The organism is Allochromatium vinosum DSM 180 (genome assembly GCF_000025485.1).
GTDB lineage: Bacteria > Pseudomonadota > Gammaproteobacteria > Chromatiales > Chromatiaceae > Thermochromatium > Thermochromatium vinosum.
Map to the genome: position 1 here is coordinate 2,027,501 of NC_013851.1, position 461,373 is coordinate 2,488,873.

Genomic DNA, 461,373 nt, shown 5'->3' on the forward strand with positions numbered 1-461,373 from the left:
CCCGGCCAGGATGTCATCGAGCATGATGCCGAGTCCGCCTTCGACACGCTCGTCGATGACTCGGATGGGCCAAGGCTTCCAGATGTCGAACAGTCGAAAGGCCAGGAAGCCGGCCAGAATCCAGGCCCAGCCATAAGATTCGGTCAACAATACCGAGGGCACGGCCAGCATAGTAATGAAGAAACCAACGAACTCGTCCCAGACGATGGCCGAGGGATCTTTGGTTCCGAGTTCGCGGGCCGTTCGGTCGCAGGCCCAGATCCCGATGACGGTGAAGACGACAACGAGCCCCAGGTAATAGGGCCAGACGAGCGGACTCATCAGCAGGTAGAACGGAATCGCGGCCAGTGTGCCGAAGGTGCCGGGCGCCTTGGGCGCGAGTCCGGAACCGAAACCGAAGGCAAGCCAGTGGTGGAGTTTGCGACGGTCGAAGCCCGTGGAACGAGAGAGGCTGGACATGTGGCGGCTCCTAGTCAGCACGGTCGTCGGCGACCGGAAAATGATCATAACCCCGCGCCGGCTGTGTCAGACGACCACCATCCGGCCGACGCAAGTCCAGTCCGGCGCTCGCGCGAATCCAGCCGACTCGCGTCAGCGGCAATCCAAGCGCTTCGGCCAGCCGCTCGACGTTCGGAATATGCGCGGGCGGGACGCAGAAACAGAGTTCATAGTCATCGCCGGAGGCAAGCGGCAGCGACCAGTCGTCCGTCGCGGCGACGACATCGGCGACCTGGTGCGCCAGGGGCAGGCGATCCAGTTCCAGTACGGCGCCAACGGCCGAGGCACGGAGGATATGCCCGAGATCGCCCGCCAGACCGTCCGATAGATCGATCATCGCCGAGGCGACGCCGCGTAGCCGTTGGCCGAGTTCGACCCGTGGCTCGGGGCATTCGAGGCGACGCCGCAGTTCGGGCGCGACCGACTCGCCGGCCAGCATCCGGCGCAGTGCCAGACCGGCATCGCCGAGTGTGCCACTGACAAAGACGGCATCACCCGGACGCGCGCCCGAGCGTCGGATCGCCGCACCCGTCGGCACCAGACCATGCACCTGAACCGCCACGCTCAGCGGGCCGCGCGTGGTATCGCCGCCGACCAGACGCATCCCGTGCGCGCTCGCCAATCGCTCGAAGCCGGTCGCAAAGGCGCGAATCCAATCCTCGTCGGCAGCGGGCAGGGTCAACGCCAGGGTCGCCCAGGCCGGTTCGGCGCCCATGGCCGCCAGATCGCTGAGTCCAACGGCCAGTGATTTGTGCCCGATGTGCTCGGGATCACAGTCGGGAAAGAAGTGCACGCCGGCCGAGAGCGTGTCGATGCTCACCGCCAGCGCCTGTCCGGCCGGGATCTCCAGCAGCGCGCAGTCGTCGCCGACGCCGAGCGCGACGTCCGGGCGCTCGGGGCCGAGCGCGGCGAAATAACGGCCGATCAGATCGAATTCGGACACGCCGGCCGGTTCAGAGCTTGCGGTCCATGTCGCCGGCCTTGCGCCGGGCGATCTTGTCGAGCACGCCATTGACGTACTTGTGCCCCTCGTGCGCGCCGAGCAGCTTGGTCAACTCGACGGCCTCGTTGATGGCGACCCGGTCCGGGATGTTGTCCGAGAACAGGATCTCATAGGCGCCGAGCCGCAGGATCGCCAGCTCTACCGGATCGACCTGGCTGATCGGGCGATCGAGGAATCGATCGAGCTGCGCATCGATGGCATCGATATGGGTCGGCACGCCGTTGAGCAGCTCGTCGAGCAGTTCGACGTTGAAGTTGAAACGGTCCTCGGCGGCCAGCTCGTCTTCGTCGCTCACGCCATTGAGCGAAGCGGCGACGGCATCGAGCCATTTGGGATCGTCGAGCAGGTGGCGCTTGATCGCCATGGGATCATCGCCGGTCAGACGCCATTGATAGAGCGCGAGCGCGGCATAACGACGCGATTGACTGCGCGGGCTGATCGGACGCGGGTTTTCGGGCGTGGTCATATCAGTCGATCTGTCTCAGCAGATTCACCATCTCCAGGGCGGACATGGCCGCCTCGGCGCCCTTGTTGCCGGCCTTGGTTCCGGCACGCTCGATGGCCTGCTCGATGCTGTCGACGGTCAGCACCCCGAAGGCGACCGGCAGGCCATGCTTGAGGCTGACCTGAGCCATGCCCTTGACGCACTCGCCGGCCACATAGTCGAAATGCGGCGTGCCGCCGCGGATGACGGCACCGAGCGCGATGATGGCGTCATAGCCGCCCTTGGCCGCGATCCGCTCGATGGCCACCGGCATCTCGAAGGCGCCGGGCACGCGCACGATGGTCAGATCCGACTCGCTCGCGCCATGACGCAATAGCGCATCGATCGCGCCCTTCTCCAGACTCTCGACCACGAAGCTGTTCCAGCGGGACACCACCAGACAGAAGCGGGCCTTGTCGGCGCGCAGGGCGCCCTCGATCGTTGTGATACTCATCGCCTGATTCCTGAAAATCGCTACAAACCTTTACGAAGCGGACCGGCCACCCGTGTATTCGACCACTTCCAGATCGAAACCGGAAATGGCGTGCATCGCCTTGGGCGCGCTCATCACCCGCATCTTGCGTACCCCAAGATCGGCCAGGATCTGGGCGCCGATGCCATAGGTGCGCAGCTCGCCGCGATCCTGGCGCACGGGCACCGGATCGTCGCTGCCGTGGAACTGAAAATCCTTGAGACGGCTCAGCAGGTCGGCTGAATGGTCGCGGTTGCGCAGCACCACGATCACGCCCTCCCCTGCTTCGGCCACCTGACGCATGACGTCGCGCAACGGCCAACCGCAGGCGTTGTGCGTGGTGTCGAACAGATCGCACAGCGTATTCTGCAAGTGCACGCGCACCAGGGTCGGACGCTCGGGACTGATCTCGCCGAGCGTCAGGGCCAGATGGATCTCGCCGTCGATGGTGTCGCGATAGGCGATCAGATCGAAGGTGCCGTGCGCCGTCGGCAGTTCGCACTCACACTCGCGGATCACGGCTGTCTCGTTGCGCATCCGGTAGTGGATGAGATCGGCGATGGTGCCGATCTTGATGCCGTGCGTCTGGGCGAAGACCTCCAGATCGGGCCGGCGCGCCATGGTGCCGTCCTCGTTGAGGATCTCGACGATCGCCGCCGCCGGCGTCAGTCCGGCCAGCCGCACCAGATCACAGCCGGCCTCGGTGTGTCCGGCGCGTACCAGCACGCCGCCCGGCTGGGCCATGAGCGGAAAGATGTGGCCCGGCTGCACCAGGTCACGAGGACCGGCGTCGGGTGCAACGGCCGCACGGATGGTGGTGGCGCGGTCGGCCGCCGAGATGCCGGTGGTCACGCCACGCGCGGCCTCGATGGAGACGGTGAAAGCGGTCGAATGGACGGCCTGATTGTCGCTGACCATGAGCGGCAGGCGCAATTGCTCGCAGCGCTCCTTGGTCAGGGTCAGACAGATGAGGCCGCGCCCGTACTTCGCCATGAAGTTCACGGCCTCGGGCGTGACGTAATCGGCCGCCATGAGCAGGTCGCCCTCGTTCTCGCGGTCTTCGTCATCCATGATGATGACCATCTTGCCCGCACGCAGGTCGTCGATGATCTCCTCGGTCGTGTTCAGGCCTGTACTGCTCATAAGTCTTGGTTCATCGGTTGTTCGGTGTAGGCGAATCAGTGACCCGTCACTTGACGAATCCATGCTCGGCCAGGAATTGGAGCGTCAGACCGGAGGACTGGGGATTGGCCGCCTGCTCGCCGAGCAACAGACGCTCCAGATAACGGGCGATCAGGTCGACCTCCAAATTGACCCGGCTGCCGGGACGATAGTCGCCGATGATCGTCTCCTGGATGGTATGGGGCACGATGTTGAGCTCGAACACCGCGCCCTCGACCCGGTTGACGGTCAGACTGGTGCCGTCGACGCAGATCGACCCCTTGTGGGCGATGTAGCGTGCCAGCTCATCCGGTGCCTGGATTCGGAGCCGCCAGGAGCGCGCGTCCTCGTGACGTTCCAAGAGTGTGCCGACCCCATCGACGTGCCCGCTGACCAGATGTCCGCCGAGCGGCGTCGACAGGGTGAGTGCCTTTTCGAGATTGACCCGCGAGCCGGGCTTGAGCGCACCGAGCGTGGTCAGGGTCAGGGTCTCGCGCGAGACGTCGGCGGCAAAGCCGCACTCGGTCAGCGCCACGGCGGTCAGACAAACGCCATTGACCGCAATGCTGTCGCCCAGGACGACGCCGTCGAGCGACAATTTGCCGGTGTCGATGCTGAGTCGAACGTCACCGCCGCGCGGCTCCAGACGTTGAATCAGACCGACCGATTGGATGATGCCAGTAAACATGAAGACTCTCAGTGCTCGAACATGCCGTGCCCGGCGTTAGGATTCGGGTGCAGCGCCCGGGGTCGACTCGCCCAGCCTAAGGCATTTGTGAATATGCAGCTTGAGCGTCGGCGGCAGAAAGGGTTTGACGACATAGCTCGTGACTCCGGCCTGGATGGCGTCGCTGACCTGCTGTGCACTCTGCTCAGCTGTGACCATGAGCACCGGCAGATCCCGGAGCTTCGGATCGGCACGCACAGTCACCAGGACATCCAATCCGGTCATGCTGGGCATGTTCCAGTCGCAGATCAGCAGATCGACAGGGAAACGAGCCAGATAATCGAGTGCGTTCCGGCCACTGTTCGCCTCGGCGATCTGCTCGATGCCCATCGAGCGCACCACGGCAGCAATGAGCTTACGCATGGCAAGCATATCATCGACGATCAGCACACGAGTCGCGGCACGCTGGCGAAACTGACGCTGAAGCGGATTGGTCGCTTGCTCGGGAGACTTGGGCGGCTTGGCCACGATAAAAAAACGGGTTCGAGGCTATAGATCGGGACGGGCACGAATCCGCAGATCCCGGCCGATAGAGCGCACCTCCAGGATCTCCAGCCCGACACGGTCGAGCATGGTGTCGATACCGGGCAGATCGAACAAGCCCTTGGCCGCCTGCCCCATGAGACAGGGCGCCTGATAGAGCAGAATCTCGTCGACCAGCCCCGCGCGTACCGCCGCTCCCGACAGGGTCGATCCGGCCTCCAGCAGAACTTCGTTGACCTCGCGCCGTGCCAGCTCGGCCATCAGGGCCGCCAGATCCACGCGACCGGCCTGCTCGGGCAACCGGATCAACTCGGCGCCGGCGGCTTCGAGTGCGGCGGCGGCCGTATCACGCGGACCGATGCCGACGATCAGCGTGCGCCCCGGCAGGCCGAGCAAACGCGCCGTCGGCGGCGTGCGCCAATGGCTGTCGACCACGACGCGGCAAGGTTGACGCACCGGGTCGTCTGCCGCCATGCCGGACAGCTCAGCGGCCGTCAGACGCACGTTCAGGCTCGGATCGTCTCCCAGCACCGTCCCCAGCCCCGTGACGATGGCCGAACTGCCGGCGCGCCAGCGCTGCACATCGCGCCGCGCCGCCTCGGAGGTGATCCATTTGCTCTCGCCGGTAGCCAGCGCCGTGCGCCCATCCAGGCTCGCGGCCAGCTTGCAGCGGACATAGGGCCGTCCCTGCTCATAGCGCTTGACGAAGCCGGGATTGAGCGCACGCGCCTCGGACTCCAGGCAACCGACATCGACCGAGATTCCGGCCTGACGCAGTCGCTCGACGCCTCGACCGGCCACACGCGGATTGGGATCGACCATGGCACAGACGACACGCGCCACACCAGCGGCGATCAACGCCTCGGCACAGGGGGGCGTGCGTCCGTGATGCGAGCAGGGTTCCAGGGTCACATAGACCGTGGCGTCACGCGCGCGTTCACCCGCCTGCGCCAGCGCCAGCGGTTCGGCGTGCGGCTCACCGGCACGACGATGCCAACCCTCGCCGACCACCTGCCCATCGCGCACCAGCACGCAACCGACGCGCGGATTGGGGTCTGTGGTGTAGCGTCCGCGTTCAGCCAAGCCTATGGCGCGGGCCATGTGAAGCCGATCGTCTCCGTCACCGGCCGTGGCTGGACGCGACAGCGCCATCAGTCGCCGGACTCCAGGTCGTTGAGCAGATCGAGCTGCTGACGACTGGCCTCGGGTGAGGGCTGACGCTCCAGGCGCTCGATCTCCTCACGGAAGGCCGCCACGTCCTCGAAATGCCGATAGACCGAGGCGAAGCGTACATAGGCGACCGGATCGAGCTGGCGCAGCTCGTCCATGACCAGTTCGCCGATGCGCAGCGCGGGCACCTCGCTCTCGCCGCTCGACATCAACGAGCGCTGGATACGCGCAACAGCCAGATCCATCTGTTCGGTACTGACCGGGCGTTTTTCGAGTGCGCGCATCATGCCGGCGCGCAACTTTTGACCGTCGAAGGGCACCCGACTGCCATCGCGCTTGACGATGCGCGGCAGGTTCAGCTCGACGGTCTCATAGGTCGTGAAACGCTCGCCACACAGCTCGCACTTGCGCCGCCGACGCACCTGATCGCCCTCGCCCGCCAGACGCGAGTCGACGACCTTGGTGTCCTGTGCTCCGCAGAAGGGACAGCGCATGACTCAGCGTCCAGCCGCCAGCGTCCAGCCGCCGGCTGGAACGACAGCATACGAAGGCGGTGTCAACGAACCTGATGTCATACATGCATCCAGCGAAATCGCGGTAGCCGTGGGATCAATGACCGTAGACCGGGAAACGCCGGCAGAGATCCAGCACCTTGGTCTTGATGGCCTCGATGACAGCCGGCTCGCCGCGCGCGTCGATCAGATCGCACATCCAGCCGGCCAGCGCGCGCGCCTCTTCAGTGCCGAAGCCACGGGTGGTGATGGCCGGCGTACCGATGCGGATACCGCTGGTGACGAAGGGTGACTGCGGATCGTTGGGGACGGTGTTCTTGTTGACCGTGATGTTGGCCGCACCCAGCCAGGCGTCGACATCCTTGCCGGTCAGCCCCTGGTGGATGAAGCTGACCAGGAACAGATGGTCGTCGGTGCCGCCGGAGACGACATCGTAGCCGCGCGCGATGAAGACCTCGGCCATGGTGCGGGCGTTGGCGAGCACCTGCTCCTGATAGGTCTTGAAGCTCGGCTCAAGCGCCTCTTTGAAGGCCACCGCCTTGGCGGCGATCACATGCATCAGCGGGCCGCCCTGGGTGCCGGGGAAGACCAGCGAGTTGAGCTTCTTCTCGATCTCGGGGTTGGACTTGGCCAGGATCAGGCCGCCGCGCGGACCGCGTAGGGTCTTGTGGGTCGTAGTGGTGGTGACGTCGGCGATCCGGACCGGACTCGGATAGAGGCCGGCAGCGACCAGACCGGCCACGTGCGCCATATCGACCAGCAGATAGGCGCCCACGCTGTCGGCGATGTCGCGGAAACGCTGCCAGTCGACGACGCGCGAATAGGCCGAGAAGCCAGCGACGATCATGCGCGGCTTGTGCTCATGGGCCAGACGCTCGACTTCGGCGTAATCGATCTCGCCGGTCTCGGGGTTCAAGCCGTATTGCACGGCGTTGTAGATCTTGCCGGAGAAATTGGGCTTGGCGCCGTGAGTCAGATGTCCGCCGTGGGCCAGACTCATGCCGAGCACAGTGTCGCCCGGCTCGCACAGGGCCATGTAGACGGCGGCATTGGCCTGGGAGCCGGAGTGTGGCTGGACGTTGGCATAATCGGCGCCGAAGAGTTGCTTGGCGCGGTCGATGGCCAACTGCTCGGCGACATCGACGTGCTCACAGCCGCCGTAGTAACGCTTGCCCGGATAGCCTTCGGCATACTTGTTGGTCAGCACGCTGCCCTGTGCCTGCATGACACGCGGACTGGTATAGTTCTCGGAGGCGATGAGTTCGACATGCTCTTCCTGTCGACGCTCCTCGTCCTGGATGGTCGCCCAGAGTTCCGGGTCGTAATCGCTGATCTGTTGGGTCTTCTCGAACATGGTCTGTCGCCTCGGGCGCCGAAAAGCAGTGTAGTGTATCGAGTTTTGACGATGGCGTCGCGATTTGCTTGCAAACCAGCGACCGGTTACTTTCAAACGTCTAAGGAGCCTTGCATGGCAAGCACGATCGGATTTGCACGTACCCTGGCCGCGTCCGCGATGGGACTGACCATCCTGGCCGGCTGCTCGGGCATGCAACCCACACCCATGATGCCGACCTACCCGGCCCAGGTCGGCGGCCGAGGTGGCGTTTCGGTGGAGGCCGACAGTCTCTGTCGCCAACAGGCCTATCAAGCCGCCGAAAAGGCCAAGCAGGACAATGTCAACAAAGAAGTCGCCTTCACGGCCATCGGTACCATTGCGGGCGCCGTGATCGGCAATCAGATCCAGGTCCCGAGCCATCGCGGTCCAGGACCAAGAGGACCGGGCGGACCTGGTGGCCCCGGTGGTCCAGGTCGCCCCAGAACCCATGACATGGCCGGCGCCGGTGCGCTGACCGGTGCGGCCACGGGCGCGGCGCTCAGTCAGGGCACACTGCAAAACACTCAGCAAGTCTATGACATCTATTACAACAACTGCGTCGAGCGTTACCGCGCCTATCGCTAGCACGCACTCGCCGCCGGCCTAACGCGCACGGCCGGACTGCGCATGGCGCCAGCCCGTCCATCCGGGGCGCCATGCGTATCTGGCTTTGTCTCCGACAACGTGGCGATCATAAGTCGCCGAACCAACACCAGGAGACGATCCTCCGCCATGGATACCATCGAGTCCTATCAAACCCAACTCGCCGAAGCCGACAGCCAGTTCATCGAGGTCGGCGGCTTCAGGCTTCACTACAAGCGTCTGGGATCTGGGGAGAACCTGATCCTGCTGCTGCACGGCAGCTTTCTGAGCCTCAAATCCTGGTCCGGCGTCATGGCGCCACTGGCCGCGCACGCCACCGTCGTGGCGTTCGATCGCCCTGTATGCGGACTGACGTCGCGTCCATTGCCCAAACGCGGTGACTCGGGTCCGTCCCCCTACAGCGCCGTGGCGCAGAGTGAACTGGTCGCCGATCTGATCGCGGCGCTGGGCTTCGAACGCGCCATCCTGGTTGGCAGCTCGACCGGCGGTACCATCGCACTGCTGACCGCGCTGAACCACCCCGAGCGCGTCCGGGGCCTGATCCTCGTCGATGCCATGGTCTACAGCGGCTATGCCACCAGCGAAGTTCCGGCGCCAGTGCTGGCGATGATGCGCGGGACCAAGCCACTCTTCACCCGGCTCATGGGGTTCCTGATCGATCGGCTCTACGAGAAGGCGATCCGTAAGTTCTGGTATCGTCAGGAGCGTTTGAGCGACGCGACCCTCGCCGAGTTCAAGCGCGACTTCATGCGCGGTCCCTGGGACAAGGCCTTTCTCGAACTCTTTCTCGCTACCCGACGGCTGAATCTGGACGCCCGGCTCGGCGGATTGGACATCCCGACCCTGGTCGTGACCGGCGAGCACGATCGCGCCGTCAAGCCGGATGAGAGTGAACGTTTGGCCCAGGCCATCGCGGGCGCCGAACTGCGGGTCATCGCCGATGCCGGCCATCTGCCCCAGGAGGAACGCCCCGAAGCCTTCCGGGCGGCCATCGAGGATTTCCTGGCGCGCCTCATTCATTGATCGCTGAGGCGCGCGTGCGCCTCGATTTCCGCTATCATGCGCACGTGAACCTACGCGACCTCAAATACATCCTCGCCGTGGCCGAGACGCGCCATTTCGGACGCGCCGCCGAGCGCTGCTTCGTCAGCCAGCCGACCCTGAGTGGTCAGATCAAGAAGCTGGAGGACGAACTCGACGTGATCATCTTCGAGCGCACCAACCGCTCCGTCGAGATCACCCCGGTCGGCGCGGCCATCCTCGCCCATGCGCGTCTGGCGCTCGAACAGGCCGAAGCCATCGAGCAGGTCGCGCGCGCTCATCAGGATCCCATGGCCGGTCCCCTGCGCATCGGAGCCATTCCGACGCTCAGCCCCTATCTGATGCCGCTGATCCTGATGCCGCTCAAGCAGACCTATCCCAAGCTTCGGCTGGTGCTCTCCGAGGAGATCACCGATCTCCTGCTCGGCCGGCTCGCGCGCCATGAGATCGATGCCGCACTCCTGGCCACCGCCGTCGACGAGAACGACTTCGACAGTCTGCCGCTGTTCGAAGAGCCGTTCTGGCTGGCGCACCCGGTCAACCATCCGCTGCAAACCCATCCTGAGATCACCGCCGACGATCTGGAGCAGATCGAATTGCTGCTGCTGGCCGACGGCCACTGTCTGACTCATCAGGTGATGGCGGTCTGCCACCTGAGCGAGCGCTCACATCGCGGTGAGATGGCCGATCTGCGCGCCTCCAGCCTGGAGACATTGGTGCAGTTGGTACGTGCCGGATTCGGCTGCACGCTCATCCCGGCGCTGGCGGTACGCACCGGCGAAACGAGCGACACCGGACTCGTCACCCGCTCGCTCGCCGCCCTGCCCGATGCCTATCGGCGTATTTCGCTGGTCTTCCGCAAGAGTTTTCCACGACGTCAGGCACTGGAAGCCTTCGCCGAGGTGGTGCGTCTCCAACTGCCGGCGACCGTCAGACGCCTGCCCGCCGCCGGCACGATCGGGTAAGCGTTACCTGTCTCGGATGACCTATAGGCGCGCGTTGAACGCGGCGAACATCATCAGACTCCAGATCGCCGGACTGAAGTCCCGCATCCCGGATTGATGCTGATCGACGATCCAGCGTACTTGCCGCTCGTCGAAAAATCCCGAATCCAGCAGCGGTGCGCCGAGCAGAAGCTGGCGCACGCGCTCGCGCAACGGACCCCGGAACCAAGAGGTGAGCGGTACCGCAAAGCCCATCTTGGGCCGGTAGAGCGTCTCGGGGCCGAGATAGGGTTCCAGGGCCTTCTTGAGAATCCACTTACCCTCGCCACCCGCGTACTTGAGATCGGGCGACAACCCCGAGACCCAGTCCAGGAACAGATGGTCGAGAATCGGCACCCGGACCTCCAGCGCATGCGCCATGCTGGCCCGATCGACCTTGGTCAGGATGTCGCCCGGCAGATAGGTCTTCATGTCGAGATACTGCACGCGCGAGAGTGGATGTTCGGGGGCGCGCGCGGCGTGGCGTCTCAGTACCTCGACCGCGCGGTAGCCCTGTAGCTCGCGCTTGAGTCGTGCCGAGAACAGATCGCGCCGCACGCCATCGGTCAGAATGGAGACGCTCTCGAAATAGCCTTCGACCGAGTCGAGCGCCAGGGCTTGCAGGGTCGATTTGGCCCGCAACACCTTCGGCGCCCAATCGGCCTTGGGATAGAGCGCACCCAGCAGACCGAAGACCGGGCCGCGGACAGCTTGCGGCAGACGGCGGCGCACCCGTTCCTCGTGCAGATGCCAGCGATAGCGCCGATAGCCGGCGAAGCTCTCGTCACCGCCATCGCCCGAGAGGCAAACCGTAACCCGTTTACGCGCCAGCTCGCAGACGCGATAGGTCGGCATCGCCGAGCTATCGGCATAGGGTTCGTCATAGATCCCGGCGAGACGCTCGATCAGCTCGAAGTCATCCGGCTCGACCGACTCGACGTGATGATTGGTCGCATAGCGACGCGCGACTTGTTCGGCATAGGCGCTCTCGTTGAAGGCCGGATCGCCGAAGGAGATCGAGCAGGTGTTGACCGGCTGGTCGGACAACCCCGCCATCATGGCCACCACGGCGCTCGAATCGACGCCTCCGGAGAGAAAGGCGCCGAGCGGAACCTCGGCGACCAGACGGATGTTCACGGCTTCGCGCAGACGCTCGATGACTTCGGCCGTTGCTTCGGCTACGTCCTGAACCCCGTTCGGCCGGAACGAGACGTCCCAATATTCGCGCGGCTCGGGCCGTTGGTTCACACCACGCCTGATGGTCAGGGTATGGCCGGGCGGCAGCTTGTGGATGGACTTGAAGATGCTGCGCGGATCGGGCACATAGCCATAGGCGAAGTATTCCTCGACGGCCAGCGGATCGATCTCGCGCGAGAGCGAGGCGTCTTCCAGCAGCGCCTTGATCTCGGAGCCGAACAGGAGCTGACCATCGGGCCGCCAGGCGTAGTGCAGCGGCTTGATGCCGAGTCGGTCACGGGCCAGGAACAGGGTCTCGCGGTTGCGATCCCAGAGCGCGAAGGCGAACATGCCGCGAAACCGCTCGACACAGCCTTCACCCCATTGCTCCCAGGCGTGGACGATGACCTCGGTGTCACAATGGGTCCGAAAGACGTGCCCGGCGGCGGTCAGTTCGTGCGCCAGTGCCTGGAAGTTGTAGATCTCGCCGTTGTAGACCACGACCACCGTCTGGTCTTCGTTGAAGAGCGGCTGCTGTCCCGAGGCCAGATCGATGATCGAGAGCCGCCGATGCGCCAGACCCACGCCCGGCTCGGTATGCTGTCCGCCCTCGTCCGGGCCGCGATGGAAGAGCGACTGGTTCATTCGGGCGAGCAGCGAGGCGTCGACGGCCCGGCGCTCGCGCGTGTCGAAAAGACCTGAGATGCCACACATACGGGTGAATGTCCTATGGCTGCCTATTCATCGAGCAGGTCGGCATAGACCTGCGCATAGCGTTCGACCATCCCGGCGAGACTGAAGTCACGCTCAGTCCGCCGGCGTGCGTTGCGCGCGTGCTCGGCGCGCACAGCGGGATGGCGGGCATAGTGGCGCAGACGCTCGGCGATGGCCGATGGGTCGGCGCGCGGCACCAGATAGCCGGTGACATCGGGTTCGACCAGCTCGCCGTTGCCGCCGACGGCGGTGGCGATGACGGGTAGCCCAGACCCCATGGCTTCCAGGATGGTGTTGGAGATGCCCTCGCCCAGCGAGGGCAGCACGAAGACATCGAAGGCGCGCAGACACTCGGGCACGTCATTGCGCGTACCCGCCATCCAGACGATCGCGTCCAGGCCGGACTCACGAACGAAGGTCGCGATGGCCTCGCGCTGCGAGCCGTCACCGACGATCACGAGCCGAAAGCGCCGGGCGCCATCCGGCTCGCTCGCCACCAGCTCGGCGAAGGCGCGCGCGAGGGTCATCTGATCCTTGACCCGCTCCAGGCGTCCGATGGTGCCGATCACGAGCGGCTCCGGACCGGCGAATCCAGGCGACAGCACGGCGCGACAGGCGCGCTCGGCCGGACAGGGATGAAAACGCTCCAGATCGACTCCGTTGCAAATGGTCGAGATCCGCGCGGGTGATACGCCGATGTCGTCGATCAGATAGGACGCCAGATCGCGCGAGAGCGGGATGTAACGTCGCACCAGCGGCCGGAACGCCCGGCGCAGCCAGCGATATTTGCGACGCGTGTTGTCGAGATCATGCACATCGCGCCCATGCTCGCCATGCACGCGACCGCGCACGCCCGCCAGCCAGGCCGGAAGCTGCGACTCCAGGGCCGAGAGATTGCGCGTATGCACGATCGCCGGGCGCAGACGACGCAACAGCCGCCAGAGTCGGACATAGAGTCCGAGATCCTGTCCCGCGCGCTTGTGCAACGCATAGACCTCGACCGGAACCTGGAGACGCTGCCTGAAGACCGCGTCATAGTCGTCGACACAGAGGATGGCATGGCGAAAACGCGACGGCGGCAGACGGTTGATGAGGTTGACCAGACCGTTCTCCAGTCCGCCGACATCGAGCCGGTAGATGATGTGGGCGATCAGCGCGGGGGGCGCGCTGACCTCTCGCGGGCGGGACGGCTCAATCATCCTGGTTCTCGGTCAAGGCGCGTAGATGGGCTTCGAGGCGCGGCAAGAGCTCATGCGCGAAGCGTTCAAGACGTGCGCGCGCCGGTTCTTCGTCCAGCTCTATGGGCGTGTAGAGCGCGATTCGGGCCTGATTGAGACGCCCGCCACCGAGCAGGGTCAGGGCTTCGTGGAGCTTGGCCAGATGTGGACTGGCGGTCTGATACCCGTTGGTCCAGTACCAGTCCCAGACCAGGAGCGACTGAGTCGTGGACTTCAGTCGCGCCTCCGTCACACGCACCGTCTCACCGCCAAGATCGACGGAGCGGCTGGTCTGCGCGACTGAACGCCAAACCGGATCCTTCTGGACGACCAGGACATGCTCCGAGTTGACCATCTCACCCGAATCCTGACCGTAGAGGGCCAGATAGACGCCAACCGGCTCATCTCCCTGTGCAAAGTCCTGCCGCCACGTCTCCGAGGCGTCCAGAAACTGGGGCGTCCAGGCGCTGAGATCCGTACCCACGGGAGACCAGCCCGCCAGTTCCGAGGCGATCTCAGGTCCAGTCCAGGCCCGATCGACCGCAGAGCGTGCCTCGATCCAGATCCCGAGCAGCGGCCAGACGACGAGCAACAGCAGACCCAGTGTCAGCCCCAGCGTCTCGCGTACAGGAGCGGACGGGGTCGCGCGCATCTCGAAGGCCGGCGGCTCCGCTTCGGTCAAACTCGGACGCTCCGCATCGGACCACAGGTTACCGAATGCGAACAGCAGGAACATCACCAGTCCGAAGAACACCCAGCCATAGATCAGATGATCGACTCCCACAGCCAGACGCATATCGCTCAGATGGCCGATCATCACGATCAGATAGGCGCGCAGCCCATTGGCCAGGATAGGCGTGAGCGCGGCCAGCACGATGAAGAGCAGACGCCGCCACAGGGCGCGATAGTTCAGATAGGCATAGAGCACCCCGAGAAAGACCGAGGCGATGAGATAGCGGATGCCGCTACAGGCGGCGACCACCGACCAGTCGCCGCTCGGGATACTAAAGAAAGTGCCTTCCCAATAGACCGGAATGCCCGTCAGACGCAGCAGGAAGACCGTGAAGGATGCGGTGAAGTCCATCAGGGGCGGAACCAGCCATTCCCCCATGGGCACGGCGAAGAGCAGAAACGCCAGCGGAAAGGCCAGATAACGCACCGCCGCCAGACCGAAGACCAGCCAGACGAGGATCGGAACCATGAGCACGGCGGCCAGTTGCTCGATCACCAGCACATCGACCAATCGCGCCAACAGCCAGACGAATCCGTTACCCGCCAGAATGGGCAGGGCACGCCAGTCGGTTCCATACTGGAGCACGTGCAGTCCATGACGCTTGCGCCAGACCAGAAAGAGCACGATCGGCACGACGAGGAACCCATGGGTGAAAGTCTCGGAGCGCTCCCAAATGGCAACGATGCTCGCAAAACTCGGCCACAGGAACACCGACAGCAGCGTGAACGCTCCAAACCACCACAGCAGCCGTGTTTGCATCCGCATGGTTTCAAAGTCCTCGGCGGTCGTTGAGTTCAGTCACCGTTCAGCACCTCGTCGAGTTGGCGCAAACTGGCCTTCCATACGAAATCACGCTCGATGAGCGCGCGTGCCGCACCTCCCAGACGTGCGCCCTCCTCGCTGGTCAGAATCTCGATCACGCGGCGAGCGAACGCGTTGGGTTCATCGGCTTGCCGGACATTCTGGCCGTCCGTAGCCGGGATGCCTTCCAGCGCCTGAGTGGTGGCCACCACCGGACGCGCCATGGACATGGCCTCCAGCACCTTGTTCTGAATGCCGCGCGCGATGCGCAACGGCACCACCACGACCGAGGCATGCTGCACATAGGGCCGGATGTCGGGCACGCCGCCCGTGACGCGCACGCCCGGCGTTCGCGCCAGCCCCTGGACGCGCGGGGCCGGATTCATGCCGACGATATGGAACTCGACTCCCGGAATGGCATGCCGAATCGCGGGCAGGATGGATTCGACGAACCATTCGACGCCCTCGACGTTGGCCCAGTAATCCATGGCGCCGGTAAAGACGAGATGCGGTCCCGACGTCATGAAGGGCGATGGACGCGCGGGGTCTACCGAGAAATAGGCCGTATCCACACCGTTGCGCAAGACCCTGAGCGAAGACGGTTCCACTCCGGAACTTTGAGCAAACAGCGCCGCTTCCTGTGGCGAAATGAAAAGACTGGTATCGAAGCGTGTCGCTACCGTGCGTTCGAAGGCCAGGAGCCGCCTGGATTCGCGTCGATAGATCCAGGACAGCGGAAAACGCTGGCTGAGGCTGTACTGGCGCCACTTGTCCGAATCCATGTCGACGAAATCGATCACCCGTCGCATGGACGCGAACTCAGGCCCGATGACGAATTGAGCCATGGCCGATGAATAGACCAGCACGCGCCGGATGGCTTGATCGCGCGTGACGTCACGAATCCAGGCCGGCAACGTCGAACCACGGTAATACGGCAGGGTCAACGCCTCGCCGGTCAGCAGTCCGGTCAGGCTTCTCAGCTTGGCTCGCCGAGGCGAGAGGCGGCCGAGCCAGACACTGGCACAATACTCGCGCACGACATCGCGATGCACGAGATCCGCCGGAGAATCGACGAAAGCCCCAAGATGCACGCGGTAGCGCGTACTGAGATAGTCGAGCAGATGGAAGGAGCGAATCTTGTCGCCCTTGTTGGGCGGATAGGGGATGCGATGCGCCAGAAAGAGCAGATCGTCCATGTACGGCTCCCGTCAGCCCAGACTTCTGGAGAGCCAGGGACCGATCAGACGACTGAGCGGCAAGGGAAGACGCTTCCAACCCTCAATGAAGAGTCGATACTTGGGGTTCAGCGGATTGACGTCCGGAACCTGACTGGATCGGACCAGATGATATTCATAGCTCATGGGCTCCGGTTCGAAGCCCCAGTTGCGCTTGAAGTCGAACGAACCCGTGCCGCGCTTGCTGCGACCGAAGTCGAACAGTCGAACACCCTGCTCACAGGCGCGTCGCATGACTTCCCAATACATGAAATCATTGGCCTTCAACGCCCGCGCCTCGAGCGTGCCGCCGCCGTAATAAGGCAACACCTCGTCGCGGAAGAAGAAACTGAGCACGGCCGCAATCGGTGCGCCCTGATGATGCACGGTCAGGAGTTGGCAATCCTCGCCGAATTCCTCTTTAAGGATTCGAAAATAAGTGCGTGAAAACACGGGGGTTCCCAGGTTGCGCACACTTTCGGCATAGAGGCGATGCACGGTTTCGACGTCCGTCTCGATCCGGCTCTCCAAACCGGCCTGTATCCCCTTGCGCACCATCGCCCGCTGCTTGCGCGGGATCGCCAGCAGATTGCGCTCGGGATCCGGGTCGATCGGCTTGCGAAAGGTGACGTAGAGATCCTTGCTCGGCCAGTCCGTATGGCGCGCTGAACGGTAGCGCAGTTCCAGATAGTCGACCTTCAGCGATTCGGCCAAACGGCAGGCCTCGGCGTCGAGCTGCTCGGCGATTTCGTGCGATTCGCTCAGACTCCCGCCATAGACGCAGAAGGGTGTCGAGACCAGCGCGTTCCCAAACAAGCGACTGCGCACATGACCCAACGGCAAGACGCCCAGAATGTCACCTGTCTCCGATTCGGCATAGAGATAGTGGGCTGAATGACCAAAGGCCGCTTCGAGCACCCGCTTCCAACCGGCACGATGAAAAAAGGTGCCTTCGGGCCTGCATTCGACAAAGGCATCCCAGCGGGCCACATCCGCCGGCGTGAGTGTGCGAATTCGAATCGACGACCGTGCCGGCGCCATCACACCGATTCCTGGGAAGCGGGAGCGATCGAAGGCAGCAAAAAGATCCGATCCATGCGATCCCAGTGGAAATCGCTCAGCAACCTCCGCCAGCGCGCTTCCATCCGCGCGAGATTGAGATAGTGACGAAAACGTGTCTTTGCCGACAGCCCCGAAATTCGCGGTTGCTCGGGATCGATCTCCCAGGGGTGAAAATAAAAGATCCCTGAGACTCCTTCGATATGATTCAGTCGCTTGAACGCCCAGCGGGAGACGAGATAGGGATAGAGCCGAAAATATCCACCACCTCCACACGGCAGGCGGCGCGCGCGCACATCAATGGTCGAAATCGGGACTTCGATGAAAGCGTCGTCACCTGGAATCGGATTGAACGCGAATCGCGGCGCCTCGGGTTCTCCGTAGTGGTCATGACGAATCGGATAGACGCTCGAGCTGTAGCGGTGCCCGGTTTCGCGCAAGACTTCATGCGCCCAGGGCGTCGAATCGTCGATCGAATAACTGGCGGCACGATACCCCTGGATCGCGACGCCCGCCACGTCTTCGAGGAGAGACTTCGTGCGATGTGCGTCTTCCAGAAAAGCCTGGCGAGTCTGTCGATTGACGCGAACATGGGCATAACCATGACTCGCCAGTTCGTGACCGCGCCGAACGAGTTCGCGGATCAAATCCGAATGACGCTCGGCGACCCATCCGAGTGTAAAGAACGTCGCGGACACACCATGCTCATCGAGAATATCAAGGATACGACGCAGGTTGCGATCGATACGCGAAGGCCGGGCGCACCAGGTATCACGTGAGACATGCGTTTCGAAGGCGGAGACCTGATAATAGTCCTCCACATCGATGGTCATGGCATTGCGAATCGTCTCCACGTGCCGGTACCCCTTATTGCCAATTGAGACGCAGCCCAAGCGTCACACGATTTTCCGCACTCTCCTCACCATCATCGCGAAAACCATATTTGATGTCGACATAAGCTTGCTCGGACAGGCGGCGTGTCAGTCCGGCATCGAAGCCATAGTCCTGGCGATCGAGATTCGAACTACTGGAAACATCGGAGTCGAGTTCGCGCTGACTCCATTTCAGGCCGAGATTCCCTGACGTGTGAGCGCTCAAGCGTCGCGACCAATAGAGGCGTGCCTGCATGGTTCCCTCGTCCCTGGAGTCGTCATCGTATTCACGCAAAACATAGCCGAGAGAAACGCCGAGCGAACTGCGCCGGGTCTGAAGCGTCCAGGCCGAATCGAATCGGTTGTTGATATAGACAGATGAGTCCGGCGTGGCCGTATCGACCGAAACGTTCAAATCGGTTCCAGTTTCTGGGGTCACAGTCTCACCGAAGGCATCCTCGAATTCGTAGACTTGGGTGCGCAAGCGGTCGCTACGCGCGCTCGATACATCACGCTGAAAGCTGGCCGTCCACACAGAACGCTTGCGGCGGTAATCGATACCCAAACGTGGGGTCCAGCCGAAATAACGATATCCAGAGCCGAGCTCGACCTTAGTGCGATCATTGGGCGTCCAGGAGATCAATCCCTCCCAAATGCTACCGCTCGTCTCATCAGCCGAATCATAGTTGTTGTCCTCATAGCCACCGAAGGCATCGGCCCTCCAGCGATTGTTGATTTGATAGCCAAGGCTTCCGACAATCTTTGAAAAGCGATCCCGTGGACCCTCTTGGTAATCGACATATTCGTTGTTGGCATTCAAAGACCAATGAATATCACCGAGAGCCGGGCCGCTCGACAGATTTAGATTGGCGCGATACCCTAGACTGTCGTCGCCATCTTCACTATAGAAAACGCCGTCATTTTCGAGCCGAAACGTGAGTTCAGCTTGCCGGCCAAAACGATTCTTAAAATAAGGAGCAAAAAGATACGTATAGGTATTTTGCAAATCTTCAGAAGTATTGGTTGCATCCCATCCAGATGGCGCCAACGAATCCTTGATTTCTTGCCGTGCAGTCAAATTGAAATCGAGAAAAAGATGGTCCTGATAAAGCTCGGATTTAGCGTTGGCTTGCAAGCGCTGATTGACCTTGTCTTCCGAGGATGTATTCAGATAATGCAAGGCCTGTAGAGAATAAGCCAGATCCAGATTCAGTCGACGCCCTTTGCCCTGCAATACAAACCCTGGCGTCAGCTCAGTGAAAAAATCGCTCGTTTTGTCCGAGCCGGAAAGGTCGATGTTGTCACTATAGGTTCCTTTTAGGCTCAATTGCCTGGACAATTTCCAGTCAGCTGCGAACACTGACAGCGACATTCCAAAGATCAATGGAAGCCAAAAAAGCTTCGGCCAATGAGCTGTTATCGGACCCGATGAGCTTGACATGGCAAAAAACATAATGTCAGAGATCCAATCTATGGCGATTTCGCAATGGAGTCGGAATCGACGCCGGTCTCAGCGGCATGGTTCCCATAGCCATAACCGTAACCATAGCCATAACCCGCGCCAAATTTGTTGCCGAATGTCGGGCGATATTTGTTCAGCAGCAACCCGATGATCTTATCTTGATTGAGTCGACTCAAGGCATCGTTCACAGCATAACGCGGTGTTTGGTCGGCAGCGACGACCATGAGGATCTGCCCCATCATCTCAGCGAGCACGGCACTTTCACTTGCCAACAACAGTGGAGGCGAATCGAAGATCACGACACGATCCTTGTAGCGCGTGGAAAATTGCTCCATCAATTTGGCCATTTGCTCACTGGCCAAGAGTTCCGTGGCTCGCTCATGACACTTACCAGCCGGAAGTACACGCAAGTTAGGGATATCGGTTCGAACGAGGGCTTTGGAGACCGTCATACCCGATCCGTCGAGGATATCCAGTAAGCCGGTCTCATATTTGATCCCCAAGCGTTTGGCTGCCGATGGCTTGGCGACATCACCATCGACGAGCAGGACCGTCCGGTCGCGCTCCATGGCGATACTGATCGCCAGATTGATCGCCGAAAAGGTCTTGCCCTCCCCCGTCAGCGCGCTGGTGACCATGATCAGATTGGCATTGTCGACGATATCTGCCCCCTTCTTGTCGATGTTCATGATGAGGGGGCGTTTGATGAGTCGATATTCCTCGGCAATTTGTGAGCGCTTTGCATCCGGAGTCAAGAGTCCCATGAGACGCAGTTGATCGAGCGCCAGTCGGTGGAAACGCCCTTCGGCGGTTGGGATGTCCAGATCGGCGTCCATGGACGACGGGGATACAGAGTCGATAGCCGCCTCATCCATGGACCCAGAGGCGGATTGTCCATGTTTCTCACCCCAAAAACCCGTTGCTTCCGCAGGTCGACGATCGGCGTCTCGACCCCCACCCGGGGTGCTCAGTTCATCTGCACGCTTTGCAAGACTTCGTTGAATGGTATCCATGTATTTGTCCAGTGAGTCCGGTTGCGCCTAGGTCAGGCCTGTCCCATGAGCATGGGCAACCCTTTGGCCACGACGATGAATCCAACCACTAAGCTTGCCGTCGCGGCCACGAAGGGAATCAGCATCAGGCGTTCCCGGCGTCGCTGCGCACTGGACAGAACGAGTCCGACACTTCCGAAGACTGGAAGCCCAGTCTCTTGATACAGGATGCGACGATCGTCATAGATCGGGCGCACCAAATCGACGGCGAGTGCGGCTCCCATGCCGGCACCAAAGGCAAGCAAGAGCACAACGGCCGACAAGGCAAGCCGGTTGGGAGCGGATGGTTTGGATGGCACGAACGGTGGATCGACGACACGGAACTTGGCTCCCTCCACGGTTTTCTCGACTTCGGTCGAGAGCCTGGCCGACTCACGCCGTTTCAGCAATTCATTGTGCTGCGCCGCGATCGTCGAATAATTCCGGGTCAATTGTTTGAGTTTGGCCTCAATCGTCGGGATGCTGTCGATCTTTTCGGTGAGTTGCTGGACTCGCTTGGAATAATCTTCCACACGCGCGGTCAGGGCTGCGACCTGAGCATCGGCCTCGCTGAGTGCCACGCGCAGATTGCCGTAAACAGTATCGGCGCGGACATTCGAAGCCAACTGTGATCCGCTGCTGCTCGCGGTCAACTGTCTGCGACTTTGCTCCTTCAACTCCTCGATCTGACGCCGAAGCTCGATCACGACTGGATGTCGTTCGGTATATCGCAACAGCAGATCGTCGAGTTTTGACTGCATGGCCGTGACACGCGGATCCTCGACCTGCTGTTGCAGAGGCATCAGATCGAAATTGCTCTGGATCATCTGGTCTTCGTTTTCGATCTGATAGCTCAGCTCATCGCGCCGCCAGATCGCCTCGCGCAAGGCGAGCTCGGCATCCTTGAGTCCGGCCTTTGCCGCTTCGAGCGTGGAATAATAGTTGACCTGTTCCCCCGGAAGCACGCCGGCATTGTCACGCTTGAAATCCGCCAGCTCCTTCTCTGACTGCCGCAGGCGCGACTCATACTCGGCGATCTCCTGATCGAGAAAGCTATGCGCCGTCGTGGTCGCCGCCTGATCTCCAGTAAGCGCCTGCTCGATGAAAACAGACACGACCGCCTGGACGACCTGCTTGGCACGCCCCGGATCACGGTGCTCGAAGGCAATGTTGTACAGCGAGGGATTGGCGCGATCACCACTGAGCTGGATCTTATTACGCAACTCATCGAGCAGAAGCTCCTTGTCACGCTCGGTCCGGACATTCAGATCGAAATCGCTCATGCGAGCAATCCGTTCCAGGTTCGGGCGACTGAGCAGCATCCGGCTCATCAAGGACACCCGCTGCACGAGATCCGGTTGAATCGCCAGCCCTTGCAGTAAGGGTCGCAGAACAGAGTTCGTATCGACGAATACCCTGGCCGAAGCCCGGTATTCGTCGGGCAGTTTGGAGACATAGAGCCAACCCGAGATGGCGATCAGCCAAGCCACCGCGACGGCCAGCCAGCGATAGCGCCAGATGCCCCGGACATAGGAAAAAAGCTGCTGCAAGAGTTCATGCATGGCGGTCGCTCACTCGTGGGTCGTTCTTCTCTGCCGACCCGATCAGAACCATGACTCTGGAATGATCAGGATGTCGCCCGGCAACAGACCGATGTTCTCCTCGATGCGCCCGTCGCGAATCAGATCATCCAGACGAACCGAGTACTGACGCTGCTGTCCATCGGCATAACGCACCAGCACGGACTTATTGCCGGCCGCGAACTCGGTCAGTCCACCGACCTCGATCATGAGATCGAGCAGGGTCATATGCTTGCGGAAGGGAACGGCCGCCGGTTTCATGGCCTCACCGATCACCCGCACCTGCTGACTCGGCAGACCCACGAAGCCATTGACGATCACGGTGACGACCGGGGAGCGCACATAGACGGCGAATTGCTTCTCGAGATCTCGCGCCAGTTGTGTCGGCGTCTTACCACTGGCCTGGACGTCTTCGATCAGCGGCGTGGTCAGCATTCCATCGGGGCGAACGGGCACGCTGCCCGAAAGTTCCTCGAATCCAAGAACGAATATGTTGACCTGATCGCCTGGAGCGATTTCGTAGAAATAGCCTTCTTGAACCGTCAGATCGCGTTGATCGACTGGAACAGGTGGGTATTGATTCTTTTTGCTCGCACACCCCGCAGTCATCACCAGTATCACGGACGCCAGGATCAGCGCCCCCCGCCAGGTCAAGGATCCGAATCGAGCGTTCAATACCTTGGTCTCCTTAAAAAGACTGGAGTCGAATTCAGTTCGGCTTCAGGTCGAATTTTTCGAGCAGGCGGTACAGAGTTGGACGTGTAATGCCCAGCAACTGAGCCGCTTGTGTCATGTTTCCATCAGCCTTTGCAAGCGCCTGACGCAAGGCACACAACTCGGCCTGGTCACGCATGTCCTGCAAACTCACGGCAGATCGGTTGGCTTGAGCCGGTAATTCGAGATCTTCGACCGATAACTGGCGTCCATCAGCCATGATCACGGCGCGTTTGATCCTGCTTTCGATCTCCCGCACGTTACCGGGCCAATCATAGGAATCGATGGCATTCAGCGCTTCCTGTGTAAAACCACGGATCGAACGCTTGAATTCGTCATTATACTGGTCGAGAAATGCCCGGGCCAGAACGAGTGCGTCACCTGTGCGCTCCCGTAAAGGCGGCAAACGAATGGTTACTTCGCTGATGCGATAGTAGAGGTCCTCGCGAAATTCGCCATTCGCGATCTGTGACCTGAGATCGCGGTGTGTTGCACAGACGACACGCAGGTCGACCGGAATCTCCTGCCGCCCTCCCACACGCTCGATCACCCTCTCCTGCAAGAATCGTAACAGTTTGGCTTGCAACGCCTGAGGCAGATCACCGATCTCGTCCAGGAAGAGCGTCCCGCCATGGGCGTGCTCGATCTTGCCCAGGGTCTGCTTGACCGCGCCGGTGAAGGCTCCCTTTTCGTAGCCGAACAGCTCGCTCTCCAGCAGGTTTTCGGGGATCGCCGCGCAGTTGATCGCGACCAGCCGCCCGGCGGCCCGTGAACTCTTCTCGTGGAGCGCACGCGCGAAGAGTTCCTTGCCCGTGCCGCTCTCACCCAGGATGAGCACGGTCACATCCGTGTCCGCGACCTTGTCCACGGCCTTGCAGGCTTGGAGCATCTGTGGACTCGTGGCGATGACACCCCGCAAGGGCGTATCCACGCGCGACTGCTGGAGACGGCGATTCTCGGACTCCAGCTCATAGAGACGCTGCGCCCGCTCGACGACGAGGCTCAGCGTACCGGCTTCGATGGGTTTGGCGTAGAAGTCATAGGCACCCAGCTCGATGGCTTTGAGGGCGTTTGGGCGATCGTCATTGCCCGTGACCACGATCACCTTGGTCTGAGGGGCCAGTTCAACGATTTCGGCCAGCGTCGCCAGCCCCTCGCTCACCCCACCGGGGTCCGGCGGCAACCCCAGGTCCAGGGTGACGACGCCGGGCCGGTGGCGGCGCACCTGCGCCAGGGCCTCGCGACGATCTGAAGCCAGGCTCACATCGAAGCCATCGAAACACCAGCGCAACTGACTTTGCAGTCCAGGATCGTCTTCGACGACCAGCAATGGCTTGACAGTCGCTTTCATCAGGCACTCTCGGACATGGATGGTTGGGCGGACACTGTGGTCCCGGTGTCCGACGCCTCCTCCGCAGCAGGAAGCCGGATGCGGAACAGCGATCCGATCCCAGGCCGGCTCTCGACCGTCAGGTCGCCACCCAGCAAGCGGACCATCTCGCGCGCCTCGAAGGCGCCGATCCCCATGCCGGTCAACCCCTTGGTCGAGTCGAAGGGACGAAACAACCGATCGCGAATGAACTCAGCGGTCATCCCAACGCCATCGTCCTGGATCTCGACACTATAGGTTCGGTCCTCGCGTCGCAAGCGCACGACCACAGAACCATCGGTATCCGTGGCCTCGCGGGCGTTCTGGATGAGATGACCGAAGATCGTGCGTAACCGCTCCCTGTCAGCCATGACGACGGCGCCCCCATTAATGGCGGACTCCAGACGCGGCACAGGCGGGCGCTCGGTTTGCCGTTCGATCGCTTCGCGGAGGACATCGAGCAGATCGACTCGAACCGCCTCCCCACCGCGGACTCCGTTACGCAGTTGCTCCATCAAGCGCCCCATGCGTTCGACCGAACTTCTGATCGTACTCATGACATCATCGATGAAGGCCGGATTGTGCCGATGCCGCTCGGCATTCGAGAGGATCAGCGATTGTTGAGCCAGCAGGTTCTTCAGATCGTGAGCGACATAGGCCGCTAGTTGGTTGAAGGCCTCGAACTGTCGCGCGCGCATCAGGGCCTGATCGGAGAGGTATTGTGCGACAGAACTCGCGGCCTGGCGACCGGCCGTTTTGAGCAATGCCCGATCCTCCCAGTTGAAGGAGCGTTTGGTGCGCGAGCGACTCAGAACGACGAACCCACACAGAACGCCACGATTGAGCAGTGGAACGACGAGCCAGGCCGTCGAGGATCCGCCCAACCAGTCCGGTATCTCCAGATCCTGATACATCGCCGGGTCACGGCGCCATTCATCCAGGTCGATGATCCAGTTGGCGTCCAGGAGACCGCGCACCACGGGGTCATCCTGGCGAATCATGGCCACCGGCGGCTCGGCCTGGTTGAGCCGCTCCAGTAGCTCGAAACCGCCCGACTCGTTGCGCACCCACAACAGACCGCCCGGACTGCCGATGATGTCCCCGAGCGCTCTGACGACGGCCTCAGGCAACTGCCGACTGCCGGCTGACAGCGCCTCGGTGAACTTCAACCATTCCTCGCGATAGTCGTACTTGAAGCTGAAGAAGTGTTCGCTGACCAGGATGCGCAGACGTGCCCGTAATTGCCCGGAGAACAGCAACAGCAACAGGAGCACGATGGCCGAGAACAGGAAGGCGATCTGCAGCACCGCGCTCCAGGCCCCACCGAAGAGCCGGATGTAATAGCCGGCGGCGGCCATCGCCATCAGATAGAGTCCCGCGCCCGAAAGGGTCGCGGAATGGAACACGACATGGCGCGACACATGCAGCTCGACCGACCAGTTCGGGCTTCTGGCGGCGGATACCGCGATGAGCGGCACGATCAAGGCATTGACCAGTCCGCGCGCCTCCCAGACCGGCTCCGACAGCCGGCGCATCAATAGCCCGTCGGAATAGAAAAAGAGGTCATAGGCGAAGACGGCGCCTAGCCCCAGGCACAGATGCTTGATCTCCCAGCGGCGTGCCGGCAGCCGGTTGCGAAACACCTGCTCGACGAGCAACAGCCCGAAGACAGCCTGAAGAATCCCACCGAGCAGCCGGGCATCCAGGGCGATGGACGTTGCAACCAACGGGACCGACAGTGTCAGAACGCCTGCGACCACGAGGACGAGTCCAGTCGCCCAATTCCAGGAACGGCGGGCCGACTGATCCGTGTCGGCGGCCAGAATCGCCGCGAGAAACACGAACCATCCGGCATTGTGTGCCAGCTCAGCGCTACCGATCGCCAACGCTGGAATCGACCACCCTACACTGACCGCCCAACCGATCCCGGCCCAGAGCATGGCCGAGAGCACGGCCAAAAGCGCCAGCAATCCCATCAGACGTTTGCGCCAGGCCGTGATCAACAGCACGGCCAGCAACAGGTAGGCCAGTGCGGCAATCAGGTAACTGAGGGTTCCAATGGTCACGGATCAGGCGCTCGATCGATCCGTCAGCCGGGATTGGTTGGCGTGTGTGCCTCAGGGCGCCGCACACGTACACGGACCAGACGACTCGCCCGCTCCGAAGTCGAGCCTCGAACGGAACCATCCCGCGTTGGGTCGAGTGGTCCCAATCCGTCCACTGACAGGCGCTCGCGCGAAATGCCGCGCTTGACCAAATAGGCGGCAACGCTTTCGGCGCGTCGCCGCGAGAGTGCAAGATTGTACTGTTCGTCACCGATTTGATCCGAAAAACCATGGATCTCGACGACAGTGCGGGGTGTCGACTCCAGGATCGCGATGATTCGATCGAGATGCACTTCGCAGCGCATTCAAAAACATTCCAGCTCGACGATAAGAATACATACGACCAATCAGTGCTTTGGAAAAAAGTCGCTTGAATGACTCGGATGAATTTGACGAGGTTATTTTTTTCAGCATGCGAATTTCATCTGCATTTCTCTTTAACATAATCTCATCCTTCAGTTTCTGGGGTGCATCGTCATCTGTGCTGATATAACTGACACGAAATTGACGAGCTACACCGTGTGATTGCAGATGGAGCACAATATCTGTTTTCTCAGATAGCATCCAGATGAAATAAATATCGAGTCGAGCACCGACTTCAGAATCGAAGCCTAAAGAACTCACCAATTTTTTTTCGATCAAACATGTGCCGAGCGCTGATGTATAAAAAGGTTCAGATAAGTCTTTGCGTCGATAAATCAACAAATCCTTGTTGAATACCTGACCTTCTCTTAGGCCTTTTTCAATCTTCTGATATGGGCATAGTAGATTTTCTGGCGGCAATTGCAGTATCCCGTCTTTTTCGCGTAACCCCATCACACAGCCGACTGAAGGTCGCATTGAGAAAATGCTGACACAGATTTCAATGTGATCATTCGACCACAAATCATCATCGTCCAAAAAAGCAATATAATCAAAACTTGCTTCCTGGACTCCTCGATTAAGCGAACTAGCCATTCCGCCATTTTGTTTACGAATATATCGACATGGAATAGGTGCGCTTTCGATTAAAGCCATTACCGACAACTCTGTACTATCGGTGCTACCGTCATCAACAATAATCAGTTCATAAACCGGATGCGTCTGTGCAAATACACTGCTTATCGCGTCTGTGACAAAAGCGGCTCGATTGTAGGTGGTAATGATGGCAGAGATAGAAAAGTTCATATACCACTCTCATTTGAGTTTTTCGCTGACAGGCATTTTGTGACACATCGACCAGGTCTGTAGAATCTTCGCCATGTCTGACTACTGCCTTACTGACAAGCAACTCGCGGAACTGCGTGCCGCCCACCGAGGCACGCGTGATAAACGCGAGGCAGATCGGATCAAGGCGGTGGTTCTGCTCGCGACCGGCTGGACAGCCGAGCAAATCGCCGAGGTGCTGCAGATCGACCCGAATACGGTGCGCAATCATTTCAAGCGCTATCGTCAAGATGGCCTGAAATCGCTGGGGCAGGTAGCGTTTCGTGGCAGCGCCTGCCAGCTTGAGGCGGCGCAATTGGCGTGCTTGGAAGCGCACCTGCAACGGCACCTCTATCTCAGCGCCAAAGCTGTCGCCCAGTGGGTCGAAGACACCTTTGACGTGGCCTACACCATCAGTGGCATGACGGCGCTACTGCATCGCCTGGGCTACGTCTACAAGAAACCCAAGCTCATCCCAGGCAAGGCCGATCCCGCGGCCCAGAAAGCCTTCCTCGCCGAGTACGAAACCCTCAAGCACACCAAGGGCGAGGCCGATCCCATCTATTTCATGGACGCGGTTCACCCGCCGCACAATCCGGTCATCGCCTAGGGCTGGATCAAGCGCGGCGAGGATCGCGAGATCCGCTCCAACACCGGGCGGCGGCGCGTCAACATCAACGGTGCCATTGACCTCAAGTGCCTCGAACCCGTTGTCCGTTTCGACGACAGCATCAATGCCGTCTCGACCATCGCGCTACTGCAGCAACTCGAGCAGCGGCACCCAGACGCGGCGGTGATTCACGTGATTTGCGACAATGCGCGCTACTATCGCTCCAAGGCGGTTCGTGAGCACTTGGAGACATCACGCGTGCAACTGGTCTTTCTCCCACTCTATGCGCCAAATCTCAATTTGATCGAGCGATTCTGGAAGTATTTCAAAAAGACGGTGCTCTATAACCGCTATTTCGAGTCGTTCGGTGACTTCAAAGCCGCTTGCGAAAATTTTTTTCTCCATCCACGTCAATATCGTGGTGATCTGAGATCGTTGCTGACGGAAAACTTCGCCATTATCGGAAAGTGAAAAACGAAAAATCGGCATTAGATCGGTATAACTTAAGCACCCTATGTTCCTGCGGCTTACTCAATTATGTTACGTCCGCGATCAGGCGAAAATCAATTTACGCCTTCTTCAGCAAGCTGATCAAATAAGGCGCCTTTATGGCTTGGCTTAGGACTACAAAGGCACCACGAAAACCGTACATTGCCGCCATCCGACTCTTGTCATCAAAATACAAAGAAAATGTTTCATGAGTCATCATATTGACATGGGTCGGATCCCGAAAAGCCGTGGCGTAAGGATAAATGGGTGTGCGGGATAAAAAAATTCCATCTTGCTTGAGCGTCCTCCAGACTTCATTCATTAATTCAACAAATGCAAATTTCAGGTTTGGCGTGTAGATAACACGCGGAACGTGCTCAAGAAAATCAAGCGCGCTAATGTAGTCAAACGTATTGTCAGGAAAAGGAATTGGCTCCAATGTTAAATCAGCAGATTTAACATTTTTTTCATCATTGCGCCTGATATCGATGCCAAATGTATTTGTCGCCTTGAATGGATTGCTCGGCTTTGATCCGCAACCAAGATCCAAGGCATGCGCATCGACCAGATCCAATGATTCCGCATCATATTTTGACAAATAAGCATCCAAATCATCCGTTGTCGGCATATTTATCAATCCCCAATAATCATTGCGGATGGTATTCAATAGCCTATGCGCGTGAGAAATCTTATTGAACAAACTCATACGTTATTCTCTTTTCAAGACAGAAATGCTCACCCAATCGCCTCATTTATCATCAATGCATCAGCATAAAATTTCGTAGCCCAATTCGGATATTGCCATGGATGATAGCCGCCATTGATCGGGTGAGAGCCCTTGATGCCTCCCCGCGTATTCGGATCACCACCATCTAGTCGCTGCGTGCGTTTGACGAAGGAGAGAATGCGCGCAGTCGCCTCGCGGTATTTCGATTCGCCGATGATCTGATACAGTCGTCCCCAGTTGATCCCGAGTTGACAATCGCCGGTTAAGCAGGACCAGTGGGCTGTGGATCGCCAGCGGTTGTTGAAACGGCCTGGCAACCGCCCGTTAGCTGGCATCGCGTCAAGCATAGCATCGCCGATGTTGCGCGCGGCGTCGAGCAAGTCACCGCGCTGCGCATAGTCGCCGATTTCCAGTAGCCCGCGCATCGCGTAGGCGATGGTGTGGGTGAAGGGCTGCTGATTATCTTGCAGGCAGTTATTAGCCAGCCAGCCATTGGGTTGGGCCTGGGTCAAGGCCCATTCGCCATTGCGCACGGCGGCGTCCAGGAAACGCCGTTCACCGGTGATCGCATGCACGCGCGCCAAGCTCCAGGCAGTGCGGGTATTGTAGGTATTGATCTGTTTGCCGGTCATCGGCGATCCCCAGGAGCGCCAGCAGCCGTCGTCGTCGAGGATGTCGCACAGCCAGTTGGCGGCTCGGATGGCGGCCTCGCGGTAGCGCTCGTCGCCTGCTTCCTCGAAGGCGCGCACCCAGCCGAAAATCACCTGGCCGGTGTTGAAGACCGTGGGTTGATCCGAGTCACCCAAGGCGCCGGCAAGCACGCCTCCGGACGGGTGTTGAATCTCGATTTCCCAATCGGCCATGCGACGAGCACGTATGCGCGAGTCTTCGTCTCCTGTCAATGTGGCGTAGCGGTAAAGGGTCGGAATGATGTAACCGGTGGTCTCCGGGTAGGCGGGCGCCCACTTATTCAGGCGCACCAGCCAGGTTTGTGCAACACCGCCGTTACCGGTTACGTCCTGCGCATGCTTGAGCCAGGAAATGGCCGCGTCGAGATGGATGCGGTTGTCGGTCGCACGCGTCAAACCGATGCCAAACTGATCCTTTAAGACCAGACTTTTCTGCCGCAAACGCTCGGAAAGGTTCATGAGTATTTCTCTTCGTTAACGCTGATCTATCCAATATCAACCCCAATCCGCGACCTCCTCAATCACCGCCAGCAACTCGCGGATGACGCGCGGCTGATCCTCCTCCAAACCCAGCCATAAGGGCAACCTGACCAGTCGATCGGCGAGTGATTCGGTGTTGGGCAGTTCGCCATGAGGTCGTCCCCACCTCTGCCCGGCCGGGGCGCTATGGAGCGGAACATAATGAAAGACCGGGTGAATCTCGCGAGCCTTGAGTCCGGCGATGAAGCGTTGGCGCATGTCCAGATCGGCTAGCAACAGATAGTACATGTGGGCGTTGTGATGACAGACGCTGGGGACAATGGGGCGACGACAGCGTTGCTCGGCCTCGGTCGGGGCCAGCCATTGATGGTAGACGTTCCAGAGCGTCAGTCGACGCTGGGTGATCGCGTCTGCCTCTTCCATCTGCGCCCACAGAAAGGCCGCAACCAATTCGGATGGCAAATACGACGATCCCAGGTCGACCCAGGTGTATTTGTCCACCTGCCCACGGAAGAACAGGGATCGGTTCGTGCCTTTCTCGCGGATGATCTCGGCACGCTCGGCAAGCTCTGGGGCATTGATCAGGAGCGCGCCGCCCTCGCCGGAGATGATGTTCTTGGTCTCATGGAACGAGAGACAGCCCAGGTGTCCGATGCTTCCCAGTGCCCGCCCCTTGTAGCTCGCCATTACCCCTTGGGCCGCATCCTCGATCACCAACAGACCGTGACGCCGGGCGATCTCCATGATGGTGTCCATCTCGCACCCGACACCCGCATAGTGAACCGGCACAATGGCCTTGGTCCTCTCGGTAATGGCCGCTTCGATCAGCGTCTCGTCGATGTTCAGGGTATCCGGGCGAATGTCCACGAACACCGGTACAGCCCCGCGCAGCACGAAGGCATTGGCAGTGGAGACGAAGGTGTAGGAGGGCATGATGACTTCGTCGCCCGGCTGGAGGTCGGCCAGGATCGCGGCCATTTCCAGGGCCGCCGTGCAGGAGTGGGTGAGGAGCGCCTTGCTGGCGCCCGTGCGAGCCTCCAGCCAGATGCTGCATTGTTTGGTGAACTGGCCATCCCCCGCCAGGTGCCCGTTGGCGTGGGCCTGGGCGATGTACCAGAGTTCCTTGCCGGTCATGTAGGGTTTGTTGAAGGGGATATTCATTCGCCCACCTCTGATTTCCTGGCAATCAACAAGCGTGAACCGCCAATCGGAAAGCGCAGACCGATCCGAATCAGCAGCCTTTCCAGGTCCATCGTCGTCTCAAAGATGCGGTTGATAAGCGTGGGTAACCGTAGTTCGCTGAAATGATCCTCATCGCTGGATGTTTTTGATTGAGTTAAACGGGATGCAAGCATGGCGGGCAGAAGCAAACTGACGAATGAGGTCTCGAAGACGACCGTGAAACCGACCCGCGAGACCTTTTCGCGCAATTCGCCCACCCGATAACGGCGAACATGGCAGGCATAGTCATCCTGCCGACTCCAGAGCCAGGGGTGTTGTGGAACCGTGATGGCAATTCCTCCCTCACTGCGGAGCGCACGCCGCATTTCCATCAACACGGTCGCGTCTTCTTCGATGTGTTCCAGCACATCGAAGGCGCCGATGACATCAAACTCGTCAGCGTAGGGAATACGCCGGGCATCCATTTGCAGGAGTTCGGCCTTGTTGACGCGAGTTGCGGCGAAGGGCAACCCAACGCTGAAGACCTCGCTGCCGGCGATGTCGGCCTGAGGATAGGCTTCGGCTACACCCGCAAGGACATAGCCGGTGCCGCAGCCAATTTCCAGATAACGCCGCATTCGCGGGAAATGGCGACGGAGCGCCCAGACGATCAGGTAGTTACGGGCGCGAAACCAGAAGTTTTCTGCTTCGAGATCCGCTAATTCGGCAAAGGCTTCTGCGTGAAAGCCCGCGCCGCCTTGCGCTAACTCAGGGGCCAGAATGGGGATGCCGGATTCCAGGAGCGGTTCGAAATCGCAAGCGGGACAATGCCAGTCCATCCGGGCATAGGCCGTTTCACAGAGGGGACAGCACTTCATGCGGGCCTCCGTGCGTGTGTGGCGAATACCCAGTACTTTTGAATCAGGAACATCAGAATGGCTACCGCGAACACCATCACTCCTTGGACGATCTGATGCGGCAGACCAAGCTGATCGACCGCAATCCAAAGCATAATAAAATTCAGGGCATAGCCGAAAGCGTAGCTGAATAGGTAGCGCGCAAAAGAACTTTGAAGACCGCCTTGGTAGCGGAAAGACCATTGTCGGTTGAATAAAAAAGTTTGCGCGACGCCCACGGCATAGATCAGGCTCATGCCAGTTTTGTGCCCGACGCCAAGAGATGTCAGAACGAGATACGCTAAATAAAGCAGCAGATTAGACCCTAAACCCACTAGGGCGTAACGCACAAATTGCCCCCGGGTTTCGGCGCTGATCATGCTGTTGACCGGACCCAATGAAAAGTCATCAAAGGCGGCGGAAAGCGAAAGTCTAAGCGGGCATAGAGGTTGAGCACCCGATGATTGCGCGCTGCAATGCAGGTTTGTACTCGCGTTGCTCCCTGATCACGCGCCTGATGTAGCATTGTCAGCCAGGCGCGCCGACCGTAGCCTTGGCCTTGCGCGTCTGGCGCCACGGCGGTCAAGTGCCAATAACAGGTTCCGTCAGTCTGCGACTCCGTGATGAAGAAAGCCACGATGCGCTGTTGATCGCGGAGCAAATAAAGCCGCTGGGTTGGATGAGAGACGCTACTGTTGACCCAGTTACAGTAGCGTTGATCGGCCAAGGCGGAATCGAGGCGGGGGTCCATGTGGAATCGCTCGGAACCGAAGGCGCTGCCTGCAATCGCGAGGACGGAGGGCAAATCCTCGGCTGCGGCCAAGCTGACCGATAGGCACGACAAGTCAGGATGGGCTTCCTCTGCGGGGAGGCGACCGAGTTCCGGTTGATAGACCATCTCGATGAATCGAAAGCCGCGTGCTTCCAGCAGCATGGATTCTTGCAGTTGTTCGTGAGAGAGGCGGCAACTGACGAGGCCGCAGCCCAAGGCGTCGCGTTCAATTTCGAAGGTAGTAAAGTCACGCTCGGCATCCTGCTTGCGAACTTCAAGTTGGGTGATCTGCGCGACTGGATCACCGAAGATCGCTGTATCCCACACTGCCTCGGACCATTCCAAGTGCAAACTGGAAGTCTCGATGTGGCCCGAAGCCGGTCGCTGTCGTTTCTGCATAGATCGCTCAGCGCGAATCATCAGTGTGTGTTGTCGAGTTTAGGTCGCTAATGTCGAATGCATTGCGGTACACCGTATAGGGCGGGCGCTCCATGGTGCGGAAATGCATCCGCGCCAGATATTCGCCGAAAATGCCCAGGGCAAAAAGCTGTACGCCGGAGAAAATGGTGATGATGGATGCCAGAAAGGGAAAACCCGGCACACTGCTCCCATCCAACAGGTAGCGGCCTACCACGTAGAGCATCACAAATAACCCCATCGCGGCGAAGATAAACCCCATGATGCTGGCGAATTGTAATGGCACGGTGGAAAAGCCGGTCATCATGTTGAGTGCATGGGTGATGAGCTTACGCAGGGTATAACCGGAAACGCCGGCATAACGCTCATCGTGTTGCACGGTGATCGCGCTGAAGCGCGTCGAGCCCCAGGTGAGGAGTACGTCGATATTCACGGTGGGACTACGGTAGTCCCTAAAAGCATCCCGTAATCGGGTGCGAAAGGCGCGAAAGGCGCTGACCTGGCTGGCCGTTTCCGCTCCCATCGCGCTTTGCAGCGCCAGTTTGGTGATGCGCGATGCGGCATCACGCAGGATGCCGTGTTGCTCTTGGCGCGGTTTGCCATAGACCACGTCATAGCCTTCGTTCAAACGGGCCAATAGCTTGGGGACTTCCTCTGGGGGATTCTGTAGGTCGTCGTCCAGGGTGACCAAAATGTCGCCTATGGCGGCGCGGACACCACAGAGCAACGCATTGTGCTGACCGTAATTGCGCGCCAGTTGCAGCCCATGCACACGGGGATCCTGGCGAGCGAGTTCCTCGATGACGCTCCATGAATCATCTCCCCCACAATCTTCCACCAGGATCAGCTCAAAATGGGGATCGATCGGTTCCAGCACGGCGGCCAGGCGGCGATGCAACTCCCGTAGCGTTTCCTGGGAGCGGTAGACGGGAACCACGACCGAGATGGTCGGACTTGGCGGCTGGGCGTTTTGCTGGTTCATGGCGGCGCCTGTCGATACAGATCCATGATGGGCGTTCGTTCCACCAATGATAATGTCAGAGGCAAAGCCACGGTCATCGCTGGTGATAGGCACGGTGACCGGGCCCGAGGCCTCAGCAACCGGGTCATTCATGAAGCTCTGATCGTGGTTCATTGGCCGAAAGTATCCTGAAGTCCATGGGATCATCGTTGAGCAGCAGGTCCGTTAACCCCGGCGCGTCTTCGGTGAGAAGATTGACCGACTCGCTCATGCCCGGTTGCGCTGGAGTCCAGCGATTGCACCACCGGCGCATCGAAAAAATGGAGACCACTTGCCACGAGTTGCTCGGCACCAGCGAGCAGATCGGTGGCGCGAATCCAGGTGAAACGAGTATTGCCCAATCGTCGTGCGAGCAATAGACGGTTGCGTTGCAGATGGTCGATCAGACGCGCCTCGCGGCGCAGCCGGTTGGCCTCTCGCGACAGGACACGGGTCGGGCAGTCGATACGGTTACCTTCTCGATCGATGACGGTCCCGGGCATGGGTTCCGGTTCGTACAGCGGCACGGCAAGCGTGTCCGCGAACCGGTCCTCGACATAATGGGTGAAGGTGATCGACTCGAAGCCGGTATCCACGCACAGGATGAGCGCATCGCGTTCGAGCAACCGGGAGAAGGGCGAATCCGGACCAAAGGGACGATCCGTCTGTTCGTGCCCAGCGATGAATTTCGCCGCGTCATGGCCCCAGGCAAGTAATGGGTGCGTTGGGCTGAGGCTGCGCACCACGCCCTTGCCGCGCCGGAAGACCTCCGACAGCAGCCCCATGGCCGATGGACTGCGGCGCACGTCCATGGGCTTGCCGATGGCGAGGAATTCGGCCGAGCTTTGGTTTTGGTAAGTGAGGGAGGGCATGACGACGAGTCCCGACTCGCCGACCGATTCGCGCAGGGCGGCGCAAAACTGCGCGGGAGTACCTTGGAACCCATTGAGGGCGCGCCAGGAGGAATGGACCATCAGGGTATCACTCGCGCGCACGCCGATGCGGTCAAGAAACGCGCGTAGCGCACGCTCATCGTAGGCCAGCCAGTGGCGAATGACCCATCGCTTGAGGTTCTTCAGTGAGTTCGCGGGGATGTCCACGTCGGCGTCTTGCCCTATGTGTCCGATATGTGGGCTTGGTGCGAGAATGACGTTATCACGAGTCACGCGAATTTTCGATCATCTTTTCGCCTTTTCATCTGCGCTGTCCGCACTTTGTCTAGGAGCCAGGATTCGGCTCCCGCTGGACAGCGCGACAGACGCCAGGCGAACAGAATGACGGCCAGGTAGACGAGGAAACCGACGAGGATCTTGAACGCCAACAGGATGACGGGCGGCTGTTCACTCAGCGCATCGACAGCGACAATGGACAGGGCCATGAGCAAGGCCCCCAGCACCGGCCGGTAGATGACGGCGATGAACTCCGCGAGCCTGAGCACGGGAAGCACCCTAAGCAGGAGCCAAATCGTCAAACCGACCGCAACGACAGCGGCAGTCAGGCGCAGGGCGGCGATCTCGATCGCCGAGCCGCCCGGACACAGCGCCAGCGCCAGGATGGCAAAGAGCATGACTTGAATCCAGATGAGTCCTGTCGCCTCCGCCAACCGGCCGAGCACCAGCAACAGATAGCCGCTGGTGGCGGTCAACGCCTGGACGACCCCCATCAGGGCGAGCAGTTGCAGGAGTGGGACGGCCTCGTGCCATTGGTCCCCCAGCAGCACGGCGACCACCTCCCCGGCGACCAGCGCCAGACCAACGGCGGCGGGAATCGCTAGCAGGGTTTGCAGCCCCTGAGCGAGCAGAAACAGACGTTTGAGTTCGGGCGAATTCGTCCCAGCCTCGGCCAATGCCGGAAAGAGCGCGCGGTTCATCGGCGCCAACAGTTCGGCGGACGGCATGGTCGCGATCTCGTTGGCGAGGGTGTAGGCGCCCAAGGTGGAGGTTGGCGCCCATCGACCGACCAGGATGCGGTGCAGGTTGCTGAGCAGGAACTCACCAATGCCGCGCAGCAGTAGCCATTGCGAAACGCCCAGGATCTCACGGAGTTTCGCGAGACTGAGACGCGGGCGCATCGGATGCATCCAGTAGCTGAGTCCTACACCGATGCCCCGCGTGGCCAGGGTACCGATGACCAGCGCCCAGTAGGAGCGCAGGGTCCAGGCGGCGACCATGGTGATCAGGAAACCGGCGATGCGGCGTAGGAACAGGAAGCGGAACTCGGCCCCGAACTGCATCGCTTTGTGAAAGTCGATGATGCCGATGTTTTCGAGGCCGGAGAGCAGCAGGGTGAAGGCCAGGATCCGCAGGACCAGCTCGACCCGCGCATCCTGGAAATAATCCGCCGCCATGGGGGCGGCCAGGAACAGGATGAGGGTGGAGAGCGTGGTTTGGATGAGCCTCAGTGTCCAGGCCGTATCGAAGTGGGCTTGGGTGGCGTCGCGGTTGCGGATTAGGGCGATGTTGACGCCGAGGTCGAGCAGCACGTCGGCCAGGGCGATGACCAGAGTGGCCATGGCGATGACGCCGATGTCGTCCGGCGCAAGCAACCGGGCCAGGATGATGGTACTGACCAGACCGATGAGCCGGTCGGTCCAGCGCATCGCGACCGTCAGGACGGTGCCGCGGGTGACACTCAGGCGCGCGAAGCTCAAAGTATACTCACGGTCGGATTGGTTTATGCAGCAATCGCCCGACGCAATGGCGTGCGGCTAGGGCCAAACCGCGTGGGCTTGAGGGATTGAACGCGACAATGCCGTGCCGTTCGCGTCGCTGCGGGGTCCAGTCGCGTTTATAGGCGTCGTCGCCGATCAGATAGTCAATTTCTTTGACCTGATCCTGCTCAATGACGAACTGCATGAGCCTGGCCGTCAGCACCGTGCCAACCGAAAGGTGGCGGAAAGCGGGGTCATAAGCGAGTTTGACGATCTGTGCCCTATCCCCGGCAACGAGCCACAACTGACTGGCAACCGGCTTCTGGTCGAGTGTCATCACGCCTAAACGGAGCCAGCCACGGGCTGCGGCCAGTCGGCACAATGCAGGGATGAAATCGGGATATGGCTCCGGACGCTTCCAGCTTTGTTTATAGACTGTCGCATAGTCGACGATGGCCTGATTGAGCGGCTGGCCGGGGGCGGTGTGAATGCACAGGTCGAAATCCGATCGCCGTTCGAGTTTCCTACTCGCACGAACGATGGTGTTACGCAAGGCGGACGGTCGCTGGTCGATGTAAGCGGTGAAATCGGGGTGAGTGATCCTGGCATACCAGTTGCCGAACCGGAAGTAGGTGCCGACGATCCAGCCCGCTGAACGCAGAGCTTGCTGGGCAGTGGCGAAGAAGATCCCATCCGGACTCAATGGCGAGAGATCGAGCCGCGCGGTCGGCTGGTTGCGGTCCACTCTGATGCGACTGCATACTTCACGAAGCCCGGCGACATCCAGGTTGACTTCGTTGATCGGGCCGAAGATGGGACTGTAGAAGGTCGCCAACGCTTCGATCTGCCAGGGGCTTTGCGGGAGTCGCATCATTGGTAGCAGGCAGGCATCGGGCTGCTCGGGATGGCCGACCGGGAAGCGGGTGACACCAGCGCCTGCCGGCAAGGCAGTGCGTTCCAGAAGCTCAAACCACTCCTGGGTCAGATGGGGATCCATGTCGTTGACCATGAAAGTCACGCCAGAGGCGATCGATATCCCGGCGGACGCGAGTTTGCCGCGAGCTCGAGCAGCGCGGCGAGTTGCTCGGTGCGTGACCTGCGCGATGCACCGGCAATGGCCTCTGCAGTTGGCATGGAGATGGCCGTCGGATCAGCGATGAAGCGGATCAGTAAGGCGACGATGGCTGTGGGGCTGTCGAGTGGTGCGAGAGCATCAACGCCAGCCGCTCGGACAGCTTGGGCGGTATCACCTGCCGGATCGGTCAGTGCGAGCAGCGGCCGTCGGCAAGCAAGGTATTCGTAGAATTTTGCTGGAATTTGCTGATTGCAGTTACTCGCCTGCAGGAGCAGCAAGCCGTCCGCCAAACACATTTCGGCCAAGGCTTCAGAATAATTCAATGGCGGTAGAATTTCGACCGTCTCTGAGACGCCGAAACGGCGGGCCAACTTGTGCAACAGCGCCTCATGGACCGGGGCACGGAATCGGATGACAAGACGAGAGAAACCATCGGACCATTGGCGTTTGAGGTTTGCTAGGGCCTGCATCAGATGGGTGGGGTCACGCTCACTCGGATAAACGATGCCGCTATGCAACAGGGTCAGCTTGCCAGGGTTGAGTGGCGGCGCAGCGAGGTCGCTCATCGGCAAATCATCATCGTAGCCGTTCTCGATGACACGCAAGCGTGCGGCATACTGTGGATAACGCTGTTGGTACAGTGCGACGGCACCCTCCGTGGTGAAGGTGCTCAGGCGGGCTTGGGCGACCGCAGCCTTCTCCACCCGTAAAAAGCTGCGCCATTGAGCAGGATCAATGGGGTAATCTTTCTGGGCCATCGGGTCGCGGAAATCGGCAATCCAGGGCAGCCCCGAGCACTTCGCGAGTGTGTAGGCGATACGGTGGGCAGTGGCAATCGGATAAGTTGACCATAACACATCCGGTCGATGGCGTCGGATAGCGGCTAATCCAGTCGGCACCGCGCCCAGCCACCAGGATGTCCAGCGGTCGGGAAGGGCGAGAAAGCTGGGGTAGCGCTGGTGGATCGAAAGATGGCGCGCGGTGTCCCAGGCCTGGGCGCGAATCACTTCCAGCCCTGCTGGCTCTGCATCCGCCGGATCGTCACTGACCTGCACATAGGCGCGTGGATGGGCGGTTAGGACGATTGGGATCCAACCAAATGCTGGGAGGTGACGCACAAAATACAGAGTCCGCTGAATGCCGCTGCTTCCCGCCAGCGGCGGGAAATGATAAGCGATCATTAGTACGCGTTTCATGATTTTCGGTTGCAAGCGCGATCTGGATATCTTTGAACGCGGCCGCCGCTGGTGGCGCGTTAGGTGTCAAGTCCCCGGAGATTGTAGACACGTTTTTTGAAGAGTTCAGGGCGTTTCTCGTGCCAGTCCTTGAGTGCCTGAATCGGGGCGATGTGGCCGAGGGCTTTCTGCGGAATGTGTTGGTTATAGACTTGAACAGAGCGCTCGATGGTCTGGGCCAAAGACTCGGCGGAGTCGAAACGGGAGGTGGTCAAGACCTCTGAAATGCGCCCGTTGAAGCGCTCGATCAGGCCGTTGGTCTGCGGGGTGCGAAGCTGAATAAGGCGATGCTCAATGGTGTTGGCCGAGCAGACTTGATCGAAGCGATGGCGCCCGGTCGGTTCGCGCTCGCCGGTGGCACAGAAGCGGTCGGTGAACGCTTTACCGTTATCGGTCAAGACGCGGGTGATGGTAAACGGGGCCTTGGCGATGAGCCGCTCCAGGAATCCGGCGGCGTTCTGGGCGGTTTTCTCGGGCAGAATCTCAACATAGACCCAGCGCGTGGCCCGATCGATCGCCGCAAAGAGGTACTGAGCGCTGTCCTCATCCGGCATTCGGGGCAGGTACTTCACGTCGACATGGACAAAGCCCGGCTCGTAGTCCTTGAAGCGCTTGATCGGGCGGGCGTCCTGATCGATAGGTTGGGGCCTGAGCGCCTGGAGGTTGGAGACGCCATGACGGCGCAGACAGCGATCGAGGCCCGAGCGCGAGACGCTCGGGCTGATAAACTCGTGGGTGACGGCCAACAGGTCATCAAGCGGCAACAACAGCGCCTTACGCAACTCGACCACGACCGCCTCCTGCGCTGGCGTCAGGCGCGTGTGAAGACGGTGCGGACGGTGCGAGGCGTCCTCGGTGCTGGAGCGCCGACGCCACTTCAACACCGTCTGACGGCTCAGCCCATAGCGCTCGGCCAGCTCGCGGGTTGAGAGCGTCGAGGACTGGAGTTCACGACGGATGGCCGGTGTCGTGCGGGCGTTTTCGTGCAGACAGATGACCATGGCAACGAAACCTTCTCGTGTTCATTCTGGATGCGCTGGGCCGTGCTCAAACTCCGCGACAAGTCGCTGGAGCACCTCGCGGGCGAGGAACAAAGGATAACTCCTGCTCGGCACATAATCACACGGGACGCAGCAGTTAGGGCTTCTTCGGTGCTTAATCGGGCAAGGATTGAACTTGCTCGAGACGCTTCTTCAGAAAGGCAGCATTTGGGTTGGCCGCAATCCCCTCCTTAAGAATTGCGATTGCATTTTTTTTGTCACCCAGCAGTTCAAATACCTTGCTTACCCCATGGTATGCGAGAACAAAATTTGGATTGGCATTGATTGATAAACGATAGTTTTTTACTGAATTTTCATAATCTTTCAACTTTACATACCACTCGCCTTTTCTGAAAAACAATTCAGGTGTTAGCTTACAGGCACTTAGTGGCTTTGAATGTCCAAGGACATAATCCATCTCGCCTATTGCATACAAATAATCACCTCTCATGCCCCGAACAAGACCCCAGCAATAATGGTATGCTCCATAACATCCCGAATGTATGTGTTTACTATAAGCGGCGTCATCTGCATTCTGAGAGATACCAGCCGTACACCATCCAGGAAGAATTTTCAAATCGTCAGATGTGTATTCAGGGGCCTGCGCTGCTGCCCTCTGTGCTGTTAAGACAAAATATGCCAAAAAGATAAGAAAGAAACCTCTAAGGTATTTCATCATGTTAGCCATTTTCATAGACTCCAAGGATCGAAGGTTCTATAGGCATGGAGGCCAAGCATGTCAGCGATTGAGCAAGAATCGTAGTCGGGAGAGGCGTCAGACCGCTTCTTGGCTTGTTCTGAACTACGGAAGCGGACAGCGCTATAGACGGTGCTATACTGGTAACTTCAGAAACTTAAGCCTCATTTACCCTTAACAACGCAATGGACATGATCAAGCAAGTCAAAGCGCTTTTTGCAAGCACCCTCCAACTCGGCAGCCGTGGCACGGATCTGGATGCCTCATCAACCCTCCTCGGCGCCATCCCTGAACTGGACTCCATGGCCGTCGTCAACCTTATCACCGCGATGGAGGAGCATTTCGGCTTCATCGTGGATGACGATGAAATCAGCGCTGACACTTTTGAAACGCTTGGATCGCTGGTGGCATTTGTCGAGCGGAAACTCGACGGCTCGGCATGACGGCTGACGGCGTCGAGATTACGCCTTTTTTCCTAGCCGGTGAACCCGGTCCGCTTTTTTGCATCCATTTTCATCCATTTCATGAACGCGTGCGTGGGCGCATACTTTATCTGCACCCATTCGCCGAAGAAATGCACAAATCCCGGCGCATGGCGGCCTTACAGGCGCGTCGGCTGGCAGCGGTTGGCTACGCGGTCCTGCAACTGGACCTCACAGGTTGCGGGGATAGCTGGGGTGATTTCGGCGATGCTCGCTGGAGCGGGTGGGTTCAGGATGCCACTCGCGCGCTCCAGTGGCTGGATGCTGCGCACAGCGATCCTCCGCTCCTGCTCTGGGGCTTACGGCTGGGCGCGACCCTGGCCCTCAACCTGGCGGCGGGGGTGCCCGAAGTCGATGGAGTCATCCTCTGGCAACCCGTCACACACGGGGAACGTTTTCTCAATCAGTTTCTGCGCATCAAACTCGCCAGCGAGATGCTGACCGAGGGACGGGCGCGGACGCGGACACGGGCGTTGAGAGAACGACTCAAAGCCGGCGAATCGGTCGAGGTCGGTGGCTATCGGCTGGCTGCGGAACTGGCGGAATCTATCGGGACCTTGCAATTGGGTCAAATCCCGCCCCCGCGCAGAGTCGTTTGGACCGACATAGTGGCCGACTCACGGACTCCGCCCTCCCCGGCCAGCGAGCGCGTCATGCGCAATTGGCTCGAACAGGGATGCCAACTGCATTCGAGTCGCGTCACCGGCGAGCCGTTCTGGATCACCCAGGAGATCACCGAGTGTCCAGCCTTGCTGGAAGTTACACTGGACGGCGTCGGATGGCTGCTGCGGTGAGCTATTCGGAATCAGCGGTCGTCTTCCAGTGTGATGGCCTGCGCCTGATCGGCGTCATCACAAGACCACTCGGCCATCCGCGAACAACGGGCGTCTTGATCCTGGTTGGCGGCCCCCAGTATCGGGCGGGCAGTCATCGTCAGTTCACCCTGCTGGCGCGCGACCTGGCGGGACATGGAATCACAAGTCTGCGTTTCGATGCACGCGGCATGGGCGACAGTGAAGGCGATCCCCAGTGCTTCGATGCCCTGGACGATGACATCGAGGCGGCCATGAATTCCCTGTGCACGCATGAACCGCGCCTGCGTTCGATCGTCATTTGGGGCCTCTGTGACGCAGCCTCCGCCGCCTTGATCTACGGGCATCGGGATTCGCGCGTGAGTGGGTTGGTCCTGTTGAACCCCTGGGTCCATACTGAGGCATCCACCGCCCGAGCACGTCTAAAACACTATTATTTGAGGCGACTGGTGAATCTGTCCTTCTGGCGCAAACTGTTCTCCGGTCACTTTCGTGTGAGCGAATCCTTGGAGGACTTGGGCCAGTCGCTTCGCGCCACGTTCAGGCCGCGTCAGTGCGCCGTCAAACGATTTGACCGCGATCATTTGGCGATAGGGCCTGATTCAGCCTCGAGCATTGATCAAACTCACCCATTAACGGCAAATTTTATCGAGAGAATGCACGAAGGGTTGTATCGCTTCACAGGTGAGATCCTCTGCATCCTGAGCGAGAACGACTTGATCGCGAGTGAGTTTGATGCGTTGATCAATAAGGACCGTGGCTGGCGCAAAACCTATCGATCCAAGCACATCGCCCAGCACATCATCCCACTGGCCAACCATACGTTTTCAAGTCATAAGTGGAGAGAAGCAGTTTCCAAGTTCACGATCGAGTTTATCGAACATCAGTGATCCATCTGGTAGCCCCATCCGGCTTGGAGCGTGATCGCATCGATTTGCCATGCGGCCGCGAACAGAAGTCAGAACTGAGTAACACCCATGACAGAACGCGTTCAAGACCTCATCAACCGTCAAGCTGAGTGTTTGCCGACACATCCGGCGCTGCGCTCAGGTGGAATGGATCTATCTTATCAGGCACTGGCGGATGCCGTGCGGGATACCGCTGCACGCTATCTGGATTTGGGCCTCGGCCGAAGTGAACGGGTCGGGGTCTATCTGGAGAAGCGCCCGGAGACGGTCATCGCCCTATTTGGCGCCGCCACTGCCGGCGGTGTCTTCGTGCCGGTGAATCCACTGCTCAAGGCCGAGCAGGTCGCGCACATCCTGGCCGACTGCAATGTCCGTCTCCTCGTGACATCCGCCGAACGACTCGCGCTGCTGCGTCCCGTTTTGCCCCTCTGCCCGGATCTGCATGCCATTCTGGTAGTCGGCCAGATGCCGGAGGACACCGATTCCAGCCCGGTCAAACTGATCAGCTGGGACGCCGCACAGTCGTCATTCGGTCCAGGCACCGCCTTCAAGCCCCATCGCGTCATCGATTCTGATGTCGCGGCAATCCTCTACACCTCCGGTAGCACGGGCCGCCCCAAGGGCGTAGTGCTGTCACACCGCAATCTGGTCGCGGGCGCCGTCAGTGTCTCGACCTACCTGGAGAACAGCGCCCAGGATCGGATCCTATCGGTCTTGCCCCTGAGCTTTGACTATGGCCTGAACCAACTGACCACAGCCTTCCATGTCGGCGCCTGCGCCGTCCTGATGAATTATCTACTGCCGCGCGATGTCATCCGCACCGTCGCCCGCGAACGCATCACCGGCTTGGCCGCCGTACCGCCGCTCTGGATCCAGCTTGCCGAGCTGGACTGGCCGGAATCCGTCCATGAGCATCTGCGCTACATCACCAACTCCGGCGGTGCCATGCCCGCAGCAACCCTGGCAAGCCTGCGCGCCAAACTGCCAAACACCAAACCCTATCTCATGTACGGCCTGACCGAGGCCTTCCGTTCGACCTACCTCCCACCAGACGAAATCGACCAGCGCCCCGGCTCCATGGGCAAGGCCATCCCGAACGCCGAGATCCTGGTGGTGCGCGAGGACGGCAGCCCCTGCGCCCCCGGCGAACCGGGCGAACTGGTCCATCGCGGCGTCCATGTCTCATTAGGCTACTGGAATGATCCCCAAAAGACCTCCGAGCGCTTCAAGCCTCTACCCGGCCAATCCTCCGGCCTGCCCATCCCCGAGATCGCGGTCTGGTCCGGCGATACCGTCAAGATGGACGAAGATGGCTATCTCTATTTCGTCGGACGCCGCGACGAGATGATCAAGACCTCGGGCTATCGGGTCAGCCCAACCGAAGTCGAGGAAGTCGTCTACGCCACCCAGCGCGTCGCCGAGGTCGCGGCTGTTGGCGTAGCCCATCCGGTCCTGGGACAGGCGGTCGTCCTGATAACCTATGCCCCTGATCACAACGATGAAGCCGGCGCCGCGATCCTGACCGAATGTCAGAAGCGCCTCCCAGCCTTCATGGTTCCGGCGCGGATCATCGTCCGCCATGAACCCCTGCCACGCAATCCCAACGGCAAGATCGACCGTAAGCGGCTGGGGTTAGAGTTGGAAGATCTGTTTCAGGATGGAGTCTCTGCGTGAACAGCCCTCGTCATACGACACCACCGCTCTTTCCGGTTGCAGACAACCAGCTCGTCATCGGTGCCCTCCCCATTGCCCGCTTGGCCGAGCGGGTCGGACGCACCCCCTTCTATGCCTATGACCGCGCTCTGATCAGCGCGCGCGTCGCCCAGCTACGCCAAGCCCTGCCGGATGACATCCATCTGCATTACGCGATCAAGGCCAACCCCATGCCGGCTGTGGTGCAACATCTGGCCGGACTAGTCGATGGGTTTGATGTCGCCTCCGGCGGCGAATTGAAGACCGCGCTCGACACATCCATGCCGCCCCATCAAATCAGCTTCGCCGGGCCGGCCAAGACTCCCGGCGAGCTGCGTCAGGCCATTGCCGCCGGCATCGTGATCAATCTGGAATCCGAACGCGAGTTGCGGGCGGCGGTTCAGGCCGGCGAAGCGCTGGGTATCCGGCCCAGGGTCGCCGTGCGCGTCAATCCGGATTTCGAACTGAAATCCGCTGGCATGAAGATGAGCGGCGGCCCCAAACAGTTCGGCATCGATGCCGAGCGAGTACCGGCCGTGCTGGCCGAGATGAAGTGCCTGGATCTGGAGTTCATCGGTTTCCATATTTTCTCCGGCGCCCAGAATCTGCGCGCCGAGGCGATCTCCGAGGCCCAGGAGAAAACGCTCGAACTGGCCATGCGTCTGGCCTTGGACGTGCCCTCCCCCGTGCGTGCGCTCAATCTCGGCGGTGGTTTCGGCATCCCCTACTTCCCCGGCGAGCCCCCCCTGGATCTCGTCGCTGTGGGTGAACGGTTGTCCGAATTGTTGCCGGCCGCCCGGCGCGCGCTACCGGATACGGAGCTGATCATCGAACTCGGGCGCTTCTTCGTCGGCGAGGCCGGGGTGTATGTCTGCCGGGTCGTCGAGCGCAAGGTCTCGCGCGGTCAGGTATTTCTGGTCACCGATGGCGGGCTGCACCATCATCTGGCCGCCTCGGGAAACTTCGGGCAGGTCATTCGCAAGAATTATCCGGTGCTGGTCGCCAATCGGGTCGAATCGGACGGTGACCCCGAAACGGCGTCCGTGGTCGGCCCGCTCTGCACCCCACTCGACCTGCTGGCTGATAGAATGCCGCTCGGTCACGCCCGCGAAGGCGATCTGGTCGCCGTCATGCAGTCAGGAGCCTATGGCTTGACGGCCAGCCCGACAGCCTTCCTGGGACACCCAACGGCGGTTGAGGTGCTTGTCTGAGATCGACTTCGACAGACTGTCGCCTCATGGTCCATTACGAGCGCTTGCATCACGGATGCGACCAGATGGAGATCCGTCCAGCCTGAGCGCCAAGGCTGAACTCGATGATTCCACTCTTCGTGACCGGCACAGTTTCCTGTCGGTCTCCAAAGTCGACTTCAAAGCGATCACCGATGGACACACCAGCAATCAGCAACCGCGTCTGCCGGCCCGGAACCTCCAGCCGGACCGGCTCTCTGAAATGGCCGAGGTCGAAGAGCAGCAGGCTGTTATCCGTATAGGCCGCAAGCGCCTTACCGCTGTTCAAGCGTAATGGCTCGACAGGCGTCGGATTCGACCCACGCAAACTCGGACTCAAAGCGACCAGGAACCGATCCAGCCGATTCGGTTGCGTGGGCTGGATCTCGATCCGCCAGAGTCCATTGTCGAACCAACGGGCCTTCAGCGAGTCCTGGCCAAAATTGCTGCCATTGAGCACCTGATCGTCGCCATCGGCCTCGACATAGTACTCATACCCCTCCCCGCCCACGAGGCGAATCACCGCTTCTTCGGGTGCCAGCCGCACCAGATCCAGCCGGCCGCGTCCATTGACCATCGACAGGTGCTCGGACGGACTTTCCAGGATGCCAGCGTTCTCGCTCCCCAACGTGACGCGCAGATCCGGGATATCCGGCCGTTGCGGCAGGTGCAGCAACCACTTTTTGGTATAACCGGGATCGGTCGACTCGACCGTGTCGAACACGAAGACGCGATCCTCGTCGAGTAGATAGAGTAGCGCGCGCGTGACCTGCTCCACCTTGCCGCCTCGGTCCTGGGTGTCGTAGTCGCTGTTGTCATAGGCCCCGGTGAGATCCGCCTCGACATACAACAGACGGCCGTCGATGCGCTGATAGGTCCGGATCACACCCCCTTCGTAGTGCCGCCCCTGGCCGATCTGGGCCAGCCAATCCGCAACGCCCTGCACCGAACTTCCGGTCGGCATGACGATCCGCTGTCCGCCGTCGATGACGTTGCGTTCGACGAGCGGCGATGGCCGGATATGCTCATTCGGACGCAGCACCAATAGAGAATTGCGCGAGACCGTGCGGATACCGTAGTAGAGTCGGTTGGGCGCGGCGATGTCCCCCCGATAGGTGGCATTGCTGATCGCCAGTGGCGCGCCTTTGAAGAGCGTTAAATGACCGGCGTCGTAGTGACCGTGATGCGTGAGGCTATGTCCCGCGCGCAGGGTCAACATTGTGTCGTCCGCTCCCCAGCCGCTTCTCACCACGATCTGGTTGAACGCCTTCGGCCCAAACCACTCCGCGCTCGGCAGCAAGGCCTTCAAGCCATCCAGTGTGCCTGGCGGGACACGCGCCAGCGGCAACACCGTCGGATCGTTGAAGAGCTGGAAACCCCAGCGATAGTCGCGATAATAACTCTCGACTCCATGTCTGGCCTCCAGCCAGCGCGAGTAGCTCGATAGCACCCGACTGCGCGTGAGCTGGACGATGAGATCGATGACCCGGCGCGTCTCGTCCTTGAGGTCGACCCTGGGGCCTTCGTCGCCCGTCAGTTCGACGCGCCCATCCGGGCGCGTCATGTAGAGCGTCCACAACCCAACACGCTCGAGCGCCTGACGCATCTCAGACGCCGCCTGCGTATCCTCGAACCCATTGAGATAGGCGGCAGCAGCCAGGGCCAACATAAAGGCGCGCGAATTGATCCAGTAGTTATAGCCTTCGGGCCAGCCCTCTGAGAGCCTGAGCGCGGCCATGGCTTCGCGGAAATGGGCCTGAGTACGGCGAATCAGCTCCTGCTGCTCCGGACTCTCGGCATCGAGCGCGGCAGCGATCACCCAGGCCGTCGACGCCAGAGTCGCACGACCATGCCACAGCGATGGACCGCGACCATCGAGCTGCTCCAGATAGCTGGGCAGTAGCGCGGCCAACCGGGCCTGAACCCGGCGGCGCGTCGCCTCAGGCAGATCGGGATGGAGCGCGAGCCAGTCATAGGCCCAGGCCAGCTCCCAGCCATTGCCATAGTCCCCGTAGTCCCCTGGCGGACTCGGCTCAAAGGTGCTCAGTGCCTCCAGTCCACGGCGCCCGGCCCCCTCGTCACCCGTGAGGATCCAGCAAACCGCCAGCCGCAGTGCCCCGGAACCACCACAGGGTGGATAGAGCTTTGGATCGAGGCCAACAGACGCGTAGCGCTCCTGGCGCGTCCTGATCGCCGGCGCCAGACCGCGACCATTCCAGTCGGCGAGTTCGGGCAACAGAATGCGTGGATGCCTGGGACGCTGGCGTCCATCCAGAGCGACACCGGAAAAACGCGGCGGCGGACGCAACCAGGGTTCGAGCCATGGAAGCTCGATCCCGTAACGCTCCAACACCTTGCCCACCAATTGCCGCGTATCGACGTCGTAAAAACGCATCGTCTGAGCAAGCGCCATGAGCGCGAGGCCCGCGCCAAGCATCACGACCAAGATCATGAGCAGACGTTTAGGTTGACGAGTGATGGATCCGGCTTGAGCGACCTGAACCGGACGCAAGGCGGGCCGTGCAATGGACGTGTGCCCCAAGGCCAGTAAGGTGGTCAGCCAGAAAAGAGTGCCAACGCGCGGTGAATCGATAATGGTGCCAAAGACACCGACGGCATAGAAACCCGCCAGAGAGACAAGCAGCGCCGAGGCGAATGGATCCATCCCGGCTGCCGAGCGGGCGGTTTTCGTCAGCGCCGCCAGAGCAATCAGGCTAAACAGGACGAGTCCGACGACTCCGAGTTCGAAATAGACATGGAGCCACAGGTTCTTGATATGCCAGGGCAGATGGTCGAAGTCCGAGTACAGAAACCAGCGGTCGAAGCCCCGCGCGAAATCACCATTGTCGATCCGCTCCGTCCCAGCCGCATCCAGGATCGAGATCGCGTCGATGTCGATCCAGCGACCCGCCGAACGATTGGCGATCTCGAGCGTCAGCCAACCCTCCTGAGCGCCTTTGAATGATCCCAGCCCCTTCGAGTCGAAGGTCTGGTCGATGCGCGTCCAGTCCGAGCCATTCGGCTGAATTCTTTGGTTCAAGGTCGCACAGGTTGGATTCCATTCGTTCGCCGGAACCAGATGCCGATGACAGATCCGCAACTCCAGTTGAATGGGGCTGGGATCTTCATCCGTTTTGATTGATAGTGACAGCCTGTAGGTTTGTCGGGGTTCCAGCGACAAACGCTGGCCGATCCGAATATTGGGTCCGCCGTACAATCTAAGCGAGCGACGCGCGCCATCGTCCTCGATCCTGAAGCCAGCGACTGTCGCTGGATCCTGGTGCATCAGGTAATAGGTTTGCGGAAAACGCCCGACGCCCTGCCCCAAGAGCTGAGTACCTGGATCGCGATCCATGATGGAGATAGCCGTCCGCCAGTGCTCCAGGCGATGCTGAAAATCCTGCGCAACCGTTTCCAGACGCGTATCCATGCGATAGCCGAACAGACTGAGCGTCAGCAGAAACAGAATGCCCGCAAACACGGCCAGGATCATCCCCGCCTGCTGGAGTGCCAGCCTTCCTGCCAGACGACGTCCGATCCAGACACCGATGAGTACGGCGGGCGGAATACAGAGCATGGCTTGCCACACAGCCGGCAAGGGCAGAAATCCATAGTTCCGATCGAGGATCGTCCAGGTACAGAGCAGGGTCAAGGCGGCGGCCAGGATTGCCAGCGCCGCCAGACGCCAGCGCCCCCAGGTCGCTGCAACTGGGATCATCATCGCGAGCGCGCCGCCCAGGAGGGCCGTCAGGGTGTAGGCCAGGGCCACGGAACCGCCGCTGCGAAAGGCGATGTAGGACAGGCCGAGCATCGTCAGCCCGGTCGCTGCCACGAGCGGGATGTCGCGCGCTCGCAGCGTCGCACGTTGCTGAAACGCCAGCGTCAGGAATGCAACGGCCATGGCGACGAAGACGCCAAGATAGACGCCGCGCGAAAACGTCACGAAAGACGTGTAGAGCAGACCGAGCAGCGCGATTCCAGGCAGAACCGCCCCCAAGCGTCCACGCGCGCTCAGAAAAGCGGCCGCAACGAACGGCAGAGTCAGCAGCAGCCAGCCATCGATGGCCGTGCCGCCCGTGTTCATGTCCGCAAACAAGGCCGTGACCCGATACGGAGTCGAGAAATCGAGCAGCGCGCGGATGGGGGTATAGATGTTGGTCCAGAACAGAAGGGTCGAATAGATGCCACGCTCCCAGAGCACGACGGCCAATACAGCCAGCGCGGCGAGCGACATCCCCAGTAACAGAAAGCGTCGCGCACGCACGGCATCGAGCCGCTCCTCGACCACCCAGGCCGGATAGAGCAGCACGGCCCAAAACAACCCCTTCGAGACCCGTAAAGCGTTGAAAGAGCTGTAATAGCCCGCGAAGCTATTGGCGTCGGCCTCAGGCCAGGGATAGAGCGTGCGGAACAGCGACAGACCCACGAGTCCGACGAAGAGGACGAGCAGCACCCTCGACAGCGGCCGCATCGCGCCAAACGAAGGCACATAGCGATCGCGCAACAGATAGACCGCGAGCGTGACGAGCACCACAGCATCGAACTCGTCGAGATAGATCCGCCCCGTCCAGGGACGCAGATCCAGCACCGGCAACAGCAGTGGCAGCAGGATCAGCCAGAGCGCCGGGCGCCAGAGCAACAGACCGAAATAGACGCCCACCCCCAGCAGCAACGGCCAGCGGGCGAATGGGATATCGTGCAGGATCCAGATCCCGAAACCGAGCGGGACGAGACCAAGCACTCGGTTCACTTCGCCACCCACTCCTCGAGCATCAGCATCATCCAGATCATCTTGCCGAAATAGGTCGCGTGCAGGCTCTGATGATCGGACTGGATCCGGGCGATATAGTCCGGCCGCAACCAGCCGCGCCGACTAAGATCCGCCAGCCGCCCGCGCACATGATCGGCGAGCGCCCGGTCGTCCCTGAGCCAGATCCCGAACGGCAACCCAAAGCCATGCTTGGATTTGGTGAGGATCGGCCTGGGCAGATAGTCCCAGAGCGCGCGCTTGAAGAACCAGCGCAGATAGTTCCCCTTCACCTTCCAGTCCGGCGGCACCTGACCGGAGAACTCGACCAGCGCGTCGTCGATCAGCGGATAACGAACCTCGACGCCGGCCGCCTCGGTCATGGCCGAGACCTTGCGCAGATCGTTGTCGGCCAGGGTGAACTTGAGATCCAGATGCAGCATACGGTTGATGAAATGCCGGCTGTCGGCGCGCTCATAGGGATCGCGCAGCAGGACCAGCGGTTGACCGGGATCGACCTGGGCCAGGAACTCGGGCGTGAACATGGCCTCCAGTGGCTGACGATGGAAGAAGTTGTAGGCCTCCATCCGATCTGGCAAGGGCACATTGGCCTGACGCACATAGCTCTTGAGTTTGCGCGTCGGCATCACCCGGTCGACACCGGGAAGCGCGACGAACGGCTCGATGAGTCCGCCACGGACCCAGCCGGGGATCCGTCCGTAGAACTCGAAGATCTTCTGCTTGGCATAGCGCTCGTTGCCACCGAGGATTTCGTCGCCGCCGTCGCCGCCGAGCATGACCTGATAGCCGTCATCGGCGGCCAGCTTGGCGCACAGATAGGCCGAGACGGCCGATTCGTTGGCGAACGGCTCGTCGTACTGCCGGGCGACGAGCGGAATGATGTCCAGGACATCGCGGGGAGTCAGATAGTATTCGCGCGCGTCCAGCCCGAAATGGCGCGCCGCGATCCGCGCGTATTCCATCTCGTCGAAGCCTTCGGCCTCGAAACCGATCGAATAGGTCCGCGCCGGCTTGCCCTGGATCTCGGTGAGCAGACCGGCGATGGTGGAGCTGTCGGTCCCGCCCGAGAGGAAGGCCGAAACCTCATCGGAGCCGCGTGCCCGCTCGACGCCGTCGCGCAGTAACTGTCTGAAATAGCGGGCCTGTTCCTCGAAATCGTGCCTTGGCTCGTCACGATAGGTCAGATGCCAGTAGAATCCACGTTCGATGTGCCCATTGCGCCAATGGAGCCGCTGCGCGGGCAGCAACTTCTCGACGCCCTGGAAAATGGTTCCAGGCGCAGGCACCATGGTGAAATAGAGATAATTGAAGAGACCCTGCGGATCGAGATCGGCCTCGACCTCGGGATGGGCGGCAACCAGATCGGCGCGATTGGAGAATACGAGGCTGGCACCGGTCTGGGCAAAGGCCAGGGTTTCGATACCGAGGCGATCGATGGCGAGCAGCGCCTCACGCCGCGGCGTATCGACGATGGCCAGGGCAAAGCTGCCCTGAATGGATTTGGGCGTGTCGGCGCCCCGCTCGCGCCAGAGACTCAGGACGCGCGTGGCGGCCTCCTCGCCCGATTGGAGCGGCTCGGAAAACTGCGGACGGCCGGAGATGAGTGCCAGCACACCCTCGCGCTCGGCCAGGTGGCACAGTGTACCCGTGGCGGCGACCAGCCCGGTGGCGGCAAGGCGGACCTCCAGTCCACTGCCGGTCCGGCCACGTTGGCCCATGATCGACTCCAGGACTGTGCGCCACGCCATGTCTGGCGCCGGCTCGGGAGTCATCCAGCCACAAAAGTCCCGCATCGTCTTCATAGATCCTCCGCCAGGAAAAGCCGCGACTTCAGTTGAGGTTCATTGACTCTATTCGCGTCCAGCCAAAATACCATGGAAATATGCCCACATTGCGGTAGCAGTAATGTCCGCCGCTCCAACCAGCCGTCCTCGGCGCATTCGAGCGCGAGTAGGCATCCGGTATTCTTCAGGCTTTTTCGCTGCCGCGAGTGCGGCCATCGCTTTTATGCACGGGATCATTTCCTGATTCAGAAGTGGATCATGGGACTGCTGGCCCTAGGGCTCATCCTCGGTGCGCTGTTGTGGGTCGAATTCAACCAATCCAGGCTGGATGAACCGGCCCGATTCGACACAGCGGCGGCGCCCCAGCGACTCCCCTCAAGAATAGCCACACCCAGGGTCCATGGCGAACCGCAACACGACAATCCACAAGTGCACCACGCAGCGGAAAGCGGTGACGCCGGGGCGCAGTACCAATTCGGCATGAACCTCGTTCAAAACGCCTGGCAGCACAGCGAACCACTGGCGATGATCGAGGCCGTCGACTGGATCCGCAAGGCCGCCGAGCAGGAGCACGTCAATGCTCAATTGATGCTGGGTGCGCTCTATGAGAAGGGACGCGGGCTGATCCAGGATTACGAACTCGCCTACGACTGGTATAGGCGCGCCGCACAACAGGGCAACGCCCTGGCCATGGAGCGGCTTGGTTTGATGTTCGCGCGCGGACGCGGCGTGGAGCAGGATCTGGAACAGGCCTATGTCTGGCTCAATCTCGCCGCAGCGCGCGGCGATCACGACGCCGAAGGCGAACGCAACAAGATCCATGGCCTGCTGTCGGCCGCAGAGCTGACGCACGCCCAGGAACGTTCCAGAACCCTGGATCTGGAGCTGCCGCGCCTGACCGGGACACTGCAAACGCTGCCATTCGGGTTTTGATGACGGCGCTCGGAGTCGAGAGGATGCTCGGCATCAATCCGATCGAGAGATCCTTTCTTCAGATGAGAGCTACATGATCGACATGACCGCAACGCCTGTTTCCACGACGCCGTGCACATGGCTCACCGTCATCGGCATTGGCGAGGACGGACTCGCCGGGCTGAGCGAAACGGCACGCCAAGCCCTCGACGAGGCGCGTCTGCTGTTCGGCGGGGCGCGGCATCTGGCACTCGTCCCGGAACGCCCCGACCAGGAGCGTCACCCCTGGCCGAGTCCGTTCGAGCTGGCTTATGCGCAACTTCTGGCCCGGCGCGGCCAGCCGGTGTGCGTGCTCGCCAGCGGCGATCCGATGTTCTTCGGCATCGGTGCCAGTCTGGCGCAACGTCTGCCGCCCGAGGAACTGCGCATCCTGCCCGCCCCCTCGTCGGTTTCGCTGGCGGCAGCGCGGCTGGGTTGGGCCTTGCAGGACGTTACCGTGATCCCGGCGCATGGCCGACCGCTGGCGCGCGTCAATCTGCATCTGGCACCTGGAGCGCGGCTGCTGGTGCTGTCCGCCGATGGTGCGACACCGCGCCGACTGGCCGCGCAACTGACCGCGCGTGGTTATGGCCCGAGCCGGCTGACGGTGCTGGAGCGGCTCGGTGGTGCATGCGAGCGCCGGTTGGAAAATACCGCCGCTGAGTGGAGCGCTGGCGTCGAGGATTGCGCCGCACTCAACCTGATCGCGGTCGAGTGCCAGGCCGATCCGGACGCCCTGCCCGTGTCGCGCCGCGCCGGACTCCCGGACGCGGCCTATGAACACGATGGCCAACTGACCAAGCGCGATGTACGCGCCGCGACCCTGGCCCGCTTGGCCCCCATGCCGGGTGAACTGCTGTGGGATGTGGGCGCCGGCTGTGGTTCGATCGGGATCGAATGGATGCGCGCCGACGAACGCTGTCGCGCCATCGCCATCGAGTCGGACGCCGGCCGCCGTGCGCTCATCGAACGCAATCGCGACGCGCTCGGCGTGCCCGATCTGGTGCTGGTCGCCGGACGCGCGCCCGAAGCCCTGGAAGGCTTGCAAACGCCCGACTCCATCTTCATTGGCGGCGGACTCACGGTCGCGGGCGTGGCCGAGCGCTGTTGGTCGGCACTCAAACCGGGCGGACGGCTGGTGGCCAACGCCGTCACCATCCAGAGCGAAGCCTTCCTCGTCGCGCTACGCGAGCGCATCGGCGGCGAGCTGACGCGGATCTCGGTTGCGCACGCCGCCCCGCTCGGGCGCTTCGACGGCTGGCGCACCGCCATGCCGGTCACGCTCCTGACCGCCGTCAAGCCGCGCTGAACGCGGGCACCACGATGAAGGGCGCCGCATCGAGCCTGCAGGGACTGATCTATCGCCACTATCTCAAGAGCGCCCTGATCCCGATGCTGGCCATCGAGCTGGTGCTCCTGACGCTCTATTTCAGCATCAATCTCTACATCTCCACGCGCAACCAGGACACGCTGCTCCAGGAGGTCCAGAACAACCTGCTGACGATCATCTCCATCGAGGCCCGGAGCATCGACAACCAGCTCGGCGAGGTCGCGCGGCTCACGGGGCTGTTGCAGCATGCGCAGGAGACCTTCTTCGCCCATCCCGAGGTCTGCCGCCTGCCTAATGGTCCGCCGCGCCTGGAGCGCCATCCCAACGGAGCCTACTACAAGGCCGAGGACAATGGCGGCGCCAGCCTCTATTACGCCGCCACGACCACCATCGGTGAGGCCGAGCGGCACAAGGCACGCTGTAGCGAGGATCTCGATCCGCTCTTCAAGTCGACCGTCGACGCCAACCCCATCGTCACCCAGGTCTATCTCAACACCTGGGACGCCATGAACCGGATCTATCCCTTCATGCACGATGCCGCCGAGCGCTTCGGCACCACCTGGGACGTCAATGATCTGGCCTTCTATTACGAAGCCGACGCGGCCCACAATCCCGAGCGCCGTCCGGTCTGGACCAGTGCCTATCTGGACCCGGCCGGTGCGGGCTGGGTCATCTCCAGCATCGCGCCCGTTTATCGCGGCGATTTCCTGGAGGGCGTCACCGGACTGGATGTGACCATCGACAGCTTCATTCGCCACATCCTGGACCTGAATCTGTCCTGGGACGCCATGCCCTTCATGGTCGACCGCGACGGCACCATCCTGGCCATGCCGCCGCGCATCGAGCAGGTCTTCGGTCTCCGGGAGCTGCTCGCGTACGACTATGGTGAGCCGCTCGGCACCACACCCGGCAAGCCGGATGCCTACAACATCTTCAAGAGTACGAATCCGACCTTCAGCACCGGGATGCTGGAGTTCTTTCGTTCGGGTCAGAGTCTGTCGGAACTGCGGATCGACGCGACCCGCTATGTACTCATCCAGAAGCCCATCCCCCAGACCGGCTGGCGGCTGATGGTCCTGGTCAACGAGGCGCGTATCCTTGCGCCCGTCGCGGCGCTGCGCGATCTGAGCAACCGCATCGGCTATGTCGCCATCGGGGTTCTGGTGCTGTTCTATCTGGGCTTTTTTCTGCTGCTCCTGGTGTCGGTGCGACGCCTGTCGAACCGCATCGTCTCGCCGATCCATGCCCTCTCGGCGGCGACCAGTGATCTCGGCCGGCAGATGCACAGTCAGCCGCTCCAGCCGGCGGGCATCCACGAGGTCGACCGCCTCAGCCAGAACTTCAACGAGATGGCGCTCGAGCTGGACAAGCGCACGACCCAGTTGGTCGAGGTCAGGGTGGCCAGGCAGGCCCAGGAGCGCGAAGCCCGTATCCTGGCACGCATGGCCAATACCGACCTGCTGACCGAGGTGTACAACCGGCGCAAGATCGAGGCGATCCTGAACGAGGCGTTGGCAAACGTGCGCGACGCAGACGACACGTTCGGGCTGATCCTGTGCGATCTCGACCACTTCAAGTCGGTCAATGACCGGCATGGCCATCTGGCGGGCGATCAGGTACTGATCGAGACGACCCGGCTCCTGCGCGCCCAGCTACGCCGGCGGGATGCACTCGGTCGCTGGGGCGGCGAGGAGTTCATGATCGTCTGCCCGCAGATCGATCGCAACGGCATCGAGCAGACCGCCGAAAAGCTGCGTCTGGGCATCGCCGAGCACGCATTCCCCATCGTCGGCACGGCGACGGCGAGCTTCGGCGCGACACTCGCGCGTCCCGGCGAGTCCATGAACGCGCTGGTCGCGCGCGCCGACTCGGCGCTCTATGCTGCCAAGGAATCGGGGCGCAACCGCGTCCATTCCGCCGAATGAACGTCCCCGCATGGGAACGAACGACATCACAGCCGGGAGTCCAAATTTTGACCCAAGAACTGCGTATCGGAGTGAACGGCCTCAACTGCGCGTCCTGTGTGGCGCGGGTCGAGCGTGTCATCGTCAATCATCCTGGCGTCGAATCAGCCGAGGTCAATCTGGCCTCGGGGCTGGCTCTGGTGCGTTTCGAGCAGACCTCGGTGCCCGAGCTGCTGGAGGCGGTGCGCGCGGCCGGCTATGCGCCCGTGACCGAGTCGGTCACGCTCGGCGTCGGCGGATTGAAATGCGCCTCGTGCGTGGCAGGTGTCGAGCGTCGGCTGCGGGCCGTTCCGGGCGTGCTGGAGGCCAACGTCAATCTGAGCACCGAGTCGGCCAAGGTCGTCTATCTGCCTGCCACGGTGAGCCGCGAGCGCCTCGCCCAGACCATCCGAGCGGCAGGCTATGAGGCACGCCTGCCCGACCAGCCGCAGGAGAGCGACGAGACCCGGCAGGCACGCGAACTCGGCCGGCTCAAGCGCGATCTGCTGTTTGCCGCCGCCCTGAGCCTGCCGCTGCTGCTCGTCAGCATGGGGCCGATGCTTCTGCCCGGACTACATGGACTCATGGAACGGCTGGCGCCCATGGCGGTCTGGCACTGGCTGCAACTGCTGCTGGCCACGCCGGTCGTGTTCTGGTCGGGGCGGCGTTTCTTCAGCCGGGGGGTTAAGGAACTCGCGCAGCTCAGTCCAGGCATGGACAGTCTGGTGATGCTCGGCAGTGGCGCGGCCTATGGCTATTCGCTGCTGGCCCTGACCCTGCCACAGCTCTTCCCCGCCGGGACGGCGCATCTCTATTTCGAGGCCGCCGCCGTCATCGTCACCCTGATCCTGTTCGGCCGTTATCTGGAGGCGATCGCCAAGGGCCGCACCTCGCAGGCGATCCGGCGTCTGCTCCATCTCCAGCCGCCGACCGCGCGCGTGCTCGACGCCGAGGGCGAGACCGAGATCCCGGCCGAGGCGGTGGTGCCGGGCGATGTGCTGCTGGTGCGTCCGGGCGAGCGGATTCCGGTCGACGGCACCCTGATCGAGGGCGCAAGCCATGTCGACGAGTCCATGATCAGCGGCGAGCCGGTTCCGGTGCGCAAGGAACCGGGGGATGCGGTCATCGGCGGCACGCTCAATCAGACCGGCGCCTTCCGCTATCGCGCCACGCACGTCGGCGCCGACTCGGTGCTGGCGCGTATCGTCCAATTGGTCCAGGAGGCGCAGTCCGGCAAGCCGCCGATCCAGCGTCTGGCCGACCGCATCGCGGCGGTGTTCGTGCCGATCGTCATGGGGATCGCGGTCCTGACCTTCGGCGTCTGGCTGTGGCTGGGACCGGAGCCGGCGCTGAATCACGCCTTCGCCGCCGCCGTCAGCGTGCTGCTGATCGCCTGTCCCTGCGCCATGGGGCTGGCAACCCCGACGGCGATCCTGGTTGCCAGCGGGCGCGGGGCCGGTCTGGGTCTGCTGTTTCGGCAGGGTGCGGCGCTGGAGACCCTGGCACGGGTCGATACGGTGGTGCTCGACAAGACCGGCACCCTGACGGCGGGGCAGCCCACGCTGACCGAGCTGACGGCCTTCGGTCTGGATGAGAACGCGGCTCTGACGCTGGCCGCCTCCGTCGAGCAGCACAGCGAGCATCCGCTCGGCACGGCTATCGTCGCCGCGGCGCGGGCGCGTGGTCTGAGCCTGAGCGAAGCCGGCGAGGTCGAGGCACGGCCCGGACTCGGCATCGGTGCGCAGGTCGATGGCCGGATGGTCGTCGTCGGCGCGCGGCGCTGGATGGAGGAACTCGGGGTGGATCTGGAACCGGCAGCGGCCGGCGAAGGTCCGGCCAACTCAACGGCGACGCTCATGTATGTCGCGGTCGATGGCGAACTGGTCGCGGTGCTGGGCGTATCCGACCCCATCAAATCCGGCAGCCGCGAGGCCATCGGACGGCTGGCCGAACAGGGGCTGGACGTCGCCCTGCTGACCGGCGACGGACGCCCCACCGCCGAATCGGTCGCGCACGAACTCGGCATCGGGCGCGTGCTGGCCGAGGTCATGCCCGCCGACAAGTCCGCCGAGATCGCGCGTCTGCAAGCCGAAGGGCGGCGCGTGGCCTTCGTCGGCGACGGCATCAACGATGCTCCGGCACTCGCCCAGGCCGATGTCGGCCTCGCCATCGGCACCGGGACCGACATCGCGATCGAATCCGGCAGCGTGGTCCTGATGCGCGGTGATCCGCGCGGCGTGGCCGATGCGGTGGAACTGGCACGCCGCACCCTGCGCACCATCCGGCTCAACTTCGTCTGGGCCTATGGCTACAACGTCGCGCTCATTCCGCTCGCCGCCGGGGTGTTCTGGCCTTTCACCGGCTGGCAGCTCGATCCCATGTTCGCCGCCGGCGCCATGAGTCTGTCGAGCCTGTTCGTCGTCACCAACAGTCTGCGACTGCGCACGGCCCTGTCAGGCTGAGAACAGCGCCGCCGCCGCCCGTGGCGCGGACGGAAAATAGAGGTGCAGATAGCTGGCCTGGAGCGATCCGAAGCGATAGACGGGTTCGCCCGCCTGCCCATCGCGCTGGCGCTGACTGAAGGCAACCGGCGCGACCGGCGTCTCCATCGTTGAATGATGGAAGCTGTGACCGCGCAGCCGCCCGAACGGCGTATCGAGCGACTGCATCCCGAGTCCGGCCAGACGCGCCTGCATCCGGCCGCGTCCCGGCAGCAGTCCGGCCAGATCCGCGCCCTGCCCCGTCTTGTCGGCCAGATGGTCCAGCAGATAGAGCATCCCGCCGCACTCGGCATAGAGCGGACGACCGGCGTCGACATGGGCGCGCAGGGCGCGTTTCATGCCTGTGTTGGCGGCGAGCGCCTGGAGATGCAGCTCGGGGTAGCCGCCGGGCAGATAGATGGCATCGGCGCTGACGTCCGGGTCGGCGAGCGGCGAGAAGAAACTCAGCTCCGCCCCCATCGCTTCGAGCAGCCGCAGATTGTCGGCATAGAGGAAGGAGAAGGCCGCATCGCGCGCGACGGCGATCCGGCGTCCGGCGAGCCAGGGTTGCAGCGGTTCGGGTTCGGATGCAGGCAACGCGAAGGCCACGGCTTCAGGCAGTTCGGCCAGCGCCAGCCCGGCGAGCCGATCGGCCGCCGCATCGAGTCGATGGTCGAGATCGGCGATCTCGGATGCCTGGACCAGACCCAAATGCCGGCTCGGCAACGCCGCTTCGCTCAGACGCGGAATCGCCCCCAGATAGCGCACCGACTCCGGCAGCCCCGCCGCGACCATCTCGGCATGTCGGGCGCTACCGACCTGATTGGCCGCGATTCCGGCAAAACGCAGCGACGGCCGATAGCTCGCCAGCCCCAGCGCCAGCGCGCCGAAGGTCTGGCCCATGCCGCGCGCGTCGATCAGGGCGGCGACCGGCAGCCCGAAGGTCTCGGCCAGATCCGCGCCCGAGGGCGAGCCGTCGAACAGCCCCATCGCCCCCTCGACCAGAATCAGATCCGCCTCGCCCGCCGCCTCGTAGAGCTTGCGCCGACAAAGCGCCTCGCCCACCATCCACAGATCCAGCGGCCCGACCTCGGCACCGCTGGCGCGCGCCAGAATCATGGGGTCGAGGAAATCCGGCCCGGTCTTGAACACCCGCACCCGTCGCCCGAGCCGGCGATGATGACGGGCGAGCGCCGCGACCACCGTGGTCTTGCCCTGACCGGACGAGCAGGCGGTGAGAAAGAGCGCGGGACACTGACGAACGATAGGGTCTGACATGAATATCGATCCAGGCTAAGAATCAAGCACCTGAGCGCGCCGGGTCACGATCGCCTGACGCACGCCGCGCCCGATCAGTCCCGTGACCTCGAAGTCCAGTCCCGACCACTGGACGTGATCCCCGACGCGGGGCGGACGCCCCAGTTCGCTGAGGATCAGGCCCGAGACCGTATCCACCTCAGGATGCTCCAGCACCTGGCCGGTGATGCCGCCGAGCGTGTCGAGCCGCACCGCGCCCTGGACGACATACCGCCCCGGCCCGGCCGGGATGACGTCCGGAACGTCGTCGGCCCCTTCCTCGATGTCGCCCACCGCCTCGGCGCAGATGTCCTCGATGGTGAGGATGCCGGCCGTACCGCCATGTTCGTCCATGACCACGATCATCTGATTGTGGGTGCGCTCAATGGCGCTCAGGACGTCATCGAGGGTGGCCGTCTCAGGCAGATAGGCGGTCTCGCGCACCACCTCGCGCCGCAGTCCGCGCCGCTCGGGCAGCAGACGCAGCAGATCCTTGATATGCACGGTGCCGACGATGTGGTCGAGATCGTCCTGATAGACCGGATAGCGCGTGTGACGATGGCGTTGCAGGATCTCGCGCAGACGCGCATCGCTCGCGTCGAGCGGGATGCCGTGCGCCCGCACCCGCGGCACCATGGCCTCGGCGGCGGTGATGGCGCCGAAGTCGGCGAGTTCGCGAAAGATGCGCCCGCTCTCCTCGCTGATCAGCCCCACGGCCTGACTCTCGCGCGCCACGGATTCGAGTTCCTTCGGGGCCAGATAGTGATGCGCCCCGCGCCCACGCTCGATCCCGACCCGGCGCAGCAGAAAGTTGCCCAGGAGATTGAGCGCGCGCGTCAGCGGATAGAGCAGCAGGCCGATCAGCAGCAGACTCGGCGTCACCCAGAGCGCCACGCGCAGGGCGTCGTTGAGCGCCAGCGCCTTGGGGATCATCTCGCCCAGCACGATGTGCAGATAGGTGATGGCGGCGATCGCCAGCACTGAGGCCAGACCATGCGCCGTCAGCAGCGCACCGCCGGCCGACAGTCCGGCCAGTGTCAGCCAGTGCTCGAAATACAGCGCCAGACTGTGCTCGCCATACATGCCCAGCCCCAGGCTGGCGAAGGTGATGCCCAGTTGCGCCGTGGCCACGTAGCGGTCGAGCCGGGCCGGATCGTCGAGCGTGTGCAGGAGACGCCGCGCCAGCCGGTCGCCGCCCTCGGCCCGCGCCGCCAGCACCGCGCGCGGGGCGCCGATGATGGCGAACTCGGCGGCCACGAACAGGCCGTTGAGGGCGACCAGGATCAGGATCACCACCAGCATCCAGATGAACTCAAGCATCCGCGCCCTCCTCCGCCGCCGGCTGGAGCCGGTCGATCAGCACGGATTCGATGGCCGCTCCATCCAGGCGCTCGATCTCGAACAGCAGGCCGTCGCTCCTGAGTGAACAGCGACCCTCGGGGATGGCGTCGAGCCGTTCCAGCAGCCAGCCGGCCAGGGTCTCGGCCTCGCCGCGTTCCCAGTCGCTCAGACCCTGGTTTGCCGCCCAGTCGATCACCTCGTCGAGCGGCAGACGCCCAGGCAGACGCCAGCGTCCATCGGACAGGCGCACGGGTTTCAGGGCCGGATTGGATTTGAACTCGTCCGACAGCTCGCCGAGCAGCTCGCGGATGATATCCTCCAGGCTCAGCAGTCCTTCGAGATCGCCGTATTCGTCGACCAGGATCGCGATGCGGGCGCGCCGCTCGCGCATCTGGCCCAGGGCGCGGTCGATGGTCAGGCTGCTCGGCAGGGTCAGGAGCGGACGCACCAGGGCGCGCAGATCCTCCAGCCGGCCGCCCGCTGCGATGGCGATGGCCACGTCCTTGACGTGCAGATAACCGATGGGGTCGTCGAGCGAGCCCTCATGGACCAGCAGCCGGGTATAGGGGCTGGCGTCCAGGCGTTCCAGCAGTTCATCCAGGGGTGCGCTCAGGTCCAGGCCGACGATCCGCCGCCGTGGCACCATGAGCTGGCGCACCCGATGCCGCCCGAGTTGCAGCGCCTCGCGCAACCGCTCGCTCTCCCGGTCCTCCAGCAGCCCGCCGTCGCGGCTCTCGCGGATCAGCAGATCGATCTCCTCGGGCGCATGGATATGGCGATGGCTGGAGTCGGCGCTGACACCCAGACGCCGCAGAATCAGCGCGCCGCTCCCGTTGAGCAGCCGGATGAAGGGGGCGAACAGCGTCAATGACCAGCGCAACGGCCAGTAGGTGTAGAGCGCCGTGCCGACCGGATATTGTAGCGCGATGGTCTTGGGGATGAGCTCGCCCAGCACGACCTGCGTCGCCGTCAGGAACACCAGCGTGATGGTGGCCGCCAGGGCATGGGCGCTCAGCGGTTCGAGTCCGGTGTGCGTGTCCAGCAGGACGCCGAGCGCGATGCCGATCGTCGCCTGACCGAAGGCGCCCAGGATCAGACTGGAGAGCGTGATGCCGATCTGACAGGCGGCGATGTAGTGATCCAGACGCTGCGTGTCGCGCAGGATCTGTAGCACGGCCGCCGCTAGCCGATTGCCCTCTAGGGCGAGCTGTTCGACCCGTGTCGCACGCGCCCCGACGAGCGCGAACTCGGCCGCGACGTAGAGGGCATTGACGAGGATGAGGAAGACGACGATGAGTGGCGTCGCCAGGGTCATGGGAAACCCCTCCAGTCTGGCGAGCGCGGGGGAGCGATGAGCGTGGAAGGACTGTCGGGGTCGTCCGAGTCCTCGGAGGCCATCGGTGTTTGACATGCATTGGTTGGATTCATAGGCGCGGCAGTTTAACCGACGTGCTGACAGAGGTGAAAGCAGAGCCAATGGACGAACCCATCGCAGTGGCCGTCGGCCTGGGCTGTCAGCACGGCGTGGCGCCGGCAAGTCTGGAGCAAGCCATCGAGGCGGCACTGAGTCCGCTCGGTGCGGTCGTGGTGGTCTGTCTGGCCAGCCACGCGCGCAAATCCGATGAACCCGCCTTGCTGGAGCTGGCGCGCCGACGCGGCTGGCCGTTGCGGTTCTATCCGGCCGAGGTGCTGGCCGGGGTCGCGGTTCCGACGCCCTCCGGGCGCGTGGCCGGCGAAGTCGGCGCCCCGAGCGTCGCGGAAGCCGCCGCGCGGCTGGCTGCGAGCGGTGGTGAGTTGCTGATCGCCAAACAGATCCATCGCGGCGAGGACGGAAAGGCCGTGACGGTGGCCGTGGCGCGTCGGTCTCAGCGTTGAGCGTCGAATCGCAGTGATTCGGACCAGACGCGCATCAGCCGCTCGACGAGTGTCGACCCGCTCGAACCAAGGTCGGCCATCCGGCTGAGTAGCGCCGGATCGCCGGACGACTGCTGGAGTCCGAACGCCGACACCGCCGCCAGGGCGAAGCAGACGCCGGCCGCCAGCCGGCGCCGATCCCAGCCATACCGTGCACGCAGTCCGCGCCGGTGCGCGCGACGGGCCTTGGCATCCTGTCTGATCGCCGGCTGCAACGCCTTCCAGGCACGGCGCAGCTTGGGCGACACCCGGCCGCGACGCCAGGGCGCCAGATCGGTTTCCAGCGTCGCCAGTTGCGACACGCCCTCCGGCAGCCCATGCGGAAAGCGCGCCGAATCCGTGAAGACCACCCGTTCCAGGATCGGCACGTCGAGTCCCAGTGCCTCGACAGCCTTGACATGCGCGTAGTTCTGACGGCACGGATTCTGGAACGTCCGACGATCCTGATCGCGCTGCTGCACCCAGTGCCGGTCTTCGGGCTTGCCCAGGATCGTGCCGCGATAATGCTTGGTCTCGACCACCAGCAGCCCCTTGGGTGTGAGGGCGATATGGTCGATCTGGGTCAGACCGCCGCGCGCGGTCGGCAGGATCACGTCATGGACGACGGCCGGGAACTGCCGTTCCAGGGCCGCTCCGACCAGACGCTCGCCGTCGCGACCGTACCCCTGGATCGCCCGCGCACGCCGCCAGAGCGCCAGACCCAGCCCCGCCAGCGCGATCGGGATCAGCCAGAGCAGCGCCGTCATCAACGCGCCCGCACGCCCACCAGATTGCGCACCGGACGGCGCGCGCGCAGATGGATCGGTTCCTGTCCGGCGCCGGGATCGAAGAGGAACCCGGTCGAGGTGCCGCCGTCGAGATTGAGTGCTCGCTCCACCGGCCAGGGCGCGAGCGCGCCGGGCGTGGCCAGCGCCTCGGCCAGTTCGGCGAGCGTCAGGCCATCGCGCGTGGCGCCCAAGACCCAGTGACGGCGCCAGTCGGTGGCGATAAAAGTGCGACGGCTGACATCGTGCGTCGAGAGTCCGCGTACCGCGCGCCCCTGCTCGACCAGATAGGGGCCGGACTGCACCAGGGCGTCGATCCCAGGGCTTGACTGGAAACGCGCGCGCCGCTCCAGATGGATACCGCGCGCGTCGCCATAGAGCACACCGCTCAGGAGCTTGACCGTCTCGAAACGGTTGAGCCGCTCGCCCCCGGCGATGACCAGCCCGAGCGGCTGACCGTCGGCATGGAAGAAGCCGCCATTGACCGCCGCCAGCAGACCGGCGGCGCGCGTGTGCTCCGGCCAGTCCGAGGCCGACGCCAGATCCGGCCCCAGATCGAGCACGGCGAGCCGATAGCGGCGCGAGTCGAACAGCGCCAGATGCGCTCTGACGGTGCGGCCCGTCGACGACTCCAGGGTGCGCTCACTGTGGCTGATGGGGGCTTCGAGCGCGGGCCAGGGTTCACCCGTCACGGGTCGCCAGTCGGCGCGCGCGTAATCCTGACCAATCCAAAACGCCAGCCAGAGCGTGAGGACGCTGAGCCGGATAAAGCGAGCAACAGGACTGATCGAAGCGGACATATGACAGGACTCAACCATGCTAGAATCACAGCTCAAAATATTGATATATAAATCTTAATATCAATGAAAGAAGCGGATAAAAAAGCGGACACACCCATCCTGGACAGGGGTGAGTCCCTGGTCTTGATGGAACCGTTGCTGTTGCGCGAAGGTGCCAAGCGTCGCGGCGAGATCCTCGACCGAACGGTCGAACTCGCCCAAAAAGCGGCTGGTCTTCGGCGAGCCTTACCGGAAACTCTGCTCTCTTCACTGGCCACACTCGTGCGTGCCATGAACTGCTACTACAGCAACCTGATCGAGGGTCATAATACACACCCGGTCGATATCGAGCGAGCACTCAGAGCCGATTACAGCCGCGATCCTGAAACACGCGATTTACAGCGTGAGGCATGCGCGCATGTCGCCGTTCAGCAGTGGATCGATGAAGGAGGACTGCGGAAACGCGCGCTCACGTCCGATGGAATACGCGAGATCCACCGCCGGTTCTGTATAGAACTACCGGATGAGCTGCTTTGGACTCGGGATCTGGATGGTGAGACGCGCGTCCGGGTCGAGCCTGGGCAGTGGCGTCATTGTGACGTGCGCGTCGGTCGTCATCTCGCGGTCAGTCCCGGTGCCGTGGTCCGTTTCCTGGATCGCTTCACGCAGGTCTATAACAATCTGGGGCGCACTGACACAATCCTGGCAGCGGCCTGTGCACATCACCGTCTGCTTTGGATCCATCCCTTCATCGACGGCAATGGTCGGGTCGCCCGTCTGATGTCCCATGCGGTGCTGGTCGAAACACTCGACAGCGGCGCGCTCTGGTCCGTGGCGCGGGGTCTGGCGCGCCATGTCGAGACCTACAAACAGCAGCTCGCGGCCTGCGACCTGCCGCGACGCAATGATCTCGATGGCCGGGGACATCTGAGCGAAGAGGCTCTGGCCGATTTCGCGGTGTTCTTCCTCGATCTCTGCATCGATCAGGTGGAGTTCATGGACGGCTTGATTCAGCCCGAGAGACTGCGCGAGCGAATCCGGCTCTGGGCACGGGACGCGATACAGCTCGGTCGTTTGCCCCCCAAGGCCGGTCTGGTGCTCGACGCGCTCCTGTATCGCGGCACCCTGCCGCGCGGCGAGGTGCCCGAACTCGTGGGCACGGGGGAGCGGCAGGCGAGACGGGTCGTCTCCGCGCTGATCGACGCGGGCGTCGTGACGGCCCAGACGAGCCGCGCCCCATTGGTGCTGGCGTTTCCGGCGCATCTGGCCGGTCGGTGGTTGCCGGGTTTGTTCCCGGAGTCGTCGGCCTGATTCACCGTTAGGAGGCAGCGGATCTGGGCGGCGGCCAGAAACGAAGCGGCGTTCTTGGCCTACCGGGTGGCAATTCCTCGCCAGCGTTTGAGCTGCAAGAAGGCGTTCTCGACCAGATGCCGATGACGGTAGAGTGCGGCATCATACGGGCGAGACACCGTGCAGTTCTTGCGCGGTGGAATCACCACCTGCATCCCCTGGCTCGTGGCATGCTCGATGATGGCCTCGCTGTCATCCGTCATCCCCATAAGTTGTGTATGACCAGGGAACGATATAACTTTGGCCCTGATGTTTACCCATCACCGCGCCGATGCCATAAGCCAGACGCAGATGCTCCGCGCTCAAGACCGCCTCCACCGCGCCCGAAGCGACCGCGCGCCCTTGGTGCAGCAGCAGCAAGCGATCACAGAAGCGGCTCGCCAGCGTCAGATCGTGCAGAACCACGATGACGCTCGCGCCCTGATGCGCCTGGGCACGCAGCAGCCCCATGACTTCGAGCTGATGGCGCGGATCGAGCGCGGCGACCGGCTCGTCGGCGAGCAGCAGCGGTGCCTCGACCGCCAGCGCCCGTGCCAGCCGCACGCGCGCCCGTTCACCACCGGAGAGCGTATCGGACGCGCGCGCGCGCAGTGACCAGACATCGGTTGCGCGCATTGCCGACTCGATGGCCTGCCGGTCGGCGTCACTCGCCCGCCCGGCTCCGCGCCACCAGCCGCCGCGATAGGGATGACGCCCGAGCGCGACCAGATCGGCGACCGAGATCGGCCACTGGACGCGATCGTCCTGGCTCAGATAGGCCAGCCGTCGCGCCCGCTCGCGTGCCGGGATCTGGTCCAGCGACTCACCGTGCAGCCGGATCGAACCCCGATAGGGCAACAACTGTGCGACCGCCTTGATGAGCGTACTCTTGCCGGCCCCATTGGGACCGATGAGTCCGACCAGCTCGCCGGCTCCGATCTCAAGCGACAGTTCATGCACCAGCGTCCGCCCGCCCTGCTGCACGGCCACATCGACAAGTTCGAGCCGGCTCACAGCAGATCCCTCCGCGAGCGCAGCACCAGCGCCAGGAAGAAGGGCGCACCGATCAGCGCCGTCACCACGCCGAGCATCGGCTCGCGCCCGGTCTCGGGCAGACGCAGTGCGATATCGGCCGCGAGCACCAGTACTGCCCCGCCCAGCGCGCTCGCCGGCAACAGCGACCCCGGCCGGAAGCCGACGAACCGGCGCAGCAGATGCGGCACCACCAACCCGACGAAACCGATGGCGCCCGTGATGGCCACGGTCGCGCCGACACTCAGCGCCGACCCCAGGATGACGAGCGTGCGCAGACGCCCCAGATCGACTCCCAGACTGCTGGCCTCGGCCTCGCCGAGCGCCAGCGCGTCGAGCGAGGGCGCGCACCACAGCAGCAGGGCCAGCCCCAGCAGCACGAAGGGCAGACAGAGCCAGACATCGTCGAAACTGCGGTCGCTGATCGAGCCGAGCAGCCAGAGCACGATGTCCTGCGCATCGCTCGGATTGGGCGCGAGATTGAGCGCCAGCGAGGTCAGGGCGCCAGCCAGCGAGGACAGCGCCACTCCGGCCAGGATCAGGGTCAGGTTGTTCGAGCCGGCGCGCGTCAGCGCCTGGAGCACCAGGGTCGCCAGCAGGGCAAAGAACATGGCTGCCGCCGGCAGCACCCAGGGACTGATCAGCGCCAGCCCGAAATAGAGCGTCAGCACCGCCCCCAGGCTGGCGCTCGCCGAGATCCCGAGCAGCCCCGGCTCGGCGAGCGGATTGCGCAGCAGCCCCTGGAGCGCCGCGCCCGAGGCGCCGAGCGAGAGGCCGACCAGCCAGGCCAGCGCCACGCGCGGCAACCGGATCTCATACACGATCACCTGATGGGTCTCGGGTCCGGTGCCGAGCAGGCCGGCGATCACCTCGCCGGCACTGAGCGGCGCCTCGCCGAATCCGAGCGAGAGCAGACTGAGCAGCGAGAGCGTGAGTAACAGGAAAAGGTTGAGCATGTCAGGGTGATGGTGTCCGGGATCGGGTCTGTTCGATGTCGGCGAGTTGCTCGCTGAGTCGCTCGGCGACATCGAGCAGTTCCAGTCCGCCGCAACCCCAGGCATGGCCCGGAAGTCCGATCACTGGGGTACGCTCCAGGAGCGAACGAAGCAGCGGATGACGGCCATAGGCCGAACGTGCCGGCGACTGGGCCTGATCGAAATAGCCGAGCAGGAAGACATCGGGCGGGGTGCTCGCCAGACGTTCGAGCGGAAAGCGGCCCCAGCCTTTGATGCCCTGTTCGGCGGCCAGATTGCGCAGACCGAGCCGCGTGATCAGGTCATCGACATAGGTGCCCGGCCCCGCCGTGCCGCCGCTCGGACGCAGATAGAGCAGGCGTGGCGCCTGTTCGTGCCCGGACCGGGCCAGCGCCTGCATCCGGCGCTCGAACGCATCGGCCAGCGCCGCGCCGGCCTCGGCACGCCCGATGCGCGCGGCGATGGTGCGCGCGGTCTGGAGCGCATCGTTCCACCCCTTGGGATAGGGCAAGGCGACGACTTCGATCCCCTGCCCGGCCAGCCGTTCGGCGTGACGCCGCCCCATCCAGCCCTGATAGACGAGCGCGATGTCGGGTTTGAAATACAGCAGATCCTCCACGCCGCCCCGGTTGGCCGGATAGGCACGCGCCCGGTCGGCGATGGACGACAGACGCGGATCCTGGCTCTGGCGCGAGACCGAACGAATCTGCGCCGGGTCGGCGATCCGCAGCAGCAGCAGATCGGCGCAGAGGTTGGTGCTCATGACGCTCGGACGCGCCACATCGTCCAGCGCCGGCGCCGGAGAGACGCAGAGCGCGAGGCAGACCCACAGCCAGGAGGCATGACGACCGAACGGAACGCGTCCCATGATGCCGGACACCACTCAGCGATCGATGGGAACGCCAAGTCGGCGCAGATCGAGTGCGTGCCCACCCGCCACTAGATAGGTCGATGAACAACGCGGCCCGAGCCGGCGCACCAGACCACCGAGCCGGTCGCGGAACAGTCGCCCGATCGGATAGGCGGGGATGACGCCCCAGCCGGTCTCCTCGGCGACCAGGATGACCGGCGCGGCCGGGCGCTGTTCGAGCACACTGAGCAGACGCTCACAGCGTGCACGCCAAGCCGCCTCGTCCAGCTCGATCAGGTTCGCCACCCAGGTTCCGAGCGAGTCGATCAGCAAACAGACGTCGCCCGCGCCCGCCGTTGCAATGGCCGACTCCAGCTCGGTCGGCGCGCACAGGGTCGACCAGTGCGCTGGACGGCGCTGTCGGTGCGCGGCGATGCGTGCCGTCCAGTCGGCGTCCTCGGGATCTTCGCGCGCGGTGGCGACATAGATCACCGGCCGCCCCGACTCGTGCGCCAGCCGCTCGGCCCATTCGCTCTTGCCGCTGCGCGCCGGTCCAGTGACCAGGATGGTGGCCCTTTCGTTTTCGCCAATCATCGTGCGTCAAGCGTCCTCGTACATCAGGGGCACGCGCCGGCCGATCCCGGTGAAGAGCTGATAGGCAATGGTATCGCTCGCCTCGGCGACCGCGCCGGCCGGAACGGTCCGGCCCCACAGCTCGACCGGATCGCCGGGTCGAGCCTCGTCGAACCCGGTGAGATCGAGCGTGATCATGTCCATCGAGACGCGCCCGATGAGTCGCGTGAGTCGTCCGCCGACAGCGATCGGCGTCCCGTCGCGTGCATGACGCGGATAACCGTCGGCATAGCCGATGGCCGCCACGCCGACCCGGGTCGGGCGCTCACAGACGAAGCGCCCGCCATAGCCGACCGGCTCGCCCGCGTCCAGATCGCGGACGGCGATCAGGGCCGACTCGAGCGTCATCGCCGGGCGCAGATCGCCCGCATCCATGTTCGCGTTCGACCCGGTGCCGGCGAAGGGCGAGACGCCATAGAGCATGATCCCCGGCCGCGTCCAGTCCCCATGGGCCTGGGGCCAGGCGAACACGGCGGCCGAGTTGGCGAGACTGCGCCCGATCCGGGCACCGTTCAGCGCCTGCTCGAAGGCTTCGATCTGAGCCGAGGTATAGGGATGATCGATCTCGTCGGCGCGGGCGAAATGGGTCATGGCCACGCGCTCGCCGACATGCGGACAGGCGGCCAGCCGTGCGTTGACTTCAGCGAACTCCGACAGGCTGAAGCCGACCCGGTGCATCCCGGTGTCGAGCTTGATCCAGCAATCGAGCCGCCGGCTGGGATGCGCGTTCAGCACCCAGTCCAGCTGCTCGCGACAGTGCACCACCATCGCCAGTCCGGCACGCTCGACGAGCGCGATCTCATCGGGGCTGAAGACCCCCTCCAGCAGCAGCATCGGCTCCTGGATACCGGATTCGCGCAGCTCCAGCGCCTCCTCGACACAGGCCACCGCGAACCCGTCGGCCTCATCAGCCAGCGTGCGCGCCACGGCGATCGCGCCATGCCCATAGGCATTGGCCTTGACCACGGCGAGTGCGCGTGAACGCGGCGCCAGCGACTTGGCGCGACGATAATTGTGACGAATCGCGTCCAGATGGATACGGGCGCGCAATGGACGGGCGGAGCGGGTCATGGGTGCGGTCTTGAGAGATGGAAACGAGGCCGCTCAGTGTCGCACAAGCCGGGCGCGCGTGCGCGGCGCACGCGCATAACGAATTCAATCATATGATTATATTGATATTTTAGATCCAATCTGTTGTGTGGATACGCGATGCTTGGGTATATTGCAGCGCAACATACAACAGGGTGGCTCGCATGGCTCGCATCAGGCTCGAATTTCCCAACGCGAATGGACAAACCTTGGTCGGTCTCCTGGAGACCCCGCCCGAGCGGGTGCCGGTGGTCCGTTACGCCCTCTTCGCTCACTGTTTCACCTGTAGCAAGGACGTGGCCGCGACCAGCCGCATCAGCCGAGCGCTCGCCGAGCGCGGCATCGCGGTGCTGCGCTTCGACTTCACGGGCCTGGGCAACAGCGACGGCGACTTCGCCAACACCAACTTCTCGTCCAACGTCCAGGATCTGCTGGCGGCGGCACGCAAGCTGGAACAGGACTTCGAGGCCCCGGCCCTGCTCGTCGGTCACAGCCTGGGCGGCGCGGCCGTGCTCGCGGCGGCTCCCCAGCTGCCCTCGGTGCAGGCAGTGGCGACCATCGCCGCGCCGGCCACGGCGGCGCATGTGAAGCACCTGCTGACCGGCGCGCGCGATCAGCTCGCTGAGCGCGGCGAGGCCGAGGTCCAGATCGGCTACCGGCGCTTCAAGATCCGTCAGCAACTGCTCGACGATCTCGATCGCTATGCCGCGCCCGATCACATCCGCCAGCTCGGGCGGCCGCTCTTGGTCTTCCACTCGCCGCTCGACACCATCGTCGACATCAGCGAGGCGGCCAAAATCTACCAGTCGGCGCTGCATCCCAAGAGCTTCATCTCGCTCGACAAGGCCGACCACATGCTCACCAACCGCGAGGACGCCGAGTACGTCGCCGAGACCCTGGTCGCCTGGGCCAGCCGCTATCTCGGGATCAAACGGCACGGCTTCGAGACGAGTACAGGCACCGCACCCAAGGTCGCCGCCAACGAGGTCGTCGTGACCGAGATCGACACCGACACCCCGTTCCTGCGCGGTCTCTATACCCAGCGCCATCAGTGGCAGGCCGACGAACCCAAACCAGCCGGCGGCTCGGATCTGGGACCGACGCCCTATGAGCTGCTGCTGATGGCGCTCGGCGCTTGCACCTCGATGACCCTGCGCCAGTACGCCAAGCGCCATGGCCTGACTGTCGACGACATCGAAGTGACCCTGAGCCACGCGCGCGACCATGCCGAGGATTGCGCGGTCAGCGCCGAGCGGCCGGTGAAGCTCGACCGTATCGTCCAGCGCATCGACATCCACGGTCATCTCAGCGCCCTGGAGCGCGAGCGTTTGCTGGAGGTCGCCGAGCGCTGTCCGGTGCATCGCACGCTCGATGCCAACCCGCGCATCGAGACACGCTATATCGAGGACGATCCCAAGCGATGACAGGTATCGTGCCGCCTCAACGTTCGTAGCGATAGAACGACCAGCGATGCAGCGGACGGCGACAGGGAGGCTCGACTCCCTCGCTCAGCGGCCGGCCGGGACAGTCGAACAGATGCCGCTCGGCTGTGACGTGGAAACCCTGGATTGCGGGCGGCGCACCGGCACGGGTCAGCAGCCAGACAGGTGCCGTGACCGTCGGCGGGTCGATCCGGGGCGCGATCCGGCCACGCAGATATTCAGAGGGTCGCGTCAGCCCCGGCCACTGGCTGGTGGCGGTCAGATCGGGCCGATGGAAACGCAGCATGGCCGTGAGCTGATAGCGGTCGGCGTGCACGGGCGCATCGAGTCCGGCGGCGATCCCGGCCAACTCCGCGAAGCCATGCGTCTCGCGCAGGATGCGGTTCTGACTGTCCGGCAGCGGTAGCGCGGCGGTTGCGGCATGGATCGCGTAGAGCGTGACCAGCGCCAGATTGGCCAGGGCCGCCATCCAGGCCCAGCGGCGCGCCCGACGCAGCCAGAGTGCCGCCAGCGGCGCGGCGCCGAGCAGATACATGGCCGGCCAGTTGGCCTCGACGTCGCTGATCAGGGCGACCAGGGCGAAGAAACTCAGGGGAAAGAGGCTCGCCGCGAGCAGCAACGTCCGTCCAGGTGTCGTCAGCCGCGAGTCGGATAGGCCCACCTCACGGCGACCGATCCAGGGCGCGAGCAGGATCGGCAGTGCGATCAATCCCCACAGGGCGAGCTGGACACCCAGATAACCCAGCAGACTCGCGGCACGCTCGCCGGGCATCTCGGGGCCGGACTGCACGATGGCCCCGGCCTCGGGCGCGACAGCCCCGCCGACCTCGGTCGCAAAACCATGCCCGAACTGAAAACCCAGCGTCAGCCAATCGTTCTGCGCGTTCCAGATCAGATTCGGCGCAAAGACCAACAGCGCCGCGCCCGCTCCCAGATAGGGCCAGCGTGTGAGCAACTGACGCCAGTTCGCGCCCAGAATAGCCAGCAGCAGCACGGGGCCGATCAGGAACATGGTGTACTTGCCCAGCAGTCCCAGACCGATGGCGATCCCGGCCGTGATCCAGCGACGCGGATCGACGGCGAGCGCCCGCTCGGCTTCGTGCAGCGCCAGCGCCCAGGTGAGCGCCAGCACGCTGTCGGGCGTGGTGATGACGCCACCCGCCACGCCGGCCAGAGTCGCCCCGGCCAGCAGCAGCGCCAGCACCCGATCGCGGACATCCGTCAGACCGCAGCGGCGATAGAGACGGTCGAGCACCACCAGGGTCGCCAGCCCCGCCAGCAGACCGCCGAGCCGCGCCATGAACACTGAGCCAGGCTCCAGCCGCACACCCAAACCCAGCAGTGCCACACCCGGCGGATGGTCGAAATAGCCCCAGGCCAGATGACGCGCCCAATCGAAGTAATAGGCCTCGTCCTGGGTCACGGGTATCAGGGCGGCGATGGCCAGACGCCAGGCGACCAGGCCGCAGATCAGCAATAGGATGAACATAGGTGAAGGCACATCGATCTCGGTAGCGGTCTGCATCCCATCAACTTATAAACGGTCACTCAGGTCGCGCATGGCGAAACCGCTCCAGGGTCCATCGACCCCCTTGGCGAGTCCCAGCACCTTGAAGCGCTCGCCCATGGCTGTCGGCAGGAGCAACTGTTTGGCGCCGAGCGCCAGATCGAATGCGGTCTCCGGCGCTGATGCCTGCATCAGCCGATCGATCCCGCAGCCGATCAGAAAATGCGCCTGGGTGGTGAAGCCGGCCAATTCGAACCCGGCCGCGACGCCCGCTTCAGCCGCCGCTGTGAAATCGACATGGGCTGTGATGTCCTGGAGTCCGAGATGGACATAGGGGTTGGAATGGGCTTGATGGCGATGGTGACAGCGCAGCGTTCCCATGTGACGCTCCGGCTGATAGTACTCGGCGCGCGGATAGCCGTAGTCGATCAGGAGGGCCAGACCGCGTTCCATGACGCGCGACAGCGCCGAGAGCCAAGGAGACAGACGCAGATTGATCTCGGACTCGTAGCCGGGCGTATTGGCCAGCCCTGCCTCGTGCAGTGCGGAAACCGCTTCGACCAGTCCGGTTGAGACGGGCGGGATCGCTACCTCGACGAGCCGGCCATCGCGCTCGCCGACACCGATCTCCAGGATCTCGCCCGCATCGCCGAGGCGAAAGCGATGCACCGGCATGGCGTCCAGCACCTCGTTGGCGATCACGACCCCATCGAAACGCTCGGGCAGTGCCGTCAGCCAGTCGCAGCGGGCGAGCAGATGCGGCGCGGCGGTCTGGATGGCGGCGCGCTGGCGCTCCTGGAGATCCGGGCTGGGTTCGAGAATCCGGTAGCGCTCGGGCAGCCGTTCCAGCGACGCCAGTTCCAGCAGGATCTGCACGGCCAGCGCCCCGCTGCCGGCGCCGAACTCCAGGATCTCGCCACTGTCGAGCCGTTCCAGCACCTCGGCGCACTGGACCGCCAGACAACGCCCGAACAGCGGCGAGAGTTCGGGCGCGGTGACGAAATCGCCGCCCGGCCCGAATTTTGGCGCTCCGGCGACGTAGTAGCCGAGTCCGGGCGCATAGAGCGCCAGCTCCATGAAGCGGTCGAAGGGGAGCACGCCGCCCCGCGCCCGGATCTCGGCGCGGACACGGTCTTCGAGCCGGCGGCTGATGTCGGCGCCGATGTCGGTTGTGTGGTCAGTCATATGATTGAACTCAACTCGGCCGCACACCGCGCTCGATGACGACCCCGACATCGACCCCCTGCCCCACCGCGCCCGGCTTGTTGAGACTGAGCCGCAGCCAGGCAATGCCGAACTCGCGCATCAAGAGCGCCGCGCACTGCTCGGCCAGCGTCTCGACCAGCTCATGCCGGTTGTTCGTGACCACCTCGGCCAGACGACGGGTGACGGCGTCATAATCGAGCGCATCGGCGATACGGTCGCTCGCCGCCGCGCGCGCCACGTCGCTGGCCATCTCCAGATCCAGGATCACCGGGCGGGTGGTCTGCTTCTCCCAGTCGTGGATGCCGATGCGGGTGTCGAGGCGCAGGCCGCGAATGAAGACGATGTCTGACATGATACAGTTTGAATCTCAGGTCTAATTCCAACCTCAGATTCTACTCATGATCACAGCTACACTGCTCATCATCGCTGCCTATCTGCTCGGCTCGGTCTCCAGCGCCATCATCGTCTGCCGCCTGATGGGGCTGCCGGACCCGCGCACCCAGGGCTCGAACAATCCGGGCGCCACCAACGTCCTGCGCATCGGCGGCAAGAAGGCCGCCGCCATCACGCTCGTCGGCGACAGCCTCAAGGGGCTGATCCCCATGCTCGTCGGCCATGCCCTGGGCGCCGGCCCCGCCGTGCTCGCCGGGATCGGACTGGCGGCCTTCATCGGCCATCTCTACCCCGTGTTCTTCGGCTTCAAGGGCGGCAAGGGCGTGGCCACCGCACTCGGCGTCCAGTTCGGCCTCTACTGGCCGATCGGACTCTGTGTCGCGGCCGTCTGGCTGTTCGTGGCCAAGGTGCTCAAGATCTCATCGCTCTCGGGGCTGATCTCAATGGCGCTGGCGCCGGTCTTCGTCTGGCTGTTCTGGGACGAGAAGGCGCTGATCGGGATGCAGCTCATCATCACCGGCCTGCTGATCTGGCGTCATCGCAGCAACATCCGCAACCTGCTCGACGGCACCGAGGACCGGATCAGCGCCAAGACCTCCTCGGACTGAAACATCGCGGTGCCTGGTTCCAGCCCATAGACCCTGTGAACCGCCAAGGCGTACAGCACGCCAAACACAGCAACTCGGAGCATTCAATGTCCTTCCGGCGTCGATACATCCTGCTTTGGTCACTGGTTTGGCTCGCCCCGTCAGCGGCAGCCGACTGCACCATCCGCACAGGCGCGGTCTATTTCGAGGACGGCACGGTCCATTATCGCGAAGCGGGCGCCGGGCCGGCCGTGGTGCTGCTGCACGGACTCTTCGCCCAGAAGGAACAATGGGACGCCCTGCTGTGCGAACTGGCGGCGAGCGGCCGACGCGCCCTGGCTCCGGACCTGCCGGGCTATGGCGAGAGCCGCGACTTTCCGCTCGCCGTCTATCCGCTCGAATTCCAGGCCGAGCGGCTGCATACGCTGATCCTCGAACTGGGTCTGGAGCGCCTGGATCTGGCCGGCAACTCCATGGGCGGAACCATCGCCGCCGAGTATGCCGCGCGCTACCCCGACCGGGTTCGGACCCTGGCCTTCATCGGCGCGCCGCTGGGGGCGACCGACTGGTCCGAGGGTGTCCAGTCGGCCATCCGCGCCGGTATCAACCCCTTCATCCCGCTCGACCGGGATCAGTTCGCGCTGGAGATGCGCCTGCTCTTCGCTGCGCCGCCCGAGATCCCGGAGTCCATCGTGGAGACGGCCGTCGCCGAGTATCGCGAGCACCAGCTCCATTACCGTCAGGTCTGGGACATCGTCAACCTCGACGCGGATTTGCTCCAGACACGGCACGACGAGCGGCCGCACCACAACCCGCCTCCGCCGCCGACGCTCATTCTCTGGGGCGAGCGTGACGGTATCTTCGCGGTCACGGCGGCGCGGCCGTTCCAGGCGCACCGACCGCGCAGCCGACTGGAGATCCTGCCCGAGACCGGGCATCTGCCGATGCTGGAGCATCCCGCCGAGACGGCGGCCGCCTATCGGCGTTTTCTGGAGGCCCCGGAGCCGGCAGAGCGTGACAGGCATCGAGGCCCAGGTGGATGAACACCTCGGACACGAAGTCGGCTCCCCACGCGATCGACCAGACCGATGGATTCGACCGGCTGGTGGTCAGCAGTCATCTCCATCGCTCGGTGCTCGACGCCCTGCCCGCACAGATCGCCGTACTCGACCAGGAGGCTCGAATCATCGCGGTCAACCGGGCCTGGCGCGCCTTCTCGGCGGAACAACATTGCGGCGAGCACGACCGCAAAGACCTGGTTCCCCGGACGCTCGCCGCCTGTCGCTGGTCGGGCGAGCACCCGGACGCGACCGCACTCTCGACGGCTCGCGGCATCGAGGATGTCATCCAGCGCCGCCGACTGTGCTTCAGCGTCGAGCATCCCTGTCACACGGCACAGCGCCAGTGCTGGCTGCTGATGCGCGCCTTTCCCCTACAGGGCGAACAGGAGGGCGCCGTCGTCACCTATCTGGACATCACCGAGCGCCATCAGGCCGAGGAGGAAGCGCGCCGCGCCCGCGATGCCCTGGCTCAGGTGGCACGGCTCAATGCCGTCGGCGTGCTGGCGTCCTCGCTCATCCACGAGCTGCTCCAGCCGCTGAGCTCGGCCAGCTTCTACTGTAGCGCCGCCGGTCAGCTCGCCGAGGGACCGGCCGCCAACCCCGAACGTCTGGTCGAGGTCATCCGGCGCATCGATGATCAGGTCCATCGCGCGGGCGACATCATGGAACGTCTGCGGGCCTTTCTGCGCGGGCGCAAGATGCATCGGGTGCGGGTGCCGGTCGGTCAGATACTCAAGCGCGCCCTGGATCTGGTGCGCTGGTTCGCCACCGATCGGCAGGTGAAGCTGGATTTGTTCGCCCCTGATCGGCTCCCCGAGATCGAGAGCGATCCGGTGCAGATCGAGCAGGTGCTGGTCAATCTGATCTGTAACGCGGTGCAGGCGATCGACACGGCCGGATGCGCCCGGCGCGAGGTACACATCGAGGTCGTGGCCTGTCAGGGTGAGATCGAATTCGTCGTGCGCGACACCGGGCCGGGCCTGCCGCCCGGACGTCATGCCGCCATCTTCGACATCTTCGAATCGAGCAATGATTCAGGGCTGGGGTTGGGATTGGCCATCAGCCGCGCAATCGCCGAGGATCACGGCGGGCGGCTCTGGGCCGAGTCGGAACCGAGCGAGGGCGCGGTCTTCCATCTCACCCTGCCCACCGCCTGGGACGATGAGTCCGGCGACCCCACCCCGCCGGCCTAGCGCGTCCCGGCAAGCACGCTCAGTCGGCCCGTAGCGGTTCCTCGACTCCGGTCGGTGTGTTCTGATCGACCCAGGGATGGACGTTGAAGCCGGCCGTCTCGATCATGGCATCGCGACCCTCGATGAAGCTCTGTTCCCGGACGATCACCCGATAGGCCTTGTTGAGCTGCATGGCGCGCTCGGGCGAGGCATAGAGCAGGACGCTGATGTCTTCACGCAACCGTTCGAGCATCTCGGGTTTGAGTTCGCCATCGGCGGTGAAGAAGCGTTCGCGCACCTCGCGGTTCTGGCGGAACTCGTCTCCCGCCCCATTGGCCGCGAGATAGAAAGCGTACTCCGGCTCTCCATCGCGCCGCAGAGGCTCAGGCAGACCCTCGAGTCCTTTCTGGCTCCAGTGGTGCCAGCCGCGCTGGAAGCTGTCGGCCCCGAGGCGGCGCGGAAAGGCGAAGCTCGAATCCGTGGTCGCGCCCAGGCCGCCGTGACAGCCGACACAGAAGGCCAGTTCCTCATAGCTCTGCGGCCGCAACTGCCCCTCGGCATCCTCGATCAGCGCCGAATAGACCCAGCCCTGATCGTTGCTGACGCCGGATTCGAGATTGCCCCGGAAGACGCGCACCCGATCCGGGAAGTCGTGCTTCTCCTTGGTCTCGGCGGCCTGACGGCTGTCGAGTTCGGCATAGGTCATCCAGTAGCGCTTCCGAGCGTGGCGCACTTCCTTCAGGCGCGCGGCGAGCCGGTTGTCGCCCGACTCGTCGACGTCGATATAGCGCACCGTATGCAGGAACTCGGTGCCTTCCGGATAGAGTCCGGCGGCCAGATGCACGCGCCCGGCACGCTGTTCTTCGAGCGCCTGGCCGACGTACCACATCAGACGGCCTTCGCGCGGCGCCCAGTCGTAGCGGACCCATTCGGCGGTCCCAATGGCGCCGTCGCGATCGAGATCGACCCCGCCGAGTGCGGCCTCGTCGACCGGCTCGATGGCGATGTCGCGCCGACGGATCACGGCCTCGACGATGGCCAGATTGGTCTTGTAGACGGCACGATCGAACTCACCGGCCACATTGTGCCGGAAGGGTTCGTCCAGTCGGATGAGCACATCGTCGGTCGAGCCGTTGGTCGGCCAGAAGGTGCCCACGAAGGGGTAATAGCCGAAGGCGCGCCAGCCGGTCGGCTGTCCCTCGGGATCGAGATCGAAGCCCTCGTCGTCGAAGCGGAAATAGGCATCGGGGACATAGCCGTCCCAGCGACCGTTGTCGTCGTAGTCCCAGTCATCGGACGGCTCGGCCAAGCGCTGGGCGGGGATGATGCGGCCCTCGGTATCCAGATAGTTGCTCTGGCGGATGTAGTCGCGCATCGTCGCATCGCTGATCGCCGCTATGGCGGCGCGCCGATCCTTGTAGAGATTCTTCCAGGGATTCTCCTCGGCCGGTGCGGGGAAACTGAAGGTCAGTTGCAGATCCTGGTCGTTGAGGTAGTTGGGCGCCTGCGACTGGGTGTGACAGGCATAGCAGGGATTGTGGACGCGCCCCTGCTCGTCGGTCGTCTTGGTGTAGCACGGCGAGACGATGTGGGGCGTCTCGTTCTTGAGGGTCCGCTCATCGAGTCCGGCGCTCGGTGCGCAACCGGCCCAAGACACACCGAGCACAATCGAGAGCATGGCGGGAAAGCGGGATGGAAATGACATGGCAGCATCACCGATTGACGCGAACGGCCTCATGCTTCGAGTCGAGCGGCAAAAACTCCCGCCGTCGCCTCGGATCGGCACGCGACCGATCCGAGGCGACGTGGAAGTCCCCCGACTTCAAAGACGAGCGAAGATCACTGGTTCATGGCCGGAAAGACGAAGTAGCCGGTATAAGCCGAGAGCTGACCGGGTTCTTCGAGCTTGTCGGCATCCGACTCGCCATAGGGGTGCTGGACGACCGACATCAGATAGGCAAAACCGTTGATGTCGGGATAGAAATACGGTGAGGTGGTCTCGGAGCCGTAGGGCGTGGTCTGGATGCGGGTGAGCCGGCCCGAGGTCAGGTCGTAGGACCAGATCATGTCGTTCTGATGGCCCGACCCGGTGTCCTCGCCGATGATGAGTGTGTCATAGCGTGGCATATAGGTGACATTGTCCGGGTTGGCGAGGCCGTTGACATCACACTTGTTGACTCCGTCATACTCGGGCGATTCGGCATCGGCACCATAGTCCATGGTCAGCGGCGTGCCAGCGACGAGCGGGAACATGTCGACGGCCGTGTAGTTGCCGTCCAGATGCAGCGCATAGACGGCGCCGCAGACATTGGCCTGAGCCAGTTTCATGTGATTCGGACCGCCGACGTCGTATGTGTCATAGCTACCCTGGGCGCGGCCGGCGCGACTGTAATCGAGCATGCCGCGATCGACCTCGGACATGGCGACATAGAGCTGATGACGGTCGGGGTCGTAGGTGATGCCCTCCATCTTGCGAAACTCCGTGGTTCCGCCCTGCATCGCCGCCCAGCGCCGGGTCTCCAGACGCGAGGCGATGTTCTCGTCCATCCAGTTGACGGCGCCATCCTGATTGACGTCGCGCAGTCTGAGGCACTGATGATCGCCGTCCTCGTGTCCGGCATTGATCGAGGTGAAGCCCTCGGGACAAGTCGGTTTTTCGCCTTCGGCCGGCGCTTTGGGCGCGGCCTCGTCGAAGAGGTCGGCGAAGCGATAGCGCCCGATCCAGTCACGCACCTGGGCGTCATCGGCCTGACCGAGATAGACCCAGTCGAGCGTTGCCCGCCCCGCGCCGTGCGCGTCCTTCTGGTTCCAGCGCGCGACCCAGAGCGCGCCCGCACTCAGATCGCCCGGCTGATCGGCGACGAAGCGGTACAGACCGACATTGGTGCCGTCGTCGGACATGTAGACCGTCCGGCGATCGGGCATCACATAGCCGAGTTCGAGCGCGAGGCGGCCCATGGCATAGTGCTTCTCGACCCGGGCCGAGTCGAAGCCGTCGACCTCGATCTCGACCGGATAGCCATAGTCATAGGGATTCATGACCGAACCGGCCTCGGCGGGCATAGCACCGAAATAGGTCGCCATGGCCGCGTTGTACTCGGTGATGGTGCCATCACGCCATTGCCGGGCGTCCGGCTCGTACTCCTCCGACCCCAGATGCGTACCCCAGGGCGTGACGCTGCCGGCGCAGTGCACCCAGCCACCCCGAAGCGGCGAGAAATCGAGCGGACGGGTGCGCTGGGCGGTCAGGACGCCCGTGTTCGGATCCTGGGCGAGTTCGGTCAGATACATGGCACCCGGACGCGACTCGAAGTGCGAAACCATGTAGAGCTTGCCGTCGGCACCGTGCAGCAGCGACGAAAAGTCGTTGTCGTTAGAGATATAGGGCGATCCATCCTCGGCGAGCAGCGGCTGCCCCTTGATGTCATGGAGTTGCCCGAAACGGTAGCCGTCCGCATCCTGGGCGCCGGTTTGCCCTGAGCGCAGGATGGTGTGATAGCCGAGATCGATGCTGACGCCATCGACGACGGCCTGGGGCGAGGTCAGGATCGCGCGTTTTTCGGCATCGGTGCGCGGAACGGGCGCTTCGCTGAATAGGATGGTGCCGGCCAGGGCCGGCACGCAGGCGTTGAGTGCAAGAATCGCCGCCGCTGATTTGATTGGAGCCTTCATCTGTCCTTCCCGGATTCGAGGTTGCTGAGAACTGGACTCAAATGGCGGCAGCATAGAAGCGGATGGTGACGATCGGATGGCGGTTCCGTGTCGAAGCGCTGACGATACGCCGACTTCGACGTCAGATCGGAGCCAATTCCTCCATCGGCCAGCGCGCGCGCGGTTTGAAGGCGAGCGGTTCGGTTTGACCGGCCAGTAGCCGCTGACAGCCGGCGAAGGCGATCATGGCGCCGTTGTCGGTACAGAGTGCCGGACGCGGGTAATAGCTCTGACCGCCCTCGGCGGCGATCGCCTGATTCATCCGTTCGCGCAGACGGCGGTTGGCACTCACCCCGCCGGCGAGGATGAGCCGTTTGCGTCCGGTCTCGCGCAGAGCGCGCCGGCACTTGATGACGAGCGTATCGACTACCGCCTCCTCGAAGGCGCGCGCGATATCAGCGCGGGTCTGCTCAGGGTCGGCGGCCTGGGGCAGTTCACGGTGCAAGGTGTTGAGGGTGAAGGTCTTGAGTCCGCTGAAGCTGAATTCCAGCCCCGGACGGTCGGTCATAGGCCGGGGGAAGCGGAAGCGTTCCGGGTCGCCGTGCTCGGCCAGCCGTGCCAGCTCGGGACCGCCCGGATAGGGTAGCCCCAGGATCTTGGCCGTCTTGTCGAACGCCTCGCCCGCCGCGTCGTCGAGCGACTCGCCCAGGATGCGATAGCGCCCGATGCCGAGTACGTCGACCAGCTGGGTGTGTCCGCCCGAGACCAGCAGCGCCACGAAGGGGAACTCGGGCGCCGGTTCTTCCAGGAGCGGCGCCAGCAGATGCCCTTCCATGTGATGCACCCCGATCGCCGGCACCTTCCAGGCCCAGGCCAGGGCACGCCCGAGCGCCGAGCCGACCAGCAGTGCCCCGATCAACCCCGGCCCGGCGGTATAGGCCACGCCGTCGATGTGCGCGCGATTCAGCCCGGACTCGTCGAGCACCTGATGGATCAGCGGCAGGGTCTTGCGGATATGATCGCGCGAGGCCAGCTCGGGCACCACGCCGCCGTATTCGGCATGGATCTCGACCTGACTGTAGACGGCCTGCGCCAGCAGCCCGCGCCCGTCTTCGTACACCGCGATCCCCGTCTCGTCGCACGAGGTTTCGATTCCCAGTACTCGCATCGTCATTTACGCCCCGAAAAAGCAGCTTGCCGCCCAACATTCGAAAGATGCGCGCATCATAGCCTTTGCGCCGCCGATCGACCATGCGCTATACTTCGCAATCTTTTTTACCTCGACCCCATCCATCAACCGGAGACAGCCAGGGATTCCGTCCTATGCCCAGCGTTCGCGTCAAAGAAAACGAGCCATTCGAAGTCGCCATGCGGCGTTTCAAGCGTTCCTGCGAGAAAGCGGGAGTGCTCGCCGAGGTCCGCCGTCGTGAGTTCTACGAGAAGCCGACCTCCGAGCGCAAGCGCAAGAAGGCGGCCGCCGTCAAGCGTCATCAGAAGAAGCTCCAGCGCGAAGCCCGTCGCTGGGAACGCCCGTACTGAGTCACGCGCGCCCAGGGAGTGGCCGATACGCCCCGCCTGATCGGCCAAGCCGCTCCCCTGAATTCTTCAAGATCGAACTCCGTAAAGTATTGACCCATGGGTATGCTCAAGTCGCGCCTCCAGGATGACATGAAGACCGCCATGAAGGCGGGAGACAAGCCCAGACTCGGCGTGATCCGGCTGATGCTGGCCGCCATCAAGCAGCGCGAGGTCGACGAGCGCATCGAACTCGACGACGCCCAGACGCTGGCCGTGCTCGACAAGATGGTCAAGCAGCGGCGTGACTCGATCAGCCAGTACGAGAGCGCCGGGCGCGAGGATCTGGCCGAGGTCGAGCGCTTCGAGGTCGGCATCATCCAGGACTACCTGCCCGCCGCATTGAGCGAGACCGAGATCGCCGCCCTGGTCGAAGAGGCTGTCGCGGCGTCCGGTGCCGCCGCCATGAGCGACATGGGGAAGGTGATGAACGTGCTGCGCCCCCATATCCAGGGCCGCGCCGACATGGGTGCCGTCAGCGCCCTGGTCAAACAGCGCCTCGGAGGCTAGACCGCGCCGCGCCTCCCCCGCATGGCCGGACGCCTCCCGCCCGAATTCATCGATCAACTGCTTGCGCGAACCGATATCGTCGAACTCATCGGTTCGCGCCTTCAGTTGCGCAAGGCCGGCCGCGAATTCCAGGCCCGCTGCCCTTTCCACGACGAAAAGACCCCCTCCTTCAGCGTCAGTCCCGACAAGCAGTTCTATCACTGCTTCGGTTGCGGCGCGCATGGTAATGCCATCGGTTTTCTGATGGAGTACGACCATCTCCCCTTCCGCGAAGCGGTGGAGGAGCTGGCCGAACGCGCCGGACTGGAGATTCCGAACGACGGCACGCCGATGCAGGCGGCGCCGGATCATGGGCCGCTCTATCGGCTGATGGAGGACGCCGCTCTCTACTATCGTCGCCAACTGCGCGAACATCCCGAAGCTCAGCGCGCCGTCGCGTATCTGAAGGAACGCGGACTGACCGGCGAGATCGCCGCGCACTTCGGTCTCGGCTATGCACCGGCGCGCGGCAATCCCGTGCTCGCCCAGTTCGGTCGCGACACTGCCACACGCACCCGACTCCAGACGGTCGGCCTGGTCTCCGAGCAGGACGGTTGGCCGTATGACAAGTTTCGCGATCGCGTGCTGTTTCCGATCCGCGACCGGCGCGGGCGCGTCATCGGCTTTGGCGGGCGGGTGCTCGGCGACGGCAAACCCAAGTATCTCAACTCGCCCGAGACGCCGATCTTTCACAAGGGCCGCGAACTCTATGGACTCCACGAGGCGCAGCAGGCCAATCGCACGTTCGACGCCCTGATCGTGGTCGAGGGCTATCTGGATGTCATCGCCCTGGCCCAGTCCGGGATCACCAATGCCGTGGCCACGCTCGGCACAGCGACCACGCCCGAACATCTCAATCAGTTGCTCAAGCTCGCGCCGGACATCGTCTTCTGCTTCGACGGCGACCGGGCCGGACGCGCGGCGGCCTGGAAGGCACTGGAGACCGCCCTGCCCCTGGCGACCGGGCATCAGGCGATCCGCTTCCTGTTCCTGTCCGAGGGCGATGATCCGGACACCCTGGTGCGCCGCGAGGGGGCTGAGGGCTTTCGATCGGGCCTGAAGCAGGCCCAGCCGTTGTCGGATTTTCTCTTCGAGCACCTGAGCGCATCCATGGACACCACCACCATGGATGGACGCGCACGCTTCGCCAGCCAGCTCCAACCCTACATCGACCGCCTGCCTGCGGGATTCTATCGCGACCTGTTGATCAGGCGACTCGCCGATTTCACGGGCGCGCCGGCCCAGGCGCTGCGGCCGGCGGTCGCACGGCGACGTCAGCCTGCTGCACGCCTCGCTCAACCAACGCGCCCGAGTCTTGTCGCTCAGGTCATTGCACTCCTGCTCGATCGCCCCGATCTGGCGCCCCAAGCCCTGGCTCTAAACGACGATTGGCGCCGCTCCACCCAGCGCGGCATCGACGTACTGATCCAGTTGCTCGACATACTGCGTCAGTCGCCCGACCTGTCCAAAGCGCGACTATTGGAACGCTGGCGCGAGCATCCCCACTTCGGCTATCTGCAACGCCTGAGCGTCGACCCCTTTCTGCGCGACATGACCCCGGAGGGCGCTGGAGCAGAACTGACGGGCGCCATCAGGCGCCTGAGCGACGAGGTCCGCGAACACGAGTGGCGCCAGCTGCTCAACAAGCGCAGCCCAAGCGAATGGACCCCGGAGGAACGCGCCCGGCTCGCCCGTCCGGACTGGGACGTACGAGAACCGGAACAGGACTAGCTTTTTCAGCGAGATCGTCTATCTATTCTGTGACCAGCCCCTGCCGAGAACCGCCTCGATCACGAGGTGCCGGGGCCGATCAGCGTGATCATCATCTCTCCGCAGAAGAGAGAGCATCGTGTTAAACTACGTGGTTCGCTTTTGAGCCGACTTTGGCCGCACCCAGATCAAGGTACCCCATGGATCAAGAACAGCAGCAGTCTCAACTGAAGCAACTGATCGCCAAGGGCAAAGAACAAGGTTATCTGACCTACACCGAGGTCAACGACCATCTACCCCCCGGCATCGTCGAGACTGACCAAATCGAAGACATCGTCCGGATGATCAACGACATGGGCATCATGGTCCAGGAGACCGCCCCGGATGTCGTCGATCATACCCTGAGCGATAGCGCCGTCTCCGACGACGAGGCCGCCGAGGCCGCCGCCGCCGCGCTCGCCAGCGTCGACAGCGAGTTCGGACGCACCACCGACCCGGTGCGCATGTACATGCGCGAGATGGGCACGGTGGAACTGCTCACGCGCGAGGGCGAACTCCAGATCGCCAAGCGCATCGAGGATGGTCTCAATCAGGTGCTCAACGCCCTGTCGGTCTATCCGCGCTCGATCGAGAAGCTCATCGAGATCTTCGATCGTGTCGATCGCGAAGAAGCACGCCTGACCGACGTCATCTCCGGCTTCAACGACGAGGCTACCGAAACCGACGAGACCTTGGCGACGGACGTCCAGGCCGCGAGCGAGACTGATGCCGACGCCGACAAGACCGACCTGGACGTCGAGGCCGCCGACCTCGACAGCGACGATGACGACGACAGTGCCACCGTCGAGGTCGACACCGGCCCGGACCCCGAGGACGCTGCGCGCCGCGCCAACCTGCTGCGCGAACGCTATCAGACCCTGAAAGCCGCGCTCGAAGAGTACGGCCGCGACGACGAGCGTTCGCGTGAGGCGATGCAGGCCGTCTCCGAGGTCTTCCTCCAGTTCAAGCTGGTTTCGCCCGTGTTCCAGGAGCTGGCCGAGATCCTGCGCGCGACCATCGAGCGCATCCGCGCTCAGGAGCGCGCCATCATGAGCCTGTGCGTCGAACAAGCCGGCATGGGGCGCAAGGAGTTCATCGAGACCTTCCCCAGCAACGAGACCAACCCCGAGTGGCTCGATGGCCTGATCGCCCGCGGCCGGCCGTTCAGCGTGCGTCTCCAGGAACTGGCGCCCGACATCCAGCGCGCCCAGCGCAAGCTCCAGGACATCGAGCGCGAGAACATCCTCACCATCGGCGAGATCAAGGAAGTCAATCGCAAGATGTCGATCGGCGAGGCCAAGGCCCGGCGCGCCAAAAAGGAGATGGTCGAGGCCAACCTGCGTCTGGTGATCTCGATCGCCAAAAAATACACCAACCGCGGTCTGCAATTCCTGGATCTGATCCAGGAGGGCAACATCGGTCTGATGAAGGCCGTCGACAAGTTCGAATACCGGCGCGGCTACAAGTTCTCGACCTATGCGACCTGGTGGATCCGGCAGGCCATCACGCGCTCGATCGCCGATCAGGCGCGCACCATCCGTATCCCGGTGCACATGATCGAGACGATCAACAAGCTCAACCGCATCTCGCGCCAGATGATCCAGGAGATGGGCCGGGAGGCTACCCCGGAAGAGCTGGCCGCGCGCATGGACATGCCCGAGGACAAGGTGCGCAAGGTGCTGAAGATCGCCAAGGAGCCGATCTCGATGGAGACGCCGATCGGCGACGACGAAGACTCGCATCTGGGCGACTTCATCGAGGATTCGGGCGTGATCTCGCCGCTCGACTCGGCGACGGCCGAGGGGTTGCGCGAAGCGACGCAGAACATGCTGGCCAGTCTCACGTCGCGCGAGGCGAAGGTGCTGCGGATGCGTTTCGGCATCGACATGAACACCGACCACACGCTCGAAGAGGTCGGCAAGCAGTTCGACGTGACCCGCGAGCGTATCCGCCAGATCGAGGCCAAGGCGCTGCGCAAGCTGCGTCACCCGACGCGATCGGATAAACTACGCAGCTTCCTCGACAACGAATGATCGGACTTGGCGCCAGGGACGGCGCAATCGTCCATCACTGCTCTTCGGGCCGTTAGCACAGCGGTTAGTGCAGGGGACTCATAATCCCTTGGTCGTAGGTTCGAATCCTACACGGCCCACCACCTCTGAAAGCTCAAGGTCCGATATCGGCCGAATTTTGCCGATCTGTTGACCCAACCGGCATCTGCCCTTCGCGCAACTGCAATTCCCACATCGCGGCATAGTGTCCGCCGGCCTCCAGCAATTCGCGATGCCGCCCCTGTTCGCGGATGCGCCCCTGTTCGAGCACCAGAATCCGATCGGCGTCGACTACGGTCGAGAGCCGGTGGGCGATGACCAGCGTGGTATGGTTCTCGGCCACCTCGGCCAGGGTCTGCTGGATCGCCTGCTCGGTGTGACTGTCCAGTGATGAGGTCGCCTCGTCGAAGATGAGGATGCGCGGCCGCTTGAGGATGGCGCGCGCGATGGCCACGCGCTGCTTCTCGCCGCCCGAGAGCTTCAGACCCCGCTCGCCGACCACGGTGTTCCAACCATCCGGCAGACTCTCGATGAAGGTGCGGATATGGGCCATTTCAGCGGCGCGCTCGATCTCGGCGCGGCCGGCATCGGGACGCCCATAGGCCAGGTTGTAATAGATGCTTTCGTTGAACAGCACCGTATCCTGCGGCACGATGCCGATGGCCGCGCGCAGACTCTCCTGCGTCACATCACGGATGTCCTGACCGTCGATCAGGATGCGCCCGCCCGTCACCTCGTAGAAGCGAAACAGTAGCCGCGACAGGGTCGACTTGCCGGCCCCGCTGTGTCCGACCACGGCGAGCTTTTGACCCGGCTCGATGGCGAAGTCGATGCCATGCAGGATCGGACGCTCGGGCTGATAGTGGAAGTCGACCTGCTCGAACCGAATCGCGCCCTCGCTCAGCACCAGCGGCTTGGCCTCGGTCCGATCCTGGATCTCTGGCCGGCGCTCCAGCAGCTTGAACACCAGATCCATATCGGCCAGTGCGTACTTGATCTGGCGGTAGACGATCCCCAGAAAGCCGAGCGGAATGAAGAGCTGGAGCATGAGCGCATTGACCAGTACCAGATCGCCGACGCTCAGGCTCCCGTCGACCACGCCCTGAGCGGCGAGTGTCATGATCAGCGTGACCCCGATGGCGATGATCGCGCCCTGCCCGAAGTTGAGCACCGACATCGAGGTCTGGCTGGCGACCGCCATCTCCTCCCACTCGGCCAGGGTGTCGTCATAGCGCTTGAGCTCGAGCTGCTCGTTGCCGAAATACTTGACCGTCTCGTAGTTGATGAGGCTGTCGAAGGCCTGGGTGTTGGCCTGCGAGTCCAGATGATTCATCCGGTGCCGGTAGTCCATCCGCCACTCGGTGATGGCGAAGGTGAAGGCGAAATAGACCACGACCGTGCCGAAGGTCACGAGCACGAACGACGGGTCGTAGCGCCCGATCATGATCGCCGCCACCAGACCGAACTCGACCGCCACCGGCAGCACGCTGAACACCAGATAATTGAAGATGGTCGAGACCGAGCGCGTGCCGCGTTCCAGATCGCGACTGACTGCCCCGCTCTGGCGCTCCAGGTGATAGCGCAGTGAGAGCCGGTGCAGATGTTCCAGCACCCGCGTCGAGAGCCGGCGCATGGCGCGATAGCGCACCCGCGCGAACACCACGTCGCGTAGCTCGTTGAACAGCGAAGCGCTGAGCTTGAGTGCGCCATAGGCCAGCAGCAGACTGACCGGCAGGATCAGCATCTGTGCCGACGGCTCCTGGAAGGCATCGACGATGTCCTTCAGAATGAGCGGCACGCCGACATTGGCGACCTTGGCCAGCACCAGACAACCGATCGCCAGCGCCGCCCGCCCCCGAAACTCCCACAGATAGGGCAACATGCCGCGCAGGTTGCGCCAATCGCGTCGGTCGTCGTGCGGACGCTCGGTGGCGAAGATACGATTCATCTGGCCTTGGGTCTTCATGGATACCGGCGGTTGAACAACTGATTGAACGAAACGAGAACCTATGATGACGGATTCGATCCTGGAAGGCACGGGCTGCGCCCTGCACGAACCCTTTGCTCTGCGCGTGCTCGGCGACGAGATGGACCCGGAGTTCCCGGATGGCTGCATCATCATCATCGAGCCCAACGACCGCTGCCCGAATCCGAGCTACATCTTCGTCGAGGTCGAGGGCGTGCGCTGGTTCCGCCAGTACCGGCGCGACGCCGATGGACGCGAGCGACTGGTCGCCCTCAACCCGCTCTATCCCGAGATCGATCTCACCGGGCTGGAATGGTCGGTGCTCGGAGTCATCATCCAGCGCAATATCCGGCGCCAGATCAAGCACTACGAGTATTCATCGCTCGCGCATCCGGTGGTCTGAATCAGGACACTCGCGCCGTCGGTCACTCCGGCACGGATGATGGCATCGGCGCGATCGGAAATGGCGCCGGCATGGGCGGCGCGACAGGCGGAGGCGGCAGCGGCGGTACTCCCATGGTCTCGCGCACGTAGTTGGGGAAATCGGGATTGAGCCAATTCTCGGCGGCCAGTTTCTCGGGGGCCGGGCGCAATCTCGACGTGTAATCGAGCACGGCCGCCTGATCGCGCGGGCTGAACCCGGCGATCTGCTCGATCATCTCGGGATTGGCGTTCTTGCGCCGCCCGCTGCGGATGGCGTCGAACTGTCCCATCAGATAGGGGAAATGCTGGGCGGCGATGGCCGGAGTCGGCTTGGCGGGCTTGCCCTCACCGCGCTCGCCATGACAGTCGGCGCAATGCTCGGCATACAGACGCGCGCCGAGTTCGAGGTCCACACCCGGCCCGACGCCATTGCCGGTGGTCATCGGCAGCGCGGCCACATAGGCGGCGACATCGGCCAGGTTCTGCGGTCCGCCCAGGATGCGCGTCAGCGAGAAGGGATACATGAGCGGATTGTCGCGATGACGGGCGCGGATGTCGGCCAGTTGCTTGATGGTGACCTCGCGCCACTGTCCGGCGATCTGCGGATAGGCGCCGTCGGGCGTGCCCCAGCCCTCGGGGCCATGACAGACGGCACAGGTCAGATAGACCCGGCGGCCGTTGTCGATGTCGGGCGTCAGGGTCATGACCTGCTCGTATTCGCGCTTGGCGAGTTCGGCGGGGTCGTCCTGGGGGGCATCGGCACCGACACTCTGGACGGCACTCAGCAATCCGAGGGTGATGAAGACAGTGGCAAGGCGATACATCAGGTTCCTCCGGCATGGCAGTCGGGACTCGGCGGTCCCTGTTCTTGTCGTGGTGTTTTCCAGAGTGTATGGAATGCGCCTGAAGACTCCAAACCGGTTTTCAGTGTGGCGACATAGACACAATATGTTGGGGTTGACTCAGCTTTTATGGCGTATATATTGATCGGCTTCTCAGCGCGCCGCTCACCGAGTCAGGAGCGGCGCCAGTTCCAGCATCTCCCGGAGGAGCCATGTCCGCCAGCCGCCTGACCGTGATCCATCAGCACCCTGCCCAGGCTCGCCACGCCGATCCGAGCGCATCCCAGACGACCACGCCGGACAGTGCCGAGAGTACCGGCCACATCCCCGGCCGGGTCCAGGTCATCCGTCGCAACGGTCAGATCACGCACTTCGATCCGAGCAAGATCATGGTGGCCATGACCAAGGCGTTCCTGGCGGTCGAGGGCGATTCGGCGGGCGCCTCCAGTCGTATCCACGATCGCGTCGCCGAGCTGACCGAGCAGGTGGTCGGCGCCCTCACCCGCCGGCTGTCGGGCGGCGGCACGGTGCATATCGAGGACATCCAGGATCAGGTCGAACTGGCGCTGATGCGCGCCGGGGAGCATCGGATCGCGCGTGACTATGTACTCTATCGCGAGGCGCGCGCCCGTGAACGCGCGGCCAGGTCTGCCGCCGAGACGGCCGCGATTCGCGAGCCCCATCCGATCAACGTCACCCTGGCCGACGGCTCGACCCGCCCGCTGGACGTGGCGCACATGGCGCGGTTGCTGGAGGAGAGTTGCCGCGATCTCGATGCGGTCGATCCCAATGCCATCCTGAGCGATACCCTTCGCAATCTCTTCGACGGCGTGCGCGAGGCCGATGTGCGTCAGGCGCTGGTGATGTCGGCGCGGACCCTGATCGAGCGCGAGCCGCAATACAGTCAGGCCGCCGCGCGCCTGCTGCTCGACATCCTGCGGCGCGAGGCGCTCGGGTTCCTCGATCTGGCGGTCGGAGTCGAGACTCAAGCCGACATGGCCGAGCGCTATGGCGATTATTTCGCCGCCTACATCAAGCGCGCGGCTGATCTGGAGCATCTCGACGGCCAGCTCGCGCGCTACGATCTCAAGCGGCTCGGCGCCGCGCTCAAGCCCGAGCGCGATCTCCAATTCACCTATCTGGGGCTGCAAACGCTCTACGACCGCTATTTCATCCATACCGCCGACGGCATCCGCTTCGAGCTGCCGCAGGCGTTCTTCATGCGCGTGGCCATGGGGCTGGCAATCAACGAGATCGAGCGCGAGGAGCGTGCCATCGAGTTCTATGAGCTGCTCTCCAGCTTCGATTTCATGTGCTCGACGCCGACCCTGTTCAACTCGGGTTCGCCGCGTCCGCAGTTGAGTTCGTGTTTCCTGACCACGGTCCCGGACGATCTCGACGGCATCTACAGCGCCATCAAGGACAATGCGCTGCTGTCCAAGTTCGCCGGCGGACTGGGCAACGACTGGACCCGCGTGCGCGGCATGGGGGCGCATATCAAGGGGACCAACGGCAAGAGTCAGGGCGTGATTCCGTTCCTCAAGGTCGCCAATGACACGGCTATAGCTGTGAACCAAGGTGGCCGGCGGCGTGGCGCGGTTTGTGCTTATCTTGAAACCTGGCACATCGATATCGAGGAATTCCTCGATCTGCGCAAGAACACGGGCGACGACCGCCGCCGCACCCATGACATGAACACCGCCAACTGGGTGCCGGATCTGTTCATGAAGCGCGTAGCCGAGGATGGGCACTGGACATTGTTCTCGCCGGATGAGACGCCGGATCTGCACGACCTCACCGGGCAGGCGTTCGAGCAGGCCTATGTCGCCTATGAGGAACGCGCCGCGCGCGGCGAGCTGAAGATCAGCAAGCGACTCAAGGCCGTGGATCTGTGGCGCAAGATGCTGGCCATGCTGTTCGAGACCGGGCATCCCTGGATCGCGTTCAAGGATCCCTGCAATCTGCGCTACACCAATCAGCATGTCGGCGTGGTGCACAGCTCTAACCTTTGCACTGAAATTACATTGCATACCAATGACTTAGAGGCTGCCGTCTGCAACCTCGGGTCGATCAATCTGGCCGCGCACATCACTGACAAGGGACTCGACACCCAGCGCCTGCGCCGGACTGTGCGCACCGCCATGCGCATGCTCGACAACGTCATCGACTACAACTTCTACAACGTCCCCCAGGCGCGCGCCTCGAACCTGCGTCATCGTCCGGTGGGTCTGGGGCTCATGGGCTTTCAGGACGCGCTCTATCGGCTGCGTATCCCCTATGCCAGCCAGGAAGCCGTGGCCTTCGCCGATCAGAGCACCGAATATCTGAGCTATTACGCCATCGAGGCCAGCGCCGATCTGGCCGCCGAGCGCGGGCGCTATCCGAGCTTCGAGGGTTCGCTGTGGAGCCAGGGCGTGCTGCCGATCGACAGTATCGGCTTGATGGAACAGGGACGCGGCGGCTATCTCCAGATGGACACCAGCCACACGCTGGATTGGGATCGCCTGCGCGAGCGGATCCAGACCGTCGGGATGCGCAACTCCAACTGTCTGGCCATCGCCCCGACGGCGACCATCAGCAACATCGTCGGGGTCAGTCAGTCGATCGAGCCGACCTATCAGAACCTGTTCGTCAAATCCAACCTCTCGGGCGAGTTCACGGTCGTCAATCCCTATCTGGTCGCCGATCTCAAGGAGCGCGGTCTGTGGGATGCGGTCATGGTCAACGACCTCAAGTATTACGACGGCTCGCTCCTGCCCATCGACCGGATTCCGGACGAGCTCAAGGAACTCTATGCCACCGCCTTCGAGATCGATCCGCGCTGGCTGGTCGAGGCCGCCAGTCGCCGTCAGAAGTGGCTCGACCAGGCCCAGAGCCTCAATCTCTACATGCAGGAACCCAGCGGCAAGAAGCTCGACAATCTCTACAAGCTCGCCTGGGTGCGCGGACTGAAGACGACTTACTATCTGCGCTCGATGGGCGCGACCCATGTCGAGAAGTCGACCATGGCCGACACCGGCCGCGCCAATCGACTGAGCGCGGTCGGCGGCAACTATCTCGGGCGACAGACTGCCAAGCCGAGCGACACGACCGATGACACGCCCGCCGCCGCGACAGCCACGCCGAGTGCCTGCTCGATCCTGGACCCGGACTGCGAAGCCTGCCAGTAACCGTCGCCCCGATGACAAGCGGCCGCAGGCCGCTCCTGTCTCGATCGACGGAGAGGAGCAGCCCACGGCTGCCGTAGCTGTTCCAGCGACGCACGCAAAAACGCGCGAGGATCTTCACCCTCGCGCGTTCTCGTTTGTCGGCTTTTGGCTCGGCCCGGATCAGCCCAGGCCGGTCAGACCGGAATTCAGTGGAACTGCTCTTCCTCGGTCGAGCCGGTCAGCGCCGTGACGGACGACTGACCGCCCTGGATGACCGTGGTCACGTCGTCGAAGTAACCGGCGCCCACTTCCTGCTGATGCGAGACGAAGGTGTAACCCTTCTCGCGCGCGGCGAACTCCGGCCCCTGGACCTTCTCGACATAGTGGCGCATGCCCTCGCCGCGCGCATAGTCGTAGGCCAGATCGAACATGTTGTACCACATGCTGTGAATGCCGGCGAGCGTGATGAACTGGTACTTGTAGCCCATGTCGGCCAGCTCTTCCTGGAATCGCGCGATGGTGCGATCGTCCAGGTTCTTCTTCCAGTTGAACGAGGGCGAACAGTTGTAGGCCAGTAGTTTGTTGGGATTCGCGCCCAGCACGGCTTGAGCGAACTCACGCGCAAACCCGAGATCCGGCGTGCCGGTCTCACACCACACCAGATCGGCATAGGGCGCATAGGCCAGTCCGCGACTGATGGCCTGCTCCAGACCGTTCTTGACGACATAGAAGCCCTCATCGGTGCGCGCGCCGGTGACGAAGGGACGGTCGTTGTCGTCGACATCGCTGGTGAGCAGGTTGGCCGCCTCGGCATCGGTGCGCGCCAGCAGCAGGGTCGGCACGCCCATGACGTCGGCAGCCAGACGCGCCGCGATCAGCTTCTGCACCGCCTCGCGCGTGGGCACCAGCACCTTGCCGCCCATGTGACCGCACTTCTTGACCGCCGCGAGCTGATCCTCGAAATGGACACCGGCGGCGCCATTGGCGATCATGTTCTTCATCAGCTCGAAAGCGTTGAGCACGCCGCCGAAACCGGCCTCGGCATCGGCCACGATCGGCAGGAAGTAGTCGATGTAGCCCTCGTCGCCGGGACCGATGCCGCGCGACCACTGGATCTCGTCGGCGCGCTTGAAGCTGTTGTTGATGCGCCGCACCATGGTCGGGACCGAGTCATAGGCGTAGAGCGACTGGTCGGGGTACATGGTCTCGGAGGTGTTGCCGTCGGCGGCGACCTGCCAGCCCGAGAGATAGATGGCCTCGATGCCGGCCTTGGCCTGCTGCATCGCCTGACCGCCGGTGATGGCGCCCATGCAGTTGACATAGCCCTTTTTGGACTCGCCACGGATCCGCTTCCAGAGCTTCTCGGCGCCCAGCTTGGCGTAGGTGTACTCGGGCTGCACCGAGCCGCGCAGACGCACCACGTCGGCGGCGCTGTAGCCGCGCTCGACATCGGTCCAGCGGGGGTTCTCGGCCCAGTCACGTTCGATGGCCTGGATCTGATCTTGGCGGTTCATCGGCTCGCTTCCTCAATGGTTGTCTGGCTAGAAGTCTGGCCTCGCCCGGATCGTCATGAGTCTTCATGGCGCTCCTCGATCGAAACTCGGATCGACGGGACGTTTGGACGAGGCTATGTTTGACCGTGATACTGGGTCTTGACCTTGAAACCTACCGAGACTGTCAGCATTTGACGAGTCAATTATCCTAATTTTTTTTATTTGGATTGATAATTTTCAATGAGGAATTTCGGCACCATTTCTGTGCGCTTTGATTCGCCTGTCGATCGAGCGCGCGTCGAGTTCATGTCTAGAGTCAGCCAACATGGCTTCCAGCCATTGGGGGAACGATGAACACCAACCCTGAGACGCTGAGACGCGAGCTGATGGAACATGGACTCTCGCGTTCCGAACTCGATCCCGATCCGATCCGGCAGTTCCAGGGCTGGTATGAGCTGGCCATCCAGACCGATCTGCCCGAGCCGAACAGTCTGACGCTCTGCACCGTCGATGCACAGGGTCGGCCTTCGGCGCGCACCGTACTGCTCAAGCTCTACGACGCGCGCGGCTTCGTCTTCTTCACCAACTACGAGAGCCGCAAGGCGCATGAGATCGAGGCCAATCCACGGGTGGCCATGCTCTTTCCCTGGGTGGCCCTGGCGCGACAGGTCCAGATCAGCGGACGCGCCGAGCGCATCTCGACGGCTGAATCGCTGGCCTACTTCACCACCCGGCCGCGCGGCAGTCAGATCGGCGCCTGGGCCTCGCCCCAGAGCCAGGTCATCGGTACGCGCTCGCTGCTGGAGATGAAGGTCGCCGAGATGGCGCGTCGCTTCTCCCAGGGCGAGATCCCGCTGCCCGATTTCTGGGGCGGCTATCGGGTCGTGCCGGACATGATCGAGTTCTGGCAGGGGCGCGAGAGTCGGCTGCACGATCGTTTTCGCTATGTCCGGCAGGATGCTGGTGGGTGGGCGGTCGAACGGTTGGCGCCCTGAGGTGGCATTCCACGAAAAAATTAGCGCCTTGGTGTTGACAGGCTCAGGCAATTTCGGAATAATGCGCGTCTCGGTTGGCCGGGAACGAAAAGTCAGTCAGTACTGACCTCGAAGTCGGCAAACCGCCACATCAAGCGCCCGTAGCTCAGCTGGATAGAGTACCTGGCTACGAACCAGGTGGTCGGAGGTTCGAATCCTTCCGGGCGCGCCATACAAGATAAAGGCTTAGTATCGATCAGATACTAAGCCTTTATTGTTTTGAGGCTCTAACGGCGAAAAGATCCTCTACGGGAAGCCATCGTTCCGATCTCGCGCCGAGACCCTTCCCAGTCTTCGCCAGACACCCCGAACGCTTCAAAAGCGAGTCCACACTCTCCGGGGATTCGAACCGAGCCCCACCATCGGGAGCAAACGATGAGTCTGCTGCATATCGATCTCGAATCACTGTGCCATATCATCGACAAGGCACGTGAGTTCCAGGCCAAGGAAGAGGTCGTCCTGCCCGACGTGCCCGATAGTCCGTCCGAGGACTGGGCGTTACAGATCCTGGCCGATCACAGCGAGGATCACAGTCTCGGCGAGATGACGCGCGCCATCGGCGAGATGAGCCAGCGCCAGCGCGCCGAACTGGTGGCGCTCATGTGGCTCGGACGCGGCGACTATGGGATCGAGGACTGGGAGTCGGCGGTCGACGACGCCATCGGCGACTATTCACTCAATGCCGCCGCCTACCTGCTCGCCCATCCCATGGTCGCCAACGATCTTCAGGAAGGATTGATCGCCCACGGCTATTCCTGCCAGGACTGATCGCGCTCCGTTATCCGATCGCACGCAGCCCGAGGACGTCCTGCATGTCGAAGCGTCCGCGCTCGCGCCCGGCGATCCAGCGCGCGGCGCGCACGGCGCCCCCGGCGAAGGTCATCCGGTTGGAGGCTTTGTGCGCGATCTCGACGCGCTCGCCGTCGGCGGCGAACCAGACCGTATGCTCGCCGACGACGTCTCCGGCGCGGATGGTCTCGAAGCCGATCGTCCGGCGTTCGCGCGCGCCGGTCTGGCCCTCGCGACCATAGACGGCGACCTCCTTCAGATCACGCCCGAGCGCTTTGGCGATCACCTCGCCCATGCCGAGCGCCGTCCCGGAGGGTGCGTCGACCTTGTGCCTGTGGTGCGCCTCGATGATCTCGATGTCGACCTCGTCGCCAAGCACGCGCGCGGCGATGTCGAGCAGCTTGAAGCAGAGGTTGACGCCAACGCTCATGTTCGGCGCGAAGACGATCCCGATGTCGGCGCCGGCCGACTCGATCGCGGCGCGCTGGGTCTCGTCCAGACCCGTGGTGCCGATCACCATCCGCTTGCCGGCTTCGCGACAGAGGGCCAGATGGTCCATGGTCGCAGCCGGCGAGGTGAAGTCGATCAGCACATCGAAGTCGTCGAGCACGCTCGCCAGTTCCACCACGACCGCGACATCCAGCCGCCCGACGCCGGCCAGCTCGCCGGCATCCGAGCCGATCAGCGAACTTCCGGCACGCTCGGTCGCCGCGCCGAGCTTCAGCCCCTCGGCCTCGACGACCGCCTGAATCAGGGTCCGTCCCATGCGCCCGCCGGCTCCGGCGATGGCGATTCTGATCTCACTCATGCATGACCTCTCTACACTGTCTCAACCCGTCGCGGTCCGAATCCACTCGACCCGCTTGTACATGACGCCATAGTAAACCACCGGGATCACGACCAGCGTCAAGAGTGTCGAGACGAACAGGCCGAACAGCAACGCCACCGCCAGACCCGAGAAGATCGGATCGTCGAGGATGAACACGGCTCCGGCCATGGCCGCCACAGCCGTCAGCGCAATCGGCTTGGCGCGCACCACGGCCGAATCGACCACGGCCTGCTCCAGGCTCATCCCGGCGCGTACCTGCTGGTTGATGAAGTCCACCAGCAGGATGGAGTTGCGCACGATGATGCCGGCGAGCGCGATCATGCCGATCATTGAGGTCGCCGTGAACTGCGCGCCCAGGATCGCGTGACCGGGCAGGATGCCGATCAGGGTCAGCGGGATCGGCGCCATGATCACCAGCGGCACCAGATAGCTGCGGAACTGTGCCACCACCAGTAGATAGATCAGCACCAGTCCCACACCATAGGCCGCGCCCATGTCGCGGAAGGTCTCATACGTGATCTGCCATTCGCCATCCCACTTGAGGCTGTAGTCGTAGGGATTGGTCGGCGCCTGGCGATACCACTGTTCCAGGCCCAGCTCGTCGCTCAGGGTGGCGGAGATCTCGAACAGGCCGTAGAGCGGGCTGTCGGTCTCGCCGGCCATGTCGCCGGTCACATAGACCACGGGCAGCAGATCCTTGTGATGGATGCTGTGCGCGCGTGTGCCCTCGACCACCGAGACGATCTCGGACAGCGGCACCAGCCGGCCGGTCTCGGAACGCACGCGCAGGGCCAGCACCTGTTCCAGATCGGCCTTGTCGGCTTCGCTGTACTCGACCCGGATCGGCACAGCGTACTTGACGTTGGCTCCATGCAGGAAGCTCATGTCCTCGCCGTCGAGCACCGTGGCCAGCGCGGTCGAGACGCTCGACTGGGCCACGCCGAGCCGTGCGGCCTTGGCGCGGTCGACGACCAGGGTCAGCTTGCGCGAGGCGAACTCGACCGAGTCGTCGACATCGACGATGTCGGCTGCGCCCTCGAAGGCGGCTCGGACCTGACGCGCCATCGCGATCTGACCGTCGTAATCCAGTCCATAGACCTCGGCGACCAGCGGCGAGAGCACCGGCGGACCGGGCGGGATCTCGACCAGCTTGGCGTTGCCGTCGTAGCGACGCGCGATCGCCTGCAAGGGCGCGCGCAGTTCCAGAGCGATGGCATGGCTCTTCTGGTCGCGATGATGGGCGTCGACCAGATTGACCTGGATGTCGCCCAGATGCGCGCCTTCGCGCAGATAGTACTGGCGCACCAGACCGTTGAAGTTGATCGGCGCGGCGGTGCCGGCATAGATCTGATAGTCACTGACCTCGGGCACGGTCTCCAGATACTCGCCCATCTCGCTCAGCACGCGCAGCGTCTGTTCGAGACTGGTTCCTTCCGGCATGTCGAGCACCACCTGGAACTCGCTCTTGTTGTCGAAGGGGAGCATCTTGAGCACCACGGTGCGGTTGACCGCGAGCCAGATCGAACCGGCGATCAGGAGCAGGATGGCGCCGAGCAGCAGCCAGCGGTTGAGATGCCCGCGCCGACCGATCAGAAAGGGTCCGATCAGGCGCTGGAAGACGGCGTTCAGCCGCCGCTGCGAACCCGCGTCATGGCCCTCCCCGGCTCCAGCCGGTGCATGGGCATGCGCCAGATGATGACGCCCGAGCATCCGGTTGGTCATCCAGGGCGTGAAGACGAAGGCCACCACCAGCGAGATCAACATCCCCATCGAGGCATTGATCGGGATCGGACTCATGTACGGTCCCATCAGCCCGCTGACGAAGGCCATCGGCAGCAGCGCGGCGATGACGGTGAAGGTGGCCAGGATGGTCGGCCCGCCGACCTCGTCGACCGCGCGCGGCATCAGGTCGAGCAGCGAGTCGCGGCTCATGGCCATGTGACGATGGATGTTCTCGACCACCACGATGGCATCATCGACCAGGATGCCGATCGAGAAGATGAGCGCGAACAGCGACACCCGGTTGAGCGTGAAGCCCCAGGCCCAGGACGCGAACAGCGTCAGCGCCAGGGTCACGATCACGGCCGCGCCGACGATGATCGCCTCGCGCCAGCCGATCGCGAACAGCACCAGCAGCACCACGGACGCCGTGGCGAAGCTGAGCTTGCTGATGAGCTTCTTGGCCTTGGCGTCAGCGGTCGCGCCATAGTCGCGGGTGATGGTGACTTCGACCCCATCGGGGATGAACAACCCCTTGAGCTGCTCGAAACGCTCGATCACATCGCTCGCCACCTCGACGGCATTGACGCCCGCCTGCTTGGCCACGGCGATGGTCACGGCCGGACGGGTCCAGCCGGCGGTGACGCCCGACTGTGTAGCGCCAGGACCAGCACCCATGAGCACATAGCTGTCCGGTTGTTCGGGACCACGTTCGAGTGTGGCGACATCGCGCAGATAGACCGGCCGCCCCTCATGCACTCCGACCACCAGCTCGCCGATCTCTTCGACCGAAGTGAGGAAGGTGCCGGCCTGGATCAGGATCTCCTGGTTGTCGGCGGTAACGCTCAGATCGTCGGCGATGCGGTTGCCGGCCTGGAGTGCGCGGCGCAGTCCGTCGAGATCCAGCCCATAGCCGGCGAGCTGCTCGGGCTGGAGCTGGACGCGCACCAGTTGCGCCGGCGCGCCGAGCGTATAGACATCGCGCGTGCCGGGAACACGCTTGATCTCCTGCTCCAGCGCATGGGCGACCTGACCGAGTTCGTAAGCGCCGACCGCGTCGTCCTCAGACCAGAGCGTCGCCGTCAGGATGGGCACATCGTCGATGCCCATGGGTTTGACGATCGGCGTGCCCACGCCCAGGTTCGGCGGCAGCCAGTCCTGATTGGACAGGACCTTGCTGAAGAGGCGAACGACGGCCTCGGTGTTGTCCTCGCCGACCTCATACTGGACCGTGATCACGGCCAGACCCGGTCGCGAGACCGAATAGACGTGCTCGACGCCCTTGATCTCGGAGAAGACCTGCTCGGCTGGACCGGCCACCAGATGTTCGATCTCGGTCGCCGAGGCTCCGGGAAAGGGGATGAAGACATCGGCGAAGGTGACATCGATCTGCGGCTCTTCCTCACGCGGCGTCACCAGCACCGCGAACAGCCCCAGCAGCAGCCCGAGCAGCGCCAGCAGCGGCGTGATCTCGGTGGCCTGGAAGCGGGCGGCGATCCGGCCCGACAGGCCCAGTCGTTCAGTCGTGGCCGGCTCAGTCATGGCGCTGTTCCTCGCCCTCGACATGGCGCACCGGCGTCTGACTCTTGAGCCGCGCACCGGCCGCGATCGGATCGAGCGCCACCGGCTCGCCCTCGCTCAGACCGGCCAGCACCACATAGGCGTCATCGAGCGCCCGGCCGAGCCGGATCTGACGGAAATGGAGGTGATCGCCCTCCCCGACCACATAGATCCCCGTGACCTCGGAACGCTGAACCACGGCCGACTTGGGCACCGTGAGTTCGGACTTCTCACCGACCACGAAGCTGGTCTTGACGTACATGCCGGGAAAGAGCGCCCGGTCGCTGGCTCCGGCGCTCGGCGGCAGCTCGACGCGCACTTTGAAGGTATTGGAGCCGGGATCGGCAAAGGGAAAGATGGTCAACCGGCCGGATTCGACGCGCGTCCCGTCAGGCAGGTAGACCCAGGCGCGGCGTGAGGCATCCGTATCGCCGCGCACGGCTGGAATCACGCTCTGAGGCACGTCGACCGCCACCCGCAGCGCATCAAGGGAGATCCCGCTCATGATCGGCGTGCCCGGACTGACGATCTCGCCGCGTTCGACATGGCGCTGGATGACGATGCCTGAATAGGGAGCGCGGACCTCGGTATGGGCCAGTTGCTCCTGAGCGGCTTCCAGACGTGCCGTGGCCGCTTCCAGCTCGGCCTTGGCGCTGTCGAGATCGGCGCGCGCCTTGTCCATCGCGGATTCCGAGACGTTCTTGGTGCGATAGAGACCGGCGACCCGGTCGTGCTCCTCCTGGGCCTGACGCAAACGGGCGCTGGCGGCCTTGAGATCCGCCGCCGCCTGACTGACACGGGTGCGATGTTCGGTGTCCTTGATCCGCGCCAGCAACGCGCCCTTCTCTACGAAGTCGTCGACATCGTAGAGGATCTCCTGGATCTGGCCCTGAGTCTGAGCCGAGACGGTGCTGCGGTTGACGGCCTCGATGATGCCGTCGAGCCGGTACTCGCGCGGCAGCGTGCGGAACTCAGCCGGCGCCGTGCTCAGTGGTGGCGGATCAGTCTGATCCGCGAATGCGGACATCGGCGTCAGGACGAAGCAGGCCAACAGCAGAGTCGGTCTCATCGAACGCATTTCGATCACTCCTTGCATTAGATTTTTCTAATATTGCGTGGTTGACCGCCTTTTCAATGCCAGTATTGCGCGCTTGCCGCGAACCAGGGGCTGGAGCGTGGTTCGCGTTGCACCGGACGCGGGTTTGCGGTTCAAATTGGAGCCTTTTTTAACCCATGATGAGGATAGCCCAGTGAAGCCAGGATCCGAGGATCTGATTCCAATCGATCATGTCAAGACGCTCGATGGGCTATTCCTGCAACGCATCAAGCGCTCACCCGAGCGCGTGGCCTATCGCTATTTCGAGCGCGATCAGGGCTGGCGCGCGCTGACCTGGCGCGAGATGGGCGACTCGGTGGCACGCTGGCGTCAGGCGCTCGCCGGGGAGTCTCTGGAGACCGGCGATCGGGTGGCGATGCTGCTGCGCAACGGCCCGGAGTGGATCATGTTCGATCAGGCCGCCTTCGCGCTGGGTCTGGTCACGGTCCCGCTCTATACCGACGATCGCGCAGACAACGCCGCCTACATCCTCGACGACGCGGCGGTCAAGGTGTTGCTGATCCAGGACGCGGGACGCTGGAAGCGGTTGGCCGAGGCCATCGGCGACTCACCCTGGCCGCAACGGGTGATCATCCTCGAATCGAGTCCGGCCGCCCATGCGCTGGCCGCGTGCGACAGTCGCGTGCGGGTCGCCGAGTCCTGGCTGCCGGACAGCGCCCCGTCCTTGACCCAGCGCAACGGCGAGCCGCGCGATCTGGCGACCATCGTCTATACCTCGGGCACCACAGGACGGCCCAAGGGCGTCATGCTCAGTCATCATAACATTCTGAGTAACGCCCACGCCGTGCTCACGCTCGTCGATGTCTACGGTGAGGATCTGTTTCTGTCCTTCCTGCCGCTGTCGCACATGCTCGAACGCACCGGCGGCTACTACCTGCCGATGATGGCGGGGTCGACCGTGGCCTATGCGCGTTCGGTGGCGCAACTGGCCGAGGATCTCAAGGCCATCCGCCCGACGATCATCATCGCCGTGCCGCGCGTCTTCGAGCGTGTCTACGGCCGGATCGCCGATCAGCTCCAGACCCGACCGGCTCCGGTGCGCTGGCTGTTCCATCTGGCGGTTGCGGTCGGCTGGCGGGACTTTCTGCACGAACAGGGACGCGCCGGCCGGCATCCGAGCCTGCTGCTGCGGCCCCTCCTCAAACGCAAGGTCGGCGACCCCGTGCTCCAGAAACTCGGCGGCCGGTTGCGGGTGGCCGTCAGTGGCGGCGCGGCTCTGCCGACCGACGTGGCGCGCACCTTCATCGGGCTGGGTCTGCCGCTGATTCAGGGCTATGGCCTGACCGAGACCAGCCCGGTGGTCAGCTTCAATCCGCTCGACGACAACATCCCCGAGAGCGTCGGGGTGCCGATCCGGGGTATCCAGGTGCGCATCGGCGACAACGACGAATTGCTCATCAAGGGCGAGAACGTGATGCAGGGCTACTGGAACAACCATGCCGCAACCGCCGGAGTCTTGAATCACGACGGCTGGCTGCACACGGGCGACCAGGCGCGGATCCAGGGTGATCACATCTTCATCACCGGGCGCATCAAGGACATCCTGGTGCTCTCCAACGGCGAGAAGGTGCCGCCGGCCGACCTCGAGATGGCCATCGGGCTGGACCCGCTGTTCGATCAGGTCATGGTCGTGGGCGAGGGGCAGTCCTATCTCGGCGCGCTCCTGGTGCTCAATGCCGATCTCTGGCCGGGCGTCGCCCATGAGCATGGACTCGACCCCAATCTGGTGGAGAGTCTGAACGATGCCCACTTGCACAAAAACATCATCAAGCGGATTCGTCTGGCGTTGAGTGACTTCCCCGGCTATGCCAAGATCCGGCGTGTCACCCTGACCCTGGAACCCTGGTCGATCGAGAATGGTATGTTGACGCCAACCCTGAAGATCAAGCGCAACCGGATCATCGAGCACCATGCCGCCGCCATCCAGTCCATGTATGGCTGTGACGCTTGAGACTTGCCAAGAGGATGACGCGGCCCTAAACTAGCCGACCTGCTGCGGGTGTAGTTCAATGGTAGAACAGGAGCTTCCCAAGCTTCTAACGTGGGTTCGATTCCCATCACCCGCTCCAATCCGCTCTCGCTCGAATCCTTGCTCCGAGCGCTTCCGATCCTCCCTGACCGTCCCCGTTCGCGATTGCCCATGACCCCGTCACCGGAGGAGTTTGCGTCCAGCGTGCTGGACTGGTTCGACCAGCACGGTCGCCATGACCTGCCCTGGCAGCGCGATCCCACCCCCTATCGGGTCTGGGTCTCCGAGATCATGCTGCAACAGACACAGGTCAGCGTGGTCATCCCCTATTTCGAGCGCTTCATGGCGTCCTTTCCGACGCTCGCAGATCTGGCGGCGGCTGAACTCGATGCCGTGCTGGCGCACTGGTCGGGGCTGGGCTACTACGCTCGCGGGCGCAATCTGCATCGCGCCGCCGTGCTGATCCGGGAACGGCATGGCGGTGTCTTTCCCGAGGACTTCGCGGCGGTCGAGAGCTTGCCGGGCATCGGGCGCTCGACGGCCGGAGCCATCCTGTCGCTGGCGTGCGGGCAGCGCCATCCGATCCTCGACGGCAACGTCAAGCGGGTTCTGGCGCGCGTCTTCGGCGTCGACGGCTGGCCAGGACAGCGTGCGGTGCTGGCCGAGCTCTGGCGGCTCGCCGAGTGCTGTACGCCTCAGACACGGGCGGGTTCCTACAATCAGGGGATGATGGATCTCGGAGCCACGCTCTGCACCCGCACGCGACCGGATTGTGCGCGTTGTCCGCTCGCCGGACGCTGTGTCGCTCAGAGACAGGGACGACAGCGCGAGCTGCCGGCACCGCGTCCGCGCCAGGAACTCCCGACGCGCGCGACCACCCTGCTCGCCATTTTCAATCCGGCCGGCGAGATCCTGCTCGAACGCCGTCCGCCGTCCGGCATATGGGGCGGGCTCTGGAGTCTGCCCGAGACCGGCGTTCCTGCCTCGGACAGCGCGTCGATCGCCGATTGGTGCCAGGATCGGTTCGGCTTTCGGCCCGAACGGGTTGAAAGGCTCGCCGAGCGCCGTCATACCTTCAGCCACTACCACCTCAGGATCGAGCTGGCCCGAATCGCGTTGAGCGCCTATCCGGCACGGGTTCAGGACGGCCTGGGCTACCGCTGGAGCGCGCCGCAAACGATTGACGATCTTGGTCTGCCTGCTCCGATTGCTCGGATCCTCGTCGACCTGAGCCTGTGACGCGCATCCGGCGCGCGTGTTCGCCGAATGTCCCGGGACTGACCGACCAACGCTATGGAGTGACTGCTGATGAGCCGTACCGTCCACTGCATCAAACTCGGTCGCGAGGCCGAGGGACTCGACCGCCCCACCTACCCCGGCGAACTGGGCCGACGTATCTTCGAGCAGATCTCCAAGTCCGCCTGGCAGGACTGGCTGCGTCATCAGACCATGCTCATCAACGAGAACCGCCTCAGCCCCATGGACCCCAAGGCGCGCCGGTTCCTCGAAGAACAGATGGAGCACTATTTCTTCGGCGAGGGGGCCGAGACGCCGGCTGGGTATACGCCGCCCTCGGCTTGAGGGCATCCGGTTTGGCCTGCGGCGCGTTGCGGTGCATTTTTCCGATCCGGCAGTTGACAACCCGATTCTAGATGGGTTTAATACGCAGCTCGACCGGCAGCGTCATGCAAACGGTCGAAATCTTAAGCCTAGGTAGCTCAGTTGGTAGAGCAGCGGATTGAAAATCCGCGTGTCGGTGGTTCGATTCCGCCCCTGGGCACCAACTTCTAGAAGCCGGTTCGGTCCATGACCAACCGGCTTTTTGCTGTGCTCAGACCAAGGTTCCCGCCACCTTCGACGCTCGCCTCGATCTCATCACCGCTCTTCGGAATCTCGGGAAAGCGCGTCGTCTTGCGATTATCATTGGCCCTCCGGTTTCCCCACCAACGAAGCAGTAGCGCCCCATCCGCCAAAGGGGCTGCGGAGGACTCATGCAGAACGACCGTATCATCGCCTTCGTCATGGCCGGTGGCCAAGGCTCCCGGCTCCAGCCGTTGACCACCGGACGCTCCAAGCCCTCGGTGCCCTTCGGCTCGCGCTACCGGATCGTCGATTTCGTGCTCAGCAATCTGGTCAACTCCCAGATCCAGACCATCTATCTGCTGGTGCAGTACAAGTCGCAGTCGCTCATCGAACACGTCCGCAAGGCCTGGACCATCTCGCCACTGCTCCAGAATCAGTTCGTCACCGTGGTGCCGCCGCAGATGATGTCGGGCGAGCACTGGTTCCAGGGCACCGCCGACGCGGTCAACCAGAACATCAATCTGATCGAGGAACATCGCCCGGGGCTGGTCGCCGTCTTCGGTGCCGACCACATCTATCGCATGGACATCCGTCAGATGATCGATTTCCATCGCGCGCGTCAGGCCGATGTCACCATCGCTGCCCTGCCCGTACCGCTGCATGAGGCTTCGAGCTTCGGTGTGATCGCCGCCGACGGGGACGGACGCATCCAGGGGTTCGAGGAAAAGCCGGCCAATCCGACGCCCATGCCATCGAACCCGGAGATGGCCTTTGCCTCGATGGGCAACTACATCTTCAGCACCGAGGTGCTGCTCCAGGCCCTGCACGAGACCCAGCAGGCCGGCGAGACCGATTTCGGTCAGCACGTTCTGCCGCGCCTGCTGCGCACCCATCGGCTCTTTGCCTACGACTTCGCCACCAACCGCATCCCTGGTGTCCAACCCTATGAGACCCCGGTCTACTGGCGCGACGTGGGCAACCTGGATGCCTATTTCGACGCCCATCACGACGTGCTCGGCGCCGAGCCGATGTTCGACGTCTTCAATCCGGAATGGCCGATCTATTCGAGCGGCTATCAGGGTCCGGTGGCGCGCGTACTCGGCGGCCAGATCGAGAACACCCTGCTCGGTGCGGCGACCATCATCCATAAGGGCGCACGTATCCAGAACTCCATCATCCGGCGCGAGGCGGTGATCGAGGAGGATGTGGTGCTGGAGGACTGCATCATCATGGACTATGTGCGCGTCAGCCGGGGGGCGCGTCTGCGCCGGGTGATCGTCGACCGCCACAACGTCATCGCGCCGGGCGACGAGATCGGCTTCGACCGCGCACGCGATGCCGAGCGCTTCCATGTCAGCCCAGGCGGCGTGACCGTCATCCCTCAGGGACAGGTCGGCTATTTCGCGCGTGACATTCGCGGCTCGGGTCGGCGCGGCTATTCGGAATAGTCAGCCGCCCCGGATCTCCACCGGGGTGCCGTTCGGCGTCTGCTCGAAGAGCTCGATCAGATCCAGGTTACGCATGCGGATACAGCCATGCGAGCGCGGCACCCCCATGGGTTCGGAATCCGGGCAGCCGTGGATGTAGATGAAACGCCGCAGGGTGTCGACCGATCCGCCGCGATTGCGGCCCGGCTCGCAGCCGGTGAGCCAGAGGATGCGGGTCAGGATCCAGTCGCGCTCGGGATGGGCGGCGGCCAGCGCGGCGTCATGGATCTCGCCGGTCGGACGCCGTCCGCGAAAGACGGTTCCGACCGGACAGCCGTCGCCGATGCGCAGACGCACGCGATGCAACCCGCGCGGTGTGCAGCCGCTGCCGTAGTCCTCTCCGACGCCGTTTGCCCCGGTCGAAACCGGATACCGGCGCACGGGCCGTGCGTCGATGAAGAGCGTCAGGCGCTGGGCGTCGATATCGACCACGAGTCGCCGGTCCATCACGGTAGCCGTCTCAGCCGGGTCTGATGGAACATCTGAGGGTCGACAGGCTTGTCGATGGGGTCGTTCACTATTGTTCACGCCAGACGGAAAAGACTTTTTCAAGTCTAGGAGTATAGGGATATACCGATCATCAATGCTACTGAACGGCGTCCGGTTCTAACGACGAGCCCGGTGTCATTCGGGTCGGCTCAGGCTGAATCGGCATCCACGAACCAGCCACCACGAATCTGATTGCGCCCCGCGTGTTTGGCACGATAGAGGAACTGATCGGCCATCCGCAATGCCGCCTCGGGTGTGTTCGACGGCGAAGCGTTGATCACGGTGACGCCGATACTCAGGGTCATGATGCCCGCCGTGCCCGGGTCCGGATGCGGGATGGCCAGCTCCTCGACCGCCGCGCGCATCGACTCGGCCCGTTCGAGCGCTCCGCCCAGATCGCACTCGGGCAACAGACAGACGAATTCCTCGCCGCCGTAACGGGCTACGATGTCGTAGGGGCGGCGCATATGGGTCTGGAGCGTGGCGGCGATGCGTTTCAAGCACACGTCACCCGCGAGATGACCGAGACGATCGTTATAGGCCTTGAAATGGTCGATATCGATCATGAGCAGTGCCAAAGGCTGATGATGGCGCTGCGCATGCGGCCACTCAGCGCGTAGCCGTTCATCGAAACAACGCCGGTTGGCCAGACCGGTGAGACCGTCATGATCGGCGCGATGCCGGATGGAAATGAAACCCCGCTCGGCTTCCAGCAGTGCCTCGCCGATGGATTCGACCTCCCGAAAAGGAATGACGGGGAGTTCGATGGGCCGTCCGGCCAGCAGGCTACGCGCAGCGATGTCCAGATGCCGTATCGAGCACAGGATGCCACGGGTCAGGCGCAGCGCAAAGAACAGACCCAGGACGAAAGCGAGCACGATGGTGCCGACGATCCAGAACGCCGAATTCAGGACATCGTTCATCATCAGACTCTTGGGCGCTCCGACCGCCACCGTCCAGCCGTACAAGGGAGACTGGACGATGGAGGCGATCACTGGGGTGCCATCGTTGGTCCGGGTGTCCAGCGACCCCTGACGTCCGGATCGGATGAAATCGAGCAGAGGCCTCTGCGCCATGGTTCCAATGAAGGGCTCGGGGGTGTGCGAGCGCGAGACGATGACGCCCCGGCTGTCGAGGACGGTCACTGTCCAGCCGTCGGGGAAGTACTGATCGTTCAGGAGTCGCTGGAAGGGCTCGGTCGTCATGCCGCTGGCCAGCACTGCAACGATGGTCCCGGCCCGTTGAACAGGTACCCCCAGCGCCACCATGTACAACCCCGTGCGTTCACTGAGAAAGACGTCCGTGAGCACCGTCTCGCCATGCGTCAGGACACCGGCCAACTGGGGCGGATTGCCGCGTTCCGGCAGCGCCGCCCCGAGATGAGTATGGGTGTTGAGGAGCTGGCGCAGCTCGGCATCCAGCAGCACCAGGTTCAGCACCCCCATGGGCGCCACGGCGGCCTCGGCCTCGCGATGGAACGTCGCGAGATCGCCGTTCTGGAGTCCGCGCGAGGTCGCCAGCACCTTCAGCCCGGTCTCGATGCCGGCGAGTTCGCGATCGAGATCGGCCATGACCTTGCGTGCCAGCAGGGCGGTGCTCTCGGTCGTCCGCGCGCGACGTTCGAGAAAATCCTGGCGGATGAACTCGATGGCCCCAAGCGCGGCCGGCAGGATGCACAGTCCCACGAGCATGAACAGACGGGTCCGCAGCGAATGACGCTTGCCGATCCCGCGCTTCATGGTCAGAAGACCCAGGCTATCAAAAGGGTCAGGATGAGAAAGAAGGCGAAGAAGGCACCGAGCATGAATTGCAGCTCACCGAGCAGCCCATCACCGGCCACGAGCGCAAAGAAGGCGATGAGCGCCACGGTCAGACCAAAGCCCCAGGGCACGGATTCCCGGATTCCCAGCCCTTCGTTGAGGGTGCCGACGATGGGTGTGGCGGCCGGAAGCAGGAACACGACCAGGAGCGCCAGCACCAGGACGGCGATCAGGACGACCACCGCCAGCCGCGTGAGATCCCCGCGATGACGGGCGCCCATGACGTTCAGCCCCCGGAGGTGGGCTGCGCCTTGATCAGTTCACGGATCTGGCCCGGATCGGGCAGACCGCACACCATCAGCTCGGGTGTGTCGCCGGCGGTGTAGAGGGTGATGTCGCCGGCATTCATGATGCGCTGAAAGAGCGTCTGCGTGACCCGGACCGTGCGCACCGAAGCCATGTTGATCTCGGTGTACTGCTTGCTGAGCAGGCCATGGGTCCAGAGAATTTCGTCGGGCGTGATCTCGAGATGATCGGTGCGGGCCGTGACCCACCAGATCAGGAGTTGGAGCGTGGCAAAGGCGAAGATACCGATACCGATCATCTGGAGTGTCCGGCCATCGACCTGAACCGACTGGCGGAACTCCGGCGGCACGATCTGATCACCGACCAGCGCGACCAGAATCCCGCCCAGCATCAGCAGGATCGCCAGAAGCGTCCCGAACGGACGAGAACGTAGCAGCGAGGGATGGGCGTCGTAGAGGATTTCAGGCATCGGAACACACTCCTTGGGCTTCAGACCACGCCGAGCTCGATCTACAAGTGTGGTCTCTCAGGACTGAGACCAAGCGATCATCGACGCCGCTCGACCCGGATGGGACTCAGCGGGCACGGTTCGAAAGCGATATGGGGTTGGATACGGATGACTCGGACTGGGCGAGCACCAAGCGATACTAGCAGCAAGCCTCGGGAATCAGAAGGCGATCCACCCGTGATCGGCCGTCGTCTGACGGAACCTTCGTATCCACGGTGTTTGCGCATTCTCTGCACCTGGAGTGCGGATTGACTCCCTATTCTGAGACACGTCGGAGCCAAGTGGCTCCAATATCCGGCAACTCGGATCGAACGAGCTGCTCCCAAGCCCAGGAACGAGGAATCTCAATCATGAACGCTCAACTGACGCCATCCTTCACCCGCACCAGCGCCGCGCTGGCTCTGATCCTGGGTGCCGCACTCATCGGCGCCACGACGGCTCAGGCCCAACCTGGAATGGGCGGGCCTGGTGGACCGGCCATGGACATCGGTTCCAAGGTCGAATACATGACCAAACAACTCGACCTGACCCCGGAGCAGCAGGAACAGGTACGTGCCATCCTGGAGAAGACGCGCCAGGAACAGATGCGTCTGCGCCAGGAGAACCGCGCCCAGATCGACGCGCTGCTGACCGAGGAGCAGAAGGCCAAACGCACCGAGCGCCAGCTCAAGGCGGTGAACCGTCAGGTCGAGCGTCTGACCGACCGGCTCGACCTGACCGACGAGCAGGCCGACCAGCTCAAGGCGCTCTTCACCGAGCAGCGCCAGAGCCGTGCTCTGAGCCGCGACCAGATGCATGAGCGGATGGCCGCCATCCTGACCGCCGATCAGCTCGCCGAGTTCGAGCAGGGACGCGGACGCGGCCCAGGTGGGCACGGCCGAGGCGGTTGCCCCGGCTACTGATCAGACCTCAAGCCGTCGGCTCACGCCGGCGGCGATCGCGATTGCTCTTGAGTCGAAACAGCGTCCAGACCGGCCCGGAGACGGCATAGGTCAGGGCCATCAGGAACAGCACCAGTGGCGGATGGATGAAGATGACGGCGAAGCCGAGCATCATCGCCACCGCCAGCAGAAAGGGCACGCGCCCCTGCAAATTGATCTGCTTGAAGCTGAAGTAACGGAAGTTGCTCACCATCAGGAGTCCGGCACCGGCGGTCAGGAAGGCCGCCAGCCAGGACACGTCCTGCCCCGAGATGCCGAATTCCTGCGCCGTCCAGATGCCCATCGCGATGATGGCCGCCGCCGGCGGGCTGGCCAGCCCCTGGAAATAGCGCTTGTCGGCGGTGCCGACCTGGGTGTTGAAGCGCGCCAGCCGCAGCGCCGCCGCCGCCGTGAAGATGAAAGCCGCCAGCCAGCCGACCTTGCCCAGCTCGCCGAGCGCCCAGTGATAGGCGACCAGCGCCGGAGCCACCCCGAAGGCGACCATGTCTGAGAGGCTGTCGTATTCAGCGCCGAAGGCGCTCTGCGTATTGGTCAGACGCGCGATGCGCCCGTCGAAGCCGTCGAGGAACTGGGCCGAGAGGATGGCGATCGCCGCGGCTTCGAAGCGACCCTGCGTGGCCGAGAGCACGGCGTAGAAGCCAGCGAAGAGCGCGGCAGTCGTGAACAGATTGGGCAGCAGATAGATGCCGCGACGGGTTTTGCGTGGAGCCTGGGTTTCGTCCATAGTATGGGTGTCGGTTAGCGAAGAAATCGTGGGAGACATGATAGCAAGCGTGGTCTTCCAACCCCCTTCGGAATAGGGTCGAGCCTATGACACAGCCGCCTGCCAGACCGCCACTGCCCAGCGACGACAAGCGCTGGAAGCTCGTCAATGCCACCATGCGCCGCAACGGTTATGCCGGTCATGCGCTGATCGAGACCCTGCACAGCGTCCAGGACGCCTTCGGCTATCTCGACGAGACCTCGCTGCGCTTCGTCGCCGCCTCGCTCGACCTGCCCGTGAGCAAGGTCTTCGGCGTGGCGACCTTCTACCACATCTTCATGCTCAAACCGAAGGGTCGGCACACCTGCGTGGTCTGCACCGGCACGGCCTGCTACATCAAGGGCGCGGGCGGCCTGATCGAGGGACTCCAGGAGCACTACGGCATCGATCCCGGCGAGACCACCGGAGACGACCGGCTCTCGCTGCTCACCGCGCGCTGTGTCGGCGCCTGCGGACTGGCCCCGGCCGTGGTCGTCGACGGCGAGGTGCTGGGCAAGCAGGCCACGGATACCCTGGTCGCCACGCTGGAGGAGTTGAGCTGACATGCATCTCGAAGACCTGGCCGAACAGGCCGCCCAGTATCGCAACGAGGACGCGCACATCGAGCGCGAGGTGCGCGTCTGTGTCGCGGCCAGCTGTCAGTCCTCCGGCTCGCTGCCGGTGCTGGAGGCACTCAAGTCCGCCTGTGATACCCAGGGCGCCGGCTCATGCAAGGTCAAGGGCGTCGGCTGCATGGGGCTGTGCTCGGCCGGGCCGCTGGTGGCCGTGGCCGACAAGGATTGCGCGCTGAACGAATCCGTGCTCTATCGCGATGTCACTCCGGACGATGCGCCCGACATCATGGCCAGCGTCTGCAGCACGCCGGTCGAGCGCCTGCGCTGTCCGACCGATCAGCCCTTCTTCAGCCGCCAGCAGCGCATCGTGCTGGAGCACTCGGGCCTGATCGACCCCGACAGTCTGCGCGGCTATATCGCCGTCGGCGGCTATGCGGCGCTCGTCCGGGCGCTCACCGAGATGACGCCCGCCGACGTGCTGCGCGAGGTCACGACCAGCGGGTTGCGCGGACGCGGCGGCGGCGGTTATCCGACCGGACTCAAGTGGTCGACCATCGCCAAGATGCCGCCCGGTCAGAAATATGTCGTCTGCAACGCCGACGAGGGCGATCCGGGCGCCTTCATGGATCGCGCGGTGCTGGAATCCGACCCGCATCGCGTGCTCGAAGGCATGGCGATCGCCGCTTATGCCGTCGGTGCGAGCAAGGGCTATGTCTATGTGCGTGCCGAGTATCCGCTGGCCGTCGAGCGGCTGGAGACGGCCATCCGCAAGGCCAAGCGTGCCGGCTTCCTCGGCGCCAAGGTCGCCGACACCCAGTTCGCCTTCGAGGTCGAGATCCGGCTCGGCGCCGGGGCCTTCGTCTGCGGCGAGGAAACCGCGCTCATGGCCTCGATCGAAGGCTTGCGCGGCCAGCCGCGTCCGCGTCCGCCCTACCCGGCCGAGTCCGGTCTCTGGGGCTGTCCGACGCTCATCAACAATGTCGAGACCTTCGCCAACATCGCGCCCATCATCCGCGAGGGCGGCGACTGGTTCGCCGCGATCGGCACCGAGGGCTCCAAGGGCACCAAGGTCTTCGCACTCGCCGGCAAGATCAAGAATACCGGCCTGATCGAGGTGCCCATGGGTACGTCGCTGCGCGACATCATCGAGGTCATCGGCGGCGGCATCCCGGACGGGCGTGCGTTCAAGGCGGTGCAGACCGGCGGCCCTTCGGGCGGCTGCATCCCCGAGGCGCATCTCGACATCCCGGTCGACTACGACAGCCTCAAGACGCTCGGCACCATCATGGGTTCGGGCGGCCTGATCGTGATGGACGAGACCTCGTGCATGGTCGACGTGGCGCGCTTCTTCATGGAGTTCTGCATGAGCGAGTCGTGCGGCAAGTGCATCCCCTGCCGCGCCGGCACCTGGCAGATGCACGCCCTCCTCGACACGCTCACCAAGGGCCGGGGCACGCGCGCCGATCTGGCGCTGCTGGAGGATCTGTGCGACGTGGTGCGCGCGACCAGTCTCTGCGGACTCGGCCAGACCGCGCCCAATCCGGTGCTGAGCACGCTCAGATATTTCCGAGACGAGTACGAAGCCAAGCTGCTGGGAGACGCCTAGCACTGCCCGAGGAGCCGAACCATGCCCCTACCCACGCCCCAGCCGAACGTGCGCGTCGTCACGCTCCGCATCGACGATCGGGATCTCTCGGCGCGTGAGGACGAGACCCTGATCGAGGTCTGTCGCGAGAACCGGATTCCGATCCCCAGCCTCTGTCATCTCGACGGACTCTCGGTCTGGGGCGGCTGCCGGCTGTGCATGGTCGAGATCGCCGGTCAGGGCCGGCTGGTCGCCGCCTGCTCCACCCGCGTCGCCGAAGGCATGACGGTCCAGACCGATACCGAACGGCTCAGACACTATCGACGCACCATCGTCGAGCTGCTGTTCGCCGAGCGCAACCACGTCTGCTCGGTGTGCGTCTCCAATGGTCACTGCGAATTGCAGTCGCTCGCCCAGCGCTGCGGCGTCGATCATGTGCGCCTGCCCTACCGTCAGGCGCCCTACCCGGTCGACAGCTCGCACGAGATGTTCCGGCTCGACCACAACCGCTGCATCCTCTGCACCCGCTGCGTGCGGGTCTGCGATGAGATCGAGGGCGCCCATACCTGGGACGTCATGGGGCGCGGCAGCGACTGTCGCGTCATCACCGACATGGCTCGTCCCTGGGGCGAGAGCGAGACCTGCACCAGCTGCGGCAAGTGCGTGCAGGTCTGCCCGACCGGCGCCCTGGTCAAGCAGGGCACCTCGGCGGGCGAGATGGTCAAGGATCAACACTTCCTGCCGATCCTGGCACGGCGGAGGCACGCGCGATGAGCACTCAACCCAAGATCACGGTCGCCACCGCCTGGCTCGACGGCTGTTCGGGCTGTCACATGTCCTTCCTGGATCTCGACGAGCGTCTGATCGAACTCGTCGAGCACGTCGAGATCGTCTATAGCCCCCTGGTCGATACGAAGGAACTGCCCGCGCGGGTCGATGTCGGCATCCTGGAAGGCTCGATCAGCTCCGAAGACGATCTGGAGAAGGCGCGGCTGTTTCGCGAGCGCTGCACGCGGCTCGTCAGCCTGGGCGACTGCGCCGTCACCGGCAATGTCCCGGCCATGCGCAATCACTTCAAGCTCGCCGATGTGTTTGATCGCGCCTATCGCGAGAACGTCACGCTCCAGCCGCAGATCCCGACCCGCCGCGTCCCGGCCCTGCTGACGCCGGTCAAGCCTGTTCACGGTGAGGTCAAGGTCGATGTCTTCGTGCCCGGTTGTCCGCCGAGCGCCGATGCGATCTGGTACGTTCTGAGCGAGCTGATCGCGGGGCGGATGCCTGACCCCAACGCCGTCACGCGCTTCGGCGCCTGATGCGTACTGCGATGATCCTTGCCGCTTCACGAGGGGATTTCACGCCATGAGCCGCACCATCACCATCGAGCCGGTCACTCGCATCGAGGGCCATGCCCGCATCACGCTCCAGCTCGGCGAGGACGGCCGGCTGGAGGACGCCCGCTTCCATCTCACCCAGTTTCGCGGCTTCGAGAAGTTCTGCGAGGGTCGGCCCTATCGCGAGATGCCGGCCCTGACCGCGCGCACCTGCGGCATCTGTCCGGTCAGTCACATCATCGCCTCCAACAAGGCGTGCGACCATCTGCTCGCGGTCGACATCCCGCCGACGGGCGAGAAGCTGCGGCGGGTCATGAATCTGGCACAGATCGTCCAGTCGCACGCGCTGTCGTTCTTCCATCTGTCCTCGCCGGATCTGCTGCTCGGCTGGGACTCGGACCCGGCCACGCGCAACATCTTCGGCGTGATGCGTCAGAACCCCGAGCTGGCGCGCGACGGCATCCGCCTGCGTCAGATCGGCCAGACCATCATCGAGACCCTAGGCGGCAAGAAGATCCATCCGACCTGGGTGGTGCCGGGCGGGGTGTCCGAGCCGCTGAGCGTCGAGAAGCGCGAGTCCATGCTCAGGCTGCTGCCCGAGGGGCTGGAGATCGCCAAGCGCACCTATGCCTTCTACAAGACGCTGGTACCCAAGTTCAAGGACGAGGCCACGCACTTCGGCACCCAGCCGACGCTGTTCCTGAGTCTGGTCACGCCCCAGGGCCACCTGGAGCACTATGACGGCGTGCTGCGTGTCAAGGACGCCCAGGGGCGGATTCTGGAGGATCAGGTGCCGCCCGAGGAGTACGGGCGCTTGATCGGCGAGGCGGTCGAGGACTTCAGCTACATGAAGTTCCCCTACTACAAGCCGCAGGGCTATCCGCAGGGGATCTATCGGGTCGGCCCCCTGGCACGGCTCAACAACGTCCAGGCGTGCGGCACGCCCTATGCCGACGTGGCGCTGGCCGAGTTCCACATGCTCCAGGACTCAGGCCCCATCGTCAGCAGTTTCCACTATCACTATGCGCGTCTGGTCGAGATCATCTACGGTCTGGAGATGATCGAGCGGCTGCTCAAGGATCCGGCGATCCTGGACACGCGGGTGCGCGCCCGCGCGCGCAGCAACCGTTACGAGGGCATCGGCGTCGCCGAGGCGCCGCGCGGGACGCTCATGCATCACTATCGCATCGACGACGATGGGCTCATCACCTGGCTCAATCTCGTCATCGCCACCGGGCACAACAATCTGGCCATGAATCAGTCGATCCGCGAGGTCGCCGAAGCCTATGTCGACGGCAACGCGATCGAGGAAGGGATGCTCAATCGGGTCGAGGCGGTGATTCGCTGCTACGACCCCTGCCTGTCCTGCGCCTCGCACGCCTTCGGTCAGATGCCGCTGGCGATCGAACTTCGGGATGCGGCGGGTCGGGTGGTCGACCGACTGACGCGCTGAGCCGGATTCTTGGACAAGACACTCATCATCGGCTACGGCAGCCCGATCCGGGGCGATGACGCCATCGGTCCGCTGGCGGTCGAGCGGCTGGTCGAGCGCGGCTTGCCGGCCGGTGTGGAGGCCATCGCGCGTCATGTGCTGACGGCAGAGCTGGTCACTGAGCTGGTGGGACGCGAGCGGGCGATCTTTCTCGACGCGGCGGCCGGTGGCGAGCCGGGCGCGGTACAGGTGCATCGTCTCGAACCCGATGCGGATGCACACTCGACGATGGCGCATTTTCTCGATCCGTCGGAATTGCTGGCCTGGTGTCGGCAGTTGTATGGACAGGCGCCGGAAGCCTATTTGATCACCGCGACGGGGGCCTGCTTCGATTATGCCCATTGCCAACTGAGTCCGGTCGCCGAGGCGGCGCTCGAACGGTTGCTGGAGCAGGTCGAGCGGGTTTGGGTGGGTTGATTGCTCCGTCAGGGCGTTTGGTATGGCCCAAGGAACCGCTCGCCATCGAAGTGAATCAGGTGGGACGGTGCTGTAGGCAAGAAGCCACAACGAAAAACCCATCGTTGTGCTTGGCCTTGTGTTATGTGTTACATGCTTCTGATCCAGTCAAAGCACGCCTTGAAAGTGGGCATCTGCTGCTCAATCTTGGCCGCACTCATGTCCCGTAACTGCTCTTCTTGCACGATAATGGAATCTTCGCCCTTGTCGTCGGCGCCGGTTACTTGCTCGATACAACCTTGAGGCCATACCCAGACGCCAACTTTTTTCATTGCGTCATGGCTGCCTTCGGCAATTGTCTTACCTTCTTCATCAGACGCGAAACAGGCCCAAATATCGGCTGCCCTCCATCCGGCTTGGTTGTCGCTCTGAGGCAGGCCATTATTATTAAGTGTAAATCCGTGGTCGGGCTGCAAATGAGCCAATATTCTTCTGGTATCAGCCATATCTTGCGCATTCCGGTCCAGTAGGCCGCCCTTGCGTGCGTGGGTGTATGCGAAATCCAAATCAGCCACAGCGCAGGCGCGAATACCCATCGCCGCCAGAACTAGCAGTGCCTTGGGAATATCCGCACAAGAACCTAGCGATACAAAGGCAATATGATCCAGTTCCGGTGCGTGTCCATACAGGCGCTCGTAAGCCAGCGGCAACAAGCGGCGATCCGTTTTGCCCTCGCAGAGCACTATTCGTTCGGCGAAATAAATTTCCGCCAAGTTGCTCAGCTCGAAAAAAGCGCGGGACTGACTTTCCGCGCCTTCGATAGCTTCATTGACAGCTTGTCGCAGAGGCTTTCGGACGGTCACGCCTTCGTTCGCGCTTTTTCTCACTATTACCGTGTCTGCAGCATTATCCCGGCTGAGCATCAGTGGAGAGTGAGTGGAAAAGACCACTTGAAAGCCTGTCTGAGCTAGGCTAGCCAGCGCCTGCCTTAATCGCCGCACCCCTTGCGGATGGAGATACAATTCAGGTTCGTCAATCAGTAGCAAGCGGCGAGAGGGGCTACCGCCTTCGCCCCGACGCATTCCCGCTAAATAGCGGATCAAGGCCATCTGGATGGCTCGCTGGGCACCAGCTCCCATCTGGTCAAACCGCCGCCGGTCACCTGTCGTTTTGTCAGTGACATGTAAGTCACCGGCCTTGAAGAACTCCTTTACATCGACGACCTGCAAATCAAGATCAAGCGAAAGGCCTGGAAAAAAGTGCTCTAGAGCACCGCTGGCGTCGGCATCAAACTGTTGCAAATGGTCTGAGCGATGATCGCCTTCTGCTGTCAGGACGTTACGGATAGTATCAAGGGCAGTATTTAATTCTGCATGCGCCTCAAGCAACGGCCCCATGATTTCGTCGAGAAGGCTCTTGATGGTCGTGCCAGCCTTGGCTTTGCCTAAATCTTCCCCAATATCGTGCATAGCTTGCACAAGTAAAGGCTCTGGCAGCAAAGCGGAGACTGCTTGGGGGAGACCAGTGGGGTAATCACGCCAGTGTCCCGGTTCACCATCTTCCTGGCACTGCTCAACATCCCATACCTCTTTGATGAGCTTTTTGGTGATGGCTCCCGTTGCTGAGGCCCGAATCCACAAGCGGCCATCACGACAATAGGGCGTTATTGCCTTTCGATGTTTTTCTTCGGGAATACGGCCGAGTACTTCATTAGTGATGCCGTCAATACAAGCAATCACTTCTACCATCTGCCCCGGATCATGAAAATCCTTGACAGAAAGTGCGGCCGGTTTCAGAACCCAGCTGAGGGCCTGGAGAATGGATGACTTACCGGTGTTGTTCTGGCCAACCAAAGGAGTATAGCTCTCCAGTGGCAACGAGACATCTTTGCAAGCACGAAAGTTCTTGATCCGAATGTGACTAAGGCGATGCATTTGAAGTCCTTTTATTTTTCTTATAAAACTGAAAAACAGCGCAGTTTATCATCACACATAAGAGTGTATCCAGACAGTGGCCAGAAATCTGAGCCTCAGTACAGTGCGAAAATCTCACGCTTAGCTTAAGCGATTGATTTTTCTGCATCATGTTATTTGCGGCGCAATTCGCCCGAAAAACCCGGCCCAGCCGGGGCTTGCAGTCGGTTTGAGCGTCGCTGTCGATGGGGCATGGCCACGCTCAGCCCGATTGACGAGAAGCCTCATCAAGGGCGAGCGACTCACCCGCCCATCGACCGCCCGACCTGTTCCGCCGTACTGTGCCGATAGTGCTGCTCCAGACAACGAATTTTCATCACCGTCTCATCGGAGAGCCGCGCCAGACGCTCGGAGAGGATGAGATCGGCCTGGACACGATCCCCCACGATGACGTGCCGCAGGACATCACCGGCACACTGGTGGAACTGGGCGTGCTTGGTCCGCAAGGTCTCATAGTCGGCCGCCGACTGGAACTGACGACCTGCGCCATAGATCCAGAGCCCAAGCGCACATTTGTCGTCACAGGAAACGACCTCCGGATCCTGCGGCTCACTGCGCCCCTCGATGACGCGACGCAACTTCTTCGACCATTGTTTGTGTGCGTACACGAAATCATCGAAATTGATCGTGCCCTCATCAGCCGTGTCGAGTCCTTCATGCGCCAGACGCATCGGGTCCAACTTGAAGATGGACACCATCCTGTTCAGCGCCACGGCCTGCTCTTGCAGGCTCTCGGCAGCGGCTGCCGCCTGCTCGACCAAGGCGGCATTGCGCTGTGTCGTCTCGTCCATCTGGGTGATCGCCTGATTGACTTGCTCGATGCCCGTTTTCTGCTCGCGGCTCGCCTCGGCAATTCCGTTCATCAAGTTCACGACCTGCCGGAAAGAGCCGACGACGCCGTCCATGCTCGCACCGGTTTCAGCGACCAGTCCGGCGCCGTCGTCCACTTGGCGGACGGAATCGGCGATCAAAGACTTGATCTCCTTCGCCGCCTGGGCGCTGCGCTGAGCCAGTCCCCTGACCTCGGCGGCGACGACCGCGAAGCCGCGCCCCTGTTCACCGGCCCGCGCCGCTTCCACGGCGGCGTTCAGCGCCAGGATATTGGTCTGGAACGCAATGCTGTCGATGACCCCCACGATGTCCGAGATCTGCTTGCTCGACTCCTGGATCCGCCCCATGGTTTCGACGACGCGCGCGACGAGCGCACCGCCCGAAGCGACCTGCTCGTTCGCACGCTGCGCGAGTTCAAGCGCCGCATCGGCATTGCGCGCATTCTGCTGGATGGTCACGTTGAAGTGATGCATCGCGCTGGCGGTTTGCTCCAGGCTGCTCGCCTGCGCCTCGGTGCGTTCGGAGAGATCGGCATTGCCCGCCGCGATCTCGGTGGAGGCGGTATGGATGGCGTCGTTCGCCTCACGGATCTGCCCGACCAATCGCTCCAATTGAACCAGGGTCGTGTTGGTGTCGCGCTTGAGCTCGGCGAGGCGTCCCTTGTAGTTCGATTCGATCCGTCGCGTGAGATCGGCCTGAGCGATCGCCTTGAGCACGGCCGCCAGTTCGTCCAGCGCCGTGGTGACGATCTCGGTGAGATGGTTCATGCCCTCCGCCAGATCCAGGAAGAATCCCTGTTTGCCTTCGAGACTCAAGCGCTGGTTGAAGTCGCCCCGCGCGGCCGCATCGAGCAGGACGTCGAGTTCAGTCTCGGCCATGACTTCGGCCGTGCGATCGATCCATTCGATCACGGTCCCGACACGCTCACCCTGAGCGTCGAACACCGGATTGGCGATGAGCTTGAAGGTGCGCCGTCCCACGCGCATCTGCGCGATATAGGTGCCGACCAACTGCTCCAGGAGCGCTTTCTGATGCGCGGGGTTGCGATGGAAGTCGGTCAGGCCGCGACCGGCGAGGTCTTCAGCATTGAAGTTCGGCAATACCTGGCGAATGTCGGCCTCGGCTTCGCGCATCATGCGGTGGAAGGACTCGTTCAGATAGATCAGCGTTCCGGCGTTATCGGCGACCATCATGTTGGTGGAAGCCTTGTCGAGCGCGCTCTTGAGACGCTGCATGGCATGCAGGGTCCGCTGATCGGCCGTGGCACGTTCAGCGAGCCGAGTCTGCATCTTCAGCAGTGAGACCAGGAGCTGGCCGATCTCATCGACGCGTTTGGTCGCCATGTCGCTGCTGTAATCGCCCGCGCCGATGCGCTCCAGGATGCCGGCGACGGCCCGCAGCGGCTTGGTCACCAGACGCCGGGTCATGACGAGGATGACCGCCCCCATGGCCAGCAACACAGCCGCCGCTCCCATGAGGATGGCATGGCGCAGCAGCGCCGCGCTGTGACCGAGCGCCTTCAGATCGGTGCCGTCACCGATGACCGGCTCACCGGACGGGTGGGCGCCCGCGAGCACAGCCTGGGCGTAAAGGTCGAGTCCCCACGCCAAGGCGGTGAGCAGTACCAGAGTCAAACCGAAAATCACGCCGGCCAGTCGGGTGGCGAGCGACCTGTGGAAGATCGATGGCATCGTGGAATCCAGTGCGTTGATGACGCGTTGATGTGGAGGCCGGCCCCTGGAGATCAGAGTTCGGCTGTCTCATCCAACAGTTGAAGTGCCTCGGCGAATCTCAGTCCATCCAGTGCCATCGCGAGCGCCTGTGTCGTCTGCTCGCCATGGACGGCCATTAGATGCCGCTCCAGCTCTGCAAAGAGACGCCGTGCCGGCTGTGGCCGATTGGTGGCCAGGGCCGCACGGAGCTTGCCCAATTTGGTCCGATCCACTGTTGCGGCGGACGTGACATCCGCCGGCCTGGACTCGGCCGTGTCGAGATGGGCAACGAGCGCCCGATGCAAACGCTCGAAGCAGGCCGTGAACCGGGTCGCGTGTCCGTCGAGTACGGAATCATCCGTCGGACCATGCGCCTTGACCGCCTCCTCCAGCGCCCCCGCGTGTCGGGCCAGCTCCAACGCCCCGAGATTGACAGCCGCCCCGCGCAGGCCATGCAGTCGCGCGGCGGCACTCGCGTGTGCGCCCTGGGCCAGATCGGCCCGGACTAAGCGGGGAATGTCGTCGATGTCGGCGAGAAAACGGCACAGCAGGCGCCGGGTGAAGGCGGGATCGCCCTGAGTGAGCTGGGCAAGGCGCTCGGGGTCGATTCCAGGCACGGGGCCGGTAAGCGGAGAGCAGGACTCAGAGCAGGCAGGCGCGTCAGGCTCGTGTTTCCGAGGAGCGGACCCCGAGATCCGGGCGCCGACCCAGCGCAGCAGCCGCTCGACCAGATGCTCCAGTTCCACCGGCTTGGCCAGAAAGTCGTTGCAGCCGGCCTCGCGTGCACGCTGCTGCTCCTCGCGCAGCACACCGGCGCTCAGAGCGATCACGGGCAGGGCCGGCCGCTTCAGATCCCGGCGGATGGCACGGGTCGCACTCAGTCCATCCATCACCGGCATCTGCACGTCCATCAGGACGGCATCGAAACGCCATGGATGCGCCCGCAACTGTTCCAACGCTTCCCGACCATGGCGCGCCGGGGTGGCATTCGCCCCCTCCAGGGCCAGCAACCGCGTGATGACCTCCAGGTTCGAGGCGTTGTCGTCCACCGCCAGCACGGTCAAACCCGCCAAACGCTGACCACGCGGACACGGCGCCTGGACGGTCGCCGGCACTTCGGGCGCACCAGAGGCCACACGTTCGAGGATCAGCTCGAACCAAAAGGTACTGCCCTGCCCTTCACAGCTCTCGACGCCGATGGTACCGCCCATGAGTTCGACCAGACGCTTGCTGATGGAGAGCCCCAGCCCTGTTCCGCCGAAGCGGCGCGTGATACTCGAATCGGCCTGGATGAAGGGTGTAAACAACTGTTCCAGCGCCGAGGGCGCAATGCCGATGCCGGTATCACGCACGACAAAGCGCAGACGGGCGCTCGACTCGCTGACGGACAGCGTCTCGGTCCAGACCCGCACGGTCCCTCGATCGGTGAATTTGATCGCGTTACTGACCAGGTTGGCCAGAATCTGCTCCAGACGCAGCGGATCGGTCAGCACTTGACCGCTCAACGCCGGCGCGGGCGCGATCTCCAGCGTGACTCCCTTGGCGCGCGCCGCCTCGCCCTGGAGCGATTCGAGCCGTTGCAGCAATCCGCTGAGCGTACAGGGACGTGACGCGATGGCAAGCTGATTGGCTTCGATCTTGGCCAGATCCAGGATGTCGTTGCTGATCTGGAGCATGGCCTGACCGGCGAGCCGGATGCGCTGCACCAGGGAACGCTGTTCCAGCGGCAGGTTCGCCTGTTCCAGCACCTGGGTCAGCCCGATGACCGCATTCAGGGGTGTACGCAGCTCGTGGCTCATGTGCGCCAGGAAGTCGCTCTTGGCCGCCGTAGCGGCCTCAGCGGCGAGCTTGGCTTCGACCTGCGCCCGCTCGGTCTGCTTGCGCTCGGTGATGTCGCTCGCCAGGCCGTCGAGAATGACCTCATCGCCGACCAGCCGTCGCTGAATGGACCGATCGTGCAACCAGCGCCACTGTCCCCAGCGGTCCTTGATGCGATATTCCAGATCGAAATGGGCGCCCTGTTTGAAAGCGGCGATCACGGCCTGCACTCTGGGTCGATCATCAGGATGGATCGACTGGTTCCACAGATAGGGATTGGCCTGGAGTTCAGCGAGACTGTAGCCGAGCACCGCCTCGACGCGCGCCGACCAAACGACCCCGCCGCGCTTGTCGGAGAAGGAATAGACGATGTCCGGCAGGCTCTCCACCAGACTGCGGTAGCGCTCCTCGCTCTCGCGCAGCGCCTGCTCGGCGCCTGTCTGTTCGCCGCTGGAGTCATCGGGAGGAATCGATACAGCCATGAGGCTCTCGCCGGTTGAGATAGCACCAATTCAGCGCAATTCTCGGGGCACCGACAAAAGGGATCGATGACAGAAATCAGCGAGTGAACATGACCGAGAGTGCGCCGTCGGTCGGCATACTGCTATACCGGGTTGCAGAACGCAATTGGGGCGGTCAGGCCGCGTCTGACCTCGGCGGCCCGGTCACAGCCCGTAGGGTTCGCGATACCAGTCGCGCAGGACTCTGAGGTCACGCGCCGGCAGATAGTCGTAGGCGCCCATGAGATCGGCATGGACGGCCTCGGCCAGCTTGTGCGAGACCTCGCGGCTGGTGAGCATGTGGAAGTACCAGGCGAAGGGATAGCCGGCCTCGCGATCGAAGCCGTGGATCTGATTGGCCAGCTTGGCACCACGCGCGACGGCGCCATCGGGCAGCGCCGGGATGCGACCCGTCAAGGCCGAGACCGGCTTGGCGCTCATCCGTCCCTCGCCGTCGCGATCCTGGTATTCGCGGATCGCCAGCACCCAGTGATGGCAGAACGCCTCGGACTCTGTCGCTGAGCTGCGATCCCAGTCGTCGAGAAAGCGCACCAGCTTGCGCCCGGCGTCGGGCGAACCGATGAGGTCCGGGATATGCGTCAGACGGCGGAACAGAAAACGCGGCTCGCCGATCGGTTCGGGTTCGAGACGCGGAAACTCGAACGGATCGACGAACTCGGCCAGCGTCTCGGGGAACCAGTCCGGGTCCGTGAGCGTGCGGTCGATGACCTCTTGCAGCTCCTCGATCTCGATCTGGATGAAATCGCGTGCCTGCGATCCGGTCGGCGCGACCAGATAGTGAGTGCGGCCATTGAGCCGGGTGGCGAAATACCGGACGTCGGAGAGCTTGAACAGCAGTTCGTCGATATCGCCGCCCGATTCCGACTCGGCCCACTCGCCGAGGTTGTGGGCGATGCGGTTGCCCTCCAGATCCACCACACCGCCGAGCCGATGCCAGCCGGCGCGGGTCATGACGTGCCGGATCTCCAGATCGGGCCGTTCGGCCTGAACCGCCGCCAGCAGTGCGTCCATTCCGGCGCCGGCAGCCAGATCCCGACACACCTGGGCAAGCCGCACGCTCGGGTCGGCGACGGCGGCTGATGTCTGGGCGCTCGACGTCTCAGGCATGGGCCTCAACCTCCGCGAGCAGCAGCCCGGTCGCGCACTCGGGATCGCGCGTGAGCTTCAGACAGTGCGCGCGCCCATCGACCAGATAGAGGTTGAAATCCTCATCGGCGAGAAAGGGCTCGTCGGCGCCCAGTTCGTCGTCGAGACAGTAGCTGAAATGCAGGTCGCTGAAATGCTCGCGCAGCATCGAGAGCGTCTGGTCATTGAGACCGGCGCGGCGGACGATCTCGGCGATCTGTTGGATCTGGATGGACTCGATCATGCCTCGGCCTCGTCGCGTTCGAAGCGCACGCGCGCCTCGGGCGCATGACCCATGACCTTGGCCAGCCAGGGCGGTGCCTTGCCGGCGAGAATGCCTTGCAGCGCCTGCAAGCGTTCGCGGATCGGGCCGCCGAGTGCATCCTTGATCGGATGGATGTCGCGCTTGACGACCTTGGCTGCTGCCGGGCCGCCGATGGAGGCGACATAGAGCACCTGACAGTCGGCGATCAGTCCGGCGCGATAGGCGTTGCGATCATCGCCCGCCTGGGACTCGTCGACCGTGCGCACGTCGATCAGGCGGATCTCGCTCGCCGAGACCTGATAGACCAAGAAGCGGCGCGCCGCACCGAAGTGCCCGTCGAGTTCCTCACCGTGATCCGAGGCACAGGCCACACGGATCGAGTCGGGCATGTCGCCTTCGGCATAGGGTTCGACGGCGGGCGGTGGGTCGGGCTGCTCGACGCCCTCGCCTTGGAGGATGGCCAGCGCCGCCCTGAGTTCGCTCTGATCGAGATGGGCGAATTCGCCGTCACCGGCCTGCTTCAGATCCTTGACCCTGACCGTAGCCAGCCGCTCGGCGCTCGGCGGCAGTCCGACGAGTTCGGCCAGCACCCGCAGCAGTCGCGCTGGATCGGTGTCCGGCAGCGTTCGCGCGGCCAGGCCGATGCGCAGTGCCATGTCCTCGGTGAGCGTGGTGGTGGCCATGTCGTTTCCCCTGCTGTTGGCGTTGGGTCAGTGGTCTTGAGCCCCTCTCCCCTCGCGGGAGAGGGGCATCCGGCTCAGGCCGGAACGATGCAGTCGTCTTCCATGCAGGCTTCCATGCACTGCGGGGTGCCGGGCTCGCCATCACCCTCGCATTCGCTACAGGTGCTGGCGTCGATCTTGTAGACGCCCTTGAAGGGCGAGATGGACATGGTCGGGCACACGGGTTCGCAGTCACCGCACGCGGTGCAGAGTTCCTTGACGATCTTCAGGGCCATGGGATGTCTCCTGTATTCGGTTCACTCATCCCCGCGCTTGAAGCGCAGGGTGGTCGGAAAGCTGGGCGGCGGGCTGATCGGATCGATGTACCAGCGCGATCCGTCGGTCAGCACCACCTCGCCGCCCCAGGTCTCGGATGTATCGGTCTCCACGGAGGCGATGGTCTCCTCCATGTCCTTCTTGGCGACGTAGAAGAGCAGGTCTCCGGCGTCGTTCTTGCGAATCATCACGTTGGGCATCGGGATCTCGCCTCGTTTCTCGGTTCGGACACGGGAACCCGAAGCGTTGGGAGGACGCTCCAGGTTCCAGACTCCCGACTCAGCGCACCAGGTCGTAGTTGAAGTCGGTCACGCCCATCTCGCGGGTCTCGTCGTCCAGACGCTCCAGCACCGCGTTGACGATGGTCGTCAGCATGTACATGGCGCCCTCGTAGCCCAGGGTCGTCATGCGATGCAGGTGATGACGGTCGAAGATCGGGAAGCCGAGCCGGATCAGCGGTACCTCGAACTCCTTGCCCTTGTGCAGGGTGTCGCGCTGGATGAACTTGCCGTAGCTGTTGCCGATCAGGAAGTCCGGCTTGTCGGTGAAGCACAGCGAGCGCAGGTGCCAGAGGTCAGCGCCGATGTAGACGGTGCCGCCGGCGCCGTAGGGCGAGGAGGCCAGCACCTTCTCCACTTCCTTCTTCCAGCGCTTGTTGGCCTGGTTGCAGAGGATGTGGGTCGGCTCGGCGCCCAGCTCCAGCAGGAACTTGGTCAGACCCAGCACGAAGTCGGCGTCACCGTAGAGGGCGAACTTCTTGCCGTGCAGCCAGGTGTGGCTGTCGGTCATCATGTCGACCAGACGACCGCGCTCCTTGGCCAGCGACTCGGGGATCTCCTTGCCGGTCAGACGCGAGACGGTCATCAGGAATTCGTCGGTCCACTCCAGCCCCATCGGGATGTTGACGTGGCTGACCGGATGCTTCCAGGTGATCTCGGCGAACTTCTTGGTCTTGGGCAACTGCCAGGGCTGGAGTAGCAGGGTGTCGATGGCGTTGGGCGCGTCCTTCATGTCGGCGATCGGGGTGCCGCCGGCATACATGCGGAACTCGCCGTCGGCCGGGGTATCGAGCACCTCGGTCGGATCGCACAGCAGGCTGTAGCCGACGCCCATCTCCTGCATCATGCGGTGCATGACGCGGTAGTTGCCGAGATAGGTCTCGAAGCCGGGCACGATGTTGATCTTGCCGTTGGAGCCGACGACCTTGTCGTCCATCTCGTTGAGCGTGAAATAGCGCTGGAAGCCCTCGAACATGTTGTCCCAGCCGGTGGTGTGGCTGCCGACGAAGCTCGGGGTGTGCGCGAACGGCGTCGGGAACTCGGGCGGAATGTGCCCTTCCTTCTTGGCATTGCCGATGAAGGCGTTGAGGTCGTCACCGATGACCTCGGCCATACAGGTGGTCGAGACCGCGATGCACTCGGGCTTGTAGAGCGCCTTGGCGTTCTCCAGACCGTCGAACATGTTCTTCTGACCGCCGAACACCGCCGCGTCTTCGGTCATGGAGTCCGACACACAGGCGACCGGCTCCTTGAAGTGGCGGTTGAAGTAGGTGCGGAAATAGGCCACGCAGCCCTGCGAACCGTGCACATAGGGCAGGGTCTTCTCGAAGCCGAGCGCGCACAGCACCGCGCCGAGCGGCTGACAGGCTTTGGCCGGGTTGATGGTCAGCGCTTCGCGCTTGAAGTTCAGCTCCTGGTATTCCTTGGTGGTGGTCCAGGCGAAGGTCTCCTCGATCTTGTCCATCGAGGGCACTTCTTCGACCAGCTCGCGCTTCTTGGCGAGGTTCTCGACATAGTCCGCGTCACGGAACAGCGGGTAGCAAGGCTTGATCTTATCGACGGTCTGGCTCATGGGGGTGCTCCTGCCGCGCCGCTAATCCGCGGACGACGACATCAAGTTGGGAATCCTGGAAATTGGTTTCTGGAACCGCTCAGGCGCTGGGCTTTCGATGGCTCTCAGTCCTTCGCGCCCTGGCGGTTCATATTTCCGAATCAGGCGCCGGCGGCCGACTTCAGCCAGGGAGCCTGCATGCTGTTCCAGCAGGGATTGTTCACGGTCATGTCCATGTCACGGGCGAAGATGGCGAAGCCGTCATAGCCGTGATAGGGGCCGGAGTAATCCCAGGAGTGCATCTGGCGGAAGGGCACGCCCATCTTCTGGAAGATGTACTTCTCCTTGATGCCGGAGCCGATCAGGTCGGGCTTGACCTTCTTGACGAATTCCTCGAACTCGTAGCCGGTGACGTCGTCGTAGAGCAGCGTCGCCTCGCCCATTTCCTTCATGGTGCGGTCGTAGTCGTCGTTGTGCGCGAACTCGTAGCCGGTACCGACCACTTCCATGCCCAGGTCTTCATAGGCGCCGACGACGTGACGCGGGCGCAGACCGCCGACGTAGAGCATCACCTTCTTGCCTTCCAGGCGTGGACGGTACTTGGCGATGACGGCGTCGTACTCGGCCTTGTACTTCTCGATGACCTTCTCGGCGTTGGCCTGGATGGTCTCGTCGAAGAAGGCGGCGATCTTGCGCAGCGACTCGGCGATCTTGGTCGGGCCGAAGAAGTTGTATTCCATCCACGGAATCCCGTACTTCTCTTCCATGAAGCGGCTGATGTAGTTCATCGAGCGGTAGCAGTGGATGAGGTTGAGCTTGACCTTGGGGGTCAGCTCCATCTCCGACAGGGTGCCGTCGCCGGACCACTGGGCGACCACACGCAGACCCATCTCTTCGAGCAGGATGCGCGAGGCCCAGGCGTCGCCGCCGATGTTGTAGTCGCCGATCACAGCCACGTCGTAGGGACCAGGCTCGAACGAGGTGTCACCGTCGCGGTTGCCGATGACCCAGTCACGGATGGCGTCGTTGGCGATGTGATGGCCGAGCGACTGGGAGACGCCACGGAAGCCTTCGCAACGCACCGGCACGATCGGCTTGTCGAGTTCCTTGCCCTTCTTCTTGGACACGGCTTCGATGTCGTCACCGATCAGACCGATGGGGCACTCAGACTGGACGCTGATGCCCTTGACCAGCGGGAAGAGCGCGTTGATCTCGTCGATGAGCTTTTCGAGCTTCTTGTCGCCGCCGAAGACGATGTCCTTCTCCTGGAAGTCCGAGGTGAAGTTCATGGTGCCGAAGACGTTGACGCCGGTGTGACCGACGTAATAGTTGCGGCGTCCGGCGCGCGAATAGGCGCCGCAGCCGACCGGACCGTGCGAGATGTGGACCATGTCCTTGATCGGACCCCAGACCACGCCCTTGGAACCGGCATAGGCACAACCGCGAATGGTCATGACGCCCGGCTGGGACTTGCGGTTGGAGATGATGCACTTCTTGGACTGCTCGACCGAAGGATCGTTGACGGCCAAGTGCTTGGCGCGATCCTTCTTCGCCTTGTCCGGATAGGCTTCGAGCACTTCCTGGATGAGTGCCTGAGCCTCGTCGCGAGTCAATGTCGCCATTGTGGATTCTCCCGCCGTGCCGCCAATTCGCGGACTCCCGGCTTGAAATTCGATCGTGTTGGAGTTCAGTGTTCGCCCGGCTCGCTTCAAGCGACAGCGGCTTCCTCGGCGGCGGTCTTGCCGATGATGCTCTCGTCCTCGCCGTCCATGAGGCCGAATTCCATCAGCAGGTCTTCGAGCGCATCCATCGAGATCGGCGTGGGCACGACGAACATCTTGTTGTCGATGATCTTGTTGGCCAGGGCGCGGTACTCGTCGGCCTGCTTGCACTTGGGGTCGTACTCGATGACCGTCATGCGGCGGATCTCGGCGCGCTGCACCACGTTGTCACGCGGCACGAAGTGGATCATCTGGGTGCCGAGCTGACGGGCCAGCTCCATGATCAGTTCGTCTTCGCGGGCGGTGTTGCGGCTGTTGCAGATCAGACCGGCCAGACGCACGCCGCCGGAGCTGGCGTACTTGACGATGCCCTTGGCGATGTTGTTGGCGGCGAACATGGCCATCATCTCGCCGGAGCAGACGATGTAGATCTCCTGGGCCTTGTTCTCGCGGATCGGCATGGCGAATCCGCCGCAGACCACGTCGCCGAGTACGTCGTAGAACACGAAGTCCAGATCGGCCTCGTAAGCGCCTTCTTCTTCCAGGAAGTTGATGGCGGTGATGACGCCGCGACCGGCGCAACCCACACCCGGCTCAGGACCGCCGGACTCGACGCACTTGATGTTGCCGTAGCCGACCTTGAGCACATCTTCCAGTTCGAGGTCTTCGACCGAACCGGCTTCGGCGGCCATCTCCATGATGGTATTCTGTGCCTTGGAGTGCAGGATCAGACGGGTCGAGTCGGCTTTGGGGTCACAGCCGACGATCATGACCTTCTTGCCCAGCTCGGCCAGACCGGCCACCAGATTCTGGGTGGTGGTGGACTTGCCGATACCGCCTTTGCCGTAGATGGCGCATTGACGCATTGCCATGGTGATTTTCCTCTTGGTTCGCTGTGGCTGGGATCGAATGAGTGACTCACTCGCCAGCAACTAAAGCAGATGCCATGCCAATGTCTGAAAATAATATAAAATCCTGATTTGATTGCGCTTTTGTCAGGCGACCCCCGCCGTTCGTGATGGTCGCATCCACGACAAAGCCTTAGGGGCTGTATGGAGACCGACAGACAAATCCGACACGACGAGCCGCCGCCGCCCACGCTCCCGCCCAGTGCCCGCCAGCCGATCAATCGCTGCAACCTGCCGGCGGTGATCCTCGGCAGTCTCAGCTTCCAGCGTCATCCGGTGGCGCTGGAGATCGACGGCATCCGCGATCTGCACGCCGGGCTGTTCCGGATGCTCGACGGCCTGCCGGACGCGACCGAGCGCGCCCAGCGTTTCATGGACTACATGACGGTGTGGTTCCTGCTCGAAGAGCCGGAGGAAGCGGGGTCGATGCCGGGCCGTAAGAAACCGGCACGGATCAAGGCCAACTATCGGCGGCTGGTGCGCGGCTGGTCGTTCGATTCGGATGGACGCGAGGGCGCGGTGCTCAAGCGCTGGGTGGAGAGCCGCTTTGGGCTGCTGGCGCGTCATCACGCCGGATCGCTGCTGGAGCGCGGCGGGGAGTGTTATCAGCGCTATCTGTATGAGGGTTCACGCGGTCTCTATGCGACCAACGCGCTGGAGTCACAGCTCGATCTGCTCTATGCCTACTGCCAGTACGAACTGGCGCGCGCGCATCCTGAACAGAGCCATGTCCGGCTCTATCGCGGCATCAACCGCATCGACGAGCATGAGATCCTGGAACGCGCCGAGCGCTCGCGCTATCGGGTGCTGCTCAACAATCTCAACAGCTTCACCCGCGAGCGTGAGCGCGCCGACGAGTTCGGCGACTACATCCTGGAGGTGGAGGTGCCCCTGGCCAAGGTCTTCTGCTACAACCAGCTCCTGCCGGGCCTGCTCAGGGGCGAGGATGAATATGTGGTGATCGGCGGGGTGTACGAGGTGCGGATCAGTACGCTGTGAAATTCCGCAAGCGCATGGTCGTCTAGGTCTAGACCCGGAACCGCCCCACCACAGATTGCAGTTCGGCCGCTAGGCGCGCCAGCTCTTCACTGGCTCGGGCGACCTGATCCGAACCCGAGGAGGTCTGCTCCACGGAATGAGCGATGTTGGTGATGTTGCGATTGATCTCCTCGGTCACGGCCGACTGCTGTTCGGCGGCGCTGGCGATCTGCGCATTCATATCGCTGATGTTGTTCACCGCACTGGAAATGGTCTGCAGGGACTGACCGGCCTTGTCCGCCCGAATCACGCTGTCCCGCGCCTTACCTCGTCCATCCTCCATCACCGTGACGGCGCCGGCCGCGCTGCCTTGCAGGCGCTCGATCATCTCCTGGATCTCCTTGGCGGAACTCTGGGTCCGGCTGGCCAGGGTACGGACTTCGTCGGCCACCACGGCAAAGCCGTGTCCCTGCTCACCAGCCCGGGCTGCCTCAATGGCCGCGTTGAGGGCCAGCAGGTTGGTCTGTTCGGCGATGCTACGGATCACTTCCAGCACCTTTCCGATGTTCTCGCTGTCCTCAGACAACCTGCCGATCACCTGGGTGGCGCTTTCCACCTGATTGGCCAGATCCTCGATGGAGCGGATGGTCTGCTGCACCACCGCTTCGCCGGAAACGGCCTCTGCCTGGGTGCTGGAGGCCGCTTGAGCGGCTTCGGCCGCGTTGCGGGCCACGTCCTGAACCGTGGTGGCCATCTCGTTCATGGCTGTGGCGACCTGTTCGGTTTCCGAATGCTGGCGGCGCACCTGTTCCGAGGTCTGATCCGTGGTCGCGTAAAGCTGCTCCGCCGCCGCCGCGACCTGCGAGGAGGTCGAACTCACCTGCCTGACCAGGCGATGAATTTTGTCTGCGAAGGCATTGAAGGCCTGTACCAGGTCGCCAAGTTCGTTGTGGCCACTGGCCTTGAGGCGCCGGGTAAGATCCCCTTCCCCTTGGGCGATTTCGCGCAATGTGTCTGCAACCTGGCGCACCGGATTGATGATCATCCGGGACAGGAAAAACGAGGCTATAAAGCCCAGACCGATCACCACCACCAAGCCCAGGCTGAGTTGCCCCAGCATCTGCCTGACACCCCGGCCGACGATGGTGTCGATCTGCTCCCTGGAAATGCCCAGGAACAGGATGCCGATCACCTCACCCGAAGCATCGAGGATCGGATCGTAGACGGTGAGGTAAGGAGCACCCAGGATCCATGCTTCGCCGATATAGCGCTGTCCGGCCGAAACCGGTGCAAAGGCGGCGCTGTCCCGCCCCAATACCGTACCCACCGCCCGCCGGCCATCCGGCAGACGGATACTGGTGCTGACACGGGTGAAGTCGCCGCCTTCGCGTACAAATAACGTGGCCAAAACCCCCAGTTCCCGGCTCAGGGTATCCACCAGATCGAAGTGATCGGCCACCGGCTGTTGCCGACCATTCACCAGAGCGCCGTTGTGCAGGCGCAGCCCGCCCCATTCGCAGGCCAGACGTGCGCGCGCCGAGGCGATATCCCCCTCGATCTTCATGCGCAGGGTGTGATCCGCCATAGTGTTGGCCATGCGCATGGCACTGTGTCGCGAGAGCGTCAGCAGACTCAGGCCGACGACGAGAATCAGCAGGATGGTAAAACCCGTAAGACGCGTGCGGATAGTCAGATCGTTCAACACGATGAGCCTCCGAAAGCGAAAAAACTGCCTGGATGCGGCCGGGTGAAACTAGAGGGTATGAGTCGGACGTTCGGAAGCGAGCGCGCCAGCCAGATATTCCTCGATCTTACGCCGGGTGGCCCCCTTATCCTGATCGTTGAACTGCACGCCGACCCCGACGGCGCGGTTGCCCTCGGCACCGGTCGGCGTGATCCAGATCACGCGCCCGGCGACCGGGATACGATCGGGTTCGTCCATCAGCTGGAGCAGCAGAAAGATCTCGTCGCCGAGCTGATAGCTCTTGTTGGTGGGGATGAAGAGTCCGCCATTCTTGATGAAAGGCATGTAAGAGGCGTAGAGGGCGCTCTTGTCCTTGATGGCGAAGCTCAGGATGCGTTGTTGACCACCGAGTCCGCCCAGTGGATTGGAAGTGCTCATCCGCTCGATCCTCCAGTCCCGGTTCGTGCCGACTGGCCGATCCGCGCCCAGTCGAGGGCCAGGGATTCCAGCAGCAACTGTTGATTGAGATTGCTCTCGCCCAGCGCGCGCGTTTCCAGTATCCGCTTGAGAAAACGGTGCGCCGCCGCCGGATCGAGCCGTTGCGCCAGCGCCGCCAAGTCGTCCTGTCGATCCGGGTGATCGAGCCGGGGCGGTGTGGCGCAGACACCCAGGCGCAGCAGATCTCCCATGATGCCGGCGAGCCAGTCAAGGATACGGCCGGCGCCGATCTCGTTCCAGCGTCCGGCGATCGTGACCGGATCGCCACGTCCGCGTGCGATCTCCAGCAATCCATCCAGACACTGGCCGCGTTGTTCCAGCCGTGCGCTGTCGGCCGCTTCGGCGAGCGCGCGCAATGGGGCGCCATGCGCCAAACGCAGACGCAACGGCCAGTCGGCACGCGGCGCGCGCGACGCCAGCCAGCTCAGCGCCTGGGCTTCATCCGGGATGGGGACGGGAATCAGCAGACAGCGACTGCGAATGGTCGCCGGCAGACGCCCGATACGTTCGCCGATCAGACAGAGGACGGTATGCCCGGTCGGTTCCTCCAGCGTTTTGAGCAGCGCATTGGCGGCGGCCTGATTGAGTCGGTCGGCCGGATCGATCAGGACGACCTTGAAGAGCGCCCGGCTCGGGGTCAGGGATTCGCGCTCGGCGAACAGCCGCACGGCATCGATCGGGATCTCGCCCGACTTGCTCTCCGGGTCCGGGCCGACCTCGATCAGATCCGGATGGCTGCCGGCGGCCAGCAGCCGGCAGTCGGCACACTGGCCGCAGGCCAGGCCCTGGGCGCTTGGGGTCTGACACAGCAGCGACTGGGCCAGTGCACGGGCCAGCGCACGCTTGCCGACCCCATTCGGCCCCGAGATCAGCAGCCCATGTGCCAGCCGATCAGCGGCACGCGCGGCTTGCAGCCGCGACCAGATCGCGTCGGTCCAGGGCAAGGGAACGTCGAATGGTCGTGGCGACGGCGCGGCAGATTTCGATGGAGCGGATTCGGCGCGCGTCGCACTCACGGGCGCGACTCCAGCGAATCGACGAAGGCGTTCAGTTCGGCGGCGACAGCGCGCGTCACCGCTTCGAGCGATGCCGTGGCGTCGATCACGCGATAGCGCTCCGGATTGGCCCTCGCCCGTTCGAGATAGACCGCGCGTGCCGTCTCGAAGAAGCGCCGGGTCTCGGACTCGAACCGATCGGTCTGGCCGGCGCGCGACTTGGCGCGTCCCAGCCCCAGTTCGGGCGGCAGGTCGAAGACGAGCGTCAGATCCGGTCGCAGATCGCCCTGCACCAGATCCTCGAGCAGGGCGATGCGCGCCGGATCGATCCCGCGCCCGCCGCCCTGATAGGCATAGGTGGCATCGGTGAAACGGTCGCAGAGCACCCAGCCGCCCGCCGCGAGCGCGGGGCGGATGCATCTGTCCAGATGGTCGGCACGCGCGGCGAACATCAGCAGCAGCTCGGTCGTCTCGCTCATGCCCTGGTTGTCCGGGTCGAGCAGCAGCGCGCGCAGACGCTCGGCGAGCGCAGAACCGCCCGGCTCGCGGGTGGTAAGCACGTTCAGCCCGCGCGCGCGCAACAGCTCGGCCAGGGGCGCGATCTGGGTCGACTTGCCCGCGCCTTCGATGCCTTCGAGCGTGATGAAGCGTCCGTGTCCGTCCATCAGTCACCCCGGTTCAGGATATAGCGACGCACCGCCCGGTTGTGCTCGTCGAGCGTGCGCGAAAAAACATGACTGCCATCACCCTTGGCGACGAAATACAGCTCATCACCGGCTTCAGGATTGAGCGCCGCGCGGATCGCTTCGCGTCCGACCAGCGCGATGGGCGTGGGCGGCAGACCAGCGATGACATAGGTATTGTAGGGTGTCGCCTCGCGCAGATCGGCACGGCGGATGTTGCCGTCGTAACGCTCACCCATCCCATAGATGACGGTCGGATCAGTCTGGAGCCGCATGCCGCGCTGGAGGCGACGGGTGAAGACACCGGCGATACGCGCGCGCTCGCCGGCCAGCCCGGTTTCCTTCTCGATGATCGAAGCCAGGATCAGGGCTTCATAGGGTGTCGTGATCGGTAGGTTCGGCGCACGCTTCTCCCATTCCTCGGCCAGAATCCGGTCCATCCGGGCGAGCGAGCGCTTGAGGATGTCGAGCGCGCTGGTCTGGCGTGGGAAGCGATAGGTATCCGGGAAGAACAGTCCCTCGGGATGCTCCTCGGGACGTCCGATCTGGGCCATGATCTCGGCATCGGACAGCTCCGAAAGCTTGGCGCCACGGCCGAAGACCTCGTGACTGTCGAGCGCCGCCAGTGCCTGCCGGAAGGTCCAGCCCTCGACCAGGGTGAGACTGTATTCGACCACCCGGCCCGAGGTGAGCTGTTCCAGGACGCGCGGCGGCGTCATGTCGCGCGTGAGTGCATATTCACCCGCCTTGAGCCGCCCCTGATCGCCCTGGAGATAGGCCAGCGCGATGAAATAGGTCGGACGCTCGATCAGTCCCTGCTCGTGCAGACGCTTGGCCAGGGTGCGCAATGACGTCCCGCGCGGTACGTCGAACAGGACACGCTCCTCCCCCACCTGGATCGGCGTCGACAGGAAACAGCGATAGTCGCGCCATAACGCCCCAGCGAGAAAGCCGGCGACGAGGACGACGAGCATGAGCAGTGCGGCGATACGTTTCGACATCGGGTCGATCATCCCGGCATACAGGCGGCCCGATACAGCCGATCGAGCAGATTCCAAGGAAGTTGAGACACATCGAACCGGTGTCCGCCCAGCTCGCGCACAGGCCAGACGCCGATGATCGAATTGGTCAGAAAGAGTCCGCGTGCCTGATCGAGCGCGGCGCGATCGAGGCGCGTGACCAGACAATCGATCCCCAGACGCGCCGCGAGTTCCAGCGTCAGACCGCGCACGGTGCCGGCGATGCCGCCACGATCGACCGGCGGCGTCATCAGACAGCGACCATCCCACAGGAAGACATTGGTCATGGTGCCGCCGACCAGCACGCCGGTCGATTCGAACATGAGTCCCTCGGCGATGGCCGGATCGTTCCATTCGGCGCGCGCCAGGACCGAGTCCAGACGGTTGAGATGCTTGATGCCGGCGAGTACCGGATTGATCGAGACGGGTGTCTGACAGTAGCGCACGGCCACGCCCTGACGCCAGTCACGCCCCGGCGCGGACGGCAAGGGATAGGTCAGGAGCAGACGCCGGGGCACGGCTGGCATCGGCGGCGCATACCCACGTCCGCCCTCGCCGCGCGAGAGGATCAGCTTCAGGATGCCTTCGCGCTGTCCCCAGGTCACGTCGGCGGCCTCGGCGGCGAGCAGAGCGGTGTCGGGCATGTCGATGCCGAGACGCTCCGCGCCCAGGATCAGCCGATCCATGTGGCGCTGCCACTGGCAGGGATAGCCGGCGGCGAGGCGGATGGTCTCGAACAGACCATCCCCGTAGTGCAGCGCCCGGTCGAGAATCGAGAACCGATCACCAGGCCGGCCATCGATCAAGACCCGAGACGGGGCGCCGATTCCTGGCGTCGTGGCCATGTCGCGCGCCCTGCCCGACCGGTCTCCCTGGTCCCGGTCTCCAGACGGAGACCGGATCAGAGACGCCGGAAGATGAGCGTCCCGTTGGTGCCGCCGAAACCGAACGAGTTGGACATCGCCACATCGATCGTCATCTGACGCGCCGTATTGGGAACGCAGTCGAGATCGCAATCCGGGTCCGGGGTGTGATAGTTGATGGTCGGCGGCGCGACCTGATCGCGGATGGCCAGGATGGTGAAGATGGCCTCGGCGCCACCGGCCGCGCCCAGCATGTGCCCGGTCATGGACTTGGTCGAGCTGACCGCGAGCTTGTAGGCATAGTCACCGAAGGCACGCTTCACGGCACGCGTCTCGGCCACATCGCCGGCCGGCGTCGAGGTACCGTGCGCGTTGATGTACTGGACTTGCTCGGTGTTCAGGCCGCCATCGTTCAGCGCCATGCGCATACATTCGGAGGCGCCCTCACCATCTTCCGAGGGTGCCGTCATGTGATAGGCGTCGGAGTTCATACCGACACCGACCAGTTCGGCATAGATGGTCGCGCCGCGCGCCTTGGCGTGCTCGTACTCTTCGAGCACCACGACACCGGCACCGTCGCTGAGCACGAAGCCGTCACGATCCTTGTCGAACGGACGGCTGGCCGCCTCGGGATCGTCGTTGCGGGTCGAGAGGGCGCGCGCGGCGGCAAAGCCACCGAGACCGACCGGCGAGGTCGCCATCTCAGCACCACCGGCCAGCATCACGTCGACATAGCCGTGACGGATCATGATCGCCGCCTCGCCGATGTTGTGCGTGCCGGTCGCGCAGGCCGAGACGATCGAATAATTGGGACCTTTGAGGCCGAACTTGATCGAGAGGTTGCCGGCCACCATGTTGACGATGTTGGCGGGCACGAAGAAGGGCGAAATGCGACGCGGACCCTTCTCGCGATAGACCTCGTAGTTGTTCTCGATGCCGGTGATACCACCGATACCGGACCCGATGGCCACGCCGATGCGCCGACAGTTGGACTCGTTGACCTCCAGTCCGGAATCGGCGATGGCCTGACAGCCGGCCGCCAAGCCGTAATGGATGAACTTGTCCATCTTCTTGGCGTCCTTCTCCGAGACGTAGTCGCTCGGATCGAAGCCATAGATCGGACCGCCGAAGCGGGTGCTGAACGGGGCGATATCGAAATGGGTGATCGGTTTGATTCCGCTCTTTCCGGCGAGGATGTTGTCCCACGCGGACTTGACGTCCAGACCAACCGGTGCCACGAGGCCCAATCCGGTGACTACTACCCTTCTGCCTGCCATCACTTACCTCTATCGTCGTTCAGAACGCCACGTTCGACGAGCCCATGCTGCGCCCTCGTTTCAAGGCCGAAGCCTGGCGCCTGGCGTTAAATCTATCCGCTCGACCTGATCTCAGGCCTGGTGCGCGTTGATGTAGTCGATGGCCTGTTGGACCGTGGTGATCTTCTCGGCGTCTTCGTCCGGAATCTCGGTCTCGAACTCCTCTTCGAGGGCCATGACCAGTTCCACGGTGTCGAGCGAGTCCGCTCCCAGATCGTCGACGAAGGACGCCTCTGGGTTGACTTCTTCTTCCTTCACACCCAGCTGGTCCACCACGATTTTGCGAACTCGATCTTCAACGCTGCTCATAGGATTGATTCCTCTCGAATGACAAAAATTGGCCCCAGTGGGCCGGGGTGTATTCTAGTGACAAACAAGATGCGATGAAAGCCGAGATCGCGATCGATTGAAGACATTCAACATCTTGTTTTGAAACGAATAACAAAGAAACACCAACAAGCGATCACACCATGTGCATGCCGCCATTGACATGCAGGGTCTCGCCTGTGATGTAGGCACCGCCCGGCGAGGCCAGAAAGACCACTGCGCTGGCAATCTCTTCCGGCTGGCCGAGCCGCCCGAGCGGGATGGCGCCGAGCAGGGTCTGGCGGTGCGCCTCGGGCAGTTCCTTGGTCATGTCGGTGTCGATGAAGCCGGGCGCAACACAGTTGACCGTGATCCCGCGCGAGCCGACTTCACGTGCCAGCGACTTGGTGAAGCCCATCATACCGGCCTTGGCGGCGGCATAGTTGGTCTGACCGGCGTTGCCCATCGACCCGACGACCGAGGCGATATTGATGATGCGACCCTTGCGCGCCTTGGTCATGGCACGCAGACAGCCCTTGGAGAGCCGATAGAGCGAAGTCAGGTTGGTGTCGATGACCGCGTCCCACTCCTCGTCCTTCATGCGCATCAGCAGGTTGTCGCGGGTGATGCCGGCGTTGTTGACCAGGATGCTCGGCGCGCCGAGACGCTCGGTGATCTGAGCCAGGGTCGCCTCGACGGAGGCCGGGTCGGAGACGTTCAGCACCAGACCCAGGCCCTGATGGCCGGCGCCGGTCAGCGCCTGTTCGATGGCCTGAGCACCGGATTCAGTGGTGGCGGTGCCGACGACCGTGGCGCCCTGCTCGGCCAGCGCCATGGCGATGGCCCGTCCGATTCCACGCGAAGCGCCAGTGACCAGCGCGATTTCACCCTTAAGCATTCGAGGTTGCCTCCAGTGCCGCCTCCAGCGTCTTCGGATCGAAGACCGGCAGCGTCGTCAGATTGTCAGCGATGCGTTTGTTCAACCCGGTCAGCACCTTGCCCGGACCGCATTCGAGCGCGGTGGTCACGCCCTGCGCGGCGACGGATGCGACCGTCTCGACCCAGCGTACCGGGCTGTAGAGCTGCTCGACCAGCCGGCGGCGCAGCGACTCGACGTCCTCGGCCGGAGCGACGTTGACGTTATGAATCACAGTCACGCTCGGCACGGCCAGCGCCACATCGGCCAGACGTTCGGCCAGGCGGTCGGCCGCCGGGCGCATCAGGGCGCAGTGTGACGGCACGCTCACCGGCAGCGGCAGCGCGCGCTTGGCGCCGGCCGCCTTGGCGGCGTCGATGGCGCGTGCAACGGCAGCGGCCGAACCGGCGATCACGACCTGACCGGGCGAGTTGAAATTGACGGCGGACAGCACTTCGCCCTGGGCCTGTTCGGCACAGAGGGCCACGACCTGCGCGTCCTCCAGTCCGAGCACGGCGGCCATGGCACCCTCGCCCGCCGGCACGGCTTCCTGCATGAAGCGCGCGCGATCGGCGGCGAGCCGGATGCCGTCGGCGAAGCTTAGTGCACCGGCGGCAACCAGCGCTGCATACTCGCCGAGACTGTGCCCGGCCATCACGGTCGCCGGACGACCGCCGGACTGCTGCCAGACGCGCCATACGGCAACACCCGCAGCGAGCATCGCCGGCTGGGTGTTCTCGGTGCGATCCAGATCCTCCTTTGGCCCCTGGCCGACCAGCGACCAGAGATCGCGCCCGAGCGCGTCGGAGGCTTCCTCGAAGGTGTGCTTGACACTCGAATGGGACTCGGCGAGCGCGTCGAGCATGCCGACCGCTTGCGAACCCTGACCGGGAAAGAAGACAGCGAGTTGTTGCGTCATGGGGCTTGCAGAATCGTTCAGTGGTCGATGGTCATGAGCCGGGCGCCTGCACTCGGCTCAAGGTGGAATCAATAGCGGACGAGCACCGAACCCCAGGTGAATCCGCCGCCGAAGGCTTCCATCAGCAGCGTCTCGCCGCGCTGGATGCGCCCATCGCGCACCGCCTGATCGAAGGCCAGCGGGATCGAGGCCGAGGAGGTGTTGCCATGCTCGGCGACGGTCACGATCACGCGTTCCATCGGCAGGTCGAGCTTGCGCGCCGTGGCCTGGATGATGCGGATGTTGGCCTGGTGCGGAATCAGCCAGTCGATCGCGTCCTTGGTCAGCCCGTTGGCTTCCAGGGTCTCGTCGACGATGCGCCCGAGCGTGGTGACGGCAAAGCGGAACACCTCATTGCCGCGCATCTCCAGCTTGGCCAGATCGGCCCGGCCATTGCCGTGACCGCCCGGCACCTGGAGCAGCTCCTTGTAGGCGCCATCGGCATGGATATGGGTCGAGATGATCCCCGGCTCGTCGGCTGCGCCCAGCACTACGGCGCCGGCGCCGTCGCCAAACAGCACGCAGGTGGTGCGATCGTTCCAGTCGAGCAATCGCGAGATGGTCTCGGCACCGACGACCAGTACATGCTTGGCGGCACCGGCGCGGATGTATTTGTCGGCCACGTCCATCGCATAGACGAAACCGGCACAGACCGCCTGGAGATCGAAGGCCGGACAGCCATGCACGTCCAGCCGCTGCTGGAGCAGACAGGCGGTACTTGGAAAGAATTGATCGGGCGTGGTGGTCGCGACCAGGATCAGATCCAGGTCGGCCGGATGGAGACCGGCTGCTTCCAGGGCACGGCGCGCCGCGATCTCGGCCAGATCGCAGCAGGTCTCACCCTCGGACGCCAGATGACGCTTCTCGATGCCGGTGCGCTCGCGAATCCAACTATCCGTAGTATCGACGATTGCTTCCAGATCGGCGTTGGTCATGACCCGGGACGGCAGATAGCCCCCGGTGCCGAGGATGCGCGAGAACTTCATCAGGCCGATTCCCTGTACTGCTCAGTGTCGAGATGGCGCCCGACTTGATCGCCGATGCGTTGGGGGATATTGGCGCGGATCTCCTTCTCGGCGATATAGATCGCGTTCTCGAAGGCGACTTCGTCGGCCCCGCCGTGACTCTTGACCACGATGCCGCGCAGACCCAGCAGACTCGCCCCGTTGTAGCGGCGCGGGTCCATGTCGCGGCGGAATTTCTTGAGGATCGGCAACGCGACCAAGCCGGCCAGACGGGTCAGCAGGTTGCGCTTGAACTGAGCCGAGAGCGACTGACCGATGAACTTAGCCACGCCCTCACTGCTCTTGAGCGCGACATTGCCGACGAAGCCGTCGCTGACCACGACATCCAGGTCGTCGAGATAGATGCCGTTGCCCTCGACATAGCCGACATAGTTGAGGTTGCTGCGCGCCAGCCACTCGTGGGCCTGCTTGACCTGCTCGTTGCCCTTGATCTCTTCCTGCCCGATGTTGAGCAGCGCGACCTTGGGGCGTTCGATGCCGTCGACGGCCGAGACCAGCTCACTGCCCATGACGGCGAACTGGAACAGATGCTCGGCGGTGCAGTCGACGTTGGCGCCGAGATCGAGCATATGAGTATGCCCGTGGAGCGAGGGCACGGCGGTGCAGATGGCAGGCCGATCGATGTGCGGCAGGGTCTTGAGCACGAAGCGCGCGGTGGCCATGAGAGCGCCGGTGTTGCCGGCACTGACGCAGGCCTGGGCCTCACCGTCCTTGACCAGATCGATGGCCACCCGCATCGAGGAATCTTTCTTGCCGCGCAGCGCCTTGGAGGGCGACTCATCCATCCCGACCTCCTGGGTCGCATGACGGATACGCAGCCGGTCGCGCGGGGCGTCACCGAGATAGGGCGCGAGGCGCGCCTCGTCGCCGACCAGGATCAGATCGGCGTGCGGGTTGTCGGCCAGATAGCGCAGGGCCGCCGGAACCACGACTTGGGGGCCGTGATCCCCGCCCATGGCGTCCAAGGCAATCGTGCAACGGAGCTTGGCGGCACCGCGCTCGTCCGTGGATTGCACGACGCTGAAGCGGCCCGGCGCCGACATCACTCGGCCCGATCCAGAACCTTGCGGCCGCGATAGAAACCGTCGGCCGTGACGTGATGACGGCGATGGGTCTCGCCGCTGGTCGGGTCGACCGACAGAGTCGGCTTGGTCAGCGCATCGTGCGAACGGCGCATGCCGCGCTTGGAAGGAGTCTTGCGATTCTGTTGGACGGCCATTGGTACTCTCCAGTGTGGGAGGTGCGCGGAACCCGGCCGCCTCCCGATCGTGTGTCAAAAATCTACTGTTGCTTCAGGCGTTCGAGGATGGCGAATGGATGGCGCGGTTGCTCCATGTCCTCGGCGGACGGCCGCTCCGGTTCGGGCATCGCGTTCCTGTCGCCACTCGCCGCCTCGGGCGCTTGGCACTCGCCGACCGGATGCCGGGGAAACGGCGGGATCGCGAGCAGGAGTTCGTCTTCGATGAGTTCGAACGGATCAAGACTGTCGTCCGTCACCACCAGCGTTTCATAGTCGCTCTCGGACGCTTTGGCGTTCGGCTCGACTCGCACCAGACGCAGCGCCAGGGGCGCCTCCAGATCGAGCCAGAAATCACTCAGGCAGCGCTGACAGAGCAGGCGTAGCCGCACCCGCGCCCAGCCTTCGAGTATCGGCCCCAACTCCGCGTTGCGTCCGAATTCGAGCCGATATGCGACGCGCGCCAGCGCCTCACCCTTGTCGGCGATCCCGACCTCCAGCAGTCTGGGAAAGCGCTCCAAGGGCAACTCACCCCCGAACGACAAGCCGCTCTTGGCGGCGCGCCAGGGGTCTATATGATCAGGCAAGGCGGTCGACATAAGCGCGCAAGCCTAACCGATGGCCAAGATCGCCGTCAATCACATGAGTCCTTGAAATCCTGACTCGGCGCACAAAAAAAATTCCCCCGTCACCCCAGCGGACCGAAGTCGACGGAGGTAGCGAGGGTATGCGAATGGATGAACGCGCTCTATCCCGAACTCGGACCGACCGGATGCCGGCCACGCCATGGCGCGCGATTTCGTGTGTCAGTCCTCGGACGGGTCGCGAATCCGACCGAGGGATCTCCTCGTCTTCTTCTCTTTGTCTACGAGCCGGCGATGATCTGCAATTTCAATCGCCTGCATTGAAGAATTAGAATAGACGAAGCCATCGAAAGGAGATATCCGTAGGATCACTCAATTCGACTCCCGGTCCGCCAAACACGGCTCGACCCTCCTGCCCCCGTCTCAGGCCCCCGAACGCGGCTCGAGTGTTTGACACACGACCGACATCCGGCAGAGTTCAGCGAGATTGCCGGCCCCCATCTTTTCCATCATGCGTGCGCGGTGGTTCTCGACGGTGCGCGGGCTGATGCCGAGCTGGCGGGCGATGTCCTTGTTGGTCAGGCCACGTGTGGTCAGGGTCAGAACCTCGTGCTCGCGCGGGGTCAACTGCCGGAAACGCTCGCGGATGTCGTATTCGGTGGCGGCCTCCTCGCGTCGACGCCGGTCCTCGGCAAAGGCATCCTCGATGCGCTGGAGCAACTGCTCGGTGCTGGCGGGCTTTTCAAGGAAGTCGATCGCCCCGCCCTGGATGGCGCGCACCGTGGTCGGCACATCACCGAAGGCGGACAGGAAGATGATCGGCAGCAGGGCGCCGCGCTCCAGCAATTCGCTTTGCAGATCCAGCCCGGTCATGTCCGGCATGCGCTGGTCGAGTACCAGGCAGCCACGCTCATCGGGCGAGAAGGCGGCGAGAAAGGCGGCCGGCGTCGGGAAGCTGCGGACCGGGTAGCCGGCCAGCTCCAGGATCAGTGTCAGCGAATCACGCATCCCCTGATCGTCGTCGACCAAAAAAACGGTTTGCACTTCATTCATGGTCCCAAGGCCTGTCCAGAGCAACAGCAAACATCCGTAAGATATCCCCTCAACCGCTTTCAGGTGAAACGACGTATAGCATGTTGGTTTTTTTCATGAAACGACCGCTGGTCGGATCGGTTCGGCTACAGCAGATGCGGGCGACCCCGGCGGCGATCAACCGGATATCGGCGATCGGCACGCCTCGACTCCAGGGCTTGGGCGCATGAGTCAGGAGACGCGCGCCTTCATCGCCATCGGTTCGAACATCGAACCCGAGCGCCACATCGCGCTCGGACTGGAGGCGCTGAGCCAGATCCCGACGACCCGGATCGGGGCGGTCTCGTCGTGGTATCGCACCCGCCCCTGGGGGCTGGAAGCGCAGGCGGAGTTCATCAATCTGGTGGTGGAAGTCTGGACGCGGCTGACGCCGTCGGCGCTGCTGGCCGCGACTCAGGGGGTCGAGAATCGGCTTGGACGGATACGCGCGCAGGTCAATGGTCCGCGCACGCTCGATCTCGACATCCTGCTGTATGGTGAGCGCGTCGACGACATGCCGGAGCTAAGGCTACCGCACCCCGGCCTTCTGTTACGTGACTTCATGCTGATCCCCTTGCTGGAGATCGCGCCCGAGGTCATGCATCCCGAGCGCGGACACCCCATCGCCGAGCTGACGGACGAGATCCGTTACCATCAAATCATTGATCGGATTCCGGACGCCTCTCAGGCTCACGGGTAGAGCTCGGGAATCGGCGATGCGCGATCGGATGCGTCGGCACGCGCCGCGCCGAGATGCGGCTCCAGCCGCTTCCAGGCCGTCTCGCCGTCCCAGGTCTCGCTCGGCGGGGCGTAGATGGCGCGGTCGATGGCACGCAGGACGGAAGACGCCTCGGGGGCGCCGAAGCTGGTGGCGACGGCCTCCAGTCCGGTCGGGCTCTGGTCTGGCCAGCGGGCGCGCGCCCAGTCGATGAGGGCGATGCGGGCGGCGCGCGGATCTCGGGCAAGACAGGCGGCGCGGACTGCACGACGCGCCGGGTCGAGTCCGGGGGCGGCCGACGGCGGCGCGGAGGGCGTGCCACGGAAGCCGAGATCGGCCAGCTGACCGCCCGTCCGGGCACGGCGTTCGCGCTGCCAGAGATAGAGCGTCGCTCCCCAGCCGCCGGCGAGCACGCTGATCAGCGCCAGCCAGGGCCAGCCCCCCCAGCCCCGGTCGGCCCCGGATGTCGGGCGCGGTTTGGACTCGGAATCAGGCGCGGACACGGATTCCGGCGCGGATGCCGGATTGGGCGACGCGGGAACAGGTACCGGCCGGCTGGATGGACCGCCAGGCGCGGGTGCCACCTCGACAGTCCGCGCCGGGATCACGGCGACCCGCGCCCGATCCGTGCGCGTATCCCACCAGTCGAGCCGGATCTCCGGGAGGGTCAGGGTTCCGGGGCGCATCGGGACGAGCGCGAACTTGAGGGTCTTGATCGCCGCCGGTGCCGGGCCGCTGGTCAGATCCTCGCCGCGCGGCTGATCGGGATAGACCTGGACGCCGTCGAGTGCGCCCAGACCGAGATCCGGCAGTTGCGCCGCCGTCGTCCCCTCGGCGGTGATCGTGAGGATGCGGGTGATCGGTTCGCCGACCTGAAAGACCGGCGGACTCGGCGTCCACTCGTCCGTGAGCTGGAGCGAGGTGGCGGGCAGCCAGCTCGTACCGGAGTTCGCCGCCGGCTGCGGACGCACCTGGAGTTCGATGTCGCGCGCGCGCTCGACCACGCGCCGCCCCGGATGGGTGACGCCCGGCATGGCTGGAAAGCCCTGGAAGAGCCGTCCGCCAAAGGCTTGATCCAGCTCGGCGAAAGGATCCTGCCGCGCGCCCTGGCGCGGATCGTCCAGCCTGGCCTCCAGGCGCGGCGACTGGACGGTGATCGATCCGCTGTGCTGGGGGGTCAGTCGGTAGCGTCGCTCGATGACGCGATAGACCCGGCCTTCGCGCGTCTCGTCATAGGCGCGATCCTCACCCAGACGCTGTACCGTGGCGCCCTCGACTTCGGGCTCGGAGAGCACCGCGCGCTGCGGCGGCTGGCGGTAATAGACCTTGATCCGGTATTCGATGGGTTGCAGGACATAGGGCGTGGTGGTCTCGACCTCGGATTCGACGAAGAGCGCCTTGGGACCGGACTGATCCGGCTGACCGGATCGGGCGGAGGTTCCGCCCGGCTCGACGACCTCGATGCTCAACGGCCGGCTGCTGTCGCGTCCGGCCTGGATGGCGGGAATGGTCAGACGGCCCACGCGCTTGGGCGCCAGTTGCAGGCTCCACTGACGACTGTGCGAGATGCGTCCGTTGATGATGCTGGTCACCTGGCTCTGCCCACGGCGCAGAATGTCGAAGTCCGATTCCAGGGGCGCGAAATCCGGCTCAGCGTCCACATCGCCCTCGGCGCTGAGCCGCAGTTCCAGCACTTCGCCCAGCTCCAAACGCTGCCGATCCGCCTGAACGCTCACATCAGCCGCCAGAACCGACGACGGCAGCGTCAGCCATAGGAAAGCCAGCAGGATCGCATGTCCGTATCGTTGTGCCATCACGGTAACTGACCCTCGCGACGCAGATGTTGCAGAAGAAAACGCTGACGCAGCAGTCCGGCCGGGTCGTCCGGCACCTGACGCAGCCGGGCCTCCATGGCCTGTTCGCGCTCGCGTTCCTCGGGCGAGCGGTCATCCAGCGCCTTGGGTGAAGTGCTTGAAGTGTCCGGCGACTCACCCACTTTCGCTTTGGCCGGCTCGGCGCTCACCGACTGGCTCGACTTCGAATCCGGCTCCGTCGCCTGACCATCGACCGCGATGTCTTCCGGCGACGGTTCAGCGGCTTCCGATTTCGTCTCTGGCTGTTTGGCCTGTTCCTGGCCCGAACTGGAATCGGCACCAGCGTCAGGTTCAGACGCTCGATCCTGATTCGCCGCCTGAGATTCATTGGGTCCAGTTTCACCGGACTGGTCTGCTTCGGACTTCGAGGTATCGGTTGAGTCGGACGCCGATTCCGAAGGCTCGGATGTCGATGAGGACTCCTGGCTCTCTCTGGATTGGTCGCCCTGAGACTGGTCGTTCTGTGGGGGCGACTGATCGAGCAGCCGGCGCACCAGCTCCAGGTTGTGGCGCGCGTCGGCCTGGTCAGGATCCTGTTCGAGCACGCGCTCATAGGCCGCCGCCGCCTCTTCGAGCCGCCCCAGGCGCGCGAGCGCATTGCCGCGATTGTACTCAGGCGCCGCTCCAGCGAGTCCGTCGAGCGCGTCGAGTGCCTGTTCGAACTGACCGGCGCGATAGCTGGCTGCCGCGCGCCAGGCCGGGTCGCTGAAGTGCTCGGCGGCCGAATCGGGACGTCCGGCAGCCAGTTCACGCGCGCCCTGCTGATCGGCACTCCACCAGAGGTCGGCCCACTCGAACGCCAGTGCCCGATCGGGCGGTACGAGCAGCGCCGCCGCCAACACCGGAACCAGCCAGCCGCGCCGGAAGGCCAGCGCCGCCAGCGGCAGCAACAGCAGAATCAACCACGGGCCCTCCTCGCGCCAGCGGTCTGCCGTCAGCCGCGATGCCTCGATGCGCGTTTCGGGTCGGGGCGTAGCGGCGATCAGGGCCTGGGTATCGGCCTCACCCACGCCGGCTTCCAGATAACGCCCGTTGCCGGTGCGCGCCAGCTCGCGCAGCCGGTCACGTTCCAGACGGGCGATCTGGAGTGCGCCGTCGACGCCCTGCTCGAAGCCGCCGCCCGGACGCGGCACGGGCGCGCCGTCCAGCGTGCCGACCGCCAGCACCGAGAGTCGATGTCCGGCGTCGGCCAGACGGCGCGCCGACTCCAGTGATCCGGCCAGATTTCCAACCCCATCCGTGATCAGAATGACATGCCCGGCCCCACCGCCCGCGCGCTCCAGCATCCCGGCCGCCATCTCCAGCGCGCGTTCGGTGCGGCGCGCACCAGGCACGGGAATGAGATCCGTGGTGAGCATCGGCACCTGGGCGGCGATGGTGTTGGCATCGGCGCTCAGCGGCGAGACCAGAAAGGGGTCGGGGCCGAAGGCGATCAACCCGACCTGCCCCTCGCGCATGGCCTTGAGCAGATCCAGGGTCTCGAAGCGGGCGCGCGTCAGGCGCGAGGGCGAGACATCGGCGGCATTCAGGCTCGGTGAGAGATCCAGCAGGATCACCGAGCGCGCGTCCAGGCTGAAGACCGGCTGCGGCAACTGACGCCAGACCGGTCCGGCGAGCGCCACCACCAGGATCAGCCAGCCGACTCCGAGCAGGACGAGCGGCCAGCGGCCAGAACCTTCCGCGCCGCCAACTAGCAGATGCGGCAGCAGATGCGGATCGACGAGTGCCGACCAGGTGTCGGCGCCCGCCCGACGGCGCCAGAGCCGCCACAGCAGCCAGGCGAGCGGAATCAGAGCCAGAAACCAGAGTGGGCGCAGAAACAGCATGGCCATGTTCAGGGCGTTCGGTCGGTGAAGGCGCGTCCTGGACGGCGATCCAGCATTCCAGCATCGAGAACGATCAGCAGGATCGGCAGGATCAGCGCCAGCGCGGCGGGCCAGACGAAGAGTGCGCGTTGCGGACGATAGGTACGCTGCTCACGCTCGCTCGGCTCCAGCCGGTCCAGCTCGTCATAGACGGCTTCCAGTTGCTGGCGGCTGTCGGCGGTGAAGGCGCGCCCGCCGGTGATCTCGGCGATACGCTCGAGTGTAGCCGGGTCGAAGTCGCTGGCCTGGCGCAGCAGACGCATTCCAAACAGCGAGCGCACGCCCAGTTCGCCGCCGCCGATGCCGATGGTGTAGACACGCACACCGGCTTGGGCGGCCAGTTCGGCGGCTTCCAGTGGATCGAGCGCGCCGGCGGTGTTGTCGCCATCGGTCAGGAGGATCAGGACGCGCTGACCCTCGGGTTGTTCACGCAGACGCTTGACCGCCAGCCCGATGGCGTCGCCGATCGCCGTCTCACGTCCGGCCAGTCCGACGACCGAATCACGCAGCATGGCGGCGACCGTGGCACCATCGAAGGTCAGGGGCGTCTGGAGATAGGCGCGGGTGCCGAAGAGGATGAGCCCGAGCCGGTCGCCCGCGCGACGTTCGACGAAGGCCGAGGCGACCGTCCGCACCACGGCCAGACGCGAGACCGGGCGCCCATCGAGTTCGTAGTCTTCCTGCGCCATGCTCCCTGAGACATCGATCGCCAGCATCAGATCGCGTCCGGCCAGAGGCAGCGGGACCGGCGCGCCGACCCATTGCGGACGCGCCGCCGCGAGCACCAGCAATCCCCAGGCGAGCAGTCCGATCAGCACGCGCCAGCGGTACCACTCGGACGGCCGGGGCCGACGCCCGACCGACTCGGTCCCGAGACCGACGTGGATCGGAAAGCGCAGGGCCGCGCCAACATCGTCGCGCGCGGGCGGCAGCCAGCGCGTCAGCACGGGCAATGGCAGTGCCAGCAACACCCAGGGCCAGGCAAGCGTGATCATCGTTTGCCTCGTATTGAATTGGCGTTGAACTCGATCCACCGCTCGACCAGTTGCGCGAGCCGCTCGGGATCGAAATCGATCTGGTCGGCAGGGCGATAGGCCGAGTCGACCAGCACGCGCCCGATGCCGCCGCTGAACTCGCCGGTACCACAGGTCGCATCCAGAAAAGCCAACCAGTCGTCCCCGGTCAAACCCGCGATCTGGTCGCGCGGATACCGCGCCAGCGCCAGACGGCGCAATAAACGCGACAGCTCGGCCAGATAACGCCGCCGATCGCCATGGACCGCCAGCTCGCGCCCCAACCGTTCGAGTTCACGCCGCGCGGCCCGCTGGAGCGAGGTTCGGTGTCGCCGGCGCACCCCAAAACGCACGACCACAAGCAAGCCCGCCAGGACCAAGACCGCCACCAGCCACCAGCCAGGCGCCAGCGGCCACCAGGACACCGGGTCGGGTAGATGCCAGTCACGCAGATCGGCCAGCGGATCGGCCGTCATGACACCCGCCTCGCTGCCGGAATCGCACGCCGTGTCCCGAGCGCCAGCGCCAGGGCCGGACCGACCGGATCGACGGTCGACAGCCTGAGCCAATGCGCGCCATGCCGCCGCGCCAGTCGTTCCAGCAACGCCAGCCGCTGCTCGAACGCCGCCTGATAGCGCGTTCGCGCCCCAACGCCGGTCAGATCCAGGATTCCGCGCCGACCGCCCATCAGCACCGGATAGCGGCCGGCGGGCGGCGCATTGGCTTCGATCGGATCATGAACCAGCACCAGCAGCAACTCACTCCCCGAAGCCAGGCGCGCGATCCAGGCCCCATCCGGTTCGTCCAGATCAGCGAAGTCGCTGACGAGCGCGATCAGGCTCCCCGAACGCACCCGTGCGGCCAGATGCGACGCGGCCGCCGCCAGACTGGTCCAACCGCCCGTCTCCATCGCCGGTTCCGCAGGCGCGGCCAGACGTTCGAGCAGCGGCAGCAGACCCGCGCTGCGTGCGGCCGGCCGGCGCTCCAGATGACGCGCCTCGTCGAACACCAGTCCACCGACCCGGTCGCCGCGATCCACCGCCGCCCAGCCGAGCAGCGCCGCCACGCGCGCCGCGACCACCGACTTGAAGGCCACGCGCGTCCCGAACCGCATCGACGGCCCCTGATCGACCAGCAGCCACACAGGGCGCTCGCGCTCCTCGCGAAACAATTTCACATGCGGCGTCCCGGCACGCGCGGTGACGCGCCAGTCCATGTTGCGCGGATCATCACCCGGCAGATAGACGCGCGACTCGTCGAACTCCATGCCACGACCGCGAAAGCGCGACAGATGACCGCCGCTGCGCGTGGCCAGCACCCGCCCGCGTGGCGCCAGATCCAGCCGACGCGCCTGAGCACGGAGCGCGATGAGTTCGCGCAGATCGGCTCGCAGGCCGTTTGGCGTCCGGTCGTTCGCCTCCACCATGCGCCGGCCTCGCTCAGGGCGCCGGAACGCGCGCCAGCAGCGCCGTGACGAAATCGTCCGCACAGCGCCCCTCGGCCTCGGCTTCATAGGACAGCAGCACCCGATGACGCAGGACGTCGGGCGCGAGCGCCTGAACGTCCTCGGGCGAGACGAAGTCGCGCCCCGCCAGCCAGGCCCGGGCGCGGGCGCACCGATCCAGCGCGATGGTGGCGCGCGGACTGGCACCGAACCGCAGCCAGCCGTCGAGATCGCGCGCATAGGCGCCGGGGCGGCGCGTGGCCATCACCAGATGCACCAGATAGTCCTCGACTTCAGGGGCCATGTAGAGATTCAGGATCGCCCGCCGCGCCGCGAAGACCTCGGCCTGGGTCAGAACCAGCTTCGGCGCATCGTCCGGTTCGCGCCGCGCCTGCTCGCGGTTGAGCCGCAGGATGGCGCGCTCGGTCTCCAGATCCGGATAGTCGACGCGCACATGCAGCAGGAAGCGATCGAGCTGAGCCTCGGGCAACGGATAGGTGCCCTCCTGCTCGATCGGGTTCTGGGTCGCCATGACCAGAAAGAGTTCGGGCAGCGGATAGGTCTCGCGTCCGACCGTGACCTGACGCTCGCCCATGGCCTCCAGCAGCGCCGACTGCACCTTGGCCGGGGCGCGGTTGACTTCGTCAGCCAGCAGCAGATTGTGGAAGATGGGACCGCGATCGAAGCGGAAACTGCCGTCGTGCGGGCGATAGATCTCGGTGCCGGTCAGATCGGCCGGCAGCAGGTCGGGGGTGAACTGGATACGGTGGAAGTCGCCCTCCAGACCGGCGGCCAGGTGCTTGACGGCTGTGGTCTTGGCCAGCCCTGGAGCCCCCTCGACCAGCAGATGCCCGTCGGCCAGCAGCGCGATCAGCAGCCGCTCAATCAGGCCGTGCTGCCCGAGGATGGCGCGCCCGACCTGATCGCGCAGTGCCGCGAAACGCTGGGCTAGAGCTGCTGTGCTGTACGCTTGGGCGTCCGCGCCCTTGTTCAAGTCCAGGTTGGGGCTCTGTTCCAAGGCTCGCCTCCTCGCAAAGATCTCAGCCGATCGATGCCTATAGGTTTGCAGGTTTCGCCGGTCGATGCCGTTAAAATTTTTTCAGGTGCATTGTGGATGCCTACCCCGGCCCCTATACTGGCTCAGCCATTCCGGCTCCACAACTTGAGGAAGACACAATGATCAAATCCAACCGGATCACCGCTTGCGCTCTCGCCGCGCTCTTCGCCGGCGCCTCATTCTCCGCAAGCGCCTGGTGGGGTGGTCCCGGCTACGGCAACGGCCTCTGGGACAACATGGGTGACATGTTCGGCGATGGCTATGGCGACTTCAATATGAGCATGGGCGGCGGCGGTCGCGGTTACGGCCGTGGTTATGGTCGCGGCAATGGCTATGGTTACGGCGCGCCCTACGGCTATGGTGCGCCCTATGGTTATGGCGCCCCCTACGGCTACGGCGCTCCCTATGGTTACGGCGCACCTTACGGCGCCATGCCCTATGGCGCGATGCCGCCCCAGATGCCGGCCGCTCCTGCCCAGCCACAGGCCGCTCCGAGCCGTTGAGGCTCGATCCGCCCAGGGTGATCGGCCGCGCGCGCTGGCGGCCACACTGAAAACGCCTCGCTCTTCCGAGTCGAGGCGTTTTTGCGTTTGAGGCGTGCCGATAACGGCAAAGACCTCGCCGCTAGAGGCCGAGCATCTTCTCCAGATAGTGGATATTGGCGCCGCCGGCCAGGAAGGCCCCATCGCGCATGATCGAGCGCTGGAGCTTGATGTTGGAGTGGATGCCCTCGATGACCGTCTCACGCAGGGCATTGCACATGCGTGCCACCGCCGACTCGCGGTCCTCGCCGTGGGTGATGAGCTTGCCGATCATCGAGTCATAGTGACAGGGCACGGTATAGCCCGAGTAGATATGGGTCTCGATCCGCACTCCAGGCCCGCCCGGCGCGTGGAAGTCGGTGATCTTGCCCGGACTGGGCATGAAGGTCTCGGGATGCTCGGCGTTGATGCGGCACTCGATGGCATGTCCGCGCATCTGGATGTCCGACTGGCGGTAGCGCAGCGGCTCGCCGGCGGCGATCAAGATCTGCTCCTTGACGATGTCGACGCCCGTGACCATCTCCGTGACCGGATGCTCGACCTGGACGCGGGTGTTCATCTCGATGAAATAGAACTGCCCGTTCTCGTAGAGGAACTCGAACGTCCCCGCCCCGCGATAGCCGATCGAGCGACAGGCCGCCGCGCAGCGCTCGCCGATCTCGCGACGCTGTTCCTCGGTGATACCGGGCGCCGGCGCCTCCTCCACCACCTTCTGATGACGCCGCTGCATCGAGCAGTCGCGTTCGCCGAGATGGATGGCGTTGCCCATCTGGTCGGCCAGTACCTGGAACTCGATATGACGCGGGTTCTCCAGATACTTCTCCATGTAGACCATGTCGTTGTTGAAGGCTGCCGCCGCCTCGGCCCGGGTCAGCGCGATGGCGTTGAGCAGCGTCGCCTCCGAGTGCACGACACGCATCCCGCGCCCGCCGCCGCCGCCGGAGGACTTGATCATGATCGGATAGCCGATCTCGCGCGCCAGCTCCAGGGTGCGCTTCTTGTTGTCGTCGATCGGACCGTCGGACCCTGGGACGCAGGGCACGCCGGCCGCCTTCATCGCCGCGATGGCCGAGACCTTGTCGCCCATGAGACGAATGGTCTCGGGACGCGGGCCGATGAAGATGAAGCCCGACTTTTCGACCCGCTCGGCGAAGTCGGCGTTCTCGGACAGGAAGCCGTAGCCGGGATGGATGGCGACCGTATCCGTGACCTCGGCGGCGCTGATGATGGCCGGAACGTTCAGATAACTCTGCATCGCCGGCGCCGGACCGATGCAGACCGATTCGTCAGCCAGCAGCACATGCTTGAGATCGCGGTCGGCCTCGGAATGGACGGCGACCGTCTTGATGCCGAGCTCGCGGCAGGCGCGCAGGATGCGCAGCGCGATCTCGCCACGGTTGGCGATCAAAACCTTTTCGATCATTGCGGACATGATGGGGATGCCTTGGGTTGTGAGCGGCCAGGCGGGCCGATCCGGCGCGCGCGGCGCCGCCCGGCCCCTGGATGAGGAGGATCCCGATGGATCCCGCGACTCAGTCGATCAGGAACAGCGGCTGGTTGTACTCGACCGGCTGCCCGTTCTCGACCAGGATGCGCTTGACCGTTCCGGATTGCTCGCATTCGATCTGATTGAGGATCTTCATCGCCTCGATGATGCAGAGCGTGTCGCCGGCCTTGACCGACTGACCTTCCTCGACGAAGGACTTGGAGCCCGGCGAGGGCGCGCGATAGAAGGTGCCGACCATGGGCGAGCGCACCAGGGTGCCGGTGAGTTCGTCCTCGTCGTCATCGCCCGCCGACTGAGCGGGGGCCGGTGCGGCGGCCGGCTGGGGGGCGGCGCCCGCCATGGGCATCCCCTGGGGCATGTAGAACGGCATCGCCGCACCGCCGCTCACCTGGCGGCTGATGCGGACCGATTCCTCGCCCTCGTGGATCTCGATCTCGGCGACGTCGGATTGCTCCAACAACTCGATCAGCTTCTTGACCTTGCGAATGTCCATCGTTTCAGTGGTTCTCGTTCGTTGGGTTCTGGTCCAGTCGACCGAACGCGGCGCGCAGCGCCAGCGCATACCCCTCGGCCCCGAGTCCGCAGATCACGCCCACCGCGATATCGGAGAAATAGGAGTGGGCGCGGAATGGCTCGCGGGCGTGCACGTTCGACAGGTGCACCTCGATGAAGGGGATGGCCACGGCCAGCAGGGCATCGCGCAAGGCGACGCTGGTGTGAGTGAAGGCGGCCGGATTGATGAGGATGAAACGCACACCGTCGCGGCCGGCCTGGTGGATGGTCTCGATCAGGACGTGCTCGGCGTTGCTTTGCACGAAGGCCAGCTCATGGCCGGCGTCCTGAGCCATGGCCGTGAGCGTGCGCTCGATGTCGGCCAGGGTGACGCGCCCGTAGTGACCGGGTTCGCGCGTACCGAGCAGATTGAGATTGGGTCCGTTCAGGACCAGGATCGAGGCCATGGCGCCAACCGCTTGCAGACCAAAAGAGGTAAGGATGTGCGTCATTGCCGTCCGGCCGGAATCGGCGGCAAATCGCCCCGAATTGTCCGGATTTCGCGGGATCTTGTCCAGCGAGGATCAGGGTGTGCGCGATACTCTCGGCCCTTCTCTCACGAGAAGTGGATTCAGGAGCTCGGCCAGCTCCTCGGCGCTCAGTTCGCCGATCTGGCCGTGGACACGCCGCCCATGCCGATCGAAGATCACGGTGAAGGGCAGCACCTCCAGTCGGTTGCCGAGCTGGACTGAGAATTTGAGCACCTCGGGCGTGGCGATCAAAAGCGGATAGTTGACCGGCTGCTCGGCGACGAAGGCTCGCACGTCCTCGACCTGATCGACCGCGATACCGACGAACTGTACGCCGGATTCGCGCAACCGTTCCTGGATCTCGACGAAACGCGGGATCTCGGACAGACAGGGTGGACACCAGGTCGCCCAGAAGTTGAGCACCAGCACCTTGCCAGCCCAGGCATTGCTGGCGACCTCACGCCCCTCGAGGTCGGTCAGGCGAAAGTCGGGCAGGGTCTGGAGCGACTCGGCCTGGAGCTCGAAGCGTTCAGTGTCTCTACCGCTGTCGGCGTTCTCGAACTCGACCCAGCGCTGACCGATGATGGCCGTGCCGATACTGATGCCGCCGGCGAGCGCGGTGACGAGGATGACTTTCAGGGCTTTCATGGCGCGACCTGGCGCAGATGCGCGGCGAACGGCTCGGCAGGCTTGAAGCCCACCAGACGATAGTTGGCGAGTTCCTGGCCGGTGCGATCGAAGAACAGGATCGCCGGCGGACCGGGCAGGCCAAAGCGACCCTGGATCAGGGCGCGATCCTCGTCATCGTTGGCCGTGACATCGGCCTGGAGCCGGACGAAGCGGCTCATCTCGGCGATCACGGTCGGGTCGCTGAAGGTGTAGCGCTCCATCTCCTTGCAGGACACGCACCAGTCGGCATAGAAGTCGAGCAGCACGGGTTGGCCGTTCGACTGGGCCTGTGCCAGTTCGCGCTCCAGATCGGCCACCGATTTGATGCGCTTGAAAACGACGTGCTCGGCGCTACTGGCGACGCTGCCCGTCGGCAGTAGACCCCGCAACGGCTGGAGCGTATCACGCCCACCGGCCGCCGCGCCGACCAGCATGAGCGACCCATAGATCAGCAGCGCCAGACCCAAGCCTTTCCACAGCTTGGTCCAGCCGCTCGCGCCCGGCTGGAGCTGAGTGAGCGCGCCCATATAGACCGCCGAGCAGATCAGTAGCAGCGCCCAGAGCAGCATGGCAACCGCCGGAGGCAGAATGCGTTCGAGCATCAGGATGGCCACGCCCAGCAGCGCCACGCCGAACACCGCCTTGACCGCGTCCATCCAGACTCCGGCGCGCGGCAGATAGCGACCGGCCGAGGTGCCGATGACGATCAGCGGCGCGCCCATGCCGAGACTGAGCGCGAACAGCGCCAGCCCGCCGAGCAGGGCGTCGCCGGTCTGGCTGATGTAGATCAGCGCTCCGAACAGCGGCGGCGCCACACAGGGTCCGACGATCAGCGCCGAGAGCAGACCCATGATGGCCACGCCGATCAGGGTGCCGCCCTCCTGACGGTTGCTGAGTTCGGCGAGCTTGGTTTGCAGACCGGAGGGCAGTTGCAGTTCATAGAAACCGAACATGGACAGCGCCAGCCCCACGAACACCAGGGCGAAGGCGGTCAGAATCCAGGGATTCTGGAACACCGCCTGGAGATTGGCTCCGAACAGCCCGGCCAGCACGCCGATGACCGTATAGGTCAGGGCCATCGCCAGCACATAGACCAGCGAGAGCACGAACGCCTTGCGCGTGGTCAGCCCCGCGCCCTGTCCGGCGATGATGCCCGAGAGGATCGGGATCATCGGGAAGACGCAGGGCGTGAAGGCCAGCAGCAGCCCAAAGCCGAAGAAGACGGCGATGATCACCCACAGCCCTTCGCCCGCGAGCACGGCGGCGATGCGATCCTGCTCGGAGACCGGCGGGGCGCTCTCGCTCGGACCATTGGCCGGCGAGGCCTTCTCCAGCGCCGCCATCACCGAGGCATCGGCGATCGCCGCCGGCGCTTCGGGCAGATTCAGCGCAAGCCGCTGAGTCTGCGGCGGATAGCAGATTCCGATTTCGGCGCAACCCTGATATTTGACGACCAGGGTCACGTCGGTCGGTGCCGTCGCGGCGCGTCTGAGCGGCACGGTCAGATCGAGCCGGCCCTGATAGATCCGGACATCGCCGATCGAGCCGTCGGGCAGCACCGAATCATGCTTGAGCGTCCCCGCCGGACGTTCGACGGCACCGAGCGCAACCTCGGGCGACTCGAAGAGCGCGAGTTCGACCAGATCGGCATAGAGATAGGTTCCGGGCGCGATGTCCCAGGTGAGCTGCACCAGATCCGGCGCGACGACCTCGGACTGGAAGCGGAAGGCGTGCTCGACCGCCGGGATCTCGTCCGTGCCGGCCAGCCCCTGACTGGTCGCGGTGGACGACAGCAAGGTAGCCAGACGGCTCGGTTTGGCCTCGGGTGAGGCCTGTGCCGCGACGGGCAGGATCGGCGGCAATTGGAGCGTGAAGGTTTCGCGATGCGGCGGATAGCAGAATCCGGCATCGGCGCAGCCCTGCGAGCCGACGCGCAGTGTCAGATGACTGCCGGAGTCGGGTGTGCGCGTGATGGGCAGATCGACCATGAGCCGTCCGTGATAGGTCTCGACCTCGCCGAAGAACTCATCCTGCTTGATCTCGGCCTCGGGCAGCACAGCGTTGCCGAGTGTGATGCCAGGCGTCTCGGAGTCGAACCTGATTTTGCTGCGATAGAGATAGTACCCATCGGCGGTGTCCCAGATGACGCGGACGGCTTCCGGCCCGGCCACCTCGGCGCTGACCGGAAAGGCTTGCTCCTGGGTCAGGAAGTCATCGGCCAGCGCCTGGGTACCGCCCACGGCGACCATCAGCCACAGCCAAGCCCAAGCTAAAAACCACGGTCGTTTCACGAGCCCTGCTCCACGGTGTTCACGCATTCGCTCACCCAATTCAGATAGTCGCTCGCTCCCGAGACGATGGGGAGGGCGATGATCTCCGGTACCTCGTAGGGATGCAACTGACGCAACCGCTCAGCGAGCGGCTCGACACGCGCCTCGACGGTCTTGATCAACAGCAGCACTTCGGAATCGTGCTGGATGCGCCCCTCCCAACGATAGACCGAGGTCAGGCCGGGAAGCAGATTGACACAGGCGGCCAGCCGCTCCCCGACCAGGGATTCGGCCAGACGCCGCGCCGTGTCCCCGTCGGGACAGGTGCAGAGGATCAAACGACAGTGGGTCGACATGGTTGGAACTCGATCTCGTTTGGACTTGATCTCGCCGACAGGGTAAGGTTTCCGCAAACCGTCGGGGGTCTGACGAACGCCGGCTTCTGACCGCGCCGGCCGCGATAGATTCCATCCGGCCGTCTCCGACGCCCCCTTCATCCAATGGAGAATGCCATCGTGCCGCTGCTCATCCTGCTCTTCGTCGGTCTGCCGCTGACCGAAATCTATTTTCTGATCCAGGTCGGCTCCGAGATCGGGGCCCTGCCGACCATCCTGCTCTCGATCCTGACGGCCGTCATCGGCGCCTGGCTGGTCCGCTATCAGGGCTTCGGCGTGCTGATGCGGGTGCGCGAACTGCTCGATCGGGGTGAGGTGCCGGCCATCGAGCTGATGGACGGGGCGCTCATCCTGGCCGCCGGACTCTTCCTGATCCTGCCGGGCTTCCTGACCGACAGCCTGGGCTTCCTGCTGCTGATCCCACCGCTGCGCCGACGGCTGATCGAGCGTTATATCCGGATCCAGCCCGTAAACACACAAGCGCCCGGCGAGGTCCGGACCGAGACACGGGTGCGGGTGATCGAGGGTGAGTTCCGCCGCGACGACTGAGCCGACTCCAGCCCGACCGGGGATCAGCCGCCGCCGGGGAAGCGATCGGCGTATTTCTGGATCCATTCCCGCGCCGCTTCCTCGCTGCTCAGTGAGCGTCCCTCGCATGCCAGGATCTCGTGACGATAGTGCTCGATATGACAGACCTGCTCGACCATCCGTACCCCGTAACGATCCTCGATGCCCTCGAAGCGCACCCCGACCTCGAAGACCGCTCCGTGCTGATGGCACCAGGCGACGATGCCATCGACCTCGAACACCGGATCGACGATCGGGATCTGGATATGGATGCCCGTTCCGGGCTGGATGGCCAGACGCGAGCTGAAACAGAGTCCACCCTCGCCGATGTTGCGCAGATAATCGCGCTCGTCGGCGATCACCTCGCGCAATGAATAGCGGATGGGTACGTCGGATGGATGGCGAAGGAAGCGACGTGTCTCCCCGGTCATGATCCACCTCGTCTCACGCGATCGGTCAGCCTGCCCCGATCCTGTCTCGATGAAGCCTAACAAAACACGCCTCCTCGTCCTCCACGACGAAGAGCCGCAGGTTCCATTCTCGTCACACTCCCAGCCCGATCCATGAGCCTGTCCTGGACACACCAGATCGCCAAAGCACTTGCCGGCGGACGACCGACCCCGGCACTGGAGCTGCATCTCGACGCCCTGCTCGTCTGGCTGAACAATCCGGACAATCCGCGCGTGGCCGAGCTGGAGCGGGCCATCGGGCGGCAGCGGCTCGCGCGCGATCAAGCCGGCGCGAGCGCCTACCGTCTGCTCGACCGGCAGTTCTTCCCCGACGAGGCGCCTCCCTCGCCCGCCACCCTGGGGTTTGCGCCCGGCACCGCCGCCGCGCACGCCAAGCTGCGCTATCGCCGGCTGATGCAGGTCTATCACCCGGACCGGCATCCCGAGCGTACCGCTTGGGCGACCCGTCGCACCGAACAGATCAACCGCGCCTTCGCCGCCTTCCAGCGCGGCGAGACCGGCACGACACGCGCCGGCACCCGCCAGGAGCCGGGACATCGAGACGCCGTAAAGCCATCCAGCTGGCGCCTGCCGCCGGCCTGGTTCCCGCCCGCACTCAGAGACGCGATCGCGCCGGCCTGGGTCTGGACGCACGACCGCTGGTTGGCACTCACACCGCTCCAGAAGCGAATGCTGAGCACGGCCGCCATCGTCTGCGCCCTGATACTCACGGTCGCGCTCTGGCCGCAGGAGCCGCCCCGGCTGGCTCCCCGGATCATTCACCATCCGCTCGGTGTCGAGCCGACACCCGTTCTCGCGGACGAACCGACACCTGACGAGCCGGAGCCACAGCCACCAGAGATCATCGCGACCGAGCCGGTCCCAGAGGCGGCGCCACGGCCGGCCATCATTCCACCGACGCCCGCGCCGGATGACTCACCAAGCGAGGTGCCGGTCGTCGCCTCCCGCGGAAACGCCCCGCCCGACCTGGAGTCGAGCGTCGTACCCGAGGTCTCGGATCATGAGAGATGGGCTCCGGACAAGCCCGCTCAAGCAGCATCGGAACCCAAGCCGGAACCGGCGCCAAAAACGGATACGGCGATTCCGGCGATCACCGGGGCGACGGATCTGCCGGCGGCCCCGTCCCTGAGTGCGCCCCGGCCCGACCCCATGACATCGCTCGCTCCGCACGCCGACATTCCGGCAGCGGCCACGCCCGAGCCGCCCAGGCCGCCGGCACTACCCGAGATGCCCCTGACACTGAGCACGGCTCCAGCCGTCTCGACCGCCAGTGCACCGCTCGCCACCCGCTGCCAGACCGCCGCCGAGATCCTGAGCCGTTTCCAGAGCGCCTATCAGAATGGCGCGCTCGATACGCTCATGGCGCTCTACAGCCCGCTGGCCAAGGAGAACGAGCTGGCCACCTGGTTCGCCATTCGCCAGACCTACGCCGAATGGTTCCGCACCACTTCGGCGCGGCGCATCGGCTTCGAGCAGATTCAGGTTCAGCCCATCGCCGACAGTCAGCGCTGCGCCCTCATGGCCGTGTTCCAGGTCAGCTATCTCGACCGGCAGTCGCATCTGGTGACGCAGGCCGGGATCATCGAACTGCTGCTCGAACACAAGGGGGCGGACTGGAGCATCCTCCGGGCGCGGTATTGATCCACCGGACTCAGCGATCAGGCGTATGCGTCGATACCCTGGAAGGACCGCAGATCGTCGCGCTGTTCCAGGCGTTGCGTGGCCTCATAGGCCGCCATGGCGCGCCGCCCATACCCATCGCCGGCCATAACCCTGACCGGGGCGCTATAGGGACGTCGATGCTGAGAAGACTCCTCGGTGCGCTCGGCTCGCGTCACCGGGCGCTCGGTCAGCGCCTCGGTATCGGCCCTGGTGACGGCCGGCGGAGGCACGACCGGCAGCGTCCGCTCCCAAGAGGACTCGGAAACGATCGAGTAGGAGAGCGCCGCCGGTGAACCGAGGATCTGCATCGGGAACCGTGACCAATACTGAGGCACGTCGACGGATGGAGGGGATCACCGCCGATCCGAGATCCCGCCGAGCTATCAACAGTGTAGACGGCTTGCCCGTGCAGGACATCCATCGGCAGCGAGCGCGCGCTCCGGCGCCCGGATGCCGATGGGTCGGGCGATCAGAACTCGACTTCGTCCCAGAAATCGGGTTGTGAGGTATCGGTCGGCGGATTGCCGTCGTAGACCAGACTCTGACGACGCTGGAGATAGGCGTCGCGAACGAAGCTGTAGGGATCGATGGAGGCCTCCTCGACGATCTCGGTCGCCGTCAGAAGGTCCGCGCGCCGGTCGATCACCCGTACCCCGACCAGTCCCCAGTGCACCTGATGCTTCTTGAGATTGACCAGCGGGTCCATGACGATGTCGCCCCCCATACCGATGGCATCGCGCATGGAACTCGGTCCGAGGAAGGGCGTTACCAGATAGGCGCCCGACTCCAGGCCCCAGTAGCCCAGCGTCTGCCCGAAGTCTTCCTTGTAGCTCGGCAGGCCGACGTTGGTGGCCACGTCGACGAAGCCCAGCACGCCGACGGTGGAGTTGATGAAGACGCGCCCGACATCACTGCCCGCGCGCGACATCTTGAACTGCAGGACGTTGTTCACCGCCGAGGTGACATCGGCGAGGTTGTCGAAGAAGTTGGTGATGCCGCGATCGACCGGCTCGGGCGTCACCTTCTGATAACCCCTGGCGATCGGCTGTACGAGCGCCTTGTCGAAATTCATGTTGAAGCGGAAGGTGGCCCGGTTTAAAGGCTCCAGCGGATCGCGCGGATCAAGCTCGCGATCGGGCTTGGAGGCGCACCCCAGCAAAAGCGTTGGCGCCACCAGCCAAGCCAGTGCGCGCGTCCATGATCGACCCATCACCATACCCATATACCTGGCGAATTTCCTCAATGACTGGCCGAATCCTACCACAGCGCGAAGCGGTGTCGGAGACTCACCGCTACCGAGAGCATTGGCATTCGTCGCGCGCGCACTTATGCTGTGGCGATGAGAGAACAGGAACACATCCCCAACGGCATCGCCCGGCGCTTTCGCGGCTTCCTGCCCGTAGTGGTAGACGTCGAGACCGCCGGCTTCGATGCCCAGCGCCACGCCCTGCTGGAGGTCGCGGCCGTCATCATCCGCCAGCGGTCCGACGGTCTGCTCGAACCCGCGCCGACGCTCGCCTGCCACGTGCTGCCCTTCGTCGGCTCGGAACTCGACCCGCGCGCGCTGGCCTTCAACGGCATCGATCCCCATCACCCTTTCCGTGATGCGATCTCGGAGCACGATGCACTCGAACGCATCCTCACCCCGATCCGCAAGGCGGTGAAGTCGACCGGCTGCAACCGCGCCATCCTGGTCGGACACAATGCGCACTTCGACCTGGGATTCATCAAGGCCGCCGTCGAGCGCACCGGCTACAAGCGCAATCCCTTCCATGCCTTCAGCGTCTTCGATACCGTCACGCTCGGCGGACTGATGTTCGGTCAGACCGTGCTCGCCAAGGCATCCAGGGCGGCGGGACTGCACTGGAAGCACAGCGAGGCGCACTCAGCGGCCTATGACGCCGAGCAGACCGCGCGGCTGTTCTGCGCGGTCGTCAATCGCTGGCGCGAACTCGATCCCGAGCGCTACTGGGAACGCAATTCCGAGGTGGTGGCAGGGTCGGACCAGGGGCCGGCTTGAGCACGGTCGCTCAGGCGTCGTCGGCCTTGGCGACGGCCTGCTCCATCATCGTCTTCAGCTCGCCGCTGGCGTGCAGTTCGAGCGTGATGTCACAGCCGCCCACCAGCTCACCGTCGATGTAGATCTGCGGAAAGGTCGGCCAGTCGGCAAAGCGCGGCAGATGCTCGAAGATCTCGGGGTCTTGCAGGACGTTGACATAGGCAAAGGGCACTTCGCACTGCTGAAGGGCCTGCGCGGCGCGCATGGAGAAACCGCACTGCGGAAACTGCGGCGTGCCCTTCATGTAGATCACGACCGGATTGCTCCTGACCTGCTCGCCGATGCGTTCCAAGACATCCATCACGGATTCCTCGATAGTCGTTGAATGATGCTCCTGCCCAGAGTCGGGCCTGGGCGGCGCATTTTCAAATCCTCCCGCGCGGTGCCGGCTCAATCGACGTGACGCTGGAGCCAGAGTTCCAAGAGCGCCAGATGCCAGAGCTTGTTGCCCTGGATACGGGTGTGATGCATGTCGGGCGCGGCCAGGAGCTGGTCGAGATAGCTTGGGCGATAGAGACCGCGCTCGCGGCTGGCGCGCGAGGTCAGGACGTCGCGCATCATCTCCAGGAACGGGCCGCGCACGTATTTGAGCGCCGGCATGGGGAAATAGCCCTTGGGCCGGTCGATCACGGCATCCGGCAGCAGCCCGCGAGCGAGCGCCTTGAGCGGATACTTGCCGCCCTCGCGCAGCTTGAGTTCGGGCGGACAGCGCGCGGCCAGTTCGACGAGCTGGTGATCGAGGAAGGGCACGCGCGCCTCCAGCCCCCAGGCCATGGTCATGTTGTCGACGCGCTTGACCGGATCGTCGACGATGAGGGTGGTCACATCCAGCCGCAGCACGGCATCCATGAAGGTGTCGGCGTCCGGCTCGGCCAGACGCTCGGCGATCAGGGCCGAAGTATGGTCCTCACCGGCACAGGACGCCCCAATCATCCGTAGATATTCGTCGTGATCGCGGTCGAAATAGTGCTTGGCAAAGCGTTCCAGCGGCGAGCCGGTCGTCTCGGCCATCATGCGCGGATACCAGAAATAGCCGCCGAACACCTCATCGGCGCCCTGCCCTGACTGCACGACCTTGATCTCGCGCGAGACCTGTTCGGCGAGCAGATAGAAGGCGACCGCGTCCTGACCGAACATCGGCTCGGCCATGGCGCCGATCGCCTCGGGCAGTCGGGTCAGCACCTGGTCGTTGGGCACCAGGAATTTATGGTGCCGCGTGCCGTAGCGTTCGACCACCAGGTCCGAGTATTCGAATTCGCTGCCGGCCTCCTCGGGCGTGTCCTCGAAACCGACCGAGAAGGTGCGCAGATCCGCGACTCCGGCCGCGGCGAGCAGGGCCACCAGCAGACTGGAGTCCAGCCCGCCCGAGAGCAGCACTCCGACCGGGACGTCCGCAACCTCGCTGCGGATCTTGACCGCGTGACGCAGGGCGGCATGGATGGACTCCAGCCATTCCCCCTCCGACAGCGGCGACTCGGGACGCCGGGCGGCGAGACGCCAATACGCCTGCTCGGTGCGACGGCCATCGGCCTTGATCAACAACCAATGCCCAGGTGCCAGCTTGCGCACCCCCTGGAGGATGGTGCGCGGGGCCGGAACCACGGCATGGAGCGTGAAGAGATTGTGCAGCGCAACCGGATCGATCCGCGTATCCACGCCGCCAGCGGCCAGCAGCGCCTGTGGATTGGACGCAAAACGCAGGACGCGCCCCGACTCCGACCAGTAGAGCGGTTTGATGCCGAAGCGGTCGCGCGCCAGGAACAGCGAGCGCCGGCCGGCGTCCCAGACGGCGAAGGCGAACATGCCGTGCAGCCGCTCGACGCAGCCCGTCCCCCAGGCGTGCCAGGCCTTGAGGATGACTTCGCTGTCGCCCTCGGAAAAGAAGCGATAGCCCTTGGCCTCCAGTTCGCGCCGCAACGCGCGGTAGTTGTAGATGGTGCCGTTGAAGACCAGCGCCAGCCCCAGTTCGGCGTCGACCAGCGGCTGATTGGAGCGCACCGACAGATCGATGATCGCCAGCCGCCGATGTCCGAAGGCCAGCGCCCCGTCACTGTAGCTGCCGCCATGATCCGGGCCGCGCCGCGTCAATTCGGCCATCATGTGCCCGATCGCGTCCAGATCGGCCGGTGCACCATCGAGTCGCAGCTCGCCACAAATACCGCACATTGGAAGTCTTCTCCCGCCAGGTGATCAGATGACTATCGCCAAGAGGATAGCCGAATCGCCGGCGGGGATGGTTGCAAAAACGGCGAGTCGGCCGCATGGTGACGATGCATTCATCCTGGATGGCCGTGCTGCTGATGCCGTTCACGCGAACGATCCGGCTCAGCCCTCCAAACCCAAGATCCCACGCTAAAACGCAGGAGACTCGACGATCATGACGCACGAACTACCCGCCCTGCCCTATGAGAAGAACGCCCTGGAGCCGGTGATCTCGGCCGAGACCATCGAGTACCACTACGGCAAGCATCATCAGACCTATGTCACCAATCTCAACAACCTGATCCAGGATACCGAGTTCGCCGACATGAGCCTGGAGGACATTGTCCTGAAGTCCTCGGGCGGCATCTTCAACAACGCCGCGCAGGTCTGGAACCATACTTTCTACTGGAACTGTCTCAGCCCCAACGGCGGCGGCGCCCCGAGCGGTGCGCTGGCGGCGGCGATCGACGCCAAGTTCGGTTCCTTCGATGAATTCAAGAAGCAGTTCGCCCAGTCGGCCGCCACCAACTTCGGCTCGGGCTGGACCTGGCTGGTCAAGAACGCCGACGGCTCGATCGAGATCTTCAACACCTCCAACGCCGGCACCCCCATGACCTCGGGCAAGACCGCGCTCCTGACCGTCGACGTCTGGGAACACGCCTACTACATCGACTATCGCAACGCCCGTCCCAAGTACCTCGAAAGCATCTGGGACAAGGTGAACTGGGAGTTCGTCGCCGCCAACTATAGCGCCTGAACCAGGCGAATCGATGCCGCGATCCTTGTCAAGCATATAAATATCGCGTTATATTCGCCCACTTCGCCTTATACACAGAGGCGGTTTCCCATGCGGGGTAACCGCCTTTTTTATTTTCATTCTGAAAGCTCGATCGGGGTCTTTGCGCCATGAGCGAACCCTTGATGGCCACCTACAATCGCCTGCCCGTCACCTTCGACCGGGGTGAGGGCGTCTGGCTCTGGGACACCAACGGCAAGCGCTATCTGGATGCGCTGTCCGGGATCGCCGTGTGCGGACTCGGCCACGCCCATCCGGCCGTGCGCGATGCACTCTGCGAACAGGCCGGGCGGCTGATCCATACCTCCAACATCTACGGCGTCGCCGAGCAGGAACGCCTGGGCGCGCTCCTGACCGAGCAGGCCGGGATGGATCGCGTCTTCTTCGCCAATTCGGGCGCAGAGGCCAACGAAGCGGCGATCAAGCTGGCCCGGCTCCACGCCCATCGGCGCGGCATCGAGAACCCGGCGATCCTGGTTGCCGAGCACAGTTTCCACGGCCGCACCCTGGCCACGCTCTCGGCCACCGGCAACCGCAAGGTCCAGGCCGGGTTCGAGCCGCTGGTCCAGGGCTTCGTGCGCGTGCCCTATGACGATCTGGACGCCATCGAAACGGCGGCAACCAACCGGCCCAACATCGTTGCGATCCTGATCGAGCCGATCCAGGGCGAAGGCGGCATCCGGCTTCCGTCCGACGACTATCTGGTCCGGCTGCGCGAGATCTGCGACCGCTCGGGCTGGCTGCTGATGCTCGACGAGATCCAGACCGGCATGGGCCGCACCGGGCGGCTGTTCGCCTTCCAGCACGCAGGCATCCAGCCGGATGTGGTCACGCTCGCCAAGGGGCTGGGCAACGGGATGCCGATCGGCGCCTGTCTGGCGCGCGGCGCGGCGGCCGAGGTGTTCTCGCCCGGCTCGCACGGATCGACCTTCGGCGGCAATCCGCTCGCCTGTCGCGTTGGGCGCGCGGTGCTGGAGACCCTGATCGACGAGAATCTGACCGAGAACGCCGCCGCCCAGGGCGCCTATCTGCTCGATTCGCTGCGTGCGGCACTGGGTGAGACCCATGGTCTGGTCGAGATCCGTGGACGCGGCCTCATGGTCGGGATCGAACTCGACCGTCCCTGCGGCGAACTCGTCGGCCGGGCGCTCGACGCCGGACTCCTGATCAATGTCACCGCCGAGCGGGTGATCCGGCTGCTGCCGCCGCTGATCATCGACCGCGCCCAGATCGATGAACTGGTCGCCACCCTCACCGGACTCATCCACGGCTTTTTGGGCGACGCCTGAAGACGACCCCGCGAGAGACATCCTCCGATGGCCACCCAACAGACAGACTGCCGGCACTTCCTCTCATTGCTCGATCTGAGCCTGGACGAGGCCCGAGCGCTGATTGCGCGTGCCACCGAACTCAAGCGGATGCGTGCCGCCGGTCAGGACTTCAAGCCGCTCGCCGGCCGCACCCTGGCGATGATCTTCGAGAAGTCATCGACCCGCACCCGTGTCTCCTTCGAGGCCGGCATGGTCCAGCTCGGCGGTCATGCACTCTTTCTCTCGCCGCGCGACACCCAGCTCGGGCGCGGTGAGCCGATCGAGGACAGCGCGCGGGTCATCTCGCGCATGGTCGATGCGGTCATGATCCGCACCTTCGAGCAGAAGACGGTGGAGGTGTTCGCCGCCCATTCGCGCGTCCCGGTGATCAATGGTCTGACCGACCGCTGTCATCCCTGCCAGATGCTCGCCGATCTCCAGACCTTCCACGAGCATCGCGGCGACATCCAGGGCAAGCGCGTGGTCTGGATCGGCGACGGCAACAACATGTGCCATTCCTTCATGGAAGCGGCGCAACTGTTCGACTTCGAGCTGCGCGTGGCCTGTCCCGAGGGTTTCGAGCCGGACGCCGACCTGCTGGCCGCTTGCGGCGACCGCTGCACGATCCTGCGCGACCCGCGCGAGGCTGCCGAGGGCGCACATCTGATCGCCACCGACGTCTGGGCCAGCATGGGTCAGGAAGAGGAACAGGAACGGCGTCAGGCGGCGTTCGCCAGCTATCAGGTCACGGATGCCATCATGGATCAGGCCAGCAACGACGTCCTCTTCATGCACTGTCTGCCGGCTCATCGCGGCGAGGAAGTCGCCGCCTCGGTCATCGACGGCCCGCGCTCGGTGGTCTGGGACGAAGCCGAGAACCGGCTCCATGCCCAGAAGGCGCTGCTCGAATTCCTGATCCCGCACTGAAAACTGACTGTCGGCCGGCGCCACGCACGATCGAGGTCCTGTGGCGTAGCGGTATGGGAGCAGGCGCTCGCGCCTACTGACGATGCGGATTCTTCAGCCGGCGGGTCTTGTCCACCATGCGATGGGTGGAAAGGTTGTTGTTGTAGCGCGGCACCAGATGCAGCGGAACCCAGACGACATCGTGTGACTCGTCGTTGCCTGGGATGGGCAGACGGTCGTCGATCTCGATCAGAAAACGCACATCGTAGTGGACATGGCGCGGACCATGTTCGCTGGCGGGAATGGTGTGGATGTCGAGATCGAAGATACCCTCGCTGAGCAGGCGGATCTGCTCGGGTGCGATGCCGGTCTCTTCGCGTGTCTCGCGCAGGGCGACGCGGCGGATGTCGGCGTCGCCGTCGGCGTGGCCGCCGGGCTGGAACCATTGCGAGTGCTTCTTGTGATGCAGCATCAGCACTCGGTCCCGGCCCGGACTCACCACCCAGGCGGAGCCGGTGACATGGCCGGGCAGCCGTTCCGAGTGGAAACAGTCTTCGTGGTCACGCACGAAGCTCTTCGTGCGCTCGAGATAGCCGGCCTCGGTCATGACCTGGGGCTCGTAAGCTTCCAGCAGACCCAACAACTCGTTGCGGTGCATGTCTCTCTACCCGGCTCTCTGCACACCTAATGCGTGCCGCGCGGACTCGCCACGGCCGCGATGGCGGCGGCGGCCGCCTCGTCGATATCGGTCTCGCTGCCGGCCAGGGTCAGGCGGCCAAAAGCGCCGATGGCCTTGACATCGATCAGGGTGATGCGGGCCGCCTTCTCGGCCTGATTGGCCGCATAGGTGATATAGCCGGCCGGCTCGGTCTCCAGAATGAACATACTCTGGCCCGGCAGGATCATGGAGCCGCGTCGCTCCTGGCGATTGATCAGGACAGTGTGGTCCGGGGTCATGCCGCGGATGATCTCCGACCACTGCACCCGACAGGGTTGGCGGTCGTCCTGCCTAGCCTGCATGCTGTTGAGGATGAGGCGTCCGGCCTCGATGACATCGCTCTGGTCGCGCTGGTGGATGACCATGGAGCCGTAGGCGCGCTCCACCACCTGCTGGGCCAGATGCACCCGAGTGGACTTGAGGGCCGCGTCGGTGAGGCGATGCACGGCCATGCCGGGCGAGACCTCGAGCCACAGGCAGGCATCGCCGGGAACCGGCAGAAACCCCTGGGAGACCGTGGCGATATAGGCGGCCAACTGCGGTTGCAGCGAGTCGATGAAGGTATAGGTGCGCAGCGAGATCTTTGGGGTCATGCGAATGGACTCGGCTCTTGGCGGGGCGTGTCGCGCGCCTCGAACGGGATATTACCTTGGCCGACTCAAAAACTGTCAAGCCCTGGCAATGATCACGGACCCAAAGTGTTCAAGGATTGCGGCTGGCGGCGATATACTGAGCGACTTCGATCAGTCCCGAGGTCATCTAAGCTCATGCCCCAGTATCGCTCCAGAACCAGCACCCATGGCCGCAACATGGCCGGCGCACGCGCCCTGTGGCGCGCCACCGGCATGACCGACGCCGATTTCGACAAACCCATCATCGCCGTCGTCAACTCCTTCACCCAGTTCGTCCCCGGTCATGTGCATCTGAAGGATCTGGGCCAGCTGGTCGCGCGTGAGATCGAGGCCGCCGGCGGCGTGGCCAAGGAGTTCAACACCATCGCCATCGACGACGGCATCGCCATGGGCCACAACGGGATGCTCTACTCCCTGCCCTCGCGCGAGATCATCGCCGATTCGGTCGAATACATGGTCAATGCCCATTGCGCCGATGCCATGGTCTGCATCTCCAACTGCGACAAGATCACGCCCGGAATGCTGATGGCCGCGCTGCGTCTGAACATCCCGGCGGTGTTCGTCTCGGGCGGGCCGATGGAAGCGGGCAAGGTGCAACGCGCCGGGGGCGAGGTGCATCTGGATCTGGTCGATGCCATGATCGCCGCCGCCAACCCCAACGAGAGCGATGCCGACGTCGACCGGATCGAGCGCTCGGCCTGTCCGACCTGCGGTTCCTGCTCGGGCATGTTCACCGCCAACTCGATGAACTGTCTGACCGAGGCGCTGGGTCTGAGTCTGCCGGGCAACGGTTCGCTGCTGGCCACCCATGCCAAGCGCCGCGAGTTGTTCCTCGAAGCCGGACGGCTGATCGTGGAGCTGGCGCGCCGCTATTACGAACAGGACGACGCGCGCGTGCTGCCGCGTTCGATCGCCAATTTCGCCGCCTTCGAGAACGCCATGAGTCTCGACATCGCCATGGGCGGCTCGACCAACACCGTGCTGCATCTGCTGGCTGCCGCGCGTGAGGCCGAGGTCGCGTTCACCATGACCGACATCGACCGTCTGAGCCGCAAGGTACCGAATCTGTGCAAGGTCGCTCCGGCGACGCAGAAGTACCACATGGAGGACGTGCACCGCGCCGGTGGCGTGCTGGCGATTTTGGGCGAACTGGAGCGTGCCGGACTGCTCCATACCGACACCTGTACCGTGCACAGCCCGACCCTGGGCGAGGCACTGGCGCGCTGGGACATCGGGCGCAGTCAGGACAGCGAAGCGCACGCGCGTTTCCGCGCCGCGCCCGGCGGCATCCCGACTCAGGTCGCCTTCAGCCAGGACGCCCAGTGGCCCGAGCTGGATCTGGACCGCACTGCCGGCTGTATCCGCGACCGCGAACATGCCTACAGCCAGGACGGGGGGCTTGCGGTGCTGTTCGGCAATCTGGCCGAGGACGGCTGTATCGTCAAGACCGCTGGCGTCGATGCCGAGATCCTGAGCTTCAGCGGCCCGGCGCGCATCTTCGAGAGCCAGGAAGACGCCGTCTCCGCGATCCTGACCGACCGCATCCAGCCCGGCGACATCGTCGTCATCCGCTATGAAGGCCCCAAGGGCGGTCCTGGGATGCAGGAGATGCTCTACCCGACCAGCTATCTCAAGTCCAAGGGACTGGGCAAGGTCTGCGCGCTCATCACCGACGGGCGGTTCTCGGGCGGCACGTCGGGCCTGTCGATCGGCCACGTCTCGCCGGAAGCCGCCGAGGGCGGGCTCATCGGCCTGGTCGAGGACGGCGACCGCATCGAGATCGACATTCCCAATCGGCGCATCCATCTTGCGGTCAGTGATGAGCAGATCGCGGCGCGCCGTCAGGCGATGGAGGCCAAGGGGGCGAATGCCTGGCAGCCGGTGTCGCGTCAGCGCGTGGTCTCGAGCGCACTCAAAGCCTATGCCGCCATGACCACCAGCGCGGCCAATGGCGCGGTGCGCGACGTCAGCCAACTGCGCTGAGGCTGACGACCATCCGGGACACTCACCTCCATTGAGGAAACCGACAATGAGCGCGCATTTCACCGAGCAGCCATTCCGCCCGCTGCGACTGGCGATCCTGACCGTCTCGGACAGTCGGGACGAAGCCGGCGACACCTCCGGTCGGCTGTTGCGCGAGCGCGCCGAGGCGGCTGGACACGCGGTCGTCGCGCGAGAGATCGTCCGCGACGACGTCTACCAGTTGCGCGCGGTCTTCTCGCGCTGGATCGCCGATCCCGAGATCGAGGTGATCCTGAGCACGGGCGGCACCGGCGTGACCGGACGCGACAGCACGCCCGAGGCCATCGCCCCGCTGCTCGACAAGCAGGTCGAGGGCTTCGGCGAGCTGTTCCGTCAGGTCTCGTTCGAGGAGATCGGCGCTTCGACGCTCCAGTCGCGCACGCTCGGCGGGCTGGCCAACGGCACCTTCGTCTTCTGTCTGCCCGGCTCGACCGGAGCCTGCCGCACGGCTTGGGAGCGCATCCTCCAGCCCCAACTGGACATCCGCACCCGGCCCTGCAATTTCGCTCAACTCATTCCGCGTCTGCTCGAACGATGATGGATCGATCCAACGACTGTGCGCCGGTTGCGGCCGGTGGCAAGACTCTGACCAAGGACGAGGCCGTCGCCTTTCTGACGGCGCGCGTCTCGCCCATCGACGGCACCGAGACCCTGGCGCTCGACGCGGCGCTCGGGCGCGTATTGGCCGAGCCGGTCATGAGTCCCATCGACGTGCCGGGCTGGGACAACAGCGCCATGGACGGTTATGCCATCCGGCACGCCGATCTGGCCGCGCACGAGGGTCGGCTGCCGGTCGCTCAGCGCATCCCGGCCGGTGCGGTCGGCGAACCGCTGGCACCCGGCACGGCGGCACGGATCTTCACCGGCGCGCCCGTGCCCGAGGGAGCGGATACGGTGGTCGTGCAGGAGGTGTGCGAAGCGTCCGACGGACAGGTGCGCATTCCGCTCGACGTCAAGGCCGGCGCCAACGTCCGCCGCGCGGGCGAAGACATTCGTACCGGCGCCGAGGTCATCGCGGCCGGGACGCGGCTGTTGCCGGCGCATCTGGGTCTGGCGGCCTCGGTCGGCGTGGCTCGACTGGTGGTGCGTCGTCGTCTGCGCGTGGCGATGCTCTCCAGCGGCGACGAGCTGGTGTTGCCCGGCGAACCGCTGGGGCCGGGCCAGATCTATAATTCCAATCGCTCCATGCTCATGGGGCTGTTGCAGTCCTGGGGTTGCGAAGTCGTGGAGCTCGGGATCGTTGCCGACGATCTCGAATCGACCGTCGCGGCCATGGCGCGGGGCGCACGCGAGGCGGATCTGATCATCGCCAGCGGCGGGGTCTCGGTCGGCGAGGAGGATCACATCAAGCCTGCCGTCGAGCGACTCGGTCGGCTCGAACTCCATCAGGTGAAGATTCGTCCCGGCAAGCCGCTCGCCTTCGGTGAGGTCCAGGGCACGCCGCTGCTCGGCTGTCCCGGCAATCCGGTCTCGCTGTTCGTCACCGCCGTGCTGTTCGCGCGACCGCTGATCCGGCGGATGCAGGGTATCGCGGGCGAGCTGGATGTGCGTCCGCTCCGGATCCGTGCCGGATTCGACTGGCCGCGCCCGGACAAGCGGCTCGAATTCCAGCGCGCACGCCTGGAACGCGGGGCCGATGGCGAGCTGGAGGTCGCCGTCTACCCCAGCCGCTCATCGGCGGTGCTGTCCTCGGTCGCCTGGGCCGATGGCCTGGTCCAGCTTCAGCCGGGGCGGGTCGTCGAGCGCGGCGATCCGGTCGAGTTCCTGCCGTTCGGCGAGCTGTTGCACTGATCTGGAGACCCGGAACGCGCCATGATTCGGATACGCTATTTCGCCCGTCTGCGCGAACGGCTCGACACCAGCGAAGAACAGATTGAATGGTCGAGGGATACCGCGACTGTCGCCGCGCTGCGCCGGCATCTGTGTGCACGCGGCGGCGTCTGGGCCGAAGCGCTCAGCGGTTTGGAAACCGTGCTGGCGGCGGTCGAACAGGAACTGGCACGCCCCGAGACGCCGATCCTGGACGGACAGGAAGTCGCCTTCTTCCCACCGGTCACGGGCGGCTGAAACGGCTGACTGATTCTCACGCTTCACGACTCGAAACCCTGGGCTTCTTTGACATGGACATTCCCGACGACGTTCGCCTTGGTGTTCGCGCTCCCACGCCTCTGACCGCCGCGGCAACGACGGCGCGGACTCCAGCCACGCGCAACGCCAAGCAGGCCGTGACCGAGCTGCTGCGCCAACTGCCCGACGACTGCACCCTGGAAGACATCCAATATCACCTCTATGTGATGGCGAAGGCCGAGCGCGGACGCGAGGACATCGCCCAGGGACGCGGTTATCTCAACAACGAAGCCAAGCAGCGGCTGGATCGATGGCTGGAGAGCTGATCTGGTCGCGCGCGGCGCTCGACGACATCGAGGCCATCGCTGCCTTCGTCGCCCGTGATTCGGCCATCCAGGCTCGGCGGCTGGTCGAGCACGTCTTTCAGGGCGCCGAGCGCCTGCTCGCCCGCCCCACGCTCGATCAGCGACGCGCGCCGGCTCAAAGCGAAGGGATGCGCGACTACAGCATCCAGGGATTGCGCGTGCTCTACGAGCTACAGGGCGATGACGTGCATATCCTCGGCGTCGTGATCGGAGCACGCGCCACCGAGGCTTGAGCCGCAGAGCCGTTGCGGATTTCCGTTCCGACTCCGCGAGCGCCATGGTCCACGGCGAAGGCGCTCCGATCCCAGTCCATGACGGCATCGGGACTTGCGACCTGAAGTCGGTGGCCGCATTGATCGTGCAAGACTCGACACCTGACAGAGGCGGCTGATGAGCCTGATCCAACCCACCCGAGTGGCCTTCGACGACCCGGATCTCAGGAACAAGCGCGCGGCACTGGTCGCCGAGCTGCGTACCTTCCTGCCGGACGATTCGGTGCTGGAGCGCGAGGAAGAAGTCCGCCCCTACGAGTGCGACGGACTCTCGGCCTATCGTCAACTGCCGCTGCTGGTGGTGCTGCCGCGCACGGTCGCCGAAGTCCAGCGTATCCTGCGGCTCTGCCATGAACGCCGGGTCCCCGTAGTGGCACGCGGAGCCGGAACCGGACTCTCGGGCGGCGCCCTCCCCCTCCCCGATGGACTCCTGCTCAGTCTGGCGCGCTTCAACCGGATCCTGGAACTCGACCCGATCGGACGCACCGCCCGCGTCCAGCCCGGTGTGCGCAATCTCGCCATCAGCGAAGCGGTGTGTCCGCAGGGTCTCTACTATGCCCCGGACCCATCGAGCCAGATCGCCTGCACCATCGGCGGCAACGTGGCCGAGAACTCGGGCGGGGTGCACTGTCTCAAATACGGACTCACGGTCCACAACGTGCTGTCCGTCACCTTCGTCACACTGGAGGGCGAGCTGATCGAACTCGGCTCGGCGGCGCTCGACTCGGCCGGTTACGACCTGCTCGCGCTCTTCGTCGGCTCGGAGGGGATGCTCGGGGTCATGGTCGAGGCGCGGGTCAAGCTGCTACCGATCCCGGAGCGCGCCCAGGCGCTGCTGGCCGCCTTCGACGATGTGGAACGCGCCGGACGCGCCGTCGGCGACATCATCGCCGCCGGCATCATCCCGGCCGGACTGGAAATGATGGACGGCCCGGCGATCCAGGCCGCCGAGGACTTCGTTCACGCCGGCTATCCGACCGAGGCGGCGGCGATCCTGCTCTGCGAACTCGACGGCACCAACCAGGAGGTCTCCGAGCAGGTCATGCAGGTACGCAATCTCCTGCTCGACAGCGGCGCGACCGAGGTTCGGACATCACAGAACGAAGCCGAGCGACTGCGCTTCTGGCAGGGGCGCAAAGCGGCCTTCCCCGCCGTCGGTCGCATCTCACCCGACTACTACTGCATGGACGGCACCATCCCGCGCCGCGCCCTGCCCGAGGTGTTGCGGCGCACCGCCGAGCTGTCCCAGGAATACGGACTGCGCGTGGCCAACGTCTTCCATGCCGGCGACGGCAATCTGCATCCGCTGATCCTGTTCGACGCCAACCAGCCCGGCGAACTGGAGCGCACCGAGGAACTGGGCGGACGCCTGCTGGAACTGTGCGTCGAGGTCGGCGGCACCATCACCGGCGAGCATGGCGTGGGCATCGAGAAGATCAATCAGATGTGCGTCCAGTTCACGCCCGAGGAACTGCGCCAGTTCCACGCCGTCAAGGCTGCCTTCGACCCGCTCGGCCTGCTCAATCCGGGCAAGGGCGTGCCGACCCCGAGACGCTGCTCGGAGTATCGGCTGAGTACTCCGGCCGCATCCGGTCAACCGTGCCAACATCATCCACGTCCGGCAGCGTTGTCCTGATCATACCCATCGAGCCGCAGGGGTTCCGGTTCCGGCTTGGGCCGGTCCAGCCAGGGACTCGGACGGGCGAAGCCCTGCCAGCCCCAGCGCAGCCAGTCGAGCAGCCGCACCGCCAGCCACAGCGCCCAGACGAGCATGAGTGCGCGATAGACCCACAACGGTACTGAGACGACCCAGAGCTCCGGCAGACGCGGGCCGCCGCGATCCTGATACCAGTTCAACAGGGTCGCACTGGAACCATGACCGCGAATCCACATCTCGGGATGGCCGAGCAACCCCTGCTGGACTGCGCCGATCAGGGCCGACAGCGCCAGAAGCGTGAGCAGTACCAACCCGAACTGAGCCAGATTGAAGCGCCACCAGACCAGGGACGCCGTCTTCAAACGCTGGCGCCAGCCAAGCGCGAACAGCCAGCCGCCGATCAGCAGCGCCACCCAGACCTCGGACAGCGCCAGCCCCAGACCGAGCAGCAGCCAGTCGTACCAGCGCAGCGGCGTCAGATGCAGGCGCCCGAGTACCAGCGCCACGCCGGCCAGTACCACGAACAGCCCCCAGAACAGCACCGCCGGCCCGATCCCCGGCCCCCAGGCGAACAACACCCAGCGGTCGTCGGGCAGGCGAAGGCGCTGAGTGAGATTGACCGCCGTCTGCCCCAGATCCGGACTGGCCGGGCTGAAGCTCGCTGTCAGCGGCGCGTCCAGACGCCAGCCGATGCGCATCTCCTGCGTGCCGGGCACCAGCGGCAGCTCGACCTGTGTCGTCCGGTCGCTTGGCAGCGGCAGGGTGCGGCCATCCACACTCAGGGTTCTTGTCTCGGCGCCCTCGGGCAACTGGAGCTGGTAGACACCGCCCTGGGTACTCCGTGCCGTGATGGTCAGCGTCGTGTCCGTCCCGCGTCGCCCCGGCTCGACCTGGACATCGACCCGGTCGAGCGTCAGCGTGGGTCCGGGCACACCCTCGGGACGGCTGATGCGCAGGCGCAGGGACTCGCCGGGCAGCGGGCGCCAGTGCGGCAGCCAGCGCTCGCCCTGGCCCCGGTGATGGATTGGGGCCAGATCCATGCTGTCCAGATGCCAGATCGGGCTGAGATCCAGCCACCAGGATTCGGTCAGGCGCGGATCTGTACTGGCCGTCAAGGCGAGTTCGGCCACCGGCTTGAGGCTGGAGGTCCAGCGCAGCTCGGTCTGTCCCGGAGCGAGTGCGACCCGGACCTGTCCCGCTTCGACCTGGAGTGCGGCTGTCTGAACCGATTCGCCCGGCAGCAGCGGCACCGGAACCAGCGCCGGAAAATCGGGCGCCGAGAGCCGGCTGACCCGCGTCTCGACCCGCCAGTCGAGCCCGAACTCGAGCCGACGTTCGATCAGGAGCAGCGGCGGCAGGGCGTCCTGAGTCAGCGGCCGCTCGCCCCCGGAGTCGGCGCCGGCCAGACGGATCAGTTGGATCTGGCGTCCGGGCCGGCCATCGGTGCGGATGCCCTCGATCCGCCAGCCGTCGGCCGCAACGACCTCGACCCGGCGCGGATCGAGCGCCAGCGGCAGATCGATGCGCGTCTCGGCGCCGAGCGCGCCGGTCAGTTGCAATCGATGCCGGCCCGGATCGAGCGGAACCAGCAGACGCCCATCGCTGTCACGGCGCAGACGTTCCAGCACGACGCCATCGAGGACCACCGAACTCGGCGACCAGCCCGAGCGGGCATCCAGGATCTCGGCCGCCATGGCGGTCGCGGCGTCCAGGGTCAGATCCAGGGTCAAACGCTCCGGCTCGGCGCTCAGGGCGAGGCTGGAGAGCGTCAGACACTCGGGCAGACACTCGGGTGGTGCCAGCAGACGCGTGCGCAGTTCGTCCAGGAGAGCGGGGCTCGGAAAGTCGGCGGCCAGGGTCGGTCGCGGGGTCAGCGTCATCCCCAGGATCAGGACCAGGGCCAGCAGCGACAGCGGCGTACCGGCGCGAAATCCGGCCTGCCAGCGCCGTTTCAGGTTCGCGCCTGAGAGATTCAGGTCCGACAGGCGCAGTCCCAGGGCCACCAGCAGCAGTCCGCCGATGATCACCAGTATCAGACGCCAGCCCGGTGTCAGCCACCAGAGTCGCGCTCCATCGCTCGGACCAACGGGGCCGGTCCAGCTCAGATCGACCTGACGCCACTGCCAGTCCGGGATACCCGGTCCGGTCTGGACCAGCGCCTTGGGATCGAGCCGTTCCAGAGGCGGCGGTGGCGCGGCTGGACGTGCCAGCGACGAGGGAGCGTAGACCTTGCTTTCGCGACGTGCCATCCCGGGTTCAGCCGGGGCGGACAGCGTCGCCGCATCCGGCAATGCTTCATCGAAGGCGAAGCTGGGCGTCGGTGCCGGCATCCGGGCGCCCACCACGCCGCCGCCCGAACTCCAATACGGTTGGGCGAGCTGTGGATACAGTCCGCTGCGAACCTCGGAGACCAGGAAAGGCAGACTGATCGCCAGCAGCACGAGCACCGCCAGCCGCCGATACCAGAGCACGACAGTGCGCCAGCGCGCCAGTCCGTGCGATTCGCTCTGATCGGGCAACAGACGCAACAGCGCGGCGGCCGCCAGCAGATGCAGCCACACCAGACGCGGCGCACCGGGTTCGAGCCAGATGAGCGCCAGCGTCACGAGCGCCAGCGCGCCCCAGCCCAGCCCCCACAGACGCCCGACGCCGAGCGCCAGGATCAGCACCAGAAACAGATCGAGCAAGGTCCAGCGCGCCAGCCAGGTGTCGGGACGATTGTCGACCCCGGAGACGGCCACCAGATCCCAGCCCGGCGGCAGATGCAGCCGGCTGGTCGCCCCGTCGAGCGCCAGCGACCAGCCCGAGGCCGGTATCCAGTCGGATTTGGCGTCGAGACGGCTGTCAGCGACCAGATCCAGGCGACCGCGTCGCACCTCGACACCGGGCGGTGACTCGGCGTTGAGCCGGGTGATGAGCACCGGCTCGTCATCGACCCGCGCCTGCCCCAGATCGAGACCGGGCGCGGCCTCCAGCCGCCAGCTTCGCGTCAGGTCGCCGTTGAGACGGTCGCGCGCGCTATAGCCCTGTCCATCGAAGTCGAGCCAGATCTCGCGCGCGAGTCGCAGTCGATCCGGCTCAGGGTCCGTGTCGCCGCGTCCCTGCTCGGTGAAGGTGAGGACCGCGCCTGGGCCGGCCGCATAGACCGGCAGCCGCGCCCAATCACCCGGAAGCCCGGTCTGGCTCGGGTCGAGCCGCTCCAGGCCGGACAGCTCGACCCGACGGCGCTCGGGCTGGGCGGCGAAGGCCCAGACCTCGCGCTCGGGCCAGGGCGCGGTCAGGTCGGTCGGGCGCGACAGTCGGGTCACGGCGCCTGGATGATGGCTCGCGACCTCCAGCACCCAGCGTCCGGGACGCACCTGGACGCGCAGCGTCCCGTCCGGCTCCAGGCGGGTCGGCAGAGGACTGACGACATTCGCGGGGATGCCGTCGGGCAGCAGGACCGGACCGAGCCGGATCTCGCGCGCGCGCCCGGAGACCTCCAGTTCAAGTCGGGTCAGGACGCGCAGCGGCAGGTCGTCGTCGAGGCGCCGATAGACCTCCAGCCGCAGACGATCGCCCTCCCCGTCCGCGCGCGTCTGGCCGGGATCGCGCAGCCAAAGGCGTGCGTCCCGGTCCAGTCGCGGCGAGATCGGCGCACGTCCATCGAGCGCCAGAGTCAGGAGTCCGGTCTCGGGGGGCAGCGGCAGGGATTCGGGACGCTCGCGCCACTGGAAGCGTCCGGTCAGACGATGCCGGCCGGCAGGCAGCCGCGCCGATGGACGTCCGTCGCGCGCCGTGACCGGCAGTGGTTCCGCGTCGGCGCGCACGTCCTGCGGCCAGAGATCGACGTCGCCCGGCAGCGAAACCCAATCCTCGGCCTTCAGCTCCCAGACCTGCTCGAAACGGCCGCCCCGAGCGTCCAGTTCGAGCTGCAACAGACCCGGCCAGGCACAGAGCCGGCTCACACCACGCGCATCCAGCGGACAGGCGCGCCGATCGCGGCCGTTCGGTCCCTGCTCCAGCACCCAGGGTACCCAGGGTTCGAGTGCGTCAGGGATCGATATCCCGATGCGCTCATCGCTACCCGATCGAGTCGTGGACTCAGCGGGCTGCAACAGGGCTTGAGCCTCGGCACGCGCCAGCGGCAGCACGAACAGCAGAAGAACCACCCATACGGCAAACCGTCCGGGGCTGGAACCTGACATATCTGGACCTCGTCGGGTTGAGTCGAACCTCGCCATGATTGGAGACGAGCATAGCATGAGGCGATGAGAGCGGACGGCGAGCGCCCCTTCAGGGCGCTCCCCCAGACCGATAGCCGACATGACAGCATGTGCTGGAGTATGCCACCATCCAGGACGGTGATCCGAGGTCAAGCCGCTACACGCTCACACTGTACTTGCACTGACGCATGCCAAACTCCAACCCCATCAAAGCCGTCATCCTCGCCGGCGGGCTGGGCTCCCGCATCGTCGAGGAATCGCATCTGCGGCCCAAGCCCATGATCGAGATCGGCGGGATGCCGATCCTGTGGCATATCATGAAGCTCTACGCCCATCACGGCGTGACCGACTTCGTCGTCTGCTGTGGCTACAAGGGCTACATCATCAAGGAATACTTCGCCAACTATTTCCTGCACATGTCGGACGTCACCATCGATCTGGCCCACAACCGGCTCGAAGTCCACCAGCATCAGGCCGAGCCCTGGCGGGTGACGCTGGTCGACACCGGCGCCGAAACCCAGACCGGCGGGCGTCTGAAGCGGGTCGCGGCCTATCTGCGCGATCAGGAGGCATTCTGTTTCACCTATGGTGACGGGCTGAGCGATGTCGACATCCGGGCGCTCATCGCCTTCCATCGTGAACATGGACGCTGGGCGACCGTCACCGCCGTACCCGCGCCTGGGCGGTATGGCGCCATCGAGCGTGCCGGGTCGACCGTCACCGGTTTCATCGAAAAGCCGCGCGGTGGGGATGGGCTGATCAACGGCGGTTTCTTCGTGCTCTCGCCACGCTGTATCGAACTCATTGCCAATGACCGGACCAGTTGGGAGATCGACACGCTGCCCCAGCTCAGTACTCAAGGGCAGCTCATGGCGTTCGAGCACCAGGGTTTCTGGCAACCGATGGATACCCTGCGCGACAAGAACCATCTCGAGTCCCTGTGGGCCTCGGGCCGCGCGCCCTGGAAGTGCTGGACCGAACGACATGAATCCTGAATTCTGGCGACGGCGTCGCGTCTTCATCACCGGACATACCGGCTTCAAGGGTGGCTGGCTGGCGCTCTGGCTGGCCGAATTGGGGGCTGAGGTTTACGGCTATGCGCTCGAACCGCCGACTACGCCCAATCTGTTCACCGTCGCGCGTCTGACTGACGGCTTGTCGGGGCATGTCATCGGCGACGTGCGCGATCCGCCGGTCCTGAACCGGGCCATCCTGGACGCCGAACCCGAGATCGTCTTCCATCTCGCCGCCCAACCGCTGGTGCGCGCGGGCTATGCCGATCCGGTCGCGACCTATGCCGTCAATGTCATGGGGACCGTACATCTGCTGGAGGCCGTGCGCCTGTGTCCGAGCGTGCGGGCCGTGGTCGTGGTGACGACCGACAAATGCTACGACAACCGCGAATGGGTCTGGCCCTATCGCGAAAACGATCCGCTCGGCGGCCATGACCCCTACTCCAGCAGCAAGGCCGCCGCCGAACTGGCGACGCAGGCGTATCGGAGCGCCTTTCTCGCCGAGGCCGGCGTCCAGGTCGCCAGTGTGCGCGCCGGCAACGTCATCGGCGGTGGCGACTGGGCGCAGGATCGGCTGATCCCCGATGTGCTGCGCGCGCTCGATGCCGGCGAAGCAGTGCGCCTGCGCGCACCCCAGTCGATCCGCCCCTGGCAGCATGTGCTCGAACCGCTCGCCGGCTATCTGAGTCTGGCCGAGCGTCTCCACGCCCAGGAGAGCGGGATGGCAGCCGCCTGGAACTTCGGCCCGGATCCGGGCGACGCCTGGCCGGTCGAGCAGGTCGTGCGCCGGCTGTGCGAACGGACCCAGGGACGCTGGCAATCCGATCCAGTCCCCGGACCACGCGAGTCGATGCGCCTCGATCTCGACAGCACCCAGGCCCGCACCCGGCTCGGCTGGCGTCCGCGCTGGCCGCTGGAGCGCGCCCTGGAGTACACGCTCGCCTGGCATCAAGCCTGGCGTTCGCAGGCCGATATGCGAGTTGTCACCCGCGAGCAGATCCGCGACTATCAGACCCCAATGCCATAACGTCGACCGCCGTTGCCGCTCACCATGTCTCAACGCTTTCGTCTTCAGCCAACCGCACTTGCCGGCGTCGTCGTCGTCGAGCGCCAGCCGATCGCCGACGAGCGCGGCTGGTTCGAACGGCTGTTCTGCGCCCGCGAGCTGGAGTCGGTCACGCACGGCCAACCCATCGTGCAGATCAATCGCAGCCTCACCCATCGGCGCGGCACCGTGCGCGGCTTGCATTACCAGCACCCGCCGCACGCCGAGACCAAGATCGTCACCTGTCTGCGCGGCGAAATCTTCGATGTCGCAGTCGATCTGCGCGCCGGTTCGCCGACTTTTCTGCACTGGCATGGCGAACGGCTCAGTGCCGCTGATGGGCGGATGCTGGTGATTCCCGAGGGCTGTGCGCATGGGTTTCAGACGCTGAGCGATGACGCGGAACTGTTTTACCTGAATACAGCCGAGTATGTGCCCGCCAGCGAGAGCGGGCTGCACCCTGAGGATCCCCGGCTCGATGTTCGCTGGCCTGGGCCGATCACGCAGCTCTCGTCCCGCGATCGCGGGCATCCACCGCTCGACCCACAATTCGAAGGGCTATCGTTGTGAGCAAGCGATGCTTACCGCCGTGGCCAGACGCCGGGCCGGATGAAACGACTTTCCGGGTACATGACCTGACATGAAGTCCCGTATCGCCGTTACAGGTGCAACTGGTTTTCTCGGGCAGCATGTCATCAACCACCTGCTCGACTCAGGCATCGAAGCCGTCGCCACGGCCCGAACCCCTTCAGGAGCGAGCAACCGCTGCTGTTTCGTGCCTCTTGACATCGCCAACCCGCCGCCGGATGCGTTCGAGCGATTGGGCGCTCCCGAAGTACTGATTCATCTGGCCTGGCACGGTTTGCCCAACTACCGCTCACGCCATCATTTCGAGCAGGGACTGCCTCATCATTACGGCTTCTTGAAAGGCCTGATCGAAGCCGGGCTGCAAAAGCTCGTGGTGGCCGGAACCTGCTTTGAGTACGGCCTGCAAAGTGGTGCGCTCTCCGAGCAGACGCCGACCGATCCCTGTACCGCCTATGGCTTCGCCAAGGACGCCCTGCGCCGTCAGCTGGAGTATCTGACGGCCGAACACGCCACACAGCTCGTCTGGACGCGGCTGTTTTACCTCTGGGGCGAAGGACAGGCATCCGGTTCACTGTATGCGCAACTCTCGGTAGCGGCACAGCGTGGCGAACCACAGTTCAAGATGTCAGGCGGGGAGCAGTTGCGCGACTACCTGCACGTTGCCGAGGCCGCGCGCCATCTCGTAACGCTGGCCATGCGACCGTGCGCCTTCAGTCTGATCAATCTTTGTTCCGGACGCCCGATTTCGATACGCCGCCTGGTTGAACGCTGGATCAGCGAACAGGGCTGGACGATCCGGCCCCAGTTTGGTTGCTATCCTTATCCAGACTATGAGCCGCTGGCCTTTTGGGGCGATGCGGCGCGGCTGAACCAAACCGTTTCCGTCTGAAACGCTCAAGATTTATCTGACGCGGTCGATACAGCGTCCGACATGTCCCAGATCCGTTTCGAGAACGCACGATAGCACGCAAACATGCCGGCGGTGCCTGCTTGAACACACACATCGACCAGATTCCAACGCCTTCACAGCTCAAGACACTGATCGGCGGCCGCGCTGTTCACATCTGGGGCGCCCGGCACGACGGCTATGCGGCGTACCATGTTTTGAACCGTCATGGCATCGATATCCAGGCTTTCATCGATTCCAGTCTGGCGCTCCAAGGGCAGCGTGTCTTTGGCAAGGATATTCAGCTCCCGGAACCCTTTTTCGCTACCGAAACACCGCAAACGGCCTTTATCCTGATCGCATCCGGATTCCATGCCGACGCCATTGTTCAGGACTGTCAGCGTCATGGCTTCCAGGTCGGGCGGGATGTCGTGATCCAGGGCGATTTGCGACTGTTCAACTATCAGGTCGACATTGCCGGAAGCTGCAATCTGCGCTGCATCTCCTGTCCGCGCGGCAACTTCGACACCCATCGCCCCAAGGGTTTCATGTCGGCAGAGACCTATCGCGCTCTGCTCGACAAGATCCTGCGTGACGATCCCTACACGGGCATCATCACGCTCTACAACTGGGGCGAGCCGCTGCTCAATCGCGAGCTGCCCGAAATTCTCGCACTCACCCACTCGCGTGGTCTGCTCTCAGCCCTGTCGAGCAACCTGAGCTTCAAACTCGACTTCGAGCCGGTCATCGCCGCACGTCCGACCTGGTTCCGCATTTCGGTATCCGGCTGGGGCGAACGCTACGAGATCACGCACACCGGCGGAAACTGGGCGCGCCTGATGGAGAACATCCGCCGTCTGGCTGAGTATCGTGATCGGCATCATCCCGGGATGCTGGTCGAGGTGTTCTACCATCTCTATAACGACAACCGCGACGACATCCACCGCTGGCAAGCGTTGTGTGACGAGTTGGGATTCATGCTACGTTATCGTCATGCAGCACTGGCCCCATTGGACAACATCGAAGCCATTCTCGAAGGACGCGCGGTCAACGAACGTGTTCGGCGCACCATGGCGCTGCAACAGCTTCAGGTCGGGGAGGTCATGGAGCTGGCGCTGGCCGAACGCCACCGGCCCTGCTACTACGAGCGCCATCTCTGGATCAATTGGAATCTGGAGGTTGCGCACTGTATGGAATGGTATCGACCCGATCTCAACCTCGTGCCCGGAAGCTTCATGGATACCACACCTGAACAGCTGATCGCCGCGCGCGAGGCCAGTGAATTCTGTATGCGCTGCAAGGAGCGCGGCATCCATCGCTGCTTCATCGTCTACAGCGACGAGCGGCTGATCATCGAGCGCGACCGTCTGCCGATTGCGGCTGGAGACGCCTGACATGGACTGGGATCGGTTGCGTCTGCACGCCGCTTTCGGCACGCGCGAGGTGTGGATCTGGGGCGCCATGATCGTGGGCCAAGGAGTTTGCCGCGCCCTGCAGCGTGCGGGCATGACGGTCGCCGGTTTCATCGATTCCAGTCCAGCCATGCAGGGGCAGACGGCACTCGGCTATCCGGTTAGCGCGCCTGAGACCGTGCTGGAGCGGGTACGCAACGCAGAAGCCTTCATCATCATCGGTTCGGGGCATCACGATCAGACCATTGAGGACCGCTGTCGTGCGCATGGCCTGACCGCTGAGCGCGATTATCTGTCTTCACGCCGGCTCAATGACATCGATCCCAGCATCGACGTCTCCGGGATGTGCAATCTGCACTGCATCTCGTGCCCGCAAGGCAATCTCAGCGACCGACCGCCGACAGGTTTCATGAGGCTGGACGCCTACACGGCGATCCTTGGCAAGCTGCTCGACGAGCTGCCGTTTCTGGGCAGCATCCAGCTCTACGCCTGGGGTGAGCCCTTGTTGAATCGCCAACTGCCCGACATGATTGCGGCGACTCGCGAGGCGCAGGTGTTGAGCGCGATTTCGACCAATCTGAAGACTGCGCGCGATCTGGAGGCCGTGGTGACCGCCCGCCCCGACTGGATCAAGGTCTCGGCGTCCGGCTATGGTGCAAGCTATGCCATCGGTCACACCGGCGGGGATTGGGATCGGTTTCTCGCCAATCTGCACCGGCTCTCACGACTGCGCGCGCGTCATCATCCTGAGCTACAGATCGTTCTCAACTACCATCTCTACCGCCACAGTCTTGGCGAGAGCTATCGTGCGATGCGCGCGTTGTGCGATGAACTCGGATTCATCTTTCGGCCCAACATGGCCTATCTCTACTCGCTCGACAACGTGCTCGACTATGTCGAGGGTCGACCGCTCTCGCCCGAGGCCGAGCGCACACTGGAACTGATGCTGCTCGACATCGACAGCGGATTGGAGCGCGCCCGCCGGCGTCGGCACCATCCCTGTCCCGAGGAGCGCTGTCTGCCCATCAACTGGGATGGACGGGTGCGCTTCTGTGGGGTCTATTTCAAGCCGTTCATCGCGGATGATTTTCTGGCCACGCCGTTGAGTGAGATCCTGGCCCGTCGACAGGGCAGCGAATTTTGTCGGCGCTGCATGAGTCATGGACTGCATCACTACACCGCCGTGTACCTGGAAGAACGCCTCCTTGCGGCTGGCGGTGAGTCGGCTCAGCAAACGGATGTCGACGCCGATGACTGATACGGCTCACATCCTGGAGCCGGTGCGTCGCGCCGCCGCTGAACGCCCCATCTGGATCTGGGGGGCCGGCAATCAGGGGCGCGGGATCGGCTCGGTGTTGCGGGAACAGGGGGTCGAGCTGAGCGGATTCGTCGATCAGGCGGCCGAGCGGTTGGCGTCGCAGGTCATGGGACTGCCGGTGCGGCTGCCGACCGCTGTGCTTGATGCCGCGCCCCCCCAGCCGCGACCTTTCGTGATCATCGCCTCCTGGTTCTTCGAGGCCGAGATCGCCGATCAGCTTCAGGCGGCTGGATTCGTCGAGTCAGAGGACTTCATCGGCTATGCGCGCCTCAAGCCGGTGGATTACTCGGTCGATATCGTCGGCGTGTGCAATCTCAAGTGTCTGGCGTGTCCGCGCGCCAGCCGCGCGCCCGGTCCGGGCAAACAGGGACTGATGCCGCTCGCCACCTTTCGCGCCGTGCTGGACAAGATCCTGACCGAAAGCCCCTTCGTCGGTAATCTCCAGCTCTATCAATGGGGCGAGCCGGTATTGCATCCGCAACTGCCCGAGATCATCGAATACGCCCGCGAGCGTGGGGTCTTGTGCGCCATTTCCAGCAATCTCAACGCTGACGCGGACTATGCCCGCATCGTTGCGGCACGCCCCGAATGGCTGCGGATCTCGGCTTCGGGCTGGGGTGATGACTATGAGATCGCGCATACGCGCGGGCACTGGCCGCGCTTTCTCGCCCATCTGCGCGAGGTCGCGCGCCTACGCCGTGTGCTCTACCCATCGATGAAGATCGAGTTGTATTACCATCTCTACCGGCATAGTTTGGGCGAAGGGCTGGAGCGGTTTCGGGAGCTTTGTGAGGAGCTGGAGCTGGAACTGCGGCCGATTCCGGCCTATCTGATCTCGCTCGACGATGTACTGGGCTATTGCGAGGGGCGTTCCCTGCCCGAGCCGGCACGGCAGGCGGCTGAACGGTTGGTGGTGAGTCTGGATGATGGGCTTGCCGCCGCGTACCGACAGCGTCATCTGGCCTGTGACGTGCTTCGGTGCGTCAATATCAACTGGGATGCCTCGGTCAGTCAGTGCATGCTCTACTACGATACGGCCGATAACAGCGTGGCGCCGAATTATCTGGACGTTTCGCTGGAGCAGATTCAGGTGCGGCGTCATCGCGCCGAGCTCTGCCGGCGTTGCAGCCGATTTGGGCTGCATCGGTATTGCGCGTCCTATGCGCAGATGGCACCGAACAGCGGGGTGAGTGCGCCGTGAATATTCGGGTTCTGCATCTTGCGCCTCACTACGGCGGCGGTGTCGGCACCGTGGTTCGCGCTCTGATCGCTGAGAGCCGGCGTCTTGGCGGTTATACGCACCGTCTGGCTTGTCTCGAAGCCGCGAGTGAGATCACCCGCAGTTGGGCCGGCCGGCTCGGCGTCGGGCTGGCGGATCGATTGCATTGGGATGATGCGGCACTCCAGCAGGTGTTGCGCGACACGGATCTGGTCCATCTGCACTGGTGGCATCATCCGTTGCTCAACGCCATGATGCATCGCTGGGATCTGCCGCCGTTTCGCTGTGTGCTCTGGACGCATGTCAACGGACATCATCCGCCGCAGAATTTTCCGCCTGGACTGATCGATTATCCGGATCTGCTGGTTTTGGCGACGTCCTGGAGCCTGAAGGCACCAGCCTTGGCCGAGGCGGTGACCCAGGGGCGGGATATCCGGGTCGTGCGTAGCAGTGCCGGTCTTCCGCAGATGCCGCCGCGTGTCGAGCGGGGGGATGGTCCGGTACAGGTTGGCTATGTCGGGACGGTCGATCCGATCAAGATGCATCCGGATTTTATCCGGCTGTGCCTGGAAGCGGATATTCCGGGACGTATCGTGGTGGCCGGCGGTCCTTGTCATGAGGATTTGCGCGCCGCCGCCAAGTCGGCCGGAGCCGAGGATCGCTTCGAGATTTTAGGTCCGATCGACGATGTTCCGACGCTGATGAGTCGTCTGGACGTCTTGGCCTATCCGCTCAATTCGCAGCATTACGGGACCGGGGAACAGGTTCTACTGGAGTCGGTGGCGGCCGGGGTTCTGCCCGTGGTGTTGGGAACAGAGAACGAGCGCGAAACGCTGGATCTGTTGGGATGCGGTTTGAGCGCAGAGACCGAAGAAGACTTCGTCACTTTGCTCCGTCAGATTACGACTGATACGACGATCTTGCGCCGTGAATACAGGCGTTGCGCAGCGCTATCAGATAGCGAGCTGGACCTTAACAAAATCACGACGGCCTGGCATCGGATTTACGATCAGGTATTTGAATTCCCCTCTAAGCCGCACCGCATTTGCGGCATTGATCGTGCCAACCCCCGCCCGCATGAATTACTGCTTGCGTCCTGCCAAGGCACCAAGCTCGCTGATTTATATTCACGGCTTATAAAACACGCCACCTTCGATGAAGAAGATTGGCAGGACATCCCCATGGGGTGTCTTGCCAAGACACGCGGCTCCTGTTTCCATTACGAAAAATTTTACGATGATCCGGCGCTGAAGCAGATCGCAGAAGCATTCAAGCCGAGGCTTGCAAGGTAAATTACTGATGGATATTCATGCGTTGGCGGCCATGTCGCGGAATCGCCCCGTTTACTGCTGGGGTGCGGGCCGCTATGGTGTCATGGCAATGGATGCACTACGTCGGCATGGAGTCGGCATTACAGGGTTCATCGATAAAACAATTCGGTCTTCTCGTGACGATACGAACAAGATTTTAGCGCCTGAAGCTATTGATTCACCCGCTGACGGCTTTGTTGTTGTCACGAGCATGTTTTTTGAACATGAAATAGAAAGCGCTCTACTGGCCAAGGGATATACGAACGAACGCGATTACGTGCTTTATTCCAATCTCAAACGCTGGAGTTTCGAAATCGATGTCTCCGGAATTTGTCAGCTAAAGTGCCCGACCTGTCCAAATGGAAATTTTACAGGCCGTAAACTTTCGCAAACGATGATGAGTTTTGCACTGTATTGTCAAATTCTGGACAAGCTGATCACTGAAGTGGATTTTCTTCCTGATGTGCAGCTTTATTCATGGGGGGAGCCGCTACTCAATCCTTCTTTGCCGGATATCGTTGCCTATTCAGCTGATCAGGGAGTGGCCGTTGGAATTTCATCGAATCTGAACGACATCAGACATCTTGAACGCACCGTTCAGGCAAAGCCTGACTGGTTTCGAGTTTCTCTGTCCGGAACTGGCAATCAATACAGCCTGACCCACAGAGGAGGAAATTGGGACAAAGTTGCATCCAACATGGAGCAGCTCGCCAGACTGCGAGACTTGCACCATCCGGAAATGATCATCGAAGTCAATTATCATCTTTACCGAAACAACGAAAAAAATCTTGATGAGATTGCAGCGATTTGCGAAAGAAATGGATTTTTACTCAAACCCAATGCGGCCTACATTGATCCGCTTGACACACTCATTGACTATGCCGAGGGAAAGCCGCTCCCAGACAGCATGCTTGAAATTGCGCAGAGCCTCATACTGGATATCGACGCTGTAATTCAGGACTGCCGCCTGAGTTCCTCGGATAGTTGTGTGCGTGAAAATACGATCGTAATTCACAGTGACGGCACTATTCGCCAGTGTCCGCATGTATTCGGAAGCCAATACAAGCTAGAAAAAAACATTCTCTCATCATCCATCTCCGAGATTGACCGACTGTTCTTGGCTCGCGATTTATGCGCGCGATGCAAGTCTTTAGGCATGAACAATTTCTACGCCCATTTTCTTTCCCACACAAAGCTTGAATCATAGCGTCTTAACGATAAATAAAGCGGCCATGGCCACAAAATTAAATTATAAACCCAAGTCTGAAAGAGACTGCACCTCGAATCACTGAAGCCTCAGGCATTTAGTGCATATGCGCATCAATAGCCATCTCAAAAAACGACGCATCGATTACTTGCGCTTCAGCATAGAGACAAAACAATAATGGATTATGCATTAATAACTGGATCCAGCAGCGGACTTGGCTATTGCATCGCAAAAGTATTTGCCAAGCATGGCATTACTCCGATCTTGACCGGACGGGATCAAGCATCACTTAACAGGGCAGCAAATTTCATCCAGAGAGAATCAGCGTTAAATCCAATTCGCTTTGCTGGAAATTTGACTGATGATTCTATACCAATGGCTTTGCACCGATTCATCTGCGACCAAGGGATCACTCCGCGCTATCTCGTTCACAATCTCGGCGGCGGCATTCAAGGTGATTGCAAAAACCCGCCGCTCTGCGTGCTGCGCAAATCTTTTCGACTCAATTTTGAAGTTTCCATTGAAATCAACTCGATTTTTTATGACGATCTAAAAAAAACGTCCGCTAAAATTGTACATATCGGCTCGACTTCATCATTGCACCATGATGCCCCGCCAAGTTATTTGACGAGCAAATCAGCCATTTTGCCTTACGTAAAAAACGCAGCCCGATCCTTTGCTAAAGATGGACTAACTATATTCGCAGTTTTACCAGGCATGTTGGACCATCCTGGAAGCTATGTCGATCGTTTAAGGATTGGCGATCCTGATCGGCATGACAGATTTCTCGAAAAAATGACGTATGGTCAGTTTGTGCCATCTATTGAAGTTGCGCACTATATAGTTTCACTATGCCTAGTCGAAAGCAATATGATCAACGGCTCGATTATCACAATTGATGGAGGGGTCGACTGATGATGGATGTCATTCTGGTATCTTCCTACCAACCCGGATCAGTAACCCGCATCGATATTGCACCGCCTTTATCTATTCTGCTGTTGATGGGAGCGCTAGAGCAAGCAGGTTATCGCTCGCGCATGATCGACCTGAATCTTTACAAACCAAGCTCTTGCGAGGATGAAGAAGCTTTTTACACCAAAATCATTGCATCAGAAATCAAAAGCAAGCAGACATTGGTCGGCTTCTCATGCTTGACAACCGGGCATTTTCCCTTTTTCAAAAAGGCCGCATCTTATCTTAAGCTAAACTTTCCAACTATTCGCGTTGCAATTGGCGGATGCCATTCTTCACTTTTTGGAAGCGATATACTTTACCATTGCCCTGAAATCGATTATGTGGGAATTGGCGAAAGTGAAGAACAAATTGTAGAACTGGTATCGACCCTCGACAAAAATTGGAATTCATCTGACTTTGATATTCAGGCATTTGGGTGGCGCGATACGGCCGGCAATATTCAGCTGCGTGAAAGAGAAATTTTCAACAAAGATCTGGATACAATCTATCATCCTTCCTGGCATTCGGTTAATTTCGAAAAATATTATCGCGATCATTCGCAATGGCACAATCCAAAACAGCATGACATCAAAGTTTCGATACCAATTCAAACTTCACGCAGCTGCCCGTTTTCATGTAGTTTCTGCTCATCTATCGAAGTAAATGGTCGAGGTTATAGACGACGCTCTGCAAACGCAGTTGTGGACGAAATACAGCTTCACGTTGAACAATTCGGGCATCGTTATTTTGGATTCGTAGATGATAATCTCACGGTATCAAAGCGACACATTTTGGCGATAATGAACGAAATTGTTCGTCGCGATCTTGATATTCAGTTTGAATCATTTAGCGGCTATCATATTGCAACGTTGGACGAAGAGGTCATAACAGCACTCGTTGAGGCCGGCTGCATTTACACGCTCATGCCAATCGAGCATGGAAACGAGCGAATGCGCAATCAGATCATTGGCAAAAAATTGCCTACAGAAAAGATTTATGAAGTAGTAGAAAATTATCGAAAATTCGAAGTGCTAATTCGAGCCGTTTTCATTATGGGATTCCCTGAGGATACACATGATACCCTGAGGGATACGTTAGAAATGATCCAAAGACTGCAAGTTGATTTGGTCGATGTCTTTACACTCATCCCATACCCCGGCACTAAAGTTTTCGAGCAAGCTATGCGGGATGATTTGTTTATCAACAAAATTGATCAAAAAGAATTATGGTCCGGGCACTATACCCTAAACAATCAATCAAGCACTTTTTATTTGAAGCCATATTCGTTGTCACTGAACGACTTAGGGCAATGGAGAAAAACTTTTGATACGTTAAGCGAAGATCATTTAAACAACTGGAAAGCCACAAAAAATTCACGTCTCAATAAAATACGGAGCGCGCTCAGTTGAGTATTTTTTATGAAGAAAAAGAAAAAGAAATCTTTGATCGCCAATTTTTTTTGATCGAAGCATTAGGCATCGATTCGCCTTTGATTTTTGATGTTGGTGCCAACATTGGACAAAGCGTTGATCGTTACAGCAAAGCCAAACCAGAATCAATCATTCACTGCTTTGAGCCGAACCCCTATGCATTTGAAAAATTGGTTCTGCATTGCAAAAACCGCAATCATGTCAAATTAGTCAATTCAGCTCTTTCCGATCACTATGGATCCACTCGTTTTTATGCCACTCAACGCACTGAGCTCAGCTCATTGCTGCGCCCTGAATCATGGTTAAGCGCTTTAAGCAGTGATGAAAAATATAAATTCGACGAGTTGTTTATATCCTGTATAACTCTCGACCAATATTGTCAGGATTCAGGGATTGAGTGGATTGATATTCTAAAAATTGATGTTCAAGGTGCTGAGCCAAAAGTGCTTCAAGGAGGGGTGAAGCTTCTCAGTAGCAACCGCATTGGATTGATTTATTTGGAGGTCATGCTGGCTGAGACTTATGTCAATCAAGCAACGCTAGCGCAATTGCTGGAAACACTGGGAGCTTACCATTATCGTTTATGGGATCTAGTACCTTTCACTTACACCAGCGCCGGCGCCGCCTGGACAGCTAACGCATTATTTATATGCCCGCAGTGGGCAAAACAAGTTGAGGAAAAATCCCGTCGCTCAATTTCAGAAAATAAATCTGATCAAAAACAGCATAACCATGACTCTTGATCGTTCTTGTCCTGTCTGCTCAGCAGAGGAAAGATTTTTACTGCGCTCACTTGATTATGCGCTATTTGATGACCTGCCGTTTTCAGGCACTACAGCCCTTGTGAGCTGCAAAAAATGCGGTATGGTCTTTAGTCAACTTGAAGGAGGGTCAGACGCATTAAATACATACTATAAATCGAACAATCATTATTTTTTCTCGCAGACTCCTGGATCGGGCGGGATAACCGAGATTGACCAGCGGCGTTATTTTCGTTTGTTTGAACTTTTGCGCCTTGAGCAAGAAAAAACGAAAACAATCCTGGATTTTGGATGCGGAAAAGGCGGCTGGCTTGCATGGCTTAATCAGATTGGATTCTCATCATTAATTGGCATTGAGGCATCTGTTGCCTGCCGCCAAATAATTGGGAATTATGATTCAGTTAAAATCTATAGCAACACAGGCGCTTTACCAGAAGATGAGGCGCCAGAGATTATTACCTTCAGCCATGTTCTTGAGCATCTTCATGATCCGTTGCTTGAACTCAAAACATTAATTTTCAAATCTCCCAAAAACGCTATTTTTTTTATCGAGGTTCCTAACGCACCGGCCATGCTGAAAAAAGCAAATCCGTGGCCTGATTTGTTTTTTGAACATATCAATCACTTTGACGAATTTTCTCTTAAAAATTTAGTTTGGCGCGCAGGTCTTGAAATTATTCAGTCTGGTAGCTGGGCCTTCGATCCACTGAATGATAAAGGCGACGAATGCCTGTATTTGATCTGTCGCCAGGGAAGTTATAATCAAGAAAAACGGCTTTTCTCACGCTTGTCTTCTTGGCCGCTCCAACTGGCTGCCGCACTGGAACACCGACCACTTTCTGAATCATTTATATTATCTCTTGATTTAAGACGTCCACTTGCACTATGGGGCTGTTCGCAGTACTCAATGCTCGTACTCGGCATGCACCCTGAAGTCCGCATGCGAATTCACCAATTGTTCGATACATCGCCAGCCAAGATCGGTCGTGACATTGATGGGGTAAAGATCCAGCATTCATCACAGCTACGTTACCTCAACAAGGATTACGCGCTGTTGTTGCCTCGCTCAGACTATCTTGACTCTATGCTCAAGGAAATTTCAAATACAGACATCCAGCTTGACACATTCATTTTCTGAACAACAACCGGCATCTATACTATGATTGATGATCGCGATATTTTTCTTGCTGAGCGGCAGAGGCGTGTCAAAAGCTACCAGCACGATAGCGTCTTGCTAGATGCAAGCAAGCAGTTTATGAGCGAGACGTTACGCACAAAATATTCTTATCAGTTCGACTGGTTAGGTCTTCCGATCATTCAATATCCACAAGATATCGTCATTATGCAGGAGCTGATCTGGTCAGTACGGCCAGATCTGATCATCGAAACTGGAATTGCGCGCGGCGGCTCTTTGATTTTTAGTGCATCGATGCTCGCCTTGCTGGATTTAAGCGAGAATATCGTGGGCAATCACGCCACATTTCACTCTAAGCGAAAAGTGGTAGGCGTGGATATTGATATCCGCCCCCATAACCGACGCGCGATTGAAAAAAGCTCTTTTATTTCTTACATTGAAATGATCGAGGGATCAAGTATTGAGTTTGATATAATCGAACAGGTCAGATTATTGGCTAAGGACTACCATCGACCAATGGTCTTTCTCGACTCGAATCATACTCATAGTCATGTTTTGGCCGAACTTGAAGCATATGCGCCATTGGTTGGAGTCGGCTCATATTGCGTTGTATTTGACACTTTAATTGAAGACTATCCATCTGCCACTTTCGCGGATCGCCCCTGGCACGCAGGTAACAGCCCTAAAAGCGCTGTAAATGAGTTCCTCTGCACCAACTCGAACTTTCAGATTGACTCTTTCATTCAGGACAAACTTTTAGTCACGGCAGCTAAAGACGGATTTTTGAAGCGCTTAAAATGACAATTCACCTCTATCTGTATTGATGTCACCTTGCAGAATTCACGCCATGAACCCTTTGCTCAAATCGCGCAAGATAATAATCATGAAGCTCCTGGCCAACCAGGAATATTCTAATGCCGAATCTGCGGCACGCCGTTTTATCGAGCTGTATCCAGATGAGGTTTTTGGATGGAAAATAGCTGGCGCCGCATGCTTTTATTTAGGGCGCTACCAAGAGGCTCGGGATTTTTTACTTAAAGCCGTTGTTTTCAATAGCCGCGATCCGGAAATTTTCAGTACATTAGGTAATGCATTGTTTTATCAGGGACGCATTAAAGATGCCTTGAGATGTTTTGAGCGTTCTTTGGAGATTGATGCCGATCACAGCCCGGCTCTCAATGGGAAAGGACTGTGCTTGATGGGCCTGAGTCTTGATCGAGCTGAAGAGGCAAGAAAATGCTTTGAGCGCGCATTGAGCGCCAATCAAAGTCAACCTGAAGTCTATTGCAATCTAGGTGCGCTCCTTAGTCAGCTGGGTCAGCTAGACGAGGCTGTTGATCTGCAAAGAAAATCGCTCGAACTAAATCCAACATACGCTGAGGCCTACAGTAATCTGGGACATGCTTTGCAAGATCTTGGAAGAGTCGATGAAGCGCTCGATGCGCTTGAAAAAGCCACTCAGGTCAACCCGCATTCGGCAGTGCTTTTTTCAAATCGATTATATGCACTGAACTACCATCCCGACAAAACGGCTGAGGATATTTTTAAATCCTATCAAGAATTTGATCGTTTGTTCGGTTTGCCGCATCGCGCCAGTTGGATTCCGCACAGCAATGACCGAGATCCAGAACGGCGTTTGCGCATTGGCTATGTGTCAGCTGACTTTGGTTCGCATGTGATCGGTTATCACTTAGAGCCTCTTCTGGCCAATCATAGTCGCGAACAATTTGAGATTACAGCTTACACTGAACGCGTTGGGTCCGATGGATTGACAGCACGCTATCGACGGCTGATTGATCACTGGGTTCCAACAAAGGAATTGACGGATGAGGTCATGGCTGAACGCATCCGTTCCGATGGCATCGACATTCTGATTGATCTGGCTGGACACACGTCTGGAAATCGTCTGGGTGTGTTTGCCCGCCGCCCGGCTCCGGTCGCTGTGACCTGGATGGGTTATGGTTATACAACTGGCCTGAGTGCTATCGATTATTTCCTCACCGATGCGGTCATGACGCCTCCAGGCAGTGAGCATCTGTTTGCTGAGCAGATTTGGCATGTAGATTGTCCGGTCGGGACATATCGACCGGCACCAGACATGGGTGAGGTTGGGCCATTACCTGCACTCACAAACGGAACAGTGACCTTCGGCACCCTTACACGCGGCATTCGAATCAATCATCGGGTCGTTCGAGTTTGGTCAGACATCCTGCGGCGGCTTCCAGGTTCACGTCTCGTCGTTGACAACAAATCATTTGTCACCGAAACGGCGCAAGCACGTCTAGCTGAGCAATTTGCTGCGCACGGCATCGAGCGCGAGCGACTTATTATCGGCTACCACAGTCCGCCATGGGATGTGCTGCGTAGTACCGATATCAGTTTGGACTGCTTTCCGCATAATTCCGGTACGACCCTGGTTGAATCGTTATACATGGGTGTTCCCTTTATCACCCTGGCTGCACGCCCCAGTGTTGGGCGTTCGGGCAGCACCGCACTCATTGCGGTTGATCACCCGGAATGGATCGCAACCACCGAAGCAGAATATGTGGATAAGGCCATCGCCTTGGCAAGCGATATCGAGCGTCTGGCGACGATTCGCGCCGGACTGCGCGCTGAATTCGAGGCCAGCCCCTGGCGCGACGAATCTGGTTTTACCCGACGCGTCGAGCAAGCTTATCGGGAGATGTGGCGCCGCTGGTGTGCGACGCCCCAAAAAAAATGACATTTGAAGAATAGTTTGAGGTTTGACATGACGCACGGAAAAGCATCCAAAGATGACGGGGACGACCTATTGGCGCTGTTTGAGCAGGGTCGGCATGCGGATGCGGAAATCAAGGCGCGTCTCTGGACCGAGAATTACCCGCATGACGCTTTTGGCTGGAAGATATTAGGGGCAATCCTGACGACCACGCAGCGCCATCAGGAAGCCGTTTCAGTTTTGAAAACGGCCCTGAAGCTCTCGCCGGAAGACGCCGAATGCCTGAATACACTCGGCGCGGCGCTAGAAGATGAAGGCCGAATGGAAGAGGCGGGTGTCTTGTATGCGCGCGCCGCCCGCCAAGCACCTGGCTTTGTGGCTGCATTCTACAATCTGGCCAAGCTGCTTCAGAGATTGGGGCGTCTTGATGAGGCGCGATTCTATTTCGAGCACGCGCTGAGCATCAATCCACTCCATCTCAAATCGCTCAATAATCTGGGTTCACTGCTCCGTGACCTGGGGTGTACGCAGGAAGCATTGGACTGTTATCGGCGCGCTTTGGCCATACATCCTTCGCAACCCGAAGCACTCACCAATCTGGGCAACCTGCTGCTGAGTCTCGGGCAACTGCATGAGGCATTGGAGTGTCAACAACGCGCGGCTCGTCTACAACCCGGACATCCCGAGATTCTGTCGAATCTCGGTAATGCTTTACAACATCTGGGACGCCTTGACGAGGCATTGGACGTTTACCGCCAAGCGTTGACGATCAGGCCGGATGATACGTCGATTCATGGCAAACTCCTCTTCACACTGAACTACCATCCGGATCAGAGCGCCGAACAGATCTTCAGCGCTTACCAAGCGTTCGACCAACGTATCGGTGTACCGTATCGAGCAAGCTGGCAGCCGCCGGCCAGTGACCGAGACCCCGATCGACGCTTGCGTATCGGCTACGTCTCGCCGGATTTTCGCTGTCACTCCATCCGTCATTTCCTCGAACCCGTACTGGCCCATCACGATCACCAGTCATTCGAAATCACCGCCTATGCCGAACTGTCCCAGGAAGACGGACTGACGGCTGTCTATCGCAGATTGGTCGATCGTTGGGTTCCGACGCATGGACTGAGCGATGATGTCCTGGCCGAGCGGATCCGTGCCGACGGCATCGACATCCTGATCGATCTGGCCGGACACACAGGCGGCAACCGGCTAGGTGTGTTTGCCCGTCGTCCGACTCCAGTCTCTGTGACCTGGATGGGCTATGGCTATACCACCGGGCTGAGCGCGATCGATTACTTTCTCACCGATGCAATCATGGCGCCTGCCGGCTGTGAGCCGCTGTTTGCCGAACGCCCCTGGCGCCTGGAAGCGCCGAGCGGCATCTATCGCCCCGCTTCCGACATGGGGGAGGTCGGCTCCCTGCCGGCCCTCGCAAACGGCACCCTGACTTTCGGCACGCTGACGCGCCATGTCCGCCTCAATCACCATGTCATCCGCGTTTGGTCAGAGATTCTCAGACGACTACCGCACGCGCGTTTGATCATCGATAGCAAGGATTTCGCCACCGAAGCGGTACAAGCGCGTCTGGCCGAGCGCTTCGCCGCGCATGGCATCGAACCCGAACGGCTCAGCATCGGGTATCACAGCCCCCCATGGGACGTTCTGCGCACCATGGACATCGGGCTGGACTGCTTCCCGCACAACTCGGGCGCCACGCTGGTCGAGTCGCTGTACATGGGCGTGCCCTTCATCACGCTGGCTGCACGCCCGAGCGTCGGTCGTTCCGGCAGCAGCGTACTCACAGGTGCCGGACATCCGGAGTGGATCGCCACGAGCGAAGCCGATTATGTGAACAAGGCCGTAGCGCTGGCCAGCGACCTGGAACACCTGGCGGCTCTCCGTGCCCGGTTGCGCGCCGATTTCGAGGCCAGTCCCTGGCGTGACGAAGCGGGCTTTGTCCAACGCATCGAGCGCGCCTATCGGAATATGTGGCAGCACTGGTGTGAGTCGGCACCGGCCGGCCAGCCCGCCGATCGTCTCATGACGTGATCTGCTCGCTCCCGCCCTTGTGTTTTGGCGCTTGAGCGGAGAGGATTGAGTGCGCCATTTTCGCCCATCTTAAATAAAGAGCCTTCGCTATGATTCAACATCGCTGGCCGACCCAACTGGCCGTTTATCCCTACGCCCAACCACTGATGATCGGCTGGCAGATCGCTGATCGTGAACGCGATGTCTATTGGAACGACTATGAGCAGGCACTCGATGCCTATCTGACGGCGCAGGACGAGGATGTGCCGGAGGCAGAGCGTCAGAGCTGGCTTCTGACCAGTCGCGAACGCTTTCAGGCGCTGGCCGCCAAGGGCGACCGTCATATCGGTACCAGCCTCGCGCTGATCCGTATCCATGCCGAACTCGGCGAACCGCAGGCCGTGATCCAGGCCATCGAGCAACTGCTCGACATCATGCCCTGGATGGCCGAACCCCTGCCCGACGCACTGGAGATCCATATCAACCGCCCCTTTCTGGCGCCGCTCCCCAGCTTCGACTACAGTCAGGTTTTCGAGGGCGAGCTGGGCAACTGGCTCCAATCCGGCATCATGACCGCCCTGGAAACCGCCGATCGCGCGTCATGAGCACGGCGTTACGGTTTTCTGCACCCAGAACTGATACATGCCGGCAAAGGTCTGCGGGTGCTCCTGCTCGAACCGGTGCCAGGATTCCAGGTTGGTGGCGGACGGATCATCCGGAAAACGCTCGGCATAGCGCGCCATCACCCGCTGATCGAGGATGAATCCCACCAGACTCAGCTCCAGCTCGCGCAACGCATCGGCCAGTTGCGGCAGGGTGAAGCGCTGTTCGCTGACGTGAAAGAGCAGATCACGACAACCACTGAGGCTATAGAAATCGGCGCTCTGAGTCAGATGGCCGTCATCTGAGGTCTCGCGCCGCGCCAGCAGTTGCTGGCGAAACGCGCGCATGGCCGATGCGGTCGGCTGGCAACCGTCCCGCGCGATCTGCTCGCGCACCCTGACCACGGCGCGGCGCGCCAGTTCGCTGTAGAGTCCGATCGACATGAACCCGCCTGGATGCAGATGTGCGAGCAGGGCCTTCCAGCCGGCGATCGGGTCGCGCAGATGATGCAACACCCCCACTGACTCGATCAGGTCGAAGGACTCGTCGAGTTCGCCCAGGTTCAGGATGTCGGCCTGAGCATACCGGACGTTCGTCACGCCCAGTTCGCGCGTCTTGCGTTGCGCGTACGCGAGACTGGTCAGCGACAGATCGATGGCCAGAATGCGCGCCTCGGGATAGCGCTGGGCGACCTCAAGCGCATGCAAGCCCGTACCGCAGCCCGCCACCAGGATCGAAACATTCCCGTCCTGCCGGACCGGCGCCGGCAGGCGCGTCTTGGGGAATTGCAGGCGGATATAGGCGGCGATGGTGGGGGCCGGCGTGACGATTCCGGCCCGTGTCCAGCGCGGATAAGGATGCTCCTCGTATTGCGCGCGCACCTGGGTCGAGACGGGATCGGCCATCGTGGTCAGGCGCGGCATGGTGCGGCGATCGTCCGCCTCCTGTAACGGCTCGCACACCTGCTCGATCACCACCGCCCTGACCGGCTCGGACCAGTCGCGATCCAGTAGCGCGGCCGGTTGTGGCAGCGTCAGCAGCGGTCGATACGCCGCCAGAGCCAGCAGATACGGCTCCGCGATCGGCGCCCCTTGGTGTTGCACCAGCGACAGCGCGCCATGCAGCGCCTCGATGTGCGCCGTCTCCGCAGACGTCTCCGCCCAAGCGTAGTCATTCAGGTGACACTGACGCGCCAGCGCCGCCAGCAGGCGCTGGGCCGCCGCGTCGAACCGATGCACCGCCGCGCTCAGCGTCACCGCCTCCAGCAGCGCACGCCGGATCTGGGTCAATAGCCGCTCCAGATCGGCATCAGCGATCGGGCAGGCTTCCAGCAGACTCATCAGCAGCGGCTCATCGGCCAGCCTGACCAGCCCGGCCGCCCCGAACAGATCCGCTGCCGCCAGCGTCTCGCCGTAGCCGAGACGGGCGAGCGCCGACCCGATGCGCGGATTCAGGCCGATACAACTGACGCACGTGACCATGATTTCATGCGGACGGCACCAGGACTCGCGCAGAGCCTGCACCAGCCGCGCGCGAATCTCGGGACGATCCTGCGTGAAACTCAACCGCTTGAGACAGTGGGCGTACTGACTCTTGGCCAGGGGCCAGTCGGGTTTCAGATCCAGGGCGCGGCCATACTGTGCCAGCGACTCCTCGAAGCGCCCCAGGTCGCGCAGCACCGATCCCAGGTTGTGATGCGCCTCAGCGAAGCCCGGCTTGAGTGCGATGGCGTGTGTATAAGCCGCCAGCGCCTCGTCCAGACGTCCAAGCGCCTTGAGTGCATGACCACGGTCGTTATGCGCGCTGGCCGAATCCGGCTGCAAGGCCAGCGCTCGGTCGAGACAGACCAGCGCCTCATCGGGCCGCCCGAGCTGCACCAGGACATTGCCGCGATTGATGAGCGCGCTCCCGTAATCGGGACGCAGGCGCAGGGCGTGTTCGATCGCGTCCAGAGCCGCATCGAGTTGCACCAGATCCTGAAGCGTCTTGCCCAGACTGTTGAGGCATTCGCTGTCGCGCGGATTGAGCTCGAGCGCCTGTTGCAGCGCAGGCAGCGCCTCGCGCTGGCGATCGCCGGCCAAGAGGACCGTCCCCAGCGCCTTCCAGCCAAAGACCGCCTTGGGATAGCGTCGGATGACATCGCGCGCCATCGTCTCGCCTTCGCTCAGACGCCCGGCGTTGAACAACGCTACCAGCGCGTCCTGCTCGGCCAACGAGGGGGTGGATAGGGGAGCGGTCCGATGGATTCCATGTCCCCCGGACGCGCGTGAACCTGACGAGCGGGTTTTCTTGTGCATGGCGTTGCCAATTGTCTGGCGATCATGGGCGCGACTGACCGGCTCTGCCGCCCCCGTCCTGGCGTGGGAACCAGGAGCCTGGACCTGTAGAGCCATCGGTACAGCGCTCGAATTATAAGATGGTGTGTTTTCCGTGCCGCCTCCCGCGCCTACAATCCGAAGGCGGGGGCATCCGTCGGGTACTCTGTGACCGGCGTCACGCTTGGCGCGACGCAACGGTTCAAGGTTTCGCTGGACTGGCCGATACCCAAGTCGGATTGAAGCGATTTAAAACCAAGGCAGCGCTGGTGTTCAGCCGTCGGCCTGGGTCAACACAGACAGGAGAACAGTCATGGCAATGGTCATCAACACCAACGTGATGTCGCTGAATGCCCAGCGAAATCTCACCAAGTCCCAGTCCACCCAGGGTCAGGCGATGGAACGCCTGAGCAGTGGTCTGCGCATCAACTCGGCCAAGGACGACGCCGCCGGTTCGGCGATCGCCAGCCGCCTGACCTCGCAGATCCGCGGCTTCGATCAATCGGTGCGCAACGCCAACGACGGTATCTCGCTGGTGCAGACCGCTGAAGGCGCGCTGAGCGAGTCGTCCAACATCCTGCAACGCATGCGCGAGCTGGCCGTGCAGTCGGCGAACGGTACCTACACCTCCGGCAACCGTACCACACTCAACGCCGAAACCCAGCAGCTCATCAAGGAGCTGGATCGTATCTCCGAGAGCACCAACTTCAACGGACTCAACCTGCTCGACGGTTCGGCGCAGGAAGTCAAGCTGCAAGTCGGCGCCGAGGCCAATCAGACCATCAGCGTCGAGATCAGCGCCATGGACTCCTCGTCGCTTGGCATCGAAAAGACCGCCGGCGTGGGGTCGGTGGGACGCATCGGAACAGGTACGACCGCCGCTCTCGCCACGACCGCCGTCAACCAGTTGGGAACCGGTGATCTGGAAATCAACGGTATCGCGATCGATGCGGCCGTGGCCGCCTCCGATTCCGCGTCATCGGCCGCCAAAGCCTCCAGCGCCATTTCGACCGCTGCCGCCATCAACGCCAAGACCGATCAGACCGGTGTATCGGCCGTCGTCGGCGAAACACAGATCGGCGGCAACACCATGGCCACAAGCACCTCGGCCACTGGGTCCATCATCCTGAATGGCGTGACGATCGATCTGAGTACCACCACCGATACCGCAACCACGCGCGCCGCCGTCGTGCGGGACATCAATCTGAAGTCCGAGCAGACCGGCGTCACCGCCGTGGACAGCGGCACGGACAATGGCGGCATTACCCTGGTAGCCGCCGACGGGCGCAATATCGTTCTTGAAAACAGTGCCGGTGGTTTGACGGCAGGCAACACGGGTCTGGGTCTGGCCGGCGCATCCGGGAATACCGCCATCGCCACCGGAACCGTGACGCTGGTCTCCGAGGGCAACAAACCCATCACCATCAGCTCGGGCGCGACCGGCAATGCCTCGGACGTCGGCTTCGCTGAAGGTACCTACAACGGGTCGCAGGTGCAGGTGACCTCGAACCTCGGCGCCAACACCACCGCCATGGCCGCTGGCAATGTGTTCGTCAACGGCGTCTCGGTCGGCCCGTCCTATGCCACCGATGATACAGCGTCTTCGGCCGGCAACGACTTCAGCGCCATTTCCAAAGCGGCAGCCTTCAACGTGGTCTCTGACAAGACCGGCGTCACCGCCGTCGTCAATGAAAACATTGCGAAAAACACGACAGCCCAGGTTACGGCAAGTGCCGCTGTCTCTGGCTCCATCAATGGAGTACAGATCACCGGCTTCACGACCGTCGCCGGCGCGGAGAACAACAGCCTTAATCGTCAGGCGCTGGTCGATGCCATCAATGCCGTTTCCGAGCAAACCGGGGTGAAAGCGATCGATACCGGTGAGGATGGCGGTACGACTGGCGGCGGCGTGCAGCTCATTGCCGAGGATGGGCGTAACATCGTAGCGAACATCGCCAATGGTGCAAACGCCGGCTTCAACACCGGTGCAGGAACCTATGTCGGTGAATTCACGCTGGTTTCCGACAAGGAGATCGTCATCACCCGTGGCACCGATGCCAATATCTCCAACTCAGGCTTCACGGTCGGAGAGTATGGCGGCGGCGAGAATGGCCAGTCGCTCAAGAACGTCGACATCTCCACGGTGGATGGCGCCAATAAGGCCATCGTTGCCATCGACAACGCTCTGGAGAAAGTCAACAACGTCCGCTCCGACCTGGGTGCCGTCAACAACCGGCTCGATTTCACCATCAACAACCTGACCAGCATCTCGCAGAACGCCACGGCCTCGCGCTCGCGCATTGAGGATGCGGACTTCGCGGCCGAAACGGCGAAACTCTCGCGCTCGCAGGTGTTGACACAGGCCAGTCAGGCGATGCTCGCCCAAGCCAACTCGGCGCCGCAGCAAGTGTTGTCGCTCCTGCGCTAAACTCATGGTCAGTTAAGTGACAGATGCGGGCGGCGCTCCAGACGGAGTCCGCCCGCTCGAACCAGGAGATACAGCGATGGCCGGCGACCCCTTGAGTGTCAGCGGAACGACACAACCGATTCAATCCACCGGGGCCACAAGCGCACGGACGCCTTCGAGTTCCGAGATACGTCCAAACGGTTTGCCGCCGCCCGGCAACCGCACTGACACCATACAAGGCAACGCCACACGTTCGGCGAACCGCCTCGACTCCGGTCAACCGGGCCGCACCGACGACAGCCGAACCGATCCATCCCAAGGTGTCGCCGCGACCGACAAGGATAAGGTCGAAAAACTGACCGAAGCGGTCGACAAGATCAACGAAATGATGCAGCAGGGAAAGCAAATGCTGACCTTCCAACTCGACGACGACTCGGGGCGGATGGTGGTCCGGGTAGTCGACTCCCAGAGCAAGGAAGTCGTCCGCCAGATCCCGAGCGAAGAGACGCTCAACTTCGCCAAATACGTCGATGGACTGGTCGGTCTGATTTTCAACAAGAAGGCGTGAACCGCCGGCCGCCGACGTGATGGGCGTGGCAGACCGGTTCGACGAGACACTGGAGCAACAGCCATGGCCGACAACATCATCAGTTCACTGGGCGCCGGTTCCGGCATCGACATCAAGACGCTCGTCACCCAACTGACCGCTGTCGAGCGCGCACCGAAAGAACAGCGCCTGGATGCGCGCAAAGAGAGCCTGGAGGCACAGATCTCCGGCTATGGCCAGTTGCGCAGTGCCTTCGATACCTTCAAAGGCTCCCTGACACCCCTGAGCAACGGCGACCTCTTCAACGCCCGCTCGGCCACCGTCCCCAATTCGGACGTCATCACCGCCAACCGGGTCGAGCCCGGTGCCCAGACCGGCTCCTACTCGATCGAGGTGCAGGAGGTGGCCCGAGCACAAACCCTGGCGATCGGTGGCGCGGCCCAGACCGACCCCAAGGCGGCGCTCGGTGCCTCAGGCTCCATGACCGTCCGCTTCGGCGCCTGGACCGATGCCGACGGCAATCCCCAAGCCTTTGCCGCCAATGACGACCGAACGGCGCTGACGCTCAATATCAGCAACACCGACTCGCTCGAGGACATCGCCAGCAAGATCAACGCCGCCGACTCCGGCATGCAGGCGGCCGTGATCAAGGTCAACGACCAATACCAACTGACGCTGACAGCCGACTCGGGTCGCAACAACGCCATGGAGATCAGCACCAGCGGCACGAACCTGGAGGCATTTTCCTTCAAGGATGGCGCCCTCAACGCCAACCAGACCCAAGCGGCCCAGGATGCGCAGCTCAAGATCAACGGGCTTGCCGTCACCCGCGAGAGCAACGAGATCGACGATCTCATCGAAGGCTTTTCCTTCACGGTCAACAAGAAGGGCACCGCCGGCGAGAGCCTGAATTTCTCGATCACTGCCGACAAGACCGCCGCCGATCAGGCGATTCGTGATTTCGTCGAAGCCTACAACAGCTTCCAGAAGACCACCCAGGAACTGGTTGGCTATACCCGCGACGAGGACGACAATCTGGTGCGCGGCGGTCTGGCCGGCGACAGCACGGCACGCACCATGATCAACCGCATGCGCGAACAGATCGGCGGGATCCTTCCCGGTGCTCAGGGCGGCTTCACGGCTCTGACCAACCTCGGCATCCGCACCGAACGCGACGGCTCGCTCACGATCAATGAAACCGACTTCAAAAACGCCTTCGACAACAACTTCGATCTGCTCGAAGGCTTGTTCGCGAGCAAGATGAGCTCGACCAACAGCGCCGTCGAGGTCAAGGCCGGCACCTTCGCCTCGCGCGCCGTCGCCGGTACCTATGACGTTGAGATCACCCAGGATCCGACACGCGGTCAGATCGCCGGCAACGCCCTGACCCACGATTTCTCAGCGCCGCTGGATACCTCGGACCCGGCCGCCGACTATAGCTTCAACATCAATGTCGACGGCACCAATTCGGGTCTGATCAAGCTCACCGGCACCTACGCGAATGCCGATGAACTGCGCGCCGACCTTCAGGCCCGCATCAACGGCGACTCAAACTTGAGAGCGGCTGGCGTCGCCGTGGACGTCGAGTACGATACCGGCACCAACCAGTTCAATTTCGTCTCGCGCGAATACGGTTCGATCTCGAAGGTGAGCTTCACGTCGGCCAGCACCCAGATGGCCGAGCTGGGAATCGAAACCGCCCTGACCGGAACCCAGGGTCTGGATGTCAAGGGCACCATCAATGGCGTGGAAGGCTTCGGCGCCGGAAACGTCCTGCTGCCGGACGTTGACTCACCCGCCTATGGCCTGAACCTGACCGTCGGCGCGGGCGCAACCGCTCAGGGCAAGTTCCAAATCAGCTTCTCGCGCGGTGTGGCCGGCGAGCTGGCGAACATGATCGACAACTTCGTCGGCAGCACGGGTTCGATCAAGACCCGCGAATCCAGCATCCAGAAGCAGCTCGACGGCATCAAGGAAGAGCGCAGCGCACTCGACCGGCGCATGGAGGGTTTCCAGGCGCGACTCATGTCCCAGTTCATGGCCATGGAGAACATCGTCAGCAGCCTGAAGGATACCGGCAGCCAGCTGGACGGCATCAACGACCGCCTGCCCTTCACCGCTTCGAATTGAGGCAGGCGTCTTCAGGCTCCCCGGAGTGGCTCCAGGTCCCTCCGGGGTGAATGCGAACCCGATCACAATTCACAGACCGCCCTGCCTCAAGAAATCCGGCTCCGTGTCGTTACAGTCCCCAAGAGCGCAGCCAACCCCCTGCAAGACACCAGATCACCGGGTTGGAACACTCTCCCACTTTCAACGACCGACAGAGTCATCCAGTATTCGTCGAGGTAGGCCATGTACGCGATGCGCAGAGAACTGAACCAATACCGTCAAGCCGGTCCGATCGCCGAGATCGCCGTGGCCGATCCACATCGCCTGACCCAGATGCTGTTCGAAGGGGCGCTGGAGCGCCTCGCCGTGGCGCGCGGCGCCATGGCGCAGGGCAATGCTCCACTCAAAGGCCAGAAGATCGGTCAGGCCATGGAGATCATCGGCGAGTTGCGCGGCGCGCTCGATCTCGAACGCGGCGGCGAACTGGCAGCCAATCTGGATTCGCTCTACGACTACATGATCCGCCGTCTGGTCACGGGCAATGCCCGCAACGCCCCCGAGATGCTGGAAGAAATCTCGATCCTGCTGCGCGAGATCAAGGCCGGCTGGGACGCGATCCCCGAGCAGATGCGCAAGGCCTCCTGAGCCGAGTCGGTCCCGATCCGCGCCATCGTCGTACTTCGAGGTCGAGAGGCCGCCGCCTGATTCACGTATCAGACGGCAGGCCGGGCGACCGGCAATCGGCCGCCGCGATCAGGAACGCGCGAAACGCCTCGAAGACGCGGTGCATGGCCGCCGGCTTGTACGGATAGAGTTCGATCGGGTCCATGTCATGCACCACCATCGCCGGGTCGACCTCGAAGATCAGCAGCCGCCCATCGAGGGTCTCGGCACAATCGATCCCCAGATAGTCCAACCCGAATGCTGCATGGACAGCGGCCAGGGCGTGGGCATGGCGTCGAGCGAAATCCCGCTCGAAGTCGGCCATGAACGCGGCTTCCTCGGCACGTTTGGCCGCACTCACGTCCATACCGGCGTTGAGATAGTGGATCATCCAGTGATCCGAGACCCCCATGTGGACGGCAAAGGGCCGGCCATCGATCAGGACGACGCGGAATTTGCGAAAGCGTCCATCGGGGCTGCGATAATCGACGAAGGGCGAGACGAAGAACGTCTGGCTCGACTGAGCGTCGAGGACAGCGCGTAGCGCCTCCGGAGTATCGACCTTGGTCAACCCCTGCCCGGCATGCGAATCGAGCGGACGCACCAACAGCGGAAAGTCGAGTCCCCCCCTCCCCTCCTTACCCACCAACTCCCGGAGCCGACCGCGATCGAGACGCGCCGTGAGCGGAGCGACCAGCCCCGGCCGGCCCTGGAGCCGCCGACAGGCCCGGTCGCGCGCCACCTCGAGAATGCGGCGCGGATCGTTCAAGACCGGACGTGGCCAGTCGCGCAGACGCGGCGTCCAGGCTTCGAGCAGCGTCCGGTTGGCTTCAGATTCCCCGATGGCGACGAAGAGCAGATCATGCTCGGGGAGATCGACCGGCTCCGGAACAGTCGACGACACATAGTAGAGATCGAGTTCGATGTCGCGGCCGGCGAGCAGACATTCGACCGGGACATTGGCCATGATCGCGCCCGGCGCCATGAGCGCCAGCAGCCTGAGCCGCGCCGTCCCGGTGGCTGGAATGCGATAACGCCGTTGCTGCCCGAGCGCCTCGCGCTGGAGCCTCAGCCCCATCTCGGCATTGCCGAGACACTGCAAGACGATGGATGCATCCAGCAACGCCGCGCTGTCGCTCGGATCGTCTGCTGCGCGCTGCAACAGCGACTGACCAAACGGCGCCAGATCCTCGCCCGCCAGCGCGAGCCGCAACCATTTGGCGAGACCGAGAAAGGTCGACATGGACGCTTCAGCCTCCATGGCGCGCAAAATCCGTCATGAACTTGGCCAGCCGCTCGACTGCGGCGAGCGACATCCCGTTGTAGATGGAGGCGCGGATGCCGCCGAGCGAGCGATGCCCCTTGAGTCCGCTGAATCCGGCCGACTCGGCGCGGTGCAGAAAATCGGCCTCGCGCTCGGGCGTCGGCAGCCGGAAGACGACGTTCATCCGCGAGCGATCCGCCGGATGCGCCCAGCCTGTATAGACATCCGGATAGCGATCGATGACCTCATAGAGACACGCCGCCTTGTGCCGATTGAGCGCGTCCATCCGCTCCAGTCCGCCGATGTCTTCACGCAGCCAGCGCAGGACGCGCGAGACCACATAGATGGCCATGACCGGCGGTGTGTTGTAGATCGAACGGGCCTGAAGATGGGCGCGATAGTCGAGGATATCGGGGATTCCGGGCGGCACCTGATCGAGCAGCGCGCGACGGATGACGACCAGCGTCACCCCGGCCGGTCCCAGGTTCTTCTGCGCATGGGCATAGACCAGATCGAAACGCTCGGGGTCGCAGGGGCGCGAGAGGAAGTCCGATGACATGTCGCAGACCCGCCTGACCCCGTCAAGTCCGGGAATATGATGGAACTGCACCCCCTCGACCGTTTCATTGGAGACATAGTGCAGATAGGCCGCCTCGGGCGAGCACTCCAGCTCGTCTGCCGTCGGCAGTCGACGAAAGCCTGCGCCCTGACGTTCGCCATCCCAAAGCACCCGCACGTCGCCTTCCAGCCGCGCGGGCGCAATGGACTTGGCGCTCCAGTAGCCGGTCCGCAGATACTCGGCCACCCGCCCCGAACCGCGCAGCAACAGCATGGGGATCATCGAGAACTGGAGCGTCGCCCCGCCCTGGAGCATGAGCACCGCATGGCTGTCGGGCAGATCCAGGAGCGCTCGGAGATCGCGCTCGGTCTGCTCGATCAACCCGGCGAACCAGTCCGAGCGATGACTGACACCCAGGATCGAGAGTCCGATCTCGGGCACGGCGTCGATCGCCTGCCGGGTCTCGGCCAGCACCACCGCCGGCAACGCGCCTGGTCCACCCGAAAAATTGAGCGCGTTGCGATCGAAAGCGGTTTCAAACGTCATGAGCTGTCCTGGGTCAGGGTATCAGGCCGAACGCCGTTCCTCGTCGGCGACCAGATTGCGGAAACTCCGACGCAACTTGGAGAGCTTCGGCGCGATGACGGCCTGACAATAGCCCTGGGTCGGATAACGGCGATAGTAGTTCTGATGATACCCCTCGGCCGGATAGAATGTCGGCACGGGTTCGATCTGGGTGACTATGGGGGCCGGCCAGATCCGCCCGCCATTCAGGCGCGCGACCACAGCTTCGGCTATGGCACGCTGCCCGTCGTCGTGGTGGAAGATGGCCGATCGATACTGACTCCCGACGTCCGCCCCCTGACGGTCGCGCGTGGTCGGATCATGGGTCGCGAAGAAGACATCCAGCAGGGTCTCGTAGTCGATCACCTGATCGTCGAATTCGATCCGGACCACTTCGGCATGGCCGGTCGTCCCGGTACAGATCTGCTGATAGGTCGGGTTGGCGATCGATCCGCCCGCATAGCCCGAGAGCACCGACTCGACACCCGCAAGCGATTGAAAGACCGCTTCCAGACACCAAAAACACCCTCCACCGAGTGTTGCTTTGCGTATCGTCATGATCTCCCTCCAATGTTCGACATGAAACCCAAGCGGTCCGAGCGCCCGCCACGGACCGAACTCCTTCAGGTAGGGTCGCCCGCCGGTCCTGCCAAGACTGGCCATGACGCGCGCTGTGTGGCTGGGCACGCCTCATGAGTGCCGAGCGTATCCGGGTGCGGGGACTGGTACAGGGGGTCGGCTTCCGCCCGACCGTATGGCGTCTGGCCCATGAGCTGGGCCTGCTCGGTGACGTGCGAAACGACGGCGAGGGGGTGCTGATCCGGCTCCAGCCGGCCGACCCGACCGCCGATGACTCAGACGCCATCGATCGCTTCTGCGCCCGCTTGCACGCCGAGTGCCCGCCGCTGGCACGCATCGACGCCGTCGAGCGTACCCGCCTGGAGGCCCGGCTCGACACCACGACCTTCGCGATCCTCGGCAGCGACGCCGGCGCCGTCCACACCGGCATCGTCGCCGATGCCGCGACCTGTCCGGCCTGTCTGGCCGAAGTCCGTGATCCGGCCGATCGACGTTATCGTTATCCGTTCACCAACTGCACCCACTGCGGGCCGCGTCTGAGCATCGTGCGCGGCATTCCCTATGATCGTGCGCGCACCAGCATGGCCGCCTTTCCGATGTGCGCGCGCTGCCGGGCTGAGTACGAGGATCCGGCCGACCGGCGCTTCCATGCCCAGCCCAATGCCTGTCCGGACTGTGGTCCGCGCCTGTGGCTGGTCGACGCCGGGGGGCGGGAGATCGCTCCGGTGGAGCTGGACGCGCCGGACGCCATTGCAGCGGCCAGCCGTCTGCTGACCGAGGGGCGAATCCTCGCGATCAAGGGCATCGGCGGCTTCCATCTGGCCTGTGACGCCACCCATGACACGGCGGTCGAGACCCTGCGCCAACGCAAGCGGCGCTTTGCCAAACCGTTTGCGTTGATGGCGCGCGATCCGGACGTGATCCGGCGTCATGCGCGGCTGTCCGAACTGGAGGCCGAATGGCTGGCGAGTCCGGCGGCGCCGATCCTCCTGCTCGAACGCCTCCGCGAGTCCGATCTCGCCCCCGGCATCGCGCCCGGTCAGTCCACGCTCGGCTTCATGCTGCCCTACAGTCCGCTGCATCATCTGCTGCTGGCCGATTGGGACCGCCCGCTGGTGATGACCAGCGGCAATCTCAGCGACGAGCCGCCGTGCATCGACAATGCCGACGCCCTCGCCCGCCTGAGTGGTCTGGCCGATCATCTGCTGCTCCACGACCGTGACATCGTCAATCGGGTCGACGACTCGGTCTGGCGCCTCATGGACGGCCGCCCTCGCCCACTGCGGCGCGCACGTGGCTATGCGCCGGCACCGATCCGACTGCCGCCCGGATTCGCGTCGACGGCGCCGATCCTGGCCCTGGGCGGTGAACTCAAGAACAGCGTCTGCCTGATCCGCGACGGCTCGGCGATCCTCTCGCAACATCTGGGCGATCTGGAGGAGGCGCGCACCGCGCGAGAGTATCGCGCCACGCTCGCCCTCTATGGCGAGCTGTTCCAGCATCGTCCCGAGATCCTGGCCGTCGACCGCCATCCCGACTATCACTCCACGCAGCTCGGGCGCGCCTGGGCCGAACGCGAGGGATTGACGCTGATCGAGGTCCAGCACCATCACGCCCATCTGGCCTCAGTGCTGGCCGACAACGACTGGCCGCTGGACGGCGGCGCGGTGCTCGGCATCCTGCTCGACGGCCTGGGGCTGGGCGAGGATGGGACGCTGTGGGGTGGTGAGTTCCTGCTGGGGGACTATCGGAGCGTTCAGCGGGTCGGACATCTGACACCGGCGGCCATGCCGGGCGGCGTCCGGGCCATCCGCGAGCCCTGGCGCAATCTGCTGGCGCGGCTGGAGGACGCCGGCGGCTGGGAGCACTGGCGCGCGCGCTATCCCGACCTCGAGGTGATGCGGCGTCTGGAAGCCCAGCCGATCGGTCTGGCACGAAGCCTGATCGCGCGCGGCCTGAACGCACCCCGCTCGAGTTCGGCCGGACGGCTGTTCGATGCGGTGGCGGCGGCACTCGGCCTGGGTGGCGAGACCCTGAGTTATGAAGGACAGGCGGCGATCGAACTGGAGGCCCTGGCATCGACGTTTGCGCGGACATCCGGCACCGAGTCGGGCTATGTCTTCGATCTCGACTGTTCGAACCGCCCCTGGCGTCTGGACCCGACGCCGCTGTGGGACGCGCTTTTGTCCGACCTGGAGCATGGTCTGCCACCGGCTCGCGTCGCGGCACGGTTCCACCTTGGCTTCGCCGCCGCCATCAGCGACATGGGCGCGCGGCTGGCGCGAGATCTCGCTGTCGAGACCATCGCACTCTCAGGTGGCGTGTTTCAGAACCGATTGCTGCTGGAATCGGTCGCTGGTGGGCTACGCGATGCGGGACTGAAGCCACTCGTCCATCGCCGGCTGCCAGCCAACGACGGCGGACTGGCACTTGGTCAGGCCTGTATCGCGGCCGCGCTGACGAGCGACGCGGCCGGAGCCTGAGCCGGTCAGCCTTCACCCGCCGGCGCGATCGTGTCGAGCACCTGACGACGCCCTTTTTCATCCATGGCGCGGAAGGCTTCGACGAGCTGGCGTTCCTCGGGGGTGAGCGGACCACAGTCGTCGAGCATCAGCAGCCAGGCCGGCGTCACGTCACCGAAGGCCGCGGCCAGCTGACAGGCCGCCTCCAGCCCCATGCGACGAATCCCCTGCTCGTAGTTGCTGATCCTGGACTTTGAGAACTGGTCCTGAGTGCGTTTGGAGAGGTCGTTGAGCGACCAGCCGCGACGCATGCGTTCGGCGCGAAGACGTTGTCCGATCCGTGCGGAGAGTTGGGCGAATTCTGGTTCCACTGTGCGATGACCCCGCTGTTGGTGTGTCCGATGTTCGATTATGTTATTCGGCCCGACGCTGCGAGTGACTTTAGCAAATCCAGTGCGAATCGCCGGGCGCATTGGGCTATGATCAAGCCGAGTCAGGCGCCGACCCCGCGCGCCGGGTTCATGAGTTCCAATCCAGACTGGGTGTCACATGTTAAGAGACTGGTCCGACGTCTACTCGATCGGCATCGCCGAGATCGACGAGCAACACCGCGGCTTCTTCGAAGCGGCTCACCGTTTGTACGAGGACATCCTCGATCGCGAGGGTCGCAACGCTGTCGTCGAGGCGATCACCTTCATGCGCGACTATGCCAATCGGCACTTCGAAACCGAAGAAGCCTTCATGCGCGAGCACGACTATCCCGGACTCAAGGATCACCTGCGCCAGCATGCGGCCTTCTTCCGTCGCCTCGACGAGCTGGAGAACGATCTCATGATCTTCGGTCCCAGCCAGGATCTCGCCGACCGTGCGCTCGACATCACCCAGGATTGGCTCATCGATCATATCGCCGATGAGGACATGCTGTATTCGCTGCATGTCAAAACGGGAGACGCTCGGGTGACGATCTGAGGCTCCCGCTCCGACACAAAGCGAGTTCATGCGCGTCCGGTGGACAAGCATAGCGCAGTCCAGCCGGATTGTTTCAATCGAAATGGATCCTTGATACGGGCGGCGATTGATTTGGCCGCCCGGGCGGGGTATGGCCTGACGGCCCTTCGTCAGTACACCCGTTCCTTCGGGGGGAAGGACTCGACGGTCAGCGGCTTGGTACGCACCGGCTTGTAGTCCATGCGGTCGCCGTCCTGATAATAGAGACTGTGCTTGAGCCAGACCTGATCGTCGCGTTCGGGATAGTCGGGGCGTGAGTGCGCGCCACGACTCTCCTGACGATGCAGGGCGGAGACGGCGATCGACAGACCCACATCGACCATGTTCTCCAGCTCCAGCGCCTCGATGCGCGCGGTGTTGAAGACCTTGGAGTGATCGGTCAAACGCACCTCGGGCAGCCGGTCGCGCAGCGCGCGCAGACGCTCGACGCCTTCGGACATGATCTCCTCGGTGCGGAAGACGCCGGCATGGTCTTCCATGCACTTTCGGAACTCGGCGCGCAGTTCCTGCACCGTGGCCCCCTCACCCTTCTGCTCCCAGCGCGTCAGCCGCGCCATCGCCTGATCCAGGCTCGCCGAATCGGCGGCGCGCTGGTAGGGGTTCTCGCGCACGAAGTCGATGATGTCCTTGCCCGCCAGACGCCCGAACACCAGGATGTCCAGCAGCGAGTTGCCGCCGAGACGGTTGGCGCCGTGTACAGAGGCACAGGCGCATTCGCCCGCCGCGTAGAGTCCGACCACGACCTCCTCGGAACCCGTGCCCGCCGGCATGGCCACGCGCCCGAAGCGGTCGGTCGGGATGCCGCCCATCGCATAGTGCGCGGTCGGGAACACCGGGATGGGTTCGACGACCGGATCGCAACCGGCGAAAATCTTGCTCGACTCGCGGATGCCCGGCAGCCGCTTGGCGATGACCGACTCGCCGAGATGGTCGAGCTTGAGCATCACATAGTCGCCGTTCTCACCGCAGCCGCGTCCTTCCTTGACCTCGGTGACGATGGCGCGCGAGACCACGTCGCGGCTGGCCAGATCCTTGGCGCGCGGCGCATAGCGCTCCATGAAGCGTTCGCCATGCTTGTTGACGAGATAGCCGCCCTCGCCGCGCGTGCCCTCGGTGATGAGCATGCCCTTGCCGGCGATGCCGGTCGGATGGAACTGGAAGAACTCCATGTCCATCAGCGGGATGCCGGCACGCAGGGCCATGGCGCAGCCGTCGCCGGTGTTGATGTGGGCGTTGGACGTGGTGCGGAACACCTGACCACAGCCCCCGGTCGCCAGCAGTGTGGCCTTGGATTCGATCAGCAGCGGCTCGCCGGTCTCGATCTCCAGCACCAGGGCGCCGCAGATGATGCCCTCGGCGTCGCGCACCAGATCGATGGCGAAGAACTCGTCGAAGAAGTGCGTGCGGGCGCGGATGTTCTGCTGATAGAGCGTATGCAGGATGGCGTGTCCGGTGCGATCCGCCGCCGCACAGGTGCGCGCGGCCTGATCGCCGCCGAAGTTCTGGCTCTGGCCGCCGAAGGGGCGCTGATAGATCTTGCCGTTGTCCAGGCGCGAGAAGGGCACGCCCGCGTGCTCCAGCTCATAGACGGTCGGAATGGCCTCGCGGCACATGAACTCGATGGCGTCCTGGTCGCCCAGATAGTCCGAACCCTTGACGGTGTCGAACATGTGCCAGTGCCAGGAGTCGGGCAGCACGTTGGCGAGCGCCGCGTTCACGCCGCCCTGTGCGGCCACGGTGTGCGAGCGGGTCGGAAACACCTTGGAGACGACGGCCACGCGCAGATCCGCGCCGGCCAGTTGCAGCGCCGCATTCAGGCCCGCGCCGCCGGCGCCGATGATGAGGGCGTCGAAATGACGTGTTGGAAGACTCATACGGAACTCAACCCCCGATGCCGGCAGTGATGATCGCCTTCACGAACCAGAGTCCGGAGGCGACGATGATGAAGACGAACCAGGTCATGAGACCCACGCGCAGATTGGTGAGACGCACATAATCGATCAGCACGTCGCGGATGCCGACCCAGGCATGGGCGAGCACCAGCGGCACGCCGAGCATCAGCGCCATGGCGACCAGCGGATGCGCCACCCAGGCCACCAGTTCGGCGTGGTCGGCGGGGGCGTCGAAGATGAATTTGAGCAGCAGATAGCCCGCGAGAAAGGACAGATAAATGGCCGTGGTGCGCTGCAACAGCCAGGCCATGAGTCCGGATGCTTGACGACTCATGCGTTCAGTCTCCCAGCAGGAACGACAGGATGATGGACAGCACCAGCAGCACAGGCGCCGCATAGAGCGTGAGACGGGCGGTTTCGCGCGCCATCGCACGATCGAGGCCGACGCCGTAGTCCAGGAAGAGATGACGGATCCCGGCGACCAGATGATGGAACAGCGCCCAGAGCAGTCCGAGCAGAACCAGCTTGATCAGCCAGGTATCCAGAACGGCGGCGGTCGCCGCGAAGCCTTCGGGGCTGGACAGAGCCTGATGGAACAGGATGGCGACGATCGGGATCGTGAGCACCATCAGTACACCACTGACGCGGTGGAGAATGGAGACGATACCTGACAGCGGCAGCTTGATCCGCAACAGGTCGAGAAACACGGGTCTGGGAGTAGTCATCTTGGAAGGGATCCAGTCTTTTGTGCGGCGCAACAGAATATCGATTTGTCACCCGGTCCGGCAACTGCTATCACATTCGCAGCATGGCACGGGCGGCCCGGAGCATCGGCGTCGGCAGTCGCTGCTTGAGCCACATCAGCGCCGGATAGGGCAGGAAGCGTACCAGCGCGCGCGGATGGACGGCACGCAGCAGTCCGGAGACGCGGTTGGCCTTGGACGACATCAGGAGGCGCACCGGGGGCGCGCTGTTGACCAGACTGCCCTGACGCCAGCGGGTGATGGCCCCTCGTCGGGTGCCCGGACTCAGATGATAGGTCAGGGCCTCGCCGAGACTCAGGGCCGGGGCGAAGGGCAGCAGGCGTCCGGTCGGGTCGGGCGAATAGGGGAAGTCGCCGATCTCGCGTGCGAGCAGTACGCTCGGGCGCTCGACCAGGAATTCCAGACGGCTGAAGTAATGAGGCATGAGGGCCATGATCTCAGCCGGCGTGAGCCATCGGCTGAGACTGTCGCTGAAGGCGTGGATGCCGGCGCGAAATGCGCTCAGACCCCATTCCCGGATCTCGGCGCCCTCGGCGTTGAGGATGGGGTGATGGACGCCGGCGCGCGCTTCGTAGCCCAGAGTGCTGCCGTGATCGGCCGCCGTGAAGCATTCGACGATCTCGCGCAGGGCGGTCGGATCGCGCCAGAACTGGCCGGGCTGGAAGGCGAAGGCCGTCTTGCGGTTGCTCGCGGCGCCGGCGCGTGCCTGGCCCATCAGGCCCCAGTAGAGGCCGTGCAGGCTGACCCGGTTAGGCTCATCGCCGTTCAGGATGGCGTGCAGCGAATCCTGGATGGTCCCGCTCCAGCCGACATCGACCAGACAGACCGGATCGCTTGTGGTCAGCCCTTCCTGATCCAGATAGTCCAGCAGACGGGCGCGCTCCAGCGCGGCCTGTTCGAGGACGAGCGCCTTGAGTTCGGGGTTCGAGACGAACAGCGTGCGCAGACGCCGCCGGGTGCGGTCATCGAGCGGTGTATCGGGTGATCCAGTCAGGCCCGTGGCCGCCTGGAGCCGTTCAATCAGGGTCTCGGGCCGGGCGCTCAGACGATGGGCGATGTCGATGAGCGACATCTCGCGGTGCGAGACCAGGATCCAGTCGACCAGTGCCTCGTAATCCTGATCGACACAGCGATGACAGGCCAGACGCGAGACGTGCAGATAGCGCGTCTCCAGATCCGCCGGCCCGAGCCGACGGGCGATGTCGAGCAGCACCTGTCCGTCGCGGGCGAGGAAATAGAGCCGGTCATGGCCCTGGGTGCGCGCGTGATCGATCACCCAATGCACGAAGGGCAGCAGCAGGGGCGCGGCATGGATGGCTCCCAACCGCGCGCGGTCGGAGTCGAGCGTCAGACGGCTCTCGCGCAGAACGCCCGCCGAGACCTGCCAGCCGAAGTCATCCTCGTTGGCGCCGAAGGCTTCGTCTGGCGTCAAATGACAGGCATCGAACAGCGTCACCTGACAGCCCTTCTCGCGCGGACGGCTGATGTCGCTGATCAGGTTGTCGCCGATGTGTTGGATCTCGGCGAGCGCCACGCCCTCGACTTCGGCCACATGCTCGAACAGCCGACCCGACGCCTTGTTGAGCTTGATCTCTGAGGAGAGATAGAGCGGCGCGGCCTCCAGCAGGAACGGATCGATGCCGTCGAGCAGTCGCTTCAGATCCGAGCGGCGCAGATACATGTCCGAGATCAGCACCACCCGCTCGCCACGCTCGGCGAGCGCGCGAAACCGCGCCAGCATCTCGGGGACGCCATAGAGGAACTCGGACTCGGCGGCGAGTTCGAGTTCCATCAGACGCTCGATGTCGGCGTCCGTGAGTCCGTGCCGTCGACCGAGACAGGCGTGGATGTCGGCGAAGTCGATCTCCTCGACCTGATGCGCGGCCTGGGGATCGCGCTCGCGTGCTTCGAGGCGAGCGGCGTATTCAGCCGCCACGCGCTCGTGCGCGAAGCGCCGGCAGAGTTCAGACGGCAGTCCCTGCGGATCGGCCAGCAGCCGGCGTTGCAGATGGACGAAGACCCCGCGCGGCGTGCCGACCCGACGGGTGATGAGGGTGTCGAAGATATCGAATGAATAGATCATCTGGACTGATGCCATTTCCAGGCATGTTCGATCGTCTCGGCCAGATCGCGATAACGCGGCTCCCAACCGAGCAGACGCCGCGCCTTGTCGGCATCGGCATAGAGCACCGGCGGATCGCCCGGACGGCGCGGGCCGATCGCGCGCGGAACCGGACGACCGGTGACGCGCTCGGCGGCGGCGATGACCTCCAGCACCGAAGCCCCCTGCCCCGTCCCGAGATTGAAGGCCCCGCTCCCTTCGCCCGCGCGCAGATGGGCGAGACTCCTGACATGGGCCTCGGCTAGATCGGCGACATGGATATAGTCGCGGATACAGCTCCCGTCCGGGGTCGGATAGTCGTCGCCGAAGACCTGGAGCTGTGGACCACGCCCAGCGGCCGCCTGGAGCGCCAGCGGAATCAGATGGGTCTCGGGATCGTGATCCTCGCCGACCTCGCCCTCGGGATCGGCGCCCGCGGCATTGAAATAGCGCAGCGCGATCCAGCCCAGACCATGGGCCTGCTCGAAGTCGGCCAGCATCCGCTCGACCATCAGCTTGGAGGCGCCATAGGGGTTGATCGGACGCTGCGGATGGTCCTCGGTGATCGGCGTCCGGTCCGGGATGCCATAGGTCGCGCAGGTGCTCGAAAAGACGATGTGCGGGATGGCGTGATCGCGCATGGCTTCGAGCAGCGTCAGGGTGCCGGCGACATTGTTGCGGTAGTAACGCCCCGGATCGCGCACCGACTCGCCGACATAGGCATAGGCGGCGAAATGGATCACCGCCTCGGGCCGATGACGTTCGATGACCGCATCCAGACAGGCGCGGTCGCTGATGTCGCCGATCTCCAGCGGTCCCCAGCGCACGGCCCACTCATGGCCATAGACCAGATTGTCGAGCGTGATCGGCCGGTAGCCCGCGCATGCCAGCGCTTTGCAGGTGTGGCTGCCGATATAGCCCGCACCGCCCGTGACCAGGACCGGGATCATGCCAGCCCCCGGCTCAGCAGGCCCTCGAAATAGAAGATGGTCTGCTTGAGTCCGTCGTCGAGCGGCACGCGCGGCTCCCAGCCGAGCAGTTCACGCGCGCGCGTGATGTCGGGCTGGCGCTGGGTCGGGTCGTCCTGCGGCAGCGGCCGGTAGACCAGTTCGGACCTGGACCCCGTGAGTTCACGGATGCGTTCGGCCAGTTGGCGCATGCTCAGTTCGATCGGGTTGCCCAGATTGATCGGCCCCGTGATCTCGGCCGGGCTGGCCATGAGCCGCACGAACCCCTCGATCATGTCGTCGACGAAACAGAACGAGCGCGTCTGCGAACCGTCGCCATAGAGGGTGATCGGCTCGCCTTTGAGCGCCTGGACGATGAAGTTCGACACCACCCGCCCGTCGTTCGGATGCATCCCCGGACCATAGGTGTTGAAGATGCGCGCGACCTTGATTTCGAGCCGGTGCTGACGGTGATAGTCGAAGAACAGGGTCTCGGCGCAGCGCTTGCCTTCGTCGTAACAGGCGCGCGGACCGATGGGATTGACCCGGCCCCAATAGGTCTCGGACTGCGGATGGCACTCGGGATCGCCATAGACCTCGCTGGTCGAGGCTTGCAGGATGCGCGCCTTGGTGCGCTTGGCCAGACCCAGCATGTTGATGGCGCCATGCACGCTGGTCTTGGTGGTCTGCACCGGGTCGAACTGATAGTGAATGGGTGAGGCCGGACAGGCGAGATTGTAGATCTCGTCGACCTCGACATAGAGCGGAAAGGTGATGTCGTGGCGCATCAGCTCGAAGTGCGGATGGCCGAGCAACTGGCTGACGTTGTCCTTGGTTGCGGTGTAGAAGTTGTCGACGCAGATGACCTCGCAGTCCTCGGCGACCAGCCGCGCGCACAGCCGGCTGCCGAGAAACCCGGCCCCGCCGGTGACCAGGACACGTTTGTGTAATGTCTTCATAAGGATTCGATTAGCACAGATTCGATCAGGACGCCGACTCGCCCACGCCGAGCGTGTCGAGTCGCGGATAACAGAGCATCACCATGTCCGCGACCGGCGATTGCAGATCCAGGCGCTTGAAGCTGAAGTAATAGCCCAGCTCCAGCGACTCCAGCCAGGGCTTGATCTCCAGGAAGTCCTTGGGATGGTGATAGACGCTGACGATGAGTGCCGGACGATAGCGGCGGAGGGTTTCGACCGCGCCGAGCAGGGCCTCCTTCTCCAGCCCCTCGATGTCGAGCTTGATGAGTGCCGGGCGCAGATCATGCCGCGCGACCAGGGCGTCGATGGTATCGAACTCACACCGGACGCGACTCTCGCCGCCGTGCGCCGCCTCGTCGCGGAAGTCGGCGAGCAGGCTGGTGCCCTGATCGGGGAAGTCGTCGGCGCCGTGATGATGCATCTCGAAGTGGCCGCGATGGTCGTGCAGACCCTGGGGTTCGGGGATGATGCGTCCCTGAAGACCGAAGCGTCCGACATTCTCGCTCAGCCGCTTGAAGTTGACCGGATCGGGTTCGAGCGCCAGCACCCGTGCGTTCGGACAGGCATCGGCGAGCTGCACCGCCGAGTCGCCGATGAAGGCCCCGCCATCGATCACGTCGCCCCCGGCGCGGATGCGGGCCTGGATGTCGCGCGGAAAGGCGTTCAGGCCATAGAGCGCCTCGAACACCTCGGCCGAGAGCCAGGGGTATTCGTCCAGGAACGCCTGATAGCGTGCGGCAATCCGAGGCGCCGGACGGGTGTTCTGCCGGAAGCGCTCGGCCGGACGCCAGAGCAGATCCCGGTGCAGCAGGAAGCGGCTGTAGTCCTGGCACTCGGGCAGATACTTGTCGTAGATGCGCACGAAGGTCTCGACCAGGGCGCGGTCGTTCTCGGACAGGCCGCGCTGGAGTGTCGCCAGACGCTCGGGCATGTCCGCATGATGTTCACGCAGATAATCGCGCCAGAAGTTGACCCAATAGGTCGCGACCCCCTGATAGTTGGTCAAGAGATCGGCGCAGCGCGGATCCTGAACCTCGATCACCCGCCGTCCCAGGACACGATGTTTGATCGGCTGGACCCAGGGCAGACCGCCGACTCGGGCGCGCAGGGCGCGTGCCTTGTCGCGCAGCCGTACGCGCCCCGACGAGAGATAGCGCCGCGCCGTCAGTTGCAGGGCCAACGCCCGATGCGCGCCCTGACGATAGAGCGGCGAGGCGAAGACGCGCTCATAGAAACGGATCGCCTCGGGGTCGAGTAGATGGGGATAGTCGCGCACGAAGCGCTCCTCGTCGGCCGACAGCCCGTCGAGAATGCCGCGATAGGCCAGATAACGGAATCGCGGCTCGATGTCGCGCGTCCAGAAGTATTGCAGGCTCATCTTGTACTGCATGAAGTCCTGGAACACTGCCTCGTAGACGCCCTGCTCGCGAAAGAGCGCGATCCCTTCCCGGAAGATGCGGAAGATGTCGAGATGATGGCGCCCGCGATGCCACATGATCGAGCCGGCGCGCATCCGGTACTTGTAGAGCTTCTCGGGCAGCATCACGACCTTTTGGGCCGCCAGCAGCACCTGCCAGTGATAGACGTTGTCGTCGAACTGCAAACCGTCCGGAAAGCGGAAGTCGTACTGGTTCAGGAAGTCCATCCGGAAGAACTTCGACCAGGTGTAGTGATAGTGCAGAATCTCGAGCTTCTGCTCCAGCCGGGTCTTGGGCTCTAGGCTCCAGCTGTCGAAGTCGTAATACCAGTTATCGAACTCGCGCTCGTCCTCGATCATCAGGTGCTGGAAGACGATGAAATCGGCCCCGGTACGCTCGATCTCCTCGACCAGACGCGAGACGGCGCCCGGACGCAGCAGGTCGTCCGAATCGACATGCAGCAGATAACGTCCCCGTACGTGCGCCAGGGCGGTGTTGCGCGTGGAGGCCAGTCCACGGTTGGTCTGATCGACGATGCGGATGCGCGGATCGCGCCGTGCATACTCGGCCAGGATCGCGGGCGACTCGTCGGTCGAACCGTCGTTGACGCAGATGATCTCCAGATCGGTGAAATCCTGCGTGACGATCGAGTCCAGACAGGCCCGCAGATAGGGGGCAACGTTATAGACGGGCAGCGCAATGCTGACGGTGGGAGAACCCATGAATGCCATGCTCCGCGGAAAGCTGTGATCCAAGCGTCAAGGGTCGCCCGGACCAGGTGGATCGTAAAGGGGTTTAGGGACGTTCGCTCGCGCGTGCCGCCGAGAGATCGCGAATCAGACGCCGTCCGGTCGCGCGTTCCTGCCTGAAACGCCTGAGGTGCTTTCGCAGCGTGCGCGTCAATTTCAGGCTGTCGAGCACCGAGTGCTTGACGAGCACCTTGAGACCTTGTGAGAGCGGATGCAGTCTCAGGATCAGACGCGCCAGGGGCGCACTGCGCACCAGACTGGCCTCGTACCACTCGGTCATGAGCCGCCGATCCTCATAGCGGCGCCGGAACGCATAGTCGAAGGCTTCGCGCACCCCAAAGGCCGGCGCCGACTCGCGCAGGGCCAGATCGCAATGATCGCCCGAATAGGGCACACGGCCCAGCGTTTCGGCGATCAGACGCGGCGGCTTATGCATGAGTTCGAACAGACGCGGCAGGACAGCATCGAAATGCTCGGTCAGGAGCGGATAGCGTCCGGCCAGTCGCGCATACTCGGTCGCGAACCACTCGGCGCCGTCCAGGAATTCGCCGACGCCCCAGTCGCGCAGATGGCCGCCGTCGTCGCGTAGTTTAGGCACGATCCGCCCATCCGGCCGGCGTTCGTAGCCGACCGTCTGACCATGATCGGCCTGCGCCAGCAGTTCGGTATGGAGCGCGACGATGTTGTCCTCGACATGGTTGGGCCGGATCGCATAGGCCGTCTTGCGATTGCGCGCGCTGGTGTAGTGCGAATAGTGGAAGAGCCCGAAATAGAAGCCGTGGATCTCGATATCCGGTTTGTGAGACGCGGCAATCTTGTAGAGCGAGTCCTGACTGCCGCCCATCCAGCCGATGTCCACGGTCCCGACCGGGCCGGCGTCGAAGAAGTCTTCCTGTTGCAGATAGGCGATGAGCAACTCACGCGCACGCCGGGCGTTGTCGAGGATCGCCTCGCGGATGGCGGGGATCTCGTCGAAGTGTTCGAGCAGTTCCAGCGTCAGGGGCTCGGGGATCGAGGCGTCCAGATCGCTCAGGCGCGCGCGCAGTGCGTCGGGCAAGAGGGCGTGCAGTTGCTCGCCCGTCATGTCGACGCGCTCGGCGAGCATGGCCAGCGACAGCATGGGGATGCGCTCGGCCAGCCAGCGATGCTCGCGCGGTGTGATCTCGAACACCGAGGGCAAACGGAAGGCCCGCCTCGATCCGTACAGATAGCGCAGATCCAGATCGAGTCCGCGCTCGCGCGCGATGGCACGCGCGAGACGCAAAAAGATCATCCCATCGCGGGCGATGAAATAGAGCCGCCGGATGCCGCGCTGACAGGCTTGATCGAGTACGTCGCGGATGAAGCCGTAGAAGAGCGGACCGGCGAGTCCGGCCCCGATCAAGGCGTGCGGCGAGGCGTCCGGATGCAGGATCCGATAGGTCTTGGAGGAACCGGCCAGCAGTTGGCAGAACAGGCTGTCCTCCTCGTGAGAGGCCCACTCGATCTCGGACAGCAGAGCACCCTTGTAGCGTTCGGCCGCGATCCCCATGGCACGCGGCATCCGCCAGTCGGCGCGAACGTCGTCGCCCAGATGGATCAGCTGGCCGGGCGCGACGCCTTCGGCCTGGAGGACATGCCTGAACAGCTCGCCCGAGCGCTTGGTCAGTCCCAGATCGGATGCCACATAACACGGACAGGCGGCCAGACGCGCATCGATGCCGGCCAGCAAGTGCTCGACCTCGGCGCCCGTGAAATCCGTGTCCGAGATCAGCACCACCCGCTCGCCGGCATCGAGCAGTCGGTGAACGCGTGCGATGTTCTCAGGGATGCCGATCAAGAGCTCGGCGGTGATCTCCACTTCGAGTTGCCGGATCCTGGCGATCAGAGCAGGATCAAGCTCCGGATAACGCTGGGCGATGCGGGCATAGATTTCGTCGAGACGAACCGCGATCGGTTCCTCATCCTCCGTACCCTCCGGATAGCGCACCTGGTAATCGGCCGTAGTGCGAACTTCCAGAAATTCCTCGACCAAGCGCGTCGGCAGCCCGAGCTCCTCCTGGATATGCAATGCGTGCCGCAACGCACAGAGCACACCTCGCACGCTCGCCGTGCGATAGGTCACGAGCGTGTCGAAGACGCCGAAGGAGAAAACCGTTTTCCGGGTCATGCCGCATCCACCCTCGAATCTCCGCCGGCATCGCAGGATCCAATGCGGCGGGGATCAGCGTTCATTTTCTATGAGATCCATGACGCACACTACGGAGTACCGCCCCAAGTGCCCATGCGTCGAAAATTGGCATCATAGCACCTGGCCCCCAGCACATGACGCCAGATTGAGGTGATTTAGGCCATACTTAAGGAGTAGGATTGAAACATGGGTACGGTCGAGCGATCGTCCCTGTCATCGCCATTCCAGGAGGAGTCGCCTATGTATCGATCGATCCCAATACTGGCCTTGATGATGGCCGCCTCGGGGAGCTACGCCGCCGTAAAGGCGCCAACCCTGGGTATCGAGCCAACCCACAGCCTTGATCACAGCATTCTGCTGGCACAGGGGCCGCGCGGTCCCGGCGGCCCAGGTGGGGGGCCGTATGACTTCAGAGGTCCGGGGGGACCTGACCCTTATCCGCCCCGTGGTCCCAGAGGTCCGGGCGGTCCTGGCTTCTACCCAGGCCCCGGACCTGGTCCGGGACCGCGCCCGGCACCGCCGCCCGATCCGGGTCCGGCAGGCATCATTCCCAACATCCTGCCGTTGCTCTTGCCGCCCCCCCGTCCGTGACGGCTGACCCTGGGGATCCGCCGTCCTCGTAGGGTACGCACAGCGTACCCTACGCTCGATTCAGCGCAGACCGAACGCAGGCCCGCCCTCTTCGCCCGGACGATGATTCGGATCGGTCGGGATGCAGGCCAGCCCCTGAGATTGGATCATGCAGCGCCCCGCTATTTCGCCGCGTGCTGTCTGGATCAGACAGGCCGAACCCTGGGTACGGTCCACACAGGCATCGACGGCTTCGCGCGGCGGCTTGGGCGCGCGATCGGGTATCCCGCTCGCGGATGGCGGCGGCATCATGGTCGCGGCATCTCCAGGACCGAAACCGGCGCCGCCCGGTCCACCCGGCATCACACGCCCATCCGGCGGCGCACGATCCGGCACGCATACCCAGTCGCGCCCCCGCTCCTGACAGGTTCCCGCGATCGCATGGACGCCGTCCTCGAAGTAGCAGACCGCCGAAGCGGCCTTGTAGAGACAGGCGTCGAGGGCCGCGCGCGGCGGGCCGGACGATCGCGGCGGATCCTCGGCGCAACCCTGACCACAGACCGCCAGCCCCAACAGCGCCACAAAGCCGGCCAAACCCAAGCGCGCGCGTCTGATCGAAGCGTCCTTCCCCGCCATCGGTCTCAAGCCTCGACTGAGTCCTGACGTACCCGATAGGGATTGAGCGGCCCCTGGGCATACTCATCCGGCTCGAACGGGATGTAAGAGCGGGCATGGAACTGATGACAGACCTCGTCGGCGAAGAACGCCCCCTTGCGGGTCAGACCGGCGAACGCCCCCTTGTCCTCGACCAGCCCCTCGGCGACGAGCCGCTCCCAGAGTTCGGGGAAGGCTTCGTCGAACTCGATCCCGGTCAGTGCCCGATACTGCGCCTTGTCGACATCGCGGTTCTTGAGCGGCAGCACCACCGCCCAGCGCTTCTGCTCCTCGGCATTGCGCTTGATGCCGCGATTGACCGGCAACCAGCCCGAATCGATGCGCCGATAGTAGTCCTCGAAGGTCTGGGTGTTGAGCAGGAACCGATCGCGCAGACTGCTGAAGGCGGTCAGACCGAAACCGACCTGATCGTAGAGCTGGCAGCACTGATTGTGCGCATAGTGCGAGTATTTGGCCGGATCCTTGGAGAAGACGCGCCGCAGATTCTCCGTGTAACCGTGCTCGGCCAGGATCTCGATGGCGGCCTGCTTCATGCGGATCGCCTCCTCGAACGCCGGCAGTTCCTGCGGGCGCAGTTGGACGATCTTGTCGATCGGTCCCTGAGCATCGCCATAGGAGTCGATCTTGAGCCGATAGAGCTGGATCTCCTCGACATCCAGACGCGCGGCCTCATCGATCATGCGCATCCAGCCTTCGAGCGTCTGGCCCGGATAGCCGAAGATGAACTCGATGTTGAGCTGGAAGCCGTCGGCCCGGCAGGCCTCGATCGACGCGAGCGCGGTCTTGACGTCGTGCGGACGGTGCATCTTGCGCAGGATCTCGTCGTCGAGCGACTGCACGCCGATGGTGAGCCGGTCGACGCCGTGCTCGCGCAGGATACGCCGGCGTTCGGCGCCGTGCTGGTCGGTCAGGGTACCGGGATCGACGTCGAAGTTGAACTGGGTGACGCGCGAGCAGTCGACGCGCTCCTTGAAGCCGGTCAGCATCCGGTCCAGTTGCGCCGGAGTGAGCAGGGTCGGCGTGCCGCCGCCGACCAGGATCGAACGTGCCTGGAATTTCTGGATGCCGAGCCGATTGCGGAACAGATCCATCTCGCGCTCGAGCGCGTCCAGATAGCGTTCGGTCTCGTCGTGCGTCTTGTCGCCGAACTTTCCGAACTTCACCGGGTAGTGACAGAACAGACAGCGCTGCTCGCAGAACGGCAGATGCAGATAGATGTCGAACAGCCCATCGGGCGGAAGCACGTAGTCGTCGAGCAGCTCTTCCTCGGTCGCCTCCGGATACATGGTGATCGGCGGATAATGGACCGAGGGGAAGAAATCGCCCGACTGGGCGATCAGTCCCAGCTCGCGAAAGCGCGTGAAGTCCCGAACACGCGCCTCCAGGCTCTCGCGATGCGCGGCGGTCCTGGTTTCATCGGTCTTGATGCTCATGTCATTCATCGCTCTCACCTCGATTCACGCTGGAACGACCAGACCGGCGCGTTCAGCGATGGCGCGCAGATGGTCGTCGTTGGGCCGATAGCGGGTGTCGTCATAGATCGGGAACAGATGCTGGAACGCCTGCGGCGTCCCATCGTGGACGGTCAGTGTGTTGGCCCCGGCCATGAGTCCGAGATACTGACCATCGGCCTTGAGCTTCTCCAGCGAGCTGGTGGTCGGCATGAGCGCGTTCGGGTTCAGGATGCGCAGCAACGCCATGAAGTTGAGCGTCGTCTCCACGTCGCCACGCGGCTCGTGCTCATAGACGGTGCCGTGTCCGGGAATGAAGACCGAGGCGCTGACCATATCCAGATCCAGCTCGCTCAGGAAGCGCAGATCGCCGACCAGATCGTCCTCGGTCTGTCCCGGCAGACCGACGATGATGCCGCTGCCGACCATGAACCCCAATTCGAGCAGGTCGTCGAGGCACTGGCGTCGTTCGCTCCAGGTGTCGTGCGGCTTGGCCGCCTCGTAGAGCACGGGATTCGAGGCCTCGATCTTGAGCAGATAGCGATCGACGCCGGCCTCGCGCATCGCGCGGTACTGGTCGCGGCTCAAATTACCGATACAGCCGATCAGCTGGATGTCGGGTAGGCGATCCTTGATTTGGGCGCAGGCACGGATGACGTTGGCGACGAAGCGCCGATCCTTGTTCTCGCCCGATTGCAGCAGCAGCACGCGCCGACCGCGCTCGTGATGTAGAAAGGCCGCGATCTCGACCAGATCGTCGCTCGGAATGACGTACTTCTGGGTGTCCTCACAGCCGATGTTGCAATAGTTGCAGCGTTGCTTGCAGATATTGGAGATCTCGATGACGCTGCGCACCTCGGCGCGCCGGTCGGGAAAACCGCTGAGCCGCGCCTCGCGGGCGATCTCGAACAGCGCCTCCTGCGCCTGACCGCGTGCGTTCAGGGCGGTCTTGACCGATTCCGCGAACGCCTCGCCGGCCTGGATCCGTGCGCAGAGTGCGCGCGGATCGAGCGGCTGGATGGACTCGACTGTCTTCATACGACGAAACACCTCGATGGACGCGGTTCAAGTGAAAAGTGTTCTGGCCGAGATGATCGCCACGCCCGCGACCCCGACCAGACTCCCCGTCAAACGCCGGGCGCCGGGCGTCTCCCGATAGAACAGCGCCATGATCAGGAGCACGAACAGCGGCTCGGTCGACAGCAGGGTGTTGGCGATCGCCAGGGGCGTCAGCTTCATCGCCAGCAGCGACAGGAAGAATCCGCCCAGGGTCACGAAGGTCGCAATCAGACAGAAGCGGACCGCCAGACGCCAGTCGGACAGGATCGGACCCAACCAGTTGCCGCGTCCCAGATAAAACAGCGGCGCAAACAGGAACAACGACACCACGCCGCCGGCGATCCGCAGCCAGGTCGCCGTGAGCGCGTCGACCTCGCCGAGTGCGCCCTTGGCCATGGTCACGGAGACGGCCATCGCCATCACCGACCCCAGACCGAAGAGCACGCCGCGTCGGGTCGCGCGCACGTCCGCGTCCGTTCCCTGCCCGGCCTCGTCCTCGGGTGCCATCAGCACGATGGCCACACCCAGGATGACCAGTCCCACGCCCACCCATTGCAGCCAGAACAGCGACTCGCCCAGAAAGACCACGGCCATGGCGATGGTCGCCACCTGCCCCAGCAGCATGAGCTGCACCACGGTATGCGACGACAGCTCGCGCAACGCCTTGAAAAACAGCGTATCGGCCACCCCGATACCCAGCACGCCGCTGAAGAAGAGCACCAGGGCCGTGGTCCAGCTCATGGCGTTCGGACCGATCAGCCAAATCAGCCCCCCCAGAACGACCAGCCCGAAGACGCCCTTGGCGAAAGCCAGAGCCATGGCCGGCAACTGCTCGGCGAAGGGTTTCAGCAGCAGCGCACCAACCGCCCAGGTCGCCGCCGAACCGAGGGCGGCGAGGATACCGATCAGTTCCAGGGCCATGAGCGCCCCACACCGATCGGGACGTTCCAAGTCCTCATAGGATGCAATGTAGCCAAAGACTGCATACGGATTCCATCACGGATTTTGACGTTATCGGCACGCACGCTACGGCCCTGGAGTCAGACTTTGACGCAGGTCGTTCACGATTTCGCCCACGGACTGGGTGGTCGGTTCGCCCATCTCGTTGGGTTCCATGATGAGCCGGTCGGACTGGGCGCTCAGCGCGTCGAGGATGGCCGAAGCCTCGGCCGTGCGTCCTTCCTGGATGTATTGGCGGGCCAGATAGGTCTGGAGCGTCGGGATGGCATCGATCCCCTGATCGGTGACGACTTCGCCATAGGGCGAGGTGCTCACGAGCGACTCATAGTACATTTCCGCGCTCTGGGTATTGCGATTCATGGCCGCGTCGAGCGCCTGCTCGGCGACTGCCACGCTGGTGGCCCAGGACTCCGGATAGTTGGTCATGAGACTGTTGAGTGCGGCCTCGCGCTCGGCCCGCTCGGCCTGGGTCTCGTTACCGCGCTTCGGGCGCGCCTTCTGGCTGAGTTCGGTGAGACGCTGGAAATCGCTCTGACCATAGGTCTCCAGATCACGCTGGCGCATCTGGGTCGCACGTTCGCTGAGACGCTGACGACTCTCCTCGAAGCGCGCGCGCGTGGCGTACTGCTCACCGAGGGCCGTCAACAGCGGCTCGCTACCAGGCGGACCACTCAAGATCGGCGCCGCCGCGTCGAGTCCGGAGGCCCGCATCACGCGCGTGATCTGGGCGAGTTGGCGCTCCAGCCCCTCGATGCGCCGTGCCTGTTCGTCGAGCAGGCGTTCAGCGATCGAGCCGGGGGCCTCGCCGGCAGGCGCCATCTCAGGCGTCTCCGCGCGAACCGTCCGCGCACCCTCGACCTGGGGTTCCCGGATGTTTGCAGAGGCCATGTGATCGTCCGCACGCTTGTGTAGGGGCGAGAATTGCAGCCCGATCGCGACGAGCGACAAAATCAGGGCGATGGCGCCCAGAATCAGTGCCGACTGTGGTGATTTCATGATTGTGAACTCCGGTATGAATGCGAACGCCAGACGCCGTCTCGGGTGCGACCATCGCTGTACTCAGCGTGAGAACACCATCAGATAGCGCTGCGGGATCACCTGCTCGCTGGATTCGAGTTCAAAGCCATAGGCCTTCAACTGCGAGGCGATCAGCTCCTGGCGAATGTAGGGACCATGGTAGGGCAACAGGCCGTCCTCGACCGGACCGTTGTCGACGATCACCAGATGCCCCTCGGGCTTCAGGGCTTTGAGGATGCTGGCGATCATGCCGTCACGCTCGGCCTGGGAGGAGACACCATAGAGGATGTGATAGAGCGAGCACATGAAGACCATATCGGCCGTGCCGGGGTCCGGAATCTCGAAGCCATCGGTGGCCGAGACCGTGCCGACGACCTGTTTCAAGCCCCATTTGCTCGCCAGGCCATTGAGATATTCGACGTGAGAGTCCTTGGTGTCGAAGGCCAGCACCTGCCCCGTCGACCCGACCCGCTCGGCGAATTTGAACGTGTAGAAACCGGGACCGCTGCCGATGTCGACCACCCGGTCGCCGGCCTTCAGCGGCAGACGCTCCATGATCTTGGGCGACTGCTCCCAACTGTCGCGCTTCGGGTTGTTGAAGAGGATGAAATCCTCCAATGCCTGACGGCGGATGATGCCGATCTCGCGCGTCTTCTCGTCGGTCGCCTCCTCGATCGGAATAGAGGTTGCCTCCAGCTTGTATTTCCTGGCGATGTAGAACTTGAGATCGGCGTAGTCGTTCCGAGCGAGATAGGCGATGAACTCGGCCGTGAGTGGATCGCGCGTCAATTCACGCCTCTCGTCCTCAGTGGCGATCAGATACCGGGCGATCCATTGCAGGGCGGTGTATTCGCCGCCGAAGTTTTCGTTGGGGATGATCTTGTCGTAGAGCTGGATCGCTTGGCGCGCGGCCGCGGCATCTGAGTCGTTGAGTGCCTTGAGCATCAATCGGCCGGCAGCGATGCCGAAGGGCGTGATGTCGAAGGAGTCGAGGCTGCCGATGTGGATCACGGAATGCGAGTCGCTCACGCGAATCGAGTCCTGCTCCGGCGCCTGGGTGTAGACCGGCGGCTTGGGCGCCTGGGGCGCGCTCTTGCGCAGCACCAGCAGATAACGGTAGGGCGACAGATCCTCGTTCGCGACCAGCTCGAAGCCATAGTGATAGAGCTGGGCCTGGACGAACTCCCGATCCACGTAAGCATTGTGCAGCGAAGCGCCGTCATGGTCGCGATTGTCGAGCACGACCAGATAACCGCCCGGGCGCAGCGTCTGGTTCAGGGTCTCCATGAACGCGTCGCGCTCGGTCGGCTGGCTCCAGGCGTAGAGCACATGATAGAGCGAGGAAATGAAGACCAGATCGGTCGGGTCGCGCACCACGATGTCGTTTGGCTTGGAGTGCACGGGGCGCACGCCGTCGATGCCGGACTGGTCGACGAAGGTCTTGAGCTGCGCGACATAGGCCTCCTCGGTATCGGCGGCATACACGACCGCCTCCGGTCCCAGCGCCTCGGCGATCCGGGTCGAGAAGTAGCCGAAACCCGCGCCCAGGTCGATCACCCGGCGCACCTTGGGTTCGAGTCCGGCGATGATCTCGACGACCCGGTCGGTGGCATCCCACTGCGAGCGCATCGGGTTGTTGAACAGCAGCAGGTCGTCGAGAAAGGTGAGCCGGTCCAGGTGCGTCTCGGGATCGTTCGGCGTGTAGTCGCCCGCGCGATACTTGCGCTGGAGATATTCCCGCAAGTTCCTGGCGTCCTCGCCGAGGAAGAAGTCGAAATACGCCCGCTCCAGCCTGGATTCGGGACGCGCCGCCTCCAGGCCGACCGCGTTGGCGTGCAGCCAGGCCCGTCCCAGCCAGATCAGGGCCGAACCATTGCCGCCCGGAACCTCGCCTGACTGATGGGTTTCGATGCCTTCGATCGCGCGGGCGACCCGGTCGGGATCCCGGGTCTCCAGCCCCTCGAAGAGCATCTGAGCACTCGCGCGCGCCGCCTCGGTCACTGGATTGGGGACGGCCCCGACACGCACCATCGAACGCTTGCCCGGCAAGGGTACCTCAAGCGCCGGCGAGGCCGGTTCGGTCGCCAACACAGGTTGGACAATGGCGATCGCCAGCAAGGAGGTAAGCAGCAACGGCAGCATGGTGAGTGGTCCCAGCGATAAAAGAGCGCAAGGTTAGCAAAGCAAGCGCCATTCAGCGACCCGAACCGCTCCGGGCGCCCTGGAAGTAATAACTGAGTTTGTCCGAGAGATTGAGATATTCGATCTGGGTCTGGGTCAGTTCGGAGCGATGCAGGCTCTCGCGAATCCCGGTCCCCTCCTCGATCAGATCCAGCACCAGAGCCTCCTCGGCGGGGATCTCGTCGGAGTAGACCAGCACGTTGGGCTTGAGCAGGTCGTCGGCGTTGATCGAGATGACGACCGCGATGCGCTCGTCGTTCAGACGCACCACGGTACCGGGCGGATAGACGCCCAGGTTGGTGATGAAGGTCGTCAAGACCTTGGGGTCGTAGCACTGACGCTCCTTGGAATACATGCGCGAGACGGCCTGATGCGGCGAGAGGCCGCGTTCGCCGCCGAAGCCGTTGCAGAGATTGTCGTAGCGATTGACCACAGTCAGGATACGTGTGAGCAATCCGATATCGTTGGCACGCAGTCCGCCGGGATAACCGCTGCCATCCAGATGCTCGTGATGCTTGGCGATGATCTCGATGACACCGACCGGCAGTGTACCGATCTGACGGGCGATCTCGGCGCCGTAACGCGGATGCTGCTCATAGAAGCGTCGCTCGGGTTCGATGAGCGGCTCTTTCTTCATCAGGATCTGGGCGGGGATCTTCAGGTGCCCCAGGTCATGGAAGAGTCCGCCCTGACCGAGCAGACGCAACTGTCCCTGTTCGAGTCCCAGCTTGCGCCCGAGCACCAACGCCAGAGCCGAGACATTGATGGCATGGTTGTAGCTGTTCTCGTCCTGATGCTTGAGATTGACCAGCTGCACCGTCGTCTCGGCGTCCTCGGTCAGCTCGCCGACCATGCTGTCGACCAGCTCGCCGGCCTCCTCGGCCGCCTGCGCGGGCGATGAGCGCAGATGCGCCATGAGTTTGCGCGCCAGACCCACTTTCTGGACATAGGACTTGGCACACTGGTTCAGGCGTGAGCGGCGCTGCTTCAGGCGCTGGATACGCTCGTTCTTCTCGGCCCAGAGCGTCGATTGAAGATCGTCCTGGCTGTCGTCGGCCGGATCCGTGGTGTTCTCGGGCACGGCTTCAGCCAATTCTTCCTCGCTGAAGGCTTCGCTGCGATCCAGGTCGACTTTGACCTGCTCGATGTCGAGCTGGCGCAGGATGCTCAGTTGACGCTGATTGCGGATCTTGAAATTGTTCGTCAAGAACGGATGGCTCATCCAGGGCAGATCGAGCATCACGAACAGGCCGATGCGTAGCTGAGTCTTGTCGAGAAACTTTTCGTTCACGTGTCGAACCGCATCCTGACTGTTTAGGCTTGGGTTTGTGCGTGCTCCGGCTCTCGCGACCCCGTGCGGGCGATCGGCGGAATGTAGTTGGCGTGATTCTATAACGGTTGTATGTCCCGTCGTCCGACTCGTTCCATCACGCGCGGCTTGATTCTGCGCGCGCCCACTTGTAGCTTGCATCACCAAGCCGCGTCCGGCATGACATGTCTCTTCAGGATCGAACCCCAGTGACCGACTACAAGCCCACACTCAACCTCCCCAAGACCGATTTCGCCATGAAGGCCAACCTCGCCCAGCGCGAGCCCGAGATGCTCAAGCGCTGGGAGACGCTCGACGTCTACGGCCAGATCCGCGCCGCGCGCGCCGGAGCGCCGACCTTCATCCTGCACGACGGCCCGCCCTACGCCAATGGCGAGATCCATATCGGTCATGCCGTCAACAAGGTCTTGAAGGACATCATCGTCAAGTCGCGCACGCTCGACGGCTTCGATGCCCCGTACGTGCCCGGCTGGGACTGCCACGGGTTGCCGATCGAGTTGCAGGTCGAGAAGAAGCACGGCAAGCCGGGGCACAAGATCAGCGCCGCCGAGTTCCGGGTCGCCTGCCGCGACTATGCCGCCAAGCAGGTCGACAAGCAGCGGATCGACTTCAAGCGGCTCGGCGTGCTCGGCGACTGGGAGCGCCCCTATCTGACCATGGACTTCGGTTTCGAGGCCGAGATCATCCGCTCGCTCGGGCGCATCATCGCCAACGGACATTTGCAGAAGGGTGAGAAGCCGGTGCACTGGTGTGTCGACTGCGGTTCGGCGCTGGCCGAGGCCGAGGTCGAGTATGCCGACAAGCAATCCATCGCCATCGACGTGCGTTTTGCGGTGGTCGATCCGGCCATGCTCGAACTACGCTGCCATGGCAGCCCCAACGGGTGCGGCGAGGGGCCGGTCTCGGTCGTGATCTGGACCACCACGCCCTGGACCCTGCCCGCGAACCAGGCCGTCGCGCTCAATGCCGAACTCGAGTACGTCATCGTCGAGGCCGTCACCGAGCAGGGCCGCGAACGGCTGCTGGTCGCCGAGGGACTGCTCAAGGACACCATGGATCGCTGGAGCGTCCAGGAGTATCGGGTCGTCGGCTACGGACGCGGCATCGACTTCGAAGGGGTCAAGCTGCGTCATCCCTTCTATGATCGCGAGGTGCCGATCATCGTCGGCGAGCATGTCACGCTGGACGCCGGTACCGGCGCCGTCCACACTGCGCCCGGCCATGGTCTGGAGGACTACATCGTCGGTCAACGCTATGGTCTGGCAGTCGACAATCCGGTCGGCGGCGACGGGCGCTTCCTGCCCGGCACCCCGCTGTTCGAGGGCGAGAACGTTTTCAAGGCCAACGAGCATGTGGTCGAGGTGCTCAAGCAGCACGGCGCGCTGCTCCTGGAGACACGCTTCACCCACAGCTACCCGCACTGCTGGCGTCACAAGACGCCGATCATCTTCCGCGCCACGCCGCAATGGTTCATCAGCATGGACAAGCAGGGCTTGCGCGACACCGCCCTGAGCGAGATCGAAGGGGTGCGCTGGATGCCCGATTGGGGCCAGAGCCGCATCGAGGGCATGGTGCGCGGCCGGCCCGACTGGTGCATCTCGCGCCAGCGCACCTGGGGCGTGCCGATTCCGCTGTTCGTCCACAAGGAGACCGGCGCGCTGCATCCGCGCACCGATGAGCTGATCGAGCTGGTGGCCAAGCGGGTCGAGAAGCACGGCATCGAGGCCTGGTTCGCGCTGGAGCCGGCCGATCTGCTCGCCGACGAGGGTGCGCTCTACGACAAGGTGCACGATACCCTGGACGTCTGGTTCGACTCGGGCGTGACCCATGCCTGCGTGCTCGAACATCGCGACGGACTGAGCACCCCGGCCGATCTCTATCTGGAAGGCTCGGACCAGCATCGCGGCTGGTTCCAGTCCTCGCTCATGACCTCGGTGGCCATGCACGGGCGTGCGCCCTATCGTCAGGTACTCACCCACGGCTTCACCGTCGATGCCAAGGGCGAGAAGATGTCCAAATCCAAGGGCAACGTGGTCAGCCCGCAGGATGTGATGAAGACGCTCGGGGCCGACATCATCCGGCTGTGGGTGGCGGCGACCGATTATCGCAGCGAGATGAGCGTCTCCGACGAGATCCTCAAGCGCACGGCGGACGCCTACCGACGTATCCGCAACACGGCGCGCTTCCTGCTCGCCAATCTGGAAGGCTTCGACCCGGCGGTCAACTGTGTCGCACCGTCGGAGATGATCGAACTCGACCGCTGGGCCGTCGACCGCGCGCACCGGCTGCAACAGGAGGTGATCGCGGCGTATCGGGACTATCAGTTCCATCTGATCTATCAGAAGGTGCAGCAGTTCTGCGTGGTCGACCTGGGCGGGTTCTATCTCGACGTCATCAAGGACCGTCAGTACACCACCCCGGCCGACAGCCTGCCGCGTCGCTCGTGCCAGACGGCGATGTATCACATCATCGAGGCCATGAGCCGCTGGCTGGCGCCCATCCTCAGCTTCACCGCCGATGAGATCTGGGCCGCGATTCCGGGTGAGCGCGCCGAGACCATCTTCACCGAGACCTGGTACGAGGGGCTGTTCGCGCTCGACGCCGGCGATTCGATGGACCGCGCCTTCTGGGATCAGGTGATCACCGCGCGTCTGGCGATCGGTCCGGCGCTGGAGAATGCGCGCAAGGGCGGAGCGATTGGTTCGTCGCTCGACGCCGAGCTGGATCTGTACTGCTCGGAGGCGCTGCTCGATGTGCTGGGCCGGCTCGGAGAGGAACTGCGCTTTGCGCTCATCGTCTCCGAGACGCGCCTGCACCCGCTGGCCGCGCGTCCGGATGATGCGGTCGCGACCGAGCTGGATGGACTGGCCGTGCGCGTCAGTGCCTCCGAGCACGCCAAATGCGTGCGTTGCTGGCACCATCGCGCCGACGTGGGCGTCAATCCGGAGCATCCCGAACTCTGCGGACGCTGTGCCGAGAACGTCGCCGGCAGCGGCGAGACGCGGCGCTTCGCCTGATCGAACGAACCGCACTTCAACACGGATATTCAGCCTTGAAAAACTGGCTCTGGCTCTCACTGGCGATCCTCGTACTGGATCAGGCCAGCAAATGGATGGTGCTCCTGGCGCTCGAACCCTACGAGGTCGTCGCACTGATGCCCAACGTCAATCTGACGCTCATGTTCAACACCGGCGCGGCCTTCAGTTTCCTGGCAGACTCCGGCGGCTGGCAGCGCTGGTTCTTCGTGGTGCTGGCGCTCATCGTCAGCGGCGTGCTGGTCGGCTGGCTGCGGCGGCTTCCGGCCCATGAACGCCTGCACGCCGCCGCGCTGGCGCTCATCATCGGCGGCGCGGTCGGCAACCTCATCGACCGCGCGCTACTCGGGCATGTGGTCGACTTCATCCAGGTCTATCTGCCCGTCATCCCGCTGGCGATCTTCAACCCCTGGCCGGCGTTCAACATCGCCGACAGCGCCATCACGATCGGCGTGGTCCTGTTGCTGCTCGCCACCCTGCGCACCGAGGCACCACGCGCATGAGAATCGCGATCCTCTCGCGCAATGCCTCGCTCTACTCCACGCGCCGTCTGGTCGAGGCGGCGCGCGCGCGCGGGCACGAGACCAAGGTGATCGACGTGTTGCGCTGCTACATGAACATCACCTCGCACGCCCCATCGATCCACTACAAGGGCGACGACCTCACCGACTTCGATGCCGTCATCCCGCGCATCGGCGCCTCCGTGACCTTCTACGGCACGGCGGTGCTGCGTCAGTTCGAGATGATGGGCGTCTATCCGCTCAACGAGTCGGTGGCCATCTCGCGCGCACGCGACAAGCTGCGCTCGCTGCAACTCCTGGCACGCAAGGGCATCGGGCTGCCGATCACCGGCTTTGCCCATGCCCCGGACGATGTGCAGGATCTGATCAAGATGGTCGGCGGCGCGCCCCTGGTCATCAAGCTCCTGGAAGGCACCCAGGGCATCGGCGTGGTGCTGGCCGAGACCCACAAGGCGGCCGAGAGCGTGATCGAGGCGTTCATGGGCCTCAAGGCCAACATCCTGGTGCAGGAATACATCAAGGAAGCCAATGGCGCCGACATCCGCTGTTTCGTCATCGGCGACAAGGTGGTGGCGACCATGAAGCGTCAGGCCAAGGCCGGCGAGTTCCGCTCCAACCTGCACCGTGGCGGTACGGCCTCGCTGATCCGCATCACGCCCGAGGAACGCTCGACTGCCGTTCGCGCGGCACGCATCGTCGGGCTGAACGTGGCCGGCGTCGACATCCTGCGTTCCAATCACGGACCTGTGGTGATGGAGGTCAACTCATCGCCCGGACTCGAAGGCATCGAGTCGGCCACCGGCAAGGACATCGCCGGACTCATGATCGACTTCATCGAGAAGAACGCGGCCATCGGCAAGACACGCACCCGCGGTCAGGGCTAGCGTTCACTTCAGCACCAGCGTCAGCTGATTCGCGTCGTCATCGATGGTCATGCGGAAACGCCCGAGCAGGCTCATGCCCAGCAGCGAGGTTCCGCCCAGACGCTGGTCGTCGATGAACGCGACCTCCACGTCCGCGAGTCGCTTGGAACCGACCCAGATGGCCGCGACCCGCCCGATACGCGCCTCGACCGCGCCGTTGGCCGTCTGGACCTGCTGTTGCAGGAGTGCATCCGGCGTCAGGCCGAGCGAGGCGATCCGCGAGACCGGCAGCACCACGCGATCGGCTCCCGTGTCGATGAGCATCGATTCCTGGATGGGCGCACCGCCGGATGTCCCTTCCAGTCCCAGCGTCACCAGATGCGAGACCCCGCGGCGCTGGGTCGCCAGCACGATCTCGTCCCCGCTCGCCGGCGCCGTCTCCGGCGACTCGCCGCCTTCGACCACCATGGGCGGCGGCACATAGGCGGCTTTCTCTCCGAGGATGATGACACGTTCGATGCCGGCGTCCGGCGTCTGCACGATCACATGATCGAAGTCTTCCAGGAGCAGATGCAGTCGCTCGATGAGCGTTTCACCGGCCGAGTGCGCTGTGGCGCCTTGGGTCTGTTCGAGACCGCGCACGTCGAAATCGAGTTCGCGGCTGAGTCGGTCGAGTTCGGTGGCGACCTCGACCCGAGCGGATTGAGCGGGCATCGTCCGCCCCGGCGCCTGGGCTTGGACCAGCCCGATGCCGAACAACAACAGCACGGTCAGCGAGCGTGGGTCGAACGTCGGCATGGTCGAGCACTCCGTCGGGACGATGAGATCCCGCCATTATAGTCGTGAGCCCTGCGTCTGATTGACCCGAGGTCTTTGAAAAAGTCAGGAATATTAGCGTTTCTTAACGTAACATGATCGCCTCTCCAACCCACACGTAACCATACACGAGGACACGCCATGCTCGACGCCATCCGTGCCCTGTCCAAGACGGACATCGCGGGCGCCGCCTTTGCCGTTGCCGCCATCTATCTGGCCGGAATCGTCCCGACGGCCGAGATCGCCTGGGTGAGCGGTTTTCTGCTGCTGACGGTCTTTCTGTTCGCTTTCGAGGTTGTCAGTGTCGACGTGGCGGCGATCACCGTCATGGTGCTGCTGGGTCTGACGAGCCTGGCTGCGCCCCTGATGGGCCTCGAACAGGGACTGGTGCCGGTCGAGCATCTGTTCGACGGTTTCGCCAGTAATGCCGTGATCTCGATCATCGCGGTCATGATCGTCGGCGCCGGGCTGGACAAGACCGGGATCATGTCCAAGGTCGCCGCCTTCATCATGCGTATCGGCGGCTCGACCGAGAAGCGCATCATCCCGCTGATCTCGGGCACGGTCGGGGTCATCTCCAGCTTCATGCAGAACGTCGGCGCCGCCGCGCTCTTCATCCCCGTCGTCAGCCGCATCTCGGCGCGCACCGGGTTGCCGATGTCGCGACTGCTCATGCCCATGGGCTTTTGCGCCCTGCTCGGCGGCACCATCACCATGGTCGGTTCCAGCCCGCTGATCCTGCTCAACGATCTGATCCTGACCTCCAATCAGGCTCTGCCCGAGGGCGTGGCGCCGATGAAGACCTTCGGGCTGTTCGACGTGACGCCGATCGGTGTCGCGCTCCTGCTCACGGGCATCGTCTATTTCGTGCTGGCCGGGCGTCTGGTGCTGCCGGTCCATGGCGCGACCAAAGCCGAGGGCGGCGACACCCGCACCTATTTTGCCGAGACCTATGGTCTGACCGACTTCGAGATCGGCGAATTCCGTGTGCCCAACAGCGACAGCCATCTGATCGGGATGAGCGTCGATGAGCTGGAACAGACCTGGCGGGTGCGTCTGGTCGGCGTCGAGAAGGGCGACGGACTGCGCTTCGGTGCCGATGGCGTCGACCGCACGCTCGGCATCACGCCCGGCAGCACACTGGCGCTGCTCGGTACGGCCGATTCGCTCCTGGACGTGGCCAACGCCAACAAGCTCGTACGCAAGCGCGATCTCGACCGCTTCGCCGAGGTCATGTCCGCGACCAAGTCCGGTGTCGCCGAGATCGTCATCCCGCCCGGTTCCAGCCTGATCGGCAAGACCGCGCGTGATGTCTGGATGCGCAAGACCTATGGTCTGTCGCTGCTGGCCATCAATCGCGGCGGCACCCAGATCACCTACAAGACCGGCGGGGTGCGCAACACGCCCTTCGCCGCCGGTGACGCGCTGGTGGTGCAGACCACCTGGGCCGATCTGGCGCGCCTGGAGAAGGATCGCAACTTCGTGGTCGTCACCACCGAGTATCCGCACGAGGAACTGCGTCCGCACAAGGTCTCGGCCGCGCTCGCGCTCTTCGTGCTGACCATCAGCCTGATCCTGTTCACCGATCTGCGGCTCTCGGTCGCGCTGCTGGTGGGCGCGCTCGGCATGGTGCTCACGCGGGTGCTGACCATGGAGGAAGCCTATCAGGCCGTGAGCTGGAAGACGGTGTTCCTGCTCGCCTCGCTCATTCCGCTGGGGATGGCGGTCGAACAGACGGGCACGGCGGCCTGGATCGCCGAACAGACGCTGGCCGCGCTCGGGGATGTGCCGGTCTGGGTGATACAGCTCTCGCTGGCGGGTCTGGCCACGGCCTTCACTCTGGTGATGTCGAACGTCGGCGCCACCGTGCTGCTGGTGCCGCTGGCGGTCAACATGGCGCTCGGCGCCGGGGCCGATCCGGCCATCTTCGCGCTCACGGTCGCCATCGCCACCTCCAACTCCTTCCTGCTGCCGACCCATCAGGTCAATGCGCTCATCATGGGACCGGGCGGCTATCGGGTGGCCGACTATATGCGTGCCGGCAGCCTCATGACAGTGCTGTTCCTGGTGGTGGCGCTGACCATGATCAATCTGGTCATGTAGGGCGTGCGCCGCATGTCGTCTCCGGAATCGAGCCATGCCTGCCCTCCAGTCGCCCTAGAGATCCCAGGTGAGCAAGACATCGCGGGGTGTCTGATCCGCGATCGTCACTCAATCCAGTCGCGTCTGCGCAATCTGCACCGGCGCGCGCGTGCCGGTCAGCCGATCGACGAGGGGCTGGCCAAGCTCCAGGACTGCATCCAGGCGTCCCAGGCCGTGGTCGCCCAGCGTCAGGCGCTGGTGCCCCGGATCGAGTATCCGCCTGAGCTGCCGGTCAGCGAGCGGCGCGACGAGGTCGCCGAGTTGATCGAGCGCCATCAGGTGATCGTGCTCTGCGGCGAGACCGGCTCGGGCAAGTCGACCCAGTTGCCCAAGCTGTGTCTGGATCTGGGACGCGGGCGCTTCGGGCGCATCGGCCATACGCAGCCGCGCCGCATCGCCGCGCGCAGTCTGGCCAGCCGCGTGGCGCAGGAGCTGGGCGTCGAGAACGGCGGACTGGTCGGCTACAAGGTCCGCTTCCACGATCGCGTGCGCCCCGAGACGGCGATCAAGCTGATGACCGACGGGATGCTCCTGGCCGAGATCCAGCAGGACCGCTGGCTCAACGAGTACGACACCCTCATCATCGACGAGGCCCACGAGCGCGGGCTGAACATTGATTTCCTGCTCGGCTATCTCAAGGGACTGCTGCCGCGACGGCCCGATCTCAAGCTGATCGTGACCTCGGCGACCATCGATCCTGAGCGTTTCGCGCGCCATTTCGCCGACAGCGAGCGGCGGCCGGCGCCCATCATCGAGATCTCGGGTCGGACCTATCCGGTCGAGATGCGCTACCGTCCGCCCGAGGAAGAGAGCGCCGCCGAGTGCGACGAGCCGATGCAGCGGGCGATCTCGGAGGCGGTCGAGGAGCTGGCGCGGGTCGGGCGCGGCGACGTGCTGGTGTTCCTCTCCGGCGAGCGCGAGATCCGCACCACCGCCGAGACGCTGCGCAAGCACCATCCGCCCTCGACCGAGATCCTGCCGCTGTTCGCCCGTCAGGGGCCGCAGGAGCAGGCGCGCATCTTCCAGCCGCACGGCACGCGCCGGGTGATCCTGGCCACCAATGTCGCCGAGACCTCGCTCACGGTGCCGGGCATCCATTACGTCGTCGATCCGGGCTTCGCGCGCATCAGCCGCTACAGTCACCGCACCAAAGTCCAGCGGCTGCCGGTCGAGCGCGTCTCACAGGCCAGCGCCAATCAGCGCAAGGGGCGGTGCGGGCGTGTGGCGGCCGGTGTCTGCATCCGGCTCTACAGCGAGGACAATTTCGCCGCGCGCGCCGCGTTCACCGAGCCCGAGATCGCGCGCGCCAACCTGGCCGCCGTCATTTTGCAGATGAAGCTGCTCGGCTTCGGCGCCATCGAGCACTTCCCCTTCATCGACAAGCCGGATTCGCGGCTCATCAACGACGGCTATCGCACCCTGGAGGAACTCGGGGCGCTCGACGAGTCCGGCGAGCTGACCGCGCTCGGGCGCCAGCTCGCGCGCCTGCCGGTCGATCCGCGCATCGGGCGGATGCTGCTGGCGGCCGGCGAGCATCAGTGTCTGGCCGAGGTACTGGTGATCGCCGCCGCGCTCAGCGTGCAAGACCCGCGCGAGCGGCCGCACGACAAGCAGCAGGCCGCCGACGAGATCCATGCCAGCTTCAGCCATCCCGAGTCGGACTTCATCACCTTTCTCAATCTCTGGCACTTTCTCGACACAGAGCGCCATCAGCTCTCGCGCAACAAGTTCGTCAAGCTCTGTCAGCGTCATTTCCTGTCCTGGAACCGGGTGCAGGAATGGCGCGACATCCATGCCCAGTTGCGCGAACAGATGCTGGAGATGGGGTTCAAGGAGTCCGCCGCCACGGCTGCCCAAGCGCCCTCGCTGGATGCCGATGGCTACGAGAAGATCCACCGCGCCCTGCTGGCCGGGCTACTCGGCAACATCGGCTTCCGCGAGGCCGAGCGTGAGTTCCAGGGTGCACGCAACAGCCGCTTCCTGATCCATCCCAGCTCGGCCCTGTTCGCTAGGCCGCCCAAATGGGTGATGGTCGCCGAGCGGGTCGAGACCACGCGCCAGTACGGACGCATCGCCGCCGCCATCCAGCCGGGCTGGATCGAGCGCGCCGCCGGTCATCTGCTCCAGCGCAGTTATTCCGAACCGCACTGGCAGGCCAAATCCGGTCAGGTCGCAGCCTTCGAGAAGGTCACGCTGTTCGGCGTCACCCTAGTGCCCAAGCGGCGCGTCAACTATGGCCCCATCCATCCGGCCGAGGCGCGCGAGATCTTTCTGCGTTTCGCGCTCACCGAGGGGGATTTCGACACCCGCGCGCCCTTCTGGCGTCACAACCGCGAGCTGATCGAGTACGTCCAGCATCTGGAGTCCAAGTCGCGCCGGCGCGACATCCTGGTCGACGAGGAGGCCATCTACGCCTTCTATGCCGAGCGGGTGCCTTCCGGGATCTACTCGATGCCCCAGTTCGAGCGCTGGCTGCGTCAGGTCACGCGCCAGACGCCGCGCATCCTGCACATGCGTCTGAGCGATCTCATGCGCCATGAGGCGTCGGAGATCAGCGCGCAGTCCTTCCCCGATCAGCTCCAGGTGGGCGCCACCGCACTGCCGCTCGAATACCGCTTCGAGCCGGGCGCGGCGGCCGATGGCGTGACCCTGGTGGTGCCGCTGCCGCTGATCAATCAGGTCTCGCCCGACCGGCTCGACTGGCTGGTGCCGGGGCTGATCGAGGAGCGGATCACGGCCCTGCTACGCGGTCTGCCCAAGACACTGCGCAAGGCGTTCGTGCCGATCCCGGACACGGCCAAGCGGCTGGCGGCGCGACTGGCGCCGTCCGACCGGCCGCTGATCCAGGCGCTGGCCGAGGAGATCCGGGCCATGAGCGGCGTCCAGATCCCGGAGGACGCCTGGGATCAGTCGGTGATCCCGCCGCATCTGCGCATGAAGATCCGGCTGGTCGACGAGTCGGGGCAGGCGCTCGCCGTGGGCGATGATCCGCTGGCGCTCAAGCGGCGGTTCGCGGTGCAGGGGGCTCAGGGGTTCACCCGGATTCCGAGCGCCGATCTCGCGCTGGAACGCGAGGGCGTGACGCGCTGGACCTTTGGCGATCTGCCCGAGTCGGTGGATCTGACCCGCGCCGGGATCACGCTGCGCGGTTATCCGGCACTGGTCGATCAGGGCGAGAGCGTGGCGATCCGGGTGCTCGACTCGGCGCAGAATGCGACCAGCGCGCATCAGGCGGGACTGCGGCGGCTCATCATGCTGCATCTGGGCGCGGACATCCGCCAGCTACGCAAGCAACTGCCGGAGCTGGACCGGATGCGGTTGCAGTATGCCAAGGCGCCGGTGCCGACGGCTCAGCCCGCCGATCTGGCCGACGAGCTGATCGCGCTCATTCTGGATCTGACCTTCATCGAGGATCAGCCGCCGATCCGCGCCCAGGCGGTGTTCGAGCAGCGTCTGGCCGCGTGCAAGCCCCGGCTCTTTCCGACGGCCAACGCGGTCTGTCAGCTCATCGGCACGATCCTTGGCGACTATCAGGCTCTGCGCAAACGGCTGTCCAACATCAACCAGGTCAACTGGATGCCCTCGGTGCTCGACATCCGCGATCAGCTCGATGCGCTGGTGTTCCGGGGTTTTCCGCAGACCATTCCCTCTGTCCATCTCAAGGACTATCCGCGCTATCTCAAGGCGATCGGGCAGCGCATCGAGCGTCTGGCCCATGCGCCCGACCGTGATCGGCGCTGGATGAGCGAGATGGCCGGAATCCAGTCACGCTGGCGCGAACGCGAGGCGGCGGCGCGCACGGCCGGGCGTCAGGATCCGCGTCTGGATGAGATCCGCTGGCTGCTGGAGGAGTTGCGCGTCTCGCTTTTCGCCCAGTCGCTCGGCACGGCCTGTCCGGTGTCGGTCAAGCGCATCGAGACGCGGTGGAAGGAGCTGGGACTGTGACAGCCGAGCGCGCGTTGCAGGATCACTCGACCGAATCGTCGATCACGAAGCGATTGCGCCCACCTTGTTTGGCATGATAGAGGCAGGCATCGGCGCGGTTGATCATGGCTTGCAGGCTGTCGCCCAACGCCAGGGTCGCGCCCAGGCTGATCGTGACCGACAGCGACTGATCCTCGTGTTCGATGGGCGTGGATGCGACGGTGGAGCGCAGCCGCTCCAGAGTCATGGCCAGACTCGACTGATCGATCCCGGTCAGCAGGATGCAGAACTCCTCGCCCCCATAGCGCCCGAGCAGATCGGCCTGACGCACGCCGCAGGCCAGGAGGCTGGCGACCTGCTTGATGACCCGATCCCCGGCCAGATGCCCGTAGGTGTCGTTGACGCGCTTGAAGTGATCGATGTCGAGCATGACCGCCGCCAGCGTGATCTGGCGTCGCTTGGCCCCGGCATAGAGCGTCTCGCCGGTCTCGAAGAAATGACGGCGGTTGTAGAGCCCCGTGAGATAGTCGCGCACCGCCGAGTCGCGGATGGTGCGCACCAGCTCGATCTGCTCGATGTTCTGGATGACGCGGCAGTAGAACTCCTCGACCAGAAAGGGCTTGGCGATGCAATCGTTGGCGCCGTTCTTGAGCAGCCGCGCCGAGAGCGCCTGTGTGCCATGCTCGGACAGCCCGATGATCGCCAGCTCCGAACGCGGATGCCGCTGACGCAGCGCGCCGATGAGCGCCAGACCGTCCATCTCGGGCATGTTGTAATCGGTGATGACCAGATCGACACCCGGATCGGACTGCATGACTGCCAGAGCTTCGCGCCCGTTCGCGGCCTCAATCACCTGGAGACGGTGCAGTTCGAGCAGCCTGACCAGATAGGCGCGAAAAGAGCCTGAATCGTCGACCACCAGCACCTTGACGTCGCGGTTGCGATGGATTCGCCGCACCAGGGTCGCGACATGATCGATCTCGTGCAGACTGCTCTTGAGCAGATAGTCGACCACTTCCTTGGTCAGCATGCGCGCGCGAATGGCCTCGTCGTAATGGGCCGTGAGCACGATCACCGGAATGTCATGGGCGCGCACCAGATCGATCGCCTCGCCCTCGCGCGAATCGGGCAGGTTGAGGTCGACCACGGCCACGAAGAAGCGCCGCGCCCCGCTCGCCAGCAGCGCCCTGGTCTCGGCCAGCGAGCCGGCCATCTCCGACTCCACACCGGCCAGCTCCTGGCAACGCGCGCGCAGCAAGCGACTGATCGCCTGACTGTCATCGACCAGCAGGACGCGCTCGCCCTCGGCCGGTGGAGGGTCGGTGCTCACGGCGGGACCGGATGTCAGGGGTATCACAGTCGACATCGTCTCGCTCGCTGTCGGGTGTTGCAGCGCCACGCGGCGTCCGGGGGGACGGGCGGTTAGAGTCCGGCCGCCTCGGCCACGGCCTCGACCACGCGCACCTGCGTCTCCTCGTCCAGATAGGGATGCATGGGCAGACTCAGCACCCGGCGCGCGATGGCGGTGCTGACCGGATAGTCCTCGCCCGGCAGGCCGACATGGAACACCGGCTGCTCGTTGAGCGGGATCGGGTAATGGACGGCGGTCGGTATTCCCTGCTCGTTGAGCTTGGCGGCGACCGCGTCGCGATCCTCGACCTGGATGGTGTACTGGGCATAGACCGACAGGTTGTGCGGATGCACGTAGGGCGTGAGCACGGGCGCGCCGCCGACATCCGTACCGACCGCGCCGCGTGCCTGGAACAGCTCGGTATAGCGCGCGCCGATGCGGGCGCGGGCTTCGACCTCCTCGGGGAAGATCTCCATCTTCGCCAGCAGGATGGCCGCTTGCAGGGTGTCCAGGCGCGCGTTCAGTCCGAGACGCGGATGATGGTAGCGCCGGTCCTGGCCATGGTTGCGGATCTCGCGCAGGGACTTGGCGAGCGCATCGTCGTCGGTGAAGCAGGCACCCGCGTCACCATAGGCGCCGAGCGGCTTGGCCGGGAAAAAGGAGGTGCAGCCGATGCGCGAGAGCGCACAGGAGCGCCGGCCGTGATAACTGGCGCCGAAGCTCTGGGCGGCGTCCTCGATCACTGGCAGCCGATGACGCGCGGCGATGGCGGCGATGGCGTCCATGTCGGCGCACTGGCCATAGAGCGAGACCGGCATGATGGCGCGGGTACGCCCGGTGATGGCCGCTTCGATCCTGGCCGGATCGATGTTGTAGGTGACGGGATCGATGTCGACGAACACCGGACGCGCCCCGAGCAGGGCGATCATCTCGCCGGTGGCGATGAAGGTGAAGGGCGTGGTGATGATCTCGTCGCCACGGCCGATCTCCAGCGCCATCATGGCGGCGAGCAGTGCGTCGGTGCCACTCGACAGACCGACGCAGTGGCGCACGCCGACGAATTCGGCCAGTCGCGCTTCCAGCGCCTGGACCTCCGGCCCCTGAATGAACTGACCATGGTCGAGCACGGCTTCGATGCGGGCCTTCACATCGCGGTCGATACGGGCGTACTGGGTCTTCAAGTCGATGAATTGCATTCGGATCGCCTCGGCGAGTGTCTCGCCACCTCTCGATTGAACGGCTGCCCCGGACCGGCGCGAGCCTGTTGCATCGGTCGTTCGGGGCATGGAGAATCCAGAGATTATAGAATCGCCGCCCAATGCCGGGGCTGATTTTCGTTGCAACCTCGAAACGCGGGAACCTGACCATGCCCGATCTCTTGCGCACGATCACTGGATGTGGACTGCTGTTGGTGCTGTCGGGACCGCTTCAGGCCCAGGCACAGACGTCCGAACCCGCGCCACCCGCTCCGATCGCGGAGGAACCGGGCCCGGAGCCGATTCCAGTGCCGGTTCCATTCGAGGGACTCGACTGGCGCCTGACGGCCTATCGAAGCGACTCCGGTGTGAACAACGTCGCGCCCCGCTCGCGCCCGACAGAGTTTCGGTTCGAGGATGGCCGGTTCTCGGGCAGTACCGGCTGTAACCGGGTTCAGGGCGACTATAGGGTTGAAGGCACCGATTTTCGCTTTGGCGAGGGCCTGGCGGCGACCCGCATGGCCTGCCCCGAACCGCTGATGAAGCAGGAAGCGGCGATCTTCAAGGCGCTCCAAAGTGTGACGCGCTACCGTTATGTCCCGGATCGTCTGGAGCTGACCGATGATCGGGACGATACCGTGCTGAGCTTCACCCGGATCGGCGCGGCGACGAGTGCAGCGGACACCACGGCAAACACGCTGGAAGGCTACACCTGGGTGGCCGAAGCCCTAGTCGACGCTCAGGGGATACTGGCCAACCCGATCCGGGGCACCACGATCGACCTGAGCTTCGACCCGCGCGGACGAATCAGCGGCTCGGACGGCTGCAATCGTTATCTGAGCGGCTTTACGCACTCCAAGGCGTCACTGTCGTTCGGCCCGATCGCGACCACGCGCATGGCCTGCGCCGCCACCGATGGTCGCGCAGAGCAGGCACGCTCCTATGCTGATCTGCTTGGACAGGTGAATACTTATCGGATCGAGGACGGGCGTCTGTTCCTGCTCGACGCCGATGGCGAAATCCTGGCACGCCTGCGGGCCGTGCGCGCCGATTGATCGGAGGCGCATCCCCGTCTTTCGGCTCGACGGCTGAAAGCAATACGTCAGACATTGAAGTCGAACCGATGCGGCACGCCAAAAGCGCGCCGCATCTTGCATCGGCCTATCAGCCGTTGCGACGCTCGAACTCCTGCATGAAGGCCACCAGCGCATCCACCCCCGCCTCGGGCATGGCGTTGTAGATGCTCGCGCGCATCCCGCCGACCGAGCGATGCCCCTTGAGCGTGGTCAGCCCAGCGGCTTTAGCCTCCTTGAGGAAGACCTCGTCCAGCTCGGCGTTGGCCAGGGTGAAGGGCACGTTCATCCAGGAGCGATCCGTCGGCGCAACCGGGTTGGCATAGAAGCTCGACGCATCGATGACGTCATAGAGCTTCCTGGCCTTGCGTGCATTGACATCGGCCATCGCCGCCAGACCGCCCATGTCCTTCAGCCACTTGAACACCAGACCCGCCAGATACCAGGCATAGGTCGGCGGGGTGTTGTACATGGAGTCGTTGTCGGCGTGGATCTTGTAGTCGAGCATGGTCGGCGTGCCGTTGATCGGCTGGCCGATCAGATCCTCGCGCACGATGACGATGGTCAGGCCCGCCGGACCGATGTTCTTCTGCGCACCGGCATAGATCAGCCCGAACTTGGACACATCAATGGGACGCGACAGGATGGTCGAGGACATGTCGGCGACCAGCGGCTTGTCGCCGGTCTCGGGCACATAGGGGAACTCGACGCCCTCGATGGTCTCGTTCGGCGTGTAGTGGACATAGGCCGCATCGGCGCTCAGATTCAGCTCGTCCTGGGCCGGCGCGCGGGTGAACTTGCTCGACTCAGTCGTCGCGGCGACGTTCACGGTGCCATAGTGACGCGCCTCGGCGATCGCCTTCTTCGACCAGGAGCCGGTGTTGATGTAGTCCGCGCCCTCGGCCCCGCGCAGCAGGTTCATGGGGATCATGGCGAACTGGAGCGAGGCGCCGCCCTGCAGAAACAGCACCTTGTAATTGGCCGGAATCGCGAGCAGCTCACGCAAATCGGCCTCGGCCTCGGCGGCGATGGACATGAACTCCTTGCCGCGATGGCTCATCTCGGCCACGCACATGCCGCTGCCGCGCCAATCGAGCATCTCGTCGCGGGCCTGGGCCAGGACCGCCTCGGGCAGCATCGCGGGACCGGCACTGAAGTTATAGACGCGAGCCATTCTGACATTCCCCATGGGTTGAGTGTTCTGCGGTGGACATCCCGTAGGATGCGGTGAGCGGTTCGATCGAGGCTAGGCGTCGTCCGCCACGGACGCCTCGCTGTCCTCGGCGGCCTCCTCGCCCGTTTCCTTGTCGCCCTCCAGGGCGGCGATGCGTTCGACGAAGACCAGTCGCTGGCCCTCGCCGAGATTGATCAGTTTGACGCCCTTGGTATTGCGTCCGACCACCGGGATCTGATCGACCGAGGTGCGGATCAGAGTGCCGTCGTCGGCGATCAGCATGATCTCGTCGCCCGGATGGACCAGGATCGCGCCGACCTGAGCGCCGTTACGCTCAGCGGTGTCGATGGCGATCACGCCCTGGGTGCCACGCCCCTTGGTCGGAAACTGATCGACGTCGGTGCGCTTGCCATAGCCGTTCTCGGTGACGCTGAGCACGGTGCCGCCGTCCTCGGGCGCGACCAGGGCGATCACCCGCTGTCCCTCCTGGAGCATCACGCCGCGCACACCATGCGCTGCGCGTCCCATCGAGCGGACATGGCTCTCGGAGAAGCGCACCGCCTTGCCCGCCGAGGTGAAGAGCATCAGATCCTGCTCGCCGCCGGTGATGGTCGCGCCGACCAGCAGCTCGTCTTCACGCAGGTCGATGGCGATGATGCCGCGCGAGAGCGGACGCGAGAAGTCCTTGAGCGGGGTCTTCTTGACCGTGCCGGCGCTGGTGGCCATGAACACGAAGGAGCCGTCCTCGTAGTCGCGTACCGGCAGCAGGGTGGTGATGCGCTCGCCAGCTTCCAGCGGCAGCAGATTGACCATGGGTCGCCCGCGCGCGCCGCGTCCGGCCTGCGGCAACTCGTAGACCTTGAGCCAGTAGACCCGCCCGCGGCTGGAGAAGCAGAGCACGGTATCGTGCGAGTTGGCGACGAAGATGCGGTCGATGAAGTCCTCTTCCTTGATCGCGGTGGCGCTCTTGCCCTTGCCACCGCGCTTTTGGGCCTGATAGTCGCTGATCGGCTGCGTCTTGACGTAGCCCTGATGCGAGAGCGTGACCACGCGATCCTCGGGCGCGATCAAATCCTCCAGGGTCAGATCCGTTTGGTCGAGCTGGATCTCGGTGCGGCGCTCGTCGCCGAACTGGTCGCGCACGGCGATCAGTTCCTCGCGGATGACCTCCATCAGCCGATCCGGATCGGAGAGGATCAAGAGCAGCGCGGCGATGGTCGCCAGAATCTCTTCGAACTCCTTGAGGATCTTGTCCTGCTCCAGCCCGGTCAGGCGGTGCAGTTGCAGATCCAGGATCGCCTTGGCCTGACGCTCGCTCAACCGATAGCCGGCGTCGCTGAGTCCGAAGCAGGCTTCGAGTTCTTCCGGACGGGTGCGGTCGGCCCCGGCGCGTTCCAGCATTCCGGTGACGGCGCCGGGCGCCCAGTGGCGCTCCATCAGCCGCTCGCGGGCCTCGGCGGGATTGGCGGCGGCCTTGATGGTCGCAATCACCTCGTCGATGTTGGCCAGCGCGATGGCATAGCCTTCCAGCACATGCGCTCGGTCGCGCGCCTTGCGCAGTTCATAGAGGGTGCGGCGTGTGACGACGTCGCGGCGGTGGCGCAGGAAGTATTCGAGGATCTGCTTGAGGTTGAGCGTCAGCGGCTGGCCGTCGACCAGCGCGACCATGTTGATGCCGAACACCTGCTGGAGCTGGGTGTGCTGATAGAGGTTGTTGAGCAGCACCTCGGAGTGGGTGTCGCGCTTGAGTTCGATGACGATGCGCATCCCGTCCTTGTCGGACTCGTCGCGCAGACCGTCCTGGGCGATGCCCTCGATCTTCTTCTCCTTGACCAGTTCGGCGATGCGCTCCAGCAGCCGCGCCTTGTTGACCTGATAAGGGATCTCGGTGATGACGATCGCCTCGCGTCCGCTACGCTTCTGGGTCTCGGTCGTGGCGCGGGCGCGCATCACGCAGCGGCCGCGTCCGGTGCGGTAGGCTTCGCGGATGCCGCGCACCCCGTTGATGAGTCCGGCGGTCGGGAAGTCCGGTCCGGGCACGATCTCCATCAGCTCGTCGAGCGACACCAGCGGGTTGTCGATGATCGCCAGACAGGCGTCGATGACCTCGCGCAGATTGTGCGGGGGGATGTTGGTCGCCATGCCGACGGCGATGCCGGATGAGCCGTTGACCAGCAGATTCGGAAAGCGCGCCGGCAGGACCGAGGGCTCGTGCTCGGTGTTGTCATAGTTCGGGACGAAATCGACCGTTTCCTTGTCCAGATCGTCGAGCAGGGTGTCGGCGATGCGCGTCATGCGCACTTCGGTGTAACGCATGGCGGCCGGTGGATCGCCATCGACCGAGTTATGGACGAAGACACCGCACGCCAGCAGGAAATTGTGATGGTGATCGACCGTGATGTCGTAAGTGTCCGCGCGCTCGGTGAGTCGACGTTGACTGACAACCCGATGGTTATAATGTCTGCCCGCCGTAACGAGTGCATCAAAGTCGCCGAAATACTCGACGGCCTTGTTCAGGCGCGGAATCCAATTCTGCTGGCGATTCGATTCGTACAGTTCGGGGGTGACATCACAGTCAGGGAATCGCTTGGTCAGATCATAAACATAACCCGCGATCTTACGCCGCATCACCTGCCGGCGATATTCAGGCGCTTTCCAATTCGTTCGCAAGGACTCGACCGCTTTACGGTTGATATCCTGCATCAAATCAGGATTTTCGCGTAATCGGCGTGCATTGCTGTCGATGACAGCCTGCTTCTGAGCCTGGATGAATTCAGCGGATTCCCACTGCTTGGAAATTTTTTCGCGATGGATCTCACGAGCTTCCGGCTTGTCCCAGAACCTGTGTGCCATGCGCGAGAAATGATCGGCTGGAAATTTTGCTCGATATTCAGGATCTTGCCACTGACGCTTGACGGCCTCGCTGATTTTCTTACGAATACTGTCGGAGGCCATGGCGCGGCAAATCGCCGCAACGATCTCTTCACGCTTGTCGTCGTCACCCCACATGCGCCGGCTTTTTTCCGCGATGATGGCACGGATACCGGCCTGTTCCTCATCCGAAAGTGGGCGTTTTTGGATGCCGGACAGCACACTGGACATCTTTTCGCGATAATCGGCATCCTGCCACAACAGGCGCATCCGTTCGGCAATCGCCGCACACGCTTCCGGGTGCTCGGCATAATAATGCTGCAACCCTTCCGAAGTGCGCGCGGCATTCAGCTGCCTGAAATGTTCGTCCTGGTTCTGACGAATGAAGCGCTCGCGCCGCTCTTCAACAACCTCGGGGTGTTGCGAATAGTAGGTCTGCACTCCACGCTTCTGTGCCTCGCGGAAATCCGGATCCTTCCAGAGTTCGCCGAGTTGCTCAGCGTGCAGATGCAAGTGTTCAAGGAATGTCAAACGCTGGATATTCGATGGAGTATTGTCCCAGCGATCGAAGTTCCGGTGATGTCTAACGAACGGTCCCTGTACATCATCACATTGCCCGCGTTCGGCATTGAACTCGTCGGCCAGATGATGAACGAACTGATACTGCCCAAGATTCGGCTGGAGGATGCGCAGATACTCGTTCAGTCCGGGCTTGACTGGAGCTGTATCGAAGACCCCAGGCATGAGGCTGTCGTCCGGCGTCAAGTCCTGCGCTTCCTTGTAGGAGCCATCGCGCAGCATGAAACGATGATCGGGCGTGCAACGGACGACATCGCCAGTGTCGAGCGTGAGCTCCAGAAGCTCGGCGTCGGGGCGGGTCAGGCGCGCATGACGCCCTTCGGCGATGACGATCTTGCCGGTCTTGTCGACTGCATAGACATAAAAGATTTCGTTTGGCGGCAGTTGCGCCAACTCGGCGAACGTCTTCTCGGTGCCGTCAGCCAGCTTGATGGCCGTATCGCCGGTGAAGCAGCCGAAGTTGCCCTGACCGTCGACGAGCAGATTGCGCAGCGAGAACGGCTGGGCCATGCGCACCATGGTGTCGTAGATGGCCGCATCGCCGTGGGGGTGATACTTACCCATGACGTCGCCGACCACGCGCGCCGATTTGCGATAGGCCCGGTTCCAGACGTTGCCCTGCTCGTGCATGGAGAAGAGGACGCGCCGGTGCACCGGCTTGAGACCATCGCGGACATCCGGCAGGGCGCGGCCCACGATCACACTCATGGCGTAATCGAGGTAGGACTGACGCATCTCGTCTTCGAGATTGATGGGCAGGACTTCTTTGGCGAAATCTGGCATGGGTGTGATGAACCGACTCTGAGGCGCGCGGCAGGGAGCGGGCGCGTGACCGCGCGGGCTTGGTGTTTAACTGTGTGATTCTACCACGACAGCGGGACCGGACTGCGTTTCCGGGCCAGTATCAGCCGCGACTCGGCCGGGATTCGCCATCCGCAGATCCGGCTGTCTATCGACGGTCGCCGCCTCAGAACGCAGGCCACTGCGGCTCGGGCGGTTGAGGCGCGGGCCGGGCGAACAGATAGCCCTGCACCAGATCGGCGCCCTCCCCCGCCACATAGAGCAGCTCAGCCTGGGTCTCGATGCCCTCGGCCAGCACCTGGATACCGAGATCGCGCGCGATGCCGACCAGCGCCCGGAACACCGACTGGCGCTGGGTATCGGTATCGATACCACGCACGATCTCCATGTCGACCTTGATGATGTCGGGCTTGAGGGTGGCGAGCAGATTGAGCGAGGCATAACCGCTGCCCACGTCGTCGAGCGCCACCCGATAACCCGCATCGCGGTAGAAATCGAGGATGTGCTTGAGGTGATCGAGGTCTCCGACCCGCTCGGTCTCGACCACCTCGAACACCAGCCGACCCGGATCGAACCCGAGCTTGCGCGCCCAGCCGACCGTGCTTTGCAGACAGTGCGCCGGGTCGTAGATCGCGGTCGGGACGAAGTTGACGAAGAGCTGACTCCCAATGCCCTCGGCCGCCGCGCACCGCAGGGCCGACTCGCGCGCCTGACGGTCAACCTGGAACAGCAGGTCGTTGTCGTTGGCGAGCGCGAAGATCTCCCCCGGAAACATCAGGCGGCCATCGGGCCGCAGACCACGCAGCAGCGACTCGTAACCGACCACGGCCCCATCGGTCGCCGACAGGATCGGCTGGAACCAGGAGACGAAGCGCTTGGCCTCCAGGATTTCGAGCAGACCACAGGCATCGAGCAGTCCCAGCCATTGTTCCAGCGTGCGCGCGCGGGTGAATGAGTGGAAAGTCAGCGTCTCACCCGGTTCCAGCAGCAACGCCGAGAGTCCGCGCCGTTCGAGTGCGTTGAAGGCTTGGGCATCGCGCACCCGTTGCAGGAACTCGAACAGACTGGCTTCGTGCAGACGCAGTTCCAGCCCCGCATCCTCGAAGGCCAGCCCCTCGGACTCCAGAAAGTCGATCAGAATCTCGATGAGTTCGCGCACGGCCCCGGTCAGCAGCAGCGTGCCGCGCGTCTCGACCGAGAGCGGAAGTGTCTGACAGCGTGCACAAGCCATGGCGACGGGTCTCCTTGCAGTCCGATCGGATGAGAATTTCAGTCCATCAGCGCGCGCATCTTCTCTGTCGTGGGATTCAGCACCACGCCGCGTTCGGTGACGATGGCATCGACCAATGCCGCCGGGGTGACATCGAACACCGGATTGCGTGCCGCACAGCCGGCCGGGGCGATGCGTCGCCCGCCGCAGCCGAGCAATTCATCGGGGTCGCGCTCCTCGATCGGGATCTCGGCACCCGAGGCGATGGCCATGTCGACGGTCGAGGTCGGCGCCGCGACCATGACCTTGATGCCATGATATTTGGCCATGACGGCCAATCCATAGGTGCCGATCTTGTTGGCGACATCGCCATTGGCCGCGATCCGGTCGGAGCCGACGATCACCCAGCCGATCCGACCCGTGGCCATGAGGCTCGCGGCCGCGCAATCGGCCTGGAGCGTGACCGGAATACCGTCCTGCATCAGCTCCCAGGCGGTCAGGCGCGCGCCCTGCATCCAGGGGCGGGTCTCGTCGGCATAGACGCGCTGGATCTTGCCGGCGGCATGGGCACTGCGCACCACGCCGAGCGCGGTGCCGTAACCGCCGGTGGCGAGCGCGCCGGCGTTGCAGTGCGTGATGATCTCGGTCGGCTCGGTGATGAGTTCGGCGCCCAGATCGCCGATGCGTCGATTGGCGGCGCGGTCTTCCTCATGGATGGCGAGCGCCTCGTCGAGCAGTGCCTGGCTTGGATCACTCGCCTCCAGCCGCGCGATCAGATCACGCATCCGCCGGATGGCCCAGAACAGATTGACGGCGGTCGGACGCGAGGCGGCCAGTCGCTCCAGATCGGCCTCGATCGCCTGCTTCCAGTCCGCGCCCGCGTTGCTGTAAGCCTCGCGTCCGGCCAGCGCCACGCCGTAGGCCGCCGCCACGCCGATCGCCGGTGCGCCGCGCACCACCATGTCGCGGATGGCCGTGGCGACCTCGGCGGCCCGGTCATAGCTCAGGAACTCGGCACGCTCGGGCAGGATGCGCTGATCGGCCAGATAGAGCCGGCCATCGTGCCAGAGTGCGGCGTCGTCGGGCGTGGGCGTAGTGGGTGGCGTGGTTTTCATCGAAGGCTCCTTTGTGGCATGTTGGCGCCTATTGTCACCCATTCGCCCCCGCAACCAAAGGACCGCGCGATGCACGCCGAACTGCTCATCCATGCCGAGTGGATACTGACCGTCGACCCCGATAATCGCCAACTGACCGATCATGCCGTCGCCGTCGCCGACGGGCGCATCCAGGCGATCCTGCCCTACGAGGAGGCGCGGCGCACGATCCAGGCCGAGCAGACCGTCGAGCTGCCCGGTCATGTCCTGATCCCAGGACTGATCAACGCCCACACCCATGCTTCCATGTCGCTGCTGCGGGGCTTGGCCGACGACCTGCCGCTCATGACCTGGCTGCACGAGCACATCTGGCCGACCGAGGGGCGCTGGGTCGACGCGAGCTTCGTCGCCGATGGGACGCGGCTGGCCGTGCTGGAGATGCTGCGCGGCGGCGTGACCTGCTACAACGACATGTACTTCCATCCCGAGGTCACGGCCCAGGTCACGGCCGAGGCCGGGATGCGCGCCGTGATCGGGATGATCGTGGTCGACTTCCCGACCGGCTATGCCGCCTCGCCCGATGAGTACATCGCCAAGGGGCTGGCGCTGCACGAGCGCTATCGCGACCATCCGCTGATCCGGGTCGCCTGGGCGCCGCATGCCCCTTATTCGGTCTCGGACGCGCCGCTGCAGCGGATCGCGACCCTGGCCTTCGAACTCGGCGTGCCGGTCCACATCCATCTGCACGAGACCAGGGATGAAGTCGAGAACGCCGTGAATGCACATGGAGAGCGACCCTTCGCGCGGCTCGACCGGCTCGGCTTGATCGGCCCGTCGCTGGTCTCCGTCCACATGACCCAACTGGAGGACGCCGAGATCGCGCGTCTGGCCGAGACGGGCGCCAGCGTCGTGCACTGCCCGGAGTCCAATCTCAAGCTCGCCAGCGGCTTCTGCCCGGTCGCGAAGCTCTTGGACGCGGGCGTGAACGTCGCACTCGGCACCGATGGCGCGGCCAGCAACAATGATCTCAATCTGCTCGGCGAGATGCGCACCGCCGCGCTGCTCGGCAAGGGCGTGTCCGGCTCGGCGTCCGCCGTGCCCGCGACCGAGGCGCTGCGGATGGCGACCATCAATGGCGCCCGCGCGCTCGGACTGGACAACGAAATCGGCTCGATCGAGCTGGGCAAGTCGGCCGATCTGGTCGCGCTCGACCTGCGCGACCCGCACACCCAGCCGCTCTATCACCCGGTCTCGCAACTGGTCTATGCCGCCGGGCGCCATCAGGTGCGGCAGGTCTGGGTCCGGGGGCGTCAGGTCATCCGCGATGGCGCCCCGACCACGCTGCATGTGGCCGAAGTACTCTCGGAAGCACAAATCTGGGCCGCGCGGATCGCCGAATAACGGAGCGACGGGCCGGCTACAGACCTCAACGCTTCATCATTTCCATCAGGACGGCGGCCATGAGTTTGGCATCGCCCGAGCTGAGCCTGATCGGCGAGGGATTCGAGCGCGGACTGGCGTCGGCCGGCGTCGCCGGGCCGGCCTTCGGTTTCGGGCGCTGGGACGTGGGTCGAACGGGCGGCGTGGGCTTGGACATTTGACATCCTCCATACCGGGATCGGATCGATCGCACTCTACACCATGTCCGCCTCGCGGCCCATCCGTGCTCGGCCGCCCCGACCGGGCCGGTTCGAGCCGCACACCTTCACGCGCCCTGCGTTCGTGCGGGCGGTTTGAAAATCACCGGGGAGCGACCACATCGGGGAAGACCCTTCAAACGAGACAGGCGATCCCGAGCATGGACTATCTGAGCCTTTCACGCGCCGCGCGGCTCGCGGGCGTCACCCGAGCCGAACTCCAGGCGCGCATCCGTCGCGGCGAGATCCCGACCTTCGAGGGGGCGGTGGCGGTCAACGATCTGTTGCGCGCCTATCCGAGCGTCAGCCTTGCCAACGACGATGCGCTGGAGCGGACCACCCGCATCAAGGCGCTCGCCCATCCCAAGCTCCACGCCGGCGGCGAGACCACCCTGCCCGATCCCGAGGTACTGCTCTCACGGCTTCATGGATTGAGCGCCAGTCTCGCCGAGCGTGTCTCGCGGCTGGAGTCGGCCACGGAGTTGCTGGACCAGATCGGCGAGCAGGTCGACGAACTCTGCCGGCTGCCGCGCGGTCAGCTCGAGGAATCCCTGCTGGCGCTGCGCGACTGGCTGCGCGGGGAACGCGCGCGGCTGGCTGCTGAGTCCAATCCGGACCAGCGCGCCCAACTCATCGTCAAAGACGCTTTTTTGCGACTCATGGCCGCCAACGTCAAGCTCATCCCCAGCGGGCACGATTTCTTCGTCGAGGGCAACGAATCCATTCTCGAAGCCTCGGTGCGCGCGGGCCTGACGCTCAACTACGGCTGCTCCAGCGGCAACTGTGGCGGCTGCAAGGCGCGTGTGGTCAGCGGTGAGACCTGGCGTCTGCGTGAGCACGACTATGTGATCAGCGAACGCGAGAAGGCGATGGGCTATATTCTGACCTGCTCGCACACGGCCGTGACCGATCTGGTGCTGGAGGCCGCCGAGACCAATCGGGCCGAGGATCTGCCCCACCAGGAGATCCGTGCCAGTCTGCGCAAGCTCGAACGGCTCGGCCCGGATCTGGTCGCGCTCAGCATCCAGACCCCGCGTACCCAGACCCTGCGCTTCATGGCCGGACAGCGGGCGCTCCTGACCCTGGAGAGCGGCGAATCGCGCGAGCTGCCGATCGCCAGCTGTCCCTGCAACGGACGCCACCTGTGGTTCTATGTCAGGCGTCAGGCGGATGCCTTCTCGGAGGCGGTGTTCGATGGTCTGCGTCCGGGGCAACTCGTCACGGTCAGCGGCCCATTGGGAGACTTCGTGCTGCGGGACGAGGCGTCGGAACCGGCGATCTTCATCGCCCATGGCGATGGCATCGCCCCGATCAAGAGCCTGATCGAACATGCGGTTTCGATCGACCACATCGAGTCGTTCCATCTCTATTGGGATACGCCCTACCCGGAGGCCCATCATCAGGCCCAGTGGGGGCGCGCACTGCGGGATGCGCTGGACAACTTCGGCTTCACACCGCTGATGAGTGGGCGCGTCGAGGATCTGATCGCGTTGATTCGCGCCGATCTGACCGAGCCGGCTGTAGCACGCTTCTATGTCGCCGGGCCGGCCGAGTGGGTCAGGGCGATGCGCGCGGCATTGCTCGCCCTGGGTATCGAAGTGGAGCGGATCGCGACCGAAGAGACAGCCACCTGATCACGCTCGCCGGACCTGCCCCTGGCGTTCAGGCCGCCCTTGGCCTGGACTGCTCCGGCGGCAGGAACACCGTGCCCTTGCCGAAGCGGTTGACCGCGACATCGCGCACCCAGCTCGGGGCATCGGCATAGAGCCGGATATAGGTGTAGCCCAGATTGCCACGCACCTTGGAAGCCACCCAAGTGTCCAATTCTCTTTGTCTTTTTTCCATCACGCTGACTCCAAACAACGTCTGTCTCTCCTCACCGGAGCCAGGGATGCGATGTCAGTGATCCATCCGCGAGACTCCGATTTCCTGAGTCGTTCGAGCCTGGGGCGCGAGCGCTCAGTGTTATTGAGTCCCAAGCATATGTTTTCAGTGACGGGCGTTCAATAGGACAGGCCGGCTTATTCCCGTTTTATCGCACGGAGACTGAAACGCTCAATCGGCACGACGTTGCCAGACCATCATGTAATTGACACCCTTCCAGCGCGTGTAGCCAAAGGCGCGATTGAACGGATTGACGCGCACGCCGGTCTCGTGAATCAGGCGGTAGCCGGCGCCCAGCCCATGCGCGACCTCAGCAGGCCGCACCAGCTTGCGGTAATGGTGGGTGCCGCGCGGCAGCCAGCGCAGGATGTATTCGGCGCCCAGGATGGCCATGACCCAGGCGGCCGGCGTGCGGTTGATGCTGGAGACGACCATGAGTCCGCCGGGCTGCGCCAGACGTGCGCAGTCGGCGAGGAAATCGGGCAGATGCTCGACATGCTCGACCACCTCCATGTTGAGCACCACGTCGAATCCTGCCTCATCCTCCGCCAGCTGCTCGACGCTCGCCAGACGGTAATCGATCTCCAGCTCGCTCCATTGGGCATGCATCCGGGCGACCTGGAGATTTTTCTCTGTGATGTCGATGCCGGTCACCTGAGCGCCGAGTCGGGCCATGGACTCGCTCAGGATGCCGCCGCCGCAGCCGATGTCGAGTATCCGCAGGTCTGCGAACGGACGCTCGGCGTTCGGGTCGCGATCCAAGGCCGCGCACAGATGCCGGCGGATGTAGTCGACCCGGAAGGCATTGAGCCGGTGCAGGGGCCAGAACGGGCCTTCGGTGTCCCACCAGCGGTGGGCGAGCCGCTCGAAATAGGCGACTTCCTCAGGATCGATGCTCGGCGCGGAGAGATGGGCGGTGGACATGTTGGATCTCCTTGGTCGAATGCCGCCGGCTGAATGCTCGCACTAGATGGTGGTGCGGAACGCCGACGGCAAGTCAGCGCCTTTGGCATGGACAGGCCGGCGCTCGCGGCTCGGCGCGGAGCGTCAATGCTCGTCCTCACCGTAATAGCTGCCGATGTAGTTCTCGAACTTGGTGTATTTGCCGAGGAAAGTCAGCCGCACGGTTCCGATGGGGCCATTGCGCTGCTTGCCGATGATGATCTCGGCGATGCCCTTGTCGCTGCTTTCCTTGTTGTAGACCTCATCGCGATAGATGAAGACGATGAGGTCTGCATCCTGTTCGATGGCTCCCGAGTTGTGGCTGACGATACCGTCCGCCAGCCAGCACGCTGGCCCCGGAACGGTTAGATCGAAGACGTCCTCTTCTCCGTCTGGCTCGATAGCAACGACAGTATCCCAGAACAAATCGCTGGCGGCGGCGGCCTGTAACTCTGGGTCTTGAAGCTGCTCGCCGTAATCCGCCAACAAACTTCGCGATGGAGAAAAGCGGAAATGGGAAGAACCACCATAGGCAGTCCCACGCAATGCGGTCATTTTTCTTTGCGATATGCCACGTTCTTGCATCAATAAACGCACTCGATCAAACATCTCGCGCGGAAGCGTATCAACATTCGTATTCGATTTGATATCTATCAATGCCGCTTGCAGCGCAGCAGCTTGCGATGCACGGGGACCAAAAGCGCCAACTTGACTTAAAAACCGCCTTTGATTATCGGCACCTCTAACCCAAACCATATAGGTTGTCCGATAGCTGGCTTGGCATACAGCCTGAATCCGACCAACGATTCCCAGACGCATCAATACAGCCGCAACGTCTTCCGCAAGCCCACGGCTATTTGTGCTGAGATGTACGCCGTGACTGCCTTTCTGCCCTGGTTTACGGAGTGAAATCGTACCGTCAGTTGCCCAGAGATGGCGCAGAAATAAGGCCAGTTGTTCATTATTTAAGCGGAACAACTCAGCCGGCACGCGCTTTTCGTGAGATCGTTGCCCAAAAATACCGAGTTCGCGCAACCAGAGATTGATACCAGCCGGATGCCAACGGTTGCCGTTGCCGCTGAAAACAAGCTGATGCCAAGCTCCAACTCCCGCATGACGGCTGATACGCACACCAAATTGAGCGGCACACTCAGATACAATGCGGCTATTGTCCTCCGAAGCAGTCGTATAGCGTAATGGCTGACCGCTCAGATAGCTACCATCACCGATCAAATGAGCAAGCAGTATCAAGTGATGATCCGGCCATCGCCGGCTATCTATGGGAGAGGGCAAGCGACGCGCGATCGCCAAACGTGCCCCTGGAGTCAATTCACCAACGGTTTGCCAGCCATTCGCGCCTAGCAAGCGATGATCGGCCGTGGCTCGGATCTGACGCCCGCTCGCGAGCCGGACAACGGATACCGGGCGACGCCCCACGCACCATACGCAGTCAGACTTGGCCTCGATCAGGCGACCGGATTCGTCTACCGACACCACATCGGGACAAGTACCGACGAGATCTCGAATCGGGATACGACGCCCATCCGCCAAAACGACTAGAGTGTCTCCAGTCACGCATTCTCTGAGATCCGACATCACCGGCCGCTTGTTTGGGCGCTGCTCCAGGCTGCGGTTGAGCTGCGAGAGCGCGATGACCGGGACACTCAGCTCCTTGGCCAGCCCCTTGAGTGCGCGCGAGATGGCCGAGATCTCGGTCGCGCGGTTCTCGCCTGCGCCGGGTGCCTGCATGAGCTGGAGGTAGTCGAGCACGATCAGCCCCAGATCACCCTGTTCGCGCTTGAGCCGACGTGCGCGCGCACGCACTTCGGTCGGCGAGAGCGCCGGGGTGTCGTCGATGAAAATCGAGGTCTCGGACAACAGGTTGATCGCCGAGGTCAGACGCGGCCATTCGTCGTCCTCCAGCTTGCCGGTACGCACCCGATGCTGATCGATCCGCCCCAGCGAGGACATCATGCGCATGGCCAGCGAGTCGCCGGGCATCTCCATACTGAAGACCGCCACCGGGCGCTTGGACTGGATGGCGACGTTCTCGGCGACATTCATCGCGAAGGTGGTGTTGTGCACACAGATATCGTTGGCGATGAAGTTGTGCGTCTCAGGGATGGTCAGATCATAGACCTGCCGCTCGCCGATCGACTCGATAGCGACGATCTGGTCCCAATAGACATCCCCTTTAGCCGAAACAGGATTTCGCGCGGAGTTATTTTCCGGTATCGCTAATGGTTCTTGCGCTAAAAGACCAATCTCTGTAGCGAAGATCTCGATCGAGTCGATGTCCGTGATGTCGAGCCGCCAAACGCTTGTTTCAGCGTGTGCCGGCTCAAGGTGCCGCCGATAGCAACTGGCAATGATGTCGAAGCGCAAAAGCAGATGCTGCACCTGCCTGCACAGTCGCTCACTTAGTGTCGAATAGCCAAGTTCATCCAGTCCCCGCGCTGTAAAAAACCGGTTGATGAAGAGCGCCAGCTGGCTCTTGGGTAAGCGAAAAACGGCTTCCGGAACAAAAACAGCATTGGCAGAACAATCACGAAGTTTAAATGCTTCCAGCCAGATCGCTAGTGCTTCGGACGCTGACCGAGTGCTCTCGCGATTTTCGTTTAAACCCGTGATCACGGCATCAGTAGCTGCACTGAAATCCGCCTGAACGAGTGGATCGGAATTGGTCAAAAGCGGGCGGGTTCCAGTCAGGCAGCCATCGCCGATCAAATAGCCGAGCAGCTTGACTTCACAATCACGCATCGCCTCCCGACCGAAGATCGGCAGACGGCGCGGCACGGCGATCGTTTCGCCAACGCGCAATTCGGACAGCGGACGCCAGCCGGAAGGAGTCAGGTAGGGATGAGGGGCCGTGGTCTCGATCTGACGCCCCAGTCGCGTGGTGACGCGGAACACCGGCTTGCGACCGTCATCGACGAACGCGCTCGGCTGTGTCAACCCAAGGCGCCAGTCGTCTCCCAGGGTCAGCAGGCGCGCCTGACCCTCGCGCACGATCTCTTCGATGGTGGCGACCCGACCGTCGTCGAGCAGGATCTCGGTGTCGGCGGCCACACACTTTCCCATCGACGGCCGCCCCGCCACGATGATCAGGTCCGAGGGCTGGAGTCCCGAGGTCATCTCGTCGAAGTCGGCAAAGCCGGTCGACAGACCCGTGATCGGCTCTTCGCGCTGGAAGAGCGTCTCGATGCGGTCGACGGCCTGGCTCAACAGGGTGCGGATCGCCTGAAAGCCACCGCCCCCGCGCGACTCCTGCTCGGCGATGGCAAAGACCCGTCGCTCGGCCTCGTCGAGCAGCTCGGACGCTTCACGGCCATCGGGGTGATAGGCGCTGTCGGCGATCGCCGTGCCGGCGGCGATCATCTGGCGCCGCACCGACGCCTGACGCACGATCTTGGCATAGGCCTGGATGTTGGCCGCGCTCGGCGTCTGGCTGGCCAGGGTGCCCAGGTAGGACAGCCCGCCGACGTCGTTCAAACGCTGACTGCTCTCCAGCGTGTCGGCCAGCGTGACCACATCGAACGGCTGGTCGACGGTGGCGAGCTTGGTGATGGCCTCGAAGATCAGACGATGCTCGCGCCGGTAGAAATCGCCCTCGCTGACCATGTCGGCGACGCGATCCCAGGCGCTGTTGTCGAGCATCAGGCCGCCCAGCAGTGACTGCTCGGCGTGGAGGTTATAGGGTGGGACACGCAGTTCGTCGAAGCCGGCGGCCATGCCCGGCGGCCCAGCGGTCTCTGACTCGAACATGGCACCAGACCAGTCAGCGTCTGAATAGACGGATTAACGAGAGGTTTCGATCCTGACGCGACGACAGGGTCGAAACGGGGCAAGGCCAGGCCCGCCCGAGTAGCTTGGGATGCACCGGAAAGGACGATGCGGATATGGCCGATCAGGGATATTGGCCCTGCGGGTCGAGCGGATCAAGCCGGGACTCGATCGAAGCATCCCAAAACAGGAGACGCGCCCGGGGGCGCGTCCAAGCGGCGCTCAGGCTACGGAGCCGGAGACGCCTCACGAGCATGGCATCGAGGTTCTGGAGCCGGTCGCGGCCGGCGTCGATCGCCGGCCCGATCGGCATCCAGACTCAGTTGCCGGGAACGATGTCGACCTTGACCAGCGCGTCGACGTCAGCGTGCAGGTGCAGCGCGACTTCGTACTCACCGACGGCACGGAACGGACCCTCGGGCAGACGCACCTCGGACTTGGTCAGCTCCAGACCAGCCTCGCACGCGGCTTCGGCGATGTCGGCCGCGCCGACCGAGCCGAACAGACGGCCTTCGTCACCGGCCTTGCGGGCGATGGTCAGGCTCACGCCCTCGAACTGGGCCTTGCGCGCCTCAGCAGCGGCCAGGGCTTCGGCGGCGGCGCGCTCCAGCTCGGCGCGACGGGCCTCGAAGGCTTCCAGGTTCTCTGCGGTCGCCGACACGGCGAAACCACCAGGGATCAGATAGTTGCGGCCATAGCCCGAACGGACCTTGACCTTGTCCCCGAGCACGCCCAGCTTGGCGACGTTCTTCAGCAGGATGACTTCCACTTGAGTATTCCTCTCGACAAATTTTGGATGCCGCCACCGGGGGCTAGGGCTTCCCGGTTCCGGAGACGCGTTGCTCGACACGGGCGCGGATGTCGGCCCAGAGATCGATCAGCCCCAGACTGATCAGCAACAGCACCATCTGCGGCATGAAAAAGACCAACAGCACATAGAGCGCGACCAGCCAGCCCTGATTGGCGTTGCGCAGTTCGCGGAGACGGTGGATCACGGCCAGCCCCTGCAAGAGCAGCAGCAGACCCAGAACCGGCACCAGATCCAGACCCGGCCCCTGAGCCAGCAGCCCCCAGGCCAGAAACAGCACGAACAGCCCGCCGACCGGCGACCCCACACGCAGCGCCTTGAACTCGGCGCCGAATCCGCCCGGATTGTAGAGCTGAGCCTGCCAGGCCCGCGCGACGAAGAGACTGACGAGATACTGCAACACCAGGGCGGCGGCAAAGGCCCCCGTCATCCACTGGGCCAGACGCTCGAAGAGCACCTGACTGGCCGCCGCCTCGACCAGGCCATCGCTGAGCAGCGACTGACGCAGGGGCTCGATGAGTTCGCGCCAGTAGAGCGCGGGATCACCCACGGCCAGATGCACGACCAGCACCACCACGAGGCCGCCCAGGGCGGCGAGCTGCGCGGTCAGATTCAGCGAGCGCGTGGCACGCAGAACGGCCGCCAGTCCCCAGATCGGCACCCAGAGCACCAGCAGGATCCCGAGTCCGACCAGGGGGCTGCCGAGCGCCGGCCAGGCGATGAGACCGCTGGCCAGCGTCGAGGTGCCCAGCAGCAGCATCCCCGGACGGGCGCCCTGACGCAGTGTCACCAGACCGACCGCCGCCGAGCTGATCACGCCGACGAAGGGGATCAGCAGCGACAGCAGACCCGCGACCGTCGTCACCAGGGTCGCCGGCGAGTAGCCACGCATGATGAAGTTCGCAAGCGGCTTCATCGTCGATGGGACTCCTGACTGGACGCGCGTGCCGGCTCGACGCCGAACGACGCTCAGTGGCCGTCGGTATAGGGCAGCAGCGCCAGATAACGGGCGCGCTTGATGGCCTGCGCGAGCTGGCGTTGGTACTTGGCCGAGGTTCCGGTGATGCGGCTCGGGACGATCTTGCCGGATTCGCTGATGTAGGCCTTCAGCAGGTTGAGATCCTTGTAGTCGATCTCGGTGATGCCTTCGGCGGTGAAGCGGCAGTAGCGCTTGCGGCGGAAGAAGCGTGACATGGTGTTCTCCTGGAGTCAGAGACGCACGTCTGAGGCAGGTGCTCAGTCGTCGCTGTTGTCGTTGTCGTCGTTGCTGTCGGAGTCGTTGTCCGAGCTCTCGGAGCGCTCGCGCTCTTCGCTGCCCTTGGCCAGCGGCGAAGGCTCGGTCACGGCCGCATCACGCTGGATGATGAGGTTGCGCAGCACGACGTCGTTGAACCGGAACGCGTTGGCCAGCTCGTCGATCGCTTCCTGATCGCACTCGACGTTCATCAGCACATAGTGGGCTTTGTGCACCTTGTTGATCGGATAGGCGAGCGGACGACGCCCCCAGTCTTCACAGCGATGCACCACACCGCCCCGCTTCTCCAGGCTACCCTGATAGCGCTCGATCATGCCGGGCACCTGCTCGCTCTGGCTCGGATGAACCAGGAAAACTACTTCGTAATGTCGCATTGCGGCTCCTTACGGATTGGACAGCCTCCCGCACGCTGCGGTGAGGCAAGGAGACCCCGAAATTCGGGGAATCGCGCATCATACTGGAAAGCGACCCGATGTCAAAACGATGCTTGTGCACCGCTTCGCGGTGTCCACCGCTTGCCCCGGACGCCGGCCTGGATCAAACTGATCATCTAAAATTCAGCAATTCAGAATATAGGGGGACATCGAAATGGGTACTGAACAAGATTTCGAATCACTGCGTCGCTCCAGTCTGAGCGCCAATCTCAGCGACGAGCAGGTCCAGGCGCTGGCCGGAATCGCCTACTGTCGCCGGCTCGCCGACCAGGAGATCCTGATCCAGGAGGGCAATATCGACAACAGCCTGCACGTGATCACCGAGGGGGCGATCGCGGTCACGCGCGACATGGGCAAGGGTGAGTACACCACCATCCATGTGCTGCGCACCGGCGATCTGGCTGGCGAGATGGGCTTCATCAGCGGCCAGCCGCACACGGCCACGCTGCGCTCGCTCGGACGCACTCTGGTCTGTAGCTTCGAGCGCGAGGCGTTCGAATCATTGCTGATCGAGCATCCCTGGCTCGTCTATCGTGTGATGCAGAACATCGTCAAGGTCAGTCAGGACATCCTGCGTCGAATGAACGCGCAGCATGTCGAGCTGACCAAGTATGTCTGCAGTTCGCACGCGCTTCATTGAACGTTTGAGCACGATCGAGCGTCTGAACGTCTCGACATGGAGGCCGGTTCGGTGTGCGGATCGTCATCACGTCACTGCGCGAAGGTGACTATAATCGCGTCCGGTTCCGCTCAATGCCTGGCGCCATCGTCGTCTGAATCTCAAACCCGTCCAATCCTGTCGAAGGAGTAAAGAACGCATGAGTATGCTGCAGAACCTGCCCAAGAACGTCGGCCCCATGGACCGCAACATCCGCTTGGCCGCCGCCGGCGTGCTGATCCTCGCCGGCCTCATGACCGGCAGCGTCATCCTGGACATCCTGGGTCTGATCGTGCTGGCCACTGGTGCCATCAGCTTCTGCCCTGCCTATACGCTGCTCAAGATCGATACCAACAAGAAGGACTGATCGTGACGATTGCCGCCGGCCAAGAGCCGGCGGCTACTCTGCCATGGACGGCCGTCGACACAGCCACCCCGCTCATCCACCTGCCAGCAATGCCTCGTAACGCGCCTTGAACGCCTCCTGGCGCAAGCGTCCCGCCTCCTGCTCAGTCGGCGCCAGCGGCGCATCCATCCAGGTTCCGGTGTCGCGGTCGAAGACCGAGAAGCGGTAGCCGCGTCCGACCTTGAAGACCTGGGTGACGTCGCGCCCGGCCTGTTCCATCGCCTCCAGTTTGCTCAGACCGGCGCCAGTCGGCTTGGACGTGGCGGGTGAGACGACCGGCGCTGCCTGGGGGTGACGCCCTATGTCGAAACGGGTGTTCTGGATCTCGCCCTGGATGTCCGGCTCGACCGTTTCCACTCCCGGTAGACGATCCAGGAGATAGCCGGCCATGAGTGTGCCGAGCTTGAGGTTGTCGGTCTCGATCGCTGTCAGAAGACGATCGGCGACGATCTGGGCGCGCTGGATCCGGTCGGGCGCCTCGATCCAGTCACGGCCCATCTGCCAGCCGCGATCCATGTCGCGGTCGATCTGATCGAAGTAGTCGCGCGCTTCGGCCAGGAGCGCGTCCGGCACGTTGATCTCGTGGGGCTGGTCGTCGATGATGAGCTTCAGAATCAATGAGTTCTCTCCTCGCAACAGTGTTAACCAGGGTCGACTTATCGACTCTAGATATGGCCCCCTGTCGGGCCATGCTAGACTGAACCAGTTCGACCCGACCCATTTTCCCCAATCCCCGACCAATCGGCATGGATATGACCAGGCAGAAGACCTACCTCGTGATCTCGGCGCTGGGTGAAGACCGCCCAGGCATCGTCAACCAGCTCTCCAAGGTCATCCTCGACCAGGGCTGCAACATCGAGGACAGCCGCATGACCGTCCTCGGCGGCGAGTTCGCGGCCATGCTGCTGGTCGAGGGCAAGTGGAACACCCTGGCCAAGATCGAGAACGCGCTCCCCGAAGTGGAACGCCAGCTCGGCATGACCATCATCTGCAAGCGCACCGGCGAGCGCGCCACCGGACGCAACCTGCTGCCCTATGCCATCGACGTGGTATCGCTGGACCATCCGGGCATCGTCAACAACCTCGCCGGATTCTTCGCCGAGCGCGACATCAACATCGAGGATCTCTCGACCAGCACCTATGCCGCCGCCCACACGGGCACGCCCATGTTCGCGGTGCACATGACGGTCGGCATCCCGGCCGATCTCCATATCGCGGCGCTGCGCGAGGATTTCATGGACTACTGCGACGCGCTCAACCTCGACGCCGTGCTCGAACCGCTCAAGGGCTGAGCCGCGCGCCGTGCGGGCGCCCTCCTCCACTCCCGATCCAGACCGGAAGGCGGAACATCATGATCAAACGCGAAAACGACAAGCCCTGTCTGTTCGTGCTCGACACCAATGTCCTGATGCACGATCCGACCTCGCTGTTCCGCTTCCAGGAGCATGACGTCTTCATCCCGATGGTGGTGCTGGAAGAGCTCGACCGCGCCAAAAAGGGCCTGTCGGAAGTCGCGCGCAACGTGCGTCAGGTCAGCCGCTTCCTCGATCAGCTCATGTCCGACGCGGACAAGGCCGAGATCGACGCCGGCCTGCCGCTCGGGCCGGACGCGGTGGGGGGCGGCATCACGCAATCGGCCAGCGGCCGGCTGTTCTTCCAGACCGAGCCGCTCGACATCCATCTGCCCGAATCCTTGCCCGGCGCCACCCCCGACAACACCATCCTCGGCATCGCGCTGGCCCTGCGCGAGAAGCATCCCGAGTGCCAGGTCATCATCGTCTCCAAGGACATCAACCTGCGCATCAAGGCCGCCGTGCTCGGCCTCCAGGCCGAGGACTATTCCAACGACCAGGTACTCGACGACGCCAATCTGCTCTATACCGGGCTGGAGGTGCTGGCCGACGACTTCTGGGAGCGGCACGAGAAGTCGGTCGACGCCTGGAAGGAACAGGGCCGGACCCTCTATCGGATCTCGGGACCGGACATCGCCGACTGGTATCCGGCCCAATGCCTCGCCTTCGGCGATGACGGCGAGTTCGAGGCCATGGTGCGCGACAAACCGAGCCTCAACGAGGCCGTCGTCGAGCTGGTCGAGGACTACCGTCTGCCGCGTCACAACGTCTGGGGCATCAACGCGCGCAACCGCGAGCAGAACTTCGCGCTCAACATGCTGATGAACCCCGAGCTGGATTTCGTCACCCTGCTCGGCACGGCCGGCACCGGCAAGACCCTGCTGGCGCTGGCGGCCGGACTGGTGCAGGTGCTGGAGCGCAATCTCTATCGCGAGATCATCATGACCCGGGTCACGGTCCCGGTCGGCGAGGACATCGGCTTCCTGCCCGGTACCGAGGAGGAGAAGATGACGCCCTGGATGGGCGCGCTCATGGACAACCTGGAAGTGCTGACCCGGCCCGAGAGCGGCGGCAGCTGGGGACACGCAGCGACCCAGGATCTGGTGCGCAACCGCATCCGCATCTCCTCGCTCAACTTCATGCGCGGGCGCACCTTCCTCAACAAATACATCATCCTCGACGAGGCCCAGAACCTCACCGCCAAGCAGATGAAGACGCTCGTCACCCGCGCCGGGCCGGGCACCAAGTTCGTCTGTCTCGGCAACATCGGCCAGATCGACACGCCCTACCTGACCGAGACCACCTCGGGACTGACCTATGTGGTCGACCGCTTCAAGCACTGGCCGCACAGCGGGCACATCACGCTCATGCGCGGCGAGCGCTCGCGTCTGGCCGATTTCGCTTCGCAGGAATTGTGAGGCGGCCGGTCGCCGCTAGTTCACGACCAGGACCGGATCGCCGACCCTGAGCCGTTCGAACAGAAAGCGCGCATCCTTCTCCCCGACCCGGACGCAGCCGTGTGAGTCCGGGTAGCCGGGGAGCCAGCCTTCATGCAGGAAATAATGGCCGTAGAACTGGATCGAGTACGGCATCCAGGCCTGCATCCCGAGCTGATTGGTGTAGCGCGATGAGACCTTGTCTTCATCCTTGCTGAGCACCTTGAAGCGGCCGGTCGGCGTCGGATTGCCCGGCTTGCCCGATGAGATGGGACCGGAGCGGACCACGGACTCGCCCTCCTTGTATTCGAAGAGCTGCTCCCCGAGCGAGATCGTCAGCGAGCGATGCTTGGCGGTATCGGCGTCCGCCGCCGGTGCGGCCGTCGCGGACTCAGCCGGCCAGGACGACGGCTCGGCGGCGATGGCTTCAGCCTTGGTCGGCACCGCTTCGCTCGCGTCAGGCTCGGCTTCGATCGGTGCGCCCGTCGTCACCGGCAGCGCGATGAACCCCTGGCTCATGTCAGCCGGCAAACCGGCGTCAGCGCCACCGATACGCCACTCGGTCTCGCGCGGTTCCGGCTCCGTGAGCGTTTCGCTGGGTGTATGGGCACAGCCGACGAGTGACAGGGCCGCGAGGAATGACAGAAGATGCGTGGACGGTGCAGACATGGCGTCAAGGCTCTCCGCTCGCCCCGCCGGGATCGACGGGGTTCCAGAGAGAGCATAGACAGGATGTCAAAAAAAGTCGAAGCGCACTCCGACGACCTTTCCCCGTGCGCGCTAAGCGTCGGTGCCGCGCCCATAGCGCGACTCGATGTACTCATCGACCATGCGCTTGAACTGCTCGGCGATGCCCTCGCCCTTGAGAGTAGCGACCTTCTCGCCGTCGACATAGACGGGCGCGGCCGGACGCTCGCCGCTGCCGGGCAGGCTGATGCCGATGTTGGCGTGCTTGCTCTCGCCCGGACCATTGACCACGCAGCCCATCACGGCCACCTGCATGGTCTCGATCCCCGGATACTGGGTGCGCCACACCGGCATCTGCTCGCGCAGATAGCCCTGGATGTCCTTGGCCAGATGCTGGAAGGTGTCGCTGGTGGTGCGTCCGCAACCGGGGCAGGCCGTGACCATGGGCGCGAACGAGCGAAAGCCCATGGATTGCAGGATTTCCTGCGCCACCACCACCTCGCGCGTGCGCGACTCGCCCGGCTCGGGGGTGAGCGAGACGCGGATGGTATCGCCGATGCCTTCCTGCAACAACACGGCGAGCGCCGCCGTCGAGGCGACGATGCCCTTCGACCCCATGCCGGCCTCGGTCAGACCCAGATGCAGCGCATAGTCGCCGCGCGCCGCCAGCATCCGATAGACGCGGATCAGATCCTGCACCCCGCTCATCTTGCACGACAGGATGATGTGGTCCTTCGGCAGACCCAGTTGCACCGCACGTTCGGCGCTGCCGATCGCCGACTCGACCATGGCTTCGTACATGATCTGGTCGCTGTCCTTGGGCTGGGACGCGCGGGCGTTCTCGTCCATCATCCGCGCCACGACCTCCTGATCCAGACTGCCCCAGTTGACCCCGATGCGCACCGGACGGTCGTAACGGCAGGCCAGCTCGATCATGGTCGCAAACTGGCTGTCCTTCTTCTCGCCCTTGCCGACGTTGCCCGGATTGATGCGGTACTTGGCCAGCGCCAGGGCGCACTCGGGATAGTCGGTCAGCAGCCGATGGCCGTTGAAATGGAAGTCACCCACCAGCGGGACATGGCAGCCCTGGGCCTCGAGCGCCTCGCGGATCGCCGGCACCGCCCTGGCCGCCGACTCGTGGTTGACGGTCAGACGCACCATCTCGGAGCCGGCGCGCGCCAGCTCGGCGACCTGACGCACGGTCGCGTCGATATCGGCCGTGTCGGTGTTGGTCATGGACTGGACGACGATCGGCGCTCCGCCGCCGATGGTCACGGACCCAACGGTCACGGGCAGGGTCTGGCGTCGCTGGGGGGTGTTCGTTTGGCTCATGAGTTCGATTCGTTCCGCGTGGGCGATGTGGACAGGAGAGGTTTGCAGGGGCGGTTCAGGGCAGCGGCGCGCGCAGTCCGGCCAGGATCTCCAGATAGTCCGGTTCCTCGGGCGTGATGAAACCGTGCCGAACCAGGAAGTCGATGATGGTCAGATTGCAGTTGAGCTTGAACGCATCGGTGTCGCGCACCAGCGCGGCGACCTCAGCGAGCGGCAATCGCTGGAAGGACTCGACCTCGCCATCGGTGCAGACCGGCACGAAGTCTTCGGGCAGTTCCAGGTCATAGCAATACATGACGTCCGGCTTGAGCCCCCCCGCCGAGTCGCGGCAATAGGTGATGGCACCCGCCACCACGGCCCGATCGGCCAGCGCGCGCGGTATCCCGGCCTCCTCGGTGCATTCCTTGCGCAGATTATCCACCAGACTCAGCCCATGCGGGAGTCCGCCCGCGACCAGATTGTCCAGATGGAGCGGATAGTGACGCCGATCGGCCGCGCGCCGCCCGATCCACATCTCGATTCCGTGCGCGGTGCGGACATAGCCGTTGAGATGCTGACCGAAGGCGCGCGCGCCGAGAAAGGGCGCGCAGGCGCGGTCGATCACACAGCAGGCGCGCTCACGGGTGCTCGCGGTCAATGGATAGCGCTCGCCGTGCAGATGACTGACCACCCCCTCCTCGGCCAGACGCGCGAAGACGGCATCCAGCGCGGCGGTGCGCGCTGAGAACTCGGCCGGCGCTCCGACCCAGGTCACGCGCCCGGATTCGACCGCGAACTGCTCCGGCCAGCGTCGCAGCTGATCGCACGCGCTCCGGCGCAACCACCCGACCCGTGCTCCGTCGAGCCATAGCGGCACGAAGTCACTCGGATTCCAGGCATTACAGGCGCGAATCTTGTCGATGAAACTCACGTGATGGGCCTCGGAGCGGTTTCAATGCGTCTCGGTGAACACAGGATTGCGTCCCTCCTGAGCCTCCTTGAGCGCTTTGACGATCTGTGAAGAGATCTCCTCGATCGACTGCGAGGTGGTGTTGAGCACCGGCGCCTGCAAGCGCTTGTAGATCTGATGCGCCATCCGGATGTCGTCCTGACAGCGCTTGAGCGAGGCATAGGGGCTGCCGGGACGGCGCTCCTCGCGGATGAGCTGCAACCGCTGCGGATCGATGGTGAGGGCGAAGAGCTTGTGCTTGCAGTCGTAGAGCAGCTGCGGCACGTCCCCGCGCTCGAAGTCTTCCTCGGTGATCGGATAGTTGGCCGCGCGCAGGCCATAGTGCATGGCCAGATAGAGACAGGTCGGCGTCTTGCCCGAGCGAGAGACCCCGGTCAGCACCACATCGGCGCGATAGAAATTGTCGGGGCGGATGCCATCGTCGTTGGACATGGCGAAATTGATCGCCTCGATGCGCTTGGTGTAGTAGCTCGGCTTGGTGATGGCATGGCTGCGGCCGGCCTTGAGGCTCGGCGGCACACCGAGTTCGCGCGCCAGCGGATCGACGAAGACCTCGAACAATTCGACGTAGAAGCAGTTGCCGCTCTTGAGGATGGCGCGGATTCCGTCGTCGATCATGGTGGCGAAGACGATCGGGCGTGCGCCATCGCGATCAGCCGCCTCCTGCATGCGCTGGGTCAGGGCACGCGCACGCAGTTCGGTGTTGATATAGGGCATGTAGACCTGCTCGAACTCGACGGTGTCGAATTGCGACAGCAGGCTGTGCCCCAGGGTCTCGGCGGTGATGCCGGTGCTCTCGGAGACGAAGAAAACGGTGCGGTTCATAACGAGGTGGTCTGTTGTGGTCTCGGCACAGGCCGATCGTGGCCCGACTTCAGGGCGCGATGGCCGACGCGTCAGTATGACACGCTCACGGCCCCACCGGACAGCGTACCGTCGGGCTCCGGCTGGAGAACACGCCAAGCGTGCCCGCTTCCAGGAGGCGGGGAGGGAATGGCCGGCAAAACCCAGTCATTTCGACACAAAAAAAGCGCCATCTCTCGCGAGAATGGGCGCTTTCTTGCGGGCTGACGCGTTGATGCGTCAAGCGTATATATGGCGGAGAGGGAGGGATTCGAACCCTCGATAGGGTATTAGCCTATACACACTTTCCAGGCGTGCTCCTTAAACCACTCGGACACCTCTCCAGCAGAGACATCGAGCCATCATCGGCTTTTGCGCGTCGGCTATAGCCGGCCATCCCTGTCGCTCGATAAGCAGCGTACTATACATCAATACACTCCCGCCTGCAATCAGCGCCGACTACGGCATTTTGAATGCGAATGCAGTGGCTCGTGACCCACGTCAATGTGATCGAGCGCAGAATTTGCTGATATAACTCCCCGGACATTCCATACTCTTGGCTGAGGACTCGCCCCATGGCCACGATCGACAACGACCAGGATCTTCGCGCGGCGCTCAATCGGTTGACCCCGGATCAGCAACGACAGCTCGGTTGCCGGTTCGCGCAACAGGTGATGAGCCTGAGCCGTGACGAGCGCGTGAACCGTGCCATCGCCACCGGACTCACGGACACGATCACACCCGGCGAACTGGAGGACGCTTTCCGGGCGGCCCGTGCCTATGCCGTCAAGACTTATACCGACTGTGGCCGGGATACCGACTGGCTGGCACAGGCCGATCACTTCGTCGCCGCCGCCGCCGCCGCCGCTCTGACCCCGGACGAGTTCATGACCGAACGACAGAATCGCGCCTGGAAAGCGGCCGTTCAGGCACGCATGGCCGTCAGTTGTGCCATGATGGAAGACGATTCGGCCGACGAGAGCCATACCGCACGACAGCAACACGCACTGGCAGCCGAGTTTCTCGGCTGAATTCACAGCCTCGCCCTGGATTCGCTCCACGCGCGTCACCGTCGCTGAACGCATCACATTCCGGAGGTCTGAAATGCACAAAATCGGTTTGTCCGTATCGGGAGCCGCCCTGGCGCTCGCCCTGGGTCTTGCGCTACCCGACAACATCCAGGCCCAGCCAGGTGGTGGGCCGGGTCAGGGGCCGCAGGGTTCGAGTCAGGGGATGAATCAAGGCCAGGGGCCCAGTCAGGGCCAGGGTGGCCAGCAGAATCAAAGACCCAATCAGCCGCAGCAGGGGCAGTCCCAGGGATCAGGACGCGGCCCGGGATATGGATATAGCCCTAGCGGACCCGGATATGACCGCGGACCAGGCTATGGGCGTGGACCGGGCGGCTATGGCCCGCCGCCCCCGCGCAACGATTATGGTCCGGGATATGGCCCTGGATACGGTCCGGGATACGGCCCCGGTCCCGACGGCCCCATGCCTTACGGCGGACGGCGCCCGCCTCCGGGCTATTGACGCGCCCGGGTCCCCGGCGAAGCCGCACCCCCGCTGCGGGGCGCGGCTCCGCATCCAAAGTCTGCGCTGTCAAGGTCAGATCTTTTCGTGGAAGAACATCGTCTTACGCTAGGTGACTCGCTAGCGATCCTCGAACGCCGTAAATGGCAAGCCATCGTCCCCGCCTCCATCCTGTTCACCATCGCCGTCCTCGTCAGCCTGCTCATTCCGCCCAGCTACAGCTCGACGGCCGTCATGCTCGCCGAACGCCTGGAGATCCCGCCGGATCCGGCCAGAACCACGGTCATGCGTCATGCCGAGCAGCGCCTCCGGCTCATCGGCCAACAGGTGATGACCGCCGGCCACCTGCGCACCCTGATCGAGCGCTATGACCTCTATTCCGACATCCGTCGCCGCGAGAGCCTCGACATGGCCGTCGCGGAGATGCGCCAGCACATCACAATCGATACGATCCGTGCCGAAATACTCGACATGCGGACCGGACACACCGCCCGGCAGGCCAATGTCACCTGGACGCTGTCGTTCGAGGATGGATCGGCCAAGATCACTCGGGACGTGACCAACGCACTGGCCTCGCTCTTCCTGAGCGAGAACCCGGAACAGCGCACCACAGCCAACCCTGCGGCCGACTCGCTGCACGCGGCTGCCGAGCGACTGGCCGCCGAAATCGACGCACTGAAGACCCGGCTCGCCACCGTTGAGCGGCAGCGCGTCGATCAACACACCATCAGCGCGCTCAGACGTGACTATGTGAACGCCATGACCAAGTATCGCGAGCTCCGCGAGCAGAGCCTGCAAACGCAACTGGTCCAGTCACTCGAGCGTGATCGGCAGGGTGAGCGCTTCTCACTGCTCGAACCTCCAGGGGCGCCCGAAACGTCCAACACGCCCAATCGACTACTGATCCTGGTGCTCGGGTTCGTGCTCGCCGGAGCCGGCGGCGTTGGCGTTCTGCTACGGCTGGCGCGTCTCGACACGGGACTGCATGGCCCATGCGCGATCCAGTTGGCCACCCCCATCCCGCTGCTGGCCGTCGTTCCCCGTATCGAGACGGCGCGCGACCGCCAAACGCGCCTGACGCGCACCTACACCCTCGCCGGAGTCGCCTTGACGCTCGCCCTCTTCGCGACGGCCGTCATCCATTGGCTCGTCATGCCACTGGATCTGCTCTGGTCGTTACTCATGCACCGGGTCGACGCCGCCGCGTCGGGCTTGTCGGGCTGACGTCATGGAACGCTTGAGAAAAGCCATGGAGCGTGCCCGCGCGGAGCGTCAGCAGTCGCTCGCCCAGCCGCAGCGCTCCACCCAGCCGCCGCCCGCGCCCGCCAACCACGAACAGCCCATCCGGCCAGTCGGGAAGACCGATGGAACCGGCGTCCAACTTCAGTGCAGACGTACGGGGCAACTGTCGTTCGATCCCTATTCACTGCTGAATGGGCGTCTTCTGCGGATCGAGGGCGATCCGGCGCTGGTCGGCGTCGATGAGGGTGTGGCCGAGGCGTACAGGATTCTGCGCACTCAGATCCTGCATCGACTGCGTACCGAGTCGCACCGAACACTCGCCATCACCAGCCCAGGGCGTGGTGACGGCAGGACAACGACCGCGCTCAATCTGGCGATCAGTCTGGCGCGTGATATCGAGCAGCACGTGCTGCTGGTCGATTTCGATCTGAAACATCCGTCACTCAGCCGCTATGTCACGCCTCGCGGCTCGCCTGGGCTCATCGACTGGCTGGCGGGTCAGGCCGACCTGGAAGACGTCCTCATCGATCCCGGCATCGAGCGACTGACGATCCTGCCGGGCGGTGCGCCGATCCGGCACGCGCCCCAGCTCTGCTCTTCGCCACGCATCAGGCAACTGATCGAGGCGCTGAAGCGTCACAGGACCGATTGGCTGATCCTGTTCGACATGCCGTCGCTCTTCGCCGGCGACGCTGTCGTCGCGGCTCTGCCCCATGTCGATGCCGTGCTGCTGGTGGTCGCGGATGGCCGGGTCAGCCGTAAGGAACTGGCCGATGCCCAGGCGCTACTCGGCGCGCAATGCATCGGGATGGTGCTCAACAAAGCCGAGTCGGGTTACGCCCGCTGCGGTGACGGCGAGTGAACCGTTTCAGCGCTCACCCATCCGCCAGATGCGGATAGCGGCGCGGGAACTCCTCGCGATCCTTGCGAAAGCGCCGCTCGACCGGATAGGGAAAGACGTCCTCCAGATGCCCGGCACGGATACTGGCCTGACGCGCGCGCCACCAGTCCGGGTCGAGCAGCTCGCGATGCCTGGCGCGAAAGACCTTGCGGATGCGCGGGTCGGTGAGCAGGAAGGTCGCGAACTCTTCCGGAAAGACATCGTTGGGACCGGCGGTGTACCAGGTCTCCTCGCTCAGCTCCATCTCGGGATAGGGTGCCTCGGGGATGTCGCGGAAGTTGCACTCGGTCAGATAGCACAGCTCGTCGTAGTCGTAGAAGACCACGCGCCCATGCCGGGTGACGCCGAAGTTCTTGAACAGGAAGTCGCCGGGGAAGATGTTGGCGGCGGCCAGTTGTTTGATGGCGTCGCCATACTCGCCGATGGCATGGCGGATGTCGTCGTCGTCGGCGCTGTGCAGATAGAGGTTCAGCGGCGAGAGCCGGCGCTCGATGTAGAGATGCTTGATGATGAGCTGATCCCCGACCCGTTCGAGGCTGCCGGCGCATTCGGCATCCAACAATTCCAGTAGCGCCGGTGAGAAGCGATCGAGCGGAAAGGCCACATGCGAGTATTCCCAGGAGTCGGCCATGCGCCCGACCCGGTCGTGCATCTTGACCAGCTGGTACTTCTCCTTGACCTGCTCGCGCGTCATCTCCTTCGGCGGCGGGAAGCGGTCCTTGATGATCTTGAACACATAGGGAAAGGACGGCAGGGTGAAGACGCACATCACCATGCCGCGAATGCCGGGCGCGATCATGAACTCGTCGGACGAGTAGCGCAGATGCTTGATGAAGTCGCGATAGAACTCGGCCTTGCCGAACTTCTGGAACCCGATCGCGGTATAGAGCTCGGCCTTGCCCTTGCGCGGCATCAGCGGACGCAGGAAGTCGACCACGGCGGCCGGCGCCTCGGTGTCGACCATGAAATAAGCGCGCGAGAAGCTGAAGACGTTCGAGATGTCCTCCACCCCGGTCAGGAGCGTGTCGACATAGAGTCCCTGCTCCGGGTCGTTGAGGATGGGCACGACGAAGGGGATCTGATCGGCGCCATTGATCGCCTTGCCGATGATGTAAGCGCCCTTGTTGCGGAAGAAGGGCGCGCACAGCACCGCGATCTGGAAGTTCTGCTGGATGGCGCGATTGGCCGGGAAGCGCGAACGGATCGCGAGCAGCAGACAGCGGATGTCGCGCCGCATGTCACGGAAGCGGCGTTCGAATCCGGCATCGCGCAGGATACGGGCGATGACGCGCGCAAAGCCGTCGCGCGCCGGGTAATAGGGCCGGAAGATCGGCACCTCCGCTTCCAGATGCTCGGTCGAGATCAGCGGCCAGACGAAGATGTAGCTGTTGTTGTAGTAATGGCGGTCGAACAGCCGGCAGAAGACCGAATTGTAGAAGGTCTCGGCCAGCTCGGGCTGATTGATCTGCGGCAGCAGGCGCATGTACTCGACCTTGACCCGGCGCCAGAGCGTATCGCTGGGATCGCGCAGATGAAACTCGCGCCGCAGGAGCGCCACGGTCTCGCCGACGCGCGTATCGTAGAAATCGATGCGCTCGCGCGCGGCGACCTGGACCGCCGGCCAGTCGGCCTGCTCGAAGCGTGCCTGGGCGCCGGCCGTGGTCTCACGAAAGAGCCGGAAGTGACGCTCGAAACCTTCGAGGATGGCTTCGGCGATGAGTTTGGCTTCGGTCCAGGCCATGGGGGTTCACCGTTCGAAGAGCGCCATCGACTCGACGTGGCTGGTGTGCGGGAACATGTCCATCACGCCCGCCGCGCGCAGTCGATAGCCGAGTTCGTTGACCAGGCGGTCGGCGTCGCGCGCCAGGGTGGTCGGGTAGCAGGAGACATAGACCAGACGCTCCACGCCCAGACGCGGCAGCCAGTCGAGCACCTCCCAGGCGCCACTGCGCGGCGGGTCGATCAGGGCCTTGGTGAAGCGTTGTTGGGTCCAGGGTGCGGCGGTGCTCAGTTCGGCCTGGAGGTCAGCGACGTGGAACTGCACGTTGGTCAGCCCATTGCGCTCCGCGTTGGCGCACGCGCGCTCGACCAGTCCGGCATCGCCTTCCACGCCCACCACCTCAGCCGAACGGCGCGCCAGCGGCAGGGTGAAGTTGCCCAGTCCGCAGAACAGATCCAGCACCGCGTCGTCCGACTCGGGGGCGAGCAGATCGAGCGCCTGATCGACCATGCGCCGGTTGAGCTCCAGATTGACCTGGGTGAAGTCGCTTGGCAGGAAGCCGATCTCGACGCCGTGGTTCGGCAGGCTGTAGCTCAGCGCGACCTCCTGGCCTGGGAGCGGGCGGATGCTGTCGATGCCGCCGTCCTGGAGATAGATGTGGAAGCCTTCGCGTTGGCCGAGTTCGAGCAGACGCGCCTCGTCCTCGGGCGTCGGCGTCTGCATGACGCGGAACACCAGCACACAGGGACCATCACCCATGGCCATCTCGATCTGGGGGACGTGGTCGCGGATGCTCAGGGTCTCGATGGTCGCCGCCAGCGTCTCCAGGCGCTCGCCGACCTGCGGGTGCAGCACCTCGCAGCGGCGCAGATCGGCCAGGAAGCTGTTGCGACGCTCGCGAAAGCCGACCAGGGTGCGCCCCTTCTTGACGACATGACGCACGCCGAGCCGCGCCTTGCGTCGATAGCCCCAGGACTCGGCGGTGAGCGGGTCGAGCCAGCGTTCGGGCGTCACCTTGCCGATGCGTTCGAAGACGTCGGCCAGACTGTCGTGCTTGACGCGGATCTGGGCCTCGGGGTTCAGATGCTGGAGCGCGCAGCCGCCGCAGACGCCGAAGTGGGCGCACTTCGGCTCGATGCGGTCGGGCGAGGCCGTGAGCACTTCCTCGACCTCGGCCTCATCGAAGCGGCGCTGGACGCGGGTATAGCGCAGGCGCACGCGCTCGCCGGGCAGTGCGCCATCGACGAACACGGTCTTGCCGTCGACGCGGGTCAGGCCGCGGCCTTCATGGGTCAGGGTTTGGATCTCGGCCTCGATGGGCGCGGGGAGCGTTTTGGGTTTTCTCGACACGGGCGGGCTGGATGATCGTTGGTTGGCGGTTGAAACTCGGAAGCCGACATCTTAGCGCCCTTTGATTGATGGTGCCCGCACGGTGAACCCGGCCGTCAGTCCGGCTCGATGTCCTGATAGACCTCAGGAGTGAAGCGCGGGGTGCAGATGGCCAGAAAGATCAGATCACAGTCGCCGTCGTTCTCGATGCGCTGCGCGGCGCCGGCCGGGATATAGACCAGATCGCCCGGCCCGACCCGTCGGGGTTCGAGTCCCTCGACCTCCAGCAATCCGACCCCCACGAGGATCAGATAGCGCTCGACGACGCCATCAAGTCGATGCAGGCGCGTGCGCTCGCCCGGTTCGACCCGGGCGCGCGCGATCGAGAGGGCGGGATCCTCGGGCCGGTTCCAGCCCTCCAGGATGAAACAGCCCTCCTCCATGAAGTATTCGTCCGACTCGGCGGGCGAATGGATCAGTGCGTGCTCCAACGTCATGTCGACCAGACCTCACAGCAAGCCGGCACTGCGCCGATAGGCTTCGGAGCGTCGATCACCGCCGCGCGGACGCGGCAGAGCGCGACGGTTGAGCAGGCTCTCGATCTCCTGGCAGAACTCGGGGCTGCCCAGCGCCCAGGCTTTGTTGGTCGAATCGCGAATCCGCTTGAGCATCGCCTCGTCGAGCGGGCGCGCGGCCTCCTCGGCATAGCGTTCACGCCGAGCCTTGGCGCTACGGCCCAGACGCTCGTATTCGTGATGCGGCTTGACGAGCCGATCTTCGACCCCTTCGGCGTTGCCGCCGTAGCTCGACCAGCCATATTCGGAGGCTGAGGGGACCAGACCGGCGCGCACCGGATTGGACTCGATATAATGTGCGACCGTCAGCAGATGATTCCTGGGGTCGACCAGGGTGGCGCGATAGCGTCCCTCCCAGAGCGTGCCGCGCCGTTCGTGACGGCCGTTGAAATACTGGACGTAGTAGCGCCCGACGTACTGCATCAGCTTGCCGATACCGTTCTCCATATAGGGCGTGAGCAGCAGATGGAAGTGGTTGGGCATCAGCACATAGGCGTGGATGTCGCACTGGAATTTCTCGGCGGCCACGCCCAGCTTGTCCCAGATGAACCAGTAGTCCTCCTCCTCGAACAGGATCTGCTGACGATTGTTGCCGCGCTGGATGACGTGCTGTGGATAGCCGGGCATGACGAAACGAGGAAGGCGTGCCATGAGGGTCGGGTCCGGTTGGTTGACCTGATCTTGAGTATAGACAGCTCCCGACAACTTGCCGGACTTGTTTGCGATCACCCATCCAACCCTACTGAACACCCATGCCCCATCTCGACCCACTCCCCATCGATGTGATCCTGGACGACCTGCGTGCCGCGTTGCGCCAGGGGCATGGGGTGCTGCACGCGCCAACGGGGTCGGGTAAGTCGACCGGCGTGCCGCTGGCCCTGTTGGACGAACCCTGGCTGACCGGTCAGCGCATCCTGATGCTCCAGCCGCGCCGTCCGGCAGCCCGGATGACGGCGGCGCGGATGGCCGACCGGCTCGGTGAGCCGCTCGGGGAGCAGGTCGGCTATCAGATCCGCTTCGAGCGCCGTATCGGTCCGCGCACCCGGATCGAGGTCGTCACCGAGGGCATCCTGACGCGGCGCTTGCAGAGCGATCCGACCCTGGACGGGGTCGGGCTGGTGATCTTCGACGAATTCCATGAGCGCGGTCTGCCCTCGGATCTGGGGCTGGCGCTGACGCTGGACAGCGCGCGCGGTCTGCGGCCTGATCTGCGACTCCTGGTCATGTCGGCGACACTGGAGGCCGAACCCGTCGCCGAACTCCTGGGCGGCGCCCCGATCCTGCGCGCCGAGGGTCGGAGCTTTCCGGTCGAGATCCGCTATGCCGAGCGTACGCCGGACAGCGATCCGGTTCGCGCCCTGGTCGCGGGGGCGCGTCAGGCGCTGGCCGACGAGACGGGCGACATCCTGGCCTTCCTGCCCGGCGCGCGTGAGATCGAACGGGCGCGCGAAGCGCTCGGCGCTCAAGTGGGGTCAGAGGTCGAGATCCTGCCGCTGCATGGTGCGCTGTCGTCGGCGGAGCAGGATCGGGCGCTGCGCCCGGACGGCAGCGGACGCCGGCGCCTGATCCTGGCCACGGATCTGGCCGAGACCAGTCTGACCATCGAAGGCGTCCGGGTGGTGCTCGATTCGGGGCTGACCCGCAAGCCGCGCTTCGATCCCGGTTCGGGTCTGACCCGGCTGGTGACTGAGTCCATCCCGCGTGCCAGCGCCGATCAGCGTGCGGGACGCGCCGGTCGACTGGCGCCCGGCGTCTGCCGGCGACTCTGGACCCGCGCGCAGGAGGTCGGACGCCCCGACCGGCGCACGCCTGAGATACTCGAATCCGATCTCGCGCCACTGGCGCTGGAACTGGCGCTCTGGGGCGTCAAGGATCCGGCTGAACTGAGCTGGCTCGATCCGCCGCCCGCGCCGGCCTGGAATCAGGCGCTCGAACTCTTGCGCACCCTTGGCGCGCTCGACCGGCGCGACTCGATCACGCCGCTGGGCCGCGCCCTGGCTGAACTGCCGGTCCATCCCCGGCTCGGGGTCATGCTGCTCGGCGCCGCGCCGGAGGAACGGCAGACGGCGGCGGATCTCTGTGCGCTGATCTCGGAACGCGATCCCTTTTTGCCCGAACCTGGACGGGCGCGCCCGGCCGATCTCGGTCTGCGGCTGGAGGCTCTGCGCGCGGCACGCGAGCGGCGAGGCACACCGGCGGGCGTCGAGCGTCGTCGGCTGGAGGCCATCGAGCGGGCGGCGCGACAGTTGCTCCGTCTGGCTGAACGGGCGGCCGAAACCGCACCTGCACCTGCCAGTTTGGATCAGGCGCTGTCGCCAACTCGGTTACAGCGGGTTCCGGGGGCCCTGCTCGCTCTGGCCTATCCGGATCGCGTGGCCCAACGGCGCGCCGGGGCCGACGAGCGCTATCTGTTAGCGACAGGCACCGGCGCCGAGCTGCCACGCGACGACGCACTCGCCATCCATCCTTATCTGGTCGTGGCCGCGATCGATGCGCGTGGACGCGATGGGCGCATCCAGTCGGCCCTGCCGATCAGCGAAGACGAGCTTCGCACCGAGCTGGCCGAGTGTCTGGAATCGCGCCGCGAGGTGTTCTGGGACGACGAGCGTGCGGCCGTGGCCTGTCGCGCCATCACCCGGATGGGCTCTATCGTGCTGGAATCGCGCCCGGTCGCACTCGGACCCGAGGACGACGCCGGCACTTATCTGCTCGCGCATATCCGCGAGCACTTCGGCGACGCGCTCGACTGGTCGGACTCCGCGCGCCAGCTTCAGGCTCGGGTGGCATTGGCGCGCCGCTACGATCCGGCCGGCGACTGGCCCGACCTCTCGGACACCGCCCTGCGCGAACAGCTGGACGACTGGCTCGCCCCCTGGATCACCGGCAAGTCCAGGCTGTCGGACGTGCGCCGGCTCGATCTGAGCGCCATCCTGCTCGATCGACTGAGCTGGGAGCAGCGCCAATGGCTCGATCAGCAGGTGCCCCGCACCTTCGTCACCCCAGCCGGCAACAACCGCCCGATCGACTATGTCAGCGGCGAGACGCCCATCCTCGCCGCTCCGCTCCAGGAGTTCTTCGGCCTGAGCGACACCCCGCGCCTGTGCCGGGGGCGCGTGCCCGTGCTGCTGCACCTGCTCTCGCCCGCCCGCCGCCCGATGCAGGTCACTCAGGATCTGGCCGGTTTCTGGGCGCGCGGCTATGCCGAGGTGCGCAAGGAACTGCGCGGACGTTACCCCAAGCATCACTGGCCCGAAGATCCCACTCAGGCTCAGGCGCTGGTCGGCGGCCTGCGGCGGCGCGGCGCATCCGCCCCATCACGCTGAAAATCGATCAGCCGGACCACTGTCGATCGAGCATTGCCCCTGACTATAATGTGCATTCCCGTCGTCCCTGGCTGATTCGGCTCGATGCGCGGCAACCAGGTCTTTCCACATCCAACCCAGCGAGTCGTCGCCATGAACAAGCCATTGCTGCCCACCCTTGCCTTCACCCTGGCTCTCGTCTCCAGTGCTTCGGTCCTCGCCGAGGAGCACGGCCATTCCGCGCACTGGGACTATGTCGGCCAGGAGGGGCCGGAACACTGGGGCGATCTCGACCCGAACTTCGACCTCTGCAAGCGCGGCAAGAACCAGTCACCCGTCGACCTGAAGCACTTCGTCGACTCCCGACTGCCGCCGATCGGCTTCCACTACAAGCCCGGCGGTCATGACGAGGTCAACAACGGCCACACCATCCAGGTCGACTACGATGCCGGCAGCACCATCACCATCGACGGGCGCGACTACGAGCTCAAGCAGTTCCACTTCCATACTCCGAGCGAAAACCACATCGCCGGCCATGAATTCCCGATGGAGGCGCATCTGGTCCATGCCGACAAAGAGGGCCATCTGGCCGTGATCGCGGTCATGATCGAGCGCGGTATCGAGAACCGCGCGCTGGCCAATGCCTGGTCGGTGATGCCGGATCACCCCAACACCACCGTGCATCTGGCCACCGAAGTCTCGGCCGAGGATCTGCTGCCCACCAACCGCGACTACTATCGCTTCAGCGGCTCGCTGACCACCCCGCCCTGCTCCGAGGGCGTGCTCTGGCTGGTCATGCAGCATCCGATCACGGCGTCGCCGAAGCAGATCACGCAGTTCGCCCATGTGATGGGGCATCCCAACAATCGCCCGATCCAGGAACTCAACGCACGTCTGATCGTCAAGTGAGTCGCGGCGAACGCGACCGCTTTCGACTCTATCAGCTGGCGGTCCAGAATCCGGTCGCCGAGATCGACTTCGTCGACCGGATCTTCCACCAGCGGCATGGACGCCCGGCGCAAGCCCTGCGCGAGGATTTCTGCGGCACGGCGGCCGTCTGCGCCGAGTGGGTGCGCCGCCGACCGGACAATCACGCCTGGGGGCTGGATCTCGACCCGGAGGCGCTCGACTGGGGACGCACGCACAATCTCCAGCGCCTGAACACCGAACAGCACGCCCGTGTCGCACTCATCGCAGGCGATGTCCTGAGCACCGAGACACCCGCGCCCGAGATCGTCCTGGCGCTGAACTTCAGCTACTGGCTGCTGCACACCCGAGCCGCGTTGCTTGACTATTTCCAGCGCGTGCACGCGATCCTGCCACCAGCCGGACTCCTGGTGCTCGACGCCCACGGCGGTCCGCAGTCACTAAGGCTTGCCAGCGAGACACGACGCATCCGCAACCCGCTGGGCGAGGACTTCGACTATGTCTGGGAGCGTGCCGATCATGATCCCATCAGTAGCCGCCAGGTCTGTCACATCCATTTCCGTTTCGACGACGGCTCCAGTCTGGAACGCGCTTTCAGCTACGACTGGCGTCTCTGGACGCTCCCCGAGATCCGCGAGCTGCTCGACATCGCCGGTTTCTCCAGGGTCCGGGTCTATTGGCAGGGCTGGGACGAGCACGATGAGCCGGATGGTCATTTCGTCCCGGTCGAACGCGGCGAGCCGGACGAAGCCTGGATCGCCTACATCAGCGCCGAACCATGAGCGCTGTCAGCCCGGTTCGTAGGGCCGGCGGCCGTAGAGCCGGCTGAGCCTGAGCAGCCGCTCGGCGGCCGCCGGATCGAGCTGATCCTCACGATAGCGCCACAGCCAGTTGCCCTCGGCCGTGCCCGGACGGTTCATGCAGGCCTCGCCCCCCAGGTTCAGCACGTCCTGCATCGGAAAGAGCGCCAGATCGGCCACCGAGCCGAGCGCGACGCGGATGAAGTCCCAATTGACCGCCTGTCCGTCACCATTGAGGTAGGCCAGCACCTGCGCGCGCAGGTGCTCGTTGCGTTCGGCCCACCAGCCGAGCAGGGTATTGTTGTCGTGCGTCCCGGTATAGACGGCCAGACGCCGACGATGCCGGTGCGGCAGGAAGGACGAGCCGCCGAAACCGTCCTCCAGATCCTCGAAGCCGAATTGCAGCACCGCCATGCCGGGTAGCTCCAGGGTGTCGCGCAACGCCTCGACGTCCTCGGTGATGACCCCGAGATCCTCGGCGATCAGCGGCAGGTTTTCGCCCAGGGCCGCGCGCAGCGCCTGGAAGAACGCCAGACCGGGTCCGGGCACCCAGCGCCCGTTGATGGCTGTCTCCTCGCTGGCCGGAATCTCCCAATAACCCGCGAAGCCACGGAAGTGATCGATGCGCACCAGATCGACCAGCTCCAGCGATCGGCGCAGACGCTCGATCCAGAAGCGATAGCCGTCGGCAGCCAGCACCGGCCAGCGATAGAGCGGATTGCCCCAGCGCTGACCCGTGGCGCTGAAATAGTCGGGCGGCACTCCGGCGATCACGGTCGGATGTCCACGTTCGTCGAGCTCGAACCACTCGGGATGGGTCCAGACCTCGCTGGAATCATGGGCGACGAAGATCGGGATATCACCGATCAGACGTACGCCGCGCACGCGCGCATAGTCGCGCAGCGACGACCACTGACGATGGAAGACGTACTGGACGAACCGCTGAAGTTCGACCTCATCGCGATGACGCGCGGACCAGTCGCCCAGCGCATCGGGATCACGCTGGGCGAGCGCCGGCTCCCAGTCGGTCCAGGGGCGCAGTTCGTGATGGGTCTTGAGCGCGTGATAGAGCGCGTAATCGTCGAGCCAGAAGGCCTCGCGCGTGCAGAACCGGGCATAGTCGGCACGATCGTCCTCGCCGGCACGCTCGGCGAAGCCCGCCCGGGCCAGCGCCAGGAGCCGGGTCTTCCAGGGTGCGACGGCGCCGAAATCGACCCGATCCTCCGGGAAGGCTGGTCGTCCGTCCAGATCCGACGCCTGGAGCCAGCCGAACTCCAGCAGCCCATCTGGACTGATCAGCAGTGGATTGGCCGCGAAGGCCGAGGTGCATTGATAGGGTGAGTCACGATAACCGGTCGGACCCAGCGGCAACATCTGCCAGAGCCCCTGCCCCGCTGCGGCGAGGAAATCGACGAAACGGCGTGCGCTTGGGCCAAGATCGCCGATTCCATAGTGACTCGGCAGCGAAGTCGGATGAAGCAGGAGGCCGCTGGTGCGGTGCATGATGATGAGGTGCTCCGGTTGGACGCGGTTGGCCGAAAACGAAGTCTACCAAAGCCGGTTGCAAAAACCCGCCAAATCCGACGTCGCTTGCCGGTCCGGGTCCGGGCACCTAGACTTGGGGACTCGACGATCGAGCCACAGAGACCCAAGGGAGCGCTGATGACACGACCGATACCCGCCGGCCTGCTCTGGATGACGACCTTCGCGCTGAGCGTTCAGGCCCAGACGCCCTATAACGGGGGCGAACCAGATTATGCCCAGAACCAGCCCGGACACTATCAGTCGGAAGGTTACCCGCCGCAAGGGACTCAGACCTATCCGGGTGCGTATGCTGAACGCCAGACCTACGGCGAGCAGGAGATCCTCGCCAAGGTCGAGGGCTATTTCGGACAGGGCGCCGAGAATCTGGCGATGGCGGTGCAGAAGGTCTTTCGCGAGCAGGGCGAACCCAATGGTTATATCGCCGGCGAGGAGTTCGGGGCGGCGCTCGGCATCGGGCTACGTTATGGGCGTGGCGTACTGAGCACCCGCCAGACGCAGGATCATCCCGTCTTCTGGCAAGGCCCCTCGATCGGCCTGGATCTTGGGGTGAACGTCGCCAAGGTCTTCATCCTCATCTACCGCCTGCCCGGCGAGGAGTATCTGTTCCAGCGCTTTCCAGGCGTCGAGGGCAGTCTCTACTTCATCGGCGGCGTGGGCGTGAACTATCTGCAATCGGGCGACACCGTCATCGCCCCCATCCGTCTCGGAGCCGGTTGGCGCCAGGGACTGAGCGCCGGCTACATGGACTTCACCAGGCGCGCGCATTACAACCCCTTTTGAACCCGGACCGACCCACGCCCTCCATGGCGCGACTCGACCTGGGGCAATCGTTCAATAGCGATCGTCATAATCACGTGGCGGCGGACCACGGCGATCATCATAGTCGCGTGGCGGGGGACCGCGGCGATCGCCACGATAATGCGGCGCCACATCGCTATTACGGGACAGTTCGCGGATATGCCGATCCACCCGATCCAAACGCCGCTCGATCATGCGCCGTGCCTCGTGCGGCGGATAGCCATCGCGACGCAGGTCACGCATGAACTGGCGCGCCTCGTCCTGCTCTTGCCTCAGCCTGCGGGCCTCGCGGCGCGTCAACTCACCCGAATCGATGCCGCGCTGGATGGACGATGACTGAAAATCGAGCCGGTCATCGAAGCGCGGTCCGGGTGGGCCGCCGCGTTGGGCCTGGGCGGGCAACGACAACAGCAGGCCCGAGGCCATCAAGACCAAGAGCGTATTGCGACCTTTCATCATGAACTCTCCTGCTAAGATGCCGCCTCGGGCGGCTGGAACTCCAGAGTATAACGATTCGCTCGTACAAACCTTGCAGCAACCTTGAAGACATCATGCATCCGGACGAGATCGCTACGCTGACCACCCGCATCGGGCGCGCCCATCTGCGCCGGCGCCTCGGGCTGGAGGCGGACCACGAAGTCTTCGTGATCAACAGACCGGGAGCGCATTTCTTCTATCCGGAGAACTGGTATTCGGTCCATGGGTTCATCCGGCACGCATTGCGTCTCAGCGGTCTGCTGGCACGAGCCCAGCACAACGCCACCCGCCTCCAGGTCCGTCACAACCGGGTCGTCCTGCCCGCCCTGCCCGCCGCTTTCGAGGGCTTCCGAATCCTGCATCTGAGCGATCTGCACCTGGACATGGAACCGCGCAACGTCGCGGCCCTATGCGCGCGCCTGCCGACACTCGACGCCGACCTCTGCGTACTCACCGGCGATTATCGCGCCAAGACCTTCGGCCCCTATGGTCGGGTGCTGAGCGCCATGTGCGAGGTGCGCCGACAGATCGAAGCTCCCGTCCTGGCCGTGCTCGGCAATCACGACACGCTGGCCTTCGTGCCGGCGTTCGAGTCCATGGGCATCCGTTGCCTGCTCAACGAGTCGGAGCCGATCGAACGTCAGGGCGAGCGGATCTATTTCGCCGGGGTCGATGATGCCCATTACTATCGGGTCCACAATCTCGACAAGGCGACCGCCGGCATTCCGGAAGGCGCCATCGCGATCCTGCTCTCTCACACACCCGAGATCTACCAGCACGCCGCCCACTGCGGGTTCGATCTGATGCTGTGCGGCCACACTCACGGCGGCCAGATCTGTCTGCCGGGCGGATTCCCGCTGACCTGGGATGCGCGTTGCCCGCGCCGTCTGGCCGCCGGCGCCTGGCGTCATGGCGCTCTGCTCGGCTATACCTCGGTCGGAGCCGGAACCTCGGTCGTCAACGCCCGGCTCAATTGCCCGCCCGAAATCACTGTCCATACGCTGAGCGTCGGCTGACGAAAGAGCGCCGGCATGAGCGCCGCGCCGAATCGGCTGTCCTGGCTGGTTCGGCGGGATGGGATCAGCGGATGCACGAACGAAAACAGCCGAGGGAACCTCAGCCCCAGCGGGCGGTACGCGAGCAGTGCTTTCGCCAACAGCGCCATTACGAGCATTGCGGCAGGTTAGCTTCCGGATTGCGCAAACTGGGATACTGACACGGGCATTTCTTCAGTTACGTTGTAAAAAAATCATATTTCCTGCATTAAAAATTCCGCGTGCCCTTACAGCCAGGATACTGTGAACAGCCCCAGAACTGACCGTAGCGCCCGGAACGCAACCGCATTGAAGAACCACAATACGGACAGGTTGGAGTGCCAGACCTAGTGGTAACGCGCGGCGACGTAGGTGTTATGACGCGGGATGCGCTGGGCGGCGACGTTACTGTCAGCGTAACGCTTGAAGCCGGAACTAAAACGGATAATTCGCGCAAGTCTTTTGCAGCTTGCGCTCGGGCTGCGAGAGCGTCTGTAAGTGCTCTGTCGCTTCTAGCCTTGGCAGGTAGCGTGTCAAGGCGGGTCTTGGCGTTTCTGAGGGTACCTAGTCCGTTGCGGATCACGGATTCCAACTTAGCCTTTTCTGCTGAGAAACGCCCACGCAGAGTCCTTTCATCGGCGACGTCCTGCGCATTTGGTGTCGAGTCATATTTGAACCGGGACTCAAGCCCACGCCGCCACGCCATCAGCTTGCCGGTCATCACGTCACCGAAACCGGGAACACGCAGGACGGCAGACTGGTTCACATCAGCGGCTGTTTCGATACCAAAGGATATGAGCGTAGCGGTTTTAGCCGGGCCAATACCAGAAATGTTTGCATGGCGTATCGAAAAACGATCAAGGTAGGTCTGTCGCTGACGCGACTCCCGGTTGGATTTCATCACCATCAACTCGCGCGCGAGCGCGTCGTCAAGACCTTTGTAGGTCGCGATAGCGACATCTAAATCGCCGTAAACCTTCATGACCTCGGTCATTCCGTTGCGCTGAACGAAGGCGTTTAACTCACGCTGCACTCGTTCATCAGCTTCCTTGAAGGTTTTCTGGAACGGGGCGGATTCAACTTCACGGTCAGAGAACTTGACCAACCCCCAAATTAACAACCCAAACCACACAATCCCAGCCGGAGCGGCGAAGATGAAACCGGCGATGGCACTACCTATCATGAGCAAACCAGACAAAGGACGCCAGCGCTTTTCCCTCCTAGCTTCGCGGAGTGCATTACTAACACCATGCGGCTGCGCCACAGCAGGAAGCAAGTCTGCAACAGTTGGAAAGCGGAACGCCAGAATTTCGCGAATTGCCTGTTCCGTGCCGTGCGCATCGGTTGGAATGTTCAGATCAACAGTGGCTAGATCGGGGAACATGTCAAAACGACTGTTGCCCATCAGTTCGCACCAAACACATCCCCGGGCACTACCCATCTCATTACACACATGTTCATAAGTCATGAGATTCCCTGGCGTATTTGATCCCGGCGGCCACGTCTCTGATGCGCTGCAGACCGAGCCAAATGGTCTTCACACCGGGCTCGCCATCGCCCTTGCGTCCGAGAAAACCGCCCTGGCGGGCGATCAAGCGCAGCACGTCGTTGAGTCGTGGAGGCGACTTGGGTACGGGCTTCTTGGCCAGGATGTAGGTCGCTTGCCACTCTTCGGGTTCAAACAACAGCGACGCCTCCAGGTCTGGCACGGTACGCCCCAGACGCATCAGTCGGGCGATGCGCCATCCCACCACCAGAAACAGCGCGAAGGCGCGCTCCAGGCGCGCGACGGTGCCCAGTTGCAGGGCCTCGACACGACAGCCTTCCTTGAGCACCAAAAACAGCCGTTCGATTTCCCAGCGCGCCCGGTACCACTCGATCAGTTCGACGACGGTCGCGAGCGTCTCCGCCGTGCGGTTGGTCAGCAGACGCCATTCAATCGGTTTGACGCCCTTGGGAGCCTCCATTTCACGGGCGATCACACAGGTGACCTCAAGGTGACCGTGGCGCCGATCCGAGAGCGTGACGCCTCTGGCATAGAGTTGCTGACGCACCTCTCGGGCCTGACGTCCGCGACCGGGCGGCCGGGTGAAGCGCACCGTCCCAAGTGGCTTGGTCTCCAGCACATGCGCCCACAGCTTCCGGCCCTCGCCACCGGGCAACGCGCGGTTATGCTTGGCGCGCAACAGCCAATCGGCGGGGGTTGCCAAATCCCGAGCGCGCACCATCAGGTCCAGTATGTCGGCCTCACGATCGGCCACATAGACCAGGCGGGTGTCGGGCAACTCCCTGGCCAGGTCCGCGACCCGTTCATAGCCTTCTTTCCAGCGCACACTCTCGGGGCCTCCCGGACGCTGGCCGTCGGCGTCTTTTGGCTCGCGGGCCCACATCCAGGCATCCAGGACACCCAACGGTTCGCGCTCGGGCGTCACCGCGTAGGTCGGATGCAGGTACATCCCGCGCTGGGCCTCGTAGCTCAAGGGACCAAGTCCTTTGATCGTCTGGCCGTTGAAGTCCAGCTCCGTGGTGTCCTGCAGACACAGCACCACCGGATAGGCCGCCATGCGCCTCTGCGTGCACTGACGATGCGGCTCCAGAATGTCGAGCCAGTCGTAGCGTTCACTGCCGAGAAACCGATAGGCCGCCTGCGTCTCCGCCCAGCCGTTGCAGGCCCCCGGAATACTCGCCGTCGGATGCTCGGCCAGGCGCTCGATCAAGTGGATCGCACGCCGGTCGCGGCGCGTGTCGCCCAGATCAATCGAGGCCAATTCTTCCGACGCCCAGCCCATCGTGTGCTCCAACATGTCTCAGAAAAACAGTTCTCTATCGTACACCCAGAGTTCTGTGTAATGGGATGGGCACTACCGGGGTAATAGTGCGTCTTGATTTTGCTACAACGGTTCAACAAACCTTCCAAAGAATTCAGGGCGTGAATCCAGTCCATCGCAGTTGGACGCGCGGACGGTGACAGTCCAAAGGAATTCTCGAACGCACGGGAGATTGCGTCCGGGAACATATCAAGTTTCAGTGAGCCGGGCGGCGGAGTGGTTTGGGTTGCGGCTTGGCGGGTGAGCGAAAAGGCAAACCGGTTCTGGGAAATGGCATCGCCCATCGAAATGTCGGGGCCGCTGTAACGTCCTGCGTAAGGGTGACGACCCATGAACAGAAGATGAAAAATCGCAACGGCTAGCCCAAAGTTATCATGCTCTATAGTTCGCTGAACGGATGCGAGATTCCTCCCGTGTAATTCGGGCGGGGTGAAGTCAGGAACACCAACAACGCAAGGGTAGTATTTGCCGTTCAGGGTGAACTGAAAGCTATCTGCATCAATCAGAGCAACAGTCGCGTCCTGCGCCACAAGTACACCGGAATGATTCAAATCACCGATGACACATCCAGTCTGATGCACCATGCCAACGGCACGTGCGACGTTAAGCGCGGCACGGACAATAAACCGATAATCAGCTTTAGGGAAATGGCGCTGCCGGGACTTCGGGCTATATAGCTCATGCAGTGGGCGATACCCCGACACAAGTCGCATTTCAAAACCAATGAAGTTGCCACGACTGTCGGTCACAACATGACCGGGATAGGCAACAAGATCTGTCTTGACTGCAAGACCTTCACGCACCATCGCCCGCACCTTGTCTTCGCGTTTAGCGCGCAGGCTAGGGTCGTAGATTTTAACGGCCAGTCCAGAACGACCCTTGAGCGCGTAGACTTCGCCTTCACCACCCTTTCCAATCAACTCAGCGACTGAAACCAGATCTTTTCCGATAACGACTTCCTGCACGGTTATCCTCCGGAAATAAGAATTATCGTCTTGTCATCATCAGTGCGATCACAAACCGATGGACTAGCAAGATAGGCAGCTAGTTTTGCCGAAAGATCTACTAGGCGTCCTTCACCCGATGCAGTTTCAACCGGACGCATCATTGGATCAAAGAATCGTGTATAAGCAACCCGTTCCAAATGCGACAACGCTAGATCGCCCACGCCGTCAGAAAATAGTGCGAAAGCATTATATTCACGCGGATGACGGAGTATGTTCAGACGTGGTTCGGGGGCATCGGTGACAAAGTATGTGCTGGATGCATATTCACCGTTATCAGGCCAGCAAAGGACATCCCATTCGCAGCCTTTCCTCCCAACAATAGCGCTATCGCCAATGTGTAGCGTGACCGCTTCATCCGGCGCGAGAACGATTGCCGCCAAGGTTGCAGCAAACTCACGGGGAACGGTGTCCCTCCGAGTTGCTATGGTGGAAATTCGATCCCTCAATTCATCTATCCAACCCGACAAATCCTCATCGGTCGGCAACTCAGGATTTTCAAGGATCCATTCGCGGAATCGAACTATGAGGAAACGGCAAACGAGCCATGCGCCAAACGCACCGAACTTGGCGCTGCCAGCACCATCAGACACAACAGCAAAGATGTAACCATTACCCAATTCCGAAACAGCATAGGCATCTTGTAACCTGTCGCCGTTCTGGATGTGGGATGTGCCGATTACGGACGCGGAAGCCCACCGCCAAGCCATAGCGTCACCCTGCTACAGCCCAGCCATCTGGGGCGGTCGGGTTTGCAAGCGGAACGGCATCGCCAGGGTTCGAACGCGAGACGGCGCTAAGGGAACTAGACAACCATCGAAACAATTCCTTGAAGTCCAGCCCTTTCAACTTGAGCGGCTGGCGCGTCGCGATCTGACCAAGAACACGCATATCCGCTTGCTCTACACCAACAGCGTAGAACATAAATTCCTTACGTTCCTCGCCTTGGTGAATACGTCTCTTAGCCTCTTCCCAACTATCGGTTGGGGCACCATCTGTGATCAAGAATACCCACGGGCGGTAGTATTTCACGCCATTATCGCGATAACGGTTTTTCCGCTGGCGTAGCATGTCCAACCCGGTCAGAATCGCCTCACCCATGGGGGTTGCATTGTCCGCAACCAGCGTTTCAGGATAGAAATGATCTATTGTGGCGAAGTCGGACTTGATCTCCACAGGCCCGAATGTGACCACAGCCAGTTCCACACGCTTTACGGCCATCGGATCATTCAAGAGTTCTTGCCGCAACGTGGCCAGTCCCTCGTTCAACTCCGAAATTGGCCTGCCGCTAATTGAGTAGGAAGTGTCCAGCAGAAGGATTACCGGACAACGCTGTTCCGGGTTTTCAGCGAATTCCACATCACTGAATGGTTGTTGATCGAATTCATTCATATCAAAACCTCATTCATGACTAATGACAATTTTACTTTGTAATCTTTACCGTAACCCATCAAAAAAATTAGCCTGAAATCCGACAAACATAACTCTAATTCGAGCTATTTCTATCAGTCTTCAATGTTTTTGATTTACAACACCAAGAAAAATTAGCAAGGGGGCAAGTTTCGGCATCTATAAGCACCCCGGCCCCTCTTTAATCTTATCCTCTTGATTTCCAATCAGTTAGCCTTCTGGGGACTGCAAAAATCGAGAACTAAACAAAGGAACGAGAAAATTTTATTATTTTAATTATTAATAATAACAGAGAATTGCATCAGAAACTGACGACAGACCGACCTGTCTTGATTGAGGTGCAAAGGAGGAGTGAGGAAGCAGACCGGCTTGGTCAGAGTAGAGAGCCCCCCTCACGCGCGCCCCAACAAAACACCCAGAGAGCCGCATCTGAGCGCAAGTTTACCAGCACGTAACGGTGACGACCCAGCAGAAACGAAGAAGGAACTGCGGACCAGAAATGGACCGGAAAGCCCGATCAGCAGGCATAAAAAAAGCGGCTACATGACTGTAACCGCTTGTTTTACTTACTATTAATTGGTGGGCTGTCAGGGATTCGAACCCCGGACCGATGGATTAAGAGTCCACTGCTCTACCAGCTGAGCTAACAGCCCTTTGACTTGCATTGTTTGGGGTGGACGATGGGGATCGAACCCACGACCACAGGAATCACAATCCTGCGCTCTACCAACTGAGCTACATCCACCATAGAAACTGCTCAACTTGTCCGTGTCGAATTATATCGCATTTGATGCCGCTTTGGCATCCCCGGATTCGCTATTGGCGCGCCCGGCAGGACTCGAACCTGCGACCCACGGCTTAGAAGGCCGTTGCTCTATCCAGCTGAGCTACGAGCGCTTTGGGGTGCGGTTCGGTCACGCATTCCTGGCGGTTTCTCTGCTCTGGAAAGCGTTTGGTCGGGGTAGAGGGATTCGAACCCCCGACATCCTGCTCCCAAAGCAGGCGCGCTACCAGACTGCGCTATACCCCGGCTTCGGATGCGTATCCGGAGCTTCAATGCATCCCGGAACCGAAGAGCCGGCATGATAGCCATCGGTTCGGCGGCTGTCAACCACTGCATTTCACAAACTCCCACGGCAACCGAGATTGTTTACAGTCGACGACGAGTCGCTATCATGGTGCATCCCTAGCCAACTGGCCTTCTTAATTCAGGATTGACGTCGATCACATGAGCGCCGCCCTACTCGATGGCAAAGCCATCGCCGCCGACATTCAGCAAACCATCCAACAGCGCGCCGCCGCGATGCTGAGCACGCGCGGCCGGGCGCCGGGGCTGGCCGTGGTGCTGGTGGGCCAGAATCCGGCCTCGCAGGTCTATGTACGCAACAAGCGCCGCGCCTGCGCCGAAGTCGGGTTCCATTCGGAATTGCACGAACTGCCGGAGCACACGTCCCAGGCCGAGTTGATGGCGCTGATCGATCGGCTCAACGCCGATCCGGCCATCGACGGCATCCTGGTCCAACTGCCGCTCCCGTCACAGCTCGACGAGGCGGCTGTCACCGAGCGCATCTCGCCGACCAAGGACGTCGACGGCTTCCACCCCTACAATGTCGGTCGTCTGGTGCTGCGTATGCCCCTGTTGCGTCCCTGCACGCCCAAAGGCGTGATGACGATGCTGGCACGCACCGGGCAGTCACTGGAGGGACTGGACGCCGTCATCATCGGCCAGTCGAACATCGTCGGCCGCCCCATGGCCCTCGAACTGCTCGCGGCGCGCTGCACAGTCACCGTCTGCCACAGCCGGACCCGCGATCTGGCCGAGAAGGTTCGGGGCGCGGACATCCTGGTCGCAGCCGTCGGGCGGCCGGGGTTCGTGCCGGGCGACTGGGTCAAGGAGGGCGCCATCGTGATCGACGTCGGGATCAATCGCACCGCCGAGGGCAAACTCGTCGGCGACGTGGATTTCGCAACCTGCGCTGAGCGTGCATCCTGGATCACGCCGGTGCCGGGCGGGGTCGGTCCGATGACCATCGCCAGTCTGCTGGAGAACACGCTCCAGGCCGCTGAACTGCACGCGGAGACGGTGCCTTGAAGCGCGCTTCTCGCAGTCGCGCCATCGTCAAACACGGCTGGCCTGATCGGCCATGTTCGACGCGCTCCTGAACTGGATCGAATCCCATCAGGCGCTGACGCTGCTGTTGGCGGGCGCCTCCGTGCTGACCTTCATCGGCTCCATTCTGGCGTTGCCCGTGCTGGTGGCGGCCATGCCCGAGGACTATTTCCTCGATACCAAACGCCACCAGAGCCGTCTACGGCGCTTTCATCCGCTGATCTATCTGGCACTGCGGATCCTGAAGAATGTCGTGGGCTGGCTGCTGGTGCTGTGCGGACTCCTCATGCTGGTGCTCCCCGGTCAGGGACTGCTGACAATCCTGGTCGGGCTGGTGCTCAGCGATTTTCCGGGCAAATTCCGACTCGAACGCCGGCTCGCCGGCAACCCCAGCGTCATGGCGGCCTTCAACTGGCTGCGTCGGCGTGCCGGTCGTCCGCCGCTTCGGGTGCCGGCGCCGCTGGCCGAATCGCCCGATCCCCAGCACCCGGCGTGACGCTCACAGCAAACGCTCAATCGCCTTGATGACCTTGCCGCTGTCGGGCTTGGTGGTGCTGATGTAGTGATCGACGAGGTTGCCGTTGCGGTCGATCAGGTATTTGTAGAAGTTCCATTTTGGATAGGGGGCGCCGGCGGCGGCCAGCCTCTCGAACAGCGGCGCGGCCCGCCCCTTCTTGACGCTGACCTTCTCGAACATCGGAAACTCGACCGCATAGGTCAGGCGACAGAATTTCTGGATCTCCTGTTCGCTGCCCGGCTCCTGGTTGGCAAAGTCGTTGGACGGAAAGCCCAGGACCACGAAACCGCGATCCTTATAGGTCCGATAGAGCTGCTCCAGCCCCTCGTACTGCGAGGTGAAGCCGCATTTGCTGGCGGTGTTGACCACCAGGATCACCTGCCCCTGATAGGCGTCGCAGAGATTGACGACCTCGTCCCCGGCCAGGCGCCGGACATCGAGATCGAGCAGGGACGAGCACGGGGCGGTCTCGGCGCCGGCAGTCGCACTCATGGCCGCCAACCCCAATAGCAGCACGGATGGTTTCATAATCCAACTCCAGTCTCGATTCGTCTGGTTTACTGAAGTAGAGCATCGCGGCGGGATTGCAATGGCGCCGATCGCACCGATCATGATGCGAGAGCGGATCTCATCCATCCGCACACATCATCCAAACAGAACCGGTTTCCGGACAGATTCGAGGCGGTACGGGATATGAACGATTGGGTCAAGGCACGAGTCGTCGGCAAGCATCGCTGGACCGAGGGGCTCTACAGTCTGCAATTCGAGGCGCCCATCACGGATTTCGTGGCGGGTCAGTACATCAAGGTCGCACTCGACATCGAGGGCGAGCGCGTGGGGCGCCCCTACTCGCTGGTCAACGCCCCAGGCGCACAACCGATCGAGATCTTTTTCAACGAGGTTCCGCAGGGGCCGCTGACACCACCGCTCTCGGCGCTGAGTCCGGGTGATACGGTCTGGTTGACCGCGACTGCCAGCGGCATCTTTACACTGGAGACGGTGCAGCCGGCACGGGATCTGTGGCTGCTGGCCACGGGGACGGGGCTTGGAGTCTATCTCTCGATCCTGCGCTCACCCGATCCCTGGCGCCTGTTCGAGCGGGTGGTCCTGGTCCATGGCGTGCGCCAGGGCGCGGATCTGGCCTACAGCGAAACGCTCGACGAGATTGCAGGCCGCTATCCGGGGCGGTTTACGCGCGTAGCCGCCGTCAGTCGCGAATCCTGGCCAACGGCGTTGTCCGGCCGCATCACGGATCTGCTGACCGGCGGCGAGCTGGAACGTCACGTCGGCCTGACCATCGACCCGGCGACCAGCCATGTGATGCTCTGCGGCAACTCGGCCATGATCAAGGATGCCAAGGTCATCCTGGAGGCACGCGGACTGGTGCGGCACCGACGACAGACGCCGGGACATTACACCACCGAGCAGTATCACTGAGCCGCGAAGATCCACTCCACGCCAAGAGCGCCCTCGCCGGAGGGCTGCTCCTCCAGCGGCGCCCGAGACATGCGGCGCGCACTACCTGCGGCCAAAGCGCAAACCAGCCGTGGCGATGAATATCTCACGGAGAAACAGCAGCAAGGCCAGGATGAAGGCCAGCATGGAAGCCACGAACAGCATGGCCACGACCAACGAGGCATTGAAGGTCAAGAAGGTTCCAAGGAAGAGAAGCGCGATGACGGTGGAAACCAATAACGAGGTCAGGGTGCAGAGACCGATGGATGCGCCGACCAGTCTGGCGCGTGTCGACAGCGCCTGCAATTCGGCCTGAGCGCTGCCCTGATCCTCTGGGATCCGCCTCTCAACGACCCTGGCGCGATCGACGATACGGCTCAGTCGGTTCGTCAGGACGCCCAGCATGGCGCCGATGCCCGTGAGCAGGAAAACGGGAGCAACCGAGAGCTGGATGACGTGTGCAATCGCTGTGATAGGAGATTCGGGCGGCATAGGCTTGAGAGGCTGTAAAAAGCTGAGCAGAGACACCCGCCTTGCATCAGGCCGAGGCAAGCAAAAAGGCCTAGAGGTAAAACCTCTAGGCCTTTTTGTTCGATTTGGTAGCGGGGGCAGGATTTGAACCTACGACCTTCGGGTTATGAGCCCGACGAGCTGCCTGACTGCTCCACCCCGCAACTGAGGTGCCTATAATAGCCATCCAGATCCGATCGCGCAACCCCTAATTTGCTCTCGATGTTACCGACACCGTGCCGATAGAATCGGCGCGCTCACCACGAAGGATTCAATACATTGATTCATAAAACGAATTCCATCCAGAACCCAGCACTCACCCCGAGCATACTTTGGTTCAGACGCGATCTGCGCCTGGACGACAACCCGGCACTCGCCGCCGCGCTGAGTGATGGAGCGCCGATCATTCCGGTCTATATCCATGCTCCAGAAGAGGAGTCGCCCTGGGAACCGGGCGCGGCAAGCCGCTGGTGGCTGCACTGGAGCCTGACGGCGCTCGACGCATCGCTGCGCGCGCGCGGCAACCGGCTCTGGATCCTGCGCGGGCCGAGTCTGGACGCACTGCGTCGTCTCGCGCACGAAACAGGAGCGCGCACCATCCGCTGGAACCGTCTCTATGACCCGGCGACCCGTGAGCGGGACACCCGGATCAAGCAGACACTGCGCGCCGAGGGACTACACTGCGAGAGTCACAAAGCCGCCCTGCTCTTCGAGCCTTGGGAGGTTCTCAACGGCAGCGGCCAACCCTATCGGGTCTTCAGCGCCTTCTGGCGCGCCTGCATGCGCTCGCTGAGCGTGCCCCCCCCCGCCCCGCCCCGGAGACCGTTCCGCCGCCGCCCACCCCCATCTCGCCGAGCGCCGCGCTCGAACCCGAATCGCTGGATCTGCTGCCGCACCGCGACTGGGATGGCGGGTTGCGCGCAACCTGGACACCGGGCGAGACAGGCGCCCTGGAGCGTGCGCGCGCCTTCATCGCCGCAGGACTGAACGACTATGGCATCGCACGCGACCGCCCCGACCGACCGGGCACCTCGCGTCTGTCACCCCATCTGCACTTCGGCGAGATCGGCCCGCGACGCCTGCTGAACTGGATCGTCGCGGCATTCGGCGACCCGGCCCAGAGCATCGCCGAATCCTATGTGCGCGAACTCGGCTGGCGTGAGTTCGGCCATCACCTGCTGCACCATTTTCCGCATACGACCGACGAACCGCTGGATGGGCGGTTCGGCGCCTTTCCCTGGGCGACGGAGGGCGTCGAGGCGACGCTCGGAGCCTGGCAGCGCGGACGTACAGGTATCCCGCTGGTCGATGCCGGGATGCGCGAGCTGTGGCACACCGGCTGGATGCACAATCGGGTGCGGATGGTGGTCGCTTCGCTGCTGACCAAGAATCTCTTGATACCCTGGCAAGAAGGCGCGCGCTGGTTCTGGGATACGCTGGTCGATGCCGATCTGGCCGGCAACACCCTCGGCTGGCAGTGGACAGCCGGGTGCGGGGCCGATGCCGCACCCTATTTCCGCGTCTTCAACCCAGTGCTCCAGGGGCAACGCTTCGATCCGGACGGAGTCTATGTACGCCACTGGTGCCCGGAACTGGCGCGCCTGCCGGACAAATATCTCCAGCAGCCCTGGGCGGCGCCTCAAGCCGTCCTGGCGGCGGCGGGTGTCCGGCTCGGGCGCGACTATCCACATCCCATCGTCGATCTGGCCAGATCGCGCGTGCGCGCACTCGCCGCCTGGGAGCAGACCAATCGGGCGGCCGGCCCCTAAACGACCCTGACCTGAAACGACTCGCCCGATTCCGGATCGGCCAGATGCACCGCGCAGGCGATACAGGGATCGAACGAATGGATGGTGCGCAGGATCTCGATCGGCTGCTTGACGTCGACGAGCTGATGGTTGTCCTGGAGCGCGGCCTCGTAGGCGCCGGCTTGACCGCGACCATCGCGCGGTCCGGCGTTCCAAGTCGAGGGCACCACGGCCTGGTAGTTGGCGATACGGCCATCTTCGATGACGATCCAATGCCCGAGCGCGCCGCGCGGAGCCTCCATGATGCCGACGCCCTGCGCCCGGCTCGGCCAGCTCGACGGCTCCCACAGCGTCTCGTTGAAGGTTTTGGTGTCGCCGGATTTGACGTTGGCGATCAGACCGTCGTACCAGCCCTGCATGGCGTCGACCAGGATCTTGCTCTCCAGGGCGCGCGCCGCCGTGCGTCCCAGGGTCGAATAGAGCGCATCGACCGGCAGGTCGAGCCGGGAGAGCGTGCTGTCGACCAGCTCTCGGGCCTGATCGTGACCGGTAGCATAGAGCATGAGAACACGCGCCAGCGGTCCGACCTCGACCGAGCGCCCCTTCCAGCGCGGCGCCTTGAGCCAGGAATAGCCGTCGCTGACGTCGAGTTGCTTGTAGGGCGGCGCCACACCGCCGCGCCGGTCGTATTCCAGATTGGTTTGCCCCTCGTAGGGATGCAGTCCGCGATCGTTGCCGACGCTGTATTCGTACCAGGAATGGTTGACGAACTCCTGGATCTCGCCGGTGGCCTCCAGGTCGACCTCGTGGATGGTCGAGAGATCGCGGTCGAGGATGGCACCGCGCGGAAACAGGAAGGTCGCCGGGTCCAGACTCGCGCCCGTGGGCAGGTCGCCATAGCAGAGGAAGTTGCCCAGCCCCTCGCCGCGCTCGCCCCAGTCTTTGTAGAACCCGGCGATGGCCAGCGTGTCGGGCACATAGACCTGATCGACGAAGGTGCGCATCGACTGGATCAGATTCCGGACCTCGGCCAGCCGCTTGGCGTTGAGCGCCGAGTCCGAGTCCAGATCGATCGGTGACGGGACGCCGCCGACGACGAAGTTCGGATGCGGATTCTTGCCGCCGAAGATGGCATGGAACTTGGCCGTGTCACGCTGCCAGGCGAGCGCCTCCAGATAGTGCGCGACCGCCATCAGGTTGGCCTCGGGCGGAAGCCTGTAGGCCGGATGTCCCCAATAGCCATTGGCGAAGATGCCGAGCTGGCCGGATTCGACAAAGGTCTTGATCCGTTTCTGAGTGTCGGCGAAATAGCCGGGCGAAGACTTCGGCCAGGCGCTGATGGACTGGGCCAGCTCAGAGGTCGCTCTCGGATCGGCGCTCAGGGCGCTGACCACATCGACCCAGTCGAGCGCGTGCAGATGATAGAAATGCATCACATGATCGTGGATGTACTGCGCACCGATCATGAGGTTGCGGATGAGTTGGGCGTTGAGCGGCAACTCGATCCTGAGGGCATCTTCGACGGCGCGCACCGAAGCGATGCCGTGCACCAGAGTGCAGACGCCGCAGATGCGCTGGACGAAGGCCCAGGCATCGCGCGGATCGCGGCCCTTGAGAATGGTCTCGATGCCGCGGACCATGGTGCCCGAGCTGTAGGCTTGGGCGATGGTGGCGCCGTCCATCTGGGCCTCGATGCGCAGATGGCCCTCGATGCGGGTGATGGGGTCGACGACGATGCGTTCACTCATGTTGGCGGATCTCCGGCACGGGGCCGCCAACGCGGCCCGGCTCTAAAACAGGTGTTCGGTTCAGTCGCGCTCGACCAGATGCTCGGCGATCATCTCGGTGAGTCCGACCACCGGAATCTCCATGTTGAACGCCTCCAGCCCCTCTTCGAGCTGGGTGCGGCAAGTGGCGCACATCGTCACCATGCGCTCGGGGGCGACCTCCTCGATCTGCGCCTTCTTGCGCTTGAAGGCCGCCATCTTGAGTTCCTCGGCGCGTTCGTTGGAGCTGACACCGCCGCCGGCTCCGCAGCACCACTGATATTTGCCGTGCTCCTTGAGGTCGACGAAATTCTCGGCCACCAGCGCCATGAGGTTGCGCTGCTGCTGGATGACACCGCTCTTGCGCGCCAGATTGCAGGGATCGTGCAGCGAGAGCCGGTCGTCTTCCTTGCCTTCGGTCTTGATCCGCCCGGCGGCGCGCAGTTCGTCGAGCACCTCGATGATGTGGAAGACCCGGAACGGATAGGGCCGGCCGATCAGGTTCGGCCCCTCCCAGCGGATGGCGGTATAGGCGTGACCGCACTCAGGACTGATGACCTTGGACACCCGGAGCGTTTCGGCCGCCGCCACCACGCGCTCGACCAGCTCGGCGGCAATGTCCTTGTTGCCGATCTGGATACCGGCGTTGGTGGCCTCGAAACACTGGGTCGAGAGCGTCCAGGAGATGCCGGCATGGTCGAAGATCTTGGTGATGGCCTCCAGATATTCGGGGAAGTTGATGATCTCCATCGAGGACAGCAGCACCAGATATTCGGCGCCCTCCCGGTCGACCGGCACGGTCAGCCCGCTACTGGATTCGACATGCTGGATCTGCACCGCGAGCGTCTTCCATTGCAGCCCCATGGGGCTGCCCGTGGTGATCGCACGCACCGAGGCACTGATCAAACCCTCGGGCGCATGACCCGACTGAACCATGCCCTCGCGGGTCTTGCGGATCATGGCATAGAGATCATTGCCGACCGGACAGACCACGGAACAGCGACCGCACAGCGAGCAGGAGTCGTAGACCAGTTCCTCCCATTCGGCCAGCATCTCATCCGTGACCTTCTTCTGGAGACCGAGCAACCCTTTGATCCGGCCCCACAGGGTGAACTCGTTCTCCCACACCCGGCGCAGGGGTTCGAGCTTCAGGATCGGCGTGTACTTGGGATCGCCGGTTTCGAGATAGAAGGGGCAGGCCTGGGCGCAGAGTCCGCAGTGCACGCAACTGGAGAAGAACGCCGCCGTCGGTGCGTCGATCTCGGCGCGCAAGGCCGCCAGGCCCCGTTCGAGTGTCAGCTCGCTCATGACTGGACCCCCTTGCGGCCGAAGGCGGCGCCGTTGTACCAGCGCGCGATGAAGGCCGTGAAGATGTGGGTGAGCTTGGTGAAGGGCAGAATGATCAGCAGGATCTCGGCGCTGAGGATGTGCATGCCGAGCGCCAGCGGATAGGGCTCGACCAGACGGTGATAGGCCAGATAGCCGGTGAGCACCACCATGAACACCACCGCCCACACCAGATAATCCTCGACCGTGCTGATGTGCCGCTTCACCGGGTGGGTGAGGCGATGCACCAGGGTTGCGATCAGGGCCAGGATGGTGACGGCCGTCGCAAAATCGACCAGCGGATTGGGTAGCGCCGGCCAGGCAAAGCCGAGCACGCCCTGGATCAGCTCGACATGGGGCACGAAAAACAGGAGCGCCGTCAGAAACCCGATGTGCCAGATCCAGCCGACCACCACGTTGAAGGGTGCGCGCTTGAAGGTGCCCGGATCGGCGACGGTGCGGGTCAGCATGGTGCGCAGCCCGGCCGGCCATTCACGCGCACGCGGCTCGGCATAATTGGGCGCGCGCCCGAGCATGAAGATCTCGACCAGACGCGCCAGCAGACCGATGGCGAAGATCGCCAGCGCGACATCGAAGACTGGACCCTTGGTCCAGAGCAGAAATTCCATCGAGCCGCTCATAGCTTTTGCTCCAATTCGTCGACGGTGACGGGTTGGCGTGTGGCCGCCGCGTCCCGGCCCTTCTTTCGGGACAGAGCCGCCAGTCCACCGCCGACGACAGCACCGGCCGCGCCCGCCCCCAGGAGTGTCGCGGGACCGAGCGTGAGCGGCACCGACACCGGCTCATAGAAACCGCCGGCATCCCAGAACTGCGGCTCGGAGCAGCCCAGACAGGGATGCCCCGCCTCGACCGGCCAGCTGGTGCCGTCGTTCCATTTCATGGTGGCGCAGGCGTTGTAGGTGGTCGGACCCTTGCAGCCGAGCCGATACAGACACCAGCCCTGTTTGGCCCCTTCGTCGTCGAAGCTCTCGGCGAACAGCCCCTTGTCGTAGAAGGGCCGGCGATAGCAGCGGTCGTGGATCGACTGGCCGTAGAAGGCGAGCGGCCGGCCATAGCCGTCCAGCTCGGGTAGCCGACCGAAGACCAGATAGTGCGCGATCACGCCGGTGATGACCATGGGGATCGGCGGACAGCCGGGGACATTGATGACCGGCTTGTCGCGGACCAGATCCATGACCGACATGGCGCCGGTCGGATTGGGCCGCGCCTGGGGCAGACCGCCGAAGGCGGCGCAGGTGCCGACCGCGATCACGGCGGCGGCGTGCTCGACAGTCTCCATCAGGATCGAATAGTTGCTGTGACCGGCAACGGTCGAGAAGCCCGGATTGGCGTCCGGCCCCGGGATGGAGCCGTCGACGATCACCAGATACTGGCCCCGGTTCTCATCCATCGCCTGGAGCCGCGCGGCTTCGGCCGCCTCGCCCGAGGCCGCCTGAAGCGTGTGATGGTAGTCCAGCGAGATGAAATCGAGGATCAGGTCTTCGAGCGTCGGGGCATGGGCGCGGGTCAGGGATTCGGTACAGCCGGTGCATTCCTGGAACGACAGCCAGATGACCGAGGGACGGCGCGCCTGCTCCAGCGCGGCGGCGATGGCCGGCGCCATGCTCGGCGGCAGGGCCATCAGGGAGGCGGTCGCGGCGCAGAGCTTGAGGAATCCGCGGCGTGACAGGCCGTGATCGCGCAGGCTCTCGCCCAGTGTCTTGTCGGATCTCTTGCGCATGGTCCCTCCTTTCGGGTGTCAGGACGAAGGTGGCGAAGCGTTCGGCGCGGCGGCGTCCAGTCCGGACTCGGAGAGTCGATCCTCGAGTGCACCGAGCGACTCGGCGAGATCCTCCGGGCGCGGACGCAGGATCTCGGGGATGGCGGCGATCTCGATCTGATAGCTCAGGCGCTGATCTTCCAGGCCGCGATAATCGACCAGCCAGACGCCGGGGATGGCGGTCTCCTGGATCAGGGTCGGACCGAGCGCTTCGACACGCGCCTGGACCTCGCCCGAACCGAGCACAGCGGTCAGGCGCTCCAGGTCGCCCGGACCGAAGGGCATGGAATGGAGATCGATGCGCGTCTCCTCGCCGCTGGCGAGCAGGCGTTCGAGTGCATGACGGATCTCGTGCAGGATGGGGAGCGCGTGCCCGTGTTCATGCCGGGATCGCGCGCAGGATGCACCCGATGAGGAATGACCGATGGTTGGATCCAAGCCTGACATATCCACTCCAGCTCGACGTCGATGGAATGGATTCTAGGTCGATCCAAGGTTTTTTGATTTGATCTGGAGCAGGTGATTTTAGAATGTCAGCAGATATTGAAGGACGCGAACGCTAGTAGCCCCGAAAGTACCAGAGGTTGTTCCAGCCCGGCGGGTAGAGCCGGTGAAAGGACTCACGATCCTGGTCGATGCGCTCCTGGCGCTCGGCGCGGCGGCGGCGCAGATCCTCCTCCCAAGCCTCTGACTGGAGCGCGCCCTGTGGATGATGGGTGCGGCGGCGTTGCTCGTGCTGCTCGCGCACGGCCGAGCGCCGAGCCTCCCAGGCTTCGCGCTGGGCGCGGACCTCGTCGAGCCAGGGCGCGGTCACGTCCGGTTGAGCCATGCCGATGGACGCCGGATCGACCGGGACAGCGGCTCGCCCCCCGGGCTCATCGGCGATCGCCAACCCGGTCAGGGCGAGCAGAACGCCGCCAACCAGACCGAACGCCGGGCCTCTCGCGCCCGAATACACACTGGCTACACTCGAGGTCTGACCCGGCTCAGGCCGCAGGACGCGCTTCGAGTCGATCATGGATCTCGCGCCTCAGACAGGACAGCGCCTGCTCGCAGGTGATGGGCGTCTCCTCGGCGGTCGTGATGAAGAAGACGTCGTCGACCTCGGCGCCGACGGTGGCGATCTTGGCATTCTGCAACCGGATGCCGCACTGCTCGAACACCGCCCCGACCTCGGCCAGCAGTCCCGGCCGGTCGAGGGTCGTCAGACGCATGATGGTGCGCTGGTTGGGTTCGTCGACCGAGAAACACACGCGCGTCTCGATCGGAAAATGCCGATGCTGACGCGAGGCCGTGCGCGTGACCCGGATGCGGGCCTGGGTCGGTTCGGCCAGACGCGCCGCGAGCTGTTCGCGCACCTCGCCGAGACGCAATGGATCGTCGATGGGCGCGCCATCGCGATCGAGCACCTGATAGCTGTTGACCACCATACCGTCGCTGGTGGTCATGACGCGCGCATCCATGATGTTCAGGCCCATCTGATCGAGCGCGGCCGTGGTGCGGGCGAACAGATTGTCGCGATCGCGCGAGTAGATGAAGATTTCGCTGCCGCCGCGCGCGGTGATCGGCCGGATGTCGACCAGTGGCCAGTCCGCCGGCCCGGTCTCCAGCATACGCCGGGTCTGCCAGGCGATTTCGTCGGGCGAGTTGTAGAGAAAGAAGTCGCGGTTGAAACGCTGCCAGAGCGCCTGACAGGTGTCCGGTTCGACGCCATAGCGCGCCACCAGACGCAGACCCTCGGCCTGTTTCTGCGCGACCAGCTCATCCTGGGCCTGGGGATTGTCGAGACCGCGCAGCAGCGCGCGCCGGGTGCTGTAGTAGAGCTCGCGCAGCAGCGCATCGAGCCAACTGTTCCAGCGTCCCGGATTGGTGGCGCGCGCATCGGCGACGGTCAGCAGATAGAGATAGTCGAGCCGGGTCGGATCGCCGATCAGCGCGGCGAAGGACTGGATGACCTCCGGATCGCCGATGTCCTTGCGCTGCGCGGTCATGGACATCACCAGATGCTGTTCGACCAGCCAGCACACCAGCCGGCTGTCGAACGCGCTCAGACCATGGTGCTGGCAGAAGTCCCAGGCGTCGCGCGCACCAAGGCTGGAGTGGTCGCCGCCGCGCCCCTTGGCGATGTCATGGAAGAGTCCGGCCAGATAGAGCAGCTCCAGCTTGGGGATGCGCCGTGCCACCGCGCTACAGAGCGGGAACTCTTCGTCGTGCTTGGGGATGACGAAGCGGCGCAGGTTGCGCAGCAGGGTCAGGGTGTGCTCGTCGACCGTGTAGACGTGCAGCAGGTCGTACTGCATGCGCCCGACGATGTTGGCAAAGGCCGGGATGTAGGCCGGCAGCACGCCGTATCGGCTCATGCGGCGCATGGCGTGGGTGAGCCCGATCGGTTCGCGCAGGATCTCCATGAACAGACTGCGCGCGCGCAGATCGGCGCGGAAGCTGTCGTCGATACGATGGCGGTTCTCGCGGATCAGGCGGATGGTGCTGGCACGCACGCCCTCCAGCTCGGGATGGGTCTGGAGGATGTGGAAGACCTCCAGCAGCGCGATCGGTGTGCGCCGGAACACGCTTGGCGATGTGACCTCCAGATAGCCGCTGCGCGACTGGAAGCGCTTGTTGATCGGCACGGGCGGGCCGATGTCGTCGTGCAGCAGGATCGCCTCGCCGAAGAGCTGCAACAGCATCTCGTTGAGCTGATTGAGCTCCTGGACGGTGCGATAGTACTGCTGCATGAACTGCTCGACGGCCAGATTGTTCTCGCCGTCGCTGAAGCCGAACTGATGAGCCAGGGTGCGCTGATAGTCGAACAGCAGCCGGTCCTCGTGCCGCCCGGCCAGCCGATGGAGCGCGAAGCGGATGCGCCACAACAGAGTCTGGCCGCCGATCAGGGCCCGATGCTCGGCTTCGGTCAGAAAGCCGTGATCGACCAGCTCGTGCAGCGTCTCGGCGCCGAAATGACGCTTGGCCACCCAGCCGATCATCTGGATGTCCCGGAGACCGCCGGGATTCTCCTTGATGTTGGGTTCGAGGTTGTAGGCGGTGTCGCCGTACTTCTGCCAGCGCGCGCGCTGCTCCTGGGTCTTGGCGGCGAAGAATCGCTCGCTGTTCCAGAGACGGTCGGGGCCGGTGGCCGCGCGCATATCCTGGAAGAGCGCTTCAGAGCCCGCCAGCCAGCGTGCTTCCAGCAGGTTGGTCATCACCGTGACGTCGGCCTCGGCCTCGCGCACGCAATCCTCGACCGTGCGGACACTGTGACCGACCGCAAGCCCGATGTCCCACAGCAGGGTCAGCAGACGCTCGATGGACTCGATCAGCGGGGGCGAGGGTTCGGCGTCGATCAGGATCAGGATGTCGATGTCGGAGGCCGGATGCAGCTCGCGCCGTCCATAGCCGCCGACCGCCACCAGCGCCGCAGCGGAGGATTCGCTCAGATGCAGGGTCCAGACATCACGCAGGACGGCGTCGATGAGTTCGCTCAGTTCACGGACCAGGCGCGTGACCGGAACGCCCTGGTCATAATGCTGGTAGAGCGCGTCCTTCCCCGCTCTGAGCCGTTCCTTGAAGAAGCGCAGTGAGTCCGACGGCGAGAGCGTCGAGTCGACCGGCGCGGTGGCGGCGAGCAGGGAGGCGCCCTGGGTCATGAGACGCCCAGGGTCGCACGCTCGGCGGCGCGCAGGGTCAGAATCTCGTGGCCGGTCTCCGTGACCAGGATGGTGTGTTCCCACTGAGCCGAGAGACTGCGGTCCTTGGTGACGACGGTCCAGCCGTCCGGCAGCACCTTGATGAAGCGCTTGCCGGCGTTGACCATGGGCTCGATGGTGAAGCACATCCCCGGCTTGAGCCTCAGACCCTCGCCGGGCTTGCCGTAGTGCAGCACCTGCGGGTCTTCGTGGAACTCCTCGCCGATGCCGTGTCCGCAGTATTCGCGCACCACCGAATACCCCTGGGTCTCGACGAAACGCTGAATGACATGCCCGATGTCGCCGAGCGTGGCCTCCGGCTTGACGGCGGCGATACCGAGCATCATCGCCTGCTGCGTGACGGTTACGAGCCGACGGGCGAGCACGGACGGCTCGCCGACGAAGAACATGCGGCTGGTGTCGCCGTGATAGCCGTCCTTGATCACGGTGATGTCGATATTGACGATGTCGCCCTTCTTGAGCCGCTTGTTGCTCGGGATGCCGTGGCAGACCTGATGGTTGATCGAGGTGCAGATCGACTTGGGGAAACCGCGATAGTCGAGCGGAGCCGGGATGGCGTGATGGTCAACGATGTAGTCGTGACAGAGCCGGTCGAGTTCCTCGGTGGTGACGCCGGGTTGGACATGGGGCTCGATCATGTCGAGCACGTCGGCGGCCAGACGGCAGGCGATACGCATCTTCTCGATCGCCTCTGGGGTCTTGATCCGCACATTCATCTTACGGTTGGAAGCATCCACGGTCTTTTGATATCGATTCGGCTCGTCAGACGTTCGGGCATTTGCCCCTGTGTAACCGGCTATGGTATAAAACGCGGCGCGCTGTCGCAATTGACGACTATCCACCATGGCACATGATGGGGGCTTGCGGCGGCGACACCAAGGCGGAAATCTGCGTTTCCGCTCTTTTTCGTTTGGCCCTTCGGCCAGGCACGCCCCACAGACGTGCCGATCCGTCCACACACGCGCCGTCACAGAGACTGGGTGCCCGTTCACTCGGGTTGTCGCCTGGGGCGCGTGGAGGCCTAACCCAACCATTCAGATTCAGGAAGTGAAGATCGTGAGCAACGTCACCATGCGTCAGATGCTGGAGGCCGGCGTCCATTTCGGCCACCAGACCCGTTACTGGAACCCCAAGATGGGGGCTTTCATCTTCGGGCAGCGCAACAAGATCCACATCGTCAACCTCGAGAAGACCCTGCCGCTCTACCAGGATGCCGTGAACTTCATGGGCACCCTGGCCGCCAACGGCGGCAAGATCCTCTTCGTCGGCACCAAGCGCGCCGCGCGCGATGCCATCCGCGAAGAGGCCGAGCGTTGCGGCATGCCTTTCGTCAACCACCGCTGGCTCGGCGGCATGCTCACCAACTTCAAGACCATCCGTCAGTCGGTCAAGCGCCTGAAGGATCTGGAGGCCATGTTCGAGAGCGGCACCATCGAGCGCTTCAACAAGAAGGAAGCTCTGGGTCTGTCGCGCGAGCGTGACAAGCTCGAACTGAGCCTCGGCGGCATCAAGAACATGGACGGCCTGCCGGACGCGCTCTTCGTCATCGACGTCGGCCACGAGAAGATCGCCGTGACCGAGGCCAACAAGCTCGGTATCCCGGTCATCGGCGTGGTCGACACCAACAACGACCCGAGCAACGTCGACTACGTCATCCCCGGCAACGACGACGCCATCCGTGCCGTGCGTCTCTACATCGCCGGTGCGGCCGACGCCATCCTCGACGGTCGCAGCACCGCTGCCGCCATGGTCGGCCGTGGCGCAGGCTCCATCCAGGACGAGGCTCAGGCCGAGGCGTGATCGCCCGCGCGCCCCGCTCCACCTGAGTGGGGCGCGCCGCCTGTCTCGACCGATCCAGTTCTTCAGAGACGCCGCGCGGTGCGGCGCCTCTTCATCCGATTCAAGCAGACCCCGAGCGGGTCGACGAGGTGTTCTAGTCATGGCGATTACAGCCGCATTGGTCAAGGAACTGCGCGAGCGCACCGGCGCCGGCATGATGGAGTGCAAGGCCGCGCTCGTGGAAGCCAACGGAGACATCGAGGCCGCCATCGAGGCCATGCGCAAGTCCGGTCAAGCCAAGGCCGCCAAGAAGTCCGGCCGTACCGCCGCCGAGGGTGTGGTCATGATCCAGATCACGGACGACGGCAAGCAGGGCGTCATGGTCGAGATCAACTGCGAGACCGACTTCGTTGCCAAGGACTCCAACTTCCTGGAATTCGCCGAGGCCGTCACGGCCGCCGCGCTCAGCGGCGGCGTGGCTGACGCCGAGTCGCTGGCCGGTCAGACCCTGGCCGACGGCAGCACCGTCGATGCCGCCCGTGAGGCCCTGATCGCCAAGATCGGCGAGAACATCCAGGTGCGCCGCCTGCAGCGCTTCGACGGCACCGAGGGCGCACTCCACAGCTATCGTCACGGCGTGCGCATCGGCGTGGTGGTCGAACTGGTCGGCGGCGACGAGACGCTCGGTCGCGACATCGCCATGCACATCGCCGCCAGCAACCCACTGTGCATGAACGCCGATCAGGTACCGGCCGAGACCCTGGACAAGGAGCGCGAGATCTTCAAGGCCCAGGCGCTCGACAGCGGCAAGCCCGAGGCGATCGTCGAGAAGATGATCGAGGGCCGCATGCGCAAGTTCCTGGAAGAAGTCACCCTGCTCGGCCAGCCCTTCGTCAAGAACCCCGACCAGACCGTCGCCCAGCTGCTCAAGCAGGCCGGCGCCGAGGTGCGTCGCTTCACGCGCCTGGAAGTCGGCGAGGGCATCGAGAAGAAGGTCGAGAACTTCGCCGAAGAGGTCATGGCTCAGGTTCGCGGCAACTGAGCCATTGCGGTATCCTGCCCCCATTTCGATGACATCACCACGAGGCCCGCGGCCATGACGGCTCCCGCGTATCGACGCATCCTGCTCAAACTCAGTGGCGAGGCGCTGATGGGCGCGGGCGACCACGGCATCGATCCCGATGTCCTGGAGCGGCTCGCGGGCGATGTCCGCGATCTGATCGCCTCGGGCGTTCAGGTCGCGCTGGTGATCGGGGGCGGCAACATCTTTCGCGGCGCCGGGCTGGCCGCGCGCGGCATGGATCGGGTCACGGGTGATCAGATCGGCATGCTGGCCACGGTGATGAACGCCCTGGCGATGCAGGATACGCTGGAGCGGTTGTCGGTTCCGGCGCGCGTGATGTCGGCGCTCAAGATCAATCAGGTCTGCGAGGACTACATCCGCCGCCGTGCCATGCGTCATCTGGAGAAGGGGCGCGTGGTGATCTTTGCCGCCGGCACCGGCAATCCTTTCTTCACCACCGACTCGGCGGCCAGTCTGCGCGCCATCGAGATCGGTGCCGACCTGCTGATCAAGGCCACCAAGGTCGACGGTGTCTATTCCGCCGATCCGGTGAAGGTTCCGACCGCCACCTTCTATCCCCGACTCAGCTATGATCAGGCGCTGCGCGAGAATCTCGGGGTGATGGACGCCACCGCCATCGTGCTGTGCCGGGATCACGCCATGCCCCTGCGGGTCATGAACATCAACGAACCGAACGCCCTGCCCCGCCTCATGGCCGGCGAGGACGTCGGTTCACTGGTCGTAAGCGGAAACTGACATCATGATCGACGATATCAAGCAAGACGCCGCCGAGCGCATGGCCAAGAGTGTCGAGTCGCTCACCCACGAACTGGCCAAGATCCGCACCGGTCGCGCCCATCCGTCGCTGCTCGACCACATCATGGTCTCCTACTACGGGCAGGACGTGCCGATCCGCCAGGTCGCCAACATCAACGCCGAGGATGCGCGCACCCTGCTGGTCACGCCCTGGGAGCGCAACATGGTGCAGGCGATCGAGAAGGCGATCATGCAGTCCGATCTCGGACTCAACCCCAACACCGCCGGCACGGCGATTCGGGTGCCCATGCCGCCGCTGACCGAGGAGCGCCGACGCGATCTGATCAAGGTCGCGCGCAACGAGGCCGAACAGGCGCGCGTGGCGGTGCGCAACATCCGCCGCGACGCCAATCACGATCTCAAGGAACTGGTCAAGGACAAGATGATCTCCGAGGACGACGAGCGTCGCGGTCAGGAGATCGTGCAGAAGCTGACCGATCAGTACGTCAAGGAAGTCGACGCGGTACTGGCCGAGAAAGAACAGGACCTGATGTCCATCTGAGACCGCCAGCCGAGTCATCGTGGAAACCGCTTCAGACGTCGCTCATCCGCCGGTATTCGACCCGCGCGTGCCCCGGCATGTCGCCATCATCATGGACGGCAACGGGCGCTGGGCCAAGCAGCGCGGCCGGCCGCGCACGGCCGGCCACCGCGAGGGCGTCAAGAGCGTGCGCGCCGTGGTCGAGGAGAGCGTGCGCCGGGGCGTCGAGACGCTGACCCTCTTTGCCTTCAGCAGCGAGAACTGGCGTCGCCCGCGCACCGAGGTCAACATCCTCATGGAGCTGTTCATGACCGCGCTGCGCAGTGAGGCACGGCGGCTGAACGAAAATGGCGTGTGTCTGCGCGTCATCGGCGAGCGCGGCGCCTTTCCCGAGAAGCTCCAGCAGCGCATCGCCGAAGCCGAGGCGTTGACCGCCGACAACACCCGGCTCAACCTCCAGGTGGCCGCCAATTACGGCGGACGCTGGGACATCGTCCAGGCCGTGCGGCAGCTGGCCCTGGACGTCCAGGCCGGCTGGCTCGATCCGTCCCAGATCGACGAGCGGCGGCTGGCCGACCGTCTCTCTTTCCCCGATCTGCCCGAGCCGGACCTGTTCATCCGCACGGGCGGCGAACAGCGTCTGAGCAACTTCGTGCTCTGGCAGTCGGCCTATTCCGAACTCTATTTCTCCGACGTGCTCTGGCCGGACTTCGATGCCGCCGCCTATGGTCAGGCGCTCGACGACTATGCCCGGCGTCAGCGGCGCTTCGGGCTCACCGGCGATCAGGTCGAGCAGACGGTCCCGGCCCTGGTGGATTCCTGTGTCGGATAACGCTTCGCCCGCCTCGAACAATCTGCGCCGCCGCGCTCAGACCGTGCTCTGGCTCGCACCGCTCGTCGTCGGTGCCGTACTCCTGCTGCCGACCTGGGCCTTCGCGCTCTTTCTCGGCGCGGCCATGCTCATCGCGGCCTGGGAATGGTGCGGACTGGCCGGCATCGGCGGACAGGCCGCGCGCCGGTTCTATCTGGCGTTCATCGCCGCCACGCTGGCGAGCCTCTGGCACTGGTCCGAGGCGAGCTGGTCGCCGTTGCTCCTGGCAAGCCTGATCTGGTGGCTCGCTCAGAGCCTGATCATCCCACGCATCCAGCGCATCGAGCCGGTCGACGGGCCGCGTCCTATGCTGCTGATCACCGGACTGCTGATCCTGACCTCGACCTGGGTCGCCCTGCTGAGCCTGCATCGCATCGCGGAACTCGGCCCCGGACTGGTGCTCTCGCTCCTGATCCTGATGGCGATGGCCGATTCGGCGGCCTATTTCGTCGGACGCCGCTGGGGCCGGACCAAGCTCGCTCCGGCGGTCAGTCCGGGCAAGACCCGAGCGGGCGCCTATGGCGCCCTGGCCGGAGCCGCGTTCGTCGGACTGCTCATCGCTGGCTGGCTCGGGCTGGCGCCCTTGGGTGTGCTGGCGATCGCGATGCTGTGCATCCTGGTCGCCATGCTGTCGATCATCGGTGATCTCTACGAGAGTCTGCTCAAGCGCCGGCGTCAACTCAAGGATTCGAGCCAACTCTTGCCCGGCCATGGCGGCCTGCTCGATCGCATCGACAGCCTGACCGCGGCCGCCCCACTCTATGCCCTGGGCATGACCTGGGCCCTGACCTGACTGGAGTAGGACTGTGATTGGCGTGACCGTACTCGGGGCCACAGGCTCCATCGGCGTCAGCACGCTCGACGTGCTGGCGCGTCATCCGGATCGTTTCCGTGCGGTGGCCCTCACCGCCAACACCGACGCCGAGCGGCTGGCCGCGCAGTGCCGCCAGCATCGCCCCCAGTATGCCGTGATGGTCGATCCCACGGCGGCGCGACGTCTGGGCGAACTCCTGGCCGACATGCCCGATCGCCCCGAGATCCTCACCGGCGTCGAAGGGCTCGAACAGGTCTCGGCCCTGCCCGAGGTCGGCTATGTGATGGCCGCCATCGTCGGCGCGGCGGGGCTGCGCCCGACCCTGGCCGCCGCGCGTGCCGGCAAGCGCGTGCTGCTGGCCAACAAGGAATCCCTGGTCGTCGCCGGGGCGCTGCTGATGCAGGCCGCGGCCGACAGTGGCGCGGAACTGCTGCCGATCGACAGTGAGCACAACGCCATCTTCCAGTGCCTGCCGCCAAATTTCAGCGACGGGCTGGACCGGGTCGGGGTGCGGCGCATCCTGCTGACGGCCTCCGGCGGCCCCTTCCGTGATTGGCCGCTCGATCGACTATCCTCGGTCACGCCCGAGCAGGCGTGCGCCCATCCGACCTGGGACATGGGGCGCAAGATCTCGGTCGACTCGGCGACCATGATGAACAAGGGGCTCGAAGTCATCGAGGCCTGCTGGCTGTTCGGCACCGACACCGACCACGTCCAGGTCGTCGTCCATCCGCAGAGCGTCATCCATTCGCTGGTGCAATACGAGGACGGCTCAGTGCTGGCCCAGCTCGGCAATCCCGACATGCGCACGCCGATCGCGCACGCGATGGGCTGGCCGGAGCGCATCGACTCGGGCGTCACCCCGCTCGATCTGTTCGCGGTGGCGCGGCTGGATTTCCAGGAACCGGACTTCGCGCGCTTCCCCTGTCTGCGTCTGGCCTTCGAGTCGGCACGTGCCGGCGGCACGGCGCCGGCGGTGCTCAACGCCGCCAACGAGATCGCGGTCGCCGCCTTCCTCGACCGGCGCATCGACTTCCCCGGCATCGCCGCCGTGGTCGAGGGGACGCTGGAGGCGCTACCACGCGAGTCGGTCGCGGGACAGGGACTGGAGTTCCTGCTCGACGTCGACCGGCGTGCGCGCGAGCAGGCCGAACACCTGGTCCTGGTGCGCGGCTGAGGGCCAGTCCAAAACCTGCGGCCCGATGCCATGGCGATCGGGCCGTTGTGTTTTACGGCGATCGCCCCCCATATTTCGAGGAACAACGCCGACCCCGAACCGGCTTCGCCCCGCCATTGTGATCACTCCCATGGACATGCTCTTCACTATCGCCTCCTTCCTGGTCGCCCTGGCGATCCTGATCACCGTGCATGAGTTCGGTCACTTCTGGGTGGCGCGAAAGCTCGGCGTGAAGGTGCTGCGCTTCTCCATCGGCTTCGGGCGGCCGCTGCTGAGCTGGCGGCGCGGACCCGACCAGACCGAATACGTCGTGGCGGCGATCCCGCTCGGCGGCTATGTGAAGATGCTCGACGAGCGAGAGGAAGCGGTGCCCGAGGCCGAACTCGATCGCGCCTTCAACCGTCAGGCACTCTGGAAGCGCTCGTCGATCGTGGTCGCCGGCCCGCTGTTCAACCTACTGTTCGCCGTGCTCGCCTATTGGGCGATCTTCATGGCCGGCGACACCGGACTCAGACCCATCGTCGGCACGGTGGAACCCGAGTCGGTCGCCGCCGAAGCCGGCTTCCGACCCGGCGACGAGCTCCTGGCGGTCGGCGAGCACCCGGCACAGAGCTGGGAGAACGCGCTACTGGCCCTGACGGTGGCCTCGATGGACGGCAACGATCTGGTCGTCCAGGTGCGCGACGAATCCAATCAGCCGCGCGACCGCCTGATCCCGCGCGAGTCCATCGCCGGGCTGAGCGATGAGCCCGATCTGCTCGCGCGTCTCGGCGTCACGCCACGCCGCCCGAGCATCCCGGCCGTGATCGGCGAGATCCTGCCCGGCGAGCCGGCCGAACAGGCCGGTCTGCGGGTCGGCGACCGGGTGGTCGCCGCTGATGGTGCGCCGATCGGGTCCTGGCGCGAACTGGTGGAGCTGGTGCGCGAACGGCCCGAGACACCGATCGCCCTCGACATCGAGCGCCCGGATGCCGGAATACAGCGGCTCGAACTGATTCCGCGCGCTCTGGACACCGATGGCCAAACGGTCGGACGCATCGGCGCCGGCGTCGAGGCGCGCGAGGATCTCATGGAGGACTATCTGGTGCGCGTCAGCCACGGCCCGATCGAGTCACTCGGACTGGCCGTCGACAAGACCTACGAGATGAGCGCCCTGATGCTGCGCGTCATGGGCCGGATGCTGATCGGCGAAGCGTCGATCCACAACCTGAGCGGTCCGATCAGCATCGCCGAGACCGCCGGACGCACTGCCAGCTATGGTCTCGACTCCTTCGTCAAGTTCCTGGCCGTCGTCAGCATCAGCCTGGGCATCCTCAACCTGCTGCCGATCCCGGTGCTCGACGGCGGGCACCTGATGTTCTATCTGGTCGAGTGGATCAAGGGCAGTCCGGTCTCCGAGGAAGCCATGCTCCAGGGCCAGAAGGTCGGTTTCCTGCTGCTGGCGGCACTCATGACGCTCGCCTTCTACGTCGATCTGTCGCGACTATTGGGCTAACCCGAGCGCATCCCTTATACTAGCGCGCCTTGGATGCCGGCCGCCCGGCAGATCCGGCTTCAATTCAGGGGAAACCGTCTTGCGCGCTAAAATTCAGTCACTCCGCCATGGCGCCTGGCGAGCGCTCCTGTTGTGCGCCCTTGCCACGAGCATACCGGGCATGGCCATCGCGGAGGTCTTCCAGGTCTCGGACATCCGGGTCGAGGGCTTGCGCCGCATCGCCCCCGGCACGGTCTTCAACTATCTGCCCATCCAGGTCGGCGACACCGTCGGCGACGATGTCACCGGCGGCATCATCCGCGCCCTGTATCAGACCGGCTTCTTCGACGACGTGCGCGTCGAGCGCGACGGCAATGTGCTCGTCATCCAGGTGCGCGAGCGTCCGGCCATCGCCGAGATCAAGATCAGCGGCAACAAGGACATCGAGACCAAGGCACTCGAAACGGCCCTGGCCGACATCGGCCTGAAGGAAGGGCGCGTCTTCAACCGCTCGGTGCTCGACCGCATCGAACAGGAGCTGGAGCGCCAGTACTTCGCGCGCGGCAAATATGGCGTGGTGGTGCAGTCGACCGTCTCGCCGCTGGAGCGCAATCGCGTGGCGGTCAACATCGAGATCATCGAGGGACTGACGGCGCGCATCAAGCAGATCAACCTCATCGGCAACCAAGCCTTCGAGGCTGACGAATTGCGCAAGGTGTTCGAACTCGGGCCGACGCGCTGGAACTCCTTCTATACCAAGAACGACCAGTACTCCAAGCAGAAGCTCGCCGGCGACCTGGAGTCGCTGCGCTCCTTCTATCTCGACCGCGGCTACATCAAGTTCGACGTCAAGTCGACCCAGGTCTCGATCAGCGCCGACAGAAAGGACATCTATGTCACAGTCACGATCGATGAGGGCCAGCCCTTCCGCGTCAGCGACATCAAGCTCGCCGGCGATCCCTCGGTGCCTGCCGAGCAGCTCTTTCCGCTGATCCATCTCAAGCGCGGCGAGTTCTTCTCGCGCAAGCTCACCACCGAGAGTGCCGAGCGCATCTCCAATCTGCTCGGCGATGAGGGCTATGCCTTCGCCAACGTCAACACCATTCCCGAGGTCGACGAGGAGAAGCACGAGGTCGCCGTCACCTTCTTCGTCGATGCCGGCAAGCGCGTCTATGTGCGCCGCGTCGACATGCAGGGCAACACCCGCACCCGCGACGAGGTGCTGCGCCGCGAGATGCGTCAGCTCGAAACGGCCTGGTTCTCGGCCGACCTGGTGCGCAAGTCGCGCGAGCGGTTACAGCGTCTGGGCTACTTCGACGAGGTCGCGATCGAGACGCCGGCCGTGCCCGGCTCGGCCGATCAGGTCGACGTCGAGGTCAAGGTCAAGGAGAAGCCCGCCGGCAACCTGGCTGCCGGTATCGGCTTCTCGCAGTCCGACGGCATCCTGCTCAATGCCAGCGTGACCCAGAACAACTTCCTCGGTACCGGCAAACGGGTGGCGGTCGCCTTCAACAACAGCAGCTCGACCACGCTCTATCAGTTCGGCTACACCAATCCCTATTACACGGTCGACGGTATCAGTCGCGGCTTCAATCTGTCCTATCGCGAGACCGACTACGACGAGCTGGTCGGCGCCGACTACTCGACCGACATCGGAATCGCCGGCCTGAACTTCGGACTGCCGATCACAGACACCAGCCGCGCCGGACTGGGATTCAACTATCAGTATACGGACTTCACAGCCGGTGAATCCGAGATCGCCCAAGACTTCGTCGCCAACAACGGCAATACGTTCAGCGACTTCTCGCTCACGGCCAGCTACACGCGCGACACGCGCGACAAGGCCGTGTTTCCGACGCGCGGCTCACTGCGCAGCCTCCAGGCCGAGCTGACCGTTCCCGGCAGCGATCTCCAGTACTACAAGATCCGCTACGACGAACAGCTCTACATCCCGCTGACCTCGCGCTACATCGTCGCGCTGAGCGCCAACCTGGGCTACGGCGACAGCTATGGCGAAACCAACTATCTGCCCTTCTTCGAGAACTTCTATGCCGGCGGTCCACGCTCGGTGCGCGGCTGGAAAGCCAACACGCTCGGCCCGCGCGAGGTCGGCAGTGACGATCCCGTGGGCGGAAACCTCAAGTTCGCCGGCAGTATCGAGTTCTTTGCGCCCGCGCCGATCGGCGGCCAGTTCGAGAAGTCCCTGCGCCTGGGCGCCTTCCTGGACTTCGGCAACGTCTGGTCGACCTATGACTCGAATCTGCTGACCTACAGCGGCTTCGATCTCGGCGACCTGCGCTACTCGACTGGTGTCTCCGTGACCTGGCTGTCGCCGGTCGGCGCGCTGTCGGTCAGCTTCGCCTTCCCGCTCAACGAGAAGGATGGCGACGAGACCCAGGTCTTCCAGTTCGGATTCGGCCAGACCTTCTGACCCATGGAGGCGTCCGTGAAGACACTCGCCCGGCCGTTCATGGTGGCCGCACTCATCGGCATCACGACCCAGCCCGCTGTGTCCGCCGACTCCGCGTATCGCATCGCCGTGGTCGATCCCAACCGCGTCGTCGAGCAGTCGCCGCAGTACGAGGCCGCGCGCGATGCGCTCCAGCGCGAGATCGAGGAACGCGAACGTGATCTGCGTGAGCAGCAGGAACAGATCACGGCCCTGCAACGCCAGCTCGAACGCGACGGTCCGCTGATGAGCGAGAGCGAACTCCAGCGACTCCAGAACGACATCCGCAGCCGCACGCGCAAGGTCAAGTACGCGCGCGATGAGTTCCAGGACGACTTCGCGCTGCGCCAGAACGAGCTGCGCACCAAGCTCAGCCGTCAGGTCCAGGAGGTCGTGGTCGAACTGGCCAAGGAGCAGAAGATCGACCTCATTCTCAGCGAGGGTCTGGTCTATGCCAATCCACGCATCGACATCTCGGATCTGGTGATCGAGCGGCTCAAGCAGGAGTTCAACAGGAACTCCGGGCCGCGCGCCGACGCCTCGGCTCCGCGCTAGGCGTCTCCTCGCATTTTCCGGCTTGGAGACTCATCCCATGCAGATTCGTCTCGGTGAACTCGCCGTCCGGCTCGGTGTGTCCCTGCGTGGCGACGGCGAAGTCGTGGTCGACCATGTCGCCCAGCTCGACAGCGCCGGGGCCGGCAGCCTGAGTTTTCTCGGCGATCCGGCCTATCGCGCCCATCTGGCCAGGACGCACGCCTCGGCGGTGATCCTCAAGGAATCCGACGCGGCCGACGCCCGGGTGCCTGTACTGCTCAGCGACAACCCCTATCTGACCTTCGCACGCGCGGTGCGCCTGCTGCATCCGCAGCCGGAGGTCGTCGGCGGCATCCATCCGTCCGCCGTGGTCGATCCAGGCGCCCAGGTCGATCCCACGGCCTGGATCGGACCGCTGACGGTGCTGGAAGCCGGTGTAGTGGTCGGCCCGCGCGTCTTCGTCGGTCCCGGCTGTATCCTCGGCGAAGGGGTCGAAGTCGGCGCCGACAGCCGGCTGACGGCGCGCGTGACCCTGTGCGCCGGCACCCGTGTCGGTCAGCGTGCCCTGATCCATCCGGGCGCGGTGATCGGACGCGAGGGCTTCGGCTTCGCGAAGGATGGCGAACGCTGGGTGCGCATCCCCCAAGTCGGGCGCGCGCTGCTCGGCGACGATGTCGAGATCGGCGCCAACACCTCGGTCGATCGCGGCGCCATCGGTGATACGGTCATCGGCCACGGGGTCAAGCTCGACAACCACATCCAGATCGGACACAACGTCGTCGTCGGCGACAACACCGCCATGGCGGCCAACACCGGCATCTCCGGCTCGACCCGCATCGGGCGCAACTGCACCATCGCCGGAGCGGTCGGTATGGCCGGGCATCTGGAGATCGGCGACAACGTACACTTCACCGGCATGGCCATGGTCACCCGGTCGTTCAAGGAGCCTGGTGTCTACAGCAGTGGGATACCAGCCATGCCAAACGCGGATTGGCGACGTAACGCGGCGCGCTTCAGACACCTGGATGAGCTGACGCGCCGAGTCAAGCAACTCGAAACTCTTATTGCCAACATGAACGCAACACACGAGCGGGAGGAGTCCTGATGGATGGATCAGATCCGAATCCACGGGATTCCGATCGACACGCGGGTCGTTCGGAGGATGTCGTGAGCACGATGGATATTCACAAGGTGCTGAGCCTTTTGCCGCACCGTTATCCCTTTCTTCTGGTCGACAAGGTCATCGACTACAAGGTCAACGAGTATCTGACCGCGCTCAAGAACGTCACCTTCAACGAGCCATTTTTCACGGGTCACTTCCCGGTGCGCCCGGTCATGCCCGGCGTGCTGATCGTCGAGGCCATGGCGCAGGCGACAGGACTCCTGGCGATGGCCTCGCGTCCGGATCTGGTCGGTGAAAAATCGCTCTATTACTTCGTCGGCATCGACAAGGCGCGCTTCAAGCGTCCGGTCGAGCCGGGCGATCAGCTCGTCATGGAAGTGCGGCTGGGGCCGGTACGCCGTGGGATCTGGAAGTTCGACGGCGAGGCGCGCGTCGATGACAAGGTGGTTGCGACCGCCGAGATCATGTGCACGGCGCGGGACTTCGACGCTTGATCCACCCCAGCGCCCTGGTCGATCCGGGCGCCGAGCTCGACTCATCGGTCGAGGTCGGTCCCTTTGCCGTGATCGGTGCCGGCGTCGAGATCGACGCCGGCACTCGCATCGGGCCGCACGCCGTGTTGCGCGGGCCGATGCGGATCGGGCGCGACAATCGCATCTTCCAGTTCGCCTCGGTCGGCGAGGATCCACAGGACAAGAAATACAGCGGTGAACCGACCCGGCTGGAGATGGGCGACCGCAATCAGGTGCGCGAGTTCGTGACCCTGCATCGCGGCACGGTCCAGGATCAGGGCGTCACCCGCATCGGCGATGACAACCTGTTTATGGCCTATACCCATGTCGCCCATGACTGCCGCATCGGCAACCAGGTGATCCTGGCCAATGCCGCCTCGCTCGGCGGGCATGTCGAGATCCAGGACTGGGCGATCCTCGGCGGTTTCACCATCGTGCACCAGTTCTGCCGTATCGGGGCCCATGCCTTCTGCGCCATGGGCTCGGTGCTCACGCGCGACGTGCCGCCCTATGTCACGGTCGGCGGGCATCCGGCCGAGCCGCATGGGATCAACAGCGAGGGGCTGAAACGGCGCGGCTTTTCGCCCGAGGCCATTCGCGCCATCAAACGCGCTTATCGCGCCCTCTACATGGCCAATCTCAAGCTCGATGAGGCGCGTGCTCAGATCGCCGAGATGGCCGCCGACACACCCGAGTTGCAGCCGCTGCTGGATTTCATCACGGCCGCTGGACGCGGGCTGGCGCGCTGATCATGGACGATCGACCCGATACGCGCACACCACTGCTCATCGGCCTAGTCGCCAACGAACCATCGGGCGATCTGCTGGGGGCGGCGCTGGCGCGGGCGATCCGCGCGCAGTGTCCTGACGTGCGCTTCGTCGGCGTGGCCGGCCCACGGATGCGTGAGGTCGGCTGCGAGACGCTGTTCGACATGGAGCGGCTGTCGGTGATGGGGTTGGCCGAGGTGCTGGCCCATCTGCCCGAGCTGCTGGGGCTGCGCCGCCGGCTTCTGGAACACTTCATCGCCAACCCGCCGGCGGTCTTCATCGGCGTGGATGCGCCCGATTTCAATCTGGGGCTGGAGCGTCGGCTGCGCGAGCGCGGAATCAAGACCGTGCATCTGGTCAGCCCGACCGTCTGGGCCTGGCGGGCCGGACGGGTCAAGAGCATCCGGTGCGCGGTCGACCGGATGCTGTGCATCTTTCCGTTCGAGCAAGACTTCCTGCGTCGGCACGGCGTGCCGGCGACCTATGTCGGTCATCCGCTGGCCGACGAGATTCCGCTGGAGGTCGATCGTGCCGAAGCGCGTGCGGCGCTCGGACTGCCGGGGGACGCGCCGATCATTGCGCTGCTGCCTGGGAGCCGCGCCGGCGAGATGCGTCGGCTGGCTGCGCCCTTCATCGCTACGGCGCGGTGCTGCCTTGAGGCGCGACCCGAATTGCACTTCGTCGTGCCGCTGGTCAACGCCCGACTGCGCACCCTGTTCGAGGCCGAGTTGCAGCGGCTCGATCCCAACCTGCCGATCACGCTGGTCGATGGTCATGGCCGCGAGGCCATCGCCGCCGCCGAGGCCGTGCTGACCGCGTCGGGAACCGCCACCCTGGAGACGTTGCTGCTCAAACGGCCGATGGTCGTGACGTATCGCCTCCACCCTCTGACGTATCATGTGGTCAAGTGGCTGAAGCTGGTCAAGGTGCCCTATGTCGCCATGGCCAATCTGCTGGCCGGTCGTGCGCTGGCGCCCGAGTTCCTGCAGGACGACTGCCGCCCCGAGTGTCTGGCTCCAGCCCTGCTCGCCTATCTGGACGATCCCGAGCGCGTCGCCACGATCCGGAACGAATACGAGCGCATTCATCGTGAGTTGCGATGCGATGCGGCGGCGAGCGCCGCGCGGGCTGTGCTGGAGCTGATCGGCGATTCGGCGCCATCGAGCCGGAGCATCACTCGAACCGGAAACGAACATGCCACCTCACACCACGCTCGATGAGTCCATCCTGATCGCCGGCGTCGACGAGGCCGGACGCGGCCCGCTCGCCGGCCCGGTGTGTGCGGCGGCGGTCATCCTCGACCCGGCGCGCCCGATCGCCGGTATCGGCGACTCCAAGAAACTCAGCCCCGCGCGCCGTGAGCGTCTGGAACCGCTGATCCGCGACCAGGCGCTCGCCTGGTCGGTCGCCTGGGCCAGTGCCGAGGAGATCGACCGGCTCAACATCCTGCAAGCCACGCTGCTGGCCATGCGCCGCGCGGTCGAATCGCTTCAGATCCGCCCCGTCAAGGCGCTGATCGACGGCAACCGTTGCCCCCAACTGGACATTGCCGCCGAGGCCATCGTCGGCGGTGACGGTTCGGTGCCGGCCATCGGCGCCGCCTCGATACTGGCCAAGGTTGCGCGCGACCGTTTCATGCTCGAACTGGACGCCGAGTGTCCCGGCTACGGCTTTGCCAAGCACAAAGGCTATCCGACACGCGAGCATCTCAATGCGATCGAACGGCTCGGACCCTGTCGCTGGCATCGGCTCAGTTTTGCGCCGCTGTCAAAGTCGCGTTCGCTCGAAACCGATCATGGAGTGAAGCCGCGGTGAGAAGTCGAACGTGGACATGACGTACTTTTCAGGCTGACCCTCTGTCAGGGCGAGCGCCAATCCACTCCTTGACGCTTTCGCGGCAGGTGCCCATCATGAGTGGCTGCTCTTCGCCACGCGTCATCAAAGTGTCATGTACGGCCTTTAGAGTGCGCGGAACGGCGGCGTATCCAGCCCATACTCGCATCTCGGCGCCCGCGCGCGCCCTGTCCCTAGACCCCTCGCCCATGAGCTTCACACGACTTCGATGACAGACCTGGCCACACCCTATTATTTGATCGACGAATCCCGGCTCCAGCGCAATCTTGAAATCATCCGGCAGGTGCGCGAGCGCTCCGGCGCCAAGTCGGTGCTGGCGCTCAAGTGTTTCTCGACCTGGTGCGTGTTCGATCTGATGCGCCAGTACCTGGACGGCACCACCAGCAGTTCGCTCTACGAGGCGCGTCTGGGGTACGAGACGTTCGGCGGCGAGACCCACGCCTACAGTGTCGGCTTTTCGCGCGACGAGGTGCTGGCGGTGCGCGAGTTCGCCGACAAGCTCATCTTCAACTCGCTGTCGCAGCTGCGGCGCTTCCATCCGGACGTGGCGGGTCTGAACCTGGGACTGCGCGTCAATCCGGGCATCAGCTATTCGAACTTCGATCTGGCCGATCCGGCGCGGCGCTATTCGCGGCTGGGCGTCAGCGACAAGGCGGCGCTGGCCGAGGTCGCACCCTGGCTCAAGGGGCTGATGTTCCATTTCAACTGCGAGAACCCGGACGTCGACAACATCCGTGCCTCGCTTGAGACCCTCGGGCGCGAATACGGCGAGCTGCTGCATCGAATGGAGTGGGTGAGTCTCGGCGGCGGGCTGTCCTTCACCCAGGACGGCTATGCGCTGGATGCCTTCTGCGAGGCTCTGCGCGCGTTCAGCCGGACGTTCGACATCCAGGTCTATCTGGAGCCGGGCGAGGCGGCCGTCACCCAGAGTACCGAGCTTGTGACCACCGTGCTCGACGTGGTGCACAATGAGGTCGACATCGCCATCATCGACGCCTCGCTGGAGGCGCACATGCTCGACCATCTCATCTATCGCACCCATCCCCGACTCGCCAGCCCGCCGCCCGGTGAGCACCGGATGATGGTTGCCGGACGCACCTGTCTGGCCGGTGACGTCTTCGGTGACTTCAAACTGGCCGCACCGCTGCAAGTCGGCGACGAAGTACGCATCGCCGATGCCGGCGGGTACACCATGGTCAAGGTCAACTGGTTCAATGGCGTGGCCATGCCCGCGATCGTGGTGCGTCGGCTCGACGGCACCCTGGAGCGGGTGCGTTCATTTGGCTATGACGACTTCAAGCGCAGTCTGTCCTGATCCGCGCCCGCTGGCGAACACCCTGTTTTCCAAGCCACTTCTCAACCACAGCAACGTCCAATCGAGAACTCCATGAAGAAAAACGTGCTGATCATCGGCGCCGGCGGCGTCGCGCATGTGGCCGCGCACAAGGCGGCGATGAACAACGACGTGCTGGGCGACATCTGCATCGCCTCGCGCACCCAGTCCAAGTGCGATGAGATCATCGAGAGCATCCAGCGCAAGGGGCATCTCAAGGATCCGTCCAAGAAGCTCTATTCGCGCCAGATCGATGCGCTCGACATCCCGGCGACCGTCGAGCTGATCCGCGAGACCAATTCCGAGATCGTCATCAATCTCGGTCAGGCGTTCCTCAACATGTCGATCCTGGAAGCCTGTCTCGAAACGGGCGTCGCCTATATCGACACGGCCATCCACGAAGACCCGGACAAGGTCTGCGAGAATCCGCCCTGGTATGCCAACTACGAGTGGAAGCGCAAGGACCGCTGTGCCGAAAAGGGCGTGACCGCCATCCTCGGCGCCGGTTTCGATCCGGGCGTGGTCAACGCCTATTGCGCACTGGCGGTCAAGCGTTATTTCGACAAGATCGAGACCATCGACATCATCGACGTCAACGCCGGCAGCCACGGCCGGTATTTCGCGACCAACTTCGATCCCGAGATCAACTTCCGCGAGTTCATCAAGGTCTGGACCTGGATCGACCGCCAGTGGAAGGAGTATCCGACCCACACGGTCAAGCGCGTCTACGATCTGCCGGTGGTCGGCCCCTCCCCCATCTATCTCAACGGCCACGACGAGCTGCACTCGCTGTCGCAGAACATCGACGCCGAGAGCATTCGGTTCTGGATGGGCTTCGGCGACCACTACATCAACGTCTTCACCGTGCTGCGCACCCTGGGATTCCTCGAACATCTGCCGGTCAAGCTCGCCGACGGTCAGGAAGTGGTGCCGCTCAAGGTGGTCAAGGCCCTGTTCCCCGACCCCAAGACGCTGGCCCCCAACTACACCGGCAAAACCTGCATCGGCAACTTCGTCAAGGGGATCAAGGACGGCAAGCCGCGCGAGCTGCTGATCTATCAGGTCTCGGACCACAAGGCCGCCTATGAGGAAGTCGAATCGCAGGGCATCAGCTACACCGCCGGCGTGCCGCCGGTCGCTGCCGCCATGCTGATCGCCGACGGCACCTGGGACACCAAGACCATGGTCAACGTCGAGGAGCTGGACCCGGAGCCGTTCATCGCCATCCTCGACCGCATCGGCTTGCCGACCGAGTTCAAGGAGATCGAGCCGGGCAGCGCCGAGTCCTTCGACGGTACTGTGCGCGATCTGGAGACCGAGATCGCCGAGTCGACCGCGACCGTCACCGTCTCAGCGGCCAATCCCATGATCGCCGTGGCGCCCAAGCCGCGTTGATCCTCAGAACCGGCGGCCCGAGCGGGCCGCCCGTCCCGCGACCGACTCCAGGCTCGATCATCGCGCCGACCACTCGCTGTCCATCCGTGACCGGCCCGCTTCCCAACTGACGGCGAGCGTGCCGGCCCTTTACTTTCGAGGATTACGCGATGCGTTTCCGTTTTCCAGTCGTCATCATCGACGAGGACTTCCGCTCCGAGAACGCGAGCGGTCTTGGCATTCGTGCGCTCGCCAAGGCGCTCGAAAGCGAGGGGCTGGAGGTGCTCGGCGTCACCAGCTATGGCGATCTGACCTCGTTCGCCCAGCAGCAGAGCCGCGCCTCCTGTTTCATCCTGTCGATCGACGACGAGGAGTTCGGCAGCGGCTCGCCCGAGGAGGCGCTCGAAGCGCTTGCCACCCTGCGCGCGTTCGTCCAGGAAGTGCGGCTGCGCAACGAGGACATTCCGATCTTCCTCTACGGCGAGACGCGCACCTCGCGTCACATCCCGAACGATGTGCTCAAGGAACTGCACGGCTTCATCCACATGTTCGAGGACACGCCCGAGTTCATCGCCCGCTATGTGGCGCGCGAGTCGCGGGTCTATCTCGACAGTCTGGCCCCGCCCTTCTTCCGCGCGCTCACCCACTATGCCGCCGACAGCTCCTACTCCTGGCACTGTCCGGGACACTCGGGCGGCGTGGCCTTTCTCAAGAGTCCGGTGGGACAGATGTTCCATCAGTTCTTCGGCGAGAACATGCTGCGCGCCGATGTCTGCAATGCGGTCGACGAACTCGGGCAACTGCTCGATCACTCCGGCCCGGTGGCGGCCTCCGAGCGCAACGCGGCGCGCATCTTCAATTGCGACCATCTGTTCTTCGTCACCAACGGTACATCGACCTCGAACAAGATCGTCTGGCACTCGACGGTCGCGCCCGACGACATCGTAGTGGTCGACCGCAACTGCCACAAGTCGATCCTGCACGCCATCATCATGACCGGAGCGATCCCGGTGTTCCTGATGCCGACGCGCAATCATTACGGCATCATCGGCCCGATCCCGCTCGATGAGTTCAAGCCCGAGAACATCCGGCGCAAGATCGCCGCCAATCCCTTCGCCAAGGGGATCGACGCCAAGCCGCGCGTCCTGACCATCACCCAGAGCACCTATGACGGCGTGCTCTACAACGTCGACACCATCAAGTCGCTGCTCGACGGCGAGATCCACACCCTGCTGTTCGACGAAGCCTGGCTGCCGCACGCCTCCTTCCACGACTTCTATACCGGCATGCACGCCATCGGCAAGGATCGGCCGCGCTGTCACGAGTCGATGGTGTTCGCCACCCAGTCGACGCACAAGCTGCTCGCCGGTCTCTCGCAAGCCTCGCAGATCCTGGTGCAGGAGTCCGACCAGCGCCAGCTGGACCGCGATAGCTTCATCGAAGCCTATCTGATGCACTCATCGACCAGTCCGCAGTACGCCATCATCGCCTCGTGCGACGTGGCGGCGGCCATGATGGAGCCGCCCGGCGGCACGGCGCTGGTGCATGAGTCGATCATGGAGGCGCTCGACTTCCGGCGCGCCATGCGCAAGGTCGACGAAGAGTTCGGCGAGGACTGGTGGTTCAAGGTCTGGGGGCCGGACTATCTGGCCGAGGAAGGCATCGGTGATCGCGACGACTGGATGCTGCACGCCGACGACCACTGGCACGGCTTCGGCGAGCTGGCGCCCGGTTTCAACATGCTCGATCCGATCAAGGCCACGGTCATCACGCCTGGGCTGAACATGGACGGCGAGTTCTCCGAATCGGGCATCCCGGCGGCGATCGTCACCAAGTATCTGGCCGAGCACGGGATCGTGGTCGAGAAGACCGGGCTGTATTCGTTCTTCATCATGTTCACGATCGGTATCACCAAGGGCCGTTGGAACACCATGGTGACGGAGCTCCAGCAGTTCAAACACGACTACGACCGCAACCAGCCGCTGTGGCGCGTGCTGCCGGAGTTCATCCAGGCCCATCCGCGCTATGAGAAGATCGGTCTGCGCGATCTGTGCGACGAGATCCACGGCATCTACAAGGCCAACGATGTCGCGCGCCTGACCACCGACATGTATCTGTCCGATATCGTCCCGGCCATGAAGCCGGCGGTGGCCTTCGCCAAGATGGCCCATCGCGAGATCGAACGGGTCGGGATCGATGATCTCGAAGGGCGCGTGACCAGCGTGCTGCTCACACCCTATCCGCCCGGCATTCCGCTACTGATTCCGGGCGAGCGCTTCAATGCCACCATCGTGCGCTATCTCCAGTTCGCGCGCGAGTTCAACACCCGCTTCCCCGGCTTCGAGACCGACATCCATGGTCTGGTCAAGGAAGAGAACGGCGGCGAGGTCAGCTATTTCGTCGACTGCGTCAGGCCGCTGTGAGATCGGCGAGATCCAGGGTGATCCACACCGGGCAATGGTCGGAGGGTTTGTCCATCGCCCGGATGGCATAGTCGATACCGACGTCGATCAGCCGCTCGCGCAGCGGGGCCGAGATCAGGATATGGTCGATGCGCAGACCATGTTTCGGCTCGCGCTCGAAGCCGCGCGAGCGGTAGTCGAACCAGCTGAAGCGGTCGGCGGTTTCGGGATGGCGAGTGCGGTAGGCATCGATCAGCCCCCAGTCGAGCAGGGCCTGGAACCACTCACGCTCCTCGGGCAGGAAGGCGCATTTCCCGGTGCGCAGCCAGCGTTTGGCGTTGTCGGCGCCGATCCCGATATCCAGATCCAGGGGGGCGACGTTCATGTCGCCGAGCAGGACGATGTTCTGGTCCGGGCGGAAGGCGGTGCGCAGATAGTCCAGCAGGCCGGCATAGAACTGCTGCTTGGCGGGGAACTTCAGCGGATGGTCGCGGCCTTCGCCTTGCGGGAAGTAGCCGTTGATGACCGTGACTTCGTCACCGTCGGCGAGCCGATATTGGCCTAGTATCAACCGACGCTGGGCTTCGGCGTCGTCGTTCGGCAGTCCCTTGACGACGCTGTGCGGAGACTGTTTGCTCAGGAGCGCCACGCCATAGTGTCCCTTTTGACCGTGAATCCGGACGTCATAGCCCAGTCCGCGCGCCCAATCGAGCGGAAACTGCTCGTCGGCGACCTTGGATTCCTGCAGGGCGAGGATGTCGGGGTCGAGTCCGGCCTTGAGCGCCTCGACCTGATGCGGACGGGCGCGGACGCCGTTGATGTTGAACGAGACGATCTTGAGCACCGGCATTCTCCCGACGGATTCCAGAACCAAACGACACATCCCTTTGTAATCGATCGGAGGCTCCCATGTCACTGTTACAGGCCTTCAAAGGCCATCGCGGCGAGTATCTCGTCGTGCTGCAATTCGTGCTGATGTTCGTCTTCATCCTGGCGCCGAACTGGAATCCGCTGGCCACGGCCGGCGTGCTCGCGGCCCTGGAGCCGGTGCGCTGGATCGCGCTTGGCGGGCTGGGGCTGGTCGCGCTGGTGTTCGGCGCCTTCGGTTCGATCCACATCCGCGACTATCTCACGCCCCTGCCCTATCCGGTCGACCACAGCCAACTGGTCAGGCACGGCGTCTATGCCTGGGTGCGCCATCCGCTCTACAGCAGCCAGCTCCTGGCCGCGCTCGGCTGGACGCTCTACACCCTGAGTCTGTCCCATCTGCTGATCCTGGCGATCGGCTTCGTCTTCTTCGACTACAAAGCCCGCAAAGAAGAAGCCTGGCTGACCGAGCGCCATCCCGACTATGCCGATTACGCGCGCGAAGTGCGCAAGTTCGTGCCCTGGATCTATTGAGGCACGACCACGATCCTCGACCCGCGAAAAGACGGGTTTCCGGTCGATCAAAGGTCCGCCAGCGACGCGACCGGCGGCTCACAGTGCGTACCGCGACAGCGATAGATCAGCGGCCGTTCGCCGCCGCGCATCGAAGCCAGCGTGCCAGGTAGCGCGTCGATCCCGGATGGGATGGCGAAGACGAGCCGATGCGGCCGATAGCCCTGCTGGGCCAGCCGCTGCCAGGTCTCCAGCCGGTCGTCGGCGGCGCGGATGACGAGCATTTCGGGCGGATCGAGCCAGTCGTCGAGCGCCATGAGCAGACTGGCATGGGCGTGCGGCATCCGGCGCATCGACTCGGCGGCGAGCCGCAGTGTGCCGTCAGCCGCCTCCAGATAGCGCACCTCGCCGATCAGATGCCCGAGCCGCTGGAGGGCGAGCGCCGCCACGCCGTTACCGGCCGGCATCGAATCGTCGCCGAGCGGCTTGGCGCGATGGATCAGCGGCTCATGCGAGCGGCCGGTGAACCAGAAGCCGCCGCGCTCGGCGTCATGGAACTCATCGAGCAACACCTCGGCCAGCTCGACGGCGAAGGCGAGGTCCGCGCTCGACCAGCGTACCTGGAGCAGCTCCAGCAGCGCATCGATCAGGTTGGCATAGTCGTCCAGATAGGCATTGAGATGGGCCACGCCGTCCTTGCAGGTCGCCAGCAGACGGCCGTCGTGCCACAGCGTCGAGCGGATGAAAGCGAGTGCCTGTTCAGCCGACTCAAGATAATCCGGGCGATCCAGCACCCGCGCCGCGCGTGCCATGCCCTTGATCATGAGCGCGTTCCAGGCCGTCAGGATCTTCTCATCGCGTCCGGGATGGACGCGCTGCTCACGGGCGCTGAAGAGGGTGGCGCGCGCACTGGCCAGCAACGCCTCGGCCTGCGGCAGATTCAGGCCCAGCGACTCGGCGGCCTGCGTCGGCGTGCGATAACCGTGCAGATGCCAGCGGCCCTCGAAGTTGGGCGGACGATCCAGGCCATAGACGGCCGCGAACAGCGGATACTCGGCCGCGCTCAACCGCGCGTGCACCGCGTCCCGATCCCAGACATAAAAGGTGCCCTCGTGGCCCTCACTGTCGGCGTCCAGGGTCGAGTAATAGCCGCCCTCGGGCGACTGCATCTCGCGCATGACCCAATCGGCGGTGGCCAGGGCCGCGTCGCGAAAGATGGATTCCCCCGTAGCGGAGAAGGCATCGCAGCAGAGCGCCAGCAGCGGCCCGTTGTCGTAGAGCATCTTCTCGAAGTGCGGGATCATCCATTCGTCGTCGACCGAATAACGGCAGAAACCGCCGCCGAGCTGATCGGTCAACCCGCCACGGATCATGCGCTCCAGCGTGAAGCCGGCCATGTGGAGCGGACGCGGATCGGGATCGCCGCCGTTCGCCGCCAGCCGTGCCTGACGCCGGAGCAGCAGTTCGAGATCGGTGGCATGCGGAAACTTGGGCGCGCGTCCGAAGCCGCCGTGCTCGGCATCGAAACTCAGCGCCAGCTGATGGAAGGCCGCCTCCAGCAGACCGGCCTCGGGCAGCTCCGCCCCGCCCTGGGGTTCGAGGCCGGCCAGCGCCTCCAGCAGACTCCGGTTCTGCTCGCGGATGGCGGCGCCCTGTTCGCGATAGGCGCGTTCGACCCCGACCAGCAGTTGCGTGAACGACGGCAGACCATGACGCGGCTCGCGCGGAAAATAGGTGCCGGCGAAGAAGGGCGTGTGATCGTCCGGGGTGAGAAAGACCGTCAGCGGCCAGCCGCCGGCGCGTTGGCTCAGAAGCTGATGCGCGGTCTGATAGACCTTGTCGAGATCCGGTCGCTCCTCGCGGTCGACCTTGATGTTGACGAACAGCCGGTTCATCCGCTCAGCCGTCGCCGGGTCCTCGAAGGACTCGTGCGCCATCACATGGCACCAGTGACAGGCCGAATAGCCGATCGAGAGCAGGATCGGGCGGTCCAGTTCGCGCGCCAGCGCCAGCGCCTCCGCGCACCAGGGCCACCAGTCGACCGGATTGTGGGCGTGCTGCTGGAGATAGGGACTGGTGGCCGACGCCAGCCGGTTGGTGCGTTGAACGTCGTGAGCATGGATCGAAGGCGACATGGCGGTTGATCTCCGGCTGAACGCTGAAACCCTGCACAAATCGAAGCTTGGCGGCTCAGATGATGGGGACGGTCGGGAGGCTTTCCATGTCACGACATCGGCGGCCTGCCCCGACGCGATCCCAAACTTCGTCCTCGCCGTGAGAAACCGGCGATATGGCACGGCATTCGATGCTAGTCTTGTCGACCTTGGCCGCTAACGCCGAACACCCGCTATCCGATCGAGACGCCCACCATGCACACTCAGCCACTCCTCCTGCGCAAGGACCAGGAACGCCGCCTGCTCGCCGGTCATTGCTGGATCTACAGCAATGAGATCGACACCAAGGCCACCCCGTTGAAGACGTTCGAACCCGGTCAGCCGGTCGAGATCCTGAGTCAGAGCGAGCGCTGGATCGGCCACGGCTATGCCAATCCGCACTCGCTGATCTGCGCCCGGATCGTCAGCCGCGAGCGCGCGCACCCCCTGAGTCCGGCGCTCTGGCTGCAACGTCTGCACGAGGCGCTGGCCCTGCGCGAACGGCTCTACACAGCGCCCTTCTACCGCCTCGTCTTCGGCGAGAGCGACGGGCTGCCGGGGCTGATCGTCGACCGCTATGGCGATCGACTGGCGGTCCAGATCACCACGGCCGGCATGGAACGCGCGCGTGCCGAGATCCTGGCCGCGCTGGAGCAGGTGTTGCGCCCGCAGGCGATCGTGCTGCGCAACGACACATCGGTGCGTGAACTGGAAGGTCTGGAACCGGGTGTCGAGCACGTGCTGGGCGAGCCGTCCGGCGACTGGATACTGACCGAACAGGGGCTGGAGTTCGCCATCGATCCCATGCGGGGGCAGAAGACCGGCTGGTTCTTCGATCAGGCCGAGAACCGCGCACGTCTGGCCCGCTATGGCGTCGGCGAGCGGGTGCTGGACGTCTGTAGCTATGTCGGCGCCTGGGGCCTGCGCGCCGCCGCGCTCGGCGCCTCGGACGTGACCTGCGTCGACGCCTCGGCCGACGCGCTGGAACGGCTCCAGTCCAACGCCGAGCGCAATGGTCTGTCGGCGCGCGTGCGTCCCCTCCAGGGCGATGCCTTCGAGGTGCTGCGCCAGCTGCGCGATCAGGGCCGGCGGTTCGACACCGTCCTGCTCGACCCACCGGCCTTCATCAAGCGCCGCAAGGACGAGAAGGACGGCACGGCCGCCTATCAGCGTCTCAACCGGCTCGGGCTGGAACTGCTGGAACCGGGCGGATTGCTCGTCACCTCGTCCTGCTCCTTCCACATGGGACGCGACGGCTTCCAGCGTGTGGTGCAACAGGCCGGTCAGCGCGCCGGGCGGCGGCTGCAATTACTGGAGACCGGCCAGCAGGGTCCGGACCATCCGGTCCATCCGGCGATCCAGGAGACGGCCTATCTCAAGACGCTGTTCCTGCGCGCCCTGCCGGCCGCCTGAGCGACGCTCCGCCAGGCGCGGGATATGCCTTTGTTTAGAGCCGGATGGTTTTTGCCGCAAAGCTCACTACAATTCCCGGCGCGACCGACCCCATCCATGGCTCGATCGAACAGTAACCGCCATTTTCAGAGATTCAGACCCATGCACGCCGATAGGCCCCTCACCCAAGCCAACGCGCTTCCCGAAGCCATGCCGGACTCCATGCCGATCGATCACCGCCCCGTGGCGGCCCGAACCGGGCGGTTCGCCGCCCAGGGACTTGGCCTCGTCCTGACCCTGGTCGGACTCCTGGCCTTGAACGGCTGCACCACGGCGCCACCACCAACGACACAGTTCAACGGTCCGGTCGACACGGTGGTGGTCAAGAAGTCACAGCGCCGGCTCGAACTGCTCAGCGGCGGCAAGGTGGTGCGTCAATATCGCGTCGCCCTCGGCGGCGCCCCGGTCGGGCACAAGTATCGCGAAGGCGATCAGCGCACGCCCGAAGGCCGCTACACGCTCAACTGGCGCAACCCCAAAAGCAACTTCTACAAAGCGATCCATATCTCCTACCCCACCGCCAAGGATCGCGCCACCAGCCGCCAGCTCGGCTACAGCAACCCAGGCGGCATGATCATGATCCATGGTCTGCCCAACTACATCCAGTCCGCGAGCCTGCGCCAGCAATACGCCAACCGCGACTGGACCCAGGGCTGCATCGCGGTGCAGAACCACGAGATGGACGAGATCTGGAGCCTGGTGAAGGACGGCACGCCGATCCAGATCATGCCCTGATGAGGCGCCCGGTGCGTCCATCGCGGATCACGGATGGACGATCGGACCCGGCGCAGTGTCCGGCGAGGATGTAGTCCGGCGGCTCGTCGAGCGCGAGCCGCACGCCCAGAGCGGTTCGGGCCGCCGGACGCGCGGCCTGGTTGGCGCTGGTCGAGACGATGGCTCCGCCATAGGCGCGGCAGAGCTCCGCCACCAGCGGATGGGCGCTCACACGCACAGCGAGCGTGTCGAAGCGCCCGGTCAACCAGGCGGGCGTCGCCACACGCGCCGGCAACAGCCAGGTATTGGGTCCGGGCCAGGTGGCGTGGATCTCGCGTTGCCGTTCCGGCTCCAGTGGCTCGACGAAGGGCCGGAGCTGATCCGGATCGGCAGCGATCAGGATCAGCCCCTTGGTCATGGAGCGGCGCTTGATGGCGAGCAGACGGGCGACGGCCCGTCCGTTCCAGGGGTCGCAGCCGAGCCCATAGACGGCTTCGGTCGGATAGGCGAGCACGCCGCCCTGCCTCAGACACCGAACGGCCAGACGCAGCCGATGCATCGGCTGCCAGATCGAGATGTCGCTTCGGGTCTTGGAATCCAGGATAGCCGTCTGATGCCGTGTCATGTTCAAACGCTCCAACACTTCGATTGATCGACCACAGCCTTGCTTCCGATCCGGTCATCCGCCGCTCGGTTCGGCTTGGTTTAGAATGATCCGCTTGCACAGGTGCCGATCACTTCATCGAGTCAGTACAACCTCATCAGCATGACCCCAACTAAAGCAAGCGGTCTGGAAGCCTGGCTCGATGTCGTCCGCGACCAGAAGATGCCGATCTTCGAGCAGACGGTGCATCAGATCCTGTCCATCTCGGAAGACGATCTGGCGCCGGCCTCGGCCCTGGCGAGTGTCGTCCTGCAGGACGCCTCGCTGACCACCCGCCTGCTGAAGCTGGCCAACTCGATCGCCTACAACCCCAGCACCACGGCCATCAGCACGGTCACGCGCGCCGTGATCGTGCTCGGCTTCGACGCCGTGCGGGACATGTGTCTGACCCTGACCCTGGTCGACACGCTGCTCCAGGGGCCGGCGAGGGTGCGCCTGGAACGCGAACTGGCCCGTGCCATGCACGCTGCGACCCAGGCGCGTGCCCTGGCCACGGCCCGGGGTGACAAGTCGCCCGAAGAGGTCTTCATCGCCACATTGCTGTACCGGGTCGGCGAACTGGCCTTCTGGTGCTTCGGCAACGAGTCCTGTGAACGTGTCGAGCAACTGGCCGCCCAGCCTGGGGTCACGCTGGAGACCGCCCTGGAGCGCGTGCTGGGATTCCGTCTGAGTCAGCTCAGCCGTCGTCTGGTTCACGAATGGCGTCTGACCGATCTCCTGAAGGAAGCGATCGACCACCCGGCACGCCAGGATCCGCGCATCCAGACCGTCATGCTGGGCCATCAGATCGCCCGCTGTGCCGAGGAACACGGCTGGCACTCTGAAGAGATGGAGCGCCTGGAGCGCCGTGCGGCCCGACTGATCGATGCCAGCGAGACCGATATACGCGCACTGTTACAGGAAAAGGCCGCCGCCGCCTTTGGCATGGCCCATGACTGCGGCGCCTCGGCGGCCGCCCGACTGATCCCGCTGCCCGACGGGTACGGCCACCTGGTCGACGAACTGGAGGCGGCTGAAGCTGAACCCGACACACCACAGGTCGGAGCGACGCCACCGCCCGCGTCTCACCCGCTTCCAGACTCCAGACTCCAGCTGAGCATCCTGCGCGAGCTCAACGCGGCCATCGAGAGCGTCCGCTGTGATTTCAACGTCATCATGGAGCTGGTCCTGGAGGGACTCTATCGCGGTGTCGGCCTGGACCGCGTGATCTTCGCCCTGATGACGCCGGACAGGCGCGGCCTCAAGGCCAAATATGCGCTCGGCCTGCCGGACGAGTTGACGATCGCGGCCTTCCAGTTCGCGCGTCCGGCGAGCGGGACGAACATCCTGTTCGAGACCCTGGACCACCAGCTACCGCGTCTGGTGACGCTGGCCGAACGTGAGCGCGATCCGCGTCTGGTTCCCGAGGGTCTGGTCGGACTCATGGGCATCATGCCCTTCATGGTCGCCCCCATCCTCATCAATCAGCAGAGTATCGGCCTCTTCCTGGCCGACCGTGGTCTGAGTCAGCGTCCGCTCGACCCGGAGAGCTTCGAAGACTTCAAGCATTTCGTCCAGCAGGCCAACATGGGGCTGACCCTGGCCCAGAGTCGTCAGCGACGGCGCTGAGTACGCGGCCTCAGCGTTCGGCCTCCTGATCCTCGACCGGTGCACGATAGCCGCATTCCTTCTGCGGACAGATCTTGGCCGCGCCCTGGGTCTTGGTGATCTTGAGCGTCAGCACCGGCCAGCCGCAGCTCGGGCAGGGTTCGGCGAGCGGCTCGTCCCAAAGCGCATAGTCGCACTTGGGATAGGTCGAGCAGGAATAGAACTCCTTGCCGCGCCGCGATTTTTTCTTCTGGAGCGTGCCCTTGTTGCACTTGGGACAGGTGACGCCCGTGTCCTCGGGCTTGTCGAGCGGCTCGATGTGCTTGCAGTTGGGATAGGCGCTGCACCCGATGAACTTGCCGTAGCGTCCGCGCTTGATCTCCAGCGCCGAGCCGCACAGCGGGCAGCTTCGCCCCTCGACCACCTCGGGCGCCTCGCGCTCGGCCTTGTCCGGGTCGAGATCGCGGGTGTAGTCGCACTCGGGATACTGGGTGCAGCCGATGAAACGCCCGTTGCGCCCGAGCCGGATGGCGAGCTGACCGCCGCACTTGGGACAGGTCTCCTCGATGCGCTCCTGGGTCACGTCGCTGCGCTTGACGTGCTCCTGGGTGTGGTCGACCAAGTCCTTGAACGGACGCCAGAAACGCTCCAGGAGCGGAACCCAGTCGCCCTCCCCGCGCGAGACGGCATCCAGATCGTCCTCCAGACGCGCGGTGAAGTCGTAGTCGACGTACGAGGTGAAATAGTCGGTCAGGAAGCGGTTGACCACGCGCCCGACGTCGGTCGGCACGAAGCGCTTCTTGTCCAGGATCACGTATTCGCGATCCTGGAGCGTGGAGATGATCGAGGCATAGGTCGAGGGTCGGCCGATGCCGAACTCTTCGAGTGCCTTGACGAGCGTCGCTTCGCTGTAGCGCGGCGGCGGTTCGGTGAAGTGCTGCTCGGGACGGATGGCGAGCAGGTCGACCAGTTCGCCGACCTTCATCTCGGGCAGCATCCGGTCCTCGTCGTCGTCGGCGCCCTTGGCATCGTCACGCCCTTCCAGATAGACGCGCATGAAGCCGGGATCGACCACCATCGAGCCGGTGGCACGCAGCATGTTCCCGGCTCCGGCACTCAGGTCGACCGCGACCTGATTGATGAGCGCATGGGCCATCTGACAGGCGAGCGTGCGCTTCCAGATCAGCTCGTAGAGCCGGAACTGTTCGACCGTGAGATGCGCCTTGACCGCCGCAGGCTCGCGCCGGATCGAGGTCGGCCGGATGGCCTCGTGGGCCTCCTGAGCGTTCTTGGCCTTGGTCTTGAACAGGCGTGGGGCATCCGGCAGATCCGCCTCGCTATAGCGCTCGACGACATAGGCGCGGATCTCGTCGATGGCTTCCTGGGCCAGATTCACCGAGTCGGTGCGCATATAGGTGATGAGACCGACCGCGCCCGAGCCGACGTCCACGCCCTCGTAGAGCTGCTGGGCCACGCGCATGGTGCGCTGGGCGGTGAAGCCGAGCTTGCGCGCCGCCTCCTGCTGGAGCGTGGAGGTGATGAAGGGCGGGGCCGGCTGGCGCTTGCGCTGCTTGCGCTCGACCTGTTCGACCTTGAGCTTGCCTCCGGCGGCCTGCTCCAGCGCCGTCTTGACCTCGGTGGCGCGCGCCTCGTCGGTGATCGTGAACTGCTCGACCTTCTCGCCGGCGAAGGTGGTGAGGCGGGCGACGAAGGGCCGCGCGTCCTTGGCCGTGTCGGCCTCGATGGTCCAGTATTCGCGCTGGACGAAGGCCTCGATCTCAGCCTCGCGCTCGCAGATCAGGCGCAGCGCCGGACTCTGCACCCGCCCGGCCGAGAGTCCGCGCCGGATCTTCTTCCACAGCAGGGGCGAGAGATTGAAGCCGACCAGATAGTCGAGCGCCCGGCGCGCCTGCTGGGCATTGACCAGGTCATAGGAAATCTGGCGCGGATTGGCGATGGCGTCCTGGACCGCGCGCTTGGTGATCTCGTTGAAAACCACGCGATGCACCGGCTTGTCGCCGAGCTGGCGACGGCTCTTGAGCAACTCGTGGAGATGCCAGGAGATGGCCTCGCCCTCGCGATCCGGGTCGGTGGCCAGATAGAGCGCCTCGCAGTCTTTGAGTTTCTTGGCGATCGACTGGACGTGCTTCTCGTTGCGCTCGATGATCTGATACTTCATCGCGAAGCCGTGATCCGGATCGACCGCGCCCTCCTTGGGCACCAGATCACGCACATGGCCATAGGAGGCGACGACCTCGAAACTGGGTCCGAGGTATTTCTTGATGGTCTTGGCCTTGGCGGGAGATTCGACGATGACGAGATTCATGCGGGACGGACGGATAGCCTGTAGTCAGGTGGTGAATGTTCGGACGTTCAATGCAGATAGACCGGCTCGTCGGCGTAGAGCATCTCTTCGAGCTGATCGAAGGCCTCCTCGCGACCTGGCCGGTTCATGAGCACCAGGAGCGCGACCCACTTGACCTCCTCGACCAGTACCTGCGGATGGTCGATCGCCAGCAGACGGTCGATCACCAGCTCGCGGCTGACCGGGTCGAGGATGCCGCTGTGCTCCAGCGACATGAGCATGCCGCGCGCCTCCAGGTCGAGCTTTTCGCATTCCAGTTCGCTGTAGACACGGATCGAGCCGCTGACGGGACCATGCTCGTGGGCCGCCTCGACCCCGAGTGCCAGCTCATCGAGCCAGCGCAGCGCCTTGTCGATCTCGCCCTGGGAGAAACCGGCCTGGCTCAGCTCGTCCTCGAGATCGCTCTGCTCGACGGGTGGCTGCTGCTCGCCATCCATGTAATTCTCGTACAGATAGATCAGTACATCGACCATGTTTTCGTTCATCGGCAATCTCGATGGATGGTGTCAACCGCGGGCTGACGGATCAGGGTGCGCGGGTATAGCGACCGCCTGGAAGGCATGATACATGACCCTCGAGTTCCATGAGCAACAGCATGGACGAAATCTGCTCGACCGCCAACCCCGTGCGTTCGGTCAACTCGTCCAGGTTCACCGGGTCGTGCCCCAAGGATTCCAGCAGACGCGCCTGCTCAGGCGGCAGATCGGGCGGTGGTGCGGCGGCGCGGCGGGCGCCGGGCGTCGAACGATCGGCGGCGGCCAGCTCCGCGCGCAACTGCGGGGCCAGTTCGGCCAGGATCTCCTCGGGCTCCTCGACGAGCTTCGCCCCTTCGCGGATCAGCGCATGACAGCCGCGCGACAGCGGATTGCGAATCGAGCCCGGTATGGCGAAGACTTCGCGCCCCTGCTCCAGCGCCATGCGCGCCGTGATCAGCGAGCCGCTCTTGAGCGCCGCCTCCGTCACCAGCACGCCCAGGCTCAGGCCGCTGATGAGCCGGTTGCGGCGCGGAAAGCTGCTCGCCAGCGGTCCCTGCCCCGGCGGCAGCTCGCTGACCATCACACCGCGCTCGACGAGCCGTCGTGCCAGATCGCGATGCACGGCCGGATAGACCCGATCCGGCCCGGTGCCGAGCACCGCGATGCTGTGTCCGGTCTCCAGGGCGGCGGCATGGGCCGCGCCATCGATGCCGATGGCCAGACCGCTGGTGACGATCAGACCCTGACCGGCCAGCCAGCGCGCGAAGGACGCCGTGATCTCGCCGCCTCCTGGCGTGGGATTGCGGGTGCCGACGATGGCGATCTGCGGCTCGCTCAGCAGATCGGCGTCGCCGCGTGCGTAGAGCACCGGCGGCGGGTCGGCGATCTCGGCCAGTCGCGGCGGATAGCGCGGATCGGCGAGTGTGATCAGATGGGCGTCGGGATGCTCGGCCCAGGCGAGGATGGCGTCGATGAGCGCGCGATCGGGCTGACGCAGCGCGGCGATGGTCTCGGGCTTGAGGCCGATCTGATCGAGACGCGCGTCACCGGCGGCCAGGACCGCGCTCGGCGAACCGAAGCCCTCCACCAAGCGCGCGAAGGTGCGCGGTCCGACACGCGGCGCCAGGATGAGCGCGAGCCAGTCGCCGATGGGCGCACTCGCCCAGTCGCGCGTTCGGGGCACGGCGGGATCAGGCGGGAGGCGGAGCAACCCAGTCGCCCACCCGAAGCGCGCGTGTGGTGTCGAGGATGAGGCCGAAACTGACCCGATCGAAGACCCGGAACACCATCAGCACGCCCGAACGCTCGAAGGGTTTGACGTATTCGGCCGTGTTGCGCCGATAGTCCGGATGCAGCGGGAAGCCGGCGTCCCGCGACGGCTCATCGGCACGCCAGCCCTTGAAGTCGTAGTCGCGCCCGAGCCAGAAATCGCTCGAAAAGGGACTCTCCATCAGCCAGTCGGTGTTGGCGATCCCGGCCCGGACCTGATCGCGCTCCTTTTCGCCGCCGACGAAGACTTCGAGTACATGGCCGGGTTCGAGCCTGTCGCGCGCGCCGCGATCGATGATGACCACGTCGTACTGACCGATCTGCGAGACGCCGTTCATGACCGAGAGGATGCGCCCGCGCGTCCCCGCCGGGGCCGGGCGTGGCAGAAAATCCGCCAGGGACCGCTCGGCGTCGGCCGGGATGACGCGATCACCGATCGCCACCTCGCGCTCCATGCGCGTCACCCGCAGCTTGGCCGGATCACCCGTGCGCTCCAGCACAGCGTTGGCGACGAAAGTGGCCTCATAGCCGAGCACTTCGCCGCTATCGAAGTCGCGCAGCGGATCGCCGGGGCGCAGCACCTGGAACTGCGTGACATCGCTCGCACGGATCTTGCGCACATAGATCGCGTCATGGACACCGGCGACGATGTGCTCGTCCGGAAAGCCGACCACATAGGAGGCACGCTTGATGTCATCGGAATCGGCCACATGCGGCTGGGTCAGGAAGGGCGCGATCGAGCCGACGCGGATGGTCGGCACAGGTGCGCTGATGGCCTCGGTACGCACCTGGGGGCTGAGCTTGACCAGACGCGGCCCGCCGCGTCCGTCGGCGCGCCCGATCACCGGACGGCCGGCGACCATCGTCAGCTCGAGCACGTCGCCCGGATAGATGAGATCGGGGTTCTCGACGCTCGGATTGGCACGCCAGACCTCCGACCAGCGCCAGGGATCGCGCAGGAAGCGCCCGGCGATGTCCCAGAGCGTGTCGCCCGGACGTACGACATAGGTCTGGGGTGCCCCCGGCGCCAACTCGACCGCGAACACCCCCGGCGCCAGGAGTGCCAGGGAGCCGATGAGGACTGAAATGACGGCGAAACGGCGTTGCATGGCGCGCATGGACCCTCCGCGATGGTCGAAACGGGATGCTCCCGTCCCCACGATGGGATGTAGTATCCTGGAGATAGTAGCGCACACCGCTTCGTCTCGACCACCCGTTGACTCAAGCCGGATCAAGAATTCGCATGGCCATACTCGATATCCTCACCTTTCCCGACCCGCGACTGCGCCAGAAGGCGCGGCCCGTCGAGCAGGTCGACGACCAGATTCGTCGACTGGTCGACGACATGCTCGAAACCATGTATGCCGCCCCCGGCATCGGACTGGCCGCGACCCAGGTCGATGTCCAACGCCAGATCATCGTCATCGACGTGTCCGAGGGACACGACACGCCGCTGTGCTTCATCAATCCGCGCCTCGTCGCACGCGAGGGCACGGAGCAGATGGACGAGGGTTGTCTGTCCGTCCCCGGTTTCTTCGAGACCGTGACCCGTGCCGAGCGCGTCACGGTCGAGGCGCTCGACCGCGATGGCAAGCCCTTCAAGCTCGACGCCGATGGTCTGCTCGCCGTCTGCATCCAGCATGAGATGGATCATCTCGACGGCAAGCTCTTCGTCGATCACATCTCCATCCTCAAGCGTCAGCGCATCCGTCACAAGCTCGAGAAGCAGCGCAAGGAGCGCCAGCACGCCGAGGCGGCGCGCGCTCGCGAGGCCGCCGAGCCGCGCCGCAGCGCCGTCTGAGCCGCCTCACACCCCGAACCGAGCCATCCATCGACAGCCGATCCACTGATGAAACCGCTTCGCCTCCTGTTTGCCGGCACGCCCGATTTCGCCGTTCCCTGTCTCGCCGCCCTGCTCGACGCCGGGCATGAGGTGATCGGCGTCTACACCCAGCCCGACCGCCCGGCCGGACGCGGGCGCAAACTCCAGATGAGTCCGGTGAAGGCGCTGGCGCTCGATCGCGGCCTCGCGGTCTATCAGCCCGAGAGCCTCAAGCGCGATCCCGAGGCCGTCGAGCAGCTTCGCGCGCTCGGAGCCGATCTGATGGTGGTGGTCGCCTATGGTCTGCTGCTGCCGGTCTCGGTACTGGAAGCGCCCCGGCTCGGCTGTGTCAACGTCCATGCCTCGCTGTTGCCGCGCTGGCGCGGCGCAGCGCCGATCCAGCGCGCCATCCTCGCCGGTGACGCGGAGACGGGTGTCTGCATCATGCGCATGGAGGCGGGACTCGACACCGGACCGGTCTACCATCGGGTCGCCACACCGATCGATCCGCGCGAGACCGGCGGCACCCTGCACGACCGGCTCGCCGAACTCGGTGCGCGTGCGCTCGTGGACGCCCTGCCCGGTATCGCCGAAGGTTCGCGCGCGCCGGACGCGCAAGACGATGCGCTGGCCACCTATGCTCACAAGCTCAGCAAGGATGAAGCGACGATCGACTGGAGTGCGCCCGCTGATGCCATCGAACGTCAGGTGCGCGCCTTCGATCCCTGGCCGGTCGCTCAGACCACGCTGGAGGGTGCGACACTGCGGATCTGGTCGGCCGAGGCGGAATCCGAAGACGCGGCCGGGGATTCGGCGGCGCCCGGAACCGTCATCGGGGCCGATCGCACCGGCATCCGGGTCGCCACCGGCGCGGGTCGGCTGTGCGTCACGCGCCTGCAACCGGCGGGCAAGAAACCCATGAGCGCGGCGGACTACCTGAACGCGCGACACCTGGACGGCGCGCGTTTTGACTGAGCGCAGACGTCACCACACCCCAACCGCCGCCTCGCCGGGCGCCGAGTCGCGCGCTGCGGCCGCGCGCGCCCTGCATGCGGTGCTCGATCGCGGTCAGTCGCTCACGCGCGTGCTGCAAGCCGACACGACACGGCGCGCGCCGGCCGATCAGGCGCTGGTGCAAGAGATGGTCTATGGCGCGCTGCGTCTGCTGCCGCGTCTGCGCCTCATCGCCGGCCGCCTGCTCGAACGCCCGCTCAAACCGCGCGATGGCGATTTGCAGGCGTTGATCCTGGTCGGACTCTATCAGCTCGGCTTCATGAAGACGCCGTCGCACGCGGCGGTCTCGGCCACGGTCGAGGCCACGCGCCTGCTCGGCAAACCCCGGATGGCGGGTCTGGTCAACGCCCTCCTGCGGCGCTTCCAGCGCGAGCATGAAGCCTTGCTGGCCTGGGTCGACACCCAGCCCGAATCGCGCTGGCTCTTTCCCGACTGGCTGCTCGAACGGCTGCGCGCGGACTGGCCGGACGACTGGGAATCGATCGTCCTGGCCAGTAATGAACGCGCGCCCATGGCGCTGCGCGTCAATCCGCTCCAGGGGACGCGCGCGGACACTCTGGCCGAACTGGAGTCAGCCGGGATCGGCGCGTGCGCTATCGACGGACTCGATACCGGCGTGCGGCTCGACCAGCCGCGCGCCACGCGCGATCTGCCGGGTTTCATCGAGGGCCGGGTCTCGGTCCAGGACAGCGGGGCGCAACTGGCCGCGCGCCTGCTCGACGCTCAGCCCGGCGAGCGGGTGCTCGATGCCTGTGCCGCACCCGGCGGCAAGACGGCGGCCATCCTGGAGCGCGCCGGCAACGCGCTCGATCTGGTCGCCATCGACAGCGATGCCGCGCGTCTGGCCACGGTCGGCACGACGCTCGACCGGCTCGGACTCAAGGCTCAGGTACGGGTCGGCGACGCGGCCGATCCGCACGGCGACTGGACCGCCCGTCCCTTCGATCGCATCCTGCTCGACGTGCCCTGCTCGGCGACCGGCGTCATCCGCCGTCATCCCGATATCAAATGGCTGCGCCGCCCCGACGACATCGCCGCGCTCGCCGCCACCCAGTCGCGCATCCTGGACGCCATCTGGCCGCTGCTGCGTCCGGGCGGACGCCTGCTCTATGCCACCTGCTCGCTGCTCGCCGAGGAGAACGAGCGCCAGGTCGACGCCTTCCTCGCCCGCCGCACCGATGCGCGCGCGCTGGATCTGCCGACCGACTGGGGCCGCCCGCGTCCGCCCGGACGCCAGCTCCTCCCGACCACTCAGGGACACGACGGCTTCTTCTACGCCCTGCTCGCCAAGGATGCGTCATGACCTCGGGCAAGGTCTCCCGTGTCACCCTGATCCTCGCCCTGAGCCTTCTGCTGGCGCTCACGGCCGAGGCGCTGGCGCGCTCAGGCTTCAGCGTCAAGCAGGCCCAGGTCAGACCGGAGGCCGGACAACTGGTCCTGAACGCCAGCGTCGACTTCGTGTTCAGCGAACCCGTGCTGGAGGCGCTCGATCATGGCGTGCCTCTGACGCTCGTCTTTCACGTCCAGGTACGCCGCACCGAAGCCTGGATGTGGGAGGACAGTCTGGTCGACGAGCAGTGGCGCTATACCATCCGCTACCGGCCGCTCTCCGAGCGCTACGAGGTCCATCGTCTGCCGAGCCACGACGGGCGCGACTTCGTCACCCGCGACGCGGCCATCCGCGCCCTGGGTGAACTCACCGACCAGGCGCTCATCGGACTCGACCGGCTCGACCCGGACGAGGACTACGAACTTCAGATCAAGGTCTTCCTGGACATCGAGGAGCTGCCGCTGCCGCTGCGCCCCATGGCGTATCTCAAGCCATCCTGGAAGCTGTCGAGTGGTTGGACGACGTGGCCTCTAAACCACTGACCTGGCATCGCGGACTCGCTACCCTGCCGGTTGCGCTCCTGATCCTCGGACTCCTGGTCGTGCTGGTGCTGATGCGCGACGCCGTGGAGAACTCCGAGACGCTCAGTCGCGCCTTCCTGCCGCTGCTGTCGGTGGTGCTGGCCGGACTGCTGGTGCTGGCCGTGCTGGTGGCCGTCAACATCGTCAAGCTGGTGCGCCGCTATCGCCGTCAGGCGGCCGGCTCGCGTCTGACGGCGCGCATCGTGGTGCTGTTCTCGCTGATCTCGCTGCTGCCGGTGGGGGCGGTCTACTATTTCTCGCTCGGCTTCCTGCTGCGCGGCATCGACAGCTGGTTCGATGTCGAGATCGGGCGTGCCATGCAGGACGCGCTGGTGCTCAATCAGGCTTCGCTCGACCTCAACCAGCGGCTGCTGGTCAAGATCAGCGAACAACTGCTGGCCGGGATCGAGGATCGCTCGGCCACAGCCATCGCACTCAGTCTCAACGATCTGCGCCGCCGCGCCGGGGCCATCGAGCTGACCGTCTATGGCGCCGGCGGGCAGGTGCTGGGCACGGCCAACGAGGATCCGACCCAGCTGGTTCCCAGTCAGGCCGAACGCGAGATCCACCACAGCGTGCGCGCCGGCACCAACTATGTCGGACTCGAGAGCGGGCCGGGCAACGAACTGGTGGTGCGCACTCTGGTCCAGGATCCGCGCGGGCGTCCGATGCTGATGCAGGGCGTCTTCCCGACCTCGGCGCGCATCAGCGAGCTGTCCAACCGGCTGGAGGACGCCTACAACCGCTATACGGAGCTGGCCTATCTGCGCCAGTCGCTCAAGCTGAGTTTCTCGCTCACGCTCTCGCTGGTGCTCGTGTTCGGACTCATGGCCGCGCTCATCGCCGCCTTCCATACGGCGCGGCGGCTGGTGGCGCCCATCGCCGACATCGCGCGCGCCACGCGCCTGATCTCGGACGGCGACTACGAGCAGCAGATCGCCCTGCCCCGTCACGACGACGAACTGACCTTCCTGGTCGCCTCCTTCAACGCCATGTCGCGCCGCATCGCCCAGGCGCGCGACGCGGCGGCGCACAGCAAGCAGGCCGTCGAGACCCAGCGCAACTATCTGGAGACCATCCTCGGGCGGCTGTCCTCGGGTGTGGTGGCCTTCGACGAGGTGCAGCGACTGCGCACGGCCAATCCGGCCGCGCTCCAGATCCTGGCATTCGATGAGACCAGGGAGCCCGTCACGCTCGAATGCCTGGAACGCGCCAGTCCCTGGCTCACCCCCTGGACCGAGACGGTGCGCCGTCACGTCGCCGAGGCCCGGCCCTGGCGTGCGGAGGTGACGCTGCAACGCGACGAGACCAGCCAGACGCTCATGTGTCGCGGCAGTCCGCTGCCTCTGCCCGACTCGACCCAGCGCGGTCATGTGGTGGTGTTCGACGACATCAGCTCGCTGATCGTCGCCCAGCGCAACGCGGCCTGGGCCGAGGTCGCGCGGCGGCTCGCCCACGAGATCAAGAATCCGCTCACGCCGATCCAGCTCTCGGCCGAGCGTCTGCGTCACAAGTTGCTGGCCAAGGCCGATGAAAACGACGCGCGGATCATCGAGCGCGCCACCGGCACCATCATCCAGCAGGTCGAGGCCATGAAGGCGATGGTCAACGACTTCTCGGACTACGCCAAGAGCCCCAGACTCCAGGCCGAACCCTTCGTCTTCGACCGGCTCGCGCGCGAGGTGCTGGATCTCTATCGCAGCGCGGGTGTTCCGGCGCTCAGGATCACGCTGGGCGCCCCCGACGCTCAGGTGCGGGGCGATCCCTTGCGACTGCGGCAGGTCATCCATAATCTGATCAAAAACGCCCAGGAAGCCCTGGAGGGCCGCACCGAGGCGCGCATCGAGGTCGGCACCGAACTCGTCCAGGCCGACGACACGTCCTATGTGCAGTTCCGGGTCGCCGACAATGGTCCGGGGTTCGAGCCGCAGCTCATGGACCGGCTGTTTGAACCCTATGTCACCACCAAAGCCAAGGGCACGGGCCTGGGTCTGGCCATCGTCAAGAAGATAATCGAGGAACATGGCGGTATGATCGGGGTCGAGAATCGCGATTCGGGCGCCCTGATCCGGGTCCGAATCCCAGTCTGGCAAGCGACCGCCGCCCCGGCGGTCCACGGTCGGGAGCAACACGAAGTATCATGAGCGCAACCCATATCCTGGTCGTCGACGACGAACCCGACATCCGTGGCCTGGTCAAGGAGATCCTCGAAGACGAGGGCTATGCCGTGGCCGTGGCCGAGAACGGCGAGGCGGCGCGGCACGCCCTGCGCGACCGCCGTCCCGATCTGATCCTGCTCGACATCTGGATGCCCGACATCGACGGCATCTCACTGCTCAAGGAGTGGGCCGAGGACGATGGACTGCCCTGCCCGGTGATCATGATGTCGGGGCACGGCACGGTGGAGACGGCGGTCGAGGCCACCCGGCTCGGCGCCTACGATTTCCTCGAAAAGCCGCTGTCCATGGCCAAGCTGCTGCTGACCCTGGAGCGCGCGCTCGAGGCCGACAAGCTCCAGCAGGAGAACATCGGACTCAAGCGTCGCGCGCCCCAGGTCCATGAGCCGGTCGGACGCAGCGCAGCCATGCAGCGACTGCGCGAGCAGGTCAAGCGCATCGCCCAGCACGACACCTGGGTGCTGATCACCGGCGAGGCCGGTAGCGGGCGCGAGACCTTCGCGCGCTATCTGCACTCACAGAGTGCGCGCAAAGAGCGTCCCTTCATCGATCTGAGCGTCTCCGCGCTGGCCGGCGGCAATGCCGCGCGCGAGCTGTTCGGCGTCGAGGAGGGCGAGCACACCCATTACGGCAGTCTGGAAAAGGCCGCCGGCGGCACACTGCTGCTCGACGAAGTGGCCGACATGGAATGGGAGGCGCAATCCAAGCTGCTCGGAGCGCTCGACAGCGGGTCGTTCCTGCGCGTCGGCGGCAGCGAGCCGGTGCGTATCGACGTGCGCATCATCGCCATCACCCAGCGCAATCTGGAAGAGGAAGTGCGTGCCGGACGTTTCCGCGAGGATCTGTTCTACCATCTCAACGTGGTGCCGCTGAACATCCCGCCGCTCAGCGAACACGCCGAGGATGTGCCCGATCTGCTCAACTTCTATCTCGACTATTTCGCCACCCACGAGAAGCTGCCCTACCGGCGCTTCAGCGTCGGCGCCCAGAACTTTCTGCGCAACTATGGCTGGCCGGGCAATGTGCGCGAATTGAAGAATCTGGTCCAGCGGGTGCTGATCCTGGGCGCGGGCGACGAGATCAGTCAGAAAGAGGTCGAGAGTGCGCTCGGCGCTCCGCCGCCGGTCCAGGTGCAGACGCTCGACGGGCTGGTGTCCTTCGATCAGCCGCTGCGTCAGGCACGCGAGCAGTTCGAGAAGGCCTATCTCGACTACCAGCTCGAAAAGCACCAGGGCAACGTCAGCAAGATGGCCAAGGAGGCCGGGATGGAGCGCACCCATCTCTATCGCAAGCTGCGCTCGCTCGGCATCGAGATCAAGGAACGGCGTTGAGAGGCTGTAACGGATGAAGATCATCATCCTCGGCGCCGGTCAGGTCGGCTCCTCGGTCGCGGCCAATCTGGTCAGCGAGGCCAACGACATCACCGTGGTCGATCAGGACGCGGATCTGCTGCGCGACCTGCAGGACCGCTTCGATCTGCGCACGGTGCAGGGCCACGGCGCCCACCCAGACGTGCTCACGCGCGCGGGCGCCGAGGACGCTGACATGATCATCGCGGTGACCAACAGCGATGAGACCAACATGGTCGCCTGTCAGGTGGCCTACACGCTCTTCCATACCCCGACCAAGATCGCGCGCGTGCGTGCCCAGAGTTTTCTCGATCAGCCCAGGCTGTTCGGCACCGAGGCGCTGCCGATCGATGTCGCCATCAGTCCCGAGGCGCTGGTCACGGATTACATCCTGCGTCTGATCGAGAATCCGGGCACGCTCCAGGTGCTCGACTTCGCCGGCGGGCGCATCCGAATGGTGGCGGTGCGCGCCTTCCATGGCGGGCCGCTGGTCGGTCAGGAACTGCGCACGCTCAACGAACACATGCCGCACGTCAAGGCGCGCGTGGCGGCCATCTATCGTCAGGATCACGCCATCCAGCCCGAGGGCGACACCCGCATCGAGGTCGACGACGAGGTGTTCTTCGTCGCCGCGCCTGCACACATCCGTACCGTGATGGGCGAGCTGAGACGGCTCGATCCGTCCTACAAGCGGCTGATCATCGCCGGCGGCGGCAATATCGGCATGCGATTGGCCAAGGCGCTGGAACCGAACTACCGGGTCAAGCTCATCGAACGCAACCTCAAGCGTTGCAAACAGATCGCCGAGGATCTGGAGCGCACCATCGTGCTGCATGGCGATGCGGCTGATCAGGAATTGCTGCTGGAAGAGAACATCGAGAACACGGACATCTTCTGTGCCGTGACCAACGACGACGAGGCCAACATCATCTCGGCGATGCTGGCCAAGCGGCTCGGGGCGCGCAAGGTGATGGCGCTCATCAACCGTCCGTCCTATGTGGATCTGGTCCAGTCGGGAGCCATCGATATCGCCATCTCGCCCCAGCAGGCCACCATCGGCAGTCTGCTCAAACACGTGCGGCGCGGCGACGTGGTCATGGTGCATTCGCTGCGCCGTGGCGCGGCCGAGGCCATCGAGGCCATCGCTCACGGCGATCCGACCTCCAGCAAGGTGGTCGGGCGGCGGATCTCGGAACTGAAACTGCCCAAGGGCGCCATCATCGGCGCCCTGGTGCGCGGCGATGATGTGCTGATCGCGCATGGCGAGACCGTCATCGAGTCCGAGGATCACGTCATCCTCTTCCTGCAGGACAAGCGCCGCATCCAGGAGGTCGAACGACTGTTCCAGGTTGGCGTCACCTTTCTATGAAATTCGACGCGGTTCAGAAGGTTCTGGGGCTGTTGCTGACCATCTTCAGCTTCAGCATGCTGCCCCCGGTGGTCGTCTCGCTCATCTACGACGAGGGCGGCGCCGGCCCCTTTCTGGCGGCTTTCACGCTGATCTTCGGCCTGGGGCTGCTGATCTTCCTGCCGGTGTCGCGCTCGCACGAGGTGCTGCGGGTGCGCGACGGCTTTCTGGTGGTGGTGCTGTTCTGGACCGTGCTCGGACTGGCCGGCGCCCTGCCCTTCTGGCTGGCGCCCAATCCGGCCGTCTCGGCCACGGACGCGGTGTTCGAGTCGATCTCGGGGCTGACGACCACAGGCGCCACGGTCATCATCGGTCTGGACCATCTGCCCAAGTCGATCCTGTTCTATCGCCAGCAGCTCCAGTGGCTCGGCGGCATGGGCATCATCGTGCTGGCGGTGGCGGTGTTGCCGATGCTCGGGGTCGGCGGGATGCAGCTCTTCCGCGCCGAGATGCCCGGCCCGATGAAGGACTCCAAGCTCACGCCGCGCATCACCGAGACGGCCAAGGTTCTGTGGTACATCTATCTTTGGATGACGATCGCCTGCGCGCTCGCCTACTGGTTGGCGGGGATGACGGTCTTCGATGCCATCGGGCATGCCTTCTCGACCGTGGCCATCGGCGGCTTCTCGACCCACGATCTGAGCATCGGCTATTTCGACAGCACCGCCATCGAGCTGATCGCCGTGATCTTCATGGTACTGGCCGGGATGAGCTTCACCCTGCACTTCATGGTCGTGCGACGCCAGGATCCGCGCCTGTACTTCCAGGACAGTGAATTCCGGCTCTATCTGCTGGTACTCCTGACGGTCATTGCGATCACGACCCTGGTGCTCTACGAAACCCAGACCTATTCGAGTTGGTGGGAGTCCTTCACCAAGGGGCTGTTCCAAGCCGTCTCGATCGGCACCACGACCGGCTTTGCGACCGCCGAGTTCTATGCCTGGTCGCCCTTTCTCCAGATCCTGCTGCTGCTGTCCAGCTTCATCGGTGCCTGCGCGGGGTCCACCGGCGGCGGAATCAAGGTCATCCGCTTCCTGCTGCTCATCAAGCAGGGCGTGCGCGAGATCGGGCGCCTGATCCATCCCAATGCCCAGATTCCGGTGCGCATCGGCGGCAAGACGATCAATCATCGCGTGGTCGATGCGGTCTGGGGGTTCTTCTCCCTCTATGTGGCGAGCTTCATCCTCATGTATCTGATGCTCGCCGCCACGGGATTGGATCTGGTGACGGCGTTTTCAGCGGTCGCGGCCTGCATCAACAATCTCGGCCCCGGACTGGCCACGGTCGGCCCGCACTACGCCGATCTCAACGATACGGCCAAATGGATCCTCTGCTTCGCCATGCTGCTCGGGCGGCTGGAGATCTTCACCCTGCTGGTGCTGCTGTCACCGGCGTTCTGGCAGCGCTGATCACGAAATCGACCAGTTCCACGATCTCGGTCAATGGCAGCACGGGCGGATGGGGACAGACGGGCGGCGGATCATCGGTCGCGAGCGCGATGATCTCCGGATCGTCCGGATAGAGCGGTGGCTGACCCAGCGCGGCGCGATAGACCTCGATCTTGGGATAACGGGCGTGCTTGAACCCCTCGACCAGCACCAGATCGAGCCGGTCACGCTCGAAACGCGCCAGCATCGAGTCCAGATCGGGATCTTCGCCCTTGCGGTCGTTCTCCACCTGCAAGGCCCAGCGCTCGCGCGAGGCCAGCAGCGTCTGAGCCGCCCCGGCGGCGCGGATCTCATAGCTGTCCTTGCCCGGACGATCCAGGTCGAAGCTGTGGTGGGCGTGCTTGAGATAGCCGACGCGCAGACCCCGCGCCTGGAGCGCCGCGACCAGATGCCGCAGCAGTGTCGTCTTGCCGCTGCCGCTGGGGGCGACGAAGCCGAATACCGGAAGATCGGACGAGGTCGGGGAGGCGGTCATGTTTGGCTGGGTGAACGATCCGCGTCGTCATGGACCGAACGCGCCTGATCGACATAGCGATCGCGCGCGGCCTTGGCGCGGCTGAAGATTTCGAGCAGATGCTCGCCATCGGCGCGGCGGATGCTCTCGGCCAGATCCGTCATCTCGACGCCGAAGCGCGCCAGCATCGCACTGAGCGCCTCGCGATTGGCCAGACAGATGTCGCGCCACATGACCGGACTGCTGGAGGCGATGCGGGTGAAGTCGCGAAAGCCGCCGGCGGCATAGCGGAAGATCTCGTCGTTCTCGCGCATCCGTGCCAGCGCATCGACCAGCCCGAAGGCGAGCATGTGCGGCAGGTGGCTCGTTGCCGCGAGCACTTCGTCGTGGTGGGCGACCGACATCGCCGTGATCTCGGCTCCGCAGGTCTCCCACATGGCCGTGACCCGCGCCACGGCCTCGGGGTCGGTCTCGGCCAAGGGGGTCAGGATCACGCGGCGATCCCGGTAGAGTTCGGCGAAGGACGCCTCCACCCCGCTGTGCTCGGTACCGGCGATCGGGTGTCCCGGCACCAGTCGCGGCGGCACGCAGCCGAAGACCGCGCGCGCGTCCTCGACCACGCTGCATTTGACGCTGCCCCCATCGGTGACGATGGCCTCGGGCCGCAAGCTGTCGCGCATGGCCGCCAGCGCCCCGCGCATGGCGCCGAGCGGCACGGCCAGGAACACCATGTCGGCCTCGCGCACTGCTTCGGCCGGGTTCTGGGTGATACGGTCGACCACGCCCAGTTCGAGCGCGCGTTCCAGATTGCCCAGCGAACGCCCGCAACCGACGATCTCGCCGACGGCGCCGGCCGCCCGTAGCGCACGCGCCAGCGAACCGCCGATCAGTCCAACCCCGATGATCGCGAGCCGTTCGATCATGACGCCAGCACGTCCTCGAAGGCGGCGATGAAGCGCGCGTTCTCGGACTCCAGCCCGACGCTGATGCGCAGATGGTTCGGCATCCCGTAGTTGCCGACCGGGCGCACGATGACGCCACGGCGCAGCAGGGCCTCGTTGATGGGGGCGGCCGGGCGTCCGCAGTCGACGGTGACGAAGTTGCCCACCGAGGGGATGTAGGTGAGTCCGAGCCGCTCGAAGGCGCCGGTCAGTTGCTTCATCCCGGCGCGGTTCAGCTCGACCGAGGCGCGCACATGCTCGCGGTCGTTGATCGCCGCGATCGCCGCCGCCTGGGCCAGGGCATTGACGTTGAACGGCTGGCGCACCCGGTTGAGCAGATCGGCGACACGGGGATCGCTGAGCGCATAGCCCACGCGCAGCGCCGCCAGACCATGGGCCTTGGAGAAGGTCCGGGTGACGATCAGGTTGGGGAAGGTCTCGACCCAGTGGGTCGCATCCGGGAAGTCCGGCTCGGCGACGTACTCGGTATAGGCTTCGTCGACCACCACGATGCAGGTCTTGGGCAGCGAGCCGATGAACGACTTGAGCGGTTCGGCGGCCAGCCAGGTGCCGGTCGGGTTGTTGGGATTGGCGATCCAGACCACGCGGGTCCGGTCGTTGACCAGCCGCGCCATGGCGTCCAGGTCGTGGCCGTAATCACGGGCCTTGGCCACGCGCGCGGTTGCACCGACCGACTGGATGGCGATCGGATAGACGGCGAAGGCGTGCTCGGAGAACACCGACTCGGCCCCAGGGTGCAGAAAGACGCGCGCGATCAGGTCCAGCACATCGTTGGAGCCATTGCCGATCGTCACCGCCGTGGGCGAAAGGCCATGATACTCGGCCAGTGCACGACGCAGCTCGAATCCGCCGCCATCGGGATAGCGGCCCAGCTCGGCGAGCACGGCGGCCATGGCCTCGCGCGCGCGCGGCCCCGGACCCAATGGGTTCTCGTTCGAGGCCAGTTTGACCGAATCGCTGATGCCCAGCTCGCGTTCCAGCTCGGAGACCGGCTTACCGGGCACATAGGGCGTGAGTCCGGCGATCCAGGGAGCGGCCAGTGACAGGAAGGGATTTTCGGTTTGACTCATGACGGATGTATCCAACAATACGTTCAATAGCGATGACGACGCGCGCGGCCCTCAGAGCACGGCGACCGGATAGGAACCCAGCACCTTGAACAGCAGCGCATCCTGTTCGAGATTCTGCAGGGCATAGGCGACCTTGGGGTCTTGTCGATGGCCGAGGATGTCGACGAAGAACACATAGTCCCAGATGCCGCGACGCGACGGGCGCGACTCGATGCGGGTCATGCTGATGCCGTGCACGGCCAGCGGTGCGAGCAGACTGTGCAGACCGCCCGATTGATTCTTGCACGAGAGCAGCAGACTGGTCTTGTCCTGTCCGCTCGGCGGCGAGTCCTGCTTGCCGATGACCAGGAAGCGCGTGGTGTTGCTCGGCTCGTCCTCGATACGCTCGGCAAGCACCCTGAGTCCGTAGATCTCGGCGGCCTGGAGACCGGCGACGGCGGCGGCTTCCGGATCTGAGGCCACCAGACGCGCCGCCTCGGCATTGCTGCCGACCGGCAGACGCTCGGCGATGGGCAGATGACGGTCGAGCCATTCGCGACACTGGGCCAGCGACTGCTGGTGCGAATAGACCCGCCGGATACTGGCGAGATCCGCGGCCTTGGTCAACAGATGCTGATGGACGCGCAGACTGACCTCGCCGGTGATCATCAGCGGCGAGTTCATGAACAGATCGAGCGTATGGCTGACCACACCCTCGGTCGAGTTCTCGACCGGCACCACGCCGAAGTCACAGGCCCCGGACTCGACCTCGCGAAAGATCTCGTCGATGGTGGGCATGGCCTGCGTGACGACCGAATGGCCGAAATGCTTGATCGCCGCCGCCTGGGTGAAGGTGCCCTCCGGCCCCAGGAAGGCGGCATTGAGCGGACGCTCCAGGGCCAGACAGGCCGACATGATCTCGCGGAACAGGCGCGCGACCTCCTCGCCGTCGAGCGGCCCCGGATTGGCGTCCTTGATCCGGCGCAGGACGGCGACCTCGCGCTCGGGACGGTAGAACTGCACCGACTCGCTCTGCGATCCGGTCTTGATGTGCGCGACCTGCTGGGCGCAGCGCGCGCGCTCGCTGATCAGTTGCAGGATCTCCAGGTCGATGGCGTCGATGCGGTCACGCACTGCCGCCAGTGCCTGCTGTTCCTGGTTGGCGCTTTCGCTCATGGCGTCTATCCTCCCCGGCCTCAACCGCCGAGACAGCGCACGGAAAGCACGCCGTCGATGGACCGGATCAGCGCGAGCGTGTCCTCCGGACAGGGCTTGTCGACATCGACCAGGGTCACGGCCACGTCGCCGCGCGAGCGGTTGAGCATGTCGATGATGTTCAGCCCGGCGGCGGCCAGATCGGTCGAGATCTGACCGAGCATGTTGGGCACGTTGCTGTTGACGATGGCCAGACGCTGCCCCTCGGTGCGTGGCAGCACGATGTCGGGGAAGTTGACCGAGTTGGTGACGTTGCCGTCCTCCAGATAGTCGCGGATCTGATCGGCGACCATGATGGCGCAGTTGTCCTCGGCCTCGCGGGTCGAGGCGCCCAGGTGCGGCAGAGTGACGACGCGCGGATGATCCTTGAGCCGGTTGCTCGGGAAGTCGCAGCAATAGGCGTAGAGCTGACCCGAGTCGAGCGCCGCGATCACGGCCTCGTCGTCGAGGATGCCCTGACGCGAGAAGTTCAGCAGCACCGCGCCCTTGGGCAGGATACGGATCCGCTCGGCATTGATCATGTGGCGCGTCTGATCGGTGAGCGGCACATGGAAGGTCACGAAGTCCGACCGCGCGAGCAGATCGTCGATGCTCAGGGCCTGCTTGACGTCGCTGGCCAATTGCCAGGCGCGCTGCACGGTGATGGTCGGGTCATAGCCGATGACGTGCATCCCGAGCGCGCGCGCGGCGTTGGCCACCTTGACGCCGATCGCGCCCAGACCGACGACGCCGAGCGTGCGCCCCGGCAGCTCGAAGCCGGCGAAGCGTTTCTTGCCGGCTTCGACCGCCTCGTTGATGGCCGCATCGTCACCCTGGAGTTCACGGGCGAACTGCCAGGCCTGAGCGATGTTGCGCGCCGACATCAGCATCCCGGCGAGCACCAGTTCCTTGACCGCATTGGCATTGGCGCCCGGTGCGTTGAAGACGGCCACGCCGCGCTTGGTCATCTCGGCCACGGGCACATTGTTGGTGCCGGCGCCCGCGCGCCCGATGGCCTTGACCGACTCGGGGATCGGCAGGTCGTGCATCTTGGCCGAGCGTACCAGGATGGCGTCGGGATGGGCGATCTCGGAGGCGATCTCGTAGCGCTCGCGCGGCAGGCGCTCCAGGCCGACCACCGAGATGTTGTTGAGCGTCTGGATTTTGAACATGTGCGTCGACTCGAACCTCTGTGGTGAATCTCGAAGCGCCTCGGATCAACAGCTGCAATTTCAGTATGCGGTGAGGCACGAACCGCATCATCCTGCGCCCCCACGGCGCCCGAGTGTAGCGTTTTGCCGGAGTGCCGTGTATGGCCCGGGGAAACGCTCGCCATCGCCGCGATGGTTTACTCTGTTTTGCCCCTTCCTAAGGGGGACTCATGCTACCTGATTTTCCGCTCCCTGAGTCTCAGGCGCCGTTTTTCGAGAACTTGACCAAGGAGCATAGAGCCGCGAGGCGGCAAATTTAGAATGGCTCCGGCTCCGAACGGAAACATCGCAGGGCGTTCGGGTATACTCGCACGGACAAACCACGCTTTAACGGATCGGAACCGGTCATGCGCTGCTGGGCGAACAATCTCTTCATCGTCATCGTCGTCCTGCTGGGCACGCTCGCCATGCTCGGGGCCTGCGGTCAGAAGGGTGATCTCTACCTGCCCGAACCGGTCTCCACGTCCGCCGTGCCGTCCGGCGCCGATGTCCCGACCCCACCGCCAGCGCCGCTGGAGTCCGGGACGGGTGACGCTCAACCCTAAATACTCAGATACCCCCCACGCCGCATGGATCACTTCAATGACCGCGACGGACTCCTCCACGCCGAGGAGGTGCCGCTCACCGAGATCGCCGAGCGCTTCGGCACGCCCTGCTACGTCTATTCGCGCGCCACGCTCGAACGCCACTGGCGCGCCTTCGAGCGCGCCTTTCGCGATCATCCGCACCTGATCTGCTTCTCGGTCAAGTCCAACTCCAACCTCGCGGTCCTGAACGTGCTCGCGCGGCTGGGTTCCGGCTTCGACATCGTTTCGGTCGGCGAGCTGGAGCGGGTGCTGGCCGCCGGCGGCGATCCGGCCAGGGTCGTCTTCTCGGGCGTGGGCAAGCGCGCCGACGAGATCCGGCGCGCGCTGGAGGTCGGCATCCGCTGCTTCAACGTCGAGTCCGAGTCCGAGCTGACCCGGATCGACCGGATCGCCGGTGAACTCGGGGTCCGGGCGCCGGTGTCGCTGCGCGTCAACCCGGACGTCGATCCCCAGACCCATCACTACATCTCCACCGGCCTGAAGGAGAACAAGTTCGGCATCGACATCCAGGAGGCCGAGTCGGTCTATGCGCTGGCTGCCGCGATGCCGAACCTGAAGGTCGTCGGCATCGACTGTCACATCGGCTCGCAGTTGACGGATCTGGCGCCCTTCATCGACGCGCTCGGGCGGGTGCTGGCGCTGGCCGACCGGCTGTGCGCCTCGGGGATCGCCATCGAGCATCTGGATCTCGGCGGCGGACTCGGCATCCGTTATCGTGAGGAGCATCCGCCGGAACCGGCCGCCTATGCCGCCGCCATGAGCCATCTGCTGGCCGATCGTCCGTATGAAGTGATCCTGGAGCCGGGACGCGCCATCGTCGGCAATGCCGGTGTGCTGCTGACGCAGGTCGAGTATCTCAAGCACGGGCCGCACAAGCATTTCGCCATCCTCGATGCGGCCATGAACGACCTGCTGCGTCCGGCGCTCTATCAGGCTGGTCACGAGATCGTGCGCGTTGTTCAGGAGACCGACGCCGATCCGAGCCGTTACGATCTGGTCGGCCCGGTGTGCGAGACGGGAGACTTTCTCGGCAAGGACCGCACCCTGGCGCTCGAAGAAGGCGATCTGGTCGCGGTGCGCGGCGCCGGGGCCTATGGCTTCACCATGAGCTCCAACTACAACAGCCGTCCGCGCGCCGCCGAGGTCATGGTCGACGGCGACCGGGCCTATCTGGTGCGCGCGCGCGAGCAGGTCGCCGATCTCTACGCGGGCGAGCAGTTGCTGCCGTCCGAGACGCCCGACGCCGCCGCATGAAACGTCGTCCCGAACCCGAATTGATGGATGGCGAGGCCCAGGCGCTCGCCTATGCCGAGGCCGATTTCAACGCCTCCAACACGCTCTTCATCGAGCTGTTGCGCCGACTGGCGCCCGGACCGCTCGCGGGCGCCACGGCGCTCGATCTCGGGTGCGGACCGGCGGATATCGTGATCCGCTTTCTGCGCGCCTATCCGGGCGCGACCTGTGACGCGCTCGACGGCTCGCGTCCGATGCTGGAGCTGGCCCGGCAAGCGCTCGATGCCCAGCCCGAGATCGCCGCGCGCGTCCGACTACTGCATGACGTCATCCCGTCCGAGCAGCTGGCACGCGGGCAGTACGATCTGGTGATCTCCAACAGCCTGCTGCACCACCTGCCCGACCCGGCCGTGCTGTGGCGGACGGTGCGCGAGACGGCCAAGCCCGGCGCGCCCGTGCTGATCATGGACCTGATGCGCCCGGCCTCGCCCGGCTGGGTCGAGGCGCTGGTCGAGAGCTATGTCGCCGACGAATCCGAGATCCTGCGCACCGATTTCCGCAACTCGCTCTATGCCGCCTTCGAGCCGGCCGAGGTGAGCGCGCAGCTTGCTGCCGCCGGTCTGGACAGTCTGGAGGTCGCTGTGGTCAGCGATCGGCATCTCGCCGTCATGGGGTTCCTGCCGACATGAGACTGCGCTTCACCAAGATGCAGGGGCTGGGCAACGACTTCGTCGTCTTCGACGGCGTGCGCCAGCGGGTCGACCTAGATGCCGGATTCGCGCGACTCCTGGCCGATCGGCGCTTCGGCATCGGCTGCGATCAGATCCTGCTGGTCGAGCCGCCGCGTCTGCCCGAGACCGATTTCCACTATCGCATCTTCAACGCCGACGGCTCCGAGGTCGAGCAGTGCGGCAATGGAGCGCGCTGCTTCGCGCGCTTCGTCCGCGACCAGGGGCTGACCGACAAGGACGAGATCCCGGTCGGCACGGCGGCCGGCGCGATCCGGCTCTATCTGGAGCCGGATGGTCAGGTGCGGGTCGACATGGGTGCGCCCGCGTTCACACCAGCGCGTATTCCGTTCTCGGTCGAGACCGAGACAGCGGACGCGACCTATCCGCTGGAGATCGAGGACCGGACGCTGACCATCGGCGCGCTCTCCATGGGCAATCCGCACGCGGTCCTGATCGTCGACGACGTCGAGTCGGCGCCGGTCGCCACGCTCGGGCCGCTGATCGAGCACCATCCGGACTTCCCGCGCCGGGTGAACGCCGGGTTCATGCAGATCCTCGGGCCGAACGCGATCCGGCTGCGGGTGCACGAGCGCGGCGCGGGCGAGACGCTCGCTTGCGGCACCGGCGCCTGTGCCGCCGTGGTCAGCGGACGCCGGCGCGGACGGCTCGACGAGCGGGTGCGGGTCGCGCTGCCCGGCGGCGAGCTGGTGATCGAGTGGCGCGGTCCGGGGCATCCTGTCTGGATGACGGGACCGGCCGTCAACGTCTTCGAAGGCGAGATCGAACGATGAGGGGATGCGCGTGATGCATCAGGCCGAACACAGCCTGGACGAGGCCCTCGACCCGGAGCGACAGGTCGTCGACTATCTCATGGCCCATCCGGACTTCCTCGCCCGTCACCCCGAGGTGCTGAGCGCCATCGAGGTGCCGCACGGCATCCAGGGCGCGGTGTCGCTGATCGAGTATCAGGTCCGCCTCCTGCGCCGTCAGCTCGCGACCGAGCGCAACCGGCTCGTCCATCTCATCGCGCGCGCGCGCCGGAACGAAGCCCTGGCGATCCGGCTGCATGGCCTGATCCTGCAACTCATGGTGGTCAAGGATCCCGAGCATCTCTGTCACCTGTTGCGCGAGACCCTGCTGCGCGAGTTCCACGCCGAGGCGCTGGCGTTCAAGCTCTTCGCGCGCGCCACTCTCGAAAGCCGGCCGCACGATCCGGTGGCCAATGCGTTCGCCGACTTCATCGACCGCCGCAACGCGCTCTGCGGCCCCCTGAGTTCCGAGCGGGCCGTGGCGCTCTTCGGCGAGGGCGGCACAGGCATCCATTCGGCGGCCATCGTTCCGATCCACGCCGACGGCCAGTCCGGCATCATCGCCATCGGCAGTGCGGACGCCACCCGCTTCAGCCCCGAGATGGGCACCGACTTCCTGAACCGACTCGGGGAGATCATCAGCCAGAAGCTCAGGACCGTCCATCTCGGCAACTGCGAGCCGCACTGATCCGCGTCCGACCATGCCCAAACGCCTGGACGCCCCCGCCGCGCCGACCTCGATCGACACGCCCCGGATCGAGCGTTTCCTCGCGCATCTGGCGCATGAGCGGCAGCTGTCCGAGCATACGGTTCGCGCCTACCGGCACGACCTGAACCAGATCGCCGTCTGGCTCGCCGATCAGGGCGAGCCGGGCGCGGAGCCGATCGCATCGCTCGACGAGGCCGGCATCCGGCGCTATACCGCCTGGCGCCATCGCCAGGGCGTCTCGGGCAAGACGCTTCAGCGCGAACTCTCCAGCCTGCGCGGGTTCTACCGCTGGCTGTTGCGCGAGAACCAGGCCGTGGCCAATCCGGCCGTCGGCCTCCGCGCGCCCAAGAGTCCGCGCAAGCTCCCGCACACCTTCGACGCCGATCAGCTCGGCGCCCTGCTCGATCCGGTGGACGAAGATCCGCTCATGATCCGCGACACGGCTATGGTCGAGCTGTTCTATTCCTCGGGTCTGCGTCTGGCCGAGCTGGTGAGCATCGACCTGGGCGATATCGATATGTCTGAAGGCGAACTGGGCGTGATCGGCAAGGGGTCGAAGAGCCGGCGCGTTCCGGTCGGTCGGAAGGCACGCGAGGCGATCGAACGCTGGCTGGCGGTGCGTTCGGCACTGGCCGATCGAGACGAGCGGGCGCTGTTCGTCAGTCTGCGCGGCGGGCGCATCCATCCACGCACGGTCGAGAAGCGGCTCGCACGCTGGGCGGTCGAACGGGGCGCCAGCCGACATCTGCACCCGCATCTGCTCAGACACAGCTTCGCGAGCCATCTGCTGGAGTCCTCCGGCGATCTGCGCGCCGTGCAGGAACTGCTGGGCCATACCGACATCGGTACGACGCAGATCTATACCCATCTCGACTTCCAGCATCTGGCTCAGGTCTACGATCAGGCCCATCCGCGTGCACGCAAGAAAGCCTCGAAGCCAGACGAACGGCCCTGATCAACGCGACGATCCCACACCATGCTCCTGTCACCCAAATACCGCTTCCTGTTCGTCCATATCGCCAAGACCGGCGGCACCAGTGTGCGCGCCGCGCTCGAAGGGCTACGCTGGCGCGACCCCTGGTACTACCCGATGTTCCTGTGCAGCCGCTTCAGCCATCTGAGCGGGCACCGGATCGCCGCCAAGCTGCCGCGTCACGCCAAGGTGGTCGCGGCCAAGGAGTTGCTGCCCAGGGAATATTTCGACAGCCTGTTCAAATTCGCCTTCGTGCGCAATCCCTGGGATCTCCAGGTGAGTTCCTTCCATCACATCCGGCGCGAACGGCCGCAGTATCTCGGCGGACACGAGACCTTCGAGGATTTTCTGCGCTGGAAGCTCGATCCGGAGCGGCCCTATCAGTATCACATCGATACCTCGATCACGCTCCAGACCGACTATCTGATCGATCTCAGCGGCACGGTGGTCGTCGACTTCATCGGGCGCTACGAGCGTCTGAACGAGGATTTTGCGACCGTCTGCGACCGCATCGGCATCCGTGCTCCCGCCCTGCCCCACGAACGTCAGGCTCGGGATCGGAAACGCGACTACCGCAGCTATTACAGCGACGAAACCGCCGAGTTGGTCGCGCGCCATTTCGCGCGCGACATCCGGATGCTCGATTACCGCTTCGATCCCTGATCTCAGGAACTGGGCACGAGATCGCGATAGGCATGCCAACTGGCGTGCCCCACGAGCGGGATGGCGATGAAGAGGCCCAGGTAGAAGGTCGCCAGCCCGGCGCCGACGATCAGCACGATCAACCCCGCCCAGAGCAGCATGGGGCCGGGATTTTGCGTCACGGCGCGCACACTGGTGCGCATGGCGGTCAGGGCGTCGACGTGTCGATCCGTGAGCAAGGGCACGGTGATGGCCATGATCCCGAAGACGACGGCTGCAAACCCGGCGCCGACGAGCGTGATCGCGATCAGGAGCAGCAGGTGTTCCCCCGAGAAGAAGAGCACCGGCAGGAAGTTGTCGAGGGTCGGAAAGGGGGCGTCGAACAACAGCGCGACCAGCACCAGCGAGACCACCAGCCAGGCTTGCAGGGTCACGAACAGAAAGGCCGAGACCATGCCCAACTGACCCTGGTTGCGCTTGAAGGCCTCCAGCGCCTGACAGGACTCCAGCGACTCGCCCCGCTCCAGATGGGCACTCATCTGATAGAGCCCGATCGACAGCATCGGCGCCATCAGAAAGAAACCGGCGATCAGAAAGGGCACCAGAAAGGTCAGCTCGCCGAGGATCATCAGCGTGGTGATCAGCAGACTGATCAGCACGATCCCGGTGCCGTAGGTCAGGCTGTAACCGGGTGCGGCGCGCACATCGGCCCAGCCCTTGCGCAGCCATTCCCAGGGATGGCTGAAATCGATAGTCGAGACGCGCAGACCCGCTTGGCCGTCGAAGTGATCGGCCGTCATGACGTGTGGCATTGGCAGGCTCCTCCAGAGTGTTCTAATCGTTATCGAACGCGCCCTGGAACGAAGCGTGTCATGACGAGCACCGGCCAGGCGCGCCCTGTCCTGATGGGGACGACTTGGGCCGGGTTCAACAGTCGACTGCCGAAGAACTGGAAACCATCGGTCCCTGACCGCGATACTCGATCGCCAGCAGGGTGATGTCATCGGACTGGGGCGTCGCGCCGGCGAAGGACTGGACACGCTCCAACAGCATCGCGAGCAGGCCCACCAGATCCGGCTGTGGCTCGGATTCGAGCGTGTCGAGCAGACGCGCTTCCGAATAGAACTCATCCTGCGCGTTCATGGCCTCGGTGACGCCGTCGGTATAGAGCAGCAGCCGCTCGCCGGGGGCCAGACGCAGGGAGGCCGACCGATAGACCACGCCCTCCATGATGCCGAGCAGCAATTGCGGCGCGCCCTTGAGCCACTGAGGCCGGCCATCCGTCCCGATCAGCACCGGCGGGTTGTGCCCGGCATTGGCGTACTCCAGGTCGCCGGTGCGCGCGTCGAGCACGCCGCAGAAGACGGTGACGAACATATTGCTGGCATTGTCGGCCGCCAGCTCGGCATTGACCTGGGTCAGGATCTCGGCCGGCCCCTGCCGGTCGCGCGCGGTCGACTTGATCAGGGTCTTGGTGACGGCCATGAACAGCGCCGCCGGCACACCCTTGCCCGAGACATCGGCGATCAGAAAGCAGAGCCGGTGTTCATCGAGCGGGAAGAAATCGTAGAAGTCGCCGCCGACCTCGCGTGCCGGCACGATGAGCGCGCGCAGATCGAATTCGTCCCGATTCGGGATCGGCGGAAACAGCTTGGGCAGGATCGACATCTGGATGTCGCGCGCGATCGCCAGCTCGCTCTCGATGCGCTCCTTGGCCGCCGTCGTCGTCTTGAGCCACTCGATATGCTGGCGCAGCGCCGTGCGCATGGACGCGAACGACTCGGTCAGCGCGCCCACTTCGTCGCGCCGTCGCACCTCGGGCAGCGGTGCGGCGAAATCGCCCTTGGCGATGCGGTCGGTCGAAGCGGCGAGCGCGCACAGCGGACGACTGATGGAGCGCGCGATCAGCAGTACGACCAGCAGCGAGGCCAGCAGCCCCAGACTGCCGACGGTCGCGGCATTGCGGGTCAGACGGTTGATGTCGTCGAACAGCTCGTCTTCGGGGAAGACGATGGCGAGCGTCCAGTCCGACGAATCGATCGGGGCGTAGTGGACGTGCGCCATCACGCCGAACAGCGGGGTGTGCTGGATGAACCCCGACTCGCCGGCGATCAGGGTTCGCGCCTGTTGACGCAGCGCGTCGGCCTCATCCCCATGGGCCGCCGCCAGACTGAACAGGCTCTCGTTCATGATGAAGTCGGTGTTGGGGTGGCTGAGAATGGCGCCATTGCGTGAGATCAGGACCGCGAAGCCATGCTGGAGCACCCGGAATTCGGCCAGCTCGTGCGTGAGCCAGTCGAGGGCGATGTCGGCGGCCAGGATGCCGATCAGGCGCTCGCCATCCGAAGTCGCCTGCGTCACGGGCAGAGAGAAGGTCGCAATCAGCTGCGTGTTGCCGGCCCCCAGCTCGTAGTAAGGCTCACTCCATTCGGCGCGCCCCAGTTCACGCGGGATCTGATACCAGTCCGAGAACAGATAGTCCTGCTCTTCCAGGGCAAAACTCAACTCGATCCGGCCATCGCGCCGGAAGACATAGGGCGCGCGACGTCGATCGGGGTGGTCCAGTACCGCAGGCTCGAATCCCATGGCCATCCCGAACAGTTCGGGATTCATCTCCAGGGCACGCCGCAGCAGGGGCACGATGTCGTCTTCGCCAATACGCACCGAGTCGAGCGTGCTGGCCAGGGTCTCGGTCGCACGCCGCACCGAGATCAGGACACGCTCCACGCGCTGCACCAGGGCCAGCGAACGGTTGTGGGCGTTGTCCTGCAAACGCTGCAACAGCAACTCACGCGCCTGATAGTGATACAGCCCCAGGCTGGCACCGAGGACAGTGGCCACGCACAGCATCACCGAGAGGACCAGCCGTGCACCGATTCCAGAGAAACGCGCCATCATTGGACTCCGAGACGTTCGATATCGGTCGGCATGGCATCGATCATCTCCAGGTGCTGCAAGGCTTCACCGACCCGGTCGACATCCTCGGGGTGCAGTCGCCAGTCCCAGCCGTGCTCGCCCGGATCACCCATGACCGCGTGGATCTGTTCCAGCATCCAGCGCTGATGGATACGATTGGCCGGCACACGCGCCGCGCGCTGGTGCTGGAGCACGAGATCAAGCGCGCCCTCCGGGTCGGCAAAGGCCTGCTCCCAACCACGCCTGGTGGCTGCCACGAAGGCCGTGATCGCAGCGGATTTTTCGCGCTGCGTCTGTTCGAGCGCATAGAGTCCGTCTTCGGGGAAATCGATCCCATACTCGGACAGCCGGAACACCGTCAGCGCTTCCGGTTCCAGGCCGGCATTGATCAGCAGATGATATTCGTTGTACAGCATCCCCGACATGGCCTCGACTCCCCCGCGCAGGAAAAGATTGACCGTCTGCGACTGCGGCACGCGCTTGACCTCCAGCCCCCGGGTGCGTAGCAGAGCCTCGATCGGCAGGGCCGGGTCGTTGCGCCAGACCCCGACACGCCGACCATTGATGTCGGACAGACGGTGCACATTCGAACTGGAGCGCGCGATCAGTACCACCGAGGAGCGTTGGAACAGTTGCGCGACATTGACCAGGGGCACGCCCTCGGCGCGGGCCTCGATGGCGGTCGACAGCCACAGCACCGCCAGATCCACCTCGCCCGTTTCGAGGGCCGCGCGTGGTGAGCGCGCATGACCCATGCTCAGGAGGCTGGCCTCAATCCCCGCCTCGCGATAGAACCCGTGCGCCTGCGCGACATAATAGCCGGCGAACTGGGCCTGCGGCTGCCAGGCGAGCATCAGACGCAGCGGCGTGCGTGTCGCAGCGGGCGCCGAGGATTCGGACTCGTCCTCGGCCCAGATCGGCGGCGCGATCAACAGACTCAGCGCCGCCAGACCCCAGAAGCGTGCCGAGCGCCCAAGCCGATCGGACAGAACGCCCCATCCAGACCAAGACCATCGCTCAACCACGCGCCGTATCTGGAGCACGCTCATCCTCGTCCGTGGGTTGACACATGATCAGCGAGACCAGATTGCGCCCCTGCTCGCGCCGACAGCTCAGTTCAGTCACCATCTGGCGCACCAGGAACCAGCCCAGACCGCCGACGGTGCGCTGCTCCAGGGTCGCGGCCAGATCCGGCTCCGGCAGATTGGCTGGATCGAACGGCTGTCCATCGTCGAGTACATCGAGCACGAACCGCTCGGCGCTCGGCGCGATGCGCAGCTCGATCTCGCCCGGCTGACCCGGCGGATAGGCATAGTGACAGACATTGACGAACACCTCTTCGAGCGCCAGGGCGAGCCGTCCGCCAAGACGCGGATCGAGTCCGGCCTGCTCGACCCAGGACTTCAGGAACGCCTGAGCCTCGGGCAGCTGGTCGACGGTTGCCGGCAGACGCCGGGTCACGGCGTTCATGGGGTTTGCACCAGGGTTATGGCCTCGGGCAACGAGTCGCACACCTTGAACAGTGACAGCAGACCCGTCATCTCGAAGACTTCGCGCACACTGGGCTGGAGATTGACGTAGACCAGCGCCCCGCCCTGAGCCATCAGCGGCTTGCTCGTGTTCAGCAGCGCGCGCAGTCCGGCGCTGCTGATATAGACCAATGGGCCGAAATCCAGAACCAGTCGCCGTGCACCCTCGGCGACGAGACGATTGACCCCCTGCTCGTAGTCGGCACCACTGAGCGCATCGAGCTGACCGGAAACTTTCAGGACGTGGATGCCGTCCTGGAGTGTGATTTCGATCTCCATCGTGTAAAGCCCCTTTGAGCGTCAAATGAATGATCCGCGTCGGCGATCGGCGGACCGGATCCGCGCGTTTCGCTGCAACGGCGAGCGGCGTCTCTAGACTACCATCGACCACGCCGATCCCGGCCTCCAGGATACAATCATCGCGTTTCAGACATATATCCACTTTTCATTCCAATCCACTGTTGGAGTCATCGAGCATGTCACAACCGCACTTCCAGGAGCTCGCCGAGGGCATCTACTGCATCGAGACCGGACTCTATCGCCACGGTCTGGCCGCCGCCTATCTGGTGCGCTCGGGTGAGCGTCTGGCCTTCGTCGACACCGGCCCCGCCAACGCGGCCCCGGCACTGCTGGCGACCATCGCCGCGCTCGGTCTGACGCCCGAGCAGGTGGACTATGTGATGCCGACCCATGTGCATCTGGACCATGCCGGCGCCTCGGGCCATCTGATGGCCGCCTGCCCCAATGCGCGCCTGGTGGCCCACCCCAAGGGCGCACCGCATCTGATCGACCCGAGCAAGCTGATCGCCGGTTCCAGCGTCGTCTATGGCGAGGAGAACTTCGAGCGCGACTTCGGCGCCCCCCTGCCGATCCCGGCCGAGCGCGTCATCGTCGCCGCGGATGGACAGACCTTCGACCTGAACGGACGCACCCTGACGTTCATCGACACGCCAGGGCACGCCAATCATCACGGCTGCATCCTCGACAGCCTGACGCAGGGCTTCTTCACCGGCGACACCTTCGGCATCGCCTATCGCGAGTTCGACACGCCGAACGGTCCCTGGCTGTTCGCGCCGACCACGCCGGTCGCCTTCGAGCCCGACGCTTGGCTCGCCAGTCTCGACAAGCTGATGGCGCATGATCCCCAGGCCATGTATCTGACCCACTATGGCCGTGTCGACCGCCCGAGCGAACGCGTCGAAGCGCTGCGCCAGAGCATCCGCGATCTGGCCGAACTGGCACGGCGTGAGGAAGGACGGCCCGGGACCGGCCGGCAACAGCGGCTCAAGGAATCGGTCTCAGCACATCTGATGCAGCGCGCACGCGAGCATGGCGTGGATCTGCACGACCACCATATCCAGGAGCTGCTGAGCGTCGATACCGAACTCAATGCACAGGGACTGGAAGTCTGGCTCAAGCGGCGCGAGAAATACGCGGCCGGGTGATCCGGGTTTTGAGATGTAAATAATATTAAATACTATTTACATCTCATCCTGAATCTCCTATAAACGTCTTTAACAACGGTTTTTCGATCCAACGATTCGAGAGTGCCCTGGTCATGCCGAGCCATATCGAGACAGTGAAGTTACAGCCCGTGCGACTGGAGATCCGCCACCAGATCCCCGGACGGATTCGGCTGCATCTGCCCGGATTGCGAGAGGATCCATTTTCGAGCGCACGGCTGATGCGGGCACTGGGGCAGGTCGAGGGCGTGCGCGGTGTGCGCTGGAATCCGGCCTGCGCCAGTCTGGTGGTCTGGCATCGGCGCGCTGGGCGGCTGACCCAGGCGGAATTGAGCGAGATCCTCGATCCCGTGCTCCAGCCGGTCGTCTCGTACTGGCCGGCACGGATCGAGGCGGCCAAGGCCGCACGGCCGGCGACCAAGACGTCCGCTCGAACGCCCTCCACCCGGATGGTTCCGGCCCGGACTCCCGCCGCCTGGACAGCGAACTGGCGCACTTGGCTGCCCCAAATCGATGCCTGGCGATGGCGCCCCACCGTCGAGCTTCAGAGCGCGGCCACGTCCAGCCCCAGCCAGCCCAGTTGCCGGCTGTGTCAGCTCAAACTGGCCCTGGCGCGCTGGATCTTCAACGATATCTGGCGTTGCTGGACGCATGAGCTGACGACTTCGCAACGCCCCCAGGCGCGCTGATCGATCGCATTCGCATTTAGGGCTTGCATTCTCGCTTTTTGCATCTAAAATGAGAACGCATCGCATTAAGAAATAATCCAGGCACATCCCGAGCGAGGTTTCCATGCATCACTCGATCCATCACATTCCCGGTCGTCTGCGTGTCCGTTCAGCCGCGTTCCGGTGTCGCCCTGGGACGGTCGATTCCATTCAGGAACAGCTGCGCTCGCTCGACGGCGTCGAACAGATCCGTTTCAACCAAGCCGCCGGCAGTCTGGTCATCCATTACGATACGGCGCGCCTGGATCATCATCGACTGCTGGAGATGCTCAAGGAAACGGGTTGCGTCAATCTGTCGTCGGCGAGCGAAGCGGTGATTTCGAAGGCGGGCGCGCTGTTCGGCAAGGCGCTCGTCGGCGCGGTCGTCAACAAGGCCGTCGAGCGCTCGGCCTTCCGTCTGGTCAGCGTGCTGCTGTAAGCCGGTCGTGGTGTTTCGGCTGACGTGTTCCGAGCGTCGTCAGCCGGGGATGAGGCAATAGAGTAGATCCAGACACCCTGGTGCGGAAATCCGCTGCCGCCCCGGGGTGTCTGGATCTTTCAGTTGGCGAGCCGGTATCTGGCTCCGCAATAGGGACAGGCGACCTCATGATGGGGCTCGTCCTCGATCGGCAGATAGACCCGTGGGTGCATATTCCAGACCGGAGCGTCCGGGCGGGGACAGCACAGGGGCAGATCCTGGCGGGCGACTTCGATCGGCGGCGACTCCTGGAGCATCGCCGTGGCTGTGCTCGACATCGTTGCGACTCCTCTCGTTGTGACTCGAATGCAGAGACGGTCGTGCTCCGATCTCCAGACGTTCGATGGGCATCGCCGATGCGCTGCCCATCCTACGCATCCGGGCTTGACCGACAGCGGTCTCAGACCAGTGCCAGCCACTCGGGGTGCTGCTCGCGCCGCCCGTGGACCTGATCGAAATAGAGCGTCTGCAAGCGCTCGGTGATGGGACCGCGCGTGCCGGAACCGATGGCGCGTCCGTCGATCTCGCGGATCGGCGTCACCTCGGCGGCGGTGCCGGTGAAGAAGGCTTCGTCGGCGATATAGACCTCGTCGCGGGTGATGCGCTTCTCGACCACCTTCAGCCCCAGTTCCTCGCACAGCGTCATCACGGTGCGGCGTGTGATGCCGTCGAGCGCCGAGGTCAGATCCGGCGTATAGAGCACGCCGTCGCGCACGATGAAGATGTTCTCGCCGCTGCCCTCCATCACGAAGCCCGCCGCATCGAGCAGCAGCGCCTCGTCGTAGCCGTCGCGCAGGGCTTCCTGGAGCGCCATCATCGAGTTCATGTAGTTGCCGTTGGCCTTGGCCCGGCACATGGTGGTGTTGACGTGATGACGGGTGAAGGACGAGACCTTGATGCGGATGCCGTTGCGCATGTTCTCTTCGCCCAGATAGGCCCCCCAGGACCAGGCGGCGACCATGCAGTGGACTTGCAGATTGTCGGCGCGCAGCCCCATGCCCTCGGCGCCATAGAAGCACATGGGACGGATGTAGGCCGATTCCAGGCCGTTCTCGCGCACCACATCGCGCTGGGCCTGATTGATCGTCTCCTGGTCCCAGCGCATGGGCATCCCCAGGATGTGGGCCGAGTTGAACAGCCGGCGGGTGTGCTCCTCCAGACGGAAGATGGCCGTGCCCCTGGCTGTCGGATAGGCCCGGACGCCCTCGAAGACCCCCATGCCATAGTGCAGGGTGTGGGTCAGTACGTGGGTCTTGGCCTCGCGCCAAGGCACCATTTCGCCGTCCAGCCAGATCAGGCCGTCACGGTCCGCCATCGTCGCCATGTGTCTTAACTCCGGTAGGCTCGGGACGCTGCGTCCCGAGTTCGATCTTGAGAAAGGTCCGGGACCGACCGGCGCGCTCGGCGTCAGTCGTCCATCAATTCCTGCCACAAGGCTCGCACGCGCTCGCGTTCGGGCCGCAGCGCATCGTCGGCCACGGTCTTGGGCTGCTCGCGCAGGGCACTGCGATGATAGGCCGCGCGCAGCGACTTGTAGGCTTCGGTGAGATCCTGGGCGCAGTGCCCCGGAAGCAGATCGAGCCGAGCCAGGGTGTCGAGCAGCCGCACGTTGTCGGTCCAGTCGGTCAGTGCCGGGTGGTCGGCCGCCCAGCGCAGGACAGTGTATTGAACCATAAACTCGATATCGGCAATACCGCCTGCGCCCTGCTTGAGATCGAAACGCCCCTCGCCGCTCTTGTCGAGGTTCTCGCGCATCCTGGCGCGCATCTCGCGCACCTCGCGCCTGAGCTGATCGGGATCGCGCGCGCGACACAGGATGGCGCGGCGGATCGCGCCGAAACGTGCCGCCAGCCCCGGATCGCCGGCAACCGGACGGGCGCGCACCAGCGCCTGATGCTCCCAGGTCCAGGCGTTCTCGTTCTGATAGTGTTCGAAGGACTTCAGCGAGCGCACCAGCATCCCTTTGGCGCCGTCCGGACGCAGCCGCATGTCGACCTCGTAGAGCTGACCGGAGGGGGTGCGTGTGGTCATCATATGAATGATGCGCTGGCCGAGCCGGGCATAGAACTGCTCGTTGCTGATCTCTTTGGGACCGTCGGTCATGGCATTGACCGAGTCGCTGCCGTGCAGGAACACCAGATCCAGGTCCGAGCCATAGCCCAGCTCGATGCCGCCGAGCTTGCCGTAGCCGAGGATCAGGAAGCCGCTGTCCTCGCCCTCGATGGCGGTCGGCCGGCCATGACGGGCGACCAGATGGGCGTGCGACAGATCGAGCACGCGCCGGACCGCGACCTCGGCGATCTCGGTCAGATAGTCGCTGACGACCATCAGCGAAATGGTCGCGGTCAGGTCGGCGGCGGCCACCCGCAGCTGATTGCCCTGGGCGAACTGGTGCAACCGCTCCATCTGCTGCTCCAGATCCTCGGCGTCGACATGGGCGAGCAGCGCGTCGAGTTCGGCCTCCAGGCTCTCGCGGCGCAGGGGCGCATAGAGCCGGCGCGGGTCGAGCAGTTCGTCGAGCAGCAGCGGATGGCGTCCGATCTGATCGGCGAACCAGGGGCTGAGACTGGAGAGCTGGATCAGATGGGTGAGGATCAGCGGATGTTCGGCGAGCATCGCCAGATAGGCACTGCGGCGCACGATGGCTTCCATCACACGCAACACGCGCTCCAGCGCCGGATCGGGATGGGCGCAGCCGGCGGCGACGCAGAGGACATGCGGCATGATCAGGCCGAGACGCTCGTGTCCGCGCGTACTCAGCCCCTTGCGCACACAGGATTCGCGGAACTGCTGGACGCGGGTGCGCACGCCCTCGGGATCGGCGAAACCGGCACGTTCGAGCAGTTCCAGTTCATGGGCGGGGTCGCGGTCGCCGTGCCAGACGGCGCTCAGCGGGGCGTCTTCGACCTCGGTCTCGGTCGCCGGCAAGGCGAAGACGGCGTCGAACTGTTCCTGGACCAGATGACGATGGGCGTTCAGATCGACGGCGAAGGAGGCCCAGTCCGCATAGCCCATCGAGCGGGCCAGCCGGAGCTGTCCGGGGCCGTCGTCCGGCAGGCGATGGGTCTGCTGATCGCGATGAGCCTGAAGCCGGTTCTCGACCAGACGCAGAAACACATAGGCCGCGTCGAGCTGGGCGACGGCCTCGGCCGGCATCAGCTCGCGTTGGGCCAACAGCGCCAGTACGGTACGGATCGGACGCACCTGGAGTTCGGGATCACGCCCGCCGCGCACCAGCTGGAACGCCTGGCCGATGAACTCGATCTCGCGGATGCCGCCGGGACCGAGCTTGATGTTGGCGTCCATGCCGCGCCGGTAGAGCTCCTTGGCGATCAGGCGTTTGAGTTCGCGCAGCGACTCGAAGGCGCCAAAATCGAGATAACGCCGGTAGACGAAGGGGCGCAGCATGGACATCAGTTGTTCGATGTCGTCCGGATCGCCGGCGACCGGACGCGCCTTGATCATGGCGTAGCGTTCCCACTCGCGCGCCTGGGACTGGTAGTAGTCCTCCATCGCCTGGAAGCTCATGGCCAGCGGCCCGACCTCGCCGAAGGGTCGCAGTCGGGTATCGACCCGGAACACGAAGCCGTCGACGGTCTTGTTGGCCAGCGCCTGCACCAGGCGCTGCCCGAGACGGACGAAGAACTGCTCGTGACTGAGCGGACGCCGTCCGCCCTCGATCGTGCCCGGCTGGGCAAAAGCCAGGATCAGGTCGATGTCGGAGCTGAGATTGAGTTCACGCGCCCCGAGTTTGCCCATGGCCAGCACCAGCAGGTGCAGCGGACGGCCGGACGCATCGCGCGGCGTGCCCAGCTCGGCACAGGTCCAGGGATAGAGCCGGTCGAGCGCGCCCCGGATACAGACATCGGCCAGTTCGGACAGGTCTTCCAGCGTTTCTTCCAGCGGGGCCAGGCCGGCGATGTCGCGCCAGATGATCCGCATCATCTCGCGGCGGCGCAACAGGCGCAGCGCCTTGTGGAGTGCGGTCTCGTCCTCGGCGCCTTCCAGTCGCGCATCGAGCCGGGCGGCCAGATCGCCAGCCCCATAGGTTCGAGCAAGATCGCCGCTCGCGATCAGCTCGGCCAGATCGGCCGGATGGCGCGCGGCCGAGATCGCAACATACTCGCTCGCCTCCCACACCCGCCGCCGTGCCGGCTCGAATTCGGGGTCGTCCGGCGGGGTCAGACCCTGTTCAACGGCCCAGTCGAGCCAGTCTTGCCAGTGGGATTCGGTCAGGGAGTCGGACGGTGCATCGGACATGGCTGGCTTCACAGTGCAAACGGTTACAGGGATTCGAGGCGATACTCGGCGCCGATCCGCACCTCCTGCTGGGGCGCGACTCGGATCACTTCGGAAGCGGCGTTGACGGTCTCGACACAGACGAAGTGCCGGTAGTCCTCGTCGTCGAGATCCGGCATCGACCGCGCGCCGGCGATCCAGGGGTTCCAGACCACAGCGGTTCGGCTGTGCCGGCTGTCGATGCGGATACGCCGTTGCAGCGCCTCATCCTCGATCATCAGGCTCGGCGGCACGGATTCATAGATGCGGTTGACCTCAGCCTCGAAACCCAGCAAACCGGACTGGACGCCGACTGCATCCGGCGGCGCCTCTGCCGCCTTGTCGAGATAGCGGCAGCCGTCGAGCCCGAGGACGCGGACCTGAGCCGGATCGCCGATGCTGAAATAGGCATGCAGCCCCTGGGTGATGGCAAAGGGTTCGTCACCGGCATTTCGGGTCGTGAGCGACACCGACAGGGTTGCACCGACCGTCACCTCGACCCAGAGATTGAAGTAATGCGGCCAGAGCGCGTGCGTCTCGGCCTCGTCGGCCAGACCGAACCGCACCCAGGTCGCGCCATCGGGCCGCGTCTCGCATGCCAGCACCGACCAGTCCCTCAGGCGCGCAAAGCCGTGGATGATCCGCTCCGGTTCAGCGGGATCGCGCCCGAACCAGGGCCAGCAGATGGGCACGCCGCCCTTGATCTCCCGGTCCGGCGCGAAATAGGCGCGCTTACTGACGAACAGCAGATCATCGCGCACCCCGGCCGGGCGATAGGACAACACCTGAGCCCCATGCGTGGTCAGGGTCGCCCGCGCCAGACCGTTGTCGATCTCGATCAGCGTCAGACCGCCCCGCCCCTCAACGAAGCGCAGGACACCGGGCAAGTCGAAGGCGGCATTCAGTGCATCGAGATCCATGGGTCGCTCTCAAGCGTTCGGGGTTGGCGCCGACTTCAAGGCCGCATGTGCCGCCGCCAGACGCGCGATCGGCACGCGCGGACCCGAGCAGCTCACATAGTCGAGTCCGGCCTGATGACAGAAGGCGATCGAGGCCGGATGCCCGCCATGCTCGCCGCAGATGCCGACATGCAGATCGGGCTTGACCGCCCGCCCCCACTCCACGGCCAGCTGCATCAGCTTGCCCACGCCCTTCACATCGAGCACGTCGAAGGGGTTGTCCTGCAACAGACCCGACTGATTGTAGAGCGGCAGGAACTTGTTCTCGGCATCCTCGCGCGAGAAGGAGAAGGTCGCCTGGGTCAGGTCGTTGGTGCCGAAGGAGAAGAATTCGGCCTCCTCGGCCAGCGAGTCGGCGCGCATACAAGCGCGGACCACCTCGATCATGGTACCGAACTGGAATCTGACCGGCTTGCCGTAACGCGCAGCGACCTCGGTATGGATGCTGTCGACATACTCCTTGACCTTGCGCAGCTCCTGCACGGTACAGACCTGCGGCACCTTGATCTGCGGATGGACCTCGATGCCCGACTTGGCGCATTCGGCGGCGGCCTCCAGGATGGCGCGCACCTGCATCCGGTAGATCTCGGGAAAGGTCATGCCGAGGCGCACGCCGCGATGACCGAGCATGGGATTGGTCTCGTAGAGGGCGCGCACCTTCTTGAGCATCGCCTCCTTCTTGGCGATCGCCTCCTCGACCACGGTCGGATCGACCATGTGACGCGCGGTCTCGACCTCGCGGCGCAGGCTCTCGGAGGCATGCAGCAGCCCCATCGCCCCGGCCAGCACCGTCACGCCGCGCGCGCTCTGCGCCAGTGCCCGCAGTTCCGACAACTCACGTTCGAGCACATGCTCATCGGGCAGGAACTCGTGGATCGGCGGATCGAGCAGGCGGATGGTGACGGGATGAGGCGACATCACCTCGAACAGGTCATGGAAGTCCTGACGCTGCAAGGGCAGCAGTCGGTCGAGCGCCTCCTGGCGCGCTTCCGGCGTCTCGGCGACGATCATCTCGATGACGATCGGCAGGCGCTCGACGTCGTTGAACATGCGCTCGGTGCGCGCCAGACCGATGCCGACCGCGCCATAGCGGCGCGCGCGCCGTGCGTCGTCCGGGGTGTCGGCATTGGCCAGTACCTTGAGCTTGGACATTTCGTCAGCCCAGCCGAGCAGGGTGTGGAGCTCGGGCGTGAAGTCCGGTTCCACGGTCGGGATCGCGCCCAGGTAGACCTTGCCCGAGGTGCCGTCGATGGTGATGACGTCGCCTTCCTTGAAGCTGGTCAATCCGACGCGCGCCTCGCGCCGGTCGACGTCGACGCTGATGCCCTCGGCGCCGGCGACACAGGGCTTGCCCATGCCGCGCGCGACCACGGCTGCGTGCGAGGTCTTGCCGCCGCGCGAGGTCAGGATGGCTTCGGAGGCGAAGAAGCCGTGGATGTCCTCCGGCTTGGTCTCCTCGCGCACCAGGATGACCTTCAGCCCCTGGCCCTTGCCCAGATGCTCGGCGCGGTCGGCATCGAACACCGCAATGCCGGAAGCCGCGCCCGGCGAGGCCGGCAACCCCTGGGCGACCGCTTCGGCCTTGACGTTGGGGTCCAGACGCGGGAACAGCATCTGTTCCAGCGACTCGGGCGCGATGCGCAACAGCGCCTGTTCCTTGGTGATGAGTCCCTCACGCTCCATCTCGACCGAGGTACGCACCATGGCGACCGTGTTCATCTTGCCGTTGCGGGTCTGGAGACAGTAGAGCTGACCCTGCTCGATGGTGAACTCGAAATCCTGCACCTCGCGATAGTGGCTTTCGAGCTTGTCGCGCAGTTCGTCGAGCTGGTCGGCCAGATCGGGCATCTCGACCTTGAGCCGGTCGAGCGGCTTGGGCGTGCGGATGCCGGCGACCACGTCTTCGCCCTGGGCGTTGACCAGATATTCGCCGTAGAGCTTGTTCTCGCCGGTGGCCGGATTGCGGGTGAAGGCCACGCCGGTGGCCGAATCGTCGCCACGGTTGCCGAACACCATGGTCACGACATTGACCGCCGTGCCGTTGGCCATGTCCGGGGTGATGTGGAACTGTTTGCGATAGTCGACCGCGCGCTTGCCGGACCAGGAGTTGAAGACGGCCTTGATGGCGATTTCGAGCTGCTGATAGGGATCTGTCGGGAAGGGGTGTCCCGTGGCGTCCTCGACCACCTTGAGGAAGCGCTCGCAGGTCTCGCGCAGATCCGTGGCCGAGAGATCGACGTCCTGTTTGGCGTGGGCGGCCTCCTTGATGGCGGCGAATTCCTTGTCGAAGGCTTCGTCGGGCACGCCGAGCGCGACCTTGCCGAAGAGCTGAATGAAGCGCCGATAGGCGTCATAACCGAAGCGCGGATCGTCGGTGGCACGGATCACGCCTTGCAGGGTCGCGCTGTTGAGGCCCAGGTTGAGGATGGTGTCCATCATGCCCGGCATCGACATCGCCGATCCCGAGCGCACCGAAACCAGCAGCGGATTGTCCGGGTCGCCGAAGCCCTTGCCGGTCTTCTGTTCCAGGGCGCGCATCTGCTCGTGGACCTGTTCGATCAGGCCGGGCGGCAGGGCGCGCTTGGGTTCGTCGAGATACTCCAGACAGGCCGCCGTGGAGATGACGAATCCGGGCGGGACGTTCAGCCCGATCTGGGTCATCTCGCACAGGTTGGCACCCTTGCCGCCGAGCAGCTTCTTGTCCTTTCCATCGCCGTCCTCGAACGCAAAGACATACTGAGTCGTAGTGTCCATCGATGGGGTCCGCCTCTTCTCTTTGGTTGGTATGATGGGTCTGGCGCTCCAGGCGACATGCTGCCATATTCCGGGGCGCTGGGGGTATCTCGTATCTTGAAGTCGAACATTCGGCGAAGCCCTTTGCAACCCCTTCGAGCGCACGGGCGGCGGCCGGTTTCAGGACGCGCCTCCAGCCACCGTCACGGCCACGAGCGCCTTTCGGCCATAGGTTATACTGCGTCATTTTCGCAGCGCCCGACCACGAGCCCGATCACCATGCTGGACAAGAACTACGACCCCCAAACCCTCGAAGCCCACTGGTACCGCCACTGGGAGGAACGCGGCCATTTCGTCCCGGCCGCGAGCGACGCCGGCAACGGCGCCTACTGCATCATGATCCCGCCGCCGAACGTCACCGGCAGCCTGCACATGGGGCACGCTTTCCAGGACACCATCATGGATGCCCTGACGCGCTATCACCGCATGAAGGGCGAGCAGACACTCTGGCAGGCCGGCACCGACCACGCCGGCATCGCGACGCAAATGGTCGTCGAGCGTCTGATCGAGGCCGAGGGCCAGACCCGCCACGACTATGGACGCGACGCCTTCATCGAGCGCATCTGGGAGTGGAAAGCCGAATCAGGCGGCGCCATCACCCGCCAGCTGCGGCGCATGGGCGCCTCGCTCGACTGGGCGCACGAGCGCTTCACCATGGACGAAGGGCTGTCGGAGGCGGTGCGCGAGGTCTTCGTGCGGCTCTACGAAGAAGGCTTGATCTATCGCGGCAAGCGGCTGGTGAACTGGGATCCGGTGCTGCACACGGCCGTGTCGGATCTCGAAGTGCTGTCGGAGGAAGAAAGCGGCTTCATGTGGGAGATGCGTTATCCCATCGTCCAGCCGCCGGGCGCTGCCGGCCCGCAATATCTGGTCGTCTCCACCACCCGCCCCGAGACCATGCTCGGCGACTGTGCGGTGGCGGTGAACCCGGAAGACGAGCGGTATAAACACCTGATCGGCGCCTTCGTCGAGCTGCCGCTGACCGGACGGCGCATCCCCATCATCGCCGACGAGCACGCCGATCCCGAGTTCGGCACCGGCTGCGTCAAGATCACCCCGGCGCACGACTTCAACGACCATCAGGTCTGGCTGCGTCATCGCGACGAGACCGCCATCGCCGAACAGCCGCACGGCGGTCTGATCAACATCTTCACGCCCGACGCCGCCATCCGCGCCAACGAACCGGCAGAAGGCCAGCTCCTGCCGGCGGCCTATATCGGACTCGACCGCTACGAGGCCCGCAAGCGCATCGTCGCCGATCTCGAAGCCGCCGGACTCCTGGCCGCCGTCAAGGATCACCGCCTCCAGCAACCGTGCGGCGACCGCTCGGGCGCGGTCATCGAACCCTATCTGACCGATCAGTGGTACGTGCGCGTCGCCCCGCTCGCCGAACCGGCCATCGCCGCCGTCGAGAACGGCGACATCCGCTTCGTCCCCGACAACTGGAAGAACACCTATTTCGAATGGATGCGCAACATCCAGGACTGGTGCATCAGCCGTCAGATCTGGTGGGGCCATCGCATCCCGGCCTGGTACGACAGCGAAGGCAACGTCTATGTCGGACGCTCCGAAGACGAGGTTCGCGCCAAGCATGGCTTCGGCCCCGAGGTCACGCTGCGCCAGGACGAGGACGTGCTCGACACCTGGTTCAGCTCAGCGCTCTGGCCCTTCAGCACACTCGGCTGGCCGGAAGACACCGAGCGGCTCAAGACCTTCTATCCGACCTCGGTGCTGGTGACGGGCTTCGACATCATCTTCTTCTGGGTCGCGCGGATGATCATGATGGGGCTCAAATTCATGGGTGACGTGCCCTTCCGCGAGGTCTACATCCATGGACTGGTGCGCGACAAGAACGGCGACAAGATGTCCAAGTCCAAGGGCAACGTGCTCGACCCCATCGATCTGATCGACGGCATCGACCTGGAATCCCTGGTCGAGAAGCGCACCAAGGGCATGATGCAGCCGCATCTGGCCGAGAAGATCACCCGGGACACGCGCAAGGACTTCCCCGACGGCATCCCGGCGTTCGGCACTGATGCGCTGCGCTTCACCTTCGCCGCGCTCGCCACCACCGGACGCGATATCAAGTTCGACCTGCAACGCACCGAGGGCTATCGCAACTTCTGCAACAAGCTCTGGAACGCCTCGCGCTATGTGCTGATGAACACCGAGGGGCAGGACTGCGGCCGGGGGTCTGAGCCGGTCGAACTGAGCGCGGCCGATCGCTGGATTCGTGCCGAACTCGACCGCACCATCGGCACCGTCACCGAGTCCATCGACGCCTACCGCTTCGATCTGGCCGCGCAGGCGCTCTACGACTTCACCTGGAACGAGTTCTGCGACTGGTATCTGGAGCTGTCCAAGCCGGTGCTGACCGGCGCGCAGTCTTCGGATGCGGCCAAGCGCGGCACCCGCCGCACCCTGGTTCGGACGTTGGAGACTCTGCTGCGTCTGGCCCACCCGATCATGCCCTTCATCACCGAGGAGATCTGGCAGAAGGTTCGACCGCTCGCCGGAGTCGAGGGCGACACCCTCATGCTGGCGCCCTACCCCGCGCGCGATCCGTCCGCTGAGGACGCGCAGGCCGTCGGCGAGATCGACTGGGTCAAGCAGTGCATCCTCGGCATCCGGCGCATCAAGGGCGAGATGAACATCGCCCCCGGCAAACCGCTGCCGATCCTAGTCGTCGACGCGACCGAGCAGGAGCGCCAATGGCTGGAGACGGCGCGACCTTATCTCGACTTCCTCGCCCGCACCGAGTCGATCACCGTGCTCGATGACGAGTCACAGGCGCCCGAGTCGGCCATCGCCCTGGTCGGGGCCATGAAGATCCTGATCCCGATGGCGGGACTGATCGACAAGGACGCTGAGTTGAAGCGTCTGGACAAGGAGATCGCACGTCTGACCGACGATGTCGCCCGCACCGAGGCCAAGCTGGCCAATCCGGCCTTCGTCGACAAGGCCCCGGCGGCGGTGGTCGACAAGGAGCGGGCCAAGCTCGCCGATCACGCGGCGGCGATCGCCAATCTGCAAGCACAACGCGCAAAGATCGCGGCGTTGTAAGGATCTGGAGTCTTGAATGAAACCGCGCCCCGCCAAGGGGCGCCGCGCATATGGTCGGCGTGGCTCTGGACGCGGGAGGGTCGAACGGGAAAGCCGGACGGCAATCAGGCCGTGACCCACTGCTCGAAGTTGTCGGTGGTCTTCTCTTCGCCGTCGCTGTAACCGGCTTCATAGGCTTCGGTGAGGCGTTGCTCCTCACGCTTGGGGTTTTGCAGGAAACCACACTGCCAACCCTGGATGTACTCGTCGTCGACGCCCATCTGTTCCATCTTGGTGACGGCATCGTAGTAGAACTGATTCATTTCCGGTCTCCGAGCAATTTCATTGGGTGAGGGTTCAGTCGTCGGGGGGACTTCGCCAACTCGATTTCATTATGAGGCGGGTCGATCGTCACCGGTCGTGGCCGCCTTGTCCTCTCTCGCTACAACTCTCGGACGGAACGCCGCCCGAGCACGGGGCGCGATCACGGGGACGAGAAGGGGGATAAGAATACAGCGTTTTTCTAATAGGCGACAAGTATGCTTGGATGAATGGCGCACCACGCCCGGTTCCGCAACGCCCGGACTTGCGAAGCGCCGACAGTGCACGCATCTTGGCTGGAATCCATACCCTGCCCGACCGGAGGACTCGGCCCCATCATGCGCCCCGCCCAACTGCTCCGCGTTCTGGATCGCGAATTCCTCAGCACGGCCGACGGCCATCACACGCCCGTGATGCTCTGGGGACCGCCGGGCGTGGGCAAGTCACAGATGGTGGCCCAGATCGCCGCACGCCATGCCGTGCCTGTGATCGACATCCGGCTATCGCAGATGGAGCCGAGCGATCTGCGCGGCATCCCCTTCCGCCAGGGCGAGCGGGTCGAATGGGCCGTGCCCGCCATGCTGCCGGACGTCGAGCGTCACGGACCGAGCGGCGTGCTCTTTCTCGACGAGATCACCTCGGCCCCGCCCGTGGTCTCAGCCGCCGCCTATCAATTGATCCTCGACCGACGCCTCGGCGAGTACCGCGTCCCGGACGGCTGGGCGATCTTCGCCGCCGGCAACCGCCAGGGCGATCGCGGCGTGACCTACAGTATGCCCGCACCGCTCGCCAATCGCTTCTCGCACTTCGAGGTCGAGACCCATCTCGACGACTGGGCGGCTTGGGCCTATGCCGGGGGCATCGACGAGCGGGTCATCGCCTTCCTGCGCTTTCGGCCCGAACTCCTGTTCGACTTCGATCCGGCGCACAATCCGGTGGCTTTCCCCTCGCCGCGCTCCTGGGAGTTCGCCCATCGCGCGCTCAGAAAGTTCGCCGATGCGCCCGATCTCCTGCCGGGCGCGCTGCAAGCCTGCGTGGGACCGGCGGCCGGGATCGAGCTGAGCGCCTTCGTCGCCAACCTCGACCAGATGCCGGATCTCGACGCCATCACGCGCGGCGAGCCGGTCTCCGTCCCGCGTGAGATCGATCTCCAGTATGCCGTCGCCGCCGCGCTGGTCGGACGGGCGATCCGCGCGCTCGACACGCCGGACGGACAGACGGTCATCGGCCATATCCTCGATTACGCCGGACGCTTCCCCGAGCGCGAGATGGGCGTGATGCTGGTCTCGGACCTGCACCGGGCGATCGGCGGACGGCTGTTCGAGGTGCCGGCCTTCGCCGGCTGGGCGCAGTCGGTCGCGGACGTGATGCTCCATGCCTGAGACCACGCCCGACCTCAGCGCCATCGAGACCAAGCTCACGGCGGCGCGCACCCGGCTGATCCTGGACAAACCCTTTCTCGGCGCCCTGGTGCTGCGTCTGCCGCTGCGCGCGGCGACGGGCGACTGGTGTCGCACCACGGCCACGGACGCGCGCGCCTTCTATTACGATCCGGCCTACATCGATGCACTGAGCCTGGAGCAGACCCAGTTCATGCTCGCCCACGAGGCGTTGCACTGCGCCCTGTCGCATTTCGCGCGGCGCGGCCATCGTCAGCGTCATCGCTGGGATCTGGCCTGTGACTATGCGATCAACCCGCTGCTGATCGAGGACGGCCTGACGCCGCCGCCGAACACCCTGGTGATGCCGCTCTACAGGGGCCTGACCGCCGAGGAGATCTATCCGCTCATCGACGAACGGGACGACTCGGAGACGCTAGACACCCATGCCTATGACCGCGACGAGCGCCGGGGCGGCAGCCGGCAGCATCCGGACGAGACGCCCCAGCGGCCCGAATCACTCAGCGCCGACGAACGCGAACGACTGGCCGTACAATGGCGCCAGCGGCTGGCCGGCGCGGCTCAGCAGGCCTTGCAGGCCGGCAAGCTCGCCGGTGAACTGGCGCGTCAGATCGACCATCTGCTCCAGCCCAGCCTGCCCTGGCGGATGCTGCTGGCGCGTCATCTGACGGCGATCGCGCGCGAGGACTACAGCTATCAGCGTCCCTCGCGCCGCGAGGGCGAGTTCATCCTGCCGGGACTGCGCGGCCAGCAGGCCGAGCTGGTGGTGGCGATCGACACCTCGGGTTCGATCCAGGACGGCGAGCTGAGCGCGTTCATCGGCGAGATCGACGCGCTCAAGGGCCAGATCCGGGCGCGCATCACCCTGTTGCCCTGTGATCGCGTTCTCGCGCCCGAAGCGCCCTTCCAGTTCGAACCCTGGGAAACCTTCACGCGCCCTGAACGTCTACAGGGAGGCGGCGGAACCAGCTTCAGCCCCGTGTTCGACTGGATCGACCGCCAGGACAGACAGCCCGATCTGCTGGTCTATTTCACCGATGCCCAGGGCGAATTCCCCGAGCGCGAGCCGTCCTATCCGGTGATCTGGCTGGTCAAGGGCCGCGCCACAGTGCCTTGGGGACAACGCATCCAGCTCAACTGAACATCCATGACGAAACGGACAGCCCCCCGACTCCGCTCGATACGGCCACTGATCGCCTTCGGCGCCCTGCTGCTGGCCAGCCTGCCCCAGCTCCAGGCCCAGGACTACCGTCTCCCCGACATGGGCAGTTCGGCCGACACGCTCATGACCACGGGCGCCGAGGCGCGTCTGGGCCAGGCTTTCATGCGCCGCGTGCGTGAGTCGTTGCCGGTCCTCGACGACCCGCTCCTGACCGACTACATCGAATCGCTCGGCAACACCCTGGTCGCCGCCGACCGCGACGCCACGGGACGCTTCAACTTCTTCGTCATCGACCAGTCGGTGATCAATGCCTTCGCTGGACCGGGCGGCAACATCGGCGTCTATGCCGGACTCATCCTCGCCGCCGAGACCGAGAGCGAGCTGGCCGCCGTCATGGCCCACGAGATCGCGCACGTCACTCAGCGCCATCTGCTGCGCGGACTGGAAGATCAGAGCAAGATGACCGTCCCGACCATGGCCCTGATGGTCGCCGCCGCCATCCTCGGCGCCCAGGTCTCGGCCGACGCCGGAGCCGCCGCGATGCTCGGCGTCCAGGCCGCCGCCCTGCAACGCCAGATCAACTTCACGCGCGAGAACGAACACGAGGCCGACCGGCTGGGCATCACGACCCTGGACAAGGCCGGCTTCGATCCCTATGCCATGGCCGGATTCTTCGAGCGGTTGTCCAAATCCAGCCGCGTCTACGAGAACAACGCCCCCGAATTCCTGCGCACCCATCCGGTCAACGCCAACCGCATCGCCGAGGCGCTCGGCCGGGCCGACGACTTCGGCGCCCAGCAGCGCCCTGACAGTCTGCGCTTCCAGCTCGCACGCGCGGCCCTGCGCGAACGCTCCTACAAACGCCCGGAACAGGCCGTCGCCCATTTCCGTGACACATTGCGCGAGGGCCGGCATCGCAATGCCGTCGCCGAACACTATGGCTATGCGCTGGCCCTGACGCGCGCGGGTCAGTTCGACGCCGCCCGCGCCGCCCTGGCCACGGCCATGAAATCGCACTCCAGCTTGCCCGAGTTCATCGTCCTGGAGGCCCGGCTCGATCTCGAACAGGGGCAGGTCGAGCGCGCCGTGCGTAACCTGGGACAGGCCGTGGGTCTGTCGCCGAGCCACTGGCCGCTGCGCGTGGCCTATGCCGAGGCGTTGATGAAAGCCGGCCGTCCGGCTCAGGCCATCGACGAGCTGACCGCCGTGGCGCGACTGCGCCCCGGCAATCCCATGTTGTACGATAAGCTGGAGCAGGCGGCCTTTCGCGCGGGCAACAAATCGGCGACCCACCGTTTCCGCGCCGAGAAGCTCTATGCCGAGGGCGACCGCGAGCCGGCGATCCGTCAGCTCGAGATCGCACTGCGTCAGCGCGACCTCCCCTACCATGAGGCGGCGCGCATCCAGGCGCGGCTCGAAACCTGGAAAGAAGAAGAACGCGAAGCCAAACGCAAAGACAAGAGAGGAGATAAATCATGATCGATGCCAAACGCCGGACACTCGTCAAGGGCTCGCTGGCCGCTGGGGCGGTCGTCGGCGCCGGACTGATCACGCCACGCGCCTTCGCCGACTGGAACGCAGCGGCCTTCCAGGCCAAGGACATCCCCACGGCCATGACCGGTCTGCTCGGCAGCGACGCCGCCGAGGTCAGCGACCGGATCAAGATCAAGGCCCCGGACATCGCCGAGAACGGTGCCGTGGTTCCGGTCACGGTCGAGACCGATCTGGAGGGCGTCACTTCCATCAGTCTCATCGCGGCCAAGAATCAGTCGCCGCTGATCGCCTCCTTCGAGTTCGTCGACCCGTCCGTGATCCCCTTCGTCGCCACCCGCATCAAGATGGCTGAGACCGCCGACGTCATCGCCGTGGTCAAGGCGGGTGACAAGCTCTATAAGAACGCCAAGAGCGTCAAGGTCACCATCGGCGGCTGCGGCGGCTGATCAGCCTCTCACGCCCGTACCCAAGTATCCAAGGCTGAATACCGAACACGAGGAGTCGAGACGATGTCCGATATCAAGATCCGCGCCAAGCTCGAGGGTGACGAGACGACCGTCAAGTGTCTGATGAGCCACCCGATGGAGACCGGTCTGCGCAAGGACAGCAAGACCAACGAAGTCATCCCGGCGCACTTCATCCGGGAAGTGGTGTGCAAGGTCAAGGGAGCCGTGGTGATGAAGACGTCCTGGAGCGGCGGCGTCTCCAAGAATCCCTATCTGTCGTTCAAGTTCAAGGGCGGCGCCGTCGGCGATCCGATCGAGATCGCCTGGACCGACAACACGGGCGAGAGCCAGAGTGCCACGGCCGAGATCAGCGGCTGACGGAACGCCGAGGCCCCGGAGATCCGGGGCCTCGGACCACGACTAGAATTCGAAACCAGCCGGCTCGGGCGCATTGCGCAGCGGCGCCACCTCGACCTCGAACAGCGACTCGCGCCGATAGTCGTGGCGCCCGACGCGGGTCACGCACACACACTCCATCGCGGGTGCCGTGCCCAGGATGCAGAACAGCCGTCCGCCGATGGTCAGCTGCTCGCGCAGCATCGGCAGCGCGTCCTCGGTCGGCATCGAGCCCTTGACGGCGATCGCGTCGAATGGCGCCCCGCTCACGGGTCCGGCCAGACCATCACCCTCGCGAACCTCGACCCAGTCGAACTTGAGCGCTTCGAGCCGCTCGACCGCCTCGGCCGCCTGCATCGGGTCGATCTCCAGACTGATCACGCGCGCCCCGAGCCGGCTCAGACAGGCGGCGACATAGCCCGACCCCGTGCCGATCTCCAGCGCCCGATCGCCCGGCTGGACGGCGAGCGCCTGCAACAGATGACCGACCACCTTGGGCGCAAGCATGAGGGTGCCGTTGCCGTTGGGGATCTCGATGTCGGCATAGGCCAGCGCCCGATAGGCATCCGGCACGAAGCGCTCGCGCTCGACCGTGCCCATCACCTCCAGCACCCGGTCGTCGAGCACGCCCCAGGGCCGGATCTGCTGCTGGATCATGTTGAAGCGGGCCAACTCACTGCTGTTGTCCATGAAATGGAAGTACCCCGTCTGAACTCATGTTTTTGGAAAAGCGACCGCGTCCGGCGAGACGCAGGACGAAAGATTATATAATAGGTGCCCAACCAGCCGACCGAGTCGACGGTCGGCCTATTCCTGTCAGTTCAGTGGAGAGTCTCTTCATGCCCAGCGCCCCGAGCAAGTCGCTCGAAACCTTCCCCAATCCCCAGCCCGAGCGCGACTATACGATCCGCATCCGGGTGCCCGAGTTCACCTGTCTCTGCCCCAAGACCGGCCAGCCGGACTTCGCCGAGCTGATGCTCGAATACGTCCCCGAGCAGAAGTGCGTCGAGCTGAAGGCGCTCAAGACCTATGTCTGGTCCTATCGTGACGAGGGCGCCTTCCACGAGGCCGTCACCAACCGCATCCTCGGTGATCTGGTCGAGGCCACGGCACCGCGCTTCATGCGCCTGACCGCCGAGTTCAACGTGCGCGGCGGTATCTATACCACGGTCGTCGCCGAGCATCGCGCCGCTGACTGGCAGCCGCCGGTGCCGGTCACGCTGCCGTGAGCGGTCTGAACCCTCGGCCCTGCGCCGCCGGCCGGGTCGGCTGACCCCGTGGCCAAGCGACGACTCTCCGCGCGCCAGATCGAGCGCATTCAAGCGATCCAGGAACGCCGCCGCGAACGGCTCGCCGCGCGGCCCGAACGGGCGCTGGCCGAACTCGACGACGAGCTGGAGCCGGAAGAAGGACGAGTCGTCGTCCGACACGGCGCCAATCTGGCGGTCGAGGACGCGCACGGTCACTTGATCCACTGCCTGGCGCGCCAGAACATCGGGCATGTGGTGTGCGGGGACCGCGTCGTCTGGCAGCGTCTGCCCGATGGCCAGGGTGTGGTGACAGCCACCCTGCCGCGCATCAGCACCCTGAGCCGACCCGACTACAGCGGGCGCGACAAGCCGCTCGCGGCCAATCTGACACGGCTCGCCATCCTCATCGCCCCGGAACCGGAGCCGAGCGGTTATCTGATCGATCAGTATCTGGTCGCCGCTGAACTCATCGGTGTCGAGGCGATTTTGGTCGGCAACAAGATGGATCTATTGGCTGGCGCCGAGGAGCGCGCGGCCTTCCAGACGCGCTTTGCCCATTACGGCGCCATCGGCTACCGGACCTTCTGGATCAGTCTGCTCGAACCCGAGTCGATCGGCGGACTCGTCGCCGAGCTTTCCGGGCAGACCAGTGTGCTGGTCGGTCAGTCGGGTGTGGGCAAGTCGTCGCTGGTCAAGCTGTTGCTGCCCGATCAGGAGATCCAGATCGGGCGCCTGTCGCAGGCGACCGGACTCGGACGTCACACGACCTCGGCGGCGACCTGCTATCGTCTGAGCGGCGATGGGTTTCTGATCGACTCACCCGGCGTGCGCAGTTTTCGGCTCGGGGACATCGACCGTCATGGACTCCAGCAGGGATTTCGCGAGTTCCGGCCACATCTGGGGCGCTGCCGCTTCGGCGATTGCCGGCACGATCAGGAGCCGGATTGCGCGATTCGTCAGGCGGTCGAGGATGGGTTGATCGCGCCCGAGCGGCTGGCCAACTTCCATCATCTGCTCGGCGACACATAGATCAAAGCAGCCGCACGATACCGGACTCGGGCAGCCCCAGCATCTGGACGCCGACCCTGAGCGCCTGCTCGGCGAAGCGGTCGAGGTCACCCCAACCGTCGTCGGTGTCGAGCGTCTCGGTCAGGGTTTCGCTCACGACCCGCAGCCGATAGGCGCCAGCGGCCTGTTCGGCCGGTGGTGTCGGCTCGGAGCAGACATAGAGCACGGGTTCGGCCTGACCCTGGACCACGAAGGCGAGGATGTAGCGATAGCGGCGACCGTCGCCGCTCTCGATCTCGCCGAGCAGCGAGGCAGCATAGCGCCCTGCTTGATAGCGACGCTTGGGGATGGCGGTCTTGATGACGGGACGTTCCTGCATGTCAGCGACCTCGGTGTTATCGGCTGCACGACTCATGACGAGCCGGCGCCATAGTCGATGGTGATCTCACTCCCGACTGCGATCGTCCGCCGCGCATAGAGTTCGAACCCGTCGAACTCGGCGTTCGGATCATCGCTGTGGTTGAGCCAGCGCAGCACATTGGTTCCGCGTCGGCCGGTCAGGCGACCGCGCTCGGGATCATAGACCCAGAGTACATGGGGACCGTCCTCCACGACCTCCAGCCCCTCGAAGGTTCCGATATAGTCACCAGACTCGAAACCGATTCGGGCGAAACAGCCTTGGCCGTGGATGGACGAAGGTGCCGCCAGCAGCCAACGATCCAGCCGATCACACACCGGCTTGCGACTCATCACCCATTCCTCGCGATCTCATGCAGCGAACGACATTGGCCACTGGCCGGCGAAGCGGCACAATAGCGAGACTTGTCCAATCGACTCGTACTCCAAGGGTGGCATCAGTTCATGGATCTCCAAACAGACAGGAACCCGTTGCGTGAAGGAACTTTGGTTCGCTGGGACGACGCCAAGGGCTTCGGTTTCATCCGACCCAACGACGGCGGCAAAGATGTCTTTGTGCATATCAGCGCCTTGCCGATGCGCCCGGTTCCGGATATTGGCACCCGATTGATCTTCAGTGCGACCGATGACCCACAGGGACGCGGGCCGCGTGTGCTCAAGGCGGTCCTGGCCAATGCAGTACCTGGAATCGACCGCCCCCAACCGGCGGGTGAAATCAGTCGCCGTCGACCGGCACGGGAGGACAACAGACAGCCATTTTCCACGCATGAATCCCGCGCGCGCGATCGACAGCGGGAAGGTGCACGGCGCGACAGGCGGCAGGACGAGACCTTGAGACCCCTGAAGCTCGACGCCAAAACGCTGTTCGTCTCACTGCTGGCGCTTGGCTGTATCGCCGGCGCTATCACGCTGTTTCCCATCAGTCCAATTCCATTGATCGCTTATCCAGCCGCCAGTCTGGCGGCCTTTCTGCTGTACGCCCGCGACAAATTGAGCGCCATTCGTGGACAATGGCGTGTCCCCGAATCCACGCTCCATCTAGCCGAAGCCCTGGGCGGCTGGCCAGGTGCCTATATCGCCCAGCAAACCATGCGTCACAAGACTGTCAAGACCAGATATCAGGCGGTCTACTGGACCATCGTCTTTATGCATGTCGCCTTCTGGAGCGTCTGGTTCATATCACCGCAGACATTGCTGGATCAGTGGCCGCTGGCGCTGGATCTGCTCGGGATACGCTGATTGCGTCCAAAACGGGGCGCGCTCGTTGACGGTCAGGACTCAAGACTTACGCGCCTTGGCAAAAGCATCGGCCAGGGCGCCGCCCATCCCGGACGCCGGCGCGCTGCTCGGACGATTACGCTCCTTGCCGCCGCGTGCCTTTTCCGGAGCGGTGTTTTTGGGCTGGGACTGACGAGCGCCCCGCTCTGCCGTCTCCGACCGCCCCGAGCGCGTGCGTTCAGCCGGCTCGTCCAAACGCCGGCTCAAGGCGATCCGCTTGCGCTCCAGATCGACTTCCAGCACCTTGACCTTGACCAGGTCGCCGGATTTGACGACCTCGTGCGGATCTTTCACGAAGCGGTCGGACAGCACCGAGATGTGCACCAGCCCGTCCTGATGCACACCGATGTCGACGAAGGCGCCGAAGTTGGTGACATTGGTCACAGTGCCTTCCAGGATCATGCCCGGCTCCAGATCCTTCAGGGTCTCGACGCCCTCCTTGAACTGCGCGGTCTTGAACTCGGGACGCGGATCGCGGCCGGGTTTCTCCAGCTCGGCCAGAATGTCTTTCACGGTCGGCAGACCGAAGCGCTCATCGGTGAAGGCGGCCGGATCGAGCCGGCGCAGGGTCGCGGTGTCGCCGATCAGACCGCGCACATCCTTGCCGGTGAACTCGGCGATGCGCCGCACCACCGGATAGGCCTCCGGATGCACCGCCGAGGCATCGAGCGGCTCCTCGCCATCGGGAACGCGCAGAAAGCCCGCGCTCTGCTGGAACGCCTTGTCGCCGAAACGCGGCACCGCCATCAGTTTCTTGCGGCTGGAGAAGGCGCCATTGGCCTCGCGGAAGGCGACGATGTTCTCGGCCAGACTGCGGTTGAGTCCCGAGACCTGAGTGAGCAGCGGCACCGAGGCGGTATTGAGATCCACGCCGACCGCGTTCACGCAGTCCTCGACCACGGCGTCCAGGGTGCGCGCCAGCCGCGTCTGGTTGACGTCGTGCTGATACTGGCCGACACCGATCGCTTTTGGCTCGATCTTGACCAGTTCGGCGAGCGGATCCTGCAACCGGCGCGCGATCGAGACCGCGCCGCGCAGCGAGACGTCCAGCTCGGGCAGTTCCTTGGACGCGAACTCTGAGGCCGAATAGACCGAGGCGCCCGCCTCGTTGACGACGAGCGATTTCAGCCCCAGCTCGGGATGGCGCGCGATCAGGTCGCGAGCGAGCTTATCGGTCTCGCGCGAGGCGGTGCCGTTGCCGATGCTGATGAGCTTGACGCCATGCGCACGAGCCAGTTGCGCCAGCCGCGCGATTGAGGCGTCCCACTGGTTCTTGGGCACATGCGGATAGATCGTGTCGGTCGCGGCGACCTTGCCGGTGGCATCGACCACCGCGACCTTGACCCCGGTACGAAGCCCTGGGTCCAACCCCAGGGTCGGCAGTCGTCCGGCCGGCGCGGCCAGCAGCAGCGCCTTGAGATTGAGTCCGAACACGCGGATCGCCTCGTCCTCCGCCGACTCCAGTAGCCGCCCCTTGAGTTCGAGATCGAGCCGGGTGAACAGCTTCACGCGCCACGCCTTGCGCACCGTCTCCAGCAACCAGCCATCGCCCGGACGCCCCTGATCGCGGACACCGAAGCGCGCGGCGACCAGCCCGCGACAGACCGCCTCGGGATCTTCGCCCTCCCCCGCCAGCAGCTCCAGGTTGAGCACGCCCTGATTGCGCCCGCGAAACAGCGCCAGTGCCCGATGCGAGGGCACCCTGGCGATCGGCTCGCGATAGTCGAAGTAATCTGAGAACTTGTTGCCCTCCTGCTCCTTGCCCGCGACCACGGTCGAGACCAGGATGCCCTGCTCCCAGAGATGATCGCGCAGGCGTCCGGCCAGCTCGGCGTCCTCGGCGAAGCGCTCCATCAGGATCTGACGCGCCCCCTCCAGCGCGGCGGCGACATCCGCCACGCCCTTGCCTGCATCGACGAAACCGGCGGCCAGCGCCTCGGGCGACTGCGACGGATCGGCGAGCATGGCATCGGCCAGCGGCTCCAGTCCGGCCTCGCGCGCGATCTGCGCCTTGGTGCGCCGCTTGGGCTTGAACGGCAGATAGAGGTCTTCGAGCCGCTGCTTGGTGTCGGCGGCCTCGATGGCGGTCTGGAGTTCAGCGGTCAGCTTGCCCTGCTCCTCGATGCTCTTGAGCACCGCCGTCCGGCGCTCGGAGAGTTCGCGCAGATAGCCGAGCCGCTCTTCGAGATGACGCAACTGGATATCGTCGAGACCGCCGGTGGCCTCCTTGCGATAGCGCGCGATGAAGGGCACGGTGGCGCCCTCGTCGAGCAGCCTCACGGCCGCTTCGACCTGGGCCGGACGCGCGGCGAGTTCCTGACTGATGGTCTCGATGATCGGGGTCATGATGGATGAGCGGACTCTGTCTGAAGGATCGGAAGCGGGGGTTGGGGACGGATGGGCGACGCAGGACGGTCACTGGATCACAGGCGGCAGGTATCGCCATAGACGGCCATGATCTGTTTCAGCTCGGCGAGCAACCAGACGCGCTCGTCGGCGGTCAGTCCCTGGGTCTCGGGCAGCTCGGCGCCGGATTCGAGCGCGGCGATATCGCGCCGGACCTGACGACAGCCCTTGGCGCACAGCGCCTCCAGACGCGCTTCGAGCGATGAGTCATCCGGGTTTCGCACGTCCATCCCCTATCATGGCTGGATGCGCGATTATACGGCGACACGCGCCGCGCTTCATCCGCGCGCGGATGGATACGGCCGCCGCACGAACGGCGGACACACTCGATCGACCGACTGGACACATGAATCGTCACATCACTCCCTGGCGCCCGGCGCCCAATCGACCGAATCCGGATTTCGACGCGCGACTCGAACCGGGTGAGCTGCATCTGTGGCGCATCGACACAGGTGAAGGCGGGGCAGATCCGGACAGGTGCGGGACACTGCTGAACGAGGCGCAGCGCGCGCGTGTCGACGCCCTGCGTCATGACATACACCGGGCGCGCTATGTCCGGGCTCTGGCCGGTCTCAACCGTATCCTCGCTACCTACCTGGACCGGCCGCCGACACAGATCCGGATCGAACGCCACCCGACCGGCAAGCCCTATCTGGATGGTGCCGATCGCTGGCTGTCCTTCAGCTTCAGCCATAGCGGCGATCTGGCGCTGGTGGCGTTGAGTGTCGGACCGGACGCCGCGCTCGGCGTCGATTGCGAGTGGGTCCGGCCGCGCGCCAATCTGCCGGCCATCGCCCGGCGCCTGTTCGATCCGGCGACGGTCGCCGAACTGGAAGCGCTCTCCGAGCCTGAGCGCCTGGAGTGTTTCCACCTCGCCTGGACGGCTCTGGAAGCCGACGTCAAATGCGATGGGCGCGGACTCTTCCGCCCGCGCCCGCCCGGAAGCGCCGCACCCGAGATCGCTCACCTCGTCCCGGCCCCCGGCTATATCGCCGCCGTGGCGCGCGCCCGATTGCCGCCCGTCGAGACCTGGCGAATGCTGGAACTTTGCGACTGATCCGGCGCTATACTACGCGCCCTGTCTCCGAGAGCGCTGCGTCAGTGGAAACCATCCAAATCCTCGTCCTGGCCTTCGTCCAGGGCCTCACCGAATTCCTGCCGATCTCCAGCTCGGGCCATCTGGTGCTCACGCCGCTACTGTTCGGTTACGAGCTTCAGAGTCTGGCCTTCGATGTCGCCGTCCATCTGGGCACGCTCGCCGCCGTGATCGTCTACTTCAGGCGCGAGATCGCACGCATGCTGGTCGCGGTGCTGGATTCGCTGCGCACGCGACGCTTCGACGACCCGGACGCGCGGCTCGGCTGGATGATCGTGCTGGCCACGCTGCCGGTGGTGGTGCTGGGACTGCCGCTGAAGTCGGTGCTGGAATGGCTGCGCGAAGACGATCAGCTCATCGCCCTGGTGATCGCGGGCACGACCATCGGTTTCGGTCTGCTGCTGTGGTGGGCCGACTGGCGCGGACGGCGCGAGCGCGACGAATACGGACTCGGCTGGGGCGATGCGCTCGTCATCGGTCTGCTGCAAGCCGTCGCCATCATCCCCGGCACCTCGCGCTCGGGCATCACCATCACGGCCGGCCTTCTGCTCGGACTCACGCGCCAGGCCGCCTCGCGCTTCTCGTTCCTGCTCGCCATCCCGACCATTCTCATGGCCGGCGGGCTGGAGACGCTGGAGCTGGTTCAGACCGCCGAGCCGGTCGACTGGAGCGGACTGGTGCTCGGTGCCATGGTGTCCTATCTGGTCGCCTATCTCACCATCCGCTTCTTCCTGAGCTTCATCGAGCGCATCAGCATGTTGCCTTTCGCGCTCTATCGCTTCCTGCTCGGCGGGGTCATCCTGGGGCTGCTGTATCTCTGATTCAGCCTGACAGTGATTCCATACGGATGCGCACCACTGCCCCCTGCACCGAATCCAGCGCCTCGATACGGGCGATGGCGGTGTTCATCCGGCCCTCGATCACCCGATGGGTGAGCATGACCAGCGTCACCTGAGTCTCGCCGGTAGCGGGGGCTTTCTGCTTGATGGCCTCGATGCTGATGCCCTCCTCGCCCAGGATGCTGGCGATGCGCGCCATGACACCGGGTCGGTCGAGCGCCGTGAGCCGCAGATAGTAGGAGGTCTCGATCGACTCCATCGCCAGCACCGGCGTGTCGGCCAGCTCGTCGGGCTGGAAGGCCAGATGCGGCACCCGGTTGTTGGGATCGGTGGTCAGGGCGCGCGTCACGTCGACCAGATCTGCGACCACCGCCGAGGCGGTCGGCAGCGCACCGGCTCCAGCCCCGTAGTAGAGCGTCGGACCGACCGCATCGCCCTTGACCAGCACCCCGTTCATGACCCCATCGACATTGGCCAGCAGCCGCCGCTCGGGGATCAGGGTCGGATGCACACGCAGCTCGATCCCGCCGGGCGAACGGCGCGCGATGCCCAGATGCTTGATGCGATAGCCGAGTTCAGCGGCATTGGCCACGTCCTGGGCGTCGATGCGCGAGATGCCCTCGGTGAAGCAGCGCTCGAATTGCAGCGGGATACCAAAAGCGAGCGAGCCGAGGATGGTGAGCTTGTGCGCCGCGTCGATGCCCTCGACGTCGAAAGTCGGATCGGCCTCGGCATAGCCGAGCGCCTGAGCCTCGGCGAGCACGTCGGCAAACGCCCGCCCCTTGTCGCGCATCTCGCTGAGGATGAAGTTGCCGGTGCCGTTGATGATGCCGGCGATCCATTCGATGTGGTTGGCGGCCAAGCCTTCGCGCAGCGCCTTGATGATGGGGATGCCGCCCGCGACCGCCGCCTCGAAGCCGACCATGACGCCCTTCTCACGCGCGGCGGCGAAGATCTCGTTGCCGTGCTTGGCGATCAGGGCCTTGTTGGCGGTGACGACGTGTTTGCCGTTCTCGATGGCCCGCATCACCAGCTCCAGCGCCGGCGAGTAGCCGCCGATCAGCTCGACGACGATCTGGATGTCCGGATCCTCGACCAGATCGAAGGCGTCGTCGCCGATGTGACCGATCTGGTCCAGGCCCTCGATCAGCTCGGGGCGATACTCGCGCGCGGCCGCGCGGGCGATCTCGATGCCGCGACCGGCGCGGCGGGCGATCTCGCGCGCATTGCGCGTCAGCACCGTCGCCGTGCCGCCGCCGACGGTTCCCAAGCCCAGTAGACCGATCTTCACCGGTTCCATGCAGTTACCTCAAAGCTGTGTCTAGTCCAGGATGTCCGCGCGTTCCCAGGCTCCAGCATGGGAACGCCGGCCGACCGCTCCAGCGGTCTGCGGCTGGCCAGAAAAAATCAGGCGCCCGCGCGCGCGTCGCGCCGGAACATCTCCTTGATGCCGCGGATGGCCTGGCGCGTGCGGTGTTCGTTCTCGATCAGGCCGAAGCGCACATGGGTGTCGCCGTATTCGCCGAAGCCGATGCCTGGAGCCACCGCGACCTTGGCATCACGCAAGAGCTTCTTGGAGAACTCCAGCGATCCCATCGCCCGATAGGGCTCGGGGATCGGCGCCCAGACGAACATGGTCGCCTTCGGCGGCTCGACCGGCCAGCCGGCGGCGTTCAGACCCGCGCACAGCACGTCGCGCCGGCTCTGGTACATGTCGCTGATCTCGCGCACGCACTCCTGCGGCCCCTCCAGCGCGGCGATGGCCGCGACCTGGATCGGGGTGAAGGTGCCATAGTCGAGATAGGACTTGATACGCGCCAGCGCCGAGACCAGGGTCTTGTTGCCGCACATGAAGCCGACGCGCCAGCCGGGCATGTTGTAGCTCTTCGAGAGGGTGAAGAACTCGACGGCGATGTCCTTGGCCTCCGGGATCTGGAGGATCGAGGGCGGCTTGTAGCCGTCGAAGGCGATGTCGACATAGGCCAGATCGTGCACGACCCAGATCCCATGCTCCCGGGCGATGTCGATGACCTTCTGGAAGAAGTCCAGTTCGACGCACTGCGTGGTCGGATTGCCGGGGAAGTTGAGCACCAGCATCTTGGGCTTGGGCCAGGAATCCTGGATCGCCTTCTGCAGCTCATCGAAGAAATCCACGTCCGGCGTCAGCCGCACATGACGCACGTCGGCCCCGGCGATGATGAAGCCGTAGGGATGGATCGGATAAGCCGGATTGGGCACCAGCACGGTGTCGCCCGCGCCCATGGTGGCGAGCGCCAGATGGGCCAGACCCTCCTTGGAACCGATGGTCAGGATGGCCTCGCTCTCCGGGTCGAGATGCACGTCGAAGCGATCGCGATACCAGTTGCAGACGGCGCGGCGCAGACGCGGGATGCCGCGCGACATCGAATAGCGATGCGTGTCGGGACGCTGCGCGGACTCGACGAGCTTGTCGACGATGTGCTGGGGCGTGCCCTGGTCCGGGTTGCCCATGCCGAAGTCGATGATGTCCTCGCCCCGGGCTCGCGCCTCGGCCTTCAACTCATTGACGATGTTGAAGACATAGGGCGGCAACCGCTTGATGCGGTGAAAGTCTGACTCGGGGGCGACCACGGCGGAACCTCATGGAGTGATGTGGGTGAAAGCCGTCAAGTCTACCGCCGCGCTCGGGATAAATCATCACTCAGAAGAGATCATCCATGACGCGCGGCGCCGGGGGCCGGCCCGAACCCCGGTCGGTGCGCTCGCCAGCCGTGGCCGGGCCGGCGACCCTGATCGGTTCGGGACCGAGCAGGGCGTCGCGATACTCCTCCTGAACCAGTTCCACGACACCGCTCTTGGCCTTGGTCTCGACCCCGCGATCCGGGTCGACCCGAACTTCGACGAGTCCGGACGGCGGGTCCAGGGTGGCGACGGGGCGCCCGTCGAGCGCCTGTTCCATGAAGTCGACCCACATCCCGAGCGCCGCCTTGCCGCCCTCCTCGCCCCGGCCGAGTTTGCCGAAATCGTCGAAGCCCATCCAGGCGATGGTCACGAACTCGGCCTGATAGCCGGCGAACCAGGAGTCGCGGATGTCGTTGGTGGTGCCGGTCTTGCCGACGATGTCGGGGCGCTCGAGCTTCTTGGCGCGGGTGCCGGTGCCGCGCTCGATGACCTCGCGCAGGAGCGAGGTCATCTGGTAGGCGGTGCGCGGATCGATCACGCGCTCGGCCAGCCCCTGTCCCTGAGCGGCCAGTCCGCGCGTGGTGGCGGACGTGCCGCCGGTCTTGTACCAGCAATCCGGGCAGGCGCGCGCCGGACGGGCCTCGAAGACGATCTGACCGTCACCGTCCTCGATGCGCTGGATGAAATAGGGTGTGACGTGATAACCGCCATTGGCGAAGACCGCATAGCCCTCGGCGAGCTTGACCGGCGCGAGTTCGCCGGTGCCGAGCACCATGGACAGTCCGAGCGGCAGGGCCTGGGTATCGAAGCCGAAGCGACGGATGTAGGTCTGCGCCTCCTCCAGCCCGACGCTCTGCAACAGATTGATGCTCGCCAGATTGCGTGAGAGCGCCAGCGCCTTGCGCATCGAAATGGGACCGAGTTCCCGGTGGTCGGCGTTCTTGGGATTCCAGCGCTGATTGCCCGTGAGTTTGACGGCCTGATCACGCAGCAGGCTGACCGGTGTCCAGCCGCGTTCGAGCGCAGTGGCATAGACGAAGGGCTTGAAGCTGGAGCCGGGCTGGCGGCGCATGTCGACGGCGCGGTTGAACTTGGAGTCGCTGAAGGCATAGCCGCCGACCAGCGCCCGGACCGCGCCGTCATGCGGATCGAGGCTGACCAGGGCGCCGGAGACGGCCGGGATCGGCGTCAACACCCAGTCGCCTTTGGATGAGCGTCTGAGCCGCACCAGATCGCCGACCGCGACCGCATGTGGGCCACGGCGTCGCTCGCCCTGCCAGCGTGCCAGGTTGCGCTGGGTGCGCGCCCAACTGAGCGCCTTGCGCGACAGCTCGACCTGCTCACCGCCGCCGATGTAGATCTCGGCACCGACCGACGAGACGCGGGTCACGAGTCCTGGAACCAGATCGGGGACGCGCGTGACCTCGTCCAGATAGGCGTCGAGTTCGACCTCGCTCAGTCCGGCAAGGTCAAGGGTCGCCTCCGGGCCGCGATAGCCGTGACGGCGGTCGTACTGACGCAGCGCGCGGCGCACGGCCTCCTGCGCGGCGACCTGCAAACGCGGTTCGAGCGTGGTGGTGACACGATAGCCGCGATTGATGGCCTCCTCGCCGTAGAAGCGCACGATCTCGGCGCGGACCATCTCGGCGATATAGCCGGCCTCCAGGTCCGGGCCGGGCCGATGGGCCTGGGCCGTGTCGGGCGTGGCGATGGCGGCGGCGTGCTGTCCGGCGTCGATGTAGCCGAGTTCGAGCATGCGTCCAAGGATGTAGTCGCGCCGCTCCAGGGCACGCTCGGGATTGGTGACGGGATTGTTGGTCGAGGGTGCCTTGGGGATGCCGGCGAGCATGGCCGCCTCGGCGATCGTGAGCCGGTCGAGCGGCTTGTCGTAGTAGAAGGCCGCCGCTGCCGAGACGCCGTAGGCGCGATGCCCGAAGAAGATCTGATTCAGATAGAGCTCCAGGATCTCTTCCTTGGTCAGGGTCTGCTCGACGTGCAGGGTCAGCAGTACTTCGGCGAGCTTGCGCTGGAAGGTCTTCTCGGGCGAGAGGAAGACGTTGCGCGTGAGCTGCATGCTGATGGTGCTGCCGCCCTGGGCCTTCTCGCCGGTGCTCAGGTAGCTCAGGACGGCGCGCCCGAGACCCTGGGTGTCGATGCCGCGATGTTCGAAGAAGCGGCTGTCCTCGGTGGCGAGGAAGGCGTCGATGACCAGCGGCGGGATCTGGCGGATCGACACCGGACGCCGGCGCTCGATGCCGAACTCACCGATGAGGCGTCCATCGGTGCTGTAGACACGCAGCGGCTCCTGGAGCTGGACGTCACGCAGGGTCTGGACGTCCGGCAGCTCGGGCAGGGTGACGGCGACGAAGATGCCCGCCCCCACCAGTCCCAGGGTCAGTATCTGCAAGGGGGCGCCGAGTCCTGAGCCGACGAGCTGCAAGAACCAGTGGCTCGCCGAACGCGACTGAACGCCGTTGTTGGTCTTGTTCAAGGTTCACTCACCTGTCGAGCGGCATGCGATGGCCCAGGCGACGTCGGCGGCCTGCCGGTTGGCGGCCACATCGTGCACGCGAAAGGTGTCCACGCCCTGCATGACAGCCAGCGCCGTGGTGGCACAGGTGGCTGCCACCCGCTCGTCCGGCGCCACATCGCCACAGAGCGCGCCGAGGAAGCGCTTGCGGCTCGTCCCGAGCAGGACCGGAAAACCCAGCTCGACCAGGCGGCCCAATCCGGCCAGCAGTTTCAGATTGTGCTCCTGATCCTTGCCGAAGCCGATGCCCGGATCGAGCAGGATATCGCACTCGCGCACACCGGCGGCGAGGGCGGCCTCGGCGCGTGCGGCCAGATGATCGCGGACCTCGACGACCACGTCCCGGTATTCGGGCGCACGCTGCATGGTCCGGGGCGTGCCGCGACGGTGCATGAGCACGATGGGCGCCTGGAGTTCAGCGGCCAGGGGCAGCATGTCGGGGTCGTCGAGTCCGGCCGAGGTGTCGTTGATCCAGTCGGCGCCGGCGGCGAGCGCAGCGCGTGCCACACTCGCCCAAGTGGTATCGATGCTCAGCGGAATCCTGGCGGGGATACAGTCGCGCAGCTGACGGATCACGTCCAGGATGCGCCGTTCCTGCTCCTCGGGCGGCACCGGAGCCGAACCGGGGCGGGTCGATTCACCGCCGATGTCGAGGATGTCGGCGCCCTCCTCCAGCATCCTGAGCGCGCGCGCGACGGCAGCTTCGCGCTCCAGGTATCGGCCGCCGTCGGAAAAGCTGTCCGGCGTGATGTTGAGGATACCCATGAGGCGTGGCGGACGTGGTGATTGAGAGCTGGACATGATGTGTGGCGGAGGCGATGACTGGAGACGGGTTCGGTCTTCGAACGGCACGATGGATCTATACTAAAGTATATCGATTGAGGTGGAGGAGGCGTTTGTCGTGCCTGGTGATGGCCAGAGCACAGTGTTCTTTATTCGAGCAATGAGGGCCGAGATCATGATCCCAGACAAGACGGTCGATGAGCGGCGGTGTCACCGGCGGGTGAACTGGACGGGACAGGCCCGGATCTTTCCACTCAGTCTGGAGGCGCTCAGCGCCGTGCCTGGCATCCAGGAAGTGACCTCGCGCGACATCAGCGAGGGCGGCATGCAGGTGCGCAGCGCTCAGATGGTGCCGATCCACTCGCGGTTGCTGGTGGAACTGGAGTCGAGCGAGACCTCCGCCTGGATCCAGGCCGTCGGCTCGGTGGCCTGGATCTCGCTGTCGACGAGCGACGAACCCTGGCGTCTGGGGATCGAATTCTCGGACGTCGGCGATCTGGCACTGGCAGGTATCCGTCATCTCCTGGACGAGGCCGATGCGCGTGAGCACTGAGCCTGCCGCGCGTAGGCGTAGAGATCGCGATACTCCCGCGCCGGCCGGCGCCAGGAATAGTCACCCTGCATCCCATTGAGGCGCAACCGGCTGAAATAGTCGGGGTGGTCGCGCCAGAGTGCGATGGCCCGATCCATGGCCCCCTCCAGCGCTTCGGTGGTCGGTTCGTCGAAGAGATACCCATTGCGCGACTCGAAGGGGGCGCTGGAATAGTTGGCGTCCTGGATGGTGTCGGTCAATCCGCCGACCCGGCGCGCGATCGGCACGGTGCCATAGCGCATGGCGATCAACTGGGTCAGACCGCAGGGCTCGTAGAGACTGGGGATGAGGACCAGATCGGCCCCGGCATAGATCAGGTGGGCCAGCGACTCGTCGTAGCCGAGTTCGAGACGGGCGTGCGGGCTGGCCTCCAGCCGCGATTTGAGCTGTGCGAAGCGCTCGGCGATGGCCGGTTCGATCGCGCTGCCCAGGAGCGCGATCTGAGCGCCGGACGCCAGTCCATACTGGAGACCGTGCGCGATCAGATCCACACCCTTCTGCCGATCCAGACGGCTGACGACGGCGATGATCGGTCGGTCGCTCGCCTCCTCCAGACCGAGACGCGCACGCAGCGCCTGGCGGTCGAGCGCCTTGCGCGGCAGGGTCTCGGGTCCGAAATTGACCGGGATGAGCGGATCGGTCAGCGGATTCCAGACCGTCTCGTCGATGCCGTTGAGGATGCCGCCGAACTTGTAGTCATGACGCTGGAACCAGGCTTGCAGCCCCATCCCCTGCTCGGTGTTCTGGATCTCCCAGGCGTAGCGCGGCGAGACGGTGTTGACGACATCGGCCGCCGCGATGCCGCCCTTCATGAGATTGGCACGGCGCGGATCGCCGGGGTCGGCCAGCCGCTCGGGTGTGAGCAGGCGCGCCGGGTCCAGCCCGACAGCCGTCAGCAGATCGGCCTCGACCCAACCCTGATAGCCGACATTGTGCAGGCTGTAGCAGACCGGAATCCGCTCGTCTGCGGCCTGGCGCTCGGCGAGCAGCACCGGAATCAGGCCGGTCTGCCAGTCGTTGCAGTGCAGCACGTCCGGACGCGACTCGGAGCGCGAGACATAGTCCGCGACGGCGCGCGAGAAGAAGGCGAAGCGCTCGGCGTCGTCCGGCTCCCCATAGAGGCGACCGCGCTCGAAGAAGCGCTGTGCCGAACGCGGGGCGATCAGGCGGCATTCATAGCCATCCAGGCTCAGACCGAGAATCCGGCAGTCGATCGGCACGCCCCGGAAGGGAACCTGGAACTCAATGCCGAGCGGGCGCGGTTGATCCGAGGACGCGAGCCGCAGACTGTCGTAGGCCGGCAGGATGACCTCCACGCGCTCGCCGCAGCGGGCCAGCTCGCGCGCCAGACCCTGAACGAAATCCCCGAGACCGCCGGCCTTGGCGATGGGTGCGCACTCGGCGCTGACCATGGCGATATGCATCGTTTCGATCCGGCTGGAGTCAGGAGGACGATTCGCGTGGATCGACCGACTCGGGCGGCGGATGCCGCTCCAGGGCGCGCCGGATGAGCTCGGGATCCTCGACTTTGACGTTGAGCTGAAAGCGCCCGCCCGGACCCACGCGATATCGTTGCCCGAAGAGATCGATCTCGGTGTTGGGCGCACTCCAGCCGTGGATACGGAGTTCGGCCTCGATGACCACGCGGGTCGTCGCGGGGGCCGGGTCGGCGTAGTTCAGTACCGGGATCGCGGTCGGGACGCGAACGCCGGCGGCGTCCGGCCGGCCGACCAGGGTGGGCGGCGTTTCGGACCTCTCGGCGGTTCCGGCTGTCGCGGCATCGGTGGGCCAGACTGGACTCGCCGACGGTTCCGAGTCGATCGTCTGGCTCGGCGCCTCCGGACGATCCCACGAATCCGGATGGTTCCAGGAATCCGGATGACGCAGTGACTCCAGACCCAGTCCGCGCGCCGACTGGAGCCGGTTGGAGCGTGCCAGCAGCAGCCAGCCGCCCCCGGAGTTCATCAGCCCCAGCTCGGCCTCGAACAGACCGAAGTCGTCGCCGATCCGGAAGGCGACCTCCCCGCTCCCGCTCAGTCCGGACAGACGCAGACGCCGCTCGTGAACCGGCTCGGAGCCGCCCCCGGCGCGCAGACGCCCGAGCCGCAGTACGGCCTCCGGAGCGCCATCCGCGCTCGGAAAGCGCGCCCCCTGCCCCACGACCTCGTCGGCACTCAGCCGCCAGTGCACCCGGACCTCGCCGGCCGTGCCTGGATAGAGCGCCAGCGCGCGCGCCGCGCCGCCGAGCGGGAAGACTGGAACGAGCGGCGCCTCAGGCGGCATCAGATCGGGCGTGACACTCGGCATCGGATCAGTGCTGTTCAAACCGGGTCGACTGGTGGCTGGGCGTTCAGGATGGCCGCGGCCTCATCGAGCGCGGCGGCGGCGGGTCGGGTGCGGGCCTGGAGGTGCGGCAGCCAGGCCTCGCCCCAATACAGAAAGCAGCTCGTCTCGGCTTCGAGGATCTGATGGCGCGCGCGGGCCAGCGCCTCGCCCGCGAACCGCTCGGCGTCCGGGCGGCTGCGGCAGAGCGACCAGTAGCGCTCGCTCAGACGGCGCACCTGATCGATGGCCTGGCGCTGGCTCTCCGAGCCGATCCAGGGCGCGAGATCCGCGTCCGTCGATGAACCGACGCTCCAGGAGCCGGTCTGCACCCGGGCATGGGCGATCGGACGCTGCCGGTCGAGATAGTCACTGAGTTTCACGGGGATGATCGAGGTGTCGCCACCACGATACTGTTCCATGTAGGGCGCGAAGAAATGGCCGAAGAAGCCGGATGGCTCGTGGGTCTGTCTGAACCAGCCGCCGTTCTCGCCATCCGACCAGGTGGTGACGAGCCGCGCCGCGTCCGGACGCGGCGAGAGGGTGGCGCGCCAGGACAGCTCGTCGCGGAACCAGCGCGGATTCAGACCGCGCGCCTGGGCATTGGAGACGTCACGATCGCGCGGAACGATGGTCAGACAGGCCCCTTGGTGACAGGCGACATAGGGCCTGAAGATGTCGTTGATACCATCCTCGGGGCGCACGTGCACGCCGTCGACGATGGCATAGTCATAGCCGGCCTGGACCAGGGCCGGGATCATCTCCATCGAGAACGCCAGCTCGGGCGGCCAGAAGCCGCGTGGCGCACGCCCGAAGACCTCGCCGATGATGGCGCGGCCGCGTTGGAGCTGTTCGGTCCAGTCGGCGTGCGGGATCAGCGGAAAGATCGGGTGATAGTAGCCCAGACCGAGCAGCTCGATATTGTCGGCAGCACGGTAGCGTTCGAGCATCTCGGGGATGTCGACGATGTGACGGTAGCGCGCGACGACCTCGGGATCGAGCAACTGTTCCAGCAGCACGCCCGAAAAGCTCACATGCAGCCGCGCCACATCCGCGTACTGTTCGGCATAGCGCAGGGCACGCTCGTAACAGCGCAGGATCTGCTCGGCCTCCCAGGGATTGGCCTCGAACAGCAGGCGCAGATTGCCGGGGGGCTGATGCATATGCAGCCCGAGCGCGTGAAAGATCTGTGTTCGAGCCATGGATGCCTCCATCGCCTGACCGGCCTTCTCCTTAGTTGGGATTCGCGGCGGAACGACCCGGCTCCGGCCACCCTTCGAGCACCAGGATACTCCTGGAGCGCACCAGTTGGCGCGCCTCGTCGACGGGGCATTGATCCGCGGGCGGCACGACATCCGTCGGCGAGGCGCGTGCCGTGTCCAGGGCCAGAGACCAGCGCGCCGGGGCGATCTCGGGCAGCGCGAAGCGTAGCGCACGATCGCTCATGTTGATCATGACATGCAACAGCGCCTCGTCGGGACAGACCGGGGCGAGCGTGAAGGCCAGGATCTGGCTCTCGGGATCATCCCAGGGCGGAGCCTCGAGTTCCAGCCCGTGCCAGACCACGTCCGGGAGTGTGCCGCCCGGCAGCGGCTGACCGGCGAGGAAGTGACGATGGCGCAGACTGGGATGACGCTTGCGCAGCGCGATCAGTCCACGCACGAAGCGCAGCATGGCGGCGTTGCGCTCCATCAGCGACCAGTCGAGCCAACTGGTCTCGTTGTCCTGACACCAGGCGTTGTTGTTGCCCCTCTGCGAGCGCAGCACCTCGTCGCCGGCCAGCAGCATGGGGATGCCCTGACTCAGGAACAGCAGGGTGAGCAGGTTCTTGGCCTGACGGCGGCGCAGGGTCAGCACTTCGAGGTTCGGGGTCTCGCCCTCGGTGCCGCAGTTCCAGCTCAGATTGTCGTCGGTGCCGTCGCGGTTGCCCTCGTGATTGGCCAGATTGTGCTTGCGGTTGTAGGAGACCAGATCCCAGAGCGTGAAGCCGTCGTGACAGGTGACGAAGTTGATGCTGTTGATCGGTTTGCGCAGATTGGCCTCGTAGAGATCGCTGCTGCCCGAGATCCGGGTGGCGATCTCGGGCACCAGACCGCGATCGCCGCGCACGAAGCGCCGAATCGTGTCGCGATAGCGTCCGTTCCATTCCATCCAGCGATAGCCGGGAAAGGTGCCGACCTGATAGAGCCCGGCGGCATCCCAGGCCTCGGCGATGATCTTGGTCGCCGCCAGGGTGTCGGAGAGCTCGATGCCCCAAAGTACCGGCGGGTTGGACAGGGGGCGTCCATCGCTGTCGCGTGCCATGGCGCTGGCCAGATCGAACCGGAAACCGTCGACGTGCATCTCGCGCACCCAGTATTCGAGCGCCTCGATGATGAAGTTGGTCACGAGCGGATGATTGGCGTTGACCGTGTTGCCGCAGCCGGTGAAGTCGAGATAGATCCCCTTGTCGATGGCGTCCAGACAGTAGAAGGTCTCGTTGCCGAAGCCCTTGAAGGTGAGCGTGGGGCCGCCCGCCCCGCCCTCGCTGGTGTGGTTGAAGACCACGTCGAGGATGACGCCGATCCCGGCGCGATGCAGCGCCTTGACCATATTGCGGAACTCGCGTCTGTGCGTGCCCCGTTCGGGGGTGACGCAGAAGCCCGGATGCGGCGAGAAGAAGCCGAAACTGCTGTAGCCCCAGAAGTTGCGCAGACCCGCCTTCCAGACCGCCTCGGGCACGTCCTGCTCGTCGAAGGCCATCACCGGCATCAGCTCGACATGCGTGATGCCGAGTTCCTTGAGATAGGGGATCTTTCCGATCAGACCGAGAAAGGTGCCCGGATGGCGGACGCCCGAGCTGGGATGGCGGGTGAAGCCGCCGACGTGCAGCTCGTAGATGATCATCTGCTCGCTCGACAAACGGAGGGGTTCGTCGCCCTCCCAGTCGTACTCCTCGGCGAGCACGATGGCGCGCGGCGAGTCATGCGGCTTCACGCCCTGGCGCTGGCGTTGCCAGCGATCCCAACCGGCGACATTGACCGCGCGCGCCCAGGGATCGACCAGCTCGATGCTCGGATCGAAGCGCCAGCCGTGTCCGTGCGGATCGTTCGGTCCTTCCAGACGCCAGGTGTAATGGGTGCCCGGCGGCAGATCCTGGACCATCACATGCCAGGAGAAGAAGGTGTGATTGGTGCGCGAATCGAGCCGGATGACCTGAAAGGGTTCAGGGCTGGCGGCGTCCTCGTAGAGCAGTAGTTCGGCCCCGGTGGCGTGCCGGCTGTAGACGGAGAAGTTGACGCCCGCATCCTCGACCGTCGCGCCGGGCGGATAGCGTCGTCCCGACAGGACAGGATAGGGAGCGTTTGAGGCTGGCATGAAGGCGGCGCTTTCCTGAGATGTCTATCCGCGCGATCCAGAGTCGAATAGAAAAGATAAACAAAATGTTTCAGGATCGCTGGGACTCCTGAGCGGACTCGTTTTCGGCGACGACTGATGAACCGGGGGTTCGCCACGGATGATCAACGCCAGGATGGATCGAATTCAGTCGATGAGACGCCGGGAATCATAACATGCCGGCTTTGCGTACCGTCGGTCGGATGACCGACTGCCCCGGCGATCAATGACGGTAGAGCGCGCCGCTCATCCAGCGCCAGGCAACGAACCATGCCACTGTCGACGCGATGGCGCCGATTCCGAAGGTGATGGCCGGACCCGCATCGGCCCACAGCAGACCGCCGATCAGACTCCCGGCCGCCCCGCCGGCACCGAAGCTCAGACTGTTGTAAAGCGCCTGACCGCGCCCCTGGGTGCGCCCGGGAAACACATGATGGACCAGATGAATCGCCGAGGCATGGAAGGTGCCGAAGGTCGCGGCATGGAGCCATTGCGCGGCGAACATCACGACCGGCTGGTCGACGAAGACCCCGATCAGAATCCAGCGCACGCCACCCAGCGCCAGACTCCAGAGCAGGACACGCCGCGCGCCGAAACGCTCCAGCAGGCGATGCATGATCAGAAAGATCAGCACCTCGGCGATGACGCCCAGCGCCCACAGCCAACCGACCGCCGTGCTCGAATAACCGGCCGCCTCCAGATGGATGGAATAGAAGGCATAGTAGATGCCGTGACTCAGCTGCATCAGGAAGCAGGCGCCGAAGAAGGCCAGCACGCTCGGTTGAAGCAACAGCGCGCGCAGCGACACGGCAGACGGCGTGGCCTGGCCGGGTGCGCTGTCCGGTACCACAAAGGTCGCCAGACAGATCCCGACCGTCAAGAGCAGCACCCACACCGGCACCTGAGCCAGCGAGCCGTGTTCCAGCGCCAGCCCCAGCGCCACCACCACCAGCACGAACCCCACCGACCCCCAGACGCGCACCAGGGCATAGCGGGTCGGGCGCTCGCGCAGATGGTTGAAGGTCAGCGCCTCCATCTGCGGCAGCGAGGCGTTCCAGAAGAAGCTGAACAGCAACAGGGTCAGGGCCATGCCCCAGAAGCCGTCCGTGACAGAGAGGGTCGCAAAGCCCAGCACGGCGAGTACTGAGCCGAGTCGCACCACCTGCATGCGTCGCCCGGTGTGATCGACGATGTGCCCCCAGACCACGGGGGCCACGATCTTGGTTCCTGTGAGGATCGCCATCAGCACCCCGATGGCGAGCGGCTCGAATCCGGCGTCCTGGAGATAGAGCCCCCAATAGGGCACGAGCGCCCCGAGCGAGGCGAAATAGAACAGGTAATAGCTCGACAGACGCCAGTACGGCATGGGGCGGCTCGCTGGATGAAGCGCGACCGACCCCGCCTCCCGAACCGGATCGGTCCGAGTCGGCGGGGCCAGGAAGCCGGATCAGGAGTTGGGACGCGGCTCGGCCGGAATCGCCGGGATCGGCGGCACGACCTCAGCGTTCTGTGCGCGATGACGCAGGGTGTGATCCATGAGCACCAGCGCCAGCATGGCCTCGGCGATAGGCGTGGCGCGGATGCCGACACAGGGATCGTGACGCCCCGTGGTGACGACCTCGACCGCCGCGCCATGCCGGTCGATGCTCCGGCCCGGTAGCCGGATGCTGGAGGTCGGCTTGAGCGCGATGCGGGCGATGATGTCCTGCCCCGTGGAGATGCCGCCGAGGATGCCGCCGGCATTGTTGGTCAGGAAACCCTCGGGGGTCATGGGGTCGCGGTGTTCCGTGCCCTTTTGCTCGATACAGGCGAAACCGGCGCCGATCTCCACGCCCTTAACGGCGTTGATGCTCATGAGCGCATGGGCGATGTCGGCGTCGAGCCGGTCGAAGATGGGTTCGCCAAGCCCGGTCGGCACGCCCGAGGCGACCACGGTCACGGCCGCGCCGATCGAGTCGCCCGATTTGCGCAGGGCGTCCATGTAGGCTTCCAGCTCCGGCACCGTCTCGGCACAGGGCCAGAAGAAGGGATTGTGCTCGACCTGCTCCCAATCGAAACCGCGCGGACGCCAGGGACCGAGCTGGGAGAGATAACCGCGAAGACGGATGCCGAGCCGTTCGGCCAGATACTTCTTGGCGATGGCTCCGGCGGCGACCCGGATCGCGGTCTCGCGCGCCGAGGAACGCCCGCCGCCGCGATAGTCGCGCACGCCGTATTTCTGCTCGTAGCTGTAGTCAGCGTGTCCCGGACGATAGCGTTCGGCGATCTCGGAATAGTCGTGCGAGCGCTGGTCCTCGTTGTGGATCAGGAGTCCGATCGGGGTGCCCGTGGTGCGGCCCTCGAAGATGCCGGAGAGGATCTCGACCCGATCGGACTCGCGCCGCTGGGTGGTGTGGCGCGACTGTCCCGGCTTGCGCCGGTCGAGATCGTGCTGTAGATCCGCCGCCGTCAGCTCCAGACCGGGCGGACAACCGTCGACGATGCCGCCGAGCGCCGGACCATGACTCTCACCGAAGGTGGTGACGACGAAGTTGCGACCGAAGCTGTTACCCGACATGGTCAGTAGGCCGGCGGCGGAACGGTGTCATCGGGATTCAGCCAGGCGTTGCCCTTGGCCAGCACATCACGGCTCAGGGTGCTGGTGGCCTGATGGAGCTTGATGCCGTTGATGATGTAATCGTAGCGGGCGCTCATGTAGTCGAACTCGGCCTGGAACAGATTACGCTGGGCGTTGAGTACGTCGACCTGGGTGCGGGTGCCGACCTCGAGTCCGGCCTGGGTCGATTCGAGCGCCGAACGGGCCGAGACGATGGCCGCCTGGCGCGCCTTGACGTCCTCGATGCTGGAGAGGATGCCGCGGAAGGCGTCCTTGGCCTGCTGATCGACCTGACGCCGCACCTGGTCGAGCCGGTCCTGGGCGGCGCGGTACTTGTAACCGGCCTCGCGGGTCTTGGAGGTCACGGCACCGCCCTGGAAGATCGGGACGTTCAGCGACAGCCCAACGAATCCGGTCTCCGAGTCAGTGCCGTTGTACTGGGCATCCGAGCGTGAGACATCATAGCCGGCCTGCAAGTCGAGCTTGGGCAAATGGCCCGAGCGCTCGATCTCGATGGTGGCCTTGGCGGCGTTGACCGACTCGATCGACGCCAGGATGCCGTAGTTGGAGCGGATGGCCGTGCCGGCCCAGGCCTGGAGGTCGTTCGGCTCGGGTGGCGACAGCGGCAGTTTTTCACCGAGACGCGCCAGCGGCACGCTGATCGGCCCGACGATGGTGCGCAACGCCTCCCAGGCATTGCCGAGCAGGTTCTTGGCGCTGATGAGGTCGGCGCGCGACTTATCGTAGGCGGCCTGACTCTCGTTGACGTCGGTGATGGCCACCAGACCGACCTCGAAACGCTGCTTGGATTGCTCCAGCTGGCGTTCATCGGCACGCACCAGAGCCTCGCGCACAGTCACGGCATCGGCCGCGCGCAGCACGTCGAAATAAGCCTCGGTGGTCTTGACCATGAGCGCGATCTGGGCGTTGCGATACTCGGCCTCGGCCTGGGCGATGACGTTGTCGGCCTGCTGGAGCGTCATCCAGTTGGCCCGGTTGTAGAGGCTCTGCTTGACGACGGCCTGAATCTGCTGGGTATCGTAACGATCACTGCGATCGCCGATCGATCCGCCGCGCGAATCGAGATCGTAGAAGTTGGCATCGCCCTGGAGACTGAGGCTCGGCAGGAGCAGCGAGCGCGCCTGGGGCTTGACCTCGCGCGTGGCAAACAGCGTCTGTTCGGCCTCGCGCAGCGAGGGGTCGCTCACCACAGCCATGTCGTAGATCTGAAGCAGATCCTCCGCCAGCGATGGCAGTGGCGATCCAGCCAACGACAAGGCGATCAGGGCCGGAAGAATTCTCCTCATGCTGGGTTTCCTTGCGAACGGGCCGGATGGCCGAGAGATGGAGTCAAGGCGGCAGTATAGGCGACAAGCGGGCTCGGTCTCAATCGACCCGATCGCGCTCAGCTCCCCCACAGGATATGGTCGACATACTGTTTGATCCTGCGATGGCCGGGCGTGTCGATGGTCGTGAACTGGAGATTGGTCCGGAACTGATCCCGGTTCGACTGCGAGCGCAGGACACGCGCATAGACCTCGACCTGGGCATCCAGACCGAACTCGGGAGCGAGCGACATCAGAACCTCGGAATACGGCGGCAGCGCCACCGGCAGATCCACGCACAGCCCGAAGTATCCCATGTCGTGGATCTGCCCGACGAAGCGCTCGGGCAGGATGCGCTTGTCCTCGACGCGCTGGAAGACGGCCGGGAAATCGACCAGGATGCGCGGCGTCTTGCGAATCTCGATGGTCGGCACGCGCAGCAGTCGCGGCTCCTTGACGGCCTTGAGCTCGTAGAGCATCACGGGTTTGGAACGGCCCTTGACCTGGACCTCGTTGACGCTGCCGACCTGGATGGCGTTGCCGGCGGCGCGAAAGGCCGCCTCACTCAGCAGGATCTGACCACGCAGGGCATAGCCCTCGATGCGCGAGGCCAGATTGACGGGGTTGCCGATGACCGTGTATTCGTTGTAGACGTCCGATCCGAAGCATCCGGCCATGACGTCGCCCGTGCTCAGGGCGATGCCGGCATAGAGACGCGGCTCGCCGCGTGCCTCACTCTGACGGTTCAGGTCGATCATGCCCAGCTGCATCTCGACGGCACAGTTCAGCGCGCGGACCAGATCGTCGGGACGGCGCGTCGGCACGCCGAAGACGGCCATGACCGCATCCCCCATGAACTTGTCGACCAGACCGCCATGGCGATCGACGATCCTGGCCATGAGCCCGAAGAAACGATCGAGCAGGTCGACCATCAGCGTCGGCGGCACCGAATCCATCAAGGCGGAGAAGCCGCGCAGGTCGGCGATGAGGATGGTGGCCTGGGTACCGACGACTGGATGGGATTTGCGCATGGTCGAAATCCATAATTGACGATTTTCATGGGTTTTGCGGGGCGCTCGGTTCATGCTTGGCGCTCGATCCCTCGACCGCCGCCCAAGAGAATAGCCACCCATGGACCGTTTTACACGTACCTATAGTTTGCTGCTCGGTGCCGTACTGATCGCCGCCCTCTTCTTCTGGGCCAAATCGACCTGGAAACCCGAGGTCTGGAACCTGGACGAGGTCTTGACCTCGGATGCCCAGCTCGCCGGCTACCCCTATCAATTCCGTCTGCGCGCGTTCCATGACGGCGTGGCCGTGATCTCGACACCGCGCTCACCCGAGTTCCCCGCCTACAGCTTCCTCCAGGTCATCCATCCCAAGCTCGCCGGCAAGGCCCAGGACGACCCGGAAATGATCGCGGCCCAGCAGGATCTCATCGATCACCAGAAACGCGCCATGGGGCTGATGCTGGCCCAGCCGGGCGTGAAGAGCGTCGACTGGGAACTCGATGTCCAGTGGCTGGCCGATCATGGCATTCATCGCTGAGGCGTCGTTGCGCGCGGGAGACCGCCTGCGGGACAGGGGAATTCTTGACCGAAACGGACTATAATCGCGCCCCCGAACAGCGGAGGGCCGACCATGGGAACCAGCAATCACGACCAGACGGCGAGCACCGCGCCGGGCGCAGACCGCCGTCATCATCTCTACAATGTCCTGGCCTGGATCTGCTTCGGACTCGGATTCGTCGGCATGGTGGTTCCCCTGATGCCGACGACGGTGTTCTGGATCTGTGCCACCTGGCTGTGGCTGCGTAGCCGGCCGCACCGCGTCCGCTTCCTGGTCGAGCATCCGCGCTTCGGCGAATCCATTCGCCGCTTCCTAGATCACGGCGAGATCTGCCGCACCGGCAAGACCGCCGCCGCCGTCGGCATGGCCGGCAGTCTGGTGATCTGGATCGCGCTCGCCGCCCCGAGCTGGCCGATCATCCTGCTGGTCGGCGGTATCCTGGCCCTGGTCGCACTCTGGATCCTCACCCGCCCCGAAGGGCCGCGCCGCACATCCACACCACCCCCGATGGCCGTCACCCTGGACGCCAGCGCCTGGGCGCGCGCCAAGCCGCCCGCCAATCCACCTGGATGAGCCGATCATGCGCTCGGTCCTGCTGGTCGACAATGGTTCGAGCCGTCCGGATTCGACGCTGAATCTGCGCCGACTCGCCGCCCGACTCGCCGAGCAGATCGGTGAGCCGGTCCGTCCGGTCTCGCTGTTGCACGCCGATCGCGTGGCAGCCGAACGGCTCGATGGCCAGCCGGCCGAGATCCTGGCGCCCACGCTGCGGCACCTGGTGAGCGAGGGCCGGCGCGACCTGCGGCTCCTGCCGCTCTTCTTCGGTCCAAGCCGTGCGCTGACTCAGTTCGTTCCTGAGCTGGCCGCCCAGATCACGGCTGAATTCGGTCCCTTCCGGCTCGAAGTCGCCCCCGAACTCTGTCCGCTACCCGTGGGCGAGCCGCGCCTGATCGAGATCCTGGCCGACAATCTCCGTGTTGCCGCGACACGCGCAGCCATCGCTCCGAAACGGGTGGTGCTGGTGGATCATGGATCGCCGATCCCGGAGGTGACTGCGGTGCGCCGCTGGCTGGCGCTTGGGCTCGCCAGGCGCCTCGGCCCGGATGTCCGGCTGGAGGAAGCGGTGATGGAGCGCCGTCCCGGACCCGAGTACGATTTCAATGGTCCGCTGCTCGAAGATCTGCTGAGCCGCCTGGCCGAGGCGGATCGCGAGACGCCGATCCTGCTCTCGATGCTCTTTCTGTCCGCCGGCCGGCATGCGGGACCGGATGGCGACATCGCCCAGATCTGTGCCCGTATCGAAGCGCGCTTCCCGCCTCTGCACATCGAGGTTTCGCCGCTCGTCGGCAGTCATCCCGGTCTGATCGAGATCCTCGCCAGTCGTCTTCAATGAGCGCAATCAGATCAGGTGCGAACTTCGGCTGGCAACGGACCAGCTGCATCAAAACGGGCTTCCCACGAGTTTTGCGACGCAAATAATCGATTATCGATCGAATCACGATTGAACCGCAGGGCTGCCTCAGCGAGCGAGGGCATATCGGCCAAGGATCGGCTGACAAAAACACCTGGAACATCCGAACGGAAATGCATCTCGCCAAAATCCGTTGAGATCACAGGCAAGGCCAGTGCACGGTACTCGTAATATTTTATGGGATCGACAGACGCCGTTAGTGCATTGCTCTTGAAAGGGATCAGGCCTACATCGAATTGCAACATAGACTTCAAGGCCAGCCCGTGATCACAGGCTGGCAACATGGCAACGTTTCCAGGTAACGCCGTCTTCGGCGGTTCAAAAACAGGACCGATCAGTCGAATCTCATCGCTTGGCCTGGACTCAGCCAAAGTGCGTATCCAGTCCCAGTCGAACCATGATCCTATCGTTCCAACATAGCCAAAAATACGCTTCGTGGATTTTGTCGAGACTTGCTCCATCGCAGGCATGACCGACAAATCCAGTCCGTTATGGACTAAGCGCACATCGTTATGAAATCCTTCCCAACGTATTTTTAGTTTAGAACTCGACGCCCAGATGATATCGACTCTTCGAGCAATCATTTGCTCTCTTCGAGCCAAAGCAATACGAGACAAACCCGCATAAAAAGCTGGAAAGTCATCCATCGCATCGTATAGAGATGGGCAACGAAAAAAACGCTCCAGAAGCTCCAGCGCCAGAACTGAAGGCTTGCCGATGACTAGCAAGGTACTGGAATCATTTGCACATTCATCGAGCGCACTTAAATTAGGCCGCCAAAATTGCCTGTTGATCAAAGCCGAACCAGGCAAAGGCTCAATAGGAAATCCACCCGGCTTCAACACCTTGAGCCAGGATGGTGCATCCTGGACCAAGCCAGTCGTCGTAGTTGATGGTGGACGCCTGAAATCACTCCACCGTGGAAACCGCGTTGGATAAGGATCAATCCAGAAAATATTTTTGCGGGTACGGCTATGAGCCCAGTGAACAAACTTGTGAGGCCGCTGAGCAAAACTCTCCCAGGGCACTGGCGACAGGTATACAAGGCGCATCAGACGAAATATTCACGTAAAGTCTTTACAATGCGCTCTGCGGCCTGCCCGTCTCCGTAAGGAGAAACCCCGCGCGCCATTGCTCGATAGGCGGTTTCATCATCGAGCAATCGCTGCACCTCTTCTACAATTTTTTTGTAATGTGGGCCAATTAACTTAACCACGCCCTGATCGACAGCTTCTGGCCGTTCCGTTTCATCGCGCAGTACCAATACTGGTTTCCCAAGCGCGGGGGCTTCTTCCTGAACGCCGCCAGAATCAGTGATAATGATGTAAGCTTGCTTCATTGCTGCGATAAATGGCGCATAATCAAGCGGCGCACAAAGAATGAAATTAGGCAACTCCGACAAGAATTCATAAGCAACATCCTTGACGTTGGGATTTGGGTGAACCGGATATAGAAACTGCACCGTCGGATTGTTCTCTGAAAGCGTGCGCAATGCGCGGCAAATATTGCAGAATGGTTCGCCAAAATTCTCTCTACGATGGGACGTTATCAGCACCAGACGTTTGTCAGGATCGACATCGACCCCAATGTTCAATTTTTTTGCAGCTGTCATCAGCAAGGCATCAATGACTGTATTGCCTGTAACAACGATTTCCCTATCTGGCACGCCTTCCTTAAGAAGGTTCTGTCGCGCCTTTTCTGTAGGGGCAAAATGCCAGCGCGCCAGTTTGCCCGCAATGACCCGATTGGCTTCCTCGGGGAACGGATTCTGCATGTCCCAGGTACGAAGTCCTGCCTCGACATGGCCGATAGGTATACGATGATAAAAACAGGCCAGTGCGACCGTCATGACCGTAGTAGTGTCACCTTGAACCAACACGGCATCTGGCTTTTCAGCTTCCAGCACATCATCAAGATCAAGCATCAAACGCGCCGTTAGCGTGGTCAATGCTTGATTCTGGCGCATGATATCGAGATCAATATCAGGCTCGATACCGAAAAAATTATTGACTTGATCCAACATCTGCCGGTGTTGGGCAGTCGCCAAAACTCGAACTTTCGCCCAGGATTGATTTTGAAGCGCCAAAATAACTGGCGCCATTTTTATGGCTTCCGGACGCGTACCAATCACGCAAAGAATTTTTTTCATTTTTTGATCCCCATGCGATCGAGAAGAGATATCCAGTCTTCAATGAACGATTTTGCAGAGAAAGCATTTCTTGCCTGCATAGCTGCATTACGCGCATCCGCATAATGACCGAATAAATACTCAATACGATCTGCCAGCGCCTCCCTATCACCCAAAGGGTAGGTGAAAAGTGCTTTATGGCTACCAACCAGATCCGCGTGCTCATTGATATCTGACAGCGCCACCGGCATAACAGACGAAATTGCTTCAGCCGCAGAGAGCCCAAAAGATTCGCCTCGCGAAGGCGAAACAAAAACCCCCCCCATACTCGCAACAGCATTCATCAAGGCTTCCGCCGATGCAAAAGGGATTGGAGGCAGAACTACCGACACTCCATCTAACTTTCTTTTGGAAATTTCTTTGTAGATATTTATCTCGGGCGACAGAGGACCGCAAAACAATAACATAAATTCGTTTTTTCGCCGTTTCTCCAGAAGCTCAAAAGCATCGAGAAGAGATATTGGATCTTTCAGCTTATCCATTCGAGCAAAGAATAGAATCGGCTTACGCAACCATGCCGGAAGCTCAATGTTTAAATTCGCGCGAGATAATGAAATATCCCAAGGAACAAAATTTCTAAGCACCACCACCGAATCAACCAGCGATGGGAATTCGCTTTTAACCAACTTACCGAACGATATCGACGGAGTGACTATAAATTTACAATTTCCTGGCAAATCAGAAAGATATTTTCTGTTTTCTTTATAAGGAGTATGGCATTCAATGATATATGGAGCAGCTTTTTTGCTGCAAAAATCTATGACTTGAGGGCAATCAACAAGCGAAATCAAATCATAATCTCGAGCGAGAGAGTCAACCAAAGATGCACTGCCGCTGAGTTGATACTCTTTGAGAGCAGATGAAAAAGCGCTCAATCCGCCTGCATCTTGCATGAAATAGAAATCGACCGTTGTTTCTGGCAGGTACTGCTTGAACGCCAATGCGCGGTTTATAAAAACTCGCTCGCACCCGCCAAAAGTTGCCCATGGATAAACAAAGCAGACCTTGGTTCGCATAATAATTAAGCGCGCTCTTTATTGAGTTGGATTTTGATTGAATTCAATCCCCAGCAACACCCGAATCTCCCCAGGCTTTATCCTGGCTTGCGCGTGATTTCGCGGAGTGCATTGAGAAAACAGCCAAGCAGTCGAGGTCAATTACTGACCCACGACCACCAGATCAAGGGAGCTTAGTGTTTTTGCGCTTCAAAAAGATTGATAAAGAGACCATATTCCTTGCCGGCTCGTCACTTTCGCCATCAACGTATCGAAACGAGCTTGCCATGTCGTTTGCGCAAGAAACGACTCCAAGTCACTCGGCGAACGACTCTCATTGAGCGCAAGATCAAGTGAATGGGCAATAGTTTCTTTTTCAGAGAAATATGTCATAGGAAATCTATCAAGATGGCGAATGCCCGTCACTATCACCGGCAGGCCAAAGTATAGATACTCATAAATCTTTATTGGATCCACTGCTTCGGACAATTCCCCCTCAACAAATGGAATCATACCAGCAGACCAGGAAGAAACCTTTTTGTGCAGATCGCTCGGCAGCATTTTTCCCAACAAAGATACGTTGGGCGCGGCAGCCGCTTTTTTCCTTACCCAATCGGGTTCTCCATATCCGACAACCTCAAAAACAATATCTGCGCGCTCTTTCGCCAGAAAGAAGAGTGTAGGCCAGTCAAACCAAGCGTCAGTCAAATGACCGAAATAGCCAACTATCTTTTTTTCATTGTTTTGAGATCCAGCTATATTCCTTGCTTCAACACCCAAAGTTTCGGCGCTATAACCATTGCCAATTACGGTAATATCAGAACGAATATCTGAAAATTTTTCTCGCAATGGCGGGGATACGGCACAAACAAAATCGGCTTGAAGCACAAGCGATCTTTCCGTCGACTCTTCAAACCAAGGTGCCTGACCAACTCGATGAAAAGCCTCCCACTCGTCCATAATATCATAAATAATAACAAACCCTCTTTTTCGCAGAAAATCAACAAGCCTTACGAGCTTTTGCTCTGGCATAGTGATCAAAAAGTGCGCAGATTCAAAATTCGCAGACAATTCATTGGAATTCGCCACGAATTCAAACAGCGGAACTTGAATTATATTATGAAAAACCTCGCCGCACCCCTTTGATAGCAATTCATTTGGCGACCATTGCCAGGCAACAAAAAGAACGAGGTAACCATTTTTTGAGTAATATTTTGCAGCATTAATGGGCCGCTGATTGACCAACTCCTCAAATTCGAATGCGCACGGGATGATCACGATTTTTTTGCTTTCGTTTGCAGCATCGACCCATGCAGCCCTATCAGTTTGTGCAGCGGCGTTTATTATGCTTTTTTGACTGGAACTCAATTCCCTGCGAAGTCTTCTTGACACATAAGAATAGCGATGCCGATTCAATTTATTCCGAATTCTTTCAGGCAGGCGCCAATAAATAGATTTCAAAAATGCGTATCGCTGCTCTGAAGAAAATACCGAGCCGTAGAATTTTTTCATGAACCGAAGTGGCCGAGTGAGACGCCAAGAAGTAGAAGACAAAAATTCTTTCACCTCCGAATCACATTCAATGACAGATCGATTGAGACTGTCTATCTCGGCCTCTCGTTCGGCGACAGCCTGATTGAGGTGAGCTATCTGAGTCTCTCGCTCGGCAGCAGTCTGATTGAGGCGAGCCACCTCGGCCTCTCGCTCAGCGACAGCCTGATTGAGGTGAGCTATCTGAGCCTCTCGCTCGGCAGCAGTCTGATTGAGGCGAGCCACCTCGGTTTCTCGCTCAGCGATGGATTGCCTAAAATCATTCAATAAAAATTTTTTGTCTTCTCGCTCAATTTCGCAATCATTTAAAGTCAGTTTGAGTGAAGCTGCCCATGCCGGATCTATATAAACAAGAAAAATTTGATGACCAACCCATTGAGTATTCGGAAGTTTAGAGCACTCAATCACTCTAGACCAAACAAGACAAAACCCATTTTCCAAGTGAATGGGTATATTGTTTGGCAAAAACGTGTAAAAATGCTCATCAATACGATCTATTTCTCGATAAGGCAGCACCAGTACAATGGCTTTGTTGGCCCGGGCACTGAGATTTCTCAAGATCTCGCATGGGTTAAAAAAATGCTCGAGAGTATTCGACGAATAAACTACGTCATAAATTTCGTTTTTTTCATTCCGGTCCAGCCAGTTGGAATTAAAAAATTTGAGCAGTGGATAGCGTATTTTTGCTTTTTGTATGGCAGTCATGGAAAAATCAACACCACACAATAGCGATGGGTTTATATAGCTTGCCCAAACATCCAACCCATCGCCTTGAGCACACCCCCAATCGACGAAAGTCAGTGACTCACGACGCATGGCATCAATCAGCCATGAAGGCAGGTTGGAAATAGCGGTTTGAGCAAAAAATCTAGACTGACGAGGACCATTAAAATCTTCCCAATTCTCCACGAAGCGTTTATCCCAATATTCTTTAGAGTTAATCCCGATCTCGATACCATCTTTCATTTTTAAATTTCTCTGCGGAATATTCGATGACTGATTGCGCAAAATAAAAAAGCGAGCAAATGCAGATCTTGCAACAGCGGAATAAGGTCGACAACATGGTCGATCACTTGAATCCAAGCAGACCTCTTCATGGCATCAGCTCAATCACCTTCGACTTAGAGTCGGCATCCATATTACCAGCGAGCATTGACTCCAGCTCGATCACCGGCAACGGCTCAGCATAGAGAAACAGGCCGAATCAGGCTGATAATGCAGCACGAATCCATGGCGCTCCAGAGCCAAGCGTATCAGGATCTCAGCATCCGAGCGCCATTGTGCGGATGGAGCGCCATGCCCATGGAGAAGAAGGTGATAAGCGGCATGTCGCCCTCCACGTCGAAGAGGCGCAAGGTTCGACAGCAGCCATCGCAGACCAAAATTACCTGCGCAACAAGCGACGCAGGATCGCGCCGGGTCAACACCATCATGAACTCATCGCCCGAGAGCCGGCAGACCATGTCCGATTCGCGTCACTGTATCTTGAGCCACTGGATCGCGGACGCCATGACCATGGGTGTCGTTGACGTACTCGAACTGATCCATGTCGAATAGAGTGCGGCCAATCCGCCGCCGTAGCGAGCAACCGGCGTCTCGACGAGACCGTCGTGGCGACTGATAGGCTATTTTAATACAGGCGCCGGGTTCTTGGCTCCGTGCGTCTGTGTCAAGTCCGTGGGAATCATGGCATCATGCCCCCGACTTCATCCCATGGTTTCAATGCGCAATCGAGACGGGTTCCGATCCATGACCGATCCAGAGATTCAGGACATCCAGGCTTACATGACCGACCTCGGCCAGCGCGCGCGCGCAGCCTCGCGCCGGCTGGCACGTGCGAGTACGGCCGCCAAGAATTCCGCGCTGCTGGCGATCGCCGAGCGGCTCGACGCCGAGCGCGCGGCGATCGCTGCGGCCAACCGGCGCGATCTGGAGGCCGGTGCGGCCAAGGGGCTGGACGCGGCCCTGCTCGACCGGCTCGAACTGACGCCGGGGCGCATCGATGCGATGATCGAGGGCGTGCGTCAGGTCGCGGCCCTGCCCGATCCGGTCGGTGCCATCACGGACCTCGACTATCGCCCGAGCGGCATCCAGGTCGGGCGCATGCGCGTGCCGCTCGGCGTGGTCGGCATCATCTACGAATCGCGGCCCAATGTCACCGCCGACGCCGCCGCGCTCTGCCTCAAGTCGGGCAATGCCACGGTGCTGCGCGGCGGATCGGAAGCCTTCGCGTCCAACCAGGCGATCGCGCGCTGCATTCAGGCCGGTCTGGCGAGCGCCGGACTGCCCGAGGACGGCGTCCAGGTCGTGGCCACCACCGACCGCGCGGCCGTAGGCGCCATGATCGCCATGCCCGAGTCGATCGACGTCATCATCCCGCGCGGCGGCAAGGGGCTGATCGAGCGCATCAGCCGCGAGGCACGGGTGCCGGTCATCAAGCACCTCGACGGCATCTGTCATGTCTACATCGATGAGCACGCCGATCTCGACAAAGCGTTCGCCATTGCGATGAACGCCAAGACCCAGCGCTACGGCACCTGCAATACGATGGAGACGCTGCTGGTCGACGCGCCCGTGGCGGAGGCCATCCTGCCCCGGCTCGCGGCGGCCTATCGCGAAAAGGGCGTGGAGCTGCGCGGCTGTCCGCGTACGCGCGAACTCATCGTCGACGCCGTCCCGGCGACCGACGAGGATTGGGACACCGAGTATCTGGCGCCCGTCCTGTCGATCCGTGTGGTCGATGGGCTGGACGCGGCCATGGACCACATCACCCGCCACGGCTCGGCCCACACCGACGCCATCGTCACCGAGGATTATTCGCGCGCGCGTCGCTTCTTGCGCGAGGTCGATTCGAGTTCGGTCATGGTCAATGCCTCGACGCGCTTTGCCGACGGCTTCGAATACGGCCTGGGCGCTGAGATCGGCATCAGTACCGACAAGTTCCATGCACGCGGGCCGGTCGGTCTGGAAGGGCTGACCTCGGTGAAGTTCGTGGTGCTGGGTGACGGCGAGGTGCGCGGCTGAGCCGTTTCGAAGCTCGACAAGGCCCGATCGGGCGGTTAAGAATGCGACTTTCAGCGACGCTCGCCGGGAACTCGATGTGGTCGAGCCTACTCGAACGCCGGTCAATGACCTGAACCGACAATAACAGCCTTAGGAGGAACCTTGCCATGGCACGCATCCTGATACTCGGAGCCGGTATCTCCGGCCATACGACCGCCCGTTATCTGGGCAAGTGGGTGGGCAAGCAGCATCAGATCACCGTGGTCTCGCCCAATTCCAAATGGAACTGGATTCCATCCAACATCTGGGTGGGCGTAGGTGAAATGACCGAGCGCCAAGTCACCTTCGAGCTGGCACCCGTCTACAAGAAGATCAACGTCGGTTTCCGGCAGGCACGCGCCGTCTCGATCCATCCCGATGGCGGCGCCGGACACGAGAGCCCCTTCGTCACCATCGAGTACACGGACCCGACTCGGGCCGGTCAGAGCGACGAGATCGAATACGACTATCTGGTCAATGCCACCGGCCCCAAGCTCAACTTCGACGCCACGCCGGGTCTGGGGCCGGAGACGGGCTACACCATGTCGGTCTGCACCCCGTCCCATGCGCTGGAGGCCAACGAGCAGCTCCAGAAGTGCGTCCAGGAGATGAAGGCCGGCGCGCGCAAGACCTTCGTCATCGGCACCGGGCATGGCATGTGCACCTGCCAGGGCGCGGCCTTCGAGTACATCTACAACGTCGATCACGTCCTGCGTGGGGCCGGCGTGCGCCATCTGGCGCGCGTGGTCTGGATCAGCAACGAGTACGAACTCGGCGACTTCGGCATGGGAGGCGTGCACATCACCCGAGGCGGCTATCTGACCAACGGCAAGGTCTTCGCCGAGTCGCTGATGGTCGAGCGCGGCCTGGAGTGGATCACCCGCGCGGCTGTCACCAAGGTCGAGCCGGGCAAGATCCATTACGAGCAGCTCGACGGCAGTGTCCACGAGCTGGAGTTCGATTTCTCCATGCTCATCCCGCCCTTCTCGGGCGTGGGACTCAAAGCCTATGACAAATCCGGGAGCGACATCACCGAGCAACTCTTCGCGCCCAACGGCTTCATGAAGGTCGACGCCGACTACAATCCCAAGCCCTTCGAGGAATGGAGCAAGGCCGACTGGCCGAAGACCTATCAGACCCCGAAGTACAAGAACATCTTCGCCATCGGCATCGCCTTCGCCCCGCCGCATCCGATCAGCAAGGTGATGAAGAGTCCGAGCGGTCTGCAGATCAGCCCGACACCGCCGCGCACCGGCATGCCCTCGGCGACCATTGGGAAGGCTGTGGCCGAGAACATCCGCGATCTGCTCAATGGCGCGACCACGTTGTCGCACACCGCCTCGATGGGCGAGATGGGCGCGGCTTGCGTGGCCTCGACCGGCATGGATCTCTTCAAGGGCACGGCGGCGACCATGACCGTATTCCCGGTGGTGCCGGACTACGAGACCTATCCCGAGTACGGACGCGACATGGATCTGACCTTCGGTGAGATCGGCCTGGCCGGACACTGGATGAAATACCTTCTGCATCATGTCTTCATCTACCAGGCCAAGCTGCGCCCGGGCTGGTCGGTGCTGCCCGACTGAGTCTCTCTCCCAGTGCGCCGGGGCCTGAAGTCGGTACGATCCCGGACTCCGGCGCGTGCATCCCGAATCGAGCGAGGAATGACGACGATGCCCGCCAAGAACAAAGAACCCTATCAGCAGGCCTATTACCCGCCGGTCCCGACCGGTTTCACGCGCTATATGCGCCAATCCATTCCATGGCAGTTCATTCGTTTCTGGATCATCAACTTCAAGATCTTCAAGCTATTGGTGAAGTCGCACAACTGATGGCGGATCGACGGAGCACCGAGCGCCCCGGTTCGACTGGGGCGTCGATGCCGTCAGCGATCCGGGTGCGCGCATGATCGGTCTGCTCGGCGGCACCTTCGACCCCATCCATTTCGGCCATCTGCGCGCGGCCCTGGACTGTCTCCAGGGACTCGCGCTCGATCAGGTTCGCTTCATCCCGCTGCGGATCGCCGTCCATCGTCCGCAGCCGCTGGCGAGCACGGCGCAGCGGCTGGCGATGCTGGAGGCCGCACTCGCCGACGCGCCGGAGTTTGTGCTCGATCGACGCGAGCTGCATCGGGACGGTCCTTCCTATACACTGCACACCCTGCGCTCGCTCCGTGACGAGTTCGGTCCCGAACGCCCGCTCTGTCTGCTGATCGGCGCCGATGCCTATGCGGGTTTTCTCCAGTGGTATCGCCCGTTGGAGATCCTGGAGCTGGCGCATCTGGTGGTCATGCGTCGGCCCGGGCACGATCCGGTCGCCAGTCCCGCCCTGCGACAACTCTATCTGGAACGGGTCTGCGAGGAGCCGCGCTGTCTGGCGGCCCGAGCGGGCGGCCGCATCCTGTTCCAGACCCTGACCCAGCTCGACATCTCATCGACACGCATCCGCGAACTCATCGCCCAGGGACGCCGTCCGCGTTATCTGCTCCCTGACGCCGTGCTCGACTACATCGAGCGTGAACGACTCTATGTGCCGACCGATCCGGCACGCTCGCCCCAACCGCCTCATCCGAACGTCTAGGCCGTAACCAAGACATCCCACTTCCCGAATACAGAGGGTTCCATGCAGCTCGATCAACTCAAACAACTGGTTCTCGACACACTCGACGATATGAAGGCCCGCGACATCCAGGTGCTGGACGTGCGCGGCAAGACCGCCGTGACCGATTTCATGATCATCGCCTCCGGCACCTCGGACCGCCATGTCAAGGCCATCGCCGAGACCGTGGCCTTTCGCGCCAAGGACGCCGGCGAGACCCCGCTCGGCACTGAGGGTCTGACCGAGGGCGAATGGGCGCTGGTCGATCTCAATGGGGTCGTGCTCCATGTCATGCTCCCGAAGGTGCGTGACTTCTACGGCCTCGAACGCCTGTGGTCGGCGCCGGCACCTGTCGCCGCGCCGCGTCTGGCGGTCGTTTCGGCCTGAGAGCGAGGCGTCATGCCATCGTCTGACTCAGCATCGCTCGAACGACGCCCGGTCATTGCGCTGGTGGCGGCGATGGACGAAGCGCGCGTGATCGGCCGCGACAACGCGCTACCCTGGCGCCTGCCGGCGGATCTGGCACACTTCAAGGCGCTGACGCTCGACAAGCCCATCCTCATGGGGCGCAAGACCTGGGAATCGCTGCCGGGTCTGTTGCCGCGCCGCCGGCATCTGGTGATCTCGCGTGATCCTGACTATCGCGCTGAGGGGTGTGAGGTCTTCGGTTCGCTGGAGACGGCGATCGCCGCCGTCGACGAGCCCGAGCTGATGATTGTCGGTGGCGCCTCGATCTATGCGCAGTCGCTGCCTCTGGCCGACCGACTCCATTTGACGATCGTACAGACGCGGGTCACGGGCGATGCCTGGTTTCCGGCCTGGAATCCGGTCGAGTGGAACGCAGTCGCGCGCGTCGAACGTCCGGCCGACGAGCGCAACGCCTTCGCCATGACCTTCGTGGATCTGGAGCGCCGCTGAGTCTGTCAGTCCCGTCCAGGTTGCAGATATCCGGCGCAATCGATCTGGATCGGCTCCAGCGGCTCGCAGTCGAGCCTGAGCGCCGTGAGTGCGCCGCCCCAGAGACAGCCGCTGTCGATCGCCCAGACGTTCTCGCCGCTCCAGTAGCCCAGCGCCGACCAGTGGCCGAAGACGATGCGATCGGCGCGCGTGCGTCGACCCGGAACCTGAAACCAGGGCCATAGCCCCGGCGACTGACTGCCGATCTCGCCCTTTTCCTTGAGCGCCAGAGTGCCATCGCGTGCGCAGAAGCGCAGCCGGGTCAGGGCATTGGTAATGAAGCGCAGCCGCTCGAGGCCGCTGAGATCGGGCGACCAGCGTGCCGGCTCGTTGCCATACATGGCATGCAGGAACTCGGGATAGTCATCGGAGCGCAACACGGCCTCCAGCTCGCGCGCGCGGGCCAGCGCCTCGGCCAGATCCCATTGCGGCGGCAGCCCGGCATGGACGAGCGTCAATCCGAGATCCGGATCGTGATGCAGCAGAGGCCGACGACGCAGCCAGTCGAGCAGCTCGTCGCGATCCGGCGCGCGCAGGATCGCACCCAGGGTGCTCTTCTTGGAATGCTTGGCGTTGCCGGCGGCCACGGCCAGCAGATGCAGGTCGTGATTGCCCAACACCACGATGGCCGAGTCGCCGAGCGCGCGCACCCGGCGCAGCACAGCCAGCGACTCGGGACCGCGATTGACCAGATCGCCGGCGAACCAGAGCCGGTCGGCGGCCGGATCGAAGTCGAGACGGTCGAGCAAACGCTCGAGTTCGGCGTGACACCCCTGGATGTCACCGATGGCATAGGCGGTCATCTGGAACGGAAATGGGTCGTCATCTGAAGTTCAGGCGTGGCCGTGCTGTTCAATGCAGCCGCGTCGAGGTCAGTGAAAAGGCCGGAATGCGCGCTCCGAAATGTGTGCCATCGTCGCCGACCATTCCATAGTGGCCGTGCATACTGCCGAGCGGTGTCGGGAGCACGGCACCACTGGTGTACCTGAAGGCTTCTCCCGGCTGCAGATGCGGCTGCTCGCCGACCACGCCCTGACCGCGCACCTCCTGAATCTGGCCATTGGCGTCGGTGATGATCCAGTGGCGGTCGAGCAAGCGCGCCGGCCTGGTGCCACGGTTCTCGATTGTGACGGTGTATGCAAAAACGTAACGCTCCTCTTCCGGCGAGGATTGATCCGGTTGATACTGACTCTGGGCCGAGATCGCGATGAGATAGTCGCTCAATTTCGTCTCCTGGATGACGTGCGCTGGATTGGCGCATGATATACCTGTCCGCCGTGTTGCGGAGTCTGCCCCGACCGCAGACGGCTATCTTGTCGCATTTTGAGATAGTTGTAGAATATTGTTGAAAATTTACTTGAATCCAGGGGTAGTTTGGATGATCTACAGGAAGCGGCTTCATCGAAGGCCGGACCCGCTCATTGTGCTGATGTTTTTCGTCGTTGTGGGCCTGTGCGCCACCATCAGCTATCAGTTGATCGCCTGTGTACCAGTCGATCCCGGTGAGGTCGCGGCGCAGTCACCCGAAGCCGGTTCCATCGGCGGTTGACCCACAACAGGGAGCGCCTTCCTTCGGTCTTGCGGACGCTCCCTCTGTACTCAGGATGGGTTCTATGTCACTCGATACCCTCGACCATCGGCTGAGAGTCGCCGTGATCGGCGTTGGCTATCTGGGCCGGTTCCACGCCCTCATCTACTCGCGCCTGCCCGAGGTCGAACTCGTCGGTGTCGTCGACACCGATGCCGAACGCGCCGCTTCGGTCGCCGCCGAAGCCGGCTGTGCCGCTCATACGGATCCCCGTGCATTGCTCGATCAGGTCGATGCCGTCAGTGTCGTGGTGCCCACGACAGCGCATCTGGCCGCCGCGGCGCCCTTCCTGGAGCGCGGTATCCATGTGCTGCTCGAAAAACCGATCGCCGCCACACGCGAGGAAGGCGCCGAGATCGTGCGTCTGGCCCGGCGCCATGGCGCCATCCTCCAGATCGGCCATGTCGAGCGCTTCAATGCCGGCGTCATGGCGCTCGCTCATCGCATCCGCGCGCCACGCTACATCGAGGCCCAGCGCATGGGCGGCTTCGTCGAGCGTGCAACCGATGTCGATGTGGTCTCGGACCTCATGATCCACGACCTCGACATCATCCTGTCCCTGGTCGACGCCGAGATCCGGCACATCTCGGCCATCGGCGCCTCGATCCTCACCGAGCACGTCGACATTGCCAACGCCCGCTTGGAGTTCGACAACGGCACGGTCGCCAACGTAGTCGCCAGCCGGGTCTCGGATCAGACGACACGGCGGATCCGCGTCTTTCAGTCCGGGCGCTATCTGTCGCTCGATTTCGTCAAGCAGACCATCGATCTGGCCGAGCCGCGCGCAATCGAGGACGGTGCACGCCCGGAGATCGCACGCGAACGTCTCCAGATCGATCCCATCAAGCCGCTGGATCTGGAGCTGGCCGAATTCGTGCGCGTGGTTTGTCAGGGCGGGCGACCGCTCGTCGACGGCCAGACAGGACTCAGAGCGCTCGAAGTGGCTCTGGAGGTGTGCGACCGGATCGCGGCTTCGGGATCGTATTAGTGGACGTCGCGCACGGGCGATAGGAATGACAAAGAGGGGGTGGCCACAATAGCCGCTCCATCTGTCAGGCGCTCGACACTCCGGCCCCGTCAAACACCCGTACTCAGGTACTCCAGGACACGGGTTTCGAGCCAGTAATGTGGCCTCCAGGGCCAGACGCCGGCGACGAACCCAACATGCCCGCCGTGCGCGGCCAGTTCGAGCGTCACGCCGGGACCGAGTTCATGCGCCCAAGGGACTGTGGTCGGGAACATGAAGGGATCATCCGCCGCCTGGAGGATGAGCGTGGGCGTGTGGATGCCGGCCAGAAAGGGTCGACAACTGGCCCGCGTGTAATAGTCGAAGACGCCGGCGAAGCCGTTGAGCGGCGCGGTGATTTGGTCGTCGAACTGGTTGAAGTCGCGGATGGCGTCCAGGTCGACATCCAACGGGAAGAGGCGCTCGGCGAACTTGCGCCGCAGACTGGCCTTGAGCCTGCCCAGCAGATAGCGCCGGTAGAGGCGCGAGCCACCCAGATCCAGCCGCAGCATGGCATCGCGCAGCACGAAGGGCACGGACACGGCTACCGCCCGTTGCAGCCGTGGCGCGGGCGTCTCGCCCAGATACTTGAGCAGCAGATTGGCTCCGAGTGAGAAGCCGATCGCCGCCAGCGGCGCGCCCTCGGGATCGCGGCTCAAGACCTCCAGCACCTCGGCCAGATCGGCGCTTGCGCCCGAGTGGTAGGCGCGATCGAGCCGGTTCGGTTCCTCCGAGCATCCGCGCAGAAACAGGAAGATCGGCTGGAAGCCGCCGTGCGCGAGCGTCTGCATCAGGCTGCCCGCATAGTGCGACTCCAGGTTGCCTTCGAGCCCATGGATCACCAGCACCCGTGGACCGGATGACGCACCCAGAGCCAGATCGATGAAATCACCATCGGCCAGCTCGATCCGGCGCCGTGTCAGCGCCAGGCGTGGACGCCGACGCATCAGGCTGGGCCAGAGGGTCTGAAGATGAGGACCGGGCAGCCACCAGGCCGGACGGAAATGGCTTGTCGTGAGGCGGCCCGTGGTGCGCGGCGTGATCATGCAAGGGCCTCGATGGTCATGGAGATCCCGGCTCGGCTGTGGGTTTGGAGCTCGATTATAAAGGGCTGGAGCCGGCGGATGACGATGCCCGAAGACCGCCCCTGGATCCATGACACCTGCAATGATTGCAGATCAGATCAGAACCAGATTGTCGCGATGGATCAACTCCTCGTCGTCGAGATAGCCGAGGATGGACTCGAAGCTCGACGACGGACGACCGCGAATCCGCTCAGCCTCATCGGCATCGTAGTTGACTAGACCGCGCGCGATCTCCTGCCCGGCCTCGTCGAGACAGATGACGACCTCACCGCGATTGAAACGCCCCTGCACCGCCTTCACGCCCACGGCCAGCAGACTGGTGCCCTTCTCGCGCAGCGCGCGCACCGCCCCTGCATCCAGCACCAGCCGGCCACGCGCCTGGAGATGGCCCGCCAGCCACTGCTTTCGCGCCGCCTGCGGCCCCTGAAAGGGAATCAGCAAGGTACCGACCGACTCGCCCGCACCGATGCGGCTCAAGACCTGCTCGCCCCGTCCGGGTGCGATGATGGTCGGCGTCCCCGAGCGCGCCGCCAGACGCGCTGCACGCACCTTCGTGACCATGCCGCCGGTACCGAGTCCGGTGACGCTGCCACCGGCAACCTGATCGAGCAGCGGATCACTGACCCAGGTCTCGGGGATCAGCTTGGCGTCCGGATTTTTGCGCGGATCCTGGTCGAAGAGTCCGTCCTGATCGGTGAGCAGGATCAGCAGATCGGCCTCGATCAGATTGGCCACCAGCGCGGCCAGGGTATCGTTGTCGCCGAAGCGCAGTTCGTCGGTCGCGACCGTGTCGTTCTCGTTGATGACCGGGATCACGCCGAGTTTGAGCAGCGTGCGCAGCGTGCTGCGCGCATTGAGATAGCGCGAGCGGTTGGATAGATCATCGCGCGTCAGCAGCACCTGGGCCGTATGCAGCCCGCGCGCCTGGAAGCAATCCTCATAGGCACGCACCAGCCCCATCTGACCGATGGCCGCCGCTGCTTGCAGCTCGTGCAGCGTCTTGGGCCGCCGCCGCCAGCCCATGCGCGCCATGCCCTCGGCCACGGCGCCCGAGGAGACCAGCACGATCTCGTGCCCGGCCTGACGGCGCGCGCTCATCTGCTCGACCCAGGGCGCCAGCATAGCGCGCTCCAGGCCCTGGCCGTCGCGCGTCAGGAGCGCACTACCGATCTTGACCACCCAACGCCGCGTACCTGGAATCCTGTCTCGCGAGATCATGCTGCAACCGCGCTCAGAGTGTGAAGTTATCGTATCCGGTTTCAGTCCAGGGGATGCCAGTCGCCGGTCGCCGAGGCGTCGAACTCGTCCCATTCGGACACGTCCGGCGCTGACTGGACGGCTACGGCACTCTCGGGGTCGGCCTTGAGCGCTTCCAGGCGATGCATCAGATCATTGACCAGCGCCTCGGTCCCGGCGCCGGTGAGCGCCGAGATGGTATGGACCGGCCCGCGCCAGTCGAGCTGTTCGACGATTTGCGCCCGCCGCGCTTCATGGTCTTCCGGTTCGAGCTGATCGATCTTGTTCAAGACCAGCCAGCGCTCCTTGTCCAGCAGCCCGGCACCGAAGGCATCCAGCTCGGCCTCGATCTTGCGCACCTGATCGGCCGGATCCAGGTTCTCGTCGAGCGGCGCGATGTCGACCAGATGCAGCAGCAGGCGCGTGCGCGCCAGATGCTTCAGGAAGTGAATGCCCAACCCCGCGCCCTCAGCCGCGCCCTCGATGACCCCCGGAATATCGGCGATCACGAAACTGCGCCGCTCGCCGACCCGCACCACGCCCAGATTCGGATAGAGCGTGGTGAAGGGATAATCGGCGACCTTGGGCCGCGCGCTGGAGACCTTGCGGATCAGTGACGACTTGCCGGCATTCGGGAAACCGAGCAGCCCGACATCGGCCAGCAGGATCAGCTCGAGAAACAGATCGCGCCGCTCGCCCGGCGTGCCCGGCTTGGACTGACGCGGGGCGCGGTTGGTGCTCGACTTGTAACGCGCGTTGCCGATGCCGTGGAAACCGCCCTGCGCGACCAGTAGCCGCTGTCCGGGTTCGAGCAGCTCGCCGATCAGCTCCTCGGTCTCCTGGTCGAAGACGCGGGTGCCGACCGGAACCGGGACCGTCAGATCCTGCCCGCTGCGCCCGGTCATGTGCTTGCCCTTGCCGTTCTCACCGCGCTCGGCGCGATGCTTGCGCAGATAGCGGAAATCGACCAGAGTGTTGATGTTGTTGTCGGCGATCAGGTAGACACTGCCACCGTCACCGCCATCACCGCCGTCCGGGCCACCCTTGGGGATGTACTTCTCGCGGCGAAAACTCACGCAGCCGTTTCCGCCATCGCCAGCCTCGACCCGAATGACGGCCTCGTCGACGAATTTCATAGTTTTGATCTCGAAAAAGAAAAAGCCTCGCCCGAGGGACGAGGCTTCGCGATCGGCGCGAACAGCGTGATCAACACAGGCCGGCGAGTGGTTCGAAGAGCCGTCGCGGCAGGCCGCGCGCCGATGCGACGCGAACTCAGGCGTTCTCGACCGTGACGAACTTGCGGTTCTTCGGACCTTTGGTGATGAACTTCACCACGCCGTCGGTCAGCGCGAACAGGGTGTGATCCTTGCCGCAGCCGACATTGACGCCGTTGTGGAAGCGGGTGCCGCGCTGACGCACGATGATGCTGCCCGCCCGGATCTGCTGGCCGCCGAAGATCTTGACGCCCAGTCGTTTGGATTCGGAATCGCGGCCGTTGCGTGAACTACCGCCTGCTTTTTTGTGTGCCATGGATGCTGACTCCTCAGCCGGCGCTGATGCCGGTGATCTTGACCGCCGTGAACCACTGACGGTGGCCCTGGCGCTTCATGTGATGCTTGCGACGACGGAACTTGATGATCTTGACTTTTTTGGCGCGACCGTGCGACTCGACCGTCGCGGTCACCTTGCCACCAGCCAGATAAGGCTTGCCGACCTTGACATCATCGCCATCGGCCACCATCAAGACCTGCTCGAAATCGACACTGTCGCCGGCCTCGGCGGTCAGCTTCTCGATCTTGACCGTGTCACCTTCGGAAACCCGGTATTGCTTGCCACCGGTTTGAATGACCGCGTACATGTTCTGAAGATCCCCAGGAGTGTTCGGATAGGGCCGACGCTCCGCGCCGGAACAAAGAAGCGGAATTCAATCAGAAAATCCTTGTTGGGTCAACGCCCGAAACCGGATTCAGGTGCGAAGGTGGCCAAACGTCAGCAAGCTGTCGACCGGAAGCGCCAAATTGCGTACCCTTGTCGAATCGACAGCCGGGGCGCTCGGCTTGACAGCCTTTCGTCCCCGCCCCTAGCATCCGCCGCCATTCTACGGTAGACACCAGACACGCATGGACCTTTCCAGGATTCGACAACCCGTCGCCGAGGACACCAAGGCCGTCGACGCCTTGATCCTGCGCCGACTCCAATCCGACGTGGTGCTGATCAACCAGATCGGGCACTACATCGTCAACAGCGGCGGCAAGCGGTTGCGTCCGCTCTCGGTATTGCTGGCCGCGCGCGCCTGCGGCTATACCGGCGAGCGCCACATCGATCTCGCCGCCATCGTGGAGTTCATCCACACCTCGACCCTGCTGCACGATGACGTGGTCGACGGCTCGGAACTGCGGCGCAATCGCGAGACCGCCAACGTGGTCTGGGGCAATGACGCCAGCGTGCTGGTCGGCGACTTCCTCTACTCGCGCTCGTTCGAGATGATGGTCGATGTCGGCAACATGCGGGTGATGGAAGTGCTGGCGCACGCCACCAACCGCATCGCCGAGGGCGAGGTGCTGCAGTTGCTCAACGAGCGCGATCCCGACACGGACGAGGCGCGCTATATGGAAGTCATCAGCCGCAAGACCGCGACCCTGTTCGAGGCCGGCACCCGACTCGGCGCCGTGATCGCCGAGTCGCCGCCCGAGATCGAGGAAGCCATCCGCGAATACGGCCTCCGTCTCGGCATTGCCTTCCAGCTCGTCGACGATGCGCTCGACTACAGCGTCGACAATGCCGAGCTGGGCAAGAACGTCGGCGACGACCTCGACGAGGGCAAGCCGACCCTGCCGATCATCCGCGCCATGCAGGTCGGTACGCCTGAGCAACGCGCCCTGCTGCGCGATGCCATCGAGCATGGCGGACGCGATCGCATCGAATCCGTCACAGCGGCTATTGCGTCCACCGACGCGATCGACTACACTACGCAGCTCGCACAGTCCTACGCGGCACAGGCCAAAAAAGCGCTAGAACGCCTACCCGCCTCGCCCGCGAACGACGCACTCGCCCTGCTGGCGGATTTCGCGGTCGCTCGCACGTATTGACGGTGTATCGATTTACGGGGTGTAGCTCAGCTTGGTAGAGCGCTGTCTTCGGGAGGCAGAAGTCGCAGGTTCGAATCCTGTCACCCCGACCAAATTCCCGAAATAGAAAAAACCGGCTCAGGCCGGTTTTTTCTTGTGCGCGATAACGGCACGCGTCGTCCATGACGCCTGCACGAGCCTCAACTCCGCCGGTTCATGTCCGCCCATTCCTCGCGCCCGCCCCAGTTGTCGAGATGATTGAGCAGGCTCAGCACGAAGCGCTTGTCGAAACGACGGCCGATCTCGCGCATCAGAATCGCCTCGGCCTCATCGAAACTCCGGGCGTCGCGGAAGGACCGCGGGCTGATCAGGGCCACGAAGGCATTGGCGAGCGCGACCACCTGGGCGGCGGGCAGGATCTCGTCACCCTTCAGACCGCGCGGCCGACCGCTGCCGTCGACCCATTCGTTGATCTGCGCCAGGGTTTCGAGCACAGGTCCATCGAACTCGATGTCGCGCAGCAGCTCCGGCCCGGCATCGAGCGCCTCACGCACCCGCTTTAGCTCCTGATCGGTCAGGCTGCCGCCCTTGACCAGCAGTGAACGCGGGATGCGGATCTTGCCGATGTTGACCAAACGCGCGGCCTGTTCGGTCGTCTCGACCTGCGGCGGGTCGAACCCGAGATCCTCGGCCATGGCGCGCGCGACCTGGACGACGTATCTGGACTGATGCGCCGAATCGGGATCGCGCTCGTCGACCAGGCCGACGAGGGTGTCGATCAGTTGCTGGGTGTTGCGTTCGCGCCGGGCGCGCTCACGCATCAGATCGGTCAGATCCTCGATGGTGACGAGCACGGCCGGTTCCTGGGCATCGGTCGCGGCCGTAAAGGGGCAGTGATGCGAGCGCCACACCCGCTCCCCGCCCGGCTCGTCGCTCAGGTGCCTGATCTCGACCTGCGGCGCTCCATTCTCCAGAACGCGCTGATTGATCGCGCCATAGAACCCGCCTGCGTCCTGCCCGAGCACGCCGGTCAGCGAGCGTCCGATCAGTTCGTCGCGCGCGATGCCGCTGAGTTCGGCCAGACGCCGGTTGGCATAGGTGATGTGGTTGCTTGCATCGACGACCAGGATGGGATTGGGCTGGCTGTCGGTCAGGATGTCGAGGAAACCCGACAGACGCTCGAAGCGCTCCGAGGACAGCCGATAACACTCCGCGACCTCCTCGACCCGACGCGAGGTGGCATAGAACCACACCAGCACCAGGGCCGCGCCGATCAGCACCACCAGCAGAGCCAGACCGCTGATGAGCGTCATGCGCCGCGCATCGCTTGCCGCCAGGGCTTCAGCGGCACCGATCCGATGCACCAGCACCCAGTCGGTTCCGGGGATGCGCCGACTGACGGCAAAGGATTCGGTGAAGGCGTAATGACGGCCCTGATGGAACAGCCCCGGCTGCTCCAGCGCCTCGACGTCGATGAGATCCCTGGTGTTGATCGCGAGTCGCTTCGTCAGCGGTTCACTGCCGTCGAGCAGCGGCGAGAGATATTCGATCAGATTGCCGGATCGACGGATCACATAGGTCTCGGACGTGCGCGCGGCGAGTCCCGGCTGCTTGAGTATCGCAAAGACTCCGGCATCGATCGGACGCAGCGCCAGCAGACGCGCAATCACGCCCCCCGACCCTTCCTGCCCGGACGTGTCCGCCACCACCGGCACCAGAAAACCGAGTGTCAGCCGCTCATGCGCGCCGCGATGCAGATCGAGCAGCCCGCGCTCGGTCAGCGGCGTTCGTTGCAGAAAATCGGCCAGCGCACCCTCGATCGGCGGCATGCCGCTCGTTGCGGCCAAGAGGCGGCCTTGCGGATCGAGCGCCGCCAGACTGCCTTCGAGTCCCACTTCAAAGCGGCTGGGCTGATAGCCGGTACTCTGGCGCGACAGAAACCCCATGCGTTCGGCCGTCACGGCCAGCAGGTCGCGCAGCGTCTCGCGGGCCGTCTCGTCCGGCGACTCACTCGTCTGCGCCAGCGCTCGGTGCAAGGGAGGATACTGCGCCGACCGCTCCAGCACGGCATACTGACCCTGCAACCAATGCTCGATCGCCTCGGCACGACTGTCGGCCACGAGGCTCATCTGGGTCTGCAAGGACTGGAGATCGCGCCCCTTCTCCGCGTTGGCGAAGACGATGATGCCGTAGATCGCCAACCCCAGACTGAGCACGAGCGCGGCGATGGCGAACTGGATCTGTTTGTTCAAACCTGTGTCCTCTCTACGAAGACAGGATCGAACTCACCCATCAGGCGACATGCGCGATCCCGATGGACTCCGGTCGAGCCTGTCTGTTGTCAGGAGCCTGTCGTGACCGCCGTCTCGACGCCCACCACCTGGACTCACATCCGCGCCTCTCGGGGCACGTGATCGGTCACGCCCGGACCGACATAGATCTGGCGCGGACGGGCGATTTTGTTGCCCTGGGTCTGGGCCTGCTCCCACCAGTGCGCGATCCAGCCGGGCAACCGGCCGATGGCGAACATGACGGTGAACATATTGGTCGGGATGCCGATGGCGCGCAGGATGATGCCGCTGTAGAAGTCGACATTGGGATAGAGCTGGCGGTCGACGAAATAGGGATCTTCGAGCGCGATCTCTTCGAGCCGGCGGGCGATGTCGAGCAGCGGATCCTGGACGCCGAGCGTTGGCAGCAGCTTCTCGGCTACGTTGGCGAGCATTTTGGCGCGCGGGTCGAAGTTCTTGTAGACCCGATGCCCGAAGCCCATGAGCCGGACCTTGCTGTCCTTGTCCTTGGCCAGTTGCACATAGTCCTCGGGGCTGATGTGGCCGCGATGGATCTGTTCGAGCATCTCCAGCACCGCGACATTGGCCCCGCCGTGCAGCGGTCCCCAGAGCGCACAGACACCGGCCGCGCAGGAGGCGAACAGATTGGCCTGACTGGAGCCGACCATGCGCACCGTCGAGGTCGAGCAGTTCTGCTCGTGATCGGCGTGCAGGATCAGGATCAGGTTGAGCGCATCCTTGACGATCGGATCGCAGACATACTCGGCATAGGGCTGCGAGAACATCATGTGCAGGAAGTTCGGCACATAGCGCTGCCCCGGATGGGGATAGATGTAGGGCTGCCCGATCGAATGCCGGTAGGCATAGGCGGCGATGGTGCGGATCTTACTGATGAGTCCGGCGGCGGCGGCCTGGAAGTGATCGCCCTCTTCCAGCTCGAAATAGTCGGGATGGAAACAGGAGAGCGCGTTGATCATGGCCGAGAGAATGGCCATGGGCGGCGCCGAGCGCGGGAAGCCCTCGAAGTGGTGCTTCATGCTCTCGTCGAGGTTGGCGCAGGCGGTGAGCCGCTCGGAGAAGATCCGATACTCCTCGGCGCTCGGCAGATGCCCGAAGATCAACAGCCAGGCAACCTCGACGAAGTTCGGCGCCTGCTCGAACTGCTCGATGGGAATCCCACGATAACGCAGGATGCCCTGCTCGCCGTCGATGAAGGTGATGGCGCTCTGACAGCTGCCGGTGTTGCCGTAGCCCGGATCGAGCGTGATGTGGCCAGTGCGCGCGCGCAGATCCTGGATGTCGATCGCACGTTCGCCCTCGGTGCCCTCACGGATGGGGAAGCGGTACTCCTGGCCATCCAGGATCAGGATCGCGTCACTGGCCATGGCTCAGATCTCCGCCACCAGTTTGTCGTAGAAGCCCAGGAAGTCGTCCGGGGTCGGCCCCTCACGCCACTCGATGGCGCTGCGCGGGTGCTGGTTGAGCTGGCCGGTGAGGTTGTAGGGGATCGACGGCCCCCAGTCGAGCTCCCGGCGCAGGGGGAAGAGATATTTCTGGATCACCTCGATGACCGGACGCACCTCGAACTTGGGATTGCGCAGGAAGCCGAGCAGCAGTTCGGTGTGACAGTTGCCCGCGCCGCGCCCGAAGCCGTACATGGTGGCGTCGACCCGGTTGCAGCCGAGGATGATGGCCTCGATGGTGTTGGCGAAGGCCAGCTGCAGATTGTTGTGGGCGTGGATGCCGATCTCCTTGCCGGTACCTTCCAGGGCCGAGGTGTACTTCCTGTAGAGCCGGTCGATCTGCTCGCGGTAGAGGTAGCCGAAGCTGTCGACGATGACCATGGTGGTCGCCGGGGTCGGCGCGATCGACTCCAGCACCGTATCGATCTCGGCCTCGGTGATGTTGGAGACGGCCATCAGGTTGGCCGTGGTCTCGTAGCCCAGATCATGGGCGTAGCGGATCATGTCGACCGCCTCCGAGACCTGATGGGCGTAGAAGGCCACGCGGATCATCGACAGCGGACTCTCGGCGGCCGGGACGATCTGGGTCTCCCAGTCGCTCTTGCCGGCGTCGGCCATGGCGGCGAGCTTCAGACCCGTCTTCTCGGGGTCGTGGTCGCCGACGACACGTTTGAGATCGGCCTCGTCGCAGTGGCGCCAGGGGCCGAACTTCTCCTTGGGGAAGACCTTGGGCGAGTTCTTGTAGCCGATCTCCATATAGTCGATGCCCGCCTCGACACAGGCCCGGTAGACAGCCCGCACGAAGTCGTCGCTGAATTGATGGGCATTCACCAGCCCCCCGTCCCGCACGGTGCAGTCGAGCACCTTGAGTTCGGGCCGGAAGGTGATCCAGGGGGCTTTGTCGGACATGGGGCGGTCTCCGCAAGGACGTGGGTATTGATCGATTCTTCATTGTCAACCCAAAGGCATTGTTCGGGCAAATAGCCGTGCGAGGCGATCAGCGACTTGCGCGATCATATAGACGAGATTGATAGATTAAATCTTATTCTGATTGACTCTTGGCGTCGGTCAACACCAGAATCCCGCCGCTCTACACCGCGCGCATCGCCCAAATCCTTAAGACATCCACGAGAGACACTCGCATCGCCATGATGCGGGGTCATATAGCAGCGCGCGCCCATACAGCTCGACGGTTTCCTCGTTCTTCAGCGCAGTTCATGAAGTGCATCACCGTCGTTTGTCTCTCGACCTCAGACAACACTCAAAGGAAGACCCATGCAACAAGACTCGGTCGACGCCATCAAGGCGCATCCGCGTTATCAGGAGCTCGTGTGCTCCCGTAAATGCTTCGCCTGGAACCTGACGGTCATCATGCTGGTGATCTACTACGGCTTCATCCTGATCATCGCCTTCGCGCCCTCGCTGCTCGGCACACCGATCGCCGAAGGGGCCGTGACCACCATCGGCATGCCGGTCGGTGTGGCTATCATCGTCAGCGCTTTCGTCCTGACCGGGATCTATGTCGCCAAGGCCAACAGCCACTTCGACGCCCTGACCAAGGCCATCCGGGAGGATCTGCAATGAAGCGGTTCTATCTCTGGGGCGTGCTGCTGGCCCTGCTCGCGCCCTTCGCGCTCCTGGCCGGCCCGGCCGTGACCGGCGAGGTCGAGCGTCAGGCGACCAACTACACCGCCATCATCATGTTCCTGGTGTTCGTGGCCGGAACGCTCGGTATCACCTACTGGGCCGCCAAGCGCACCCGTTCGGCCAAGGATTTCTATACCGCCGGCGGCGGCATCACCGGTTTTCAGAACGGTCTGGCGATCGCCGGCGACTATATGTCGGCGGCCTCCTTCCTGGGTATCTCGGGTCTGGTGTTCGCCTCGGGCTATGATGGTCTGATCTACTCCATCGGCTTCCTGGTCGGCTGGCCGGTGATCATGTTCCTGATCGCCGAGCAGATCCGTAACCTCGGCAAGTTCACCTTCGCCGACGTCAGCTCGTACCGCTTCGGTCAGACCCAGATCCGCACCATGGCGGCCATCTCCTCGCTGGTGGTGGTCGCGTTCTACCTGATCGCGCAGATGGTCGGCGCCGGCAAGCTCATCCAGCTCCTGTTCGGTCTGGACTACTGGATGGCGGTGGTCGCCGTCGGCGCGCTGATGATGGTCTATGTCATCTTCGGCGGCATGACCGCCACCACCTGGGTACAGATCATCAAGGCGGTGCTGCTGCTCTCGGGCGCGACCTTCATGGCTGTGGTGGCGCTGTCGACCTTCGGCTTCTCGCCCGAGGAGATGTTCCGTCAGGCCGTCGAGACCCATCCCAAGGCGCTCGACATCATGTCGCCCGGTTCGCTGGTCACGGATCCGGTCAACGCCATCTCGCTGGGTCTGGCGCTCATGTTCGGTACCGCTGGGCTTCCGCACATCCTGATGCGCTTCTTCACCGTGCCGGATGCCAAGGAAGCGCGCAAATCGGTGTTCTACGCCACCGGCTTCATCGGCTACTTCTACATCCTGACCTTCATCATCGGTTTTGCGGCCATCGTGCTGCTGTCGCAGCATCCGGAGTTCTTCAAGCCCGAGGCGCTTGCGGCCGACGGTTCGGTGATCAAGGATCAGCTCGTCAAGGGCATCGACGGCGGTACCAACATGGTCGCCATCCGTCTGGCCGAAGCCGTCGGCGGCAATCTGTTCCTGGGCTTCATCTCGGCGGTGGCCTTCGCCACCATCCTGGCGGTGGTCGCGGGTCTGACCCTGGCCGGCGCCTCGGCGATCTCGCACGACCTCTATGCCAGCGTCATCGCGCGCGGTCGCAGTAACGAGACCACCGAGATCCGCATCTCCAAGATCGCGACCTTCAGCCTGGGCCTGCTGGCCATCGTGCTCGGCATCGTCTTCGAGAGCCAGAACGTGGCCTTCATGGTCGGTCTGGCCTTCGCCATTGCGGCAAGCGCCAACTTCCCGGTGCTGATCACCTCGATCTTCTGGGGCAAGATGACCACCAATGGCGCCCTGGTCGGCGGCGTGGTCGGTCTGATCAGCGCCGTGGTGCTCACCATCCTGTCGAAGGCGGTGTGGGGCGACGTGCTGGGTCATGTCGACGCCGATGGCAAGCCGGTCGGTCTGATCGCGCTCAACAACCCGGCGATCATCTCGATGCCGCTGGCGTTCTTCTTCATCTGGATCGTCTCGCTGCTCGACCACTCCGAGCAGGCCAAGCGTGAGCGTCACGCCTTCGAGGCCCAGCGTATCCGCTGTGAGACCGGCATCGGCGCCGAGGGCGCAGTGGATCACTGAGATCCGGCTTGAAGCGAGTCAGGTCCGATCGATTCGGCTTGGCTCTTGACGGGAAGCGAGCGGGACGCGGCCTCTGGCACGTCCCGCTCGGTCATTCGAAAGAAACGCGATTCCGGCCCTGGGACTTGGCCTGATACAGCGCCCGATCGGCGCTCTGCTTCAAGGCCTCGGCGTCGCTTCGCGGTCGACGCGGCGAATGCGTGGCCACACCAATGCTGACACTGACCTGGGGTGCCACGTCCGAGTAATCATGCTCGATCCCTAGCGCCTGAACAGATTCGAGCAGACGCCGGGCGAGATGCTCGGCCCCCGTTTCGTCGGTCTCGGGCAGCACGACCGCGAACTCCTCTCCCCCATAGCGCGCCACCAGATCTGCGGGGCGTTGCGGCACCTGATACAGGGCTTGCGCAACCTGTCTGAGACACTCGTCCCCGGCTCCGTGACCGTAGTGATCGTTGTAGGGCTTGAACTGATCGATGTCGATCATGAGCAGCGACAATGACTGATCGGGGCGTATCAGACGCGCCCACTCCTCCCTGAGCTTCTGGTCGAAGCGACGACGATTGGGAATCTGGGTCAAACCATCCTGCATGGCCACCTGTTCCAGCCGGTCGGTGCGGAGCTTGAGATGGATCTGATTGCGCACCCGAGCGCGCACGATCGCCGGGCTGAACGGCTTGCTGATGTAGTCGGCCGCGCCGAGATTCAGTCCATGCTCCTCGTCCCGCTCCTCGCCGAGCGCGGTGACGAAGATGATCGGGATCGCCTTGGTCGCCTCGTCATTCTTGAGCCGACAGCAGACTTCATGACCATCCATGTCCGGCATCACGATATCGAGCAGGATCAGATCCGGCGGCGGTGTCCTGGCCGCGAGTTCCAGAGCCTTTTCACCGCGCGTGGCGGTCAGGATGCGGTAGTCTTTCTTGAGCAGCGCCGCCAGGGCGTGGATATTGGCCGGCTGATCGTCGACGATCAGTATCGTGGCTTGCTTGCTGTCCGACACGTCACACCTCACACAGGCTCGACACCGGCCTGTTCGGCCAGTGACCGCAGCATGGCCGTCGCGCGATCGTGCTCGAAGGAGTCCACGAGTCGCCTCAGCTCATCGGCGGCGGACCCGTGGCCCTGCGCCCGGATGAATTCCATCACTCGGGCCAGCAGTGCCTCTTCGACCAGCTCGCCGGCGGACAGGCATCGTAGCAGCTCGCTCAGGCTGGGGGCGATCGCCTCGGCCGTGTCCGCCGGCTCGGTCCAGGTTGGCGCAGCCAGTGCAGCGTCCAGTGCAACGAGCCGATCCCGAACCGCTCGCAAGGCCTGCCCGAAGCTGTGGAGTTCGGATTCCGGAATCGTTTCGTCGCGTCGGGTGAAGGGTTCGAGACGGGCTGTCGCCGCCGATAGCGTCTGCGCGCCCACCGTGGCCGCCAGACCCTTGAGCGTATGCAGCAGGCGCCGTCTCGCCCCCTTCTCGATGCTGTCCAGGGGACCGAACAGCGGATCGAATTGCGTTTCGAGCTGCTCCTTGAAGAGCTGGAGCGACCGCTGATAGAGCGCCTGATCGCCATCGAAGACCCGCAGCGCCCGTTCCGTATCGATGACCGCTGTGGGATCAGACACCGACGGTGGTTCGGCGTCCAACAGCGCCGGCGTCTGATAGCCATCCGGGATCAACCACTTCTCCAGCATCTCGAACACGGTCTGGCTTTCGATGGGTTTGGCCACATGATCGTTGGCGCCGGCGAGCCGCGCCTGTTCGCGATCGGCATCCATGACGGCCGCCGACAGCGCAATGATCGGCAACTCGGGATAGCGGGCGCGGATGCGTCGGGTCGCCTCGAAACCATCCATGACCGGCATCTGCAAATCCATGAGCACGAGGTCGATCGAGGTCCGGCCGACTTGGTCGACGGCTTCCTGACCATTGTTGGCCAGGATGATCCGGATCCGGGTCTTGTCGAGGATGGCCGTGGCGACCTCGCGATTGAGCGCATTGTCTTCGACCAACAGCAGCGTACGCTCGCTGAAGCAGGGGATGCGGCGCACTCCGGAGACAGGCCGTCGTTCCGTGGCACGCTGTTCGGAGACGGCCTGCCGCATCGCCTCGAGCAGCACGTTCGCCGTCACGGGCTTGCTCAGGAAGGCACTGTAGTACTCGGCATGATCGGCCACGTCCTGCTGATTGTAGGCGCTGACGATCAGCGCCGGAATGCTCTCGCCCTTGAGGACGCCCAGGCGACGCAGCGCGTGCAGTTCTCTGAGCGTCTGGAGTCCATCCAGCTCACCCGGTATCCTCCAGTCCATGAGGATGAACCGAAACGACCGGCCCGCCCGCTCGGCCGCCTGCACGGCCTGGATGGCGGCACGACCACTGTCGGCTTCCTCCACCTCGAAGCCATGACTGTCCAGCAGGCCGCGCAGAACGGTACGGGCATCCGCCTGATCGTCGACGATCAGGACACGCCCGCCGCGCGGTACGTCGCCTGGCGATGACGGGCGGGTCTGATCGGACGACACCGGCAGGGTCAGATCGAAATAGAACCGGCTGCCTGCCCCGGGCGTCGACTCCAGCACCAGGGTTCCACCCATTTTTTCCACCAGTTTCTGACTGATGACCAATCCGAGACCGGTTCCGCCATAGCGGCGCGTCGTGGAACTGTCGGCTTGCGAAAACGGCTTGAACAGGCGTGTCTGCTGCTCGGGGGCGATACCGATGCCTGTGTCACGCACCTCGAAACGCAGACGCGCCGACGCGGTTCCTGCATCAAGCTGACGGATCGAGAGCACCACCTGCCCCTGTTCGGTGAACTTGACGGCATTGCTGAGCAGGTTGATCAGCACCTGCCGCAGTCGCAAAGCGTCGCCCTCGACCCGATGAAGTGATGAAACGGCCAGATCGAAGATGAGCTCGATATCCCGCGCATCGGCTTCGTTGCCGAAGAGCGTGCGCATCTGATCGAGCAGATCGTCGAGCGAAAACGGCTGGAGCGACAGATCCAGCTTTCCGGCCTCGATCTTGGAGTAGTCCAGAATGTCGTTGATGATCCCGAGCAGCAGGCGCGAAGATTCGCGAATCTTGCCCAGATAGTCGCGCTGCTTGGCGTCGAGCGGCGTCTCCAGGAGCAGATCGCTCAAGCCGATCACGGCGTTCATGGGCGTGCGGATCTCATGGCTCATATTGGCCAGGAACTGACTCTTGGCCCGACTGGCACGCTCGGCGGCTTCCTGGGCCCGTTTGATCTCGGTCAGATCGTTGTAGACCGCCACCACCTCGCCGGACGAGAGCTTGAAGATGGTGTTTTCGCGCCAGGCCTGTAGACGATCGTCCTGATAATAAGCCGACGGCATATACTGGGTCTGTCCGGTCAGGTTCACTCGTCGCAGCATATCCACCAGCCCCATCTCGATGGCAGCGGGAAAACACTCCGTCAGACACCGGCCGATCACCGCCTGGCGCGTGGTTCGATCGATGCGTTCAGCGGCCGGGTTGTAGTCGGTGAAGATGAAATCCTGGCTGTCATCCGTCGGCTGATACACGGCCACGGCACTGCCGGTCTTCTCGAAAATGCCTCTGAAGCGCTCCTTCTCGGCCTCGAGCGCCTCCTTGGCATACTTGGCCTCGGTGATATCGACGTCACTGCCACGATAACCGAGCAACAGACCGCGATCATCGGTGACTGGAATGGCATTGGTCGACACCCAGATCACCCGGCCATCCTTGCGGATGATCGGGTTGACATGCCCCTGGAATTTCAACTGTTGGGCTATCGCCTGAAAGATCGCTTCCCTGAACGCCTCGCGTCCCGGTTCGGGATGGAGATCGTAGAAATAGCGCCGGCCAACGATTTCGTCCGGGGTATAACCCCAGACCAGCTCAGCGACCGGACTCAGGTAAGTGTAGCGTCCTTGCGCGTCCACCTCCCAGGTCACGGTGCGGCTCTGCTCCGCCAGCTGTTGCAGACGCTGCTCACGATCGAGGATTTCGCGCTGCACCGCCTGGAACTCGGTGATGTCTTCATTGACGCCGACGACACGAATCGCTCGCCCCTGATCGTCATGGGTGACTCGCGCCAAACCGCGCAGGGTCCGAATTTCTCCGTCGCTGGGGCGACGAATCTGAAACTTGACATCGAAAGGCCGGCCCGATTCGACCAGCGCCTGGAAGTCCGCTTTCACACGCTGAAGCGATTCCGGCAGGACCAGCGTTGACCAATCCACGAAGCGATAACCGAACTCTCTCGGTTCGAGACCATAGAGCTGGAACATCCGCTCATCCCAGATCAATCGATCCTGCTGGATGTCATAGTCCCAGATACCGAGCTTGGCCGCTTCCGTGGCCAGTTGCAGTCGCTCTTCGGCTTGATGTGCCTGGCGCTCATCCTGTTTGCGGCGACTGATGTCGCGAACGACGGCCAGCAGCACCGGGCGCTCACCGAGATCCAGACACGACACAGCAACACTCACATCGATGACCCGACCATCCTTGTGCCGATGCTGGGTTTCGAACTCATCGCGTCCCTGAGTCAAGACGCGCCGGATATGCGCCGCAACGTCCTCGGCGGATTCCTGGACCTCGTAATCGCTGATACGCAAGCGTGCGAATTCCTCGGACGTATAACCGAGTTGCGCGCACGAGACCTGATTGAACTCCAGGGTCGAGCCGTCGGCCGGGTCGATCAGGATGGTGGCATCCGGATACACCTCGAACAGGGTACGGAACTCGACGTCCTGCCTTGCCGCCTCAGTCGCCGCAATACTGCGCAGTTTGGGGAAGAACATATTTTTCGCCGTGTAATCGATCCTGACAGAGGGCCTGTCGACTCGGCCGATGTCTGAAACGTATCAGATGACGGCGCCGGCGTAATCGGCCATGCCTGGGTTGCCGCGAACGTTCTTGAGCCGGGGCGTGTCGAGCCGGTCGAGCTTCACGGTTTTGACATCCCGCAGATAGGTCGCGACCGTGTCCCAGATCGGTTCACCCGGCGCCTGACTGCCGACCGTGGCCCAGCCGGCCACCACATAGCTCTTGCCCGCCTCGATCGGCGTGCCGTCGGCCAGCTGCATCGCCTGGATGCGCTCGCCCATGGGCGCGGTCGGATCGCAGACGTAATCGAGTCCGCCCACACGCACCATGTCGCCGCCCTGCTGGATATAGGGATCGGGGTTGAAGAGGTTGTCGGCGACGTCCTCCAGGATCATCTTGAGATCCGCTCCGCTCATCTCGCGCCTGTAGGTCTCGGGATAGGTGATACAGGTCTGGTCGAGTACGTGCTCCAGGGTGATCGTCTGACCGGGCAGCACCGTCGTGCCCCAGCGAAAACCGGGCGAGAGACTGATCTGAGCGTCGTGCACCCGGCGCAGGGCGTCACAGATGACCTGATCGAAGGTGCCGTTGAAGTTGCCGCGCCGGTAGAGCAGCTCGCCGGCGATCGCCAGCTTCTCGCCGAGCCGTTCGGCATAGGGCGCGCGCACCTCGGCGATATAGTCGCGCATCGCCCGATCCGGCTCGATCAGGTTGGAGAACACCGGCAGCAGCCGATAGCGATAGTCGCTCACCCGGCCGTCCTTCACCTCCAGATCCATGACGCCGACGAACTTGCCGTTGGAGCCGGCATTGGTGACGAGGGTCTTGCCGCCGGGGTTCTCGACCAGGATCGGGGTCGGCACGCCGTCGTGGGTGTGTCCGCCGAGGATGACGTCGATGCCGCGCACGCGCGAGGCGAGCTTGAGATCGACGTCCATGCCGTTGTGCGACAGCACCACCACGACGCCCGGTTTCTCCTGCTCCCGCACCCGGTCGACGATCTCCTGCATCCGTCCGTCCTCGATGCCGAAGGTCCAGTCCGGGATGAAGCGCGACGGATTGGCGATCGGGGTATAGGGGAAGGCCTGACCGATGACGGCGACCTTGATCCCGCCGACCTCTTTGATGACGTAAGGCTCGAAGGCCAGTCCCGAGTCCTCGTCGAACCCGGCGAAATCCTCGAAGCGATAGTCGAACAGCGCCTCCTCGCGCACCCGGACGTTCTGGGCCACGAACGCGCCCTGGAACTCAGCGATGTTGCGGATCACCTCCTCGTCGCCATAGGTGAACTCCCAATGGCCGGTCATGACGTCGACGCCGAGCCGGTTGCAGGCCCCGACCATGTCCCGGCCGCGCGTCCAGTAGGCCGTGCCCGAACCCTGCCAGGTATCACCGCCGTCGAGCAGCAGACTGCGCCCCTCTCCGGCCTGGGCACGCAGTCGGTCGACGAGCGTCTTCAGATGCGCAAAGCCGCCGACCGCGCCGAACCGCTCGGCGGCGGCGGCGAAGTCGAGATAGGTGAAGGCATGGGCCTCCAGGCCACCCGGCGCGATCCCGAACCGTTCGAGCAGCGCCGCGCCGACGCGATGCGGCACGCGACCAAGCGCGGAGCCGATCCCCAGATTGACGTTCGGCTCGCGGAAATAGATCGGATTGAGCTGGGCATGGGTGTCGGTGATATGCAGCAGGCGCACCTGACCGAAGGCCGGGATCTCATAGGGATCGGACGGGCGCTCGGCAGCGGCGCGGCCGGTGACGGGCAGCAGACCGGCCGCGCCGGCCAGGGCCATGAGTCGAACGAATTCGCGTCTGGAGAGCGACATGGGACACATCCTCCTGGGCATCGGTTATTGTTCGGAAGGCGGCGAAGCATTGTCCGATGCCGGTTCGTGCTTTGCCACGCTTGAAATCGATCGCTATCCACCACACTGAACGCGGATTGTGCCCGGTCAGTTTGGCCAATTCAGCGCCGCCACACCCTCACCGAGAGCTGATCTCTCGCGTACCTCGACCATGCTAGGATCGGGCACTCGCGATCGAACGGCCATCAAGAGCCGTTGGCCCGGAAGGCCGCTCATTACAACCAGCCGGCCAGGAGGCGGATCACCCTCGCCTCACTGGCCGACAACGTCAATGATCGAGAGGAGATTTCGCATGCCGTTGAACGTCTCACACCGATCGCGCCTCACCGCGCTGTTGTTTGGCCTGTCAGCCCTGTCTTCCGGTTCGCTGCCGGCGGCGGACCTTCCCGACGACCTCGCGCTCGATGGCGATGCGGTCGCCGGCCGGGAGGTTGCCACGGACCGAGCCAAGGGCAACTGCGTCGCCTGCCATGTGATGGCGGGTGCGGAGAGTCCCGGCACGATCGGACCGGTTCTGGTCTCGATGCAGACACGTTTTCCGTCCAAGCGCGATCTGGCCGCTCAGATCTGGGATGCGACCGCCAAGAACCCGGAGGCCGTCATGCCGCCGTTCGGCAAACACGAGATCCTGACCCGACAGGAATTCGTCGATGTCGTCGAATACATCTGGTCACTCTGAACGGATCGCCACCGGAGGACATCGTCATCATGACCAAGCACGGATTCCTGCTCGCGACCCTCGTCTTGGCCGGCGCCACCCTGCCGATCGGTCCGGTCACGGCCGCCACACCCGAAGAAGAACAGGCGGCCTTCCAAGCCTATTTCAAGCAGCGTTTCCCCAACGTACCCGAGGACGAGTTCAAGAACGGCACCTACGCCATCGACCCTGTCACGCGCGAGAACTGGGAGGCGATCGAGGAGTTTCCGCCCTACGAGAATGCCATCAGCCAGGGCGAAACACTGTGGAACACCCCATTTGCCGATGGCCAGGGCTATGCCGACTGCTTCCCCGATGGACCCGCCATCATGAACCACTACCCTCGCTGGGACCGCGAACGCGGCCAGGTGATGACGCTTCCGCTCGCGCTCAACGCATGCCGAACGGCGCACGGCGAGACGCCCTTGAAGTATAAGAAGGGTCCGATCGCCGATCTGCTCGCCTACATCGCCTTCGAGTCGCGCGGTCAGATCACCCGGGTCGAGATCCCGCAGGACGATCCGCGCGCACTGGCCGCCTACGAGCAGGGCAAGCGCTTCTATTTCGCCCGTCGCGGCCAGCTCAACTTCGCCTGCGCCCACTGTCATCTCGCCACCTCGGGCACCAAACTGCGCACCGAGACCCTCAGTCCGGCCTATGGACACACCACCCACTGGCCGGTCTACCGCTCCGAATGGGGCGAGATGGGCACGCTGCATCGTCGCTTCGCCGGCTGCAACGAACAGGTGCGCGCCAAGGCGTTCGAGCCGCAGGGCGAGGAATACCGCAATCTCGAGTATTTCCTCACCTATATGAACAACGGACTCGAACTCAACGGCCCGGGAGCGCGCAAATGATCACGACGAAACGCGGATACGGATACGGTCTGGCCGCCGGTGTTTTGGCGGTACTGCTGCCACTGGGCGCCGCCTGGTCTGAAACGCCGGACCGAGCCCAGGCGCTCGCCGGCATCGAGGCCGCCGAGGCGGCCCGCCGGCGTGCCGATTCGGTCGGCGGGGAGTGGCGCGACACGGCTGCCATGATCGCGCGAGCCAGAGAACTCGCCGAGGCCGGACGCTATCCGGACGCCATCGAGCTGGCTGATCAGGCCAAACGCCAAGGCGAATTGGGTTACGATCAGGCGCTCGGCGAACAGAACGCGGACTTCCCCGCCTATGTGCTCGATCGGTCTCGATAGCGCCGAGCCATCATCGGCGACCATCCAACACACCGTTCAGGAGACTCGCAGTATGTCCAGCCCCCGATCCTTGCGTCTCACAGCGCTTGCACTTTGCTTCGGCGCTTCGGCCCTCGCGCTCGCCGCCGACAACAAGATCACGCCGACGCTCGAGAGCGTCCAGGTCCAGCACAATGGTCAGACTGTCACCATCCAGCGCGGACACGATCTCAATGCCACCCTGCCCGATGCCTTCCAGAAGACAGATCGCGGCTGTCCGCCCTTCTGCGTTCAGCCCATGACCGTAGTCGAGGGAGTCGAGACCATCGGCGAGCTGGAAGTACTGAACTATCTGCACCGGATGTCGCAGGGTGACAAGGACATCCTGCTGGTCGACTCGCGTACCCCGGACTGGGTCATGCGCGGGACCATCCCCGGCTCGGTGAACATCCCCTGGAACCGGATCAGCCGCGACAACGCCGGCACCTTCGAGACGCCGCGCGAAGCCGATACCTTCGAGCAGACCCTGCGTGACGACTTCAGCGTCATCCGCGATCCGGCCAGCGGCGCCCTGGACTTCAGCAAGGCCAAGACGCTGGTGCTCTTCTGCAACGGCATCTGGTGCCCGCAGTCGACGGCCAACATCAAGACCCTGGTCGGCATCGGCTATCCGCTGCACAAACTCAAATGGTATCGCGGCGGGATGCAGGACTGGCTGAGCGTCGGGTTGACCAGCGTCCAGCCCTGAGTGTCGCCGGGAACGTCCGGGCGTGTTTTTCAGGGATGCGCCCGGCGTTCATCAGCGACCGGCGTTCAGCGACGACCGCGCCGATCAACCATCCATACCGATTTTCCCGAAATCAGGCTAAAATGCCCGGATCGCGCGGGTGGCGGAATTGGTAGACGCGCTGGATTTAGGTTCCAGTGGAGCACTCCGTGGGGGTTCGAGTCCCCCCTCGCGCACCATCTCCCCCCTGAGACGACATCGACACATGGCCACGCACAACCCTCCCCGCCATGGCAAGACCGGCAAGCCCATCGACACCGCCAAGCTCGATCAGGTGGTCGCCAGCGCGCGCAAGGCGAGCGAGGAACGCGCCGCCGGCTATCGCGATCAGGCGCTGAAGCTCTATCCCTGGGTCTGCGGACGCTGCGCCCGCACTTTCACGCGCGAGAATCTGCGCGAGCTGACGGTGCATCACAAGGACATGGATCACGACAACAACCCACCCGATGGGAGCAACTGGGAGCTGTTGTGCATCTACTGTCACGACAACGAGCACCAGAAGTACGAAGAGCATCTGGCCGCACTCGCGCGCGGCACCGGCAAGCCGGCCAAAGCGAGCGCCAACGGCGGTTCGGCGGCCACCTTCAACCCCTTCGCCGGTCTCGGTGATCTGCTGAAGAAAGACTGAGACGCCGCACGCCCGTCGCGGTAGATGAACAAAATTTAAAGACCGGGCGGCGGGAAATCCCGTCCAATACGCACCCGACAGCCTGGTTCAGCCACCTCCCCCGGAGTCCCGCCCCGCGCATGTCTGATCATATTTTCTTTGCCTCCGCCCCCAAGCACCTCGGTAGTCTGCTGGCCGAGGAGCTGACCCGACTCGGGATGGCGGGGGCCGCCGAGACGCGCGGCGGGGCGCGTTTCTCGGGCCGGATCGAGGACGGCTATCGCGCCTGCCTCTGGTCGCGGATCGCCAACCGCATTCTCCTGCCGCTGGCGCAGGTGTCGCTGGGCGGCCCGGATGAGATCCACGACAGCGCGCTGGAGATCCCCTGGGAAGACCATCTGACACCGGATCGCACCTTCGCCATCCAGTTCGACGGCCAGCTCCAGGGCGTCACCAATCCGCACTTCGCCATCCTCCAGGTCAAGGACGCCATCGCCGATCGCTTCAACCGGCTCTACGGGCGGCGTCCGAGCGTCGATCCCGACGATCCGGATCTGCGTATTCACCTCTACGGAAACCGAGACAGCCTGTCCTTCAGTCTGGATCTCTCGGGCGAGTCGCTGCATCAGCGCGGCTATCGCGACGCCGGTTCCGCCGCGCCGCTCAAGGAGAATCTGGCCGCTGCACTCCTGCTGCGCGCCGGCTGGCCCGAGATCGCGGCCGAGGGCGGCGCGCTGCTCGATCCCATGTGCGGTTCGGGTACGCTGATTATCGAAGGCGCGCTGATCGCTGCCGACATCGCGCCTGGGCTGCTGCGCGAGCGCTTCGGCTTCCACGGCTGGACCCAGCACGACGAACCGGCCTGGCAGCGTCTGCTGGCCGAGGCGCGTCTGCGCCGCACGGCCGGACTCAAGCGGCTCGGCTCGCTACGCGGCTATGACGTCAACCCCAACGCCATCCGCACCTCGCTGCATCATCTGGAGCGCGCCGGACTCGCCGGACTGGCCCATTTCGAGCGCCGCGAACTGTCCGACTGCCACCCCGGTCGCGAGGACGACGAAGGGCTGGTGATCGTCAATCCGCCCTATGGCGAGCGGCTCGGCGCCGACGAGGATCTGACCCAGCTCTATGCGCGGCTCGGTTCGGTGCTCAAGGAGCGCTTCGTCGGCTGGCGCGCGGCCGTCTTCACCTCCAGTCCCGAGCTGGGCAAGAGCCTGGGTCTGCGGGCGACCAGGATACACAGTCTCTACAACGGTCCGATCGAATGCCGGCTGTTGAGCTTCCAGATCGAGCCGCGCTATTTCGTCAGTCATCTGCCGCGCCCGCTGCCGCCGGAAGAGCGCAGTCCGGGCGCGGCCATGTTCGCCAACCGGCTCAGCAAGAATCTCAAGGCGCTGCGCAAATGGCGCCAGCGTGACGGCATCGACTGTCTGCGGATCTATGACGCCGATCTGCCCGAATACGCTCTGGCCATCGATCTCTACGAGGGCGAACGGCGCTGGGTGCATGTCCAGGAATACGCCGCGCCGCCGAGCGTCGATCCCAAGCGCGCGCGCCAGCGGCTACGCGAGGCGCTGGGGCTGATCCCCGAGGTGCTGGAGGTGCCGGGCGAGCAGGTGTTCCTCAAGGTGCGCCGTCAGCAGAAGGGCCGCGCCCAGTACGAGCGGCTGGCCGAGACCGGGCGTTTCCACGAGGTCTCGGAGTACGGTCTCAGGTTCCTGGTCAACTTCGAGGACTATCTGGACACCGGGCTGTTTCTCGACCATCGCGACGTGCGGCGGCTGATCGGCTCGCTGTCCGATGGCAAGCGTTTTTTGAACCTCTTCGCCTACACGGGCACGGCGACCGTGCACGCGGCCAAGGGCGGCGCGGCCTCGACCACGACGGTCGACCTGTCGCGCACCTATCTGGAATGGGCCGGGCGCAATCTGGAACTCAACGGCATCCGGGGGCCGAATCATCAGCTGATCCAGGCCGATTGTCTGCGCTGGATCGACTCCATGGCCGGACAGCGCCGTTTCGATCTGATCTTTCTCGACCCGCCGAGCTTCTCGACCTCCAAACGGATGCACGGCACGCTCGACATCCAGCGCGACCATGTCGACATCATCCAGGCGACCATGCGTCTGCTCGAACCCGGCGGGCGACTGATCTTCTCGAACAATCTGCGCCGGTTCCGCATCGATCTGGAGGGGCTGGCGCCTTTCGAGGTCAGCGACATCAGCGCCCAGACCCTGCCGCGCGACTTCGCCCGCAATCCGCGCATCCACAACTGCTGGGTGATCCAGCATCCCGAGTCTGCATCGAATCGACGGAATGGGAGCGACGACGAGGACCGCCATGCTTGAGGTCATCGGACTCGAATGCCGGCGCGGCGACCGGCGGCTGTTCAGCGGGCTGGATCTGGCGCTGGAGCCTGGAACCCTGCTGCATGTACGCGGACGCAACGGCAGCGGCAAGACCACGCTGTTGCGGACCCTGTGCGGACTCTTCACCCCGGACGCGGGCGAGGTGCGCTGGCGCGGTGAGTCGATCCGCGCCCTGGCCGAGGACTATCGGCGCGAGCTGCTCTATTTCGGCCATCTCAACGGCATCAAGTCCGATCTGACCGGGATCGAGAACCTGTCGATCGCGGCACGGCTCGACGGCGACCCGGTCGGGATCGATGACGTCTGGCAGGCGCTTGCGCGCATCGGCTTGCGCGGCTTCGAGGATCTGCCGACGCGGATGCTCTCGCAGGGCCAGAAGAAGCGCGTGGCCCTGGCCCGGCTCATCCTCAGTCGCGCCAGGCTCTGGGTGCTGGATGAGCCGTTTACGGCGCTCGACGTCGAGGCCGTGGCCCTGCTCCAGGGACTGATCGCTGACCATGTGGCCGGCGGCGGGCTGGCGGTTCTGACCACGCACCAGGACGTGCCGCTGACCTCGGGCCAGGTCGCCCGTCTGGACCTGGGAGGCTGACGCGATCATGTGGGCTGTATTCTGGTGCGTCCTCAAGCGCGATCTGCTGCTGGCCATGCGGCGGCGGACCGATGTGCTGACGACGCTGTTTTTCTTCATGATCGTGGTTAGTCTGTTTCCGCTCGGCGTCGGAACCGAGCGTCAGGTGTTGCAGATCCTTGGGCCAGGCGTGGTCTGGGTCGCGGCGCTGCTGGCCTCGATGCTGGCGCTGGAACGGCTGTTCGCGGCTGACTACGAAGATGGGACGCTGGAGCAGATGCTCCTGACCGCCCAGCCGCTGTCGCTCCTGGTGCTGGCCAAGGTCGGCGCGCACTGGCTGCTGACCGGGCTGCCGCTGGTGCTGATCGCCCCGCTGGTCGGGATGCAGTACCATCTGTCGGATGCACAGATCGGGATCATGATGCTGTCGCTCCTGCTCGGCACGCCGATCCTGAGCCTGATCGGCGCCATCGGCGCGGCGCTCACGCTCGGGCTGCGCGGCGGCGGCATCCTGCTCTCGCTGCTGATTCTGCCGCTCTATATTCCGGTACTGGTCTATGGATCTGGCGCGATCGAGGTCAGTGTCATCGATCTGTCAGATACCATGCCGTATCTTTCGCTCCTGGGCGCCTTTCTGCTGGCGGCCCTGACGCTCGCCCCGCTGGCCTCGGCGGCGGCACTCAAGATTTCGCTCGAGTGATTACACATGACCCTGAACTGGTTCAAATTCGCCTCGCCCGCGACCTTCTATCCGCTCGCGGGCCGTCTCACCCGCCCCTTCTGGATCCTGACCGGCGTGCTGCTGGTGATCGGTCTCTACTGGGGCTTCTTCCAGACGGCCGATCAGCTCGGCGGCAGCAATCCGCAGAAGGAGTACTACCGCATCATCTTCATCCATGTCCCGGCGGCCTGGATGTCGATGTGGCTCTATATCGTGCTGGTGTTCTGGGCGGCGATCGGGCTGGTGTTCAACACCCGGCTGTCGTTCATGATGGCCAATGCTGTGGCGCCGACCGGCGCGGTCTTCACCTTTCTCGCACTCTGGACCGGCGCCTTCTGGGGTCGCCCGAGCTGGGGCACCTATTGGGACTGGGATCCGCGCCTGACCTCGGAACTGGTGCTGTTCTTCCTCTACATCGGCTATATCGCGCTGCACTCGGCGATCGACGACACCCGCCGCGCCGATCGCGCCTCGGCCCTGCTGGCGATCGTCGGTCTGGTCATGGTCCCGGTCATCTACTGGTCGATCAACTGCCCCGACCCGACACAGTGCGCGGCCCTGCACCAGCGTTCGGGTCTGGGCAAGATCGATAGCAACATCCTGTTTTCGATGCTGACCATGACGCTGGCGTTCTGGATGTACTCGTTCGCGACCAGCTTCATGCGACTGCGCTCGATCATCCTCACGCGCGAGGCCGAAGCGAGCTGGGTCCAGGAACTGCTGAACCGGGAGCAAGTACGATGAGCGATTTCTTTTCTCAGGGCGGTTACGCC

407 protein-coding genes, 12 tRNA genes and 4 pseudogenes (2 of these 423 only partly in view) are annotated in these 461,373 nt (G+C 63.8%); 185 read left to right on the forward strand and 238 right to left on the reverse strand.

Annotated elements, in window-relative coordinates; translation table 11 throughout:
* The 10 genes from ALVIN_RS08770 to glyA all read right to left on the reverse strand — a co-directional run.
* Nucleotides 1-459, reverse strand: the 5' portion of a protein-coding gene (locus tag ALVIN_RS08770; protein ID WP_012970968.1) for a phosphatidylglycerophosphatase A family protein. The gene continues 45 nt to the left of window position 1, outside the view; 459 of the gene's 504 nt are visible here — the first part of the coding sequence; the start codon lies at nt 457-459; its stop codon lies off the left edge, out of view.
* A 10-nt stretch (nt 460-469) separates the two neighbouring features.
* Nucleotides 470-1,441, reverse strand: coding sequence for a thiamine-phosphate kinase (thiL, locus tag ALVIN_RS08775; RefSeq protein WP_012970969.1), 972 nt, complete (start codon nt 1,439-1,441; stop codon nt 470-472).
* Between the two features lie 10 nt (nt 1,442-1,451).
* Complete coding sequence (nusB, locus tag ALVIN_RS08780; RefSeq protein ID WP_012970970.1) at nt 1,452-1,967, reverse strand: transcription antitermination factor NusB; 516 nt, start codon at nt 1,965-1,967, stop codon at nt 1,452-1,454.
* 1 nt (nt 1,968) lies between these two features.
* Nucleotides 1,969-2,439 carry a 6,7-dimethyl-8-ribityllumazine synthase gene (gene ribH, locus ALVIN_RS08785; RefSeq protein ID WP_012970971.1) on the reverse strand — a complete coding sequence of 157 codons (471 nt, stop codon included), beginning with the start codon at nt 2,437-2,439 and terminating at the stop codon, nt 1,969-1,971.
* A gap of 30 nt (nt 2,440-2,469) precedes the next feature.
* A complete protein-coding gene (gene ribBA / locus ALVIN_RS08790; RefSeq protein ID WP_012970972.1) occupies nt 2,470-3,600 on the reverse strand; it encodes a bifunctional 3,4-dihydroxy-2-butanone-4-phosphate synthase/GTP cyclohydrolase II in 1,131 nt (376 codons plus the stop codon).
* A 46-nt stretch (nt 3,601-3,646) separates the two neighbouring features.
* Nucleotides 3,647-4,306, reverse strand: a complete 660-nt coding sequence (locus ALVIN_RS08795) for a riboflavin synthase (RefSeq protein ID WP_012970973.1) — start codon at nt 4,304-4,306, stop codon at nt 3,647-3,649.
* Between the two features lie 36 nt (nt 4,307-4,342).
* On the reverse strand, nt 4,343-4,735 hold the full coding sequence (locus ALVIN_RS08800; RefSeq protein WP_223295194.1) for a response regulator: 393 nt from the start codon (nt 4,733-4,735) through the stop codon (nt 4,343-4,345).
* 99 nt (nt 4,736-4,834) lie between these two features.
* Nucleotides 4,835-5,929: a bifunctional diaminohydroxyphosphoribosylaminopyrimidine deaminase/5-amino-6-(5-phosphoribosylamino)uracil reductase RibD gene (gene ribD, locus ALVIN_RS08805; RefSeq protein ID WP_148217483.1), complete on the reverse strand. Its 1,095-nt coding sequence runs from the start codon at nt 5,927-5,929 to the stop codon at nt 4,835-4,837.
* A gap of 50 nt (nt 5,930-5,979) precedes the next feature.
* On the reverse strand, nt 5,980-6,492 hold the full coding sequence (gene nrdR / locus ALVIN_RS08810; RefSeq protein WP_012970976.1) for a transcriptional regulator NrdR: 513 nt from the start codon (nt 6,490-6,492) through the stop codon (nt 5,980-5,982).
* 115 nt (nt 6,493-6,607) lie between these two features.
* A complete protein-coding gene (glyA, locus tag ALVIN_RS08815; protein ID WP_012970977.1) occupies nt 6,608-7,864 on the reverse strand; it encodes a serine hydroxymethyltransferase in 1,257 nt (418 codons plus the stop codon).
* Between the two features lie 114 nt (nt 7,865-7,978).
* On the opposite strand from glyA, the gene ALVIN_RS17065 reads away from it, so the two are divergent.
* From ALVIN_RS17065 to ALVIN_RS08830, 3 genes are all read left to right on the forward strand, one after another.
* A complete protein-coding gene (locus ALVIN_RS17065; protein WP_012970978.1) occupies nt 7,979-8,470 on the forward strand; it encodes a YMGG-like glycine zipper-containing protein in 492 nt (163 codons plus the stop codon).
* Between the two features lie 147 nt (nt 8,471-8,617).
* Entirely contained in the window at nt 8,618-9,511 is an 894-nt protein-coding gene (locus tag ALVIN_RS08825) for an alpha/beta fold hydrolase (RefSeq protein WP_012970979.1), read from the forward strand.
* 44 nt (nt 9,512-9,555) lie between these two features.
* Nucleotides 9,556-10,494 carry a LysR substrate-binding domain-containing protein gene (locus ALVIN_RS08830; RefSeq protein WP_012970980.1) on the forward strand — a complete coding sequence of 313 codons (939 nt, stop codon included), beginning with the start codon at nt 9,556-9,558 and terminating at the stop codon, nt 10,492-10,494.
* Between the two features lie 21 nt (nt 10,495-10,515).
* Here the strand turns inward: ALVIN_RS08830 and ALVIN_RS08835 are convergent, their stop codons facing one another.
* From ALVIN_RS08835 to ALVIN_RS17070, 14 genes are all read right to left on the reverse strand, one after another.
* The gene (locus ALVIN_RS08835; protein WP_012970981.1) at nt 10,516-12,402 is read right to left on the reverse strand and encodes an XrtA/PEP-CTERM system amidotransferase; all 1,887 of its coding nucleotides are present in this window, start codon (nt 12,400-12,402) and stop codon (nt 10,516-10,518) included.
* A 23-nt stretch (nt 12,403-12,425) separates the two neighbouring features.
* Complete coding sequence (locus ALVIN_RS08840; RefSeq protein ID WP_012970982.1) at nt 12,426-13,601, reverse strand: TIGR03088 family PEP-CTERM/XrtA system glycosyltransferase; 1,176 nt, start codon at nt 13,599-13,601, stop codon at nt 12,426-12,428.
* Complete coding sequence (gene xrtA, locus ALVIN_RS08845; protein ID WP_190275496.1) at nt 13,594-15,111, reverse strand: exosortase A; 1,518 nt, start codon at nt 15,109-15,111, stop codon at nt 13,594-13,596. The genes ALVIN_RS08840 and xrtA overlap by 8 nt, the downstream gene beginning before the upstream one ends.
* A gap of 35 nt (nt 15,112-15,146) precedes the next feature.
* Nucleotides 15,147-16,349, reverse strand: a complete 1,203-nt coding sequence (locus ALVIN_RS08850; protein WP_012970984.1) for a TIGR03087 family PEP-CTERM/XrtA system glycosyltransferase — start codon at nt 16,347-16,349, stop codon at nt 15,147-15,149.
* A gap of 12 nt (nt 16,350-16,361) precedes the next feature.
* On the reverse strand, nt 16,362-17,408 hold the full coding sequence (locus tag ALVIN_RS08855; RefSeq protein ID WP_012970985.1) for a FemAB family XrtA/PEP-CTERM system-associated protein: 1,047 nt from the start codon (nt 17,406-17,408) through the stop codon (nt 16,362-16,364).
* Nucleotides 17,408-18,259, reverse strand: coding sequence for an XrtA system polysaccharide deacetylase (locus tag ALVIN_RS08860; RefSeq protein WP_043796165.1), 852 nt, complete (start codon nt 18,257-18,259; stop codon nt 17,408-17,410). Before ALVIN_RS08860 ends, ALVIN_RS08855 begins: the two co-directional genes overlap by 1 nt.
* A 34-nt stretch (nt 18,260-18,293) precedes the next feature.
* Complete coding sequence (locus ALVIN_RS08865; RefSeq protein ID WP_223295195.1) at nt 18,294-19,670, reverse strand: TIGR03016 family PEP-CTERM system-associated outer membrane protein; 1,377 nt, start codon at nt 19,668-19,670, stop codon at nt 18,294-18,296.
* Nucleotides 19,671-19,768: 98 nt separating this feature from the next.
* Nucleotides 19,769-20,773: an XrtA-associated tyrosine autokinase gene (locus ALVIN_RS08870; RefSeq protein WP_043795585.1), complete on the reverse strand. Its 1,005-nt coding sequence runs from the start codon at nt 20,771-20,773 to the stop codon at nt 19,769-19,771.
* 32 nt (nt 20,774-20,805) lie between these two features.
* Nucleotides 20,806-22,281 carry an XrtA system polysaccharide chain length determinant gene (locus ALVIN_RS08875; RefSeq protein ID WP_407637036.1) on the reverse strand — a complete coding sequence of 492 codons (1,476 nt, stop codon included), beginning with the start codon at nt 22,279-22,281 and terminating at the stop codon, nt 20,806-20,808.
* Between the two features lie 114 nt (nt 22,282-22,395).
* Complete coding sequence (locus ALVIN_RS08880; RefSeq protein ID WP_050750367.1) at nt 22,396-22,980, reverse strand: XrtA/PEP-CTERM system exopolysaccharide export protein; 585 nt, start codon at nt 22,978-22,980, stop codon at nt 22,396-22,398.
* Nucleotides 22,981-23,080: 100 nt separating this feature from the next.
* Nucleotides 23,081-24,436, reverse strand: coding sequence for a PEP-CTERM-box response regulator transcription factor (prsR, locus tag ALVIN_RS08885; protein WP_012970991.1), 1,356 nt, complete (start codon nt 24,434-24,436; stop codon nt 23,081-23,083).
* Nucleotides 24,436-26,520: an XrtA/PEP-CTERM system histidine kinase PrsK gene (prsK, locus tag ALVIN_RS08890; protein WP_012970992.1), complete on the reverse strand. Its 2,085-nt coding sequence runs from the start codon at nt 26,518-26,520 to the stop codon at nt 24,436-24,438. Before prsK ends, prsR begins: the two co-directional genes overlap by 1 nt.
* Nucleotides 26,521-26,543: 23 nt before the next feature.
* Nucleotides 26,544-26,864 carry an OmpA family protein gene (locus ALVIN_RS18300; protein ID WP_050750315.1) on the reverse strand — a complete coding sequence of 107 codons (321 nt, stop codon included), beginning with the start codon at nt 26,862-26,864 and terminating at the stop codon, nt 26,544-26,546.
* Nucleotides 26,767-27,726 carry a glycosyltransferase family A protein gene (locus ALVIN_RS17070; protein ID WP_081442729.1) on the reverse strand — a complete coding sequence of 320 codons (960 nt, stop codon included), beginning with the start codon at nt 27,724-27,726 and terminating at the stop codon, nt 26,767-26,769. Before ALVIN_RS17070 ends, ALVIN_RS18300 begins: the two co-directional genes overlap by 98 nt.
* Nucleotides 27,727-27,799: 73 nt before the next feature.
* Here ALVIN_RS17070 and ALVIN_RS17995 point away from each other — a divergent pair, with 73 nt between their 5' ends.
* Together ALVIN_RS17995 and ALVIN_RS18000 are read left to right on the forward strand one after the other, a co-directional pair.
* Nucleotides 27,800-28,354, forward strand: a complete 555-nt coding sequence (locus ALVIN_RS17995; protein ID WP_223295196.1) for a helix-turn-helix domain-containing protein — start codon at nt 27,800-27,802, stop codon at nt 28,352-28,354.
* Nucleotides 28,355-28,360: 6 nt separating this feature from the next.
* Nucleotides 28,361-28,825 carry an IS630 family transposase gene (locus ALVIN_RS18000; protein WP_223295297.1) on the forward strand — a complete coding sequence of 155 codons (465 nt, stop codon included), beginning with the start codon at nt 28,361-28,363 and terminating at the stop codon, nt 28,823-28,825.
* Nucleotides 28,826-28,922: 97 nt separating this feature from the next.
* Here ALVIN_RS18000 and ALVIN_RS08905 read toward each other — a convergent pair whose 3' ends face one another.
* The 13 genes from ALVIN_RS08905 to ALVIN_RS17075 form a co-directional block, all read right to left on the reverse strand.
* The gene (locus ALVIN_RS08905) at nt 28,923-29,549 is read right to left on the reverse strand and encodes a methyltransferase domain-containing protein (protein ID WP_012970993.1); all 627 of its coding nucleotides are present in this window, start codon (nt 29,547-29,549) and stop codon (nt 28,923-28,925) included.
* A gap of 29 nt (nt 29,550-29,578) precedes the next feature.
* Nucleotides 29,579-30,718, reverse strand: a complete 1,140-nt coding sequence (locus ALVIN_RS08910) for a beta-L-arabinofuranosidase domain-containing protein (protein ID WP_012970994.1) — start codon at nt 30,716-30,718, stop codon at nt 29,579-29,581.
* 36 nt (nt 30,719-30,754) lie between these two features.
* Nucleotides 30,755-31,900 carry a dTDP-4-amino-4,6-dideoxygalactose transaminase gene (gene rffA / locus ALVIN_RS08915; RefSeq protein ID WP_012970995.1) on the reverse strand — a complete coding sequence of 382 codons (1,146 nt, stop codon included), beginning with the start codon at nt 31,898-31,900 and terminating at the stop codon, nt 30,755-30,757.
* On the reverse strand, nt 31,897-32,778 hold the full coding sequence (locus ALVIN_RS08920; RefSeq protein WP_012970996.1) for a class I SAM-dependent methyltransferase: 882 nt from the start codon (nt 32,776-32,778) through the stop codon (nt 31,897-31,899). The genes rffA and ALVIN_RS08920 overlap by 4 nt, the downstream gene beginning before the upstream one ends.
* Nucleotides 32,775-33,176: a GtrA family protein gene (locus ALVIN_RS08925; RefSeq protein ID WP_012970997.1), complete on the reverse strand. Its 402-nt coding sequence runs from the start codon at nt 33,174-33,176 to the stop codon at nt 32,775-32,777. The genes ALVIN_RS08920 and ALVIN_RS08925 overlap by 4 nt, the downstream gene beginning before the upstream one ends.
* Complete coding sequence (locus tag ALVIN_RS08930; protein ID WP_012970998.1) at nt 33,173-33,967, reverse strand: GNAT family N-acetyltransferase; 795 nt, start codon at nt 33,965-33,967, stop codon at nt 33,173-33,175. Before ALVIN_RS08930 ends, ALVIN_RS08925 begins: the two co-directional genes overlap by 4 nt.
* Nucleotides 33,968-33,974: 7 nt before the next feature.
* On the reverse strand, nt 33,975-35,120 hold the full coding sequence (locus ALVIN_RS08935) for a glycosyltransferase family 2 protein (protein ID WP_012970999.1): 1,146 nt from the start codon (nt 35,118-35,120) through the stop codon (nt 33,975-33,977).
* Nucleotides 35,121-35,149: 29 nt separating this feature from the next.
* Complete coding sequence (locus ALVIN_RS08940) at nt 35,150-36,151, reverse strand: AAC(3) family N-acetyltransferase (protein WP_148217484.1); 1,002 nt, start codon at nt 36,149-36,151, stop codon at nt 35,150-35,152.
* Nucleotides 36,148-37,635: a lipopolysaccharide biosynthesis protein gene (locus ALVIN_RS08945; protein ID WP_012971001.1), complete on the reverse strand. Its 1,488-nt coding sequence runs from the start codon at nt 37,633-37,635 to the stop codon at nt 36,148-36,150. Before ALVIN_RS08945 ends, ALVIN_RS08940 begins: the two co-directional genes overlap by 4 nt.
* 7 nt (nt 37,636-37,642) lie before the next feature.
* Complete coding sequence (locus ALVIN_RS08950) at nt 37,643-38,644, reverse strand: GNAT family N-acetyltransferase (RefSeq protein WP_012971002.1); 1,002 nt, start codon at nt 38,642-38,644, stop codon at nt 37,643-37,645.
* Between the two features lie 5 nt (nt 38,645-38,649).
* Nucleotides 38,650-39,891 (reverse strand): glycosyltransferase, encoded by a 1,242-nt coding sequence (locus ALVIN_RS08955; protein ID WP_012971003.1) that lies wholly within the window; start codon nt 39,889-39,891, stop codon nt 38,650-38,652.
* Nucleotides 39,892-39,965: 74 nt separating this feature from the next.
* Nucleotides 39,966-40,946, reverse strand: coding sequence for an IS481 family transposase (locus tag ALVIN_RS08960; RefSeq protein ID WP_012971004.1), 981 nt, complete (start codon nt 40,944-40,946; stop codon nt 39,966-39,968).
* Between the two features lie 154 nt (nt 40,947-41,100).
* Nucleotides 41,101-41,673 carry a tetratricopeptide repeat protein gene (locus ALVIN_RS17075; RefSeq protein ID WP_190275497.1) on the reverse strand — a complete coding sequence of 191 codons (573 nt, stop codon included), beginning with the start codon at nt 41,671-41,673 and terminating at the stop codon, nt 41,101-41,103.
* A gap of 194 nt (nt 41,674-41,867) precedes the next feature.
* Here ALVIN_RS17075 and ALVIN_RS08965 point away from each other — a divergent pair, with 194 nt between their 5' ends.
* The 5 genes from ALVIN_RS08965 (at nt 41,868) to ALVIN_RS08985 (ending at nt 46,787) form a co-directional block, all read left to right on the forward strand.
* Nucleotides 41,868-42,125, forward strand: coding sequence for an acyl carrier protein (locus ALVIN_RS08965; protein WP_012971006.1), 258 nt, complete (start codon nt 41,868-41,870; stop codon nt 42,123-42,125).
* Nucleotides 42,122-42,958: a hydrolase 2, exosortase A system-associated gene (locus ALVIN_RS08970; protein ID WP_012971007.1), complete on the forward strand. Its 837-nt coding sequence runs from the start codon at nt 42,122-42,124 to the stop codon at nt 42,956-42,958. Before ALVIN_RS08965 ends, ALVIN_RS08970 begins: the two co-directional genes overlap by 4 nt.
* On the forward strand, nt 42,943-43,866 hold the full coding sequence (locus ALVIN_RS08975; RefSeq protein ID WP_012971008.1) for a hydrolase 1, exosortase A system-associated: 924 nt from the start codon (nt 42,943-42,945) through the stop codon (nt 43,864-43,866). The genes ALVIN_RS08970 and ALVIN_RS08975 overlap by 16 nt, the downstream gene beginning before the upstream one ends.
* Before the next feature lie 87 nt (nt 43,867-43,953).
* Nucleotides 43,954-45,558: an acyl-CoA ligase (AMP-forming), exosortase A system-associated gene (locus tag ALVIN_RS08980; protein WP_012971009.1), complete on the forward strand. Its 1,605-nt coding sequence runs from the start codon at nt 43,954-43,956 to the stop codon at nt 45,556-45,558.
* Complete coding sequence (locus tag ALVIN_RS08985) at nt 45,555-46,787, forward strand: pyridoxal-dependent decarboxylase, exosortase A system-associated (RefSeq protein WP_012971010.1); 1,233 nt, start codon at nt 45,555-45,557, stop codon at nt 46,785-46,787. Before ALVIN_RS08980 ends, ALVIN_RS08985 begins: the two co-directional genes overlap by 4 nt.
* Nucleotides 46,788-46,836: 49 nt before the next feature.
* On the opposite strand, the gene ALVIN_RS08990 is transcribed toward ALVIN_RS08985, so the two are convergent.
* Both ALVIN_RS08990 and ALVIN_RS08995 read right to left on the reverse strand, forming a co-directional pair.
* Nucleotides 46,837-51,546 carry a hypothetical protein gene (locus ALVIN_RS08990; RefSeq protein WP_043795586.1) on the reverse strand — a complete coding sequence of 1,570 codons (4,710 nt, stop codon included), beginning with the start codon at nt 51,544-51,546 and terminating at the stop codon, nt 46,837-46,839.
* A 5-nt stretch (nt 51,547-51,551) separates the two neighbouring features.
* Complete coding sequence (locus ALVIN_RS08995) at nt 51,552-53,321, reverse strand: asparagine synthetase B family protein (protein WP_223295197.1); 1,770 nt, start codon at nt 53,319-53,321, stop codon at nt 51,552-51,554.
* Between the two features lie 516 nt (nt 53,322-53,837).
* Here ALVIN_RS08995 and ALVIN_RS17810 point away from each other — a divergent pair.
* The 4 genes from ALVIN_RS17810 to ALVIN_RS09015 all read left to right on the forward strand — a co-directional run bounded on the left by ALVIN_RS17810 (nt 53,838) and on the right by ALVIN_RS09015 (nt 60,043).
* On the forward strand, nt 53,838-54,290 hold the full coding sequence (locus tag ALVIN_RS17810; RefSeq protein ID WP_050750317.1) for a tetratricopeptide repeat protein: 453 nt from the start codon (nt 53,838-53,840) through the stop codon (nt 54,288-54,290).
* 82 nt (nt 54,291-54,372) lie between these two features.
* Entirely contained in the window at nt 54,373-55,617 is a 1,245-nt protein-coding gene (locus ALVIN_RS09005; RefSeq protein ID WP_050750368.1) for a bifunctional cobalt-precorrin-7 (C(5))-methyltransferase/cobalt-precorrin-6B (C(15))-methyltransferase, read from the forward strand.
* 14 nt (nt 55,618-55,631) lie between these two features.
* Entirely contained in the window at nt 55,632-57,563 is a 1,932-nt protein-coding gene (locus ALVIN_RS09010) for a sensor domain-containing diguanylate cyclase (RefSeq protein ID WP_012971015.1), read from the forward strand.
* Between the two features lie 47 nt (nt 57,564-57,610).
* A complete protein-coding gene (locus ALVIN_RS09015; RefSeq protein ID WP_012971016.1) occupies nt 57,611-60,043 on the forward strand; it encodes a heavy metal translocating P-type ATPase in 2,433 nt (810 codons plus the stop codon).
* Here ALVIN_RS09015 and ALVIN_RS09020 read toward each other — a convergent pair.
* The 3 genes from ALVIN_RS09020 to ALVIN_RS09030 are packed head-to-tail and all read right to left on the reverse strand — an operon-like array spanning nt 60,035 to nt 64,013.
* A complete protein-coding gene (locus ALVIN_RS09020; RefSeq protein ID WP_012971017.1) occupies nt 60,035-61,339 on the reverse strand; it encodes a cobyrinate a,c-diamide synthase in 1,305 nt (434 codons plus the stop codon). The genes ALVIN_RS09015 and ALVIN_RS09020 overlap by 9 nt on opposite strands.
* A gap of 15 nt (nt 61,340-61,354) precedes the next feature.
* Entirely contained in the window at nt 61,355-62,677 is a 1,323-nt protein-coding gene (locus ALVIN_RS09025) for a hemolysin family protein (RefSeq protein WP_012971018.1), read from the reverse strand.
* Nucleotides 62,670-64,013 (reverse strand): hemolysin family protein, encoded by a 1,344-nt coding sequence (locus tag ALVIN_RS09030; RefSeq protein ID WP_012971019.1) that lies wholly within the window; start codon nt 64,011-64,013, stop codon nt 62,670-62,672. The genes ALVIN_RS09025 and ALVIN_RS09030 overlap by 8 nt, the downstream gene beginning before the upstream one ends.
* A gap of 161 nt (nt 64,014-64,174) precedes the next feature.
* Here ALVIN_RS09030 and ALVIN_RS09035 point away from each other — a divergent pair, with 161 nt between their 5' ends.
* Complete coding sequence (locus tag ALVIN_RS09035; protein ID WP_012971020.1) at nt 64,175-64,573, forward strand: cobalamin biosynthesis protein; 399 nt, start codon at nt 64,175-64,177, stop codon at nt 64,571-64,573.
* On the opposite strand, the gene ALVIN_RS16630 is transcribed toward ALVIN_RS09035, so the two are convergent.
* Nucleotides 64,564-65,358, reverse strand: a complete 795-nt coding sequence (locus ALVIN_RS16630; protein ID WP_012971021.1) for a nuclease-related domain-containing protein — start codon at nt 65,356-65,358, stop codon at nt 64,564-64,566. The genes ALVIN_RS09035 and ALVIN_RS16630 overlap by 10 nt on opposite strands.
* Nucleotides 65,358-66,176: a phosphodiester glycosidase family protein gene (locus ALVIN_RS09045; RefSeq protein ID WP_012971022.1), complete on the reverse strand. Its 819-nt coding sequence runs from the start codon at nt 66,174-66,176 to the stop codon at nt 65,358-65,360. The genes ALVIN_RS16630 and ALVIN_RS09045 overlap by 1 nt, the downstream gene beginning before the upstream one ends.
* Nucleotides 66,177-66,302: 126 nt before the next feature.
* On the opposite strand from ALVIN_RS09045, the gene ALVIN_RS09050 reads away from it, so the two are divergent.
* Nucleotides 66,303-67,466, forward strand: coding sequence for a Fic family protein (locus ALVIN_RS09050; RefSeq protein WP_148217592.1), 1,164 nt, complete (start codon nt 66,303-66,305; stop codon nt 67,464-67,466).
* 62 nt (nt 67,467-67,528) lie between these two features.
* On the opposite strand, the pseudogene ALVIN_RS09055 reads toward ALVIN_RS09050, so the two are convergent.
* The 6 genes and pseudogenes from ALVIN_RS09055 to alr all read right to left on the reverse strand — a co-directional run.
* Nucleotides 67,529-67,699: pseudogene (locus ALVIN_RS09055) on the reverse strand (IS5/IS1182 family transposase); the annotation flags it as partial.
* Nucleotides 67,698-68,498, reverse strand: coding sequence for an ABC transporter ATP-binding protein (locus ALVIN_RS09060; RefSeq protein ID WP_012971024.1), 801 nt, complete (start codon nt 68,496-68,498; stop codon nt 67,698-67,700). The pseudogene ALVIN_RS09055 and the gene ALVIN_RS09060, both read right to left, overlap by 2 nt.
* Nucleotides 68,495-69,472, reverse strand: a complete 978-nt coding sequence (locus tag ALVIN_RS09065; RefSeq protein ID WP_012971025.1) for a FecCD family ABC transporter permease — start codon at nt 69,470-69,472, stop codon at nt 68,495-68,497. Before ALVIN_RS09065 ends, ALVIN_RS09060 begins: the two co-directional genes overlap by 4 nt.
* A gap of 1 nt (nt 69,473) precedes the next feature.
* Nucleotides 69,474-70,358 (reverse strand): ABC transporter substrate-binding protein, encoded by an 885-nt coding sequence (locus ALVIN_RS09070; protein WP_012971026.1) that lies wholly within the window; start codon nt 70,356-70,358, stop codon nt 69,474-69,476.
* A 15-nt stretch (nt 70,359-70,373) separates the two neighbouring features.
* Complete coding sequence (cobU, locus tag ALVIN_RS09075; RefSeq protein ID WP_012971027.1) at nt 70,374-70,934, reverse strand: bifunctional adenosylcobinamide kinase/adenosylcobinamide-phosphate guanylyltransferase; 561 nt, start codon at nt 70,932-70,934, stop codon at nt 70,374-70,376.
* A gap of 6 nt (nt 70,935-70,940) precedes the next feature.
* Nucleotides 70,941-72,044, reverse strand: coding sequence for an alanine racemase (alr, locus tag ALVIN_RS09080; RefSeq protein WP_012971028.1), 1,104 nt, complete (start codon nt 72,042-72,044; stop codon nt 70,941-70,943).
* Nucleotides 72,045-72,226: 182 nt separating this feature from the next.
* On the opposite strand from alr, the gene ALVIN_RS09085 reads away from it, so the two are divergent.
* Nucleotides 72,227-73,486, forward strand: coding sequence for a bifunctional alpha/beta hydrolase/OsmC family protein (locus tag ALVIN_RS09085; RefSeq protein WP_012971029.1), 1,260 nt, complete (start codon nt 72,227-72,229; stop codon nt 73,484-73,486).
* 16 nt (nt 73,487-73,502) lie between these two features.
* Here ALVIN_RS09085 and ALVIN_RS09090 read toward each other — a convergent pair whose 3' ends face one another.
* Genes ALVIN_RS09090 through folB form a run of 3 tightly spaced genes read right to left on the reverse strand, consistent with a single transcriptional unit; the run spans nt 73,503 to nt 76,569 of the window.
* Complete coding sequence (locus tag ALVIN_RS09090) at nt 73,503-74,993, reverse strand: glycosyltransferase family 39 protein (RefSeq protein WP_012971030.1); 1,491 nt, start codon at nt 74,991-74,993, stop codon at nt 73,503-73,505.
* 45 nt (nt 74,994-75,038) lie between these two features.
* Nucleotides 75,039-76,196, reverse strand: coding sequence for a class I SAM-dependent methyltransferase (locus ALVIN_RS09095; RefSeq protein ID WP_012971031.1), 1,158 nt, complete (start codon nt 76,194-76,196; stop codon nt 75,039-75,041).
* Between the two features lie 10 nt (nt 76,197-76,206).
* A complete protein-coding gene (folB, locus tag ALVIN_RS09100; RefSeq protein WP_012971032.1) occupies nt 76,207-76,569 on the reverse strand; it encodes a dihydroneopterin aldolase in 363 nt (120 codons plus the stop codon).
* Between the two features lie 46 nt (nt 76,570-76,615).
* Here folB and plsY point away from each other — a divergent pair, with 46 nt between their 5' ends.
* From plsY to ALVIN_RS09115, 3 genes are all read left to right on the forward strand, one after another.
* Nucleotides 76,616-77,218, forward strand: a complete 603-nt coding sequence (plsY, locus tag ALVIN_RS09105) for a glycerol-3-phosphate 1-O-acyltransferase PlsY (RefSeq protein ID WP_012971033.1) — start codon at nt 76,616-76,618, stop codon at nt 77,216-77,218.
* An 86-nt stretch (nt 77,219-77,304) separates the two neighbouring features.
* Nucleotides 77,305-78,240, forward strand: a complete 936-nt coding sequence (locus ALVIN_RS09110) for an alpha/beta fold hydrolase (RefSeq protein WP_012971034.1) — start codon at nt 77,305-77,307, stop codon at nt 78,238-78,240.
* Nucleotides 78,237-79,451, forward strand: coding sequence for a sensor histidine kinase (locus ALVIN_RS09115; protein WP_012971035.1), 1,215 nt, complete (start codon nt 78,237-78,239; stop codon nt 79,449-79,451). Before ALVIN_RS09110 ends, ALVIN_RS09115 begins: the two co-directional genes overlap by 4 nt.
* Before the next feature lie 19 nt (nt 79,452-79,470).
* Here ALVIN_RS09115 and ALVIN_RS09120 read toward each other — a convergent pair whose 3' ends face one another.
* The 3 genes from ALVIN_RS09120 to tsaD all read right to left on the reverse strand — a co-directional run bounded on the left by ALVIN_RS09120 (nt 79,471) and on the right by tsaD (nt 84,249).
* Nucleotides 79,471-81,135, reverse strand: a complete 1,665-nt coding sequence (locus ALVIN_RS09120) for a hypothetical protein (protein WP_148217488.1) — start codon at nt 81,133-81,135, stop codon at nt 79,471-79,473.
* Nucleotides 81,136-81,269: 134 nt separating this feature from the next.
* Entirely contained in the window at nt 81,270-83,102 is a 1,833-nt protein-coding gene (locus ALVIN_RS09125) for a PhoX family protein (RefSeq protein ID WP_012971037.1), read from the reverse strand.
* Between the two features lie 121 nt (nt 83,103-83,223).
* A complete protein-coding gene (tsaD, locus tag ALVIN_RS09130; protein WP_012971038.1) occupies nt 83,224-84,249 on the reverse strand; it encodes a tRNA (adenosine(37)-N6)-threonylcarbamoyltransferase complex transferase subunit TsaD in 1,026 nt (341 codons plus the stop codon).
* A gap of 155 nt (nt 84,250-84,404) precedes the next feature.
* Between tsaD and rpsU the strand changes: the two genes are divergently transcribed.
* From rpsU to ALVIN_RS09155, 5 genes are all read left to right on the forward strand, one after another.
* Nucleotides 84,405-84,620, forward strand: coding sequence for a 30S ribosomal protein S21 (rpsU, locus tag ALVIN_RS09135; protein WP_005220880.1), 216 nt, complete (start codon nt 84,405-84,407; stop codon nt 84,618-84,620).
* 102 nt (nt 84,621-84,722) lie between these two features.
* Entirely contained in the window at nt 84,723-85,166 is a 444-nt protein-coding gene (locus ALVIN_RS09140) for a GatB/YqeY domain-containing protein (RefSeq protein WP_043795590.1), read from the forward strand.
* Between the two features lie 21 nt (nt 85,167-85,187).
* Nucleotides 85,188-86,936 (forward strand): DNA primase, encoded by a 1,749-nt coding sequence (gene dnaG / locus ALVIN_RS09145; protein ID WP_012971040.1) that lies wholly within the window; start codon nt 85,188-85,190, stop codon nt 86,934-86,936.
* Nucleotides 86,937-87,115: 179 nt separating this feature from the next.
* Nucleotides 87,116-88,987 (forward strand): RNA polymerase sigma factor RpoD, encoded by a 1,872-nt coding sequence (gene rpoD / locus ALVIN_RS09150; protein ID WP_012971041.1) that lies wholly within the window; start codon nt 87,116-87,118, stop codon nt 88,985-88,987.
* Nucleotides 88,988-89,033: 46 nt separating this feature from the next.
* Nucleotides 89,034-89,109, forward strand: a tRNA-Ile gene (locus ALVIN_RS09155).
* A gap of 11 nt (nt 89,110-89,120) precedes the next feature.
* On the opposite strand, the gene ALVIN_RS09160 is transcribed toward ALVIN_RS09155, so the two are convergent.
* Nucleotides 89,121-90,953, reverse strand: coding sequence for an ABCB family ABC transporter ATP-binding protein/permease (locus tag ALVIN_RS09160; RefSeq protein WP_043796183.1), 1,833 nt, complete (start codon nt 90,951-90,953; stop codon nt 89,121-89,123).
* A gap of 61 nt (nt 90,954-91,014) precedes the next feature.
* Between ALVIN_RS09160 and ALVIN_RS09165 the strand changes: the two genes are divergently transcribed.
* Entirely contained in the window at nt 91,015-91,374 is a 360-nt protein-coding gene (locus ALVIN_RS09165; RefSeq protein ID WP_012971043.1) for a S24 family peptidase, read from the forward strand.
* 22 nt (nt 91,375-91,396) lie between these two features.
* Here ALVIN_RS09165 and ALVIN_RS09170 read toward each other — a convergent pair whose 3' ends face one another.
* Nucleotides 91,397-92,218 (reverse strand): c-type cytochrome, encoded by an 822-nt coding sequence (locus tag ALVIN_RS09170; protein ID WP_012971044.1) that lies wholly within the window; start codon nt 92,216-92,218, stop codon nt 91,397-91,399.
* A gap of 230 nt (nt 92,219-92,448) precedes the next feature.
* On the opposite strand from ALVIN_RS09170, the gene ALVIN_RS09175 reads away from it, so the two are divergent.
* On the forward strand, nt 92,449-95,406 hold the full coding sequence (locus tag ALVIN_RS09175; protein WP_012971045.1) for a ribonucleoside-diphosphate reductase subunit alpha: 2,958 nt from the start codon (nt 92,449-92,451) through the stop codon (nt 95,404-95,406).
* A 185-nt stretch (nt 95,407-95,591) separates the two neighbouring features.
* Here the strand turns inward: ALVIN_RS09175 and aceA are convergent, their stop codons facing one another.
* Nucleotides 95,592-96,899, reverse strand: a complete 1,308-nt coding sequence (aceA, locus tag ALVIN_RS09180) for an isocitrate lyase (RefSeq protein ID WP_012971046.1) — start codon at nt 96,897-96,899, stop codon at nt 95,592-95,594.
* A gap of 329 nt (nt 96,900-97,228) precedes the next feature.
* Between aceA and pdxH the strand changes: the two genes are divergently transcribed.
* The 3 genes from pdxH (at nt 97,229) to ALVIN_RS09195 (ending at nt 98,680) form a co-directional block, all read left to right on the forward strand.
* On the forward strand, nt 97,229-97,873 hold the full coding sequence (gene pdxH / locus ALVIN_RS09185; protein WP_012971047.1) for a pyridoxamine 5'-phosphate oxidase: 645 nt from the start codon (nt 97,229-97,231) through the stop codon (nt 97,871-97,873).
* A 134-nt stretch (nt 97,874-98,007) separates the two neighbouring features.
* Nucleotides 98,008-98,084: transfer RNA gene (locus ALVIN_RS09190), tRNA-Arg, on the forward strand.
* A gap of 203 nt (nt 98,085-98,287) precedes the next feature.
* Nucleotides 98,288-98,680 carry a DUF3775 domain-containing protein gene (locus tag ALVIN_RS09195; protein WP_012971048.1) on the forward strand — a complete coding sequence of 131 codons (393 nt, stop codon included), beginning with the start codon at nt 98,288-98,290 and terminating at the stop codon, nt 98,678-98,680.
* A gap of 10 nt (nt 98,681-98,690) precedes the next feature.
* Here ALVIN_RS09195 and dapB read toward each other — a convergent pair whose 3' ends face one another.
* From dapB to ALVIN_RS09210, 3 genes are read right to left on the reverse strand one after another with little or no spacing between them, the layout of a single operon-like run.
* Complete coding sequence (dapB, locus tag ALVIN_RS09200; RefSeq protein ID WP_012971049.1) at nt 98,691-99,509, reverse strand: 4-hydroxy-tetrahydrodipicolinate reductase; 819 nt, start codon at nt 99,507-99,509, stop codon at nt 98,691-98,693.
* A 21-nt stretch (nt 99,510-99,530) separates the two neighbouring features.
* The gene (locus ALVIN_RS09205; protein ID WP_012971050.1) at nt 99,531-102,791 is read right to left on the reverse strand and encodes an efflux RND transporter permease subunit; all 3,261 of its coding nucleotides are present in this window, start codon (nt 102,789-102,791) and stop codon (nt 99,531-99,533) included.
* On the reverse strand, nt 102,784-103,878 hold the full coding sequence (locus ALVIN_RS09210; protein WP_081442763.1) for an efflux RND transporter periplasmic adaptor subunit: 1,095 nt from the start codon (nt 103,876-103,878) through the stop codon (nt 102,784-102,786). Before ALVIN_RS09210 ends, ALVIN_RS09205 begins: the two co-directional genes overlap by 8 nt.
* A 181-nt stretch (nt 103,879-104,059) precedes the next feature.
* Here ALVIN_RS09210 and ALVIN_RS09215 point away from each other — a divergent pair, with 181 nt between their 5' ends.
* From ALVIN_RS09215 to ALVIN_RS09240, 6 genes are all read left to right on the forward strand, one after another.
* Nucleotides 104,060-105,877, forward strand: coding sequence for an AMP-dependent synthetase/ligase (locus ALVIN_RS09215; RefSeq protein WP_012971052.1), 1,818 nt, complete (start codon nt 104,060-104,062; stop codon nt 105,875-105,877).
* A gap of 44 nt (nt 105,878-105,921) precedes the next feature.
* Nucleotides 105,922-105,995: transfer RNA gene (locus ALVIN_RS09220), tRNA-Gly, on the forward strand.
* Nucleotides 105,996-106,066: 71 nt separating this feature from the next.
* Complete coding sequence (mutY, locus tag ALVIN_RS09225) at nt 106,067-107,134, forward strand: A/G-specific adenine glycosylase (protein ID WP_012971053.1); 1,068 nt, start codon at nt 106,067-106,069, stop codon at nt 107,132-107,134.
* 69 nt (nt 107,135-107,203) lie between these two features.
* Complete coding sequence (locus tag ALVIN_RS09230; protein ID WP_012971054.1) at nt 107,204-107,476, forward strand: oxidative damage protection protein; 273 nt, start codon at nt 107,204-107,206, stop codon at nt 107,474-107,476.
* A gap of 126 nt (nt 107,477-107,602) precedes the next feature.
* Nucleotides 107,603-107,678: transfer RNA gene (locus tag ALVIN_RS09235), tRNA-Phe, on the forward strand.
* A gap of 208 nt (nt 107,679-107,886) precedes the next feature.
* Nucleotides 107,887-109,146 carry a glucose-1-phosphate adenylyltransferase gene (locus ALVIN_RS09240; RefSeq protein WP_012971055.1) on the forward strand — a complete coding sequence of 420 codons (1,260 nt, stop codon included), beginning with the start codon at nt 107,887-107,889 and terminating at the stop codon, nt 109,144-109,146.
* On the opposite strand, the gene ALVIN_RS09245 is transcribed toward ALVIN_RS09240, so the two are convergent.
* From ALVIN_RS09245 to ALVIN_RS09260, 4 genes are all read right to left on the reverse strand, one after another.
* Complete coding sequence (locus ALVIN_RS09245) at nt 109,147-109,632, reverse strand: L,D-transpeptidase (RefSeq protein ID WP_012971056.1); 486 nt, start codon at nt 109,630-109,632, stop codon at nt 109,147-109,149.
* Nucleotides 109,633-109,823: 191 nt separating this feature from the next.
* The gene (locus tag ALVIN_RS16635; protein WP_012971057.1) at nt 109,824-111,413 is read right to left on the reverse strand and encodes a GGDEF domain-containing protein; all 1,590 of its coding nucleotides are present in this window, start codon (nt 111,411-111,413) and stop codon (nt 109,824-109,826) included.
* Nucleotides 111,414-111,415: 2 nt separating this feature from the next.
* Nucleotides 111,416-111,715 carry a hypothetical protein gene (locus ALVIN_RS09255; RefSeq protein WP_012971058.1) on the reverse strand — a complete coding sequence of 100 codons (300 nt, stop codon included), beginning with the start codon at nt 111,713-111,715 and terminating at the stop codon, nt 111,416-111,418.
* Between the two features lie 5 nt (nt 111,716-111,720).
* Nucleotides 111,721-112,209: a PH domain-containing protein gene (locus ALVIN_RS09260; RefSeq protein WP_012971059.1), complete on the reverse strand. Its 489-nt coding sequence runs from the start codon at nt 112,207-112,209 to the stop codon at nt 111,721-111,723.
* 389 nt (nt 112,210-112,598) lie between these two features.
* Here ALVIN_RS09260 and ALVIN_RS09265 point away from each other — a divergent pair, with 389 nt between their 5' ends.
* Nucleotides 112,599-113,150 carry a periplasmic heavy metal sensor gene (locus ALVIN_RS09265; protein ID WP_012971060.1) on the forward strand — a complete coding sequence of 184 codons (552 nt, stop codon included), beginning with the start codon at nt 112,599-112,601 and terminating at the stop codon, nt 113,148-113,150.
* 7 nt (nt 113,151-113,157) lie between these two features.
* On the opposite strand, the gene pssA is transcribed toward ALVIN_RS09265, so the two are convergent.
* A complete protein-coding gene (gene pssA, locus ALVIN_RS09270) occupies nt 113,158-113,913 on the reverse strand; it encodes a CDP-diacylglycerol--serine O-phosphatidyltransferase (RefSeq protein WP_012971061.1) in 756 nt (251 codons plus the stop codon).
* A gap of 86 nt (nt 113,914-113,999) precedes the next feature.
* On the opposite strand from pssA, the gene hoxE reads away from it, so the two are divergent.
* Genes hoxE through ALVIN_RS09300 form a run of 6 tightly spaced genes read left to right on the forward strand, consistent with a single transcriptional unit; the run spans nt 114,000 to nt 119,331 of the window.
* Nucleotides 114,000-114,494: a bidirectional hydrogenase complex protein HoxE gene (gene hoxE, locus ALVIN_RS09275; RefSeq protein ID WP_012971062.1), complete on the forward strand. Its 495-nt coding sequence runs from the start codon at nt 114,000-114,002 to the stop codon at nt 114,492-114,494.
* Nucleotide 114,495: 1 nt separating this feature from the next.
* Nucleotides 114,496-116,112 carry a NuoF family protein gene (locus ALVIN_RS09280; protein WP_012971063.1) on the forward strand — a complete coding sequence of 539 codons (1,617 nt, stop codon included), beginning with the start codon at nt 114,496-114,498 and terminating at the stop codon, nt 116,110-116,112.
* Between the two features lie 21 nt (nt 116,113-116,133).
* Nucleotides 116,134-116,865, forward strand: coding sequence for a bidirectional hydrogenase complex protein HoxU (gene hoxU / locus ALVIN_RS09285; RefSeq protein ID WP_012971064.1), 732 nt, complete (start codon nt 116,134-116,136; stop codon nt 116,863-116,865).
* Nucleotides 116,862-117,404 carry an NADH-quinone oxidoreductase subunit B family protein gene (locus ALVIN_RS09290; protein ID WP_012971065.1) on the forward strand — a complete coding sequence of 181 codons (543 nt, stop codon included), beginning with the start codon at nt 116,862-116,864 and terminating at the stop codon, nt 117,402-117,404. Before hoxU ends, ALVIN_RS09290 begins: the two co-directional genes overlap by 4 nt.
* A gap of 46 nt (nt 117,405-117,450) precedes the next feature.
* The gene (locus ALVIN_RS09295; protein WP_012971066.1) at nt 117,451-118,875 is read left to right on the forward strand and encodes a Ni/Fe hydrogenase subunit alpha; all 1,425 of its coding nucleotides are present in this window, start codon (nt 117,451-117,453) and stop codon (nt 118,873-118,875) included.
* A gap of 9 nt (nt 118,876-118,884) precedes the next feature.
* Nucleotides 118,885-119,331 carry a hydrogenase maturation protease gene (locus tag ALVIN_RS09300; protein ID WP_012971067.1) on the forward strand — a complete coding sequence of 149 codons (447 nt, stop codon included), beginning with the start codon at nt 118,885-118,887 and terminating at the stop codon, nt 119,329-119,331.
* A gap of 128 nt (nt 119,332-119,459) precedes the next feature.
* Here the strand turns inward: ALVIN_RS09300 and ALVIN_RS09305 are convergent, their stop codons facing one another.
* From ALVIN_RS09305 to nifH, 11 genes are all read right to left on the reverse strand, one after another.
* Nucleotides 119,460-121,244, reverse strand: coding sequence for an ATP-dependent nuclease (locus tag ALVIN_RS09305; protein WP_012971068.1), 1,785 nt, complete (start codon nt 121,242-121,244; stop codon nt 119,460-119,462).
* A 281-nt stretch (nt 121,245-121,525) separates the two neighbouring features.
* Nucleotides 121,526-123,805: a methyl-accepting chemotaxis protein gene (locus ALVIN_RS09310; RefSeq protein ID WP_012971069.1), complete on the reverse strand. Its 2,280-nt coding sequence runs from the start codon at nt 123,803-123,805 to the stop codon at nt 121,526-121,528.
* Between the two features lie 53 nt (nt 123,806-123,858).
* Complete coding sequence (locus ALVIN_RS09315) at nt 123,859-126,126, reverse strand: PAS domain-containing hybrid sensor histidine kinase/response regulator (RefSeq protein WP_012971070.1); 2,268 nt, start codon at nt 126,124-126,126, stop codon at nt 123,859-123,861.
* A gap of 183 nt (nt 126,127-126,309) precedes the next feature.
* On the reverse strand, nt 126,310-127,272 hold the full coding sequence (locus tag ALVIN_RS09320; RefSeq protein ID WP_012971071.1) for a hypothetical protein: 963 nt from the start codon (nt 127,270-127,272) through the stop codon (nt 126,310-126,312).
* Nucleotides 127,265-127,534 carry a DUF6129 family protein gene (locus ALVIN_RS09325; RefSeq protein WP_012971072.1) on the reverse strand — a complete coding sequence of 90 codons (270 nt, stop codon included), beginning with the start codon at nt 127,532-127,534 and terminating at the stop codon, nt 127,265-127,267. Before ALVIN_RS09325 ends, ALVIN_RS09320 begins: the two co-directional genes overlap by 8 nt.
* On the reverse strand, nt 127,531-128,238 hold the full coding sequence (locus ALVIN_RS09330) for a dinitrogenase iron-molybdenum cofactor biosynthesis protein (RefSeq protein ID WP_012971073.1): 708 nt from the start codon (nt 128,236-128,238) through the stop codon (nt 127,531-127,533). Before ALVIN_RS09330 ends, ALVIN_RS09325 begins: the two co-directional genes overlap by 4 nt.
* Before the next feature lie 74 nt (nt 128,239-128,312).
* Nucleotides 128,313-128,513, reverse strand: a complete 201-nt coding sequence (locus tag ALVIN_RS09335) for a 4Fe-4S binding protein (protein WP_012971074.1) — start codon at nt 128,511-128,513, stop codon at nt 128,313-128,315.
* Nucleotides 128,514-128,534: 21 nt separating this feature from the next.
* Nucleotides 128,535-128,753: a putative nitrogen fixation protein NifT gene (gene nifT, locus ALVIN_RS09340; protein ID WP_012971075.1), complete on the reverse strand. Its 219-nt coding sequence runs from the start codon at nt 128,751-128,753 to the stop codon at nt 128,535-128,537.
* Between the two features lie 79 nt (nt 128,754-128,832).
* Nucleotides 128,833-130,404, reverse strand: coding sequence for a nitrogenase molybdenum-iron protein subunit beta (gene nifK / locus ALVIN_RS09345; RefSeq protein WP_012971076.1), 1,572 nt, complete (start codon nt 130,402-130,404; stop codon nt 128,833-128,835).
* Nucleotides 130,405-130,544: 140 nt separating this feature from the next.
* Nucleotides 130,545-132,005: a nitrogenase molybdenum-iron protein alpha chain gene (gene nifD, locus ALVIN_RS09350; RefSeq protein WP_012971077.1), complete on the reverse strand. Its 1,461-nt coding sequence runs from the start codon at nt 132,003-132,005 to the stop codon at nt 130,545-130,547.
* Nucleotides 132,006-132,091: 86 nt separating this feature from the next.
* Complete coding sequence (gene nifH, locus ALVIN_RS09355) at nt 132,092-132,976, reverse strand: nitrogenase iron protein (protein WP_012971078.1); 885 nt, start codon at nt 132,974-132,976, stop codon at nt 132,092-132,094.
* 180 nt (nt 132,977-133,156) lie between these two features.
* On the opposite strand from nifH, the gene ALVIN_RS09360 reads away from it, so the two are divergent.
* A complete protein-coding gene (locus tag ALVIN_RS09360) occupies nt 133,157-134,011 on the forward strand; it encodes an NAD(+)--dinitrogen-reductase ADP-D-ribosyltransferase (RefSeq protein WP_012971079.1) in 855 nt (284 codons plus the stop codon).
* A 28-nt stretch (nt 134,012-134,039) separates the two neighbouring features.
* On the opposite strand, the gene ALVIN_RS09365 is transcribed toward ALVIN_RS09360, so the two are convergent.
* From ALVIN_RS09365 to ALVIN_RS18165, 16 genes are all read right to left on the reverse strand, one after another.
* Nucleotides 134,040-135,695, reverse strand: coding sequence for a methyl-accepting chemotaxis protein (locus ALVIN_RS09365; RefSeq protein WP_012971080.1), 1,656 nt, complete (start codon nt 135,693-135,695; stop codon nt 134,040-134,042).
* A gap of 48 nt (nt 135,696-135,743) precedes the next feature.
* The gene (locus tag ALVIN_RS09370) at nt 135,744-136,112 is read right to left on the reverse strand and encodes a PilZ domain-containing protein (RefSeq protein WP_012971081.1); all 369 of its coding nucleotides are present in this window, start codon (nt 136,110-136,112) and stop codon (nt 135,744-135,746) included.
* On the reverse strand, nt 136,109-137,116 hold the full coding sequence (gene holB / locus ALVIN_RS09375; protein WP_223295198.1) for a DNA polymerase III subunit delta': 1,008 nt from the start codon (nt 137,114-137,116) through the stop codon (nt 136,109-136,111). The genes ALVIN_RS09370 and holB overlap by 4 nt, the downstream gene beginning before the upstream one ends.
* 68 nt (nt 137,117-137,184) lie before the next feature.
* Complete coding sequence (tmk, locus tag ALVIN_RS09380) at nt 137,185-137,832, reverse strand: dTMP kinase (RefSeq protein WP_012971083.1); 648 nt, start codon at nt 137,830-137,832, stop codon at nt 137,185-137,187.
* Nucleotides 137,832-138,851 carry an endolytic transglycosylase MltG gene (mltG, locus tag ALVIN_RS09385; protein ID WP_043796192.1) on the reverse strand — a complete coding sequence of 340 codons (1,020 nt, stop codon included), beginning with the start codon at nt 138,849-138,851 and terminating at the stop codon, nt 137,832-137,834. The genes tmk and mltG overlap by 1 nt, the downstream gene beginning before the upstream one ends.
* Before the next feature lie 8 nt (nt 138,852-138,859).
* Nucleotides 138,860-139,714, reverse strand: coding sequence for an aminodeoxychorismate lyase (gene pabC, locus ALVIN_RS09390; RefSeq protein WP_012971085.1), 855 nt, complete (start codon nt 139,712-139,714; stop codon nt 138,860-138,862).
* A 56-nt stretch (nt 139,715-139,770) separates the two neighbouring features.
* Nucleotides 139,771-141,009, reverse strand: a complete 1,239-nt coding sequence (gene fabF, locus ALVIN_RS09395) for a beta-ketoacyl-ACP synthase II (RefSeq protein WP_012971086.1) — start codon at nt 141,007-141,009, stop codon at nt 139,771-139,773.
* Nucleotides 141,010-141,120: 111 nt separating this feature from the next.
* The gene (gene acpP / locus ALVIN_RS09400; RefSeq protein ID WP_012971087.1) at nt 141,121-141,357 is read right to left on the reverse strand and encodes an acyl carrier protein; all 237 of its coding nucleotides are present in this window, start codon (nt 141,355-141,357) and stop codon (nt 141,121-141,123) included.
* Nucleotides 141,358-141,511: 154 nt separating this feature from the next.
* Complete coding sequence (gene fabG, locus ALVIN_RS09405; protein ID WP_012971088.1) at nt 141,512-142,252, reverse strand: 3-oxoacyl-ACP reductase FabG; 741 nt, start codon at nt 142,250-142,252, stop codon at nt 141,512-141,514.
* Nucleotides 142,245-143,189 (reverse strand): ACP S-malonyltransferase, encoded by a 945-nt coding sequence (gene fabD / locus ALVIN_RS09410; RefSeq protein ID WP_012971089.1) that lies wholly within the window; start codon nt 143,187-143,189, stop codon nt 142,245-142,247. Before fabD ends, fabG begins: the two co-directional genes overlap by 8 nt.
* Nucleotides 143,190-143,257: 68 nt before the next feature.
* A complete protein-coding gene (locus ALVIN_RS09415; RefSeq protein WP_012971090.1) occupies nt 143,258-144,214 on the reverse strand; it encodes a beta-ketoacyl-ACP synthase III in 957 nt (318 codons plus the stop codon).
* Nucleotides 144,214-145,296 carry a phosphate acyltransferase PlsX gene (gene plsX, locus ALVIN_RS09420; protein WP_081442731.1) on the reverse strand — a complete coding sequence of 361 codons (1,083 nt, stop codon included), beginning with the start codon at nt 145,294-145,296 and terminating at the stop codon, nt 144,214-144,216. Before plsX ends, ALVIN_RS09415 begins: the two co-directional genes overlap by 1 nt.
* Complete coding sequence (gene rpmF, locus ALVIN_RS09425; RefSeq protein ID WP_012971092.1) at nt 145,296-145,472, reverse strand: 50S ribosomal protein L32; 177 nt, start codon at nt 145,470-145,472, stop codon at nt 145,296-145,298. The genes plsX and rpmF overlap by 1 nt, the downstream gene beginning before the upstream one ends.
* A 62-nt stretch (nt 145,473-145,534) precedes the next feature.
* Entirely contained in the window at nt 145,535-146,077 is a 543-nt protein-coding gene (locus tag ALVIN_RS09430) for a YceD family protein (protein ID WP_190275499.1), read from the reverse strand.
* A 420-nt stretch (nt 146,078-146,497) separates the two neighbouring features.
* Nucleotides 146,498-147,127 (reverse strand): response regulator transcription factor, encoded by a 630-nt coding sequence (locus ALVIN_RS09435; protein WP_012971094.1) that lies wholly within the window; start codon nt 147,125-147,127, stop codon nt 146,498-146,500.
* A 49-nt stretch (nt 147,128-147,176) separates the two neighbouring features.
* Nucleotides 147,177-147,308, reverse strand: coding sequence for a hypothetical protein (locus ALVIN_RS18165; RefSeq protein ID WP_263053321.1), 132 nt, complete (start codon nt 147,306-147,308; stop codon nt 147,177-147,179).
* A gap of 24 nt (nt 147,309-147,332) precedes the next feature.
* Between ALVIN_RS18165 and folK the strand changes: the two genes are divergently transcribed.
* Nucleotides 147,333-147,845, forward strand: coding sequence for a 2-amino-4-hydroxy-6-hydroxymethyldihydropteridine diphosphokinase (gene folK, locus ALVIN_RS09440; RefSeq protein WP_012971095.1), 513 nt, complete (start codon nt 147,333-147,335; stop codon nt 147,843-147,845).
* Here folK and ALVIN_RS09445 read toward each other — a convergent pair.
* The 6 genes from ALVIN_RS09445 to ALVIN_RS09470 are packed head-to-tail and all read right to left on the reverse strand — an operon-like array spanning nt 147,836 to nt 155,077.
* Nucleotides 147,836-149,677, reverse strand: coding sequence for a BatD family protein (locus tag ALVIN_RS09445; RefSeq protein WP_012971096.1), 1,842 nt, complete (start codon nt 149,675-149,677; stop codon nt 147,836-147,838). The genes folK and ALVIN_RS09445 overlap by 10 nt on opposite strands.
* The gene (locus tag ALVIN_RS09450; RefSeq protein ID WP_012971097.1) at nt 149,677-151,569 is read right to left on the reverse strand and encodes a vWA domain-containing protein; all 1,893 of its coding nucleotides are present in this window, start codon (nt 151,567-151,569) and stop codon (nt 149,677-149,679) included. Before ALVIN_RS09450 ends, ALVIN_RS09445 begins: the two co-directional genes overlap by 1 nt.
* Nucleotides 151,570-151,571: 2 nt before the next feature.
* On the reverse strand, nt 151,572-152,597 hold the full coding sequence (locus ALVIN_RS09455; protein ID WP_012971098.1) for a VWA domain-containing protein: 1,026 nt from the start codon (nt 152,595-152,597) through the stop codon (nt 151,572-151,574).
* Complete coding sequence (locus ALVIN_RS09460; protein WP_012971099.1) at nt 152,594-153,091, reverse strand: DUF4381 domain-containing protein; 498 nt, start codon at nt 153,089-153,091, stop codon at nt 152,594-152,596. The genes ALVIN_RS09455 and ALVIN_RS09460 overlap by 4 nt, the downstream gene beginning before the upstream one ends.
* The gene (locus tag ALVIN_RS09465) at nt 153,088-154,041 is read right to left on the reverse strand and encodes a DUF58 domain-containing protein (RefSeq protein ID WP_012971100.1); all 954 of its coding nucleotides are present in this window, start codon (nt 154,039-154,041) and stop codon (nt 153,088-153,090) included. Before ALVIN_RS09465 ends, ALVIN_RS09460 begins: the two co-directional genes overlap by 4 nt.
* A 13-nt stretch (nt 154,042-154,054) precedes the next feature.
* Entirely contained in the window at nt 154,055-155,077 is a 1,023-nt protein-coding gene (locus tag ALVIN_RS09470; RefSeq protein WP_012971101.1) for an AAA family ATPase, read from the reverse strand.
* Nucleotides 155,078-155,235: 158 nt separating this feature from the next.
* Here ALVIN_RS09470 and sgpA point away from each other — a divergent pair, with 158 nt between their 5' ends.
* Nucleotides 155,236-155,619: a sulfur globule structural protein SgpA gene (gene sgpA, locus ALVIN_RS09475; protein WP_012971102.1), complete on the forward strand. Its 384-nt coding sequence runs from the start codon at nt 155,236-155,238 to the stop codon at nt 155,617-155,619.
* Between the two features lie 121 nt (nt 155,620-155,740).
* Here sgpA and accC read toward each other — a convergent pair whose 3' ends face one another.
* The 6 genes from accC to cutA form a co-directional block, all read right to left on the reverse strand.
* A complete protein-coding gene (gene accC / locus ALVIN_RS09480) occupies nt 155,741-157,081 on the reverse strand; it encodes an acetyl-CoA carboxylase biotin carboxylase subunit (RefSeq protein WP_043795592.1) in 1,341 nt (446 codons plus the stop codon).
* Between the two features lie 109 nt (nt 157,082-157,190).
* On the reverse strand, nt 157,191-157,658 hold the full coding sequence (accB, locus tag ALVIN_RS09485; protein WP_012971104.1) for an acetyl-CoA carboxylase biotin carboxyl carrier protein: 468 nt from the start codon (nt 157,656-157,658) through the stop codon (nt 157,191-157,193).
* A 4-nt stretch (nt 157,659-157,662) separates the two neighbouring features.
* Nucleotides 157,663-158,124, reverse strand: a complete 462-nt coding sequence (aroQ, locus tag ALVIN_RS09490) for a type II 3-dehydroquinate dehydratase (protein ID WP_043795593.1) — start codon at nt 158,122-158,124, stop codon at nt 157,663-157,665.
* Between the two features lie 117 nt (nt 158,125-158,241).
* The gene (locus ALVIN_RS09495; RefSeq protein WP_012971106.1) at nt 158,242-158,835 is read right to left on the reverse strand and encodes a TlpA family protein disulfide reductase; all 594 of its coding nucleotides are present in this window, start codon (nt 158,833-158,835) and stop codon (nt 158,242-158,244) included.
* A complete protein-coding gene (gene dsbD, locus ALVIN_RS09500; protein ID WP_148217595.1) occupies nt 158,832-161,105 on the reverse strand; it encodes a protein-disulfide reductase DsbD in 2,274 nt (757 codons plus the stop codon). The genes ALVIN_RS09495 and dsbD overlap by 4 nt, the downstream gene beginning before the upstream one ends.
* A gap of 38 nt (nt 161,106-161,143) precedes the next feature.
* Nucleotides 161,144-161,482: a divalent-cation tolerance protein CutA gene (gene cutA, locus ALVIN_RS09505; RefSeq protein ID WP_012971108.1), complete on the reverse strand. Its 339-nt coding sequence runs from the start codon at nt 161,480-161,482 to the stop codon at nt 161,144-161,146.
* 159 nt (nt 161,483-161,641) lie between these two features.
* Here cutA and ALVIN_RS09510 point away from each other — a divergent pair, with 159 nt between their 5' ends.
* Complete coding sequence (locus tag ALVIN_RS09510) at nt 161,642-162,070, forward strand: FxsA family protein (protein ID WP_012971109.1); 429 nt, start codon at nt 161,642-161,644, stop codon at nt 162,068-162,070.
* Nucleotides 162,071-162,093: 23 nt separating this feature from the next.
* Here the strand turns inward: ALVIN_RS09510 and ALVIN_RS09515 are convergent, their stop codons facing one another.
* Nucleotides 162,094-162,519, reverse strand: coding sequence for a PilZ domain-containing protein (locus tag ALVIN_RS09515; RefSeq protein ID WP_012971110.1), 426 nt, complete (start codon nt 162,517-162,519; stop codon nt 162,094-162,096).
* Nucleotides 162,520-162,651: 132 nt separating this feature from the next.
* On the opposite strand from ALVIN_RS09515, the gene ALVIN_RS09520 reads away from it, so the two are divergent.
* Nucleotides 162,652-164,199 (forward strand): J domain-containing protein, encoded by a 1,548-nt coding sequence (locus ALVIN_RS09520; RefSeq protein WP_012971111.1) that lies wholly within the window; start codon nt 162,652-162,654, stop codon nt 164,197-164,199.
* Between the two features lie 17 nt (nt 164,200-164,216).
* On the opposite strand, the gene ALVIN_RS09525 is transcribed toward ALVIN_RS09520, so the two are convergent.
* Both ALVIN_RS09525 and ALVIN_RS09530 read right to left on the reverse strand, forming a co-directional pair.
* Nucleotides 164,217-164,528: a hypothetical protein gene (locus ALVIN_RS09525; RefSeq protein WP_012971112.1), complete on the reverse strand. Its 312-nt coding sequence runs from the start codon at nt 164,526-164,528 to the stop codon at nt 164,217-164,219.
* Between the two features lie 161 nt (nt 164,529-164,689).
* Nucleotides 164,690-165,436 carry an MlaA family lipoprotein gene (locus ALVIN_RS09530; RefSeq protein WP_012971113.1) on the reverse strand — a complete coding sequence of 249 codons (747 nt, stop codon included), beginning with the start codon at nt 165,434-165,436 and terminating at the stop codon, nt 164,690-164,692.
* Between the two features lie 123 nt (nt 165,437-165,559).
* Here ALVIN_RS09530 and rnt point away from each other — a divergent pair, with 123 nt between their 5' ends.
* Nucleotides 165,560-166,240: a ribonuclease T gene (gene rnt / locus ALVIN_RS09535; protein WP_012971114.1), complete on the forward strand. Its 681-nt coding sequence runs from the start codon at nt 165,560-165,562 to the stop codon at nt 166,238-166,240.
* A gap of 10 nt (nt 166,241-166,250) precedes the next feature.
* Here rnt and grxD read toward each other — a convergent pair whose 3' ends face one another.
* Entirely contained in the window at nt 166,251-166,580 is a 330-nt protein-coding gene (gene grxD, locus ALVIN_RS09540; protein WP_012971115.1) for a Grx4 family monothiol glutaredoxin, read from the reverse strand.
* Nucleotides 166,581-166,669: 89 nt separating this feature from the next.
* Complete coding sequence (locus tag ALVIN_RS09545) at nt 166,670-168,445, reverse strand: N-acetylglutaminylglutamine amidotransferase (protein ID WP_012971116.1); 1,776 nt, start codon at nt 168,443-168,445, stop codon at nt 166,670-166,672.
* A gap of 211 nt (nt 168,446-168,656) precedes the next feature.
* On the opposite strand from ALVIN_RS09545, the gene ALVIN_RS09550 reads away from it, so the two are divergent.
* The 3 genes from ALVIN_RS09550 to argF all read left to right on the forward strand — a co-directional run bounded on the left by ALVIN_RS09550 (nt 168,657) and on the right by argF (nt 171,514).
* Entirely contained in the window at nt 168,657-169,238 is a 582-nt protein-coding gene (locus ALVIN_RS09550) for a superoxide dismutase (protein WP_012971117.1), read from the forward strand.
* Nucleotides 169,239-169,387: 149 nt separating this feature from the next.
* The gene (locus ALVIN_RS09555; RefSeq protein WP_043795594.1) at nt 169,388-170,566 is read left to right on the forward strand and encodes an aspartate aminotransferase family protein; all 1,179 of its coding nucleotides are present in this window, start codon (nt 169,388-169,390) and stop codon (nt 170,564-170,566) included.
* Between the two features lie 27 nt (nt 170,567-170,593).
* Nucleotides 170,594-171,514, forward strand: coding sequence for an ornithine carbamoyltransferase (argF, locus tag ALVIN_RS09560; RefSeq protein WP_012971119.1), 921 nt, complete (start codon nt 170,594-170,596; stop codon nt 171,512-171,514).
* A 73-nt stretch (nt 171,515-171,587) separates the two neighbouring features.
* Here argF and ALVIN_RS09565 read toward each other — a convergent pair whose 3' ends face one another.
* Nucleotides 171,588-172,151 carry an NUDIX hydrolase gene (locus ALVIN_RS09565; RefSeq protein ID WP_012971120.1) on the reverse strand — a complete coding sequence of 188 codons (564 nt, stop codon included), beginning with the start codon at nt 172,149-172,151 and terminating at the stop codon, nt 171,588-171,590.
* A 26-nt stretch (nt 172,152-172,177) separates the two neighbouring features.
* Nucleotides 172,178-172,804 carry a microcompartments protein gene (locus ALVIN_RS09570; RefSeq protein ID WP_012971121.1) on the reverse strand — a complete coding sequence of 209 codons (627 nt, stop codon included), beginning with the start codon at nt 172,802-172,804 and terminating at the stop codon, nt 172,178-172,180.
* A 174-nt stretch (nt 172,805-172,978) separates the two neighbouring features.
* Here ALVIN_RS09570 and ilvD point away from each other — a divergent pair, with 174 nt between their 5' ends.
* From ilvD to ALVIN_RS09605, 7 genes are all read left to right on the forward strand, one after another.
* Nucleotides 172,979-174,826: a dihydroxy-acid dehydratase gene (ilvD, locus tag ALVIN_RS09575; RefSeq protein WP_012971122.1), complete on the forward strand. Its 1,848-nt coding sequence runs from the start codon at nt 172,979-172,981 to the stop codon at nt 174,824-174,826.
* Between the two features lie 46 nt (nt 174,827-174,872).
* The gene (moaB, locus tag ALVIN_RS09580) at nt 174,873-175,403 is read left to right on the forward strand and encodes a molybdenum cofactor biosynthesis protein B (protein WP_012971123.1); all 531 of its coding nucleotides are present in this window, start codon (nt 174,873-174,875) and stop codon (nt 175,401-175,403) included.
* Nucleotides 175,403-176,656, forward strand: coding sequence for a molybdopterin molybdotransferase MoeA (locus ALVIN_RS09585; RefSeq protein ID WP_043795595.1), 1,254 nt, complete (start codon nt 175,403-175,405; stop codon nt 176,654-176,656). The genes moaB and ALVIN_RS09585 overlap by 1 nt, the downstream gene beginning before the upstream one ends.
* A gap of 21 nt (nt 176,657-176,677) precedes the next feature.
* Nucleotides 176,678-176,932: a molybdopterin converting factor subunit 1 gene (gene moaD, locus ALVIN_RS09590; protein WP_012971125.1), complete on the forward strand. Its 255-nt coding sequence runs from the start codon at nt 176,678-176,680 to the stop codon at nt 176,930-176,932.
* Between the two features lie 53 nt (nt 176,933-176,985).
* On the forward strand, nt 176,986-177,258 hold the full coding sequence (locus ALVIN_RS09595) for a hypothetical protein (RefSeq protein ID WP_012971126.1): 273 nt from the start codon (nt 176,986-176,988) through the stop codon (nt 177,256-177,258).
* A complete protein-coding gene (locus tag ALVIN_RS09600; RefSeq protein ID WP_012971127.1) occupies nt 177,243-177,530 on the forward strand; it encodes a type II toxin-antitoxin system RelE/ParE family toxin in 288 nt (95 codons plus the stop codon). The genes ALVIN_RS09595 and ALVIN_RS09600 overlap by 16 nt, the downstream gene beginning before the upstream one ends.
* A 157-nt stretch (nt 177,531-177,687) precedes the next feature.
* Nucleotides 177,688-179,205 (forward strand): FAD-linked oxidase C-terminal domain-containing protein, encoded by a 1,518-nt coding sequence (locus tag ALVIN_RS09605; protein WP_012971128.1) that lies wholly within the window; start codon nt 177,688-177,690, stop codon nt 179,203-179,205.
* Here ALVIN_RS09605 and ALVIN_RS09610 read toward each other — a convergent pair.
* Entirely contained in the window at nt 179,178-183,413 is a 4,236-nt protein-coding gene (locus tag ALVIN_RS09610) for a translocation/assembly module TamB domain-containing protein (RefSeq protein ID WP_012971129.1), read from the reverse strand. The two genes, ALVIN_RS09605 and ALVIN_RS09610, sit on opposite strands and share 28 nt — an antisense overlap.
* A gap of 206 nt (nt 183,414-183,619) precedes the next feature.
* Here ALVIN_RS09610 and rfbF point away from each other — a divergent pair, with 206 nt between their 5' ends.
* The 17 genes from rfbF (at nt 183,620) to ALVIN_RS09690 (ending at nt 203,043) form a co-directional block, all read left to right on the forward strand.
* A complete protein-coding gene (gene rfbF, locus ALVIN_RS09615) occupies nt 183,620-184,426 on the forward strand; it encodes a glucose-1-phosphate cytidylyltransferase (RefSeq protein ID WP_012971130.1) in 807 nt (268 codons plus the stop codon).
* Nucleotides 184,416-185,471 carry a CDP-glucose 4,6-dehydratase gene (gene rfbG / locus ALVIN_RS09620; protein WP_012971131.1) on the forward strand — a complete coding sequence of 352 codons (1,056 nt, stop codon included), beginning with the start codon at nt 184,416-184,418 and terminating at the stop codon, nt 185,469-185,471. The genes rfbF and rfbG overlap by 11 nt, the downstream gene beginning before the upstream one ends.
* 24 nt (nt 185,472-185,495) lie before the next feature.
* Nucleotides 185,496-186,059 (forward strand): dTDP-4-dehydrorhamnose 3,5-epimerase, encoded by a 564-nt coding sequence (gene rfbC, locus ALVIN_RS09625; RefSeq protein ID WP_012971132.1) that lies wholly within the window; start codon nt 185,496-185,498, stop codon nt 186,057-186,059.
* A 70-nt stretch (nt 186,060-186,129) separates the two neighbouring features.
* Entirely contained in the window at nt 186,130-186,966 is an 837-nt protein-coding gene (locus ALVIN_RS09630; RefSeq protein ID WP_012971133.1) for an NAD-dependent epimerase/dehydratase family protein, read from the forward strand.
* Between the two features lie 101 nt (nt 186,967-187,067).
* Nucleotides 187,068-188,357, forward strand: coding sequence for a radical SAM protein (locus ALVIN_RS09635; RefSeq protein WP_012971134.1), 1,290 nt, complete (start codon nt 187,068-187,070; stop codon nt 188,355-188,357).
* A 1-nt stretch (nt 188,358) separates the two neighbouring features.
* Nucleotides 188,359-189,633, forward strand: a complete 1,275-nt coding sequence (locus tag ALVIN_RS09640; RefSeq protein WP_012971135.1) for a radical SAM domain-containing protein — start codon at nt 188,359-188,361, stop codon at nt 189,631-189,633.
* Entirely contained in the window at nt 189,626-190,894 is a 1,269-nt protein-coding gene (locus tag ALVIN_RS09645) for a radical SAM domain-containing protein (RefSeq protein ID WP_012971136.1), read from the forward strand. Before ALVIN_RS09640 ends, ALVIN_RS09645 begins: the two co-directional genes overlap by 8 nt.
* Nucleotides 190,891-192,204, forward strand: coding sequence for a glycosyltransferase (locus ALVIN_RS09655; RefSeq protein WP_012971137.1), 1,314 nt, complete (start codon nt 190,891-190,893; stop codon nt 192,202-192,204). Before ALVIN_RS09645 ends, ALVIN_RS09655 begins: the two co-directional genes overlap by 4 nt.
* Nucleotides 192,205-192,211: 7 nt before the next feature.
* The gene (locus tag ALVIN_RS17575; RefSeq protein WP_012971138.1) at nt 192,212-193,429 is read left to right on the forward strand and encodes a radical SAM protein; all 1,218 of its coding nucleotides are present in this window, start codon (nt 192,212-192,214) and stop codon (nt 193,427-193,429) included.
* A 177-nt stretch (nt 193,430-193,606) separates the two neighbouring features.
* A complete protein-coding gene (locus ALVIN_RS17085) occupies nt 193,607-194,344 on the forward strand; it encodes an SDR family oxidoreductase (protein ID WP_012971139.1) in 738 nt (245 codons plus the stop codon).
* Complete coding sequence (locus ALVIN_RS17090) at nt 194,344-195,792, forward strand: B12-binding domain-containing radical SAM protein (protein ID WP_012971140.1); 1,449 nt, start codon at nt 194,344-194,346, stop codon at nt 195,790-195,792. The genes ALVIN_RS17085 and ALVIN_RS17090 overlap by 1 nt, the downstream gene beginning before the upstream one ends.
* Nucleotides 195,789-196,556 carry an FkbM family methyltransferase gene (locus tag ALVIN_RS17095; protein ID WP_012971141.1) on the forward strand — a complete coding sequence of 256 codons (768 nt, stop codon included), beginning with the start codon at nt 195,789-195,791 and terminating at the stop codon, nt 196,554-196,556. Before ALVIN_RS17090 ends, ALVIN_RS17095 begins: the two co-directional genes overlap by 4 nt.
* The gene (locus ALVIN_RS17100; protein WP_012971142.1) at nt 196,546-197,712 is read left to right on the forward strand and encodes a class I SAM-dependent methyltransferase; all 1,167 of its coding nucleotides are present in this window, start codon (nt 196,546-196,548) and stop codon (nt 197,710-197,712) included. The genes ALVIN_RS17095 and ALVIN_RS17100 overlap by 11 nt, the downstream gene beginning before the upstream one ends.
* A gap of 21 nt (nt 197,713-197,733) precedes the next feature.
* Nucleotides 197,734-198,510: a cephalosporin hydroxylase family protein gene (locus ALVIN_RS09675; protein WP_012971143.1), complete on the forward strand. Its 777-nt coding sequence runs from the start codon at nt 197,734-197,736 to the stop codon at nt 198,508-198,510.
* A 46-nt stretch (nt 198,511-198,556) separates the two neighbouring features.
* Nucleotides 198,557-200,431: an O-linked N-acetylglucosamine transferase, SPINDLY family protein gene (locus ALVIN_RS17105; protein WP_148217491.1), complete on the forward strand. Its 1,875-nt coding sequence runs from the start codon at nt 198,557-198,559 to the stop codon at nt 200,429-200,431.
* A gap of 27 nt (nt 200,432-200,458) precedes the next feature.
* Nucleotides 200,459-202,459, forward strand: a complete 2,001-nt coding sequence (locus ALVIN_RS09685) for an O-linked N-acetylglucosamine transferase, SPINDLY family protein (protein ID WP_012971145.1) — start codon at nt 200,459-200,461, stop codon at nt 202,457-202,459.
* A gap of 89 nt (nt 202,460-202,548) precedes the next feature.
* A complete protein-coding gene (locus ALVIN_RS09690; RefSeq protein WP_012971146.1) occupies nt 202,549-203,043 on the forward strand; it encodes a hypothetical protein in 495 nt (164 codons plus the stop codon).
* On the opposite strand, the gene ALVIN_RS09695 is transcribed toward ALVIN_RS09690, so the two are convergent.
* Nucleotides 203,038-205,254, reverse strand: a complete 2,217-nt coding sequence (locus ALVIN_RS09695; protein ID WP_223295199.1) for a tetratricopeptide repeat protein — start codon at nt 205,252-205,254, stop codon at nt 203,038-203,040. The two genes, ALVIN_RS09690 and ALVIN_RS09695, sit on opposite strands and share 6 nt — an antisense overlap.
* 415 nt (nt 205,255-205,669) lie before the next feature.
* On the opposite strand from ALVIN_RS09695, the gene ALVIN_RS09700 reads away from it, so the two are divergent.
* From ALVIN_RS09700 to fliS, 4 genes are all read left to right on the forward strand, one after another.
* Nucleotides 205,670-207,784 carry a flagellin N-terminal helical domain-containing protein gene (locus tag ALVIN_RS09700; RefSeq protein WP_012971148.1) on the forward strand — a complete coding sequence of 705 codons (2,115 nt, stop codon included), beginning with the start codon at nt 205,670-205,672 and terminating at the stop codon, nt 207,782-207,784.
* A gap of 76 nt (nt 207,785-207,860) precedes the next feature.
* On the forward strand, nt 207,861-208,331 hold the full coding sequence (locus ALVIN_RS16645) for a flagellar protein FlaG (RefSeq protein WP_012971149.1): 471 nt from the start codon (nt 207,861-207,863) through the stop codon (nt 208,329-208,331).
* Between the two features lie 63 nt (nt 208,332-208,394).
* Nucleotides 208,395-210,440, forward strand: a complete 2,046-nt coding sequence (gene fliD / locus ALVIN_RS09710) for a flagellar filament capping protein FliD (protein ID WP_012971150.1) — start codon at nt 208,395-208,397, stop codon at nt 210,438-210,440.
* A gap of 222 nt (nt 210,441-210,662) precedes the next feature.
* Nucleotides 210,663-211,064, forward strand: a complete 402-nt coding sequence (gene fliS / locus ALVIN_RS09715) for a flagellar export chaperone FliS (protein WP_012971151.1) — start codon at nt 210,663-210,665, stop codon at nt 211,062-211,064.
* A 61-nt stretch (nt 211,065-211,125) separates the two neighbouring features.
* Here the strand turns inward: fliS and ALVIN_RS09720 are convergent, their stop codons facing one another.
* From ALVIN_RS09720 to msrA, 3 genes are read right to left on the reverse strand one after another with little or no spacing between them, the layout of a single operon-like run.
* A complete protein-coding gene (locus tag ALVIN_RS09720) occupies nt 211,126-212,325 on the reverse strand; it encodes an ATP-grasp domain-containing protein (protein WP_012971152.1) in 1,200 nt (399 codons plus the stop codon).
* Nucleotides 212,326-212,332: 7 nt separating this feature from the next.
* Entirely contained in the window at nt 212,333-213,451 is a 1,119-nt protein-coding gene (locus ALVIN_RS09725) for a phosphoserine transaminase (protein ID WP_012971153.1), read from the reverse strand.
* 21 nt (nt 213,452-213,472) lie between these two features.
* Nucleotides 213,473-214,027, reverse strand: coding sequence for a peptide-methionine (S)-S-oxide reductase MsrA (gene msrA / locus ALVIN_RS09730; RefSeq protein ID WP_012971154.1), 555 nt, complete (start codon nt 214,025-214,027; stop codon nt 213,473-213,475).
* A gap of 134 nt (nt 214,028-214,161) precedes the next feature.
* On the opposite strand from msrA, the gene hypF reads away from it, so the two are divergent.
* Nucleotides 214,162-216,531 carry a carbamoyltransferase HypF gene (hypF, locus tag ALVIN_RS09735; protein WP_012971155.1) on the forward strand — a complete coding sequence of 790 codons (2,370 nt, stop codon included), beginning with the start codon at nt 214,162-214,164 and terminating at the stop codon, nt 216,529-216,531.
* A 5-nt stretch (nt 216,532-216,536) separates the two neighbouring features.
* Here hypF and ALVIN_RS17110 read toward each other — a convergent pair whose 3' ends face one another.
* Nucleotides 216,537-216,881: a helix-turn-helix domain-containing protein gene (locus ALVIN_RS17110; protein WP_043795605.1), complete on the reverse strand. Its 345-nt coding sequence runs from the start codon at nt 216,879-216,881 to the stop codon at nt 216,537-216,539.
* A 178-nt stretch (nt 216,882-217,059) separates the two neighbouring features.
* Here ALVIN_RS17110 and ALVIN_RS09745 point away from each other — a divergent pair, with 178 nt between their 5' ends.
* On the forward strand, nt 217,060-217,479 hold the full coding sequence (locus ALVIN_RS09745; RefSeq protein ID WP_012971157.1) for a bacteriohemerythrin: 420 nt from the start codon (nt 217,060-217,062) through the stop codon (nt 217,477-217,479).
* A 149-nt stretch (nt 217,480-217,628) separates the two neighbouring features.
* Here the strand turns inward: ALVIN_RS09745 and sdhA are convergent, their stop codons facing one another.
* The 15 genes from sdhA to ALVIN_RS09820 form a co-directional block, all read right to left on the reverse strand.
* Entirely contained in the window at nt 217,629-219,392 is a 1,764-nt protein-coding gene (gene sdhA, locus ALVIN_RS09750) for a succinate dehydrogenase flavoprotein subunit (protein WP_012971158.1), read from the reverse strand.
* A gap of 7 nt (nt 219,393-219,399) precedes the next feature.
* Nucleotides 219,400-219,744 (reverse strand): succinate dehydrogenase, hydrophobic membrane anchor protein, encoded by a 345-nt coding sequence (gene sdhD, locus ALVIN_RS09755; protein WP_012971159.1) that lies wholly within the window; start codon nt 219,742-219,744, stop codon nt 219,400-219,402.
* Between the two features lie 4 nt (nt 219,745-219,748).
* Nucleotides 219,749-220,135 (reverse strand): succinate dehydrogenase, cytochrome b556 subunit, encoded by a 387-nt coding sequence (gene sdhC / locus ALVIN_RS09760; RefSeq protein ID WP_012971160.1) that lies wholly within the window; start codon nt 220,133-220,135, stop codon nt 219,749-219,751.
* A 70-nt stretch (nt 220,136-220,205) separates the two neighbouring features.
* Nucleotides 220,206-222,257, reverse strand: a complete 2,052-nt coding sequence (locus ALVIN_RS09765; RefSeq protein WP_012971161.1) for an HAD family hydrolase — start codon at nt 222,255-222,257, stop codon at nt 220,206-220,208.
* A complete protein-coding gene (galE, locus tag ALVIN_RS09770; protein WP_012971162.1) occupies nt 222,254-223,225 on the reverse strand; it encodes a UDP-glucose 4-epimerase GalE in 972 nt (323 codons plus the stop codon). Before galE ends, ALVIN_RS09765 begins: the two co-directional genes overlap by 4 nt.
* Nucleotides 223,222-224,181 (reverse strand): UDP-glucuronic acid decarboxylase family protein, encoded by a 960-nt coding sequence (locus ALVIN_RS09775; protein ID WP_012971163.1) that lies wholly within the window; start codon nt 224,179-224,181, stop codon nt 223,222-223,224. The genes galE and ALVIN_RS09775 overlap by 4 nt, the downstream gene beginning before the upstream one ends.
* Nucleotides 224,182-224,206: 25 nt before the next feature.
* Nucleotides 224,207-226,342: an FkbM family methyltransferase gene (locus tag ALVIN_RS09780; RefSeq protein WP_012971164.1), complete on the reverse strand. Its 2,136-nt coding sequence runs from the start codon at nt 226,340-226,342 to the stop codon at nt 224,207-224,209.
* A gap of 73 nt (nt 226,343-226,415) precedes the next feature.
* On the reverse strand, nt 226,416-228,518 hold the full coding sequence (locus ALVIN_RS09785) for an HAD family hydrolase (protein WP_012971165.1): 2,103 nt from the start codon (nt 228,516-228,518) through the stop codon (nt 226,416-226,418).
* 672 nt (nt 228,519-229,190) lie between these two features.
* The gene (locus ALVIN_RS09790) at nt 229,191-229,745 is read right to left on the reverse strand and encodes a hypothetical protein (RefSeq protein WP_012971167.1); all 555 of its coding nucleotides are present in this window, start codon (nt 229,743-229,745) and stop codon (nt 229,191-229,193) included.
* A gap of 5 nt (nt 229,746-229,750) precedes the next feature.
* Nucleotides 229,751-231,226: a coproporphyrinogen-III oxidase family protein gene (locus tag ALVIN_RS09795; protein ID WP_012971168.1), complete on the reverse strand. Its 1,476-nt coding sequence runs from the start codon at nt 231,224-231,226 to the stop codon at nt 229,751-229,753.
* A 15-nt stretch (nt 231,227-231,241) separates the two neighbouring features.
* Nucleotides 231,242-232,273, reverse strand: a complete 1,032-nt coding sequence (locus tag ALVIN_RS09800; protein ID WP_012971169.1) for a biotin synthase BioB — start codon at nt 232,271-232,273, stop codon at nt 231,242-231,244.
* A gap of 27 nt (nt 232,274-232,300) precedes the next feature.
* A complete protein-coding gene (locus ALVIN_RS09805; protein WP_012971170.1) occupies nt 232,301-233,215 on the reverse strand; it encodes a DMT family transporter in 915 nt (304 codons plus the stop codon).
* Nucleotides 233,216-233,320: 105 nt separating this feature from the next.
* Complete coding sequence (locus tag ALVIN_RS09810; protein ID WP_012971171.1) at nt 233,321-234,250, reverse strand: hypothetical protein; 930 nt, start codon at nt 234,248-234,250, stop codon at nt 233,321-233,323.
* A gap of 63 nt (nt 234,251-234,313) precedes the next feature.
* Nucleotides 234,314-236,413 carry a methyltransferase domain-containing protein gene (locus tag ALVIN_RS16650; RefSeq protein ID WP_012971172.1) on the reverse strand — a complete coding sequence of 700 codons (2,100 nt, stop codon included), beginning with the start codon at nt 236,411-236,413 and terminating at the stop codon, nt 234,314-234,316.
* Nucleotides 236,414-236,465: 52 nt separating this feature from the next.
* Nucleotides 236,466-237,743, reverse strand: coding sequence for an HD-GYP domain-containing protein (locus ALVIN_RS09820; protein WP_012971173.1), 1,278 nt, complete (start codon nt 237,741-237,743; stop codon nt 236,466-236,468).
* 227 nt (nt 237,744-237,970) lie between these two features.
* On the opposite strand from ALVIN_RS09820, the gene ileS reads away from it, so the two are divergent.
* Genes ileS through rimK form a run of 3 tightly spaced genes read left to right on the forward strand, consistent with a single transcriptional unit; the run spans nt 237,971 to nt 242,222 of the window.
* The gene (gene ileS / locus ALVIN_RS09825; protein WP_012971174.1) at nt 237,971-240,799 is read left to right on the forward strand and encodes an isoleucine--tRNA ligase; all 2,829 of its coding nucleotides are present in this window, start codon (nt 237,971-237,973) and stop codon (nt 240,797-240,799) included.
* Between the two features lie 35 nt (nt 240,800-240,834).
* The gene (gene lspA / locus ALVIN_RS09830; RefSeq protein ID WP_012971175.1) at nt 240,835-241,320 is read left to right on the forward strand and encodes a signal peptidase II; all 486 of its coding nucleotides are present in this window, start codon (nt 240,835-240,837) and stop codon (nt 241,318-241,320) included.
* Entirely contained in the window at nt 241,317-242,222 is a 906-nt protein-coding gene (rimK, locus tag ALVIN_RS09835) for a 30S ribosomal protein S6--L-glutamate ligase (RefSeq protein WP_012971176.1), read from the forward strand. The genes lspA and rimK overlap by 4 nt, the downstream gene beginning before the upstream one ends.
* A 3-nt stretch (nt 242,223-242,225) precedes the next feature.
* On the opposite strand, the gene ALVIN_RS09840 is transcribed toward rimK, so the two are convergent.
* Nucleotides 242,226-242,999, reverse strand: coding sequence for a retropepsin-like aspartic protease family protein (locus ALVIN_RS09840; RefSeq protein WP_012971177.1), 774 nt, complete (start codon nt 242,997-242,999; stop codon nt 242,226-242,228).
* 159 nt (nt 243,000-243,158) lie between these two features.
* On the opposite strand from ALVIN_RS09840, the gene ALVIN_RS09845 reads away from it, so the two are divergent.
* On the forward strand, nt 243,159-245,120 hold the full coding sequence (locus tag ALVIN_RS09845; protein ID WP_012971178.1) for an SLC13 family permease: 1,962 nt from the start codon (nt 243,159-243,161) through the stop codon (nt 245,118-245,120).
* 12 nt (nt 245,121-245,132) lie between these two features.
* Entirely contained in the window at nt 245,133-249,104 is a 3,972-nt protein-coding gene (hrpA, locus tag ALVIN_RS09850) for an ATP-dependent RNA helicase HrpA (RefSeq protein ID WP_012971179.1), read from the forward strand.
* Between the two features lie 22 nt (nt 249,105-249,126).
* Here the strand turns inward: hrpA and ALVIN_RS09855 are convergent, their stop codons facing one another.
* Both ALVIN_RS09855 and ALVIN_RS09860 read right to left on the reverse strand, forming a co-directional pair.
* Nucleotides 249,127-250,413, reverse strand: coding sequence for a diguanylate cyclase (locus ALVIN_RS09855; protein ID WP_012971180.1), 1,287 nt, complete (start codon nt 250,411-250,413; stop codon nt 249,127-249,129).
* Nucleotides 250,414-250,505: 92 nt separating this feature from the next.
* Complete coding sequence (locus ALVIN_RS09860) at nt 250,506-251,630, reverse strand: DegT/DnrJ/EryC1/StrS family aminotransferase (protein ID WP_012971181.1); 1,125 nt, start codon at nt 251,628-251,630, stop codon at nt 250,506-250,508.
* Nucleotides 251,631-251,800: 170 nt separating this feature from the next.
* Here ALVIN_RS09860 and ALVIN_RS09865 point away from each other — a divergent pair, with 170 nt between their 5' ends.
* On the forward strand, nt 251,801-252,685 hold the full coding sequence (locus ALVIN_RS09865) for an META domain-containing protein (protein WP_012971182.1): 885 nt from the start codon (nt 251,801-251,803) through the stop codon (nt 252,683-252,685).
* Between the two features lie 109 nt (nt 252,686-252,794).
* On the opposite strand, the gene serC is transcribed toward ALVIN_RS09865, so the two are convergent.
* From serC to mtnA, 4 genes are all read right to left on the reverse strand, one after another.
* On the reverse strand, nt 252,795-253,877 hold the full coding sequence (serC, locus tag ALVIN_RS09870; protein WP_012971183.1) for a 3-phosphoserine/phosphohydroxythreonine transaminase: 1,083 nt from the start codon (nt 253,875-253,877) through the stop codon (nt 252,795-252,797).
* A 72-nt stretch (nt 253,878-253,949) separates the two neighbouring features.
* Nucleotides 253,950-258,110, reverse strand: a complete 4,161-nt coding sequence (gene gyrA / locus ALVIN_RS17120) for a DNA gyrase subunit A (protein WP_012971184.1) — start codon at nt 258,108-258,110, stop codon at nt 253,950-253,952.
* A 184-nt stretch (nt 258,111-258,294) separates the two neighbouring features.
* On the reverse strand, nt 258,295-259,359 hold the full coding sequence (locus ALVIN_RS09880) for an EAL domain-containing protein (protein WP_012971185.1): 1,065 nt from the start codon (nt 259,357-259,359) through the stop codon (nt 258,295-258,297).
* 38 nt (nt 259,360-259,397) lie between these two features.
* Complete coding sequence (gene mtnA, locus ALVIN_RS09885) at nt 259,398-260,453, reverse strand: S-methyl-5-thioribose-1-phosphate isomerase (RefSeq protein ID WP_012971186.1); 1,056 nt, start codon at nt 260,451-260,453, stop codon at nt 259,398-259,400.
* A 69-nt stretch (nt 260,454-260,522) separates the two neighbouring features.
* Between mtnA and ALVIN_RS09890 the strand changes: the two genes are divergently transcribed.
* The 3 genes from ALVIN_RS09890 to ALVIN_RS09895 all read left to right on the forward strand — a co-directional run bounded on the left by ALVIN_RS09890 (nt 260,523) and on the right by ALVIN_RS09895 (nt 263,703).
* Nucleotides 260,523-261,833, forward strand: a complete 1,311-nt coding sequence (locus tag ALVIN_RS09890; RefSeq protein ID WP_012971187.1) for a TRZ/ATZ family hydrolase — start codon at nt 260,523-260,525, stop codon at nt 261,831-261,833.
* A gap of 59 nt (nt 261,834-261,892) precedes the next feature.
* Nucleotides 261,893-262,033, forward strand: coding sequence for a hypothetical protein (locus ALVIN_RS17815; RefSeq protein ID WP_012971188.1), 141 nt, complete (start codon nt 261,893-261,895; stop codon nt 262,031-262,033).
* A gap of 197 nt (nt 262,034-262,230) precedes the next feature.
* A complete protein-coding gene (locus ALVIN_RS09895; protein WP_012971189.1) occupies nt 262,231-263,703 on the forward strand; it encodes a 2Fe-2S iron-sulfur cluster-binding protein in 1,473 nt (490 codons plus the stop codon).
* A gap of 28 nt (nt 263,704-263,731) precedes the next feature.
* On the opposite strand, the gene ALVIN_RS09900 is transcribed toward ALVIN_RS09895, so the two are convergent.
* The 7 genes from ALVIN_RS09900 to rpsF all read right to left on the reverse strand — a co-directional run bounded on the left by ALVIN_RS09900 (nt 263,732) and on the right by rpsF (nt 271,115).
* Nucleotides 263,732-263,881, reverse strand: a complete 150-nt coding sequence (locus tag ALVIN_RS09900) for a hypothetical protein (protein WP_223295200.1) — start codon at nt 263,879-263,881, stop codon at nt 263,732-263,734.
* 243 nt (nt 263,882-264,124) lie between these two features.
* Nucleotides 264,125-264,877 carry a bifunctional 2-polyprenyl-6-hydroxyphenol methylase/3-demethylubiquinol 3-O-methyltransferase UbiG gene (gene ubiG / locus ALVIN_RS09905; RefSeq protein WP_012971191.1) on the reverse strand — a complete coding sequence of 251 codons (753 nt, stop codon included), beginning with the start codon at nt 264,875-264,877 and terminating at the stop codon, nt 264,125-264,127.
* A gap of 123 nt (nt 264,878-265,000) precedes the next feature.
* On the reverse strand, nt 265,001-268,660 hold the full coding sequence (dnaB, locus tag ALVIN_RS09910) for a replicative DNA helicase (RefSeq protein WP_012971192.1): 3,660 nt from the start codon (nt 268,658-268,660) through the stop codon (nt 265,001-265,003).
* 337 nt (nt 268,661-268,997) lie between these two features.
* Nucleotides 268,998-269,447 carry a 50S ribosomal protein L9 gene (rplI, locus tag ALVIN_RS09920; RefSeq protein WP_012971194.1) on the reverse strand — a complete coding sequence of 150 codons (450 nt, stop codon included), beginning with the start codon at nt 269,445-269,447 and terminating at the stop codon, nt 268,998-269,000.
* A 43-nt stretch (nt 269,448-269,490) separates the two neighbouring features.
* Nucleotides 269,491-270,402, reverse strand: a complete 912-nt coding sequence (locus ALVIN_RS09925) for a hypothetical protein (RefSeq protein WP_012971195.1) — start codon at nt 270,400-270,402, stop codon at nt 269,491-269,493.
* Between the two features lie 53 nt (nt 270,403-270,455).
* Nucleotides 270,456-270,680: a 30S ribosomal protein S18 gene (gene rpsR, locus ALVIN_RS09930; RefSeq protein ID WP_012971196.1), complete on the reverse strand. Its 225-nt coding sequence runs from the start codon at nt 270,678-270,680 to the stop codon at nt 270,456-270,458.
* Between the two features lie 42 nt (nt 270,681-270,722).
* Nucleotides 270,723-271,115 carry a 30S ribosomal protein S6 gene (rpsF, locus tag ALVIN_RS09935; protein WP_012971197.1) on the reverse strand — a complete coding sequence of 131 codons (393 nt, stop codon included), beginning with the start codon at nt 271,113-271,115 and terminating at the stop codon, nt 270,723-270,725.
* 214 nt (nt 271,116-271,329) lie between these two features.
* Between rpsF and ALVIN_RS09940 the strand changes: the two genes are divergently transcribed.
* Nucleotides 271,330-271,815 (forward strand): cyclic nucleotide-binding domain-containing protein, encoded by a 486-nt coding sequence (locus tag ALVIN_RS09940; protein ID WP_012971198.1) that lies wholly within the window; start codon nt 271,330-271,332, stop codon nt 271,813-271,815.
* A gap of 178 nt (nt 271,816-271,993) precedes the next feature.
* Nucleotides 271,994-272,200: a YgaP family membrane protein gene (locus tag ALVIN_RS09945; RefSeq protein ID WP_012971199.1), complete on the forward strand. Its 207-nt coding sequence runs from the start codon at nt 271,994-271,996 to the stop codon at nt 272,198-272,200.
* Between the two features lie 72 nt (nt 272,201-272,272).
* Here the strand turns inward: ALVIN_RS09945 and ALVIN_RS09950 are convergent, their stop codons facing one another.
* Nucleotides 272,273-272,857 carry a hypothetical protein gene (locus ALVIN_RS09950; RefSeq protein WP_012971200.1) on the reverse strand — a complete coding sequence of 195 codons (585 nt, stop codon included), beginning with the start codon at nt 272,855-272,857 and terminating at the stop codon, nt 272,273-272,275.
* Nucleotides 272,858-272,991: 134 nt separating this feature from the next.
* On the opposite strand from ALVIN_RS09950, the gene ALVIN_RS09955 reads away from it, so the two are divergent.
* On the forward strand, nt 272,992-273,531 hold the full coding sequence (locus tag ALVIN_RS09955; RefSeq protein WP_043796216.1) for a glycine cleavage system protein R: 540 nt from the start codon (nt 272,992-272,994) through the stop codon (nt 273,529-273,531).
* Between the two features lie 59 nt (nt 273,532-273,590).
* Nucleotides 273,591-275,009, forward strand: a complete 1,419-nt coding sequence (locus ALVIN_RS09960) for a PhoH family protein (RefSeq protein WP_012971202.1) — start codon at nt 273,591-273,593, stop codon at nt 275,007-275,009.
* A gap of 15 nt (nt 275,010-275,024) precedes the next feature.
* Here the strand turns inward: ALVIN_RS09960 and ALVIN_RS09965 are convergent, their stop codons facing one another.
* From ALVIN_RS09965 to ALVIN_RS09985, 5 genes are all read right to left on the reverse strand, one after another.
* Entirely contained in the window at nt 275,025-275,696 is a 672-nt protein-coding gene (locus ALVIN_RS09965) for a L,D-transpeptidase (protein WP_012971203.1), read from the reverse strand.
* Nucleotides 275,697-275,807: 111 nt separating this feature from the next.
* Nucleotides 275,808-277,046, reverse strand: a complete 1,239-nt coding sequence (gene ispG, locus ALVIN_RS09970; protein ID WP_012971204.1) for a flavodoxin-dependent (E)-4-hydroxy-3-methylbut-2-enyl-diphosphate synthase — start codon at nt 277,044-277,046, stop codon at nt 275,808-275,810.
* A gap of 55 nt (nt 277,047-277,101) precedes the next feature.
* Nucleotides 277,102-277,956 carry a DUF4743 domain-containing protein gene (locus tag ALVIN_RS09975; RefSeq protein ID WP_012971205.1) on the reverse strand — a complete coding sequence of 285 codons (855 nt, stop codon included), beginning with the start codon at nt 277,954-277,956 and terminating at the stop codon, nt 277,102-277,104.
* 21 nt (nt 277,957-277,977) lie between these two features.
* Nucleotides 277,978-278,820: a posphoenolpyruvate synthetase regulatory kinase/phosphorylase PpsR gene (gene ppsR, locus ALVIN_RS09980; RefSeq protein WP_012971206.1), complete on the reverse strand. Its 843-nt coding sequence runs from the start codon at nt 278,818-278,820 to the stop codon at nt 277,978-277,980.
* A 271-nt stretch (nt 278,821-279,091) separates the two neighbouring features.
* Nucleotides 279,092-279,182 (reverse strand) — tRNA-Ser (locus ALVIN_RS09985).
* Between the two features lie 231 nt (nt 279,183-279,413).
* On the opposite strand from ALVIN_RS09985, the gene ALVIN_RS09990 reads away from it, so the two are divergent.
* From ALVIN_RS09990 to ALVIN_RS10005, 3 genes are all read left to right on the forward strand, one after another.
* Nucleotides 279,414-279,869 carry a hypothetical protein gene (locus ALVIN_RS09990; RefSeq protein WP_012971207.1) on the forward strand — a complete coding sequence of 152 codons (456 nt, stop codon included), beginning with the start codon at nt 279,414-279,416 and terminating at the stop codon, nt 279,867-279,869.
* Nucleotides 279,870-280,455: 586 nt separating this feature from the next.
* On the forward strand, nt 280,456-281,592 hold the full coding sequence (locus ALVIN_RS10000; protein ID WP_012971209.1) for a hypothetical protein: 1,137 nt from the start codon (nt 280,456-280,458) through the stop codon (nt 281,590-281,592).
* Nucleotides 281,593-281,596: 4 nt separating this feature from the next.
* On the forward strand, nt 281,597-282,472 hold the full coding sequence (locus ALVIN_RS10005) for a CpsD/CapB family tyrosine-protein kinase (protein ID WP_043795609.1): 876 nt from the start codon (nt 281,597-281,599) through the stop codon (nt 282,470-282,472).
* A 13-nt stretch (nt 282,473-282,485) separates the two neighbouring features.
* Here the strand turns inward: ALVIN_RS10005 and aceK are convergent, their stop codons facing one another.
* The 4 genes from aceK to ALVIN_RS10025 form a co-directional block, all read right to left on the reverse strand.
* Complete coding sequence (aceK, locus tag ALVIN_RS10010) at nt 282,486-284,252, reverse strand: bifunctional isocitrate dehydrogenase kinase/phosphatase (RefSeq protein ID WP_012971211.1); 1,767 nt, start codon at nt 284,250-284,252, stop codon at nt 282,486-282,488.
* A 6-nt stretch (nt 284,253-284,258) separates the two neighbouring features.
* A complete protein-coding gene (gene rlmD / locus ALVIN_RS10015; protein ID WP_012971212.1) occupies nt 284,259-285,581 on the reverse strand; it encodes a 23S rRNA (uracil(1939)-C(5))-methyltransferase RlmD in 1,323 nt (440 codons plus the stop codon).
* A 95-nt stretch (nt 285,582-285,676) separates the two neighbouring features.
* Nucleotides 285,677-286,057 (reverse strand): cupin domain-containing protein, encoded by a 381-nt coding sequence (locus tag ALVIN_RS10020; protein ID WP_012971213.1) that lies wholly within the window; start codon nt 286,055-286,057, stop codon nt 285,677-285,679.
* Nucleotides 286,058-286,069: 12 nt separating this feature from the next.
* On the reverse strand, nt 286,070-286,786 hold the full coding sequence (locus ALVIN_RS10025; RefSeq protein ID WP_012971214.1) for a transposase: 717 nt from the start codon (nt 286,784-286,786) through the stop codon (nt 286,070-286,072).
* A 101-nt stretch (nt 286,787-286,887) separates the two neighbouring features.
* Between ALVIN_RS10025 and hrpB the strand changes: the two genes are divergently transcribed.
* The 3 genes from hrpB (at nt 286,888) to ALVIN_RS10040 (ending at nt 291,146) form a co-directional block, all read left to right on the forward strand.
* A complete protein-coding gene (gene hrpB / locus ALVIN_RS10030; RefSeq protein WP_012971215.1) occupies nt 286,888-289,458 on the forward strand; it encodes an ATP-dependent helicase HrpB in 2,571 nt (856 codons plus the stop codon).
* A gap of 132 nt (nt 289,459-289,590) precedes the next feature.
* A complete protein-coding gene (locus tag ALVIN_RS10035) occupies nt 289,591-290,346 on the forward strand; it encodes a carbonic anhydrase (RefSeq protein WP_012971216.1) in 756 nt (251 codons plus the stop codon).
* The gene (locus ALVIN_RS10040) at nt 290,343-291,146 is read left to right on the forward strand and encodes a class I SAM-dependent methyltransferase (protein ID WP_012971217.1); all 804 of its coding nucleotides are present in this window, start codon (nt 290,343-290,345) and stop codon (nt 291,144-291,146) included. The genes ALVIN_RS10035 and ALVIN_RS10040 overlap by 4 nt, the downstream gene beginning before the upstream one ends.
* Nucleotides 291,147-291,152: 6 nt before the next feature.
* On the opposite strand, the pseudogene malQ reads toward ALVIN_RS10040, so the two are convergent.
* A pseudogene (gene malQ / locus ALVIN_RS10045) lies at nt 291,153-292,679 on the reverse strand (4-alpha-glucanotransferase); the annotation flags it as partial.
* Between the two features lie 147 nt (nt 292,680-292,826).
* On the opposite strand from malQ, the gene ALVIN_RS10050 reads away from it, so the two are divergent.
* Nucleotides 292,827-293,489, forward strand: a complete 663-nt coding sequence (locus tag ALVIN_RS10050) for a DUF1134 domain-containing protein (protein WP_012971219.1) — start codon at nt 292,827-292,829, stop codon at nt 293,487-293,489.
* Between the two features lie 51 nt (nt 293,490-293,540).
* Here the strand turns inward: ALVIN_RS10050 and ALVIN_RS10055 are convergent, their stop codons facing one another.
* A complete protein-coding gene (locus ALVIN_RS10055; protein ID WP_012971220.1) occupies nt 293,541-293,966 on the reverse strand; it encodes a hypothetical protein in 426 nt (141 codons plus the stop codon).
* Nucleotides 293,967-294,058: 92 nt separating this feature from the next.
* On the opposite strand from ALVIN_RS10055, the gene ALVIN_RS10060 reads away from it, so the two are divergent.
* Nucleotides 294,059-295,000 carry a metallophosphoesterase gene (locus tag ALVIN_RS10060; RefSeq protein ID WP_012971221.1) on the forward strand — a complete coding sequence of 314 codons (942 nt, stop codon included), beginning with the start codon at nt 294,059-294,061 and terminating at the stop codon, nt 294,998-295,000.
* A 247-nt stretch (nt 295,001-295,247) separates the two neighbouring features.
* On the opposite strand, the pseudogene ALVIN_RS18385 reads toward ALVIN_RS10060, so the two are convergent.
* The 9 genes and pseudogenes from ALVIN_RS18385 to ALVIN_RS10100 form a co-directional block, all read right to left on the reverse strand.
* A pseudogene (locus tag ALVIN_RS18385) lies at nt 295,248-295,358 on the reverse strand (topoisomerase DNA-binding C4 zinc finger domain-containing protein); the annotation flags it as partial.
* A gap of 1,117 nt (nt 295,359-296,475) precedes the next feature.
* Nucleotides 296,476-297,807, reverse strand: coding sequence for an IS4 family transposase (locus ALVIN_RS10070; RefSeq protein ID WP_012969768.1), 1,332 nt, complete (start codon nt 297,805-297,807; stop codon nt 296,476-296,478).
* Nucleotides 297,732-298,811 carry a protein kinase domain-containing protein gene (locus ALVIN_RS17125; RefSeq protein WP_190275500.1) on the reverse strand — a complete coding sequence of 360 codons (1,080 nt, stop codon included), beginning with the start codon at nt 298,809-298,811 and terminating at the stop codon, nt 297,732-297,734. Before ALVIN_RS17125 ends, ALVIN_RS10070 begins: the two co-directional genes overlap by 76 nt.
* 2 nt (nt 298,812-298,813) lie before the next feature.
* Nucleotides 298,814-299,560: a PP2C family serine/threonine-protein phosphatase gene (locus ALVIN_RS17130; RefSeq protein ID WP_012971223.1), complete on the reverse strand. Its 747-nt coding sequence runs from the start codon at nt 299,558-299,560 to the stop codon at nt 298,814-298,816.
* 4 nt (nt 299,561-299,564) lie between these two features.
* Complete coding sequence (locus ALVIN_RS10080) at nt 299,565-300,242, reverse strand: vWA domain-containing protein (RefSeq protein ID WP_012971224.1); 678 nt, start codon at nt 300,240-300,242, stop codon at nt 299,565-299,567.
* A gap of 595 nt (nt 300,243-300,837) precedes the next feature.
* Nucleotides 300,838-300,913: transfer RNA gene (locus ALVIN_RS10085), tRNA-Lys, on the reverse strand.
* A gap of 16 nt (nt 300,914-300,929) precedes the next feature.
* Nucleotides 300,930-301,005: transfer RNA gene (locus ALVIN_RS10090), tRNA-His, on the reverse strand.
* Nucleotides 301,006-301,080: 75 nt separating this feature from the next.
* A tRNA-Arg gene (locus ALVIN_RS10095) sits at nt 301,081-301,157 on the reverse strand.
* A 56-nt stretch (nt 301,158-301,213) separates the two neighbouring features.
* Nucleotides 301,214-301,290 (reverse strand) — tRNA-Pro (locus ALVIN_RS10100).
* Between the two features lie 198 nt (nt 301,291-301,488).
* Between ALVIN_RS10100 and folD the strand changes: the two genes are divergently transcribed.
* Together folD and ALVIN_RS10110 are read left to right on the forward strand one after the other, a co-directional pair.
* Nucleotides 301,489-302,352: a bifunctional methylenetetrahydrofolate dehydrogenase/methenyltetrahydrofolate cyclohydrolase FolD gene (folD, locus tag ALVIN_RS10105; RefSeq protein WP_012971225.1), complete on the forward strand. Its 864-nt coding sequence runs from the start codon at nt 301,489-301,491 to the stop codon at nt 302,350-302,352.
* 52 nt (nt 302,353-302,404) lie between these two features.
* Nucleotides 302,405-302,866: a PGPGW domain-containing protein gene (locus ALVIN_RS10110; protein ID WP_012971226.1), complete on the forward strand. Its 462-nt coding sequence runs from the start codon at nt 302,405-302,407 to the stop codon at nt 302,864-302,866.
* 3 nt (nt 302,867-302,869) lie between these two features.
* Here the strand turns inward: ALVIN_RS10110 and ALVIN_RS10115 are convergent, their stop codons facing one another.
* Nucleotides 302,870-303,415, reverse strand: coding sequence for a glutathione peroxidase (locus tag ALVIN_RS10115; RefSeq protein ID WP_012971227.1), 546 nt, complete (start codon nt 303,413-303,415; stop codon nt 302,870-302,872).
* A 165-nt stretch (nt 303,416-303,580) separates the two neighbouring features.
* Between ALVIN_RS10115 and ALVIN_RS10120 the strand changes: the two genes are divergently transcribed.
* A complete protein-coding gene (locus tag ALVIN_RS10120; protein WP_012971228.1) occupies nt 303,581-304,324 on the forward strand; it encodes a ferredoxin--NADP reductase in 744 nt (247 codons plus the stop codon).
* A gap of 81 nt (nt 304,325-304,405) precedes the next feature.
* On the opposite strand, the gene ALVIN_RS10125 is transcribed toward ALVIN_RS10120, so the two are convergent.
* Together ALVIN_RS10125 and ALVIN_RS10130 are read right to left on the reverse strand one after the other, a co-directional pair.
* Entirely contained in the window at nt 304,406-304,870 is a 465-nt protein-coding gene (locus ALVIN_RS10125; RefSeq protein WP_223295201.1) for a DUF2721 domain-containing protein, read from the reverse strand.
* A gap of 69 nt (nt 304,871-304,939) precedes the next feature.
* A tRNA-Met gene (locus tag ALVIN_RS10130) sits at nt 304,940-305,016 on the reverse strand.
* 136 nt (nt 305,017-305,152) lie between these two features.
* On the opposite strand from ALVIN_RS10130, the pseudogene ALVIN_RS10135 reads away from it, so the two are divergent.
* Nucleotides 305,153-306,621: pseudogene (locus ALVIN_RS10135) on the forward strand (cryptochrome/photolyase family protein).
* Here ALVIN_RS10135 and ALVIN_RS10140 read toward each other — a convergent pair.
* The 8 genes from ALVIN_RS10140 to map form a co-directional block, all read right to left on the reverse strand.
* Nucleotides 306,618-308,348: a nickel-dependent hydrogenase large subunit gene (locus ALVIN_RS10140; RefSeq protein ID WP_012971230.1), complete on the reverse strand. Its 1,731-nt coding sequence runs from the start codon at nt 308,346-308,348 to the stop codon at nt 306,618-306,620. The pseudogene ALVIN_RS10135 and the gene ALVIN_RS10140 sit on opposite strands and share 4 nt — an antisense overlap.
* A gap of 60 nt (nt 308,349-308,408) precedes the next feature.
* Nucleotides 308,409-309,674, reverse strand: coding sequence for a (Fe-S)-binding protein (locus tag ALVIN_RS10145; protein ID WP_012971231.1), 1,266 nt, complete (start codon nt 309,672-309,674; stop codon nt 308,409-308,411).
* Complete coding sequence (locus tag ALVIN_RS10150) at nt 309,671-310,333, reverse strand: hypothetical protein (protein WP_012971232.1); 663 nt, start codon at nt 310,331-310,333, stop codon at nt 309,671-309,673. Before ALVIN_RS10150 ends, ALVIN_RS10145 begins: the two co-directional genes overlap by 4 nt.
* Complete coding sequence (locus ALVIN_RS10155; protein ID WP_012971233.1) at nt 310,330-311,433, reverse strand: hydrogenase small subunit; 1,104 nt, start codon at nt 311,431-311,433, stop codon at nt 310,330-310,332. The genes ALVIN_RS10150 and ALVIN_RS10155 overlap by 4 nt, the downstream gene beginning before the upstream one ends.
* Before the next feature lie 18 nt (nt 311,434-311,451).
* Nucleotides 311,452-311,919, reverse strand: coding sequence for a hydrogenase expression/formation protein (locus ALVIN_RS10160; RefSeq protein ID WP_012971234.1), 468 nt, complete (start codon nt 311,917-311,919; stop codon nt 311,452-311,454).
* Nucleotides 311,920-312,031: 112 nt separating this feature from the next.
* On the reverse strand, nt 312,032-312,490 hold the full coding sequence (locus ALVIN_RS10165) for a hypothetical protein (protein WP_012971235.1): 459 nt from the start codon (nt 312,488-312,490) through the stop codon (nt 312,032-312,034).
* Nucleotides 312,459-315,116, reverse strand: a complete 2,658-nt coding sequence (glnD, locus tag ALVIN_RS10170) for a [protein-PII] uridylyltransferase (protein ID WP_012971236.1) — start codon at nt 315,114-315,116, stop codon at nt 312,459-312,461. The genes ALVIN_RS10165 and glnD overlap by 32 nt, the downstream gene beginning before the upstream one ends.
* A complete protein-coding gene (map, locus tag ALVIN_RS10175) occupies nt 315,113-315,913 on the reverse strand; it encodes a type I methionyl aminopeptidase (RefSeq protein ID WP_223295203.1) in 801 nt (266 codons plus the stop codon). The genes glnD and map overlap by 4 nt, the downstream gene beginning before the upstream one ends.
* Before the next feature lie 334 nt (nt 315,914-316,247).
* Between map and rpsB the strand changes: the two genes are divergently transcribed.
* The 18 genes from rpsB (at nt 316,248) to ALVIN_RS10270 (ending at nt 336,020) form a co-directional block, all read left to right on the forward strand.
* On the forward strand, nt 316,248-316,976 hold the full coding sequence (rpsB, locus tag ALVIN_RS10180) for a 30S ribosomal protein S2 (RefSeq protein WP_012971238.1): 729 nt from the start codon (nt 316,248-316,250) through the stop codon (nt 316,974-316,976).
* A 139-nt stretch (nt 316,977-317,115) separates the two neighbouring features.
* Nucleotides 317,116-317,997, forward strand: coding sequence for a translation elongation factor Ts (tsf, locus tag ALVIN_RS10185; protein ID WP_012971239.1), 882 nt, complete (start codon nt 317,116-317,118; stop codon nt 317,995-317,997).
* A gap of 54 nt (nt 317,998-318,051) precedes the next feature.
* Entirely contained in the window at nt 318,052-318,774 is a 723-nt protein-coding gene (gene pyrH, locus ALVIN_RS10190) for a UMP kinase (RefSeq protein ID WP_012971240.1), read from the forward strand.
* A gap of 4 nt (nt 318,775-318,778) precedes the next feature.
* Nucleotides 318,779-319,336 carry a ribosome recycling factor gene (gene frr, locus ALVIN_RS10195; protein WP_012971241.1) on the forward strand — a complete coding sequence of 186 codons (558 nt, stop codon included), beginning with the start codon at nt 318,779-318,781 and terminating at the stop codon, nt 319,334-319,336.
* A gap of 67 nt (nt 319,337-319,403) precedes the next feature.
* Nucleotides 319,404-320,147 carry a polyprenyl diphosphate synthase gene (gene uppS, locus ALVIN_RS10200; RefSeq protein ID WP_263053331.1) on the forward strand — a complete coding sequence of 248 codons (744 nt, stop codon included), beginning with the start codon at nt 319,404-319,406 and terminating at the stop codon, nt 320,145-320,147.
* The gene (locus ALVIN_RS10205) at nt 320,137-320,979 is read left to right on the forward strand and encodes a phosphatidate cytidylyltransferase (protein WP_012971243.1); all 843 of its coding nucleotides are present in this window, start codon (nt 320,137-320,139) and stop codon (nt 320,977-320,979) included. The genes uppS and ALVIN_RS10205 overlap by 11 nt, the downstream gene beginning before the upstream one ends.
* A 13-nt stretch (nt 320,980-320,992) precedes the next feature.
* Complete coding sequence (gene ispC, locus ALVIN_RS10210; RefSeq protein ID WP_012971244.1) at nt 320,993-322,177, forward strand: 1-deoxy-D-xylulose-5-phosphate reductoisomerase; 1,185 nt, start codon at nt 320,993-320,995, stop codon at nt 322,175-322,177.
* A gap of 130 nt (nt 322,178-322,307) precedes the next feature.
* On the forward strand, nt 322,308-323,672 hold the full coding sequence (rseP, locus tag ALVIN_RS10215; protein WP_012971245.1) for an RIP metalloprotease RseP: 1,365 nt from the start codon (nt 322,308-322,310) through the stop codon (nt 323,670-323,672).
* A gap of 79 nt (nt 323,673-323,751) precedes the next feature.
* Nucleotides 323,752-326,082: an outer membrane protein assembly factor BamA gene (bamA, locus tag ALVIN_RS10220; RefSeq protein WP_012971246.1), complete on the forward strand. Its 2,331-nt coding sequence runs from the start codon at nt 323,752-323,754 to the stop codon at nt 326,080-326,082.
* Nucleotides 326,083-326,121: 39 nt separating this feature from the next.
* On the forward strand, nt 326,122-326,655 hold the full coding sequence (locus ALVIN_RS10225) for an OmpH family outer membrane protein (protein WP_043796227.1): 534 nt from the start codon (nt 326,122-326,124) through the stop codon (nt 326,653-326,655).
* A gap of 37 nt (nt 326,656-326,692) precedes the next feature.
* Nucleotides 326,693-327,739, forward strand: coding sequence for a UDP-3-O-(3-hydroxymyristoyl)glucosamine N-acyltransferase (gene lpxD, locus ALVIN_RS10230; protein WP_012971248.1), 1,047 nt, complete (start codon nt 326,693-326,695; stop codon nt 327,737-327,739).
* Nucleotides 327,739-328,251, forward strand: a complete 513-nt coding sequence (fabZ, locus tag ALVIN_RS10235; protein WP_012971249.1) for a 3-hydroxyacyl-ACP dehydratase FabZ — start codon at nt 327,739-327,741, stop codon at nt 328,249-328,251. Before lpxD ends, fabZ begins: the two co-directional genes overlap by 1 nt.
* A complete protein-coding gene (gene lpxA / locus ALVIN_RS10240) occupies nt 328,248-329,018 on the forward strand; it encodes an acyl-ACP--UDP-N-acetylglucosamine O-acyltransferase (protein ID WP_012971250.1) in 771 nt (256 codons plus the stop codon). The genes fabZ and lpxA overlap by 4 nt, the downstream gene beginning before the upstream one ends.
* 2 nt (nt 329,019-329,020) lie before the next feature.
* Entirely contained in the window at nt 329,021-330,256 is a 1,236-nt protein-coding gene (lpxB, locus tag ALVIN_RS10245; RefSeq protein WP_012971251.1) for a lipid-A-disaccharide synthase, read from the forward strand.
* A complete protein-coding gene (rnhB, locus tag ALVIN_RS10250) occupies nt 330,231-330,851 on the forward strand; it encodes a ribonuclease HII (protein WP_012971252.1) in 621 nt (206 codons plus the stop codon). The genes lpxB and rnhB overlap by 26 nt, the downstream gene beginning before the upstream one ends.
* A 247-nt stretch (nt 330,852-331,098) precedes the next feature.
* Entirely contained in the window at nt 331,099-332,205 is a 1,107-nt protein-coding gene (nspC, locus tag ALVIN_RS10260; protein WP_012971253.1) for a carboxynorspermidine decarboxylase, read from the forward strand.
* A gap of 72 nt (nt 332,206-332,277) precedes the next feature.
* Nucleotides 332,278-333,618, forward strand: coding sequence for a saccharopine dehydrogenase family protein (locus ALVIN_RS10265; protein ID WP_012971254.1), 1,341 nt, complete (start codon nt 332,278-332,280; stop codon nt 333,616-333,618).
* 149 nt (nt 333,619-333,767) lie between these two features.
* Nucleotides 333,768-336,020 (forward strand): arginine/lysine/ornithine decarboxylase, encoded by a 2,253-nt coding sequence (locus ALVIN_RS10270; RefSeq protein WP_012971255.1) that lies wholly within the window; start codon nt 333,768-333,770, stop codon nt 336,018-336,020.
* Here ALVIN_RS10270 and xthA read toward each other — a convergent pair.
* Entirely contained in the window at nt 336,007-336,843 is an 837-nt protein-coding gene (gene xthA / locus ALVIN_RS10275; protein ID WP_012971256.1) for an exodeoxyribonuclease III, read from the reverse strand. The genes ALVIN_RS10270 and xthA overlap by 14 nt on opposite strands.
* Nucleotides 336,844-336,908: 65 nt before the next feature.
* Between xthA and ALVIN_RS10280 the strand changes: the two genes are divergently transcribed.
* Entirely contained in the window at nt 336,909-337,400 is a 492-nt protein-coding gene (locus tag ALVIN_RS10280; protein ID WP_012971257.1) for a methyltransferase family protein, read from the forward strand.
* A gap of 47 nt (nt 337,401-337,447) precedes the next feature.
* Here ALVIN_RS10280 and ALVIN_RS10285 read toward each other — a convergent pair whose 3' ends face one another.
* The gene (locus ALVIN_RS10285; RefSeq protein WP_012971258.1) at nt 337,448-339,514 is read right to left on the reverse strand and encodes a thioredoxin domain-containing protein; all 2,067 of its coding nucleotides are present in this window, start codon (nt 339,512-339,514) and stop codon (nt 337,448-337,450) included.
* Nucleotides 339,515-339,748: 234 nt separating this feature from the next.
* Here ALVIN_RS10285 and ALVIN_RS10295 point away from each other — a divergent pair, with 234 nt between their 5' ends.
* Nucleotides 339,749-340,945, forward strand: coding sequence for a class I SAM-dependent rRNA methyltransferase (locus ALVIN_RS10295; RefSeq protein WP_012971259.1), 1,197 nt, complete (start codon nt 339,749-339,751; stop codon nt 340,943-340,945).
* Between the two features lie 141 nt (nt 340,946-341,086).
* On the forward strand, nt 341,087-341,719 hold the full coding sequence (locus ALVIN_RS10300) for a L,D-transpeptidase family protein (protein ID WP_012971260.1): 633 nt from the start codon (nt 341,087-341,089) through the stop codon (nt 341,717-341,719).
* On the opposite strand, the gene ALVIN_RS10305 is transcribed toward ALVIN_RS10300, so the two are convergent.
* Nucleotides 341,709-342,257 (reverse strand): Sua5/YciO/YrdC/YwlC family protein, encoded by a 549-nt coding sequence (locus ALVIN_RS10305; RefSeq protein ID WP_043796233.1) that lies wholly within the window; start codon nt 342,255-342,257, stop codon nt 341,709-341,711. The genes ALVIN_RS10300 and ALVIN_RS10305 overlap by 11 nt on opposite strands.
* Before the next feature lie 207 nt (nt 342,258-342,464).
* On the opposite strand from ALVIN_RS10305, the gene ALVIN_RS10310 reads away from it, so the two are divergent.
* Nucleotides 342,465-343,970, forward strand: a complete 1,506-nt coding sequence (locus tag ALVIN_RS10310; RefSeq protein ID WP_012971262.1) for an HDOD domain-containing protein — start codon at nt 342,465-342,467, stop codon at nt 343,968-343,970.
* A 10-nt stretch (nt 343,971-343,980) separates the two neighbouring features.
* On the opposite strand, the gene topA is transcribed toward ALVIN_RS10310, so the two are convergent.
* The 4 genes from topA to ALVIN_RS10330 are packed head-to-tail and all read right to left on the reverse strand — an operon-like array spanning nt 343,981 to nt 349,177.
* On the reverse strand, nt 343,981-346,275 hold the full coding sequence (gene topA, locus ALVIN_RS10315) for a type I DNA topoisomerase (protein ID WP_012971263.1): 2,295 nt from the start codon (nt 346,273-346,275) through the stop codon (nt 343,981-343,983).
* 47 nt (nt 346,276-346,322) lie between these two features.
* The gene (locus tag ALVIN_RS10320) at nt 346,323-346,799 is read right to left on the reverse strand and encodes a DUF494 family protein (protein ID WP_012971264.1); all 477 of its coding nucleotides are present in this window, start codon (nt 346,797-346,799) and stop codon (nt 346,323-346,325) included.
* A 40-nt stretch (nt 346,800-346,839) separates the two neighbouring features.
* Complete coding sequence (gene dprA / locus ALVIN_RS10325; protein ID WP_012971265.1) at nt 346,840-347,973, reverse strand: DNA-processing protein DprA; 1,134 nt, start codon at nt 347,971-347,973, stop codon at nt 346,840-346,842.
* Between the two features lie 7 nt (nt 347,974-347,980).
* Nucleotides 347,981-349,177, reverse strand: a complete 1,197-nt coding sequence (locus ALVIN_RS10330; RefSeq protein ID WP_012971266.1) for a LysM peptidoglycan-binding domain-containing protein — start codon at nt 349,175-349,177, stop codon at nt 347,981-347,983.
* A gap of 125 nt (nt 349,178-349,302) precedes the next feature.
* Here ALVIN_RS10330 and def point away from each other — a divergent pair, with 125 nt between their 5' ends.
* The 8 genes from def to ALVIN_RS10370 are packed head-to-tail and all read left to right on the forward strand — an operon-like array spanning nt 349,303 to nt 359,149.
* Nucleotides 349,303-349,860, forward strand: coding sequence for a peptide deformylase (gene def, locus ALVIN_RS10335; protein WP_012971267.1), 558 nt, complete (start codon nt 349,303-349,305; stop codon nt 349,858-349,860).
* Nucleotides 349,861-349,908: 48 nt separating this feature from the next.
* Nucleotides 349,909-350,856, forward strand: a complete 948-nt coding sequence (fmt, locus tag ALVIN_RS10340) for a methionyl-tRNA formyltransferase (protein ID WP_012971268.1) — start codon at nt 349,909-349,911, stop codon at nt 350,854-350,856.
* On the forward strand, nt 350,849-352,198 hold the full coding sequence (rsmB, locus tag ALVIN_RS10345; protein ID WP_012971269.1) for a 16S rRNA (cytosine(967)-C(5))-methyltransferase RsmB: 1,350 nt from the start codon (nt 350,849-350,851) through the stop codon (nt 352,196-352,198). The genes fmt and rsmB overlap by 8 nt, the downstream gene beginning before the upstream one ends.
* The gene (locus ALVIN_RS10350) at nt 352,195-352,767 is read left to right on the forward strand and encodes a DUF4390 domain-containing protein (RefSeq protein ID WP_012971270.1); all 573 of its coding nucleotides are present in this window, start codon (nt 352,195-352,197) and stop codon (nt 352,765-352,767) included. The genes rsmB and ALVIN_RS10350 overlap by 4 nt, the downstream gene beginning before the upstream one ends.
* Entirely contained in the window at nt 352,749-354,950 is a 2,202-nt protein-coding gene (locus ALVIN_RS10355; protein WP_012971271.1) for a sensor histidine kinase, read from the forward strand. Before ALVIN_RS10350 ends, ALVIN_RS10355 begins: the two co-directional genes overlap by 19 nt.
* Nucleotides 354,947-356,314: a sigma-54-dependent transcriptional regulator gene (locus tag ALVIN_RS10360; RefSeq protein WP_012971272.1), complete on the forward strand. Its 1,368-nt coding sequence runs from the start codon at nt 354,947-354,949 to the stop codon at nt 356,312-356,314. Before ALVIN_RS10355 ends, ALVIN_RS10360 begins: the two co-directional genes overlap by 4 nt.
* Before the next feature lie 13 nt (nt 356,315-356,327).
* Entirely contained in the window at nt 356,328-357,701 is a 1,374-nt protein-coding gene (trkA, locus tag ALVIN_RS10365) for a Trk system potassium transporter TrkA (RefSeq protein ID WP_012971273.1), read from the forward strand.
* Nucleotides 357,698-359,149 carry a TrkH family potassium uptake protein gene (locus tag ALVIN_RS10370; protein WP_012971274.1) on the forward strand — a complete coding sequence of 484 codons (1,452 nt, stop codon included), beginning with the start codon at nt 357,698-357,700 and terminating at the stop codon, nt 359,147-359,149. Before trkA ends, ALVIN_RS10370 begins: the two co-directional genes overlap by 4 nt.
* Here ALVIN_RS10370 and mobB read toward each other — a convergent pair.
* From mobB to ALVIN_RS10395, 5 genes are read right to left on the reverse strand one after another with little or no spacing between them, the layout of a single operon-like run.
* Nucleotides 359,106-359,663, reverse strand: coding sequence for a molybdopterin-guanine dinucleotide biosynthesis protein B (gene mobB / locus ALVIN_RS10375; RefSeq protein WP_012971275.1), 558 nt, complete (start codon nt 359,661-359,663; stop codon nt 359,106-359,108). The two genes, ALVIN_RS10370 and mobB, sit on opposite strands and share 44 nt — an antisense overlap.
* Nucleotides 359,660-360,565, reverse strand: coding sequence for a prephenate dehydrogenase (locus tag ALVIN_RS10380; protein ID WP_012971276.1), 906 nt, complete (start codon nt 360,563-360,565; stop codon nt 359,660-359,662). Before ALVIN_RS10380 ends, mobB begins: the two co-directional genes overlap by 4 nt.
* Nucleotides 360,562-361,674, reverse strand: coding sequence for a histidinol-phosphate transaminase (hisC, locus tag ALVIN_RS10385; RefSeq protein WP_012971277.1), 1,113 nt, complete (start codon nt 361,672-361,674; stop codon nt 360,562-360,564). Before hisC ends, ALVIN_RS10380 begins: the two co-directional genes overlap by 4 nt.
* Nucleotides 361,675-361,725: 51 nt before the next feature.
* Nucleotides 361,726-362,829 (reverse strand): prephenate dehydratase, encoded by a 1,104-nt coding sequence (pheA, locus tag ALVIN_RS10390; protein WP_012971278.1) that lies wholly within the window; start codon nt 362,827-362,829, stop codon nt 361,726-361,728.
* Nucleotides 362,830-362,849: 20 nt separating this feature from the next.
* Entirely contained in the window at nt 362,850-364,019 is a 1,170-nt protein-coding gene (locus ALVIN_RS10395; protein WP_012971279.1) for a phosphoglycerate dehydrogenase, read from the reverse strand.
* A 386-nt stretch (nt 364,020-364,405) separates the two neighbouring features.
* Between ALVIN_RS10395 and lptM the strand changes: the two genes are divergently transcribed.
* The 7 genes from lptM to ALVIN_RS10430 are packed head-to-tail and all read left to right on the forward strand — an operon-like array spanning nt 364,406 to nt 369,763.
* Nucleotides 364,406-364,603: an LPS translocon maturation chaperone LptM gene (gene lptM / locus ALVIN_RS10400; RefSeq protein ID WP_012971280.1), complete on the forward strand. Its 198-nt coding sequence runs from the start codon at nt 364,406-364,408 to the stop codon at nt 364,601-364,603.
* A 24-nt stretch (nt 364,604-364,627) separates the two neighbouring features.
* Complete coding sequence (lysA, locus tag ALVIN_RS10405; RefSeq protein WP_012971281.1) at nt 364,628-365,899, forward strand: diaminopimelate decarboxylase; 1,272 nt, start codon at nt 364,628-364,630, stop codon at nt 365,897-365,899.
* Complete coding sequence (locus tag ALVIN_RS10410) at nt 365,896-366,567, forward strand: class I SAM-dependent methyltransferase (protein ID WP_012971282.1); 672 nt, start codon at nt 365,896-365,898, stop codon at nt 366,565-366,567. The genes lysA and ALVIN_RS10410 overlap by 4 nt, the downstream gene beginning before the upstream one ends.
* Nucleotides 366,564-367,400, forward strand: a complete 837-nt coding sequence (dapF, locus tag ALVIN_RS10415; RefSeq protein ID WP_012971283.1) for a diaminopimelate epimerase — start codon at nt 366,564-366,566, stop codon at nt 367,398-367,400. The genes ALVIN_RS10410 and dapF overlap by 4 nt, the downstream gene beginning before the upstream one ends.
* 4 nt (nt 367,401-367,404) lie before the next feature.
* On the forward strand, nt 367,405-368,106 hold the full coding sequence (locus ALVIN_RS10420; RefSeq protein WP_223295204.1) for a DUF484 family protein: 702 nt from the start codon (nt 367,405-367,407) through the stop codon (nt 368,104-368,106).
* 13 nt (nt 368,107-368,119) lie between these two features.
* Nucleotides 368,120-369,082, forward strand: a complete 963-nt coding sequence (gene xerC / locus ALVIN_RS10425) for a tyrosine recombinase XerC (protein WP_012971285.1) — start codon at nt 368,120-368,122, stop codon at nt 369,080-369,082.
* 21 nt (nt 369,083-369,103) lie between these two features.
* Entirely contained in the window at nt 369,104-369,763 is a 660-nt protein-coding gene (locus ALVIN_RS10430) for a sulfotransferase family 2 domain-containing protein (RefSeq protein WP_012971286.1), read from the forward strand.
* Nucleotides 369,764-369,765: 2 nt separating this feature from the next.
* On the opposite strand, the gene ALVIN_RS10435 is transcribed toward ALVIN_RS10430, so the two are convergent.
* From ALVIN_RS10435 to ALVIN_RS10455, 5 genes are all read right to left on the reverse strand, one after another.
* On the reverse strand, nt 369,766-370,554 hold the full coding sequence (locus tag ALVIN_RS10435; protein WP_012971287.1) for a DUF2189 domain-containing protein: 789 nt from the start codon (nt 370,552-370,554) through the stop codon (nt 369,766-369,768).
* 115 nt (nt 370,555-370,669) lie between these two features.
* Nucleotides 370,670-372,640, reverse strand: coding sequence for a SpoIIE family protein phosphatase (locus ALVIN_RS10440; protein ID WP_223295205.1), 1,971 nt, complete (start codon nt 372,638-372,640; stop codon nt 370,670-370,672).
* Nucleotides 372,637-373,683 carry an ABC transporter substrate-binding protein gene (locus tag ALVIN_RS10445; protein WP_012971289.1) on the reverse strand — a complete coding sequence of 349 codons (1,047 nt, stop codon included), beginning with the start codon at nt 373,681-373,683 and terminating at the stop codon, nt 372,637-372,639. The genes ALVIN_RS10440 and ALVIN_RS10445 overlap by 4 nt, the downstream gene beginning before the upstream one ends.
* Nucleotides 373,676-374,128 (reverse strand): ATP-binding protein, encoded by a 453-nt coding sequence (locus ALVIN_RS10450; RefSeq protein WP_012971290.1) that lies wholly within the window; start codon nt 374,126-374,128, stop codon nt 373,676-373,678. The genes ALVIN_RS10445 and ALVIN_RS10450 overlap by 8 nt, the downstream gene beginning before the upstream one ends.
* Nucleotides 374,125-374,466 (reverse strand): STAS domain-containing protein, encoded by a 342-nt coding sequence (locus ALVIN_RS10455; protein WP_012971291.1) that lies wholly within the window; start codon nt 374,464-374,466, stop codon nt 374,125-374,127. The genes ALVIN_RS10450 and ALVIN_RS10455 overlap by 4 nt, the downstream gene beginning before the upstream one ends.
* A gap of 197 nt (nt 374,467-374,663) precedes the next feature.
* On the opposite strand from ALVIN_RS10455, the gene ALVIN_RS10460 reads away from it, so the two are divergent.
* The 3 genes from ALVIN_RS10460 (at nt 374,664) to ALVIN_RS10470 (ending at nt 376,796) form a co-directional block, all read left to right on the forward strand.
* On the forward strand, nt 374,664-375,632 hold the full coding sequence (locus ALVIN_RS10460) for an MBL fold metallo-hydrolase (protein ID WP_012971292.1): 969 nt from the start codon (nt 374,664-374,666) through the stop codon (nt 375,630-375,632).
* Between the two features lie 113 nt (nt 375,633-375,745).
* Nucleotides 375,746-376,339 (forward strand): HMA2 domain-containing protein, encoded by a 594-nt coding sequence (locus tag ALVIN_RS10465; RefSeq protein ID WP_012971293.1) that lies wholly within the window; start codon nt 375,746-375,748, stop codon nt 376,337-376,339.
* Between the two features lie 103 nt (nt 376,340-376,442).
* A complete protein-coding gene (locus ALVIN_RS10470) occupies nt 376,443-376,796 on the forward strand; it encodes an HMA2 domain-containing protein (RefSeq protein ID WP_012971294.1) in 354 nt (117 codons plus the stop codon).
* Nucleotides 376,797-376,915: 119 nt separating this feature from the next.
* Here ALVIN_RS10470 and ALVIN_RS10475 read toward each other — a convergent pair whose 3' ends face one another.
* The 5 genes from ALVIN_RS10475 to ppdK form a co-directional block, all read right to left on the reverse strand.
* The gene (locus ALVIN_RS10475) at nt 376,916-377,113 is read right to left on the reverse strand and encodes a zinc-finger domain-containing protein (protein WP_012971295.1); all 198 of its coding nucleotides are present in this window, start codon (nt 377,111-377,113) and stop codon (nt 376,916-376,918) included.
* Nucleotides 377,114-377,235: 122 nt separating this feature from the next.
* On the reverse strand, nt 377,236-378,159 hold the full coding sequence (locus tag ALVIN_RS10480; protein WP_012971296.1) for a branched-chain amino acid transaminase: 924 nt from the start codon (nt 378,157-378,159) through the stop codon (nt 377,236-377,238).
* A gap of 83 nt (nt 378,160-378,242) precedes the next feature.
* Nucleotides 378,243-381,095 (reverse strand): bifunctional [glutamate--ammonia ligase]-adenylyl-L-tyrosine phosphorylase/[glutamate--ammonia-ligase] adenylyltransferase, encoded by a 2,853-nt coding sequence (glnE, locus tag ALVIN_RS10485; RefSeq protein ID WP_012971297.1) that lies wholly within the window; start codon nt 381,093-381,095, stop codon nt 378,243-378,245.
* Nucleotides 381,096-381,118: 23 nt separating this feature from the next.
* Entirely contained in the window at nt 381,119-382,033 is a 915-nt protein-coding gene (locus tag ALVIN_RS10490; protein WP_012971298.1) for a D-hexose-6-phosphate mutarotase, read from the reverse strand.
* A gap of 9 nt (nt 382,034-382,042) precedes the next feature.
* Entirely contained in the window at nt 382,043-384,826 is a 2,784-nt protein-coding gene (gene ppdK / locus ALVIN_RS10495; protein WP_012971299.1) for a pyruvate, phosphate dikinase, read from the reverse strand.
* A gap of 258 nt (nt 384,827-385,084) precedes the next feature.
* Here ppdK and ALVIN_RS10500 point away from each other — a divergent pair, with 258 nt between their 5' ends.
* Entirely contained in the window at nt 385,085-387,928 is a 2,844-nt protein-coding gene (locus tag ALVIN_RS10500; protein ID WP_012971300.1) for a valine--tRNA ligase, read from the forward strand.
* 104 nt (nt 387,929-388,032) lie between these two features.
* On the opposite strand, the gene ALVIN_RS10505 is transcribed toward ALVIN_RS10500, so the two are convergent.
* A complete protein-coding gene (locus tag ALVIN_RS10505; protein WP_012971301.1) occupies nt 388,033-388,230 on the reverse strand; it encodes an Alvin_2107 family globule sulfur oxidation protein in 198 nt (65 codons plus the stop codon).
* A gap of 336 nt (nt 388,231-388,566) precedes the next feature.
* Between ALVIN_RS10505 and ALVIN_RS10510 the strand changes: the two genes are divergently transcribed.
* From ALVIN_RS10510 to soxZ, 5 genes are all read left to right on the forward strand, one after another.
* The gene (locus ALVIN_RS10510; protein WP_012971302.1) at nt 388,567-389,610 is read left to right on the forward strand and encodes an AAA family ATPase; all 1,044 of its coding nucleotides are present in this window, start codon (nt 388,567-388,569) and stop codon (nt 389,608-389,610) included.
* The gene (locus tag ALVIN_RS10515) at nt 389,603-390,769 is read left to right on the forward strand and encodes a vWA domain-containing protein (RefSeq protein WP_012971303.1); all 1,167 of its coding nucleotides are present in this window, start codon (nt 389,603-389,605) and stop codon (nt 390,767-390,769) included. The genes ALVIN_RS10510 and ALVIN_RS10515 overlap by 8 nt, the downstream gene beginning before the upstream one ends.
* A 6-nt stretch (nt 390,770-390,775) precedes the next feature.
* Nucleotides 390,776-392,269 carry a M48 family metalloprotease gene (locus ALVIN_RS10520; RefSeq protein WP_012971304.1) on the forward strand — a complete coding sequence of 498 codons (1,494 nt, stop codon included), beginning with the start codon at nt 390,776-390,778 and terminating at the stop codon, nt 392,267-392,269.
* Nucleotides 392,266-392,730 (forward strand): thiosulfate oxidation carrier protein SoxY, encoded by a 465-nt coding sequence (gene soxY, locus ALVIN_RS10525; protein WP_012971305.1) that lies wholly within the window; start codon nt 392,266-392,268, stop codon nt 392,728-392,730. Before ALVIN_RS10520 ends, soxY begins: the two co-directional genes overlap by 4 nt.
* A 63-nt stretch (nt 392,731-392,793) precedes the next feature.
* Entirely contained in the window at nt 392,794-393,108 is a 315-nt protein-coding gene (soxZ, locus tag ALVIN_RS10530) for a thiosulfate oxidation carrier complex protein SoxZ (RefSeq protein WP_012971306.1), read from the forward strand.
* 42 nt (nt 393,109-393,150) lie between these two features.
* Here soxZ and ALVIN_RS10535 read toward each other — a convergent pair whose 3' ends face one another.
* Nucleotides 393,151-393,816 carry a protein-L-isoaspartate O-methyltransferase family protein gene (locus ALVIN_RS10535; RefSeq protein WP_012971307.1) on the reverse strand — a complete coding sequence of 222 codons (666 nt, stop codon included), beginning with the start codon at nt 393,814-393,816 and terminating at the stop codon, nt 393,151-393,153.
* Between the two features lie 149 nt (nt 393,817-393,965).
* On the opposite strand from ALVIN_RS10535, the gene queF reads away from it, so the two are divergent.
* Together queF and rsgA are read left to right on the forward strand one after the other, a co-directional pair.
* The gene (gene queF, locus ALVIN_RS10540; RefSeq protein WP_012971308.1) at nt 393,966-394,355 is read left to right on the forward strand and encodes a preQ(1) synthase; all 390 of its coding nucleotides are present in this window, start codon (nt 393,966-393,968) and stop codon (nt 394,353-394,355) included.
* A gap of 48 nt (nt 394,356-394,403) precedes the next feature.
* Nucleotides 394,404-395,405: a ribosome small subunit-dependent GTPase A gene (rsgA, locus tag ALVIN_RS10545; protein ID WP_012971309.1), complete on the forward strand. Its 1,002-nt coding sequence runs from the start codon at nt 394,404-394,406 to the stop codon at nt 395,403-395,405.
* Nucleotide 395,406: 1 nt separating this feature from the next.
* Here rsgA and ALVIN_RS10550 read toward each other — a convergent pair whose 3' ends face one another.
* Both ALVIN_RS10550 and ALVIN_RS10555 read right to left on the reverse strand, forming a co-directional pair.
* Entirely contained in the window at nt 395,407-395,763 is a 357-nt protein-coding gene (locus ALVIN_RS10550) for a hypothetical protein (RefSeq protein ID WP_012971310.1), read from the reverse strand.
* Nucleotides 395,764-395,795: 32 nt separating this feature from the next.
* Entirely contained in the window at nt 395,796-396,134 is a 339-nt protein-coding gene (locus ALVIN_RS10555) for an SET domain-containing protein (protein ID WP_012971311.1), read from the reverse strand.
* A gap of 111 nt (nt 396,135-396,245) precedes the next feature.
* On the opposite strand from ALVIN_RS10555, the gene ALVIN_RS10560 reads away from it, so the two are divergent.
* Entirely contained in the window at nt 396,246-397,040 is a 795-nt protein-coding gene (locus tag ALVIN_RS10560; protein WP_012971312.1) for a cold shock and DUF1294 domain-containing protein, read from the forward strand.
* Between the two features lie 39 nt (nt 397,041-397,079).
* Here ALVIN_RS10560 and ALVIN_RS10565 read toward each other — a convergent pair whose 3' ends face one another.
* Nucleotides 397,080-399,425, reverse strand: coding sequence for a Tex family protein (locus ALVIN_RS10565; RefSeq protein ID WP_012971313.1), 2,346 nt, complete (start codon nt 399,423-399,425; stop codon nt 397,080-397,082).
* Between the two features lie 77 nt (nt 399,426-399,502).
* A complete protein-coding gene (locus ALVIN_RS10570) occupies nt 399,503-399,715 on the reverse strand; it encodes a hypothetical protein (RefSeq protein ID WP_012971314.1) in 213 nt (70 codons plus the stop codon).
* Between the two features lie 116 nt (nt 399,716-399,831).
* On the opposite strand from ALVIN_RS10570, the gene ALVIN_RS10575 reads away from it, so the two are divergent.
* Both ALVIN_RS10575 and ALVIN_RS10580 read left to right on the forward strand, forming a co-directional pair.
* A complete protein-coding gene (locus tag ALVIN_RS10575; protein WP_012971315.1) occupies nt 399,832-400,542 on the forward strand; it encodes a 4'-phosphopantetheinyl transferase family protein in 711 nt (236 codons plus the stop codon).
* A 44-nt stretch (nt 400,543-400,586) separates the two neighbouring features.
* Nucleotides 400,587-401,402 carry an undecaprenyl-diphosphate phosphatase gene (locus ALVIN_RS10580; protein WP_012971316.1) on the forward strand — a complete coding sequence of 272 codons (816 nt, stop codon included), beginning with the start codon at nt 400,587-400,589 and terminating at the stop codon, nt 401,400-401,402.
* 1 nt (nt 401,403) lies between these two features.
* Here ALVIN_RS10580 and ALVIN_RS10585 read toward each other — a convergent pair whose 3' ends face one another.
* From ALVIN_RS10585 to folP, 4 genes are all read right to left on the reverse strand, one after another.
* Nucleotides 401,404-402,720 carry a homoserine dehydrogenase gene (locus ALVIN_RS10585; RefSeq protein WP_012971317.1) on the reverse strand — a complete coding sequence of 439 codons (1,317 nt, stop codon included), beginning with the start codon at nt 402,718-402,720 and terminating at the stop codon, nt 401,404-401,406.
* 107 nt (nt 402,721-402,827) lie between these two features.
* Nucleotides 402,828-404,030, reverse strand: coding sequence for an alanine transaminase (gene alaC / locus ALVIN_RS10590; protein WP_012971318.1), 1,203 nt, complete (start codon nt 404,028-404,030; stop codon nt 402,828-402,830).
* Nucleotides 404,031-404,100: 70 nt separating this feature from the next.
* Entirely contained in the window at nt 404,101-406,572 is a 2,472-nt protein-coding gene (locus ALVIN_RS10595) for a penicillin-binding protein 1A (protein WP_012971319.1), read from the reverse strand.
* A 3-nt stretch (nt 406,573-406,575) separates the two neighbouring features.
* Nucleotides 406,576-407,412, reverse strand: coding sequence for a dihydropteroate synthase (gene folP / locus ALVIN_RS10600; protein ID WP_012971320.1), 837 nt, complete (start codon nt 407,410-407,412; stop codon nt 406,576-406,578).
* A 157-nt stretch (nt 407,413-407,569) separates the two neighbouring features.
* On the opposite strand from folP, the gene ALVIN_RS10605 reads away from it, so the two are divergent.
* Entirely contained in the window at nt 407,570-407,947 is a 378-nt protein-coding gene (locus ALVIN_RS10605) for a PilZ domain-containing protein (protein WP_012971321.1), read from the forward strand.
* Here ALVIN_RS10605 and ALVIN_RS10610 read toward each other — a convergent pair.
* The 8 genes from ALVIN_RS10610 to ALVIN_RS10645 form a co-directional block, all read right to left on the reverse strand.
* Nucleotides 407,911-409,410 (reverse strand): glycogen synthase, encoded by a 1,500-nt coding sequence (locus ALVIN_RS10610; protein ID WP_012971322.1) that lies wholly within the window; start codon nt 409,408-409,410, stop codon nt 407,911-407,913. The two genes, ALVIN_RS10605 and ALVIN_RS10610, sit on opposite strands and share 37 nt — an antisense overlap.
* Before the next feature lie 19 nt (nt 409,411-409,429).
* Nucleotides 409,430-410,311 (reverse strand): hypothetical protein, encoded by an 882-nt coding sequence (locus ALVIN_RS10615; protein WP_148217497.1) that lies wholly within the window; start codon nt 410,309-410,311, stop codon nt 409,430-409,432.
* The gene (locus tag ALVIN_RS10620; protein WP_012971324.1) at nt 410,308-411,510 is read right to left on the reverse strand and encodes a glycoside hydrolase family 57; all 1,203 of its coding nucleotides are present in this window, start codon (nt 411,508-411,510) and stop codon (nt 410,308-410,310) included. Before ALVIN_RS10620 ends, ALVIN_RS10615 begins: the two co-directional genes overlap by 4 nt.
* A gap of 31 nt (nt 411,511-411,541) precedes the next feature.
* Nucleotides 411,542-413,665, reverse strand: coding sequence for a glycogen debranching protein GlgX (gene glgX, locus ALVIN_RS10625; RefSeq protein WP_012971325.1), 2,124 nt, complete (start codon nt 413,663-413,665; stop codon nt 411,542-411,544).
* Between the two features lie 241 nt (nt 413,666-413,906).
* The gene (locus ALVIN_RS10630; protein ID WP_012971326.1) at nt 413,907-415,049 is read right to left on the reverse strand and encodes an MFS transporter; all 1,143 of its coding nucleotides are present in this window, start codon (nt 415,047-415,049) and stop codon (nt 413,907-413,909) included.
* Between the two features lie 81 nt (nt 415,050-415,130).
* Entirely contained in the window at nt 415,131-416,240 is a 1,110-nt protein-coding gene (gene aroC / locus ALVIN_RS10635; protein WP_012971327.1) for a chorismate synthase, read from the reverse strand.
* 2 nt (nt 416,241-416,242) lie between these two features.
* Nucleotides 416,243-417,586, reverse strand: a complete 1,344-nt coding sequence (locus tag ALVIN_RS10640; RefSeq protein ID WP_012971328.1) for a TolC family outer membrane protein — start codon at nt 417,584-417,586, stop codon at nt 416,243-416,245.
* Between the two features lie 98 nt (nt 417,587-417,684).
* Nucleotides 417,685-418,635 carry an adenylate/guanylate cyclase domain-containing protein gene (locus ALVIN_RS10645; protein WP_012971329.1) on the reverse strand — a complete coding sequence of 317 codons (951 nt, stop codon included), beginning with the start codon at nt 418,633-418,635 and terminating at the stop codon, nt 417,685-417,687.
* Between the two features lie 100 nt (nt 418,636-418,735).
* On the opposite strand from ALVIN_RS10645, the gene ALVIN_RS10650 reads away from it, so the two are divergent.
* The 3 genes from ALVIN_RS10650 to ALVIN_RS10660 all read left to right on the forward strand — a co-directional run bounded on the left by ALVIN_RS10650 (nt 418,736) and on the right by ALVIN_RS10660 (nt 420,566).
* A complete protein-coding gene (locus ALVIN_RS10650; RefSeq protein ID WP_012971330.1) occupies nt 418,736-419,152 on the forward strand; it encodes a hypothetical protein in 417 nt (138 codons plus the stop codon).
* A 93-nt stretch (nt 419,153-419,245) separates the two neighbouring features.
* Entirely contained in the window at nt 419,246-419,746 is a 501-nt protein-coding gene (locus ALVIN_RS10655) for a YbaN family protein (RefSeq protein ID WP_012971331.1), read from the forward strand.
* Nucleotides 419,747-419,753: 7 nt separating this feature from the next.
* Entirely contained in the window at nt 419,754-420,566 is an 813-nt protein-coding gene (locus tag ALVIN_RS10660; RefSeq protein WP_012971332.1) for a sirohydrochlorin chelatase, read from the forward strand.
* A gap of 11 nt (nt 420,567-420,577) precedes the next feature.
* Here the strand turns inward: ALVIN_RS10660 and ALVIN_RS17135 are convergent, their stop codons facing one another.
* The 5 genes from ALVIN_RS17135 to ALVIN_RS18305 form a co-directional block, all read right to left on the reverse strand.
* Nucleotides 420,578-421,519 (reverse strand): glycosyltransferase family protein, encoded by a 942-nt coding sequence (locus ALVIN_RS17135; RefSeq protein WP_223295206.1) that lies wholly within the window; start codon nt 421,517-421,519, stop codon nt 420,578-420,580.
* Between the two features lie 176 nt (nt 421,520-421,695).
* Nucleotides 421,696-422,793 carry a non-hydrolyzing UDP-N-acetylglucosamine 2-epimerase gene (gene wecB / locus ALVIN_RS10665; RefSeq protein ID WP_012971334.1) on the reverse strand — a complete coding sequence of 366 codons (1,098 nt, stop codon included), beginning with the start codon at nt 422,791-422,793 and terminating at the stop codon, nt 421,696-421,698.
* Entirely contained in the window at nt 422,790-423,848 is a 1,059-nt protein-coding gene (locus ALVIN_RS17140) for a glycosyltransferase family 4 protein (protein ID WP_012971335.1), read from the reverse strand. Before ALVIN_RS17140 ends, wecB begins: the two co-directional genes overlap by 4 nt.
* Nucleotides 423,849-424,037: 189 nt before the next feature.
* Entirely contained in the window at nt 424,038-426,344 is a 2,307-nt protein-coding gene (locus ALVIN_RS17145) for a methyltransferase domain-containing protein (RefSeq protein ID WP_012971336.1), read from the reverse strand.
* A 287-nt stretch (nt 426,345-426,631) separates the two neighbouring features.
* Nucleotides 426,632-426,841 (reverse strand): nucleotidyl cyclase domain-containing protein, encoded by a 210-nt coding sequence (locus ALVIN_RS18305; protein WP_043795621.1) that lies wholly within the window; start codon nt 426,839-426,841, stop codon nt 426,632-426,634.
* Between the two features lie 286 nt (nt 426,842-427,127).
* On the opposite strand from ALVIN_RS18305, the gene ALVIN_RS10685 reads away from it, so the two are divergent.
* From ALVIN_RS10685 to ALVIN_RS10705, 6 genes are all read left to right on the forward strand, one after another.
* Complete coding sequence (locus ALVIN_RS10685) at nt 427,128-428,402, forward strand: glutamate-5-semialdehyde dehydrogenase (RefSeq protein ID WP_012971337.1); 1,275 nt, start codon at nt 427,128-427,130, stop codon at nt 428,400-428,402.
* A 146-nt stretch (nt 428,403-428,548) separates the two neighbouring features.
* Nucleotides 428,549-430,006 carry an NAD(P)/FAD-dependent oxidoreductase gene (locus ALVIN_RS10690; RefSeq protein ID WP_012971338.1) on the forward strand — a complete coding sequence of 486 codons (1,458 nt, stop codon included), beginning with the start codon at nt 428,549-428,551 and terminating at the stop codon, nt 430,004-430,006.
* 78 nt (nt 430,007-430,084) lie between these two features.
* Complete coding sequence (locus ALVIN_RS17820) at nt 430,085-430,252, forward strand: hypothetical protein (protein ID WP_190275542.1); 168 nt, start codon at nt 430,085-430,087, stop codon at nt 430,250-430,252.
* Nucleotides 430,253-430,325: 73 nt separating this feature from the next.
* Nucleotides 430,326-431,000 (forward strand): nicotinate-nucleotide adenylyltransferase, encoded by a 675-nt coding sequence (nadD, locus tag ALVIN_RS10695; RefSeq protein ID WP_012971340.1) that lies wholly within the window; start codon nt 430,326-430,328, stop codon nt 430,998-431,000.
* A gap of 42 nt (nt 431,001-431,042) precedes the next feature.
* Nucleotides 431,043-431,405: a ribosome silencing factor gene (rsfS, locus tag ALVIN_RS10700; RefSeq protein WP_012971341.1), complete on the forward strand. Its 363-nt coding sequence runs from the start codon at nt 431,043-431,045 to the stop codon at nt 431,403-431,405.
* Nucleotides 431,406-431,417: 12 nt separating this feature from the next.
* The gene (locus tag ALVIN_RS10705; protein WP_012971342.1) at nt 431,418-431,936 is read left to right on the forward strand and encodes a dihydrofolate reductase; all 519 of its coding nucleotides are present in this window, start codon (nt 431,418-431,420) and stop codon (nt 431,934-431,936) included.
* 5 nt (nt 431,937-431,941) lie between these two features.
* Here the strand turns inward: ALVIN_RS10705 and ALVIN_RS10710 are convergent, their stop codons facing one another.
* Nucleotides 431,942-432,778 carry a symmetrical bis(5'-nucleosyl)-tetraphosphatase gene (locus ALVIN_RS10710; protein WP_012971343.1) on the reverse strand — a complete coding sequence of 279 codons (837 nt, stop codon included), beginning with the start codon at nt 432,776-432,778 and terminating at the stop codon, nt 431,942-431,944.
* 49 nt (nt 432,779-432,827) lie between these two features.
* Nucleotides 432,828-433,199, reverse strand: a complete 372-nt coding sequence (gene apaG, locus ALVIN_RS10715) for a Co2+/Mg2+ efflux protein ApaG (RefSeq protein ID WP_012971344.1) — start codon at nt 433,197-433,199, stop codon at nt 432,828-432,830.
* Between the two features lie 154 nt (nt 433,200-433,353).
* Between apaG and ALVIN_RS17825 the strand changes: the two genes are divergently transcribed.
* Both ALVIN_RS17825 and ALVIN_RS10720 read left to right on the forward strand, forming a co-directional pair.
* Nucleotides 433,354-433,524 carry a hypothetical protein gene (locus ALVIN_RS17825; RefSeq protein WP_012971345.1) on the forward strand — a complete coding sequence of 57 codons (171 nt, stop codon included), beginning with the start codon at nt 433,354-433,356 and terminating at the stop codon, nt 433,522-433,524.
* A 64-nt stretch (nt 433,525-433,588) separates the two neighbouring features.
* On the forward strand, nt 433,589-434,551 hold the full coding sequence (locus ALVIN_RS10720) for a Gfo/Idh/MocA family protein (RefSeq protein WP_012971346.1): 963 nt from the start codon (nt 433,589-433,591) through the stop codon (nt 434,549-434,551).
* 89 nt (nt 434,552-434,640) lie between these two features.
* On the opposite strand, the gene ALVIN_RS10725 is transcribed toward ALVIN_RS10720, so the two are convergent.
* From ALVIN_RS10725 to rplU, 5 genes are all read right to left on the reverse strand, one after another.
* Nucleotides 434,641-435,615, reverse strand: coding sequence for a hydrolase (locus tag ALVIN_RS10725; protein WP_012971347.1), 975 nt, complete (start codon nt 435,613-435,615; stop codon nt 434,641-434,643).
* 132 nt (nt 435,616-435,747) lie between these two features.
* Nucleotides 435,748-436,872, reverse strand: a complete 1,125-nt coding sequence (gene proB / locus ALVIN_RS10730; RefSeq protein WP_012971348.1) for a glutamate 5-kinase — start codon at nt 436,870-436,872, stop codon at nt 435,748-435,750.
* Nucleotides 436,873-436,913: 41 nt separating this feature from the next.
* Nucleotides 436,914-438,026, reverse strand: a complete 1,113-nt coding sequence (cgtA, locus tag ALVIN_RS10735) for an Obg family GTPase CgtA (protein ID WP_012971349.1) — start codon at nt 438,024-438,026, stop codon at nt 436,914-436,916.
* A 136-nt stretch (nt 438,027-438,162) separates the two neighbouring features.
* Nucleotides 438,163-438,420: a 50S ribosomal protein L27 gene (gene rpmA, locus ALVIN_RS10740; protein ID WP_012971350.1), complete on the reverse strand. Its 258-nt coding sequence runs from the start codon at nt 438,418-438,420 to the stop codon at nt 438,163-438,165.
* A 13-nt stretch (nt 438,421-438,433) separates the two neighbouring features.
* Nucleotides 438,434-438,748, reverse strand: coding sequence for a 50S ribosomal protein L21 (rplU, locus tag ALVIN_RS10745; protein WP_012971351.1), 315 nt, complete (start codon nt 438,746-438,748; stop codon nt 438,434-438,436).
* A 262-nt stretch (nt 438,749-439,010) separates the two neighbouring features.
* Here rplU and ALVIN_RS10750 point away from each other — a divergent pair, with 262 nt between their 5' ends.
* Nucleotides 439,011-439,979 (forward strand): polyprenyl synthetase family protein, encoded by a 969-nt coding sequence (locus ALVIN_RS10750; protein ID WP_012971352.1) that lies wholly within the window; start codon nt 439,011-439,013, stop codon nt 439,977-439,979.
* A gap of 15 nt (nt 439,980-439,994) precedes the next feature.
* A tRNA-Pro gene (locus ALVIN_RS10755) sits at nt 439,995-440,071 on the forward strand.
* Nucleotides 440,072-440,158: 87 nt separating this feature from the next.
* On the opposite strand, the gene ALVIN_RS10760 is transcribed toward ALVIN_RS10755, so the two are convergent.
* The 3 genes from ALVIN_RS10760 to ALVIN_RS10770 form a co-directional block, all read right to left on the reverse strand.
* The gene (locus tag ALVIN_RS10760; RefSeq protein ID WP_012971353.1) at nt 440,159-442,210 is read right to left on the reverse strand and encodes an HD domain-containing phosphohydrolase; all 2,052 of its coding nucleotides are present in this window, start codon (nt 442,208-442,210) and stop codon (nt 440,159-440,161) included.
* Between the two features lie 134 nt (nt 442,211-442,344).
* Nucleotides 442,345-443,634, reverse strand: a complete 1,290-nt coding sequence (locus ALVIN_RS10765) for a citrate synthase (RefSeq protein ID WP_012971354.1) — start codon at nt 443,632-443,634, stop codon at nt 442,345-442,347.
* Between the two features lie 3 nt (nt 443,635-443,637).
* The gene (locus ALVIN_RS10770) at nt 443,638-444,621 is read right to left on the reverse strand and encodes an aldolase catalytic domain-containing protein (protein ID WP_012971355.1); all 984 of its coding nucleotides are present in this window, start codon (nt 444,619-444,621) and stop codon (nt 443,638-443,640) included.
* Between the two features lie 366 nt (nt 444,622-444,987).
* Between ALVIN_RS10770 and ALVIN_RS10775 the strand changes: the two genes are divergently transcribed.
* Entirely contained in the window at nt 444,988-445,296 is a 309-nt protein-coding gene (locus ALVIN_RS10775; protein ID WP_012971356.1) for a DUF485 domain-containing protein, read from the forward strand.
* Entirely contained in the window at nt 445,293-447,014 is a 1,722-nt protein-coding gene (locus ALVIN_RS10780; protein ID WP_012971357.1) for a cation acetate symporter, read from the forward strand. Before ALVIN_RS10775 ends, ALVIN_RS10780 begins: the two co-directional genes overlap by 4 nt.
* A 91-nt stretch (nt 447,015-447,105) precedes the next feature.
* Here the strand turns inward: ALVIN_RS10780 and ALVIN_RS10785 are convergent, their stop codons facing one another.
* The 3 genes from ALVIN_RS10785 to soxB all read right to left on the reverse strand — a co-directional run bounded on the left by ALVIN_RS10785 (nt 447,106) and on the right by soxB (nt 453,635).
* Complete coding sequence (locus tag ALVIN_RS10785; protein ID WP_012971358.1) at nt 447,106-448,017, reverse strand: diguanylate cyclase domain-containing protein; 912 nt, start codon at nt 448,015-448,017, stop codon at nt 447,106-447,108.
* An 8-nt stretch (nt 448,018-448,025) separates the two neighbouring features.
* A complete protein-coding gene (locus ALVIN_RS10790; RefSeq protein ID WP_012971359.1) occupies nt 448,026-451,787 on the reverse strand; it encodes a PAS domain S-box protein in 3,762 nt (1,253 codons plus the stop codon).
* Nucleotides 451,788-451,850: 63 nt separating this feature from the next.
* Nucleotides 451,851-453,635: a thiosulfohydrolase SoxB gene (gene soxB / locus ALVIN_RS10795; RefSeq protein WP_012971360.1), complete on the reverse strand. Its 1,785-nt coding sequence runs from the start codon at nt 453,633-453,635 to the stop codon at nt 451,851-451,853.
* Nucleotides 453,636-453,966: 331 nt separating this feature from the next.
* On the opposite strand from soxB, the gene soxX reads away from it, so the two are divergent.
* From soxX to ccmD, 11 genes are all read left to right on the forward strand, one after another.
* A complete protein-coding gene (gene soxX, locus ALVIN_RS10800) occupies nt 453,967-454,353 on the forward strand; it encodes a sulfur oxidation c-type cytochrome SoxX (protein WP_012971361.1) in 387 nt (128 codons plus the stop codon).
* A gap of 29 nt (nt 454,354-454,382) precedes the next feature.
* Nucleotides 454,383-455,228, forward strand: coding sequence for a sulfur oxidation c-type cytochrome SoxA (gene soxA, locus ALVIN_RS10805; protein ID WP_012971362.1), 846 nt, complete (start codon nt 454,383-454,385; stop codon nt 455,226-455,228).
* Nucleotides 455,225-455,569, forward strand: a complete 345-nt coding sequence (locus ALVIN_RS10810) for a hypothetical protein (RefSeq protein WP_012971363.1) — start codon at nt 455,225-455,227, stop codon at nt 455,567-455,569. The genes soxA and ALVIN_RS10810 overlap by 4 nt, the downstream gene beginning before the upstream one ends.
* Nucleotides 455,570-455,621: 52 nt before the next feature.
* A complete protein-coding gene (locus ALVIN_RS10815) occupies nt 455,622-456,296 on the forward strand; it encodes a rhodanese-like domain-containing protein (RefSeq protein WP_012971364.1) in 675 nt (224 codons plus the stop codon).
* A gap of 133 nt (nt 456,297-456,429) precedes the next feature.
* Nucleotides 456,430-456,514, forward strand: a tRNA-Leu gene (locus ALVIN_RS10820).
* Between the two features lie 26 nt (nt 456,515-456,540).
* On the forward strand, nt 456,541-456,963 hold the full coding sequence (locus tag ALVIN_RS10825; RefSeq protein ID WP_012971365.1) for a YajD family HNH nuclease: 423 nt from the start codon (nt 456,541-456,543) through the stop codon (nt 456,961-456,963).
* 119 nt (nt 456,964-457,082) lie between these two features.
* Nucleotides 457,083-459,290, forward strand: coding sequence for a bifunctional 23S rRNA (guanine(2069)-N(7))-methyltransferase RlmK/23S rRNA (guanine(2445)-N(2))-methyltransferase RlmL (gene rlmKL / locus ALVIN_RS10830; RefSeq protein WP_012971366.1), 2,208 nt, complete (start codon nt 457,083-457,085; stop codon nt 459,288-459,290).
* The gene (gene ccmA / locus ALVIN_RS10835) at nt 459,283-459,900 is read left to right on the forward strand and encodes a cytochrome c biogenesis heme-transporting ATPase CcmA (RefSeq protein ID WP_012971367.1); all 618 of its coding nucleotides are present in this window, start codon (nt 459,283-459,285) and stop codon (nt 459,898-459,900) included. The genes rlmKL and ccmA overlap by 8 nt, the downstream gene beginning before the upstream one ends.
* Before the next feature lie 7 nt (nt 459,901-459,907).
* Nucleotides 459,908-460,579: a heme exporter protein CcmB gene (gene ccmB / locus ALVIN_RS10840; RefSeq protein WP_012971368.1), complete on the forward strand. Its 672-nt coding sequence runs from the start codon at nt 459,908-459,910 to the stop codon at nt 460,577-460,579.
* A gap of 6 nt (nt 460,580-460,585) precedes the next feature.
* The gene (ccsA, locus tag ALVIN_RS10845) at nt 460,586-461,344 is read left to right on the forward strand and encodes a cytochrome c biogenesis protein CcsA (RefSeq protein ID WP_012971369.1); all 759 of its coding nucleotides are present in this window, start codon (nt 460,586-460,588) and stop codon (nt 461,342-461,344) included.
* Nucleotides 461,341-461,373 carry the 5' end (the start) of a heme exporter protein CcmD gene (gene ccmD / locus ALVIN_RS10850; RefSeq protein WP_012971370.1) on the forward strand. It continues 138 nt past the right edge of the window, so only the first 33 of its 171 coding nucleotides appear in the window; its start codon is at nt 461,341-461,343; the stop codon falls past the right edge of the window. Before ccsA ends, ccmD begins: the two co-directional genes overlap by 4 nt.

Bases quoted from the DNA above. Each gene is read 5' to 3' on its own strand.
- ALVIN_RS10025 (WP_012971214.1), bottom strand. From the start codon at position 286,786: ATGGCACGCCTTCCTCGTTTCGTCATGCCCGGCTATCCACAGCACGTC.
- ALVIN_RS10430 (WP_012971286.1), top strand. From the start codon at position 369,104: ATGCTCCTGTCACCCAAATACCGCTTCCTGTTCGTCCATATCGCCAAG.
- soxB (WP_012971360.1), bottom strand. From the start codon at position 453,635: ATGTCGCTCTCCAGACGCGAATTCGTTCGACTCATGGCCCTGGCCGGC.
- ALVIN_RS10455 (WP_012971291.1), bottom strand. From the start codon at position 374,466: ATGGAGATCGAAATCACACTCCAGGACGGCATCCACGTCCTGAAAGTT.
- folK (WP_012971095.1), top strand. From the start codon at position 147,333: ATGAGTCAGGAGACGCGCGCCTTCATCGCCATCGGTTCGAACATCGAA.
- ALVIN_RS10310 (WP_012971262.1), top strand. From the start codon at position 342,465: ATGACCCCAACTAAAGCAAGCGGTCTGGAAGCCTGGCTCGATGTCGTC.
- lysA (WP_012971281.1), top strand. From the start codon at position 364,628: ATGGATCACTTCAATGACCGCGACGGACTCCTCCACGCCGAGGAGGTG.
- ALVIN_RS10790 (WP_012971359.1), bottom strand. From the start codon at position 451,787: ATGTTCTTCCCCAAACTGCGCAGTATTGCGGCGACTGAGGCGGCAAGG.
- ALVIN_RS10750 (WP_012971352.1), top strand. From the start codon at position 439,011: ATGGACCTTTCCAGGATTCGACAACCCGTCGCCGAGGACACCAAGGCC.
- ALVIN_RS10410 (WP_012971282.1), top strand. From the start codon at position 365,896: ATGAAACGTCGTCCCGAACCCGAATTGATGGATGGCGAGGCCCAGGCG.
- ALVIN_RS08975 (WP_012971008.1), top strand. From the start codon at position 42,943: ATGGCTGCTGCGGTGAGCTATTCGGAATCAGCGGTCGTCTTCCAGTGT.
- ALVIN_RS08930 (WP_012970998.1), bottom strand. From the start codon at position 33,967: ATGCAGAAACGACAGCGACCGGCTTCGGGCCACATCGAGACTTCCAGT.
- ALVIN_RS10395 (WP_012971279.1), bottom strand. From the start codon at position 364,019: ATGTTCAAAATCCAGACGCTCAACAACATCTCGGTGGTCGGCCTGGAG.
- ALVIN_RS09255 (WP_012971058.1), bottom strand. From the start codon at position 111,715: ATGGGCGCCCGTCATCGCGGGGATCTCACGCGGCTGGCGGTGGTCGTC.
- ribBA (WP_012970972.1), bottom strand. From the start codon at position 3,600: ATGAGCAGTACAGGCCTGAACACGACCGAGGAGATCATCGACGACCTG.
- ALVIN_RS09800 (WP_012971169.1), bottom strand. From the start codon at position 232,273: ATGAAGACAGTCGAGTCCATCCAGCCGCTCGATCCGCGCGCACTCTGC.
- ALVIN_RS08860 (WP_043796165.1), bottom strand. From the start codon at position 18,259: ATGACCATCGATGTGGAGGACTATTATCAGGTCTCCGCCTTCGAAACG.
- ALVIN_RS09290 (WP_012971065.1), top strand. From the start codon at position 116,862: ATGAGCACTCAACCCAAGATCACGGTCGCCACCGCCTGGCTCGACGGC.
- mutY (WP_012971053.1), top strand. From the start codon at position 106,067: ATGACCCCGTCACCGGAGGAGTTTGCGTCCAGCGTGCTGGACTGGTTC.
- soxA (WP_012971362.1), top strand. From the start codon at position 454,383: ATGACCAAGCACGGATTCCTGCTCGCGACCCTCGTCTTGGCCGGCGCC.
- ALVIN_RS10055 (WP_012971220.1), bottom strand. From the start codon at position 293,966: ATGATGAAAGGTCGCAATACGCTCTTGGTCTTGATGGCCTCGGGCCTG.
- acpP (WP_012971087.1), bottom strand. From the start codon at position 141,357: ATGAGCAGCGTTGAAGATCGAGTTCGCAAAATCGTGGTGGACCAGCTG.
- accB (WP_012971104.1), bottom strand. From the start codon at position 157,658: ATGGACATTCGCAAGGTCAAGAAGCTGATCGAGTTGTTGGAGCAATCC.
- glnE (WP_012971297.1), bottom strand. From the start codon at position 381,095: ATGTCCGATGCACCGTCCGACTCCCTGACCGAATCCCACTGGCAAGAC.
- ALVIN_RS09585 (WP_043795595.1), top strand. From the start codon at position 175,403: ATGGATCGATCCAACGACTGTGCGCCGGTTGCGGCCGGTGGCAAGACT.
- topA (WP_012971263.1), bottom strand. From the start codon at position 346,275: ATGAATCTCGTCATCGTCGAATCTCCCGCCAAGGCCAAGACCATCAAG.
- galE (WP_012971162.1), bottom strand. From the start codon at position 223,225: ATGATCCCGGTCCTGGTCACGGGCGGTGCGGGCTATATCGGCAGCCAC.
- ALVIN_RS09520 (WP_012971111.1), top strand. From the start codon at position 162,652: ATGAGCCTGTCCTGGACACACCAGATCGCCAAAGCACTTGCCGGCGGA.
- ALVIN_RS17130 (WP_012971223.1), bottom strand. From the start codon at position 299,560: ATGGCTTGGCGGTGGGCTTCCGCGTCCGTAATCGGCACATCCCACATC.
- ALVIN_RS09720 (WP_012971152.1), bottom strand. From the start codon at position 212,325: ATGTCGACCTTTCTCGGTCTCGCCAAATGGTTGCGGCTCGCGCTGGCG.
- aceK (WP_012971211.1), bottom strand. From the start codon at position 284,252: ATGGCCTGGACCGAAGCCAAACTCATCGCCGAAGCCATCCTCGAAGGT.
- ALVIN_RS10810 (WP_012971363.1), top strand. From the start codon at position 455,225: ATGATCACGACGAAACGCGGATACGGATACGGTCTGGCCGCCGGTGTT.
- rpsF (WP_012971197.1), bottom strand. From the start codon at position 271,115: ATGCGACATTACGAAGTAGTTTTCCTGGTTCATCCGAGCCAGAGCGAG.
- lptM (WP_012971280.1), top strand. From the start codon at position 364,406: ATGCGCTGCTGGGCGAACAATCTCTTCATCGTCATCGTCGTCCTGCTG.
- ALVIN_RS09640 (WP_012971135.1), top strand. From the start codon at position 188,359: ATGGACTGGGATCGGTTGCGTCTGCACGCCGCTTTCGGCACGCGCGAG.
- ALVIN_RS09780 (WP_012971164.1), bottom strand. From the start codon at position 226,342: ATGGGTTCTCCCACCGTCAGCATTGCGCTGCCCGTCTATAACGTTGCC.
- ALVIN_RS08980 (WP_012971009.1), top strand. From the start codon at position 43,954: ATGACAGAACGCGTTCAAGACCTCATCAACCGTCAAGCTGAGTGTTTG.
- ALVIN_RS10510 (WP_012971302.1), top strand. From the start codon at position 388,567: ATGCGCCCCGCCCAACTGCTCCGCGTTCTGGATCGCGAATTCCTCAGC.
- ubiG (WP_012971191.1), bottom strand. From the start codon at position 264,877: ATGTCCACCGCCCATCTCTCCGCGCCGAGCATCGATCCTGAGGAAGTC.
- ALVIN_RS10155 (WP_012971233.1), bottom strand. From the start codon at position 311,433: ATGCGCAAGAGATCCGACAAGACACTGGGCGAGAGCCTGCGCGATCAC.
- ALVIN_RS09460 (WP_012971099.1), bottom strand. From the start codon at position 153,091: ATGACGGCCGATCCGCTGGCCGATCTGCGTGACTGGCATCTACCCGAC.
- ALVIN_RS09595 (WP_012971126.1), top strand. From the start codon at position 176,986: ATGGACATTCCCGACGACGTTCGCCTTGGTGTTCGCGCTCCCACGCCT.
- ALVIN_RS17575 (WP_012971138.1), top strand. From the start codon at position 192,212: ATGGATATTCATGCGTTGGCGGCCATGTCGCGGAATCGCCCCGTTTAC.
- ALVIN_RS10120 (WP_012971228.1), top strand. From the start codon at position 303,581: ATGAACGATTGGGTCAAGGCACGAGTCGTCGGCAAGCATCGCTGGACC.
- ALVIN_RS09305 (WP_012971068.1), bottom strand. From the start codon at position 121,244: ATGCATCGCCTTAGTCACATTCGGATCAAGAACTTTCGTGCTTGCAAA.
- mtnA (WP_012971186.1), bottom strand. From the start codon at position 260,453: ATGAAAACCACGCCACCCACTACGCCCACGCCCGACGACGCCGCACTC.
- ALVIN_RS10035 (WP_012971216.1), top strand. From the start codon at position 289,591: ATGAACAAGCCATTGCTGCCCACCCTTGCCTTCACCCTGGCTCTCGTC.
- ALVIN_RS09045 (WP_012971022.1), bottom strand. From the start codon at position 66,176: ATGTCCGCTTCGATCAGTCCTGTTGCTCGCTTTATCCGGCTCAGCGTC.
- ALVIN_RS09025 (WP_012971018.1), bottom strand. From the start codon at position 62,677: ATGCTTGAGTTCATCTGGATGCTGGTGGTGATCCTGATCCTGGTCGCC.
- ALVIN_RS10710 (WP_012971343.1), bottom strand. From the start codon at position 432,778: ATGACCGCCTATGCCATCGGTGACATCCAGGGGTGTCACGCCGAACTC.
- rpsR (WP_012971196.1), bottom strand. From the start codon at position 270,680: ATGTCACGCTTCTTCCGCCGCAAGCGCTACTGCCGCTTCACCGCCGAA.
- ALVIN_RS09065 (WP_012971025.1), bottom strand. From the start codon at position 69,472: ATGCTCAACCTTTTCCTGTTACTCACGCTCTCGCTGCTCAGTCTGCTC.
- ALVIN_RS09245 (WP_012971056.1), bottom strand. From the start codon at position 109,632: ATGGACCGGCGACTCGTGGTCGATATCGACGCCCAGCGCCTGACGCTC.
- rsfS (WP_012971341.1), top strand. From the start codon at position 431,043: ATGCAGCTCGATCAACTCAAACAACTGGTTCTCGACACACTCGACGAT.
- ALVIN_RS08960 (WP_012971004.1), bottom strand. From the start codon at position 40,946: ATGGTCATCTGTCTGCACGAAAACGCCCGCACGACACCGGCCATCCGT.
- lpxB (WP_012971251.1), top strand. From the start codon at position 329,021: ATGGACGATCGACCCGATACGCGCACACCACTGCTCATCGGCCTAGTC.
- hrpA (WP_012971179.1), top strand. From the start codon at position 245,133: ATGTCGTCTCCGGAATCGAGCCATGCCTGCCCTCCAGTCGCCCTAGAG.
- ALVIN_RS10645 (WP_012971329.1), bottom strand. From the start codon at position 418,635: ATGCGCAAATCCCATCCAGTCGTCGGTACCCAGGCCACCATCCTCATC.
- ALVIN_RS16635 (WP_012971057.1), bottom strand. From the start codon at position 111,413: ATGAAGCGCGGGATCGGCAAGCGTCATTCGCTGCGGACCCGTCTGTTC.
- ALVIN_RS10685 (WP_012971337.1), top strand. From the start codon at position 427,128: ATGACCGATCCAGAGATTCAGGACATCCAGGCTTACATGACCGACCTC.
- ALVIN_RS10440 (WP_223295205.1), bottom strand. From the start codon at position 372,640: ATGATGGCGCGTTTCTCTGGAATCGGTGCACGGCTGGTCCTCTCGGTG.
- ALVIN_RS18300 (WP_050750315.1), bottom strand. From the start codon at position 26,864: ATGCGCTGCGAAGTGCATCTCGATCGAATCATCGCGATCCTGGAGTCG.
- ALVIN_RS09690 (WP_012971146.1), top strand. From the start codon at position 202,549: ATGATTCAACATCGCTGGCCGACCCAACTGGCCGTTTATCCCTACGCC.
- ALVIN_RS09765 (WP_012971161.1), bottom strand. From the start codon at position 222,257: ATGATCTATTCATTCGATATCTTCGACACCCTCATCACCCGTCGGGTC.
- ALVIN_RS17100 (WP_012971142.1), top strand. From the start codon at position 196,546: ATGACTCTTGATCGTTCTTGTCCTGTCTGCTCAGCAGAGGAAAGATTT.
- ALVIN_RS10585 (WP_012971317.1), bottom strand. From the start codon at position 402,720: ATGGAACCGGTGAAGATCGGTCTACTGGGCTTGGGAACCGTCGGCGGC.
- ALVIN_RS10475 (WP_012971295.1), bottom strand. From the start codon at position 377,113: ATGTCGAGCACAGCCACGGCGATGCTCCAGGAGTCGCCGCCGATCGAA.
- ALVIN_RS10480 (WP_012971296.1), bottom strand. From the start codon at position 378,159: ATGGCGACGATGGCGGACCGTGACGGCCTGATCTGGCTGGACGGCGAA.
- gyrA (WP_012971184.1), bottom strand. From the start codon at position 258,110: ATGCCAGATTTCGCCAAAGAAGTCCTGCCCATCAATCTCGAAGACGAG.
- frr (WP_012971241.1), top strand. From the start codon at position 318,779: ATGATCGACGATATCAAGCAAGACGCCGCCGAGCGCATGGCCAAGAGT.
- ALVIN_RS09700 (WP_012971148.1), top strand. From the start codon at position 205,670: ATGGCAATGGTCATCAACACCAACGTGATGTCGCTGAATGCCCAGCGA.
- ALVIN_RS10505 (WP_012971301.1), bottom strand. From the start codon at position 388,230: ATGAATCAGTTCTACTACGATGCCGTCACCAAGATGGAACAGATGGGC.
- ALVIN_RS09230 (WP_012971054.1), top strand. From the start codon at position 107,204: ATGAGCCGTACCGTCCACTGCATCAAACTCGGTCGCGAGGCCGAGGGA.
- ALVIN_RS10640 (WP_012971328.1), bottom strand. From the start codon at position 417,586: ATGAGGAGAATTCTTCCGGCCCTGATCGCCTTGTCGTTGGCTGGATCG.
- ALVIN_RS09165 (WP_012971043.1), top strand. From the start codon at position 91,015: ATGATGACGGATTCGATCCTGGAAGGCACGGGCTGCGCCCTGCACGAA.
- hisC (WP_012971277.1), bottom strand. From the start codon at position 361,674: ATGAGTCAAACCGAAAATCCCTTCCTGTCACTGGCCGCTCCCTGGATC.
- ilvD (WP_012971122.1), top strand. From the start codon at position 172,979: ATGCCCCAGTATCGCTCCAGAACCAGCACCCATGGCCGCAACATGGCC.
- ALVIN_RS09335 (WP_012971074.1), bottom strand. From the start codon at position 128,513: ATGGCCCTGAAGATCGTCAAGGAACTCTGCACCGCGTGCGGTGACTGC.
- ALVIN_RS17090 (WP_012971140.1), top strand. From the start codon at position 194,344: ATGATGGATGTCATTCTGGTATCTTCCTACCAACCCGGATCAGTAACC.
- hoxU (WP_012971064.1), top strand. From the start codon at position 116,134: ATGCCCCTACCCACGCCCCAGCCGAACGTGCGCGTCGTCACGCTCCGC.
- glnD (WP_012971236.1), bottom strand. From the start codon at position 315,116: ATGACCCAGGGCGCCTCCCTGCTCGCCGCCACCGCGCCGGTCGACTCG.
- ALVIN_RS17825 (WP_012971345.1), top strand. From the start codon at position 433,354: ATGATCTACAGGAAGCGGCTTCATCGAAGGCCGGACCCGCTCATTGTG.
- alr (WP_012971028.1), bottom strand. From the start codon at position 72,044: ATGACCCGCTCCGCCCGTCCATTGCGCGCCCGTATCCATCTGGACGCG.
- ALVIN_RS08840 (WP_012970982.1), bottom strand. From the start codon at position 13,601: ATGATTGAGCCGTCCCGCCCGCGAGAGGTCAGCGCGCCCCCCGCGCTG.
- ALVIN_RS10650 (WP_012971330.1), top strand. From the start codon at position 418,736: ATGGACCGTTTTACACGTACCTATAGTTTGCTGCTCGGTGCCGTACTG.
- ALVIN_RS09120 (WP_148217488.1), bottom strand. From the start codon at position 81,135: ATGTCATTTCCATCCCGCTTTCCCGCCATGCTCTCGATTGTGCTCGGT.
- ALVIN_RS10270 (WP_012971255.1), top strand. From the start codon at position 333,768: ATGCGTTTCCGTTTTCCAGTCGTCATCATCGACGAGGACTTCCGCTCC.
- ALVIN_RS10145 (WP_012971231.1), bottom strand. From the start codon at position 309,674: ATGAGCGAGCTGACACTCGAACGGGGCCTGGCGGCCTTGCGCGCCGAG.
- ALVIN_RS09195 (WP_012971048.1), top strand. From the start codon at position 98,288: ATGAGTCTGCTGCATATCGATCTCGAATCACTGTGCCATATCATCGAC.
- ALVIN_RS08835 (WP_012970981.1), bottom strand. From the start codon at position 12,402: ATGTGTGGCATCTCAGGTCTTTTCGACACGCGCGAGCGCCGGGCCGTC.
- ALVIN_RS10050 (WP_012971219.1), top strand. From the start codon at position 292,827: ATGACACGACCGATACCCGCCGGCCTGCTCTGGATGACGACCTTCGCG.
- proB (WP_012971348.1), bottom strand. From the start codon at position 436,872: ATGATCTCGCGAGACAGGATTCCAGGTACGCGGCGTTGGGTGGTCAAG.
- hypF (WP_012971155.1), top strand. From the start codon at position 214,162: ATGAGTGCCGAGCGTATCCGGGTGCGGGGACTGGTACAGGGGGTCGGC.
- plsY (WP_012971033.1), top strand. From the start codon at position 76,616: ATGATCACAGCTACACTGCTCATCATCGCTGCCTATCTGCTCGGCTCG.
- ALVIN_RS09315 (WP_012971070.1), bottom strand. From the start codon at position 126,126: ATGGCTGTATCGATTCCTCCCGATGACTCCAGCGGCGAACAGACAGGC.
- ALVIN_RS17820 (WP_190275542.1), top strand. From the start codon at position 430,085: ATGACGACGATGCCCGCCAAGAACAAAGAACCCTATCAGCAGGCCTAT.
- hrpB (WP_012971215.1), top strand. From the start codon at position 286,888: ATGCCCCATCTCGACCCACTCCCCATCGATGTGATCCTGGACGACCTG.
- glyA (WP_012970977.1), bottom strand. From the start codon at position 7,864: ATGTTCGAGAAGACCCAACAGATCAGCGATTACGACCCGGAACTCTGG.
- ALVIN_RS09370 (WP_012971081.1), bottom strand. From the start codon at position 136,112: ATGAGCACTTCCAATCCACTGGGCGGACTCGGTGGTCAACAACGCATC.
- plsX (WP_081442731.1), bottom strand. From the start codon at position 145,296: ATGTCGGCGCCGGGCCGCTTCAGCGTCGTGCAATCCACGGACGAGCGC.
- nifK (WP_012971076.1), bottom strand. From the start codon at position 130,404: ATGAGCCAGACCGTCGATAAGATCAAGCCTTGCTACCCGCTGTTCCGT.
- ALVIN_RS10470 (WP_012971294.1), top strand. From the start codon at position 376,443: ATGCATCACTCGATCCATCACATTCCCGGTCGTCTGCGTGTCCGTTCA.
- ALVIN_RS09865 (WP_012971182.1), top strand. From the start codon at position 251,801: ATGCCCGATCTCTTGCGCACGATCACTGGATGTGGACTGCTGTTGGTG.
- ALVIN_RS10655 (WP_012971331.1), top strand. From the start codon at position 419,246: ATGGGAACCAGCAATCACGACCAGACGGCGAGCACCGCGCCGGGCGCA.
- xerC (WP_012971285.1), top strand. From the start codon at position 368,120: ATGCCCAAACGCCTGGACGCCCCCGCCGCGCCGACCTCGATCGACACG.
- ALVIN_RS09775 (WP_012971163.1), bottom strand. From the start codon at position 224,181: ATGAAGACATTACACAAACGTGTCCTGGTCACCGGCGGGGCCGGGTTT.
- rfbG (WP_012971131.1), top strand. From the start codon at position 184,416: ATGAATCCTGAATTCTGGCGACGGCGTCGCGTCTTCATCACCGGACAT.
- ALVIN_RS09570 (WP_012971121.1), bottom strand. From the start codon at position 172,804: ATGACCCCAAAGATCTCGCTGCGCACCTATACCTTCATCGACTCGCTG.
- ALVIN_RS08880 (WP_050750367.1), bottom strand. From the start codon at position 22,980: ATGACTGCGGGGTGTGCGAGCAAAAAGAATCAATACCCACCTGTTCCA.
- cutA (WP_012971108.1), bottom strand. From the start codon at position 161,482: ATGTCGACCCACTGTCGTTTGATCCTCTGCACCTGTCCCGACGGGGAC.
- soxX (WP_012971361.1), top strand. From the start codon at position 453,967: ATGCCGTTGAACGTCTCACACCGATCGCGCCTCACCGCGCTGTTGTTT.
- ALVIN_RS09610 (WP_012971129.1), bottom strand. From the start codon at position 183,413: ATGTCAGGTTCCAGCCCCGGACGGTTTGCCGTATGGGTGGTTCTTCTG.
- ALVIN_RS10780 (WP_012971357.1), top strand. From the start codon at position 445,293: ATGAAGCGGTTCTATCTCTGGGGCGTGCTGCTGGCCCTGCTCGCGCCC.
- ALVIN_RS08970 (WP_012971007.1), top strand. From the start codon at position 42,122: ATGACGGCTGACGGCGTCGAGATTACGCCTTTTTTCCTAGCCGGTGAA.
- ALVIN_RS10775 (WP_012971356.1), top strand. From the start codon at position 444,988: ATGCAACAAGACTCGGTCGACGCCATCAAGGCGCATCCGCGTTATCAG.
- cobU (WP_012971027.1), bottom strand. From the start codon at position 70,934: ATGATTGGCGAAAACGAAAGGGCCACCATCCTGGTCACTGGACCGGCG.
- ALVIN_RS09810 (WP_012971171.1), bottom strand. From the start codon at position 234,250: ATGAAATCACCACAGTCGGCACTGATTCTGGGCGCCATCGCCCTGATT.
- ALVIN_RS09840 (WP_012971177.1), bottom strand. From the start codon at position 242,999: ATGCCGACGTTCGACCCACGCTCGCTGACCGTGCTGTTGTTGTTCGGC.
- ALVIN_RS10005 (WP_043795609.1), top strand. From the start codon at position 281,597: ATGGAACGCTTGAGAAAAGCCATGGAGCGTGCCCGCGCGGAGCGTCAG.
- soxY (WP_012971305.1), top strand. From the start codon at position 392,266: ATGATCGATGCCAAACGCCGGACACTCGTCAAGGGCTCGCTGGCCGCT.
- fabF (WP_012971086.1), bottom strand. From the start codon at position 141,009: ATGGCAGGCAGAAGGGTAGTAGTCACCGGATTGGGCCTCGTGGCACCG.
- ALVIN_RS09965 (WP_012971203.1), bottom strand. From the start codon at position 275,696: ATGTCTGCACCGTCCACGCATCTTCTGTCATTCCTCGCGGCCCTGTCA.
- ALVIN_RS09630 (WP_012971133.1), top strand. From the start codon at position 186,130: ATGAAGTCCCGTATCGCCGTTACAGGTGCAACTGGTTTTCTCGGGCAG.
- ALVIN_RS09895 (WP_012971189.1), top strand. From the start codon at position 262,231: ATGGACTATCTGAGCCTTTCACGCGCCGCGCGGCTCGCGGGCGTCACC.
- ALVIN_RS09435 (WP_012971094.1), bottom strand. From the start codon at position 147,127: ATGAATGAAGTGCAAACCGTTTTTTTGGTCGACGACGATCAGGGGATG.
- ALVIN_RS09555 (WP_043795594.1), top strand. From the start codon at position 169,388: ATGAGCGAACCCTTGATGGCCACCTACAATCGCCTGCCCGTCACCTTC.
- ALVIN_RS10620 (WP_012971324.1), bottom strand. From the start codon at position 411,510: ATGGCTCGAACACAGATCTTTCACGCGCTCGGGCTGCATATGCATCAG.
- ribH (WP_012970971.1), bottom strand. From the start codon at position 2,439: ATGAGTATCACAACGATCGAGGGCGCCCTGCGCGCCGACAAGGCCCGC.
- ppdK (WP_012971299.1), bottom strand. From the start codon at position 384,826: ATGGACACTACGACTCAGTATGTCTTTGCGTTCGAGGACGGCGATGGA.
- ALVIN_RS10460 (WP_012971292.1), top strand. From the start codon at position 374,664: ATGTCACAACCGCACTTCCAGGAGCTCGCCGAGGGCATCTACTGCATC.
- argF (WP_012971119.1), top strand. From the start codon at position 170,594: ATGGCCACCCAACAGACAGACTGCCGGCACTTCCTCTCATTGCTCGAT.
- mobB (WP_012971275.1), bottom strand. From the start codon at position 359,663: ATGACCGCCTCCCCGACCTCGTCCGATCTTCCGGTATTCGGCTTCGTC.
- ALVIN_RS09515 (WP_012971110.1), bottom strand. From the start codon at position 162,519: ATGACCGGGGAGACACGTCGCTTCCTTCGCCATCCATCCGACGTACCC.
- ALVIN_RS10420 (WP_223295204.1), top strand. From the start codon at position 367,405: ATGCGCGTGATGCATCAGGCCGAACACAGCCTGGACGAGGCCCTCGAC.
- nifT (WP_012971075.1), bottom strand. From the start codon at position 128,753: ATGCCCAACGTGATGATTCGCAAGAACGACGCCGGAGACCTGCTCTTC.
- ALVIN_RS10450 (WP_012971290.1), bottom strand. From the start codon at position 374,128: ATGAACGCCGTGACCCGGCGTCTGCCGGCAACCGTCGACCAGCTGCCC.
- pabC (WP_012971085.1), bottom strand. From the start codon at position 139,714: ATGGCCACGACGCCAGGAATCGGCGCCCCGTCTCGGGTCTTGATCGAT.
- ALVIN_RS08920 (WP_012970996.1), bottom strand. From the start codon at position 32,778: ATGAAGTGCTGTCCCCTCTGTGAAACGGCCTATGCCCGGATGGACTGG.
- ALVIN_RS17810 (WP_050750317.1), top strand. From the start codon at position 53,838: ATGAACCTCGTTCAAAACGCCTGGCAGCACAGCGAACCACTGGCGATG.
- ALVIN_RS10550 (WP_012971310.1), bottom strand. From the start codon at position 395,763: ATGCAGGAACGTCCCGTCATCAAGACCGCCATCCCCAAGCGTCGCTAT.
- dsbD (WP_148217595.1), bottom strand. From the start codon at position 161,105: ATGGTCGCCGTGGGCGGTACCCAGGCGCTGGCCGATGACTTCCTGACC.
- ALVIN_RS10150 (WP_012971232.1), bottom strand. From the start codon at position 310,333: ATGAGCGGCTCGATGGAATTTCTGCTCTGGACCAAGGGTCCAGTCTTC.
- ALVIN_RS10490 (WP_012971298.1), bottom strand. From the start codon at position 382,033: ATGGATCTCGATGCACTGAATGCCGCCTTCGACTTGCCCGGTGTCCTG.
- ALVIN_RS10370 (WP_012971274.1), top strand. From the start codon at position 357,698: ATGAAATTCGACGCGGTTCAGAAGGTTCTGGGGCTGTTGCTGACCATC.
- ALVIN_RS10520 (WP_012971304.1), top strand. From the start codon at position 390,776: ATGACGAAACGGACAGCCCCCCGACTCCGCTCGATACGGCCACTGATC.
- cgtA (WP_012971349.1), bottom strand. From the start codon at position 438,026: ATGAAATTCGTCGACGAGGCCGTCATTCGGGTCGAGGCTGGCGATGGC.
- ALVIN_RS10295 (WP_012971259.1), top strand. From the start codon at position 339,749: ATGCACACTCAGCCACTCCTCCTGCGCAAGGACCAGGAACGCCGCCTG.
- ALVIN_RS10825 (WP_012971365.1), top strand. From the start codon at position 456,541: ATGGCCACGCACAACCCTCCCCGCCATGGCAAGACCGGCAAGCCCATC.
- ALVIN_RS09890 (WP_012971187.1), top strand. From the start codon at position 260,523: ATGCACGCCGAACTGCTCATCCATGCCGAGTGGATACTGACCGTCGAC.
- folP (WP_012971320.1), bottom strand. From the start codon at position 407,412: ATGTCCAGCTCTCAATCACCACGTCCGCCACGCCTCATGGGTATCCTC.
- nifH (WP_012971078.1), bottom strand. From the start codon at position 132,976: ATGGCAATGCGTCAATGCGCCATCTACGGCAAAGGCGGTATCGGCAAG.
- ALVIN_RS09845 (WP_012971178.1), top strand. From the start codon at position 243,159: ATGCTCGACGCCATCCGTGCCCTGTCCAAGACGGACATCGCGGGCGCC.
- ALVIN_RS09565 (WP_012971120.1), bottom strand. From the start codon at position 172,151: ATGCACCGCAACGAGTTGTTGGGTCTGCTGGAAGCTTACGAGCCCCAG.
- ALVIN_RS09260 (WP_012971059.1), bottom strand. From the start codon at position 112,209: ATGCCTGAAATCCTCTACGACGCCCATCCCTCGCTGCTACGTTCTCGT.
- ALVIN_RS09090 (WP_012971030.1), bottom strand. From the start codon at position 74,993: ATGTTCATCCTATTGCTGATCTGCGGCCTGGTCGCCTGGCGTCTGGCC.
- ALVIN_RS10380 (WP_012971276.1), bottom strand. From the start codon at position 360,565: ATGATCGAACGGCTCGCGATCATCGGGGTTGGACTGATCGGCGGTTCG.
- ribD (WP_148217483.1), bottom strand. From the start codon at position 5,929: ATGGCCCGCGCCATAGGCTTGGCTGAACGCGGACGCTACACCACAGAC.
- ALVIN_RS08870 (WP_043795585.1), bottom strand. From the start codon at position 20,773: ATGGATACCATTCAACGAAGTCTTGCAAAGCGTGCAGATGAACTGAGC.
- ALVIN_RS10115 (WP_012971227.1), bottom strand. From the start codon at position 303,415: ATGAAACCATCCGTGCTGCTATTGGGGTTGGCGGCCATGAGTGCGACT.
- ALVIN_RS08935 (WP_012970999.1), bottom strand. From the start codon at position 35,120: ATGAACCACGATCAGAGCTTCATGAATGACCCGGTTGCTGAGGCCTCG.
- ALVIN_RS09310 (WP_012971069.1), bottom strand. From the start codon at position 123,805: ATGCCATCGATCTTCCACAGGTCGCTCGCCACCCGACTGGCCGGCGTG.
- rnhB (WP_012971252.1), top strand. From the start codon at position 330,231: ATGCCACCTCACACCACGCTCGATGAGTCCATCCTGATCGCCGGCGTC.
- sgpA (WP_012971102.1), top strand. From the start codon at position 155,236: ATGATCAAATCCAACCGGATCACCGCTTGCGCTCTCGCCGCGCTCTTC.
- ALVIN_RS17995 (WP_223295196.1), top strand. From the start codon at position 27,800: ATGTCTGACTACTGCCTTACTGACAAGCAACTCGCGGAACTGCGTGCC.
- rpmF (WP_012971092.1), bottom strand. From the start codon at position 145,472: ATGGCCGTCCAACAGAATCGCAAGACTCCTTCCAAGCGCGGCATGCGC.
- ALVIN_RS09115 (WP_012971035.1), top strand. From the start codon at position 78,237: ATGAACACCTCGGACACGAAGTCGGCTCCCCACGCGATCGACCAGACC.
- ALVIN_RS09295 (WP_012971066.1), top strand. From the start codon at position 117,451: ATGAGCCGCACCATCACCATCGAGCCGGTCACTCGCATCGAGGGCCAT.
- ALVIN_RS09005 (WP_050750368.1), top strand. From the start codon at position 54,373: ATGACCGCAACGCCTGTTTCCACGACGCCGTGCACATGGCTCACCGTC.
- rfbF (WP_012971130.1), top strand. From the start codon at position 183,620: ATGCCAAACTCCAACCCCATCAAAGCCGTCATCCTCGCCGGCGGGCTG.
- ALVIN_RS10225 (WP_043796227.1), top strand. From the start codon at position 326,122: ATGGTGGCCGCACTCATCGGCATCACGACCCAGCCCGCTGTGTCCGCC.
- rlmKL (WP_012971366.1), top strand. From the start codon at position 457,083: ATGTCTGATCATATTTTCTTTGCCTCCGCCCCCAAGCACCTCGGTAGT.
- serC (WP_012971183.1), bottom strand. From the start codon at position 253,877: ATGGCTCGCGTCTATAACTTCAGTGCCGGTCCCGCGATGCTGCCCGAG.
- rfbC (WP_012971132.1), top strand. From the start codon at position 185,496: ATGTCTCAACGCTTTCGTCTTCAGCCAACCGCACTTGCCGGCGTCGTC.
- ALVIN_RS18305 (WP_043795621.1), bottom strand. From the start codon at position 426,841: ATGGTCTGCCGGCTCTCGGGCGATGAGTTCATGATGGTGTTGACCCGG.
- ALVIN_RS09790 (WP_012971167.1), bottom strand. From the start codon at position 229,745: ATGGCGGGGAAGGACGCTTCGATCAGACGCGCGCGCTTGGGTTTGGCC.
- grxD (WP_012971115.1), bottom strand. From the start codon at position 166,580: ATGGATGTCTTGGAACGCATCGGCGAGCAGGTCAGGAGCAATCCGGTC.
- ALVIN_RS09495 (WP_012971106.1), bottom strand. From the start codon at position 158,835: ATGAAAGCCCTGAAAGTCATCCTCGTCACCGCGCTCGCCGGCGGCATC.
- nifD (WP_012971077.1), bottom strand. From the start codon at position 132,005: ATGGCGACATTGACTCGCGACGAGGCTCAGGCACTCATCCAGGAAGTG.
- ALVIN_RS09550 (WP_012971117.1), top strand. From the start codon at position 168,657: ATGACGCACGAACTACCCGCCCTGCCCTATGAGAAGAACGCCCTGGAG.
- ALVIN_RS10555 (WP_012971311.1), bottom strand. From the start codon at position 396,134: ATGAGTCGCAAGCCGGTGTGTGATCGGCTGGATCGTTGGCTGCTGGCG.
- rpsB (WP_012971238.1), top strand. From the start codon at position 316,248: ATGCGTCAGATGCTGGAGGCCGGCGTCCATTTCGGCCACCAGACCCGT.
- ALVIN_RS08925 (WP_012970997.1), bottom strand. From the start codon at position 33,176: ATGATCAGCGCCGAAACCCGGGGGCAATTTGTGCGTTACGCCCTAGTG.
- ALVIN_RS10610 (WP_012971322.1), bottom strand. From the start codon at position 409,410: ATGCATATCGCCATGGTCAGCGCCGAGTGCGCACCCATCGCCAAGGCC.
- ALVIN_RS08855 (WP_012970985.1), bottom strand. From the start codon at position 17,408: ATGGCGCCGGCACGGTCGTCGATTCGAATTCGCACACTCACGCCGGCG.
- ALVIN_RS10560 (WP_012971312.1), top strand. From the start codon at position 396,246: ATGGATCTCCAAACAGACAGGAACCCGTTGCGTGAAGGAACTTTGGTT.
- moaD (WP_012971125.1), top strand. From the start codon at position 176,678: ATGATTCGGATACGCTATTTCGCCCGTCTGCGCGAACGGCTCGACACC.
- folD (WP_012971225.1), top strand. From the start codon at position 301,489: ATGAGCGCCGCCCTACTCGATGGCAAAGCCATCGCCGCCGACATTCAG.
- ALVIN_RS17065 (WP_012970978.1), top strand. From the start codon at position 7,979: ATGGCAAGCACGATCGGATTTGCACGTACCCTGGCCGCGTCCGCGATG.
- rimK (WP_012971176.1), top strand. From the start codon at position 241,317: ATGAGAATCGCGATCCTCTCGCGCAATGCCTCGCTCTACTCCACGCGC.
- ALVIN_RS10570 (WP_012971314.1), bottom strand. From the start codon at position 399,715: ATGGACGTGCGAAACCCGGATGACTCATCGCTCGAAGCGCGTCTGGAG.
- ALVIN_RS10350 (WP_012971270.1), top strand. From the start codon at position 352,195: ATGACCTCGGGCAAGGTCTCCCGTGTCACCCTGATCCTCGCCCTGAGC.
- ALVIN_RS09465 (WP_012971100.1), bottom strand. From the start codon at position 154,041: ATGGTGGAGGCGAACGACCGGACGCCAAACGGCCTGCGAGCCGATCTG.
- ALVIN_RS17105 (WP_148217491.1), top strand. From the start codon at position 198,557: ATGAACCCTTTGCTCAAATCGCGCAAGATAATAATCATGAAGCTCCTG.
- ALVIN_RS08955 (WP_012971003.1), bottom strand. From the start codon at position 39,891: ATGATCGCTTATCATTTCCCGCCGCTGGCGGGAAGCAGCGGCATTCAG.
- ALVIN_RS17070 (WP_081442729.1), bottom strand. From the start codon at position 27,726: ATGAACTTTTCTATCTCTGCCATCATTACCACCTACAATCGAGCCGCT.
- ALVIN_RS10765 (WP_012971354.1), bottom strand. From the start codon at position 443,634: ATGGCCAGTGACGCGATCCTGATCCTGGATGGCCAGGAGTACCGCTTC.
- ALVIN_RS16630 (WP_012971021.1), bottom strand. From the start codon at position 65,358: ATGACGGCGCTGCTCTGGCTGATCCCGATCGCGCTGGCGGGGCTGGGT.
- aroQ (WP_043795593.1), bottom strand. From the start codon at position 158,124: ATGGCCTCGATCCTGGTCCTGAACGGACCCAATCTCAATCTGCTCGGT.
- ALVIN_RS09795 (WP_012971168.1), bottom strand. From the start codon at position 231,226: ATGAATGACATGAGCATCAAGACCGATGAAACCAGGACCGCCGCGCAT.
- fliD (WP_012971150.1), top strand. From the start codon at position 208,395: ATGGCCGACAACATCATCAGTTCACTGGGCGCCGGTTCCGGCATCGAC.
- fabD (WP_012971089.1), bottom strand. From the start codon at position 143,189: ATGACGCAACAACTCGCTGTCTTCTTTCCCGGTCAGGGTTCGCAAGCG.
- xrtA (WP_190275496.1), bottom strand. From the start codon at position 15,111: ATGCAAACACGGCTGCTGTGGTGGTTTGGAGCGTTCACGCTGCTGTCG.
- ALVIN_RS09070 (WP_012971026.1), bottom strand. From the start codon at position 70,358: ATGGGACGCGTTCCGTTCGGTCGTCATGCCTCCTGGCTGTGGGTCTGC.
- ALVIN_RS09785 (WP_012971165.1), bottom strand. From the start codon at position 228,518: ATGACCCGGAAAACGGTTTTCTCCTTCGGCGTCTTCGACACGCTCGTG.
- sdhD (WP_012971159.1), bottom strand. From the start codon at position 219,744: ATGAGTCGTCAAGCATCCGGACTCATGGCCTGGCTGTTGCAGCGCACC.
- ALVIN_RS09530 (WP_012971113.1), bottom strand. From the start codon at position 165,436: ATGGTGATGGGTCGATCATGGACGCGCGCACTGGCTTGGCTGGTGGCG.
- ALVIN_RS09160 (WP_043796183.1), bottom strand. From the start codon at position 90,953: ATGAATCGTATCTTCGCCACCGAGCGTCCGCACGACGACCGACGCGAT.
- sdhA (WP_012971158.1), bottom strand. From the start codon at position 219,392: ATGAGTCTTCCAACACGTCATTTCGACGCCCTCATCATCGGCGCCGGC.
- ALVIN_RS10435 (WP_012971287.1), bottom strand. From the start codon at position 370,554: ATGCCACACGTCATGACGGCCGATCACTTCGACGGCCAAGCGGGTCTG.
- ALVIN_RS10725 (WP_012971347.1), bottom strand. From the start codon at position 435,615: ATGATCACGCCGCGCACCACGGGCCGCCTCACGACAAGCCATTTCCGT.
- dapF (WP_012971283.1), top strand. From the start codon at position 366,564: ATGAGACTGCGCTTCACCAAGATGCAGGGGCTGGGCAACGACTTCGTC.
- ALVIN_RS09265 (WP_012971060.1), top strand. From the start codon at position 112,599: ATGAACGCTCAACTGACGCCATCCTTCACCCGCACCAGCGCCGCGCTG.
- rnt (WP_012971114.1), top strand. From the start codon at position 165,560: ATGAGAGAACAGGAACACATCCCCAACGGCATCGCCCGGCGCTTTCGC.
- mltG (WP_043796192.1), bottom strand. From the start codon at position 138,851: ATGTCGAAACGTATCGCCGCACTGCTCATGCTCGTCGTCCTCGTCGCC.
- prsR (WP_012970991.1), bottom strand. From the start codon at position 24,436: ATGAAAGCGACTGTCAAGCCATTGCTGGTCGTCGAAGACGATCCTGGA.
- ALVIN_RS09210 (WP_081442763.1), bottom strand. From the start codon at position 103,878: ATGAGACCGACTCTGCTGTTGGCCTGCTTCGTCCTGACGCCGATGTCC.
- ALVIN_RS08850 (WP_012970984.1), bottom strand. From the start codon at position 16,349: ATGGACGATCTGCTCTTTCTGGCGCATCGCATCCCCTATCCGCCCAAC.
- ALVIN_RS09325 (WP_012971072.1), bottom strand. From the start codon at position 127,534: ATGATCGAGTCCATCCAGATCCAACAGATCGCCGAGATCGTCCGCCGC.
- ALVIN_RS09525 (WP_012971112.1), bottom strand. From the start codon at position 164,528: ATGCAGATCCTCGGTTCACCGGCGGCGCTCTCCTACTCGATCGTTTCC.
- ALVIN_RS09955 (WP_043796216.1), top strand. From the start codon at position 272,992: ATGACCAGGCAGAAGACCTACCTCGTGATCTCGGCGCTGGGTGAAGAC.
- fabZ (WP_012971249.1), top strand. From the start codon at position 327,739: ATGGATGGATCAGATCCGAATCCACGGGATTCCGATCGACACGCGGGT.
- ALVIN_RS10300 (WP_012971260.1), top strand. From the start codon at position 341,087: ATGCACGCCGATAGGCCCCTCACCCAAGCCAACGCGCTTCCCGAAGCC.
- ALVIN_RS10535 (WP_012971307.1), bottom strand. From the start codon at position 393,816: ATGGACAACAGCAGTGAGTTGGCCCGCTTCAACATGATCCAGCAGCAG.
- tmk (WP_012971083.1), bottom strand. From the start codon at position 137,832: ATGGACGGACACGGACGCTTCATCACGCTCGAAGGCATCGAAGGCGCG.
- ALVIN_RS09860 (WP_012971181.1), bottom strand. From the start codon at position 251,630: ATGCAATTCATCGACTTGAAGACCCAGTACGCCCGTATCGACCGCGAT.
- ALVIN_RS09445 (WP_012971096.1), bottom strand. From the start codon at position 149,677: ATGGCACAACGATACGGACATGCGATCCTGCTGGCTTTCCTATGGCTG.
- ALVIN_RS09320 (WP_012971071.1), bottom strand. From the start codon at position 127,272: ATGCCTGAGACGTCGAGCGCCCAGACATCAGCCGCCGTCGCCGACCCG.
- ALVIN_RS09880 (WP_012971185.1), bottom strand. From the start codon at position 259,359: ATGGCTTGTGCACGCTGTCAGACACTTCCGCTCTCGGTCGAGACGCGC.
- ALVIN_RS10605 (WP_012971321.1), top strand. From the start codon at position 407,570: ATGATCCCAGACAAGACGGTCGATGAGCGGCGGTGTCACCGGCGGGTG.
- ALVIN_RS08965 (WP_012971006.1), top strand. From the start codon at position 41,868: ATGGACATGATCAAGCAAGTCAAAGCGCTTTTTGCAAGCACCCTCCAA.
- ALVIN_RS10815 (WP_012971364.1), top strand. From the start codon at position 455,622: ATGTCCAGCCCCCGATCCTTGCGTCTCACAGCGCTTGCACTTTGCTTC.
- nspC (WP_012971253.1), top strand. From the start codon at position 331,099: ATGACAGACCTGGCCACACCCTATTATTTGATCGACGAATCCCGGCTC.
- ALVIN_RS09805 (WP_012971170.1), bottom strand. From the start codon at position 233,215: ATGGCCCTGGAACTGATCGGTATCCTCGCCGCCCTCGGTTCGGCGGCG.
- ccsA (WP_012971369.1), top strand. From the start codon at position 460,586: ATGACCCTGAACTGGTTCAAATTCGCCTCGCCCGCGACCTTCTATCCG.
- ALVIN_RS09010 (WP_012971015.1), top strand. From the start codon at position 55,632: ATGAAGGGCGCCGCATCGAGCCTGCAGGGACTGATCTATCGCCACTAT.
- ALVIN_RS10080 (WP_012971224.1), bottom strand. From the start codon at position 300,242: ATGAATGAATTCGATCAACAACCATTCAGTGATGTGGAATTCGCTGAA.
- ALVIN_RS10110 (WP_012971226.1), top strand. From the start codon at position 302,405: ATGTTCGACGCGCTCCTGAACTGGATCGAATCCCATCAGGCGCTGACG.
- ALVIN_RS10070 (WP_012969768.1), bottom strand. From the start codon at position 297,807: ATGGGCTGGGCGTCGGAAGAATTGGCCTCGATTGATCTGGGCGACACG.
- ALVIN_RS10140 (WP_012971230.1), bottom strand. From the start codon at position 308,348: ATGAGTGAACGCATCGTCGTCGACCCCATCACCCGCATCGAGGGCCAT.
- fabG (WP_012971088.1), bottom strand. From the start codon at position 142,252: ATGCTTAAGGGTGAAATCGCGCTGGTCACTGGCGCTTCGCGTGGAATC.
- fliS (WP_012971151.1), top strand. From the start codon at position 210,663: ATGTACGCGATGCGCAGAGAACTGAACCAATACCGTCAAGCCGGTCCG.
- nusB (WP_012970970.1), bottom strand. From the start codon at position 1,967: ATGACCACGCCCGAAAACCCGCGTCCGATCAGCCCGCGCAGTCAATCG.
- ALVIN_RS09095 (WP_012971031.1), bottom strand. From the start codon at position 76,196: ATGACTGACCACACAACCGACATCGGCGCCGACATCAGCCGCCGGCTC.
- accC (WP_043795592.1), bottom strand. From the start codon at position 157,081: ATGATCGAAAAGGTTTTGATCGCCAACCGTGGCGAGATCGCGCTGCGC.
- dapB (WP_012971049.1), bottom strand. From the start codon at position 99,509: ATGAGTGAGATCAGAATCGCCATCGCCGGAGCCGGCGGGCGCATGGGA.
- ALVIN_RS09085 (WP_012971029.1), top strand. From the start codon at position 72,227: ATGGCTCGCATCAGGCTCGAATTTCCCAACGCGAATGGACAAACCTTG.
- ALVIN_RS10285 (WP_012971258.1), bottom strand. From the start codon at position 339,514: ATGTCGCCTTCGATCCATGCTCACGACGTTCAACGCACCAACCGGCTG.
- ALVIN_RS09050 (WP_148217592.1), top strand. From the start codon at position 66,303: ATGGAACCGTTGCTGTTGCGCGAAGGTGCCAAGCGTCGCGGCGAGATC.
- ALVIN_RS08905 (WP_012970993.1), bottom strand. From the start codon at position 29,549: ATGAGTTTGTTCAATAAGATTTCTCACGCGCATAGGCTATTGAATACC.
- ALVIN_RS10165 (WP_012971235.1), bottom strand. From the start codon at position 312,490: ATGATCGACTCGAAGCGCGTCCTGCGGCCTGAGCCGGGTCAGACCTCG.
- queF (WP_012971308.1), top strand. From the start codon at position 393,966: ATGCCCAGCGCCCCGAGCAAGTCGCTCGAAACCTTCCCCAATCCCCAG.
- ALVIN_RS17140 (WP_012971335.1), bottom strand. From the start codon at position 423,848: ATGCGAACCAAGGTCTGCTTTGTTTATCCATGGGCAACTTTTGGCGGG.
- ALVIN_RS08950 (WP_012971002.1), bottom strand. From the start codon at position 38,644: ATGGTCAACGACATGGATCCCCATCTGACCCAGGAGTGGTTTGAGCTT.
- soxZ (WP_012971306.1), top strand. From the start codon at position 392,794: ATGTCCGATATCAAGATCCGCGCCAAGCTCGAGGGTGACGAGACGACC.
- ALVIN_RS09170 (WP_012971044.1), bottom strand. From the start codon at position 92,218: ATGTATCGCCTTGCCACTGTCTTCATCACCCTCGGATTGCTGAGTGCC.
- moaB (WP_012971123.1), top strand. From the start codon at position 174,873: ATGAGCGCGCATTTCACCGAGCAGCCATTCCGCCCGCTGCGACTGGCG.
- rseP (WP_012971245.1), top strand. From the start codon at position 322,308: ATGGACATGCTCTTCACTATCGCCTCCTTCCTGGTCGCCCTGGCGATC.
- ccmB (WP_012971368.1), top strand. From the start codon at position 459,908: ATGTGGGCTGTATTCTGGTGCGTCCTCAAGCGCGATCTGCTGCTGGCC.
- trkA (WP_012971273.1), top strand. From the start codon at position 356,328: ATGAAGATCATCATCCTCGGCGCCGGTCAGGTCGGCTCCTCGGTCGCG.
- rpmA (WP_012971350.1), bottom strand. From the start codon at position 438,420: ATGGCACACAAAAAAGCAGGCGGTAGTTCACGCAACGGCCGCGATTCC.
- ALVIN_RS10265 (WP_012971254.1), top strand. From the start codon at position 332,278: ATGAAGAAAAACGTGCTGATCATCGGCGCCGGCGGCGTCGCGCATGTG.
- ALVIN_RS09450 (WP_012971097.1), bottom strand. From the start codon at position 151,569: ATGGCCATGCTGTTTCTGCGCCCACTCTGGTTTCTGGCTCTGATTCCG.
- rpoD (WP_012971041.1), top strand. From the start codon at position 87,116: ATGGATCAAGAACAGCAGCAGTCTCAACTGAAGCAACTGATCGCCAAG.
- ALVIN_RS10500 (WP_012971300.1), top strand. From the start codon at position 385,085: ATGCTGGACAAGAACTACGACCCCCAAACCCTCGAAGCCCACTGGTAC.
- rpsU (WP_005220880.1), top strand. From the start codon at position 84,405: ATGCCCAGCGTTCGCGTCAAAGAAAACGAGCCATTCGAAGTCGCCATG.
- wecB (WP_012971334.1), bottom strand. From the start codon at position 422,793: ATGAAAAAAATTCTTTGCGTGATTGGTACGCGTCCGGAAGCCATAAAA.
- ALVIN_RS10020 (WP_012971213.1), bottom strand. From the start codon at position 286,057: ATGACGTTGGAGCACGCACTGATCCATTCGCCCGCCGAGTCGGACGAA.
- ALVIN_RS09110 (WP_012971034.1), top strand. From the start codon at position 77,305: ATGTCCTTCCGGCGTCGATACATCCTGCTTTGGTCACTGGTTTGGCTC.
- ALVIN_RS08995 (WP_223295197.1), bottom strand. From the start codon at position 53,321: ATGGCGTGGCGCACAGTCCTGGAGTCGATCATGGGCCAACGTGGCCGG.
- ALVIN_RS09990 (WP_012971207.1), top strand. From the start codon at position 279,414: ATGGCCACGATCGACAACGACCAGGATCTTCGCGCGGCGCTCAATCGG.
- ALVIN_RS09745 (WP_012971157.1), top strand. From the start codon at position 217,060: ATGTTAAGAGACTGGTCCGACGTCTACTCGATCGGCATCGCCGAGATC.
- ALVIN_RS10770 (WP_012971355.1), bottom strand. From the start codon at position 444,621: ATGTCCGACAAAGCCCCCTGGATCACCTTCCGGCCCGAACTCAAGGTG.
- dnaB (WP_012971192.1), bottom strand. From the start codon at position 268,660: ATGTTCGAGTCAGAGACCGCTGGGCCGCCGGGCATGGCCGCCGGCTTC.
- ALVIN_RS09945 (WP_012971199.1), top strand. From the start codon at position 271,994: ATGAGTATGCTGCAGAACCTGCCCAAGAACGTCGGCCCCATGGACCGC.
- ALVIN_RS10320 (WP_012971264.1), bottom strand. From the start codon at position 346,799: ATGAACGAAAACATGGTCGATGTACTGATCTATCTGTACGAGAATTAC.
- ALVIN_RS09205 (WP_012971050.1), bottom strand. From the start codon at position 102,791: ATGACTGAGCCGGCCACGACTGAACGACTGGGCCTGTCGGGCCGGATC.
- ALVIN_RS10660 (WP_012971332.1), top strand. From the start codon at position 419,754: ATGCGCTCGGTCCTGCTGGTCGACAATGGTTCGAGCCGTCCGGATTCG.
- ALVIN_RS10575 (WP_012971315.1), top strand. From the start codon at position 399,832: ATGAATCGTCACATCACTCCCTGGCGCCCGGCGCCCAATCGACCGAAT.
- msrA (WP_012971154.1), bottom strand. From the start codon at position 214,027: ATGACGATACGCAAAGCAACACTCGGTGGAGGGTGTTTTTGGTGTCTG.
- tsaD (WP_012971038.1), bottom strand. From the start codon at position 84,249: ATGCGAGTACTGGGAATCGAAACCTCGTGCGACGAGACGGGGATCGCG.
- glgX (WP_012971325.1), bottom strand. From the start codon at position 413,665: ATGCCAGCCTCAAACGCTCCCTATCCTGTCCTGTCGGGACGACGCTAT.
- ALVIN_RS09685 (WP_012971145.1), top strand. From the start codon at position 200,459: ATGACGCACGGAAAAGCATCCAAAGATGACGGGGACGACCTATTGGCG.
- ALVIN_RS09925 (WP_012971195.1), bottom strand. From the start codon at position 270,402: ATGAAGCCGCTTGCGAACTTCATCATGCGTGGCTACTCGCCGGCGACC.
- aceA (WP_012971046.1), bottom strand. From the start codon at position 96,899: ATGAACCGCCAAGATCAGATCCAGGCCATCGAACGTGACTGGGCCGAG.
- ALVIN_RS10630 (WP_012971326.1), bottom strand. From the start codon at position 415,049: ATGCCGTACTGGCGTCTGTCGAGCTATTACCTGTTCTATTTCGCCTCG.
- ccmA (WP_012971367.1), top strand. From the start codon at position 459,283: ATGCTTGAGGTCATCGGACTCGAATGCCGGCGCGGCGACCGGCGGCTG.
- ALVIN_RS08865 (WP_223295195.1), bottom strand. From the start codon at position 19,670: ATGTCGCTGTCAGTGTTCGCAGCTGACTGGAAATTGTCCAGGCAATTG.
- nrdR (WP_012970976.1), bottom strand. From the start codon at position 6,492: ATGCGCTGTCCCTTCTGCGGAGCACAGGACACCAAGGTCGTCGACTCG.
- ALVIN_RS09280 (WP_012971063.1), top strand. From the start codon at position 114,496: ATGCATCTCGAAGACCTGGCCGAACAGGCCGCCCAGTATCGCAACGAG.
- pdxH (WP_012971047.1), top strand. From the start codon at position 97,229: ATGAACACCAACCCTGAGACGCTGAGACGCGAGCTGATGGAACATGGA.
- ALVIN_RS17145 (WP_012971336.1), bottom strand. From the start codon at position 426,344: ATGAAAGATGGTATCGAGATCGGGATTAACTCTAAAGAATATTGGGAT.
- pyrH (WP_012971240.1), top strand. From the start codon at position 318,052: ATGACGGCTCCCGCGTATCGACGCATCCTGCTCAAACTCAGTGGCGAG.
- ALVIN_RS17815 (WP_012971188.1), top strand. From the start codon at position 261,893: ATGAGTTTGGCATCGCCCGAGCTGAGCCTGATCGGCGAGGGATTCGAG.
- ALVIN_RS09035 (WP_012971020.1), top strand. From the start codon at position 64,175: ATGGACGAACCCATCGCAGTGGCCGTCGGCCTGGGCTGTCAGCACGGC.
- ALVIN_RS10720 (WP_012971346.1), top strand. From the start codon at position 433,589: ATGTCACTCGATACCCTCGACCATCGGCTGAGAGTCGCCGTGATCGGC.
- def (WP_012971267.1), top strand. From the start codon at position 349,303: ATGGCCATACTCGATATCCTCACCTTTCCCGACCCGCGACTGCGCCAG.
- dnaG (WP_012971040.1), top strand. From the start codon at position 85,188: ATGGCCGGACGCCTCCCGCCCGAATTCATCGATCAACTGCTTGCGCGA.
- ALVIN_RS10515 (WP_012971303.1), top strand. From the start codon at position 389,603: ATGCCTGAGACCACGCCCGACCTCAGCGCCATCGAGACCAAGCTCACG.
- ALVIN_RS17075 (WP_190275497.1), bottom strand. From the start codon at position 41,673: ATGGCTAACATGATGAAATACCTTAGAGGTTTCTTTCTTATCTTTTTG.
- ALVIN_RS16650 (WP_012971172.1), bottom strand. From the start codon at position 236,413: ATGCTGCCGTTGCTGCTTACCTCCTTGCTGGCGATCGCCATTGTCCAA.
- ALVIN_RS09940 (WP_012971198.1), top strand. From the start codon at position 271,330: ATGGGTACTGAACAAGATTTCGAATCACTGCGTCGCTCCAGTCTGAGC.
- ALVIN_RS09725 (WP_012971153.1), bottom strand. From the start codon at position 213,451: ATGACGTTTGAAACCGCTTTCGATCGCAACGCGCTCAATTTTTCGGGT.
- hoxE (WP_012971062.1), top strand. From the start codon at position 114,000: ATGACACAGCCGCCTGCCAGACCGCCACTGCCCAGCGACGACAAGCGC.
- ALVIN_RS09605 (WP_012971128.1), top strand. From the start codon at position 177,688: ATGAGCCTGATCCAACCCACCCGAGTGGCCTTCGACGACCCGGATCTC.
- ALVIN_RS09240 (WP_012971055.1), top strand. From the start codon at position 107,887: ATGCAGAACGACCGTATCATCGCCTTCGTCATGGCCGGTGGCCAAGGC.
- ALVIN_RS09360 (WP_012971079.1), top strand. From the start codon at position 133,157: ATGGAGACCGACAGACAAATCCGACACGACGAGCCGCCGCCGCCCACG.
- ALVIN_RS09140 (WP_043795590.1), top strand. From the start codon at position 84,723: ATGCTCAAGTCGCGCCTCCAGGATGACATGAAGACCGCCATGAAGGCG.
- ALVIN_RS10565 (WP_012971313.1), bottom strand. From the start codon at position 399,425: ATGACCCCGATCATCGAGACCATCAGTCAGGAACTCGCCGCGCGTCCG.
- folB (WP_012971032.1), bottom strand. From the start codon at position 76,569: ATGTCAGACATCGTCTTCATTCGCGGCCTGCGCCTCGACACCCGCATC.
- rplU (WP_012971351.1), bottom strand. From the start codon at position 438,748: ATGTACGCGGTCATTCAAACCGGTGGCAAGCAATACCGGGTTTCCGAA.
- aroC (WP_012971327.1), bottom strand. From the start codon at position 416,240: ATGTCGGGTAACAGCTTCGGTCGCAACTTCGTCGTCACCACCTTCGGT.
- ALVIN_RS09330 (WP_012971073.1), bottom strand. From the start codon at position 128,238: ATGGCCACCACCACGCTCACCGAGGACATGGCACTGCGCATCGGCCTG.
- ALVIN_RS09175 (WP_012971045.1), top strand. From the start codon at position 92,449: ATGTCCGCCAGCCGCCTGACCGTGATCCATCAGCACCCTGCCCAGGCT.
- ALVIN_RS09415 (WP_012971090.1), bottom strand. From the start codon at position 144,214: ATGAAGTTCTCGCGCATCCTCGGCACCGGGGGCTATCTGCCGTCCCGG.
- ALVIN_RS09545 (WP_012971116.1), bottom strand. From the start codon at position 168,445: ATGTGCGGTATTTGTGGCGAGCTGCGACTCGATGGTGCACCGGCCGAT.
- ispG (WP_012971204.1), bottom strand. From the start codon at position 277,046: ATGAGCCAAACGAACACCCCCCAGCGACGCCAGACCCTGCCCGTGACC.
- pheA (WP_012971278.1), bottom strand. From the start codon at position 362,829: ATGAGCGAAAGCGCCAACCAGGAACAGCAGGCACTGGCGGCAGTGCGT.
- ALVIN_RS09645 (WP_012971136.1), top strand. From the start codon at position 189,626: ATGACTGATACGGCTCACATCCTGGAGCCGGTGCGTCGCGCCGCCGCT.
- ALVIN_RS09125 (WP_012971037.1), bottom strand. From the start codon at position 83,102: ATGAAGGCTCCAATCAAATCAGCGGCGGCGATTCTTGCACTCAACGCC.
- ALVIN_RS10705 (WP_012971342.1), top strand. From the start codon at position 431,418: ATGCCATCGTCTGACTCAGCATCGCTCGAACGACGCCCGGTCATTGCG.
- ALVIN_RS17085 (WP_012971139.1), top strand. From the start codon at position 193,607: ATGGATTATGCATTAATAACTGGATCCAGCAGCGGACTTGGCTATTGC.
- ALVIN_RS09020 (WP_012971017.1), bottom strand. From the start codon at position 61,339: ATGTCAGACCCTATCGTTCGTCAGTGTCCCGCGCTCTTTCTCACCGCC.
- rffA (WP_012970995.1), bottom strand. From the start codon at position 31,900: ATGAATATCCCCTTCAACAAACCCTACATGACCGGCAAGGAACTCTGG.
- ALVIN_RS08825 (WP_012970979.1), top strand. From the start codon at position 8,618: ATGGATACCATCGAGTCCTATCAAACCCAACTCGCCGAAGCCGACAGC.
- ALVIN_RS16645 (WP_012971149.1), top strand. From the start codon at position 207,861: ATGGCCGGCGACCCCTTGAGTGTCAGCGGAACGACACAACCGATTCAA.
- ALVIN_RS09030 (WP_012971019.1), bottom strand. From the start codon at position 64,013: ATGACCCTGGCGACGCCACTCATCGTCGTCTTCCTCATCCTCGTCAAT.
- ALVIN_RS10360 (WP_012971272.1), top strand. From the start codon at position 354,947: ATGAGCGCAACCCATATCCTGGTCGTCGACGACGAACCCGACATCCGT.
- nadD (WP_012971340.1), top strand. From the start codon at position 430,326: ATGATCGGTCTGCTCGGCGGCACCTTCGACCCCATCCATTTCGGCCAT.
- ALVIN_RS09455 (WP_012971098.1), bottom strand. From the start codon at position 152,597: ATGATCACGCTTGCCTGGCCCTGGGTGTTGCTGGCACTGCCATTGCCC.
- ALVIN_RS09960 (WP_012971202.1), top strand. From the start codon at position 273,591: ATGATCAAACGCGAAAACGACAAGCCCTGTCTGTTCGTGCTCGACACC.
- ALVIN_RS08910 (WP_012970994.1), bottom strand. From the start codon at position 30,718: ATGAACCTTTCCGAGCGTTTGCGGCAGAAAAGTCTGGTCTTAAAGGAT.
- fmt (WP_012971268.1), top strand. From the start codon at position 349,909: ATGAAACCGCTTCGCCTCCTGTTTGCCGGCACGCCCGATTTCGCCGTT.
- ALVIN_RS10160 (WP_012971234.1), bottom strand. From the start codon at position 311,919: ATGTCAGGCTTGGATCCAACCATCGGTCATTCCTCATCGGGTGCATCC.
- ALVIN_RS09675 (WP_012971143.1), top strand. From the start codon at position 197,734: ATGATTGATGATCGCGATATTTTTCTTGCTGAGCGGCAGAGGCGTGTC.
- tsf (WP_012971239.1), top strand. From the start codon at position 317,116: ATGGCGATTACAGCCGCATTGGTCAAGGAACTGCGCGAGCGCACCGGC.
- ppsR (WP_012971206.1), bottom strand. From the start codon at position 278,820: ATGAACCGCACCGTTTTCTTCGTCTCCGAGAGCACCGGCATCACCGCC.
- lpxD (WP_012971248.1), top strand. From the start codon at position 326,693: ATGCAGATTCGTCTCGGTGAACTCGCCGTCCGGCTCGGTGTGTCCCTG.
- ALVIN_RS10465 (WP_012971293.1), top strand. From the start codon at position 375,746: ATGCCGAGCCATATCGAGACAGTGAAGTTACAGCCCGTGCGACTGGAG.
- ALVIN_RS08795 (WP_012970973.1), bottom strand. From the start codon at position 4,306: ATGTTTACTGGCATCATCCAATCGGTCGGTCTGATTCAACGTCTGGAG.
- ALVIN_RS09600 (WP_012971127.1), top strand. From the start codon at position 177,243: ATGGCTGGAGAGCTGATCTGGTCGCGCGCGGCGCTCGACGACATCGAG.
- ALVIN_RS10690 (WP_012971338.1), top strand. From the start codon at position 428,549: ATGGCACGCATCCTGATACTCGGAGCCGGTATCTCCGGCCATACGACC.
- ALVIN_RS10280 (WP_012971257.1), top strand. From the start codon at position 336,909: ATGTCACTGTTACAGGCCTTCAAAGGCCATCGCGGCGAGTATCTCGTC.
- pssA (WP_012971061.1), bottom strand. From the start codon at position 113,913: ATGGACGAAACCCAGGCTCCACGCAAAACCCGTCGCGGCATCTATCTG.
- ALVIN_RS10305 (WP_043796233.1), bottom strand. From the start codon at position 342,257: ATGCATCGGCTGCGTCTGGCCGTTCGGTGTCTGAGGCAGGGCGGCGTG.
- ALVIN_RS10060 (WP_012971221.1), top strand. From the start codon at position 294,059: ATGCATCCGGACGAGATCGCTACGCTGACCACCCGCATCGGGCGCGCC.
- ALVIN_RS10330 (WP_012971266.1), bottom strand. From the start codon at position 349,177: ATGCGCGCCATGCAACGCCGTTTCGCCGTCATTTCAGTCCTCATCGGC.
- sdhC (WP_012971160.1), bottom strand. From the start codon at position 220,135: ATGACTACTCCCAGACCCGTGTTTCTCGACCTGTTGCGGATCAAGCTG.